The sequence below is a fragment of the Lysinibacillus sp. JNUCC 51 genome (genome assembly GCF_015999525.1).
GTDB classification, from domain to species: Bacteria; Bacillota; Bacilli; order Bacillales_A; family Planococcaceae; genus Lysinibacillus; species Lysinibacillus xylanilyticus.
The window spans coordinates 2604386-3065758 of sequence record NZ_CP065545.1 but is presented as its reverse complement, the minus strand read 5'-3'; the positions used below and the strand labels follow the sequence as shown (position 1 = coordinate 3065758).

Here is a 461373-nt window from a genome sequence, read left to right as displayed (position 1 = left end):
AATCAATACTACCTGTTAAATCTGCAATATCCTGTGATTTTGGATCTGAAGGCGTAAATGTACCTATGCCCACACGTTTGTCTTCTGAAAAACTAATACGTTCAATCATCACATTCTCAATACGTCCATCGTACTCTTTTTCAAGACGCATCGTATTTAAAGGCGATAAGCTTCCTTCAATTCGTATACCATATTCCTCATAAAAATCATTACGCAAATGATGTGGAATTAAATGTAAAGGATCCTCATGCATTGGACATCCCTTAATTGCGAAAACTGCACCTTCATCTGTTCTCGAAAATTGCTCGAGTCCACGTTTCAACAAGGTTACTATTGTTGATTTACCACCACTTACTGGTCCCATTAATAACAAAATACGTTTTCTAACATCCAATCTTCGTGCTGCTGGATGGAAATATTCCTCCACCAGTCTTTCAATTGCTGTTTCAAGCCCAAAAATTTCTTGCCCAAAAAATTCATACATTTTTTGCCCATCGCGTTCCTCTACACCAGCACTTTTTATCATATTGTAGACGCGTGAATGGGCTGTTTGAGCTACTTCAGGTCTTTCCTTGATGATGTTTAAGTAATCTGCAAATGTACCTTCCCACTTCAGCCGATTTTCTTCTTCGCGATAGCTTTTCACTTTATCTAAAATGTTGATAGCCTTCCCTCCATTCAGGGCTTGATTTATAACATAGTATGAAGGAAATGGCATTATGATACCCAATACTTTTTCTTTGTCAAAGTTTCTTCTTATTGCCCATAATTTTTTCCTCTAAATAACTGAAGTTTAAACGCAAAATAAAATAATTTATGGCTCATCTCCATAAAATGTTTGATTTCCGTTCCGGCTGGTGGCGTCCAATGAGCCGCTTGGGCTGCAGATGTCTTTTGCGCGAAAGCGCAGCGACAGCGGCAGATGTTTTTTGTGCGAAAGCGAAACGGCAGCAACAGGATAACATTATTCGTTATATCTGATGTTTTTTTATAAAAACTGCTCAATTCTACCGCTTTGTTTTCCCACAAAAAGTGCTGAATGAAGATAAAAAATTCGGTTATTCTAACGTTAGAAAGGAGGTCCATTATTGAATCGGCATTTTATTTTCCTTTTATCATGGATACTTTCATGGAGCTTTACTTTCCCCACTGTTGCTTTAGCAAAAGAAGAACCCACCCAAGAAGAAATTGTGCAGCAACGTATGGCCTATTACGTACAATTTGACGAATTACTTATCCCATGGCATTTCTTAGCAGCCATTGACCAATATGAACGAAATTTACAATCAGTTCGTAAAGATATTCCGAAACGAGATGGTATCGTTGCCATTCAATTTTCTGATGAATATTGGTCAGGTGCTTTAAATCCTGTACGAGATGATACTCGCCCAGAAACAATTAGTTACTTCGGCGGTATGGGATTAGATGGTAATAACGACGGCGTTGCAAGCCCTAAGGATGACGCCGATACCATTTTTTCCATGGCTACATTTTTAAGTAAATTTGGAACAACAGATGAAGACTTTAAATTAGCTTTATGGGAGTATTACGGTAGTGAACAGGCCGTAAATCAAATCTTCACCATTTCCAACATGTATAGTCATTTCAAAACAACTGAGCTCGACGATCATACATTCCCAGTCCCTACCAATTACGATTACAGCTATCGAAGTACATGGGGTGACAATAGGGGCTGGGGTGGACGCCGTATTCATGAAGGAACAGATATTTTCGCTAGTTATGGTACTCCAGTACTTTCTACATCTTATGGAGTAGTGGAAATAAAGGGCTGGAACCAATTTGGTGGTTGGCGTATAGGAATTCGAGATAATCATAACTCATACCATTATTATGCCCATCTTGGTAGTTATAATAAGAAAATTAAAGTAGGCGACTTTGTCGAGCCTGGGACTGTTCTCGGTTATGTTGGTAGTTCTGGTTATGGTAAAGAAGGAACGTCAGGAAAATTTCCACCTCATCTTCACTATGGTATATATAAGTTCAATGGACGTACAGAATGGGCGTTTGATCCATACCCATCATTACTACAATGGGAACGACAAGCAAAAAAAGCAAAGCAAAACAGTAAATAAATGTTAATACACAAAAAAGAAGGTGGATAAAATTTACTTTATCCATCCTTCTTTTTTGCTACATATCTGCTTCTATGTTTAGCCAAGCTCAGTCGCTAATCTCTCTGATCTGTCCGTTTCTCCCCTTCAATTTTTAGAACTAGTTTGTTGCAATCGTTGTTGTTGCAATTTTCTTGGCTGAATTTTCCCAGCTCCGTATCTTTGCCCTGAGCGTCTACAATTCCATAAGTGAATAAGCCATGCATATACTCGTCCAAGAAATAAACATAGCTTTTAAAGGTTGGTTTCGCTCCCCACTCTCGTTTAGCAACATCATCCTTCTGCCATTTAATGACTGCCAGACCTTCATTATTAACTTCATAATAAGCATCGCTATAGCCGGCGAGATTTAGCGTGAAACGCAATGCTTCTCCTTCTGGAAAAGTGTAATAGAAGTAATTATACCCTCTCCAGCATGAAGAGGTGGCGCTTCCTCTGTGAGTTTTTCTAGTCCAAGTGCAGTATGACGCGCCTTCGTAAGATCCCCGTGTATCAGTGTCTCGTATTCTTCCTGACCCGCAGGTGTACGGACAATAACCCGTTTATCTTTGTTATTGTAATAGACATAACCACCAAGTGTCTCGCTAATGAAACGAATCGGCACATAAATGGTACCGTTTTTGTTTACTACTGCAGTTTCTAATTTTACCGCCTTCCCATTAACTGTTGCTGTTTTTCTTCCCGCCACAAGCTGCACTTTCTTACTCTTATCTTTATTTTGAATCGTGACGACACCGGTCTTAGGATCATAAGCGAGCACAGGCCATGACGGGTCGCTCAGAGACCTTAATTTAACCATTGTTCGTCCTTCAACCGTAATAAATTCATACTCAGCTTGACCGTTGACAAAAAGTGACGTAGAAAAAGCCGCATTTGCTGAAGTATTACCAATAAAGCTCACAAATATCACGAAACCTATTATTTTGAACCATTTGTTCACACCCTATCCCCCCTATAACCGCATTGTTTTCCGGAACAATTACACCATTCAAACTTAAATATGGATAATTAAGAGGAACTTTATAGAAGCTCATCAGTTAGGTATAAATACATAAAGGCATTAAAAAAACAACAGAATTTCAATTTAGACGTATATATTTAACTATCTATCATTCATAACAGGATTTGTTATTGTACTAAAAAACCATTTTTAAATTTTTCCATTAAAAGGGCTTATGTATATATCTAATTAGTTATAAAATATATTTGTACTATAACAATTATTATTTCTATTTTTTTACAGTTTCACGAAAATGAACAATAAAAGGGATGGGAAAAGATGAAAGGTATTTTTCAGTTTAAAACACTTAAAGCTCGTATATTAAGTGCATTTCTTCTTTTGTTAGTATTAGTTGTTTGTTTTACAACCTATACTTATATTTCTAATAATAAGATGGAAGAACAAGCAGAAGATTTAGTAAAAGAAGATTTACAAGTCTTAACTGCAAGTAAGAACTTAGCAATGTCTCTGAGTGTTCGTCTTTCTGCAGCTTTAAGTTATGTTGTATCTGGTGAAGAAAAATACATAGAACTTTTTAATGAGTATCGTCAAATTGCTGAGGAAAATGTTAGTATTGTAGAGAAATACGAAAATACGCCTGAGCGTGCGGCGCTAGTAGAAATGGCACGTACATGGAGCAATCGCGTAAATGCCGAAGTATTCGATGTTTATAAAAAAGGTGATAGAAATTTAGCATTAAAAAATTTAACAGCTATGAATAATCTCGTAACCGAAGCTCTTGATGGATATGAAAAATTGGCCGATAAACGTTCAGATTCCATTACTAAGGTGGGAGATGACGTAGTATCAACTAGTTTAAACAATAAAACAGGTGGACTGATTGTTAGCATAGTATTGGCAATCGTAGGTGTCCTAATCGCCATCGTCACTGCTAGAAATATTTCTAAGCCCATTACAATTGTCTCAAAGCGCATGAGCGAATTAGCGGATGGCAATTTGCAACATGAACTACTCCCAATAACTCATCATGATGAGATTGGCCAATTAATGCTTTCCACCAATGAAATGAATGAAAAATTGAAGCAAACGATTAGCTCAATCCATACTGTTTCTGAAACAGTAGCAGCTAGTAGCGAAGAGCTGGCCCAATCAGCTAATGAGGTACAATCAGGTACAGAACAAATTACCGTGACTATGCAGGAGCTAGCCTCTGGCACAGAAACACAAGCCTCTACAGCAGGTGATTTAGCCGAAACAATGGCTTCATTCCAGCGTAGTATTCATGAAACAACACAGGAAGGCATTGAATTAAAAGAACATTCAAGTCATGTTCAAGAACTAACAACAACAGGCAAAGACTTAATGATACAATCAACACAACAAATGGCAACTATTAATGAGATTGTGTTAGATTCAGTTAAAAAAGTTGAAGGCTTAAATGTGCAGTCTGCTGAAATTTCCAAGCTAGTTTCTGTTATTGATGATATTTCAAATCAAACAAATTTACTTGCCTTAAACGCTGCCATCGAAGCAGCTCGTGCAGGAGAACATGGTAAAGGTTTTGCAGTTGTAGCCGATGAAGTTCGTAAACTTGCAGAACAAGTACAATTCTCTGTCACTGATATTTCAACAATCGTCAACCGTATTCAAGGTGAAACTGACAATGTAACAAGCGCTCTGCAATCCGGCTATGAGGAAGTAAAAAGAGGAACCGCCCAAATAAATCAAACAAATGAAACATTTGACCAAATTTCGGAAGCCGTTGAAGAAATGATTCTTAACATAAATAACATTTCAGGAAATTTAAATAAAGTTGCTCAAAATTCCGAGTCTATCAATGTCTCTGTTGATGAAATGGCTTCTATTTCTCAAGAGTCTGCAGCTGGTGTAGAACAAACAACAGCAACTGTAGAGGAAACTGCCGCTACTATGGAGGAAATTTCAAGGAGTGCAAATCAACTCGCTAGTATGGCTGAAGAGCTAAATATCCAATTACAACAATTTAAAATTTAAAGTACGAATGATTCTTAATATACAGTAGTTTGAAGAACGTAAACGTTTTGGATCTTTAGCGGAGATTTCTTTGGTCCGAGTAATTCGTGGTGATACCGGATCACTTTTCTAGCTCACCCGAGCACTTTGAGGCGACACCTCGTCACTCTAGATTATCCTAGAAGTTAAAAAGCTATCTCGACATTTTGTTCGAGATAGCTTTCTTTACTTCATATTATTTTATTGCCACTGTCTAATTGGTACCCTTTCAAGCTCATACCGTTTTATAATCACACTGATTTTCTGAAACCATTCCTCACATAACTCTAGCGCTTCTTGATATTCATCCTCTTCTCTTGATATAGGCTCACCGTTTTCCAGAAAAACATATTCTAAAATAGGATCAGATAAGTTATCAGCTACAATTTTCAACTTTAATTGAGACACAGTGTTATACTCAGGATCCTCTTCATCGCATTCCTCTTCTTCTATATCCAGATCTTCACCAAGTAATGACCCACTTATTAAACTATTGCTAGTCCTAGCAATATACATTTCATCCTCTACTATAGCAACTTCATATATTTTATTGAATGAGATTTCTTTTTTTATCAATTCTTCTTCTAAATCCTCTCTACTTACGAGGAAAAGTGTATTTGTAGGTTCATTTAGTAATAAAGCATTTAAACAATCATTTGAGATGATGCAATGCGTATGAGGGATAGCCATAAGCTCCTCCTCACTTGCCTCTTTCATTTCATTTAATCTATTGTTATAAATATATTGTTCTTTAACAAATCGAATAATTCCTGCTATTAATAGTCCTAAACCAATTAATAAATATACGTTACTAAATATATCTGTTTCGACTGACTTTGCTAGTAATAAATAAATCATTCCTAGAAATAAAAGAAAAAAGGTTTTCATCCATATCCCACCCTCAAAAAGATAATCGATAGGATTATTTCATCCATGTTAATAGAAATTTTATTCTAACGATTATCTTTTCATTCTTAATTTCAGTGGGAAATATCTGTGTTTTTAGCGTCTACATCAAACTTTGAAACGGATTTTTCAAGTTCTTCTGCCATTTTGTTCAGTTTTAAAACAGAATCGAGTATATCTTGATTGTAGCTTTCTTGCTCCATCGTACGCTCTACAACACTTTCTGTTGCCTTTGCAGCCTTATTAGCAAGCATCGTTGTTTCCATAACTCCTGCTGTAATCTCCTCAGAAAATGCGGACATTTCTTCTGAGGTTACAGAAACTTGTTTGGTATGAGATACTACTCCCTGAATAGATTGGAGGATACTTTCAAATGATTTTCCAGCTTCTTCAACAGCTTGTAAACCGTCTTCTACATTTCCTGTTACAACATTCATAGTTTGCACCGTTAAGCTCGTATCCTCATTTATTTTGGAAATCAAATTTGATATACTATTCGCCGATTTTTCTGATTGCTCTGCAAGCTTTCGTACTTCTTCAGCTACTACGGCAAAGCCTTTTCCAGATTCACCAGCTCTAGCCGCTTCACTCCTGAGAAAACAGGTGCCTGCCACAGTTCATTTAATAAACCTACGAATCAGCTTGCATTGTACTAATTAAATTGTATATTTCCGTTGCAGATTGTGATGATTGCTCAGCGGCAGCAGTGGGTCTTTGGACACCCCCTGGAATAAATTAAAAGCAGCTACAACGCAATATTGTAGCTGCTCTATAATTTTGAATAATCAATTACCCCTAAATGATTATTCATATTAAAGATAATTATTTATTTTAGTGTCATGTATAAAACTGACGGTATGAATGATAAAGCAAACATACAGGAATACCATATAGATGTACGGCGTAATGAAAAACGAACTTGTTTCTTTTCTGCATAAAAAATGTCTAACATCACTGAAGCAACAACAAGTGGGATAGTAACACATGCGATAGCAACTAATAAAATGTTTAAACCAAACATAAAAGCACCCCTCTGTTCGTGAACATTTATTTTTCCTCTTTGTGACAACTTTATGTCAATTATAGTGTACACAATTTCGTCACAAACTGTCAACTAGATTCAACTAAGAAAACCGTGCATTTTGTAGAATATTTTTATCAAAATAAAGAAATTAACGTAATTCTCTTCGTAAAAAAAGCAGCTACTAAATAGCAGCTGCTTTTTAATCATTCATTCATTGGCTCTTTATTAAAAATCAAACTTGACAAACCTACGAGGACGTATCTAACTACAACACCTCAGATCTAATCAAGAGTTGATTCTTATAATTCTCTATATTTATATGTCAGCCCTCTTAAGAAATTTCTTACAAAGCGATCGCCACATTCTTTATAATTACGATGACTTGGACTTCTTAAAATGGCACCTAATTCGCCTTTCGAAACACTAACGCCTCCGTCATATAAAATATCAAGTATCTCCTCACTCGTTAAGGCTAACGCAATCTTCACTTTCTTTAATAGCATATTATTAGGGCTTTCTTTCCCAGAAACAGGTAGTGGTCCTTCTGGCTGACCAGACTTAGACTTTTGCGGCCCTCGTTTAAATGTAATAAATCCATTTAAAAATGCCTCTACCATTTTATTATTACATTTGATGTATTCTTCTGGTGCTTCTTCCTCATCATTAACTTTAATGAGCATGTTCAATACTTCTTCCTTCGTAAAGTCCATGCCGCCTAATTTAAAAATTTCAACCATATCTTTATTTTTGATATCTAATGCATATCTTAAACGAATTAAAATATCATTGTTCGTCATTTAAAAAACCTCCATTTTGACTGTAAAAGCGCTCCTAATAATCATATCCTCGAAATTGAAGCATTACTTTATTATAGCAGAGACATACACAATTTTAGTTAGCTTTCCAAAAGTTACTTTACTATAGTATTTAGAATGTGCATTTTACTTTTTAACATGTATGATTACCTAACTCTCGACCATTCTAATCACAAGGAGGTGAGAAAAATGGCTAATCGTAGTTCAAATAAGCTTCTAGTTCCTGGTGTACATGAAGCTGTTGATCAATTGAAGTATGAAATCGCACAAGAATTTAATGTACAATTAGGGCCAGAAGCCTCTTCTCGTGCAAACGGTTCAGTCGGAGGAGAAATTACAAAACGCCTCGTTGAAATGGCTGAAAAACGTTCAAAAGGTTTATTATAATAATAAATTTCAAAAAGAACGAATCCCTTTTTAAATTGGAATTCGTTCTTTCATGTTTTAACTTCTTTCTGCGGATGTCACAGAATTATGCCGAGGCATATTGGTTTAATTAATTTCAAACAGTTGTAAAGCCTCGCTTGTCCCCTTTTTAAGGGTTAGCATCACAATAAAAGAAATGCAATATAAGGCAGCTAAGTAGATCATAACGATCGTCATATCATAACTTTGAAGGATATATCCGACAAAGATCGGTGAAAATCCTCCAATTGCTCTACCAAAGTTAAAAATCGTGTTTGTAGCTGTACTTCGAATTTGCACTGGATAAAAGCTACTAATTAAAGCTCCATACCCTGCAAACATACCATTTGAGAAGAAGCCGACAATTGCACCACCGATTAAAATTGCGACACTTCCTGTGGCATATGAGTATAAAAACACAGCACATGCTGAAGCAAGTAAAAAGAAACCAAATGCACGCTTTGCCCCAAATCGGTCCATAAATCGTCCAAATGTTAGCATCCCGATAATCATGCCCACTGCTGTGCTAATCGTCCATAGTGCTGAGCTTGAAACGGATAGACCTTGAGATTTTTGCAACATAGATGGCAACCAAATCATTAAGCCATTGTAACCTGCAATTTGAACTGTTGCCATAACGATTAATGTGATTGTTGTCATCGATGTTCGCGGCGTTTTAAATAATTGTGCCAGCTTTCCTTTTTCATGTTGCTTTTCGATTTTTTTATTTTTCTGAGCAGCCAACCACTCCGGTGATTCCTCAAGATTTTTTCGTACAATAAAAGCAAAAATTACAGGTACCACACCAACAAAGAATAAAGCTCTCCATCCTAAAGTAGGAAGAATAATGGCACTTAGTAATGCTGCTAAAATAACTCCGTATTGTGCACCCACACTAACATATGAAGAGGCTCTTCCTTGCTTATTCTTCGGCCAAGCCTCGGCAACAAGCGCCATACCAATGCCGTATTCGCCCCCAGCACCAAGTCCTGCAATAAATCTATAAATATAAATTTGTTCAATATTTGTTGCTAATCCAGTTAAAGCTGTACCAAGCGCAAACAACAAGACGGTATAAGTAAATACTTTTACCCGCCCATACTTATCAGCTAAAACCCCGAAAATAATGCCGCCCAATAGCATACCAATATTCGTTATAGAAGATATCAACCCACCCGTTGCGAGATCAATGTTAAATTCCGAAATAATCATTGTCATCGCAAAGGAGATAAACATAATGTCCATCCCTTCCAACGTTAAACCAGCTACTGACGCTACCACTGTTTTCTTACGATAATCCATTCTTACAATCCTCCAGTTTCTTGTTGATTGATCAATTATGCCTCGGCAAATTGCGTCCGGAATCGGCTTTGTGCTTAGGCCTGCAAATGTTTTTTGTGCGAAAGCGTAGTGCTAACGCAGCGGCAGCAGCACCGATGCAGGTCAGTTAGCCGTTATCGCATGGATGCGATGGTTTTAGGCTAACATCCCCTAAGCACTCCTTTCCGATCTCCGTGACATCCGCCGGAGGCTTTAGGCCAACGTGATGTTGGTCACTCAGTCGTCGCCACAGGACGTGGCGTTCTTAGACTGAGTTCCTCTATTTCAGCGGGTGTTTGGACACCCGTTGAAAAGTAACTTAAATCCACATTCATCTCACGACCTATGAAGGTAGGAGAATCTGCTGAAAGAAGTTAAAATCTCTTTTAGCCTATTTGAGGGAATGGATTATTCAATACTTTTCCATTCTCTTTTGAAGCCTCACAGGACTCCCTTTAAAAGAGGTATAATTGGGAAAATAAAAGCCCTTCTGTCACAGAGGACAAAAGGGCATAAGAAAACAAAGATATTGTTAGCTTTAAAAATATCATGTAGCCCTTTTCAGCCTCTCTGGACCGTATTAAAGGAAATTTATTTCGTTCATTTATATCGTTCTACATTCTATAAGATTATTATTGAAAAAGCAATACTTTTAGTAAGGAAAATCACCTCAGCTCTTAGAAAATAGAGATATAAAATTTTTATACTGATCGTTGAAGTACAAGAAATGTAATTGCAATCAAACTGCGAATACATTCATGATGGAGAGAATAATTATAGATTGATAGGATGACTAAATTATGGAAATAACATTCAAAACACAGGTTTTTATTAGTAAATAAATGATAATACAGGACAAAATTATTAAGGGGGGCTCGCATAGCTAGCCTTTTAACCTGCGAAATCTTCTACTACTAAGAGGGGGATTATTTTGAGCCAACCATCAACAGAGATTTTTATACGTAACTTTGAAAACAAAACTGAATTAGGCAACAGAAAAGAGGGGTTCTTTGCCCCTCTTTTCTATCTACCGTCCATAGTCAATCCACATTGTTTGATTCAAAGTTATCAAGCAATGCACGCACTTCATCTGTTGATTTCGTGTTCATCAATTGATTTCTTAATTCACCAGCTCCACGGAACCCTTTGACATAAACTTTAAAAAATCGATGAAGCCCTGTGATTGAACGTGGTAGTTCTTCCGCATATTGATCTTGAAGATCAAGCTGCAGTCTTAAAAGATCAAGGTACTCTTTACTGCTATGCTCTTTTGGTTCCTTTTCAAAAGCAAAAGGATTTTTAAATATACCTCGCCCAATCATAACACCATCAATACCATATTGTTCAGCAAGTTGCAGCCCAGTTTGACGGTCAGGAATGTCTCCATTGATTGTTAGTAGCGTATTTGGTGCAATACGGTCACGTAATTTTTTGATTTCCGGAATTAGCTCCCAATGCGCATCTACTTGGCTCATTTCCTTTCTTGTACGTAAATGAATAGAAAGGTTCGCTATATCCTGTTTTAAAATATGCGTTAGCCACTCCTCCCACTCATTTACATCGCTAAAGCCAAGTCGTGTTTTCACGCTGACAGGCAGTCCGCCCGCTTTTGCTGCTTGAATAAGCTCTGCCGCTACATCTGGACGCAGGATAAGGCCACTACCTTTCCCTCTCGATGCCACATTCGGTACAGGGCAGCCCATATTAATATCAATTCCTTTAAATCCCAGCTCTGCCATACCAATACTCATTTGACGGAAATATTCGGGATTATCCCCCCAAATATGTGCCACCATTGGCTGTTCATCTTCTGTAAAAATCAAACGGCCACGCACACTTTTCATGCCCTCTGGATGACAATAGCTATCCGAGTTTGTAAACTCTGTGAAAAATACATCCGGTCGGCCAGCTTCACTTACTACGTGACGAAAAACAACATCTGTCACATCTTCCATTGGTGCAAGTACAAAAAATGGTCGTGGTAAATCACGCCAAAAATTATCTATCATTTCAAACTCAATTCCTCTCACTATCGATACATCTTCAAACTCTTGGTCATAAAATATAAAGCCCAAAGTTCCACTTCTTTTACACTCATCTCACGCTAAATAACTGATTATTATTGATAATTTGTGAAAATCGGTAATGTTTATTTTAACGAAAATCGGTCCTGAATATCATAAATCAATCGAATTATAAACCATTTGGTATCAAACCCACGTTCTTGGACTGCCTATTATCATGTTCTGATACCAATTATGAGGTGTTAATTTTCATCACATATATCAAAAGTAACCTCTTCTATTCAAGCATAAGATTACCCTTCCATGCTTACACAAAAAGGATGGAATATTCACTCCATCCTTTCAGAGTTCTATCATTTACTAATCAATCACCCGAGCAACATCCCTACCACAAGTCTTGCACTTCCCCTTCAATACAGGGGCATATTCTCCCTCTTGTATCGTGTATTTCACAATTGCCGTTACACCACAATTGCCACAAAATACGTTTTTCACGAGCATTTCTCTGATATCTTTCGGGATAGAGAGCCATTTTTTTGCTGCGTCCATTATGATCGCTCCTTTAGAGTTAGTTCCGTAACAACCTCCACATGCGTCGAATGCGGGAACATATCCACAGGTTGAATCTCCTGTGTTTGATAGCCCCCATCCTCCAAAATGCGAAGGTCACGTGCTAGTGTAGCTGGGTTACAGGACACATAAACAACTCGCTTAGGACGTTGTTCTAAAATTGTCTTTAGAAGCGCCTCATCGCAGCCCTTACGCGGTGGGTCAACTACTAAAACATCCGCTTCTTTACCTTCCTTATACCAGCGTGGGATTACTTCCTCGGCTGGACCTGCCTCAAAATACGTATTAGTAAAACCATTTAATTCCGCGTTGCGCTTCGCATCTTCAATAGCTTGCGATACAATTTCTACACCCATAACAGCCTTTGCTTTTTGCGCAAGGAACAATGAAATTGTGCCTATACCACAGTAAGCATCAATTACTCGTTCATCACCCTGTAAGTCAGCGTAGTCCAATGCTTGTTTGTAAAGAACTTCCGTTTGCTGAGGATTTACTTGATAAAATGAACGAGCAGAAATTTCAAAACGCACATCGCCAATTGTATCAATAATAACGTCCTTGCCCCACAGGTTTACGGTTTCATCACCGAAAATAACGTTCGTTTTGTCGCTGTTTACATTTTGCATAATTGATGTTACGTTCGGGACAAGTTTCTTAATTGTCGCAACAGCGGCTTCTTTTTGTAGAAATTTTTTCTTTTTAGTTACAAGAACAACCATAACTTCACCAGTTGCTCGTGCTTTACGAATAACTACGTGACGTAGCATTCCCTCATGCGATACCTCGTTATATGGTCGAATACCGATAGCAGCTAATTCCTTTTTCAAGCCTGCTAGAATAGCGTCTGCTTCTCCTGTCTGAATTAAGCAACGCTCCATGTCCACAATGCTATGAGATTTCGTTTTATAGAAGCCAGCAATTGCTTGTCCTGCTTCATTTGAGGAGAAAGGTATTTGTGCTTTATTTCGGTAATGCCAAGGCTCTTCCATGCCTTTCACAGGTAAGACAGGTGCATCAATCTTACCAATGCGCTGCATGACATTACGCACCATATTTTCTTTCCATTTTAACTGTCCTTCATAAGACAGGTGCTGTAATTGGCAGCCACCACATTGCTTGAAATATTCACAAGGTGCATCTACACGGTCTGGTGACGGCTTTAGAATTTCTGCAACCTTCGCAAAGCCGTAATTTTTTAACGTTTTTAAAACATGTACTTCCGCCGTTTCATTAGGAAGTGCACCTTGGATAAATAATGGATAGCCATCGACCTTTGCGACGCCATTGCCATCATGTGTTAAATCTTCTATATAAACTGTTAGTCGGTCATTCTTTTTCACGGGTGCTGACATTCGTACATCCTCCATTTCAATCTCTTTATTGTAGCATGTTGTGGCGGATGAAAAAAGAACAAGGCTTAATATTAACCGCTCGGGTATGACGAGGAAGTGATCTAGTCTACTTCTAAACTGCTCGGGTAAAACCAGAATGTGATCCGCTCTCCTCCCAAACTGCTCAGGCAAACAAAAAAGTAATAAGCTCTTCCTTCCCATGCACCAAAACGGAGACCTCTCCACTTTACATGAGTAGAAAAAAGAGCCGCTATTCGCGACTCTTCCCCTCTTTCCTCGCTGTGTGATAGTCTCTAGGTGACCACCAGAAAGCAGCAGCTATCCCAAGAATGACGACTATAAATGGCGCATAAAACATTAGAAAACTTGCCATAGTTTTATCCCTCCTATGCGTGATTGTCTTCTTTTCCGGTCACGTAATTTTTGTTGAATAGGAATAATTTCAACAACAAGAACAGTGATGGAATAAGCAAGCACAGTCCTAAAATAAACGCAATGACGAGTGCAATCGCCATTTGTGTACTTGTAAAGCTATCGTAAATTGTTAAGTAAGGATATAGTAAATATGGATATTGTGCGATACCATATGCGAAGAACGCCACTGCAAATTGGGCAATCAATAATCCAACCGCAAGACCGTAATTTTTTCGCATCCATATTAACACTACAGTAATAATAAATAACACGGCTGAAATGACGAACATCCACCATAAATTGACCATATTATCGTAACTTTCAGGATTGATGAATTTCATTTCGTACGTAATGCCGATTGCACTCACCATTAAAGGCACCGCCCAAGCAAGTGCATATCTTCGCATTAAATTTGTGGCTTCTTTATCCTTTGCTTTATGAGCGTACCAAGTTAAAAACACAGCTGAAATATAAAGAACAGCCGCAATGCTTAACACGACAATACTCCAAGCAAATGGGCTCGTATACAATGTCCAGTAATTCAAGACTGGTTGCCCATTAACAATATCAACATAGCCACCAGCAGCAATCGCAAATACAACAGAGAGTGAGGCTGGAATGAGCAAGCCTGCTACCCCATATGTCAGTGTGTAACCGATATGTCCACGTGCGCCATATGATTCAAACGCATAATAGGAGCCTCGTATTGCAAGAAGCACTAGCGAAATACTAACTGGAACAAGTAATATCGTTCCATAATAGAAAGCTGTTTGTGGGAAAAATCCAACAATCCCAACAAAGAAGAATACTAAAAAGACATTGGTTACTTCCCAAACTGGTGATAGATAACGCTTAATAATATTCGTTAAAATATGATTTTTTCCGATGAGTAGGCTGTAGGCATTAAAGAAGCCTGCACCAAAATCGATTGAAGCTACAATGACATAGCCAAATAAGAAAATCCATAAAACAGAAATACCTAAAATCTCTAATGTCATAAGATGTCACCGCCTTTATCAGCATGGCGATCTTCTATTTCTCGCTCAATTGGATTCTTTTTGAACATACGAATCAACACTACCATACTTCCTATTCCTAATACGGCATACACTCCTGTAAACAATAGCATCATTAAATCTACATGATCACTTGTCGTGGCCCCTTCTGGTGTTCGCATTAATCCATATAAAATCCAAGGCTGTCGCCCTACTTCAGCAAGCCACCATCCTGTTTCAATCGCAATAATGGAAAGTGGTCCGCCTGCAACAACAATCCATCTAAACCAACGTGAATGAATAAAATGCCAATCACGTGCTTTCCCGGTTACATAAAGTAGTGAAACGAGCGCCATGAACATTCCAATAAACACCATAATATTAAAGAGGTAATGAATATATAGTGGTGGTCGATCTTCTTCAGCAAATTGATCTAATCCAATTACCTCTGCATTTGGATTATTATGTGCTAAAACGCTTAAAGCATAAGGTACTTTAATAGCGTATTTTACTTCTTCTCCTTCTAATACACCAAATAGTATAAGGGAAGCTTTGTTTTCAGTTTCAAAATGCCACTCAGCTGCAGCTAGTTTTTCTGGCTGATATTCTGCTAAATATTTTCCTGAAAAGTCTCCAATAATCGCTGATGCAATGGAGAAAATCAGACCTATCTTCATAAGTAGTAATAAAGATTTTTTATGATATATGTGCTTAGAACCTCTAAGCATACGGTATCCTGCAATTGATGCTAACACAAATGCGGAAGTCATATAGGCTGTAACGAGAACATGCGCTACCTTTGTCGGCATTGCTGGGTTAAACATTGCTAAAAATGGTTGAATATTCACAAGCTGTCCGTCCACAATATCAAATCCTTGTGGCGCATTCATAAACGCATTGACAATTGTTATAAACACTGCTGACATCGATGCACCGACTGCAACCGGAATTAACAGTAACATATGCTTCTTCTGACTATCGAAGCGATCCCAAGTATATAGGTAAATGCCTAGAAAGATGGCTTCAAAGAAAAATGCAAACGTTTCCATAAAAAGTGGTAATGCAATTGTCTGACCGGCAAGCTGCATAAAATTCGGCCATAGTAAAGATAACTGTAAGCCAATTGCTGTCCCTGTAACAACTCCGACTGCAACCGTAATAACAAAACCTCGTGCCCAACGTCTTGCCATTAAAATATAGTGCTCATCATTCTTTTTATACCCAGTCCATTGGGCGATCATAATCATTAACGGGACACCAACACCAATCGTTGCATAAATAATATGGAACGATAAAGTTAACTCTGTTAATGCTCTACTCCAAAAGACTGCTGATTCATTCACCATTTCATTGCCCCCCTAACCTCCAAATATTCTTCCAAGTATGGAAAGTAGCATAATAATTGCAACACTAAAGCTTAGCCAAATGAGCTTTCTTTCCTGTGACTTATACAAAGGCAACACTTCCTTTCCCTTATCTCTTTCCCATTTTCCACTATTGCAACGAAAAAAACCTTTATAATGGACCGGAATTTCGGCCTATTATAAAGGTTTCAAATTTTGTTCAAGTAATATACGCACATTTGCCAATTATTTTTCTTAATTCATTCACAATATCAATTACATGTAAAATATAGCTCTACAAATGGATATCTTACCGATTTTATCCACAGAACAAGGCTCCCGCCTAAATTGAGAGCACCCTGTTCTAATGTGTTATTAAACACGGTCATCCTCACGAATATCTTCTAGTGGAACAAAAATTTCAATGTGGCGCTTTAAGTTTTCAAATGTAGCAGGCGCATCCCCACCATACTCACCATCTAAGTTTAAATGTATTTCATCTTCAGTAGATACTTTTACGACACTTGCCTTTTTGTAAATTACACGGCCATCATTCAAATGCTCGCCTCTTAATGCCATTGCGGCAAGCTGAATAAATTCAGGCAGGCTTACTTTTTTCAATACTATTAAAGTAAAGTAGCCATCATTAATACTTGCATCAGGTGCAAGCTTTTCAAAGCCACCCACTGAATTTGTTAAGCCGCATAAAAACATCATGGCATCTCCATCAAACACTTCGCCATCATATTCGATACGCATATGGGAAGCTTTAATTGATGGGATCATTTCTACTGCTTTTAGGTAATATGCTAGCTGTCCTAGCATTGTTTTCATTTTACTTGGCACTTCATAAGTTAACTCTGTAATACGTCCGCCAGCGGCAATATTGATGAAATAGCGTTCCCCATTTAATAAGCCAACATCAACCGGCAACGTTTCGCCTTTAATAATGATTTCAACGGCAGCATCAATATTTCGCGGAATATGCACGGCACGGGCAAAGTCATTTGTTGTGCCCATCGGAATTAAACCTACTTTCGGGCGGTTCTCAAATGAGCTCACACCTGAAACAACTTCATTTAATGTACCATCTCCACCAACTGCAATGATTATATCAAAGCCGCGTTCAACTGCATTTTTTGCTGCAATGGTTGCATCACCTTCACAAGTTGTTGCGTGACAAGATGTCTCATAGCCTGCTACCTCTAATTTCGCCAATACTTCTGGTAGATGCTTTTTAAACACTTCACGCCCAGATGTAGGATTATAAATGATTCTTGCTCGTTTCATAACATACCTTCTTTGCTTCATAAGATTCTATTTCTTCCAACGAATTATTCGTTTAAATGTTGCATTAGCTTCCAATAGTCAATAAAAGCAGGCATGTCCTCATTTTCTGACATGCAGCCTTACGATTTTCAATTATTGTAATACAGCTGTTACTTGCTTTTTAAAATCCTCATAAACAAATGTCCAATATGATTTATTCGTTATATTTTCTTCACGAATTTCAGCATATAGCGCTTTTTGTGCATCTTCAAATGTAGGATCTTCTTTATCAGGTAAAGTAGCTCGTTTACTCACTACTAGTTCCTGTAATTCCGGTGCACGTGGACCCCATTTTCCAACAACCTGACCAGCATCATCTAATAAAATATAAATCGGGATTGCACGGCCACCGTTTGTTAAATAGCGATCAATTAAATCTGTATCAGCATCACGTAGTACTGCGCGCATTTCTAATCCTGCTGCTTCTGCAACTCGACGAATAACTGGATTGTTTAACATTGCGTCCCCGCACCAGTCCTCAGTAATTGTTAAAATTTTTGGTTGCTTGTTCTTCAGTAATTCGATAAAGCCATCGTTTAGTGGCACTTCGAAGCCATCATAAATACGGAAGCTTTCCTCTTTTAACGTCGTCATATTATCCATATATTGTTGAATCGAAATCGCGACATTGAAATATTGTTGTTCAGTTTTCATTGATTGACCTCCTAAAGTTGTTTTATCATGTTCTATTCTATATTTTGCTATGAATACGCTTTTAAGACAACTATTAAGTGTTAATTTGGTATTTTTTAGTCTAAATTGACTTCAGTTCTAACTGGGAGCGTCCAGTACGAACTGAAATCTACTTATTCAAATGACATACGTTTTAGCGACTTTTGGTGATGAGTATATTTCCATACTGCCTGCTTCAAAATTTTGCTTGTCATGGCATTTATCTTGTATAGATACCCCAAAGAGTCTTTTATATGTATTGATTTACAGAATAAAAGGCCAAGAAAACAAATTTGCTTTCTTGGCCTTTTTGCAATCGCAATTAACGTTTTGCAATTTCTTGTTGTAATAATTTATTGACCATTGGTGGGTTCGCTTGACCTTTAGTAGCTTTCATAATTTGACCAACTAAGAAGCCGATAGCGCGATCCTTACCGTTTTTGAAGTCTTCGATTGATTGTGCATTGTTGTCCAGAACTTCTGTAACGATAGCAAGTAATGCACCTTCATCAGAAATTTGAACTAAACCTTTTGCTTTAATGATTTCTGCTGCAGAACCGCCATTTTCTACTAATTCAGCAAATACTTTTTTACCAATTTTAGAAGAAATTGTACCGTCAGTAATTAATTTCACCATTTCCGCAAGGTTTTCTGGTGTTAATGCAGTATCTTTAAGGTCTTTTTGTTCTGCATTTAAGTATGCAGAAACATCACCCATTAGCCAGTTTGCTGAAAGCTTTGCATCTGCACCTTTAACTACCATAGCCTCGAAGAAGTCTGAGATTTCTTTTGAAATAACAAGAACTCCTGCATCATATGGAGTTAAGCCTAATTCTTCAGCATAGCGTTTTTTACGAGCATCTGGAAGCTCTGGAATTTCTGATTTAACTCGCTCTAACCATTCATCAGAGATCGATAGACGAACTAAGTCTGGCTCTGGGAAGTAACGATAATCATCTGTTCCTTCTTTCACACGCATAAGAATTGTTTTACCTGTTTTTTCATCGAAGCGACGAGTTTCTTGCTCAATTACCCCACCTGAAAGAAGAACATCAGCTTGGCGTAATTCCTCGTGCTCTATACCACGGCGAACATAGTTGAAAGAGTTAAGGTTTTTAAGCTCTGTCTTCGTACCAAATTCTTCTTGACCATATGGACGAATTGAAATGTTAGCGTCACAACGTAGTGAACCTTCTTCCATTTTACAGTCAGATACATCTGTATATTGGATAATTGATTTTAATTTTTCTAGGTAAGCATACGCTTCGTTTGCTGTACGAATATCTGGTTCAGAAACGATTTCTACAAGTGGTGTACCTTGACGGTTAAAGTCAACTAAAGAATGGTCACCAGAGTGAGAAAGCTTCCCAGCATCTTCTTCCATATGAAGACGCGTAATACCGATACGTTTTGTATAGCCGTCAACCTCGATATCAATCCAGCCGTTTTTACCGATTGGTTTATCGAATTGAGAAATTTGATAAGCTTTCGGATTATCTGGATAGAAGTAGTTTTTACGGTCAAATTTTGTTTCTTGCTCGATTTCCATGTTAAGTGCAAGTGCTGCACGCATTGCGAAATCTACAACATTTTTATTAAGTACAGGAAGGACACCAGGATAGCCTAGGTCGATAACTGTAGTATTTGTATTTGGTTCAGCACCGAAGTGAGCTGGTGCTGGTGAGAAGATTTTTGAGTTCGTTTTTAACTCAACGTGTACTTCTAAACCAATGACTGTTTCAAAGTTCATGTTATTTTCCCTCCCAAATTTGAGGAACTTGTTTATGGAACTCCGTTGCTTGTTCAAAAGCATGAGCTACACGGTAAATTGTTGCTTCGTCGAAATATTTACCGATAATTTGTAAGCCTAATGGCAGTTCATTTTCAAAGCCACATGGAATTGAAATGGCTGGCACACCAGCTAAGTTCATAGGAATCGTTAAAATATCATTTGCATACATCGTCATTGGATCATCGACGTTTTCACCAATTTTAAATGCTGGTGTTGGAGAAGTTGGTCCAATGATTACGTCAAAGTCTTCAAATACTTTGTCATAGTCTGCTTTGATAAGTGTACGTGCTTGTTGAGCTTTTTTGTAGTAAGCATCATACGTACCTGCGCTTAGTGAGTAAGTACCAAGCATGATACGACGTTTTACTTCATCGCCAAAGCCTTGTGCACGTGTTTCTTTATAAAGGTCCATCAAATTATTAACATTTTCTGCACGGAAACCATAACGGATACCATCGAAACGAGAAAGGTTAGAAGACGCTTCTGAAGAAGAAAGAATATAGTATGCTGCAAGTGCGTATTTCGAATGAGGAAGTGATACTTCTTCTACTGTAGCACCTAAGCCTTTTAATACTTCTAATGCATCAAGCACTGATTGACGTGCTGCTTCGCCAACACCTTCACCAAGGAATTCTTTTGGCACAGCGATACGTAAACCTTTTACATCACCAGTAAGGGCTGCTGTGTAGTTTGGTACTTCTACGTTTGCAGAAGTTGAATCGTTTGGATCTAATCCTGCAATTGCTTCAAGTAATAGAGCATTATCTTCAACATTACGAGTAATAGGCCCGATTTGATCTAAAGAAGATGCAAATGCAACTAAACCAAAGCGAGATACACGACCATATGTAGGTTTCATCCCTACAACGCCGCAGTATGCTGCTGGTTGACGGATTGAACCACCTGTATCAGAACCAAGTGAGAATGGTACTTCACCTGCTGCTACTGCTGCTGCAGACGCACCTGAAGATCCACCTGGTACGTGGTTTAAGTTCCATGGATTTTTTGTTGTTTTATAGTATGAGTTTTCGTTTGAAGAACCCATTGCAAACTCGTCCATGTTTAATTTACCGATAGTGACCATACCAGCTTCACGTAGTTTTTTAACTACTGTTGCATCGTAAATTGGCATAAAGCCTTCTAAGATTTTAGAAGCACAAGTAGTTTCTAATCCTTCTGTCACGATGTTGTCTTTAACACCGATAGGAAGACCGAAAAGTGGTCCACGCTCTTCAAATGGCACTTTGTCCATTTCAACTGCTTGTGCAGTTGCTTTTTCTTCGTTTGAAGCAAGGAAAGCTTGTACATCGCCGTCAAGCTTCGCAACTCGTTCGTATGCTTCTTTTGTTAAATCAGCGATTGTTAGCTTACCCGCTTTAATGTCAGCTTGTAGCTCCTTTGCTGAACGTTCAAATAACGTCATGAGGGATCCTCCTATGTTTTAGTATTACATGATAGCTGGTACTTTTACTTGACCATCTTCTTGTTCTTTTACGTTTAACATCATTACTTCACGGTCTAAGCCTTTTGTTGCCACATCTTCACGCATTACGTTTACTAGTGGTAAAACATGAGTTGTTGGTTCAACATTCGTTGTATCTAACTCGTTTAGTTGCTCTGCGAAGTCCGTAATTTTACCAAGCTGTTCAGCAAATTTCTCTGCTTCCTCTTCAGTAATTGCAAGACGTGCTAAATTTGCAACGTGCTTAACTTCTTCTTTTGTTAATTTTGCCATTTTTCCACACCTCCGAATACTCACTCAATTCATTGTTTTAGTCGATAACAATAGGGTTGAATAAAGTTAACCATGCAAGTAATCATAACATTTTTCATATTAAAAATCACAACTTTCACCAAAAATAAAGAAACTTTCACTACTATGACGAAGTGTTGTCTTTAAGGGCCACCTTTAGAGTCCTTCATATAGATTGCGCTTTTCGGGTGAAGGGCATGAATTGTGTGCTGTGCTCTCTATTATTTGTCAAATCGAGGAGGGCTTCCGTCGTTGCGATCTCTCTTTCCATCGTTCAGGGGAATCTTTCCGTCGTTTTCGCTCTTCTATCCGTCGCTTCGGTGGGTCCATCCGTCGACCGTTTTTCTTCCGTCGCTTCGAAGACTTTATCCGTCGATCCAGCGATTCTTTCCGTCGTTTCCGCTTTTCTATCCGTCACTTCGGCGCGTCCATCCGTCGCCCGTTTTTCTTCCGTCGCTTCGAAGACTTTATCCGTCGATCCGGCGATTCTTTCCGTCGTTTTCGCTCTTCTATCCGTCACTTCGGGCGTCCATCCGTCGCCCGTTTTTCTTCCGTCGCTTCGAAGACTTTATCCGTCGCTTCGGCGATTCTTTCCGTCGTTTTCGCTCTTCTATCCGTCGCTTCGGTGGGTCCATCCGTCGACCGTTTTTCTTCCGTCGCTTCGAAGACTTTATCCGTCGATCTAGCGATTCTTTCCGTCGTTTTCGCTCTTCTATCCGTCGCTTCGGTGGGTCCATCCGTCGACCGTTTTTCTTCCGTCGCTTCGAAGACTTTATCCGTCGATCCAGCGATCTTTCCGTCGTTTCCGCTTTTCTATCCGTCACTTCGGCGCGTCCATCCGTCGCCCGTTTTTCTTCCGTCGTTTCGAAGACTTTATCCGTCGATCCAGCGATTCTTTCCGTCGTTTCCGCTTTTCTATCCGTCACTTCGGCGCGTCCATCCGTCGCCCGTTTTTCTTCCGTCGTTTCGAAGACTTTATCCGTCGATCCGGCGATTCTTTCCGTCGTTTCCGCTTTTCTATCCGTCACTTCGGCGCGTCCATCCGTCGCCCGTTTTTCTTCCGTCGCTTCGAAGACTTTATCCGTCGATCTAGCGATGCTTTCCGTCGTTTTCGCTCTTCTATCCGTCGCTTCGGTGGGTCCATCCGTCGCCCGTTTTTCTTCCGTCGCTTCGAAGACTTTATCCGTCGATCCAGCGATCTTTCCGTCGTTTCCGCCTTTCTATCCGTCACTTCGGCAATTCTTTCCGTCGTTTTCGCTCTTCTATCCGTCACTTCGGGCGTCCATCCGTCGCCCGTTTTTCTTCCGTCGCCTTGAAGACGTTATCCGTCGCTCTAAAAAGTCTATCCATCACTCTGATTTCTTACAACGAACAAATCTCATTTTTCTTCCAAAAAAAAATATAGTCAGCACGTGGCTGACTATAAATTAATAGATATGGACGTATGGTTCCTTTTCGCCGGAATTCTTTACGATTAATGCCTCTGGACCGTTTATTGAGGTAATATTTACTTCAACATTGATGTTATCAAATTGATTGATTAGAACACCTGTTAAATATTGAGTAAACCCTATAATTTCAGACTTGCCGTAGAATTGGATAGGCACTTCAATTGTTAACTTTTGAATTTTTTTATCTTTGTAGAAGCCTGTTCCTATTACACTAGTATAGTTAGAAAAGTATTTATCTATATCTTGTTTAAAATTCTTAAAGTTATTGCTAACATCTCGGTATACATCTTGTGATTCACTAGTTGGGAATAGAACATATTCCTCGTCAATACCTTTCCAATCAGCTACGTCGTTTTGTCCTGCTTTTGCTACGCCATAGCTAAAATACGTTCCTGGAATAATGTCATTGCGAGCTTTTTGTTTAAACAAGCCTACTACAATCGGTATATCTTTTAATTCATCTTGAGCTCTTAGGCGGGACACAATTTCAGCGGCCATTTTCTTTCCTTGCTCAACGAGTTTTGCCTCCTCAATTGGCTTCTCGTAGTACTCCCCATATTTTTCTTTTTGATAGTAATAAATAGAGTTTAAGGAAAGTCCTATCGAAATACCGCCTAATTTTACTTTGTTATCACTAGTTTTTGTTAAATAATTTTGCTCAACAATATGTGATAAATAGATTGGAGCCTTTGTTGCACGTTCTTCTGCTGGCATTGAGTCCGTCGTTGGAGGATTTAAACCATCCTTCGTTTGTGAACTACGTGCAAGCCAATCTTTCACTGTGCTTTCCGCTAAATATTGCCCCTCTTGGAAGAAGTAGTTTTCTGTATCAAACTCATTTTGAGAAAGACGCATTAAACCTGTTTCAACTTCCTTCATATCATATTTTGTAAAAATATTTGAAACTACTAATCCTCTGCTAGCACTTTGTTTGTAAGGAGTTAGCGTTCTATAATATGATTCATCAATCTGTAAGCTTGGAATAATTGTTGTTTCCGCTTTTTCCTGTTGCGTCTCCTGTGTAAGCTCTGTTTCCTTCTTATTAGAAGGCACACAGCCGACTAGCATTGCAGCAGCGACAATTGCTGGAATGAGTCGAAATGACTTCATTATCTTAGTACTCCTTTACTGAAATTAAAATTCTGCTTAACGAATTGTTCACACCACCTATGGACCGAAAAAGACATATACATCTATCTACTTTCCATCAAGTGGCTAGGACAATTCAGCATACTTTAACTATAATATTTTCCATTATTGTACGAGGTTAAATTGTTCGATCAGGCTGTCTTCATTCCAAACTTCAATACCTAATTGCTCGGCTTTTGTTAGTTTAGAACCCGCATCAGCTCCTGCAATGACAAGATCCGTTTTTTTGCTGACACTGCCTGTAACAATACCGCCTAACTCTTCTATTTTCGCCTTTGCTTCGTTACGTGTCAATTGCTCAAGTTTACCAGTTAATACGATTGTTTTACCTGCAAACGGATTATCCCCTACAGTTACCTCAATCTTTTTACCTTTATACGTCATATTTACGCCTACTTCAGCAAGGCGCCCAATGACTGCACGAGCATCCTCATTTGAAAAATACTCGACAAGTGATGAAGCCATTTTATCGCCGATTTCATGAATCGCCACTAGTTGCTCCTCTGTTGTTGCCATCACCGCTTCCATCGTTCCAAACTCCTCTGAAACAATTTTTGCTGCTTTTTCACCAACATGTCGTATCCCTAATCCAATTAGTAAACGCTCCATCGAATTTTCCTTGGAAGCCTGAATAGCATTGACTAAATTCGTCGCTGATTTTTCTCCCATACGCTCAAGCTCGACAAGCTGTTCTACAGTTAAGTGATACAGATCAGAGATATCATGAATTAAATCTGCACGTAATAATTGCTCAACGACTTTATCACCAAGACCGTCAATATTCATAGCATTACGCGATACGAAATATTTAATGCTCTCCGCAATTTGTGCAAAGCATGCTGGATTTACACAACGTAATGCCACTTCACCTTCAATACGAATAAGTTCGCTATCACAAACAGGACAATTTTCAGGCATTACATATGGCACTGAGTCCTCAGGGCGCTGCTCCAATATTACACCTACAACTTGTGGAATAATATCTCCAGCTTTTCGGATAATGACCGTATCTCCTAGTCGAATATCTTTCTCTCGAATTAAATCCTCATTGTGTAATGATGCACGTTGAACCGTTGTACCCGCTACTAGAACAGGCGATAAAATAGCAGTTGGTGTAACAACACCTGTACGCCCAACCGTTAAATCAATATCAAGTAATGTTGTCACTACTTCCTCTGCAGGAAATTTATAGGCAATTGCCCAACGTGGACTCTTTGCTGTATAACCAAGCTCATCTTGTTGCGCATAGCGATCCACCTTAATAACAATACCGTCAATTTCATAGGCTAAATTCGGACGGTTTTCAGTCCATTTTTCGATAAAGGCTAGTACATCTTCAATCGTTGAGCAGCGTTGACGCTCTTTGTTTGATGGGAAACCTAGTCCCTCTAAATAATCGAGCATCTCTGCATGACCGTCAATACCATATGCCTCGCCATCTCCCCCGATTGCATAAATGAAAGTTGATAGCTGACGACTCGCTGCTATTTTAGGATCTAACTGGCGTAAAGAACCAGCAGCTGCATTTCTCGGATTAGCAAATAACTCTTCTCCATTTTCAGCACGTAGGGTATTTAATTTTTCAAATGATTTTTTAGGCATATACGCCTCACCACGTACTTCAATTGTAAGTGGTTCCTTCAATCGAAGAGGTATTGCCCGAATCGTTTTTAAATTTGCTGTAATATCTTCCCCGACAACACCGTCTCCTCGCGTTGCTCCTTGTACAAAAACGCCATTTTCGTATTTTAATGAAATGGCAAGACCATCAATTTTCAGCTCGCAAACATAGGAAAAGTTATCACCGATTGCTTGACGCACTTTACGGTCAAATTCACGTAAGTCTTCTTCATTAAAAGCGTTTGAAAGACTTAGCATAGGGTAATCGTGAGTTACTTTTTTAAAACCTTCTACCACAGCTCCACCAACACGCTGTGTAGGTGAATCTGGGTAAATGAGTGACGGATTCGCTTCCTCTAATGCAATAAGCTCATGTAATAATTGGTCATAAACACTATCTGCTACGACAGGTTTATCTAACACGTAATAGGCATGACCGTATTCGTGTAATAATTTATTTAACTCCACAACGCGCTGTTCGATTTCGTTCATTTAAGTTCCCCCGCTTACCCTTTTTCAATAGGTGCAAATTGTGCTAGTAATCGCTTAATACCAATAGGTTGTGGAAAGGCAATATCTAGCTCTGTACTATCACCCTCACCTTTTACACTAACAACCATACCTGTTCCCCATTTTTTATGGATCGCTTTGTCTCCAGCCTTCCAGCCAAATTGATCTCCACCAGTTGTTTGTAAACGAGCTGTTGCAGGCTGAGTTTTCTGAACCGCTCCAAGTGTACGTTTTTGATAGCTACCTGCTGAACGATTACTAGAGGCAAACGGAACCTCAGGCTTCGAGCCACCTTTAGATATTGACTCTGTAATATCCTCCGAAATTTCACCTAAGAAACGTGACACATTGTTATAGCTAGAACGACCAAAAATCGTACGACTTTGTGCACTCGTTAAATATAAACGTTCCTCGGCACGCGTCACGCCGACATACATCAATCGTCTTTCTTCTTCCATTTCATCCATATCATCAAGTGAACGAGAATGCGGGAAGATATTTTCCTCCATTCCAATGATAAAGACAATAGGGAATTCTAAGCCCTTTGCGGCATGCATCGTCATTAAAATAATGTTGCCCTTCGAAGCGTCCTCTTTATCAAGTGCATCAATATCTGCAATTAGAGCTAAATCTGTTAAAAAGGCGATTAAGCTTTTATCATCACTACGCTCTTCAAAAGCCTTTGTTACTGATAAAAACTCTTCAATATTTTCTAAGCGACTTTCCGCTTCAATCGTCTTTTCGTTTTGTAGCATTGCGCGATAACCAGATTTGTCAATGACCTGCTCTACAATTTCTGTCACTGATAAATATTCTTGCATCTCTGTAAAGCCTTTAATCATTGCATAAAATTGATCAGCTGAATTAGCAGCCTTCCCTGAAAGACCCATGAATACAAGATCATTCATAGCATCAAAAATAGAGCGATCCTGTTCAATCGCATAACGAGCCATTTTTTCAAAGGAAGTTGCACCTATACTACGCTTTGGCTCATTAATAATACGAGCGAGTGATAAATCATCATCATTATTGGCAATAAGGCGCAAGTATGCAAGTAAATCCTTAATCTCTTTACGATCATAGAACTTAGTACCACCAACTATTTGATAAGCCATATTGGACTTAACAAGCACTTCTTCCATCACACGGGACTGAGCATTTGTACGATATAGTATCGCAAAGTCATCAAATGTACGATCTTCTTTTTGAATAAGCTGTTGGATTGTTTGTACAACGAATTGCGCTTCCTCTTGCTCGTTATACGCTTTGTACAACACAATTTTTTCACCTTCTGCATTTTCTGTACGCAGTTCTTTTGGATAACGTGTTGTATTATTTTGAATGACGTCATTTGCCGCTTGTAGGATGCGTTTTGTTGAACGATAATTTTGCTCAAGCATAATGGCCTTGGCATTCGGATAATCCTTTTCGAATGAAAGAATATTGCCAATATCTGCACCACGCCAACGATAAATCGATTGGTCTGAATCACCTACAACACAAATATTTTTAAATTTCTTAGCAAGCAACTGAACGAGTAAATATTGGGATTTATTCGTATCTTGATATTCATCTACATGAATATATTGGAATTTATTTTGATAGTATTCAAGCACTTCTGGTACGCGGTTGAATAATGTAATAGTTGTCATGATTAAATCATCAAAATCGAGTGACTGATTGCGACGTAGTCTTTTTTCATAACCTTGATAAACACGGGCAATCGTTTTTTCGTAAGGATTATTTTCATTGATTTGACTTGCATAATCGTCCGCAGTTTTACATTCGTTTTTTGCTGAACTAATCGCATTTAAAATCGCACGAGGCTCAAAACGCTTAGTATCAATATTTTCATCCTTCATAACATTTTTAATAACTGATAGTTGGTCAGTAGAATCTAAAATTGAAAAGTTACGTGATATCCCAAGCTGATCAATATTACGTCGTAAAATACGCACACACATTGAGTGGAATGTCGATACCCACATACTATCGCCAGTTCCGTTACCAAGAATGCCATCAATACGCTCACGCATTTCACGTGCAGCTTTATTTGTAAATGTGATTGCTAAAATCTTTGATGGGTATACTTCTTTTTCGATTACTAAGTATGCTATACGATGTGTTAATACACGTGTCTTCCCTGATCCAGCACCAGCCATAATAAGAAGCGGTCCCTCAGTTGTTTTGACCGCATTTTCCTGCTCAGGGTTCATACCTGCTAATAAGTTTTTCGTTAACTGCTCCATTTTGCACCGCCTTACAAACGTTTATTTATCAATTATGCCTCGGCATAATTGCGTCCGGAATCGGCTTTGTGCTTGCACAAAGAACTCCTTTCCGATTCCGTGACATCCGCCGGAGGCTTTAACTTCTTTCAGAAGGTGTTTGGACACCTTCTGAAAAAGTTAAATTATATATTATTTTTTACAGCCTTAACAGTCGCAAGTGCAGCTTTTAAATCTTCGTAAATAATATTACCAACTACTACTGTATCTGCATATTTTGCCATTTCTGCTGCTTGCTGAGCTGATGTAATGCCACCACCGTAAAACAGTCGAGTATTTTTCAGTTCATTTTTCACAGCACTTACAACTTCAATATCTCCATAAGTACCGCTATACTCTACATAAAATACAGGTAGTCTAAAGAAATTTTCAGCCAAACGTGCGTAAGCAACGACATCATCAATGGATAAATCAGTTTTCGCATTCGTTACTTCCGCTACTTTACAATCCGGATTTAAAATGCAATAACCTTCAGCGACTAATTCATCCCATACCATAATATCTCCATATTCTTTAATGGCTTCATGGTGTAAATTTTTAATCCACTTTGGATCATCACTATTCAACACGGTTGGAATGAAATAATAGTCATAACCTGGTGTTACCGAATCAATCGCAGAAATTTCAAGCGCTATTGGTACTTCAAAACGTCTTACACGAACAAGTAAATCTAATACACCGTCTAAAGTTACACCGTCTGTTCCACCAACTATAATAACATCTGTACCTGATTCACAAATTTTTTCTAGTGCCTCATCTGAAATATCTTTAGCTGGGTCTAGCTTGAACACATGTCTCCATTCTAAATAATCCATCTATTTTTACCACCTATCATTTTCTATCTATTCGTTTACAAGTATAGCTTATGACTGTCTACAAAAAAATGAAAAAGACTGGGTAAAAACTTAAACTGTACCCTATAAGATAGACACTTTGAAAAAAGTCTATCCTATAGGGTACTTTTGTTTATAATGAGAAAAAAGATGTTGAGGTAGAGTGAAATGACCAAAAGATATTTTACGAAAATAGAACTAGAACAACTAAAATGTAATCCAAATGTGCATGCAGTTAGTGAAAAAGCTATCACATATACTGACGAATTTAAACGTCATTTTATTGCGGAAAATGAAAAAGGTAAATTCCCAAGAGAAATTTTTGAAAATGCGGGTTTAGATGTTGAATTAATCGGTATAAAACGTATAGAATCTTCAGGCAAACGTTGGCGAGCTTCTTATCGTAAAACAGGTGTAGAAGGTTTACAAGATACACGTAAAACAAATTCAGGTAGACCATCTGAAAAAGAATTAACACTAGAAGAAAAATTGAAGCGATTAGAAGCGAGAAATCGATTACTTGAAGCAGAGAATGAATTGTTAAAAAAGGTCGATCTACTCGAAAGGCAGATGTTGAAGAAGAAATAAAAATCGCTACAACACTAAAATTTGAACTCATCTATCACACGATAAAAAAGTATAAATTAAAGCGTTTAGTCAGCTATCTATGTGATGTGATGGATGTATCTCGGTCTGGCTATTACAATTATTTTTCAGAAAAATCAGCGCAGAAGCGTATGGCACAAGAACAAGGAGATGAAGTGGTAAAGGAAATCATTTTAAAGGCGTATCATTTCCGAGGGCGAAAAAAAGGAGCACGTCAAATTAAAATGACGTTAGAAAATCAATATGGAATTACGTACAATCTGAAACGTATTCGCCGCGTGATGAAAAAATATCAGATTATCTGCCCGATTCGAAAAGCGAATCCAGCTCGACGTATGGCAAAAGCAACAAAAGAACATCGTACGTGCCCAAATGAATTACAACGCAACTTTAAACAGGGTGTGGCCGGAAAAGTGTTACTGACGGATATCACCTATTTAACGTATGGAAGCAGTAAACGCGCTTATTTATCAACGATTAAAGACGCTGAAACGAATGAAATTTTAGCGTATGAAGTGTCGTCTTCATTAAGTATTGATATTGCCCTCAATACACTTCATCAATTGAAGAAACACCGCCATTTAACAGAAGATGCATTTATTCATTCAGATCAAGGATTCCATTATACGAATCCGCAATTCCAGAAACTTGTGAAGAAAATGGGACTAGGGCAATCGATGTCACGCCGAGGAAACTGTTGGGATAACGCCCCCCAAGAATCCTTCTTCGGTCATTTTAAAGATGAAACCAACCTGAAAGCGTGCGAAACATTAGAAGAAGTAAAACGAGAAGTGAAAAGTTATATGATGTATTACAACCATTATAGAGGGCAATGGAACTTGAAAAAGCTGCCGCCTGCAAAATACAGACAGCAGCTTCAAAAGATTGCCTAGCTTTTTTTCAAAATGTCCTTTACAAAGGGTACACTTTAACTCTACCCAGCCTCTTTACCTACTATTCTTTTGGTGCTTGAAACGGCTTTTCATCTGGATACAAACGACCTAACATTTCATCATATGTATCATTCCCATAATCAAAGCAACGACGTACACGCGAAATAGTTGCTGTACTTGCACCTGTTTCCTTTTTAATGGATTCGTAGGTTTTCTTTAAACGTAGTAAATGAGCAACCTCAAAGCGTTGTGCCAACGATTGAATTTCACTAATCGTACATAAATCATCAAAAAATTTATAACATTCTTCGATATCTTTCAGCTCTAACACTGCTTTAAATAATTGATCTGTTTGATGCCCTCGAATTTTTTCGATTTGCATGCAATTTTCCTCCCTTTAAGGCTGCGTTTTCACCATTGCTTGTAACCCTGGTGAAGTTGGTACGAAATTAACCCAAGACTTCCCTGGTACTAGCTTCACAAGCTCCCCAGACTCTTCTACAGCCATTGGTATCCCATCAATATCAGCCCATTTGACTTCTCTCATATAGCCATTTTGAAATACATACGCATTTCCACCAGAAGTTAAATCAATTTCTTGGCGCCCCTCATTATCAATCGTTCGATGTTTCATTTCAAAAAATAGAACATTTGAAAATGATAATGTATCACCTGTTAAAATATCCTTTGTGTCAACGCCAGCCGATTGTCGTCCATAACGATTACTTTGCTTATCATACAAATACGAATTATGGAAATCCTCACTATTTCCGTAGTAAATGTCAACTCGACTTGTTTCATTGCCTATTTTACCACGTTCATCGGGTTCATAAAAAGCCTCACGTACTTTTTCATGGTAACTCATTGAAGCGCCTACTTTTTTCGCTCCATTTAATATATTTTCAGACGTAATATACGAATTGTGTGGAGCAACACGGTCTTTTGAACGTTTAAAAAGTATGCCATCATATTCCATACCATTTATATTGTCGACTACATTATTATCAAGCATCGATTTTGCCTCTGGGCTATAACCATGTGCTACGTAAAATGCATCAAAGCCTTTCGCAAGATCAACAAAATAAGATCGAGCACTACGAACAGGCCCTACATTTTCTGGCAGTTCACTTTGATAAACTGCTAATAAACGCGTAACATCACCTTCTGCCAGCATTTCATAAATGATATCAGCCGCTTCTATTCCTGATTGTGGACGTGCTTTCGGATGATTATTAACGGTAACAATAATTGGGCGTTGCGTAATTTCTTCCTTTACAGCTTCACCTGTTAACGGAGCAACATATGCCGCTTCTTGAACAGGCTCTTCAATAGCAGTTCCATCGTCAACCTTGTTTGTTTCATCTTCCTTCACTTCCGAAGATTCATTTGAACATCCTCCTATTAATAAGGTGCTAAAAGCCATTGCGATAAATAGTTTCTTCGATTTGAACACAAGCATTACTCTCCTTTTATCGATTACATCAACCATAGGAAAACTTCAATTAGCGCATCACTGCTGGTAATAATAACTTATTCTTCATAACATCAAAAATCCCTTTTGGCGTTATACGGATATATGGTAAATGTGTCGATTGTAAGAATAGTAAAGAATAAATTGCATCTCCTAAGTGGTATCCACGATCCGCTAATGCTTGTTTTAAGAACTTCTCTTTTTCTGCTAGCTCCTTAACATCTCCATCATATAAAAAACCGCCAATTGTTAAAGGAACGGTAGCAATTACTTCGCCTTTTTCAACAAGGACAATACCCCCACGCATTGCCTTCATTTCTTCAAAGGCTTTGATCATATCGTCTTTATTTTTTCCGATTAGTAGAATATCGCCTGTATTTGAATAAGATGAGGCAAATCCTTGAACACTAGTAGCAAAACCTTTAATCATCGTGTTAACATGCCAATTGCCATCTCTATTCATGAGCATTAAATAACATTCATCATGATCTGCAAGCTGACCTTCTCTAGTAATTAATGAGTTATATGGTTTCGTAATAACATCATTGACCAACTCAATTCCAAATGGCATCGAGAATTGAAAATCATGAGACGTTAATGAAAAATCTAAGTCAAATTTAGGTAACGCTGAATAATCAATTTCAGCAAGTTTTTGCACTTGCTCTCCATCGCGTTTTAGCCAAACTCCCTTCGAAAGTACACTCTCAGGAACTGGATGCCATTCATCTTGTAAAATATTAAGGGAGGCAAATCGACCCGTTGCTATAAAGCCATGTAAGTTGGACATATTATAATAACGTGCAACATTGTAAGAAGCCATTTGATAAGCGTCTATTGGTGCTACACCTGCATCTAAGGCTACTTGAATACATTTATCCATCACACCATCCTCATGAAAAGCAGGTGGTGAGCCATCCGTTGTCATCATTAAATGACCAAAAATAGGTAGCTCTTTTTCGACTATCCCCTTTAATAGATCTGGTAAGTCTGGACGTATTGAAGAATGACGCAGCGTTACAGCATATCCTTGCATTATACGTCGCTCTACTTCTTCCACTGTCATAGCTTCATGGTCACCATCTGCACCAAGTATCTTCATACGTGCTAAAGTTCGTTCTGATGCACCAGGGAAGTGTCCTTCAATTTTTTTCCCATAGCCCTTAGCCATTTGCATACGATAGAGCATTTGGTCATCTCCATGTAACAGCCTCGGCCAGCCCGTTAATTCTCCTCCAAGTAAAACATCATCTCGTTCCAACCATTCTAAAATGGACGTATTAGAAAAAATCTCTTCCTCCTGTTCCATTTCAGTTTGCGAATCAAAACGAGTCCACCAATAAAATGAAAACGGTAGCTTTTTCAAATTATCCAATATTGAAAACGCTTTCTTATTTTCTAAAGATAAAACGAAGCTTAAATTGTCTGAAATAAAAGTTGTCGTTCCTAGTTGTCCACAAAAATCAGCAAATGATTGCGGATGGTATAACTGGAACGGATGAACATGTGGCTCAATATATCCTGGTACAATTGTTTTATTCGTACAATCGACCACCTCTGTTCCTTCTAATAACGGAGGCATTCTGTCACCAGCATAGACAATACGATCTCCTAAAATCCAAATGTTCCCTACTACCCACTGTTTGAGCATGCTATGTAAATAACGTGCATTTTTTAATACAATATCCGGTGCCTTTTTACCATCTATTACAGCTAATTGCTGACGTAATTCTGTAATTTTCCATACTGGATCCATTCTATTCGCTCCTTCCTAAATTACGTAAAATTTCATTGTGTAAATCCTACGTGAAATCACATACTACTACTGCATAAACGCTTTTTTTCATAAAATTAATGCTTTATGCAATCATCTTGTTTCAATCGTAACACAGCACTTTCATAAAGCAAAGTGCACCCCGCTTTATTTTTTCCACAATGACTAAAGGAGGAAATATTATATGATGCACGAAACAAATTTAAACGAAAAAAATGCCTTTTGTCGCTTTGCAATGGGTGTAAGTTTAACGGCATTCGGTATCGCTAAAGTCTCAAGAAATCCTGAATGTACGAAAGGTCGATTGATGATTGCATTTGGTGCCTTTAAAATGGCTGAGGGTATCTTTAAGTATTGCCCAACTAAAGCTTTACTGAGCTCTTGTATGGAGAGTGCTATGAGCAACAACGACAACAACAGCAATAGCACCGGCAACTCTTCTATGCAAAGTATGTTCAGCGGCCAAAATTCTATGTCATCTGAACAAATCGATAAACTCATGAAGGATTTCTCCTCTGCTATTTCTGGAAATACGTCAGGATCAAATGCAACTGCATCAAAGCAATCTGACTCCAGCACTTCAAATCAAAATTCCTCAGAAAGTAAAAGTTCTACAAATAAAGCACAAAATCCTTCTTAGTCAAAGGAGCCGTCTCAACTGTATTGTTGAGACGGCTTTCACCCTTTTTAATCCTACGTTTGAAAACAATAAGAAGTTTCACTGCATGACAAAAATAATTAATTATAGTGACCATCACCATAGCGAGGGGTTGATTTCCGTTCCAGCTGGGCGATTTGTTGCTGTCGCTTCGCTTTCGCGCAGAGCAGAGCTTCCTGGGGGCGTTCGATGAGCCGCTTCGCTTCGCTGCAGGGTCTCGGGCCAACACGATGTTGGTCACGAAGGCGTTATCACAGGACGTGATGCTTTTAGCCTTCGTTCCTTCCTCTAATCGCTTTGCTCCAAGGACTCATCTGTGACGCTGCGAGAATGTCTACAACTTTTATCAGTTACACAACTACTACTTAAACGTACGCCAGCCGATATCTTTACGATAGAAGAATTTATCCCATTTTTCAGTTGCAATGCCAGCGTATACTTTTTCTTGTGCTTCTTTTAAAGTAGATGCCTTTGCGCCAACTAATAATACTCGTCCACCGTTCCCAACAAAGTTCTCATCTACAAGCTTTGTACCTGCATGGAATACTGCGTGTGAAGCTGATAATGAATCTAGGTTAGGTAATGTATTTCCTTTTTCAACGTCTCCAGGATAACCTTCTGCAGCTATAACCACACCAAGCATTGCTTCTTTAGACCATTGTAGATCGAATGGCTTTTCATCCATTAGTGCCATCATAAATTCACCAAAGTCAGATGCCATACGTGGTAAAACTACTTGCGTTTCTGGATCTCCAAAGCGTGCATTAAACTCAATCACTTTCGGACCATTTTTCGTTAAAATTAATCCGGCATATAAAATCCCTGTAAACGATACACCATCTGTCTCCATACCCTTTACCGTTGGCTCAACAATTGTTTGATAAGCAACGTCCACTACTTCTTGTGAAATTTGAGGTACTGGTGAATAGGCTCCCATACCACCTGTATTTGGTCCTTTATCGCCATCATAAGCACGTTTATGGTCTTGAGCAATGACCATTGGATAAATCTGACCTTTATGGACAAATGACATAAAGGAGAATTCTTCTCCGTCCAGGAATTCTTCAATGACAACACGAGAAGATGATTCACCAAAACGTTGGTTTCCAATCATATCCTCTACGGCTTCGATTGCTTCATCTTCAGTCATTGCTACAACTACACCTTTACCAGCTGCTAAACCATCTGCTTTGATAACGATTGGTGCACCTTGCTCTTTAATATAAGCTATAGCCTTTGCAGCTTCAGTAAACGTTTCATGGGCTGCTGTTGGGATATTATATTTATTCATAATTTCTTTCGCATATGATTTACTGCTTTCGATTTGTGCTGCTGACTTTGTTGGACCAAATACTCGTAAACCACGAGCAGTAAAGAAATCAACTATGCCTTCAGCAAGTGGTTGCTCAGGTCCTACAAAGGTTAAATCTACTGCATTTTCTTTTGCAAATTGGGCAAGACCTGCAAAATCCATAGTATCAATAGTAACGATTTCCGCATCGCCCCTCATGCCATCATTACCAGGTGCTACAAATACTTTATTAACAGATGGTGAAATACTAAATTGTTTGGCGATAGCATGCTCTCGACCGCCGCTTCCAATAACTAATACTTTCATTTTTGGGAATCCTCCTTTTTGTGCGTAAGACCGAGATGTTGCCCATCTCGGTCTAGTTTTTGGATATTTTAGTGCTTGAAATGACGTACGCCAGTAAATACCATCGCAATGCCGTATTCATTAGCTTTATCGATTGAATCCTGATCTTTGATAGAGCCACCCGGTTGAATAATGGCTGTAATACCAGCCGCTGCAGCTGCTTCTACAGTATCGCTCATTGGGAAGAATGCATCTGATGCTAGCGCTGCACCTTTTGCTTTTTCGCCTGCTTGCTCAAATGCAATTTTAGCTGCTCCAACTCGGTTCATTTGACCAGCACCAACGCCAAGTGTCATTTGAGAATCTGTAACAACGATCGCGTTAGATTTAACGTGCTTCACAACTGCCCAGCCAAGTTGTAATGCTTCCCATTCTTGTGCTGTCGGTTCACGGTCTGTGACAACTTTAATATCTGCATTAGAAAACCCATAGCGATCTGGTTCTTGTACAAGAAGACCACCTTCGACTGATACAACATTGAATTTGTCTTGTTTTGCTTGCTCGAAAGGAATTGTTAATAAGCGAATATTTTTCTTCTTCGTTAAAATATCAAGTGCTTCTTGAGAGAAAGCAGGTGCAATGATAATTTCTAAAAATATATGGCTTAATTTTTCAGCAGTTGCTGCATCTACTTCCATATTTAAAGCAATAATACCACCGAAAATAGACGTTGGATCTGCTTCATACGCTTTATCAAACGCTTCTTCTAATGTTGCGCCAGTTCCAACACCACAAGGGTTCATGTGCTTTACAGCTACTGCTGCAGGCATTTCGAACTCTTTGACAATTTGTAATGCGGCATTCCCGTCTTGAATATTGTTGTATGATAATTCTTTACCATGTAATTGCGTAGCATAAGCTAATGAAAAATCAGAGCCTAGACGTTTTTGATAGAACGCTGCTTTTTGATGAGGATTTTCACCATAGCGTAAGTTTTGTTTTAATTCATATGTCATTGTTAAGCTTTCTGGAAACTCTTCTTCTGTTAAGTAGTTTGATATATATGAATCATAAGCGGCTGTGTGACGGAAAACTTTTGCAGCTAACTTACGACGTGTTTCTATTGTCGTTGCACCATTTGCTTTAAGTTCTTCTAATACGTTCGCATAGTCATTGCTATCCACAATTACTGTTACATATTGATGGTTTTTTGCTGCAGAACGTAACATTGTTGGACCACCGATATCAATGTTTTCGATAGCGTCATCCCAAGTTACATTAGGCTTTGAAATTGTTTCAACAAACGGGTAAAGATTGACACAAACAATCTCAATTGGCTCAATTCCATGCTCATTCATTTGCGCTTGATGAGAAGCATCGTCAAACTTTCCTAATAGTCCACCGTGAATCATTGGATTTAAAGTTTTTACACGACCATCTAAAATTTCAGGGAATTTAGTTACTTCATCTACTGCTGTTACGGCAACATTATTGTCTTGTAACATTTTTTTCGTACCACCAGTTGATAAAATTTCATAACCTAATGCTACTAGTTCCTTAGCAAATTCTAAAATACCATCTTTATTGGAAACACTGATTAATGCACGTTTTGTCACAACAATATCCTCCTAATTTTTGGGATCACCACCAGAACGTGTAGTTGATTTCCGTTCCGGCTGGGCGCTTTGTAGCTGTCGCTTTGCTTTCGCTACATGAAAACATTTGCCGCTGACGCTTCGCTTTCGCGCAGAGCAGAGCTTCCTGGGGGCGTCCGATGAGCCGCTTCACTCGCGATGCTCGTTCCAGGGTCTCGGGCCAACACGATGTTGGTCACGAAGGCGTTATCACAGGATGTGATGGTTTTAGCCTTCGTTCCTCTATTCGCTAATCCCCAAGGAGTCGCCCAGCCTCCACTCCAATCAACTTATTTTCATAGTAGACGTTTTAACAAAAGTCATCCACAACTTTTGGTGATGAACCAATTTTCATCGTGTTTGCCACGAATATGTCTTGCTATTATTGATAGAGTAGAGTTAGGCTGTATTGTTCCAGTAGACCTAACTCCTCACCACTGAATTACTTTAATAATTGCTGTAAAGCTTTTGTATATAGTCCATGCTCTTCTTTATGAATAGCCATTTCTGTTGCCTCACGGTCACCTTCAACAACTTGAACTGCCGATTGGGCAATAATTGGCCCTGTGTCCATACCTTCATCTACAAAATGGACGGTTACACCCGTAATCTTAACTCCGTGTTCCATCGCTTGACCAATAGCATCCTTCCCAGGGAAAGCCGGTAATAATGAAGGATGAATATTCACAATGCGCTGTGGGTATGCAGTTAGTAATACTTTACTAATTAAGCGCATATAACCTGCAAGCACAATCCATTCTACATGACATTTATGGAGAGCCTCGATAATAGCAGTCTCGTAATCTGCTTTTGAAGAAAACTCTTTCGGACTTAAAGCTAGCACTGGAATATTATAGTTCTCAGCACGTGTCACTACAAATGCACTAGGCTTGTCTGTGACAACAAGTTCAATCTTTGCATGTAGTTCACCACGTTCAATAGCCTCTTGAATAGCTTGAAAGTTACTGCCGCTACCTGAAGCAAAAACGGCAATTTTAGTTGGTGCCGTCATTACACTAAGCTCCCATCATGTGAGCCATTGAATACAACACCCTCGCCTTTCACAACGCGACCGATTTTGTATGCTTTTTCACCATTCGCTTCTACAGTAGCAAGTACTTTATCTACTTCATCAGCTGGTACAGCTAACACGAAGCCAATACCCATGTTGAAGACATTGTATAAATCCTTGTCCTCTAACTGGCCTTTTTCTTTTAAAAACTCAAAAATACGTAAGACAGGCCAAGACCCTAAGTCAATTTCAGTTGCTAAACCTTCTGGCATCATACGTGGTAGGTTTTCATAAAAACCACCGCCAGTTACATGTGCACAGCCATGAACGTCTGCTGCTTTTAAAGCTGCAAGTACAGGTTTCGCATATAATTTTGTTGGTACTAACAAGGCTTCCCCGATAGGACCAAGATCCTCGTAGCCTTCCACAATCGAATCAACTGCGTAATGATTATCTGCAAAAACAATTTTTCGCACTAATGAGTAACCGTTTGAATGTACCCCACTTGAAGCAATACCAACAAGCACGTCACCCTCTACGATTTTCTCGCCTGTTACGATGGCTGATTTTTCACAAGCTCCTACTGCAAAACCAGCTAAATCATACTCATCTTCATCATAAAGACCTGGCATCTCTGCAGTTTCTCCACCGATTAATGCCGCACCAGATTGCACACAGCCATCTGCAACACCCTTTACAATTTGCTCAATTTTCGCTGGCTCTGCCTTGCCAAGGGCTACATAATCTAAAAAGTACAATGGTTCAGCACCTTGCGCTACGATATCATTGACACACATCGCTACACAGTCCACACCAATCGTGTCGTGCTTGTCCACCATAAACGCTAGCTTTAGCTTTGTCCCAACACCATCTGTACCTGAAATAAGAACAGGTTCCTTAAGATTTAGTTCTGACAAGTCAAACATACCGCCAAAACCACCAAACGTGCCCATCACACCTAGACGGTTTGTTCGTTCAACGTGAGACTTCATTCGTTTTACGGCTTCGTAGCCTGCTTCAATATTTACACCTGCTTGTTCATATGCTTTTGACACGCAGAGTTCCTCCTTATCATCCAAATCGCCTTGGCACATCTGAATCTAGATTTGTTATCATCGCTAGACGTGTTTAGATGTTTTTCTTAACGTAATAGTTCTTTTTCGTGCGGTAAGATTGTATCTGGGAAAATTTCTGTTGGATATTTACCTGTAAAGCACGCTAGGCATAATCCTCGGTTTTCATCTTCATATGGTCTTGCAATCGTCTCCACCATACCCTCAACGGAAAGGAATGTTAGTGAATCGGCTCCTATAGCATCACGTATTTCATCTACATTGTGGCTAGATGCAATCAATTCTTCATGTGTTGAAGTATCAATACCGTAATAGCAAGGATCTGTCATCGGTGGTGAAGAAATGACAACATGTACTTCTGCAGCCCCTGCATCTTTTAACATTTTTACAATACGTCTTGAAGTTGTACCGCGAACGATTGAATCGTCCACCATCACTACACGTTTACCTTTTACGACTTGAACAACTGGAGAAAGCTTCATTTTCACACCGCGTTCACGTAATTCCTGTGTCGGTTGGATAAATGTACGACCTACATAACGGTTTTTAATAAGACCTAGTTCATACGGAATGCCACTTTCTTCTGCAAAGCCGATTGCTGCTGAAATACTTGAATCAGGCACACCTGTTACAACATCAGCTTCAATATGTGCACATTCACGAGCAAGCTGTTTGCCCATACGTTTACGCGCCATGTGGACGTTAATACCATCAATATCAGAATCAGGACGTGCTAAATAAACGTACTCCATCGCGCACATTGCACGTTTATCCATATCTACAAAACGATCAGATTTTACACCCTCATCGTTAATAATTAATAACTCACCAGGTTCAACAGATCGAACAAATTCTGCACCTATTAAATCAAATGCACAAGTTTCAGAGGCTACAACCCAGCCATCTCCTAGCTTCCCAAGAGATAATGGACGTAAACCATGTGGATCACGTGCAACAAGCATTTCATCTTTAGTCATAATTAAGACCGAATACGCACCCTTTAATAACGATAGGGCATTTTTCACCTTCGCACGGAATGGTGAATGCGAGCTTTTCTTAATAAGATGCGCTAGCACTTCAGTATCGGAGCTAGAATGGAAAATGCTCCCTTGGCGCTCTAAATACTGTTTTAAGTGTGTCGCATTGACTAAATTACCGTTATGAGCAATTGAAAGGCTACCAGTTGAGGAGTGGAATAATAACGGCTGTACATTTTCTATACCGCCACCTCCAGCAGTCGTATAACGGACATGAGCAATTGCTGCTTTTCCATCCACTGCCTTTAATTTCTCTTCGTTGAAAACATCATTAACTAGTCCTTCGCCTTTCACCGCGCGAAGATGCTGACCGTCAGAAACGACGATCCCAGCACCTTCTTGACCACGGTGTTGAAGAGCATGAAGCCCGTAATAACTAAGGTGTGCTGGATTTGAGTTGCCCCAAATACCAAACACCCCACATTCTTCGTTTAAGCCTCTGAGTTCAGCAAGCATGGGATTGCTCCTTTCCAATTAGAACGGAATTCCTCCACTGTACCTTCTACAAGCACACCGTTGTCACCGTTGATTTTAACAAGCGCATCGTTTGTTACGACACCGATTTTCTTTGCGTCTTTTACCATTTCTACAAATGTAGCTGCATTTTCTTCTTTCACAGTCACAACAAAACGAGATTGTGTTTCACTGAATAATGCTGTTGTAGCAGAGCCTGTTAATGTCACATCAAGACCTAAGCCATTTGCGCTAAATGTTGTTTCAGCAAGCGCAACTGCAAGTCCACCTTCTGCTACATCATGTGCAGATTGTACGATTCCAGCTTTAATCGCTTTAAGCAATGCTTCTTGACGTGCAGCCTCAATCTGTAGGTCAATAGCTGGTGCTTTCCCTGAAATAACCCCATTATTTAATAACTTTTGAAGCTCCGAACCACCGAACTCAGTATTCGTATCGCCGATCACAAATACTACATCACCAGCAGCTTTTACTTCTTGAGTTGTCACATGTGCTAAATCTTCAATTAGTCCAACCATACCGATAGTCGGTGTTGGGTAAACCGCTTCACCAGAACGCTCGTTATAAAGAGATACATTACCGCCGATTACTGGTGAATTCAGTGCTGTACAAGCAGCTGAAATACCATCAGCTGATTTTTCAATTTGCCAGAAGATTTCTGGTTTCTCAGGATTACCGAAGTTTAAGCAGTCAGTAATCGCTAATGGTGTACCACCTGAGGCTACGATATTACGAGCCGCCTCTGCTACAGCAATGGCACCGCCTACCTCTGGATCTAGGAAAATATAACGAGAGTTACAGTCTGTAGTCATCGCTAATCCTTTGTTCGTACCACGAACGCGGATTACTGCTGCATCCGAACCTGGTGCAACGACTGTTGATGTACGAACTTGATAATCATATTGATCGTAAACCCACTCTTTTGAAGCAACTGTTGGTGCTTTTAAAAGTGCATTTAATGTTTCTTTATAATCAGTTACCACTGGTTCTGTGTTTTCCATCGCCTGGAACTCAGCATAGTAAGCAGGCTCCGTAGATGGCTTATGATAAACTGGTGCATCTTCTGCAAGTGCATCAGCAGGTACTTCAGCTACAACTTCGCCATTATGTAAAAGGCGTAGCATTTTATCATCCGTCACGCGACCAATTGCCACAGCATCTAAATCGTATTTATCGAAAATCGCTTTAATTTCATCTTCGCGACCTTTTTTCACAACAAGTAGCATACGCTCCTGAGATTCAGATAGCATCATTTCATATGCTGTCATCCCTGTCTCACGTTGAGGTACTAAGTCTAAGTTCATTTCTACACCAGAACCAGCTTTAGAAGCCATTTCTGCCGATGAAGAAGTAAGACCAGCAGCCCCCATATCTTGAATACCTACTAACGCGTCCGATTTTACAACTTCTAAACATGCTTCAAGTAAAAGTTTCTCCATAAATGGATCTCCTACTTGTACTGCTGGACGTTGATTCTCAGATTCTTCTGTTAACTCTTCAGATGCAAATGTTGCACCATGGATACCGTCACGACCTGTTTTAGCCCCCACATACATTACTGTATTCCCTACACCAGCTGCGATTCCACGTTGAATATCTTTGTGGTCAATTAAACCTACACACATTGCATTCACTAGTGGGTTGCCTTCATAGCAAGGATCAAATTGAATCTCGCCACCGACTGTAGGAATCCCGATACAGTTACCGTAACCTGCGATACCAGCAACTACTTCTTCAAATAAATATTTACCACGTGCTGATTTTAATTCGCCAAAGCGTAGTGAGTTTAGCATCGCAATTGGACGTGCACCCATTGAGAATACGTCACGGATAATACCACCAACTCCTGTAGCAGCACCTTGATAAGGCTCAATTGCTGATGGATGGTTATGTGATTCCATTTTAAATACAACTGCTTGTTCATCACCAATATCTACGATACCAGCACCTTCACCTGGACCTTGTAAAACTTGTGGACCCTTTGTAGGGAATTTACGTAACACTGGTTTTGAATTTTTGTATGAGCAGTGCTCAGACCACATTACGGAGAAAAGACCTGTCTCTGTCCAGTTTGGTAGACGTTTTAAAATACCTTCTACCATTGCAAATTCTTCGTCTGACATCCCCATACCAGCGTATAGCTTTTGCTCCTTAATTTGCTGTGCTGTTGGCTCAAACTTAGTTGTTGACATGATTTTCCCTCCACTGCTTCACAATTGATTTAAATACTGCTAGACCGTCTGCTCCGCCCACCAATGCATCAACAGCTCGTTCTGGGTGAGGCATCATACCTAGTACATTGCCGCGCTCGTTTATAATCCCTGCGATATCTTCTAAAGAACCGTTTGGATTTTCTCCTGAATATGTGAACACGATTTGATTATTATCTTTTAGTTGTTGTAAAGTTTCCTCGTCACAGTAATAGTTACCTTCACCATGTGCGATTGGAATATTGATAATTTGACCTTGCTCATATTGGTTTGTGAATAATGTATTATTGTTTTCAACTTTAAGCTGGATTGTACGGCACATGAATTTCAAATTTTTGTTACGAAGTAATGCACCTGGTAATAAACCTGCTTCAGTTAAGATTTGGAATCCATTACATACTCCTAATACTGGCTTACCAGCATCTGCTGCTTTCTTGACCTCTGCCATAATATTAGATTGGTTTGCCATCGCACCACAGCGAAGATAATCCCCGTATGAGAAGCCTCCTGGTACTAAAATGCCATCAAATCCACTTAAATCTGTTGCTGTATGCCATACATATTCTACTTCTTCACCTAGCTCGTCTTTAATCGCATGATACATATCGATATCACAGTTAGACCCAGGGAAAACGAGTACTGCGAATTTCATGATTAGTTAGCCTCCTCGACTTCGTAGCGGTAGTCTTCGATTACAACGTTAGTTAAAACCTTTTCACACATTTCTTTTACTAGAGTATCAATATCACGTTCTGTATCTTTAATTACTAGTTCAAGATATTTACCGATACGTAAATCTTCTACTTCAGCGTAACCCATTTTCACTAAGGAACCTTGTACAGCTGAACCTTGTGGATCAAGAATGCTCTCACGTAATGTTACGTAAATTTTAACTTTTTTCATTGTTATTTGCCTCCGAGTCTAGAAAGTATAATAGTATAAACTTCAGTTAAATTACCAAGGTCTCTACGAAAGACATCTTTGTCTAACTTTTGCTTTGTAGTTGCGTCCCAAAGTCTGCATGTATCTGGTGATATTTCATCTGCCAGTAGTACATTTCCATCGTTGTCACGTCCGAACTCTAATTTAAAGTCAATTAGTGTAACGTTCACATCTGAAAATATAGGTTGCAAAACTTTGTTTACTACAAGTGCACCATCATAAATGGCTGTCACTTCTTCAGGTGTTGCAAGATCAAGTACGTCAATATGCTCCGTAGTAATGAGCGGATCGCCTAGCTCGTCGTCTTTATAATAAAACTCAACGATTGGGCGTTTTAATGGTGTACCTTCCTCAATGCCAAGACGTTTAGCTAAACTACCTGCCGCTATATTACGAACTACGACCTCAATTGGAATAATCTCAACCTTTTTTACAAGCTGCTGCGTATCAGATAATTGTTTTACGAAATGTGACGCAATTCCGTTTGCTTGTAATTTTTCGAAAATTAAAGAGGTAATGCGATTATTTAATACGCCTTTGCCTTCAATTTCTTCTTTTTTCTCACCATTAAACGCTGTTGCACTATCCTTGTATTCAACGAGTAACACATCTGGCTCCTCTGTTGTATACAATTTTTTTGCTTTACCTTCATACAAAAGTTGACCTTTAGTCATTTCGTTACTCCCCCTGATATTATGAAATACACGCGTATTGTTCAGAATTGAATCGTACGTATACGATTCAATTCTGTAACATCCGCTAGTGACTCTACTTAGTTAAGTCCTAGACGCTCAAAAATCATATCTACATGTTGTAAATGGTAGTTGTAGTCAAAGCAATCATCTAGCTCTTCTTTCGTTAAATACGATGTAATTTTTTCACTTGCATCGACTAACGTACGGAACTGAACTTGCTCGTCCCACGCCTGCATCGCTAAAGGTTGTACTGTATCATACGCTTCTTCACGCACTAACCCTTTATCGATAAGTGCTAATAAGATACGTTGAGAATAAATTAAACCAAAAGTGCGACCCATATTCCGTTTCATGTTTTCAGGGAATACTGTTAAGTTTTTCACAATGTTACCGAAGCGGTTTAACATATAGTTAAGTGTAATCGTTGCATCCGGTAAAATAACGCGCTCTGCAGATGAATGTGAAATATCACGTTCATGCCATAATGCTACGTTTTCATAAGCCGTTACCATATAGCCACGCATTAAACGTGACATACCAACCATGTTTTCAGACCCGATTGGATTACGTTTATGAGGCATCGCTGATGAGCCTTTTTGACCTTTTGCAAATGCTTCTTCAACTTCACGCGTTTCAGATTTTTGCAGGCCGCGAATCTCTGTTGCAAATTTCTCAATTGATGTTGCGATTAATGCCAACGCCCCTAAATATTGAGCATGACGATCACGTTGTAAAGTTTGAGTTGAAATAGGTGATGCTGTTAATCCTAATTTATCGCATACATATTGCTCAACTTTAGGATCGATATTGGCATATGTTCCAACTGCTCCAGACATTTTTCCTGTTTCAATTACTTTTGCCGCCGCTTCAAAGCGTTCTAGGTTACGCTTCATTTCTTCATACCATAAACCTAGTTTTAAACCGAAAGTTGTTGGTTCAGCATGAACACCGTGTGTACGTCCCATCATAACCGTATGCTTATGTTCTTTCGCTTTTGCAGCAATAATATCAATGAAATTCACGATGTCTTTGCGTAAAATATCATTCGCTTGTTTAATCAAATAAGAAAGAGCAGTATCAACTACGTCCGTAGAAGTTAAACCATAGTGCACCCATTTTCGCTCATCACCAAGTGTTTCAGATACGGCACGAGTAAATGCTACAACATCATGACGTGTTTCTTTCTCAATCTCTAAAATACGATTAACATCAAATGAAGCATTTTCACGAATTTTAACTACATCCTCTTTCGGAATGTCTCCAATTTCCGCCCAAGCTTCACATGCTAAAATTTCAACTTCTAGCCAAGCTTGATATTTATTTTGTTCTGTCCAAATTGCGCCCATTTCGGGTCTTGTGTAACGTTCGATCATTGCGTTTCTCCTTCTATTCTGACCAAATGCCAGAACTCTCGATTTGTTGTAGTGTTTTTTCTAAGTTTTTTGTCATAATCGTTACGTGGCCCATCTTACGGTTCACCTTAGCTTCAGCTTTCCCATAAAGATGTATTGACCATTCAGGATATTTAGCAATTGAGTTACTAAGTGGCATGACATGCTGCCCTAAAACATTTACCATAATAGATGGTGCCCAAAGTTGTGGTTTACATAATGGCCAACCACAAACAGCACGTATATGCTGGTGGAACTGTGAAACGTTACATGCTTCTATAGAATAGTGACCTGAATTATGAGGTCTTGGTGCTAATTCATTAATAACGATTCCACCATCTTCTAATACAAACATTTCTACAGCTAATGTCCCTACTAAATTTAGATAATCAGCAATTTTAAAGGCTTCCCGCTCTGCAGCCAATGATGTTTCCTCTTTTATACGAGCTGGTACGATCGTTTCATGTAAAATATGATGAACATGAATATTTTCTCCAACTGGCTGACAATATGATTCACCATTACCGTTTCTTTGAACAATAACAGATACCTCTTTAACGAAAGGTACAAATCCCTCAACAATACATTGTGAATGAGAGAAAAGCCCTTTTGCTAACGGTAGGTCTTCTGCAGATTTTAAAAGCTGCTGCCCCTTGCCATCGTAGCCACCTCTTGCTGTTTTGACTATACAAGGATAACTAATCCTGTCGATATTGGCTAGTAATTCTTCATATGTATTTACAACCAAATAAGGGGCTACCGGACAACCTGCGTTCACAATCGCTTCTTTCTCAGTCACTCGGTCTTGTGTGATGCGTACTAGCTCTGCTCCTTGTGGGACGTAAGCCATTTGTGATAAACGTTTTAAGCCTTCATAATCGATATTTTCAAATTCATACGTTATAACGTCACTTACCTCGGCAAGCTCTTCTAAAGCTGCCTCATCATCATATGGGGCTACAATACGTACATCCGCAACCTGGCCACCTGGTGAATCCATTGATGGTTCAAGAACGGCAATTTTAAAGCCTGCTTCTTTAGCAGCAAGTGCCATCATACGGCCAAGCTGCCCTCCTCCGATAATGCCTATCGTCTGCCCTGGATAAATTATTTTCGTCACACTAAGTCACCTGTGCTTTCCAGTACTTGTTGTTTTGTGGCTTCACGTCTAGCATCTAGTTTATTAGCAAGCTCTGCATCTGTTGTCGATAAAATTTGCGCTGCAAGCAAGCCTGCATTCGTCGCTCCCGCTTTGCCAATTGCTACTGTTGCTACAGGTACACCACCAGGCATTTGAACGATTGATAATAAAGAATCAAGACCGTTAAGAGCACGGGATTGCACAGGTACACCGATTACCGGTAATGTTGTTTTAGCTGCTACCATTCCAGGTAAATGCGCAGCTCCACCTGCTCCTGCAATAATTACTTGAATACCTCGTCCACGTGCTGATTCTGCATACTCAAACATTAAATCAGGAGTACGATGTGCAGATACAACCTTTTTCTCATACGGTACCTCTAATTCATCTAAAATATCACATGCATGTTTCATTGTTTCCCAGTCACTTGAACTCCCCATAATGACACCGATTTTCGGATTCATGATTGTCGCTCCTTTTTAACGTTAGAAAAATGATCAAATATATTATAGCTACTACAATTCTTTACTTTTTCTTTTTATAACAAAGAAAATCCTCAAATAAACTACTCCCTACCATACACGTGAAAGCAGTTTACTTGAGGACTTATTATGAAAAGAATATGCAAATGTACATTTCTGCACACAAACCTTCTCGTAACATGCCAAAAGTGCTTTCCCGCATAGTCCAGCATTTACGGTGCCGGGTAGAGACACTAGAGCCGATCCTCTAGCATATATGTGGGATTTATTTGTTTTTCCTTCTCATATTTTAACAAGTCATTTCACTATCGTCAATGCAAAAATGCGAACAATTTATTTTAGTGATTTGTAAACGTTCGGATTTCAGTCAAATTCACTCGGAATCTTGCCATAACATCGCTTTAAATTGTATTTTTTGACGTAAATACGTTGGTTCTCCATTGACTAAGTGAAAAATCGGTTCTTCTTTTCTTCCAACTGCCATATAACCATCTCGACGCATTCTTGCCAAACAATCTTCAATTGACTCGTTTTCTTCTACTTCATACCAAATTTGTTGTTTTCCCAAATCTTTCTTCCTTTCGATCTTATATCCAATTATTTTCTCTCGTATGAATTCCATTATACCTTTAGTTTGTTCCTTTAGTATGTATGATTCATTAATAATATGCTCTTCACCATAACGTGAGGTTGATTTTCGTTCCGACTAGGTGCTTTCTTGGGGTATCCGGTGAGCCACTTGGGCCAACAGATGTTTTTAGCGCGAAAGCGAAGTGGTAGCGACAAATGTTCTCTGTGCGAAAGCATAGTGCTACGTAGCAGCACGATGTTGGTCACTATGGCTTTATTACAGGAAGTGATGGTTTTCCACTACTGCTCACCCTAATAAAAAGTAATTGTTCCTTTAACGGTACTATTCGAAGACAAATTAAAAGAACTACAGAGATAAAATCTGCAGCTCTTTATTAAGGATTTTGAAATCCGTAGACTCCAATTAGATATGCACCTAGGAACAGGAACATTAAAAAAGCATTGAGTACAATCAAAATCATACGGATATCGCCTTTAATTCCCAAAATTGCGCTAATTATTCCTAGTCCTCCTAATATAAATGGCGTAAATATACTTAGATCATAAAGGAATTTTAAAAAACTACCATACCATTTTGATGAGTCATAGCCAAACATAGAGAATGCAATCATTAAGAGAAATATAGATATAGCAGAAAAAATGTTACGCCTCATTTTTTATTTCCCCCTTATTAGATCACGATGTATGTTATAGATCTAATTTCAATCTAAAATTCGCTAATAAAGCTCGTCCTACTTTATTCTTTAATCAAAAAGTAATGGATATATCAAATGTTGAGGCAATATACAATGTGAAGCTTCCGCCATAAACGTTCTGGCAGCTTCCCCTTCCTAAAACAGTCTGCTTTCCCATTTTTTCGGCGGGTATGTCGATTCATTAATATATTTTATAACCTAGCATTATGTAAATTTTAACATTTAAATGAGTATATCATTTTATTATTATTTTATAAAACAAAAAAGCCGAGGAATTAATCCTCGACTTTTCTAGGTGCCTAGCGACGTCCTACTCTCACAGGGGGAAGCCCCCAACTACCATCGGCGCTAAAGAGCTTAACTTCCGTGTTCGGTATGGGAACGGGTGTGACCTCTTTGCCATCATCACTAGACTATTAACGGCCTTCAATATACGTCGTATTTCTTCGTCAGCTTCAGTCGTTCAGTCAGTCACGTACTAAAGTACGCTCCTTCCCTCTCTTCATCGCTTCTTCGAACTACTCGTATCTTGAAACCCTAAAATGAAAGGGGTTATTCTTTCAAAACTGGATAAACGGTTCATTGAATGTTTCAAACGTTTTGGTTAAGTCCTCGATCGATTAGTATTCGTCAGCTCCATGTGTCACCACACTTCCACCTCGAACCTATCTACCTCATCGTCTTTGAGGGATCTTACTTACTTGCGTAATGGGAAATCTCATCTTGAGGGGGGCTTCATGCTTAGATGCTTTCAGCACTTATCCCGTCCACACATAGCTACCCAGCGATGCCTTTGGCAAGACAACTGGTACACCAGCGGTGTGTCCATCCCGGTCCTCTCGTACTAAGGACAGCTCCTCTCAAATTTCCTACGCCCACGACGGATAGGGACCGAACTGTCTCACGACGTTCTGAACCCAGCTCGCGTACCGCTTTAATGGGCGAACAGCCCAACCCTTGGGACCGACTACAGCCCCAGGATGCGATGAGCCGACATCGAGGTGCCAAACCTCCCCGTCGATGTGGACTCTTGGGGGAGATAAGCCTGTTATCCCCGGGGTAGCTTTTATCCGTTGAGCGATGGCCCTTCCATGCGGAACCACCGGATCACTAAGCCCGTCTTTCGACCCTGCTCGACTTGTAGGTCTCGCAGTCAAGCTCCCTTGTGCCTTTACACTCTACGAATGATTTCCAACCATTCTGAGGGAACCTTTGGGCGCCTCCGTTACCTTTTAGGAGGCGACCGCCCCAGTCAAACTGTCCGCCTGACACTGTCTCCTGCCCCGCTAAGGGGCATGGGTTAGAATTTCAATACAACCAGGGTAGTATCCCACCGACGCCTCCTTCGAAGCTGGCGCTCCGAGATCTCTGGCTCCTACCTATCCTGTACAAGTTGTACCAAAATTCAATATCAGGCTACAGTAAAGCTCCACGGGGTCTTTCCGTCCTGTCGCGGGTAACCTGCATCTTCACAGGTACTATAATTTCACCGAGTCTCTCGTTGAGACAGTGCCCAGATCGTTACGCCTTTCGTGCGGGTCGGAACTTACCCGACAAGGAATTTCGCTACCTTAGGACCGTTATAGTTACGGCCGCCGTTTACTGGGGCTTCAATTCGCAGCTTCGCTTGCGCTAACCACTCCTCTTAACCTTCCAGCACCGGGCAGGCGTCAGCCCCTATACGTCACCTTACGGTTTTGCAGAGACCTGTGTTTTTGCTAAACAGTCGCCTGGGCCTATTCACTGCGGCTCTCATGCGCTTGCACGCTCAAGAGCACCCCTTCTCCCGAAGTTACGGGGTCATTTTGCCGAGTTCCTTAACGAGAGTTCTCTCGCACACCTTAGGATTCTCTCCTCGACTACCTGTGTCGGTTTGCGGTACGGGCACCTCTCACCTCGATAGAGGCTTTTCTTGGCAGTGTGAAATCAGGAACTTCGTCCATACGGACTCGCCATCACAGCTCAACGTTACAGTGTGCGGATTTGCCTACACACACGCCTTACTGCTTGGACGCGCATATCCAACAGCGCGCTTACCCTATCCTACTGCGTCCCCCCATTTCTCAAACGGTGAGGAGGTGGTACAGGAATATCAACCTGTTGTCCATCGCCTACGCCTATCGGCCTCGGCTTAGGTCCCGACTAACCCTGAGCGGACGAGCCTTCCTCAGGAAACCTTAGTCATACGGTGGACGGGATTCTCACCCGTCTTTCGCTACTCATACCGGCATTCTCACTTCTAAGCGCTCCACCAGTCCTTCCGATCTGACTTCAACGCACTTAGAACGCTCTCCTACCACTGACATCGTAGATGTCAATCCACAGCTTCGGTGAATCGTTTAGCCCCGATACATTTTCGGCGCAGCGTCACTCGACCAGTGAGCTATTACGCACTCTTTAAATGATGGCTGCTTCTAAGCCAACATCCTGGTTGTCTGTGCAACGCCACATCCTTTTCCACTTAACGATTACTTTGGGACCTTAGCTGGTGGTCTGGGCTGTTTCCCTTTTGACTACGGATCTTATCACTCGCAGTCTGACTCCCGTGTATAAATATCTGGCATTCGGAGTTTGTCTGAATTCGGTAAACCGGGATGGCCCCCTAGTCCAAACAGTGCTCTACCTCCAGTATTCTCATCACGAGGCTAGCCCTAAAGCTATTTCGGAGAGAACCAGCTATCTCCAAGTTCGATTGGAATTTCTCCGCTACCCACACCTCATCCCCGCACTTTTCAACGTGCGTGGGTTCGGGCCTCCAGTAAGTGTTACCTCACCTTCACCCTGGACATGGGTAGATCACCTGGTTTCGGGTCTACGACCACGTACTATTTCGCCCTATTCAGACTCGCTTTCGCTGCGGCTCCGCCTTCTAAAGCTTAACCTTGCACGTAATCGTAACTCGCCGGTTCATTCTACAAAAGGCACGCTATCACCCATTAACGGGCTCTAACTACTTGTAGGCACACGGTTTCAGGATCTCTTTCACTCCCCTCCCGGGGTGCTTTTCACCTTTCCCTCACGGTACTGGTTCACTATCGGTCACTAGGTAGTATTTAGCCTTGGGAGATGGTCCTCCCGGATTCCGACGGAATTTCACGTGTTCCGCCGTACTCAGGATCCACTCAGGAGAGAACGAACTTTCGACTACAGGGCTTTTACCTGCTCTGGCGGACCTTTCCAAGTCGCTTCATCTAACTCGCTCTTTTGTAACTCCGTATAGAGTGTCCTACAACCCCAAGAGGCAAGCCTCTTGGTTTGGGCTCTTCCCGTTTCGCTCGCCGCTACTCAGGGAATCGATTTTTCTTTCTCTTCCTCCAGGTACTTAGATGTTTCAGTTCCCTGGGTCTGCCTTCAAGACGCTATGTATTCACGTCAAGATACTACGCGATTAAACGTAGTGGGTTCCCCCATTCGGAAATCTCCGGATCAAAGCTCACTTACAGCTCCCCGAAGCATATCGGTGTTAGTGCCGTCCTTCATCGGCTCCTAGTGCCAAGGCATTCGCCGTGCGCCCTTAATAACTTAACCTACAGCTTTCAATACACATCGTATTTCGTCGTCAGCTTCACTCGTTCAGTCAGTCACGTACATAGGTACGCTCCTTCCTTCTCTCGTTTGCTTCCTAGAACTACTCGTGTCTTGAAACCTTCTTAAATTATTAAGCCTATAAAAAAACTTAAAAAATAAATGTGTTTGTTACAATTTCAATGTCGTTTTATCCAGTTTTCAAAGAACAAGTTTTGAAGTATTTCATCGTATGATGAACCTTCAAAACTGAACGCAAAACGTAATCTTACAAACCCTAGGTTTGTATTCCGAAAATATCCTTAGAAAGGAGGTGATCCAGCCGCACCTTCCGATACGGCTACCTTGTTACGACTTCACCCCAATCATCTATCCCACCTTCGGCGGCTGGCTCCAAAAGGTTACCCCACCGACTTCGGGTGTTACAAACTCTCGTGGTGTGACGGGCGGTGTGTACAAGGCCCGGGAACGTATTCACCGCGGCATGCTGATCCGCGATTACTAGCGATTCCGGCTTCATGTAGGCGAGTTGCAGCCTACAATCCGAACTGAGAACGACTTTATCGGATTAGCTCCCTCTCGCGAGTTGGCAACCGTTTGTATCGTCCATTGTAGCACGTGTGTAGCCCAGGTCATAAGGGGCATGATGATTTGACGTCATCCCCACCTTCCTCCGGTTTGTCACCGGCAGTCACCTTAGAGTGCCCAACTAAATGATGGCAACTAAGATCAAGGGTTGCGCTCGTTGCGGGACTTAACCCAACATCTCACGACACGAGCTGACGACAACCATGCACCACCTGTCACCGTTGTCCCCGAAGGGAAAACCATATCTCTACAGTGGTCAACGGGATGTCAAGACCTGGTAAGGTTCTTCGCGTTGCTTCGAATTAAACCACATGCTCCACCGCTTGTGCGGGCCCCCGTCAATTCCTTTGAGTTTCAGTCTTGCGACCGTACTCCCCAGGCGGAGTGCTTAATGCGTTAGCTGCAGCACTAAGGGGCGGAAACCCCCTAACACTTAGCACTCATCGTTTACGGCGTGGACTACCAGGGTATCTAATCCTGTTTGCTCCCCACGCTTTCGCGCCTCAGCGTCAGTTACAGACCAGAAAGTCGCCTTCGCCACTGGTGTTCCTCCAAATCTCTACGCATTTCACCGCTACACTTGGAATTCCACTTTCCTCTTCTGCACTCAAGTCCCCCAGTTTCCAATGACCCTCCACGGTTGAGCCGTGGGCTTTCACATCAGACTTAAAGGACCGCCTGCGCGCGCTTTACGCCCAATAATTCCGGACAACGCTTGCCACCTACGTATTACCGCGGCTGCTGGCACGTAGTTAGCCGTGGCTTTCTAATAAGGTACCGTCAAGGTACAGCCAGTTACTACTGTACTTGTTCTTCCCTTACAACAGAGTTTTACGATCCGAAAACCTTCTTCACTCACGCGGCGTTGCTCCATCAGGCTTTCGCCCATTGTGGAAGATTCCCTACTGCTGCCTCCCGTAGGAGTCTGGGCCGTGTCTCAGTCCCAGTGTGGCCGATCACCCTCTCAGGTCGGCTACGCATCGTCGCCTTGGTGAGCCGTTACCTCACCAACTAGCTAATGCGCCGCGGGCCCATCTTATAGCGACAGCCGAAACCGTCTTTCAGTATTTCGCCATGAAGCAAAATAGATTATTCGGTATTAGCCCCGGTTTCCCGGAGTTATCCCAAACTATAAGGTAGGTTGCCCACGTGTTACTCACCCGTCCGCCGCTAACGTCGAAGGAGCAAGCTCCTTCTCTGTTCGCTCGACTTGCATGTATTAGGCACGCCGCCAGCGTTCGTCCTGAGCCAGGATCAAACTCTCCATAAAAAGAAATTTGATTAGCTCAAATTGTTTTGCTGGCATCATGTTTGATGTCCAAAACTTTGTTTCGTTCGCTAACTCAAGGTTAGCTACTAAAAACTTTATTGATTACGTTTTGCTTGTTCAGTTTTCAAGGTTCATTTGTTCGTCGCATTTAAGTGACTTTCTATACTTTAACATGTTGTTAACTCTATGTCAACCACTTATGTTAGTATTTTTAATGTTGTTATTTGTTTCGTAACAACGTTTATAAATATATCACCTTAATATTAAGTTTGCAAGAGAATTATTAAAGTAAAACTATTCTAATTAATTAGCAAAGAGTTTCTTCTATAATATATAAATAAACTTCACCACATAATCTCCCTTATATGTTTCGATTGAAGAACTGCTCTTTAATCTATTATTTTAACTTCCTCTGATTCCCCACATTAATCGCCCCCTTTCTCCGGCAGAAATTAATACAGCTTACTTACCATTGAAATCTTCTTATTATTTTCACTAGCGTTAAATATCCCAATAAGAAAAGCACCTGCAATTGTTAGTTTCATTTTCTAACAATTGCAGATGCTTTTTATATTTCGATTTGTATATTTATAATTAGCGTACCCAGATAAAGTATGCAAGGAAGACAAAGAATAATCCGTACATCATAGGGTGAATTTCTTTTTTACGACCCGCTAAAAGCATTGTTATTGGATAGAATACAAAGCCTATTGCAATACCAGTAGCAATTGAGTAACCAAGAGGCATCATGATTACTGTAAAGAAAGCAGGTACTGCAATTTCAAATTTATCCCAATCAATTAAACGTAATGAAGATACCATCAGAACACCAACAATAACTAGAGCCGGCGCTGTTACGGCTGGAGTTACCACAGCTAGTAATGGTGAAAAGAATAACGCTACCAGGAATAGTATTGCAGTAACTACAGCAGAGAAACCTGAACGAGCACCTGCTGCTACACCAGAAGTTGACTCAACATATGCTGTTGTTGTTGATGTACCAAATAAAGAACCAATTGTTGTTGCAAGAGCATCAGCCATCAATGCGCGGCTTGCACGTGGTAATTTATTATCTTTTACTAAACCTGCTTGTGTCGCAACTGCCATTAAAGTACCGGCTGTATCAAAGAAATCTACAAACAAGAATGTTAACACAACAACTAAAAATTTAACGTTTAATAATGAACCGAAGTCATGGAAAATCGGATCTAAAGCTACCATAAATGTAGAATCTACACTTGGAATTGCTGAAACAACTGCTGTAGGAGGCTCAATCACACCTGTAATCATACCAACAATTGCTGTTATAACCATCCCTAAGAAAATACCAATACTACGTAGTTTAATAATTAGAATAATTGAAAGGACAATCCCGAATACAGCTAGTAAAGTTGAACCAGTAAATGTTCCTAAAGTTACCAATGTAGCTGGGCTATCTGTTATAATGCCCGCTCCTTGTAAACCAACAAATGTTATAAATAAACCAATACCTGCTGAAACTGCATATTTAAGTTGTACCGGAATAGCATTAATTACTGTTTCACGAATACCTGTTAACGAAAGAATGATAAAGATAACACCTGAGAAGAAAACACCTGTTAAACCAGTCTGCCAAGGAATACCGTACGCTCCAACTACAGTGAAGGCAAAGAATGCATTTAAGCCCATACCTGGGGCAAGTGAAATTGGGAATTTAGCGAATATACCCATAATCAGAGAACCAACTGTAGCTGCTAATGCTGTAGCTACGAATACAGCACCTTTATCCATTCCTGCATTTTCTAACATACCAGGGTTAACAGCTAAAATGTAAGCCATAGCAAGAAATGTAGTAATACCACCTATTATTTCGCGGCGATAATTAGTTCCTAATTCATCGAACATGAAATACTTTTTCATTTTAAAGAAATCCTCCGTATGGTCGTCTTCAATATCGAAAACAAAAAAAACACGCTGACTACTCTACTAGTCGCATGTCTACGATACATTTCATCACCGGTTATTGTGTGAAATTAATTAGTGTCTATACATTGGTATATATAACTAAAATCGTAGTCAAGTTATTTACGGTAACTTGGTAGAAACTCACGGGCCTTATCCCCGACATTATACGACGACATATTTAATTTACAATCGTAATATATCATTTCACTTTTTAGATTTCAACCCTATTTCCGAACATTTTTTATAAATGTTACACGAAAGTTCGTGTAACATTCTTATTTAATGTTCACATTTTAAGAAATAGTTGCATAAACATGTCAGGACTGAACGTTCTATCGATAGTTACAAAATAAAAAATCCCCTAGAACTCATTCGATTTCTAGAGGATTTTAATACAGCAATTGCGGGAGAGCTCCCTTGATATCGTCAATGCTTAATTCATCACTTTACTTTGCAAGAGCTGAATTCTTTTTTCTAATTTTTGTTTCCAATCTTCTGCTAATGCATCAACTGCCTGAATACGTTTCATCGCAAATGCATCTTTATTTTTAAAGTACACTTCGTTGCAATGTAAAACTGAAATACGCGCAGGGTGCTTTTCCACTAATTCAATTTTTGAATCAGCACAGATTGTCCCTTCTTCCAGTACACGAGCAAGGAAGCCCGTATATCCTGTTTCAATTAAACGTTTGAGTAATATGTTCGCCTCAGTATATTTATCAATCGTACTACAAGGTACACGTCCTTGAGTAATTTGGATGACAGCATCACCTATTTTATAAATATCGCCAATACAAATATCCGCTTCCAGCATATTCGTTACCGTTAAGTTTTCACCGAATGCTGCTGTCGGCAACGGTTTACCAAGTTCCCGTTCCCATTGTATGTAATGCTCCGCAGGATATAAACAAACGGCACGGTCTGGACCACCGTGATGTTTCTTATCCGCTACATCGTCCCCCTCAAATCCACGAGCGGACAAATAAACTTCTTGTACTTTTTGTTTTTCAATCCCTGTAATCATAGAGCGCCCATTACTATAATGCAATTCTTTCGGCATACCAATAGCAAGTGTATGTATCATCGCTATATCTATTCCCATGTTATTCCTCCCTTAATTAAACAGCGACATAGAGTCTTACTTACATTTATTACTTTACTATACCTAACGATTCATCGTATAACTTTTTCCAATGACTAGCTATCAGAATGCATTCGAAATATAACCTTTTGTATGTACCTTATTACTCTCTTTTTTAATTATTTCGTCTATGTAAAACTCTTTAAGCCAAACTTCTAATTTCATTTTTTCTTCTGGACACATATGTGACATAATTACCTGTAGTTCTTCAATAACTTCTTTAGCAGTCTTTAGATTCATTTTAAACACACCCTTTCTACAATATTCATAATATTCTATTTACACTTTTATAACAACGTCCAATTTTTACCTTCCAGTATATTCTTATTAAATAAATGAGGCCATACACCAACTAATGAAGGGCGTTGAAAAACTAAAGAAAATCATTTTTTTATATTATAAATCTGTCTTTTGTTGGATTATAGTCGCACTTTTTTAAAGGTGACTTTATTCGTCCTATTTGTAATATGGTTTCTTCTTTAATCCTCGCCCTTATCGTGGCTATACCATCGTTGATTGTAATTGTCTTCTCTTTACCTAACTCCTGAAAAGAGCGAATATATCGATTAAGTTGAACGGTTTAAACGATACTTACAAAGCGAAGTATACTTCTTTCCATTCCTGAACCTGTTAACTCAATTCAAAATCATCTATCAGTTCCATAATTTTGACCATAAAAAAACTCCCTTTTATTTAGTTGCTGAAACTAAATAAAAGAGAGTTTGAATTTACTTATAAATAGTTAGAAGTGATTTCACTAACTAAGAACACACAAAAAACATTGATATATCAACATTTAAAGTGTATCAATAACCTTGTATTTCACAAGGTCTATTCCCACTCAATAGTTGCAGGTGGCTTAGATGTAATATCGTAAAGCACGCGGTTAACGTGTTTTACTTCGTTTACTAGGCGGACAGAGATTTTCTCTAATACATCCCAAGGAATGCGTGCCCAGTCAGAAGTCATACCGTCGATAGATGTTACCGCACGGATACCGATTGCGTAATCATACGTACGTGCATCGCCCATTACACCAACTGAACGGATGTCAGGTAATACTGTGAAGTATTGCCAGATGTCGCGATCAAGACCAGCTTTTGCGATTTCTTCACGTAGGATGAAATCAGATTCGCGTACGATTTCTAATTTTTCTTCAGTTACTTCACCAAGTACACGGATTCCTAGACCCGGACCTGGGAATGGTTGACGCCAAACGATTTTTTCATCAAGGCCAAGCTCTAATCCTAGTGCGCGAACTTCGTCTTTAAATAATGTGTTAAGTGGCTCAATTAATTGGAATTGCATGTCTTCCGGAAGACCACCAACGTTATGGTGTGATTTAATAGTTTGCGCAGTCGATGTTCCAGATTCAATGATATCTGTGTAAAGCGTACCTTGTGCTAAGAAGTCCATTCCTTCAAGTTTAGCTGCTTCTTCATCGAATACGTAAATAAATTCGTTACCGATAATTTTACGTTTTTGTTCTGGATCAGAAACGCCTGCAAGTTTATCCATAAAACGTTGACGTGCATCAATTTTAATTAGATTCATGTCGAAGTCTTCTGTGAATGTTTTCATAACTTGCTCAACTTCACCTTTACGGTTTAAGTTGTGGTCAACGAACATACAAGTTAGTTGGTCGCCAATTGCTTTATGAATTAGAACAGCAACAACTGATGAGTCTACACCGCCTGAAAGTGCACATAATACTTTTTTGTCGCCTACTGTTTCGCGGATTTTTGCGATTTCAAGTTCAATGAAGTTTGCCATTGACCAATCGCCTTTTGCTCCACAAATGTCGAATACGAACTGACGTAATAAGTCGTTACCGTATACAGAGTGACGTACTTCTGGGTGGAATTGTACTGCATATAGTTGACGTTCTACATTTGCCATTGCAGAGATAGGGCAAGCAGCACTTGTTGCGATTACTTCAAAACCAGCAGGTACCTCTGTTACATGGTCACCGTGGCTCATCCAAACGATTTGTTCAGTCGGTAAGTCACCGAATAACTTGTTTGAAGCTGTTACTTTAATTTCTGCTTTACCATATTCACGTGTTTCAGCACCTTCAACTTTACCGCCTTGAGTATGTGCCATTAATTGCATACCATAGCAAATACCTAGAATTGGTAAGCCTAATTCAAAAATAGCTGGGTCTACATGGAATGCATTCTCGTCATAAACTGAGTTTGGACCACCTGAAAAGATAATACCTGATGCGTTCATATTTTTAATTTCTTCTGCAGTAATCGTATGAGGATGTAACTCACTGAAAACACCAAATTCACGGATACGACGCGTAATCAATTGGTTAAATTGGCTACCAAAATCAAGAACGACGATTTTTTCTTGCTCTAATAAAGGGCTAGCTGACAATATTTCCACCTCTTCTACTATTTTTAAAGGACTTTTCATATGTTCAAAGAAAAACGCGTATGAAAGTAAAAACTTCCTACGCGTTCATAAGCTCTTGATTTATAAAGGCGAATGCGTAGCAAAGAAAAGTGATTTACTAACCTTCTCACCTAACCAAAACATCCACCTTCATAGAGAAATCATTTACGGTGATCTCGTAGAAACATCCGAACCTTATCATCGAACTTATATGAAAGCAATCCTAATCATATATAATTTTTTTCATTTTACTCTTTGTACCCATCAAAATCAACTGATAGTGCGATTGATTAAATTTTCCCAACTTTCTTTCAGTTTCACAAAATCAACCTCTTGTTTATCCTTACCATAAATATGTTGTTCATACACAGCGGTCAGTTTCTGCATCGCTCCTGTCTCTAACGCTTCATCAACTCGCTCAGCAAATGCACGTAATGTTTCGCCATCTTTCCGGCGTAAGCCAATACGAGATAATTGCTTCATTAAAACCTGGTATGATGCATCAAAATTTGTCCAGTCCGCTTCTTTTTTACGAAATGCTCGTACTTGCATTTTAGGTATCCACGTTTTACGTTGCATAAACAAAGCAATGCCACCGAGGATCATCAAAATGCCTAGAGCGATCCATACATAAGTAAACTTTTTCATCCATGTCCAAACAGAATCAAAACTAAACGACGTTGAGCTAGATGTTTCTTTCTTCGGCTCTTGCTCTTCTTTCATTGGTTGCTCTTGTTTTTTTTCTGGCTGCAGCACTTGCTCCTGCTGAGGAGTATCTTGCTCAATATCATAATCAATATTCACATTCCCTGTGAATCCAATTGTCGGCTCAAACTCCATCCAGCCTATCCCTGGTACATATGCTTCAACCCATGAGTGTGCATTATCATTTGTAATTTGATATTCCTGCAAACCATCTGTTATTCGACCAGGCTTACCAGGTGCAAAGCCTTTCACCCAACGTGCCGGTATCCCAGCCGAACGTAGGAGAACAACCATTGATGTTGAGAAATTATCACAATAACCAACTTTAGTATCAAATAAAAACTGATCAACATAATCTTGACCCTCAGCTGGAATTGCTACATCTTTTTTATCGTATCTAAAGCCATGAGATGAAAAATATTTTTCAACTGCTTTTATTTGATCATAAACCGAAGCTTTATCCTTTGTGATATCATTTGCTAAATTTACTACACGTTGCGGAAGTGTATTTGGCAATTGTAAAAAACGATTAAAGGACGTATCTAATGTTTCTAATGAGGATGGTTCAGACATTTGAAGCTGCTTCATGCTATATTCTGGCTCACTATAAGAAATAGTATAGTTAGACAATAATTTCGATTCACCATTCTGTTGTTCTACTGCTATCTTTTCAGTACGTTCATCCTGAATAAATAGCGGTGAATCTTGGGCAGAAACAGATATCATGCCATACGTTTGCAATAAAAATGGCATTGGGGCAGCAATTTCTATTTGAATCTCACTTTCTTTTTCAGGAGATCCAACTTGTAACGAAGTTTGGATAGGGGTATTTGTTTGGTAGACATTTTTGCCAAAGTTCCCCTCCGAAAGAATCCAACCCTTCGAAGTATAAGTATCCTTTGTATCTATACGCCAATAATGACGATCACGGGAAGTAGCAGTAAAAATTAGTGTATTATCACCTTGAAACGGTCCTCCTAATCGGCTATCATCCTCGCTGTAACCTACTTTTTTTGCACCTGTTCCAAAGTCCCCTTGGCCTGCAACCCCTTTAATAAAAGGAACTGGATCAGCCCAGGTCGGCCCTGTCTTAGGTAAAAAGACTGCCACTGAACTAACAAGCATTACCGAAACGATCATCGGAATAGCCAGTTTCCACTTTCCTATTTCATTGCTCGGTGCATCTGTTTGAAGCCATAGGCGCTTAACAAAAAGCAAACCTGTCATTATTAATCCAAGCACAATAACTTTAACAATTGCTACCTTTCCATCATAGTCACTAAACGTATCTAGTGTAGCAATAAAGAATACGGTTAATGCGAAGAAATAGATTATATTTTTCCGCACCGTTATCCAGTGATGAATTAGATATATTATCATCCAAATCAACACAAGGAATAGCACCGTTCTAAATGAATCCGATACTTGCCCAAAATCGCCCGAAAGAATTTTAGTCATATTCCATTTCAATTCATGCAATAGAAATGGTAATGTCTGTCCTGATATAAAGGGACTTTCACTATAAACAAACACTATAAACCAAGTAATATAACCAAATTTCACTAATCCCGACAACAATGGATGTATTTGAAATAAGCTGAGTACCAATGATAGACCGATAAACACTAAAAACAAATGATTCAAGCTTGTATTGGTTAGCTCCATTACAGGAATAAGCCATTCACGTAAAATTAGAAAAATTATTACGTATGCTATTGTTAATTCTATAAAATCTCCTTGTGATTTTTTCACGGCTTCATCACCTCCGTGAACAGATGGTAATAATCTGTTGGATTTACATATACAACTCTAATTTGCTTATAACGCTTAGCCAGCTCCGTTTGCATAGGTGGCCGCTCCGCTACTACAAAACAAATACAGCTTTTCACCATATTGGCTAGCGAATGAAGTAGTTCATCTGATACTTCACTCGTAACATACAGTAATGTTGCGATATGCTTAAACACTTGCTGATCTCGTAATTGAAATTTGATAGCTTCAGCAGGTTTTATTGCAGCTAAATGATACATTACTTGATCTAGCCGCTTATTACCTTGGATATTAGGAAACACATTCGTTTTAGAACCAGCTGAAACAAATGAAATATCTCCACGTTCTCCGACAATTGTTTGTAGCATCGATGCTACAAGCTCAATTTTTTCTTCAAATAACGGAGACTTTCCGGCATGGAGTACCAACATTAACTCCTGTGATTGACGATCTTCAAATTCCTTAGATTGCAACGTTTGTGTTTTCGCAAATGATTTCCAGTGAATCCATGAAAAACGGTCACCTGGAACATACTCACGTAAGCCAACAGCCATTGATGTATCCTTCACAATCGAATAAGGAGACATCATTGTACCAACATCAAATTTTGTTTGAAGCGCGGCATACCTCATCTCGCGTACTCTCGGGTAAACTAAAATGACTTGTTCCTTTTCTGCCGTAACTCGCTTTTTTGCCCAGCCAAAAAAATCACAGAAAACAATATTAACACCTAAGTAACGATGCTCGCCACGGGACATATTTTCCAACACGTAATCCCAGCTAAATTTTTTCCTGAAGCCAACGAACTTAATGGTATTCGTTCCTTGGACCCTCGATTGAACAAGGGCTTCACTGTTCACAAGTTCCTCGATCATCATATAAGCAAACGGAAAGCGTGTTTTTCGTTCTACCGTAACTGTAACCTTAGCAGATTGTCCACACTCAACATGAGATGGCTCAATTTTGCGTTCCACTAGTAAAATATTTTCTTTCACCAGTAAGAAAATAAATGCGTATACTAAAAACGGACTAACCGTAAAAAACACAAACCAACTAACAAACCCACCTTGGAACATGGCATAACAAAACGTTATGATCATTAACAAAGATACTAATAAGAAATGTTTACTTTTCTCTATTAAAGCTTGCCATTTCTTCATTGCTCTGCAAACCTCTTTGTCGGCACAGGTGTTTTCGCAATAATTCGCTCAATAATTTCCTCTGCCGTAACGTTATCGTAACGAGCTTCTGGTTTTAATACTAGACGATGGCTAAAAACAAATGGTACTAAATATTGAACATCGTCAGGAGTAACGTAGCTACGCCCTTTTATAAATGCATAAGCTTGTGAAGCTTTCATTAAAGCAATCGTTGCGCGAGGACTTACACCTAAATATACATAGCTACTTTCCCTTGTTTGAGTCGCTAATTCGACCATATAGTTTTTGACCGAATCTTTAACAAACACACCCTGTACAAGCTCCTGCAATTCATTTAATTGCGCAACTGTTAGCACCGCTTCAATTTTTTCAATTGGTTTACCATGTTCAGCGCGACGAAGAATTTCCACTTCTTGCACTCTTGAAGGATAACCCATTTTTATTTTTAGTAAGAAACGATCCAGCTGTGCTTCAGGTAACGGATATGTTCCCTCATGCTCAATAGGATTTTGAGTGGCCATAACGAAAAAAGGTTGATTGATTGTTAAAGTTTTACCATCAATTGTTACTGAAGCTTCCTCCATCCCTTCAAGTAAAGCAGATTGTGTTTTTGGAGACGTACGGTTAATTTCATCAGCTAAAATGATATCTCCCATGATCGGACCAGGTCGAAATTCAAATTCCAACGTTTTTGGATTATAGATAGATACCCCTACAACATCTGACGGTAATAAATCAGGTGTAAATTGAATCCTTTTAAACTGTGCATCAAAGGATTTAGCCAGTGCTCGCACCATCATTGTTTTTCCGACACCTGGTACGTCCTCTAGCAAGACATGTCCCCTTGCCAGCAAAGCTACTATGCTGAGCTCCGCAACTTCTCTTTTGCCTATCATTACTTTTTCTATATTTTCTAATACAACTTGTATTTGTGAATTCATAAATCAAAAAAACCTCCTACTTCATTTTCAGCAATTGTTTGAATTGCATGATAACTCATTTAAGAATAACGAAATATGTTTTGTAACACAATTATATGAAACGTCCCTCTATTGCTTTATTCCTATAGTTCGAGCACTTAGCGAGAAAAGTAGTAATACTTCAGCATGAAAAAGAAGGCTTGCCTGAATACAATTCAAACAAGCCTATCTTTTAGTATAACGCCATTACCTATCAAAATGTTACAGATTTAATTTTTTTAACCATAAATTCTCTAATGAAGATGAATTTTCTTGTAAAAGTATTTCCTCTAATTCACCAGAAATAAGTATGTTTCCTTCATGTAAAACTAACACATCGTCCGCTACTTCCTCCGCAAAAGCCAGTAAGTGCGTAGAAAATATGACAGTACAGCCCCTTGCTTTTTCCTCTAGCATCATTTTTTTCAGCTCTGCAATCCAAAAAGGATCTAAACCATTCGTAGGCTCATCTAAAATAAGCAAAGAGCCTTCACCAAGTAAACTTTGAGCCAGATTCAATCGTTGACGCATCCCTTTTGAGAAATGCTTCACTTTTTGCTTTCGAACATCCCATAAAGCAACGCGTCTCAGTACATCTTCCTGTTCCTTTTTGCCAATTTGCTTTAAAGAGGCAAGTAGCTGCAAAATTTCTGCTGCTGTTAACATAGACGGGAAATCCACATCGTCAGGCATGTACCGAATAGCTTGTGGTTTATGCCATATTATTTCTCCTGATTTTTGCTTTTCTTGCCCAGTTAGCAGGCGAATTAAAGTACTCTTTCCAGCACCATTTCCTCCTACAAGCGCTAAAATACGCCCAGCCTGTAAAGAAAAGGAGGCTTCTTGAAGACCTCTATTATTACCATAGATATTCGATAACTTCTTTGTTTCTAATAGCATCATCTTCTATCCCCTTTCTTTAAAAGCAAGCTAGTGTAAACTAATGGACTTATTATCCAAAGTAGTGTCACAGCTACGTATACTGCGTAACCTAGTGGCGATGAATAAAACTGTGTTACTTTATAAAATGCTGGTCCAAGCACACTAGCTTGATCTGTAAAAATAAAGTAACCAAATCGCATCCACTCCACAGGATTAATATGTATCGCTATGATCGTCAGCTTTTGAAGAATATGGCCCGCCACGACAGTTCCGATAGCCATTAAAGCATAAGAGATTAACAATAAAAAAATGGACCAAAATACAAGTGATAACGATAGTGCAAATAATCTTGTTTTTGCAAAAGCTCCTACTGCAATGGCCAATGACACAAAAATGAAGATACATAGCAAAGTTAGAATAATGAAAATAAATGGTAAACGCACTCCACCAAGAAATCCACCAAGCGCTAAAATCACTCCAAACGCCACAACAACGACCAATAAAAAGGCAAGTACGGAGGCAATATACTTTCCTGCAATATATTGCGTACGTGTCATCGGATATGTCTTTAATAATGAAAACCAGCCTGATTCCACATCACCAGCGACACTCATACTACCGATAGTTAATATAAATAGAGGCAATAAAAACAACAATACATTTAAAAACGAAGCGGTCTGTCTTGTAAAACCCTCTACATCAGGTAATGCCATTTGCTGAATGACAACGATAGCTGTAAAAACAAATGTGAAAAGTATGCCTACAAGTTGCATCCAACGACTTCTAAGCATTTGCTTTAATTCTAGTTTAATAAGCATGCTATACATTATTTATGGATCCCCCATTTAAAGTCGTGTAAATCCTTATAGGCAAGTAGCTGACCTTCTCCCTCTGTAGTCATCCACTCCTGTGCCGCTTCCTTTGAATCGAGCGCAACTACCCCATAATTCATCGGAGTCCAATAATCCTTGTTGTATACATAAACAGCTTTAAAAACATCAATCCATTCATTTTTTGCTGCATCTTTAATATAAGCCGCCCCTATCTCATCTTCTCCATTTGCTTTTATATATTCCATCAAACAGCCAATGTCATCAAAAATTTCATAATCACCATTCTTCAATGCAATTTGACCAGCATATGCATTGTGAACTATACTCATATTGCAAATTTTACAAACATCGGTTTCACTAACTATTTCACGAGGCTCATATGTTTTTTCACTACAGCCCATCAGAACACCACAACATAGCATTACAATCATCATCCAGTTTTTCATTCTGTTATTCCTCTTTTCCATAGCCATAAGCTACTTAATGTCAAGAATAAACCTACTAGCATTTGCACTACATTTATCTTGTTCTTTTCGTTTACATGCTTCATCGCCAATTTTGGAGTATTATCAACAAGCATGTTCTTTTCAGTCTTATTAATTTGCTGATCCAGCGATGTCAGTAAAATGACGCTCGGAGATGCCACGAAATATTGGTAAACTGGCTGACGTACCATCCATTGACCAAAGCTTGACACAGCTACATATGGAATATCACCGATACCATTATCTTTTAAGTCAATCCCTGAGTAATCATCATAATAATTACTTACTAGTTGAAAGCCTTGCTTATCGGAGCGCGCAGTTAAAATGTTACCCGTAAAGTTATTACTACTAGCCATTGTGTCGTCACTTACCTCTGTACCTTCAATGGCTGTTTGGTTCATCTGAAAATCATTTGTTTCAATTTGGATATTTGCACTTTTCTGCATTGCAACACCAGTTCGGTTATTTTTGATCGTGTTATGTTTAATTTTGGCTTGCTGCACATCATATAGCAGCATACCGTAGCCATTAAAATCAAAATGATTAGCTACTATATTATTTTCAAGGAATATATTTGTTGTCATCATAATCATAAGGCCAGTCACATTCTGATCATATGTATTTAAGAGTGCTTTGGCATCACTTGTATACATAAAATGCGTACCATAACGACCGCTCGTCACTTTATTACGTTGAACAACAATATGCTTGACCTCTTCTATATAAATTCCGTCCTGAACTTTCTCAACAGTATTGCCTTCGATGGTGATGTCCTCACTCTTAAAAACAGCCACACCATTACCTTTTTTGGAATAATGACCTTCAATGCCACTCACATCGATATCATGTATGTGTACATTTTTGGAACGTTGTATATGGACACCCGTATGAACATCTTTAATTCGTAACTTACGTAGCTTAAGTCCATCTACAGTATTAGCAACGATCGCTTTATTTTTCCCTGATAACGTTATATTTTCCACAGTGACATTTGCAGTGCTTTCAATTCGGAGTGTGGGGTTGTCTCTTTCACCGATAAGTTCCGTTCCCTCTTCACCTTGTAGCGTTATCGGTTTTGTCACATTAAAATTACCTTGGTAACGACCAGCAGGAATATGAACGACCTCCCCAGGCTTTGCTACATTAATGGCTTCCTGTACATCAAAATCGGCATGCACTGTCTGACTCATAAATAGAAAAAATAATAAGGTAAACCCTATTTTTTTCACCAATCCTTACCTCCCAATTCAACACGAAAAGACTAGAGGATTCCCCCTAGTCCATTCAATTTAATGACCTTGACCGTCATGATTCTTTTCTTCCATATGCATAGAATCAGTTTCACCTTTTGCTTCTTTTTCAGCTTTTTCTTTCATTCTCTTATTACGTCGCTCTAAAGCATCATCTTTAATTTTTTGTAATTCCTCTACATGCGCAGTTGGATTTTCAGCTATATATTTGTCTGCATCAGCTTTATCGTTGAAATAAATATATCCCCAATTCATCGGAGATTTTAGGTCTGTTTTGACGATAGTTGCATCATCAACCTTTACCCAATCTTTTGTGATAAAATCACGTACAAATTTTTCGTTCTTTTCATGATTAGCAACCTCAGCATTTACTAAACAGCCTATGTCGTCATAAAAGGCAACTGTTCCATCCTCTTTTATTGCTTGAGTAGAGAATTCACCCATATCTTCGTCCTTCAAATACACTTTCATATTACACATTTCACACATTGTACCTTCTTTTGGCTCTTGTAAACGTGGATCCACTAAAGAAGCGACCTGTGTTGATTTATCCTTTGCTTCTGCTTCACTTGTTGTAACATCTTGCTTAGACTCTTCTTTCTTAACTTGATCTTTTTCTGTACCACATGCCGCGAGTAAAAGTAATGCAGCAAGTGCAGGTAACCATATTCTTTTCACAAATTCTTCCCCCAATATTTCTTTTTTCTGTTTCTATTAAATACTTTACAGGTAAGTTGTGAAATAAGTTAAAAATAGCTGTGAAGTATTGGAAAAATTATCTTGAATATTCATTGAACATCTTGACTTCAAATATTTTGAATAAAAAATATATTATTCCCATTTTTTACACCTTGTATTAAAAGTAATTAAGGTGTACCTGACCTGTTGGAGAAATTTCGTTTTATTACTAAAAATTAGAGTGACTTGCCGAAAGTTGTTGATTGGAGTGGAGACTGGACGACTCCTCGGGGATTAGCAATAGAGGAACGAAGGCTAAAACCATCACGTCCTGTGATAACGCCTTCGTGACCAACATCCTGTATGCCCAAGCGGCTCATCGGACGCCCCCAGGAAGCTCTGCTCTGTGCGAAAGCGAAGCGTCAGCAACAATGTTTTAACTGCGCGAAAGCGAAGCGTCAGCGATAAAAGCGCCCAGTCGGAACAGAAATCAATCCCTCTTTTTGGCGAAGAGCTATTAATATGGTGGAACTTAAAGTGTCACAACATTTTTTCAACACAAATCGAGTAGGAGGGAGTGATTAACTCCCGACCTCTCACACCACCGTACTTACGGATCCGTATACGGCGGTTCCATGTAGTCTGACGAACAGCGATTTTGTATCTCCCTATTCGTTGTGCTTTTCGGTCTCTCCTTGCCACTTGTATTCTCAGCCCTCTTAATGTCTCCCATGGGATTCACCATTTCTTCCACTAAATAAGTCCATCTTTGGATTGTCTGCTTCATCGAATAAGTGAAATTTGAGTTTATTCCACACTCCTTCATGGTTCGGTCCTTCCCATGTTAACGGTACTATGACCTCTGCTGACTTCTGATGGTTCAGCTACTTGTCATCAAGCAGGTTATGAAGGGTACTTCACGTTTCCATCAGACCTCCCCGGGTAAGCGTATGCACTTTCACACCATCTATCCGCCTCATTTACTCGATATGACCTTCGACAGAAAGGATTTTGTGTTGTTATGCACACTCATCCAATCATACCTAGCCTACTATGAGGTTCGTGTTCCTCGGACCGGTGTTTTGCCTCCAGCTTCCTTCAGATTCAGCGTCGCCACGGACACCCTTGCTCTTGGCTAACCTCTACTTCTGTCTTCGGGGTTCGGGACTTGCACCCTATAGTTCATACGCATGCCGGGCGCACATAAAAAACTCTCTACATCCATAATGATGTAGAGAGTTTGATTTACGATGTTATATAGAAGAACGGTAACTATTGAGAAGCTTCTTTTGTTTGCTGACAAGACTTAACTTAACGGCAGTTTCATTTAATTCATTGCGTATTTGCAAATCGTAAGCACTGTCCTCATAACTTGCTGCTATTTTATTTGGACGTTGCTGCTGTATTTGTCTAGTTTTACTGATATGCTTTTTATCTTTATTCTTTTGCAGACTATTTTTAAACTGTTGCTTCGGATTTTGTCCGAAATTATGACTTAAATCCCCAGCATGTAAATACTGTTTTTCGTTACGAAATATACTACTAGTCGTCGAACTTACTCTAGAAGTCCTCATAAATAATTACCCTCCTTTACTTTTTATCAACTCTATAGGTATATATATCGACATTATATGCTTGAACTTAATAATACAGAACCAAATTGCTTAAAAAAGAGATAAAAGAGCTATAAGAAAAAGTATTTTTCACTTTTTCTTATAACTCTTTTCCCAAATATTACTCATCATCACAGCATGGGGTTGATTTCGTTCCGGCTAGGCGCTTTCCTGGAGTGGCCCTACCTCCACTCAAATCAACTTATATACAAAGGGATATTTATCAACAAATATCCTTTATCTTTCAGTGATGAACCTTATAAATATTACTTCCAAAAATCATCAAATATAGTAATTGGCATATGACGTTTGTGTTGTGAACGTAAATAATACCCTTCTAATGTTTTACGAGCATCTTCAGGGATTTCCTTACCCTCTAAATAATCATCAATTTGGTCATACGTTAAACCTAGGGCTACTTCATCTGGTAATGAAGGACGATCTTCCTCTAAATCTGCAGTTGGTATTTTTAAATATAAGTGCCCCGGGCAATCAAGCGCAGCTAACATCTGCTTACCCTGACGCTTGTTGAGACGGAAGATTGGCATTAAATCCGCACCACCATCCCCAAATTTTGTGTAAAAACCTGTAATTGCTTCCGCAGCATGATCGGTCCCTAACACAACAGCATTATTCATAGCAGCAATAGAATACTGCACTTTCATTCGCTCACGTGCCTTTTCATTCCCTTTAGCAAAATCGCTTAGTTCAATACCCGCATTCATTAGGGCTCTAACACTTGCATCTACTGCATCTTTAATGTTGACCGTACTAGTTTTAGTAGGATTTATATAGCTAATCGCATCCTGACAGTCCTTTTCATCTGCTTGCACACCATATGGTAATCGAACTGCCCAAAACGAGTACTTCGCTTCTCCTGCCTCAGCATTTAATTCGTCTACTGCAAGCTGCGTTAATTTCCCAGTTAACGTAGAGTCTTGACCACCTGATATCCCGAGCACAAATCCTTTTACAAAGCTATAACGACGTGCATATTCCTTTAAAAAATCAATGGACTTGCGAATCTCTTCCTGCGCATCAATAGTAGGCAATACCCGTAATTCCTTAATGATTTCTTGCTGTAATGTCATTTTGTCCTTCACTCCTTACGCTTTACAATCGATTGACCATTTCACTTACTTCTTCAATATTACGCATTTTATTATCCCAGCATTTTTGGCTTAAATCGACTGGGTATTCCTCAGGATTCATGGCACGTTTATATTCATCCCATAACAACTCTAAATTATTAGCTGCATAATCCCGCATTTCTTCCAAAGTAGGATTTTGATAATTTATTTCACCATTTTTAATTACATGATGATGTAAATTCTTAGCTTCAAAGTTCGTTACAAATTTTGATACGAATGTATGAACAGGGTGGAACATTTTAATTTTTTTCTCTGATTGGGGATTTTCATCTTGCATCGTAATGTAATCCCCCTCAGCCTTGCCATTCTTTCTATCAATAATGCGATATACATTTTTAAGACCTGGCGTCGTTACCTTTTCAGCATTCGCTGAAATTTTAATCGTATCTTCTAATTGTCCATCGTTATTTTCAATGGCGACCATTTTATAAACAGCACCTAAAGCTGGTTGGTCATATGCAGTAATGAGCTTTGTACCAATTCCCCACACATCAACTTTTGCACCTTGAGCCTTTAAGTTTAAGATCGTGTATTCATCTAAGTCATTTGATACGATAATTTTAGCGTTCTTGAAGCCTGCCTCATCTAACATACGACGTGCTTCTTTTGACAAGAAAGCTATATCCCCACTGTCTAGACGAATTCCAATAAAATTAATTTTGTCACCAAGCTCTTTAGCCACTTGTATCGCTGTTGGCACACCCGATTTTAATGTATTGTAAGTGTCTACAAGGAATACGCAATCACGATGACGTTTTGCATAGGAGTGAAAAGCATCATAATCATTTTTATAGGCCTGTACAAGTGCATGAGCATGTGTACCTGATACTGGTATATTAAAGAGTTTACCTGCTCGCACATTACTAGTTGAGGCAAAACCACCAATAAACGCTGCACGAGTTCCCCAAATCGCTGCGTCCATCTCCTGAGCGCGTCGTGTACCGAACTCCATCGCCACTTCATTTTTTATAATTTGTTTAATACGGCTAGCCTTTGTTGCAATTAAGGTTTGGTAATTCACAATGTTAAGTAATGCGGTTTCAATTAGCTGTGCTTCCACTAACGGCGCTTCGATACGGATAATTGGTTCATTAGCGAAAACAGTTTCTCCTTCCACCATAGAGTACATATCCCCTGTAAAACGAATATTTTTTAAATACTCGATAAAATCCTCTTTATAACCAACCTCTTCACGTAAATACGCAATATCCGAATCAGTGAAATGGAAATCACGTAAATACTCAAGAATTCTCTCTAATCCCGCAAAGATTGCAAAACCATTGCCGAAAGGTAATTTTCTAAAATATAATTCGAAAACTGCTTTTCTATTATGTATACCATCAGCCCAATATGATTCTGCCATATTGATTTGGTACAAGTCCGTGTGTAGCGCTAAGCTATCATCTGCATAGTTTGATCTCACAAGAAACCCCTTCTTCCGCTTTGATAATTAGTCCTAGTATACACTATATACCCAAATTCTTGCGTATTACATCCTCCTACATTAATGTTAGGTTTCCTTACATGAATTTTAAGAAAATTTCGAATCGTACACATTTTAGACACAATTTTTAGTACCGCTTTCATTCCCCTTTTAAAAACCTTTTCAGCAAACTATTACGAAAGACGAAATATACCATGTCATAAAATATAACATGAATATTCAAAAAATTATTGCGCTGTTTTTCATAGCGTTTTAACATGTAAATTAAATTTACTCAAGGAGCTGATATTGATGAAAAAAATTGAAGCAATCATCCGTCCTGAAGTTTTCGGTGCTGTCAGAGACGGACTTGCACAGGAAGGAATTGCAGGGCTCAGTGTTTCAGAGATTGCTGGATGCGGTCGTCAATTAGGGCGTACAGGGTTATTTCGTGGAAATACCTACGAAATTGAATTTTTGCCGAAGTTAAAATTAGAAATGATTGTAGATGATGAAAAAGTAGACCCTATTGTTGAAGTTTTATTATGTAAGGCAGCAACCGGAAAGGTCGGGGATGGCAAAATCTTCATTTATCCAGTTGAACAAGCAATTCGTATCCGCACAAAAGAAGTCGGATCAATTGCAGTAGAATAAGGGGGCGGTATACATGGATGAAATAACATTATCTATAAATTTAATTTGGATGATGCTCGGTACGATTTTAGTCTTCTTTATGCATGCAGGATTTGCAATGGTTGAAGCTGGCTTTACACGTTCAAAAAACGCTGTCAATATTATTATGAAAAACTTCCTAACTATATCACTTGGCGGTATTGTCTATTTTCTCTGTGGTTACGCTATTATGTTTGGTGATTCAGTTGGCAGTATCTTCGGTGCAAGTGGCTTTGCCTTAAATGGTGTAGATAATCTTTCCTTCTTTATTTTCCAAACGATGTTTGCAGCAACTGGAGCAACAATATTATCTGGAGCGGTGGCAGAACGTACTAATATTCTTGCTTATATCGGCGTTATTATTCTCATGTCTTCACTTGTTTATCCTGTTGTAGGTCATTGGGTTTGGAGTGGTCAAGGTTGGTTAACAAATCTTGGTTTTATCGACTTTGCTGGCTCTACCGTTGTTCATTTAACAGGTGCAGTTGCGGCATTTGTAGCAGCGGTAATGGTCGGTCCACGTCTCGGTAAATATGAAAATGGTCGTGTTAACATTATTACAGGACATAGTATTCCATTAGGAGCTTTAGGCGTATTTTTACTTTGGTTTGGTTGGTTTGGCTTTAATGGTGCCTCAACATTAGCTGCTGATCCTAAACTTGTTCCTGTCGTAATCGCAAATACATTTTTCGCTGCTGCTGCTGGAGTTGTGGCTACTGCCCTTTATACGAAATTCCGATATGGTCATATCGATGGCTCACTCACATTAAACGGTGCTTTAGCAGGGCTTGTAAGTATTACTGCTGGTGCCGCTAATGTTAGTATTGTCGGTTCAATTATTATCGGATTAATTGCTGCTCCATTCTTAGTCGAGGGAGTCCGCTTCATTGAATGGAAATTAAAAGTCGATGATCCTGTTGGTGCAATCGCCGTCCATGGTATATGTGGCATTTGGGGTACTCTTGCAGTTGGCTTGTTTGATATTGGTGGTCAAGGTTTATTTTACGGTGGTGGTTTTGGCCAATTAGGAGTGCAAGCCATAGGAGTTATTGCTACAATTGCTTGGGTTAGCGTTTCGGTTGCAGCTGGTCTACTTATAATAAAAACCTTTGTGCCATTACGTGTTTCTGCTGAAGAAGAAGTCACTGGTCTAGATGTCATCGAACATGGTGCTCCTGCTTATGAGTTTCAGGATATTTTCAAAGGCTCTGCCGTTCGAGGAGAAACATTTGCTCACCGTCTAACTCATTTCGGTAAAACAAATAATAATGTCCAAGAGGAACATGTATAGTGTTTATTGAGCTCCGGCTTCTTTAATACAAAAACAAGAATCTGCAATACCTTTAGCGAGCTGTTTCCCAAAAGGTATGTGCAGATTCCTGTTTATGCTCTCTCTAGCTCCAATAAAAATTCTTTCATAGCTAGTCCACTACGAAAGCCTGTTAGCTTACCATCTTTTCCAATTACACGATGACATGGAATAATCGCCAATATCGGATTGGCACCAATTGCACTGCCTACAGCTCTTACTGCTTTCGGATTACCGATACGGTGTGCAATATCTGAGTACGTTGTTGTTGTACCATATGGTAGCCCCTTCAAAGCTTCCCATACTGCTAGTTGAAACGGTGTCCCTTTGACATGTATTGGCACATCAAATTTAGTAAGTTCTTTATTAAAATAAGCCTTTAACTGCTTAACATATTGCTGTAACTTTTCTTTATTCTCTTCAAAACGATAGCCTTTAAATGGCTTTTTTGCCCAAACTTCCACCTCTTCAAATGGTGCATTCGGTGTTCCGATATATACAAGTCCTTCATCTGAAGCAACGATATACATATTCCCTTGCGCATATGTTAATGTATCTACATATAATATATCCATTCTCTATCTCCCTTAACTTAATTTACCCATTACCTGTAAAATATTATTTAGCTTCCCTTTGTTTCATGCTACAGTTATTTTACCTATTAGTATAAAGGAGTTTTAACTTTATGAATACATCATATGAGCCTGCTATTCATTTTCAACACGTCACCTTTTCATCGAATGACAAGATGATATTAAATTCGATTACTGGTTCTTTCCCAAAAGAAAAAATCACTACATTAGTTGGCCCTTCAGGTGCTGGAAAAACAACTCTACTTAAATTGTGCAATGGACTATTATCCCCTACAGATGGTCAAATATTAATTGATAATCAAGACATTTCTACATACGAGCCAACCGCTTTAAGAAGACATGTGAGCATGGCCCTTCAAGCGGCACCTATGATAGAAGGGACTGTATTTGACAATCTTGCACTTCCTCGTTCGCTACAAGGAGAAAAGCTTACAGAGCAAGAAGCTATCCAATATTTACGAGACGTTGGACTCGATCAAAGCTTTTTACAACGCCCTACGAATAAATTATCAGGTGGACAACGACAAAAAGTCTCTATTGCAAGAACACTTATTAATCAGTCCTCCATTTTATTGCTAGATGAAATCACATCTGCACTAGACCGTCAATCCGTGCAAGAAATTGAGACACTGATTGCTACAATCAATAAAAAGTTTAATGTCACTATCATTTGGATAACTCATAATTTACAGCAAGCGCTGACAATCGGACACTACACTTGGGTCATGATGGACGGAGAACTTATTGAAACAGGAAAAAGCTCCTTGCTTAATGCACCTAAAAATCCACGTGTCGTTGAATTTGTACAAGGGGTGAATATATGACGTATACTTCTCTTTCTTTAACGTTAATTTTTGTTTTAATCCCTCTTCTATTGTCAAAAACCTTAAAGCTAGGACTTGAAAAAGATACACTCATCGCTACTATTCGCTCTATTATTCAACTACTTGCCGTCGGTTATATTTTAAAATTTGTCTTTGATGCTCAAAGCTATAATTATATTTTCCTTATGGTTGCTTTAATGATTATAGTAGCAACACTAAATGCTCGTAAAAAAGGGAAAGGCATTAAAGGTATTACATGGAAAATAGCACTGACACTCATTGTAGTAGAACTTGTTACGCAAGGAGTATTGCTTGGTTTTGATATTGTACCTGCAACAGCTCAGTATATTATTCCAATTAGCGGCATGATGATTGGTAATTCAATGATATTATCGGTTCTGTTTTTAAATCGTTTTACTTCGGAAATTGCAAGTCATCAGAACGAAATTGAGTTAATTTTATCACTTGGCGGTACACCAAAACAGGCAATTCGTAGACAGCTAATGAATGCGATAAAGGCAAGTATGATTCCTACAATTGAAAGCCAAAAAACAATTGGCCTTGTTCAATTACCAGGTATGATGAGTGGCCAAATAATTGGTGGAGCAGATCCTATTCAAGCGGTACAATTCCAACTATTAATCATTTTCGCCCTGCTAACAGCAGCGACATTATCTAGCATAATGATAGGTTTTTTAAGCTATCCTGCTCTTTTTAATGAGCGTATGCAAATACTTGAAGTGAAATAATTGTTATAGTAAAAACAATATTTATTTTCTAAATTGTGTTATAATATAGAAAAAAGAAATGCAGTGAGGAGAATGACCATGTTATTACGCGATTTTTTCATCCATTTATCTGAAAACCAACTATTAAATAGTGCTGCAAAAAAATACGGACTAAAATTAGGAGCACAAAGTGTAGTAGCTGGTACAAATATTGAAGAAACAATTGCGAGCATCAAAGAGCTTAACGCACATAAAATCTCTTGCACAGTAGATAATTTAGGAGAATTTGTTTCGACTGAAGAAGAAGCAACAAAAGCTAAAGAACAAATCCTTGCTGTTATTGATGCTATTCATGAGAATGGCGTTGATGCACATATTTCGTTAAAGCCATCTCAATTAGGTTTAGATATTGATGTTGATTTTTGTTACGATAATTTATATGAGATTGTAGAAAAAGCAGCAGCATATGATATATTTGTTAACTTTGATATGGAAGACTACGGTCGTTTACAAACATCCTTTGATATGGTGGAAGAGCTATCGAAAACGTTTAATAATGTAGGTACTGTTATCCAATCTTACTTTTACCGCGCTAAGGACGATATCGAAAAATTCAAGGACTATCGCCTTCGTATCGTAAAAGGTGCTTATAAAGAGCCTGCTGAGGTTGCTTTCCAAGATAAATTAGATATTGATTTAAATTACATCGAGTTAATCGAATATCATTTACTACATGGTAAATTTACGTCCATCGCAACACATGACCATAATGTTATTGCACACGTAAAACGCTTTGTAGCAGACAATAATATTCCACTTGATAAATTCGAATTCCAAATGCTTTACGGCTTCCGTACAGAAATGCAAAAAGAGCTTGCAAAAGAAGGCTATAACTTCTGTGTATATGTACCATTCGGCGAAGATTGGTACGGCTACTTTATGCGCCGTTTAGCGGAGCGTCCTCAAAATCTTAATCTTGTTACAAAACAAGTATTTACGAAAAAAACGAACACAGTCCTTGCTGTTGCGGCAGGCGCATTCGTTCTTGGACGTTTAACAAAACGTAAAAAATAAGGTCCCACATAGAAGCCAGAAGCTTAAATAATAAGCTTCTGGCTTTAGTTGTGGATATTCAAACTCTGATCTCTCAAGCATAAAAACTTCTCATAAAAATAATCAGTCGGGATGAAAAAAGCCCCACTGATTATTTTTATATTATTCAACATGTAACGCAATGGCTGAAACAATTGCTTCTGCTGCATACTCCCATTTACCATCAATAAAACTACCTAATTTTTGCCCAAGTTCTTGTATCATTTCGAGCGTAACTGGGATATCATTCTTTTGTGCTAATGTAGCAAGAAATGGTGCTGATAAACTTGTCCAACCTCCACGGTCAATTTTAATGTCTACTTTCTTTACTTCTCCATTTTCTATATCAATACGGTAGTATAACTGATCATCTGGACGCCAGCTCAAGTGATGGGAAATCTGCCCATCCACAACTGTTAGATCATTCTTTTTCGAAATTGAAGCTGGTTTTACATTAAATTCATGACCTAGTACATTTAATTTTTTTATTTCAGGACCGACTAATGCCGCCTGAACAGCTAGATCCATATTACTTTGTAATGGGATATCTGTCTCCGTCTCAACTACTGGATCAACCATATCGTTGCTTGCAGCAAAAACCGCTGAAGGATATGCACTAGTTAGGGCAAAAGTTGTTGCTAATAATGCTGTTGATGTAACTTTCATAATTTTTCCCATGATCATTTCAATCCTTCCTATTAAAATATTTATAGTTTTCTAAATATTATCATTTATAGTCTAAATAGTCAATATTCTAATATATTTTTTCAATAAAAAAGGCACTGAATTTAAATGATTCAATGCCTTTTGTCTTCCTTCGGTATAAGGTTATCATGTTAGGTTCTTAAGCTATTTATTTATTCCACCCTTTTTCTTTAAAGCGTGCAATGGCTTCAATACGATTCCCAACATTTAATTTTTCTAAAATAGTAGAGATGTAATTACGAACAGTCCCTGCCGATAAAAATAATTCTGCAGCAATTTCTTTTGTCGTTTTTCCCTCTGCAACAAGTGTCAGTACTTGGCTCTCTCGATCAGTTAAAGGATTTTCACTATCATCCTCATAGACAAAATCAACGAGTTCAGGCGCATATATTCTTTTGCCGTCCATAATTGTACGAATGGCAGTGACCAATTCTTCTATCGGACTATCCTTTAGTAGGTAGCCACGAACGCTTGATTTTCTTGCACGTTCAAAATAACCCGGCCTTGCAAATGTCGTTAATATAATCACTTTACAATCAGAACCTGTACAATGCAGTTCTTCGGCAGCATCCAATCCAGTTTTCACTGGCATTTCAATATCCATAATACAAATATCAGGCTGATGCTCTTCAACAAGCGCCAATGCTTCTTCACCATTTTTTGCTAATCCGACAACCTCCATATCATCCTCCATACTAAGTAATGAACGAAGTGCGCCTAATAGCATACCCTGATCTTCAGCAATTACAATTCGTATCATGTCGCAAACCTCTTTTCTATATGTTCTTCAGATTTTCTTTGACCTTCTGATGCGTAATCGCCACTGGAATCGACACTGTTAATGTAGTGCCTTCTTCACTTTCGATTTTAAAAGAACCATTTATAAACTCTAACCGTTCTCGCATTCCCTTTAATCCGTTACCTGTCTTCCAAGCTTGCTTTTTGGTGATTCCTTGTCCATTATCACGAACAACTAAATATACTTCCTTAAAATTTTGATGGAAAGCAATTTCACATTTTGTAGCACCACTATGCTTTACGACATTATTAACCGCTTCTTTTAAGCACATTGATAATACATTTTCTACAAGTGGTGGAACTTGTAAAGTATCTTTATCACCGTCAAATACAAACTCCATTTCCGCAGCCTTTAATATTTGAGAAATACGCATAAGCTCATCCTCAAACCTAGCTGTTCGCATATCCGATACTAATTCACGTACCTCTTTTAATGCGATACTTGCCGTTTGACGAATATCTTTAATCTCTGTTAGAGCTTGCTGTGGGTCACGTTCAATTAATCTTGAAGCCAAGTCACTTTTTAGGCCTATCATCGATAACTTTTGACCGAGTGTATCATGTAAATCCCGAGCAATACGTTGGCGTTCCTCAAAAACAATTAACTCAGCTATTCGTTCATTAGCAGTCTCAAGCTGACCCTCTAAATTTTCGCGTTTATTTTTTGAATAAATCGTTAGTGGGAGAAGCACAACCGCTAGTATTGTTAAAACAACAAATGGTAGTTGTGATAAAAATAAGTGTAGCTCTACGAAAAAGCCAACACCTGTAGAAATAACCGTAAAGCCAATATGTAGTCCATACATAATATAGAAGCCAACAGGTTTACGAATATTTCCAATGAAGAAAGCTGTAAAAATCGATAAATACACATAGCCATATAGTATGGTCATAACGATATTAATGACCATTTCAAAACTAATCCACATATAAACAAGACCGTTTTTCGAATTCATGGAAAACCGATAGAAAATAAAATATAGCATTAAAAATGTAATACCTATTGATATTTCTATATAAGATGATTTTCTAAAAATGAAGAAAAACGGTAGGAAACAGAAAATAATCCACAAATATATACTGAGCATTGGACTATTCGGAATAATACTGTGCGATTTCCTCAACATAATCTCACGCTCTTTCCTACTTTTCCCTTATTATAACAAGAAAATTAATTTTATGCCTGTACATGGTTTTTACCATGACAGCTGTAAATTACATATTAATTGCTTCATCCACAATATATGTTTTATTTACGTAAAACAGCCATCCCTTCGACGAGATGGCTGAAAAAATTCTACTAAGCAGCAACACTGCCCCTTGCTTTTCGTTTAATTATTTCATTAACTTCTTTAAAGCTTACAAACTTACCTTGGTCTTCATCGTATAGCTTATAGCGTAATGATTCTAAACTTGTACGCAATGTTATTGTTGTCGCCGTGTGTAATGGCGGTGTTTCATTATGCGCTTTTTCAAGGTTATAGTTTGGTACACGAGGTGCTAAATGATGTACATGGTGGAAGCCAATATTGCCAGTAGCCCATTGTAATAGCTTCGGTAATTTGTAATACGAGCTACCTTCGACAGCAGCCTTTACATAATCCCATTCTTTATCATGCTCAAAATAAGAATCCTCGTACGTATGTTGGATATAGAATAACCAAATACCAAGTGAACCAGCAACAAATAGTGTTACACCCTGTACTAATAAAAATGCTTGCCAACCCATAAAGTAAATTAAAGTTATACAAATTCCGGCAATAACGACATTTGTTAAATATGTGTTAAAGCGTTCCTTCTGTTTTGCATCTTTACGATTAAAGCGATTTAATATTAATACCATAAATAGTGGACCTAAGCCGAACATTACGAACGGATTGCGGTAAAAACGATACCATAAACGTTGTCCTTTCGATGCTTGTAAAAATTCTTCCACTGTCATCATATCAATATCACCGATACCACGCTTGTCTAAGTTCGAGCTAGTTGCGTGGTGAATTGTATGTTCACGCTTCCATTTTTCATATGGGAATGATGTTAACACTCCAGTTACAAAACCAACCCAGTCGTTTGCTTTTTTACTTTTGAAAAATGAACCGTGTGTACAATCATGGAAAATAATAAATGTTCGTACGACAAAGCCAGCAGAAATTACACTTAACCCAACTGTTAGCCATGGTGAAATATCCATTAACATATAACCAGCTACCCATAGAGCGATTAAAGGTACAATTGTATTCGCCATTTGAAAAATACTTTTAACTGTATCAGACTTCGCATATGGTGCTACATCCTGGCGCAGTTTTTTTGTTTTTTCTCGATCAGTTGCCATTGTTTTTACTCCCTCGTTTCCTTTTTCCTTATGACCTCATCATAAAACAAGAGTGTAATCATGCAACAGAAGCAAACATCATAAAAAGGATATGACATTTGTCATACCCTTTCTATGCTTTTGGTTCAGTTAACTGTAACTGATAAAATGTAAGATCTAGCCATTGATCAAATTTATAGCCTGCATTTTTAATTGTACCTACATATTCAAAGCCTAGTTTTTCATGTACTTTAATGCTTCCGATGTTTTCACCATCAATGCCCGCTACAAGTGTCTTCACACCTTGCCCTTTAGCAATTCGAATAAGATCCTGCATTAATTGTGAAGCTATCCCCTTTTGATAATGATCCTTATGCACATATACAGAGTGCTCCATTGTGTGTTTATAACCTGGATATGGACGGAACTGACTATATGTTGCAAAGCCGGCTACTATGCCATTTTCGTCAAAGACTAGCAGTGGATTACCAAGTGTTTGCTGTTCCTTGAACCATTGTCTTTTTTCTTCTAACGATTGTGTTTCATATCGATAAACAGCTTTGCTAGTTAATATAATGTCATTGTAAATATCTAAAACCCCAGATATATCTTTCTCTTCCATTAATCGAATCATCATGCTCACGTCCTAACCATCAATTATGCCTCGGCATAATTGCTACTATTACATAAGATTTTACTACTTTTTCAAGCATCACACATTAAAATATCGAGCATCCGGATGTGCAAAAACAATTGCTGAAACAGACGCTTCTGGCTCCATCATAAAGCCTTCCGTTAAATGTACACCAATGTCTTCTGGTTTTAATAAGCCGAACAATTTTTCTTGATCCTCTAGGTTCGGACATGCTGGATAGCCGAATGAGAAGCGCTGTCCTTGATATTTTGCCGCGAAACGATCACGCATTGTAAAATCTGTCGCATCTGGGAAGCCCCACTGGTCGCGAATTTCTTGGTGCATACGTTCCGCGAAGCCTTCCGCAAGCTCAAGGGCTGTAGATTGTAATGCATGGCTTTCAAGAAATTTTCCTTCCTCTTTTAGCTGACGAGCCTTCGCCATAACCCCTTGCCCTGCTGTTACCACCATTAAGGCAATATAGTCCATTTCACCGCTTTCAACTGTTTTTAGGAAATCTGCAAGACATAAAAACGGTTCAACTTGCTGACGAGGGAATGTAAAACGTTCAATTTCTGTTTTGTTATCTGTTGGATCATAAACGACTACGTCATCCCCATCGGCTTGAGCAGGGAAAAACTGATAAACACCCGACGGCTTCAATAGGTCACTTTGTAAATACTCGTCGACTAAATCCTTTAACTGTGTAGCCCTTTCATCGCCAGCATCAAGCAACTGCTGTACTTGACCCTTTAAACCTAGGTGATGTCCAAGTAATGTCCGCATATTAACATATGGGTATAAATGCGAAACAGCATATTCTCTCTTTACATGGCGTCGCACATCTGCTGGAAGAAAGACAGACGCTTCCTTGATTGTGCGTACAGGCTTTATAGTCACTTCTTTGATAGGGCGAGCCGCTCTTTTTTCGTCTGCCTCTAAGCGTTTTTCACGAGATTCCTTAATTTCAGCTAAGAAATCTGCACGTGTATCTTTCCCCATTAACCGATTTGCCTGCTCTAATCCTTGCATCGCATCTTTTGAATAAATGACTGGTCCACTATATTCACCGGCAATCTTTGTTTCAGTAAAGCGACGAGATAATGCCGCTCCCCCTACTAAAATAGGTACGTCAATACCGGCCTCCTTGAAATCTTGTGCTGTAATGACCATTTGCTGTGCTGATTTCACAAGTAAGCCTGAAAGTCCGATAAAATCTGGCTTCTCCTTGCGAATTGCTTCTATTAATTGGGCGGGTGTTACTTTAATACCGAGATCAATCACCTTATAGCCATTATTACTTAAAATAATATCGACAAGATTTTTCCCAATATCATGCACATCGCCTTTTACAGTTGCAAGTACCATCTTACCCTTACCAGCACTCTCTTCATCTTTCTCCATAAATTGCTCTAAATGTGCCACCGCTGCCTTCATTACCCCTGCTGATTGTAATACTTCTGCTACAATGAGCTGATTATCGTTAAATAAGCGGCCAACCTCTGCCATTCCATCCATTAATGGTCCATTTATAATATCAAGCGGTGTATCAAAAATTTCACGAGCAGCATCTAAATCTTCAATTAGACCTTCCTTTGTACCCTCTAAAATATAGTAAGCTAAGCGACCTTCTACTGTTTTCGGAATATCTGCCTCTGTTTTTTCCTTCTTTTTATCACGATAGAAATCTGTGAAGACAGCTAAGGTTTCTTTATTTGTATTAAAGAGTAAATCATTTGCTAGCTTAATTTCCTCCTCAGGAATTGATGCATAGCGTTCTAGCTTCTCCGTATTAACAATTGCATAATCTAAACCAGCCTGTGTACAGTGATATAAATACACGGCATTTAGAACTTCACGACCTACTGGTGGTAATCCGAATGAAATATTACTTACACCAAGCACCGTTAATGTACGTGGCATTTTTTCTTTAATAAGGCGAATTCCTTCTACCGTTTCAAGTGCCGAGCCAATATACTGCTCATCTCCCGTACCTACTGGGAACATTAATGGGTCAAAGATAATATCTTCAGGAGCAATACCCCACTTTTCTGTTAACAATTTATATGAACGTTCGGCAATCTCTAGCTTACGATGTCGATCAATCGCCATGCCTTGCTCATCAATTGTACCTACAACTAAAGAGGCACCATATTTTTTCACTAGGGGTAAAACTGCGTCAAAACGCTCCTCTCCATCCTCTAAGTTAATAGAATTAATGATGGCTTTCCCTTGAGAAAACTTAAGTGCTTCCTCAATTACCTTTTCATCTGTTGAGTCAATCACAAGAGGTACTTTTACTTTTTTTACAACCTCCTGCATAAAGCCACGCATATCCGCTAATTCATCGCGGTCAGGATTTGCTAAACAAATATCGATCACATGTGCTCCATTTTTCACCTGAGCACGTGCAATTTCTGCTGCTTCCTCAAACTTCCCATCAATAATTAAATTTTTAAACTTACGAGAGCCGATGACATTTGTTCGTTCTCCAATAAATAATGGACGCATAGAATCGTCGTACACCAATGGCTCAATACCTGATACGACATGACCATGCGTTGCATTTGGTAATTGTCGAGGCTTTTCGTCCTTAAGCACCTCTCGAATAGCAGCAATATGTGCTGGCGTTGTACCACAGCAGCCTCCAACAATATTAAGCCAGCCCTTTTCAGCAAAGCCTTTTAGCTTTTGCGACAATGATTCAGGTGACTCATGATAGCAACCTTCCTCGTCCGGTAATCCTGCATTTGGGTAACAGCTAATATAGCCTGTTGAAAGCTCTGCTAGAGAACGAATATGATCAGTCATAAATTCTGGTCCAGTCGCACAGTTTAAGCCAACTGACAATGGCTTTATATGCTCGATGGAAATATAAAAAGCATCAATTGTTTGACCGGCCAGTGTCGTTCCCATCGGTTCAATTGTTCCTGAAATCATCACAGGTAGCTCTTTTCCAGTTGCTTCGAAGGCACGAGATACTCCCAATGTTCCTGCCTTAACATTCAACATATCCTGACTAGTCTCTAGCAATAGAACATCCGCTCCGGCTTCGATTAATGACTTAGCTTGAAGATAGAAATTTTCCTCTAGCTCATCAAATGTAATTCCACCTGTAACTGACAAGGTTTTTGTAGTTGGCCCCATTGCCCCAGCTACAAAACGTGGCCAATCGGATGTTGAAAACGCATCTACTACTTTACGTGCAATTTCTACAGCACGTTTGTTAATTTCTTCTGCCTTCGCACCAAGATCATATTCATTTAATACAAGTGGTGTACCTCCAAATGTATTTGTACAAATAATATCTGCTCCAGCCTCTAAATATTTTCTATGAACTTTTTCAAGCACATCTGGTCTAGTTAGTACAAGATTTTCATTACAGCCATCATATTCCTCGCCGCCAAAATCCTCTGCTGATAAATTTTCATTTTGTAGCATTGTACCCATTGCGCCATCAAGAATTAAAATTCGTTTTTCTAGTTGCTCTTCAATCAAGTGCTTAGCCATTTATACTTACCCCTTTTTTCTGTTCATCCAATTGCTCAATAAATTTCATTAATTCTAGCGTCATATCATAGCGTAAAAATGGTGTGATGAGGTAAATTCCATTGAAATATTCCGCTACTACTTCTACTAATTCCTTGGCAATTGCAATCCCTTCTAGTGTTGCGCGTTCCTTATCATCGCCACAAGCCTTCATACGTGATAACGCATCATCAGATAGTTTGATGCCTGGGACTTCATGGTGTAAGAACTCCGCACTTTTATAGCTCGTTACTGGCATAATACCTATATAAATTGGAGTTTCTAAATGCTTTGTCGCCTCGTAAATTTCCACGATTTTTTCCTTTGTATAAACAGGCTGTGAAATAAAATAATCTGCCCCATGTTCAATTTTCTTCTCTAATCGAGAGACAGCACGATCTAGTACACGTACATTAGGATTAAATGCAGCCGCTACAGAGAAATTTGCCTTTTTACGAAGTGGTTTCCCTGAGAACGATACACCTTCATTTAACTGTTTTATTAATTGAATTAGCTCCATTGAAGATACGTCATAAACGCTAGTTGCTCCTGGGAAATCGCCTACCTTTGTCGGATCTCCAGTAACTGCTAAAATATCATGAATCCCTAGTGCATTTAATCCCATTAAATGTGATTGAAGACCAATTAAATTACGATCTCGGCATGTTATGTGTGTCAACGGGCGTACCCCGTGCGTTTCTTTCAGCAAGGCACCCATTGCGACATTACTAATCCTTGGAGAAGCGAGTGAATTATCTGCCATCATGACTACATCCGCGCCCGCCTCATATATTTTTTTTGCACCTTCAATAAAGCCTTCAATTTCTAAATGTCTCGGTGTATCTAACTCCACAATAATCGAGCGTTCGCGTTTTACTTTTATATGTAAGGGTTCATAATTTGCTGGCTCTGCCTCACGGACAACCTCTACTTTTTCTGGCTTTGCATACTTTTCCTCAACCGGTGATAGCTCTTCTAAGTACTTTTTCGCTGAGGCAATATGCTTTGGTGTCGTACCACAACAGCCACCAATTAAACGTACCCCTTGATCACGAAGCTCTACAGCCGCTCGGCCAAAATAATCTGCCTCCGACTCATAAACGACACGGCCATCCTCCAAATCAAGAAGAGAGGCGTTCGGATACGCTGACATAAATGCCTTCTCAGGAAGCTCTACACCTTCAAATGCTTGTATAGTATGGTGAGGACCTAAACGACAGTTAACACCCACGATATCAGCGCCTAACGCTTCAAGTTCATGTAAGGCGTTATTTAAGCTCATTCCATTTTGTAATATTCCGGGCTCGTGCATAGAAACTTGCGCAATGATAGGTAATTCCGTTTTAGCTCGTAGCATTGATAAAGTCGCTGTTAGCTCTTCAAAATCATAATATGTTTCAAGTAAAAGACCATCTGGATTTCCTGCAAGTAAAACAGTTGCCTGCTCATCAACAGTTGCTAAAATTTGCTCTAACGTTGCGTCACTTTTTCGAATACCACGGATTCCCCCAATAGTACCCAGAACAAATTGTCCACCATCTGCCGCTGCTCGTTTCGCAATAGTTATAGCGGCTTCATTAAACTGCTGTACACGGGATTCTAATCCATAGCGGGCTAACTTTATGGCATTAGCTCCGTATGTGTTCGTTTGAATAATATCTGCACCAGCTGCTATATATTCTCTATGAATCTTTTCAATTAATTCAGGTCTCTGTACATTCATTTCCTCATGGCAGTACTCCAAGCCATAGCCGTACAAAACCGTACCAATTGCACCATCTGCTGTAAGAACATGCGTTTTTAACCTTTCAATCAATCCCATAAAATTAGCCTCTCTTCCCTTATCTATATCAATTATGCCTCGCCGTAATTGCGTCCAGAATCGGCTTTGTGCTTAGGCCTGCGTGAGGGACGACACGATGTCGGTCATTTCGGTAATGCCACAGGACGTGGCGTTATTACAGATGCAGGTCAGTTAGCCGTTATCGCATGGATGCGATGATTTTAGGCTAACATCCTCTAAGTACTCCTTTCCGATTCCGTAACATCCGCCGGAGGCTTTAGGCCAACACGACGTTGGTCACTCAGGCGTTTTCACAGGACGTGAAGCACTTAGCCTGAGTTCCTCTATTTCAGCGGATGTATGGACACCCGCTGAAAAGTAACTTAAATCCGGATTCATCTCACCACCTATAGAGGTGGGAGACTTCAGCTGAAAGAAGTTAAAATAAAAAAGCCTTCTTTCACAAAAAAAGAAGGCTTTAACGTTTCGTAATTGTTTTCCTTCTCATCTTCGACACAACGGTCTTCTGGATTTAGCACCTGACAATAAAGTTGGTTGCTGAAGCTTCATAGGGCCAGTCCCTCAGCTTCTCTTGATAAGAATTTAGTATGAATTTTTTAAATAATTAAAAGAATCATAACGTTTACAGACGATTGAGTCAAGACTATTTCACTGAACAAAGGATAATTTTTACGAAAAATATTATATTTTGATTTATATCAAACATTTACGATAGTTTTCCAGCAAGTTCTTCACCAATTTTTTTACCATTTTGAATACATGCGCCTATGCCTACTCCAAAATAAGAGCATCCCGCTATTGATAAATTTGGATAGTTTTTCTCAAGTTCTTGTGAGAGGCCTTGCAATGCTTCACGATGTGCCAAGTCGTACTTCGGCATCTGGTCGATCCATTTTGTCACGCCAACAACAGTTGGTTTCTCCTCAATCCCCAAGCTTTTTCTTACATCCTCAAGAGCAACTGCAGCTAACTCTTCATCTGTCATCATACGCAATCTCTCATACTCAGGGTTAATGCTCTTATAAAAAAGTCGTACAAGTAATTTCCCTTCTGCTGAAGTGTGTTTCCACTTGCGACTAGTCCACGTTGCTGCATTACATATAACATCCGAATTATGTGACACAATATAGCCTGTTCCATCTGCAGGTAATCTATTATCGGGTACATCAAACCCTAAATAAATAGTAATGGCGGATGCCGTATTAAATTGTTCAAAATAGTAGTTCAAAGATCCATCCTGTAATAAGCTTTTTACCGATTCATTTGGCAGTGCCAATACAATATGATTTGCTTCAATCATTTTACCGTTTGCTAATGTAACAGAATATTGATTCTCCTGCTTTTTAACGCTAGTAGTGGCAATCCCTTTTATAATTTCTACATCCGTTAATGTTTCTTCAAATCGATCAATTAGTGATGATAAACCATTTTTAAATGAAATAAATTTTTTATTGGCTGCTTTCACAAATTGTTCTCTGTTTGCATCGAAACCTTTAATAATACTACCGTAATCGTTTTTGTAATCGATTAAATACGGTAAAGTAGAAGCAATTGAAAGTTGATTTAAATCTCCAGAATATACACCTGCAAGTACAGGAGCTATTTGGTTCTGAACAAGCTCCTCACCTAAATAATACGTTAAAAATTCCCCAATCGAGCTTTCCTTTGTAAACCTTTCATTTGGCATTGTTAAATCCTTTAATGCTACTTTTTTACCTTCCTCTGATACAAGCGTGCTTTCCTCAAGAGATTGCAAGCTCATAGGAATACCGAACGTTGAGTCTGCTGGGATGGCATGTAGCTCATTATTTGTGTAAATATACGAAATACCTGTTTCGTTGTACACAAGATTTTGTTCAAAATTTAGTTCCTCTACTAACTCCATGACACCTTTATGACGAGCTACAATAGAATCTGCTCCTGTTTCCATGATGAAGCCTTGTTCATATGCAGAGTGAATCTTGCCACCAAGGTATGTATTTTTTTCAACAAGTACAAGTTTTACATCTAAGTTTTTCTCCTGAACTTGGCGTTGTAAATAATGCATCGTACACAATCCAGTTATTCCGCCACCTAATACAACAACTGTTTTCATATTGACCGCCCCTATTTTTAGTTCTTTATTTAGTATAAACTTTTTTTATCGAAAATTACGCTAAACCCTTTACAAATTTAGCAAAAATGGAGCTATCCAACGCATTGGAAGCTCCATTTTTTTCACAATCGATTAGTATATATCTGCTAGAGGCTTTTATCTACCTAACGGAAATTATATATTAACAGTTGATATAGTGTTATTTGTGCCCTAAAGTGTGTGGCGCTAAAAAAATAGGAAACAACAATTTTCTTTGCCTTTTGCTTTTCTCTTAATTAATTTAAATTTTGAGTAAAGCTAGCTAATTTTCCAGCCGAATTTTTCACTTCGTTAAAGGCAATACCTAATTCATTGAGTACTTCTACTATTGCTTGTACTTCTTTTTCCATTCGACCATTTTGATCTTTCGCCTCAGTCATAGCTTCTAATATGTTAGTAAATTGTCCTTCAGTTTGAACCATATTTTCTTCACCAGATGCTACCTCTTCTTGAATATTAGTAAGCGAAAGAACAAGTCTATCTGTCCGCTCATTTGTTTTATGTAGTAACGTTGCTACCGATGTGACAGATTCTTTCGTCTGAATCGATAGTTTTCGCACCTCATCTGCAACAACACTAAAGCCTTTACCCGCTTCTCCAGCACGAGCCGCTTCTATTGCCGCATTTAAAGCCAACAAGTTCGTTTGATTAGCAATATTTGTTACAACATTCATAATCGATTCCATTTCCTTTGACATATCTGTCAACTGTGTAATATTTTCTGCTATATCATCAAGTGAGGATATAATATTACTCATATTTTGCGATTGACTCTTTAACCGTTCACGACCTTCTAATGCCTGACTCTCAGCCATAGTCGACACTTGAAGTGATTTTTTCGCTAGTTGTTTAATCTCATCTGATTGTCCACTTAAGCGATGAAATGAATTGTTTGTTTCCTGAGATATTGTGGCAAGACCTTCCGAAGACTCTACGATTTCTTGCTCTATTGCTTCTTTTCTACGTTCCATTTTTTCATGAAGTTGCTCAATTGTATGCTCAAACGCCTCTAAAACCAACTGTTGCTCAAAATTAGAAATTTTTGAGATGGCGCGAATTGTATTAAGCTGATCCATTGGATGATGAACATGTTCTTCAACTAAGTCAATAAATGATGCCGTTAAATCTTGAAAAGCACAAATATACCATTGTGTTTTAAGCCCGATATGGACATGTACTTTAGCAATTTTAATTCGTCTTTGATAAAATTCATCATCAATCGTACCATTAAACATTTCAATAATATGACGTCGTAAAGTAATTTTCAATTTCTCCACAGAACTATGTCTATTAATAATATCTACTAAGCAACGATCAGTTCCAATCATTTCATAAAATCGATCAACAATATTATCAATATCGCCTTCTACAAAAGGTTGAAAGGCTTTTAAATATTGTAAATCCCGCTTTGTCAATTTGAGTAAATCAATTTGCTTTTTTATTGACTGGCAATTCGCTATATCCATTTTTACAATGTATTGCTCTAAATCTAAAGCAGTTGTCTTTCTCTGTTTTTGAAAAATCACACATTTACCCTCTTTCATGTCGTGTACTTTTGAAAAGCTGAGAAAAATCTAATTCCGTCCACCAAAAATATAAGAGATTTGGAAGGCTCATCCCAAACTTTCGATGATAAGCCATTAGGATGTTAGTTAACCAGTTAACCAGTTAACCATTATTATCTATTTACATTTATATCACTGATTTCTGTTACGGGCTACAATCAGCTAAAGATGGTAACTTTATTACTAGCTATCACTGCTTACTACTCTTTCAAAATCACTCATATACAATATACATTTTATAAATAGCTGTCAATTTTCATATATACATTTTTTACCATAAATTGTATAAAAAGTCCCTATCACCTTACTTATTATCTAAAGCAGTAAAAAAGCTACCACAATACTTTTGGGTAGCCATTTTACATCATCTCTGTTTTTTTTATGCTTATTTTTTCCTTGTTTTAGTTTGCAGTAATTATGCTTTATTATATTAATATTTTTACATTCAGTTATCACTAGTTATTAAAACCTACACGTTACACCAAAACAATTACCTAACACCTATGCACAAAGTGTTAATAATCGAATCTAAATACCTATTACTTTTTAATAAAAAATACTTAAATTCCTTTTAATTCTTGTAGTAAAATTGCAGCCTCCTCACTTCCTGCATCTGCTGCAAGTCCATACCACTTTATAGCCTCTTTAATATTTCTAGCTATTCCTTCCCCTTTATTGTATATGTGCCCTAATTGTAATTTAGCTTCCGAATCTCCTTGAAGAGCAGCCTGTTTAAACCAATGAATACCCTTTTCAATATTTCGTATTCCTGTTAACCCTTGGCTCCAAATAAAACCCAAATCATAAAAGGCATCGACATGATATTGCTCTGCAGCTCTTTCATACCAATATAATCCACGGTTCACATCTTTAGGTTGCCCTAGCCGTCCTTCTAAATAGATTCCTCCAATCCTGTATTGTGCTTCAACATATCCTGCTTCAGCAGACTTTCTATAGTAGCTACATGCTTGCTCCTCGTCTTTGTCGTTTCCTAAGCCCTGCTCATAAATAATTCCTAGTGTAAACATAGCTTCTGCCACACCTTGTTGTGCAGCGAAGTCGAACCACTTCTTCGCAAGTACAAAATTTTCTGGTACTCCCTCACCGTTAAAATACATATCCGCTAAATTATTTGCAGCATCTGGATGCCCTTGCTTTGCTGCAGACTCATACAATATAAAGGCTCTATTATAGTCTTCTTGAACACCTAGACCTTCAAAATAAAAATTACCAAGTGCATATTGTGCATCGGCATTTCCTTGTGATGCCGCTAACTCAAACCACTTTACTGATTTTTCTGGTTGGAAAAATTCGCCGTCAATCGCACTATAATATTCTCCAAGCTGAAATTGTGCATCTGCATCCTGTTCCTCAATGGCATCTTTGTATAAATCAATGATTTCCTCATGATCTAGATCTTCTTCATCAAATGCCTCAACCTGCTCATTTTGGTGAATAAAATACCATTCCAATATATCAAGCACATCATCAACAACTTCAATGCAATTGGATAACTTCTCTAGTGAAGAAACTTGCCAAATAAAAATATAGATAGAGAGTGGAATTGCATCACGCAGTAAATCATCATATTCTGCTAAAAGCGTTAGCACATTCTCCTGTACTGACTTCGCTTGTTCTGGATGTATAATCTGTAAGTGTCGTTGTTGATTCTTTTTCAAAAGTCCTTGCACAACTTGATATAATATTTTGTGCAAGGTTGCTAATTGTACTTGTTCAACTTTTATTAAATTAATGTTTTGCTCAAACCATGTATCTTGTGTTTGCGTGAGCTTTTGTAGGGATACAATTCGCTCTTTATTTTGTTTTGCTAAAAATTGCCCATACATTCGTTTCCCCCCTTGCACTCTATCTTGCCACTATTATATGGAATACAGTTCTAAATTGGTTACACATATGCTCTTAAGATTAATCCAATGAACAATGTAATGAACAAAAAGACAGTGACATGAATCCATTTATACATTTCTAATAAACCGATAAATTCACGCGTAAATGCATTAGGTACATAATAAAATGCGGTCTTTGAACCAACACCTTGTGCATCAAGCTTTGCCTTTTTGGCATATATGCTTGCACGAAAAACATGGAAATTATTCGTTACGAATAAGGATCGATATTTTTTTCCTTGAGCATGCTTATCCATAATTTTTTTAGAGAATGCCATATTTTGTTCAGTATTTGTCGATTGATCTTCCATTAATACTTTTTGTGCTGGTATCTGATGTTCGTCAACTATATATTTTTTCATGGCGTATGCTTCTGATACTTTTTCATCATGCCCTTGTCCACCAGAGACGATAATGTATGGTCGTTCTCCATATTTTTGAAATTGCTTTACTGCCTCGTCTAAACGATTAGCTAAAAGTGGTGGCACCTTATCCCCAATTAGTCCTGATCCTAGCGCAATAATATAGTTAGGTTCATAAAAGATTGGCGTAAAATGATATAGAGTGGCATAAGCCATTATGCTTGTGTATAAAAACATTGTATAGCCAAAAATCAAAAACGCATAGAAGAAAAGAATATGCCAAATTTCATTTTCGATATTCGCAAAAATCACAAATACATACCAAATCATCATGATAAAAAAGCTCAAACCGAAAACAGCTAACAATAGATTACGAACTTTACGTCCTTCTTTTTCGAGTAAAACTTTACTATTAAAAAACGTAGCTATCGATAAAACAAACATAATACTCGGGAAACTCCCTAGTATAATGACTATACCCATTTTCGACACTATCCCCTGCTCATTTGGAAGAAATACAGGATGACTAATTACTGTGCTAAAAAAATATAAACCTAAAAAGCCGAGAACTACTGTATAAAGTGTACCCTTTGTAAAGGACATTTTGAAAAAAAGCTAGGCAATCTTTTGAAGCTGCTGTCTGTATTTTGCAGGCGGCAGCTTTTTCAAGTTCCATTGCCCTCTATAATGGTTGTAATACATCATATAACTTTTCACTTCTCGTTTTACTTCTTCTAATGTTTCGCACGCTTTCAGGTTGGTTTCATCTTTAAAATGACCGAAGAAGGATTCTTGGGGGGCGTTATCCCAACAGTTTCCTCGGCGTGACATCGATTGCCCTAGTCCCATTTTCTTCACAAGTTTCTGGAATTGCGGATTCGTATAATGGAATCCTTGATCTGAATGAATAAATGCATCTTCTGTTAAATGGCGGTGTTTCTTCAATTGATGAAGTGTATTGAGGGCAATATCAATACTTAATGAAGACGACACTTCATACGCTAAAATTTCATTCGTTTCAGCGTCTTTAATCGTTGATAAATAAGCGCGTTTACTGCTTCCATACGTTAAATAGGTGATATCCGTCAGTAACACTTTTCCGGCCACACCCTGTTTAAAGTTGCGTTGTAATTCATTTGGGCACGTACGATGTTCTTTTGTTGCTTTTGCCATACGTCGAGCTGGATTCGCTTTTCGAATCGGGCAGATAATCTGATATTTTTTCATCACGCGGCGAATACGTTTCAGATTGTACGTAATTCCATATTGATTTTCTAACGTCATTTTAATTTGACGTGCTCCTTTTTTTCGCCCTCGGAAATGATACGCCTTTAAAATGATTTCCTTTACCACTTCATCTCCTTGTTCTTGTGCCATACGCTTCTGCGCTGATTTTTCTGAAAAATAATTGTAATAGCCAGACCGAGATACATCCATCACATCACATAGATAGCTGACTAAACGCTTTAATTTATACTTTTTTATCGTGTGATAGATGAGTTCAAATTTTAGTGTTGTAGCGATTTTTATTTCTTCTTCAACATCTGCCTTTCGAGTAGATCGACCTTTTTTAACAATTCATTCTCTGCTTCAAGTAATCGATTTCTCGCTTCTAATCGCTTCAATTTTTCTTCTAGTGTTAATTCTTTTTCAGATGGTCTACCTGAATTTGTTTTACGTGTATCTTGTAAACCTTCTACACCTGTTTTACGATAAGAAGCTCGCCAACGTTTGCCTGAAGATTCTATACGTTTTATACCGATTAATTCAACATCTAAACCCGCATTTTCAAAAATTTCTCTTGGGAATTTACCTTTTTCATTTTCCGCAATAAAATGACGTTTAAATTCGTCAGTATATGTGATAGCTTTTTCACTAACTGCATGCACATTTGGATTACATTTTAGTTGTTCTAGTTCTATTTTCGTAAAATATCTTTTGGTCATTTCACTCTACCTCAACATCTTTTTTCTCATTATAAACAAAAGTACCCTATAGGATAGACTTTTTTCAAAGTGTCTATCTTATAGGGTACAGTTTAGTATTGAGAAAACGTCTTTTTTCCGTTATATATAACAGTAAAAAAATTGAAATTAATAGTAATGATGTTGAAATCATCGTCTCACTCCTTCCTTTATATATACATGTCCAATATTTAGCGATGAGTACTGACACTTCTTGTTCAAATTTATTGATATACTTAAATTGATGGAAGCGATTATTTTGTTTTTCAAGATGATTCATGTAGAATTATTATTAAGAATTAGTTTATGACAAAACTAAAAATTATATTGGAGGAATGTAAGTAATGAAAAAAATTCTTGCCGCTCTTTTTGCAGCGACACTTATGTTTGCGACAGTTGGTGCAACATTGTCCATCTCAGATACACCAACTGCAGAAGCTAAATCCTATAAGTCAGGTAAAAAAGGTTTCTCAAACAATAACAATAGCTCAAATTTCCAAAAATCCCAGGATAAATCTAAAGACCAAAATAATGCAACAACAAATAAAAACAATACAACTTCTACAAACAAAACGGATTCAACAGCTAAAAAAGGTGGCTTCTTCTCAGGTGGCCTTATGAAAGGCTTAATGCTTGGTGGCTTAGCTGGCTTATTATTCGGAAGTCTTTTCAGTGGTATGGGAATGCTCGGTAATATTTTAGGCTTATTAATTAACGTTGCAGCTATCATGGTTATCGTAATGCTAGTTGTAAAAATTGTTAATATGTTTAAAGATAAAAAACGTAAAGAGGAAGCACAATGGCACAAATAATTAATGAACAAGATATTATTAATGCAATTTGCTTATCACAGGCCTATTATAAAAACATTCGCCCTGAGGATGTACTTGTTGAACTAACATACGATGATGACACAGGCTTTGGTGCAGAAGTTGAAGTTAATGGTCAAATCGAGTTGTTCAATACAGCAGCAATGATTGGCGCACTACGTGTATGGATTAAAGATGTCCTACATGGTGACCCTTTTTCAACAGGCATCGAACTCGTCCTAGACGATGAGGAAGGCATTATTGCTAGACTATCGTAAATAAGTAAAGAATAGCAGATCAATAAATCTTAAAGATTTATTGATCTGCTTTATTAATTTCCAAGACTTTTTTTGATAGTTCTTTCTTTTCTTCCTCAATCGAAAAATCGACTATCGATCGGCCGAGCATTTTTAACGTAAACATGACGCCTGTACCAATAAATCAATTATGCCTTGGCATAATTGCGTCCGGAATCGGCTTTGTGCTTAGGCCTGCAGGATGCTTTTAGGCTAACATCCCCTAAGAACTCCTTTCCGATTTCGTGACATCCGCCGGAGGCTAACTTCTTTCTGCGGTTGTTTGGACACCCACTGAAAAGTAACTTAAACCCGAATTCATCTCATCAAATTTAGAGGTGGGAGACTTGCTGAAAGAAGTTAAATAAATCATCGTAAATATCTTTGAAAAATTACTAGTAGGATACAATCCCGTCTCAACAAAGGTGGGAATTAAACTCACTATTGCAAAATACATAGCATCAATCCAATACCATCCTTCCGTTCCTTTATAAAACATTGTCCCTGAAAGAATGATAAAAAATAATGTTGTAAACAAAGATAGAAACTGTGGACGCTTGAATGACTTCCACATGCCTACTAACAATCTTTTCGAAGATAAAATAAATGACAGCATCGCATTCTCCTTTGATCCATTTTCACTTCAGCGTTATTACAATTCTAAATGGGTTCATCGCCAACTTTTGATGAGAACCCAAATTGTACTAGATATTCATAGCAATAAAAATAACATACGTAAACGTTAAAAGGTAGAGATTTCGATTTACAATCTCTACCTTTAATTATTTTACTTTTTTAATAGACTATTAAAATTTATAAATATTTTCGCTGCATGGCCTCGTTTTGTAGGAGCCTCAGGTGAAAATCCCCCTTCACTACCTATAATAATACCTTGCTCATACAACATAGTTATTGCATGTTTTGTTTCTTCGTCGTAAGAGGCAATATCAGAGAATGGAGCTTTCCCTTTCACCACATAAGGTTGCTTTTGCTGATATTCGTAAGCACGATTAAACATTAATGCTAGTTGAGCGCGAGTAATTGGCAGCCCTGAGTTAAACGCCCCATCCATCCCCTTAACTAGCCCATATGCATAAGCTGCTGCAATATCTGACTGAGTTCCGACATCATAGCTTGCAATGTCTGTAAATGGTGCCTGTTCCTTCGTCGTTAAACCGAGACTTCTAACAAGCATCGAAACAGCCTGTGCACGAGTAACAAATTGCTCAGGCTTAAACGTACCATCTGGATAACCGTTCATAATACCCGCTTCAGCTGCCTTCAATATAAACTCCTTTGCCCAATGCTTTTCTATATCAGTAAAGCTTAAAGTTCTTCCAGTAGTAAAAGTAACTGTTGGACTTTGTACACTTTCATTACCAGCCGCATCAACCGCTTTAACAGCTACTGTATATGCTGTATTCGCTATTAAATTATCCAAAGTTATAGCGTTTATTGCAGCATCTTGTGAAAATGTTAGCTTACCGTTTACATATACTTTGTAACTAGTGACACCTACATTATCCTTTGCCTCTTGCCAGCTTATTTTTACCGTTGTACTATCCATCATGTTTGCTTGGATCGTTTTTGATACATCCCATAACGTACTTGTTTTAATCGCTGGTAAAAACGCCTCGTTCGCTACTGCTAAATAGCCTGCTTCACTTAAATGAATATTATCAGGGTTTGGTAAATAGCTTGGAACATCTTTTGCTACAATATTGTATGTTGGTACAAAAATGGCACCCGCTTTTTCAGCAGTTGTTTTTATCGTTGCATTCATAACTTTTAATAGCATTTTAAATTGTTGCTGTTCATCCTCACTATAGTAAGGAAAAGAATTATAATAGCCCATCACATAAATTTGAGCATTTGGATTAAGTTTCTTAATTTCTTCTAAAATAGCAGCAATATTTTTTATTGCTCCCTGGGAAGCTTTTATCATCATTGCTGCATTAATGCCTGTTGTCTGAGATTCTTCTAAAATAGGTATTAAATCATTGGCGCCAGCGGTTAAAGTAATAATTTCAGCCTCTTTAATAGTTGTGCGAACCTTTACCTTCTCGCTTGGGTAACCGAATCCTACCACTGATTTTTCCACATTATTTTGTATATCCTTTAATACATCACTCGTTGTATAGCCTGAATTGGCAAAACCCTTATTATAAGAAGTTATTAAACCATCTTGCTGTAAAGCTTGTGCAACAAAGTCCGTGTAACCTAACCCGATCATACCAACCTCATTCATACCATGTGCTAAGGAATCACCCAGTGCTACATAATCTGCTTGAACTACCCAACTTGGCGCTATGTAGTCTCTTTGTTCCTCAGCATTTACACCTATTGGTACTACTAATTGACATGCCAGAATGCTAGCCGCTAAAAACCGAAATTTCTTTGATAATTGCACACCCTCACTCCTCCAAATTTTACTAATTACTATTTTAATATACAGGAGATGGAAATGGGCTAAAAAAGCGTAATTATTTTTAATGTTCATCACCAAAAGTTATGATGACATTTGTTAAAATGTACGCCATGTCTTTGTTCCGGCTGGGCGACTCCTTGGGGATCAGTGAACTGCGCCTATGGTGATGAACCTTTTTTTATTCTAGCTGAACCTTTCCATAAATGCCGCCACCACCAACTTCAATTGCCAATTGCCCCGTTCTTGCTAAATCGATCATATTGGCAATTTTGGGAGGCACGATTTGTTCGAGCTGTTCTAGTGTAACTCGATGTAAGATGTTCATCTCTGTACCAAATGCTTGCACTAATCGTTCCATCATTTTTGGCCCTAATCCTGGTATAAAGTCTAGCGGTACTTGGTGTATATATGGTGGTCGTGCACGTTTATCTGTAACTTGCTCTGAAAGCTCCTTAATACGGGTTGCAACACCTTTTATAATTTGCGTGCTTTCACAGTTTGTACAGATTGTGGCCAAATTGCTAAGCTGCTCGCCACATTTTGCGCAGACAGTCTGATAATATTTTCCAAGCAAAGGGTTTAAGCCATAATTGGCGATTACTGCTCGACCTTCTTGCTCATGAAGCGCCATCTTTAATTCTGTAAAATTTGCATCTAATAGTCTTAATTTTTGATACTCACGTGCAATTTTTCCTAGTGAATGTGCATCAGAGTTGCTGACAAATGTATATGCTTGCAGCTCTTTAATGTTACTCACCATATTGGTATCGGAGCTTAAACCAAGCTCTATCGCATCTATAAGCTGAGGGTCAAATACTTCTGTTAAACTACGATGCACACCTTTACCAAATAAGCTTTTAAATGGGGTAAAAACATGAGCAGGAATAAAAAGCCCGCCTAATTCATGAACCTTTTCCTGTAATGTTCGGCCACCACAATAAATGCGCTGAGAGCTTAAATGAATATTCTTCATATGATTAGACATCCAATTTGAAAATTCCCTCATAAGTAGAAGCGTTGGAAAATAGGCGAGTACATGGATTGGTCCATGGCAATGATGATCATAAATCTCAATTTCAGAACCTGGTATAAGTGTTGTTTCTTGAAAACGAAGCCCTCCATGTTCTAGCTCCTTCAGTTCTCCCTGATCAATCATCTCTGCCATTTCATCCATTACTTCGGGTGAATGACAATCAATAATCCCGATAATATCTAGTCCCTTTCTTGCACTTGCAGTCTCTAAAATTCTTGCTAACGTTAACGTTTTACTGCCAGTAATTTTAACAGCACGACCACTTAAAGTGCGTCCAATATGAATATGTAAATCTGCATAGAAATCTTGCATCATTGTAATCCTCCTATTTTCAAATGAAATAAAAAAACCTCACATTGCTGTAAGGTATTTTACTCTTAATTATGATGGATGATTGCTGTGAGTACTATTATTTGACTCGAAGGCATCCGAGCCCTGTGATGACATTGTCGAAGAATCATACGCCACTAATGTCACTCCAATGTTCTTTTCTAGCTCATTAATTTTTTCAAGCTGTTTCTGATCTAATTGTGCAATTTTTATCTCTTCCATTTTCATCAATTCCTTTCATGAATAAAGTTCCCTAAATAAGAAACATATATACACGAAAAATAATGACTGATTGTCAGTCATTTTCTTTGACTTTATTTCAGCTATTTTGTAACATATTAAATAAGCAGGCCAAAAGCGAGGGATTTCATGTCAAAAGAAGAGAAAATTATTCAAGCTGCAATTGAAGTTTTCCGTGAAAAAGGAATAGAAAAGACAAAGGTTTCAGATATCGTAAAAGCTGCAGGTATCGCGCAAGGGACATTTTATCTTTATTTCCCATCACGTCTTTCAGTTATGCCAGCCATCGCAAAGGTTATGGTTGAAAAAATTATTGCTGCTATTAATGATGGGGTTTCAAAACAAGAGCCTTTTGCAAAGCAACTTGAAAAAGTAGTAGATATTGTTTTTTCTCTAACAGAGGAATATCGAGATGTATTTGCACTTATCTATGCCGGTATTACACAAACCGAGCATATGAAAGAATGGGAAAATATATATGCTCCCTATTACGAATGGATGAATCATTTCTTATATGAAGCTCAACAACAAGGAACGATACGCGCTTCTCTAGATACTACACGTTCTTCTAAACTTATAATCGGTCTAATAGAATCTGCCGCTGAGCAAATTTATTTGTATGACGACAGTGAAGAAGAAACAATTAGACATCAAAAGCTTGAGCTCCTCGACTTTTTACATCATGCACTCGATTTACGTCACACATAAGTGACGTTCTCTTTTACACTAAAAATGACTGAATGTCAGTCATTATGATAGAAAGGAATTTAACTATGCAAAAAGATTGGATTTATGTTGGATTAACTAGTTTGTTTGAATTGTTTTGGATATTTGGTTTTAATGTTGCTGATTCCTGGTGGCATTGGATTATTATTGTGTCTCTAATTGCGATCGATTTCCATTTCTTATCGAAGGCCTGTGAGAACTTACCTACCGGCACAGTTTATGCGACTTTTGCTGGGGTCGGTACAATTGGTACAACATTAATGGACATTTTTATTTTTGACGGTGAGTTTAATGCTATTAAAGGAATTTTCATGTTTATTTTAGTACTGGGTGTTATTGGTCTTAATTTAGCTGATAACCCTTCAAAAGATCATGTTGAAGAGAAAGGAGCTAATGCATAATGGGTTGGATACTTGTTTTATTAGCTGCATTTTCAGAAATTGTCGGTGTCGTAGGTTTACGCTTTTATAGTCAGGAAAAAAATATACGAAATTTAATAATATATCTAGGCGGCTTTGGGCTATCCTTTGTGCTATTATATGCATCCTTTAACTATTTACAGTTAAGCATTGCCTATGTAGTATGGGTTGGTATTGGTACAGTTGGTGCAGTTCTCGTGAATATCATATTCTTCGGTGAATCTAAAAACCTGACTCGAATTATTAGTATAATCGCCATTATCTTTGGTGTGGCAGGATTAAAAGCAGTATCTTAAGAACGATTGCTAAATCATCATAGAACGCCTCATTACAGTCGAGACAGCGTCGGCCTTGCATCGACCTCCCCTTTTAAGGGTCACATAATACAAGGTATCACACCATCAGCATCTGTTCTTAATTATGATGTTTCTATAGTCTATAACTAACAATAAGTTATCAAATTAAACAGATAAACATTTTGTGTTAACTAATTATATTCATTAAGTTGACACAAAATGTTTATTTTTTTACAATATTACTATCAAAATTACTTTTTAGGGGTGAAATAATGGCAACAGTTGCTGAACACACGCATAACAAATTAAGAACTGTCGATCTTGCATACATTGGACTATTTTCAACATTGATGATGATAGGAGCTAATATTACGTCCATTGTACCTTTCATGATGGTTGGTGGCGTACCTATCACATTGCAAACTTTTTTTGCTATTTTAGCAGGACTTATTCTTGGTAGTAGAAAAGGGGCACTCGCTTGTACTGTTTATATGTGCATAGGTTTAGCTGGTGCACCTGTGTTTGCCCGTTTCGGTGGAGGCTTTGGACAAATTTTAAGCCCTACATTTGGCTTCATTGTTTCTTTTATATTAGCTGCATTTGTCGCAGGGCTTATTGTAGAGCGCAGTGGAACAAAGAAAAGCTATGTGGTTGCTGCATTAGTTGCAACAGCTATTAATTACTTACTAGGGACAAATTGGATGTACTTTGCCTATAAGCTATGGGCTAGTGCTCCTGATGCTTTCACTTATAAGGTAGCATGGGTTTGGATGATGCCTCCTTTACCAAAGGATATTATTTTAGCAATATTTGCAGGTATTTTTGCATACCGCCTTCAAAAGGTGTTAAAAATAATTCCGATTAAATAATAGCTTTTCACCACGGGGTGATTTCCGTTAAGGCTATGTGCTTTTCCGGAGGTGACCGATGATCTAATTCTCACCTCTATCTAATAAAGCAAAAATGCCCCATAAGTATATTGTTATACTTATGGGACATTTTTTTATTTTTAAACGTATTTTTTCATCCAGTTTAAGAAGTTATCAATAACTACATCTAGGAATTTGATAGTACTTTCGTCTGTTAAATTTCCTTCTGTATCAAATTTAGTGTGTACTGCTCCAATATAAACATCATTACCACTAAGTAATGGTGAGTTTACTCCAGGTGAGAATAAAATATCTCGTAAATGTAATTGTGCTTTAACAGTGCCTAAGTTACCCATTGATGCCCCCATCATGAATGATGGTTTGCCAATCATTACTTTATCAACGCGAGATAACCAATCGATGGCGTTAACCATAACACCTGGCACTGTACCATTATATTCTGGTGTCAACCAAAGAACTGCATCTGCCGCTTTTACTTTTGCTTTAAAATCAAGTACAGGCTGCGGTGCTTCATTTTCGATATCTTGATTATACATTGGTAAATCATTTAAGCTTAATATTTCAAGGTCAATTTTCTCTGCATAACGCTTTTGAACAAATTTTGCTAATTGCATATTATAAGATTCTTTACGGATACTACCTACGATTGCTACTACTTTCACAATATTTCCTCCTAAATGTGCATTAATTTTATTATTTGTAAACAGTTTTATTTTATACCGCTCTAATAATAGGTTGCAAATTCCTCAACCGGTTTACGGTAACCACGCAAGCGGCGACTACTTTCTTTTTCCTTACCTATTGTAATCATTAGTGCAATTTCATGTGTTTCTGGGACATTAAAAAGAGCTCTCATTTGTTGCTGATCAAAGCCGATCATTGGACATGTATCCCATCCGCGATTTTTGGCTGCTAGCATAAATAACATAGCTGAAAGCGAAGCGTTACGAATGGCTTCATCCTTCATAAATTCAGCGCCACGTTCTTCATAAAATTTAGTGTTTTCATTAACGATATTTTCTAATTCACAAGCATTAATAATACCTAAGTCTACCATCCCTTGATTAAGGGTAGCAGTATTTTTATAGGCTTCTTTATCTCCTAAAACAAGTATAACCGCTGAAGCTGAGTGCACTTTATATTGTCCGTATGCTGCGTCTCTTACTTTTTCTTTTTTTTCTTCATCTAATACAACGATATAATCGGCATGTTGTAAATTAAAAGCGGATGGAGCGAGCTTAACATCCTCCAAAATGGGACGTATATCTTCCTCACTCATCTTGATGCCCTCTATAAAATTATTTGCTGATCGGCGCTTATCTATTAGCTTTGCAAATTCCATCTACTAACCCCCAAGAGTATGTAATTTCCAATCAGTAGAAGCTTATGTTCTCTGATTGGAATAAAAAGTATTACTCATATTCTTTATCGAACGTAATCTCACTTCTTACAGTGTCAATTGGGCGAACAAGATCTTCAATTTGTGCACGCTTTGGCTCTAAAAATGGTGGCAACGACAATTTTTCACCTAAAGTTTCATAAGGCTCATCCCCCATAAATCCTGGGCCATCAGTAGCTAACTCAAATAAAATTTGTGGTGCTACACGTGCATAAAGTGATTCGAAGAAGTGACGATTTACGTAACCTGAAGTATGGAAGCCAAAGCTTTCAAATCGTTCAGTCCATTCATTTAGTACAGCTCGATCCTCTACGCGGAATGCAGCATGATGTACTGTACCGAAGCCTTGACGAGCTACTGGAAGAACTGTGTTAAGTTCTACAACGATTTGTGCACCGTTTCCGCCTTCACCAACCTCGAAAAGATGGAAATCTCCTTCTTCTGCAATTTCTGTAAAGAGCATCACTTTTTCTAGCACCTCTTTGAAATATTTAAAATTAGCAACTCTTACAAAAACCGGACCTAAGCCTGTAATTGCATATTCAAGTGGAATCGGTCCATCTTGCCATGGAGTGCCAGAAACAACACCAGTATTGTTTTCATCAGAAATTAGTTGATATTGCTGATCGTCAAAATCGACGAATGATAAAGTTTTCTTGCCAAACTGCTCTTTAATACCCGTATGTTTAACATTCAATCGATCAAAACGTTTTACCCAATAGTCCAATGCCGCATCTGTAGGCACGCGGAATGACGTTTTGGAAATTTCATTTGTCCCATGAACACCTTTTGGGATGTTTGGGAAATCGAAAAATGTCATATCAGTTCCAGCGCTACCTTTATCATCTGCAAAGAATAAATGGTATGTTTGGATATCATCCTGATTAACTGTTTTTTTCACTAATCGCATCCCTAACACATAAGTAAAAAATTTATAATTCTCTTCCGCACTACTTGTAATAGCAGTAACGTGGTGAATTCCTTTTAAATGATTCATTTTTTATTCCTCCCATTTATCTCGATTTCGAGATATATACGTAAAATTTTTTATTTTTTAACTGCGTTCAAACCAACCTTTTTCAGAGACAGAATCATTGTGTCCATCTCCTGTTGATCTAATACTTCAAAAATCTCGTTAATTTTTTGTTCATGCTTTGGAAATATTTCTTCCATCAACGTTTGTCCTTCATATGTTAATAAAACATACGTGACACGACGATCCTTCGGGCAAGCACGTCGATACACAAAACCTTTTTGTTCGAGCTTATCAATAACATACGTAATGCTACTACTTGCGATTAATATTTTCTTTCCAATCACTTGGATTGGTTGCTCACCATGGTGATATAAAAACTCAAGTACTGAAAATTCGGTTTGATTTAAATCGTATTGAAGTAAATCTCTCTTTGTTGCATCTTGAATCGTTTGATATGCTCGGAACAATACCGTAAAGGCTTTTAAATTACGATTGTCTTCCTTCATACGACTCCCTCTTCCTATTTACTTCGAATTAATTTATCTTTAATTCGAGATAATAATAACATATAAACTTCTAAACAGCAATCCTTTTGCTTTACTGTTATTACAAAAAAGGGCATCCCTCTTTAGGAGATGCCCTCTCATTTATAAATTATTAATTACTAGTAACGGCGGTCGTTGTTTTGTTCATAGGCTGTCTTCGCTAGACGAACTGTAGATACAGCCAAATCTGCATATGTCACTTTTTCAGTAGCATTGAATTTATTTTGCTGTCCATCAATTAGCCCCATTGCACTCACTAAAGCAACATAACCTGCGTACGCTTTGTCAATTGAGCTTGCATCAGTAAAGTTTAATTTGTAAATGTCACTATGTTTAGCAACACTTTCCAAATTTAATACACGCACTAACCATTCTGCCAGCTCCTGACGAGTCAATGTTGTATCTGCTGCAAATTGATTCGCCGGCTGTAAAATACCCATTCTTACCGCTTGTTCAACGACATTGTATAATGGATGCTTTTTGTCAATATTATTAAAGGATTGCGTATCGTTGTCTCTTCCATACGGACCAAAATCATATCCGTATGATAATGATTTCACTAAGATTTTTAAAGCTTCTCCCTTTGTTACAGCTGTATCAGCATTAAAGTGTGCAGGGTCTTTAACCTCTAACACGTTTTGGCGTAGTAAATAAGTTAATTCTCCTCCAGCTGTTGGATGTGAAATGGCTGGTTTTTCTTTAGAATCATCAACTTTTTGAAGCCATTCACCAGTCGTTGCATCGATATTATTGAACAAGCTTCCATTATAAACTGGAGAGTATACTAAGTCATAGTGGTGATTATCCTCTCCATCCTGTTTTGCATACTGGAGCTCCAATTTTAACCCCTCACTGATCGTTGCTTTCGCTTTATCAGCAGGAATAGCTTTGTTTACAGACGGCCAATTATCAATCTTACGATTATTAACATGTAAAGCACTTAATTTCCCATCTGCACTGATACCAACAGAAATTTCATCCCCTACTACCGCAATGCCATTGACAATACGTGGGAAGGAGAAGTAATACTGTTTGCTGTATTTGTCATAGGCTGTATCTTCTATTGGTTTTGAATAGTTATGAATATAAGAAGGAGCCCACTCTTTTAAATAGTCGATCGCTTTTGCTAATGCAGCATCTTTTGAAATTGGTTTTACTTTATCATCTGTCTCCTCGATATCTCTTCGAATATCCCAGTAGTCTGTAATCTCACCTGTTGCCTTGTTCACTTCAAATGTTGTTCCCGAACCTTCATTTCCATGATAATACATATAATTCACATCGTAAATTGTCTCGCCATTGTCGTTTTCTCTTTCACTAACTGATTCGATTTGTAGCTTTACTTTGTCTGAATTAACTTTTAAGAAAGATTTAGCTAACTCTTCAACTTCTGCTACTGTAATATCCTTCTTTCTAGGCGCAAGTGGTTGCGATGCAAGTTTTTCTACAGCTGTTGCCTTTGGTACTTCAGAAGTAAAACCATTCATTGTTCGCCACTGCCCATTTATTGCATGTACACCATTGAAGCCTGTTGACGGCATATACACAAGCTTAGCACTAGCTTCACCTGTTTGGTAATTATAGTCAGCCATATAACGTAAATCTACTGACAAATTTTCGCGAACTTGTGCAAGTATATCTGACTCATTCTTTTTCTGTTCTAAGTTATCAAATGTTGCCTTACTAGTTAACTCGGTATTACGATACATATTTGTAACTTCACCATTCGCTAGAACTGCAATATTAATAGACTCATCACTAATTAGTACACCATTATGTGTTGGTGAATAAGTGAATGAATACGAAATTGGTTCAGTTAATGGTCTAATAAAGCTTGAATCAAAATCACCAAAAATACTGTCTTCACGAAGCTTGTAATTCTCAGTGTTCGGCAATTTCTTTAGGAAGTCTTGAGCAATTTTCTTTGCCTCCACCTCTGAATACTTTACTGGGTACAATGCATCCGCTATATTTGCAGGTTGATAGTAGAAATTTTCTATTTCTAAATCTTCGCCTTTAAAAGTAAAACTACCATGAGCGTCTTTTCCATTTATTATCTTATGGAAATTTAATTCATAGCGCACTGTTTTATCATCATTAAAGTAATGTCCTTGTCCCATCGAGAAATCTTTCTCTGTTACAAAATTGAACTTGCCTGGGAATAGTGTATTCAATTGCTTAATAAGCATATTTTTCGTTACTTTTGTTTCTGTTGAAGCAACTTGAATTGCAACTCTCTCTTGTGGTTCTTTCACATTTGCTGAAGCTTGTGCCATTGGTGACAGTACACCAACAGAAAAAGCAGTAGACGTTAATATAATTCCTAACTTTTTAAATTTTACCATAATATACCTCCTATATTATCATTTACCATTATTATAGTATACATTTCCAGAAATAGAAATGATGTTTTCGGATTATTTATTTTTATTAGAAAATAGAATGGATATATGGCTATTTTATCTTCACAGTTAAAAAGGGCATCCCCTAAAATCAGGAGATGCCCTTTCATGTATAAATTATCGTTTAATAATAGTAACGGCGGCCACTGTTTTCCTCATTAATAGCCTTTGCTAGACGAACTGTAGATATAGCCAAATCTGCATACGTCACTTTTTCAGTGGCATTGAATTTTTTATTTTGCTGTGCATCAATTAGTCCCATTGCACTTGCTAAAGCAATATAACCTGCGTACGCTTTGTCAATTGAGCTTGCATCAGCAAAGTTTAATTTGTAAATGTCACTATGCTTAGCAGCACTTTCTAAATTTAGTACACGTACTAACCATTCTGCAAGCTCTTGACGAGTCAATGTTGTATCTACTGCAAATTGATTAGCTGGTTGTAAAATACCCATTCTTACAGCTTGTTCAACGATACCGTATAATGGATGTTTTTTGTCAATATTATTAAAGGATTGTGTATCTTCATCTCTCCCATACGGACCGTAATCATTTCCGTATGTTAAGGATTTAACTAAAATTTTCAAAGCTTCTCCTTTTGTTACAGCTGTATCAGCATTAAAGTGTGCAGGGTCTTTAACCTCTAACACATTTTGGCGTAATAAATAAGTTAATTCTCCGCCTGCTGTTGGATGTGAAATGGCTGGTTTTTCTTTAGAATCATCAACTTTTTGAAGCCATTCACCAGTCGTTGCATCAATACTATTGAACAAGCTTCCATTATAAACTGGAGAGTATACTAAATCATAGTGGTGATTATCCTCTCCATCCTGTTTTGCATACTGTAGCTCCAATTTTAGCCCCTTACTGAACGTTGCTTTTGCTTTATCAGCAGGAACAACTTTGTTTACAGACGGCCAATTATCAACTTTTCGATAACTAACATTTAAAGCACTTAATTTCCCATCTGCACTAATACCAACAGAAATTTCATCCCCTACTACAGCAATGCCATTGACGATACGTGGGAAGGAGAAGTTATACTGTTCGCCTTGTTTGTCATATACTGTATCTTCTATTGGTTTTGAATAGTTATGAATATAAGAAGGAGCCCACTCTTTTAAGTAGTCTATCGCCTTTGCTAACGCTGCTTCTTTTGAAATTGGTTCTACTTTACTATCTTTCTCATTGAACTCTCTGCGTACATCCCAGTAGTTGATAATCTCACCTGTTGCCTTATTCACTTCAAATGAAGAGCCATAGCCATTACTTCCAGATTCATACATATAATTCACTGAATAAATTGTCTCACCATTTTCGTTTTCTCTTTCATCAACCGAATTAAGTTGTAGCTTTACTTTGTCAGAATCAACTTTTAAAAATGACTTTGCTAACTCTTCAACTTCTGCTAATGTAATGCCCTTCTTTCTAGGTTCTAGTGGTTGCGATGCTAGTTTTTCTACACCTTTTGTCTTTGGTACTTGAGAAGTGAAACCATGCATTGTTTGCCACTGCCCATTTATCGCATGCACACCACTAAAGCTTGTTGGAGGCGTATACACAAGCTTAGCAATAGATTCGCCTGTTTGGTAGTTAAAGTCAATCATATAACGTAAATCTATTGAAACATTTTCGCGAACCTGTGCAAGTATGTCTGACTCTTTCTTTTTCTGATCTAAGTTATCAAAGGTAGCCTTACTCGTTGACTCAGTATTACGATACATACTTGTAACTTCACCATTTGCTAGAACTGTAATATCGATAAACTGATTACTAAGTGGCACACCATTATGTGTAGGTGAATAAGCGAATGAATACGTAATTGGTTCAGATAAAGGTCTACTAAAATTAAAATTACCATTGATATTGTTTTCACGAAGTTTGTAATTCGCAGTGTTCGGCAATTTCTTTAAGAAGTCTTGGGCAATTTTTTTTGCCTCACTCTCTGAATACTTCACTGGGTACAATGCATCTGCTATATTGACAGGTTGATAGTAGAAATTTTCTAATTCTAAATCTTCGCCTTTAAAAGTAAAACCTCCATAGACATCTTTGTTATTTATTACCTTATGGAAACTTAAATCATATCGTACTGTTTTATCATCATTAAAGTAATGCCCTTGGCCCATCGAGAAATCTTTCTCTGTTACAAAATTGAACTTGCCTGGGAATAATGTATTTAATTGCTTAATAAGCTTACTTTTCGTTACTTTTGTTTCTGTTGAAGCAATTTGAATTGCAACTCTCTCTTGCGGTTCTTTTACCTTTACTGAAGCTTGTGCTATTGGTGAAAGTACACCAACAGAAAAAGCAGTAGATGTTAGTATGATACCTAATTTTTTAAATCTCCCCAAAATACCCCTCCTAGATTATTGTTTCCTACAATTATAATATATATATTTCCATAAATGGAAATTATGTTCTCGGATTATTTATTTTTATAAGAAATTAAATGAACATAGAGCTATAAATTTTTCAGTGTAAAAGCAAAACGTCAGCTACACCAAGGCGAAATTGATTGCTCCCAAAAGTTTCTTATTTCTTATTTCTTATTTCTTTACTACATCAAAGTTTGATCCGATTAATAACCAATTTTGAGGGAATGGTAGACCCAACTTCCAATAGCCTACTCCTCGAAGTTTATACCGTTTGATTAAATTAAACTTCGCTTGAATGGATCTTGCATCCTCGAACCACACCACATGTGCTTTACCTTGCTCATCATAGTATTCAAAGAACGGTGCTTGAGATCTCAAATCAAACTGGATAGCAGCATTATATTTCTTAGCAATCTCGATTGCTCTTTGTGGACTAACCGCTTCTGCATTTGGCCCCCCCTGTACAAAAGGTAATGTCCAGTCATACCCATATAAATTCTGTCCAAGAATAATTTTGTTCCGAGGTATCTCACTGACTGCATATTTAACAACCTCTTCTACCTCTGGAAGTGGCGATACTGCCATAGGTGGCCCTGCAGAATAACCCCATTCATAAGTCATTAACATGACAAAATCCACTATTTCTCCATGTGCTTTATAATCATGCGCCTCCGTCCATGGACCTCGCTCACTAGCACTTGTTTTTGGAGCTAGCGCTGTCGATACGGTATATCCCTGTGGATGGAATCGACTCACCGCTCTCCTTAAAAAGTTGTTATATGCTTCTCGTTGATCGCCTGGCAAATTCTCAAAATCAAAATGAATGTCTTTAACGGTTCCTAAACGCTTTGCCTCTTCAAGAATATTATTGAAGAGTAAATCCTGTACGGCTGTACTTTGGAAAATATCTCGCGCCAAATCACCGCTAAAACTAAAATTCTCCAAATTTGAGACAACCATTGCTAGAGAAGCACCTGTATCATTTGCAATTTGCGCCACACCTTGACTCGGTGGTACCTTAAGCGTTCCATCTCGCCTTGCCTCATAGCTAAATAAAGCTAGATAAGTTAAAAATGGACCCGCTTCTTTTGCTTGACTTAGTAATGCCTCACTAACGAATGTCCCTCTCGGCTCTAAATATGCCAATGTTTCAGCTCTTGTTTTTGGTTGAGGTGGAATATAAAGTCGCATACCAATCGATAAAGGTTGACTCGGACTAATATTGTTCATCTGAGCAAGTGTTAAATAATTTATGCCAAAGCGTTGGCCGATCGAATATAGACTATCTCCTGACTGCACATAATAGAAATTTCCGACAATCGGTATTACAAGAGCTTGCCCTATAACTAACCGATTTGGTTCAGGAATTTGATTGGCATCTACAATTCTTTGAACTGTTGTCCCGTATGACTGCGCAATACTCCATAAGGACTCTCCTGCCCGAACAACATGTATTTGAATGTCAGTGCCTCCTTCTAGCTTGATAAAATCACACCTATAAAGCTTATGAATTAGGAAGGGAAAAGATGTCATTGCTTAGTAAGCACCTATTCCCTAAAACAAAAAAAGATTCATCGCTTGTTATAATATGTACCCTATAAGATAGACACTTTCAAAAAGGTCATCTTATAGGGTATTTTTGTTTTATAATGAAGAAAAAACGAGCGGTGGTTAATAGTATGACTAAAAATTTACTTTCGAAACAACAACAGGCGCAATTAAAATTAAATCCATACGTTAAAACGGTAAGCGCAAAAGCCATTACTTATACAGATGAATTTAAAGAATTTTTTATTGATGAATACGATAAAGGAAAATATCCAAGTGAAATTTTCCTTGAGGCAGGTTTTGATATTGAAGCCCTTGGTCCAGCGCGTATTCGGAGAGCTTCGAATCGTTGGCGTATGGCTTATAAAGAGCATGGGTTATCGGGTTTAGAAGATGCCAGAAAACATGCTTCAGGTCGCCCTTTAGAGCGTGAATTAAGTTTAGAAGAAAAATACGTTCGCTTAGAGGCGAAGATGAAATTATTAGAAGCAGAAAACGAACTTTTAAAAAAGCTAGATCAACTCGAAAGGCAGCTGATGAGGAAGAAATCAAAATAAGTACTGCACAAAAATTTGAATTAATCCATCAAATAATTGAAAAATATCAATTAAAACGAATGATAGGATATCTTTGTGCAATCGCAAATGTTTCACGCTCAGGCTACTATCGCTATTTTAGTGAAGAAGCTGTCTTAACTCGTCAAAAACAGAATGAAGCAGATGAAGTGGTAAAAGAAGTTATTTTGAAGGCCTTTCATTTCCGAGGACGAAAGAAAGGTGCACGTCAAATAAAAATGACACTCGAAAACCAATATGAAATTACGTACAACCTCAAGCGTATCCGTCGCATTATGAAGAAATTTAATATTGTTTGCCCTATTCGAAAAGCGAATCCAGCACGTCGTATGGCAAAAGCAACAAAGGAACATCGCACATGTCCTAACAAATTAGACCGTAACTTCAAGCAAGGTGTAGCAGGGAAAGTATTACTAACCGATATCACATATTTAACATATGGCGGTGGTCAACGTGCTTATTTATCAACGATAAAAGACGCTGAAACAAATGAAATTTTAGCTTATGAAGTATCTTCTACGTTGAGTATAGAAATTGCGCTCAACACGTTACATAAATTGAAGAAGCATCGCCATTTAAGGGAAGATGCCTTTATCCATTCGGATCAAGGTTTCCACTATACTAATCCAAAGTTCCAAGCCTTAGTAAAGAAAATTGGCTTGGGGCAGTCCATGTCACGTCGAGGAAATTGTTGGGATAATGCGCCACAAGAATCATTCTTTGGACATTTTAAAGATGAAACAACTATTAGAGCATGTGAAACGATAGAAGAAGTAAAGAAAGAAATTAAGAGTTATATGATTTACTACAATCATTATCGAGGGCAATGGAATTTAAATAAGCTGCCGCCTGCAAAATACAGACAGCAGCTTCAGAAAGTTGCCTAACCTTTTTTAAAATGTCCTTTACAAAGGGTACATATTATTACAGCGAATGAACCTTTTTTTCATTAATTTCTTTATAGAATTTATGACACGCTCGATAATAGAATATAAATAAAAAATAAGCAAACAATTGTAGTAAAGAACCTATAAAATGAACATTTTCTCGCATACTTGTTTCAACATTTATTGAAAATGCCTGTATGGTAAAACCGCAAAGCATAAATGCCATGAATTTCTGATAAGTTTTAAATGTTTTAACTTCAAGAGGTTTATTATTATGAATGTGTAATAGTAATTGAAAAACCCAATACATAAAGATGATGAATAAAAATCGCATAAACTGTATACCAATTTCCCCCAGTATACTATATCCTAGCCATTGACCTAGCTCCACGAAAAATGACATTACCGCCAAAATAATAGCGAAGTTTTTCGACCAACGCTTTAAATTATGGAACGTTGGCAGTAAGTGAATACCATATGCAAAAAATATATAGCCAATAAAATCTGGGAAGATATCCGGTAATCCGAAAAAACTTGAATCTACAAAAACCAAGCACACACCGTTTAATAAATGATTGTAAGGATTTTTCATTATTTCATACCCCCCTCATTTTTTTTCATCAGATAGTTATCCTGTTCCTGTTGAATTTCATCTATATGATATTGCTTACTCGTATTATCGTAGGTTTCGTTATAGCTTGGTTGTACAATAGGTTCATCCATATTTTGATGCTCTGCATATATTAAGTTCCCTACCCATGCCAAGAAAGATAAAGAAAATGTCATGTAGACAAGTCTTCCCTTCATAAGTCCTTTGTAATAAACGAGCAAAATAAACAATGAGAGCGTAAGCATAAGGAACATACACACTATATTAGTAAGGTCTTTTTCCAGATGGATGGTTAATTGTGCTACATTTTTTAAATGGAACGATTGCCCAGTCCCAATGCTGAATACAAATAGAAGAGTAGCTATCGTCACTGGAACGGTTAGTATGGTTGCGATAGAAAATCTTTTTGTCTTCTTTATATGAGTCTTTTCAAGCTTTTGACGTAATTGATTTGAGAAAACTATATCTGGATCTTTATCAGGGCGTTTTTTTAGTGCCTCAAATAATTCGTGATCACGTTCTTCCATCAATCATCCCTCCCTACCTTTTTTCGAAGTCGCGCCATTGCTCGATGAAAATCAACTCGTGCCTTGACTTCCGAGATACCTAAAATCGCAGCTGTTTCTTGTATTGTGTAGTCTTTTAGCATTCTGCAAATAATAATTGTCCGATCATGTGATTTTAATGTCATTAATGCTTCTTGTACTGTCTGCCATTGCTCATTCTTCACCACAATCTCTAAAGGCTTTGGCACTTCCCTTAATAAGGGCTGCATGCTAAGTTTTTTTGTTAATAAACGCTTAATTTTCTGTCTTCTATGTAGATCTACTGCTGTATTTCGTGCAATTGATAAAATCCAAGTTTTTACTTTATCTTTATCCTTCAAATTATGTAACTGCTTAATCGCTTTAAAAAACGTTTCTTGCGTAATATCCTCTGCCTCTTGTTTGCTATTTGTATAATAAAGCGCAAAATGATACACATCACGATGATAACAATCGTACAAATGTTCAATTTTAAATATATCCTGGTGCAAAACTTCACCCCACTTTCTACACTTACATATAAGTCGTCGCAACTAATTATTTGTTACACTTTTCCCAATTTTTTTTTACACAACTAGCTTACTTTTCATTGTTTGCATCGTTGTAAATATTGCACATGTTGGTAGTATCGATCATGAGGGAAGTCATCCTATAATTAATATGCGTAGTATCATTGTGGAGGAATTAGCGAAGTTATACCATCTGACGCTTTCCTGTGGGTGTCTAGTCTCTACTACAATCAACCATTTTACTTAGCATGTAGCTTCTGGCATGTTGCTCTATTTTATATTTTATCTCTACACAATAAAATGCCCTCCAATGATTAACGGAGGACATAGTTATTAACTGAATGTAAAAGCCAGATCGGGGAAGATTATTATCAATGGTCCACTGATTAAACTTTATTGTACATCCGATTTAATCATTTCAAATAATAATGGTACATTCGTTCCGCGCTGTAACGAATTACAGCCCTCCATTAAAAATGACCAGCTCATTTTCATTTTTTCTTTATACGGAAGCTCTGAATTAACTGGAAGATATTCTTTTAAATATTCTTCTATGGAACTCGATAAACTTTCCATAAATTCATCAGCCTTTCGCACCTTTTCCGTTGCTACTTCATTACGCTCATTCCATAGTACATGCTCTAAGTTTGTAGAAAAATAGAATAGCTGATACGGTATTCTTAATCGATGAATGCTAAAATAATCATTTGCCATAAGGATTTTTGCATTATTCGCTTTCATTTCATTTCGTTGTTCGATTTGCTCCTTACGCTTCTCAGATTTCACCAATATCGCATCTTCTGTATAGAATAAATTTTGCCCAATATCTTCCTTTACCTTGACAAATTCATGGGCAATAAAACAACCGTCAGCATCAGTAATATGAACAACAGCGGTTAAATCTTTCGCTAAAAACTTATACTTCTCCAAATAGTTCTGAATCACTCGAGTAACACTATTTTTAATATTAGGTATCCGTTTATTTGCATCCCATTTTGTTAAAATGTCCTCCCGTTGTACATCGAAGCGAATCGTTGAATTTGCAAAATGTTCATCTAGAAAATCCTCTAAAACAATTTGCTCCGTCTGTCCCTCTACAATGATTAAAAGAACCTTTTTAGTCACGCTGTACACCCGCTTTTCTAAAGGCACGCTTAATTTTAAATGTCTTCGTTTCCTTATATACCTCTTCATCCTGTCCGCCCAACTGAATTGCACGTAAATAAACATCTCGAGCATTATTTACCTCTTTAATACCCTTTAGCTGTATATAACGACGATCCTCATTCGTTGTCGTGAACCACAAGTTTTTAATAGCTAGCACCTCTAACACACGTAAATTATGAGACGTAAAAATAAGCTGACCTTTTCCACCCTCATCAATCACTGTTAACAACTCGCCTAACAAATATTCAAAAACACCAGAATCTAATTCATCAATCACTACACAAGCATTTGGGTTGTTATAAACTGCAATGAGTACACTGAGTACAGAAATAATTTTCAAAATTCCCTCTGACTCTGTCCGTAGTGGTAATTCGCGTTCCCCTCGCTGTGATAAAAATTCAAAACGGATTCCTTTTTCCCCGTTATCCATAGTTTGTTTTGTAAGCATATTAATCTTTATAGATAGACCAGGAATAATCGCTGATAAAACTTGATTACTTTGCTCTATTACTTCACATAACACGAAAAATGCATCCTCTGGCAATAACGCTGGCCCCTTCAAATTATAAGGGATAGAACCACGAGTTTTATCAAGATGAATACTAAAGGGCATACTGCGCTCCTCATATAACGGTGCGATATTTTGATTATTAACGACATGTAAATCCCGATTAAAATCTATTGCTAAATTATGAAGCAATTGCATTTCTAGCTCTGACAACCTGTCCTGTAATAATGGCTTTAAATCTTTGTGAAAGATAAAGGACATATATTGTTTTTTAGCTAATTGATGAGTGACTAGTAATTGGATACGCGTTTTTTCATTCATATCAGAAAGATTTGCTTTACGTAGTTGTATGTCTTCCTCTGTAACATTAATTAGAATCTTTGAACGCTTCCCTTTCTCGTTTTCTCTGTAAGCTAAACGTTCAACCGTTGTGTACAGTCTGTTTTCATCTTCTTGTAACTCTACATAATAACTGAGAAAAAATGTGCCAAATTGATTTTCTACTAGAAACTCGAACTCAATACTTGCCATATCCTCCCCTGCCATAATTAATTTCTTTTCCTGAGATGGTAATTTAATTTCAGCAATCCAGCCGGAGATAAGTGCCTTTAACAAGCCAAATGCATCAACCATAGTTGTTTTCCCAGAACCGTTTTGTCCATATAAACCTACAACATTGGGCTTAAAAAACGTCTCGAAATTTACCGCTAAAATAATTTCACCATGACGTACATTTCGTAAATTTTGTACCTTTATTTTCTTTATTTTTATAATGGTCATTTATTTAAACATCCTTTAATGATATTTCTTTCTATTATAATTAAATTTGATATATTTTATAACATTTTCCGTTTTAATCTCTTTTAGCAATTATTTTCTGTAGCGAAAGCAGAGCGACGCTACAAAATGTTTTCTGCGTGAAAGCGAAGCGACAGCGGCAAATGTTTTCTGTAGCGAAAGCAAAGCGGCAGCTACAATTATGCCGAGGCATAAAAATTGATTGAATAATTCATATATCGATCATTCACCGAGTTTAATGCCTATGACAATCATAATAGTGGACATATGTTAGAGAATAAAAATGAAGAAAGGTGTGTTTCATTGGTCAATCCTAGATTAAATCCCGAAGATTTTGATGTTAACATTCCGTTTCATCCTACCATGCCTTCTGGTAGCCCATATCCATCTTTAAACCCATTACCGTATCCATCGCGCCCTTCACTGCCTTATCCATCACAACCATATCCACCACGTCCGCCGCAACCATATCCGCCACAACCATACCCACCGCGCCCTCCGCAGCCATATCCACCACAACCATACCCACCGCGCCCTCCGCAGCCATATCCACCACAACCATACCCACCGCGCCCTCCGCAGCCATATCCACCACAACCATATCCACCACGTCCTCCGCAGCCATATCCGCCACAACCATATCCACCGCGTCCTCCGCAGCCATATCCGCCACAACCATACCCACCACGTCCTCAACCATATCCGATGCCATTTCCAGGCGGGCAATTTCCTGGCTTACCAGGTTTAAACCTACCAGGCATGTAGATTTGTTACCTGACATATTTGGAAGCCCTAGATAAATGACTGTAGCAAAAAGGCTATCCAGAAGTTCAAATACGAACTAATGGATTGCCTTTTTATTGTTTATTAGAAACTATAATTGACTGATAAGAGAACTAAGGCGGTGGAAACATGTCTATACAATTTTCAGCCATCCTACATATTTCCTCATCTAATGAGCAAAGTATTAGTGAGGTGAATCTATGTGTAACGTAAAAAAAATATCTTTATGTATGATTAGCCTAATATTATTTAATTTGAGCATTGTGTCTTCTTACGATGCAAAAGAATCAAATAGAGTTAATGGACTTAAAGCACAAATAAAAGGCCTAGAGAATCGTTTGAGAAGCCTTGAGCCGATAAAACCTCAAACAATTGCTGATCCTCCTTTTCCTGAATTATCTCCCCCATCAAAATTTGTACCACTTACACAGGTGATAGAGGATGGCATTGCTATTCCTTATGATGTTATCATCAATAATCCAGGCTATAAGAGACCCGCTTATGAAGAATATTGGCATAGCTCAATCGGTCGGTGGAGCTATGTTCCAACTAGAATTCATTATGCACTGCATCAACTATTTACGAATTACGATATTGCTCTTTCTGAATGGTACGACTTTGAACAAAATATGGGGTTCACGATTCCGATGTTTCAAAATAAAACTGATTTAGATTTATATATTGTAGCGTTCCAATCTGATATTAAAGCAGCTTATACAATGGGGAATCAGGTAGTCGTTGTTGGAAATCCAAGAAGAACCGGTGTTCAAGTGATTACTATAAAAACAAGCGCTATACATCCCACAAATACCGAAGAATCTTTACTTGTGCAATTATCAACTCAAGCAGGAGAAGAATTAGATTATGCTCTTATCTCTTATATTTCATCTGATTTTAGGCTGAAGGAAAAAGAATAACTACTCTAAAGCTACTTTTTCGGAATTTTATCAGCGATTCACTAAAAAATATTCGCCAAAGCAAAAAACCACTTCTCAAATTTTGAGAAGTGGTTTTTATTTGGCTAGAGCCGTAGATTACATCATTCCGCCCATGCCGCCCATACCAGACATATCTGGCATTGCTGGAGCTGCTTCTGGAATGTCTGCTACAACTGCTTCTGTTGTTAAGAATAAAGCTGCGACAGATGCTGCGTTTTGTAGAGCTGAGCGAGTTACTTTCGCTGGGTCTACTACGCCTGCTTCAATCATATTTACCCATTCGCCTGTTGCAGCGTTGAAGCCTACACCGATTTCTTCGCGTTTTAGGCGATCCACGATAATTGAGCCTTCAAGACCAGCATTGTTTGCGATTTGACGAACTGGCTCTTCTAAAGCACGTAGAACAATTTTCACACCAGTTGCTACGTCGCCTTCTTCTACATCTGCAACTTTTTCAACTGCTGCATATACGTTAAGAAGTGCAGTACCACCACCTGATACGATACCTTCTTCAACTGCTGCACGAGTTGAGTTAAGAGCATCTTCAATGCGTAGTTTACGTTCTTTTAGTTCTGTTTCTGTTGCAGCACCAACTTTGATTACTGCTACACCGCCTGCTAATTTTGCAAGGCGTTCTTGTAATTTTTCTTTATCGAATTCTGAAGTTGTTTCAGCAAGCTGAGCACGGATTTGACCAATACGGCCTTCGATTGTATCTGCACCGCCAACACCTTCTACGATTGTAGTATTGTCTTTTGTAACAACAACTTTCGCAGCACGACCAAGTGATGTAATATCAGCTGTTTTAAGGTCTAAGCCTAATTCTTCAGTAATTACTTGACCACCTGTTAAAATTGCGATATCTTCAAGCATTGCTTTACGACGGTCACCAAACCCTGGAGCTTTAACCGCTACAGCATTAAATGTACCACGAAGTTTGTTCACTACAAGTGTTGCAAGAGCTTCACCTTCAACATCTTCAGCGATGATTAATAGTGGACGACCTTGTTGTACCACTTGTTCTAATAATGGTAATACTTCTTGGATGTTTGTAATTTTTTTATCAGTAATTAAAATGTATGGGTTATCTAATACCGCTTCCATTTTATCTGTATCTGTTACCATGTAGTGTGATGCATAACCACGGTCGAATTGCATACCTTCAACTACATCAAGCTCAGTTGTGAAGCCTTTAGATTCTTCAATTGTAATAACACCATCATTACCCACACGTTCCATTGCTTCTGCAATTAATTGCCCTACTTCATCATCAGCAGCAGAGATTGACGCTACTTGTGCGATTTCTTCTTTGTTGCTTACTGGGCGAGAAATAGAGTGTAATTCCGTTAGAGCTGCTGCAACTGCTTTGTCGATCCCTTTACGAATTCCTACAGGGTTTGCACCAGCTGTTACGTTTTTCAAGCCTTCACGAATAATTGCCTGAGCTAATACTGTTGCAGTTGTTGTACCGTCACCAGCGATTTCATTTGTTTTAGAAGCAACTTCTGCTACTAATTTTGCACCCATGTTTTCGAATGGGTTTTCTAGCTCGATTTCTTTTGCAATTGTTACACCATCATTTGTAATAAGTGGTGAACCGAATTTTTTTTCTAAAACCACGTTACGACCTTTAGGCCCTAGAGTAATTTTTACTGCGTTTGCTAATTTATCTACACCTTGTAGCATTAATGAACGAGCGTCTTCTGAGAATTTAATATCTTTTGCCATTTGAATTTACCCTCCTGGAATGGAATATTCGTTAAGCTTGATCAATATATTTATAGAAATTTCGCCATACTGTCATTGTCATCTACCTTATTAATCTGTGACAATCACTAAAGGCATTTACTTTAATATACTTATTAACTTATTCAATAATTGCAAGAATATCGCTTTCGCGTAAAATTAGGTATTCATTACCCTCATATTTAACTTCTGTACCAGAGTATTTAGAGAAGATAATGTGGTCGTCAACTTTAACGTCAAGCTCTACACGTTGCCCGTTCTCTAAAATGCGACCCGTCCCAACTGCTACAACTTTACCTTCTTGCGGTTTTTCTTTTGCAGAGTCTGGCAGTACAATACCGAATGCAGATTTTTCTTCTACCTCGATTAGTTCGATTACAATACGATCTCCTAGTGGTCTTAACAAGTGAAACAACCTCCTATTATTAAATATATACTGTTTATTAGCACTCTATCTAGTCGAGTGCTAACACAATTATTATGATAATCAATCACACTTTTTTTTGCAAGTCAGAACTTCGAAAAATTTTGTTTTCTTTCCATATTCCTCTACAATAGAAAGGTAGCATAATGAATGGAAAGGATTTTGACTGTGAACAATTCTCAAAAAATAAATAAACATAAAAAAACAGCCCTTTATGTTTTACTGATCTATATCCTCATGCAAATATCAGGTATACTGCTGGCAAAACCGTTTCACAAGCTTGTTATGAGTACAACCGGTTTACCAAGTGAACAAGCAGCCCCACTTACGCAAGGCTGGTATATCGCTCTTAGCTTTGCCATTGCGTTAATTCTAAGTTTAATCCTAACATCTCGCGATAAAGCGTTTTGGGATATTTATCAAGGAAAGAAAGAAACTATCCCACTGTCAATTATGTGGGGGATTATCGGTTTCTTCTTAGTTTTCTTCGGCCAAATGATTGGCGCAGCTATCGAAATGGCTATATTCGGTATCCAAGGTGGTTCACAAAACACAGCTGATATTGTATCTATTGCAAAAGGTGCTCCTATTGCAATATTAGCGATTGTTGTATTTGGACCAATATTAGAAGAGTTCGTCTTCCGTCGTGTTATTTTCGGATCGCTTGTCCAAACAACTAATTTCTGGATAGCCGGTATAGTAAGCGCCATTTTCTTTGCACTTATTCATTTCGACTTCTCACATATTTTACTTTATACAATTTGTGGATTGATTTTTGCCTTCTTATATCACAAAACAAAACGTATTTGGACGTCCATTATCGCCCATGTCATGCTGAACGGTTTTGTGACACTTGTACAATTGTATGCAGAACCATTGCAAAAGTTGCTAGACCAACTAGAAAAAATGCAATAAAAATCAGTGAAATTTTTGCTTACCGCTATTTCTTGTTGAAACAATATAAAACGACAAAAAAGCTCGATGCTACTAATATGCATCGAGCTTCTATTATTATTTATTTAATTCTTCGATTTGACGTCGCTGCTGTTCAAGTGCCTCTTCGACCTGGCGTTTTTGCTCAGCTTCTTGTTCTTCCTTCATTCGCATTTCCTCTGATTTTAAGTATTTCTTATAGCCAATACGGGAAATCATAATGCTAATTTCATAAAGCATAAATAACGGTACTGAAACCATTAAGTGTGAAGCTAATTCAGGTGGTGCGATTAGAGCAGCACACACAAATAAACCAAAGTATGAGTACTTACGAATACGAATTAGTAACTCAGGCGATAGAATCCCAATACGTGAAAAGAACAAGACGACAATTGGTAATTGAAAAAGAAAACCAAATGGTATTGTAAGCTTAAATAAAAACGAAAAATATTCATGTATGCCAATCGTTTGCTGAATTTCTAATTCATTTGATAAATTCATCATAAACTTTATGACGTAAGGGAATAGTAAAAAATATGAAAAAGATAGTCCTGCTAAAAACAATATAAATGAATACGGGATATAGCTTAAGGTTGCTTTTCGTTCCACATCCCTTAATCCTGGGCTAATAAATGCCCACAATTGATACATCAATACCGGAGAAGATAGGATAAATGCTATTAAAAAAACGACTTGGATATAAATTGCAAGTGGTGTTACTACATCAAACGCATGAAGCTCTATATTATAATTCGCTCCAGTAGTTTGAAGGTATTTAACGAGCGGTTTCGCAACAAAAAAGCCGCCAGCCATAGCGAGAACAAAGAAAACGGCAACAATGAAAAGCCGTTTTCTTAATTCTTCTATATGCTCAATGACAGTTAGATCTTTTGGATTCATCCTCAAACATCCTAACTTTACTTATCTAGTTCTTTCTTTTTCTTGTCATCATCATCTTCGTCGGCTAATCCTTTAGTAGCATTTTTGAATTCACGTAATGTTGAACCAAATGCTTTACCAAGCTCCGGTAACTTCTTAGGACCGAAAATTAGTAATGCGACAATTCCGATAATAATGAGGCTCATAGGACCAATACCACCCATTAAAGCCACCTCCTCTTTTATATCCATCATTTTAACGCATAATTCGCCATTTTGCTAACTAATTATATGTGAAAGTTTTTCGTCAATCTCTCATTTTATACCATACTTCTAATTGACAGAAACTATGAGCTATACTATCAATTATGACTCGGTATAATTGCGTCCGGAATCGGCTTTATACTTAGTCCTGCGTGATACATGTCAATTCCGTTACTCTTTTCAATTTCCGTAACATCCCCCGGAGGCTTTAGGCCAAAACGATGTTGGTCACTCAGTCGTATGGGTTGTTGTTGTTGTTGCTTCGCTTTCGCATAGATAAATTGCTACAGGACGTGGCGTTCTTAGACTGAGTTCCTCTATTTCAGCGGATGTCTTTTGTACCGAAAGCGTAGCGGCAGGTACAGATGTTTTTTGCGCGAAAGCGTAGCGTCAGCAGCAGATGTTTGTACACCCGCCGAAGTAAGTTAAATTATGTACAATCATCACTCTTCCTGATTGCGAATTAAATAAATGAGTGCCTGTAATTCTACCGACAAATCGATTGTTAAAAGTTGCATTTTATCTGGTACAGTAATACGCTCCGGCGTAAAGTTCAAAATTCCTTTTGCATTCATCGCCGCTAATCTATCAGCCATTTTCTGTGCAGAGCGTGGTGAAACTGTTAAAATTGCAAGCTCCGCTCCATATTCCGCATACTTTTCTTCCAATAAATCAGGATGAAAAACAGGAATATTGCTAATCATCTTTCCTTCCTTCGGGGCCTTTGAGTCAAATGCCACAACGATATGGGTATTATGATTTTTTTGGAAATTGTATTTTAATAAAGCACTACCTAAATTCCCTACACCGATTAACGCTACTTTTGTCGCTTCATGTTGATCGAGCGTTTGACTAAAAAATTTTAAGAGATGCTGCACATCATAGCCATATCCCTTTTTCCCCAAAGCACCAAAATAAGAAAAATCACGGCGAATAGTTGCAGAATCAATTTTCATCGCTTCACTCAGTTCCTTCGACGAAATGCGTTCCATGCCTTCTTGCGCAAAGTTTTGGATAAATCGATAGTAAAGAGGAAGTCTTTTCGTAGTGGCTTGTGGAATTTTTAATTCTTGTTTCAAACTTTTTCCTCCTTATAGAGTATCAAATCTATTTATGATACACGCTCAATTAACTATTTCTAAGTTTATAATATTCACTAGAGTATTTCCCTTTAGTTAATGGCGCTTTTACGCCACTAACTAAAGAGAAATCGTTTCAATCTTACATGACAGCTTGGAATAAGTAAAGCATCGACATTGCAAGCCAATCGCTCATCCATTACACTAAGGAAGAATTGAGGTGTCAAGAATGATTGTTTTACAGGTCAATCAACTATATAAATCCTTCCTTGCAGATGAAATTTTAAGTGGCGTAAAATTAGAGGTTCAACATCGTGACCGTGTTGCATTAGTAGGTCGTAACGGTGCAGGTAAGTCTACTTTACTTAAAATAATTGCTGGTCAAATGTCATACGACTCTGGCGATATTATTATCCCTAAAGGAATACAAATTGGGTATTTAGAGCAGCATGCTGGGTTAAACTCAACATTGTCGATTTGGGATGAAATGATGACAATTTTTGAGCCGCTTATTGCCCAAGAACAAACAATCCGATCATTAGAACAACAAATGACCGACCCAGCTGTTTATGAAAACCCTACTTTATATGCAAAAATAATGTCTGAATACGACCAATTGCAGCATAATTTTAAGGATGCAGGTGGCTATCAATATGAATCGGATACACGTTCTGTGCTTCATGGCATGCAGTTTTATCCTAATGATTACGAAAAGCCAATTAGCTCACTCTCAGGGGGACAACGAACTCGGTTAGCGCTTGCTAAGCTTCTGTTAAGTAAACCTGACCTATTAATACTCGATGAACCTACTAACCATTTAGATATTGAAACCCTCTCTTGGTTGGAATCATATTTAAAAGGCTACGAAGGGGCTATTCTAATTGTTTCCCATGACCGCTACTTCTTAGACCAAGTTGTTTCCATTGTCTACGAAGTCTCTCGTCATCGCGTCACAAAATATACAGGCAATTATAGTGCTTATTTAGATGAAAAAGCGAAAAATTATGAGCGTGATTTGAAGCTTTTTGAACGTCAGCAAGATGAAAAGGCAAAGCTTGAGGAATTTATTCAAAAAAACATTGCTCGTGCTTCTACTACTAAAATGGCACAAAGTCGTCGTAAAATGCTTGAACGAACTGAATGGATGGAATCCCCCGATGGTGATGAAAAGTCAGCAAGCTTCGGTTTTACAATTGAGCGTCAAAGTGGTAACGATGTATTATCTGTTGATGACTTAGCTATAGGTTATGGCGATAGGAAAATATCAAGCGGCATAACACTACGAACTTTCCGAGAAGACCGCATTGCACTTGTTGGTCCAAATGGCGTTGGTAAATCAACTTTATTAAAAACCATCGTCAAAGATTTGCTTCCACTCTCCGGAGAGATTCGCTATGGTACAAATGTTCAAATTGGTTACTATGATCAAGAGCAGGCAAAGCTGTCTAGCAATAAAAGTGTGCTAAAAGAGCTATGGGATGAATGGCCTTTAATGAATGAAAAAGATATTCGCACGGTGCTAGGCCGTTTCTTATTCAGTGGAGATGATGTAGATAAAATCGTGTCATCTCTATCTGGTGGAGAAAAGGCAAGGCTCGCATTAGCTAAGTTAATGATGCAAAAGGCAAATTTCTTAATTCTCGATGAGCCTACCAATCACTTAGACTTAGATAGTAAAGAGATACTGGAAAACGCACTGATCGATTATCCTGGAACGCTCTTATTTGTATCGCATGACCGATATTTCATCAATCGAATCGCTACTAAAGTAATCGAACTATCCGGCGATGGTTCCTTTGAGTACTTAGGTGACTATGATTATTATCTTGAAAAGAAACAAGAGCTATTAGAACTTGCACAAATGAAGGCTGCTGCTCAACCGCAAGTACAAGCTGATATACCTGAGAAGACCTCTACCTCTAAAATTGATAAAGAGGCTAAAAAACGGGAGCGCCAAATTAGACGCACACTTGAGGAACTAGAAGGGAAAATGCAGCAAGTAAATCTTGAAGTTGCTCGCTTAGAAGAAGCTCTTTGCGATCCCGAGATTTTTACTGACCACGAAAAAATTACAAAGCTTCAAGAGGAATTATCATCTGCTAAGGAACAGTATGAGTTATTCGAAATGGAATGGCTTGAGCTAAGTGAAGAACTTGAAAATATTATTTTATAACATCCCTCTTGAGGTGGGATAAAGCTTGTAAAGCCATGTGCCTTGTCGCATGGCTTTTACTTTACTCGCGTTGATTTTTCATATATATTGGTCAAGTGCTATTTTTCGACAAAAAATGCCCACAACTTTATACACACTATAAATCTAGTAATACCAACATATCAACAGACTTTTCCACATTGTCCACAATTCAAAAATATTTTATTCACATCATTCTGTACAAAATAGGCTACTATATATTGAATAATCACAAGTTATGCACAAGTTATCAACATTTTGTGCATAAGTACGGATGTTCGGTGTTTTATTTCTACCTTACCTGTGGATAATTTTCTGAAAAATTTGTCAACTAACTAGATTCAATTTTTCTTATACCCTCTGTTTTCTCAACAATTTTTTCACAAAAGCAAAAAGAGGTATTTTAGAATCAAATCTAAAACACCTCTTTACTATATAAGCAATAATGCTCTGCATAATTTCGTCTGGAATCAGCTTTGTGCTTAGGCCTGTACAAGGGCTGACACGCTGTTGGTCATTTCGGTAATGCCACCGTTCTTAGACTAGTTCCTCTATTTAAGCGGGTGCTTGGACACTCGCTTAAATAAGTTAAACCCAGGATTTTAACTCCATTCCAGGGCGACCATTCATTGATAAATTGCCTCGAATACCTGCTTCAAACATAGGTGTTGCTGCTGCTCCTATCATAGCGGCATTATCTGTACACATCTTTAATGGCGGCACGAAAAATGGTATGTTTTCTTCAGCAAATACTGTCTCAAGTGATGTACGCAAGCCCTTATTAGCCGCTACACCACCTGCTGCAATAACCTGCTTCACTTTATATTCGCGAGCTGCCCGTAATGTTTTCGCCGTTAATACTTCAACTACGCTTTCCTGAAACCCTTTCGCAACGGCAGTTGGACAAATTTCTTCACCACGTTGGTCCATGTTATGTTTATAATTAATAACCGCTGATTTCAAGCCGCTAAAGCTAAAATCGTAAGAATCTTCCTCTAACCAGACTCTTGGGAAAGATACAGCCTCTTCTCCCTCATGTGCTAATTTATCAATTCGCGGACCACCTGGATACGGTAAGCCTAGTACACGCGCAACCTTATCATAAGCTTCACCAGCTGCATCATCTCTCGTCTCACCGATGACTTCAAAAGAGCCATGTTCTTTCATATAAACTAGCTCTGTATGGCCACCTGATACAACAAGTGCTAACAATGGGAATTCCATTGGCTGCACGAGTGCATTAGCATATATATGTCCAGCTATATGATGCACACCTACAATTGGTAAATTGTTAGCAAATGCAAAGGCCTTCGCAGCATTAATTCCAATTAATAATGCACCTACAAGACCGGGGCCTTCAGTAACTGCCACAGCATCTAAATTATCTGGCTTCATATTTGCCTGAGCCAATGCTTCTTCTATGACCACTGTAATTTGCTCAACATGATGACGAGATGCAATTTCAGGTACAACCCCACCAAATCGTTTATGACTTTCTATTTGAGATGCAACCACATTTGAAACAATTTCAGAACCATTTCGAATAATTGCTGCTGCTGTTTCATCACAGCTCGATTCTATTGCTAATATAATTCGATTTTCCATCATAAATTCACCCACATGACAAGGGCATCCTCCCCGTTATCTGTATAATAGCCTTTACGTATGCCACCATCTTGGAAATCAAGCTTTCGATAAAGATTTTGAGCAACTGTATTTGTTACTCGTACCTCTAAACTCATAACTTCCATAGTATGATCTCTAGCAATACGCATTGCCTCTCGCATTAAACCTTCACCAATTCCGCGACCTCGAGCAGCCTCTATAACCGCAACGTTCGTAATTTGCGCTGCATCTATAACCATCCACATTCCACAAAAACCGATAATGTTATTATATTCATCTATAGCTAGTACATAATGTGCATACTGATTTTCATGTACTTCATAATAAAAAGAATCTAACGTCCATGGTGTAGGAAATGTAGCAAGTTCAATTTCATACACTGCTGGGACATCTTCAGATACCATTTTTCGATATGTTACATTACTACTCATGTGCCATCTCCTTTTGTTCCTTCAGCCAATTCGCCTCCGCCTCGGCAATACGTTTGTATTGCGGGACAAAATGATGAACTGCATCCACACTTGGTAGCTCCACTTTCGTCGCTAATCGAACTGTTTCACTTGCTCTTGGTAAGTCATTACTAAATGGTGTACGCTGCGCATAATCACCTAGCACCTCTACGATTTTATGCCAGAAAACATCTACATCGGCTCCAACAAATAAAATCGGTGCCTCTAAAGCCTGTAAACGCTCTAACAAACCATCTATGTGATCGTGATAATCTTCTATAATTGTTTCAAGCTCACAACCTTTATAAACGGCCGTATAGACATTGCCTCTTCGCGCATCAAAAACAGGACAAATAAACCCTTCATATAATGCTGCATTCGCGGCCAATGACTTTAAACTAGATATTCCAACTAAAGGCTTTTTCAATGTCCATGCTAATGTTTTAGCAAGCGTCACACCTATTCGTACACCTGTATAAGAACCAGGTCCTTCTGATACAGCAATCGCATCCAACTCGCCTGGCTTAATGCCAGCCTTTGCTAGTACTTCTTCAATGGCTGGCATAGCACCCGCTGAATGCGTTAATTTTATATTTTGTACAATCTCCGCAATCACTTTTCCATCCCTTATTACAGCAATAGAAAGTGGTGCATTCGCTGTTTCAATCCCTAACCAAATCATTTCATTAGCTCCTCACATAATGCCTCATATCGCTTTCCAAAAGGTGTCACTACAAATCGTCGTTGATTTTCTCCGATTCGGTAAATTTCTATTCCAAGACGCTCCTGTGGTAAATCCTGTTCAATCAGATGAGCCCACTCGACAACTGACACCGCATCACCATAAAATAGTTCGTCCCATCCAAGATCCTCATCGCTTTCTGCTAAACGATAAACATCTAAGTGATTAAATGGTAAACGCCCCTCATATTGCTTTACAATAGTAAATGTTGGGCTATTGACCGTTCTCGTCACACCAAGTCCCTTCGCTAATGCTTTCGTAAATGTCGTCTTACCAGCGCCCAAATCACCCTCTAATGTAATTGTATCCTGGGCTTCTAGTAAGCTTGCTAGCTTCAACGCAAAATTCTCAGTATCATCAAGTGAATTCATTATTTTTTCATACATCATCTCTTTTTCCTCTCCTAGCTCCATTACCTCTAGTTTACCGAAACAAGCGTAAATGTTCAAAACATCCAATGGATTTCAAAAAAAACAATTACACCTTAGTGTAATTGTTGTAGCTTGTCGACATAAAATATATTAATTACTGTGTATCTAATAAACAAAGGTATTTTTGCTCCATATAGGTACCCGTTATGGGGTGAGTCGTAAGCTGAATCTACTAATCAATTATGCCTTGGCTAAATTGCCGTTAGCATTATTAAACTAAGTGCTGAATAAAGAAAAAACAAGCTTTAAAAAATATGCTTATTTCTTATTCCCCTTTACCTCACTAACCTCTTTATCAACCAATTTATCATCTTTAAATCGTACTATATATGTTTTTGTCATAAGTATTTCATCTTTCCAGCGATATTGATTTTTTTTTACTATGTCCCCTGCTCCTCCTGCAATTTTTACCACTTCCATATATGACATACCTTCTTTTAATTTTTCAAATTCTGTTTCATTCATATTTTTCTGCCAATGGTACGCATTGGACTCTTCTATGTCTAAAATAGGATCTCCACAGCCTGCTAGTATTACAATAGCACCTATAAGTAAGCTTATATTCATACGTTTTATGTAAAAATAATTTCGCATGCTAACACCTCCAAATTCTTCATATGAGAGGAATCGATAAAATAGTCACTCTTATTAACGAGCAGTAGTTTATCTGTACCAAAAACGAAGCGTCGGGTACAAGACAAGTTCAGCGAAAGCAAGAAAGTTAGATGAGGGATTAATCGCCCGTAAAACCTGAATATTAATCTTTATGTTTACTGCTCTACTTGTTTCCTCAAGCGGTCTGGTAACTAACTGCAAGCCTTCTCAGTATGTTGACACATACAGCCTAAGGCCTTTGTTAACGAGTTTTCGATATGAGTGTTGGGGCTCCGATTTTTGACGCAATTATGCCGAGGCATAATTGATTCTGAAAATCTATGGATACCCCAACAAATATGATAGAACCAATTTTATTGATATCCACTAATTTCCTTATATTAACAATAAAAAAAGTTCTTATGATTTAAAAGCATCATAAGAACTATATTATCGTTTATAATGGCGGTCCCGACCGGGATCGAACCGGCGATCTCCTGCGTGACAGGCAGGCATGTTAACCGCTACACCACGGGACCTCTCTAAGACATTTATAAATATATCATAGAAAAATAATACATGCAATATTTTTCTTTGGTTTTTTTTATATTTTTTTCATTTTTATATTCTATTTCTTTTGGGTATCGACTTTGCAAGTAAATTAAGTAGACTCCACAGACCCTCTTTGGAAGTATCCAGTCTGTTATTAGTTCTTTTGGAGATATTGGATTCACCAATTTTTGATACGTAAGAAGTAGTATTGCGATAGAGTACAGTAATAAGCTAATTGCGTCCAAATCGGCTTTGTGCTAACGTAGCGGCAGCAACATGAGGGGTCGGACATTTCCGTAATACCAAAGGACGAGCGTTTATACCGATACAGGTCAGTTAGCCTTATCTCATGGAAAAGATGATTTTAGGTGCTATATGAACTCCTTTCCGATTTTCGTAACAAGAAGTTAAATAGAAAAAGAGCAACTAGCTATCCATAATAAGCACATTTTAATAAAAAAACAGCCAGCACTCAGCTGACTGTTTTTATTGCCTAGCGACGTCCTACTCTCACAGGGGGAAGCCCCCAACTACCATCGGCGCTAAAGAGCTTAACTTCCGTGTTCGGTATGGGAACGGGTGTGACCTCTTTGCCATCATCACTAGACTATTGTCGGCTTCCAATATACATCGTATTTCTTCGTCAGCTTCTGTCGCTCAGTTAGTCACGTACTAGAGTACGCTCCTTCCCTCTCTCCATCGCTTCCTCGAACTACTCGTATCTTGAAACCCTTAGTTGAAAGAATTGTTCTTTCAAAACTGGATAAACGGTGCATTGATTGTTTCAAACGTTTTGGTTAAGTCCTCGATCGATTAGTATTCGTCAGCTCCATGTGTCACCACACTTCCACCTCGAACCTATCTACCTCATCGTCTTTGAGGGATCTTACTTACTTGCGTAATGGGAAATCTCATCTTGAGGGGGGCTTCATGCTTAGATGCTTTCAGCACTTATCCCGTCCACACATAGCTACCCAGCGATGCCTTTGGCAAGACAACTGGTACACCAGCGGTGTGTCCATCCCGGTCCTCTCGTACTAAGGACAGCTCCTCTCAAATTTCCTACGCCCACGACGGATAGGGACCGAACTGTCTCACGACGTTCTGAACCCAGCTCGCGTACCGCTTTAATGGGCGAACAGCCCAACCCTTGGGACCGACTACAGCCCCAGGATGCGATGAGCCGACATCGAGGTGCCAAACCTCCCCGTCGATGTGGACTCTTGGGGGAGATAAGCCTGTTATCCCCGGGGTAGCTTTTATCCGTTGAGCGATGGCCCTTCCATGCGGAACCACCGGATCACTAAGCCCGTCTTTCGACCCTGCTCGACTTGTAGGTCTCGCAGTCAAGCTCCCTTGTGCCTTTACACTCTACGAATGATTTCCAACCATTCTGAGGGAACCTTTGGGCGCCTCCGTTACCTTTTAGGAGGCGACCGCCCCAGTCAAACTGTCCGCCTGACACTGTCTCCTGCCCCGCTAAGGGGCATGGGTTAGAATTTCAATACAACCAGGGTAGTATCCCACCGACGCCTCCTTCGAAGCTGGCGCTCCGAGATCTCTGGCTCCTACCTATCCTGTACAAGTTGTACCAAAATTCAATATCAGGCTACAGTAAAGCTCCACGGGGTCTTTCCGTCCTGTCGCGGGTAACCTGCATCTTCACAGGTACTATAATTTCACCGAGTCTCTCGTTGAGACAGTGCCCAGATCGTTACGCCTTTCGTGCGGGTCGGAACTTACCCGACAAGGAATTTCGCTACCTTAGGACCGTTATAGTTACGGCCGCCGTTTACTGGGGCTTCAATTCGCAGCTTCGCTTGCGCTAACCACTCCTCTTAACCTTCCAGCACCGGGCAGGCGTCAGCCCCTATACGTCACCTTACGGTTTTGCAGAGACCTGTGTTTTTGCTAAACAGTCGCCTGGGCCTATTCACTGCGGCTCTCATGCGCTTGCACGCTCAAGAGCACCCCTTCTCCCGAAGTTACGGGGTCATTTTGCCGAGTTCCTTAACGAGAGTTCTCTCGCACACCTTAGGATTCTCTCCTCGACTACCTGTGTCGGTTTGCGGTACGGGCACCTCTCACCTCGATAGAGGCTTTTCTTGGCAGTGTGAAATCAGGAACTTCGTCCATACGGACTCGCCATCACAGCTCAACGTTACAGTGTGCGGATTTGCCTACACACACGCCTTACTGCTTGGACGCGCATATCCAACAGCGCGCTTACCCTATCCTACTGCGTCCCCCCATTTCTCAAACGGTGAGGAGGTGGTACAGGAATATCAACCTGTTGTCCATCGCCTACGCCTATCGGCCTCGGCTTAGGTCCCGACTAACCCTGAGCGGACGAGCCTTCCTCAGGAAACCTTAGTCATACGGTGGACGGGATTCTCACCCGTCTTTCGCTACTCATACCGGCATTCTCACTTCTAAGCGCTCCACCAGTCCTTCCGATCTGACTTCAACGCACTTAGAACGCTCTCCTACCACTGACATCGTAGATGTCAATCCACAGCTTCGGTGAATCGTTTAGCCCCGATACATTTTCGGCGCAGCGTCACTCGACCAGTGAGCTATTACGCACTCTTTAAATGATGGCTGCTTCTAAGCCAACATCCTGGTTGTCTGTGCAACGCCACATCCTTTTCCACTTAACGATTACTTTGGGACCTTAGCTGGTGGTCTGGGCTGTTTCCCTTTTGACTACGGATCTTATCACTCGCAGTCTGACTCCCGTGTATAAATATCTGGCATTCGGAGTTTGTCTGAATTCGGTAAACCGGGATGGCCCCCTAGTCCAAACAGTGCTCTACCTCCAGTATTCTCATCACGAGGCTAGCCCTAAAGCTATTTCGGAGAGAACCAGCTATCTCCAAGTTCGATTGGAATTTCTCCGCTACCCACACCTCATCCCCGCACTTTTCAACGTGCGTGGGTTCGGGCCTCCAGTAAGTGTTACCTCACCTTCACCCTGGACATGGGTAGATCACCTGGTTTCGGGTCTACGACCACGTACTATTTCGCCCTATTCAGACTCGCTTTCGCTGCGGCTCCGCCTTCTAAAGCTTAACCTCGCACGTAATCGTAACTCGCCGGTTCATTCTACAAAAGGCACGCTATCACCCATTAACGGGCTCTAACTACTTGTAGGCACACGGTTTCAGGATCTCTTTCACTCCCCTCCCGGGGTGCTTTTCACCTTTCCCTCACGGTACTGGTTCACTATCGGTCACTAGGTAGTATTTAGCCTTGGGAGATGGTCCTCCCGGATTCCGACGGAATTTCACGTGTTCCGCCGTACTCAGGATCCACTCAGGAGAGAACGAACTTTCGACTACAGGGCTTTTACCTGCTCTGGCGGACCTTTCCAAGTCGCTTCATCTAACTCGCTCTTTTGTAACTCCGTATAGAGTGTCCTACAACCCCAAGAGGCAAGCCTCTTGGTTTGGGCTCTTCCCGTTTCGCTCGCCGCTACTCAGGGAATCGATTTTTCTTTCTCTTCCTCCAGGTACTTAGATGTTTCAGTTCCCTGGGTCTGCCTTCAAGACGCTATGTATTCACGTCAAGATACTACGCGATTAAACGTAGTGGGTTCCCCCATTCGGAAATCTCCGGATCAAAGCTCACTTACAGCTCCCCGAAGCATATCGGTGTTAGTGCCGTCCTTCATCGGCTCCTAGTGCCAAGGCATTCGCCGTGCGCCCTTAATAACTTAACCAAGTTATTAAGCCTATAAAAAAACTTAAAAAATAAATGTGTTTGTTACAATTTCAATGTCGTTTTATCCAGTTTTCAAAGAACAAGTTTTGAAGTATTTCATCGTATGATGAACCTTCAAAACTGAACGCAAAACGTAATCTTACAAACCCTAGGTTTGTATTCCGAAAATATCCTTAGAAAGGAGGTGATCCAGCCGCACCTTCCGATACGGCTACCTTGTTACGACTTCACCCCAATCATCTATCCCACCTTCGGCGGCTGGCTCCAAAAGGTTACCCCACCGACTTCGGGTGTTACAAACTCTCGTGGTGTGACGGGCGGTGTGTACAAGGCCCGGGAACGTATTCACCGCGGCATGCTGATCCGCGATTACTAGCGATTCCGGCTTCATGTAGGCGAGTTGCAGCCTACAATCCGAACTGAGAACGACTTTATCGGATTAGCTCCCTCTCGCGAGTTGGCAACCGTTTGTATCGTCCATTGTAGCACGTGTGTAGCCCAGGTCATAAGGGGCATGATGATTTGACGTCATCCCCACCTTCCTCCGGTTTGTCACCGGCAGTCACCTTAGAGTGCCCAACTAAATGATGGCAACTAAGATCAAGGGTTGCGCTCGTTGCGGGACTTAACCCAACATCTCACGACACGAGCTGACGACAACCATGCACCACCTGTCACCGTTGTCCCCGAAGGGAAAACCATATCTCTACAGTGGTCAACGGGATGTCAAGACCTGGTAAGGTTCTTCGCGTTGCTTCGAATTAAACCACATGCTCCACCGCTTGTGCGGGCCCCCGTCAATTCCTTTGAGTTTCAGTCTTGCGACCGTACTCCCCAGGCGGAGTGCTTAATGCGTTAGCTGCAGCACTAAGGGGCGGAAACCCCCTAACACTTAGCACTCATCGTTTACGGCGTGGACTACCAGGGTATCTAATCCTGTTTGCTCCCCACGCTTTCGCGCCTCAGCGTCAGTTACAGACCAGAAAGTCGCCTTCGCCACTGGTGTTCCTCCAAATCTCTACGCATTTCACCGCTACACTTGGAATTCCACTTTCCTCTTCTGCACTCAAGTCCCCCAGTTTCCAATGACCCTCCACGGTTGAGCCGTGGGCTTTCACATCAGACTTAAAGGACCGCCTGCGCGCGCTTTACGCCCAATAATTCCGGACAACGCTTGCCACCTACGTATTACCGCGGCTGCTGGCACGTAGTTAGCCGTGGCTTTCTAATAAGGTACCGTCAAGGTACAGCCAGTTACTACTGTACTTGTTCTTCCCTTACAACAGAGTTTTACGATCCGAAAACCTTCTTCACTCACGCGGCGTTGCTCCATCAGGCTTTCGCCCATTGTGGAAGATTCCCTACTGCTGCCTCCCGTAGGAGTCTGGGCCGTGTCTCAGTCCCAGTGTGGCCGATCACCCTCTCAGGTCGGCTACGCATCGTCGCCTTGGTGAGCCGTTACCTCACCAACTAGCTAATGCGCCGCGGGCCCATCTTATAGCGACAGCGAGATGCCGTCTTTCAGTATTTCACCATGAAGTGAAATAGATTATTCGGTATTAGCCCCGGTTTCCCGGAGTTATCCCAAACTATAAGGTAGGTTGCCCACGTGTTACTCACCCGTCCGCCGCTAACGTCGAAGGAGCAAGCTCCTTCTCTGTTCGCTCGACTTGCATGTATTAGGCACGCCGCCAGCGTTCGTCCTGAGCCAGGATCAAACTCTCCATAAAAGAAATTTGATTAGCTCAAATTGTTTTGCTGGCATCATGTTTGATGTCCAAAATTTTGTTTTCTTCACTAACTCAAGGTTAGTTACTAAAAACTTTATTGATTACGTTTTGCTTGTTCAGTTTTCAAGGTTCATTATGTCACTTTAAAGTGACGACTTCTAACATTATAATACATAAAAATATGAATGTCAATAAGTTTTTTGGAGCGGGTGATGAGAATCGAACTCACGACATCAGCTTGGAAGGCTGAGGTTTTACCATTAAACTACACCCGCAAAATAATATTTATTTAAAATGGCGCGCCCGACAGGAGTCGAACCCATAACCTTCTGATCCGTAGTCAGACGCTCTATCCAATTGAGCTACGGGCGCATATTGTATATATTCATAAATTGACTTGGTGCGGCCGAGAGGACTTGAACCTCCACGGGGTTGCCCCCACTAGGCCCTCAACCTAGCGCGTCTGCCATTCCGCCACGACCGCATTCAATTAGGAACTTTCTTATTATACTACGATAACCAGGAAAGTCAACCTGTTTTCTTAAAAAAGATGAGCCATGAAGGACTCGAACCTTCGACCCTCTGATTAAAAGTCAGATGCTCTACCAACTGAGCTAATGGCTCAAATTAAGAAATGAATGGCTGGGGTACTAGGATTCGAACCTAGGCATGACGGAATCAAAATCCGTTGCCTTACCGCTTGGCTATACCCCAATAAGTGGCGGTCCCGACCGGGATCGAACCGGCGATCTCCTGCGTGACAGGCAGGCATGTTAACCGCTACACCACGGGACCAATGTTACTATATTTTTATGAATTAAACTAATGAAATGACCCCTACGGGATTCGAACCCGTGTTACCGCCGTGAAAGGGCGGTGTCTTAACCACTTGACCAAGGGGCCATGGCTCCGAAGGCAGGACTCGAACCTGCGACAACCTGATTAACAGTCAGGTGCTACTACCAACTGAGCTACTTCGGAATAATTCACATGTTTCGTCGTCGTTATCTTGTCGACTTTTACTATTATAGAGACAAATACAGCAAACGTCAACCCTTTTTTAATATTTTTTTTACTCTATTAGTTTTAAACGTCCTAGACACTTGCTACAGCAGTATTTCTCTACATTCATTCTAATTTTTCTTACATATAATTGTTGGCATTTTACGCACGTATATGTATAAAGTCGACGTTGTTTTTTTTGAGATGTTTTAGGGATTTGCAACAATGAGCAAAAACGAGGAGCATTCACTTTTACTAAAAGCTCTCGAAAATCTTTATCTCGATGCTGGTACCCTTTACCTTCCAAATGTAAATGATAATGGCATAATTCATGTCGAACTATACCTTCAATCTCACTAATACCATACATTTCATATGCTTTTGGATTAACTTCAATATTGTGAGATTGCAAAAGGTAACGTCCACCTGTTGAACGTAACCTTGAATTAAAATATGCTCTATGCATAAATGGCTTCTGAAAACTTTCTAATGATATTCGACTAACGAGATTTTGTAGTTCCTCATTGTTCATATCTATATCACCTCTAACAACAAGAATACCACACTGCTTAGTATAGACAGTGTGGTATTAATTTATCCTGCATTAACAGGCAGTATTTTGTTTATATTGAAAGCGATGCGGCAGTTATACGACTTCCAACTCAAAATTCAGCAAAAGCAAAGAAAGTTAGGTTGGATATAAACCGTCCGTAATAGCCCGATTGCTGAAGACTAATACTAAGTAGATGGATGAAGACCCCTCTGATTAAAAGTTTCACTTTATCTCCTTCAGCCGAAAACTCTCTCCTCTAAAGTTAGTGAGATGAATACGGAGGTGGTTCTTTATCAATAGTTGTCCAAACACCTGCTGAATGAAGATAAAGCCTCTGGCGGACGTCACCCTTCGATAGTTTGATCTTTAGGAGGTAGCATTGTTAGCGAAATGCGCCCTTTATTGACGTCTATTTGTTCTACCCAAACCGTCACAATGTCGCCTAGAGCAACAACCTCTAATGGATGTTTAATACGTCTTTTTTGTAATTTTGAAATGTGCACAAGCCCGTCCTGCTTCACTCCAATATCTACAAATGCTCCGAAATCAACTACGTTTCTCACTGTACCTTGCAATTCCATCCCAACTTGTAAATCTTCCATTTTTAATACATCTGTTTTCAGTAGAGGCTGAGGGAATGCATCACGTGGATCGCGACTTGGTTTCATTAATGTATCAACAATATCCTGTATTGTGACAACTCCAATATCTAAAACTCCACTTAATTTTTCTACATCTAGTTCTGCAATGGCCTCCTCTGCCTTCTGCGTCCCAAGCTCTTTTTTATCAATCTGTGCTACCTCTAAAACCTGTTCGGCTACACTGTAACTTTCAGGGTGAATGCCCGTAGCGTCAAATGCATTTTTTGCTCCTGGAACACGTAAGAAACCAATTGCTTGTTCATATGTTTTAGCACCAAGTCGCGGAATTTTCTTTAGCTGTGCACGTGTAGTAAATTGCCCAGTTTCCTCTCGTACCTTCACAATATTCTCCGCAACCGTTTTAGATAATCCAGAAACGTATTGCAGTAGCGAAGCAGAGGCAGTATTAACATCAACACCAACTTGGTTAACGGCTGTCTCTACTATAAATGTTAAGGACTCCGTCAATTTCTTTTGAGAGACATCATGCTGATATTGACCTACTCCAACTGCTTTTGGCTCAATTTTTACTAACTCCGACAACGGATCTTGCAAACGACGCGCAATAGAAACCGCACTACGCTGTTCTACCTGTAAATCAGGAAACTCTGCACGGGCAATTTCAGACGCTGAATAAACAGATGCCCCTGCTTCATTGACAATAACATAGGCCGTATCAGTTTCAAGCTCATTCAATATATCTGCTATAAATTGTTCTGTTTCGCGTGAGGCAGTACCATTACCAATAGCAATTATAGTTATTGGGTATTTTGCTAAAATCTCTTTTACAACTGCTTTTGATTTTGCTACATCTGGCTTTGGCGGATGTGGATAAATGGCTGTAACCTCTAGCATTTTCCCAGTTTCATCTACCACAGCTAATTTACAACCTGTACGGTACGCCGGATCAACACCTAAAACATACTTCCCTTTCATTGGAGGCTGTAATAAAAGATTACGTAAATTCTCAGAGAAAATGTGGATAGCCTGCGTCTCTGCCTTTTCTGTAAGTTCATTTCGTAACTCTCGTTCTATTGAAGGCTGAATTAAACGCTTGTACGAATCCTCAATCGCTAGCTTCACTTCGGCAATTGCTGGTGAAGAACCTGTAGCAGGAATCCATTCCTTCCACATAATCATCAACACTCGATCTATTGGTACTTGAATTGCTACTTTTAAGATTTCCTCTTTCTCACCACGATTTACAGCTAAAATACGGTGTGGGACAATACGATTTACAGGCTCTTCATATTCGTAATACATTTCGAAAACATTTTTTTCGTCTGCCTCTGCATTTTTGACACTAGTAACGAGTACTCCATCTTTCCAAGAATACGTACGAATTTTTTCACGGATTGCCGCTTCATCAGCAAAGCGTTCGGCTAAAATATCTCGAGCCCCAGCTAACGCATCTTCTACATTGGCAACTTTCTCCGCATCTACGAAAGCACTTGCTAATTGTTCTAAAGCATCGCTACGATACTCTAACAGAAGATCCGCAAGAGGTTCTAACCCTTTTTCTTTCGCTATAGTCGCCTTTGTTCGGCGTTTTTGTTTATAAGGTCGATATAAATCCTCTACACGCTGTAAAATAGTTGCTGCTTGAATAGCTTGTTCTAATTCAGGTGTTAGTTTATCTTGTTCCTGAATTAATCGTATAACCTCTTCTTTGCGTTGTTCAAGCTGCTGTATGTAGTGATAACGATCCTCTACAGCTTTAATCTGTACCTCGTCAAGGGATCCAGTAGCTTCTTTTCGATAACGTGCAATGAATGGCACGGTGTTTCCTTCTTCTAATAATTTAATAACAGCATCAGCTTGGCCTGGCTTAATAGCTACATCCTTTGCAATGAGCTGTAAAATTTGCTTTTGTTCCACATCATCACTACCTTTTTTTCTTTTCATTTTACCATTACACTTTACTAAAATTGCAAAAAAATAGTCTACTCTGAAGAAGAGAGTAAACTATTTCTGTAAATGTAAGAGAAGGCCATTATCACTCACACTTAGTCATAAAGCACATTAATGTCCTGATGCATACTATATTCAATTTTTAGGACAGCCCCTCGCCCCAAAAATTTTAGAGCGAAACACCATCACTTACTAAAATAGATTCCTGTAACTTTTTTATTGCCTTCCTTTGTATTCTTGATACATGCATTTGAGAAATCCCTAATCGCTCCCCAACTTCTTTTTGAGTAAGTTGTTCTAAATATGTAAGCTGAATTATTTCTCTTTCTCTCTCATTTAAAAAACTCATAGCGTCAGAAACAATCATTCTTTTATTGGTCATTTCAAAGCCGTCATCTTCTTTACCCATAATATCAAGTAATGTTACTGAGCTGCCTTCAGAATCTGACTCTACTGTATGATCCATAGAAAGAGCATGATAACTACGGCTCATCTCCATAGCCTCTAAAACTTCTTCTTCTTCCACTTCTAATTGATCCGCGATTTCCATAATAGATGGAGAACGCTGCAACTCAATTGTCAACGCTTCTACTGTTGTTTTAATGCGCGGCCCTAATTCTTTTATCCGTCTTGGTACATGAACATCCCAAGTTTTATCACGTAAAAAGCGCTTTATTTCCCCAACAATCGTTGGTACAGCAAATGCTTCAAAGCTACGACTAACATCCGGATTAAAACGTCTTATTGCACCTAGCAACCCCAGCATACCTACTTGAGTAATATCATCATAATGAGATTTACCATTCGAATATTTGCGTGCAATGGACTCAACTAAATATCGATAATGAATCACTAGTTTTGTTTGAGCTTCATCATCCTCCGTTGATTGGTACAATGCAATCCACCTTAGTATATCTTCCTTGGACGAAGATTTATGTAGTGATTCTTTCGACATTGTTTTCCACCTGCTCTCTAGAAACATACTTTGTCATGAAAACAGTTACGCCACCATCGTTATTTATCATCACCTCATCCATCAAAGTTTCCATTAAATAAAGTCCTAAACCGCCTTCGCGTAGACCCGCAATACTCTCTTCAGGATGATACGGACCAATTTTCGACTTTACCTCTTCAAAATTAAAACTATTTCCGTAATCTGCAATCATCATTTCTAGTTTATTTTCATACAAAGCGCAGCCAATGACGATCTCGCCTTCTTCTTCGTCCTTATATGCATGATGTACAACATTCGTTACTGCTTCACTTGTAGCAATTTTTAAATCTTCAATATCATCATAATTAAACCCAACTCGACTAGCTAAGCCAGAAACCGTCAATCGAATTACACTGACAAATTGCGGTTTTGCAGGAACCCTTATCTCAATATAATCAAATTCCTTCATTTTCGTGATTCCACCTTTTTATCAGTTTCAATATCCATTAAATCGCTTAAACCAGTAATTTCAAACAACCTTTGTAATCTATTCGATAAACCGACAAGTTTAACTTTACCATTTTCACGTAATGTTCTTTTATAAAAGGCAACAAAAACACCCAACCCTGTACTATCCATATAATTAACTTTTGATAGATTAAGTACTATTTCTAATCCTTCAGTAATTTTCACTGCCTCTAATTCTTCCCTAAGACGCGAAGCAGTATAAGTATCTATTTCGCCCTCAACAAATCCGTATAATTTATTATCAAGTTCTTTAAAGTGTATCGCCATATCCATACAGCACACCTCCACCATATTTGTTTGACTGTTTTTCTATTCCCGTAATTACAAAGTTTGAAACCCTATTTTTTTATAATCGCAACTGTAAAATCATCTGATAGTTTAAAATCCTGTATTTCTTCAACTTGCTTATAAAGAAGGTTACACATTTGTTGAGCTGATAAGTGTTTATTTTCCAATATTAATGATGAGATGACCTCTCGTGAATTCATTTCATTATGCGCTCTGAATTCCGTAACACCATCTGTCATCATTATTACAATATCATTTTCTTCTAAAACAATTTCGTTGTACAAATATTTCGTTTCTGGTAGCACCCCTAGTAATAATCCTGTCGATTCCAAAGGAGAAAATTCATTATGTTTAGCACTATAATGGAGGGCCGGCTCATGACCTGCAGAAGCATAAGAAAAAATACTCTTATGCACATCCAAGCAACCGTAAAACATAGAAACGAACATACTATCATCTACACTCTTTTCAATTACTCGATTGAGAACCTCTAATACATATGAAGGATCTTTATATGCGTATTCTAATGTTTCAAGCCCATATTTCACCATAGACATACATAATGCAGCGGGAACACCTTTACCTACCACATCTGTCACAGCTACACTTAAAAAATCCTCTCGATTATATAAAAAATGTACATAATCTCCATTCATCTTCCGAATTGGGATAGATATCATTCCTATATCAATACTTGAAAGTTGGGGTACGTCTGTTTTAAGTAATGTTTTCTGAATGTTTGTAGCGATTTTCATTTCCATTTCATACTCTGCTTGTTTTTGTAATAAACTTTGGTGCTCCCTATGAGCCATACCATAATGCACCATAACTTCGATAAGAAAATCATATGCAAGCTGTTCTTCACTCATTCTACGCGGAAATAGTTTCTTAACTGCGTTTTTATGAACACTTACAACATCCTCGGGAGATATATTCTTTTGGATTAACTGGCGAGTGAAATTTTGAGCAATATACAAATTCTTTTCAGTTTGATCGGTCATATAATCTGACAAAATCTTTTTATATTGAAATTCAAATTGTTCCAAAAATTCCACATCCTAACGCAGCCATTTTTCAGCTCTAATCGTTGTTCCTTCTCCCATAACCGATTGAATGACCATCTTGTCCATCAATCGATTTACACCTGGTAAACCTGCACCGAGCCCTCCTGAAGTGGAGTAGCCATCCTCCATCACTTTCCGAACATCTTCTATTCCTGGGCCCTGGTCAGTTGCAATAACAATTATTTTCTTCTCAGTGTCAGTCTCAACTTTTTCAATTTCAATGACACCTATCCTTGCATATAAATATATATTTCGGGCTAGTTCACTTATAGCTGTGGTGATTCGTGCCTGATCAACAGTGTCAAATCCAAGCGCCTTCGCTTCGTCACGCCCCAGTTGTCTTGCTGCTACTATGTCCCACTCAGTAATAATTTCAACCGAAGACTTAATTGTCACTGTTGCCCCCCCAATTCCTGTCGGAGTTATACTTTTACACTTTTTTCGACCTACTTAACTAAATATTTATTTTAAATAATTTAAATGATCTTATCAATTTTACCTTGATGTAATTTCTCTAAATAAGTATATTTTCTTAAACCTCTCGAGTCGATATTATTTCAAAAATCTATTCTAAGTATAAATTTTGAGTATACCTTAAATCTATTAATACCATTTTTGAATAGTGATTTCAATTTACGGTAATACAGTATCCGAGAGTACAATATCAATCTCCCTTGGCATAATTTGTAGCAGTCACGCAGAAAACATCTTCCGAATGAAGAAAAAAAAGCATCGAGATGAATTTTCATCTCGATGCCACTATACACATATGTATATCAAAATTTAACAAGCCCTAAACTAATCATCAATGCACCATCAACTTTCTCCATCAACGCATGGTCAAGTTGCGTAATACGATCTGTCAATCTTGACTTATCAATCGTCCGCACTTGCTCGAGCAGAATAACCGAATCACGTTCAAAACCATACTTTTCAGCATTAATTTCAACGTGCGTCGGTAATTTTGCTTTTTGAATCTGTGCAGTAATGGCTGCGATGATGACAGTCGGACTAAATCGATTGCCAATATCATTTTGAATAATCAGCACCGGCCTAGTGCCCCCTTGCTCGGACCCGACTACCGGCGATAAATCTGCAAAAAAAACGTCACCACGTTTTACATTCAAAGTGTCATCCCCCGCTAACGAGACGCTCCACTGTATGTTGTGCTTCATATTCTGCATGCAAGCATTCACTTGCAATACTCAGATTTATATGAGACATTTCAACATATCCTTTCATCATAGCTTCCCGTATTTGATTTGGTTGCTCCTGCATTAAAACTTTGCGCGACAAAATACGCGCAAAAGATTCACCTTCAATTACTTCCTTAGTTTGTAGAAATAGTCTGTCTTGAACAGCAATTGTAGCTTCTCTTAACTTTTTCTCGTACACAGCAAGCACCTCCAACGGAACCATCCACTTTTCATTACTACCCATTCTACCATTGAAAGATATCATTGAAAAGACACGAAATGACAAAATATCTGACAATTTAAAGTCCAAGTTGTAAAAATATGTAGTTTGTCGAAGGTATATGCCGACTCATTCACCTTGCAATTTGTCACAAATTATGAATGACTCATCTTCTTAATAAACCCAACTGTTCTTCTATAGTTGTTATTTACCAAGTTGTTTAGTGCTTTGATATAGTATTCATTTGTCCAAAGTTAGATCTCTAAGCTATTTAAAATCGCCTATACTAAATCCTAAAGTAACTTCTTTAGTTTTAGGCTAAAGAATCAATTATGCCCCGGCATAGTTGCGTCTGGAATTGGCTTTGGGCCTAGGCCTTCATGATAGCCGACACGATGTCGGTCATTTCGGTAATGCCACAGGGCATGGCGTTCTTAGACTGAATTCCTTTATTTCAACGGATGTACTACGCTTTCGCTACCAAACACTACTTACTGAAAGAAGTTAAATGTATAATCTAGGAACTCTCGCTGTAATAATGCATGGTACTTCATAATTAATGGTTTCAAGCTTAGCTGCCCATTCATTCATTGATATAGCATCCTGTCCTTGACGACCAATGAGCGTTACTTTCTCACCTATAGCATATGCTTTAGGCAAGGCAACCATACATTGATCCATACAAATTCGTCCAACAATCGGCATTCTTTGGCCATCAATCAGTACTTCTTGTCCACCTAATTTACGAATTACTCCATCCGCATAGCCTATTGGTATCGTTCCTATCCACATATTCGAAGGGGCCTCAAAGGTAGCTCCATAGCCTACTGAATCACCTGCTTGTAACTGTTTCACATGAACAAGCTCACTCTCTAGCGAAAACGCTGGCTTTAATGGGAATGGCAAAATACCTTCTACATAAGGAGATGGGGATAATCCATACATCGATATGCCATATCTAACGGCATCAAATTGTAAATGCGCATCTTTTACTAAAGATGTAGCCGTGTTTGAGGCATGTACAAGTCTAGGTTTTTCAGGCAATGCTGTTACACATTTCTCAAAAAACTGTACCTGTCTATCGAAGTATGAAGTATCTTCTTCATCCGCAGTCGCAAAATGTGTAAATATTCCATCAAGCTCCACATTCAATGTATTCTGTATTGTTTGATATAGATCCAATAATTCTTGTTCTGAACGAACACCAATTCTGCCCATACCGCTATCTACTTTAATATGTAGTCGTAAAGGGTTTGCTTCATCAGCTATGAACGGAGCCGCTTGCTGCACCCATTCATTTGCAAATGCCGTAAGAATAATGCGCTGCTGAGCAGCATATGGTGCAAATGAAACTGGAGAGGCACCCAATATTAGTATGTCTGGCTCTTCAAAATGTGCTCGAATATGTAATGCTTCATCGGGCGTTGCCACTGCTAGCATTGTTGCACCAGCCTCAAGTGCTGCTTTTGCAACAGCTACATCTCCGTGACCGTATGCATTTGCCTTTACGACAGCTATAATTTGAACATTAGGTTGAAGTAGCTTTTTCAAATTTTTCACGTTTTGTTGAATAGCTTGTAGGTCTACAACTGCTTTAGTTGGTCTAAAATATTGCTGTGTCTTCATTAGAATACCCTCTTTATTTTTTATTAAAACAATATGTATTGAATAAATTGCTTTTTCTACATTGTTTTTACAAGTTGTTCTATTTTAGACTGATTTTCTACATAACCTCTATCATATATGACTTAACAACCTCTAAACAATGTTAATTTTACTCATAACTGTACTATTTTGCTTAATAAGCTACAGCTTTCCATGTAGAAAGCTGTAGCTATAAAAACTATTTCATACTACCTATCGTCATAGAAGTGGCTACTTGCACCATTTCTTCACGAGTCAATTTATTAGATGCTACAAAGAATTCAACGCCATCCTTTTCCCAGCTAATAGAAGTATCGGTAATAGCACCGATTGTAAAGCCTAAATCTACCGGATCACCAGGAGACGATACTGGCAACATTGCAGCCTCTTTCGTAACTGGTTGTTGCATGACAGTAAATGGCTTATCACCATCGAATGTTAAGATGACACGGTCCATTCCACTCTCTTGTATAACTTTCTCACCCACCATCTTCGTATTTTCAATATTTACAACAGGATAGTGTGTTTGGAACTTATTTTCGGCTTCTGCACTTACTGCCTGTTTCTCTTCATTTCCGTTCGGGTTATTAGTGCTTTCCTTACCGTCTTTGTTATCTTTGTTATCTTTTTCTGATGGTGTAGCTTGTTCACCTTTTGTTTCATCCGATTCTGTAAATTGCTCAACCGCATACTCTTTAGCCGCGTGTTGAACACCTAATTTTATATTTTTAAATGTAATACGAATTTGTTCTTCTTTTACATCATTCATAATTACTACGGAAGTTGGAAGCATTGTTTTCTTATCAACTGTTATAACTTGATGAGGCATACTATTTTTATAGCTATTTCTAGTAGCCGCTTCAAATATATATGCTTTGTCCTCCTCTTTCATGACTAAATTTTTATCTTGTGCTAAATCTTCTGCTAGTGCACCTATTAAATAAGCTTGACTATTTTTCTTTGGCCAATCACTTTGGAACTTATACATTTTGTTTAATGTAGGTGTAACAACAAAAACTCCATCTGCATTTCGCACTATCATTTGTGAAACATCTTTCCCACTTTCTACTACTTCTACTCGATAGAAATCAGGTTTCGTATGCCAAACTGTTACATCATATTTTTTCGGATCTCCACCAGATTTAATCTCCATCGTAGCATTTAACTCATAACCGTTTGCATCTGCCCATTTCCCATTAACTTTCTTCAAGACTTTTTCCTGTGAGTCTGTACCACATGCCGATAAAAGTAATATCGTACAAAATAAGACGAGCCATTTAACTATACGGTTGCCCACGCTTTCACCCTTTCCTTCTTTCAAATCCACTACGACAATATATGAACCGTATTTGTCAGTTATGTCATTTGAATAAGGGTAATATATTTATCTTCACTCAGAAATTTATTTACTTATTAATAGCACATCACCATAACATTTCCGTTCCGACTGGGCGCTTTTATCGCTATCGCGCAGAGCAGAGCTTCCTGGGGGCGTCCAGTCTCCACTACAATCAACTTATTTACATAGTAGACATTAACAAAAGTCATCCACAATTTTTGGTGATGAACCACTATTTATTGTAATAATATTACTTGTGCCGCAGCGTATTGCTTGGAATGTGTTATACTTACAAATCCATTTACAAGCTGCCCTTTGAAATATAAAACTGGATTTCCAGCTTCCCCTCTTAAAACTTCAATATCATGAAGCTTACATTCTCCACCAATACCAGTTCCTAATGCCTTTGAAAATGCTTCCTTTGAAGCGAATCGTCCGGCTAAAAATTCTATTTTACGAGTTTCTGAATGTGCATCAAATAAAACTCTTTCCTTTTCAGTTAAAATGCGATCTTTAAATTTATTTGTTCTTGTCATTGCCTTAGCAATACGGTCAATTTCTACAATGTCGAGACCAATTCCTTTAATCATTTGAACTTCTCCTTTTCCTATTTCTTAAAAGCCATGTATAATGATTGTAAATTGAGGTGGAGTTATGTTTAGTAGAACAGAAAATTTTAAGCAATATACAAAGTATTATCCTATTGTTTCAACATTAATAGCGGTTAATTTAATTGTTTATGTACTAACTATTTTACCTGGAGTAGGAGAAAATGTATTGAATTATGGATTTCAATCGAACTTCCTGATACGTTCTGGTGAATGGTGGCGTGTTTTTACTGCAATGTTTTTACATGCTGGCTTTTCGCACGTTTTCTTTAATATGTTTTCACTGTATTTATTCGGACCAGAGCTTGAAAGAATTGCTGGCAAGGTACGTTTTACTACAATTTATTTAATGTCTGGTATTGTAGGTAACATGGCAACCTATTTACTTTATGATAGTAGCTATCAAAGTCTTGGTGCAAGCGGAGCTGTTTTCGGAATATTCGGTGCTTTTGGAGCGCTTGTCTACTATACACGTCGTACAATGCCGATGCTTCGTAAACTTATTTTGCCCATCATTGTAATCAGCGTTATCATGACTTTCCTACAGCCAAATGTGAATGTCTATGCTCACTTAGGCGGCTTAGTAACAGGTTTCCTTCTTGGACTCGTTTACTTACATCCAAAAAGAATTTTAAGCTGGCGTAAACAAAAGATGGCGGGTAAATAATAAGTACAAGAGGAGCAACCTCCGTGATAAGCTATCATCACGGATTGCTCCTCTTATTTTTATACTAGAGTGATATACAATTCGTCAATTTTATTTCAAAGTGCGACCGTATCCTCTTTCGCTGCCTTTATTTTTTTCCATTCAACTGCTGTTAAGCCATAGACAACTTGGTCTACATGATGATCATAAAGCCACTCCGCATCTCTTAAACGTCCTTCTTCATGAAAACCTAACACTTTTGGAATTGTGCGGCTTCGAATATTTCCTACCGCTACTCGCACTTCAATGCGATTTAATTTCAGATAGCTAAAAGCATAATCAATAAATGCTTTCATAGAATTTGTGACTAAGCCCTTACCAACAAATTCCTTACCTAACCAATATCCGATACTTGTCCATTTATGCTGCCAGTTCACTTGATGGTAGCCAATCACTCCCGCAAGTTTCCCCTCATAATATATCCCCGCTTGTAGGCCATTATTATCCGCGTATTGTTGCATCGCACCTCTTACAAATCGCTCTGTATCCTCTACTGTTTTCACATCATCCACAAAAGGTAACCATTCTCGCAACGTATCCCTTGAACGATCTGTCAACTCGAATAATTCATCTACGTCACTTAAATCCAACAATTTTAAATACGTGTTCTTATTAATATCATATTTAAACAAAATTACCACCCCTTTTGTTTGATTTATTCTATTATAAACAGTATTTTTCCATAATTATAGTTAAAAAAGGCTAATCCCTCCTATTAATTGTAAGGATTAGCCAAACCACTACTTTCAATGTTCATACCAAGATAATATTGTTTCAGCATCTTGCTGCTCTAAGCTTCGTACATTCCCTGTCATACCAGTCATGCCTGACATGACCGTCGCTTTCACAGTCATAACCTTCTTTCTTTTTTGGAAATACGTTTGAGTAGTCCCAATAGATTGTATACGTTTTTTCTCCATAAAAAACGTAATACGACTGAACACACGATATCGCATAGTTAGTTGCTTTCCATCTAACATATAACCAGCTGCTTTATGTTGCCAAATACCAATTAATATTGTTAATGGAATTAATAATAAAGAAAGTAATCCATACGGATATAAGAAATAACTACTTGCACCAATTATAGGTATGAGCCAAACAAAGTCAATTCGGTAAAAAGTTGAACGAGCTCGTTTTGGTGAATAAATAAATTCTGGTCGCCAATTTATATCCGGGAAAAGTTGTTCTAGCGTTTCCAAGCAATCTTGCTTCTTAATAAGTGGGAACAGAGTAATTTTTTTATCCTTCCCCTCCTCACCATTGCCTCCAGCACTTTCAACAACAACTGTTGCAAAGCCAAATAATTGACGCACTGGATTCTCTACAATACGAATCGCCTGAATTCTATTTAACGGTAAAGTAATTCGCTTCTTCTCAATTAGCCCTTTTGTAATAATAAGCTTTTCATCTTCAATTCGGACTGTATATTCATAATAATTGATCAGTGTAATAACAAATGACACAAACCATGCCACAATAAGGCTGACTATCACAGTTAGTGCAACTAAAAATGCACCAATTTTCGCAAAATCAGCTAGCTCGTTAAAAATCTCCTCATATGGGATTATATCTGAAAGCTGAGAGATGATTGCTGCTACCCCGGACAAAACGACCCCAATTCCACCTGAAGTTATGGCCAATATAAGCAAATCGCGTATCGACATATGATAAATAGTTGGAACTGGTACTTCCTCTATTAGCGAGTGTTCATCATTCATCTGTTCATTTACTTGGTTCTTTGCACGGCGCATCTCCAGTTCAATTACATCTGCCGCTGCCTTACGTATAGCCGTCAACTCTACCTCAGGCTTTCCATCCTTACTTCCCGCAGTTTCAACCTGAACTTTTACTAAGCCAAATATTCGATGAAAAATACCCTCATTGTAATTTAAGCTCTGAATACGTTCAAATGGGATATAACGTTTCTTTTTTACGAACAAACCGTACTTTACACGCAATTCACCATCTTCAAACCAATATACAAAGGTACGCCATTTAACAATGCCACTAACAAGCGCAAGTATGGCCCCTACTCCCCATATACCGAATAAGAAAATCGTCCGCCAAAAATTATCACTATGGAAATTAAAGGAGAAGTTAAAACCATTAGTTATAATAATAATAATCAACGGGAAAATCATACTTTTTAATGCTTTCGTACTTGTAATAATAGCCGAGATCGGATGTAAACGATTAATTTCCTTAGACATCATCTTCCGCCACCCTTGCTAATTCCGAAATACGCGCTCGAAGTCCATCAGCCTCGTCCATCACAAGTGCAGGAATTGTATGTACAGTTGCCGCAGTAGATATTGAAATATTTCCTAAACCGTATTTTTTTAATATCGGTCCTTGCGTCGTATCAACATGCTGTACGCGAACCATTGGAATAAGTGTACGTTTAACAACGAATAAACCATGTTGCACCTCAATCTCATTGTCACGCACCTCGTAGCGCCAGCGTTCCCATCTTATCTTTGGAAATAGATAAGTAGATAAGACAGCACTAAGTATGACTACAGCAACTGCAATGAAATAAATAAATGATGGCCATTCAAAATAATAGGTGCCGTAGCATGCTGCCGCTGCTACAATCAAAAGTAATATTGTTTGTAATACTCCATATAAACGCCACACCGTTAACCCTTTCCTAGAAATTTTATGCATTGGTTCTGCTCTCAAATTCATTCCCTCTCTTTCTTTAACTACGTATACGTAATCAGTTATCTTTTTGTTTCAAATTATACCAAATTGCCTTGGCGTAATTGCGTCCGGATTCGACTTTGAGCTTAGGCCTGCATGTTTTTTGCGCGAAAGCGCAGTGCTAACGTTGTGGAAGCAATGTGTTTTCACAGGACATGGCGTTCTTAGACTGAGTTCCTCTATTCAGCGGATGCTGGGACACCCGCTGAAAGAAGTAAAAAAAAACCTTACAGCACTTTGACTGTAAGGTTTAATGATTTTGATGAAGATAAAGTTAGTCCTCGTGTCGACGTGGTGCGCGTGAACGACCTTGTCCACCTTCACGGCGACCTCCATCACGGCGTCCGCCATCTCGACGCTCTCCGCCGCGTCCTCCACGACGATCTCCGCCACGTCCGCCATCACGACGTCCGTTAAAGTTACGGTTACCACCGCGGCCACGATCTCCTCCGCCACGGTTACCAGAACGCTCACGACGCATTGGTAATGGACGTTCTTCAGTAATTGTTACTGGCGTATCATCTGGCTCTTTTGTTAATGAACGAATTGCAGCAGCTACAACATCGATTGCATCATGGTTTTCAAGTATTTCTGTCGCAAGTGTACGATAATCACCTAAGTTGTTGTTCGCAATAAGACCTTCTAGTGTTTCCACAGCTAGGCGTTGTTGACCAACTAAAGCTTCGTCAGTTGTTGGTGGACGAAGTGGTGTCATACGTTTCTTCGTTGTTTCTTCTACAATACGTAAGTAACCCATTTCGCGTGGTGTTACAAATGTTACTGCAAGACCTGATTTACCTGCACGACCTGTACGACCAATACGGTGAACATAAGACTCAGGATCTTGAGGAATATCGAAGTTATAAACATGTGTTACACCAGAAATATCAAGCCCACGAGCAGCTACATCTGTTGCCACAAGAATATCAATTTTATTTTCTTTAAATTGACGTAATACGGAAATACGTTTTGCTTGGCTTAAATCACCATGAATCCCTTCTGCTAGGTAACCACGGATTGATAACGCTTGTGCTAGCTCATCTACGCGACGTTTTGTACGTCCAAAGATGATAGCAAGTTCTGGTTGGTGAACGTTTAATAAACGAGATAAAATGTCGAATTTTTCACGCTCAGCAGATTTCACAAAATATTGATCGATGTTATCAACTGTTAATTCTTTAGCCTTAATTTTTACGATTTCTGGATCACGCATGAAAGTCTCAGCAATTTTACGGATTGCTGGTGGCATTGTTGCTGAGAACAATAATGTTTGACGTTCAGAAGGCACATTTTCTAAGATTGAATTAATATCATCAATAAAGCCCATGTTTAACATTTCATCAGCTTCATCAAGTACCAATGTTTGAACATCTTCTAGTTTTAAAGTACGACGATTAATATGGTCAATTATACGACCAGGTGTACCTACGATAATTTGAGGTTTATTTTTCAGTGCACGGATTTGACGGCCGATTTCTTGGCCACCGTAAACTGATAATAATTTTACACGTTTATCATAACCAATTTTATATAGCTCTTCTGAAACTTGAATCGCTAATTCACGAGTTGGAGCAATTACTAATGCTTGGATATTAGGGTTTTTTGGGTCAATTTTTTCGATAAGTGGAATCCCGAAAGCGGCAGTTTTACCTGTACCCGTTTGCGCTTGACCTAACACGTCACGGCCTTCAATAGCAAAACGAATAGTACCTTCTTGGATTGGTGTTGCTTCTTCAAATCCCATACGCTTTACTGAGCGTAATGTAGATTCGCTAATATTTAATTCTGAAAAATTTGTCAAACTTCTCAATCTCCTTTTTTTGCTTTTAAGTTGACAAATGGTTACATTTTCAGATGAAGTTGTCGGCAAATTCGAGCCTGTGTTTTGGAACGTTTCCGTTACTTAAAATTTTTCTCTATATGATGGTCACATAGAGCTCTCTTATATGAAAAGGAAAGCCCGGTCTTTACCGAGCGGTTTGATTCTGTCGTAATTATTCACTTTAGAATAAAACCGTTGTGTTCAAAAAAAAGTACTCTTCAATCAAATATGAAGAGTCTTCGCACAAAATGTATCCATTGCTTACACTAGTCTAACATGGGATTAAAACGTATGCAACGATAACGCATGAGTCGTAATAATCTGACTACTTTACGCGCTCTTTAAAAACGCCAAAACGCAAGAAAACCATTCAGAGCAATCTTCACCATAACATATATGATGCTTCCCTTTATCAGAAATATACAAAGTTTTATCGTTCGAGGTTAATTGATCATATAAAAATTGAGCGGTATGATATGGCACTATTCCGTCTAATTTTCCTTGTACAATATACACCGGAACTTTAATATCCTTATAATACGGCTCTACCATTCGAACAAGCTTCATGAATTCTATAGTTGACGATAGTGGCACATGATTAAACTTATGTCGGTATCGTAAATACAGCTCATTATTAGACAGATTACGATGATACGCCTCAGTGGCAAGCACTTTAAAATCTTTTACCAGTTGCTTCGGACTCACATACTTGGCAGCAGCACTTAGTAAAACAAGCTTTTTCACTTTATAACGTTTAGCTAAATAAAGCGCTATAATGCCACCCATTGAAAACCCAACTACTATTACTTCATTTACTTTTTTAGCAAGAGCACGAAAAGCGAGCTCGGCATCCATTAACCAATGCTTAGCAGTGAAACCACGCATTTGTAATTCCTCTCCATGCCCTGACAAAGTAGGTTCTTCAATCAGCCAATTTGTATGCGTACGTAAATAGGTAGTAAAAGGTTTTACTTCATAAGGTCCGCCTGAAAATCCATGTATACATAACACACCTACTGACATTATTTTCACCTCTAAATGTGTAACTTATTTAAATCAAGAATTGAAAGAATCGGTGAGAGAATGTCCCACCGATTCCTTGTTTCATTTTATGACGTAAATGTACGTAAGATTGTTTCTAATTTCATACCACGAGAGCCTTTTAGTAAAACGATAGATTCCTCGTTAGCTTGCTGTAGTTTTTCGATAATAGGCGTATAATCATCCTCAACATAAAGCAAATGATCCTCATCAAAACGCTCTTTTAAGACTTCATTTAAATAAGCCATTCGCGGGCCAAATAAACATACATAAGCGATTTCTTCTGCACGAATATCCTTCGATAGATCTTCATGGAAATGCTTTTCATTTGGGCCAAGTTCAAGCATATCACCTAGCACAAGCCATTTTTCGGGGCGAATTGTTGTCGATGCTACAAATTGAATAGCCGCCTTCATAGAGGTAGGTGCAGCATTGTAAGCATCATTAATAAACAATGCCCCATTTGATCCATTCACTTGTTGCATGCGCATATCCGTTAGAGCTACTTGTTTTAAGGATGCACGAATTTGGTCATCGTTTAAACCTAGCTTTTGAGAAATTAACATAGCGACTAATGTATTTTTCACCTGATGCTTCCCGAGAACGGAAATAAAGAAATCTCCTTCAATCACACCATGTGTAGAGAAGCCACTACCATCAGCAGTTGCTTCAATATTGTCCGCATACAATAGATTGCCACGCTCTAAACCAAATGCCACTGCATTTAACTGCTGCTCTTTCGCAACTAGTTCTTGAAGCAGCGGTTCATCTCCATCATAAAATAGCACTCCATCCGGTTGCATTCCTTGAATTATTTCAAACTTGGCTTTAGCGATTCCGGCACGTGAGCCTAAATCTTGCATATGAGCCTCGCCTATATTTGTAATCACTGTCATATGTGGACGAGCAAGCTTCGTTAAAAATTCTATTTCACCAAAACCACTCATTCCCATTTCAAGTACAGCGACATCAGTATCTTCATCTAGCTGTAAAACCGTAATAGGTAAACCTAGTTCATTATTAAAATTCCCAATTGTCTTTTGTACTTTAAAAAATGGTGTTAGCGTTCCTGCTAAAATATCTTTCGTCGACGTTTTACCGTTCGAACCAGTAATACCAATAAATTTCGCTTTATGCTCACTGCGATAGGCACGGGCCATTTGCTGAAGCGCTAATTCTGGATCATCTACAAAGAGTAATGGTACACCTTGTGGTGGATTTGGTTCATCTTTCTGCCAAAGAGAAGCACCTGCTCCTTTTTCAAAAGCCTGCATAACAAATTTATGTCCATTGGCTGTCTCACCACGAAATGGTACAAACAGATCCCCTTGTTGAATTGTACGTGTATCAATGGAAATTCCTGATACGACCGTATCACCAAAAACTGGCACATCTTCATTTAACCATGTAGCTAACTGCTTTAATGTTTTTTTCACAATAATCCCACTCAGTCTTTTTTATAGTGAAGCTGTTGTTTTTCTTCAAAACGCTCAATTGCTAGTGTAATCAGACGATTAATCAGCTCTGGGTAGCTTACATTTGTATGCTGCCATAAAAGAGGATACATGCTAACAGGTGTAAAACCTGGCATTGTATTCACTTCGTTAATATAAATGCTGTTATCGGCCGTCACAAAAAAGTCCGCACGAACTAAACCGCTTCCATCAATAGCTTTGAACGATCGCTTTGCTAGCTCCTGTAAGCTTGATACTGTTTCAGTAGGAAGCTCTGCTGGAATAATAAGGGCTGTTGAGCCATCTTTATATTTAGAGTCATAATCATAAAATTCAGTTACTGGTTTAATTTCACCAGGTACAGAAACTTCCGGGAAGTCATTTCCTAGCACAGCTAGTTCAATTTCACGAGCGACAATACCTTGCTCAATTACAATTTTACGATCATACTGTAAGGCTATTTCGATAGCCTTCACTAATTCTTCACGATTTGTTGCCTTGTTAATTCCGACACTTGATCCCAAGTTTGCAGGTTTCACAAACAACGGCCATTCCAACTTTTCTTCACAACGAGCAAGGATAGCCTCCTGTTCATTAGCCCATTCGCTACGAATGAAGTACGTATATGGCACTTGTGGTAAGCCGGCAATTTCAAATAATTGCTTCATAACTACTTTATCCATACCTGTTGCTGATGCTAACACACCATTTCCTACATAAGGCAAATTTAAAACCTCAAGTAAACCTTGAACAGTTCCATCTTCACCATTAGTACCATGAAGTAATGGGAAAATTACATCGAATTGTACAGATTCACCATCTTTATCGATTAAAAAGTTTGTAATATTATTTTCTAAAATAGTGGCATCATCACCAAATTGTAATTCTTCAATTGTACTTGCAGGTTTTTTTAGACGCTCGCCGCGGCGCCATTCCCCTTCAAGTGTAATGAAAATCGGATATACTTCATACTCCTCGAAATTCAAAGCTCCTGTGACTGCACGTGCTGTCGACAATGACACCTCATGCTCTGCTGACTTTCCTCCGTATAATAAACCGATTCTTTTTTTCATTTTTGTGCCCTCCACATACTTCTTGAGTACTATTAGTTTATCATGAAACGTCTTGACAAATGACATCAATTTCACTTTGGCGTAATTGAGTCCAGATTTTGAGAGGAAGTGAAACTTTTAGCCTGAGTTCCTCTAGTTCAATTGGTGTTTGAATACCCTCTGAAAAGGTACCACATCCATATTTTACTCACCACATTTAAAGGCGAGAGTCTTCTGTAGCTGTCGCTACAAAAAATAATGACTAAATTAAGATAAAAATCTCACCGTAATTTTGACGGTGAGATTTAGAGTATATTCATTCTACGTACAAATGAATAGATCAATTATGCCTAGGCATAATTGCGTCAGGAATCAGCTTTGTGCTTAGGCCTGCGTGACGCAGGTCAGTTATCAGTTATCGCATGGATGCGATGATTTTAGGCTAATATCCTATGTGAACTCCCTTCTGATTCCATGACATCCGCCCGGAGGCTTAAGGTCAACAAATGTATTTACGCGAAAGCGAAGCGGCAGCAGCAGATGTTTTTTGTGCGAAAGCGTAGTGCTAACGCAGCGGCAGCGACATGATGTTGGTCACTTAGTCGTGTGTTGTGCTATCGCTTCGCTTTCGCACAGATAAATTGCCTCAGGATTTGGCGTTCTTAGACTGAGTTCCTCTATTTCAGCGAGTGTTTGGATGCCTGTAGCTGACATTGCACTTTCGCTACAAAGAACATTCGCTGAAAGAAGTTAAATAATATAAATTAATTCATCGTGCTCATTTTTCAAAATTGTATTTAAATCATCCCATACCTCATCAGGGAAGGAATATTCTGACAGATTTCGAATTTCGATACCGTAAGCTACTTTAGGCTTTTCAATTCGATACAACGATAACAGTGCTCCGTCTTTAGTAAAAGAACGATAGGCACGCAAAAACTCAGGTGAAATAGAAGGAATACTCGATTTCACTTTCCGTCTCCAAAAACCCGTGCTACGTTCCTTTTCACGAATCAAACTGTTTAAAACATTCGCAAGAAGTAAATCAGAATCACTTAAATGGCGAAAATAAATTTTAGTCATTTTCTCTAAGTCTGAAGAATAGTAGACAAATCGATTTTGTAATTTATTAAAAAATGGTGAAGTAATCGGCTCCTTTTTATGACTTATGTAAAGCAATTCTCCTTGTTCCATCGGTGTTAGTTGGTCTAGCCTCTTCTCATCCATAAAGTCTATCCAACACAATTCTTTGGATTCAGTAGCTTTCTTTACAAATTTAGATACTTCCTCTTCTGGTATATAATCAAACTGTGTATGCATATTAAAGGAACCATCTTCATAGGAATGTTTCAATAACAGTAAGTGATGCAGTGGTTCAAGTGCAGCCACAAATTGCGAGAATTTAAGCCCGCTAAAAATAACAAATTTATCGACATCATTCATATGAACATAAACATGGTACATAAAATCTTCAGCTGACTTTAATTTTTTAGCCACAACCATCACCCCATTCTTCACTACATTATAAAACTAAACATGAATTTTTTGAAACATTTTATGCTAATAATCGTCATAACAATATTCACAGGCGTAAAATTGTTTTTTACGGTATAATATGAATGTTAAAGATGCTATTAGATATCTGTTTTTAACCACTCTGAATGAACAAATTTTTAAAAATATAATTCTATTCATTTTTTACAAATATCAGCGAGGATTCTAAGCCATAAACAAGCATCGAGCCTCCTCGTTTACACAATTACTTCGGTATCAATATTTACCTCTTGACCTAAGGTGAATACTCCTTAACAATTATACATTGGCATAATTGTTAAGGAGGCTTTAACTTCTTTCGCGGGTGTTCGAAAAGTAGCTTAAATCCGCATTCATCTCACCACCGAAAGAAATGGGAGACTTTTGTTGAAAGAAGTTAAATATATTTGGTAGCATATTGAATTGGAATTAATTCGAATCAAATTTACTCATGAAGAGATACTATATTAATTTAGGTGGCTTGTATGGAAAATAAACGAAATTTCGCGAATCGTTTTGACTGGACGCTCGCTTTAATACTTTTAACCTTCCTAGTCATAAGTTTGTTAGCCATTTCGTCGGCGCAAACATCAGGTCAGTATGGCGTTAACTATGTTCCTAAACAATTGCAATGGTACGTCATTTGCTCAGTAATTATTGGAGTAGTTATGTTTTTTGAACCTGACCAATATAAAAAAATGTCTTGGTATATGTACGGTGCAGGAATCGCCTTATTAGTACTGCTTATCTTCATGCCAGAAGGTACAGGACAAATCGGTGAAAAAATTAATGGTGCAAAAAGCTGGTATCATACACCTTTAGGGAATATCCAACCCTCTGAGTTTATGAAAACCTTTTATATTCTAGCACTTGCTCGACTTATTAGTAAGCACAACGAAGTTTATTCATTTAGATCAATAAAAACAGACTTTATATTGTTAGGTAAAATTGCTGCTACACTGTTACTGCCATTAGCTCTTATCATGAAGCAGCCTGACCTTGGTTCGGCATTAGTATTCTTTGCCATTACAGCTGCTATCGTCATCGTAGCTGGCATATCATGGAAAATTATTTTACCAACTTTACTAGGTGGCGCTATAGTAGGTGGTTCTCTTTTATGGATGGCACTCTATATGCAGAGTTTCTTAGAGGAAACATTCGGCTTTAAACCGTATCAGTTTGCTCGAATCTATTCTTGGTTAGATCCATATTCATATTCTTCTAGTGATGGATACCATTTAATTACTTCCTTAAACGCTATTGGTTCAGGTGAAATTTTCGGAAAAGGTTACCGCGGTCGTGAGGTTTACGTTGCCGAAAATCATACCGATTTTATTTTTACGGTTATCGGAGAAGAATGGGGTTTTATTGGTGCTAGTATCGTTATTTGTATTTTCTTTTTATTAATCTATCATTTAACAAAAACTACACTATTATTGAAAGATCCATTCTCAACTTATGTATGTGCCGGTATTATTGCAATGATTACATTCCACGTATTTGAAAATATCGGTATGACTATTCAGCTATTACCTATTACCGGTATTCCCCTACCGTTTATCAGTTACGGGGGAAGTTCATTGATGGGGAACTCGCTAGCCATCGGTCTTGTTTTCAGTATGCGTTTCCACTATCGTACGTACATGTTTACTACTCACGATGATGATGATTAATTATGGATAAAAAAATGGGTAGTCTCAATTACGAGACTACCCATTTTCATTTGTAAAACGAGTTAAGCTTGAACTTGCGGAGTTTGCGTTGGTGGTGTTAGCACTTTTAAAAGTTCAAGTCGAGACTTTGTTACAGTGGCTGTTACACCCAACTTAGATAAATTCGAAACAATCTTTTTCAAATCTACTTCTTTTTTCATACATTCCACCTCAATCTTTCCTCGAATTTATATAACGTTTTATTTCCAAAAAAGTTTCATTTTTGCAACTGTATGATGTCTGACGAGTTAATCTCTTTCTATCATACCATTTAACTCTGCTATAAAATTTTTCAATTCTGTTACAATGTAAATTTTTCCTTCACATAACTATTTACCATCTCATAATCAAAGCGTGGGATTGATTTCCGTTCCGACTGTGCGTCCAGTTTCCACTCTAATCAACTATAACGTGTTAATAAATGTCATTCCTTTAAATTCATTTACCACTAAATAGCAAAAATTAAACATAAAAATATAAAATACCGATATACCCTCTAGTAGTATACCCCAGGGATAATTTAATACACTATGCGACATTCGATACAAAAAATTAAAAATAGAATGAGTCCTTTTAGTTACTTTAAAGATTGTCATTAATTTTAAATATCAACCTAATTCCATTGTTAACAGTCTGCCGTTTTTTATACATTGTTTTAGTCCCGTTTCTCTACTTATGCCATGCGTATTAACAAATGTCGTCCCCTAATTTAGTAATGAGCCATTAAGCAAATCAATTATGCCTCGGTATAATTGCGTCCGGAGGCTTTTGGCCAACAAATGTTTTTTGCGCGAAAGCAAAACGAATATTCTTCCGTCTTCTTGTAATAACAATAACAAGAGAGGTAGAATATACATACTAAAATATCATATGAAAGCAGGGTACTGTATGAAAAAGGCAATTTTATTATTAATGTCTGTTCAATTCCTCGTCTACCTAGGATTTGGAATTATTATACCCGTCTTACCCGAGGTTGTAGTTCAGCAAAATTGGGATGAAATACACGTAGGTGGCCTACTTACAGTGTACTCTCTTGCAAGCTTTTTCACTGCACCATTTTGGGGTATGCTGTCCGATAAGGTAGGTCGTAAGCAACTTATATTAATGGGCCTAGTTGGTTTTAGCTTAAGCTTTGTTATTTTCTCTTTATTTATTGATAATTTAGCAATGTTGTACTTCTCACGTGTTGTGGGTGGTTTATTCTCAGGCGCACTATACACAGCCGTGACAGGCTTTGTAGGAGATATGTCGAGTGAGGAGGATCGCAATAAATATATGGGTCTCATGGGCATGTCCATCGGGCTTGGTTTTATTTTCGGTCCTGCAATCGGTGGTATGCTAGGACACTATAGTCTGCAACTGCCATTTATCGCTTCTGCAACATTAATTGCACTACTATTTATTTATGCAAGTTTTGTTTTAAAAGAACCTGCAAAACGAAAAGATACAAATAAACGTGCCATTGTGCCAAAGGGTGCGACTAAAATGCTGCAGTACCGTGTGCGTTATTTATTTATGTTCTCATTTTTAGTGACTTTTATGCTGGCTGGTGTAGAAGCAACGTTTCAGTTATTCCAAATTGGTCGAATTCAAATTACACCGTTACAAATAGGTTATTTGTTTATGTTTAGTGGCTTTGTAGATGCGGCTATTCAAGGTGGTGTTGTTAGACGTATTAAAAATGGAAGCGAGACAACTTGGTTAATAGGTGCACAAATTGTCACAGCGATAGGTATGCTTTTATTTACTTTAACAGCTAACTTATTTATGGCAGGTTTTGCTCTTTGTGTTTTCACAGCAGGAAATGCGCTCGCAAGAACATGTGTCGTATCTCTTTCGACTAAAGAATCTGGTGGTCAATACGGGACTGCCGCGGGTCTTTCCTATTCAATGGATAACCTAGGACGCATTCTAGGTCCACTATTCTTCACTTGGCTATTTACGATACAATCTAGTCTAGGCTATTATACTTCAGCAGCAGTAGCCGTCTTTTCAATAAGTTTAATATTTATTTTTAAAGCATCAAATAAATCTTTACGATTTGAATAATTTGTTGATAAAAAGCCGTAACTTAATAGTAATTCGAGGTTTATAGAACACAGCAAGGGATATTATCTCCTTGAAGCAGAATATCGGAGGGCTCTGCATGAACGAAATAACAAATCTTTTACTTCCAAAAGAGTTAGAATCGTTTCGTTTTGAAATTGAAGATACACTACTTTCAGCAATAATTATCACGCCCTATAAGCGTTCAACAACATTTACGGAAAGTAAATTTGCCGGGGAACCCTATTTACCCTGTCACCAAGCCTACCCGAAAGATATTACAGGCGAACCTATGCGGCTATTAGCTCAAATTAACTTTGCAGAAATGCCACCACTGAAGGATTTCCCATCTGAGGGTATCTTGCAATTTTTTATTTCATCTAATATTTTTGTAAATGCTGATCATTATCACGAGGATATTTTCCAGCAATTTTATAAAATACGGTTTTATCCTTCCGTAAATTTTGAAGCGACAGTCCCTAGTCAGGAATTTTTAGCACAAACAGCAGATGATATGTTCCCTATTCAGCAGGAGTTAGCATTACAATTTCAACTGATCCAAGAACCTGTATCTGCTTTAGATTATCGCGCGATACACTATTTACCAAACTTAATTCCTTCATCTGAAGATGTTGATTTACGTGAGATTTATTTACAACACTTCTTAGGGGCTGGAGCTAAAATTGGTGGTTATGCCTATTTTTTAGAGGAAGATATCCGTCACGAATCTCAGCTCCTTAAACGATATGATGTATTGCTACTCCAAATAGACTCTAATGACGAAATCGGTATTATGTGGGCAGATAGTGGCGTTGGAAAGTTTTTTATTAACCGAGAAAAGCTTCTTCAAGGGGATTTTTCTGATATTTTATTTCAATGGGAACATTATTAATCATTGATCTTCATTCGGCAAATGTGCGAAGAAGAAGCGGCAGCTTACAACAATCACGACAAGGCGAAATTATTTTGGATTACCTCGTTCTAGTTTTGGAGGTAATCCTTTTCCGTGCTTACTAACAATTTCTTATCTTCTTTCCACATATAAAGTAAGCTATACTAGATATATTGCAAAAATATAGTAAAGGTAGGTGTAGGAATGAGTATTTTTACAGACTTAGGATTTCTAGTATCTTTAATTATGTTTGTCAATATTTTAGCAGCAATGGTCATTATTTTTTTAGAGCGTAAAGATGCCACTTCTACATGGGCATGGATTCTCGTACTATTTTTCATTCCATTAGGTGGGTTTATTTTATACTTGCTATTCGGACGACGATTACGGAAAAAACATTTATTCCGTTGGGAAGGACGCAAGGATATTGGTATCGATAACCTCATTAGCTATCAGACAGAAGCGATCCGAGATGATACATTCGAGTTTCGTATAGAAAATGCGGAAAATTATAAAGAAATGATTTATATGCATCTTAAAACAAATAATGCAGTATTAACGCAGGACAACCACATTGATATTTTTGATGATGGTGCAAATAAATTTGAGCAACTTCTGAAAGATATTGAGGTAGCAAAAGATCATATTCATATTCAATATTATATTTTCCGTCTAGATGACTTAGGTACACGCATTATTGATAAGCTTATTAAAAAAGCAAAGCAAGGAGTTAAGGTAAGAGTCTTATATGATGAAATGGGCTCACGTAACGTTAAAAAGCGCCATTTCAAGGAATTGCTTAACGCAGGCGGTGAAGTCGAAGTATTTTTCCCATCTATTTTTCCACTTATAAATCCTCGTTTAAATTTTAGAAATCACCGAAAAATCGTTGTAATTGATGGCCGTATTGGTTACATCGGTGGCTTTAATGTCGGGGATGAGTACCTTGGTCTACAAAAGAAGTTTGGCTATTGGAGAGATACACATTTACGTATTGAGGGTAGTGCAGTACATCCATTACAGACACGCTTTTTACTTGATTGGAATCAAGCTAGCGAGCAACAAAAAATGGGTTATTCGGATCGTTACTTCCCGGCTATTCCGAAAAAAGGCGATGTAGGATTACAAATCGTTTCTAGCGGCCCTGACTCTGAATGGGAACAAATTAAAATTGGTTATTTAAAGCTTATCAATATGGCAAAAAAATACATTTATATCCAAACGCCATATTTCATACCTGATGTTAGTTTTTTAGAAGCTATTAAAATTGCAACGCTCTCAGGCATTGATGTAAGGATCATGATTCCGAATAAGCCTGATCATATGTTTGTTTATTGGGCTACATACTCATACGTAGGACAATTATTGCGTGCAGGAGCAAAAGTTTATATTTATGAGAAGGGCTTTATTCATGCTAAAGCAATTATTATTGACGATGAAGCATCTACAGTCGGGACTGCAAACCTTGACGTACGAAGTTTTAGTTTGAATTTTGAAGTAAATGCCTTTATTTATGACTCAACGATTTCACATCAACTTGCTGAGCTGTTTGAAAAGGATATTTTTGATTGTACTGAATTAACTTGGGAAATGTACAAAAATCGTTCTACACTGATTAAATTTAAAGAATCAGTTTCACGCTTATTAACACCTATCTTGTAGAATGTAGAAAAAGGAAGAGAGCTAGTTCATTAATGATGAACAACTCTCTTCCCTTTTTTATTTCACACCTAAATATTCTTCTAGCGTAATATTTTGTTTTTTTATATCTTTTGCTATGTCTACACCAACATAACGGTAATGCCATGACTCATACATATAACCTGTGATATCTTCTTTATTTTGGGGGAATCGTAAAATAAAGCCGTAGTCTTGAGCGTGTGTAAATAACCATTGCCCCGCTGGTGTTTCACCGAATTCTTCCGTTAACCATAAATCATTTTTGCCTTTCTCCCCTATATCAAAGGCCAAACCTGTTTGATGCTCTGAATAACCTGGTCGAGCACTATAGCGATCAGCCGCAGCTTGCCCATCGCGTTTAGCGTAATTATTATATAATGTTGTTTGATAGTCAAAAGATCGATAGCCGCTAAAGGCTACTAAATCAAAACCTTGTTGTTTTGCTACAGCAATCATTTTGTTCAGAGCTTGACGTGCCTCAGGATCCTCTCCAGGCGCAAAGGTAGATGGTAGAGGATATATTTTATTCGCTAATAAAATACCTTTAATATATGTCGGCTCAGTTGGTAATGTTTGATTTGGGATATAGCCATTTTCATCTGGCTTCTGTTCTGGCTTAACAGGATTATCTGCTGTTTTTTCCGGCTCTTCTTTTGCAGGTGAATCTTTTTTAGTTGGTTCAGCTGCTTCTTGTTCATGTTCATCTGATGCTTTACTTACCGGTTTATTTTTATAGTTATAAACTACGAAAATAGATACAATAAGCGCCACTGAAATTACAGCACCTAGGATGAGTGGTAAACGTTTCTTTTTCACTTTTTTTACCCCTTTTAAAGTTATCCAGTACTATGGTAAGTATCCTCTTTCAAAGAATTTAGAAAGAACAGTCCTAGTAAGTACGGATACTATTTTGTACTATATTAGTTCATCATCCAAAGTTATGGATACGTTTGTTAAAACGTCTACTATGTGAATAAATTGATTGGAGTGGAGACTGGCGACTCCTAGGGGTTGAGACCCTGGAGTGAGCATTGCGAGTGACGCGGCTTATCGGACGCCCTTCAGGAAGCTTTGCTCTGCGCGAAAGCGAAGCGTCGGCGACAATGTTTTATCTGCGCGAAAGCGACGCGTCAGCGACATTGTTTTATCTGCGCGAAAGCGAAGCGTCAGCGACAAAAGCGCCCAGTCGGAACGGAAATCAACCATACGTTTTGGTGATGATCCACTATATTGGTATAGTCTCATTTTAGCACTGTTCACAATTTAGGGTGTAGATTTTCACCAATGATTTTAAAACTTCTTTCACCGAGTGTCCAAATACCTGCACCTGTCGCTACGGCTTTCGCGCAGAAAATATCTACAGGCCTGTGCACAAAGTCGATTCCCGACGCAATTATGCCGAGGCATAATTGATTATTAGTCTGTGAGAATAATAATAAACACTGCTATAGAAGCAATTGAGAAAAAGATTGCCATGTACTTCATCCACTTTGCCTCTTTTACATACCCTTGCTCTTTAAAACTTTTTGCCCTAAAACCATTCGATACGGCAAACATAATAGTCATTGCCAATACCGCAAAATTAAAATTACCCATGATAATAAATACGATAGCCGCAATACTAAAAATCGCGACTAGAATAGATGTTAACCACTTTATGTTCATCTTGCTGTCCCCCTAAAAAAATCGAGGCTACATAAGCGCCTCGACATAAATTGTTTTATGAGTTTACTTTTTCCGGATGCTCCGAATAAAATTTTCGACCGATATATGTTTGAATAATCAACAATGCGCCGCTGACTGACCAGTAAAGTGGTAGGGCTGCCATAGATGACATCGAGATAAAGACAATCATAATTGGTGAAATGTAAATAAACATTTTCATTTGTGCTTTTTGTTGCTCTGGTACTGTCCATAAAGATACGCGTGCTTGAACTAAATATACAAGACCTGCAACAATTGTCATAGCGATATCAGGTGAGCCTAAGCTAAACCATAAAAATTCGTGTGCTTTCACATCTGTAGAATATAAAATGGAGAAATAAAGACCCATGATAATTGGCATTTGAATTAACATTGGTAAACAGCCCATGTTGAGTGGATTAATACCATGTTTTTGATATAACGCCATCATTTCTTGTTGATACTGCGTTTGCTCTTCTTTTGTCTTTGCTTCCTTCATCTTCTTCTGAACAGCTTCCATTTCAGGCTTAAACGCATCCATTTTCATTTTCATCTTTTGTTGCGAACGATAATTTTTTAACATAATCGGCATTAAAATTAAACGAATAAGAACCGTAATAGCGATGATTGCTAAACCATAGCTACCTGAAAAAATAGTGTTACCGAAAAATTCTAATAAAAATTCCATTGGTTTTACAAAGATACTATAGAAAAAACCTTCTTTGTTTTGCACAGCTTGACAACCACTAAGAACAAAAACGGCAATTCCAAGCATTGAAAATAACTTCAATTTTTTCATTTTTCCACCTACTATTATTTATCAACTAAAATGAAGTATACATTATTGGGTCTATCTTTATCAAATAGCAAGTGCTACTAATTCCATAGCATAAAAAAAAGAAGCGAGCTTTAGCATCGCTAGTATGTCCGCATCTATTTAATATTCTTATTTTAACTCATTGTTAATAAAACTAAGTTTACTTCTGGCTATCAACTATGCCTCGGCATAGTTACGTCCGGAGGCTTTAACTTATTTCAGCGGATGTTAGGACACCCGCTGAAATAAGTTAAACGTTTTGAAGCTCTGATTCCGCCATCTCAAAACGATAAAACTCATGATGTAGCTCGTCTCGGAAATGCTTAGGCGTTACCCCAGTATATTTTTTAAAGATGCGGGTAAAGTAGCTTTGGTTACAGAAATGGAATTGATCTGAAATAGAAGTAATACTTTTATTAGTGTGTCTAAGGTAGTACTGTGACTCTTCTACTCGACGAACATTTAGATATTCAACTAGTGTAATACCAACATGTTCTCTAAAAATACGCGATAAATGACTAGTACTTATATGGAAGTTATTTGCGATACTTTCCACTGTTAAGTCATTTTCCAATTCATCATTTATATACATAATTACTTTATTAACTGTCTGGTGACGGAAAGTCGGTTGCTTGCGATCTGCAATAAAATAGACAAAGAAATCAATTAAATCGTCAGCGAATTGTAAAAATTCTGCGTCTTTCATTTGATTTTCGATCATATCATTACAAGCAATGTTAAAAGCAAATGCTTTCTTCGAAGGAACTTGATTGTCTAGCAATTTACGAGCAACAATTGACGACAAAACAGAAAAATAACTTCGAACAATTTTAATGACTTGTTTGCCAAAACGTATTGAAAGAATATCAATTAATTCATGCAAAGTTTTCTTAGCCTTTACAGATTCTAAATGGTAAATTTCAAATATTAATTTCGACTCAATATTAAAAAATTCTTCTATACCGATGTATTGGTTAATACTATCGATCTCTTGAAAGTATCTTTTGGATATCGTTTCTGACATAGAATGTTGATGTAGTTGCATAATCTTCCCCATCTTTCCTCAGATTGCACGAATTGCTCTTTTGCAATTTTTGACAACGATCTGTTTCGTATAAGAAAATAGTATTTCCTAATTAATTTATGAATTGAGTCATATTTCACAATTATATTATTGAATATAACTTAAAAATAACCCAACTAAACCACCAGTTACAAAAAAAATAGACTATAAAGTGAATTTTACCATATTCTGCGATTTCCTTTCAACCACATTTTATCCATGGCACTAGTTCTAATTTATCACATATACATAGTAGAAACCTCGCAAACTTATTTACCTACACTTAGATTTTACCATATACATATCAAATTGAATTAGTAATTATTTAAAAATTGTTACAAATTATGTAATGCGTTTTACAACTTTATATTTCATCAATCGACATTTCTCTTTTTTATTCCGAAATCTTCTCTATATAATTTATACGAATATGTAGTAAAATAGATGATAATACTATTTTTAAAAGTTTAACGAGGTGTTAATAGTGGATCCAAAACAAATAGAAGAAATTATGGAGATTATTAAGGAGTTCTTCCCCGAGAACACTTCCATTGCAATTTCCGATACAAACGAATACTTGTACTACCAAGCAAGCAAAAAAGTTGATTTAAAAATCAAACCTGGCGACCCAATTAAAGAAGGTTCTGCAGCTCATAAAGCGTTAAACTACGGACAAAAGATTAGCTCTTACATAGAGCCTGATGTATTTGGAGTAGCATATTACGGCATGAGTATCCCTTTAATGGAGGAAGGTGAAACTAAGGGTGCTATCACTGCAATCTTCCCACAAAAGCCGTCAGCATTTTTAACGAACTACATTACAATCAAAATTGATGATTGTTGGTACCCAATCAAGCATGATCAGGTCATTTATCTTGAAACACAGCTCCGAAAAACATTTGTTAAGACAATGAGCCGTGAAGGATATCACCGTTTAAACCTAAGTGATCTTGAGCTATTTTTAGCACCTGACTCATTTATACGTTGTCACCGCTCTTATATCGTTAACATTGACTACATTGATGAAATTCAACCAGATTCACATTCAACGTTTTTATTAATCATGAAAGACGGTACTCGTATTCCTGTCAGCCAACGCTACGCAAGTTACTTCCGTCGTTCTTTAGGTTTCTAATTTCGATAAGTACAGCGAGCATTTGTTCGCTGTACTTTTTTCTTACTAAATTTATATACCCATTATCAACAGTTTGGGATGGCATTAGTTAAAGCTCTAAAAATGTACCAGGAAAGCGCACATCGAAACGGAAATCAACCCCTCATTATGTTGTTAAATCTTTTATATTTAGAAAATTTCCACTGTAGCTCTACATTAAAACGTTTTCTCTGTCGAAAACTCGATTTTATGCTCATTTTTCCTCTTTTTACTCAATTTAATGCTATTTCTAAAGTTTTTGTGACAATTTGGTGATAGTATTATTCAAATGGTTGGAGTCATACTACAACCAAATAAACAGAAAATTCTTACGCGTTTTTTCTAGTTTTGTAATCGGTTTCCATCAAACTTTTTAGGGGAGGATTTTTTTATGGATGCAAATGTTCAAAAACGCCTAGGCTTAAAAGAACTTGAAAGTAAAATTGTTACTGCTGAAGAAGCTGCTGCACTGATCTCTGACGGTGATGTAGTTGGTATGAGTGGATTCACTCGTGCGGGGGACGCAAAAGTTGTTCCTATGGCTTTAGTAGAGCGCGCTAAAAACGAAAAATTCAAAATTGATGTATATACAGGGGCTTCTTTAGGACCTGAAGTTGATAATTACTTAGCTGATGCTGGTGTTATTCGCAAACGTGGACCGTTCCAAGGAGACGCAAAGATCCGTAGTTTAATTAACTCTGGTGATGTCCTTTATGTAGACGCTCATCTTTCACATAACGCTGAATTAGTTCGTCAAGGAATTATTGGACCAATTAAATATTTAATTCTTGAAGCTGTTGCTATTACAGAAGATGGACTTATTATCCCAACAAACTCTGTAGGTAACTCACCAATCTTCGCTGATTATGCTGAAAATATTATTGTCGAATTAAATATCTCTCATCCAGAAGCTTTAATTGGTATTCACGATATCTATGTACCAGGTGAGCAAGGTCAACGTGAAGCAATCCCAATGACTGATGCTATGCAACGCATTGGTGAAATCGGTATTAAAGTAGATCCAGCTAAAATTAAAGCGATTGTTATTTCTGAAGAGCCAGATGCTCCTTCATTAATCGTTCCGCCAGATGAAGAAACACAAACAATGGCGAACATTTTATTAGACTTCTTCCGCGATGAAATTAAAGCTGGTCGCTTAACAAATCAATTAATGCCATTACAATCTGGTGTAGGTTCTGTTGCAAACGCTGTACTTGACGGCTTCGCAAATTCAGAATTTGAAGATTTAGTTGTTGCTTCTGAAGTACTTCAAGATGCTGTATTCAACTTAATTGACGCTGGTAAAGTTAAATTTGCAGCAGCTACTTCAATTACACTGACAGAAGAATTACAGAAAAAAGTATATGGCAACCTAGAGAAATATGCTGATAAAATTTGCTTACGTCCACAAGAAATTTCTAACCACCCAGAGCTTATCCGTCGTTTGGGTCTAATCTCAATCAACACTGCTCTTGAATTAGATATCTATGGCAACGTAAACTCAACACACGTATCTGGTACTCGTATGATGAACGGTATCGGTGGTTCAGGTGACTTTGCACGTAACGCACGTCTAGGTATTTTCGTTACTAAATCATACGCAAAAGGCGGCGCTATCTCTTCAATCGTGCCAATGGTTTCTCACGTAGACCACACTGAACATGATGTTGATGTAATCGTAACTGAGCAAGGTATTGCTGACTTACGTGGTCTTGCACCGCAAGAGCGTGTACCTTTAATTATCGAAAACTGTGCACACCCAGATTACAAAGAACAACTTTGGGATTACTATAACCGTGCGCTAGAAGCAACTGGCGGCCATCAAACACCTCATATTTTAGAGGAAGCACTTTCTTGGCACGTAAATCTTGCTAAAAACAAAACAATGAAAAAAGAAGTTGCTAAAGCTTAATTTTCATTAACAGAAACGCCTCATAGGTTAAAACCTTATGAGGCGTTCTTTTTTTGTTGAGAATGGTATAATAAGAGTGATATTGATTCTCACTTACAATTTCCCATCGGAGGAACTATGAAGAAACTTATTTATTTGATTATATTCTTTTCATTTTTCGACTTATTTACCCAGCTTCCTGTCATGAGTACATATGCTGAATCCTTAGGGGCATCAGCCTTCATTACCGGCCTAGCAGTAGGTATGTATTCTCTTTCCAATACATTCGGTAATATTATCTCTGGATTTTTAACGGATCGTAAGGGACCCTTTACTATTTTAATCCTAGGTCTTTTAACAACAGGTCTTTCACTATCACTTTATAATTTAGTAGAAGATCCTATTATTCTATTAGTAGTCCGCTTTATACATGGATTAGTTGCAGGCTTTATCGTTCCTGCTGCCTTCACATTTTTAGCAAATGCAACTAAGCAAGAAAAAAGAGGTAAGGGTAGCGCTATCTCTGGAGCATTTGTTGGCATCGCAGCGATAATCGGACCTGCATTTAGTGGAATTTTAGCGAGTCGAACTAGCGTACCATTCGTTTTTAATATAACAGCTAGCTTTATGCTCTTGTTAGGGGTACTTGCCTTCTTTTTACTAAAATCAAATCAGGTTAAAAAAGGAAATTCCGCTCCAACTGCAAATATTCCTTTTTATGTACTTTTTAAAAATATAGGTGCATTAAAAGCCTTCACCAGTGCATTCTTTTTGATGTTTTCTCAAGGGGTTATCGCCTATCTCCTTCCTCTAAAAGTACAATCTTTAGGCTTTGATTCGCGCTTAAGTGGAACTTTGATGAGTACATTCGGAATTATTGCTGTACTCGTATTTATTTTGCCGACTAATCGCATTTTCGATAGGGTGGCACCAATTAAAACATTATCACTTGGTATAAGTTTAATGGGGATAAGTCAATTATTAATTAGTCAGGCAGATTCAAGTACGTTACTTTATATCGCAATGGCCTGCTATGGTATCGGGTTTGGCTTCCTATTCCCATCAGTAAATTCACTTTTAATCGACTCTACGACTGCTGAAATTCGTGGAAAAGCCTATGGTTATTTTTATGCCTTCTTTTCACTAGGAGTTGTTCTAGGTTCCTCATTGCTCGGGTGGCTCTCTCTAGGTATTGTCGGTGGCTTTATATTTACTGGAATTGTATTATTAGTATTTGCAACGATCATTATATGTACACAAAAAAGACCTTCTCACGTGAAATGAGAAGGTTTTTTTTTATTAATTCTTTTTTTCATGAATTTCTTCATGATAGTAATGGATACCTGTATGTCCCCCACCTTCAGCAACCATTTCGTTTGAAGCTATTTTTGTTGGAGACGTTCCAGCTTCTGTCGCTACTTCAGTCGATATACGCTCTGATATGTCTTTGTGCATCTCCATATTCGTTGTATTCAAATAAGATGCTAATTTAGATTTTGTACTATTGAGCATACTTAATGCTTTATCACGATTTTCTTTTTTACTTAAATAAGATGCTGCTAAAGCTAGCCCTGCAATCACAACACCTGTTCCTTTACCTTTTGCCATTATAAATCCCTCCCCAAAATATAAAATCTGGCTCTATATTTTATCTTTTCCTTATTATTTGAGGACTAAACATAATTTTTATATACATTACAGCATATATAAAAAGAGAGAACTCATTTATAATTCTTTTCCTCCAACAAAATTCATAGTAAGTCTGTATTCCAAGACATAGGTAATCATCTTCCTACACAATTTTATTTTCTTGCTTATTATCAAAACTATGAGTGACATTTAAATGCCCAAACGAAACTGAAATCAATCCCACGTTATGATAATGAGCTGTTTTTTCATAAATATTTATGATTGCAAATGACAATTAAAGGGAAATAATGTATTAATACTAATAATTGGAGAGTGATTATCGTGAAGGATTTGGATTCAGTATATGATTGGGTAGACATGGCTTCATTAATAGGCGGAGCGGGCTTCTTAACATTACTAATTTATAGCATTTTACTGTAAGGAGCAGCGTGGAATCTTTCAGCGGATGTTTACTAAAACATTTGTAGCTGACTTTTCACTTTCGCTACAATAACATAATTTAAAAGGCAATCCGCTTTATCTAACAAGCAGATTGCCTTATTTTTTATCCCGCATTAACGGGCAGTAAGTTTCACCATAAAATTTGAAATAAGATGAGATTAAAACTGCCCGAAAACGCCCGATTGGTGAAGACTAATAATCAGTGGGGATAAAAAAATCCCCACTGATCAAAGTTCCACTTTATTGTTTTACATCATTATAATCATTAGATTTTTCAAATGCTGCAACTACATACGAGCAAACGGCTTCCATTTTATAACCTTTTTGACGTGCATAAGCTGCAGCATGATCCAACAATTTTTTTGCCACGCCTTGGCCACGGAGCTTATCTGATACATATGTGTGATCCATTACCATTACTTGACCCTTTTGTTGCCATGTAATTTCCGCTAATCTTTCCCCTTCTTGCTCATAGACAAAAGCAAGTTTATTTTCTGCTAGCTGTTGTAATTGAAATTCCATTTCTCACCACTCCTTTTTTTCATAGTAACATAGCTTTTTTAATGTGGCACTTAAAAAAGTCCATCCCTCAAAAAATAAAAGAATCTGCTACCTTTCTCTAGCAATCAAGAGAAAGTGTTGCAGATTCTTTTTTGAATTAATTAAACCATGACGCAATTGTATCCTTTAAATTAGCAAAGAAATTTTTCACACTTTCCCAGAATCCTTTATCTTCCATCAGTGATCCAAATTTATCTTTTATCGTACTGCTAATATCATCTAATTGTTTAGACCATTGACTAAAATCAATGTCAAGTTTACTAATTTTGTTCATTAAATCAACTAGCAATTGACGGTCCTTGTCACTTAAATTGATTTCAAGCTTGTTTAATTGCTCTTGCACAATCTTTTCAACCTCTTCTTTAGTTGCTGGTTTTGATTCTGCAATATCTTTTTTGATTTCTGTTAGTAATTCTGCAACCTTAGCATCGTCCACACCTGCCGATTGCGTTAGAGTAGTTGCTACTGTTAGTTCGTCATTTGCAACATCTGTACGATCAGTATCAAGCTTTTCACCTGTTGTTACTTCGTAAGCTTTGTATATTCCAACAAGCGCTGAATGACCTGTTACTGCTTTAGGCGCCGCCACCTGTACTGTTGCATCTTCAATACCTGCAGTTAACATGGCATTCGCATACATTTCAGAAGTTACCTGTGTAATATTTGACGGTGTAACAATTTCAATAACTAAGCCTTCTCCTGCATTCTTACGTGTAATTTTGGCAGAAGAATACATACGAGAGCTTGAATTACTATCTTTAATATATTTAACTAAGTCTTGACCTGAAACTGTAATTTCTTCAACTTCAGGCTCTTCTTTAACTTTTAACGACTCTTTTACAGACTCTTTTTCAGCCTCAGATAAGTTTGCACCATATACGACGATTGGTACTCCTAATTTTTCATCAATTGCTTTAGGTGGCGTATTATCGGCTGCAAAACCTGTTGCTGGTGCCATCACGCCAAATACTAACATAGTCGCAGTTAGTATTTTTATCCATATTTTTTCCAAATTGTGTGACCCCTTTCGTTAGAAAACTCTTTTGGCCTGTATAATGTTTGCCCATTAATTATGCCTCGTCCGGATTCGGCTTTGTACTTGCATTAAGAGCTCCATTCCGAATCCGCGACATCCTCCCGCGGCTTTAGGCCAACAAATGTTTTTTGCGCGAAAGCGTAGTGCTAACGTAGCGTCAGCAGCGTGTTTTTGTCTGTGCGAAAGCGAAGCGACAGCAAAAGGGTTTTATCTGCGCGAAAGCAAAGCGACAGCGGCAACACAGCACGATGCTGGTCCACTCAGTCGTTGCCACAGGACGTGGCGCTCTTAGACTAAGTTCCTCTATGTCAACAGATGTTTGGCCACATGCTAAAAGAAGGTAAGCAATAATTAGTACGAAAAAAAGACGAGAAGGTTTCAAAGTAGCTCTCGTCATTTTTTAAATTTCATTTATTAGTCGGTAATCCTATCTTAGTTAGAAGAATATCTAACTACAATCACAATCAATTATGCCTCGGCATAATTGCGTCCGGAATCGACCGAAGGCATTAACTTTTTTCAGCGGATGTTTGGACACCCGCTGGAAAGTGACTTAAAACCGCACTCTTCTCACCAAATATAGAGGTTGGAGACTTCTGTAACTGTCGTTTCACTTACGTTACAAAAAACATGTGCTAAAAGTAGTTAAATTTCCTCTGTCCAACCGTCCTGCTGTTTTACCTTACCAGCTTTCATAAGCGTACCTAACGCTCGTTTAAATGCACCTTTACTCATTTTAAACATTTCTTGAACTTCATCAGGTGAGGATTTATCGCCAAATGGCATTTTGCCCCCTACCTCTTGTAGATAATTTAAAATTCTTTGTGCATCATCTGAAAGACGCTCATGCTTACGTGGTAAAAGTGAACCATTCATTGAACCATCATCTTTTACATCAATAATACGAACATCTACGTCTTGTCCAAGACGAGGTTCTTCATTACGCTCTGACTCGTGAACAAAAATTCGGTACGGAATTTCTACACCTAATAAAAATGAGCCAACTGGTAATAAACGATATGGACGTGCCTTAATGTTTTTATTATGCATTTCTTCAAATGCACCTTCATACAATTCCGAAATTTTTTCTTCAGTAGCTAAACGTCCAAATAAATCACCATTGCGATCTGTGCGTAATGTCATAAATAAATGGTCGCCTGGTGCTGGCCAAAGCTCTTTTATTGCAGGTAAATCTTCAGCTTTTACTAGTACCTCACGTGACGTACCGATATCTACAAAGGCCCCTTCACGCTCGACTACTTTTAGAACACGAGCCCAGCCATATTCCCCTTGTACGAAAGATGGTATAGCTGTTGTTGCTGCTAAATCACCACGACGATCCGCAAATAAAAATACTTCAAGGCGGTCACCTACTGAAAGTGGCTCTGTTACCTCTGAAGCATTTAAGGGTAGTTCGTCAACTCCATTTGTTAATATCCATTTCGATGCTTGTTGCTCTAATACAGTTAACGTAACAACTTCACCTGATTTTAATTCGTTCATATTGTCTTCCTTTCTCTCTTACCATCATTTTGGTAAAAAACTTATCCGCTGGTTGCTATAACATCTGTAGCTGGCGCTTCACAAAAAACATCTGTACCTGTCGCTTCGCTTTCGGTACTAAAACATCTGTACCTGTCGCTTCGCTTTCGGTACTAAAACATCTGCTGAAAGAAGTTAAAAGTTATGATGTGTTTTCGATGCCTCTAGTTTTTTCGCGATATCCGGATTTTCTTCCATTACCTGCACAAGATCCGCAATTCGATCGATTGAATTCCAACTTAAATGATGTTCAATTCCTTCTACATCATCGTAAATTCGCTCTTCATCTACACCAATGATTCGCAAAAATTGCTCTAGAAGTTCGTGACGCTGTACAAGACGTTTTCCAAGCTTTTCTCCTCTAGGCGTCAATGTAAGGCCACGGTATTTTTCATAAACTAAATAACCATCTTTATCTAATTTTTGAACCATTTTTGTAACAGAAGAAGGAAGAACAGATAATGCTTCAGCAATGTCAGACACACGAGCATACCCTTTATTAGTGATTAATAAATATATTTGTTCGATATGGTCCTCCATACTAGGTGTTGGCATATCCTATTCCCTCTCTTTCCTTTTCTTACTCTCTAGTTTACTACAAGCTTGCCTTAAAAGTTAACTGAAAATACATATGCCAGAAAATCAATACATGTGCAGCATAAAAAGAACCAACTTCATACGTTGGCTCCCTTGTAGTTGAAAAATTTGTGTCAATGTAATTAAGGTATCTTTAAATAAAGTATTGTCTTTGGCAAAGCGAGGGGTTGATTTCCGTTCCGACTGGGCGCTTTGTTGTTGTTGTTGTCACTACGCTTTCGCACAGAGCAAAGCTTCCTGGGGGCGTCCGATGGAAATCACCCTCATATAATGCATCACATCATTCACTAAGATTTCCTTGACCATTTTGTTTTTCAAAAATATGAAGAGCCAACTTCATATAGAAGTTGGCTCTTCCTTATGTCGAGGATGCTTATTTACCACATGTAATGCATGAATAATCTCTTTATTGATTCGTTCGATATTTTCAGGAGTATTCATCATTCTAAATGCTTCATCTCGGGTTTCCATAGATGTAACATACTTGCTAGGCAATGCATTTAGTGTAAGTGCCACTGCGTCAAATTCACATATTTCACATTTACAAAATGTTTGATATTCTGGTCCTCGTAGTAGAAAACTTACTAAACCACGCACAATTTCCTCTGTAACATTTACTAAAATAGGATCTGACATTTCAAACCTTCGCCTCATTTATATTTAATTGTTACATTATTCCTGAAACCATAATAACGTTAACAAAGTTTTTTTTCAAGAATCGCCAATAGCATCTATAACAAATATCACTAACTCCTTAGAATGAAGCAATTAAGCCTCGGCATAAATGCGTCTGAAGGCTTTAGACCAACAAATTTTTTGCGCGAAAGCGAAGCGTCAGCAGCAGATGGTTTTTTGCTGAAAGAAGAAAACTTCCTACATACTGTCTCTCGATTATATCTTATTCACCATTTCTTACTTTTGATTAATCGTAATGAATTGAACACAACTAGTAATGTAGCACCCATATCTGCAAAGATGGCAATCCATAATGTTAGCCATCCAGGAATAACAAGTAATAAGGCAACTAATTTTAGGGCTAAGGCAAAAATAATATTCTCTTTAATAATGCGTAATGTTTTCCTACTTAAGCCAATCGTATAAGGAAGCTTCGTTAAATCATCACCCATTAATGCGATATCCGCAGTTTCAAGTGCTGCATCAGTACCAGCACCTCCCATTGCAATACCAACATTAGCTGAGGCAAGTGCAGGTGCATCATTGACACCATCTCCTACCATCGCTACTGCACCAAACTGTGCTCGTAAATCTTTAATAGCCATTAATTTTTCTGCTGGTAATAAACTCGCTCGCACATCTGTCATATTTAAAGAAGTTGCAATTGCCTGTGCTGTTGGCTCTGCATCACCTGTTAGCATAACTTTATGCTTCACTTTTAAACCATTTAATTTATTTAAGACATCTTTACTTTCTTGACGTAATTGATCAGCAATACCAATCATCCCTATAAACTGATCATTACTAACAGCTGCTACAACTGTTTTACCCTGTTGTTGAAGTTTTTTAACCTGTGCTTCTATCATTTCATCAACAGTCGTTAATGTAGCAATCCATTTTAAGCTCCCTACATAGATTTTTTGACCGTCTACTGTTGCATAGGCACCCTTGCCTGTTACGGATTGAAAGTCTGTTGGTATAAGCTCTGTTAAATTTTTCTCATGCAATGACTGTAAAATAGCTTTAGCTAATGGATGTTGTGATTGCTTTTCAACGGCCGCTACTAGCTGTAAAACATAATCCTCAGATATCTCTTGCGATGTAAAAATATCCGTTACAGCAGGTTGACCTTTTGTAAGTGTACCTGTCTTATCAAATGCAATTGCTTCAATATGACCAAGCTGTTCTAAATGAATTCCGCCTTTAATAAGAACACCTTGTCTAGCAGCATTCCCGATTGCCGTAACAATAGCAACTGGAGTAGAAACGACTAATGCACATGGACAACCTACAACAAGGACAGCTAATCCTTGGTAAATCCAATGTTGCCAATCACCTATAAATAAAGGAGGGATAACCGCAACAAGTAAAGCAACAATCATAATTGCAGGCGTGTAGTATTTCGCAAAGCGATCAACAAACTGCTGCGAAGGTGCTTTTTCTGCCTGTGCTTCTTCAACAAGATGAATGATTTTTGCAATTGTTGTGTCCTCTACTCGCTTAGTCACACGGACCTCTAGTGCACCTTCTTCATTTAGAGTGCCTGCAAATACTTCGTCATCGACTGTTTTACTGACCGGAATAGATTCACCTGTAATCGCTGCCTGATTCACTGCTGACAATCCACTAACTACAATTCCGTCCATAGCAATCTTCTGACCAGGTTTAACGATTAAAATATCGCCAATCTCAATCTCTTCCGTTGGTAGCTCCATCTCATGGAAATGTTCGCCATGCGCTCGCTTTATCGTAGCTGTTGGTGGAGCAATATCCATTAGCTGACGAATCGATTGACGCGCCTTATCCATTGAATACGCTTCAAGCGCTTCACTTACAGCGAATAAAAAGACAACAACGGCCGCTTCTTCCCATTCTCCTATAATGGCTGCACCGATTACTGCAATGGTCATCAGCGTCTTCATATCAAATTCAAAGCGTGCTAGATTGCGGAAACCTGTTTTAAAAATGCCAATTCCCCCAACTAGAATCGCGATAATAAACATCCCAATAGTTAGCGGCTCAGTTTCACTACGCATTGCTCCAAACACATATCCAAGGACTACGAATAGCAAGGAGATTCCAGCTAAAATATTTTCTGTTTTTCGATAAAAAGGTGTTGATTTTTCAATTGTTCTTACTGTTGATTGGGATACTTTTATGCCGTCGAAGGCACCTGCTTCTTCTAGTTGATTAACGTCTATACTGCCAATAACCGTTATTTTAGAAGCACCAAAATTCACTTGTGCATCCTGGACCTCTGGAATAGCCTTCACGTTTTTTTCGAACTTTGCTGCACAGCTGGCACAGGATAAATTTTGTAGCCTGTATTCTTGTTTAGTTGGTGTCACCGCCATTTGCAATCCCCTCTTTCACATGTTCGTAGGCAACCGTTACAATTTGATACACATGCTCATCAGCTAAAGAGTAATACATCTGCTTTCCTTTACGATTTGATTTCGCTAAATTATTATCTTTTAAATAGCGTAAATGATGTGATGCTGTTGCAACTGAAGAACCGATAATGGAGGCAACATCGCAAACACATAATTCATCTTTGACCGTTAAGGCATACGCTATTTTGAGTCTTGTTTCATCAGATAATGCCTTTAAAAATTTTGCTACTCCTGATAGATCTGGCATTTGCTGTTGTACCTTAATGACAGCTTCTTCATCAACATGTGTTATCTCACATACTTCTTTTGGCATTTCATCACCTCATTCAAATGTTCGTTTGATTGTTTTTAATATAACATAATATTCCATCATATTCAAATGTATATTTGAATGTAAATGATTAATATCACAAATTTTCGAAAAATATTTATATAAATTGCTAACTCATAAATATAAATGCAAAAAAAGCTATCACTTCAACGTGATAACTTTGGCATGTTGTTTGTGTTATTGAAATTACGGTGACATATTAAACAAAGTGAGATTAATAAGGCATGATAAGAGGTTGATTGAGTGGAGACTGAGCGACTCCTTGGGGATCAGCGAATAGAGGAACGAAGGCTAGAACCATCATGTCTTATGATAACGCCTTCGTTACCAACCTCGTGTAGGCCCAAGCGGCTCATCGTACGCCACTGGAAGCTTTGCTCTGTGCGAAAGCGAAGCGGCAGCAACAAATGTTTTTTCTGTGCGAAAGCGAAGCGGCAGCAACAAGGCGCTCAGCTGGAACGGAAATCAACCCCTGAGAAACCATATTTTCTTAACATAAAATCTTATAGCATCTCTTCCTACTGTGCTTTTAATAACAATGTTTTACCTTTAATATCTTCTTTTCTCACAAACGTTTGATGATAATCTCCATTAGCCCAATCCATTACTTGATCTTGATACCAAGCAGATTTTACATGTCCACTCTGTCCGGGACCAACGATATGATATGCTGAGCTTAAATCACCAACATCTACAACAAAGCGCCATGATGCTCCATGATTAACATTTCCAGCTAAGTCATTATCAGCAGCCTGAACAGTAACCTTTGAACCACCAATAGGAACCTTTTTAGCATTAAAATATGCTGCAAGAATTGGCGAAGCTTTACCCAATGTATGGTCAAAGGTAAGCTGATGGAAGTTACCCCATTTCCATTTCGATACGTTTTTTCCGAATTGATCTTCTATTTGTGCGACAGTGAGCTCTAACGCTTTGTAGACTGTTGCATCTACTCCACCCTGCTCCTCGATCCATATGCTCTTCTTACCTGCATAAGCTGTACGTAAAAGCTGGTCTGTAATATTAAATTTCCCATACATTAATTCATACATATCTTCTGGCATTTGATCCTTAAATAACACTTCCTGTAACTTTTCCATTAATGTATGGAACACTAATGGTGCTCCTGAACCCTTTGCATCTACCATATCCCAATTCTCTAATAGTTTAATAACATCTTTATATTTTCCATCCTGATCTTGTGCTTTTATCGATGTTAATAAATTTGGTAAAAACTCACGAGCATATAGGTTATGCTGATCCATTTGTAAATTCATCATGTCTTCCACTGTTAAAGAATCATTCGCCGCTAAAACTTCCTTAATCCGCTCAAAACGATAAGGCTGTGCCCAAAAATCTGTTATATGATAAGGATATTCTTCCCCAATGATTTCATTATTCGCTGTTGCAATAAAGCCTTCATCGGGGTTTACTACAGTCGGCAGCTCATCCCAAGGAATAAAGCCCTCCCAGCCATAGTCACTAGAATCACCCGGTACCGGTAATTGCCCGTCTCCTTGTTTTCGAATCGGAATTTGCCCATTCGCTTTATAAGCAATCGTGCCATCCTTTGATGCAAAGACAAAGTTTTGAGCTGGTGCCTTAAAATCCTCTAACGCTTTTTCAAACTCATTCCAGGACTTGGCTTTATTAAAGCCTAGTACTGCACGTAGCTCTGCCGTTGGTTGAAGTGCCGTCCATTGCATCGAAAATTGTGCTGTAGGCTCAGTATCTTTAAAAGCTAAATCTGTCATGATTGGGCCGTGACGTGTGACACCGACTTCAAAATCAACCGTTTCGCCGTCCTTCACCTTAATCGGTTCATCACGTACCTCTGCTTGCTCCCACTTGCCGTTATAGCGGAACTGTGTTGGGTCATCTGGATTTGGTATTTCAATATATAAATCCTGTACATCGGGTCCAACATTCGTCACCCCCCATGCAATGTTATCATTGTGGCCTAAAATAATACCTGGAACACCTGCAAAGATAACGCCACTCACATTTTGCTCTGGAGATTGTAGATGCATTTGATACCAAATAGATGGTGTACTTAATCCTAAATGTGGATCATCCGCTAAAATTGGCATACCGTTTTTTGTTTTCTTCCCCGATACAACCCAGTTATTACTGCCGTTAAATTCATTTGGCAAAAGATCTGCATTAAAATGCCCTACCACAGCTACAGGATTTTCTTTATTTGCCTCTATTATAGATGAAGCATTTTCAGGATATTTTATAAATAATTCTTTTGCTTTTTCTTCGTCAAAGTTTTGTAAAGCCCAATGCCGGAAAGCAAGCGTATTCCAATTCCCCCCTAAGTCATAGGCCATATATTTACCAATAGTAAGAGAGTCTACAACGGACCATTCCTCTGGTTCGTAGCCTAGTAATGCAAATTCATAGCTTAATGTATTATTTTTCTTTGCCTGTGCAATAAAAGCATTGACGCCATCTGCAAACCACTCAAGAACCTGCCTACTTTCTGCATCATAGGTAGATAATGATTTTTCAGCTGCATCACGTAAGCTAAACGTTCGGAAATGTTTGTCAGTATCAATAGTTGCCTCACCGATTATTTCCGACAAACGACCACTAGCTTGTCTTCGCGCTAAATCCATTTGGAACAGTCGATCTTGTGCTTGAACATAGCCTTGTGCACGATACAAATCTGCATCTGTCTTAGCAAAAATATGAGGGATTCCCTTGTCATCCCTTGTGACAGTTACATCTTCATCTAACACGCTCAACGAAAGCTCTCCATCAATTACTGGTTTTGATTTATTCATAAACCAGGTAAATCCGATAAATGCAACAAGAGCTACTATGGCTAAAAATCCTGTAATAGCTAGTAGCCACTTTTTCCATGTAAACTTTTTCACATCTCAACCCCCTCTTTGCAATATATTCTTTTACCTTTTAAAGATTCGAAGTTTAATGTTTATTGCTTTGCAGTATAAAAAAAATCGTATTTCCTTTTAGAAAATACGATTTTTTATGGTGTTGAAAAACTATTGTCATATTAAAGAGGCTCTTTGTGAATGTTATAGATAAGGATGGTTTCCATTCCAGGCTAATAGCTTCCCTGCGAACGCACTTCCTCTACCTATGCTTCCATTACATTTCACTTTCGTACAAAATATTTATGTTGCAAAAGTTTCGTTCTATCACTAAAAATTAGACAATCGTGCCAGAAGATAAAAGATATGTGAAGAGGTTGATTGTAGTGGAGGCTGGGCGACTCCTCGGGGATCAGCGTCACAGATGAGACCCTGCAGCGGAGCGGATGTTTTCTGTGCGAAAGCGAAGCGGCAGCAACAAAAGCGGCTCATCGGACGCCCCCAGGAAGCTCTGCTCTGCGCGAAAGCGAAGCGACAGCACAAAGCGCCCAGCCGGAACGGAAATCAACCCCTCGTTTTGCCGAGGAGCCATACTTTAATTGATCATTTTATTGTTCATAAATCTTAGTTATTAAGCTGTAATTCAATTGGACAATGATCACTGCCCATAATTTGTGAATGAATACTTGCGACATTAATTTTGTTCTTTAGTCTTTCTGAAACAATAAAGTAGTCAATACGCCATCCTATATTACGCTCGCGAACTTTATTCATATAAGACCACCATGTATAGTGATCTGTTGTATTTGGATACATGTAGCGGAATGAATCTACAAAACCACTTGCCAATAGCTCCGTCATTTTTTCACGTTCTTCATATGTAAAACCTGAATTACCAACATTAGACTTCGCATTTTTTAAATCAATTTCCATATGGGCAACGTTTAAATCACCACAGTAAACTATAGGTTTTTTGGAATCTAGCTCTTTTAAATATAGCGCTAATCGATCTTCCCATTCTAAACGAACAGGTAGTCTAGCTAAATCACGCTGTGAATTTGGGGTATAAACATTCACTAAGTAAAAATCTTCATACTCTAGTGTAATAATTCTCCCCTCTTCCTGCGATTCATCGTCACCAACCCCATAACGTACTGCAAGTGGAGTATGTTTTGTAAAGATGGCTGTACCTGAATAACCTTTCTTTTGTGCATAGTTCCAATATTGCTCATATCCCTCAAGAGAAATCTCTACTTGTTTAGCCTGGCACTTTGTTTCTTGAATACAGAAAAAATCCGCATCTACATGATTGAAGAAATCTAAAAACCCTTTGCCTAAGCAGGCTCGAATTCCATTAACATTCCATGATATAAACTTCATTTTTTTCCACTCCTCAAAAAAACGCCCTCCACCATTAGTGAAGGGCGTAGTATCCTATAAGTCGTCACCAACGATTTTTACTTCTGTTTCTAAATCGATGCCAAACTTTTCTTTAACTACTCGTTGTACCATTTGTATTGTTGCAATATAGTCAGTAGCCGTTGCATTACCTTTATTAACAATAAAGCCTGCATGCTTCGTTGATACCTCTGCATCACCTACGCCTTTTCCTTGTAAGCCACTATCTTGAATAAGCTTGCCAGCATAGTGACCTGGTGGGCGCTTAAAAACACTCCCTGCAGATGGGTATTCTAACGGCTGCTTAGATTCTCGTTGAAACGTTAAATCAGCAATTTTTGCATCAATTTCTTCCTGTACACCTTTTGTTAATTGAAATTCAGACGATAATACATAATACCCCTTCTTGGCAATGATACTTTGACGATAACTAAGTTCAAGCTCATCTTTCGATAATATTAAAATTTCGCCTTCTTTTGTTAATACTTTCGAAGAAATAATAATATCCTTAATTTCACCGCCATATGCACCTGCATTCATTGCCATAGCTCCACCAACTGAGCCAGGGATACCACATGCAAATTCAAAACCTGTTAAAGATGCTGCTGCGGCTAGTTTCGATACATCCTTAATAAGTGCACCGCTTTGCGCGTAAACATGGTCACCATTAATGTGAATCTCATCTAAAAATGAAAATGTAACAACGATCCCTCGAAGTCCGCCATCACGAACGACCATATTAGATCCATTACCTAACATTAATAAAGGTATATTATTTTTATGGGCATAGCGAATAACCGTTGCTGCCTCTTCCTCTGTTTCAACGAGAACGAAAACATCCGCTTTACCGCCTAATTTTGTCATAGTATATTGCTGTAATGATTCATCTAACTTAATATTGGCTGGATTAACGCTCTGTGCTAAATCCGCAGCCCATTGTTCTTTTGTCATGAGAGCTAATTCCTTTCTAACGTCCTTCTTACTCTACACTAGTATGGATTTAGAACCCTAATTTGACAAGTAAAATGAAGGTTATTTTTTATCTCGCCTTAACGGGTAGCGAGAGTCCCTGCAGAGATGATGAATATGATAAAGAAAATTCATGGTCATTAGTATTACATATGTTCAAGGTTTATCTATCCATCAGAAATTTGAGCTTTATTATTTTAAAGCCAGCTCGTTGCCCATGATTCAATATTGCGGATTGCTCCTTCTAATGCCCAGCCTTTATCCGTCAAAGAATACTCAACACGCACTGGTACCTCAGAATATACTTTTCGTTCAACAAGCCCTTCTTTTTCTAGCTCCTTTAAACGTTCAGATAATAAACGACCACTTACAGGTAATGAAGATTCTATCTCATTGAAACGCTGTGGTCCGTCTAATAATTGATATAAAATTAGCCCTGTCCAGCGTTTTCCAATTAAATCCATTGCTTTAGCTAAACGAGGACATAAATTTGACTCATTCATTATTTTCACCTCTTATGTACTCTATTGTAACGATTATTTTTAAAAAAGTAAATTTGAAGTAACTTATTTACTTACGGTAATCTATTTACCGTTTTTTATTTAATTACTAAATGTAACTTAAGGGTGTTTTATCATTTTCAAGGTAACTACTACCTTATCTAACTATGAAGACTAATGATGGCATAGAAATTAGCCATGACCTTCCAATTAGAGGAGAGTCATGGTCGTCTAATATTTGCATTGAAAATAGCTTACTTCTATATAGATGCACATGATTTCATTATTATGACACCTTCCATTGTTTATCTCCTTTGAAATGCAAAGATTACATACAGTTATGTATCAGGAATTATTAGCTTTTTACATTATTACCCAGTTTGATATCAAGAATTGGACAGACATTGTTGAGATGAAACCCTGGAGCGCGGAAGTTCAAAGTAGCGATCGTCTAGAATTAAAAATGAATGGTCGTGTTTATGGACAGCTTGCAGATGGTGACTATGGCTTATTAACATTTCAAGGAACACGTTATCATACATTTGAGCGACACAAAAAGGAGAGCAGCGTTAAACAACGCACTCTCCTTTTAACATTTCTTTATTACTTAATTAAATATTTACCAAAGCCGCCTTCTGTATCTCCTAAATATTCGATATTGCTACCGGCAGGAATGACTTTTTGTGCATCCTTAGCAGAGTTGTAAATAATTTTTGTATTTGCTGGGAATGGTGCAAATGACCAGTTGTTATCCGCAGCAGGATTAATTGTTTTGTTTTCCATAATGTAATCAATTACAGCTTGACGATTTTCATAAGCATAGTTTGTTATGTTAGAACCATCTGTATTTTTAAATGTGGCACCATAAGAACCACCCACGCGGTAATTGTTCGTGATAATGATAAATTCTTGCTTCAAATCAATTGGTTTACCGTTGTATTGCACGTTTTTAATACGATTTGCTTTTCCGTTTACTAGAATACCTCGACTATCATATTTCGCTGGTGATGTTACGTCGATTTGATATGTCAAGCCATCTAATACGTCAAAATTGTAAGAACGTGCCTCTGGGTCAATAATATTTTGCTCTTCAGTTTTATTTGGATCAACTGTTGCAAAAATACCAGCAGCCATTTCTAACCATTCAATTGCTTGTGCACCTGTTACTTTAATCGTAGCGACAGTATTATCGTAATAATAGATGTCTGCCATGTTTTTAATTGCAAGCGGACCTACAGGAATGTTTGTGTAATCTGTAGGGTTATTACGAGAGCCTGCCTTGAAAGGAGCACCAGCAGAAAGTATTGGTGTTTTTTCATCAGCAGTACCTTTTAATTCTTTTTCAATAAACCATTTTTGAGCTTGTGTCACAATTTGAATAGAAGGATCATCTTGAACCATCGAGAAGTAGCTATGGATTGGTGCAGTTGTCTCACCAACGGGCTGACGTATATACTTTAACGTACCTTCATGCGCTTCTTTAATTACATTTAAAACTGTTTTAGATGGTTGTAAGCCTTCTTGTTTGATAGAACGGATAGAACCTTTTCCATCCACAACAACCCATTTAGAGCCTTGTTGTTCTAGTTTTAAATCAATAACTCCAAGATAGCTACCATAGCTTCCTGCCATTACTGTAGGTACTCCGTTAATTGTCCCTTTTTCTTGATCAACATTTTTAAGATTTTTATAGTCACCTGGGAATGTTAAATGAGAGTGACCTGTAATTAAAGCGTCTACCCCTTTAATCTCAGAGATTTGGTATCCTACGTTCTCGTTGCCTTTTACGTAAGTATCCTCACCAATACCTGAGTGTGAAAGTACTACAATTACGTCTGCACCTGCTTTTTGCATTTCTGGTACAACCGCTTTAACCGCTTCAACTGGTTCTTGCATTTCTACTTTGCCTGCTAAATGAATAGCATCCCATTCAACAATTTTCGTTGGTACGATACCTGTAACGCCAACTTTAATTGTGTGCTTTTTACCTGTATTGTCTACAACCTCTTTATTAAGAATTACATAAGGTGTATACATGTGTTTTTTTGTTTTAGCGTCGTATGTGTTTGCATTTACGACTGGATATTTTGCATCATTTAATACTTCATCTAAAAACTTTAAACCATAGTTGAACTCATGGTTCCCTAAAGTTCCACCATCATATTTCAGTGCATTTAGTGCTGCAATAGCTGGATGAACTTCACCTGGTTTTAAAACGTTCTCTAACGCTTTATATGATCCTAGTGGCGTTCCTTGAATTAAATCGCCATTATCAAATAATAATGTGTTTGGATTTTTAGAACGGGCTTGTTCAATTAATGTGGCTGTGTTTGCTAAACCTACATCAGCTGATTCTTTATCTAAGAAATAATTATAATTTGCAAGGTTTGTATGAATATCTGTTGTTCCTAAAATTTGAAGATCTACTTTAGATGTAGATGTAGGTAATTTGTATTCGGCTACAAAGCGTTCAATAATACTTTGCATTTGCTTAGTTGTTACATAGTCACGAGGACGAATCGTGTTATCCGCAAAGCCTTGTAATATGTTTGCAGCAACGGCATTTGCTAAATCTTGCTTATGTGTTGTTGCAATTTGATCTGCATCTTTAAACTTATCTAATACAGAAAGTGGAGCGTTTTCTTTGACTAATCCACGAGCAGAAATAACAAATGCTTGTTGACGTGTCAATTTATCGTTTGGACCAAATAATGTCGACGTTTTACCATTAATAAGCTTCAATTCTACTGCTTTTTCTACATACGGGGCTAAATCCTTAGAGACGTCAGTGAAGGCAATTTTGGAACCATCACCTAGGTCTACATTTAAGCTTTCTACTAATTCTTTCACATAATCCCCACGTGTTACATCGTTTGATGCAGCATTTGCGGACAGTCCAAATGGTAAGACTGTGAATAGAACAAGTAACATCGCTAAGAATTTAGTAATTAATTTCTTATTCATGAAACACCCTCCTTATAAATCTAATATTTTCCTACGATTTCTATTATATTATACTAATTGCTTTATTAACTGAACAAATAGTCCTAATTGTATGTACTTTTAACCAAATAGCAAAACACTTTACTCAATAAAGATAGATTAATATCATTTCATAATTATTTCACACAATATGATGTTATTAAATGTAAATCAAAAATATGCGCATTATACCAGTATTTTTGGCCTCTTCCCCATTACCATACCTCTATGAAAGAAATAAAAAAAGTCCTCTCAAATCAGAGAGAACTTTTATTAAAAAAAAATTTATTATGCGTTTACAGTTTGTAAAGATTGAGCTACTTTTTTAACCGCTTCTAGGCCATTTGCAATAATTTCTTGTGCTTTATCTTGAGACGCGTTATGACCTTCAATGATAACCTCTTCGATAATTTCCATACCGAACATGCCAACAACATTTTTGATGTAGTTAACTGACATTTCCATTGGTCGTGCTTCAGGTGAAGAATAGTAACCACCACGAGCATTTAAAATCACAACTTTTTTGTCACCCATTAAGCCTTCTAATTGACCGTTTTCATTATATTTAAATGTATAACCAGCTTGGAATACATAGTCAATGAAAGTTTGTAATTTCGCTGGGATTGTTAAGTTCCAAAGTGGGAAAGCAAATACAACAACATTAGCTGCAGTTAAAGCGTCCATAGCTTTTTGTTTTGCTGCTAAAAGACGTGATTCAGCGTCAGTTAACGCTTCACCATTTTGAACTTTACCAAAAGCATTGAAAAGATCTTGACCGAAATAAGGCATGTCTTCTGCGAATACGTCAAAAGTTGTTACATCTACACCTTGTACATTTTCCATAAATGTGTCATACATTTTTGTTGAAATACCATCTGGACGGTTGTTAGCTTTTACTACTAATACATTCATTGTATAAATTCTCCCTTAATATCTAAGTTTAATATCTCGAATTCAAGATATATAAGTATATTAAAAAAATTTGCGAAAAAAGTCAACGCTAGTAGACTCAGACTTTTGACCGAGATATAGTTTTGATTCAAAATATTTACACCAAAACATAAGGTTGATTTCCATTCCGACTAGGCACTTTGTGCTGTCGCTTCGCTTTCGCACAGAATAAAACATTTGTTGCTGTCGCTAATCCCAGAGGAGTCGCCCAGCCTCCATTCCAATCAACTTTGCCACATGATATGCGTTTAACAAAGGTCCATCCCCTTTTGTTAATGAGCTATTAAAGCATATGTATTAGGTTGCTTGGATTGTGAAATGAACTTACCAGAGCTTCTTCGTGTTTCAAGAGTATTCTGTAAGGGAACCCAACCTTTTCGAGGTCCTTATCCGAATGTTGTAATAGTCAGATCGGCTTCCTGCCCAAAGTGATTAGGTTCCATTATCTCTTGGTCATTCTCTAACAGAATTAAAATTTACAGCTATCGTCAGTACAAACTCCACCATTTTCAGAGCCTGCCATCTTTAATCCTGGTTGTAAGCCTTCTTCCTCTGCAACTTTACGCAAAGTTTCTTCAAATACTTCTTGAGGTTGTGCCCCAGAAATACCGTACTTACGATTTAGCACAAAAAACGGAACCCCTCGTACACCAAGCTGTAATCCTTCCTGAATATCAGTCTCTACTTCTTTTTTAAAATCATCAATAGAAAGAACCTTTACAACTTCTTCACGATTCAGACCTACTTGCTCAGCAATATCGATTAATACATCGTCCTGACCAAGACGCTTAGCTTCAATAAAATAACTGTGTAATAGTGCTTCAACAAGCGCTGAAACATCCCCTTGCTGTTCTGCCCATTTTACTAGACGATGCGCTTTTAATGTATTTTCCTCCATTAAATTATCAAAGTTATAATCTAAACCAACTTCTTTAGCACGCGCAGCAACACCTTGCGTCATTTCTTTTGCTTTTTCTAATGACATTCCATACTTCTTCGCCAATGCTTCATATGTAGATACATTTGTATCCACAGGTGTTGTTGGGTCAAGTTGATAGCTTTTATAAACTAACTCTACCTGCCCTGCAAGACCCGTATCCTGAATCGCCTGCTCTAGTTGCTTTTTACCAATATAACAAAATGGACATACATAATCTGACCAGATTTCAATTTTCATAGGTAGTCACGCTCCTTTTGCTACATTGTAGCGATAGTAATTACAGTAAGGCAATTTTTATGCTTCATTGCATAAATTTTCAAATCAATCTACATACTGAAAGTAAAAACAATGTGAGGGTTATGTATGACACAATCTCTTTGGCTCGGTACAATCGATCCCGTTTCTCTGCCATCTCTTCCTGCGTCAACAACTTGTGATGTATGTATAATCGGTGGAGGCTTGACGGGGTTATATACAGCATATGTATTAGCAAAATCAGGTGTAGATGTGGTCTTACTTGAGGCAAATTCCCATATCGGTCATGGTACGACTGGTAATTCAACAGGAAAATTAACTGCACAGCATAGCATAGTTTATGCCAACCTTATTGAAAAACTTTCTGTAGATGAGGCACGACTCTATTATCAGCTTAATCAAATAGCAGTTGAAAAAGCATTACAGTTACTCCCTAAAGCAAGCATTCAACAAGTAGATTCCTTGCTTTATTGCCAAACAAAAGAAGGCTATGCCCAATTATTAAAAGAATGGAATGCCTATAAAGTATTAAATATTAAGGCGAAAATCACTTCTGATACAGAGCTTCCCTTCCCAGTCACAAAAGCACTGAGCATGTCTCAGCAGGCTCAAATACATCCTGTAGAAGTTTGTAATTTCCTTGCAAAAGAAGCATTATCAATGGGTGCAAAAATCTACACAAATACCCGGGTTAAGCAATTAAACCTACCACAAAATAACTTACATACCGCAAATGATATGTCGGTTCGATACAACAAACTTATTTTGTGCACACATTATCCAATCGAAGCCTTTAGAGGACTTCAGCTTTTTAAACTTTCTAACAGTCGCTCCTATATGGTTGCTAGCAAAATTACCGATACACTACAAGGTCAATATTTATGCGTAGATACTCCTACTCGCTCTATTCGGACGGCTACCATTAACGGCGAGCACTATTTAGTATTAGGTGGAGCTAATCATATTGCAGGTGAAACAACTAATACGGAGCCCTATTATGATGCTATTCAAAATGAAATGAAAGCGTATTTCGATCAGGAGCCAATCTATCGCTGGTCAGCGCAGGACATTGAAACACCAGATATGATCCCTTATGTTGGCAGGATTACACCGTCCTTGCATAATGTTTTCATTGCAACTGGCTATCGAAAATGGGGGATTTCCAATTCTTTTGTAGCGGGAGATATACTATCATCCCTAATTACAGGGGCAGGGAATGAAGATGGTGCAATTCCTCTTTATTCGCCAGCGCGTACGAAATCATTTGGAGATCAGTTTATGCAGATGCTAAAGGTAGGAGGCTTTGTAGCTAAAGAGTTCGTGGCAGGTTATGTGAAACATGCAAATACACCAACTTGTACGCATTTAGGCTGCAAAACAAAATGGAATGAAGCCGATGGAACTTGGGATTGCCCTTGCCATGGCTCTCGCTATAATGCCAAAGGGGAAGTTCTTGAAGGTCCTGCTGTACATCCTTTAAAACTAGATTGAAAAAAGAGGTTGCCTTTTTCAGGACAACCTCTTTTTCATTATTTTAATGCATCAGTTAATACTGGAACGATTTGTTTTTTACGAGATACTACACCCGGTAAAATAACACGATTATTCACAAGCTCTGCGCCAAATCCTTTAGCTGCAGCCTCTGCTACTTGTCCAATCGCAACGGCTGTTGAATCGTTGTTTAAAATATCTGTTACAACAAAGAAGAATAGATCTAAGCCATTTTCCGCTACATTTTTATTTAATAAAATTTCTAATTCCTCTTGGCGGCCAAGCACATCGTTAATATCGACAGCGTTTACTTGAGCTACTACAGATTTATATTCACCAAATTGGAATTCTTTTGCATCTAATGATAAAAGATCTTCTAATGATTTATCTGAAAGGTCAGCACCTGCTTTTAGCATTGCTAATCCGTATTCTGCGGCATCCACACCTGCAATTTTCGCTAGCTCCTCGCCAGCTTTTACATCTTGCTCTGTGCAAGTTGGAGATTTGAATAATAATGTATCAGAAACAATGGCAGAAAGCATTAATCCAGCAATGTTTGCAGGAATTGCTACGCCATGCTCTTTAAAGATCTTGTTTAAAATCGTTGCAGTACAGCCAACAGGTTCTGCACGATAGTATAGTGGATCAGCCGTTTGGAAGTTTGCAATACGGTGATGATCAATTACCTCTGTAATTTGTACTTCTCCAATGCCATCAGCAGATTGCTGGAACTCATTGTGGTCTACAAGAATTACTTTTTCGGCTTCTCCAACTACTGATGAAATTAATCGAGGTGCCTCAAAGCCAAATTTATCTAAAGCAAATTGTGTTTCGTTATTTACTTCTCCAAGGCGTACCGATTCAGCATCAACGCCAATTTGTTGTTTTAAATATGCATATACAATTGCAGATGTAATTGTGTCTGTATCGGGATTTTTATGACCAAAAACTAAAACTTTACTCATTAAATTTATTCCTCCTAAATGGCAATAACATTTATATTATATTTTATCATACCTTACGTGCAAACATGATATAAAGTGAAAGTTTATCTATAAAGGATCTACTACCAATACACAACTAAGATCTACTATTCTAAAATAACTGATCTTTATGTATTTCTTAATCCCTACCTTGAACTACTCCCACTTTCGTTTCGCTGAGAATAAGTTAATTGGAGTGGAGTCTGGGCGACTCCTTGAGGATCAGCATCACAGATGAGACCATGCAGCGCAGCGAATAGAGGAACGAAGGCTAAAAGCATCTCGTCCTGTGATAACACCTTGACCAACATCCTGTTGTTGCTGTCGCTTCGCTTTCGCTACCAGAACATTTGCCGAAAGAAGTTAAATTTAATATATTTATCCGTCAATAATATCCTATTTATAACATTTAATATTAATTATACATATTTTATAAAAAAATATTAACTATAAGTAGATATATAGTTGTGTTTTTATATTTAAGGAACCGTAATTTTATGCTATTATCAGGTAGTCTATATATATATTAGGATATACAGGAAATGGGGATCATGATGACAAAGAAGATGGAAAAAAAGTATATTCCTTTAGCAAATTATTTTGATGTAGCTTTACAACAAGAAATTACTTTATCATTTAGCGAACTCGAAAATATTATGGGACAAGCCTTGCCAAATGCAGCTTACTTGAATAGGAGCTGGTGGAAAAAAACAAAGCCCCCTCTCTCTCACTATTTGTCATGGACTAATGCAGGCTACTATGTCATTGATGTTAAGCTCGGTACCAGTGTAACTTTCTCACGCACACAAATAAAAACTACGAGCAATATTTCTAAAAATGACGAAAACCAATCAGCATACATAATTCGAGCAATTGAAGCATCAGATGCTAGATCATTTATTCATTTGCAAGAAGATATGTTCCAACAAACTGACTTCATGTACAACATGAAAAATGAATTAGACCTCACAGTTCAACAGCTTCGTAAAGATTTAGTCTATTGGAAACAATTAAAAAACCGTACAATTTTACTTTGTATATTAAATGGCAATTTTGCTGGTTATGCCGTTATTCATGGATATAAACATTCTAAAGCTAAGCATGTTGCATCAGTCCGCCTGGCTGTTAAGGCAGAGCATCAACGACAAGGTATTGGTTTAGAGCTTATGAAGGCGGTTGAACGTTGGTCTAAACAGCGGGATATTACGCGCTTAGAAGTATCTGTTATGGAGCATAATGAAAGTGCTTTAAATTTGTTTAAAAAAATTGGTTTTCAGCAAGAAGGTATCCGACAAAACGCTATTAAATTAAATGATACCTATATTAATGAACATAGCTTAAGTAAAATTTTATAAACTTCTTTTTCAAGGATGTCTAAAACTTATTTGGGCATCTTTTTTATGTGTTGCATTGTAAAAAACGCATAGATCAGTAATTTACGTTTTCTACGCGTTGTAACATTTTTAGAAAACTTGCTTTTCTCTTGCTGCATCTAAAAATAATAAATTATTTTCTAATTGCTCATATGATTGCTGATATTTCTCATATCGCTCTTTATCCTGACTGACCATTTCTTCAATTAGCGCATGTAAAAACGAAAACAATACTGGAATAACGTCCAATGAAGATTGCTTTTTCAGACCAAGTGTAAATAACGCACCTGCATATTCCCGAATAGAAGACAACGCCGAACCAGTAATAGCAATAATTTTAGCCTTTTTCTTTTTGGCAATTTCTACAATCGTTTGAATGTCGTTTGAATGCTTGTCCCAAGAAAAAACTATTAATGTCGTCTGCTCCCCCATATTGTTAATTTGTTGAACAATATCGTCGGATTCTGAGCGAAGCTGTTTAACATTTGGACGCAAAGTTTTCATTGTAGACGATAACCAATTTGCAATGGATGCAGCTTGACGAGTACCCAAAATATATACGTTCTCCGCTTCATGCATCCATTTCGAGCTTTTTTGAAGCATATTATCGTTAATCAAATGAATCGTATCTTGAATATTTTTAATATCACGTTGCATCACCTTACCGAAACTTGGTATATTCCGCTTATTCGAAGAATATGTAGGTTGAATACTCGCACCTTCATTTTGAGTCATTAAATAGCTTCTAACCTTGTCTTGAAGATCTACATAGCCCGATAAATCCATCGCATAACAAAAACGAATAACTGTCGATTCACTAACATTAGCCTGTCTACCAACTTCGGCAGCTCCGTTACCAATTATAACTGTAGGGTTATTCATAACAAATTGTGCAACTTTACGCTGCCCCTTCGACAACCTAACAAATCTTCTTTCTATTTCTTCATTAATGCTCATTTCTAACAACCTTTCTTTCAATGAAATTATCAAGAATGGAGATTGTTTCCTACTGACTCTAAATTCAAATCTATTATGCCTCGGCATAATTGTATCTGCCGCTTTGCTTTCGCTGCAGATAAACTGTGTCCGGAATCGGCTTTGTGCTTATGCCCGCATATGTTTTTTGTGCGAAAGCGCAGTGCTAACATAACGGCAGAAAAGGGTTTTGTCTGTGCGAAAGCGCAGCGACAGCAACAAATGTTTTCTGTGCGAAAGCGCAGCGACAGCAACAAATGTTTTCTGTGCGAAAGCGTAGCGACAGCAACAAATGTTTTCTGTGCGAAAGCGTAGCGACAGCAACAACATGATGGCCGAAACGGTGTAGGTCATTTTTTGGTAATGCCACAAGACGTGGCGCTCTTAGACTGAGTTCCTCTATTTCAACGGATGTTTCTGTACCTGTCGCTCCGCTTTTGGTACCAAATACATCTGTTGAGTTGAAAGAAGCTAAAAATACAGTATCATGATTACAATCTGAATACAATGACTTTTCTGAAAAATCTTCAATGCTTTAACTTGCTAATATGATGGTTCGCGATAAAAAAACATTCGTTACGCTTCAGGTTCTTATCTGTGACGTTAATCTCCAAGGAGTCCCCAGTCTCCACTCCAATCAATTTATCCACATGATATACGTCTTAACAAAATGCATCCCTATTTTCAGAGATAAACCTTATTGATTGTGATTTTAACAGATTTTTAAAAATATTTGTATAAAAATTAACAACTTCTAATTTTTATGTAACTAAATCATAAAAATGTCTTGGATTATAGTTCATCCAAGACATAATTATTTTTGTTATTCTAATTCAATTTGTTTCGTTTCTTGACCTAGGAATATTACCCCAACGACACCGATAATAATCGCGCCACAGAAAATAGCAAAGATAAAACCGATATCATAACCTGCTGTTAATAAAGAGCCTACTAACAAAGGTCCAAAAATACCACCGATACGCCCAACAGCTGCTGCCATTCCTGCACCCGTTCCACGAATAATTGCTGGATACTGCTCTGGTGTATAAGCATAAAGTGCACCCCATGCCCCTAAGTTAAAGAACGATAAAAACATCCCAGATGTTAATAGCACTACTAATGTTTCCGCATTACCAAAAATGAGAGCACTTACTGCTGTACCAATTAAATAAGAAACAAGTACAAACTTCCGTCCGAATTTTTCTATAAACCATGCAGCTGTAAAATAACCTGGTAGTTGCGCAAGCGTCATAATGAGAACATATTTAAAGCTCGTAATCATATCAAAACCTTTACCAACCATAACACTTGGCAGCCATAAAAACATACCGTAATACGAGAAAACAACCGTAAACCATAACACCCATAACATAAGTGTCGAGCGTGCATATTTTTTCGACCATACTTCTCGAATATTTTGCATAACACTACGTTTCTTAGACTCAGCCTTTACTGTAAATTGTGGTGAATCTGGCAAATGCCAACGAAGATAAATTGCATATATTGCTGGAATTGCTGTTAACAATAAAGCACTACGCCATCCCCATGATGGAATAACAAAATACGAAATTAATGCAGCGATTAACCACCCCGCCGCCCAGAAACTTTCCAGTAAAACAACCACTCGCCCACGCTCTTTGGCTTCTACACTCTCAGAAACTAGCGTCGATGCGACTGGCAATTCTCCCCCTAGTCCCATACCTACTAAAAAGCGTAGTGTCATAAAAGCAGCTAATGTAGTGGTAAATGCAGACAAGCCACTTGCAATCGAAAATAATACAAGTGTCCACATAAAAATTTGCTTACGTCCCACTTTATCGGCAAGCACGCCGAAAACAAGAGCTCCTACAGCCATCCCAATTGAGTTTATGCTACCTATCCAGCCTGACTGACCTGGCGTTAATCCCCACTCAACTGCTAATGCTGCAATAACGAATGATAATATTCCTACGTCCATTGCATCGAAAAGCCAGCCTACCCCTGCTACCCTCAAAAGCTTATTGCGAGAAATAGATTGTTGAAACTTATTCGTTGTTACTGTATTTATCGTCACCTTAACCACCTGTCTTTACACATGACTTTACATATTAAGTTTAATATACAGTTGTTTCTAGAAAGTGACAAGTAAAAATTCAAATTACCGAATTGTTTAGACAATTTCTGAAATGCTATTGAAAACATGGGGCAATTTACGATAAAATGTCTTTTATACAAAAACAACTGTTCTTTCTATAAGAACAAAAGGAGTCGTAACCGTTATGTGGAAAGGCCTAATTGAAGAATATAAACAATTTTTACCCGTAACAGAAAATACACCTGCTCTAACTTTAAACGAAGGCAATACGCCTCTTATACATTTAGTAAATCTATCTAAAAAACTTGGCATCGAGCTTTATGGAAAAATCGAAGGGGCAAATCCAACCGGTTCATTTAAAGACCGTGGTATGGTGTTTGCCGTTGCAAAAGCGATTGAAGAAGGTAGCAAATGCGTTATTTGTGCTTCAACAGGTAACACGTCAGCCGCAGCAGCAGCTTATGCAACACGTGCTGGAATCCAGTCCATAGTCGTTATCCCTAAAGGAAAAGTAGCCCTAGGTAAGCTAGCCCAAGCAACAATGTATGGTGCAAAGATTATCGAAATCGACGGTAATTTTGATGATGCATTAAATATTGTTCGTCAAGTAAGCGAAACAACTCCAGTGGCACTTGTAAACTCTGTGAATCCATTCCGTATTGAGGGGCAAAAAACGGCATCATTTGAAATTGTAGATGCTTTAGGAAAAGCTCCAGATTACCTTTGCATCCCGGTTGGTAACGCAGGTAACATTACTGCGTACTGGAAAGGCTTTAAAGAATATGATGCAGCAAAAGGCTCTGGTTTACCAAAAATGTTCGGCTTTGAAGCTGAAGGTGCAGCAGCAATTGTAAAAGGTGAACCTATCGCTAATCCTGAGACAGTGGCAACAGCTATTCGTATTGGTAATCCTGCAAGCTGGAAATTTGCAGAAGCAGCTCGCGATGAGTCTGGTGGAATTATTGATTCGGTTACAGACGAAGAAATTTTAGCTGCTTACAAATTAATTGCTGGCACTGAAGGGATTTTCGTCGAACCAGGCTCAGCTGCATCATTAGCAGGAGTTATTAAATCAGTTGAAAACGGCAAGATTGCGAAGGGCTCTAAAGTTGTAACAATTTTCACGGGTAATGGATTGAAAGATCCTGATACTGCCATGAATGTCTCAACTGTAGATGTTGTCGCACTTAAAAACGATGAGGAAGAAATTCGAAAATACATCGAGGGCGTACTATGAGTAACATGTGGGAAATCACGGTTCCTGGGAGCACAGCCAATCTAGGTCCTGGCTTTGATTCAATAGGGCTTGGCTTATCTCTTTACTTAAAGTTAACCGTGTCTTTACAGGATAGTTGGGAAATTATCCACCTCGATGATAATGGTCCTAAAGAGTTTGAGCTGGAAGAGCACTTACTATACGTGATTGCCAAAAAAATTGCGGATCAATACGGTAAGCAACTACCTGCCTGCCGTGTTGAAATGGCAAGCGAGCTTCCGTTAGCCCGTGGTTTGGGGAGCAGCGCAGCGGTCATTGTTGCAGGAATTGAACTAGCTAACCAAGTCTGTGACTTAGGCTTAACTGTGCAAGATAAACTCAATTTATCCTCACAAATCGAAGGACATCCAGACAATGCAACAGCCTCGGTATTAGGGGGATTAACAATTTCCTCAATGGATGAAAATGGCGTTGTTGATACATTTCATGTCAATGATTTAGATGTTTCCTTTGTTGTGTATGTGCCCGATGTCGAGCTAAAAACAAGTGAATCTCGCTCTGTTTTACCAGAACAATTTGACCGCACATATGCAGTGAGAGCCTCTGCAAATGCAAATATGCTAGCAGCATCATTAATGGTTAGTGATTTTGAACGTGCAGGTCGTTATATGGAAGCTGATTTATTTCATGAACCTTTCCGCGCCAATTTAATTCCACAATATGCAGAAATTCATGCTGCAGCAAAGGCTAATGGAGCATTTGGAACGGCTTTAAGTGGAGCGGGACCAACATTGATTTCCATCATCCCTACTGCTATTGCGCAAGATTTCTTAAATGCCATGAAATATCAATTTCCAGAGCATGAAATTATCTTAACAAAAGCCGATGAATATGGTGTACAGGTAAAATTTGAACGTCTACTACAAAAGTAGACGTTTTTTCTTGAAGGGGGAAGTAGCTTGAAACCAATTATTTTCTGTGATTTTGATGGCACTATAACAGAAACAGATAATATCGTCTCACTAATGACTGAATTCGTTCCAGAGGAATCCGAGAAAATTGCTAAAGCAATGATGGAACAAACTATAACCTTTAAAGATGGCGTTTCAGCAATGTTCGAGCTATTATCAACTAAACAAAAGGATACTGTGATCCAATATTTATTGGATACGGCCATTATACGTGAGGGCTTTGGCGATTTCGTTCGTTATGCACAAGAGAACCATATTCCTTTTTATATTGTTAGTGGAGGTGTCGATTTTTTCATTGAGCCACTATTAAAAAAATACGGTCCTTTTTCCGGTATATATTGTAACAGTGCTGATTTTTCCGGACAGCAAATTAAGCTCGTTTTTCCAAATAGCTGTGATGAAGAATGTGCGAAATTTGAGACACAAGGTTGCGGTTGCTGCAAGCCAAGCGTTATGCGAAAGGTTGCACAGAGCAATCAATTTAAAATCGTAATTGGAGATTCACTTTCTGATTTTGAAGCAGCAAAACAGGCAGATTTAGTACTCGCTAGGGATCATCTTATTAAACGCTGTAAAGACCTTCATATTCCTTATAAGCCATTTGAAACATTCTATGATTGCTTAGAAGCTGTACAAAAGCTTATGGAAGCAGAAACGGCTGTTTCAATGTAATTAAAAAGATTAAAGAAATAAAGCTCATAACCATACCGTGTTGTTGATTTCCGTTCCGACTGGGCGCTTTCCTGGGGGCGTCCGATGAGCCGCTTCACTCGCGTTGCTCGCTGCAGGGTCTCATCTGTGACGCTAATCCCCAAGGAGTCGCCCAGTCTCCACTCCAATCAACTTATATAATTGGAATACGTTTTAACAAATGTCATCCACAACTTTTGGTGATGAACCAGAAATAAGGGCGGCATGCTCATAAGTGACGCCCTACTTCTACATAGCAAAGGGAACCATCTTTAATATTAGATGGTCCCCATTTCAAGTTCATGATTTATTTTTCGACTTAAAAAATCTCTTCCGACGTTCATACCAAATAACACAAATGATAAACCACGTATAACCCATACTCCACCCGGCCAATACATCCGAAGCAAAATGACGGGCTCCAGCAACTCTAGACAAACCAATAAGTACAGTTAAAACAATTGCTCCGAGCCAAAGTAATGTCTTACGTCCCTTGCTATTGTTCTCTGAAAAAATATAGGCTACCGTAAATAAATACAAGATACCGGTCATAGAATGTCCAGAAGGAAAGCTATAAGATGTTAATTGTTCCTCAATCTCAGGTCTTGGCCTATGCACCCATTTTTTCAATAATTGGTTAAGTACATTCCCACCTGCAACCGTTAACAAAACAAATAATATCCCTCGGTTATTTTTTACCTTCCATGCTAGATAAACTATTAAGATTATAGCTACGGACACTACAAACGCCGGTTCCCCTAAATAGTGGAAAAAATCTATAAAACTATTATTGAAAAATAAATCTGCCATTTTTGTATCAAAAGTACGAATTAGTTCACTTTGAAAAGTAACTCGTAACACAAAAAAGATAATGAGCGTTAATACCGCTAAAGGATAAGCCCATTTTTTCATATAATACTTCACCTCAAAACCATATGCTGTTATATTTTTCACATCATATCATATTTAAGTCAGCTAGAGGTGAATTTGGCTTTTTATCCAGTGTACTACTACTCCCAACACAAAGAAGTTAGCTACAAGATTTATTGCCCGTATGTGCCTGATTGGTGAAACTTTATCTAACCCAATGTGCCCCCTCTTACTTGGGGTATGACAAATGTTTTTTCTTCGGCCTTATTAAAATAATTTGAAAGAGCTAATGCAACGATAAATAAGATTGCAACGATAGGTATTATTTTTCTAAACAAAATATACACTTCCTCATCTTCAGTTTGAATTATTTTAATAATACTGGATCGAATAACCAATCCTTCGGCCCAAAGTTTTTATCCTTCTCTCCTCTTACCTCACGAGATATATTGTTTTTAATAATTAATTCTCTAAACTTTCTACTGAACAAAGTCTTTCTATATAAATATCTTCCGTCATGGCTCCATTCTGCTGATAGGAAAACATCATTTTCTATATTCGTTAAATCTTTGCGATTATAAATATCAGGACCGTTGATTACCCCACTTAACCCACAACGACATGGAGGTTGTTCTGTCGCAAAATACAATTTAACTCTTTCAGCGCTAGCCTCTGGTAATACTTGTGTCGGTAAAATTTGAAAAGCTTTTTTCTTTCCTTCTTTCGGTCCTTGATGAATAACCTCTAACAATTCATAGCCTTTAATATTCTCTTGCTTCATTAATGTCGCTAATTCCTGTGAAGCAACCCAATATCCGCTCACATGAACTAGATGACGGTCTTTCATTTCTGTAGTATCAATCACTAATGGAGAAAGCTGCTCTTTTTCCATTAGTCCGCAATGCTGGCAATGCGTGTTTATAGAAAATAAAGTTCCTCTATCATCTATAAACATATCAGGTGAGTTACCTGTTGAGTTTAGTGTGAACAATGGTGCTTGCTCATACTCGCTATCCGAAAAGTCAAAGTAGAAACGCTCTCCGATCGAATCAATTCCTAATTCGTGTTCCAATGATTTATATAGTGCTGCTACATGCTCGTATGTTAAATCTTCATTTAATGTAAAAATAGGATTAAAAGATGCCTTTAAACTTCTTTTTCTTATTTTAGGTGCACCAATATAAATACCATAGCGATTATAAACATTAATAACTTGATCTTGACTAGATTCATCTATAGAAAATAAATTTTCAAGTTCTACTTTCAAAATACACGCCTACCTTTATATAAAGTTTTATGGTGAAGTATGTTGACTAGCTAGTAACTTTAAAAAAATCTACAATCTCTACTTTCTTCATAGATAGCCAGGCTCTTATTTTAAACGAAATCTTATATAGTATTACTTACTATAGCAAATCTACTTAACCACGATTATCTTTAGCGTACCAGTACTTACACCGATATTTCAATGTTGGATTTACGCCAATTTTTTGGCGGTCTTCTGCCCAATTTTTGGCGTGATTTGGCGGACATACAAAAAACACCGCCATAATTTGGCGGTGTCATGAAAATTTATGGGTATTTAGAATTAAAATCCAGGTGTAATTAACCAAGTTAAAATATGGTATACCAAAACCACCTAAACTCTCCCTTTTTATTGAAAAATATACCAACGAAAGTTAATATAACATACAGACAATTTATAGTAAATTCATTCTTTCTGCAAGATTTACAGCCTCTGTCCGTGAATCTACATTTAACAAAGAAAACAGCTGCGTTAAATATCTTTCGGTTGTTCGCTGAGGAATATTTAACTCTATAGCAATTGCTTTATTCGTATGTCCTTCCGCAATCAGTCTTAAAATTCTCTTTTCTTTTTCATTTAAGTGTATATCGAGTTTCGCATCCTGCAATTTAAATTTATTATCAAGAAAATCTAAGAAATTTTGAGGTAAAACAATTTCACCATTTGCAATGGCTCGAACAGTTCGTAAAATTTGCTCCTTAGATGCTGTTTTAGCTAAAATACCTTCTATTTTCCGTTCTAAAATAAGTGGATAATAATCAGTAATATCATCACCAGTATAAAGGATAATCGAAGCATTTGACTGGATAGCTTTAATGTTACGTCCTAAATTAATGCCATTTTCTAACGGCATATTTATATCAATTAAGTAGATATCATATGGCTTGTTTTTAATTCTCTGGATGACATGAGTTGCATCACTTTCTGTATCAACTATAATATCTTCATTTTCTTGAAATAAATTTTTTGTACCCTCTAATACAATAGGGTGATCATCCACTATGAGCATCGTAATCAAGTGTATCACTCCCTTCTTTTACTGTAATTCTAATAGACATTCCTTCATTAGCCTGTGTATCGATGTAAAACTGCCCGTTAAAGGCTTTTACACGCTCTTGCATACCTTGAATTCCCATCGAATCTGCGATAATAATATCTTCAATATTACAACCTACACCATCATCCTTATAGATGATTTCAAAACCATTGTCCATTTCCTTCAAATGAATCTCAACTGTTGTTGCATAGGAATGTTTTAAAGCATTGTTGAGTAATTCTTGAAACAATCGATAAATCATTAAATTCATACGCTCATCCTCTAAATAAAGACGATCGATCGTATAAATTAACACAAAACTAGATCTTTCTATTACTTTGCGAATAAGCTTTTCTAATGCAGCGTTTAACCCTAGTGTATCTAATAATGGGGGCTTCAAGTTTTCACAATAAGCTCTTAAATCATGTAAAGATGTAACCATCTGTCTATGAATTTTTGCAAGTTTTCGCTGGATATCTGCTGTATCCTTCGCATTGACTAGGACATCAACCTCCCTGGCAATATGAAGCTGCTCTTGCAAATTTGTATCATGTAATTCTTGAGCTAATTGATATTTTTCCTCTTCAAACCTTAGCCATAATAATTTGTTTAACCAAGGTAATTGACTATCATCTGCTTGCCTCATATGCTTTAATTCCTCTAACAGTTCCTCTACCATCTTTGTATTTTCAATAAAATTATTTACATATAGTAAGAGCAATTCAAGCCACAGAAGCTCTTCATCTTTCAAATGAATCGAATTATTATGTTGCAATACTAATGCTCTTTTATAGTGAGCATCTTGATGGAGGAAGGCTAAATAGACTTGATCAAATTTTTTAATTTCCCCTAATTTTAAATCTTCCATTAACATTGGATTAATCGGAAGACCTCCCTCAACCGTTGATGTAAATTGCTTTGTGTCATGGTCATAAGTTAATACAAATACATGCTGGAGCTCAAGATGTAAAGAAACCTCTTGAACAAATCTCTCCAGAAGATTATCTATTTTTATTGTTTTACCAATCTTATCTACAGCTGTATATAACTGATGTATATAATCCCCTTTCGTCGAAAATAAGATTTTTCGTTTTCGATAATCGACTTTCTCTTTTATGTAAAAAAGAACAATTAACGATATAAAAGTAAAGATTGAAACACCTGACATAACAGTTTTCGTTAAATATTCTCCTGCAAACCAATACAACCCAACTATAAACCACAAAGTAAAAAACGATGAAAAGATTACATAATAACGTAATCTAGTAATATGATATTCGATATCAAATAATCGTTCTGCTAATTGTGTAAAGATAAAGCTAAAAGGTATAAGCAATAAAAATAAAGAACTGGCTTCACCTGAAAGAATATACTTACCCAAAAAAATGTTAGGGAGTGAATATAAAAAAAGAAATGGCAGAAACGGTATCATTATACTACATAACAATATTTTCAACTGAGGTGATTTATATTTGAAATAACTTAGCAATAAAATACTAAGTATAGTAATAAGGAGAATGAAAAAAAGGAATAATACTACTTGAGCCAAAAAATTATACGAAGCAGGATAGAAAATACTAATACAGGCCAGTAAAAAAGAGATCACTGGAAATATATAAAAGAATTTAATATTGTTTGTAAACACCCAATTTATTTTTACAAATGAATAATAATCTCTTAAAAAATGTAATAATATAACTAAACACAATACCATACTACTGCGATTTACTATTATCCCAATTCCATTTAATCTAGTAGCTACTCCACTGCTTACATAAGCTAACGCAACAGTTAACATAAAAAGAATAAGTAAGTTAGTAAGCTTTGTATTCTTTTGATTAAAATGTAGATAGATAGTAATAAATAGAGTTAATAAATAATAACAAGCGGGAAATAGTAATATAGAGTAAAATTGATTCGGAACATCCAATTGTTTGATATGTATATCTTTTATTTCACCATTAGGCTTCATTATGGTTATTTTATTAGCATCTACTATTTTAGATTTATAATTCACCTGATTTAGATGATCCATTGGCACATCATCTACGCTTAAAATAACATCAGATGATGAAATGCTCTCCCATCCTGTCCAGTCTTTAAAATAAGGTTGCGTTACTCCCCATTTGCCATTCTCTTTTTCTACCCCAATTTCTAATAAAGGCCCACTATAATTCATATAATTCAGATAAATCCCAATCACTAAATAGAACATTATAACGGGCCAAAACAACTTTTTACTCAACAATTTTACTGCCAAGCTACACTTTTCAACTCTCTTTCACTATTAAACGCATCTAAAATTGCTTTTTGTTCTAAAGACGAAATTCCAACCAATGATGCTTTTTGTGTTTTTAATAGAGCAACTATGTCTGGGTTTTTTTCTAGATATTGAATTACATTCATCATATATACACTCATTTCATTAACCTTTTTAAGTAGTCTTTACCTAATTCATTTATAGTCACATTTTCAAGAATATTTAACGCTTTAAACTTGTAAACATTTTTCATAGTAATTGCATATCGTATCGCACCACCATTTGTCAACTCGTTTTCCGTAGCATTATTATCTAAAAATGCATCCATATCGTCATTATAATAGTTTATAACAGATTTTGAAACATCATTTTCCTGTGATAAAAGATAAATAATAGGTAGTGAGTATCTTTTATTCAGTAAATCATTTTTAGGTCCCCAAGTTTTTAAACTTTGAATATCGTTTTTAATCTGTTGGATAATACCTATGTATTTCCCATACTCCTCAACCTCAGAAGATGTCCCTCCTGTTGCAAGCACTTCGCCAATTAAGCAAGCCATCGATGATAAAGAACCCGACTTTTGTTCAATCATTTGTATATATGATTGCTCATCCCTACACGTATTGAGTAAATCCAGTTGCTGACCGTTTATGCTTCGTAATGCATAATCCTCTAGTATTTGAATAGCAGTATTTTTGTGTTCAAAGGAAGTCTCACGTATAGTTCTAGAAGCCATAACTAGCATAGCTAAAGCAACATTTAATGATAGATCAGGTGTTTTAGTCCAACTGTAGTCTGAATCCTTGTCCTGCAAGTCATCGATGATATCAAAGGATAAAATTAAAAGTTCTATAGCTGCGGCAACTTTATAGATGTCTTCGTTCAAACAATCTGTAAATGCCTCATAATGCAAATAACATAGCTTACCAAATGAATAGCCAGCTGCCATTTTTTCTTTCTTAAAATTTTTCAGCATCGACCGTAGTTCATAACCTATCAACGCGTCGTTTTCAATTAGAATATCCAATGCCTCATTAATTTGTTCGTCAAGCTCCTGCAATAGTCCTCTCTCCCTTCGAGTATGTTATTAAATATAATACAGATTAATGGTAAATAATGCTAGACATCAAAATCATAAGGTAATATTTCACATTGCGTCGTTAGTACAATATACCGCCAAAAAGTGGCGGTATTTGTGGAAAGCACGCCACTTCTTTATTTAAGGATAGTAAAATAAGTGGCGGTGTTATATTTTTGACCGCCATTTTTTGGCGTAAACTCAGCATTGAAATGGCGTCCTCACTGATGATACGCTTAAACTAAGCTAAGATAAATTTTCCTGTTCGTACACTAATCTTTAAGTTATAAAGTTCATTAGAAACGAGACCGTATGGTATGTATTTAAATTGATTAGAGAGAAGACTGAACGGCTTCTCGGGATTAGAGCTATATATAGAACGGAAATCTCCAAAGCTTATCGTGATGTACCATTTTCGTTTAATCTATTAACAAGGAAATTCTCGAAACATTGGGAGTGATTAAAATGAAAAATGAATTAAATGATAACGTTTTAATACTTACAGCTAATTTTTCCTGTGCAATTTTTGTCTCTGAAGAAGAAATTACTATTAAAAGGCCTTCGAAAGAACAACAATATATTGAGCAAATAATTATTGATGCTGAGCAACAGGCTTTTAAAGAAACATTAGCAGAGTATAAAAGCAAATCTACATTTTCAAATTTTATTTGCAATATTCCCGGATTTGAAGATACTTTTCAGCAAAAGCTGGACGGTTTTATGGAACATTATGGAATTACAAGGGTATTTGAAGAAAGCCTGTCTATGTTGCCTTTAATAAGTCCATTTACCTCAGAATTAAACATACATACACCTATACTCTATACGTCACCAAACTTTAGTATTATAAATGCAAGAGGCAATTGCTCTAGCGCTTCGTCAATTGGAAATCCAGTTAAAATTGGAGAAACAGTCGGCTTACCTCTTTATCTTCTTAATTCAGATTTGAAAAAGGAAATGTCCCCTTTAGGGAAAGTAAGTTGGACACGACAACAATTCACCGCCTCTTTCACCGAGGTTGCCATAAGTGACAATGGTATTTCTTTTAATATTACTACACCATTTAATGCATGGAATAAAACGTCCATTAAACATTAATCTAGACTGGGTTTGGCACAGGTATAGATATGTGCCTAACCTTTCTTAGTTAATATCGTTCTCTATGCCCTTTTAATAGTTCTTTGAGGTCGCTTTGGGGGTTCTTTCCGTCGTATTGACTTCTATTCGCCCCCTTCGCTCCTCTATCCTTCACTTTAACTATCTATCATTGCATTTCTATCGAATAGTACTAAGCTTCATGTCCTATTCATAAGAAAAAAGGTGCCTCAAATGAACTTTGAGACACCTCTAATTATTAACCTTTTACATAATAAACTTCTTGGCCGCTTTCGATGATATGATCAGGCTTCGGTTTACCAGCACTTGCTTTGTGACCAGCAATATGCTCAGGACTCTTCTCCCAATTTTTCCATGCCTCTTCTGATTCCCATCGAACCACTATTAGCACTTCTTCATCACCACGTCGTACTTTTTTTACAAGTACTTGCTTATCAATAAAGCCTGGCTGTTGTTCAAGCAATGATGGGCCATCTTTTTTAGCACCAAAACGCTCAACAACTTTATCCGAATTCCCTTCCGTAACGACAATACGTTTAATTTGTACAAACATATTATTTAAACGCCTTTAAAATGTCATCAGCTTTTTGTGTTTCAGAAGTTAAACCGCCACCAGATAAATACCAAACTTGCGGATCTAAATAGAAGATTTTACCGTTTTTCGCAGCGTTAGTAGCACCAACGATTTCGTTTTCAATTGCAGCTTTTGTACCAGACTCACCTTCTGGAGTTACAGCAGCATCACGGTCAACTACGAATAAAATATCTGGGTTTGTGTCACGTACATATTCAAATGATGCGTTAGCACCATGTGTAGAAACTTCAATTTTATCATCAGCAGGTTTTACACCATATACATCATGGATGACACCGAAACGTGAACCAGGACCATATGCAGATAATGCACCTTCAGAACCTAATACTATTAAAGCTTTTTCTTTAGCTGTAGCTGTTTTCGCTTTAACTTCCTCTACTTTTGCTTCGTAAGCAGCAAATGCATCAGCAGCTTCTTTCTCTTTACCAAAGATCTTACCAGCTAATTCAACGTTAGCTTTGAATGATGGCATGAAATCTTTTGCATCTACACCTACGAATACTGTCGGTGCAATTTTAGATAACTCATCATAAGCTGCAGCTTGACGACCAGAGATGAAAATAATGTCAGGATTCATAGAAGAGATTGCTTCAAAATCAGGCTCTTTTAAAGCTCCAACATTTACATAATCTTTACCAGAATATTTGCTTAAATACTTTGGAACTGATTTTTGTGGAACACCTGCAACTTTAACATCTAAAGCATCTAAAGTATCAAGGAAACCATAGTCAAATACAACGACCTTTTCAGGCATTTTATCAAGAGTTACTTCTTTAAAAGTCTCCTCACCATTTTTGATAGCTGGAATAGTAATTGGGTAAGCTGTAGCTTCTTCCTTTTTCTCTTCAGCAGGTTTGTTATCCGTTGAAGAACCTTTATCTTCTTTTTTCGCCTCGTCCTTAGTACCACAAGCAGCTAATACTAATAGCATCATCGCCATTAATACAGTAAGTATTTTCCAATTTTTCATTGTAAAATTGCTCCTTTAAAATTATTTTATAGTTGAAAGATGGTAATGCCATCTTTACTATTTCTAAGAATTAAAATACACACAAATGCGACAACCATTCTGTTCCTGTACGGGAATATCCATATCATAGATTTCCTTAAGCGCATCAGAATTGATGATGTCATTTGTTGGACCGTCTTTGACAACACGTCCATTTTTTAATGCGACAATATGATCTGAGTATACGGAAGCAAAGTTAATATCGTGTAATACGATGACAACTGTTTTCCCTAACTCATCAACGAGCTTACGCAAAATTTTCATGATTTGCACAGAGTGCTTCATGTCTAAATTGTTAAGCGGCTCATCAAGCAAAATATAGTCTGTGTCCTGTGCTATAACCATAGCGATAAATGCACGTTGACGTTGACCGCCCGATAATTCATCCAAATAATTATGCTGAATATCCTCTAAATTCATATATTGAATTGCTTCATCTACCTTTAACTCATCCTCAGGCTTTAAATTTCCTTTCGAATAAGGGAAGCGACCAAATGAAACAAGCTCACGAATTGTTAGGCGTACATTCATATAGTTTGACTGCTTTAAAATAGATACACGCTTCGCAAAATCGTCCGATTTCCAACGACGTACATCTGATTTATCGAGTAATACTTCCCCAGTATCTGCATTAAGTAAACGGCTTACCATTGAAAGCAATGTTGATTTTCCTGCACCATTTGGTCCGATAAAAGACGTAATTTTCCCTGGTGCAACATCGACACTGACATCTTGAATGACCGGTTTTTTCCCAAAAAACTTGGATATTTCTTTTACTTGGATCATCCTGCTGACCTACTTTCCTTCAATAATAAGTAGATGAAGTATACGCCACCTACGAAGTTTATAATAACGCTTAGTGTTGTATCGAAATTAAAAATACGTTCGACCATCCACTGTCCACCGACTAAAGCTACAATACTCATTACACAAGAACCTGCAATTATAACAGAGTGCTTGTACGTCTTGAAAAACTGATACGATAAATTTGATACGATTAAACCAAAGAACGTAATTGGCCCAACAAGAGCTGTTGAAACGGCAATTAATATTGAAGATAATATCAGCATTCGCTGTACAAGCTTGTCATATGGTACCCCTAAGTTAATTGCTGTATCACGTCCAAGCGACATTACGTCTAATTGGTTCATATGACGCCAGCCATAAATAAAGGTAATGATTATGACCACACCTGCAAGCCATACTAAATCCGAATTGACATTGTTGAAGCTTGCAAACATCTTACTTTGTAAGCTTAAAAACTCATTCGGATCTATTAACACTTGGAAGAACGTTGTTACGCTTCCTAAAAAGGTTCCGACAATCATACCGACAAGCAGCAAGAAATAAATCGGACGTTTTCCTTCCTTGAACAATACGCGATAAAAAATCACGGCAAAGACAACCATAGCTAAAACAGCTAGTAAGAAATTGTATTTGGCATTAATAACGAATATAGACATAGATCCAAAGAAGAAATAGATGAACGTTTGAACCATCATATATAATGCATCAAGTCCCATTACACTTGGTGTTAAAATACGGTTATGTGTAATCGTTTGGAAGACTACAGTTGAATAAGCAATCGCAATCCCTGTTAACGACATCGCTGCCACTTTAATAAGGCGGCGTGGGAACGCATAATGATAGTTACCATTAAGTTCATAAAATACATATAGTAAAATAGATGCTACAGCTAAAGCTAGTAAAATCAACATTTTTGTACGGTTACGCATATGCTTTCCCCCTAAATAACATAATTAGGAAGATCGCACTTCCGATGACACCGACAGTCATACTAATCGGAATTTCATAAGGGAAAATAAGTACACGCCCTATAATGTCGCAGAATAATAAGAACGACATACCTAGTAATGCTGTATGTGGCAATGTTTTAGAAAGGTTATCCCCTTTGAACAGCGAAATTATATTTGGAATGATTAAACCAAGGAACGGTATCACACCAACTGTTAGCACCACCGTCGTCGAAATAAGTGCTACTAACACTAAACCTAAATTCACAACGAATTTATAGGAAAGACCCAGGTTTTTTGCAAAATCCTCACCCATCCCTGCCACTGTGAAGCGGTTCGCATAAATGTAAGCTAAAATCAGCACGGGCACACTTATGTATAAAAGCTCATAACGACCTTTCATCATTAATGAGAAATCTCCCTGTAACCATGCAGAAATGTTTTGGATAATATCTGCTTTATACGCAAAGAACGTTGTAATTGATGAAAGGATATTACCAAACATTAAGCCAATAAGCGGTATAAAGATCGCATCTTTAAATTTTATTCGATTTAATATTTGCATAAACAATAATGTGCCGGCTAAAGCAAATAGGAAAGCGAAGGAAATTTTTTGAAAGTACGTGACATTTGTGAAAAACATCATCGAAATTAGTACCCCCAACTTTGTAGCATCTAATGTACCTGCTGTCGTTGGTGACACGAACTTATTCCTACTTAAGCTTTGCATAATTAAACCAGCAATACTCATACCTGCACCTGCTAACAAAATTGCTACAAGTCTCGGTATACGACTAATAAAAAATAGTCTAGTCTCTTCTGATTCGAAGTCTAATAGATCACTCGGTTTTATATCAACTACTCCGATAAATAGTGAAACTATAGACAGCACTACAGTTACTGTTAAAAGATATCTTTTTTTCATTGTAATCCCCGGTAGATTCATTTTTGTTAGTAATATTAATTGAAAATGATTATCATTACTTACGATTCTCATTATAAGCGTGTTTCCATTCTCAGTCAACCTTCAATTGAGAATTATTCTCGTTTTATTTGATAATAATTAAAAAATGAGCATTCTCAACGGAATATTTGCATTTTGTATTATTTGCGAAGTTAAAACTCTCTACATTTTTCACAAAAATAAAAAGGTAATTGAGAATAAAATACTAATTTTTTCTCAATCACCCTATTAAATCAATTATGCCTCGATATAATTGCGTCCGGAGGCGGCTTTAACCTCTTTCAGCGGATGTCTTTGCCCGAAAGCATAGCGACTGGTACAAATAATAATTGCTGAAAGAAGTTAAGCTATTCGTCGAACACCCTTGAGCCATGCAAGAACAATTAAAACTATTAATATAAAACCAACGTACCCCATCACCGCATATAGCTTGGCTACAAGCGTCGTAAAACCAGCAAGACTTGCTAAAAAACCTAAACCACCGATAAAAACGGCAGTTACCTTAAAACTGGCCTTATTAGGTTTTAAAAATCTCACCATAAATGAATAGAACATCCCCACTGCTGTATTATATATCATCCCTAATAAGGAAAAGGACATCAATAGACCAATTAGAGGATGAATTTCATTTGCCAAAGCTAGCATCGGTATATCTATACCAACGACTACATTCATTTTTGCAAGAAGAGACAGGTTAATAAGTAGAATTAAAGCTCCAAGCAAAATCCCACCAATAATACCTCCCATCCCCGCCACTTTTTCATTGCGAATAGATCCACACATAACAGTTAAAAGCGAAAAACATACACCTATATTAAAAGACAAATACAGTAAAGCAGTAACCCACCAGCTTTTAGAACTTACCTGTGCTTGTTGTGCAATAACAGCTTGTTCGACAAAGGTTAAATCCATCGTAGCTAATGAATAGACCGCTATTATCGAGACAATTGCTAGCAGATAGGGTGTAGCAATAGCAATAACGTTTATGATACTCTTCACATCCATCATAACTGTCGCGATAGTAAGTACAATCATACAGATGCTCCCCAGCCAAACTGGTAGTCCAAACATTTGATGAAGCGTAGCACCTGCTCCAGCAAACATGATTACTGCTACACCGAATAAGAAGAGCGACAGTAAATAATCCATCACCAAACCTACAGCATTACCTGAAATTTGATAAATTAAATCCTTGTGCGATGTCGTACGCAACCTCGAGCTAATTTGAGCAATGCACATTCCTACTAAGGCAAATCCAACTGTAGCAATAAGTGCACCATAAATTCCATGAAAGCCATAGCTCGTAAAATATAGTACGATTTCCTGTCCTGATGCAAATCCCGCACCGACGATAATTCCTACATAGGCACCACCGATTTGCAAACTTTTTTTCAATCAGTTCTCTCCCTGTTTATCCTATTATTGGGGTTATCACCAAAACGCGTGGTTGATTTCCGTTCCGACTGGGCGCTTTTATCGCTGCCGCTTCGCTTTCGCGCAGAGCAGAGCTTCCCGAGGGCGTCCGATGAGCAGCTTGGGGCAACAGGATGTTAGTCACGAAGGCGTTATCACAGGGCGTGATGCTCTTAGCCTTTATCCCCAAGGAGTCACCCAGCGTCCACTCCAATCAACTTATTTACATAGTAGACATTTTATCAAAAGTCATCCACAACATTTGGTGATGAACCTATTATTGATAGACCTTCTTACTGATTGTTAGCTTATCAATTACTTTCATATTAGGTGTATATCCAATTCCGGCCGTTTGTGGCACATGAATATAACCATCCTCTACAATTACTTCAGGTGTAATGATATCTTCATACCAATAATGACTAGAGCCTGCAGTATCCCCAGGTAATACAAAATTCGAGAGCGACGTTAATGCAATATTATGCGCTCGTCCGATTCCTGCCTCTAACATACCACCACACCAAACGGGAATATTATTTTCCTTACATAAATCATGAATTCTTCTTGCTTCTGTTAATCCGCCTACGCGCCCTATTTTTATATTGATAACACCACAACTACCAAGCTCTATCGCTTTTCGAGCATCTTCATAGGAGGTGATGCTTTCATCTAAGCAAATAGGCGTCTTTAACTTTCGTTGTAGCTTAGCATGATCGACAATATCATCAACAGCTAATGGCTGTTCAATCATTAATAAATTAAATGCATCAAGTTGCTGTAATACATCCATATCGCTCAATGAGTAAGCCGAATTAGCATCTACCATCAATGGTAAATCTGGCATTTCAGCTCGAATAGCACGAATAACTTCTACATCATGGCCTGGCTTAATTTTCACTTTTACTCGTTTATATCCTTTATTTACATGGCCTTTTAATAAATCAATTAATGCTTCTGTAGAAGATTGAATACCTACACTAACACCCACCTCTATTTGCTCCTTATCTCCGCCTAACGCTTGAGCAAGTGATTGTTTCGTTTGTTGCGCATAAATATCCCATATAGCCCCTTCAATAGAGGATTTCGCCATACAATTACGACGAATAGAGGAGAACAAAGCACTGACTTCATCTGGATGCCCAACCTCTTTATGTAACAAGATGGGAATTAAGAAGTCTTCAAGCATATGCCATGTTGTTTTCACTGTCTCCTCTGTATACCAAGGCGCTACAAAGGCTACAGCTTCTCCCCATCCTACAGTTCCTGATTGATCTATCGCTTCTATAAGTAAAAGTTCTTTTTCATCAATTGTGCCAAAACTCGTTGTAAACGGTGCTTTCATAGGCATTTTTATATGTCTTACTGTAATCTGTTCTAGTTTCACAAGATTTCACTCCTTATCCTTATTATAAAGCTAATAAGGAGCGTCTGACTAATAGATAGCTATGAACATATTCCTTATTCTTTTTTACTCGAACAATTGCATAATTTTGTTCAAACAATGTTGTTAAAATAGTACGTACTTTATAACGCCAGTCCTCTGCAAGCCGAGGATTCTCTACTTTCATCTTTTGTAAAAATTGAGGAATCGGCAATAAATAGGCGTCCTTATAATATAATTGCTCTTGCTGAAATTCACCTTCAATATCAAGCACTGGTAAGCCATCTACCGTTAAAGACCACGGTACAATTTCTTCAGCTTCTTCTTCCAGTTCATCTAGGGAATCCTCCACTCGATCGCGTTCAATCCACCATTCAACTACAATTCGATCTGAAGGTAGCCCCTCGTTAAAATCATCCTTGAGCGGACCATAATAATCATTTTCGTACTGAAAACTAAATGCATTGAGCTTCAAAAATGATAAATTAGCCATATATGCTTCTAGCGGATCGAATAGCCAAATCACAAGCTGAAACCCATGTTCTTTTGCATATTCCTGTTGGGCATGCTTTAATAATTCACCTACACCTTGTTCACGATATGTTTTCTCCACACCAATCATGTGTGAGTGTAAATACATTTTTCCATGTCGATAGCCAACAAAGCAGTAGTTAAAGCCAATCAACTTTTCGTCTAAATACGCTCCAAGGATTAATCCACCATTTTGTACAGCTGCTAACAACTGATGTGAGGGAATAGCCTGACTTCCCCAAATACTTTCGTTCAAACTTTGTACTTCTGCGATCTCTGTAGGTGCCATTATTTTTTGAATACGTACTTTCTCTAACATTATGCTGATCCCTCCTCTGATTTCCCTGACTCTAATGCTAACAATACCGCTCTTGTAAGGATTTCAACCCCCGTTACAAGCCTCGCCTGCTTAAATTTCATCTTTGGATGATGTAGTCCTGGTGTTACCCCACAGCCTAAACCTAACATCGTAGATTTTAAATGCGGGCGTTGAACAGCATAGTGATGAAAATCCTCTCCTCCAGGTGTATAAACTGGCTTTCTTAAATTTGACAACCCGGTTGCTTGAACGATTGCCTGCTCCATAATATATTGAGCAGTTGGGTCTACCTCAGCAGCTACTACATTTGCTACTGTACGTAATTCAATCTGCACTTTATGCAAGATCTTAGAAGAATCAATAACCCTTTTTACTCCCTGCGCAAGTGCACCCATCACATCATTTTGTTGAGCTCGTATATCAATGGTGAACGATGCACTTCCAGGAATAATATTGCCAGATTCTCCTCCAGCATGGAATTTGGTCATCTTAATTGATACAGGAACCATTGGGTCTGTATGAAGCGTTCTTAAATCATCGATAATAGTAGCCCCTACTTCAATAGCGTTCACGCCGAGATGCGGTCTTGCAGCATGGGCATCTTCTCCGATGATCTCTCCATCAAGTAATCGAGAGGCTCCATGATACAACGCGGCACAATATGTACCGTCTTCAAGCTCATGGACAGGTCTTACATGGACACCAAATAAAAAGTCTAGATCATCAATGATTCCTTCTTTTAAAACTGATAAAGCACCTGTTCCTTTTTCTTCAGCTGGTTGAAAAATCACCCGAATTGTACCGTTAAATGATGGAGCCAGCTCTTTCAAAAGTAATAGAGCACCGATTGCCATCGTCATATGTCCGTCATGGCCACAGGAGTGATTCGCACGAAATTCACCATCTACTTCTTGCCATAACGCATCAATGTCCGTACGCAAACCGACTTTAGGATTACCATTTCCTACATCAACATAAAGCCCTGTACTGTTTTTAAAGCGTATTGGTGAAAAACCTTCACGTGTTAGTAAATCAACAATATAATTCGTTGTTTCTACCTCATGCCAGCTTATTTCCGGATGCGCGTGCAAATACGTGAAAATTTCCATTAATCTTGGCCTCAAACGACTTAAAGCTTCCTTCATAGCAACCAACCTCTCAAAAATCATACTATTAAGAATATTATAACGAAAATAAAATCTTTTCTATACAAAAACATATTCCCTCAATCTGCAAATTAACTACATGATAAGACTAAACGCTTTCAGGTAGATAAATAGTTCATTCATAATGAGTGGTTGATTTCCGTTCCGGCTGAGCGCTTCTCTGTAGGACATCTGATGAGCCGCTTTGGCCAACATATGTTTTTGGCGCGAAAGAGAAGCGTCAGCGACATGTTTTGACTGTTCGAAAGCGAAGCGACAGCACACACGATGTTGGTCACTAAGGCGTTATCACAGGAAATGATGCTTTTAGCCTTCGCTCCTCTATTGCTGATCCCTAAGAAGTCGCCTAGCCTCCACTCTAATCAACTTCTTTACATAGAATACGTTTTAACAAATGCCAACCCCAACTTTTGATGATAAGCCAAATAAAACAATACTTAGAGTACCTTAGCATCACAAAAATTATTCTTCATTATTATTTGGATGCTTTATGACGTTCCGACAAATGATTACCAATCTCTTCGGTTAAAAACAAAAAAGATGCAAGTACAGTTATTTGAATAACTGCACTTACATCCTATTATTAGTTAATACCTCGCATCGCCTTTGAAATAATTGGCGAAAGTATCAATATGATTATTCCTAAAACAATTGATAATGAGCCTAAGAAACCGAAGTATGTGAATTCACTTACCACTTCATAGACTTTTACAAGTTGTGCGTTGATTGCTTGCGCTGCCGCACTTGTTAAAAACCAAAGTGACATTGTTTGTGCAGCAAAAGCCTTTGGAGCCAATTTTGTAGTAGCTGATAAACCTACTGGCGATAATAATAACTCCCCAACTACAACTAAAAAGAATGATAATACTAACCACAATGGGCTTACTAAATCTTTACCACCAGATAAATACGCTGGAATCATCATCACGACAAATGACATTCCTGCAAAGAACAATGCATAAGCAAATTTACGCGGTGTAGATGGTTGCTTATCTCCCCACTTCATCCATAACATGGCAAATAACGGAGCCATTGTAACGACGAATAAAGGGTTTAACGATTGGAACCAAGAAGATTGAATATGGAAACCACCAATATCCAATTGTGTACGACTATCTGCAAACGTTGCTAAAATAGTTGCCCCTTGTTCTTGGATTGCCCAAAACATTACAGCCGATATAAACAAAGGGATATAAGCGAGTATGCGGGACTTCTCATCCTTCGTTGTTTTCTCACTGCGGTACATATAAATAAAGAACACCGTTGGAATTAATACACCCAGTGTCGTAATAATTAAACTAAAGACATTCATTGTTAATACGCCAGTTTTAATACCAATTGCCCCAGCAACAATAATAAGTAGAGCTATAATCCCAAATCGTGTAAAGACTTTTTTACGTTCTTCAGGCAATAATGGGTTGTTTACCTGTAACCCTGCTATCCCTAAATATTTTTTCTCTGTTAATTTATAAATAATTAAACCAACTAACATTCCGATCCCTGCTACACCAAAGCCTAAGTGGAAATTGTACTTTTGTCCAATTGTTCCGACAATTAAAGGTGCAAGGAATGATCCCATATTAATACCCATATAGAAAATTGAAAAACCTGCATCACGGCGACTATCTGTTTCAGCATACATATCTCCGACAATGCTTGAAATGTTCGGTTTTAATAAGCCTGTCCCAATAACAATAAAGAACATTGAAACAAATAACATACTTACGCCACCAGGTAACGCTAGCAGGAAATGCCCAAACATAATGAACACGCCGCCATAAAAAATGGTTCTACGTGTACCTAATATTCGGTCAGCAATCCAACCACCGATAATCCCTGACATGTAAACCATTGATCCGTAGATAGCCATAATTGAGTTTGCTGTTCCACGATCTAGGCCTAAACCGCCTTCATGCAATTCATAATACATAAAGAAAATCAGAATTGCTCGCATACCGTAGTATGAGAATCGTTCCCAAAATTCAGTGAAAAATAATGTAAAGAGCCCTTTAGGGTGTCCGACAAAGCCATTTTGAGGGACGGATTTTACAATTTCATCTTTAGTAGACATAAAAATATCCTCTCCCGATTTCATTATTCAATAATAATATTATTACCCAAAAGTAAGGATAAAAACTTTATTTCATCATACTAAAGTGTTTTAAAAACTTTTTCAAGAGTTTTAAAAAATGTTGGAATTTTGGACATTTTCTTTAAATTCAGAATGATTTTCATAGAATTGTACCAAACCTATTGATATCCCTAAGTTTTCTGATACTTTAATATCCACAATTTTATACAACGCCTTGAAATTATTCTAAAATATTTTATAGTCAGACTTTTTACTTTTTAAACAAAAAAGCTAGTATTATCTATAATTTCTTTCACAAAGATACAAATTCGCTTTTTCGATTACAAAAAAGCATGCTAGAAACACAAAGTGCTTTTAGCATGCTTTTAAAACAATGATGTAATTTATTATTTAATTACATATTGTTGGAATTTTGCATAATCCGCTTCTTTTAACTCTAGCATTAGCAGCGTACCATTTTCTTCATATGCTGTTTCATAGACAGAGGCATGTTCATTTAAATAAGAGACGATATTCCCCTGTTCATACGGAATGAGCATTTTACATGTTACATAATCAGAGAAAATATGCTGACGTATCATTTGCAATAAGTCTTCTAAGCCAATCCCTTGCTTCGCAGAAATCCAAACATTATCACCACTAACAACAGGATAAGGGACGTTTGCTATATCCGCTTTATTATACACATAAATTGTCGGGATTCCCTCAACGCCAACTGCCTTAAGTGTTTCATTTGTTACTTCCATCATAAAGCCGTGCTCAGAATTGGAAACATCTACAACATGGAGTAATAAGTCGGCATCACGAGCCTCTTCCAATGTTGAGCGGAATGCCTTCACTAGATGATGCGGTAATTTGCTAACGAAACCAACTGTATCTGTTAATAGGAATGTCTTTTTATCAGCTAATTCTATTTGACGGACGGATGTTTCAAGTGTGGCAAAAAGCATGTCCTTCTCAAACACTTGTTTATGCTCTTCTTGTCCTATTTTCGAAAGTAGCTGATTCATAATAGTTGACTTACCAGCATTCGTATAGCCGACAATGGAAACGACAGGAACGGCATTTTTGCGTCGTTGTTTACGCTGCGTCTCTCGTTGCTCCTTTACATGTTCTAGCTCCTTCTTTATTTTCGAAATCTGATCCTCAATTTTTCGACGGTCTAGCTCGAGCTTTGTCTCACCAGCACCACGGTTTTTAAAGCCACCACCTGTGCCACCACCTTGACGGCTGAGAGATGCATGCAAGCCGACTAAACGTGGTAGCATATATTGCAATTGTGCTAACTCGACTTGCATCTGCGCTTCACTTGTTTTAGCACGACGTCCAAAAATATCTAAAATCAACATCGTTCTATCAATAACCTTCGTCTCTAAATCACGTTCTAAGTTACGGATTTGTGAAGGTGATAATTCATCATTAAAAATCACTAAATTTGCTTGTGCTTCATCATAAAAATTTTTTATTTCTTCAATTTTCCCAGTGCCAACATAATGAGATGGCGTAATGCGCTCTAAATTTTGTGTGACAACGCCGACAACTTCAACATTTAAAGCTTCAGCTAAATTTTTTAGCTCTTCCATTGAATAATCAAAATGCTTATCATTCCGTAAATTTACGCCAACTAAAATAGCTCTTTCCACCAATATATCTACTTCTTTAATTCTATCCATCCACAAACCTCCCACCAATGCCTTGATGCTACTACGACAAATTTTCTTCATCTTACCATATAATGTCCAAATTCGTGTTGTTTAGTAGTTATCTTATCTTTAATAGATGTATATCGTAAAAAATGCGCCTTCTATACAAAAAGGCGCACTACATTTATTTATTTCATACGTTCTTCTTTTAACAATACCTCAGTGCGATTGAACTCGTCTTCAATATCTTTATTTGGTTTATATGTCAAGATACTGACAATAACCGCAACGATTAAGCATACGAAGAAGCCTGGAACAATCTCATATAATGTATCAGATAAGACCTTTATTTTCCCCCAAACGAAGGCGGTTGCAGCACCTGCTATCATCCCACTGATAGCTCCGTAATTCGTTAATTTTCTCCAATATAGGGACAGCAATATTACTGGACCGAATGCTGCACCAAAGCCAGCCCAAGCAAAGCCTACTAGGCCTAAAATAGAACTATCTGGATTCCATGCTAAAATTGCTGCGATAATTGCTACAACTAAAACAGCTACACGGCCAATAAAAACATAATGCTTATCATCTGCTGTTTTATTAAATAAAGCTTTGTAAATGTCTTCTACAAGTGCTGACGAAGTAACAATTAGTTGTGATGAAATTGTACTCATCACCGCGGCTAAAATGGCAGCTAGCATTATACCTGCAATAAACGGATGGAATAGGATTTGGCCAAGTACAATAAATACTGTCTCAGCGTCCTTTAACTCACCTGCATTTTGCTCATAATAAGCTACACCTACTAAAGCTGTTGCAATCGCTCCGAATAAACTTAACATCATCCAGCCAATACCGATACGACGTGCCTGCTTTGTTTCTTTTACTGAACTTATTGCCATAAAGCGCACGATAATATGTGGTTGTCCAAAATAACCTAGTCCCCATGCAATTGATGAAATGATTGCCGTAGCAGTTGCAGTTGCAGGTAATAAGCTCAGGTGTTCAGGATTTACAGCTTTAATAGATGCTATTGTGTCTCCAATTCCACCTGTTAAAAACAATCCAAATAACGGTACAGAAATAAGTGCTATAAACATAATTAGCCCCTGTAAAAAGTCTGTATAACTAACCGCTAAAAATCCTCCAAACAATGTGTATGCCACAACAACAGCAGATACAATCAATAAACCAGTATGGTATTCATAGCCAAATGAACTATCAAAAAACTTGCCTCCTGCAACCATCCCTGAAGAAACATAAAATGTAAAAAAGATTAAAATAATAATACCCGACGCAATTCTTATTAGCTTTGTGTTGTCACGTAAACGATTATCTAAATAACTCGGAATAGTAATTGAGTCATTAGCAACTTGTGTATATGCACGTAGTCTCGGTGCTACAAGTAACCAATTCAAATAGGCACCAATCGTTAAACCAATAGCAATCCATGCCTCAACTAACCCAGATATATATATCGCACCCGGTAAACCCATTAACAGCCAGCCAGACATATCTGCTGCACCTGCACTTAGCGCTGTAACAGCAGGGCCAAGCGAACGCCCACCGAGCATGTAATCCGTTAAATTTGATGTTTTAACAAATGCATACCATCCGATTCCAAGCATGGCGATCATATAAATAATAATAGCAAGTAATTGATACATGTTTTCAGACATAAATTTCCCCCTATTTCCCCTTTAATCTTTTTAAACAATTATGCCTCGTTGCGTTTGGGATCCGCAGGAGGCTTCAGACCAACGCAATGTTGGTCACTCAGTCTTTACCACAGGATGTGGCGTCTTAGACTGAGTTCATCTATTTCAGTGGATGTTTGGACACCCGCTAAAAAGTAACTTAAACCCCACATTCATCTCACTATAGAAGTGGGAGACATCTGTACCTGTCACTTCACTTTCGGTACATAAAACATCTGTACCTGTCGCTTCGCTTTCGGTACATAAAACATCTGTCGCTACCAATACGCTTGTCGAAAGAAGTTAAAAAATTCTCTATAATTAAAATACCACATATATGCAAAATAACCTATAAATATTCAAAAAATGAATACTGAAATTTATACTAGCATTGCGCTTCTTAAATTGTGTTAAACTAGTGCCATCTATAACACGATAAAGAAGGCGAAATATATGACATTTGAAGAAATGAAAGCTCAGCTTATGGAGCGTATTTTACAACAGCAACTCGTTACTGCTACCATCAGTCAACCACGTATGAAGTCAAACGAAGTAAAGCGTATAAAGTTAAAACCTTTATTACTTAAGGATGCTTACCATATACAAGTTGAATATCAATTTGAACGCATTTTAAAACACGAAAATGTTCTATTGGAAAATTTCAGTGAGAAGCTAGAAACATTTTTTAACGATTTTCGTCAAGCACATGTTGATTTTATTGATGAAAAAGTACAAGTACAGCTTTCAAAAAAGAACAAAGTACTATGGAAGTCCGATAAATCCTCAGCACCAAAGCAAGTCAATTTAACACATAATCGCAAGAAAAACTATTTACTAGCAGAAGATAAGCCCTACCCATTTTTAATTCGTCTTGGAGTACAAACAGAAGAAGGAAAAATAAAAAAACAAAAATACGATAAATTTAAACAAATCAACCGCTTCATCGAATTTATTGATGATGCATTAACATATTTGCCAAAGGATCGTCAGGTTCGTATCTTAGATTTTGGCTCAGGCAAATCCTATTTAACATTCGCCCTATACCATTATTTAAAAATCGAAAAAGGCCTAGACATTCGTGTCACTGGTTTGGATTTAAAGAAGGAAGTCATTGAGGAATGCTCACAAATTGCACAGGATTTAGGCTATGAGCAGCTAGAATTTCTAGTTGGAGATATTAATGATTATAATGATGAATCTGCAGTGGATATGGTGGTGACGCTACACGCTTGTGATGTTGCCACCGATATGGCATTAGCTCGTGCTGTGAAATGGGGAGCTAGCGTTATTTTAAGTGTCCCTTGTTGTCAGCATGAATTAAATCGCCAGCTTAACACACCAGCACTAGATATCATGCTTCAGCACGGTCTCGTACGCGAACGTTTTGCAGCGCTCGCAACAGATGCAATTCGAGCGGAAATTTTATCACTCGTTGGCTATGAGGCACAATTGCTAGAGTTTATAGATATGGAAAATACACCAAAAAACATTTTAATACGAGCTTATCATACAGGTAAAAAGCCAAGCTCTGAACAGCGCGCTAACTACGATACCTTTTTAAAGTTGCTAAATGCCAAGCCGTTTTTAGCGAATGAATTACAAGCTTACCTATAAGAATCGCTTTATTTATAGTTGGTCGTAGCGTGAGTATCTCATGAGGAGGCACGGGTATTCTCTATCCTTCCGCGAGTATTTCAAAGTCGCGCAATTTAAATTAACAGGGCGGTCCAATAACTTCTGGACCGCCCTTTCAATTATAGTTCTTGTCGTAATGCTTGAATAACGTCTATTTTTGTGGCCTTACGTGCTGGACGATAGCCTGAAATCATCGCTACCCCAATACTAATCGCTGAAGCGATAAGAACAAGCTGCCAAGGAATAAGGGAGAATGTAATTTCATTTCTACCAAAAGCATCTTCCCCTGTTGCTGCTTTTAGAATTAAAGGCAATGCAGCATTTGCTACAAAGCTAATAACATATGAAATGGCTACAGCTATCAAAGTACCAATAACACCAATGAATGTACTTTCCATTAAGAACAATCGTTGAATAAGCTTTGGACTTGCTCCAATAGCCTTTAAAACACCGATTTCACGAGTACGTTCTGTAACAGCCATTGTCATTGTGTTGAAAATGCCAATCGAAGCAATCAAGACAGCAATTGTTCCAACAAATATTAAACCAATCTTTAAAACTAGGAAAAATACATTCATTTTATCCAATTGTTCAGTAACGGAATAAACGCTATAGCCTTTGTCTTTTAGTTTGTCTAATATCGACTTTACATTTTCCATGCTATCCGCAAAAATATTAAATTCCGAATAAAGCATGTCATCCTCTTTTACCTTACCTGTTGCAACTAAATTTGTAGCTAGCATCGGCTTTTGCTCTGTATCCATATAAACTGAGTTATCGATCATCCAATCATAAGAAGGCTTCTTCATAACACCGACAATCGTATATTTCATTTTCTCTGTCTCTTCTGCCCCATCAGTACGTGGCATTAATGATAATTCGATCTCTTTACCAATTAATGAACCCTTATAACCTTCCTCACTACCATTATAATAAGTGCCTTCCGCTTCAGCTTTTTTACTCTTTTCTTCAATAATTTTGCGCTCAGCATCATTGACTAATGTTTGAGCAAAATGATAACCTACAACGATTTCGTTTGGCTTTGCTGGATACTTCCCTTCCGTAAGTTTGCCATTTACTTGCTCAAAATCATGCATGTCAGCAACATATAAATTAGATTGAGTATCACGACCCTCAAAAAATGAATGTGCGGATGCATTGACAGTAATCGTCTCGAGTACCGTTTCCACATGTTCTATACCTTTTATTTCGTGTATTTGGTCCTCTGTAAATTGATCATTACCAAACACTTGAATTTTCGTAACTTTTTCATTTGATAATATTTCATTACGTATGGAATCCTGAAGCCCAAATCCAACTGATGCAAGGACAATCAAAAATGCACAGCCCATCGTTGCCGCTAGTACTGTCATAAATACGCGTAATTTATTTTTCTTTATATGTTGTGTAACAAAGTCTAATTGATCTTTAAATAACATGTTACGCTTCCTCCTTCACGAGTTCCCCATCGTACATGCGGAAACGTCGATGAGCTATTGTTGCTACTTCCTCGTCGTGAGTAATGATAATAAATGTTAAACCAAGCTCACGGTTTAGACTTTGAATGAGCAGCAATATATCTTGCTCAGTTTCCGAGTCAAGACTTCCTGTAGGCTCGTCTGCCAACAAAATAGGAGGATTTGTAATTAAGGCTCTTGCAATACTAACACGCTGTTGCTGACCACCCGATAATTCATTTGGGTAGTGGTCTGCCACTTCCGTTAAACTAACCTTGTCCATTAATTTTTTCACTTTTTCTATACGCTCAGCTTTCTTGATACCCTGCAACTTCAATGGTAGTTCAATGTTTTCAAACGCTGTTAAGCCTGGCATTAGTTGAAAGTTTTGAAAGATAAATCCGAACTGTTGCAAGCGAAAAGCTGCACTTTCTACTTCGGAGAGATGAGCTGTTTCCTTTCCGTTTACCATAATAGATCCCTGTTCAGATTTCATAAATCCAGCCAATATTTGTAATAAGGTTGATTTCCCGGAGCCACTTTTCCCAACAACTGCGACAATCTCTCCATTTTTCACCTCAAAATTGACACCTTTTAATACTGGAACCTGCTTTTCCTTACCTTTCTTTCCAATTATAAATGTATGTTGTAAGTTCTCAACTTGAATCATTTTCAAATAAACGCTCCTTCCACATTCTTCTGACTCATCAGCAAAAACTAGAGTTGATTTCCTACAAAAGTCATCCTAAGTTTTAGGTTACGAGCCTTTCCTTCCCCATTGTAGTAAATAATTCTTAATAAAGTGGAAGGATAAAAATGAAGATATTCTTAAGAAAATGGAAGACTATTAGCAAAACATTTTCTTTACATTCTCTTTACAATTCATTCGAAAATTTAATCAATATTTTATGTCCAAATAGTATCTTTTTGTATTAAACAGATAGAGCTCTCTTTATAAACCCTATTTTCAAGGCCTTTATCTGTATTAGTAAAAACAAATACAGAGATACCCTTATTATTTTGTGAACAAATTGTATATTACAGGATTGTAAAGTTTTCTGTAGAATAGAAGAATTTTATGTAGATAATTTAAAGATTTTGTTATGATAGTAAAGTTTAGAGGCCAATTTATTTATATCCAGGAGGATTCGATTTACATGCTTAACTCAAAAAAACAAGACCCTTTCTTTATAGCTTTGCATAAAATTGCTGAGAATATGAGAGAGGCCGTACATTACGCAAATGATTTTCGTATTAACAGCGTGGCTGACCTAAAAGAGATTAGCATTACTATGAAAAATTACGAAACAGCTGGTGATAAGCTCATTCACGAACTAATCGTGATGCTAAACAAATCATTTATGACACCTATCGAACGCGAAGACATTCTAGAATTCGCAATTCGTATGGACGACGTATTAGATGGTACGGAGCATTGTATCGCTCATTTTGAAATGTTCTCTCTAACAGAAGTTGACGAGTCAATGCGTATTTTCTTAGGTTATATTTCAAAAAGTGCTGATGAAATTGTTAAAGCAACAGAAGAGTTAAAGAAAAAGAATCTTATTGGCATGCGTCCACACGCAATTCTTATTAAAGATTACGAGCGTGAATGTGATGAAGTTCAACGTTCGTCTATTAAAAAACTATTTTTAAATGAAAAAGATCCAATTCGAATTATTAAATATAAAGATATATATGAACAACTTGAAGATATCGCTGATTATTGCCAAAACGTTGCAAATACTATGGAAACAATTATCATGCGTAACGCGTAATTAGGAGATGGGCACTTACAATGAACACAATCATTATACTTACTGTACTGGTAGTTATCTTTGCCCTAACATTTGACTTTATCAACGGCTTCCATGATACAGCAAATGCTATTGCAACCTCAGTTTCCACTAGAGCATTGAAACCTCGCGTAGCTATCATGTTGGCTGCGACAATGAACTTTATCGGAGCTATTACCTTCGTCGGTGTTGCAAAGGCTTTAACAAAAGACATTGTGGATCCATTCTCTTTAAATGCCTTTGAAGGAGATACGACCGGATCAATCGTTATTTTAGCAGCATTAATCTCCGCTATTATTTGGAACTTACTAACATGGTATTTCGGTATTCCATCGAGTTCTTCACACACTCTAATTGGGTCCATTGCCGGTGCAGCAGTTGCATCTGCTGGCTTCGGAGTTCTAAACTATGGCGGTTTTACTAAAATCATTATGGCCTTAGTGCTATCACCAATTCTTGCGATTTGCGCCGGCTTTATTATGATGACACTGTTTAAATTATTGTTTAAAAACTTAAATTTATATCGTACGAATAAAGGCTTCCGTACGATGCAAATTTTCACTGCCGCAATTCAATCTTTTACACATGGTACAAACGATGCTCAAAAGGCAATGGGGATTATGACGATGGCGTTAATCGCTGGAGGTTTGCATACAGGAGATGAAATTCCGTTTTGGGTACGAGCTGCAGCGGCAACTGCAATGGGGCTTGGTACTTCTATCGGCGGCTATAAAATTATAAAAACAGTCGGCGGTAAAATTATGAAAATCCGACCTGTAAACGGAGTTGCAGCAGATTTAGCATCTGCATCAGTAATCTTCGGTGCTACATTAATTCACCTACCAGTATCTACAACACACGTTATTTCTTCCTCTATCATGGGTGTCGGCTCTGCACAACGTGTACGCGGTGTAAACTGGGGGATGGCGCGTAAAATCGTAACTACTTGGGTAATTACAATGCCAATTTCTGCAGTTATGGCAGCTATTATTTACTTTTTGTTATCGTTATTCTTCTAATTTGATCGCATACTAAGACTCCTGTTCCTTGTTGAACAGGAGTCTTTATATTGTCACACGACAAAATGTGGCACATCCTTTACACTATTTTAAAAAGGAGGACAGTACCTACAATGAAAACTTTTTCAGCTTTTATAACTGCCCACGCTAAAGCTATCGTAGCCTTATGGTTCGTAATTTTTATTACTTTGGCTATGTTTGCAATACAACTTCCAAGCAAGCTTCATGGAGACGGTTTTTTTGTTAAAGGAGATCATACCTACGTAACAAATGAGCTTGCAAAAACATTTGATTTGCCTGCAGATACCATTTTGGTTGTCTTCAATCCAGCGGACGATAAGAAAATTGAAGATACATTAAAAAAACTGAAAAAAATTAAAGAGATTCACTCAATCCAGTCACCACTTGATGATGCTTCTTTACAAAAGAATGGTATAGCTTATGCTATGGTTCATATTAAAAATAATGTTGATCATCTACCTGATGTTGTGAAAGACATCCGTTCATTAATAGAGAATGACGGTGTGAGCATTACAGGTGGGCCAGTTATTTCAGAAGACATCAATACAGCAAGTCAAAAGGATTTAGCATCAGCGGAAGCAATAGGCTTACCAATCGCTATCATAGTGCTATTACTTGCTTTCGGTACTGTCATAGCCTCAATCTTACCTATCATTATCGGCATTGTTACTGTTGTAGCTGCGTTTGGAATTTTGACTTTGTTTAGCGGTAATGTCAATTTATCAATTTTTGTGTTAAATATAGTACCAATGCTTGGACTTGCATTAAGCATCGATTTTGCATTGTTGTTTATTAATCGATATCGCGAAGAACGTGCCCACACATCCATTGTTCAGGCTATTCAAACAGCTATACAGACAGCTGGCCGTTCTATCATCTTTTCTGCTGTTTGTGTCATGATTGGCTTAGGTGCAATGATTGTTATTGACGTGGAGATTTTCCACAATATCGCTTTAGGAGGCGCAATTGTTGTATTCCTTGCAGTACTTTCTGGCCTAACCTTGCTACCTGCTACGATGATGCTAATAGGAGATAACCTAAATAAATGGCGCTTATTACGTGTAAAGCCTGGTGGAGCAAATCGTTGGCGTAGCTTTGCTGGCTTTGTCATGAAACATCCTGTTACCATCGTTATTGCGGCATTATTATTACTAGGTATTGGTATGGTTCCGTTGAAGGATATTAAACTTACAATTCCTCAGGTGGATTCATTGCCGACAAAATATGAGGCACGTGAAGCTTATGATCAGTTAGATGAAACGTTCGGACTCGGTGATACCTCAACTTTATATTTGCTAGCAGAACGTAAAGAAGGCTGGGAAGATAGTGAGGCTAGAGAGCTTATTTTTAATATTCAAGAAAAATTACTTGATGACCCTCTAGTGAGTCATGTATCAACCATTTATACGACGGCTAACATTAAGTCACCTGAGGAACTAACAGCTTCTTTGAAAACTCCACAAGTGGCAGAACAATTAAAACCAATACTAAATACGTTTTCTAAAGATAAGCAACTCTTTATCCCCATTACATTGGATGCAGCCGGTTCATCAACTACCGCTCAACAATTCGCTCGAACATGGAAAGATAAAGATTTAGGTGTCGATTTTGCTCTTGGAGGTCATGCGAAATTCAACCAAGAAATTTTCGATGAAATCTCCAGTAAAATTTTCTTGGCTGTATCCATTATTATCGTCTCAACGTTCTTTATTTTAATGCTCGCTTTCCGCTCTATTTTAATCCCACTGAAAGCGATTATTATGAATATCATTGGACTTTCATCAGCTTTCGGCATTCTTGTCTATATTTTCCAATATGGACATTTAGGGATTGAAGCCGGTACGATTGTCCTTATTATCCCGGTAATTGTTTTTTGTCTTGTATTCGGCTTAAGTATGGATTATGAAGTCTTTTTAATATCACGTATTCAAGAGGAATATCAAAAAGGGGCGGATAATACACGTGCAACGATTGACGGTCTAACCTCTACAAGTCGTATCATTACGTCTGCAGCACTTATTATGATTGTTATTACAGGGGCATTCGCTTTTACAGATGTAATGCCTGTGAAGCAAATTGGAGTCGGTATAGCTATTGCAGTCGCCATCGATGCAACTATTATTCGTCTAATGCTCGTTCCAAGTCTTATGAAGCTATTTGGGGACTGGAATTGGTGGCTACCCTTCGCGAAGAAACAAAATAGATCATAATTACTTCTGAAGTCGACTGAATGAAGTAAAAAAATCCGCAACCTTCCGTGAGCTCTCCCTCACTCAAAGGTTGCGGATTTTTCTTATTTTGAATAAATACGGTCGTACCATTCTTTTGCTGCTTCTACCTCAGGCATTGTTAGCTGATGTCCATAATTAAACCATACTGTTGTCACATCTGCCCCAGCCGACGTTAAAAGCTCCTCTAAATCCTCAGATTCCTGGGCAGAACACATTGGATCATTTGTCCCAGCACCGATAAAGACAGGGATTGAAGAAAGTGTAGGCAATTCAATATCACGTCTAGGCACCATAGGGTGATGCAGTATTGCACCTGCTAGAGCATCCTTATAATGGAATAATAGGCTGGCAGCAATATTCGCGCCATTAGAGTAGCCAATAGCAACCACTCGATTACGGTCAAATCCATACTGCTGTGCAGCTTCTAATAAAAAGTCATTTAATTCCTTCGTACGGAAAATTAAATCCTCTATATCAAAAACACCTTCCGCTAAGCGACGGAAAAAGCGTGGCATACCATTTTCAAGGACATTTCCACGAACGCTTAAAATACTTGCTGTTTCATCAATTTCCTTTGCAAGGCCAATTAAGCTTTGTTCATTTCCACCTGTACCATGTAACAGTAAAAAAATTGGTTTTGTTTCATCTGTTCCTTTATGAAAAACATGTTGCATTTACAGTCCACCTCTCGATTATCTTGAATTCGAGATAATTGTAGCCTGTGGCAAAATTAAATTCAAGCTCTTTGACTTATTAATTTCTCGATTTTCACGATTTGGCTGTTCTTCATGGTCTTTATAAAACTTTGTAATTGTAAACACCGAAAATAAACAAACAGCTATAACAGCAACAATAACTACTCCCACTATTTTTTTCCCATTCATTCGTTTTTATCCCCCGAATTACTTATTTCTTTTTACGAAAACCTTCTTCTAGTAAATATTCTTTCGCCGCTTCTTGTGTACCAAAGGCTTCCTCTAAATTTTCTCCATGATAAATATTCCAAGAACGTTGCTCAAAGGCTAACTTTAATTGAGCACCTTCACGATTTTGCCAAAGCTCTTCAATCGGCTCTTGCTCTTCTTCTTCTTCCGATAAATATTGAATGGCATCTTCAATAATTTCACGAAGCTGTTGTTCATCGTAGTCTCGAATATTTACTAGGCCTTTATCGTTTGCTTCTTCCTCATAACGCAATAAATCACCGACAAAAACGAAGCCGTTGCCATTTGGATGTAGCTTTTCTACAACAATGGTCTTTTCATAAAGGCTGTCCATAAAGTGATAATTTAGGCGTTTCAATGAAATTTCCTTCTTCGTAAGTTCAGGAAATGAGTCGATGATGGCTTGCTTTTGTTCAAATGTTAGCATATAAAAATGCTCCTTTTCTATTCAATATCTCTTTTAGTATAACTTATTCTTCCTGTTATATTGAAGTAAAATAGGTAGTACTAAAAGTAAAGTTTGATGTCCATAACGTGTAGGTTGATTTCCGTTCCGATTGGGCGCTTTGTGCTGTCGCTTCGCTGCAGGGTCTCGGGCCAGCACGATGTTGGTCACGAAGGCGTTATCAAAGGATGTGATGGTTTTAGCCTTCGTTCCCTTAAATCCCCAAGGAGTCGCCCAATCTCCACTCCAATCAACTTATTCGCATAGCATACGTTTTAACAAAACGTCATCCCTAAATTAAGATGAGCGACCCAAATTAGAAAATCACATCACTATAACGTAGACGGCGTTATCACAGGACGTGACGTTTTTAGCCTTCTTTCCCCTATTACTAATCCCAAAGGAGTCACCCAGAAGGAACGAAGATCAACTTATATACATGACATACTCTTTAACAAAATTGATGATGAGACAAGAAATCAGAGCCTAATCATTTTTCCTATAAAGACAAAAAAAATCCGCTTAAGCTCCCTGCGGATAGAGCAAGAGCGCACCGATGCGGCTCATACACTGTCCAAGGAAAGCGAAGTGGATTTTACCTTTTACATTTTTGCTAAAATTCTTATGGAAGACTTTTTTAGTCTCCCACAATTCATAACATTTTATCTTTTACAAACTGAATAACATGAGCAACGTATAGTTCACGGTAAGGAACAAATTGTGCAGTGCCTACTGGGCGCACAATTTCCGCTCGTTGTCCATCAGGGAAATATTCATAGCCTTCAATATTCAGAGTAGCCGTTTCTCCTAAAAAGAATGCCTCTGCCTCATCAAGTTTTGCTCGAACGACCCCTGACACTTCCTCATACTGCAATTTAAACGATTCCCAATCATGTTTGAACGGATATATATAAACATGACAAAATTCATTGTCAATCATGTTTTCTGAAACGATACTACATGATGTCATGCCCATTTTAACAACTTCGTGTACGTCGACATCGAGCCCTAGCTCTTCCTTCACTTCACGAATTCCTGATTCTACTGTCTCTACTGCTAATAGATGCCCTGCCGCTGTAATATCAAGCAAGCCAGGGTAGTCCTTTTTTTGTGAACTACGGATTTGGAAATAGATATAGTCCTCATTGACAAGCCAACAGTGGAATGTTTCATGCCAAAGTCCTTTTTCATGTACCTCTGCTCTAGTTGCTGTCCCAATCTGTTCATGCTGTTCATTAAAAACTTTCACAATTTCTTGTTCCATTTTTCGACTCCTATACCGACTTCGTAGCCTTTTTCTTAATCACGTTACGTTCATCATAAATATTGGATACGATCACTTTTAATACTGCATAAAATGGTACAGCAATGATAATACCGATGAAACCTGCAATATTACCTGCCGCTAAAATAACTGTAATAACTGTTAACGGATGGATATCGAGTGTTTTACCCATTACATTAGGCGTTATAAAGTTACTATCAATTTGCTGCGCCACAAGTGTGACAACAGACACCCATATGACTAACACTGGATCCTGAACAATAGCCACAATCAGCGCTGGTGTAAAGGCGATCCATGGTCCAATAAACGGAATCATATTCATAAAGAATGCGAATATAACAAGCAGCAACGAATAGTCTAAACCTATAATTAAATAACCGACATACATAATGAGTGCTAGTAAAAAACTAATTTGCAGCTGCCCTTGAATATAGCTACGTAAAACATCGTCAATTTCACTTAACGTCTTTTTCACCCATTCTCGACGTTCACCACTGAAATATTTATAAACTGACGGCGCAAATTTTTCATGATCCTTCAACATAAAAATAAAGAAGAATGGAATTAAAATAGCTAATAAAGAAACTGATACAACTGATTGTAAAAACGAAACTATCCCCTTACTTGCCACAACGGCAAAATGCTGCATAGAATTTGCCATATTGTCGATAAAATCTTTCAACTGTGGTGGGAAGTTATCTTTGTTTTTAAACACATAATCAGCTGCGTCCTGAACGCTAGCACTAATCATCGGTATATTTTTCACTAAATTATTAACCTGCTCTGCAATCGGATTACCAACAATCCAACCAAAGCCACCTACAAGCGCTACTAGTCCAATGACTATTGTTAATATACTTGCCCATCTAGGCCAATTACGTTTTTCTAAAAACCTCTGAATCGGCTCAGTAACATAATACAAAACACCGCCAAGCAACAAAGGTATAAAAATAGCCTTTAAGATAATAACAAACGGTGAAAAAATCCAATGAATCTCTATAAAATATTTAATGATTAGTAGAGCAAGTAAAACCCCAACTCCTACTTGAAACCAAACTTTCCTCGTCATTTTTATTCACTTCCTTTTATCGCAGATACTGAAAATACTACTTATATATTGACCATTTCGCAAGTATCCTACTATTTAATTTCAAAATAACCAAGTATTTAAAACAAAAAATTTGCAACCCTCTAACAGGAGAGTCGCAAATTTTCATTAATGTTCTAAAATGAAAAGTTTATAATTTAGTATCTTCTACTGAATTTAAGTAATCTTCTATATCACCAATTACCGATTCAACACAGCCATCCTCAAATGGTGAAATTAAGCCAGCTTCTTTTACAAGCTTCGTAAAGGACATAGAGCCACCTAGACCACATAAATGAATATAGTCCTTCCAAGCAGCTTCAAATTCTTCACGTGAACGTTTCCAGAATTGGAATGCACAAATTTGTGCTAATGTGTAATCAATGTAATAGAACGGACTTGCATAAATATGTCCTTGACGTTGCCATATACCACCTGCTTCTAGATAGCTGTTATGATCATAGTCACGGTGTGGTAAATATGTTTCCTCAATCTTTTTCCACGCAGCTTTACGTTCAGCTGGTGTCATATTCGGATTTTCATAGATTACATGCTGGAACTCATCAACTGCTACACCGTAAGGAAGGAATAATAAGCCACTACTTAAGTGTGTGAACTTATATTTTTCTGTGTCTTCCTTAAAGAATAACTCCATCCATGGCCATGTGAAAAATTCCATACTCATCGAATGAATTTCACAAGACTCATATGTTGGCCATAAATATTCTGGGATTCCAATGTTACGACTTGAATAGACTTGGAAAGCATGTCCAGCTTCATGTGTTAACACATCGATATCACCTGAAGTACCATTAAAGTTCGAGAAGATAAATGGTGAGTGGTAGTTTTCGATAAATGTACAATAACCGCCACTTTCTTTTCCTTTTTTCGCCACTAAGTCCATTAATTCATGATCAATCATAAAGTTAAAGAATTCACCAGTCTCAGGTGATAGCTCTTCATACATTTTTTTACCGTTCGCAACAATCCATTCCGGATCGCCTTTTGGTGTAGCATTTCCTGATACAAAGTTGAATGCTTCATCATAGAACTTAAAATCAGAAATACCAATACGCTTTGCCTGACGTTCATATAATTTTGTTGCAATAGGTACGATTAAATCACGAACTTGATCACGGAATTTCTTTACCATATCTGCATTATAATCAATGCGATTCATTCGAATATAACCTAGCTCAACATAGTTTTTATAGCCTAATTTAACAGCTATTTCATGGCGTACTTTGACAAGTTCATCATACAGTCGATCAAATTCATCTTCATGGTCAGCAAAAAAGCCAAAGCGTGCATCTGTTGCCGCCTTACGCGTTACACGATCAGTAGACTCTGCATATGGTCCAAGCTGAGCAAGCGTTAAAGTTTCACCATTAAAGTCAATTTGTGCAGAGGCAACAAGTTTATTGTATTCTGAAACGAGCTTGTTCTCCTTTTGCATTAAATCAATGACTGCTGGTGAAAAACCTTTAATTTGATAGGTTGCTAAATCAAATAATTGCTGACCCCATTTTCCTTCTAACTGCTCACGGAATGGTGAAACGATTAGCGCTTTATAATATTCTGTTGTTACCTCTTCCAACTCAGGTCCAACCTCGTCAAAATAATCGCGTTCTGCATGATAAAATTCATCATTTGTATCAATCGAAGCACGAATGTACACTAGGTTTGCCATCGTAGCGTAGTCATTGCTCAATTCATTTAATTTCTCAATTATTTCACTTTGCTCGTCCATCGTTTGAGCACTTTTAAATTGCTCAATTAAGGATAATTGTTGCTCTTTCATTGCCTCGATATTCGGACGGCTGTATTCATAGTCTTTAAACGTTTTCATTAAAGTCCCCTCTTTCTATCATATACCCCGTGATATTTCTATTATATGCCAAATCTATACTATTAAGAAACAATTTAATAGCCAATTATATAGGTTTTTAATAACGCAGCCCTTTCACGTAGCTTTAACTGTATTTCTACTGATTTTGGTGTTTTTGCCGCAACGACATCTACCTCAAAACCTAAAGACTCAGCTAAATATTTTGCACGCTTTAAATGAAAATCATTAGAGAGAATCGTGATTTTCTTTGTTCCTTTAGGCAAAAGTTCTTTAGAAAATAGTAAGTTCTCATAAGTTGAAGTAGATTGTTCTTCTACTAATATTCTGTTAGTATCTATACCTTTGTCCTGTAAGTATTTAAACATTACTGAAGCCTCTGTCTGATCTTCATCCGCCCCTTGCCCACCAGAAACAATTACTTTTACATGAGGATATTTGTTTAAATACTTTACAGCCTCCTCCAATCTATTTTTCAAAGAAAGCGATGGAGTTCCACCCGATTTTACCTTCGCTCCCAGGACAATTATGTATGTAGCTGTTCCATTTGCAGCCGGCTGAACGCCTTGTTTCATCTCCTCGCCTAGCCAAATAAAAACAACAATACAAATAGCAAGTAGTATAACCCCTAATCTCGTTACCCATTTTTTCACATTTTCTCCCCCTTTACCTTTTACTAACGTTTAGGCATAGAAAAAGGATGCTTGTACGAGAATTATTGTACAAACATCCTAATTGATTATCTTAATATAAAGCGCTTAATAGACTCCTGTAGTGCCGATATTTCATCTGTTAAATCACTGGAAGACTCACTAACAAGCTGAATGGCACGCTGTTGTTCATCAACAGATGCCGTTACTTCCTCTGATGCAGCAGCATTTTTCTCACTAATCATCGCAATACTTTCGATAGATTGCATAATGTTATCCTTTGAGTTATTCAAATATTCTACTCCCGCAGTCATTTCTCCAATGATAGTAATAATTTTCTCTACGGCCAATTCAATTTCCTTAAAGGATGACTCTGTTATGGCAACCGAATCATTTTGCTGATGAACAATGACGTTTGTTTTCTTCATCTCATCGTTCACTAAATTAGTTTCACTTTCGATTCCCTTTAAGGTTGTACGCACTTGCTCAGTTGCTACAGATGTTTGATCCGCTAGCTTCCGTACCTCTTCAGCAACAACCGCAAAGCCCTTGCCATGCTCACCAGCTCTAGCTGCCTCTATCGATGCATTCAATGCAAGTAGATTCGTTTGATCAGAAATCTCGGTAATGGTACCGACAATGCCTTCAATTTCCCTTACTTTCACGATTAAGCTATTAAATACAGCATAAACATTATTAATCAATTCTGAAGACTCGTGTGATTTCTCTTTTAAGCTGTTTAAATTTAAGAGCCCCTCTTGATTCGACAGCTTCATATGTCGAGATGCATCAAGCATTATTTCATTTTTGTCATGCAATACTTCAATCTGCTGAGCAAAATCAATGGCAGTTCTATTTGTATCCTCAGCTTCTGAAGCCTGCTTTACTGCACCGTCCGAAACCTCATTTATCGCCTTTACTATTTCATCTCCATAAGCATTTGTTTCCTCTGCCACAGATGTTAAATTTGAAGATGTCGATTGAATTTCTACAATTGCTTCCTCTACATCTGTAATTAATGTTTTCAGTTGATTAACCATTTCATTAAATCCTTCATTTAACTGACCAATCTCATCTGAGCGTTGTAGATTTTCAATTTCTACAGTTAAATTCCCTTTTGCTACCTCACGTACTCGTTTAGATAACTTTTGAACAGGTAAAGCTAAATGTCTCGAAACCATTATGACAACTACAGTACCTATAATAATGGCACCTAATAATGTAATACCAATAACGAGTAATAATGAATTAGCCCCTTTATTAAAGTCTTGCATATATGTACCCGATGCAATGATCCATCCCCAATTAGGATCCTTTGCAGAATAAATTATTTTATCAGCTAATACATCTTGACCCGGTAGCTCAAACTCATATTGTGTAAATCCTCCACCAGCAAGTGCTTTTTCGGTTACTTCCCGAATAAAGTAATTGCCGCTACTATCTTTACCGTCCCATAAGTTTTCCCCTTCTTTAGATGGATGGGCTATAAATGTCCCTTTATCATCTAAAACATATATATAACCATACTCCCCTAAGTCTCCAGGATAATTAATTGGCCTCTTTCCTTCACTATCCTTTGGTCCTAGAAGTGCCTCCCTCACTCGCTCCTGTGCAACTTCCAAAGGAATGTCGCCCCTTTTAACACTCTCATTCGCAAGCTCGATTAATTGCATAGTAGATTCAACACTATTTTTAATAACTTGTTCGCCAATATTATCCATACCTTTTTCTGCTTTGCTATAACTAACCAAACCTATTACTAGACTAGGTATAATTAATAATGCTAATGAAATAATAATAAGTTTCCCCTGTATCGAACGTAAAAACTTCATTCTTTAGCCCCCTTTTCCTCATCGATCACCATGACTATTAATCTATATTATGTTATGATTTTAAACTTTCTACAATGGGTAAAATGTAATTTAAGTATGAATTACTCGCCTTTTTACCCCGATATGCTCGATCACCATAACATAGATGGATAAGCTAGGGAGCTTTTCTGGGGCGACCGATGAGCTAGAAAAAAAGAAAAAACTATTTTTCTACAGCAATATGCCTTATAGAAAAATAGTTTTTTAATTTTATCGTATTTACCTAAGAAATGATCGTAATCCAAGCCACTAAAGCTATTAAAGTAGCGAAAAGAGTTGGGATTGTTAAAACAATACCTATTTTTAAATACTGCACCCAGCCAATTTTTATTCCTTTTTGCGCCAATATATGGAGCCATAACAATGTTGCAAGTGAGCCAATCGGAGTCATTTTAGGACCTAAATTAGTGCCGATGATATTTGCATATATAAACCCATCTTTAATAATGCCAGTTGCACTAGTTTCAGCAATAGCTAATGCATCAATCATTACAGTTGGTAGGTTATTCATAATAGCTGACAAAATCGCTGCTACAAACCCCATCGTTATCGTCGCTACCATTAACCCTTGCTGTATCGAGTGCTCTAATAGACTCGCTAGCAATCCTGTCATTCCTACATTTTTCAAGCCATATACAACCACATACATACCGATAGAAAAGAACACAATATTCCACGGTGCCCCTTTCACAACTCTCTTAGTATCTACAATATGGCTACGTCGTGCGAGCAGGAAAAATATAGCCGCTACACCACATAAAATAAATGACACAGGAATTTTGAAAAACTCACTCGTAAAGAAACCAACTAATAATATCGCTATAACATACCATGATAATAAAAATAATCTCTTATCACGAATTGCCAGCTTCGGATTATCAACTGCCTCAAGTGAATATTCTTTTGGAATTGAACGGCGAAAGACCATATAAAGTACAGCAATACTTGCCAGTAAAGAAACTAAATTCGGTACCAGCATATGTAAGAAATATTCCATAAATCCAATATCGAAATAATCTGCCGACACAATATTTGTTAAATTACTAATGACTAACGGTAATGATGTTGTGTCTGCTATGAAGCCACTTGCAATAATGAATGCAAAGACCATTTTATCGCTTAAATCTAATTTACGGACCATCGCTAGAACGATAGGGGTCAGTATTAAAGCTGCACCATCATTTGCAAATAATGCTGAAACAATAGCACCTAGACAGGAAAGATAAATGAATAACCGGCTACCACTTCCCTTTGCGATGCGTGCCATATGTAGGGCAGACCATTCAAAGAATCCAATTTCATCTAAAATAAGTGAAATAAAAATAATTCCTATAAACGATAACGTTGCATTCCAAACGATCCCTGTTACCTCAACAACATCTTGCCAAGTAACAACCCCAAGCGTTAACGCAATTGCAGCACCAATACAAGCAGACCAGCCTATCGATATTTTACGTGGCTGAACTATTACAAAAAATAAAGTTACTAAAAATATAACAATCGCTAAAAGAGCTTGCACTGTTTTCCTCCCTAAATCAATTATGCCTCGGCATAATTGTTGCTGTCGCTTCGCTTTCGCACAGATAAACAATGCGTCCGGATTCGGCTTTGTGCTTAGGCCTGCACGAGGGCCATCACGATGTCGGTCATTTCAGTAATGCCACAGGACGTGGCGTTTTTACCGATGATCAGTTAGCCTTCTCTAAGGCCTCCTTTCCGATTCCGTGACATCCAACTGACCGAAAGCGTAGCGACAGGTACAGATGTTCTGTACCCCCGCTGAAAGAAGTTAAAAACCAGTAGCTTAAGGCCACTGGTTTTAGCTTGTCGTTAAAAGAATAAATTGATGTATATCCATAACGCGAAAAATCAACGGCTCCTCATCATATCCAAAGAAAGCCTATTACCATAAAACTTTATGGCATCAGGAGTATCGTTTGTCTACAGACAAAACCAGTAGCTTAAATTTGCTACTGGTTTTGTATGTCTATATTATTCGCCTAAATCAGCATTATGGTAGACGTTTTGGACATCCTCTAAATCTTCTAATGCATCAATTAATTTTTCAAACTTCGCAACGTCATCACCAGTTAATGCTACTTCTGTTTGTGGTAGCATTGAAAGCTCTGCTACTGTAAATTCTTGAACACCAGCTGCTTTTAAAGCTTCTTGTGTAGCAAAGAATTGGTCTGGCTCTGCATAAATAATGACAGCCTCATCTTCTTCTAGAATATCACGAGCATCAATATCTGCTTCCATTAAAATTTCAAGAACTTCATCTGCAGATTTACCTTCTAAACCAATAACTGCTGTTGAATCGAACATGTAGGCAACAGATCCACTGACACCCATATTCCCATTATTTTTACCGAATGCTGCACGTACATCAGAAGCAGTACGATTAACATTATTTGTTAAAGCATCAACAATTAACATAGTACCAGCTGGTCCGAAACCTTCATAACGTAATTCGTCGAAGCTTTCGTCGCCGCCACCCTTCGCTTTATCAATTGCTTTTTCAATAATATGTTTAGGAACACTGTATGTTTTTGCTCGTTCAAGAACAACTTTAAGAGCACGGTTTGACTCAGGATCTGGCTCGCCTGATTTTGCTGCTACATAAATTTCACGTCCAAATTTTGCATTGATACGGCTTGTGCTTTGGTCTTTAGACGCTTTCTTTTCTTTAATATTGTTCCACTTACGACCCATAGTTTCCACTCTCTTTCAAATTATAAGTTTATAAAAATAATAGATGCGCAGTTGCACATCTGTAAATGGTAGGTAAATCAATTATGCCTCGGCATAATTGTATCCGAATTCGGCTTTGTGCTCGCACAAAGAACTCCCTTCCGATTCCGTGACATCCGCCGGAGGCTTTAACTCCTTTCAGCAAGTGTCTTTTGTACCGAAAGCGTAGCGACAGGTACAGGTGTTTGGACACCCGCTGAAAAGTTACCTAAATCAGCATTCATCACACCTCCTATAGAGGAGGGAGACTTCTGCTGGAAAAAGTTAAATACTTATCGTATCTTTACTCTGCAAATAATAACACAAATGATGCTTTCAAGGCTAGATATCCCAATGTTTAAGGTGAATTTATTAAGCATTAATTGTAAAAAAACATTCATTATCAAAAGTTATGGATGACATTTATTAAAACGTCTGTGCGAAAGCGAAGCGTCAGCGGCAAAGCTCCCAGTCGGAACCACGTTATGGTGATATTCAAAAAATTGTTTCACTTAGAGCCACTTTACAATTGGTTTTCTACTTTGATTTTTTCTAATAATGCATGACAGCCTTCTAAAGCTAAATCATAGGTTTCTTGAAAATCTCCTGTATAGTATGGATCAGGCACGTCTTTTCGATGGTCGGTTAAATCTAAAAAGCGGAAAATCTTTGGAGAATCAATATTGCCAAGCTTCGTTCGGATATTACGTATATTGCTGTCATCCATACCAATAATGTAATCAAAATTTTCAAAGTCAGCTTTTTGTAATTGTCGGCCCTTCATCCCTTTTGTTGAGATGCCATACTCCTTTAGCTTTTCTTGTGTTCCTCTGTGAGGAGGTTCACCAATATGCCAAGAGCTTGTTGCTGCCGAATCTACTTCAACTTTATGACTTAAATGCTCTTTCTCTACTAAATCACGCATGACCGCTTCAGCCATTGGTGACCGACATATATTCCCCAAACATACAAAAAGTACTCGAATCATTTCTATATCCTCCCACAATTAATTTTGCCATGGCGTAAATGTAGCTGTCGCTTTGCTTTTGCTACAAGAAATAATTGCCGAATAAAGATAAAGCACCCAAAATCAATGATTCTGAGTGCCTTCTTAGTTATCCAGCATATAACTGGCAGGAAGCTACTCCACTTCAAAAGGTTGTGAAGGTTTGTTTTCTTCACAGGAGGCCTCATCTGAATTTGTTTCACTTTATTTCTTTTCTGCTGCAATTCGCTTCTCTAATTCTTCAGTTAACGCTACTAATTCATGCTCAAGACGATGAGTAAATTCCTCGCGTCCTTCTTTACCTTTACCTGTTACATAAAATGGCTCTCCATAAATTAGATAACCCTTTCCACGCTTAAAAACATCGCCGGCATTACGCGCACCAACGTAAGCGGCTGGTACAATTTGAGCTTTAGAGAGCTGTGCTATAGTAATCGCACCTTGCTTTAAATCCGTACCCTCAGCATTACGTGTACCAGATGGGAAAATCCCGACGATTTTACCCTCTTTCAATAACTGTGAAGGTATTTTAATAACACTTGGTCCTGGATTGTCACGGTCTACCGGAAAGGCATTCAAACGCTCTATAAGCCAGCCAAGGCCTTTTATATCAAATAATTGCTTTTTAGCCATAAAGTGAATTTCTCGAGGAGTCATTGAAACCCCAAGGTTTAAAATATCAACATAGCCAGTATGTGTACATGCAATAATAAACCCACCTTCTTTCGGTAAGTTTTGCTCCTCATATACACGTGCCTTTGAGCCCGTTAATGTTAATATTACTTTTACAAGATTTGCTATAAATTTATACACTGTTTCATCCTACCTTATTCAATAGTTATACCCATTGTAATCGAAAAGACCAGTATATAGCAATTGCATATGAAATAACTAGATTCTTCCCACTAATACATCAACATCAATCGTAATTTCATTTAACTGGATATTGAACTCTTCTTTTTTATGCCAGCCCATCGGTGTCATTTCAAGCAGTGCTGGTACAAGCTCTATAGATAGCGGTACTGTATAAGTAATACGTTCTACACTAACATCAGCAAAGCTTTCTTTAAAACGAGCAACTATTTGTTCATTTGAATACGACTCTTTTGTAGAATCCGCATATAATTGTGCTCGAAGCTCGTGTAGGTACCCGCTTTGAGGTACAACCTTAACAACACAACCATTCTGAGTTAATAGACGTTTAAATTCTTCGTAATTGGCAGGAGATAAAATATTTAATATGGCATCAAAGCTTGATTTTGCAAATGGACTTTTCGCTAAATCACCAACACACCAAATTTGTTCTGGATAATGTCGGGATGCAGCAAGTATGCCTTCTTTCGCTATATCAATACCAACACCAATACAGTTTCCTCTTTTATCCTCCATAATACGGGCTAAATGTGAACCTTCACCACACCCTGTATCAAGTACGGTTTCTGCATTAGCAATTAGCTCTCCGATTTTATCTTCTACTAAATCATAGATGCCGCTATCAATAACTGCTTTTCTAGATTCAAAAAGATCTTTACTATACTTAGAAACCGCACCATGTGTCAGCATATTGACGTAGCCCTGCTTGGCAATATCAAAAGAATGATTTGAGGAACATACTAATCTACCCTGCTCAAATACACCCATTGACTCCTGACAAATTGGACAAGCAAAAAGTGTAATATTTTTATCCATTAAGGCTGCCCCTGCAGCTCTTTTAGAAAGTGCTCCCATTAATTCGCCTCCTTTTGTTCTGTAGGTGAAACAAGTGCAAAACGCTCCCACTTACGACTTTTCCATCTAAAGTATACGATAATAGCTCGCATCCATTCATCTGCCGAAATCGCGAGCCAAATACCTACTAGCCCCCAATCTAAAACAAAGACAAACAAGTAACCTAGTGGAAGGCTCATACATACCATTGATAAGAAACCGATTTTTACTGGGAATCTTGCATCCCCTGAGGCACGCAATGAGTTAATAACTACAATATTCATCGTACGCCCTGTTTCAAGCAGAATACTTAATGCTAGGACAGACGCTCCGATTGCTATGACCTCTTGATTATCAGTAAAAATGTGCATAAGTTGCTTACGAAATATCGTCACAACTGCAACCATAGTTATCGTAAAGGCAAAAGCTGCGCGTACACTTAACCAAAGCTGATGATAAGCTTGATCTTTTTTACCAGCACCGACATTTCGCCCAATAATTATAGCTGTGCCCGTCCCGATTGCAATCGCAAATAAATACGTAAACATCGAAATATTCATAGCATACTGTCTTGCAGCAAGTGTCTCTGAGCCTAAATACGTTGCATAATAAAGGAAGACAATCTGACAGAACTGATAAAGTACCTGCTCAAATGCTGAAGGTAAACCTATATTTAATATTTTTCGAATATATTCCTTTGAATAATCGAAATAATATTCTAGCTTCACTCTTACTTCCATGACTTGATACAACAGCCAGAAAAACACGAGAACTGCTAATCCCCGACTTACAACTGAGGAAATAGCCGCTCCTTTTACACCTAACTCCGGTAATCCTAAGTTACCAAAAATTAAACCGTAGTTTAATACAACGTGTAGCACATTCATACCTAGTGATACATACATCGTTTGCTTTGTCCATCCATGTACACGGATAATCGCTGCTAATGCATTTATAATTGCCTGTAAAAAAATAAAACTTCCTATGATTATTAAATAGCTTTGAGCATATTTAAGCACTTCTCCCTGCAAGTTCATCATGGTCATTAAATGACTCGAAAAGAAGAAAAATAAGACACTCATCATTAGTCCAACGACCAAATTCATCGTTACTGCTAAAGCGGAAATCTTCGCAGCTTCGAAAAAGCGCCTTGAACCTAAATATTGAGATACAACAATGGAAGCACCATTACCAACTACTTCAAGTATTAAAATTGCAATATGGATATACTGGTTGGCTGCACCAACCCCTGATACTGCATTATCTGATAAAGCACTAAGCATAAAAGTATCGGCTAGTCCCATTAACATAAATAAAAATACTTCTAAAAATATCGGCCAAGTTAAATGGAACAAACTTAACTTATTTGTCTCTTTTATATCACTTTCTTTTAATGTGTCTGACAATTTTCACTTCTCCTATACGCTTCGCTTTCGATACAGATAAATTACTGCTCGTTACCGCGGGATAAAAATATATAGTATCTTATCATAGATTTTTAGGGTGTAAAGAGTTTTTATAATGAAACATTGCAAAGCTAGTATAATACATAAAAAATGAGGCTGGGACAAAACCCACCTCTTAACTAAAAAGCCGGTGAAATTTTACGATTAGTAAAATTTCACCGGCTTTAAATTTTTTTCATAAAAAATAAGGACCACTTCTGATAAAATTAAGTCACCACAACAAAATTATACAGAAAGAAGGATCCTTATGTTTAAAGATTATAACATGAATCAATTAGTTTTGCCTTTAGATTTAGAAGTGAAGTTACAAAAGAATGATATTGCCTTCCATGTCCACCATTTAGTCGAAAGTATCCCGCCCGAAGCGTTTGAACCATTCCTTCGAAATGAGGGCTGTCCTGCCTACCATCCACGCATGATGCTTAAAATTATCTTATGTGCCTACACGCAATCTGTCTTCTCAGGGCGCAAAATTGAAGCGCTTTTAAAAGATAGTCTTCGGATGATGTGGTTAGCTCAAGGGCATGAACCAACCTACCGCACAATCAACCGATTCCGTGTCCAACCAGAGGTAAAAGAGTTGATTCGTCAATGCTTCGTTCAATTCCGCTGCCAGCTGGTACAGGGAGAATTAATTGACCAGGAAGCTATTTTTATTGATGGAACAAAGATTGAAGCGAATGCGAACAAATTTACATTCGTGTGGAAAAAGTCGGTTGAGAAATTTCATAACGGACTAATTGAAAAGTCAAACCAGCTATACGATGAGCTGCTTGAAAAAGAAATCATGCCAGAAATTGAACGGGAAAATGAAAAGGAATTAGCATTGGAAGACCTCGCTCAAATGGTTGAAAAAGTAGATGAAGTGATTTCTGAATATGATCGAAAAATTGAAGAGTCATCGGATGTAGCAGAGCGAAAGGCTTTAAGAACGGAACGGAAATTCCCAAAGCAAGCTCGCAAACAATTGATTGACTATATTGAACGCAAACTAAAATATCAAAGAGACTTCGAAATCTTTGACGAACGAAATAGTTATTCGAAAACAGATCCGGATGCGACATTTATGCGTATGAAAGATGACTATATGAAAAATGGTCAATTGAAGGCAGGTTATAACATACAAGTGGCAACAGAAGGTCAGTATGCGCTTGCCTACAGCATTTTTCCGAATCCAACGGATACACGTACATTAATCCCATTTTTAGATGAAATCGAACAACATTATTTTAAGTTACCAAAACACATCGTCGCAGATGCTGGATATGGCAGTGAACAAAATTATGATGATATCCTTTCGAACCGTAAGCGAGAAGCCTTAATCACGTATAACATGTATGTAAAAGAACAGAAGAAAAAGCATAAGCAAAACGAATTCAATACAGAGAACTGGGATTATGATAAAGAACATGATCGATACACTTGCCCAAACCAACAACAGCTTGTATTTAAATATCGTTCCACTAAAACGGATAAGTATGATTTCACGCGTGAATTTAAGATATACGAATGTGAGGACTGTTCCGGATGCCCCCTACGTTCGTTATGTACGAAAGCAAAAGAGGGAAATAATCGTAAGTTAATCGTGAATGAGAAGTGGGAGCAACAAAAAGAATATGTAAGAGTAAAGCTTTCAGAAGAAAAAATGAGTACCATTTATCGTCAACGCAAAATTGACGTGGAACCAGTTTTTGGATTCTTGAAGGCTAATTTGCGTTTCACTCGATTTTCTGTGAGAGGAAAATCGAAGGTTGAAAACGAGATGGGCCTCGCATTAATGGCCGTGAATTTAAGAAAATTCACAGCCATTAGCTAATAGCTATATGAAGACAACATAAAAAATAGAGAAATCCGAATTTGAATGAATTCAAATTCGGATTTCTCACTAATGAAGCTAGTTATGTCCCAGCCTCTTTCTTACGATTAGTCAACCTTATTTAAAGAATAATTTATATTTTTATGAGTGTGAAGTGGTGAGGGATATCCCTCACCACTTCACACTCATTTTTAGATACGCCAAAAAGACCTGACGATTTTTATTTTTTTCGAAAGGTCATTATGATATAGTTCTATGTAGGTGATTACGATTTTTGAGCTGGTAGTGCGGACTCATAATCGTAAAGAATGCCATGCGTCAGTAACTGAAATGTCACTTTCAGAAACTTATTGATACAGGCGATGATCGCAACCTTATGAGGCTTCTTCTGAGGTTGCTTTTTTAATTTGTAGTAATAGTCCACAAAATGATTCGGTTTTCCTTTAGCCATAAGCATGGCGCACACCATAAAATATAAAATCTTCCGTAAATGTTTGTTTCCTCGTTTATTAATCCTGTCTCGATATTGCGTATTCCCAGACTGGTACCGCATAATATCAATGCCTGCGTAAGCATTCAGTTGTTTCGCATTTTGAAAGCGGCGGATGTCACCAATCTCTCCAATTAATCGGCACGCCGTTGAATCGCCAATCCCAGGAATCGAACGAAATACTAGATATTCTTTTCTTCCTTCCGACAATTCCACCATCTGTTTCACAAGCGCATCTTTCTTCTCTAGTAAATCCGCAATGCGAGCTGCGTAATCTCGTGCTTGATCACAACGAATATCTGTGGGTTTAATCGCTGGGTAACTATTTTCAGCTGCTTCTAATAATGTAATAGCTTTAGCCTCCGCACGCATTAGCGATAGTTTTTTTCGCGTATTGCCCTTTAAACGATTTTTAATAATCGTTTTTGAATGGGCCTGTAAAAGTGTTGGGTGCGGATATAGTTGTACAATATTTAAAAATAGTGCTGAACTCGGTGTAACCAGTTTTTCTAATTCTGGAAAACTCAACTGTAAAATGGCATGCATTCTACTTTTGAGTAAAATGATTTCTTCGTCAATTTCATCGTAATAACGAGTCAGTGCACGCATCTGTTCATAATAATCGTCTTGTATGTACGTTGTTTTGCGTTCCATTTTGAAATGTGTCTTCGCGAGTTCATGGGCATCACTGATATCGGTTTTATTGCGACGCATCGTTGCCATCTGTAAATTCGCTTCAAGTGGATTCATGCGGCAGTATGCATAGCCGTACTCTTTGAAAAACGCTTCGATAGATTTTGAATAGATGCCTGTTGCTTCAAATACGATATCTGGCGCTTGTCCATCTTGCTTTGTCATCTCTTCCATTCGTTCGTGTAATCGCTCGAAATCACCCCGTGTATGATGTAGCACACCTTCAAACTCACATTGGCGGTGACCATCATAAATCGCAACGGTACTTTTTCCTTTACTGACATCTAACGCAATGACATGTTTCATCTCATTCTTCTCCTTTTGACCAATCATAGAAGCCTTCACAGTACCTTATCGATTCCACTTTCTTATACACGATCTCTTGGATCCAACATACTAAACTGATTCATATAAGGGCATGAAGTTAGCCGGTTTTATATACGGACTCACAAATGGTCCCAGAGGCTGGTCGGCTTTTCTTCACTTCTACTATAAAAAAATAGTAGCACAAACCATGGCCTTGGTTTGTACTACTAATGTTAGTATGTTTCTTATCATATTAAACAATGGTCCTGCAATTCCTTACGTCTTTCTGCTGTTAAGCCAAACTCTTGCTCTAAAAAAGCGGTCTTAGAGCCATATCGGTTATCCATCGCATCAAATGCTGCTTGTAAATAGTCCTCACGGGCAGACATTAAGGCGTAAAATTGCTGTAATTCTCGATCGCTATAATCTTGCTGAATTGTCTGAGCCATTCGTTCTACTAAGGGACGTAGATGTACATTTGTATCTAAATAGTCCTCCATTATCGTTTCCTCAGGTACATCTAAAGCAAGTAAAATAAGTGCACTGCCAATACCTGTTCGATCTTTCCCTACCGCACAATGATGAACAAGCCCTAAATTTTCAGGATGTTGAATCGTTGCCATTAACTTTTTAAACGAGCCATTATTAAAAGGCATTTGTGCATAAAAGTCTCGGAACATCTCTGGGCTTACAACCTTATAAAAATCTTTTCCACCAGTGTTTGTAGGCATCTCAAAAGCATGATTCCCCTTTGCCGGTATTTGAATATACTTGGCATACGGAAATACCGGATTAGGATTATTTTGAGCCTCGTGGTTGTCTCGATAATCAAAAATTGTTTTCACACCTAGCGTTTCAAATAGCTCCTTATCCGCTTTCGTCATTTTACCAAGTGCTGCTGAACGATAAATCAAACCATGCTTAACAGCACGCCCATCTCTCGACTTGTATCCACCCATATCACGAAAATTATGAACTGCTTCAAACGGAACAATCTTTATATCAAACTGTTTCACTCACTGCACCTCTCTCTATTAGCAAGCATTCTTATCTCTATTTTATAGAACAATTCGATATAATACCAATTTTCGCACTAGGAAATGTCATACAGTACTTAGAGCAATCAGGCGATTTATTTGAGCGCTTCTTTATCGAAGCGGAGTAGTTATCCACCTTATCCAATCAAATATGCCTCGGCATATTTGCGTCCAGAGTCGGCTTTGCATTTTCATAAAGAAGTTAAAAAGCTGCCCATAAAGGACAGCTTCAAAATACTTTTTTTCAATATAGACTATTTAAATAACTCAGGGTATGCTGCTTTTGCTATTAACTCAACAGCTTCGCCAATACGTGGACCAGGACGGTTTGAAATATCAGTATCAATATAGTAAACTTCTTTATCTTTAATAGCAGTCATTGAATTCCATCCATCACGAGAAAGGATTTCTGCCGCCGGGTCTTTCATATAGTCTACTGTTGTTAAAATGACATCTGGGTTTTTCGCAATGACATCTTCCTCCGATACCTTCGCCCAGCTTTGGAGGTCAGCAAAAACATTGTTCACATTTGCAGCATTTAAAATCTCTTGCTGGAATGTACCAGAACCAGCTGTATAAATGTCTGGCTTTGGACTAATTTCTAAATAGATATTTTTTGGTTCTTTCACATCTTTAACTTTCGCTTGGACATCTGCAATTTTACCTTTAATATCTTCATTTAACTTGTCGCCCTTATCTTTGATTCCCATAACCGTTGCGATTTGTTGGATATCCCCGTAAACATCATCAAATGATTTAGCTGATTGAATAGCAAACACTTTAATACCAGAATCTTCGAGACCTTTTAATGCATTTAAATTTTCATCATCTTTGACACCAGTTGTATAGGCAATAACGACATCTGGCTTTAACGCTAAAATACGCTCACTGTTGAATTTTGTAGAATCAGAAACACGCTCAATTTTTTGCGCTTCTTCTGGATACGAATCATACTTAGTTGCACCAACGATTTTATCACCAACACCTAGAGAAAATAAAATTTCTGTATTACTCGGTTGTAATGAAACAATAGTTTTAGGTACAGCAGCAAACTCTACTTCTACACCACGGTCATCCTTAACTTTATAGCTAGTTTTCTCAACTTGTTGATCTTCCTTAGAAACAGTCTCTTTATTTGTATCCTCTTTCGTGCCACAGCCAACTAATACGAGTGCCAGCATCAACACAGAAAGCCATTGTAGTTTGAACATTTTCTTCATTTCATTGATTCTCCTTTTTCTTCTTCATCGGGTACGACTTACTAATAAACGGTATTTCAGCAATACCAGCATACTGATTCATATAGACAGCCATTACAAAAAATACATTGGCTAGCAATCCTAAATAATCAAAGAGAATAGCTGGTACTTCGCGTTCTTCAGATACTTTGTGCAAAACACGGTATGATTTTTTCGCCTCACTACGACATAAATGCAATGCAGAAGCTGCCTCTGTTCCTTGAGGTAATACAAAGTTTTGTATTTCCTCTTTAACATGACTAACATAGAAATCATAGCGATCACTAAGCCAAGTCAAATCATCTTCGGTTACAGCTAATTTGCCTCGGACTGAGCCATTTACATGGTAAGCCATTGGTAAAATGGCTAGTAAATCATCTGCTACTACCTCTACCGTCTCCTTTTTTACCGCCGCCAAAGCGACCCCAATATGTGTTGTAAGGCTATCCGTTCGAATTTCAAAATCAACTGTTGATGCCTTTTCACGCATAAATGGATAACAAGAATAACGCGCATCTTTTTTCAAATCTAAGTCCCCGCTTTCCTTCGTGAAAAATTCTTACTTCATTCACACCCTTCCTAGGATTTCTTCAGGTAAATTATAAGTGTACATAAAAAAACGCTGTTCCCACTCATAAGGAAACAACGAAAATAACATAAATAGTGTCGTAGCAGACACGATATAGCCTATGTAATTGCCGCATATTCTCCTAGCTTCCGAAGAGTTATCATACGTTCAAACAAAGGTCGGTCTCCTGGCTTGTACAGTTCACAACATTCAATCACATTGTGAGTCATAAAAAACCTGCCCATCAGACAATTCGACAGTGGTATATCTTTATGAGTCCTGTACTTACAGTTGCGGAAACAGCTTCGGTTTTTCACCGAATTCCCGATTATGCTATAGTTCAGCACCCTTATTCTGCAAGAATTATTCACTTGTTAAGCAGTTTAACATAGATTAATAGGAAAAAATAGCTGTGGAATTAGAATAAACAAATACGTTGGATAAAAATCAAGCAGGTATTACCTTATGCACTCGGGTGATCTCATTGCCCACAAGGGTATTTCTCATGCTTGTGTAGGGATTTCTTATACTTTTAGATTGATGTTATAAAGGCTATCTCTCACCGAGAGAATTTGCGCAAAAAAACAGCTTTTTTTAACGGATGGCATTCTTATATTTCTTTTTGTATTTAACATCTTCTTCTTCTTCAATTAAACGCCGTGCAATCTCTAGTAGTTTCGGGTCTTTCGTTGCATCGAATAGCTTTTTAAAAGATACAATAATATCATAGCGAATCAACTTCGGGTGCTTTTCGTCTAAGCATATTTGAAATCTTTTCGCCAAATATGATACGACTAAATCTCTTTGTACCTGCCCTGCTAAACCTATTCTCCAAATTGCCTGCAAAGTACGCCTTGCAGTTTCTGTTTTTTCATCATACGTTACTGCCCAAATCTTTAAAAAGTCCTCTAATACTCTTTCTTCAGGATCACTTTTTGCAGCCAACGCGCATAAAAATTGTGCAGCACTTGCACGCACATGTCCATTTTTGTATGTAAGAGCCTGAACAAGTTGTTCCCAAACTGAATATGTCCAATCAACTGGTTCCTGCATAATTTTCATCAGTTCTTCGTATGATTTGTATTGCATATCACGGTCACGCTCTGTTAAATTACTAAAAAGTTGCAAAATCTCTTTTTCCATGATTCATCCCTACCTTTATTGTTTCAGAACGTAAAAAAATGGCGAACTTATAGGTGTTGTCTTAATTTATATAGTTGGTTACTTTACTACTATTAAATTAAAGTCACAAATAACTTTATTTCCAACAAAGATCCCTAATTGTATATCTCAAAATTATCAGAAATGAGGATCACTATGCAAGGAAACATTTCTTTCGACTATTAAAGACAAATTTTACGTGTTAGCTTTATGATTGGAATTGACAAGGAAAATACGCCATAATGACGACAATCATTTTATAAATAAATGTTGTGATCCCTTTCCTCGGCTCCACTTTAGTAAACGGGACTATAATAGTAAATATATCCACCTGTGTAAATTTATTCATCACAGATGTTATTTTACTCATTATTCACCGAGTAGTCGAGCCTAAATTAATAGATAACTATAGATTGGTTTACTCGGAGGATCTTAAATACCATCAAAAAAAAAGTCATCTTTGTAATTTTTCTTTTACAAAGATGACTTTTTTGCTATTTAAATCGTCTATATAATAGTAAGGCTTACTGAATACGACCGAAGCCTACTAAATATTGATTCCACCAATCAAGTGATTCAATGACAACACCTTTATTTTGAGCGTCGATCATCATGTTGTTTCCTAAGTAAATACCTACATGCGCTACGCCTGAACCATAGCTGAAGAATACTAGGTCACCTACACGTGCTTCACTTGCTGAAATACGTTGTGTCGCTAAATATTGTTGTGATGCTGTACGTGGTAAAGATACGCCTGCTTGTTTGTAAGACCATTGTACAAGACCTGAACAGTCAAATCCTGTTGATGGGTTACTGCCACCCCAAACATAGCTACGTCCTAAGAATTGCTTTGCAGTTGAAATTGCATCTCCTGAAGATGCAGTACCTGAACCAGAACCAACAACTACTTTTTGTGGTGAATTTACATCGTTCGCTTTGCTGCTGTTAGCGTTGCTATTGTTATCGTTACTATTATTATTGTTATCGTTGTTGTTTGTTGCTTGTACTACTGGAGTAGTTGCTTGAAGTGCACGTAAACGAGCTGCTTCTTCCTCTGCTGCTTTACGTTCTGCTTCTAAACGTTCTTCTTCTTGTTTCGTTGCAATTTGTGCCTTTAATGCAAGAGATTTCGCTTCATTTTCAGCTTTTTTTACTTCCATTTCGCTTTCCTTTTGTTGAAGCTCTTGGAATTGCTTTTGAAGCTCTTTTTGTTTTTCATCTAATGTTGTTTTTTGTTTCTCTAAGTTAGCCTTATCTACTTCTTGTTGATCTACTAATTCTTGGTCAGCATCCATTAATGTTTTTACCGCTACGACACGGTCCATTAAATCTGCTAAGCTTCTTGCTTCAAGAACAGCATTTAAATAAGTACCCACAGTATTATCTTGAGCTTGGTATGCAGCCATACGATCACTTAGAATGTTTGAACGTTGCTCAATACGTTTTTTAGTATCTACAATATTTGCATCAACTTCTTTAATATCTGCTTGTACTTTGTTAAATACTTTTACTTTTTCATCGATCTCTTTTTGTAGTTTAGTTAATTCTTCATGTAGCTTTTTAACCTCTGTATCTACTTTAGCTTTCTTTTCAATCATTTGTTGAGAAGTTTCTTCTGCGTGCACTACTGTTGGTTGAACTGTATTAAATAATAAGCCGCCAGCTAGTGTTAATGCTAGCACCATCGACTTACGCCATTTATTGCGTTTACCCACGTTATTCTTTCCCTTCACTAGTCAATTTCGCTCTTAGTATTTTTATGTAATCACTGGAACGATTCTATTTATGTTCTTATTTATATTCTTATATTTTATTAGCCTTTTAAAGTTTAGCATTATTAGCATAACTTTTATACTATTTCACGTCTTTTTAATCGTTTAGTAAAACTCGAAACATTCTTGTAACATTCACGTAAATTCTTATAAATTCTACAAAATGACGTTTTATTCTACATAGCAACGATATTAACTGTTTTACCATTAGTCCCACTATTTACTTTGTAATCTTTTTGTAATATTTCTCAAGAACATTTTTAGAATAAAAAAGGGTAAGGGAGCATCTCCCCTACCTCAGAATAGATATAACTAATATGTTTCAATAAACGAAGATTGATTTTCACTTCGTTATGGCGCTTCATTGTTTCATAGAACGTAGCGCCTGGATTGAAAGGCGTACTAAAAGAATAGCACATAAAAATAATCCTAAGTATGCGGCTGTATTTAAGTAAACAGCGTACGCGTCAAGAATAAATTGTGATATTGCTAAAAGTGCTACAGAAATGATTCCAAAGGTAATTCCTACGAGAAGTAAGACTAAACGGGAAAACAAATGTGTTATAAAACGAGCATTATCCTCATCCGAAAAAACATCGTGATGTAAGGTAATTTTCCCACTTTCCACCCGTTGAATGAGCTGGTCAATTCGCCTTGGCATTTTTCGCAATGTCGGAATAAGCATTGCTAATTCTTCTTGTAAACGTTCCTTTGCGGCCATCGGTTCTTTAAATGGCTTCAGGAAGGATGCTCGCATATATGCGGATGAAAAATCTTTCGCTTCCGTAAAAATATCAAAACTTGGATCAATTACCCTTAATGTTCCATCCAATGTTACTAATGAACGCAGCGCTAAACCTACTGTTGGATAAAAGGCAAGATCGAAATCACGAACAACCGTAAATAATGCATGAATTAATTCCTCTGTTGGAATTCGGTCCACGTAAGAGATTTTCAAAAGAATTTGATCAATTGCCTGCTCTATCTTTGCACGCTCTGCATGATCAGCATTTTCAACCAACAATGTTACGCCGTCAAATAAAATACTTGAATCATTTAGATGAATTCCCATTATAACTAGCTTTAATCCCTCTTGTTGTGTAGCTCCCAAACGGCCAACAGCCCCAAAATCAAGTAGTATCGGTGTGCCATCCGTCTCATCAATATGAATATTTCCTGGATGTGGATCTGCATGAAAAATACCCGAAAAAAGCATCTGTTCAAAGAAAGAATATAAAACAGTCCGTGCAAACTGACTACGATTATTTCCAAATCGATTAAACTCAGCCGTAGCATTTGCGACGCTTTTCCCCTGTACATATTCCATGACAATAATATTTTCATTACAATATTCTATATAGATTTTAGGAATCTTCACCTTATAATCGCTTTTAGCAAGAGCATTCGTCACCTGTATAGTATTTCGAGCCTCAATATCTAAATGAGTTTCCTCGCGTAACCCATCGGCAAATCCTTTTGCAAGCTCTCGAAAGCCAAGTGACTCTGCCCATGTTGATTTTTTTGAAAGCCAATTGGCAAACTCCTCTAAAATTTCGAGATCGTCTCGCATAATTCCCTTCACTTCTGGACGTAGTACCTTCACCACGACTTCATCAAAATTTTTCAATCGCGCCTTATGCACTTGTCCAATAGATGCTGCCGCAATAGGCTCCATTTGAAAGCTTGCAAATACTTCATTCATAGGCTTAGGTAGTGAATCTTCTAAAATTTGTGTTACCTGTTCAGACGATAAAGGCTTCACATTATTTTGCAACTTCTCTAACTCGTCAATAAAGATAGGCGAAAACAGTTCCTTACGAGTAGAAAGCACCTGACCAAATTTAATAAATATCCCACCACATTGCTCCAAAGTTACCCTTAATGCAACGGCAAGCTCCTTTTCATTTTCTCGTTGTCTTGCGTATTTAATCGTTTGAACAACGCCATTTGTCACTGCTATTTTTAACACCTGACGCAAACGTTTTTGCTGTCGCCAGTAGCTACGAAGGCGCAATAATAAATTTTTTTTGCCATTCCGACGGTCTCTAGCTGTAATACCACTTGGATCAAAAAGCTCAAAAACGAGATAGAGCAACATCGAGATTAGTAGCATGCAGCCAATCCAAACAAGTGTACTAACCTCTATCACTGTTTGCATCATCGGTTCGTACAAAAAGTCTGTATGACGTAAATAGGTATACCAGTAAACAAAGGACGTTAGTGTCACACTAATGACTACAGAAAGAACCCTGCGCATAAAATTAATGTTTGAACCAATTAATCGACCACTTACAAAATAAATAAGCACTAACACAACAATGATTTGGATTGCAAATTTCAAATATATCAACAGTGGCACCTCCGATGCTACTTCCTAATACTGCTAGTATAACAAATTACGCCCTGTACTTCTTTTATTGTATAGATCTAGAGACCTGAGAAATAGTTACTTTAATAAAGGGTGTGGTTTTATAAAAGTATCTTTATTCGGCATTGAGTTACCATCTATATCTTGAAAAAATAGAGGCAGTCCTTCCGCTAAGATAGGATGTATAACTTTAGTCGGATCTTGTCTTTGATGGTGAATATGCAAATGGGGTTCCGAGGATGAACCGCTATTTCCAACACGTCCTATGAAATCTCCAGGTTCTACAGTATTTCCAACTTCAACTGAAACGCTACCTTTTTTCAAATGATTGAGTAAAAGATACGTACCTGTTTCTTTTATTTTTATGTACACATAATTTCCTTCTATAGACTTAAAATCTCCTGTCCCTGGTGTAATGTCAGCTTCATTATTTGAAACAGCAATAACAATTCCAGAAACAGGTGAGTAAATTTCTTTATTCCATATCCCGTAATCCTCATTGCTTTCACTATTAATACTATATGGTTCCATTACTAAATCATAGGCCCATCTCTCTGATGCCCACACTGCATGAGGCAAATTATCTATAACATCATTACCGCCCCACCCTACTACAGTTTCTGAAGTTAATGGCCATCTTACAGTTATAGATGGATGAGCACGTTCAATAGTGTTCGGGTAAGCAAAAGGAATAATATTCATGGTCATTAGTATTGGAAAAATTAGCATTATGTTTACGACTACATTAATAAACAGCTTTACACTTTTCTGCTTTTTAACTATAGATATAATCGACATAATCAAATTAATCATCAACCCTAGCGCCCCTAGGATTGGTAAAACTAATTTAAGTATTGCCCATGAATACGCTCCATATATGCCTCCAATAAAAAAGACACTGATCCATAACAATAAAATAAATCCCGTTAAAGCACCATTTGTGTAACCATACTTTCGCAACATTTTTTTAATAATAAACTTCCTCCTTATGTCTAAAATCCGTAATAACAATCACCATTACTAAATATAGCAATCGAAGGATAACACGCCTATACGGCCTCAGATGTAGATTTCCATCTTTAGATAAAAAAATACCTTTAGACAAAAATTATCTAAAGGTAAATCGAAACGTATATTATTTCATTCTACTTCATTAGTTAGTGGAAAGCACTTGCTCCCAATTTATTGTGCCATTTTTAACTTGCTCCCGTTTTTCTTTATTCATAATATCATTAGGACGTCCGCCTTTAGGCCAATCTTTACCATGATTACCCCATTCAGGTCGATCCTGCGATAAAATAAAGGCTGCTAAATCAGCGGCATCTTGATCTGTCAAAGTACCTGTTGCACCCACCGGCATATTATTTTTGATGTAGCCAGCCATTTTCGACATTCTCGCCATACCCGCTCCATCATTAAATGAGTCTTTTCCCCATAATGCCGGACCTGTATTAGCACCTGTACCTGAGCCATCAGCTGCGTGACAAGCAATACAAGACTGAGCATATACTTCCTCACCGTTCTTAACATCCGGTATAGGAATGTCCTTCATGGTACTTGTACCTACCCATTCACGCTCCGCCCCGATAGGTACACCTTCTGAAATGTAGGCGAAGTATGAGACCATTGCTTCTAACTCTTTACTATTCATGTCAAATTTCTTACCGTTCATACTACGAACCATACAACCGTTAATACGCTCCTCAATCGTTACAACATCACCAGAGCGTGCAATATATTGAGGATAATTCGCCATAACACCTACCAATGACGAAACTTGCTCATCATAACCCGCCCCTGCATGACAGCTTGTGCAAGACAACTGATTCCCAACATATTCTTCTGCGGCAACATGTGTATTATTTACAAGCTCATAGCCATATAATATCGTTTCCTTCATAGGTCCATCCGGTACTTCCTCAATACTTGGTGGCGCATAGACAACTGACTGAGCAGCTGCTGATGTTGGTATTTTTGTTTGTACAGCGGCTTCTTCGCTTTCTCCTTTAGCATCCCCTAAAATTTTGTCGCTAATGACTGCTCCTACAAAAAGTGTACCTGCTAACAGTACTGTCCCCGCTACTCCTGCTACTATAGGTTTCATCTATAATACCCCCCTTTGTATAATCACCTATATTTTAGCAAAACAGCATGTTTTTCGATGTGAATTTTCTCACACCTCACGTAAATAGAACCATTTAGAGGATAAAATTATGAATTCTTTTGTTCTATAACACATCAAACGAGACTTAATACCTCTTGCAGTATGTATTATTTCCTAATCAATTTCACCTTAACGCAATTGTTGCTGTCGCTTCGCTTTCGCACAGAAAAGATTTGTTGCTGTCGCTTCGCTTTCGCACAGAAAAGATTTGTTGCTGTCACTTCGCTTTCGCACAGAAAATATCCGCTGAATGAGGATAAAAAAATGCCGAGCACAGCATTGCACCCGGCATTATAACGTTCCCTTATAATTTACATTCACCATCAACACAAATAGCTTCACCATCACCTACCATCTTTAGTACCGGCTGAATACCAGCTATCTCTGCTGCTTGATGTAAAGTTCGTACGAAAACCTCAGTTGGCTCTGCACCTTTAATACCGTAACGATTTTCAAAAACAAAGAACGGAACACTTTGTACACCTAATTGTTGGGCATCATAACGATCTCTGTCTAAAGCTTCCCTGAAGTCGTTTGATGCCAGTACACCCTTTGCTATTCCAACGTCTAAGCCTAAATTTTCAATGACTTTTAATAAGAACCCGTCATCGTTTAAGTCTTTTCCTTCTGTAAAATAACCACTCATTAGCTCTTCCGTATAACCCAACTCTTTACCAAACTGTTTTGTCCATTTTGCCAATCGATGAGCTTTTTCAGTATGAGCTGTTTTCATATCTTCAAAATTGTAACGCAAGCCAACCTCTTCGGCCCGCATTGCTATTCCTTTAGTTATTTCCTTTACTTCTTTTAATGTGGAGTTAAATTTCGCAGCCATCCCATCATATAAAGTTGGTGCGTCTTCCTTAGGCGTATGCGGTCCAATTTGATATGTTTTATATTCAATTTCTACCTGCCCTGAATAACCCGCCATGTCAATAGCACGTTCCAATTCCCGTTTTCCAATATAGCAGAATGGACATGTAAAATCCGAAAAAACCTCAATTTTCATATGCTACTGCCTCCTACAATATATCCATCCAAATTTTAATAGCAGTTGCCAATATAAGCACCGCTAAAATAGCTTGTAAAATCTTTGTATTTAATGTTTTCCCCGCTTTTGCACCTAGTGGAGCAGCTACTAAGCTAGCTACAATCATAATGATCGCTGGATAGTAATTAACTTGTCCCGTCATCAATTTTCCAATCGTCCCGCCTATTGAGGATATAAAGGTAATAGCAAGGCTTGTAGCGATTGTCATACGCGTTGGTATTCCTAAAACCACTAGCATAATAGGTACTAACAAGAAACCACCAGCTGCCCCAACAATCCCTGATCCAATACCAACTATAAAGGCTAACACGGCTGCTACTGTTTTATTGAACGTTACTTCATCTAAAGGCTTGTCGTCAATTCGCTTCTTAGGAATAAACATCATCACCGCAGCAATCAACGCCAATACACCATAAACGATGTTAACTCCCTCTTCAGATAAAAATTTGGAGCCATAACTACCAACGAAACTACCTACTAACACAGCACCACCCATATATATAATCAGTGATTTATTTAAATATCCACCTTTTCGATATGCCCATACCCCTGACATAGAAGCAAACAACACTTCTACTGCACTAATCCCCGATACCTCATGTGCTGAAAATGCTGCAAAACCAAGTAAAGGTGGGATATATAATAACATTGGATATTTAATAATTGCTCCGCCAATTCCTAGCATACCTGATACAAACGAACCTACAAAGCCAATTAAAAATATTGTAATGACCCATGCCAAATCCATACTTTCCCTTCTTTCTGGTTACTTCACTAAGGACTAATAATAAATGAAAGGAGGGTTGTTCTACCTTCAAATAGAAGAGACAACCCCCACCAGTCTTAAGCTTTCTGAATAAAGAAAGTAATGACACCAGCATCTTCAGATTTGTCTAAAATTGCATGACCACCTGCTTTTACCCAAGCAGGGATGTCCGCTAGAGCCCCCTTATCTGTTACTTGAACCTCTAAAATTTCCCCTGAAGCTAATGTATCTATCGCTTTTTTTGTTTTCACTATAGGCATCGGACAAGATAAACCCTTTGCGTCTAGTTGTAAGTTTGATTTCATATTTTTCTCCTTTGGAACGGCAAATGTTGTAAGCGATTTTGCCGGTTCTGTTTGTTTTTTCACGACTTTACGAAGGATGAGCGCCTTCGCTTCGCGGTATTAAACGCTATGACCATGCATGCGTAATCATCGCATTTCAACATTCTTTTATAAAATTTAACTATCGAACTGCACAGCGGTTCGGACCAATCTCCATCTCTGTTTGCTCATCCTGCGTTGGGGTAATCTTCCCCATATTTACTTGACGAATTTCTTGATATGCATTTGGCTGTGGAGGCAAATGCTCTGTTACGACACTTCGGAATTCTGCTTCATCTATAATATTTAAGCCGTGATTTTCAGCAAATAATTGTCCAAGATGTTTTGCTACAGTCCCATCTTCATTCAGTTCATCAATAATCATAAAATGAGCCGGTAAAACTATTAAATCATCCGATAATTCTCTGTATCGTTTGTACAGTGTTTCGCGTAAATCACCAACCCAGTCTTCTGCAAGGCCCGCCAAATCAGGGCGTCCAATTGAATCAATAAATAAAATATCTCCAGTTAATAAATACTTACTGTCCACAACAAATGACGTTGAACCAATTGTATGACCAGGCGAATAAATCGCTCCTACATCAATTTTAGAGGCACCAACTTTTACAGTTGTTCCGTCAAGCAAAGGTGTATAGTCAAACACAACCTCTTCCGCATCTTTTGGTGGTAAATAATACGTCGCACCAGTAGTAGCTGCTATATGTCGACCACCAGAAATATGATCAGCATGTAAATGTGTATCGAACACATATTTAATCTTTACATTTTTCTCTTCTGCAAAGCTTGTGAATGCGTCTGTAAAACGCACAGCATCGATAATCGCTGCTTCACCCTCAGAGATGACCATATAAGAAAGGCAACCCTTCCCTAAACGTACAAATTGATAAAGCTCACCACCACCTGTTAAATCTCCAACTTTAATAGGTTCTAAATATTCACTCCACGTTTTCATTCCACCTTCTAAATAAGCCACAGCACGTCCTGCTTCCGATAACATCTCAGCAACCATCAGCGATGAACCTTCTTTCGCACAAACGACTAACACATCTTTATCAGCTGGTATCTTCGGTAAAATATCCTCTACGCCGTCTAACAGCTCAAAATACGGAATATTAAGGTATTCAAATTTATGGCCATCAATTTTCCAATCTTCGAACGCATCTGCATTTCGAACATCTAAAATAAATAATTCTTCATTATTAATTACTTTTTTCGCTACCTGCGCTGCACTCCATTTTAAAACTGACACTCTTATTACCCCCCCAAGGTATAGTTTTGATGATTTTTTTAGCGGAAAGGTTGCCCTCTCCGCCTGTATTGTTAGTTTAGCTTCAAATTAATTAGAATGTTAATGACGGTGCTGCATCTTTTGCAAACTCTAAGAACGTCACGGCTCCCCCGACCTCGATACCTTCAACAAAATCATCTTTCGATAAGCCCATTACATCCATAGTCATTTGACACGCGATAAATTTCACACCTAATTCTTGTGCCATTTCCACTAATTGAGGAATTGCCGGTACATTAGCTTTAGCAAACCCTTCTGCATAATGCTCCGCTCCCGCAGGCATAGGTAAAGCATGCATTCCTTGTTTATGAATTAAATTTAGCCCTTCGAATGTAAAGAAGATAGCTACTTCTTTCTCTGTAGCCGCCGCTGCCGTTGCAATATTGAACACCTTATACGCATCGAAAAGACCACCGTTACTTGCAATAATCGCTACTTTATTTGACATAATAAATTCCTCCTAAATGTTTTTTTGATCAATTATGTCCCGGCATAATTGCGTCCGGAATCGGCTTTGTGCTTGCACAAAGAGCTCCTTTCCGATTCCGTGACATCCGCCGGAGGCTTTAGCCCAACACGAGGTTGGTCACTCAGTCGTTGCCACAGGACGTGGCGTTCTTAGACTGAGTTCCTCTATTTCAGCGGAGCTGAAAGAAGTTAAATCACCCGTCCAGGAAGTCATACCTGGTAGAGCGTTAAATACCTTTGTAAAGCCGTGTGCCGTAAGCTTTTGAGCAGCTAAATCACTACGCTTTCCTGTTCGACATACGACATAAATCTCTTGCTCTTTATCAAGTTCAGAAAGACGTGCATCTAGTTCACCCATCGGAATAGATTTCGCTCCCTCGATGTGTCCAAAAGCAAACTCTGCCTCCTCGCGAACATCGAGAATAAGACCTTCTCTTTCTATCGCCTCTCCTAACCCAATTGTTCGTTCAAATGTTTGCTCATCCGTTGTGCCGTCTGAGCATTTACGAATGTAGTGTTTAAGCACACCTTCTTCTTCCACTGTCCCAATGTATTGATGACCCACAGATTCGGCCCATGCAGCAATATCCGCCTTCGAGCCCTTATCTGTTGCTGATACTTCTAAAATTTGACCATCTACTAAATCAGCCATCGCCTTTTTCGTTTTAACAATCGGCATAGGACAAGAAAGCCCCTTGGCATCTAGTTGAAAATCCGCCTTAATACTCATAACTTCCTCCCTCATACCTACATGGGTATTATTTTTACTAAAAAAATATAGCAAACGCTACAGGTTCCATGGATCTTCTTACTTTACTTCACCATCCCAAGCAAGCATGCCACCAACCATATTAGATACATCGAAGCCTTGGCTTTCTAAAAACTGAGTAGCACTGCCACTACGACCACCTGATCGACAAACCATAACATATGATTCATTTTTATTTAGCTCATGCATACGAAATTCAAGTAAGCCCAGTGGGATATGAATAATTCCTGGAATGTGACCTGACTCCACTTCATCTACTTCACGTACATCAACTAAATTAATTGCCTGACCTTGCTCTAAAGCTTGTTGTACTTCCTTTGTTGAAATTTCCTTCATGCCGTTCTCCTCCTAATACGCGCTCATGCCTCCACGGACATTTGTTACACGTTCAAATCCTTGTTTTTTTAATTGCTTACACGCCTGACTACTACGCATCCCACTTTGACAAATAACCACTACCTCTTTATCCTTCGGTAATTTATCAAAACTTGAACCAAGTGGCATATTTTTAAATTGCGAGATATTACGACCCTTATATTCAGCTGGTGTACGGACATCGATAAAAACTTTATCCTTATCATGCAAAATATTTTTCAATTGCGCCGCCGAAATTGACTGCACTCCTTTCGCCGGTTTCATTCGCCAAACGAAAAACGCTATAACAACGGCAAGTAAAATCCACATTCCCAAGTAACACTGCCTCCTTCCGCATACTATTTAGGGTATATAAATTTATCTGCTTTTCACGACTAAATCCATCGCTTCTTGGATGACTATATTCACTTTTTCCGCATCCCCTTCAGCAGTCGTTACACATTCCAATAAATTTTCACTTACAATTACTCCAATAGTCCGATCAACCGCAGAACGCACGGCAGATAGCTGTGTAATCACATCTTTACAGTTTTTTTCTTCTTCCATCATGCGTAAAACACCACGTAATTGACCTTCTATTCGCTTCACTCGATTAGCTGTTTTTGTACCGTAAGCCATACTATCACGCCTCCTTTCATAACGATCGATTGAACTTGCTTACGTGATTCATAATATACCCCATTAGGTATAATGTCAACATGCAGGCTCGAATTTTTTTAATCAGCCTCACAACGTCATTTCCCTCTTGTATCAACGTTTTATCTGTCCCTTTCAGATTGTTACCTTTATTTTCTTATCTTTCAGTTGCAAAAAAAAATGCGAGAAATCCGACGATTTTATCATCGAATTTCCCGCTTAAATAGACTTTGGGAAGACTTATTTCTTTTTAATAGTTATTGTCCAAGCAGCTTCGCCAACTTGTTCATACTCTGTTACCTCGTGCCCTTCTTCAGCAGCCCAACGAGGAATGGATTCTGTACCTTGTGTGCAATCAAATTGCACTTCTAATTCATCGCCTGAATTTAAATCTTTTATAGCTTCTTTTGCTTCTACTAAAGGAAATGGACAAACCATCCCCATCACTTCTAATGTTCTTTTCATATAAAAACACTCCTTTTTTACGCTGTTATTACGCGAGCGGCTTGCTTAGCTTTTTTACTTGGTCGAACGAATACAAAGTAAGATGCTGTCCATGTACCTAAAATCATAAATCCTAATGAAATCCAACCTTGCCAAGTCATCATCGCTGTCATCACCAATCCATTACCAATTGAGCAACCTCCTGCTAGACCTGCGCCTAATCCCATCAAAAGTCCACCACAAAAGCTGTTAATCGCTGTTTTTGTATCTGGAATACGGAATCTAAATTCACCACTCATTTTTGCTGCGAATAATGATCCTAAAAAAATCCCTAGCACTAGGAAAACACCCCAGTTGATGAAGCTTATTTGTCCAGTCACTAAAAATTGCAAAATATTAGCAGAAGGTGTTGTAATGCCTAATCCACCTATGCGACCAGTAGCAACACTTAATGGCCACGCTAAAGTCGCAATCACACCAATAATTGTTGCAGTAATAAATGGATGCCAACGTTTTTCAAATAAAATATGCGCTAATCCCGTTTTCTTCGGCTTTAACCCTGGGATCTTCACTCGTGGTTTCTTTAGCTCACGGTAAATGATAAAAGCAACAACTACTACAAAAATCGTTATAATCAACCAGTTGTTTACGCCAATTGTCTCGGCAATAGAATTACTTTCAATGCTCGTTTCTTTAATAGCCTTATCCATTGGCAACAATACGCCCGATTTCACCATTGCTGCTACAAGCATATAACCAGCTAGCGCAATCCAACTGCCAATTAAACCTTCTCCTGCACGATACCAAGTCCCTGTTGCACAACCACCTGCAAAAATAATGCCAATTCCAAAAATAAATGAACCAACAATAACAGCTACGATTGGTAAAGAACCAGCATTGAATTCAAACACCTTCAAACTAATTAATGTATATACACCCACACTTTGAATTGCTATTGCAATAAGTAATGCGTAAAACATACGGTTATCTTTTGCCAAATACATATCGCGGAATCCGCCAGTTAAGCAAAAACGCCCCCGCTGCATAACAAATCCAAGCAAAGCTCCACAAATAAGTCCTGTAATAATCATTTGACCCATTTACCATTCCCCTTCCGATATCCTAGTATTCTTATAAGGTATATTACCACTTGTTTTACTATGAATTCAATTACTTTTTTTTACAACTTTGAAAAATCTAATAATTTTTCGTATCTATGCATGCAAAAACCCTTGCTACAAGTGCAGATAACCGCTTCTTATAACAAGGGTCTGTATATTTTTAATTCCCCACATCTCAAGGATCCGGATGAAACGCATCAAATACAACTTCTTACTAATACATCTCTTCGAAAAATTTGTAATTATAACATCCCTCCATTTTGTATTTAACCTATAGAATTACAATGTTTTAAAGGTTAAAAATACTTTTATTCAGTTTTGTGATAACATGTTCATGAAATTCCGGTAATTCCTTTAACGGCTCTTTAAATGTAATTAGCACCTTTTCAATACCAATGCTACTTAATTCTTGTAATTTAGTAGCTACTTCATCATAACTACCGATTAACCCTGTACGAAAACCTTCATTATTAGCTACAAAATCACTTAACTGAGTGGCATTTTTCCACATCCCTAACGTTTCTTTGCGATTCTGGAACTGCAGGATTGCTTCCTCATCGGCATGGTCAATAATAGATTGAAATTCTTGGAACGCTTCTTCAGAAGTTTTACGGGCAATCACAAATCCATTAACAGCAAATTTTATCGTCCGACCATTTTTTTTTGCTATCTCTGTTACATTTTCAATCTGTTTTTGCAACTCTACAATCGGAGCTCCGTTCATAAAATAAACATCACTGTGCGCACCCGCCATAACTTGAGCGTCCTCTGAATTACCGCCTTGATAAATTGGAGGATATGGCTTTTGAATTGGTTTTGGTGTAAGCGTCGCATTTTTTATTGTATAGAAATCTCCCTCGTAGCTAAAGTTATCTTGTGACCAAAGACCTTTCAATACCTCTAAATACTCTGTTGAACGGCGATAGCGATCTTCGTGGTTGATCCACTCAATACCAAAGGTTTCTTGTTCTTTTTTAAACCAGCCACTCACTAAATTAATATGAAATCTCCCATTTGAAATGACGTCTATCGTTGAGCCTATTTTGGCTAAAGTTGCCGGATGGATGAACCCAGGCAAAACAGCTGCTATAAAGTGAATATTTTTCGTTTCAGCAAATAACGCTGCCGCAATCGTTAGGGCATCCAGCTGTCCTTCTTCAGCACTACCATTACCACCAATATTCCCTATATATCGAATCGGAAATAAAACAGCATTTATATCTAACTTTTCAGCTAATTTTATCAATTTCTGATTGTACTCAAAGCTTCCTTCTGTATTTTGCTCTATCCTAGAACGTAAAAATCCACCTGCTAAATTTGCGCCCCAAATAACAAATTCCATTCAACGATCACTCCATTTATTCAAATAATGGCAATACCTTTTCACCGAAAATTTCCGCTTCCTCTTTATGAGGGAAGCCCGATAAAATAAAGTGCGTTACACCGATATCAATATACGCTTGCAATCCTGCTTTCACTTGCTCTGGTGTACCAACAATGGCGGTTCCTGCACCTTTTCGAATTTTCCCAATACCTGCCCAACTGTATTGATCAAATCGCTCGTTTTCAGCAGTAAGAACGTTCATTCTTTTTTGAGCCACGGAATCTACCGTTTCATAATATCGATTAAGATTCGATTGTACAGGGTTATCAATTTTACTAATAATGTTATAAGCAGCATCCCAAGCCTCTTGTTCTGTATCCCGTACAACTATATGAATTCGAATACCGTACTCTAATTGACGATTATACTTTTTAGCTCGATTTTCAACGTCTTGAATTTGCTCCTGAATGCCTGCAATTGGCTCCCCCCATTGCAAATAAACATCTGCAGCTTTAGCAGCTATTTCCTTAGCCACATCGGAAGAACCGCCAAAATAAATAGGAATCCCTTTTTCTTGATAGAGAGCAGGAATCAACTTTCCTTCAGTTACATTAAAAAACTCGCCATCATGATGAAACGATTCTCCTCGCCATGTTTCTTTCACTACAGTTAAAAATTCATCTGTACGTTCATAGCGTTGTTGATGTGATAAATAATCACCGTCTTGGGCTAGCTCTTTTTCTGAACCTCCAGTTACAACATTGACCAACACTCTTCCCTTCGAAAATTGATCTAAAGTTGCTGCCATTTTAGATGCAACTGTCGGTGAAACAAAGCCGGGTCTAAATGCAATTAACGGTTTTATATACTTTGTCTTATGAATGATAGCAGACCCTACAAGCCATGAATCTAAATATGGAATACCTGTAGGAATCAAAATCCCTTCAAATCCTGCTTTTTCTGCCGTTTGAGCTACATCTACTAAATACTCAAAGGTCGGCTCTCTTTCAGGCTGCTTTAACCCTAAATACCTTCCATCTCCATTTGTAGGAGCAAACCAATAAAAATGTGGTTTCATAGTACTCTCTCCTTACCTAATTAAATTCTTCAACTAACTTTAACAGTCGGTCCTTTTCACTATAGTTTTGATATTGCGCTGCAAAGGTACGAACAGGATCACCTGAATAAAAACGTTCATATAATTCGTGACGCGCTCCAAGCTGACTACCTATTAAATCCCAAGCTAGTTTAATAAACTTGGTTCTTGAAAATGCACTTGTATGTGTACCTCCATAATACGCCTGTAACTTGTCAGCTATTGGCCCATCGATTTCTTGAATAGTAGATGGCACTTGCAGTAATCCACTTGCTCCAATTTGCTGTAATATTTCCAAAGCACGTGGATAATAACGTGTACCTAAATTTCGGGCAGTCGTTAAAAATCGTTGTTTAGGTAGATAAATTCCATTGTGTTCGACAGCTTCATATTCAGCCGCATTTAATAAACCCTTTATAGTTTCTAACTGTATGATTAGCTCACTTAATTTCTCTTTTACATGTAAAAACTCCGTCACTCCAGCTGTTTCGGCTAATTCGTTGCCAATTGCTACTACAGATTCTAATTTACTAATCAGGCGTACAACCGTTTGATGCTGACTTAACAAGGATGATGCCGTTTCAATTCGCAGCTTCCAAGCTAATTCAGGATCTTCTGCTACCAACACCTTTTCCCAAGGGATTAGAACATTATCAAAAATTAAGACAGCATCCATTTCATCAAAACGAGAGCTTAAAGGATGGTTGCTTGTATCAGTAGAAGCAAACGATTCTCGACATACCATATGTAGCCCTTGAGCTGAGGTTGGAACATAAAATATATTTGCCATTGGCGCTTCGTCTAATCCTCGCTTATGATAAGAGGTTATGAGCAATTCATCTACATATGGCGCTGCTGTAGCAATTGTTTTGGCACCGCTCACAAAAATTCCTTCTTCATTTTTAGTAACTACACGCAACTCCCCATGCTCTATCTCTTCTACAGATTTAGAACGGTTCTTTTGCGGGTCATGTGCTGCTACCGTTGATAATAAATCTAAATCACGTGCCGCTTCGTATAGTTTTTCAAGCTTTGTTGCAATGCCCGGTGACAAAACATCTAATTGTTGTCTACTTGCATACCAACCTACTAACTGCGAACGAGAATATTCGGATAAACGGCTCATCACCCCAAATGTTTCATCTACCCAGCATTTATAAGCTAAACTTTTCCTTTTCAAATCATTGATTGATGTTGGAACTAAAAAAGATAAATGAGCATTTGCACCTTTTTCCGTTTCATACGTTAAAATCGATTTTGTCGGCTCCACTGTTTGTAAATTTAATAAATGCTGTATTGTTTGAACAGTCCCTTTAAAGGCCTTATGGTTTTCTAAATCATTAACAATCTCCCCTTCTAACCAAACTGTTCGCCCATTATTCAACCTCTGCAAATACGGAATCGGCGTATTCATCTTCGTTTACCTCCCTTTCAATCAAATTAATCAAAAAATGATTTAACTTATTTTTCAAATAGGACTTATCATAAGTTTCATACTGCAATGCATAAACCCGAATTGGATCTCCCGTGTAGAACCGTTCGTATAAATCGTGACGTGAGCCAAGTTGACTGCCAATAAGTTCCCACCCGATTCTAAATAAATTTTCTTTTGTTCGTGCATCTACCTTAGCCCCTTTATAGTATTTAGAAAATAACGGGTATAATTCATGATTTTCTAAAATCGGAGTTGACGATAATTGAATAAAGCCTCCTGCACCAATCTGCTTTAAAATATCTAGAGCATGGCTATAGAAATGGGTACCTAAATTTCTTGCTGTTTGTAGCGGAGTAATATTAGGTAAATAAACATTCTGCTCATTTAGATGCCCTTCTTTTTCTGATGAAATTAATAAAGCTTCAATACTATCAATTTGTGTATAAAGCTCCCCTATTTTCTCCTGAACATGTAGAAAGTAATCTGCACCAATTGATTGAGCTATTGCCGTTGTAACTCCAGCAATAAATTCTAATTTTGATAGCAAACGAACCACCGTTTGATGCTGTGCTAGCGCATCGAGTTGCTGATGCCGATGAGCTTTCAATACGCCTTCAGGTGAACCCTTAATAAGCACCCTATCCCACGGAATTAGAACATCGTCAAATAATAAAACAGCGTCCATTTCATCGAATCTTGAACTTAATTTATGATGCCCTTTATTTGAAGCAAATGATTCTCGACAAACGATTTGTAGTCCAGGTAAGTTTAATGGCACAATAAACATATTTGCTTGTGCTATTTGACTTGGTGATAATTTTTGCGGAGAGGTGACAATGACATCATGTGCATAAGGAGCACCAGTTGCAATCATTTTAGCCCCTCGTACAACTACCCCCTCCTCGGTCTCCCGTATAATACGCAATAATGCATCTTCATCTTGCTCTTCTGCTGGTTTCGAACGATTAATTTGTGGATCCAAAATTGCAGTAGTAACAATTCGCCGCTCGTCTCTAGCTAACTCATAATATTTCGTTATTTTTTCAACGAACCCAGCATCATATTGCGCAAACTGATGACGATCCAAATAGTATCCGGTGATTAGAGAATTAGCATAATCTGATAAACGGCTCATCACTCCATAGGTTTTATTCGACCATAGAGCAAATGCTTTCTTACGTTTTATTAAATCCTCATAGCTACGTGGAATATAAAATGCACTATGAACAAACCGATTACTTTTCGGACTTTTAAAACCAGCAATACTTTGATTGTTCTCATCATCTAGAAGTGCTAATAAATACGTGATAGTTTCTAATGTCCCCATAAAGGCTGGATGAGTTGTTACGTCCACTTTTACTCCGTCCAGCCACACACTTCTTCCATCTTTCAAACTTCCACTAAAAGACATTTATTATCTCCAACTCCTTTTTCATGAACACAAAAAGCTCCCACCAAATCTCCTTCGCAAATCTACGCTTAAGACATTAATGAGAGCTCCATTTTTATGGTCACTATGAATATTTTTTATGGCCAATAAAAAACAAAATCGGAGCTTTTAGTCCTAAAACCAAAGCTCCGATTTTTTCAGTCGCCACATTATATAAATTAATTTACATATTAAACCAAATAAAACCAATAAGTCAAGTATATTTTAAAAATCATTTATCAATTATGCATCGACATAATTACGTCCGAAGACTTTAGGCAAACAATTGTTTTTTGCGCTAAAGCGTAGCGTCAGCAATGTGTTTTGTCTATGTAAAAGGCATTTACTGAAAGAAGTTAAAATCCTTATTGATTTATAAAAAAGCGTTTGTTATAATCCTACTAATCCAATTGGTATTAAAGTAGTTACTGACCGGAATCACCGGAGGCGTGTAAACAATTGTCGTTTACGCGTTTTTTTATTGCTTATATCTAGTAGTCAGTGTCAACATTACTTTTCTAGGAGGACAAAATAATGAAACGACTTCTTTTCATTTTAAGTACCATGCTATTGATATTAGTATTAGCAGCTTGTAATTCAAACGGGACTGCACAAGAAACATCAAATAAAACAATTAAAATAGGTTTTACACCTGGTCCATACAGCGACCAATTTCAATATGGCATTGCACCGATACTAAAAGAAAAAGGATACACAATCGAAACAATTAATTTCAGTAATATTATCCAGCCCAATATCGCTTTAGGAGATGGCTCGATTGATGCTAATATTTTTCAGCACACGGCCTATTTGGAAAACTTTAAAAAAGAGAAGCATTTAGATTTGACAGAAATACTTAAAGTTCCTACTGCACCAATGGGAATCTATTCAGACCGCTTTGATTCTATCGACCGTTTAGAAAAAAATAAAGAATACACAGTAGCAATCCCTAATGATCCAGCTAATATTGCACGTGCCCTACGAATCTTAGACAATCTTGGATGGATTGAATTAAAAGAAGGTTATTCACCCATTGCAGTGAGTAAACAAGATATCACTAAATACGTATACACCATTGAATTCGTTGAAATGGAGCAAGCACAATTGCCACGTTCACTGTCTGACGTAGATTTTGCACTTGTAAACGGTAACTTTATTTTGTCATCTGGAAGAAAACTATCATCGAACTTAGCATTAGAGGACCCACCCTTCGAATATCAAAACCTATTAGCAGTTCGTACTGAGGATAAAGATAAAAAGTTTGTAAAGGATTTAATTGAGGCATATCATTCTGCAGATTTCCAGAAATTTATTGAATCCAATAAAGACTACGAAGGATTTCACCGACCAGATTATTTTAAAGACTAATTCTTTATGAAATTAAAAAGATGACGTGCTTTTAAATAGGAGCACGTCACCACAATTTTGAATTTTATTTTGCTAATTGCATTGCTGGACCAAAGAATTCATAATGAATTTTTTCGTCTTTCACGCCAATCTCATGTAAATTTTTAATAACTGCTTCCATAAAGCCAACAGGTCCACATACGTAAACATCTGCATTATTGGCTACTTTTTCAGCTAATAATTCTTTTGTGATTTTCTTATCTTCATCCGAATATAACGCTGTATATGTTGCATTTGGAAGCACATTTACTTTCTCTTTAATGTCATCGCTAAATGCTACAACTTTTTCATTGCGTGCACATTGGATAAAGCTCACTTCATTTGCCACATCATCTTTTAGTGATTGAAGCATACTGTTTAATGGAGTTACACCGATACCACCACTTACAAATGTAAGTGGTGCCGAAGTTTCTTCTAAGACAAACAGCCCTGCTGGAGCACTTACATCTACTAAATCCCCAACTTCTAATACGTCGTGAATAAAGTTCGATACTTTACCATTTGGCGTATGATCGCTTTCGCGTTTTACCGAAATGCGGTAGCCGTTTTTAGTACTTGCCTGTGAAAGTGTATATTGACGGTTCATTAAATATTCTTCACCTGGTACTTTCACACGGATACTGATATATTGACCAGGCTCATAAGCTGGTAGAGGAGAACCATCTTCATTTTCAAAGTAAATAGATGTTACAAGATCACTCTCTACTACTTTTTTCGCCACTTTCAACAGTTTAAATAAGCGCCATCCGCCATTACCCTCAGCTTTTTGATATAGCTCTTCTTCTACTTGAACGAAGATATCCGCAATGACACCATATGCTTCAGCCCAAGCATTAATGATGTCATCTGTTGCTGCATCACCTAGCACTTCTTTAATCGCTTTTAGTAAGTTTTCTCCTACTATTGGATAGTGCTCAGGTAAAATACCTAGACTACGGTGTTTATGGGCAATTAACATTACCGCTGGTAAAATTGCTTCTAAATTTTCAATATGGACTGCCGCAGCATAAACCGTGTTTGCTAACGCTGTTTGCTGACGACCTTTTTCTTGGTTTGTATGGTTAAAAATATTTAATAACTCTGGATGAGCTTGAAACATATTTTTGTAAAACGTTTTAGTAATCTCGACTCCATGAACTTCTAATACAGGAACTGTTGCTTTAATAGTTTGTACTGTTTCTTGTTTTAACATATCGCATACCATCCTTTCGTGATTACAATATAACGCTATCAATCCCTTAAAGCAATATTTAAAATACATCTTTAACAAAATGGACATAATTAATGTATTTTAAATACATCTTTAAAAAAGTATTGAATTTATAATACTTCAAGGTAAAAATGCTATAATTATTTTGAACTATAGAAAGTAGGGTGTTCTTATGCGCTTAACTTTATACACAGATTACTCTCTTCGAACGCTCATATATTTAGGTGCGAAGGAAGATGGCCAATTATCAACTATCCAAGAAATTTCAGATGCTTATAATATATCGAAAAACCATTTAATGAAGGTGACACACCAACTTGGATTATTGGGCTATATTGAAACGATTCGAGGGCGTGGCGGAGGAATTCGCCTAGCAATTGATCCAAAGACCATTACAATTGGTGAAATAGTACGCCATACAGAAGAGGATTTTCATCTTGTCGAATGCTTTGATAAAGAAAATAATCTATGTAAAATTGCACCAGAATGTCAGCTAAAAGGCGTATTATATGAAGCACTACAAGCCTATTTAGCCGTCCTAGATCGCTATACTCTAGATGATTTTTTACATTCGAAAGAAAAGTTGATGGCATTGTTGCTTGGCGAATAAAAATACCCGCACAACTCAAAGTTGGACGGGTATTTCTTTATGTCTATATTACTTTACAATGCCTTTGAAAAGAAAATCATATCTAGTGCACGAATTCCATTTTCATAGATTGGCTCTGGGTAATTACTGAAAAAATCTTTTTCAATTGCTTCCATACGAAAACCAGCTTTTTGATAGAAGGCAATATTATCAATACTAGAATTTGCAGTTCCAACTATTATCGTTTTATATCCATGAGATCGACAAACTGTTGTTATTTGTCGCAGTGCTTCTTTCCCAAGCCCTTTACCTTGATACTTCGGTACAATCGCAATATTTTTTAACTCAACTGTCGTTTCAGACTGTTCAAGAAGTAACGCTACACCCGCTAATTCCTCACCGCATTTAATTTCGTATAATTCACCGTCATTTAAATATTCTCGAACAGCGACTTCACTTTCATCAGCTAATAATAATTGTGGTAAATAGTCTTCACGCACACCTTCCACTTTCTTTAGGGCTGTGCGATATCGAACAAAATCTTCCCGCTCAAAAACATTTAAAACACATGGCTGCTTTTCTTTGACCTCTAGCCATGAATGCTCCTGCGGAAAATCCTTCTCAACTCCTAATCGAATAAATGACAACTTTTCCTGCGCCTTTTGTGAGCGTATATTGACCTTTCTAGCTCCTGCAAAAACACGCTCTAGCCCTAACTCAAAGAATGCAATATCTAAAATCGCAACTTTTGATTGAAGATTATAGCCTTTTCCCCAGAATTCATAGCCAAGCCATGAGCCAATATGACAGCTCTTTTTATTGTGATCAATAAACATTAATGCCGTCACACCAATAAGTTGTCCTTCCTCATCCAGAACAACTCGAGGGACTGTCTTTCCAGCTTCTTCGTCCACACATTCACGTTTAATAAAATTAATCGTATCTTCCACTTTGCCAGCAGGTAACCCTAGTGCATCTCGAACCTGAGGCATAGAGGACAGTGCATGCATCGCTTCAGCATATTTTATATCGTGCCTCACTAAAGTTACTACCATATGCTATTCTCCTTTTAATATGATTAAGCCTTATTGCAACGGATTTTGTATCATTCTCTACTTGCATAAGAGCTTATTCCGTCTATTTATTCATGTCTATGGCTCATCACCATAACGTGGAGTTGATTTCCGTTCCGACTTGGCGCTTTTATCGCTGCCGCTTCGCTTTCGCGCAGAAAACATTTGTTGCTGTCGCTTCGCTTTCGCACAGAGCAAAGCTTCCTGGGGGCGTCCGATGAGCCGCTTCGCTTCGCTGCGCTCCAGGGTCTCGGGCCAACATGATGTTGGTCACGAAGGCGTTATCAAAGGATGTGATGGTTTTAGCCTTCGTTCCTCTTTTCGCTAATCCCCAAGGAGTCGCCTAGTCTCCACTCCAATCAACCTATACACATAGTATTCGTTTTTTAAAAATCGTCCCTAACTTTTGACGACAAGCTAAATTCAATTAAACGTTAGTTGCCAGGATACACCAAAACGATCCTGAATCCAGGCAAATTTCTTAGAAAACCCATAGTTATTAAGTGGCATTAACGCTTGTCCACCCTCTAAAATTTGGCTAACTAAACTGTCGATTTCTTCTTCAGACTCACATTCCATAAAAATAGAAGTTGACGGTGTAAATGTAAAGTTATGCTTGCTTTATTACACTATCATTCACCATCATTTTCAAACCTTTTAAATTAAGAATAGCCATCGCAACCTGTTGTGAGTCTTCCATATAAGTTAAACTTTCCACCTGTAATTCTGAAAACCATTGTTGATATTGCTGAATCGCTTCATTGGCTTGACCCTGAAACATTAAAAATGTAGTGGCACTTTTCATTTGTTTAACTCCCCTTCATATTTTGTAATCCATTGTGCTGGTGTCATTTTCGAAACAAGCTCTCCAATTAATTCATACGGAATATTTTTAGTGTTTGTAAAACGAATACAGCTTTTCCCCATATTGAGTTTCGTCGGTACTCGTTTCGCATACTCCTCCTGGAACCACGAGAGTAACGCTTGATCTGCATAAATGCCCATATGATAAACTGCAATATGACGTTTTTGCGCAGCAAGACTTATAAAGGGTAACGGAGTATTGGGTGTACAATGGTAGCCCTTCGAATAAGTAGATAATGGGACAACATAGCTTATCATGTCATAATACATATTTTCTTCAAAACCCTCTGGTAAATTGCTTTCTACCACATCTACAAGTTTAGCAAAACCCTCCTGCCATTTTTCATCTACTTGCTCAATATAAGTGTTTTTCATACGCAGTCCCCTTTTCAACATAGTATTATTGCCAAGTGTATATCTTTATATGTTATTTATGCTTTACCCTCGGCCTTTGCCTTACGGTATAATTCCTTTGTTTTGTAGCCTAATCTAATAATTTCACGCATCTCCTCTAATCGTGCTACTTGCGTCTCTTCCTTTTTCGCACTATAGATATAACGAGCCCAGTCCTTTTGATACCCCGGAGTTAATCCATCATAAAATGTTAAATCATCCGGATTTTCAGCAAGTGAATCACGCAATTGAGGAATCATACCTTCATAGTCACTAACGCACTGACTACTCGCTGTCTTCTTCTTGCCGCGTCCCTTGCCATCTCTCTTAATACTTAATATAGAAAATGTCTCATCTAACGACATAAGACTTGCAAATTTATAATCACTGCCAACAATGTATTTTTCCTCGTCCACTTGAATTGCTGGGAAGATTTCATCGCGATGGATAAACTGTTCATACTTCTTATTCCCCTTTTTCGGATAAACAAAAAATAAATAGCCTTGTTCCGTAAGAGTGTTTAACTTTAGTGCATTCTGTAAATACATTACCATTTCATCAATATTAAATACAAAGGCAATTATTCGATCATGTGGTGCATTTCCTGTTTGGGATATTCCCTCTAATTGCATCTCCTGTGGTTGATTATGAATGGCAATGGACAGTCCATCCTTAATTTTAAATTTCTTTTGCATAGTTTTGACACCTCTTCTAATTATCAATACAATTTTCTCTTAGTTTTGATAGTATAGCTGATTTAGTGCCATTTTCGTATAAAAAAACGCTCGAACAATTTTCTCGAGCGTTAAAAGTTTACAACTACTTTATTTTTGTAGTCGCTACTATTCCTTTAATAATCGGAATGGCTATTACAATTAGCACGATTGGTAAGAACCACCAACCGATATTTTCTGCCTTCCCTAGTGCAATACGTATCATTTGGAATGATATAGCCGCAAATAAAATTAGACAGAGGTTTTTTATTTCATTCAAGCCTTTTCGGCTATTCAAATAAAATGCCTCTACATTACTTTCGTTTAAGCGTGCCGGGTAATTATGCATATGAGGAGCTTTTTCAAGTAACACTAGCAAGATCCATAGCATTTTTGAACCCCAACGATCAACTTCTCCTGCTCCATTAAAATGACCTGGAATCTCTTCGGGGAGTTTGCCCCACATTACAAAAATATAAAGAATGGACAGTACAAATAACCCGCCACCGAAATAATCCCAAATCTTTTCATATTTCGTTTTCGGCAATTTCAACATTGGCCTATACATCTTCCCACTTCCTTGCTTATTCCTTTATTCATTCTACGTTACTACAATTCATTAAGTTTCAAATTTATGAAAATTGTCATAATTGCTAATGTTACATCAGTAACTATCCGCTTTCACCAACATCAAATCGGCAATTTATTCTACTTTTTTTACCATTCTATCTACAATTTACTCCCTTTTTCGATTCTATTGATTAATGTAAAAATACTCATAATACTTTGTAAAATTCATATAATCTGATATAAATGGTATATACATATTTCATTTTTTTGTAACATTTCTACTAAATTACTGAGAAAGGAAACAACAACTATGCGATTTACTATCTACAAAAAGTTAGTACTCGGTTTTTTTATTGTTATTTTAGTATTAGTTGGCACAATCGGATTAAATTTCAAACAGCTTAATTCCGTTAACAAGACATATCGTGTGTTACTCGAAGAGCAAACGACTAAATCTATTAGTATTCAAGAGCTACGTGCAATTGCTAAACAAGAAATTGCAAATATGAGAGGATATCTATTACTTGGGGACAAGCAAAATTTTCAAAGTAATGAAGCTTCACGTGAAGAATTTAAAAAGAAATATGATGAATTAAAGGCTTCGTTCAATTCTCAAAAATCTATTGAATTATTAGAGGCAATCAATAAAAGCGAGCAAGATGTCCAAAAGTTTGCAGATCGAATGTTTTCATTAAAGGCTGCTGGAGAAACAGAGCAATACGAAAAGCTTGATAGTACACAAGGCCGCCTAATTAATAAACAATTCGATGAACGTGTAGCTAACCTCGCTAACTATCAAGATGAATATATAAAAGAGGAAATTGCTGCTACATCCAAAGAAATCAAATCCATTAAATTCCAAATGATTGTTCTTGGCATCTTTGCTGTTGTTATTAGTCTCATTATAGCTATGGTCATGGGAAGCCTTATTTCTCGCCCTATTAAAGGTATGGCTAAAACTGCGAAAAAGATTGCTGATGGCGATTTAACAGCTGAACAAATTCACATTAAGAATCGTGATGAGGTAGGTGATTTAGCACTTGCCTTTAATCAAATGGCGGTAAATTTAAAGGACCTTATTACAAATGTACGTCATAACACTGTGCAAGTAAGTGGTTCTGCGGCTGAATTAACCGCAAGCGCTGAACAAACAATCCAAGCGACCGAACAAATTACTTCCTCTATACAAGAAGTTGCAAGTGGCTCCGAGGCCCAAGGAAAAAATGCTACTGAAAGTTCAGCAGCTATGAAATCTATGACAAAAGGCATTCAACAATTGGCTGCGACGACAGCTGCCGTTTCAGAGCTTGCCATAGAAACAAATACTGAAGCTAATAAAGGAAATGAATCGCTACACCGTGTTATTACACAGATGGACACAATTAATGCAGCTGTTTTAGAATCTGCTAGCGTTGTAAAAAATTTAGGAAATCATTCCGTTGAAATTGGTAATATTATTGGTCTTATCACGGATATCGCAGAGCAAACAAATTTACTAGCACTAAATGCCGCAATTGAGGCAGCACGTGCAGGGGATCATGGTCGCGGCTTTGCAGTAGTAGCTGATGAAGTTAAGAAATTAGCAGATCAATCTAAGCAATCTGCTGAACAAATTGCAAGTCTGATTTCAGAAATACAACAGGATACAAACCGTGCCGTAACTGTTATGGATACTGGTACACAAGAGGTGCAAGTGGGTATGCGAGTGGTTAAGGTAGCTGAGGAAGGCTTCTCTAAAATCGTTGAACTGATTGAACAAGTATCCCATCAAATTCAAGAAGCAACAACAGTTTCAGAGGAAATGTCATCGAGTGCTGAACAAATTTACGCATCCTTCGATGAAATTGCAACAATCGCACAAATGTCTTCTTCAAATCTACAAAATGTAGCTTCTGCTTCTGAGGAACAACTAGCAACTATTGAAGAAGTTGCCGCTTCTGCTGCTACACTATCAAACATGGCCGAAGAATTACAAACACAGGTTTCGCGTTTTAAAGTGGAGTGAAAAATCTTTTTCAAGAAGCTTGTTTTATTAAAGTTATCGATTATCCATCCCGAATTGTATTAGGTTATTAAATACAATTCGGGAGAGGATATCTTTTTTTATATCTTTTAAATTTAGTATATTTTAATGATATCATTTATTGAATAGCTGATATTTTTGCGGTCATCGACATAGTGCTACTCGCTATGTATGCCTCGGCAACACTTTCCTGTCTTCCTTCTGAAAACCCCTATGTCGTAGCTTACGTTTCAAGCCTTCCGTCTCATGCAAAAGTTTTAACAATTTGCGTAAATCCATTGATGTGACCTCTTATTTATACTTTTCATTTAACACATGTAGCATCTCGATCACTGCTGTTTCTTCACTTGGTACTTGTAAAGATGCAAGCTCACGTACTTTATGCACACCTACACAAACGCTTTCCTTCGCCTTTACAAACATGGATGCATCGTTCGCATCGTTCCCAAACGCGATAAATCCACCTTCAGCGACACCTAATTTCATTAAGCCATTCCATTTATCAATTCCATTCGGGCTCATATCTACAATATTTTCTGATGTATGTTCATACACTGATATCGGTAACTTCTGTAATTCAGCCAATATTTCTTTATGTTGCTCTCCAGGAAATAAAACAATTTTTACGATATCTTTTAGCTCATGTAATGACACATTTTTCGCAAGCTTTAGTGGATCTAAATTTTGATAAATCGGATGTGCCTCACTACCTGTATACGCATAATCCCAATCACCATCAACTAAATACGGCAGTTGAAATGTTGAAATAATGTTTTGAATCTCTTCTACAATTTCCCCTGCAAATGCTGTTACCTCAACAGTTTCCCCGTTCCGTACAACAAATGCACCATTTCCCCCTACCATTGAAAATTTTCGCATTGTTTCCGGTAATACAGGTAATAAATCACGAATTGGACGAGCTGATGCAAAAATGATTTCATGGCCATTCTCGACGCAAGCTTCTAGCGCATTAGTAATTCCCTTACTTAATGGTTGACCCTTAAAACAAATCGTACCGTCTAAATCAAATACAAATTTCATAGTCACGCCTTCTTTCTAAACTGTTAATTACCCAAATATTATCTCATAAATATTTACATTAATTATAGAATTAATGATTATTATCATAACGTAGGGTTGATTTCCGTTCCGGCTGGGCGCTTTCCTGGGGGCGTCCGATGAGCCGCTTCACTCGCGCTGCTCGCTCCAGGGTCTCGGGCCAACACGATGTTGGTCACGAAGGCGTTATCACAGGACGTGATGGTTTTAGCCTTCGTTCCTCTATTGCTGATCCCCAAGGAGTCGCCCAGCCTTCACTCCAATCAACCTATATACATGGCATACGATTTAACAATACCATCCCCAAATTTCGGAGATAAGTCAAAAACAAGGGAGCTTTTTAATATTATTAAAGGTTATAATCCATAATAAGGTAATACTATTAAATAAGACAGAAAAGAAATAATTTTTAGAATATTATTGACAAACCAACAATATCCACGTATTATTGCTTTCAACAACACATTATTGTAGGCCAAGATTGGAAATAGTAGAAATGCAAGTGTACTTGTAGAGAGTCGGTGGTTGGTGTAAACCGATAGGCACACATTTTGAACTCGTCCATGAGCCACTCCCTGAACTTTGAGTAAGGGACGTCGGTTTCCTCCGTTAACGGGATAGACAGTGACAGCTGTCGATAAGGGGACTTTTTCTGTAAAGAGAAGGTCAATTAGAGTGGTACCGCGAGCATAACTCGTCTCTATATTTTTATATAGAGGCGGGTTTTTTTATTGATTCCAAAAAGTTTATTGGCCTAGGTGTGGATTTCGTCTCTAACAGAGCTAACGGTTCAAAGCAGAGACAATATCAATATAATGACAACTACAACAAAAGGAGTGTTTGAAAATGGGAAGAAAAATTTGGGTGTTTGATACAACTTTACGTGACGGCGAGCAAGTGCCTGGTGCAAAACTGAATTTATACGAAAAAGTAGAGATTGCACAGCAACTCAAAAAATTAGGCGTCGATATTATCGAAGCTGGTTTCCCGGCTTCATCACAAGGAGATTTTGATGCAGTTAAAGCTGTCGCACAAAAAGTCGGAAATACAAATGACATTATGATTACCGCTTTAGCTCGTGCCGTACAGGCAGATATTGATGCTGTTTATAACGCTGTAAAATACGCTGAAAATCCGATGATTCATATGGTGCTTGGTACTTCTGATATTCATGTTGAGAAAAAATTTAGTAAATCCAAGGATCAAATTCTACAAATTGGCGTTGATGCAGTAAAATATGCGAAAACTCTGCTACCACAAGTCCAATATTCAACAGAAGATGCATCTCGTTCAGATTTCGAGTATCTTTGGAAAACAATTGAAGCTGTCATGAAGGCTGGTGCAACTATGATTAATGTACCTGACACAGTCGGCTTTGCAGAACCAGAAGAATTCGGAGCGATGATTTATAAACTAAATGAACGTATGAAAAACCTAGACGATAGCGTTTTGTTGAGTGTTCATTGCCATAATGACCTTGGTATGGCTACTGCTAACACACTAGCTGCGATTAAAAACGGCGCTGATAAAGTAGAATGTACAATTAACGGCATTGGCGAACGCGCAGGAAATGCAGCATTAGAAGAAGTCGTCATGGCGTTGAAAACACGTAGTTCTGTATACAATGCTGAGACACGTATCAACACAAGAGAAATTATGAATACGTCTCGTCTTGTTTCAAGCTTTATGGGCTTAGACGTACAAGTAAACAAAGCGATTACTGGGGATAATGCTTTTGCCCATTCCTCTGGTATCCATCAAGACGGTCTTCTTAAATCTCGTGATGCCTATGAAATTGTACATCCAGAAGATGTAGGTCTTGACGATATGGAGCTAGTCCTTACAGCTCGCTCTGGGCGTCACGCGGTGAAAAATGCCCTTGAAAAACTTGGCTTTTCCAATCTTTCAGCAGATGAATTTGAAGGAATCTTCGAAGGCTTCTTAAAGCTGGCTGATGCAAAGAAAGAAGTTTATGATCACGATTTATATGTTATTGTGGAAAGCTATTATGAAAAACATGACTCAAACCATGCTAATGCCACTCATTATAGTGATCAGTTCTTCGACTTCGATGATTTACAAGTCGTCAGCAATGCAAGCTTCCCGTCAGCAAGTGTGAGAGTACGTAAAGGTGAAGAGATATTTAAAGCAAGTGCGGTTGGCTCAGGTCCAATTGATGCCTTATATTCAGCCATCGCAGAAATTACAAACATCGATGTGAAACTTGTAGAGTATAATATCAATAGTGTATCTCGTGGTAAAGAAGCTCTTGGTAAAGTAAAAATTACAATCGAGCATGAAGGTGAAAAGTATATCGCAAAAGCTGCGGATACAGATATTTTAAAAGCGAGTGCGCTAGCTTATATTAATGCTATCAATAGTATTGTTGTCGCTAAATTAACGCCTGTTATGAATTAAATAATTGTAGCTGTCGCTACAAATAAACAATGCTTTCTGAAAGAAGTTAAAAGCAGTATGACAATATTGAGTCATACTGCTTTCATTTTTCCTATTGGCTGCCCTCCACTAACTTTTGATATTCCTCTTCAATTAATTCAACATCAAGACGTTCAAACAGTGGTGCCACTTCGCCAATGCTTGTTGGTAACTCCACTTGCTCATGCCACATTACTTCATTGATACCTAACATTTTTCTCACCTTCTCAGCTGAAAACGGTAAAAATGGATGTAACAGCTGTCCAAGATTAGCAATAATATAAACACACGTTGCTAGTGTTCGATTGCCAGCTTCCACATTCTCTTTAACCTGTAGCCACGGCTGCTGTTCGTCAAAATATCGATTAGCTCCACGAATATATTCAAAAATAGCTTCTAAAGCTTGTTTAAAATGCCCCGCTTCTATATGAATCCCAACTTCATTAAACAGCTGAATTGTTTGTTTTTGAATAGTGTCATCTATCTCGGCATGAGGCACTTGACGATCAAATGATTTTTCTAAAAACTTCAATGTTCGATTAACAAAATTACCGTAAGCGCCAAGTAATTCGCCATTATGACTATAAATAAATTCTCGCCAAGAGAAATCAGTATCGCGATTTTCTGGTGCATTCATTGTTAAAAAATAACGAATAGAATCTGCATCGTATCGACTCAAAATATAAGGCACCCATACCGCCCAGTTTTGGCTCGTCGATAACTTTCGTTTTTCTAATGTTAAATATTCATTTGATACAATATGTGTAGGTAAGGCCTTCGCTCCTATCCCGATAAGAATTGCTGGCCAAATAACTGTATGGAACGGAATATTATCCTTTCCATGCACATAATACGAAATCGTCTCTTCATTCCATAAATCTTCAATCGCTATTTGATGCTGCTTCGCCCATTCAATACTCGCTGTTAAGTAACCTGCTACAGCTTCAATCCACACATATATTTTTTTGCCCTCAAAACCTGGTACGGGCACATCTATACCATTTGGTAAATCTCTTGTTACAGCGCGGTCTGGGACCCCTTCTGCCAAGTAACGCTCTGTTAAACCTAAAGCATTGTCCCGCCAGCGTTTTTCTGCCTTTGCTTCTGCTAAATAGGTCTCCAGCCTCCTTTGAAACTGACTAAATGCAAAATAGAAGTGCTCTGTCTCCCTTATAATTGGCTCATTCCCACAAATTTTACAACGTTTATCGATTAAATCGAGTGGGTCTAAAATTGTTGAGCAATTATCACATTGATCACCACGTGCCTTCGCTCCACAGTTTGGACAAATCCCCTCTACAAATCGGTCCGGCAAAAATTGCTTGTCCGTTTCACAATATGCTTGTTCAATTTTCTTTTTGTATAAAAAGTTGTTCGCTAGTAGCTGCAAAAAAATCGTTTGCACAGATTCATGATGGTGCTGAGCGTCGGTTCTCGTATACAAATCATAGGTAAATCCTAAATCATTGAAGCATCTTGTAAACTCCTCGTGATAATGATTAGCAATTGCTTCCGTTGTCGTGTTTTCCTGTGCAGCTCGAATAGAAATTGGCGTGCCGTTACAGTCACTTCCCGAAATATACAATACCTTCTCGCCCTTTTGTCGGTAATATCTAGCCAAAATATCACCCGGTAATAATGCGGCAACATGCCCTAAATGCAAAGAACCATTTGCATATGGCCACGCCCCTCCAATAACAATTGTCATCCTAAGTTGCTCCCCTCGAAAAAATTGTATAAAAAAATGTAAATCAATTGCGCCCCGGTGTAATTGTAGCTGTCGCTTTGCTTTCGCTACAAATAAACAATGCGTCTGGATTTTGAATTGTGGTAGCACAATTCTTCCTTTTAAAATCCATGAATCCGCCGGAGGCTTTATCTTCTTTCAGGCAAGTCCTAAATGAAGATAAAAAAAACGCCCTAATCAAAATTGATTAGGACGAGTATACCCGTGTTACCACCTATATTTACAAATAGCTCACACTATTTGCCTCGATCAGTACGTGCCATTATCTATTATGCCTCGGCATAATTGCGTCCGGAATCTGCTTTGTGCTTGCACAAAGCACTCCTTTTAATGAGAGATACTGCCGCTGTTGTAACGAGTGCCCATCTCGTCGTAATCTACTCGCAAACTTGCTTTCGGTACGAAGCTCAAAGGTCATTTTCAAAAGGGAGCATTCACCTCATTTCCACCAACAGAGGCTCTCTATATAATGCTTCTCCAATTTACTTTTCCTTATCAATGCTTTTACTATAGATTTCCACCATTTTACTCTTTCTGCTTCTGTATTGCAATGCATGTCGATAAATCGTTCATAACTCTCGATAAAATTAATTTTATCCTAGTTTTATATAAAGCAGCTCTTTCAAATCATCAATGACTATATCTGCTTTTTGTAATTCTGTGTCCTGTGCAAAGTCGAAACGTACACCCACTGACAGTAACTGATTATCTTGTGCCGCCTGAATATCAGAAGAACGATCACCTACAACCGCTCCGCGTTCAATAGCATTTTCCTCAATTACCTTTTTCACTAAATCAGATTTATGACCACTAGAAACGGACTGAATACTATATGTACCTATGATAAAACGCTGTAATTGATAGGTTTCCACTATTGCTTGTAAATACTCGGTTTGCCCATTACTGGCAATGAATAACTCATATTTTTCTGCCAAAGCAGACAGTGTTTGCTCCGCATTTGGATACAATGCACCCTGACGATTTCGTATTTGTTCAATAAGCTTAACATGGAATAATGCATTGCTTTCTTCACGTGTCTCTAGCGTGTGCATAGGACATAACGTTTCCCAAACAACAGGTAATGGAACCCCCATAATTTCGCGATATTTCTCTATTGGTGTTTCTCCCTGCCACAAGCCCTTTGCACTTAACACATCAAACGTTGCCGCTAGCGCTGGCTCTAATATTAGATTTGTTTGAAATAAAGTACCATCCATATCAAAAATAATAGCTTTTTTCATAAAATCACCCCTTCTACTATTATACGTTTTTTCCTCTTTTATTGTTTCTCGTTAATATTATACAACTTTAAAATATGAAACCCCTCTAGTTTTCTTTAACTAAAGGGATCTCATATTTTTAAGGTTCTAAGGGTACTACCATTTCTAATTCCTTTATTTCTTTCCAATAACCTTGCTCATCCGTCTTACCCGGTTTAAGTGTAAATGATTTTGGCGTTTTCTCCATAGGAGGTAGTACTAGAATAATATGATGTCCATAATCCTTTGTCGCACCCATTTGTATATTTGCTCTATCGTATAACTCCCCTTCACTATCAGTTACCTCAAACTCAAAAAATGGCCATTTATCATTTCTATCCAGTTCTCTTGGATAATCTACTAGGACATCAATACGTGTCGAAAGTGGTGTCGATGATACCTGTGCAACATTTAACTTATATAACCCATTGTTAGTACTAGATTTTACATTTGGATAGAAATTAATAACTTCTTCCTTTAATTTTTCCAGAGTAAAATCCACATGCCAATTACCTTTGTAGCCAAATAAATCTCTCCCATCCAAGGCTACTTCAATTTTATCCCCGTATATATCTGTATGTGATAACGTTAATTCATGATGCTCAATAATTGTGTTTTTATCTATATCATCTTGGCCTGTAGAACCTACCGCAACATCTATTGGCTCCCCATTGACAGTTAGCATATTAGTACCTACATTCTCTTCTTCTAAAGAAACCCCATTCTGCCCTGTATATGTAACTGTAACTAATAATCTATTACCATCATATACCGCTTCTTCAACAGCCATTGTAAGACCTGCATGAGTATCCTTCTTTCCTATTTTTGTCATGAACTGGTTTTGTTCAATTTTTTTAGCTGCAATATCCCCGAATTCAGCATAAATGGCTCCAATATAAGGTACTTTGGCAAGTGAAGTAGCTATTGTGGGGGAGAAAAATCCCGAACCTAGCAGCGCTATAAACAATCCGCAGACAACAAGAAGAGGTTTTATAATTCTAATGGTCAATTTCTTCCTTTTTGCTGCATTTATTGCCGCGCGCTCTCTCATCATCAATTGTTGAAGTGGAATATCGATACGATCAATAGATTGATTATTATTTTCCTTACTCATACAAGTAGCCCTCCTTTAAGATTGGTTTTAACTCTTTCTTAGCTCTATTAATGTAGGATTTCACTGTACCTTCAGGACATCCCAGCATTTTTGCAATCTCTTTGACAGAAAAATCATGATAAAAGCGTAACCACATAATCGTTTTATACTTATCATCTAATGTTTCAATAGCCTCTTTTAAATCCATTGAATAAGTAACATTCTCCATATTTTGATTTCCTGCTATCTTTGCAAAAAACTCCGCATCTCCTGGAGTGAATTTTCTTGAATCTTTTCTAATAAAATCTATAGATTTATAAACCACAATCTTAATAATCCATCCTGGAAAACTATTTGGATTATTTAATGTTTTCAATGTTGTATAAGCTTTATAAATAGACTCTTGATAAATATCAAGCGCATCCTGTTCATTTCGAACATACGAATAGGCAGTACGATATAATTTCTCGCGCATTAAAGCAATCAACTGCTCAAATGCTTCATCATCCCCCCTTTTTGCGCTCTTAACCAATTTTTCTATATCCACCTAATCTCCTCCTTCCGGTTACACTTTAAAGTCGTTTGAGAAAAGGAAAACGTTGCAAAAAAAATAGATGCCCTCCTCTTAAAGATAGAGACACCTATTTTTTAATATTAATCAAAAAACTCCATATGCATTTTTTCCTTCTTATAATAATCCAATCGATCCTGTAAAGTCCCCGTATGGAATTCGAATTTGTGACCATCAGGATCCGTGAAGTAAATCGATTTTTTATCTCGTACATCTCTTTGTCTACCTTCCAGAATGTTGACATTAAGATGGACTAGCTTTTCATACATATCGTCAAAATCGTCCTCCTGGATAGAAAACGCTATATGTGTATAGGATTGATGTATGTCATTACGCGGGATATCCTTCTCTACATTAAGGGCAAGCCACAGCCCATTTACATCAAAATAGGCTGTGCTTCTACCTTTCACTAATAATTTTGCGTCAAAAACCTTTTCATAGAATGCGATGGATTCCTCTAAATTCGAAACTGAAAATAATAAATGATTTATGTTTTGGATTGTCATTTTGGTGCCTCCAACTATGAAATCGCTCACTCTTATATCAAGTTTAATTTGATTTTTTACCTTTCTTTAAGCCTTTCGAAATTTGCTTCCATTTGCGTTGCTCACTTAATTTTGCTTGAGCATTTGTTTTACGTTCAATAAAAGCAAGCTCTCTTTGCAATTTAAAATAGCTTTGAAGGCGGGATTGTTCAAGCACGCCATCTGTAATTGCTTGTTGCACAGCACAATGCGGCTCCTTCTTATGTGTACAATCCCTGTAGCGACAGGCCGCAGAAAGTTCCTCAATATCCTTAAAACTAGAAGATAAACTATCACTCTGGTCCGATACGAAAAACATATACATTTCATAAAAAATGTAGACATCTCTACTGTGACACAACTTATATCTTCCGACTTTCGTATTTGTGTCTTCCTTATTCTCCGAGTCTGGTTTCGCAAAAAGCTACTGCCATTTAGTATGACTCTCCAAAGGCTTAAATTCCGCAGTATCGTTGCGTACACATCTAAGGTTTAGTTTTAGTTAAATTCCTTAGATTGAGTAATTTGCTAAGTTAATGCTTGCGTTCAAATCTCTATCCAACTTTAATCCACAGGAGCAGTTATATAATCTGTCTTTCAGTTTCAAATCGGTTTTGATTTGTCCACAGCTAGAACAAGTTTTTGATGACGGAAACCATCTGTCGGCTTCAACAAATTCAATTCCGTATTTTTGACATTTGTATTGAATTTGCCGTTTGAATTCATATAGCTTTTGCTCGGCTACCGCCTTCGCCAGATGTTTATTTTTCATCATTCCTTTTACATGTAAATGTTCCATGACAATACGAGATGGCTTGGTTTTCACGATCTCATTAGAACACTGATGTAAATGATTTGTTCGGATGTCATTAAGTCGCTTATATAAATTACAGATTTCAGTGTTTTGTTTTTGAATATTTTTCATATTCTTTAAAGGTATTTTATAGATTGGCTTTCGGTTTTTAGTGTACTTTTTCGTATTGGCTTCAAGCTTACGAGCTAGTTGTCGTTGTTCTCGTTTCAACTTTCGCTCTAATCTTTTGACTTCTTTGGTTTTGTTGATGTTCTCTTTGAACTCACCATCAGAACAAACTGCCAATTTTTCGATCCCTACATCAATTCCTAAACTTTCGCCTGTCAAATCAAACTGTTCAAATTCTTGTTCATATCCAATGGATAAGAACCAATTTCGTCCATCAAATGAGATGCGTGGATTCGAATATTTATGACCTTTTTTAAGCTTAGGAAGCGCATTGCAAGTTTTTACATTGCCAATCTTTTCACCTCTAAAACCTTCATTTGTTCGTTTTAAACTTTCGTAATTTACATAAAAACTAACTTTACTTCTTCGTCTGCTTTTGAACCTTGGCTTTTCAGTAGTGCCTTCGAACCAACGCTTTTTAGCAATATCGGCATCTTTCACCGCCTGTTTCATCACATTGCTTCCGACTTCCTTAAGCCATTTATGCGTTGTTGGTTTCAGTTCATTATTGATTTTTTTACGAACTTCGCCTTCTTTGACTGTACGCTTCTCGTCGTTATAAATTCGTTCGCTTTCAGCCAAGAAATAATTGTAAGCCCATCTCGCAGTCCCCGCAGACTTCCAAAACAAAACCTCTTGTTCTTTAGTTGGTTTTATTTTAATCTTTGTCGCCAATATCATTGTTTTTCACCTTGACTTGATGTACTGACTCGACAATAGCCAATGACCAACTTTTGTTTAGCAAATTTCCCAATGGACATTAATTCCATGCGTACCACCTCTCTTTCACTATGATAAAATCACATTACCCTATTTAGAGAGGTTGTTAACATTTTTATATTTGTATATATTTTTCTTGTTCACATTAAGGCGCAACCCTTCATGCAGTCTTTCTCTCACGAGTAGACCTCTTATGCTTTCACATAAGCGCAGACTATATCTTCATCTTATTTTCTAATAAGAGCCACATTTTTCTTCCGCCATTCGCTTGCGGTTTTACTCTCCCTCAAGGAGATAGTCGTTGAACGTCTTCCTTGTCTCATTAGAGATTTAGGAGTTCGCTGCTAAACATCCATTGCCAAAGCACTTAGCGCCACCGTTTTCCGTTGTCACGATGATCCTTTACGGACACTGAGTAATTTTTTTCAGCTTATGCCATCCTTGTTGTTTTTTCTGCTTTCGCACCGTTACGTCTGCCGTTTCCAGCTCCGCTTTGGTCACAAGGCTTTAGGAGTTAAAAGCAATTAACGTGGAGTTCGCACCAATCGCTTGATACGAAGGGTATTCTGTTATAAATCTATGCTTCTATACAGATTTGTATAGGTTTGTTTAAATTTGTTGTAACAGTTTAGTTACCCATAATTGAAGCTCTCGCATTCCAGGCGTATCAATTAAACAACCGCCACCCGGCAATAGAACTAACTCACGATGTGTTGTTGTATGGCGCCCCTTCGCATCATCTTCTCGAATACCCGAAACCTTCATAAGCTCTTCACCACTAAGCGCATTCGTCAATGTGGATTTCCCTGCACCAGAAGAGCCAAGCAATGCTCCTGTCACACCTTCCGTAAATAGCGCACGTATATCTTCTATTCCCTCTCCTGACAGAGCGCTAGTCACAAAAATGTCTACACCGAACGCTACAGACTCAACCTCACGTATCATGCTTGCTACATCTTCACAGAGATCAGCCTTCGTCAATACAACAACCGGCTTCGCGCCTGAATCCCACGCAGCTATTAAATAACGTTCTAAACGACGAATATTAAAGTCAGCATTTAAGCTCATAACTAGAAGTACGATATCAACGTTCGATGCTACAATCTGCTCTTGTATTTCCAGTCCCGCGGCCTTGCGGGAAAAGGCTGATTTTCGTGTAAACAATTTATGAATAATCGCCTTTTCCTCACCAGGCATTTTCTCAACTAGCACCCAATCTCCCACTGCCGGGAAATCATCACGTGCTAATGATGTATACGCGTAATGTCCAGCAATCGTAGCTAGCCATTCTCCTTCTTCTGCCAGAACACGATAGGAATGCTTATGCTCTAAGGTAACCCTAGCCGGTACACAATTCACCAGTTTAGACTCCTGTTTAAATCCAGTCATTTGCTCTTCAAAATATGTTGAAAATCCTAAAGTTGTTAAATTCAATTTGTTTTCCTCCTAAATGTACATATCACTTTTAATCAATCGATAAAAACATAAAAAAACCTTGTCTCTGCGCAATTCGGCAGTTACAAGGTTCACAGGCACATTTAAGAGAATATACAAATCACCACAATTGTGATTTAAATACACTGCGTGGTCAATTTATATATTTTAGGCGTGTGAAATTGAACAAACCGAATTGCAGTTCGTTAAAAACGGATCTATTCATCATGTCACATCACCTACTTCCGATTTAGTTATTTTCAATATAGCGAAATATTCCGAAATTGTCAATTATAATCTAATAATCATGTATCCACTCCCCCCCTGCATACAATGAACAAGACCACTATTTCCGAAGGAGATGTTGAATTGTCAAAAATCATTTCTATTAGTACATACCAACCACCGTACACATTACAACAGACAAATGCGGAGGAGCTAACAAAGGAGCTTTTTCATGAAAAGATCCCTAAATTAGAACGTTACTTAAAAGTTTTTGAGAATGGTGGAATTGCAACACGTCATTTTTGTGTACCACCAGAATGGCATCGTACCGATCATTCGTTTGAGGAACGTAACGATTTATATATTGAACTAGCTACACAATATAGCGTTGACGTCATTCAAGCCTGTTTACAAAATGAAGCGTTTTTACAATCACCGATTTCTCCTAAAGACATTGATGCCATCATTTTCGTGAGTTCTACTGGCATTTCCACACCAAGTATTGATGCACGAGTTATGAATAAACTTCCTTTTTCAGACAGACTTAAACGTATTCCACTCTGGGGACTTGGTTGCGCTGGTGGTGCGGCCGGCATTAGTAGAGCCTATGATTTTTGTCGTGCCCATCCAGAAGCAAAAGTTCTTGTCGTTTGTGTCGAGCTTTGTAGTCTAACCTTTCAGCCAAATGATTTTTCAAAAAGTAATTTAATCGGTGCCTCTCTTTTTGCAGATGGAGCCGCATGCATACTCGTCTGTGGAGATGAAGTGAATATTGCAGTAAAAAAATCAGTACCAGCTATTATCGGGACTGGATCTAAATGGATGCCAGATTCAGAAAATGTTATGGGTTGGAATATTAAAAATAATGGTCTACATGTCGTTTTTCAGAAAAGTATTCCTGCTATCATCACCAATTGGCTCGGGCCATTCATTGAACAATTTTTATTGGAACATGAGCTATACAGTGAACAGCTTAACCATTTCATTGCACATCCTGGCGGTAAAAAAGTGTTAAAAGCTTATGAGGATACTCTGTATCTAGCTTCCAAAAAAACTGATATTTCTCGGGAAATATTGAAATTTCACGGAAATATGTCATCTCCAACAGTGCTATATGTATTAGAGCAATTTATGTTAAACGAAGGACAAGTAGAGGATACTGGTTTGCTCGTCGCTCTCGGCCCTGGCTTCTGTGCTGAAGCTGTATTACTTAAATGGAGGGAGTAGCATGATTATTTACATTATTTTAATCCTCGTCATTCTACAAAGATTGACAGAAGTTTTCATTGCAAAACGTAATGAAAAGTGGATGCTTTCACAGGGGGCATATGAAGTTGGTTCCTCTCATTATCCATATATGGTTTCCTTACACGTCGGTTTTTTCTTATTTTTAATTATTGAAGTAGTTACTAATCATAAAAGTTTATCGCCTTTATTTCCGCTATTGTTCTTATTATTTATTGCCGTTCAAGCATTACGCATTTGGTGCATTCGTTCATTAGGGGAGTTTTGGAACACAAAAATACTCATATTGCCTGATGCCAAAGTTGTACGGAAAGGCCCGTACACATATATGCGTCACCCAAATTATGCAGTTGTTTGCTTAGAAATTATTCTTCTGCCTTTAATGTTTCAAGCATACTTCACAGCATTTTGCTTTACACTTTTAAATGTGACAATGCTATCCGTACGCATCCCAATTGAAGAAAAGGCTTTGCGAGATGCTACAAATTATAATCATGTATTTCAAAAAAAGATTTCGGAATCCTAGCCGAAATCTTTTTTGCCTTTATTTTTAATGCCATTCCCAATTGAACGGATCTTGTAAACTCTCCCATGAATTATTAAACTCGTCTTCCGTTAATAAACACTTGTCCAAATCTTTTATAATCGCCTCTTTATTTAATTCAACACCAATTATAACGAGCTGCGTCATGCGATCTCCAAATTCCTCATCCCAATCCTCTAGTACCTCGGGGCTTTGCAAGAAAACATCCTGCTGTTGTTCCTTTGGTAAAGCAGCTACCCAATAAGAAACGGGCTCTATTTTTGTCGATGAGCCTGCCTGTGATAGCAATAATGCAACATCTTGATGCTTTGCACTCCAAATAATTCCCTTTGCTCGGACAATCGTTTCTGGCATCTGGTCACACCATTCTACAAATCTCATTGGATGGAATGGTCTTCTACGCTTATAAATGAAAGAAGAAATGCCGTACTCCTCCGTTTCCGGTGTATGATTTTCATGACCAAGCTCTAACTCCTTTAACCAACCAGCAGATTCTGATACCCGTTCAAAGTCAAAGCATCCCGTATTTAAAATTTCAGCTGGCTCTATTACACCGTTTACTGTACGAATTAGCTTGGCTTCAGGCTGTAAGGCACGTAAAATACGCTCTAATTTTTTAAGCTCTTCATCTGATACTAAATCACATTTGTTTAATACAAGGACATCACAAAACTCGATTTGGTCAATGAGTAAGTCGGCAACATCCCGTTCATCTAATTCGCTGACTGCCTCCTTACGCTCTAAAAGGCTTTCACCCGACTGAAAATCATGCCAAAAACGATTCGCATCTACAACCGTCACCATCGTATCAAGCTGGCAAAACTTTGTTAAATCAATACCAAGCTCCTCGTCTAAATAGCTAAATGTTTGGGCAACAGGTATTGGCTCGCTAATTCCCGTTGATTCAATTAAAATATAATCAATAGTACCGAGCCTTGCGAGACGCTCCACCTCCTGCAATAAATCCTCGCGTAGCGTGCAACAAATACAACCATTCGATAATTCCACAAATTTTTCCTCTGTTCTTGAAATGCCGCTTCCATTTGCAATTAGTTCTGCATCGATATTAATTTCACTCATATCATTGACGATTACAGCAACACGCATATCTTTTTCATTTTGTAAAACGTGATTCATCATTGTTGTCTTACCAGAACCTAAATAACCACTTAACACTGTAACAGGGATTTTCTTTGTCATCTTTACAACTCCTTAAATCGTAATCGTTACTATTTACATTTTGTAATTAAAACATAGAATCCTACAAAACGCAACGCTAAAAACTTTACGGAAATACGATATTGACATATTTCATTAAAAATAATAATGTATAAAGCGTAATAATTACGATTTAAAGGAGGTTATTTTATGCGTGTACAAGTGACATTGGCCTGTACAGAAACAGGTGATAAAAACTATATCACCACAAAAAATAAACGAACTAATCCAGAAAGGCTGGAGCTTAAGAAATATTCCCCGCGTTTGAAAAGAGTTACATTACACAGAGAAACGAAATAATATGTATTACGTCTAGAATCCCCTAGTAACATAAAAATGGCTGTTTCATCTTACTTTTGAAACAGCCTTCCACAACATACTTTATACAGTTTTATTAGTATATATTTCTATAGTTAGCTCGTTTAATTTGTGCTCCATGTCATCAAGCAAGCGTAATTTCTGATTTAACTGCTTTTCATAATCCAGCGATTGAGCCAATACTTTATTTACTTGAACATCTAAGTTAGTAAGTACCTCAGGATTCATTATCGTTTTTCCACTCAAAGAAAACTTATGTTTTTTTACATCCGCTAATTCTTCCGATAATTTTTCTATCTCAGCGCTTCTCATCTCGGCTAATTGCTTATTAAGATTGTCTGAATTAGCTAGTTCTAAACGAGATCTTTCAATGGCTTCAATTATAGTCTTCATTTGTTGGCTAATATCCTTTGTAAAAACATTCAACTTATTTTCAAGGCCATCCACTAATGTCTTATAAGTAGCATCTGAATTCACAGAATGAATTTCATCTTTAGTAGATTTTAACGCTTCCTTCATTAGTTTATTTTCTGCACGCAGTTCTTCTAATTCTTTTAATAACCCTTCTATAGAGGAAAGTTGTTTTTTCTTCTGGATTTCTCTTGCTTGTATATCTTCATAGTAAGTTTTTAGTTTTTTTTCATGCTCTCTCTTCTGCTTTAAAAGCTCCATCGAAAGATCCTTTTTCTGTTTCGTTAATTGAACATTTTCTCGCTCTAATCTCAGTACCAGTGAATAATAATCACTATCTCTGAGCCTTTTAACTTCATTTTTATATTTCGTTAATTCGGCTCTTAAAAAAATGATCATTTGCTGCAGCTGAACAGGATCATTGTTTTTAACAATATCATTATCCACGCTTGCACCTCCTATCACGACAATTTTTTAAGTAAACTAATCACTTCTTCAAATTGCTCCTTACTATCCTCTAACATCTCATCTAGCTGCTTAATAAGCTTAATCTCTATTTCCTCATCACCAATTTCTCCAGTTCGGCCCTTTTCTCCTGACATTAAATAGGCAATAAGTAGATTCAATGTGCCTTTTTCGAGATAAGCAAAGCTGTTATTTTTCATATTACTAGAGTTAGATAAATTCGTAAGCTGTTCCTTTATTAGTTGATGGACAACACTATCTATTTTTTTATTTATATTTTCAGACTCACTCATTTTCATCCTCCTGTGTATGACTAATTCCATTGAGATTAATAGGATTTAAGACAACGATGCCCTCTTTTAGCTGATCACAATATGTAAAACCCATGATACTTCCTGAATAAGAAAGACTATGACCCCATTTGATTTGAAAGTTAGGGAATGATAATGTTTCATTTGGCTCTAACGTCGTTTTTCCAATAGGTCTAAGCCAGAATTCCTCCTTGCTTGATTGATCATTTATCCGCTCCCAGCTACTGTTTCCTTTTAATTTTGGTGCGAAATGTTCATAGACATACCTTCCAGAGAAAGAGAATGGAGAGTCTTCAGGCAGTTTTATACATAGATACGGATTTGTTATAGGCTGATTACCTATATTTCGAATATGATAAGAGCCCAAGCATAAGCTCTCCTCATCAGGATTATAAGAAATATTGAACGAGGATGTGAAATAACTAATGATGTTGACACTATCCGGAATAATAAGCCCCTCAACCGTTTTTTTTATTTCATGAACATAAAAATCCGTTTGTTTTTTAAGTTCATTTATCTTTTCTTCCACATGACCGATACGAGTAGTTATAATTAGTACCCCCTTGCCAATAGTATTAAATTAATCAACTCACTGTCTGAAATCCTTTCATAAAAAAAAAGAGAGGATTATCCTCTCTTTACAATATGATTTTGTTCTATGTGTTAGTACCATTAACCAGCTGGTGGTGGGAATACAGCAGGGCATTGCGCTGGGCGAACTACACCCGGACATGCGAATGGTAATTCTGCTCTTGGCTCGCAGAAAGTCGCTAAGAATTCCACAGTAACTGGGAATGTAGATTGAATACTTTGGCAAACTGATATAGTAACTGTTAATGCAGTAAATGTAATTGTGCCTAATCCAGCAGTTAGAGTTCCTGTTGAACAAACGAAACAATCTAAATCTGTGAATAAAATTTCTACATCTGTCCCTTTCGGCGCGCATAATGTAACTTGTTCACAACGTGATACGGTAATAGGAGTGCTTGTAAACCTAACACCACTTGGTAAAGTAACAACTAACGTAACAGTAAAGTTCTTTTGAATAGTCAGATTTTGAAGACATACCGTTGCACCATCAATGGTGAATTGACGATTCTCACGGTTCAAAATAACAACAGGGTTAGTTGCACTTGGAACTACATTACATGTAACTATTGCACCAGTAAAATCTGTCGTTGCTGTTACTCCTGGAAAAGTAATTGGGCCTGTAGGAGAAAACTCAAACGTGGCTTCCTTTACAATCCAGTCAAACACCTTATCGACGTTTATACAAATTGGTTCCTGCAATTGGGATGGCATATTATCGTGCATCCTTTTGACACCTCCATAATTTTTTTACCTTTCGTTTGTATCTTATGTTTTCTGACTAAAAGTGCATGGGCTAAAAAGTGATTTGTTCTGATTTTTATTAATCAATTATGTCTCGGCATAATTTTGTAACTACCGCTTCGCTTTCGCTACTAAAACACTTGTACCTGTCGCTACGCTTTCGGTACAGAAAACAATTGCTGAAAGAACTTAAAATACTTAAGTATCGATATGTATCGTTTTTGCTTAATCTCCTCTTATTAAAGTGAAACTAAAATGTTTGAAAGGACCGGTATATTTGTAACAGAAAGTAAATATTTTTAATAAAATATTAATGGACTGAAAGGGGTGAAATGCAAAATGGAAGATTCAAAATTGTACTGCACTCAAGACATTGAGAAATTGAAGCAAAAAATTGAAGCCTACAAGGACACGTTAATTTCATTAAAAACGGGAACTTCAATTGAAGATTATTTATTTATGAAAATGGATTTTGACGGGATTAAAACGCAAATGGCTCTTTTAGAAGGGCTAACTGAAACAATAGATGATAAGCAAAATCCACAAATCGGAGGCTATGAGGAGCAGATAAAACTTCTATCGGCACAAATAGAGTCTCTGAATCAAACGATTGAGGAAATGAACCTAGAAATACTAAAGGTTTTAAACAAATTACTCACGACTGAAAATACTGAAGCTACAACCACTACACCTAAAACTGAAAACACATCTAAATCTATTGCTAACGGTGTACAAAGCGATCCAATCATTACACAGACAACAAGCCAAGCGGCGGTTGCATTAAAACAACCATCTTATAAAATGTTACAAAGTTTGGCAGGTAAAGCAAGAAATACGCAATTAGATGTAAATAACGGTATACCTTCTGCTCACAATGGAAATCAAAGAAATGTACCCGAAGAACGTCATTTTAATCAACAATATTTTCAATCAATAAATACTCATCCAAACCAAATATATAATGGCTTATATAGAAATACCACTACCGAATCCACCATCCATTTTAAAAACGCGACCTACACACAGGAAATTCCAATTAGTGTTTATGAATCTAATACTTTACCGAATGCCGATATCCATAATTCCACTGACAATGACCTTAATTCGGAAGGTTCAGCTAATTATAGAGAATCCGAAGATATTAATAACACTGTCACTTTATATGGAATGAGCTCTGTAATAACAAATGAGCCTTCCATCCCTGTAACTTCTGAAGTAGTTAATGAAACTGTCAATACACCTGTCATTCTTGAAGCAGCTGATACTGTTAATGCACCTGTCATTCTTGAATCGGCTGATACCATTAATGCACCTGTCATTACCGAAACAGCTGATACTGTTAATGCGCCTGTCATTCCTGAAGCAGCTGATACTGTCAATGCACCTGTCATTCTTGAATCGACTGATACTGTTAATGCACCTGTCATTCCTGAAGCAGCTAATGCGGTTAATGAGCAAGGGGACATAAATAAATCCCCTATTTTAAAAAGTGATGAATTTGAGATTTTTGAACCCACTTCAGAGGAAGTGTATGAAACCCATACACCAATTGAAGAGATAAACAAGCAACCCGAGCTAAAAGAAGAATTTCCTGAAGAAAGCCCCAAAAAAGAAAAGGGTTCTTTGTTTTTCAATTTCTTTCGAAAATGGAGCTAGTTTAAAGCTGTGGTGTACAGTGTATAGTTACAGTGCAGATTTATACGATAAACCGTCCAATAAGTATGAAAATACATATTGGACTTTTTTCTGTTCAATTTAGCGGAAAGTCATATCATTAGAGAGACAAAAACGCCTCTAAAGAAGCCTCCACATTTTCACATATAAAAACTGCAATGTAGTTAATGGCCCTACCCCTATAATCTTAGCTGAATAGAATAATGAAGAAAGGGGGTGTAAAAATGTGTATGAATAATTCAATGTGCGGCTGCTCTAATAATCAAAATGAGTGTCATGCACTTGGTCCTTTTGAGGCTATAGACGCTGCATGTATTACTACTCCACCAGCAACAGGCTCCATTATCCCATTCGCATCAGGAATTGTGCCTGTTGTTTTAGCAGTAGCTGCTGGTGGCGCGATCGCTACAGTAAGTATGGTAGGATTCGGTACGTCTATTCCAGGGGTAACTCTTACTGGTATAAATATAGATTTAACAGGTGCTACTACTGGAATGGAGGCCTTTTCAGTTCCACGTGATGGTACTATTACATCTATTTCTGCGACCTTCTCCGCAATAGCTGGTTTAACCATTACAGGAACAGCAACAGTCAGAGCACAAATTTACCGCGCACCTGCGGGAAGTAATGTTTTCAGTCCTACAACAGCGTTTGTTGATTTGGCACCAGCTCTCTCAACAGTAGTATTAGGCACTATTACATTTGGTACTAGAAACGTTACACCAGTGCCAGTAGCTGCTGGTGATCGTTTATTAATGGTGTTCTCCGCTACTTCCTCAGGGGCTGCTATTACTGCTCTTACTGGTAACGCAAGTGCAGGTATTAATATTGTATAAAAGATTATGTTCGTAGGTTAGATTAAAGCTACCATATAATATCATTATCCGTGTAACATACGATATTCACTTGAAAACAATTTCAAAAAGGCGATTTCCTTCCAGATCAGGAAATCGCCTTTTTTCCGCTCTGGAAAAATTTTTTATTTAGCCAAAGCAATTTGAATATGTGCAAGATGATGCTTCCCATGCCAAGCATATAAGGCTAAGGCCTTTTCAAGAGTCATTAACCCTGAATCAGGATGATGAAACGCTCGCTGTAATTGCTCTTCTGTTAAGCATTTCAGCAAATAAACCCATCGTTCATGTAAACCCTCAATTAATTTATATGAGGCTACGACAGGCATTTCTGCGTCCGGGAGCTTTGCCCATTCTTCCTCATCGTAAGGCTTAATCGTTGGAGCATCCTCTGTCAAAGCTAACTTAAAACGGATAAAGCTATTCATATGACTATCTGCAATATGATGGACAAGCTGCGTAACCGTCCAGCCATTTTCTCGGTAGGATTTTGTTAATGCTTGTTCACTTGCTCCTTTAAGTGCCTCTGCTAGTTGTTTCGGTAATAGACGAATATCCTCCATCCATTCCTTTACTTGCTGCTCTGTAACGACTTCAGGAAATTGAAATTGTCCAATTGGATATCGTAAATCGATCATATAGCTTTCCTCCATTTCTATTTTCTTACTTTTTATATTACCAATTTTATATTTTTGTCGCCATTGACAATCAATTATGCCTCGGCATAATTGCGTCCGGAATCGGCTTTGGGCCAACAGATGTTTTTTGTGCGAAAGCGTAGTGCTAACGCAGCGGCAGCAACAAGATGTTGGTCACTCAGTCGTTGCCACAGGACGTGGCGTTCTTAGACTGAGTTCCTCTATTTCAGCGGATGTCTTTTGTACCGAAAGCATAGCGACAGGTACAGATGTTTGGACACCCGCTGAAAGAAGTTAATTCTTCTAAGCAAAACCCTCATTTTGTAAAATTTCATCTTACAAAACGAGGGTCATTGTGTTAAATATTCACTCTCTATTCATTAATATCGTAAATTAACGTATCAAAATAACTATCATTAATATACAGTAAAATCGCCCATTCACCGGGTTTAGGGATTTTCACACTTGAAGGTGTATGAGCATCTGCACCATTAACAGGTCCACCAAGCCCTATAGTCCAACCTTCTACTAATATAGGATGCACTGTTTTAGATTCTTTATGATACCCGACAATAGTTAACTTGTTATCACGACCTTCTTCAATTCCCCAAAGATGCCACATCCATTTTTGAGTGCTTAAACTTGGCATATTGACCCCGATAACGCCTGATTTATTTGCATTACCGATGATAGCTCTTTCTCCAAACTCTACTGCCTTTTTGTCCCAATCAATTGATTTAAAGTCATTTACATTCACAAAATCAGGTAAATTATCCGGCATAGAAACTTTTTCCTCATTACAACCTGCCAACAATAACAACACTGTTATCATAAGTACCCATCGCTTCATTACTACACTCCCTACAAGTCATAGTTATTTCCTATGAAACGAATGTATTGCACAAATTATTACAGAGTATTCAGAAAAATAAATGCATTCTTTTATTCTATAGACCTCATCACAAATTTAACTAACGACTTTAGTGGATGTGTAATCGTTAAAGTTGACTCTTTTTCGAATTGCCGTGCAGCCTCAACCATTGAAAGTTGTGAAACTGCAATATGCTGCTGTTCCCCTGCTACATCATGAAGAGCCTGTATAATAGCGCTATTATATGCATCCCTTTTTCCTTGGATAATCAATTCGAACGTTTTGTCGATAACTTTTACTTTAGTATTATTCGATTTTGCATGTAGTATAGCGTATTGCTGAAGTCTGTTCATCGTACCTTCTACGGTTTCAGGATTTGTAAAAAGAATCGTTTGAGGCTGTTTTTCTTCACATACTGTTTCAAAGAACGGCTCATCGATTTTTATAATTGGAATAGAAAGTTCCAGTTGTTCTTCCTCTAACAATGCAATATAATTCGTGCACGTTATTAAGATAGCGTCCATATCACAACTTTCCATCCATTCGAGTTGCTCTTTCACCTTAAAGCCTAACCCGTCAGTCCCTTTTGAAACTTGCTGTATAAGACCTGGATCCACAAAATGGACTAGCTCTACCTTCTCAATGTTTTGAAATGCCTGTTCTATATACTCAATATTTGAATGATGTGCATGTAAACATCCAAGCTTTTTCCTCAAAAGCATCCCCCCTAATTCGTAAGCTGTTTCTCCATTGTCGCTACAGAAAGAGCGATACCGTTACGATTTTTTTCCTTTTTTTCTTTTGTGACAATATACCCCAATGAGTGATATCACTCAATATTTCTTGGTACACTCATACGTACTTTACATTCACTAACCGTTTTTCCATTCGTACGTGCGAATTTTTCAATCTCTGCAATTAATACTTTAGCCAATCCTTGTCCTTGCATTTCCAGAATAACAGATAATCTAAAAAATCAATTACGCCTTGGCGTAATTGCGTCCGGATTTTGAATTGTGCCTGCACAATTCATTCCTTTCAAAATCCGTGACATCCGCCGGAGGCTTTATCTTCATTCAGAGTTTGGACACCCACTTAAAAGGAACTACATCCGTTATTCATCTCAACATCTTCCGAGGGGGTAGTTTTCTGCTGAATGAAAATAAATTCCACGAGCACTAAGTGTGAATCTTACCATCGCAACTGGTTGCTCACCAATATATTCGATAAAGGCATGCTCTCCATTATTCATCGCTTGTTCAATCGTTTCAATTGTTTCACTTAGTGCACTTGATGGTGGTGTTGCATGTTCATACTCTATCAATTATGCCTTGGCATAATTGCGTCCGGAATCGGCTTTGTGCTTGCACAAAGAACTCCTTTCCGATTCCGTGACATCCGCCGGAGGCTTTAAATTCTTTCAGCGGGTGTCAAGCGCTGAAAGAATTTAAAGGCCAGTAGCATAACGTTATGAATTACTGAAGCATCCTTTACCTACGCTAACATAATGTTCATCTGTCAACACTCCTCCTTTTGTTTAAAAATACATTATAATGCATTTTTAAACAAAAATAAACCGCATCATCTCAAGATAATGCGGTTACTACTGCTTATTTTTTGTTCACAAAGCGTACTGCTCTGCTCATAACAGTTGGAACGATTGAAGCATGATTTTCCTCCAACGCTTCATAGAAGGATATATCCATGGTTTTCTGTAATTTATTCGCAATTTGTTGTGCATCATCTACCATAAAGGTTTCCAGTTCCCCTACCCCTATGAACAATTTTTCATAAGCAAATGGACGCTCTTTTATAAATTTTGATGCATAACTGAATAGTTCATGCTCATTCCACCAAATAGAAGGGCTAATAGCTATATAACGTTGGAAGGCTGCTTGATGATGGAATAATTGCCACAGCACAAAATAACCTGCTAATGAATGCCCAAGTAGTGCTTCATGCTGCATATTTACAGGGAATTGAGCCTGAATACTTGGCTTTAATTCCTCCTCTAAAAATCTACTAAAGTTCTCTGCTCCTCCATGTTTCTCATGGCCCTTACCTTTAAATCTTGCAGGATAAGTATACGTTTCGGCTTGTCCTGTAAAATCAAAAAATCGTCGTTCATGCATATCATCACCATGCCCAATGCCAACAACAACGGCTGGTAAGACTCCTGTTTTAGGTGCATTCCGACTTTGTAGGCGAACCGCTTCCTTTACAAGATGGAAATAAGACGAGCCATCTAATACGTATAAAACTGGAAAACCTCCTACCGGTACTTCTCCATTCGGTACATAGATATTAACCGTATACGTATAATCCGTAAACTTCGATACAATTTGCTGCGTCGAATAATCAAGTTCCTTCGCGACTTTCTCCTCAATCATTTGTCGGTCTCCTTCATAACATCATAGCCATAACATACTGGTGTTTTCGTAACTGGATCTTCCATAATACGTGCATTAATATTGAATACGTTCCGCATAACATCTGCACATAAAATTTCCTCAGGTGTTCCAGTTTTCATTACAGCCCCCTGCCTCATTGCAATTAAATGATCTGAATATCGTGCTGCGTGATTAATATCGTGCAATACCATAACAATCGTACAACGATGCTCTTCGTTTAAGTTTTTTACAATTTCTAGCACCTCTAACTGATGTGCCATATCTAAATAGGTTGTCGGTTCGTCTAATAGCAAAATACTCGTTTCTTGCGCTAAGGCCATTGCAAGCCATACACGTTGGCGTTGACCTCCGGAAAGCTGCGAAAGCTCTCGATTTCGGTACTCCATCGTATTTGTCACCTTTAAAGCCCATTCAATCATTTCCTCATCCTTTTTCGTTAAGCGATTAACATTATTTCGATGTGGGTAACGACCATAAGCAATGAGCTCTTCAACCTTTAACTGACCTGGAGCAATAGGCGTCTGGGATAAGATAGCGAGCTTTTTCGCAATTTCCTTCGTCGATAAATTTTGCATGTTTTGATCTTGTAAATAAACCGTGCCCTGCTGCTTCTTTAATATACGACCAATTGTTTTTAACAGCGTAGATTTCCCACATCCATTGGGACCTATTATGGTCGTAACCTTTCCTTCTTCTATTGTTAAATTCAAGCCTTCAAACACACGAACCTGCTCATAGCCAGAAGATAAATTTTCCATTCTAAATGCAGTTTGCACACTTTTTCCTCCTATGCCTTCGATTTCACTAGTAAATATAAGAAGTACGGAATCCCAATAATCGAGACAACAATACCAACTGCCAGCTCAGACGACGCAAATACTATTTTTCCTATAAAATCAGCTAAAACAAGCAGTCCCGCGCCTATCAACGCACTTACTGGCATGACGTAACGATGTTGTATACCAACAAGCTGTTTAGCAATATGAGGTGCCATTAATCCAACAAAACCGATACTACCTGATACTGATACACAAGCGCTGACTAAACCGACGCTTGCCAACAACAGCTTCATTTTCTCTTTTTCTACCGCTATCCCTAAGCTAGTAATACTATCCTCTTCTAATTGAAAATAATCGAGCAAATATGATTTCCGATAAACATAAAAGCCTAATAAAATAAGCCATGGCAGCATAGTCACAACAAAGATCCAGTTTGCATTATAAATAGAGCCTGCCATCCAAACTGCTGCATTTTCATAATCTTGAGCATTCATTTTCAATGATAAAAACAGTGACAATGCCCCAAAGCCACTATTAATCGCAATCCCCGTTAAAATTAGTCGTTGCATATCTAAATGACCATTTTTCCGGCCAAATGAGAAAATCAACACAGCTGCCATAGCACCACCGACAAATCCAAAAATCGGCATCATCAAAATGGAGAACCAGCTACTCATATCTGCAGATGTGAGACGTAATTGAAAGAAAAACATAAATATGACCACTGCTGCACCAGCACCAGCATTAATCCCTAATATCCCCGGGTCTGCTAGGCCATTACGCGTAATACCTTGTAGTACAACCCCTGCTATCCCTAGGCCCACACCTACTAATGCTGCAATGACAATGCGTGGTAAACGGAATTCAAAAATGACAAGATCAAATTTAGGATTTGGTTCAATGCGTAGCAATGTTTTTAAAACATCCATCACCGACATATCAAAGACACCATTTGTCAGATGGAGATAGCTGGCGCCTAAAATAAATAATATGAGGAAGGAAACAGTCATAACGAATACACTTGAGGTTTTTTTACGCACGTTTTTCACCTCCGTGTTTACGAACTAAATATAAGAAGAATGGGACACCAACCAAGGCCGTTAATACACCGATTGGAGTTTCGAATGGATAATTAACAAAGCGACTGAGTAAATCACAGAGCGCTAAGAAAAACGCACCTATTACAGCTGCACAAGGAATGATAAAGCGATAATCAACTCCAACAAGGAAACGTGTAATATGAGGAATGACCAACCCTACAAAGGCAATCTTTCCAACAAGTGCAACAGCCGTACCTGTTAAACAAACAACAGCAAGCATACTAATATTTTTCACCGCTTTTGTTTTTTGTCCAAGTCCAATAGCGATATCTTCTCCTAGTGAAGTTATTGTAATAGCCTTAGCTGATAATAAAGCAAGAACTAAACCAACTAGCCCGAATGGAATCGCTAGCACGAGCATATCCATATCCACCATATGTACCTTTGTGTTATACCAAACACTTACCGTTTGTGATACTTGGAAATACATCGCAACGGCTGTAGCAATACTGCTTAAAAACGTGCCAATGACGGTTCCAATAATGGCCAGTCTTACTGGTGATAAACCATTTCGAATTAAAGAGCCAAAACCAAAGACAATTCCTGCTCCTAATGCTGAACCGAGCATTGAAAGTAGAATCATTTGGTAATTAGGAAGCCCTGGGAAAAATACTATCGCTAACGTAATCACAAATGCAGAACCATCATTAACTCCCATTAATGAAGGGGATGCTAAATAATTTCGTGTAATACCTTGCATCACCGCCCCAGCTACTGCTAAAAATGCTCCAACTAGTAACACTGCGGCAATTCTAGGAATGCGTCCTGTTCGTATAATTTGGTGATCTACATTTGAAGGGTCAAATGCAGTAATCGCCTGCCACACTGTAATTGCACTGATGTCTTTTGTGCCATACATAACAGATACTAATGCCAAAATCGCAATTAGAAATGGAGAGGCTGCTACTATTGAAAATGCCACCATGTTTGTTTTTTTCAACTTCCACACCTTTTTCTATATCAATTATGCCTCGGCATACTTGTAGCTGTCGCTTTGCTTTCGCTACAGAAAACAATTGCCGCTGCCGCTTTGCTTTCGTGCAGAAAACTTTGCCGCTGCCGCTATACTTTCGTGCAGATAAACACTGCGTCCGGAATCGGCTTTGTGTCTGCACAAAGCACTCCTTTCCGATTCTGTGACATCCGCCGGAGGCTTTGGGCCAACAAATGTTTTTTGCGCGAAAGCGTAGTGCTAACGCAGCGGCAGTAGCACCGATGTTGATCACTCAGGCGTTTTCACAGGATGTGAAGTTCTTAGCCTGAGTTCCTCTTTTCAGCATGTGTCGCTGAAAGAAGTTAAACTCTATCTTATAAAAGGCTGATAATAGCCTGGTGATACCACCAAATCTACTACCAGCCTACCTAAACTATTTAAGTAATTTTTCAGCTGCGATATCTAAGAATTTAACCTTAGACCATGCAGTACCACCTTGTGCTAAAGGCTCAATTGCATTCACGAAAACCTGATTATTTTGTGATGCCTTTAAGCTTGCGAAAATCGGATTCTTTTGTAGCTCTTCCAATGCTTTTGGTGCATCAGCATTTTCTGATTCCTCGAATTGAAGGAAAATAGCATCAGGATTAACCTCTGCTAATGTTTCAAGCGATAGTTCTGCCTGTGCCTTTGCAGTGTTTAAAATCTCTGGTACTGGAGCCCCTAAATCTTCATATAGAACAGGGTTTAAGTAAACACCTGCTGGATAGATATACATCATGCCACCACGTACTCGAATAACAAGAACCTGCTTGCCCGCTAATTGCTCTTTAGATTTCACTTGAGAGTCAGCAACTTTCGCTTCATAATCAGCAATGATTTTTTTCGCTTCATCTTCTTTACCTGTAAGCTGGGCAAGTAATGTTAGATTCTCTTTCCAATTTGTAGAGACATGTGAGTATGGAATCATCGTTTGAATTTTTTTGAGCTTTTCAGCCATTTCCTCAGGGTATTTTGAGGAACCTAAAATAACATCTGGATCAAGTTTAAGAATGGCTTCAGTATTCGGGGACATTTTATTTCCTACAAGCTCAGCACCTTCTAATTCTGTAGCAAGATATGATGGAATTTTCCCACCGATATCAAGTACACCAACAGGCTTAATACCGAGCATTACTGCATCTTCCATAGATTCTAAACTTGCCGCTACAATGTTTTTCACTTCTGCAGGAAGTTCATATTTTTCGCCTAAGTATGTAATCGTCTGTGTTTTCGCCTGATTTGTTTGTGTTTCTGTCGCACTAGTTTCTGCGGCATTATTTGTAGATGTATTAGACTCTTCTGCTTTATCCGTTCCACACGCAGCCAAGGATAATGCTAACAGAGCAGGTGCACACATTTTAAAATATTTATTCATAGATATTCTCTCCTAACGAACTTAATTATATTGATAATGATAATCATTTTCATTTATAAGTCAATAGAATTTATCGTTTTAATTGATATTCATTATCATTTACGGATACTATCCTAACAAAGAAAAAACTTATTGTGAATGGACAATTTCATGAATCGCATGGACTTTTGCCAAGGCATAATTGATTTGCAAAAAAAAGCTGCTTCTTTTTTCAAGAAACAACTTTTTATACGTATTTAGCTTCCTCAATCATTAATTTTCGATAAGCTGTCGGGGACATTCCAGTACATTTTTTAAATACTCGACTGAAATAAAAGCAATCTGTATAACCTACACATTCAGCTATTTCCGCTACTGCTGAATCGTCATATTTTAATAGCTCCTTCGACCGTCGTATGCGATATTCCGTTAAATAAACGCTAGGATTCATCCCAGTATGCTGTTCAAACAAATAGGCGAACCTACGACGCTCAACGCCAAATTCTTCAGCAATTTTCGAAACAGAAAGTTGTTTAGCATAATTCTCATGTATATACTGTAAAGCTTGTTCTATCTGTTCACTAGATGTATTAAGAACCTTCACTTTTGCCGACATAAGAATGGCTTCCAATAGATTCATAAATAAAGTCTTTGCTTTGAATATTGACATATTATCTGGCATTGCTTGGCTTTCTACTAACTGCTGTACATAGTCAATAATTTTTGTATGATAGCCTGTATTGATTAAAAAGTGCTGATCTGAAAATGGATATTGAGGTATTTCTTCCGGAGGGATGTGATAATGAACAACTGCATACTCCCATTCTTTATCATCAGAAGCTTTAATTTCGATTGGCATTTGTGGCCCTGCATGTACGACCATACCCGGCTCCATTTCATAAGGAATACCGTTAAAGCTAAATATAGCACTACCAGCAAGTGGCACAACCAAGCCACACTTCCCAGGGGCTGTTGTTCGACCAATATCTATTTGACCTGGCTCCATCTTATTTGTAAAAACATCCGTAAAACTTACAGATGCGTGTGCATAATAATCAATTAAATGCTTGATATCCACTTTAAAGCTCCTATATTCTGGATTTGTGAAAAATGATGTAAATCATGCTCTACTAAACTAGCAAAATAACTGTAAAGTGTTAATTCTGAAGCACCTATTGTAAAAGGCTGTCGCCATTGCTCATCAACTATTTGATAAAGTACGTCAATTAGTCGCTGTCTCTGATTGATAAAATCGGCTATTGTCTCTTCTTTACTTTGTGCACGACTAGATTTTGCTGCATTAGCATTCATCTCTTCTACATCTGGCCCTTTTGGTAAGCCTTCTTCCGTAAAAAGAAACGGTAGACGTTGGTTTACCACGAATTCATCCCATGGAGTAAGATGGCCAATGACCTCTGCTACCGTCCATTTTCCAGGCTCTAAAGGAGTACGCCATTGTTCTTCTGTTAGGTTTGCTAAACTTTCCACAAATACGATAGATTTTTCATAATGAGAGATTATTTGATGTTTATTGTGATACAAGTCTTTAGCTCCTTCGCTTCATTTTAGTAGACAATCTGTAGCTTCGACCAACTTAATTCCCACTGCTTGTTACGAACTCTATTCAAATAAACCTCATGCATTGGAGACTCCTTCTGAAAATATGGTATAGGAGCGACAATTCCAGAAACTAAGTGCTTGATACCATGAGGTGCAGCTATCTCAAGTCTTCCATTAGTAAGTCTCACACCAATAGCTGTCGGTGTTTCTGGAAAATGAGCCATACCATCAATAGATGATTGAAAAGGTTCACTATTATTTACTACATGCATTCTCGCTTGATTTTTCACAGACCAAGGCTCATTCGGTAAATACTTCGTCAATTCTTGTTCATACTGCTTCTCATATTTTTCTAAAGAGTTTACTTTATCAAAATATATCACATCAATATCGGCTAATGGTGTTCTATATTCCTTTTCATGTAGATGATCCCACACCTTCGAGCGAATAAATCCAGCACATACCCATGAATCAGGTAATTGTAGTTTCTCTAAGGTTGTTAAAACTTTCATCATCCATTCATCTGTTGCAATTAAGCTTTTTAGCTCTTTTTCTGTTTTTATCAGTTTCAGTCACCTCTGAATTTGTCATACCTATGCTTGGGCCGCTTCCTTATTAATAATTCTCAACCCATGTTCTTATTTTTTTGGCAACATCCTTAGGTGCTTCACGAAAAATATCATGACCTGCATCAACTATTGGTTCAAAATTCAAGTTTTTAATTCTAGTTTGCAAAATTTGAATACTCTTCTTTCTAGTAGATTCTAATTCGCTTGGTTTTGTTGCATGGATTAAAAAAGTCGGGCAATGCACCTGTTCCACTATATCTGTGACTGGTTCCGCATATAAACCTTTTATTATGGATTGTCCTGTAAAAGTGGAAATCGTTAATCTGATTTCTCCATCCTGCTCCTTAACTTGTGCTCTTGACGCTTCTTCAAGCTCTTCAGACCAACGTGAAAGCTCTTCTTTTTCTGATTCAAAAAATATGTCCCAAGATGGGAATCTTACTTCATTGCAAAATTTCTCTATATCTTGTAATTCGTTTTCTAATGTCATGCCTAAATCTTGCGATGACAAATAACCGCCATCTAACAAAATTATCCCCTTTATTCGTTTAGGATATTTAGCAGCATAATGCAATGCCAAATCAGCTCCAAAAGAATGACCAATTAAATAATGAGATTATCATTTGAACAACGGCTTTCACCAATTTCAGCAGAAAAAATGCATGAATACGTTGAAAACCATCAATTAAATTACTATACAAAGAAGCTTCACATCGCTTCGTTTCTAAAATTATTATTGTATGCGCAGCTGCACGAAACAGAAAGCTTGCGTGCATTGCTATGTTTTCAGAAGAGCTTCAGCACACAACGAATCTCGAATCGATTAGCTTTTCGCAGATAGGACGTCGATTGAATCAAGTACCAACCGATTTCTTTCAGACCCTTTTTCTCGATTTAGTCGCGCAAATTCATCAAAAAACCGATTTTGAGCAGCATCGAAAAACAACAACACCTTTGAAAATTATTGATTCGAGTACGTTACCACTGAATTTGAATAACCATAAGTGGGCTAAGTTCCGCCAAACGAAATCAGGGGTGAAGCTTCATTTACATCTGGTATTTATGGAAAAAGGCCGTTCGTATCCCGGACAAAGCAGCGCTCACTAATGCGGTCGAACATGATCGTGGGCAGCTTGAAGTTCTGATCGATGATAAAGAATGCATGTACGTATTTGACCGTGGTTACTTGGATTATGAGCGATTTGACCGCATGACAGACGATGGCTATTCTTCGTATCCCGCTTGCGAAAAAATGCGGTAACACGAGTAATTGAAAACTTCAAATTACCAGAGAAATCAACGATTATATCAGATGAAATGGTTGTCATCGGCACACCGCAAAATCGTGCGGAAAATGTGTTTCGTTTACTGAAGGTGCTCGATTCAAAAGGCAATGAGCTGCATTTATTAACCAATCGGTTTGATTTGGATGCAGATGAGATCGCTAAATTGTACAAATCACGTTGGGCGATTGAACTATTTTTCAAATGGATGAAGCAGCATTTGAACATCAAAAAATTCTATGGCCAAAGTGAACAGGCTGTGCACAATCAAGTGTAAATAGCCATAATTGTGTACTGCTTGAACGTGTTGGCAAAGCTAGCTACCAATAGTTCACAAACGTACTTACAAATTAGCCGTTTCCTTAAAGTGTCCTTGTGGAAATCCGCACATATTTGGCTCCGAAAAATCAAAGGAAAGAACGTCCCGTAAAGGGTTCTATGTTCTATTGCCCTAGTCAAAGGTTATAGTGAAAATATGGATATTAACTACCTCTGCTTACATGTCTTCGTTTTCCCTCTAAAAAGGCTGAAAAATCTGAAATTTCAGTTAAAATTCATGCGACGGTAGTGAATAACTATCTATAATTCTAATTCAAAGAGGATGAAGAGGTGAAAATAGAATAACTTAGAATAGATTCACTAATCAGAAAATACTGAAATATAAATATATTAATAATTTGGAAATAATATGTTACATTTAACAAGAAATACAAAATTGTTAATAACTAGGAGGTTGTGAAATTGTTTAAAAAATTCGCTATTTCATCTGTCTTGTGTAGTTCATTTTTATTTTCTAGTATACCGTTTGCAAGTGCTGAAAGTGAAAGTTTGTCTGTAGTTAGCAAAGATTTTTCTAAAGCTGTCGTAGAATATAACGGTGAATTAGTAACTGTAAAATTTGATAATTCAGAGGTTTATGCTAATGCAACAGAGGATATTATAAAAGATATAGTAAGTCAATCTAATGCCGGAAATAATCTTATTATCTATGATATCTCGGATGGAGAAGAAAGTAGTTTAATGGACAATACAAATGCTTCTATCGATTCAGCTGAAGTAGCTCCTTTAGGTTTAATATATTCTTACTCTGTAACTAAGAAAAAAGATACGATCTATAATACACCTGCTGCTGCACAACAAGTAGCCTCAGTAGCTTATGGAGAAACATTAACTCTATCAACTTCTCTAACATATACAAACAGCGCCTCTATTAAGGGGACATTAGATGCAGATGGAGTTGGAGAATTAGAAGGATCCTTAAACTCTGCTGTTAGTTACACTTATACAAAAGGTAGATCATTAACTGGACCGGCGAAAGGGTATTCTACAAGAAATTACTACTTCACAAAATATGTAGATCATGGTGATTGGGAAGTAACTCGAAAAAATAACCTTACAGGTGGTAAAACTGTCTTTTCTGGTACTTACACTGAACCAACTGACGCAACTAATAAGTACTCTAATTGGTCTCAAGACTATAAATAAAATTAACTATACCGAGTAATATTACAAAGACCTTTTAATATAAAAGGTCTTTGTTATATCATTCGGTATCAATCATTTAAATAAAGGAGAATATACTTATGACATTATCTAATGAAAAGATATTTTTAAAAAACATACTATATTTGCTTATAATAGGCTTAATATTAGGACTAGGTATAGGGTTTTTTTGCGTACCTTCAAGCACTAAAGAATATTTGGGTGATGGCACTCTTGTGACAACTGAAGTAAGCCATTTTAAATATATTGTTAATATTATAAAAATAGGCTTTATATCCAGTGCTATTATGACTGTTGGGTATTTAATTTATAAATTTTTAAGAAAGTAAGGAGGATCCCCATGCTCGCTACTATTCAAAAGCAACAAGATAACTATGTCGTAAAATTTAACCGACCACTTTCACATTCTATTGATGCTGTTTGGGCAGTATTAACGGAGAATGAAAAGCTTCAAAAATGGATGAATAATTTAGAAATCATGGATCTTCGAAAAAATGGCACTATCCATTTTAATATGAATGATGGAACAAATGCCTATAAGGAAATAGCAATTACAGACTATGTAAAGAAGGAAGTACTCGAATTTGATTGGGGCAAAGATACGGTAAGATTTGAACTCACTCCTACTAGCAGTGGATCAATATTAGTATTACTTGAGTCGATTGGTGAGCTAACTGATCATACACCTAAAGATTTAGCCGGCTGGCATGTATGCTTAGGCTTGCTTTCAGATTTATTAAATGGAACTATACATGAAGAATTTCCAATAGAAGAATGGCAGAAATGGTTTGCGGAGTACAAGCAACTTGTGGATGATACAGAGGATATTTAAGCAGAAGTACCAATAAAACTCCTAAAGTGAAGAGACACATGCTTTAGGAGTTTTATTATTGCAAAAAAATAAAATGGTCAATGAAGGAAGATCTCCTTGGCCATTTTTTCAACACTCTGACCAATAAAAGTCCCTATTAATGAAACATAGCTTCTTAATACTCTTAATTACCATCTCGAACATTCATACGAGCGAATATTTCTTCTTGCAATAGTTTGGAAGCGCCAACCACTTCTGCTACTCCATCTGAACCCTGCAATAAACTCTCTTCCTACAGCAGTTAGGAAGAACCAAAAGCCTGTTCCATTAAACATCCATATATACGTATTCCTGAATAAACATGATTGAATTCCACTTGTACCTACCCCAAAAGGTGGAAGTGATGGCACAAAGCTAGGCGCTGGACCAAGAGGCATTTGACTCGCTGGTGGTGGACCAAAACCAGGCAGTCCAAATGAAGGTTCGAAACCGGGTTCTGGCAGTGGCATAATTTCTTCATATGGATTGTACATGATAAACCCCTCCCTTTACATAATTCAATATATGTAAAAGGGCTAATGACCGTTGAGCAGTTGCCTATTAACTTGTGTTTAGCCGTACTAACCGCATTCGTATTTTTCGGTTGGAATTATATAATAAATGCTACACTTTTCTTAGTAATGTAATTATCTAGGCAAATAAGAGTGCATTACTCGCCAATCCTCAAGCTTTTCTTTAAAAGATTTAATATTTTTACCTGGTATTGGGCTAGTCGAAGGCATTTTTTGATATGCCCGACCATCTAAAACTTCAAGACCAATATGCTTTTTAAATACCTCAAATGCCTTTGCACCATTAAAAAGCACTAACTCAATATTCGGATAGTGTTCAAAAAGCATTTTAAAATCATTCGGTTTTTCATTACGAATGGCCGCATCTAAGCTCCCTTTACGCTCGCACGATTCTACTGTATCCCAGAGGCCAATATGATTGTTCTTTAGCAATTTTAATCTTTGTTCATAATCCTGAGGTACATCCATCTCTAATATTTCCCCAATAATCGGCCAAAAGTGATTGCGTGGGTTACCGTAATATTGTTGCTTCTCTAATGATTGCTTCCCTGGCATTGAGCCGACGATTAACACCTTCGTTGACAAGTCAATAACTGGTGATAAAACATTTTTAAGTTCATTCGACATTACAATCACTCCTTCCCTATATTGTAACGGAGAATTTGTATCAATGTAATTAAAGGCATGTATCCAATTATTAGATTGCCGTTCCGACTGCGCGCTTTGTCGAGCACTACCCGCTTCGCTCCAGGGTCTTATCTGTGATACATTTCAACAAAATGCCATCCCCAGCTTTCAGTGATGAACTTTTTTGTTTATAATGAAAAATCAGACCCGGCCAGTATTTCATTTGAATTTTTTACATGCAGGTTATTGGATGAATGATTTTTTATATATGTCCTTACAATTTCATAACCAATACAATATCCTATCCATTGAGGGAGCTTTCCACCATATAAAAATTCAGCATGATTGTTTAAGCCCTGAATATTGATTTGAGGTAAAAAATGTCCCTTCCAAATTTCTAGCATTTTATCCACTGAGTAGGACCCTAACCATGGCGCTAACCATTTATCACCATAAATCTCCTCCACCGCACATTCTGCTAATCCCTCTAAAATTAAAGAATCTAACATCGTCACTTCGGCTAGAGATTTATTTAAATATTGCAGACGACAAACATGATTATATTCATGTGCGAATAACGCTTTAAGCTCCTGTTTTTCAAGCTCTCCAATATATAAAAACATAGCATTTGGATAGGCAACACCGTTTTTATTAGTAATAGTTTGCTCCTGCGTTATCGGAAAGATATAGATTGGTATATTTGGACCGCTCCATCTCTCCTTTAAATATATAAATTCCTTCTGTACTACTTCCCAAACATTTTGTTTTTTTAACTTGTGAATATCTATTTTTTCGTGTGATTTGAAAAGCCCCTGTTGCTGTAGTTCAAATTGAATTTCATCTGGAGATCCACCAATAAATATCTCTACTAAACGACCGCAAAGAATAGAACGTTGTAAGTCATCAGGATTTTGACCTTGACCGTGATTAAGCCTTTGACTAGCAATTAATTCATTGAGCCACTCATCTGTTGGTATTACTGACATACAATCCCTCCTTACTATAGCTTATGTCTGAAGTAGACAATCGGCTAGTGATAATGATTGCAACCGCATATATTAGCTTGTAAGGAAGTCGAAAGGAGGGATAGTTTGTGAATCCAGCTGATACTTATAATCTTTGTTGTCAATATCATGGTAAACGTGTAAGAATTGAAGAAAGATCTGGCAGAGTACATTATGGAGAAATAACTAGGGTGGATAGAAGACAGGTTTGGATTCAACCTGATAGACGCTTTGGCGGTTATGGTTTAGGTTATTGGGGTTGGGGTTATGGAGGAGCAGGTTTTGGTGTTGGAATCGCACTTGGAACGGTTGCCGGAATTGCACTAGCACCACTACTATTTTGGTAATATCGAAATGACTAATTATACTATCCGCTGCGTGATGACAGACTTACTGTCATTGGGAAAAAAATAAGCCATTTCATTACTGAGATGGCCTATTTTCCCTTTATTGTACTTTCTCTTGTTGCTGTTTACTTTTAATCAACTCGGATATTGTGACAAATGTATAACCTTGTTTTTTAAGTTCTGGTAAGATTTCTTCCAGTGCCTTAATAGTCTGCATACGATCGCCGCCTCCATCATGGAACAAAATAACATCTCCAGGCTTTGACCCCTTCATCACTTTTTGGACAATCTTGTTAACCCCCGGCTCTTTCCAATCTTGAGTATCCTGATGCCAAGACCACATTACTACCTTGTATCCATCCTTAACAGCAGCATTAATCATTTGATCATTATAGTTACCACCTACAGGACGGAACAAAACTGGTGAAAATCCAGTAATACCATAAATTATTTCCTTTGTCTTACGCAGTTGTGCATGTAATTCTGCTACGGAAACTTTAAACGGATGTGAATACGTATGATTGGCCAGCTCATGCCCTTCAGAATAAGAACGTAAAACAAGGTCTGGATATTTTTCTGCATTTTTTCCAATAATAAAAAAAGTAGCCTTTGCATCATACTTTGCCAATAAATCTAAAATAGCTGCCGTATATTTAGGATGGGGTCCATCGTCAAAGGTTAGAGCAATTATTTTGTCTTTTGTGTTAATGTCCCACACAACTTCCCCTGTCTCCTCATAATAAGGACGACCTTTATCCGCATAGGTTATCAGCCCTGTAAAAAATACCGATATGATTAAAAAACAAAGGGATAAGAACAATATATATTTACGTGTCATAAGCATCACCTCCCAAGTTCAAATTCACATATCTCCGTCAACTTACTATTTGCGAATTACAATGAATTATACTTGTATAGGTTTGGCTGTTTTCTCCTCTTAACTATTTCAAAAAATTCCTGTTATATTTTGAACAAAATGTGAAAACAATCACATAGTACTTTATTTTTTCACGGATTGATGTAAAACAAAAGATACAACTGATATATAACAACTCGATGAAAAGTTAACTATTTTAACAATTGTTATAGTACAAAATACAAAGGGGATGTTCCATTATGTGGATTATTACAGTTTTTGAACAAAATACTTATCGTATGTTCGAGTATAAAACTAAAAACGAGGCAACGGTTGCCTTAAAAAATTTCAAGCAAACAGCTATGCTTTCTTATACAAAATAAATAACGGATAGACTCACCGGAATGATGGAAAGAACCTTCGAAATGGTGGATATAACGACTGAAGCCGTGGATAAAGTCTCTGGATTGATGGATATAACATTCAATGTTTAAAAAGAAGAATCAACCCATGTTGATTCTTCTTTTTGTTGGGAAACAATTATGTCAACGTTGTTGTTTCAGGTAACAAATAATTTTAGTGAAAATGTCGAACACCTTTTTATCTATCGCCATATGTATATAGAGAAAAGGAGTGATTTCGGATGGTGATAATTGAGCCTATTATGATTAAAGGCCATTTTTTCACTGCAGTAGTTGTTCAATTGCCAAAAACAACACTGCTGACAATTTCAAATGATACGGGCTACATTATGTGTGGGGCTTTAGATGTTGGTCTATTAAATGATCGCTTAGCAGACCGCAAGATTATCGCTGGTCGAGCAGTTGGTGTGAAAACAATTGATGAGCTATTGACGGCTCCATTAGAATCAGTGACATATGAAGCGCATCAACTTGGTATTACTGAGGGAATGTCTGGTGTAGAGGCATTATTAAAAATGGTATAACACATTTTTTACAAAGCGTCAGTGCAATACGACTAGGCGCTTTTTTGCTTCTACCTTATGTAAAGGGTATAAGCTATTTACTCTATCCCTATACTTTAGATAAAAGGAGTGTTCGTTTTGTCTAAAGATAAACATCAGAAAATACACGTTATTTTGTTGTTAATAGTACTTATCATTTTCGTGTGGTCTGTAATAAAACCAGTATCCTATTTGGACTGGGTTGCAGAGGTAAGTCCTGCTGTCGTTGCAATTATTATTGTAGTCGCTATTTATAACAAGTTTCGCTTTACAACGTTTTCTTATTTTATCATTGCCCTTTTGTCTATTCTAACATTTATCGGTGGGCACTATACTTATGCGGAGGTTCCATTTTTCAACTGGATTAAAGAGGAGTTTTACTTAAAACGGAATGACTACGATCGTTTTGGGCATTTCCTAAAAGGTTTGATGGCCATTGTCATAAGAGAAATATTAATTCGAAAAACACCACTAGTAAAAGGCGCCTGGCTAACGGGCATAACGATAAGCATTATGCTTGCTATTGCTGCCCTCTACGAAATCATTGAATGGCTCAGTACAAGAATTTCAAAGGGTAGTAAAGGAGCCGAAGACTTTTTAGGTATGCAGGGAGATCGCTGGGATGCACAATGGGACATGTTTTCGGCCTTCCTTGGAACAATTTTAACTTTACTGCTATTTACAAAATTCCATGATAAATTATTGAAAAGACAGGCAAAGTAAATGATGATAAACAAATTTTCTCTGTAGCAAGCATAGCATAACTATATGAACCATTCGAAAGGTGGTATTTTATGTACTATGCAAATGTTAGTCAGCAATTGCCCCATACATCTCGCGTGATTGAGGTCACCGGAAATGGAAAAGTTATGGCTACTCCAAACTATGTTCAAATTCAAATAGAAGTCCAGACAAGAGGGAAAAATGTACAAGAGGTACAGCAAGAAAATGCAATAATTATGAATCGTGTCATCCAATCTCTTTTAGCTCTCCATATCCCGAGAGAAAATATTCAAACAGCTTTTTATACTATTACACCAGTTTATGATTATGAGGATGGCAAACAAATTTTTAAAGGCTACGAAGTAACAAATGCTATTACCGTTAAAATAACGGATACGAGCCAGATTGGTGAAATTATCGATACAGCAGTAGAAAATGGAGCAAATCGGATTTCCTCTATCCAATTCAACATCGACAATGTAGATACCTATTATCAACAAGCTCTCAGTTTAGCCCTTCAAAATGCTCAAATGAAGGCTAAAACAATTGCAGAGACGATGCATTTGCCTTTACAACCACAACCTATTGAAATTGTTGAGGAGCTAGAAAAATCCCCAGTTCTGTATAGATCAATGGCGATGATTGATTCCAAAATTTCCACACCTATTGAACAAGGTCAAATAGCCATTAATGCGACTGTTCGAGTGAAATTTCAATATTAAATTGTATAATTCCAAAGCGAAAACTCCTCTCATGGTTTGTCTAGACAACAATTACGATACGAGAGTTTTCGCTTTTCTCCTGCAGATAAATGTAAGATTATTGAATTTATAGAAAAATAACGGTTCATCACCATGACGTGTGGTTGACTTCCGTTCCGACTGAGCGCTTTGCCGCTGACGCTTCGCTTTCGCGCAGATAAAACATTGCCGCTGACGCTTCGCTTTCGCGCAGATAAAACATTGCCGCTGACGCTTCGCTTTCGCGCAGATAAAACATTTGCCGCTGACGCTTCGCTTTCGCGCAGAGCAAAGCTTCCTAGTGCATCCGATGCCCCCAAGGAGTCGTCCAGCCTCCACTCCAATCAACTAATATACAGCGCATATATTAAAAATATGTCATCCACAACTTTTGGTGATAACCAAAATAACTATAAATTTTAGAACCTAAACAACATTTTTCGAGAGGGTTTATAACATTGGCACTCTCATTCCATATTAAATCTAATTGCAACGTAGCGTTGCGGACTTGATACTATTGGTTTCGTTTGCAACAGCAGTAAATTTGATATGGTGATGATATCAAATATGAAAGGAATGGAAAAAATGCAAATTAGCAAATCGATTTTAGATTATCGTAAAAGTAATAATTTAAGCCAAGAACAATTGGCAAATAAAATCGGAGTTTCTAGACAAGCCATTTCAAAATGGGAACAAGATAAGGGAGCTCCAGATATTGAAAATTTAATTTTATTAAGCGATGAAATGAATATTAGTTTAGATAATTTAATTAAAGGTAACAGCAATATAAAAAAACAAATCGTGAATAATGAAAAAGCGGTAAAGTTTCATTTTCTTGTAATCTTATTTTTAGTTGCTATTGTAATTTATATAGCGTATTTTGCTTTTGTACACGATATTTTTATGATTGGATTTTTAATTGCAACGCTCTTTATGCTAGGTATTGAACTTTATGTTTACATGAGAAAACATTCGAATTAGTTACATCAAAATCCCAAGGAAAAGAGGCCTATCTACTTTTCCTTGGGATTCATCCACAATATATACGGAAATCAAGAACGGTCCGCCTACATGACTATATATTATTCAGGATTAAATGGATTTTTTCTAGCCATACTACTCCATCAGAAGTTTTAAAAATGATATCAAAATGATGGCTATACGAATGCATAAACCATTCATATTGAATCCGACGTTCTTCATGGGACTGCTTTAAATTGTCGATATCAGTTCCCCTTTCAAATACATCACGACCCGACCTTCTCATTAATTCCTTCTCACTATCTGTATAAAAATAAATTTTTAAATCAAATAAATTGAGATTAATAAATGCTACACTCATTCCCTCTACAATAGTTACTTTAGTTTTTGAAGAAAGTAACTCACTTTTCATATAATGCGTATCTATTGTCAATAAATCTAGACCTTCTCTAACCATCTGAATATCTCTTTCTAAGGAAGGCAAATGATGCGCCGCTGGATGACAAGCCGTCATTTTAAAACGATGGTTTTCATTTTGATATTTATAGTCGATAATTGTTTGCTTACGGACTTCCTAACTAACAATATACGGGTCTGTATTAATATAATTCACTTTATTTTGATTGAGACTATTTATAAGCTTATTGGAAAATGTTGTTTTTCCCGCTGCTCCATGTCCTGAGATGCCAATAATAATCCTTTTATCATTCACTTTTATCCAATTAATAATTTCTTGTAATATCTTATCCATGTTTATCCTCCTTTTTACAATAATTACAAAATAGGTGGTATGAAATTCAATTCATACCACCTTAATTTGCGAACATATAAGATTGCTATAGAAAGGAAGGGGCTTCGACATCATTGTTATTAATCACAATATCTGCATTTTCTTGAGGATTATATTCATTTAAGTAAAGGCCTGAAGCAGCGTGATACCTATTAAGAAACATAGTCTCTGCACTTTCATAGCTTCCGAATGCAATCGTCTCACGCTTTGCTCCCCTTTTTCTAGCTAGCTCAAAATCTGTCTGTACAAAAATTTTATAATCAAATAAATGTATTAGTTCTTTTTTCAATAAGAATGTTCCATCAACAATGAAAATGGTATCGTCTTTAGCCACCTGCTTTTCAGCGTTTACATATTCATCTTTTTCTAGATCTAATGAAATCGTCTGATACTGGCGATCTCCATTTTCCCCCAAAGGAATTAGCAAATTTTCCATTAGTGCTTGATAATCGTGTGCATCTTCATAATAACCTATTGCTGAATCCTTCCCTTGTCTATAACGAATTGCTCTTGGATTATGAAAATTGTCAATGCTAGTTCGTACTACTTCCTTTTTTCTTCGACGAAGCTCTTCAGCAAGTTCATTGGCAAGAGTTGTTTTCCCTGAAGCTGTTATTCCACTAATCGCTACTTTAATTGGATGGTGAAGTTGTAAATCTAAGATATGATCCGCTACTTTTGAAACAAGTTCACGTCTTAACATTCATTAACCTCACAGATTGTAAGTTTTTATTTTACGGTTATCATACCTTCTTTGCTAATTAGTTCCAATTTGTTTAACGCATCGCCAATCTTACCTGTCTTTAATTGATCCGTATGTTCTTCTTGCTGATAACCTTCTAAATTAACGCTTATGTCAGATGATTCACCGTTCGCTGTAACCTCTAATGATTTTGGTGCCTCTTTGTATGATATTGTAATATCTCCTGAAGTAGTTTCTACAAATAGTGCTTTTCCCTCGATGATTTCTTTCATTAAAACTTCACCGCTAGTCGAAGTAATTTTCGTTTTCGAACTGTTGACTCTAGTAATATAGTTATCACCGTTTGTAGCAGTTATTGTTAATTCATTTAAAGAACTGTCTACGATACTCAATTCACCATCTTTTGATGTAATTGTACCTTTATCAGCGGATAACCCTTTAATGACTTTAGCGCCAGAATCCGTCGAAATCGAAAGTTCTTCTGTTTCAATGTTGTTAATTTTGATATCACCATAGCTATTTTTTAATGCAATCTTGCTCACTGCATTTTTAGGAATATAAATGTGAATAGTATCTTTTTTTCCAAAGCTAAAGTTATTCATTACTCCTTCTTCAGTGTCTTGTTGAAGTACCTTTACTTTAATTCCGTCTTTCTTAATTTCAACAGGATTGTCTTGCTGCTTTTGTTGTTGCTTACCTTCATATTCAATTGTTAATTTTTCAGATTCCGTATTTTCTAATGCTATATCCCAAGACTCAATGTCTAATTCTAGTTCTTCAATTTCCTTAACATCAAAGGACTTTTCTTCAGTGATACTCTTTTCTCCATTGATTTTAAAGGTGAATAGTATTCCTCCTATTGCAATAACGAATATCAAAGCTATGATTACCTTTTTCACTTTACATCCTCATTTCACATTTTTAAGTTAAATCTACTTTGTCGACTTTATAATAGGACAGATAGCCGATAACCAGCCCTAATAGACACATTATTGTCGGGACAATGATAAATTGAAATAAACTAGCCGATGCATCCCCATTTGAAACCGTTGCATTAATAACAAATCCAATTAAAACAGCTGATGTAATTGTCGAAGCTGTTGATTTTTTTCGCATACCAAAGTACAAAGGAATTAGGCTTACCCCAGCCATCATAAATGCATTGATAAAAGTAGAAGGTATAGTAGCTGCCATCTCCTGTATCTCAGCAGGAGTTTCAAACAAGTTCATCATTGGATTTAAAAAATAAACAGCGATATTAATCATAAAGGTTGCAATGATAATGCTAAAAAAACAAAATCCGAAGACTAAAGAAAGCTTAGCAAGAATAACTTTTTTCCTTTTTAATGGATACGTAAATAATAATTGAACCGTCTTATTTTTATATTCATCAATAACTAAACGCGATAGAATAACACTCGAAAAAATGATAAAAACAATGCGAATTAATATATTTGTCAAAGACATAAAATCTGTATAATCTAGAAACATCATTTCATCTTCAGAACCAACAGCCATAAGTGCTACTGCCGCAAAAATTCCAATAATACAAATGATTAAGCCTTTAAAATAGCTAGACATACTATTCTTTTTCCATTCAAGTCTTAATAGTTTAAGCAATTTGATTCCCTCCATTAATAAGATTTAAGAAATACTCTTCTAAATGCTGTTGCTGTTTTTCAATACCATTGACAGCAACATTATTAAATATAAGTTCTTTATTGATTTGAGATTGAGAAATATCATGTTCAAAAATACGAATACAATGCTGATTGACAATTTCATATTTTCGAATACCTAACTTGTTCTCTAGCACATGAATCGCTTTATTTGCATCGTCTATTTTAATCTCCAGATACTCCATGTTCTCTTTTCGAATATCCTCCATCCTTACCTCTTTCAATAATTCCCCATGATGCAGAATGCCAATTGTATCTGCTATTGATTCGATTTCTGACACGATATGACTTGATATTAAAATGGTGATTCCAAGCTTCTCCTTTAGATGTAGCAAGAGTTCTCGAATATCTTTAATACCGATTGGATCAAGACCATTAATCGGCTCATCCAAAATAAGAATTTCTGGTTTAGCAACAATGGCACGTGCGATACCTAACCTTTGCTTCATCCCTAGAGAAAATTCATGTATTTTTTTATGTTCAACACCATTAAGACCTACTATCTCTAATGCCTCTTCAATAGCTCCTTTTTCATAAACTCCAAAATACTCACAGTGAAGCTCTAAATTCTCCTTCGCCGTTAGTCTGTCGTAAAATTCCGGGTACTCGATAATACTGCCTATTTTGCTCAAGTATTGATAGGAAGTAGTAGAAATGGATTGATTAAATATTTTTATATCACCTGAAGTTGGTTTTACTAAGTTTAAAATCATCTTCATAATCGTTGTCTTCCCAGCGCCATTCGGACCTAGAAACCCATAAATCTCCCCCTTCTTAACGTTCATATTGACATTCGAGACAGTTTCGATTCCTTTAAAGCTCTTACTTAATTGATGTATTTGAATAACGGTTTCCATGTTATTGACTCCTTACCATTTTGAATTCGTTACATTAAGCTTAATAAGTGAAAGTAAAATCAAAGTAAACTCGATGGAAAATGACAGTAATTTTTTCAAGAGAGTAAGGATATAAAGATCAGAAGCTGTTATGATGAAATTGAAATGAGGGATAAAAATGGAAACTGCTGAAAAAATCCTAATCGTAGATGATGAAATTGGCATCTTAAAATTATTAGAAATTACGTTACGGAAAGAAAACTTTATAAATATTGATACTGCTTCAACAGGCAAAGGCACACTACAGCTTGTAAAAGACAATTATTACGATATTATTTTGCTCGATATTATGCTACCAGATATAAGTGGCTTTGAACTTTGCACAGAAATTCGCAAACATACAAATACACCCATTATTTTTGTCAGTGCTCGCTCTACTGATTTTGATAAATTAACGGGATTAGGTATTGGCGGAGATGATTATATTACAAAACCTTTTAATCCTTTAGAGGTTGTCGCTCGAATAAAGGTCATTCTTCGACGTCAAAAAATGTATGAGAGTTCTCAGCAACAACAGAGTACAAAGTTTGATTTCGGTTACTTTGCTCTTAATCCCGAATCTGCTACATTAACCGTTCACAATCAGCTCGTCGAATGTACGGCTAAAGAGCTAGAGCTACTGCATTTCTTTTGTAAAAATCCAAATCGTATATTCACAACCTCACAGCTTTATGAATTCGTATGGGGAAATGATGTATATGGTGAGGAGAAAACCGTAACAATTCATATTTCAAAGCTAAGGAAAAAGCTTGGGGATGAAACGCGTAAACCTAAAATAATTGTGAATTTAAGGGGCATTGGCTATAAATTCATTCCACCGAAAGAGGATTCACTATGCGAATAAACACTCGGTTTACGTTGCATCTTGCACTGGGGATTATTCTGTGGATGCTTTTGAGTGGTATTTGTATTGTTATCGGACTCGAAGGTATTCTCCCACTCTTTAAAAAATCTGTTAGTGAGGATTATGAGAATTTACTAGTATTATGGATTTTTGGATTTAGTACCATTGCTTCTATTGCTGTATTTGGTTGGTATTTTGGAGGTCCTCTTGGTTTTATAATGTCATGGATTCATCAGCTATCACAGGAAAACTACACACAGCCAGTCGGACTATCTAAAATCTATACACGCAAAGGAAAGCTCCGCATGCGTTATATGTTATATCAAGAGGTACTTCAACACCTACAATCCTTATCAGGAAAATTAAAAGCTGCTGAAACAGAACGTGAAAAGGTTGAACAAGCGAAACAAGAATGGATTGCCGGTATATCCCATGATTTAAAAACGCCATTAACGTATATTACAGGCTACTCTACCCTACTATTAAACGATCAATACGATTGGTCCAAGGAGGAAGCTCGTTCCTTTATTCAAGAGATTGCTGATAAAGGTAAGCATATGGAGGAACTTATTCAAGATTTAAGTCTCGTCATACAGTTTAATAATACAGACGGTAAGTTACCCTTACATAAAACCAATCAGGATATTGTGGATTTTACTAAAAGAATCGTTGCCAATATAAGTAACAATCCACAGGCCAATGACTATATATTGCACTTTAAAACTGATACAACTGTTATAAATACTGACTTTGATACGAAATTGATGCAACGCATATTACAAAACATACTTATGAATTCCATTATCCACAATCCACCTAACACAAATATTTATACACAGATTTTTGATAGGGTAGAGCATGTAGAAATCCACATTGTGGATAACGGCGTAGGGATGTCTCAACACATGATGGAGAATATATTCCAACAATATTATCGTGGAACTACTACAGAATCATCTTCTGAAGGTACTGGACTAGGCATGGCAATCGTTTATAAACTCGTACAAGCTCATAACGGCACTATCTCAGTACAGAGCGATCCTTCTAATGGGACAACGTTTATTATTACATTACCTAAAAAATAATATGAAATTGAACATTTCTGGACTCCTCCTGAGCACTTCTTTTGTAAACCCGATCAGTTTTGAGGCGGGCCTGATCACTTTCAGGAACGGGCCGAACAATTTGAGGCCTGCCAGAACCATTCATGAAATCGTATTGTTTGACATATATTTAAGCATCAAAAATTGGCTCAATAAGGAGGATTCCATGCAATCTGAAAAATTGCGACTAAGAAAGATTCAACATCTTGCTCATGAAATTACTGATAAAATGAATAAAGGTGAAGAACTTACTCACTCAGAAACGTTGATTCCTATTATTGATAATTTATCTCGCGCAATTGGCGATTTAACCGATTCCTATGGAAAGTATTCATTAGATTATGTAGAGGAAAAAGTGAAAAATGCTCATGCGCTTTTATTTAACAAGGAAAGAATTGATGTCTATTTATAAAGCTATGGGAAAAGGGTAACCATATTAATATGGTTACCCTTAAAAATTTAATGTGTTTCAGGATTAAATGTTTTGCAATCTGTTTCTTCACTATTAGATGCCTGTTGTCCCTTTTGACTTACAACATAGATTTTTTCTGCACCACATCTGTTTCCAGAGTTCCAATAAGTACAGTTATTGACTTCACAAAGAATTTCTTGTGCCATCGTTTCCACACCTCCTCTTTTTTATCATTAACAAAATTAAGGTATTCAATACTTATTTATAGAGGTGTAATGAAACAGGAATAAACATCCTATATGAAATGCAAAGTCTATGTTGTTTCGGTAAGCTTCCTTTAGAAGGCATTCCTTCTGATAAAGGAACTTGAAAAAACATACTAACATTAGTAGTACAAACCAAGGCCATGGTTTGTGCTACTATTTTTTTATAGTAGAAGTGAAGAAAAGCCGACCAGCCTCTGGGACCATTTGTGAGTCCGTATATAAAACCGGCTAACTTCATGCCCTTATATGAATCAGTTTAGTATGTTGGATCCAAGAGATCGTGTATAAGAAAGTGGAATCGATAAGGTACTGTGAAGGCTTCTATGATTGGTCAAAAGGAGAAGAATGAGATGAAACATGTCATTGCGTTAGATGTCAGTAAAGGAAAAAGTACCGTTGCGATTTATGATGGTCACCGCCAATGTGAGTTTGAAGGTGTGCTACATCATACACGGGGTGATTTCGAGCGATTACACGAACGAATGGAAGAGATGACAAAGCAAGATGGACAAGCGCCAGATATCGTATTTGAAGCAACAGGCATCTATTCAAAATCTATCGAAGCGTTTTTCAAAGAGTACGGCTATGCATACTGCCGCATGAATCCACTTGAAGCGAATTTACAGATGGCAACGATGCGTCGCAATAAAACCGATATCAGTGATGCCCATGAACTCGCGAAGACACATTTCAAAATGGAACGCAAAACAACGTACATACAAGACGATTATTATGAACAGATGCGTGCACTGACTCGTTATTACGATGAAATTGACGAAGAAATCATTTTACTCAAAAGTAGAATGCATGCCATTTTACAGTTGAGTTTTCCAGAATTAGAAAAACTGGTTACACCGAGTTCAGCACTATTTTTAAATATTGTACAACTATATCCGCACCCAACACTTTTACAGGCCCATTCAAAAACGATTATTAAAAATCGTTTAAAGGGCAATACGCGAAAAAAACTATCGCTAATGCGTGCGGAGGCTAAAGCTATTACATTATTAGAAGCAGCTGAAAATAGTTACCCAGCGATTAAACCCACAGATATTCGTTGTGATCAAGCACGAGATTACGCAGCTCGCATTGCGGATTTACTAGAGAAGAAAGATGCGCTTGTGAAACAGATGGTGGAATTGTCGGAAGGAAGAAAAGAATATCTAGTATTTCGTTCGATTCCTGGGATTGGCGATTCAACGGCGTGCCGATTAATTGGAGAGATTGGTGACATCCGCCGCTTTCAAAATGCGAAACAACTGAATGCTTACGCAGGCATTGATATTATGCGGTACCAGTCTGGGAATACGCAATATCGAGACAGGATTAATAAACGAGGAAACAAACATTTACGGAAGATTTTATATTTTATGGTGTGCGCCATGCTTATGGCTAAAGGAAAACCGAATCATTTTGTGGACTATTACTACAAATTAAAAAAGCAACCTCAGAAGAAGCCTCATAAGGTTGCGATCATCGCCTGTATCAATAAGTTTCTGAAAGTGACATTTCAGTTACTGACGCATGGCATTCTTTACGATTATGAGTCCGCACTACCAGCTCAAAAATCGTAATCACCTACATAGAACTATATCATAATGACCTTTCGAAAAAAATAAAAATCGTCAGGTCTTTTTGGCGTATCTAAAAATGAGTGTGAAGTGGTGAGGGATATCCCTCACCACTTCACACTCATAAAAATATAAATTATTCTTTAAATAAGGTTGACTAATCGTAAGAATGAGGCTGGGACAAAACCCACCTCTTAACTAAAAAGCCGGTGAAATTTTACGATTAGTAAAATTTCACCGGCTTTAAATTTTTTTCATAAAAAATAAGGACCACTTCTGATAAAATTAAGTCACCACAACAAAATTATACAGAAAGAAGGATCCTTATGTTTAAAGATTATAACATGAATCAATTAGTTTTGCCTTTAGATTTAGAAGTGAAGTTACAAAAGAATGATATTGCCTTCCATGTCCACCATTTAGTCGAAAGTATCCCGCCCGAAGCGTTTGAACCATTCCTTCGAAATGAGGGCTGTCCTGCCTACCATCCACGCATGATGCTTAAAATTATCTTATGTGCCTACACGCAATCTGTCTTCTCAGGGCGCAAAATTGAAGCGCTTTTAAAAGATAGTCTTCGGATGATGTGGTTAGCTCAAGGGCATGAACCAACCTACCGCACAATCAACCGATTCCGTGTCCAACCAGAGGTAAAAGAGTTGATTCGTCAATGCTTCGTTCAATTCCGCTGCCAGCTGGTACAGGGAGAATTAATTGACCAGGAAGCTATTTTTATTGATGGAACAAAGATTGAAGCGAATGCGAACAAATTTACATTCGTGTGGAAAAAGTCGGTTGAGAAATTTCATAACGGACTAATTGAAAAGTCAAACCAGCTATACGATGAGCTGCTTGAAAAAGAAATCATGCCAGAAATTGAACGGGAAAATGAAAAGGAATTAGCATTGGAAGACCTCGCTCAAATGGTTGAAAAAGTAGATGAAGTGATTTCTGAATATGATCGAAAAATTGAAGAGTCATCGGATGTAGCAGAGCGAAAGGCTTTAAGAACGGAACGGAAATTCCCAAAGCAAGCTCGCAAACAATTGATTGACTATATTGAACGCAAACTAAAATATCAAAGAGACTTCGAAATCTTTGACGAACGAAATAGTTATTCGAAAACAGATCCGGATGCGACATTTATGCGTATGAAAGATGACTATATGAAAAATGGTCAATTGAAGGCAGGTTATAACATACAAATGGCAACAGAAGGTCAGTATGCGCTTGCCTACAGCATTTTTCCGAATCCAACGGATACACGTACATTAATCCCATTTTTAGATGAAATCGAACAACATTATTTTAAGTTACCAAAACACATCGTCGCAGATGCTGGATATGGCAGTGAACAAAATTATGATGATATCCTTTCGAACCGTAAGCGAGAAGCCTTAATCACGTATAACATGTATGTAAAAGAACAGAAGAAAAAGCATAAGCAAAACGAATTCAATACAGAGAACTGGGATTATGATAAAGAACATGATCGATACACTTGCCCAAACCAACAACAGCTTGTATTTAAATATCGTTCCACTAAAACGGATAAGTATGATTTCACGCGTGAATTTAAGATATACGAATGTGAGGACTGTTCCGGATGCCCCCTACGTTCGTTATGTACGAAAGCAAAAGAGGGAAATAATCGTAAGTTAATCGTGAATGAGAAGTGGGAGCAACAAAAAGAATATGTAAGAGTAAAGCTTTCAGAAGAAAAAATGAGTACCATTTATCGTCAACGCAAAATTGACGTGGAACCAGTTTTTGGATTCTTGAAGGCTAATTTGCGTTTCACTCGATTTTCTGTGAGAGGAAAATCGAAGGTTGAAAACGAGATGGGCCTCGCATTAATGGCCGTGAATTTAAGAAAATTCACAGCCATTAGCTAATAGCTATATGAAGACAACATAAAAAATAGAGAAATCCGAATTTGAATGAATTCAAATTCGGATTTCTCACTAATGAAGCTAGTTATGTCCCAGCCTCACTTTTTCCGCATGTTAATCAATAACCTTTGTTGGTGTTGCCTTTTGCACAATTATAATGCCATCATATGCCTCAGCAGGTGTCATATTAATTGTATATAGCATCTTCATAAACTTATACCAAACGCTAAAGTCATCTCCGATATTACCCATTCTTTGTTTTTTTGTTAAGATGTTAGCTAAATCCGGAGATTCATTAGCCTTTTTAAAGTCTACATAGAATATATTTTCCTTCACTTCGCTAAAAGCATCTATTAATGCATTTCGGTGCTTAATTGTATACTCTTTTCTTACGCCAGAGTCATTTTGTGCCTGAAACGTATTGTTAACAAAGTCAGTCCCAATAGCAAAGTACGCATCTTTATACACTTCGTCTAAGTATTGGCCCATAGATTTGTACCCTGCCAGATTCGCCGAAGTTTTCTCTATATGTCCATTATGAGCAGACATCAGTACTTTGTCATGACCTCGAGCACCTTCAAAATCAACGATCCATTGTAAGTTGTTCGCTAAATATTCATCACGAAGATTCGCATAATTACTATCACTTAAAAATAATTGCGTTCGCTGCTTCATAATTTGCGCATATTGAGCAGCAAGTAAATAAGCTTCTTTCGACGATTTCTTCTCATAAGAATCTTTATTTGTTTGCAAATCCTTTATGATTGCATCCATATTTTTGTCAAGTTCCTCTAGCTGACTACTAGATAAATCTCTCATTGTTTTATTCGTCGCATCTTTTAGCTGTGCCTTATATTGCTTAGCACCTTCACTATTTACCACTTCGTAATAGTCTAGTAACCCTTTTTTACTATAGTCATAGCGTTGCATATCGTTACCGTAAAAATAAATTTTATCTTTCTCGTTGGCAGTCATGTTGTAATCATGCATCCACTGAACAAACTCAATCATTTGCTCTGTTTTATAAATACCATAATCCAAAGCTTTTACCGCTTCCTCAGCTGTGCCAGTACCATTTAAAATAAACTGATTAATTTGCTGAGCGCCACCAAAATCACTTTCTAATACAAAAACACGAACATTTTCATTTTTTATTAAAGCTTGAAATACATCCTTCTTTAAAGTTTGGAATTCAACGTTACCATGTGTCGCTTCTCCAAAACCAATTACTTTCACGTCATTTGGAATATCGATATTTTCAACCGCGGATGTATATTTTGAAGCATCCTTAACAGCCTCTACCTTTCCCCATCCCGCTAAAACGAACACAAGAAATATTGTTGAAATTAACAAAAAACTCCTTTTAACAAGTACCATTTGAAAAAACCTCCCTTAATCTATTAAATGCCCGTAATCACCAGACTAGCGAGGATGGAATAAATCCCCACTAAATCCATTATACCTCAGCACAATTGCGTCTGGAGGCTAAACTTTATACAGCTTTTCGTTGGAAGTATAAATATCCACCAAGGAAAAACAGTACGAATCCTCCTCCTACAACTGTTAACAATTGATCCCAAGGCACAAAGAAAACATCACCTGTATTGCCTCCTACATTCATCATCAAGAAGGGCTGTCCCCATGGATAGTAAGGTCCAAAACGTGCAGAATTGACTGCTAATATAGATGGTAAAGTAAAAGTGACGTTTACTGCAAATGGAGCAGCAAAACTTTTAAACATGATGGACGTCCATAGCTGCAACGCTACTAATGGCATTGTCGCTAACCATCCGCCAAGAATACTTTTCCATACAATTTCCATTGGGAAAGGATCTGAGTAGCCTTTCATAATACCTACTACATATATAGAACATAAATATAGTATCTGCATCGCCATCACAAGAAGCATAATTAATACATACTTTGCAACAAACACTTTCCCTCTTGTCACAGGTAGTGCTAAAAGTTGTTTCCAGCCACCAGATTGATGTTCATATCTACAAATAACACTCGCAAATACTCCTGAAATTAAAGGTAGGAATAATAATGCGTACAATAAATTCATAGAAATTAATGAGCTATACCATTCGTTAATTCCAGAACCTGACATGTTACTAAAATTTGATGATAATCCAATAAAAAGTCCGATTATTGGCCCCGCAAAAATTAATGGCACCATTTTAGATTTTCGCAATTTAAACCATTCAGCGCTCAGTATAGACCCCATTACTTTACATCCCTTCTAGCAAAATCTATCATTCCGATAATATACAGTAAAATACCAATGCCTACTCCAAGCACGACATTAATAACGGGCTCATCCCATTGATTCATTAAAGATGGCCATTTCCAAATCATCCAGTCAGGCAAGACAAATGATGAATAAGCAAATATAACACCGAAAATACCTACTGTAATTGGTATCCCCTGATTATGACAAACGCTTGCAATCCAAAGCTGAAGTGCCAAAATTGGCAACGAAGCAAAAAATGGATAATACGCAAATTTAGCAATTTCCGCATATGGTATGCTATTGCCTAAATCTAAAAACACACCATAAGCCATTGACGATAACATTAAAATCGTAGAAGACATAAACAATAATATCGCTAGAACAGTGAATTTTGATAAATACACTGTTAATTTAGATACCGGTAGTGCAATTAATTGCTTCCAAGCGTTCGTTTCATTTTCAATGCTCGCAATAAATGAAGTTAAAATAGCAATCCCTAAAACTATAGCAAGTGGTGTAAATGAATGAACGTTTAATAAATAGTAGCCCCAATCGTCCTCGCTTTGCTCTAACAAATAGTCCCTTCTTATACCATAGTTCACCATTTGTAGGGCAACAACACCTATTGGTCCTAAAGCTGTTAAAAACCATAATCCTTTGCGTTTAATTTTCAAAAAGTCAGAAGTTAACAGTTTTCCTATCATAGCGCTTGCTCTCCCATTGTCATTTGAAGGAAAATCTCCTCTAAAGATCGTTTTTCTTCCTCTACTCGATAAACTGAAATGCCTTCTTGTACAAGGATTTGTACAATATGCGCTACTTTTTCATCTGAACATTCATCAAATAAAATGAGGTCATCCTTATGTTCTGCCTTAATGCCATTTGCTACTAATGAGCGCCAACCCTTTTCACTATCGCTCACTTTAATTACTACCTTTGGCTGAGCAAATCTACGCATCGCTTCAATAGAATCTTGGAAAATCATTTTTCCCTTCGTAACAATGCCCACTTGCGTTGCCATTTGATCTATTTCAGATAATAAATGGCTAGAAATAATAATTGTCATTCCATATTCTTCAGGAAGTCGTTTAATCAAATTACGAATTTCAATGATACCAGATGGATCAAGCCCATTCGTTGGTTCATCTAAAATAAGTAATTCAGGATTATGTAGCAAAGATGCAGCAATACCTAAACGTTGCTTCATCCCAAGAGAAAAGCCTTTTACTTTTTTATTTGCAGCATCCTTCAAACGAACAATTTCTAATACTTCATCAATGCGTGACTTAGGTACGCCTAATATTCTTCTTAACGCTTCTAAATTTTCATAGGCTGTTAAATGTGGATAATAGGAAGGGTTCTCTACTAATGAGCCCACCTTTGCTAAAATATTAATTCGTTCCTTCGTTAAATCTTTTTGGAAGATTTTTATTTTCCCAGAAGATGGCTTCATTAATCCAAGAAGCATACGAATCGTCGTAGTTTTTCCCGCTCCATTAGGTCCTAAAAATCCATATATTTCACCTTTACGTATTTTTAAATTTATATTTGATACAGCTTGCTCTTTACCAAAGCTCTTCGATAAATTTTCTGTTTGTACGATATATTCCATTGTCCTCACCTCTGTAATTATCATAAGTAATGAAGGTTAAAAACAGGTAAGGCCCAAGTTTAAATTTTGTTTAAAAAAGATACTTTATCATAACGTGGGTTGATTTCCGTTCCGGTCGGGTGCTTTGTAGCTGTCGCTTTGCTTTCGCACAGAAAACATCCGCCTCGCTCCAGGGTCTCGGGCCAACAGATGTCTTTTGCGCGAAAGCGTAGTGCTAACGAAGCGTCAGCAGCAGGATGTTGGTCACGAAGGCGTGATCACAGGACGTGATGGTTTTAGCCTTCGTTCCTCTATTGCAATCCCTGAGGAGTCGCCCAGCCTCCACTCCAATCAACTTATTTACACGGCGTACGTTTTAACAAATGGCATCCCTACTTTTGTGATGAACATTAAAAAGAAGATAGCAATTCAATTCCAATCGCCTTACTATAAAGTACTGCTCCATTCTACTTTCCCAAGAAGTCTGTATGTATTATGAATAAAAAAACAGCATGCCATAAGCTTTGCTGGCATACTGTTTGGACAATTACTGAAATGAAGCATGCCTTAGCATGTTTCATAAATTATTTTATTTGTAGTGTTTAATTTTAATCTTTGTGCCGGATTCGCTGGACTCAATATCCCAGTCTAAATCCATGCCCTTCACCATAATATCAACAATCGATAAGCCAATACCAGCACCTTTGGCATCGGATTCATTTTTCATTCCATTTCCGCGATCCTTTATGATAAATGCATCATAGTGCTCCGTAGATTCAGTTTCCACACCAATGTATTTCCCGCTATTCGCATGACGTAAAATATTTTGAAATAAATTATCGAATATACGTCCAAGCCATATCGAATCAACTTGCCACTCATTTTTCTCAAATGAATGTAGCTCAATATCGATTTCAAAACCTTCCTTTTCAAACACCGGATACCATGTCGTCAATTGCTCACGTACAAAACGTATAACATTGGTGTCCTTCGGCTCGAATTTATATTTACTAGCGGTCAACAATGTATAGGACATTAAATTTTCTATTAAAGCGTCAATATTAACAATTGATGTTTCCATTGCCTTAATCGCTTGTTTTCCATCCTCTGATAATATCTCTTTACTAATTGAATATGATTGCGCTCGTATTTTCGTTAATGGCGTTCGTAAATCATGTGATAAATTAGCAATCAATTCACGTCTTAGCTGTTCTTCCTTCTGCTCACGATTCTTACTTTCCCTAAGCTCACATACCATGCGATTAAAGCTTTGTTCAAGCTGACCAATTTCATCCTTCTTCTTGACCTTTGTTGCAATAGGTAAACCGTCTACATCGCGAATTTCCATTGCTTCCTGAAGATGCAATAGTCGTTTTCGAATCCCTCTGAAAAATAAGATAGATATAGCAATGAAAAATAAAATAATCGCAATAACGCCAACAATTAAAAGGTTCCCATATTGTTCATAAACATTTTTAAGAGGTGGATTAAACACTTCTCTAGGAATCTCAAAAACGATAAACCCATTTGATTCATCCTGACCTAAAAAAGCTATAACTGTAAACGGATCTTCCCCATAATGATCTTTTATAAATTTTGTCGTAAATGCTGGCGTCCATTTTAATGGTAGTTGCTCCGTCACATTCAATGTTGTAAGTAATGTACCGTCCTCACTTACCCAGAACATAGATGATTTAGGGTATTGACCCTGCCAATCTTTAAAGTGTTGAGCAATCGTTTCCTCTGTGAAATTTTTTATACTCTTAGCTTCTTCAAGCCATTTTTCCTCCACTTCACTTTCCACGAGAACTTCACTTGAAAAATCAGTTTTTCCTATTCCAAACATAAAAGCGGCAATAGCAAAGTATGATAATTGAACAATAGAGATGGCTAAAAAAATAATCAGCAGATACTTTGCTAATAATGATCGAAAAAATTTCATAGCTTCACCCTATATCCAATGCCACGAATGGTTTCGATAATCGTCGGCTTAGCTGGATTTATTTCTATTTTTTCTCTTAAGTATCGAATATGCACCATCAATGTTTTATCGCCTTCTATGTAACTTTCACCCCAAACCCCTTCATAAAGCTGTTCCTTCGTTAAAATTTGATTTAAATGGCGAATAAAATACTGTAATAGATAGAACTGTTTACCCGTTAATTGAATTTCTTCCTCTGTCTGCTTATTGATAATCCGCATATCTTTCGTATAAATTTTTAGATGCTGAAGATCTAGCACATCATCACTCTTTTGATATCTTCTTAGTAAAACCTCAACACGAGCTATAAGTTCATCTGGATGAAATGGCTTTGTCAAATAGTCATCTGCGAAGTTAAGACCCTCTATTTTATCCTCTACAGCAGTTCGTGCTGACAGCATCAAAATTGGGATTTCTTTATTTTCACGCTTAATTCTTTTGCCAATTGAAAAGCCATCTAAGCCTGGAAGCATTACATCCAAAATGGCGATATCCTTAGAGGCTATGTGCTGATCGACCTCTTCACCAGATTCAAGCCATGTAACCTCATATCCTCTTTCAGTTAAATCCCTTGAAACCCATTGACCAATCTCTTTTTCGTCTTCTATGTATAATATGCGATACAATGGTAATCCTCCCAATCTAATCTATATTTTAGAAATAAATGTTATTCTGTATTATACGACTTCATAGATTTGTACTCAATCATTGTCTGTAAAGTGAGAGATTCATTAAATAACATCACATATAGGGCTATTTATGTCGATAAACTTAAAAAGTTGGGCGATAACAATCAATTATGCCTCAGCATAATTGCGTCCGGAATCGGCTTTGTACCTGCATAAAGAACTCCTTTCCGATACCATGACATCCGCCGGAGGCTTTAGGCCAATACGAAGTTGGTCACTCAATCGTTGCCACAGTACGAGGCTTTCTTAGACTGAGTTCCTCTATTTCAGCGATAAAATAAACTAACAATCAGAACCACCAGTCTAACTGGTGGTTTGCTCTACGCGTGAAACGCTGGGGTACTGGCCCATGTCTAAAGACACACTGAAAGGTCCGCCAACCGCACTCCGTTTTCACGCTACCACTAAAGTGGTTTTATTATTTTCGCTTTTTTACTTGTATTTCTTCTCCTGTAAATGGATCAATGAATTCTTTCATGGTCATTTGATCCTCAAGTATATCCTCTTGCAATTGATTCTTTATATATTCTTGTATAATTTTTCTGTTTCGTCCTACTGTATCTACATAATACCCGCGACACCAAAACTTCCTATTCCCATATTTGTATTTCAGGTTCGCATGCCGATCGAATATCATTAAACTACTCTTCCCTTTTAAATAGCCCACAAACGATGAAACACTTATTTTTGGTGGAATACTCACCAACATATGAATATGATCAGGATAGGCTGTAGCTTCAATGATTTCCACTCCTTTTCTTTCACATAACTGGCGAAGAATTCTACCTACATCTGCTTTGATTTGTCCATAAATAATCTGCCTTCTATATTTTGGCGCAAAGACGATGTGATACTTACAATTCCATGTCGTGTGTGCTAAACTTTTATTATCCATTTGGAGCCCCTTTCGTACGAAGTCGGTTGACCAGACCTGATTTCATTGTACGACCGGGGTTTTTTTCTTGTCCATAGCTAGAAGCTCTTTGGAACCCCTCGCATAGCAAGGGGTTTTCAAAAGATACAAATAAAAAAACGTATTTGGATTCCCCAAATACGTCTATATCTTTAATTATTAGTAATAATCAACATATCATTATCATCAAACTGCCACATGTCTCCATAGGCAACTTCCCAATAGTAGCCGTTTGGATCTTGGAAATAGCCACTATAGCCACCCCAGAATACAGTTTCGGGCTCCTTGACGATGTTCGCTCCTGCCTTTTTAGCTAAATCAAATACTTGATCTACCTCTTCTTTAGATTTTCCATTATAAGCAAGTGTAATTCCGTTAAAGCCATTGCCCATAGCCGGTGGATTTGCTTCGCTAATATCTTTTACTAAACGGTCAATTGGAAACAGTGAGATTTTTGTCCCTCCATTATTAAAGAAAATAACATCCGGGTTTGTTTCCTCACCATAAACAATCACTTCAAATCCCAGACCCTCTCGATAAAAACTAAGAGACTCGACCATATCTTTTACACCCAATGTGATTAAATTTAAACGATTCATCCCACTCTCTCCTTTATAAAAGCATCAATTACTTATTCTATTTCTAACATTGAATCCCCTTCCACCTTCTGTAAGCCGTTCACTTTGCTTCTGTCCATATACTTTTTGTATAAGCCATTCTTAATCCACAGCGCTCCATATTATTCTGGCTTATGGATGCAAATTTTGCGTGACCTATCATTAAACTACAATTTTGTTGAAGAGCTTCGTTGATACGAAACTGTATTAACGCTTGGTGAATCCCTTGATTCCGGGCTTTTGGTTTCACGGCAGATGCGGCTAAAATGGCTGTTCCCTCATTTATATATAAAGAGCCAATACCAACGTCCTCACCTTGTAGAGTAGCAATATAAAACGACCAACCAGGCTCGTGATACAAAACTTTATTATTCGCTGTGACACTTTCAGATAAAAATGCTGGCATTCCAAAACCCTCAACATAGATATTTCCGTAACAATCAAATTCGGCTTCATCGATTTGTCTTATTTTAATAAAGGAATCCTTTGTTTTCCCTACCATCTCTTCGTTTAATCTCACAATATAATGTTGCATGAAAATCACTCTGATAAAGACCGGCGTTATGTAATTGTTGTAGTGCAGTAGCATTTGCGTATTGTGGAGCTATATCAAAACGAGCTGGTATTTCTCTTGCTCTATAAAAGCTAAGGATTTTATCTATGGTATTCTCCGAACTAAAACTATCGCCCTTTACCACATTGTAAGAGGGACCGGGAATGTTTTTAATTGCGAAAGCATAGGCACCGCCAAATTGACCAACCTCCACTCCCATTGCATTGTCCTAAATTTCCTTAATTGCATTAAGCCTTGATTCGAACATCTTAATTTCTGTCTCTTCTAAGTGATCTGCCAAGTTTTTTGTTATTACCATACGTTCACCAAGCCTTTCCAAAGATTCAATTTTATATCACTTATTGTAACGTATACAGAGGACAGAACCACGTAAACTAAAAAAATTTCTTCCTGTGAACCATTGGTATCTCACAAAAGTAACCTCCACGTTTCTATGAAACTAAAAAGTGCGTACTTTTTTTTGCAATGGTATGGAAGCATAATGAGAAAGCAACGAAGCACAAACGAAAATTGGAGGACAAAAAAATGATTAATAATTTACAAGATAAAATTACATTAAATAACGGCTTACAAATGCCTGGTATGGGTCAAGGCGTATTCCTAGTACCGAATGATGTTACAGCAGAAATGGTAAAAAATGCGATTGAGGTTGGTTACCGTAGTATCGATACTGCTGCTATTTATGGTAATGAAGCAGGTGTTGGTGAAGGTATTCGTCAAGCACTAGCAACTACTGGTTTAAAACGTGAGGATTTATTTATTACATCTAAAGTATGGAACGATGGCTTGAGCTACGAAGAGACAATTGCAGCATACGAAGACAGCTTAAAAAAATTAGGGCTAGATTATTTAGATCTTTATCTTATTCATTGGCCAGGTAAAAATAAATTTGCAGAATCTTGGAGAGCACTTGAAGATTTATACGAGCAAGGGAAAATTAAAGCTATTGGGGTATGTAACTTCCAAGTATCACACTTACAGGATCTTCTTAAAATCGCTCGTATCAAACCAGTTATTAACCAAGTGGAACTTCATCCACGATTACAACAAAATGATGTACGTTCATTCTGCGAAGAGCACAATATTCAAATGGAAGCTTGGGCACCATTAATGCAAGGTGGACTTCTTGAAAATGAAACTATTTCTAAAATAGCTGAAAAATACGGGAAATCAAATCCTCAAGTAATCTTGCGCTGGGATATTCAAAATGGTATCGTCACAATTCCAAAATCTGTGCGCAGAGAACGTATGATTCAAAACGCTGATATTTTTGATTTCACACTAACTGATGAAGAAATGGCAATCATTAACGCCATGAATCTAGATCAACGTGTTGGACCAAACCCAGATGAGTTTGATTTTGTAATGTAAACGATAGCTATGTAAACGTGAAAGAGACTGTCTTATTTTCTTAGTATAGAAAACTTTTTAGACAGTCTCTTTCCAATCTATTTAAGATGTATGCTTTATTGCGATATCTTCATCACGTTGCATTAACAGTACATCTTCACCTTTATCTTGAAGCATTTCGATATGTTTTTCACCCCAAGTGCAAAGCATGTTCAGCACAGGGTCCATCTCTTGACCATAAGGTGTTAGCGAATATTCAACTTTTGGCGGTACTTGATTGAAAACCTTGCGATTAATTAACCCAGACTGCTCTAATTCACGTAATTGGCTCGTTAGCATTTTTTGCGAAATACCTGGGATAAGTCGGCGAAATTCATTCGTACGAATCTTACCATGGTGGTTAAGATGACAAAGAATAATAGGTTTCCATTTGCCCCCAATGACTTCAAGAGTGGCTTCAACACCAATATTATAAGCTTTTCGCATTGTAAACCCCCTGTAATATTCAAAAGTAACTAAAAGTACCCTATATAACTTTTAGGTGTATATGAATATTACTATATACTATAAAAAAAATCAAAGGAGATATTATTAGAATGAAAGATACAAAAGTGCCGAATGCCAAACTAACATTACTCGCGCTTGCGATTAGTGCATTTGGTATCGGCTCTACAGAATTTATAAGTGTCGGACTGCTTCCATTAATTACAAAAGATTTTGATATAACTTTAAGTACTGCGGGTTTAACCGTATCCATATATGCACTAGGTGTAACTATTGGTGCACCTCTTTTAACAGCATTAACATCGCGCCTTAGTCGCAAAAATGTGTTACTGCTCGTTATGGTGCTGTTTATTATTGGTAACTTACTTGCAGCCTTAGCACCCTCATTCTCATTACTACTAACTGGGCGTGTTATTTCAGCATTGGCACATGGCGTGTTTATGTCCATTGCCTCTGTTATAGCTGCAGATGTTGTGGCACCTAATAAACGAGCAAGTGCAATAGCTTTTATGTTTACAGGACTAACATTAGCAACTGTGACTGGTGTCCCACTAGGAACTTTTATTGGACAAATAACTGATTGGCGAATGTCGTTCATTTTCATAGTTATCATAGGTATTATTGGCTTAATTAGTAATGCCCTACTTGTACCTAGTCAATTAACTAAAGGGGATCCAATATCTATTCGAGATATCGGGAAAGTATTAGGAAATATAAGAATGCTATTAATTCTCTTTATTACTGCAATTGGATATGGTGGCGCATTCGTAGTGTATACGTATATTTCTCCTATTTTAGAGCAGTATATGGGCTACTCACCTAAAGCAATAGTCGTGATTTTAGTTGTATACGGTATTTGTGTTGCCATCGGTAATACATTAGGTGGTCATTTTGCGAATAATAACCCTTTACGTTCTATTTTTATTATCCTTATTGGCTTAGCATTAGCGCTACTCGGCATCAACTTCTTTTTAGAATCATCAATTGGTGGATTAATAATGGTCTTAATTATGGGGCTATTTATGTTTATGAATGTACCGGGATTACAGCTTTATGCCGTTCAGATTTCAGAAAAATATATACCATCAGCTATTTCAATGGCTTCAGCATTAAATATTTCGGCCTTTAACATTGGTATTTTTCTAGGATCATACATTGGAGGAATCATCGTTCGCCAACAATCATTAGCTCATACTCCTATATACGGATTCGGTATGGTGATCGTTGCGGCAGTTACTACGTTACTATGGTTACTCTTTGATAGAAATAAGCACTAGTTCTCTCTAGGATAAAAATAATGAAAGGAAGCCTTAACCAGACATAAGGCTTCCTTTTTGTTTTTATCCTATTTTAAGGAAAGTATCGTCAAAATAGGCCATAAAAAATTCTAATGCCGAGAACTAAGTCCCAAAAGAGCTTAATAATCATAAGGCTAGTGAAATCCGTCTAATCGGATCATACTCCTTTTCATTTTCCACTTGAGCTCATTTTTCTCATGATTTTCAAAGCATCAGCCGTTAACACCGAAATTCTTTATTGTACATAAGATAAAGTATCAGCTATAGGATAGGAGGAATTTAGTTGTATTACAATCCTTATCCGTATTTTGTCTATCCTAATTATTATCCGGCATGGGTAATGGCCAATCAACCAACAATTCAACACCCTTCTAGCTATCTAGCAATGCCGACAAACACAACGAATAGAAGTCCATTCCCAATCGTCAATACAAAGAAATTGAAGACTTCCGCGAAACAGATCAAGGTTCTTATGCAGCAAGCAAAATTACTTACGGATAAAATTGATGAATCAGAGCAATTTGCGCACGATCTTATGAACGCAGCACAACAATCAAATAAAACAGAAGTTGAAAAGTTAATTGCATCAACAGGCATTACTATAAAATTCGAAACTACCTACACACCAGATGGACTTCGAATAACATTTACTGAAATTAGCTGTTGTAAGCTAACACTAATTTTGGGTTGGTGAAGAGTTGGTCCTTTGATGAGGGCCTCTTTTTTTGCCTTTAGCTCTTTATGTATTTTAACCATGTATCCCTATTGAACTTGTAAACTATAAATAAATATGCTAAAGTATTTGTAAAATTTATTTCTGAAAATTCTTATATCGCATTTTCTTATCAAGAGAGACGGAGGGATTGGCCCTATGAAGTCTCAGCAACCAGCCTATAGTGTATGGTGCTAATTCCAACTTGGCAAAATTCAGCCTTGAGAGATGAGAAGACTTACTGCATTTGCTTTGCACAAGAGTCCTCTTCTACAAGGAGGACTCTTTTTTATTGTTACATTCAAAATAATTAACAGAAAGCAGGGAAATATTATGGCAAACGAACTTTTACAAGCAATTCAACTATTGAAATCGAAAGAATGGGTAGATTTAACACATACATTTGGTCCAAATTCTCCACATTTCTTTATGTTTGATGATGCAAAATTTGAAACATTATTTTCACATGATGATGGCTTCTTTGCACAGCAATTCACTTTCCCAGGGCAATACGGAACACATATCGACCCACCTATCCATTTTGTGCGAGATACACGCTATTTAGAGGAATTGGAGCTAAAAGAACTAGTGCTACCACTAATCGTTATTGATAAATCGAAGGAAGCCGAAGTTAATAACGACTACACGTTAAGTGTTCAGGATATTCTTAAATTTGAAGCCGAATACGGGGAAATTGAAACAGGTACCTTTGTTGCGTTGCGTACAGATTGGAGTAAACGTTGGCCAGATAAAGAGTCTTTCAGTAACAAAGATGCAGATGGCAATAATCATCTTCCTGGCTGGGGATTAGAAGCATTACAGTTTTTATTCAACGAACGAAAAGTAAGCGCTATTGGCCACGAAACTTTTGATACGGATTCGGCAGCAGATTTTCGTAAAAATGGTAAGTTAGACGGCGAATACTTTGTGCTAGAGCAAGATACTTACCAAATTGAGCTTATGACAAATTTAGATAAGTTACCTCCAAAAGGCGCTGTTATATTCAATATTGTACCGAAGCCTGAAAAAGCATCTGGATTCCCTGTCCGTTCATTCGCAATATTACCTTAATAAAGCAAAAGGTCTGATTCAATAAAAATTGAACCAGACCTTTCCTTATAAATTATTTTGGTGAATTCTTTCTTTTGAAAACAAAATAAACGATCAACATAATTATTAAAAACAATACTATGAGATAAATACTGTAGTGGGATAAATAAAATGCAACATAATGCCATTTCTCTCCAAGTACTTTTCCTAAAGTAATAAAAGTAAATGTCCATATAGTTGCTCCCGTATAAGCAAAGAAAGCAAATTTTTTAAAAGGATAATTATTGATAGCCGCAATATAAGCTGTAAGATGACGTACACCAGGAATAAAATACCCTATTAATAATAATACTGGTCCAATTTTTTTAAATAAATTTTTAGTAAAATCGATTTTCTGTTCAGTAATATGGACTTTCGAACCGTATTTTCGTAATAAAGGTAGCCCGAATTTATAGCCTATATAGTAGCTCAGGGTAATTCCCCCCGCTGCACCTATCATAGCGCTGATTAATGCTGGAATATGCGCAAGAGTTTCACGATCTACGCAATATCCTACATATGTCAAAAATATTTCATCAGGAAGTGGCAGCCCGACAATTCCCCCTACTAGGATAAGAATGATACCAAAATATCCATAATGTTCAATTAGAGATTGCACGTGATGCGCCATAAATCCATCCCACCTAAGGCATAATAATTTTTAATAGTTAGCTTTATCATAACTCAAAGGAGACAACATTATGAGTATTATGGATTAATACATTTTACTCCATTAAATTATGTGTAGCTCACGTAGAGCAAAATCAATACCATCCTCAGTTGATTTCTTCGTTACATAGTCAGCGACTTTTTTTAATGCTTCGCTCCCATTGCCCATTGCAATACCGAAGCCAACCTGCTCCAGCATGTCAATATCATTATCTCCATCACCAAAAGCAAGTGCTTCCTCAGGACTCACGTCGAAATAGTCTAGTACAGCTTGGACAGCAATTGATTTGGAAACATCATGTTGCAAAACATTTGTAATGTACGGATGCCATCTTTTAAATAATAAATGAGGAAATTTTGAAGTATACTTTTTCTCTATATCCTCATCACCATATAAACACATTAAATAAACTTCTTGCGCTGAAACATCTTCATTAATATCAGGGAACTCTAGTAAAGATAATGTTTCTTGCATAGCTTTTAATGTCTTTTCTTCTTGAACGTTATTCATTGACAATTGTTCTGTAAAAAAAGATAGACTTTGTTTATTTTCATCAGCAAAAGCCTTAACTTCCTGTACAATTTCTTTTGCTACAGGTATTTTATGTATTACTTGATCTTGATGCTTAACATAAGCACCATTAGCTGTAATAAACGTCTCTATTCCTACATTTCTTAAATCCTGGCACATTGATAATGGTCTTCCTGTAGCAACAACAATATGAATTCCTTTATTTTTTAATTGCTCAATAGCATTCCTTGTACTCTCTTCAATACGACCATCTTCATAATTAACAAGCGTTCCATCTACGTCAAAAAATACAATTTTATAGTCCATCGTTCTCTCCTTATCATTTTGTAATTTAATCAGGTATATTGATTGGCCACTTTCATCATTTCCATTAATTAGAGGCATATCACCATAGCACTAAGGGTGATTTCCGCTCCTGTAGTGAACCTTCTTATCAGTCAAAATAATCCTATATTTTCCCAAACAACACACTTTTAATTTTACATTAAGAAACATCTTTATATCAAAATAAAATCGTAGGCATTATTACTTATATAACATTTTTTATTAATTAAATATTTGTACGTATTATGACAAACTAAGCTGATCGTATAACTTACTTCAACTACACCGATAAATACTATTACGGGTACATATCGAAATTTCAAATAACTAAGAAGGTAATGAACATTTTTATTTTTATAATTCTAAAGGAGTATACCAAAGAACATAGAATTGTTAATATAAAGATAAATAAATTAAATACATTGAACGATACTATCCATCATATAAATAGAACAAAAGAAATAATAATCGTCTGTATGTAAAGGAGTTGATTCTTATGGCATTTAACATTTATTACTATGAAAGTAGTGTAGATTGCAAGTTTTGCAAAAGGCATTTTACTACATTTAAAGTTCGCCCTAATCGATATAAAGTTATCGAAGAACAAACAGACTTCATGCCAGTTTACGAAGGTTTAAACCCGTTATTGTATGAAGTTGCCGTTTGTCCACATTGTGGCTATGCTTACCATAAATCTATGACAAGAACATATGGGCCTTTCATGCTTCTTATTGATGAGCTATACATAAAAGAGCTACAAAAACCAATGGATATTTGCAAGGAACGTACGATCGTTGATGCCATTGTAAGCTTTAAATTAGCTTATCTTGTATCAAGGGCATCCATGGAAGAGTCTCTTCTTATGGCTAATTTCGCATTAAAAATAGCCTGGCTATATCGCTTAAAAAATGATAGTGAATCGGAAATGCGCTATCTTTTTGCTGCCAGAGATTTTTACAGCAAATCTTTTGCATCCAATCAAGAGGGCGGAGAGAGAATTCAATTTTTACATGCAGAATTAAGCCTCCGACTTGGAGATATTGCTGAGGCGAAAAAAGGATTCTCTCGATTAATAGCAGATCGAAATGTTTCTAATAAATATAGAAAACTGGCACGAAATCGCTGGGAAAACTATAAATATGATGAGCAACCGAACAACGCAAATAAAACTATAGAAGAAGTTATTAATTGAAGTAAAACGAGGAGAGTAACAATCATGCAGCTATTTACCAAAAGGATTGATGTGAGAGAAGAAGATATTTTTTCAGAACTACATCATTTTTTACTGAGAAAAAATAATCGCTATTTAACGAATGATGAGCTAGTTGCATTAACTGGGGTTTCATCTGAGCTACTCTATAAATGGGTAAAGGCAGGAAAATTAAAAAAATCGATATTCCCTAATTTAGGCGCACCATGCGAACGCTGCGGACAAATTACTCAGGCAAAAATCTGTGTTAGTTGCTCATCAACCATTGTTAGTACATTGAAACAAGAGGAGAAAGATCGTGCATGGTTCAATCACATACAGCGGAATAATCAAAGAGCTAGCACGTATCACTACAAATAAAATAATTAACATCTCCACAGTGTACTTACGCTTTGGGGATGTTTTTTTATCTGCCTCCACTCAAATAATCCAAAATAATGATATTTGACCAAATTTAAACAAAATTTAAACAAAGTCCCCTTTTACTTTAAACTTCACTATCTATAATTGGTCTTAACATATAGCGAAGGACTGATAGAAAGTGACAAAAGGTAAGAAACGTAATGTTTTATTATCATTAAGTATTGCGTTAACAAGCTTTGCAGCGTTCAACGGAGTATCAAATGCATCGGCAGCAGTTCCAGCGGTAGAAGAACGCGTAGCTTTAGATAACAATTTAGAAGTGAAGCAAGCTCGCACATCTAGTGAAACTCTTCAAGATTGGAAAAAGTGGACAAGCGACCATGCTTACAGCTTAACATCTATTCAACCTGAAGCAATTGGTCAACAAAACATCCCATCTACTAAATTTGAAGATTTAGAGATGTTAAAACCTTTATTGCATGATAAGCGCATTGTTTTTTTAGGAGAAAGTTCACATGGAGCGGCAGAATTTAGCCTAGCGAAAACGCGTCTAATTCAATTTTTACACCAGGAAATGGGCTACAATGTCCTAGCTTTCGAAAGCGGTATGGGGAATGCTATGAATGCTCAAGGACAAATTGATAAACAAACAGCGGAACAAACGATGAAGAATGCTATTTATCCTGTATGGTGGTCAAAAGAAACACTGCCGTTATTTGAGTATGCTAAAAAAACACAGAAAACTGATAAACCATTAAAATTGGCAGGCTTTGATATTCAACAGCAAAATGCATTTACGAACGGTGACTGGCTACAAAATAGTCAACTGGCGAAACAGTTCATTGAAGTAGAGGATCAACTTGCAGAATGGACCTTCGGTAAGGATTTAAAGGGCTATCAAAAGGTAAAACCAAGCATTATTAATATATATAAGCAAGTGAAATCACAAGTACAGCTTAAAGAAAAAGAGTTAAAAGCAGCTTATCCGAGCGAACCACATATTGTAAAGCTTATGGAACGTACTTTAGCTGACCGTATCCGTTTAGCAAACGAATATGTAGAGCTATCAATTCAATCAAATATAGAACCATATAACTCTGAGCTTTATTTTAAGACAATGGAATGGCGTGACCAAGCAATGATGGAAAACCTACTATGGTTAGCAGAGGAGATTTATCCAACTGAAAAATTTATCGTCTGGGCACATAATGACCATATTCGCAAAGCACAATCCGAAGTAATGGTTTCTTATCCGGTAAAATTGATGGGTGAACTTCTACCGGATATTTACAAGAAATATAGCTATGTGCTTGGTCTTTATATGACTAGTGGCGAAACTGCAAACAATATGGGTGAGCCTATGGCCGTTTTACCGCCAGTGAAAGGATCAATCGAGGATATTGTTTCATCTACAAATAAACCATACACATTTATTGACTTACGAAACCGTCAAAATGAACGAGGAAACTCATGGATGTTTGAGCCACGTTTATCGTATAGTTGGGGAGTCAGACAGGAAAGTCTTGTTCCACGAGATCAATATGATGGCCTTCTGCTGATTGATAAAGTAAGTAAACCACATTATATAAAGTAAAACTTTAATCAGTGGGGTTCTCTTCATCCCCTACTGATTATTAGTCTTTACCAATCGGGCTTTTACGGGCAGTCCTTTCTTTGCCCTCATTAAATTTAGAGGTGCAGTCTTGTACCTTACGTTTCGCTTTCGGTACAGATAAATTACTGCCCGTTAATGCGGGATAAAATAAGAATATAAAAATAGCAAACTAGTTTTTGTTCTAGTTTGCTATTTTTCTTTTATATTTAAGTATCCATCGACATGTTATCCCATTCGTCACTTCGATGCCCTATCATCCAGAACAAGCCTCTTCGCCTTTCCATGACGATACTTTCATTCATCCCGGCAGGAGCCGCTTGGTCTTTTATCCGACTATCTACACAAGCCCAATGGTATCTGTAAATCTTATCGGCTTCATCCAATATCTCTTCCTGACTACGCATGACAGTTTGAAGATAAAATTGTTCAAACGTTTCACAGTTAGAAACAACTTGAATGGCATACTCGCAATCACATACTTCATCAGGAAAATTGAGCTTCTCAACAAATCCAAGTGCCCAAATAAGTGTCCAATAAGCCTCGTATTGCCATGAAATATTGATGGCTTCTTGCACATCTGGTTCTGAATCTTGTAAAAAGTCTCTTTCATTGCTAGTTAAATAGTCTTCCACTTTATATGTGCGTAACATATTGATGAAAAAGTCTCGCGATTCTTCTATATTTCCCCCTTGCGCCACATCACAGGCAAATTGAATGACAATTAACAGGGCTACAGCTCTTCTAGCAATGTCTTCTTGGGTTTTAAACTGACAAGCTTCTATTGTTGGGAGTTGAGGAAGGGAAGCTGTATATGGAATAGCTTTTTCTTTTAAATATGCTATCGTTTTATTTTTTCTTTGTTCACCTTCTTCTGAGGACACCTCTTGTCCCCTTACTTTTCGTGTACAAGCGTGGGGTCTAAAATCAGATGGTCCTGATTGCCCGTCAGGATAAACAATAACGCTCCCCTTATCGTCTAGTAAAGTGCCATTCGGTAAAAAGCCAATCCCCCCTATACTTGATAGTAGGTTCGTAAATAACTGCATCTGTTCTTCATTTATCTCTTTTTGCGATTCGATTGCAATCACTGTATTTAAAACAGATATTTGAGTCAAAACTAATTCTTTTAAATTGTCATCTTCAAAAGGAATATTGTCGTAATACCCCATCATCCCAGGAATATTATTAGCGAAGTAATCTGGATTCGTATCTTCAGACATGACTCTAATTATTAATTTATATTTTTTAAACAACGCCTTGGATTTTATTACATACTCATTGTCATTTTTTTCGATAGCAAAGCCTTTTGCAAAAACATCTGAAATTTTCACTCCAATATCATCAACGTTGTTCTTAGATGCAAATATAGTGAAATAGTTCATTCTTCTCTCTCCTTTTATTCACCAACTATCTAAACCTGCAAGAGCTTAGTTAAACAGCTGTTTATTTTTCCGTCCAAAAAGCAAGCAATTGTTTCATCATACGTAGTCAAACGTTACGTTCTACGTTAGTTTTATAAAAACTCCTCGCTCATCATTTATGCTTATTCTTAGCTTTTCCTTTTGAATCTTCAGGATATCATTTCCTTATTAGAACAAGGATTAATTTATGTAAAAACACTAAAATTTTACTTAATCAAAGGCTCAAAATATATGATGAATTACCTTACCATTTTTATTTCCTAGAACTTTTTCAGTATCACTAATCGTCACTTTAATCATTTCGTTGACCATTAAAAATATCACCTTATAGTTACATTCAGATGTTCTATAAAGAGACATTTTTTCATACTTCTATACTTATCAACACCCTTTTTTAATTTCTATCATAATTTTTGTTACATAATCCTCTTCACGATTTTTAATAACGGCGTCATAAATATATTCCTCATATACGTATTCCCCAAGTTCAAAGCCCTTCTCCCGCATGACCTTAAATAATCGCTCGTAAGACTCTCCAAGTGTAGTGGAATTTCCTACATGGTATCCTACAATAAAATCCCCTTCAATCGCTTTAAAATAAGGATGACCTTCTCGTAGGTGTGGCTGCTCTATATACAAGAAACTATAATTATCATAGTTTCCAGCTAGTACTTGTTCTCTTCTTGTAATCCCTCCAATCGGATAACCTGTGTCTAATTGGAAACGATCTAATTCATCTATAAAGTCTGAAACAGCCTTCGTAAACTGTTCCTCCTTCGAATCCTCGATATTTTTACTTAAATACAATGTAGCCTCTGGCAGATGTTCGATCGTAATACTATCAAAATCAAGGTGTAAAGCTTCCTCCGTTAAATCGATTTTCACATCAATAATACTTTCAATCATCTCCAGCTCTCGACGTTTTTTCGCTACGATTTCCTTTTGCTGATACATTAAATCTAAGAAATTTTCAGGTGATTTTTCTGCCATATATTTTTGAATATCCTTCAAAGACATGCCAACCGCCTTTAATAGCTCAATCACACTGAAAAAATCATATTGTGCAATGGAATAATAACGATAGTCTTTACTATCCTTCATAATTGGTGATAATAAACCGATTTGATCGTAATAAATTAACGTTTGTTTATTAACCTTACAAATTTTAGCGAACTCACCAGTTGTAAAATATTTTACATTTTTATTAAACATTTTTAAGTTTCCTTCCTTGACTATATAGTTACTATATACATTAGATTGTAGCTATTCACAATTAATTATGCCACAGGACTTGGCATTTTTACCGATATAGGTCAGTTAGCCATTATCGCATGGATGCGATGATGTTAGCCTAACATACTTTGTGAACTCCTTTCCGATTTCCGGACACCCGCCAGAGGCTTTAGTCCAACAAATGTTTTTTGCGCGAAAGCGTAGTGCTAACGCAGCGGCAGCAGCAGATGTTTTTTTCTGATGAATTGCCACAAGACGAGGAGTTCTTAGACTGAGTTCCTCTACTTCAGCGGACGTCTGGACATCCTGAAAGAAATTAAAAATAGAAAGGTTTTGACATTATGTTCACGGAAATTCGTGACATTACAGCTTTAAACGAAGAAGAAATATTGGCATTACGTATTGCAGATAATCAGCAAGATTTTATTGAAAGTACAACGCAATGCTTAGCGGAGGCTGAAACAGATGAACGCTTTATTCCTGTTGGATTGTATAAAGACGAGATTGCAGTCGGCTTCGCTATGTACGGTGTGTTCCCGCATGAAGATAATACACAACGTGTTTGGTTAGATCGCTATTTCATTGATGAGCGTCATCAGCACAAAGGATTAGGAAAATACTTTTTACAACAACTTATAAATTATTTAGTAGTTAAATACAGATGTCAAAATATATATTTAAGCGTTTATGACAACAATATAGTAGCTATTCAGTTATATAAAAAATTTGGATTCGCTTTTAACGGTGAGCTAGATGAAAAAGGTGAAAAGGTGATGGTAAAGGAGATACATGCTCATGACTACCATTAATCCAATTGAAACAAGGCCACTAAGGCCCTTGTTTTTATCATACTTATTTCCAGCTATGATAGGTATGTTGCTGATGTCTGTGAATATTTTAGTGGATGGTATTTTCGTTAGTCACGGAGTTGGACCAACCGCTTTAGCAGGAGTAAATATCGCCGTACCCATTTTCTCGATTTTACTATCTATTTCCCTTTGGATTGGTATGGGTGGGGCAACATTATTTTCAATTTCTCTCGGTGAGGGCAATAAAAAACGAGCGCACCAGCTCTTTACATTAGCATTTACAACAATGATTATTGTCGTTATGACACTGATTCTAATACTGTTATTAAATTTAAAGAAAATCTCCTATATATTCGGAGCAAGTGATGCTACCTTTCCTTATGTCCAAGAGTACTTACATGTCATTTTAATTTTCGGCGTGTTCTATACAATTGAAAACTTACTCAGTATTTTTATTCGAAATGATGGAAATCCAAAGCTTGCGATGATGGGCTTAATCACTACATCCGTGTTAAATATTATCTTAAACTACATCTTTATTTTCGTGCTCAATTACGGCGTAACTGGCTGTGCCCTGGCTACAGCGCTTTCCACAATAATCGGTATGTCGGTGCTTTGCCTACATTTCTTCCGAAAACAATCCGAATTAAAATTTGTACGTAAATTTTACAGCCTATCTGATTTAAAGAAAATATTTGCTATTGGGCTACCAAGCTTTATCGTTGAAGCCTCCGTCGCTGTTATGGTCATTTTATATAATGTGACATTTTTACACTATTTGGGCTCAGATGGAGTGACTGCCTACGCAATGATTAACTATATTCATACCGTACTATTAACAGTGTTCCTTGGTGTCGGCATGGCCCTACAGCCCCTCGTTAGTTATCACCACGGCGCGAGATTAATAGAGAGATTAACAGCGTTATTGAAGATCGGTATAGCCACTGCATTTATTCTCGGTTTAACTACTGTCATAATTGCTACATTATTCCCTTCTCAGCTAATAGCATTATTCGGTGATAGTACATTTGAAATTCGCAATATGGCAGCACAAGGCTTTGTACACTTTGCAATTGGATATGCATTCCTTGGAGTGAACATGGTGTTTGCGGAATTCTTCCAATCAATTGAAAAAATACGTCTTGCAACAACTATTATGTTACTTCGTAGTATTATATTATTTATCCCTGCTCTCGTATTATTGCCTAAATTCCTTGGCCCACAAGCTATTTGGTGGACATTCCCGGTTGCAGAAGGTATTACCGCATTGCTAATTTTTATATTTATGAAGAAAAAAACACATACAATTTTTTCAGAAGCAAGTTCTTTAAAGGCGCTATAAATAAAACTAACCCCCTTTCAATACTAATCGAAAGGGGGTTAGCTGTTTAATTTCTATCTTTCATAAGCCAACCAAAAGGGAGGTTGAATTGGACCCTTTTGGATATTATTCATTTTAAATATTTGATGACAGCCATCTCTTTACCAAAGCGATTACCATGATCTTCAAATCCCATACTTCTGTATAAATTATGAGCACCTTTATTTTCTGGATGGTAACCTACTATAATTTTTTGCGCATTTGGCAATTTAGCTATTTCTGAAATCATTAGCTTAGTAGCTGCTTTTCCTATCCCTTTACCTTGAAAATGCTTATCTATCATAATCCGATAAATCCAATAGCCATCAAGCTCTTCTTTGACAGAATTAAACATTAAAAAACCTACTACCTTCTCTTCAAAATAAATAACGTATGGTCTTAATGTTTGTTCAAACTTTGATTGTGCAATTGAAATAGCGTTTGGTTCAATATAATTTCTTTGTTCATTTGCAATTTCTAATAGACAACACTCATACCAATTCTCTGCATTCACTTCTACAATCTTCACAGAATCTTTACTCATATCATTTTTTCCCCTTCCGAATTCAGGGAAACGCTTATCTTTTGTTAATTCGGCGTTATCCCCCAGTATTTAAAGATAAAAAAAGTCTTGTTTGTCATAATGACCGCCTCCTTTAACAAATATTTACTTTAATAATATATCACACTTTTCCATTTATTTAAAATTATTTTTAAATTTCCATTTACCTAAATAAAAGATATAGCTTATCTAAGCCATAAATAAAAACATAGTTGTTCCTCCATTTACTGACAGCAAGATACCGCCAAATCATGGACCTATATACTAATGTCTCTTTTTTAATTCCATATATTCATCACTTAAAATACTCATAATTATTTCATCAGAATACTTACCATTCATATATAAGGATTGCCTTAAAGTTCCTTCCTTTTTGAAGCCAACCTTTTCGTACGATTTGATTCCCCGAATATTATGAGAGAAAACTTGTAACTCTAGGCGATTAAGCTGAAGCTCCTCGAACGTAAATTTTTGAACAAGCTGCACCGCTTCAGCCCCATATCCCTTGCCACAATTTTCTATACTATGTAAAGCTATGCGAAATATTGCCTTTTTATTGTCTAAGTCTATTTCCATAATGGCTAAATCACCGATAACTTCGTTATTTTCTACTAAACAAATAGCAAAATCATGGCGTGTGGAATCTTCGCTAAATCGAATCAAGGCCTCTCTAACCTGATCCTTCGTTAAAATGTTACGTGTACCCGTCATATACATAATTTCTTCATCTTGAAAGCACTTGTAGATACTATCTACATCTTTTTCGGTAATTGGTCTTAAAAATACACCTTTCCCTGTAATCATAAATAAACCCCTCCCTTTAACTATATTGAACAAGATTTTAAGTAGAATGAATATACCTAGTTCAATTAAGAAACGTTCTATACATATGAAAAGCACTAACATATCAGCTGCTAGTGCTTTAAAAATTACTTCGTATATATAATTTTTTTTATCGTTTCTACCGCTAAATGATACTCCGTAGATAATTGTTCAATGGAAGTTCCATTCGTGAACGCTTCTTTTATAGACTTATTCCTATTCTCAATATATTTCTTTGTGCCTGAACGGGCACCCCACTCTAAATAAGTGTTTTCTACTTTAGGAATATAAATCATTTCACCTTGAACATATTTTTGGATTTCTAATAAAAGCTCTTTTGGTAAAATAACTGAAGCCTTCTTATAAGCCATTTATGCCAACCCCTCATTTTTATTTTGAAATTAATAAAATAAGGTAGCAAAGCTAATTTTATAAGAAATACTTCAGGGCAAATAATCAATTATGCCTCGGCATAATTGCGTCCGGAATCGGCTTTGTGCTTAGGCCTGCGTGATGCAGGTCAGTTAGCCGTTATCGCATGGATGCGATGATTTTAGGCTAACATCCTTTATTAACTCCTTTCCGATTCCGTGACATCCGCCGGAGGCTTAAAATAATTTCAGCAATGTTTTCGCTGAAATAATTTGAAGTTCACCCCATGCAAAGTATTGCCATATCAAAATTAGGCTTTGCATGGGCTGCTTCCGTATCTAGCAACTTAACATAATTACTCACATCTATCCCCCCTAACTTGTGTCATAGTTCATCTTAGCATATGTATATATTTTCAATAAATAAAACAAAAAGGAATCAGACACACTGATTCCTTTTTGAACGAAACTTTATTCAAATTATTTATCCTCTTGTATTTCCATTACCTTTTGCCGATCATCCACTGAGGACGTAACTCCGAGAATATCAAGAAGGAACATGAATAATGGAATACCAATAATTAATCCCCATACACCAAGGAAATGCTCTGAGAAGAGAATGACAATGAATGTATAGAAAATTGGAAGATTTGTCTTAGCAGACATCAGCTTTGGATTTAAGAAGTATGCCTCCATAGCATGTAGTACCATAACGATTACCAAGATATAGACGATGTACATAGGACCACCGATACTGTATGCGATTATAGTTAAAGGAATCAAGGACATGATAACCCCTGCAACTGGCACCAATCCCAGTATAAAGAGCATAATCCCTAGCGCAATTAAATGCGGGAAGCCCATAATGTATAATGCAATAACAGATAAACCACAGTTAACAGCGGCAATAATGAACTGCGCCTCAATAACTTTACCGAAAGAACGAATAAATATCTTTGAGAAATAATGTAGTTCATCGTAGAGATGACTCATTTTACTATCCTTAAATTTTGCTGTAAATTCTATAATACGTTTCTTCTCAAGTAAAATAAACAAGCTCAAAATTAGTGCGATGAAAACATGCAAAATGATTTTACCAATATTCGTAATATTTTTTAGCGTGAGGTCTACACCCTGCTCTAAATATTTACCCAGTTCAATCTTCTCAAAGGTTGGAGCTAAATACCTCGCAATCTCGTTATCATTTGGATTGAGACTGAAGCTAGCAATAAGATCAAAGAGCTGTGTGACTTGTTGGGTCACGATAGGCAAATACTTGTAGATAATTGCAACAATACCTGCAACAAGTAAAAGATAGAGGGTAACTGTCACTGCCTTCTCGCCCATCCGTACATACTTTCTGATTACTTTTGTTGTCTTCGTTGTAAGTTGATTCATCAAGTAAGTAATAATGAACGTGAGAAGAATAAGATTGATCATACTTCGCATCATGTATAGTGCAATAGCAATCCCAGCTAGTATTAAAAAACGTTTAAATCCATTGCTTCGAAAGAAATTACTCATGTATTCACTCCTTCTACAAAACGGCTTTCCTGCCTTTACTGCCTGGGTCTCGCTATCAAATGAATAAAAACGATTAATAAATTGATGTAGAACATTACGTATCATTCTTATGTAAACGCCCCCTTCATTGGATTATTATTCCCATCAATACTTAGAATAAGACTTAAATGCTTGCGCTTTATAAGTCCCATAAGAAATTAATGAATCCAAGGAGCGAAATGAATAGTATGCCTTATCAAATTTTAATAACAATATTTTTGAAAGCTGTATCAGCGTTATAAGCCTTAATTCTATTAGTCTATTATAACCCTTTGAGCACCATCATAGCTAATGTAAGTTCTTATACGATAGTACTAAAATAGATTTTTTATATTTTGCCATAGTATTATATTCATAAAGGAATATTTAACTAAAATAATATAGAAAGGATTGATTATGTGAAAGTTGCAAGAAACCCGAAGAACATTCATCAACCAGTTGCTCCTTATGTACATCAAATAGAAGTAACAGGACCACAGAGATGGTTAACACTATCTGGACAAATAGGAATGGAAGAAGACGGGACTATACCTGAAGATCCTTTAGCTCAAATGAAATTGGCATTAGAAAATATCAGGAAGAATCTTGAAAGTGCGGATATGGAAATTCAAGATTTAACGAAGATAGCTCTTTATTTGGTTGGGGACAATAATGCAGATCAAAGAAAGCAAATAATAAACGATTTTCTTGGTGATCACCTTCCGTGTATGACATTGATGTATGTAGTTGCGCTTGCAGCTCCTTCCCTAAAGGTTGAGATTGATGCCTGGGCTTGTAAGGATATGTAAACTTATATTATGTTGAAATTAACAAGAGCGTGCGTCCAAATTCGCATTAAATTTTGTAATAAAAATGAAGCCCGCGACATAAGTATATTTTTAATGTAATTAGAAAAGTGCGAGAAATCAACGTTTCTAAAATTGATTTCTCGCACTTTTTTACGACTAGTTTTGTCCTAGCCTCATCATCCCATTTATAGATTTTCATTATCAGAGCCCATTTTAGCGTGCTTGTATCCATAGCCTATATAAATAACTAAACCTAGCGCTAACCAAATCAAAAAGCGCACTATAGTAAATGGCGGAAGACTAAAAATTAATACAATACATCCTCCAACCCCTACAGTTGCTACAAGCCATAACGCAGGTACTTTGAATATACGCGGTTGATCTGGTCGTGTATAACGAAGAACAACGACACTAACTGTTGTTAAAGCAAAAGCAGTTAAACCTCCGATGTTAGCAAATTCTGCTAATTCTCCGATTGATAAAAATCCTGATAAGAGAATGCCTGTTCCAACTACAATTATAGTTGATAATACAGGTACTCCTGTTTTTTTATTTGTTTGTGCAATACGTTCTGGCAGGAGCCCATCACGACTCATTGCAAACAATACGCGCGTCGCACTAGTTGTATTTGCAATCATCGTAGCAAGCAATCCAAAAATAACTGATACTGCGATGATAGCACCTCCCCATTGAATACCAACAGATTGTAGTGCATACACTGTAGGATTTGGAACATCCAATTCAGGGAATGGTACAATACCTGTTAATACTAGCGCAACTAATGCATAAATAAGCGTTAATACACTCAGACCACCAATTAAAGCTTTTGGTATTGTTTTTTGTGGATTTTTTACTTCTTCCATAACAGTTGTTACACCATCAAATCCAGTGAAGGCAAAGAACACTAATGCCGCCCCCGCCATTACACCTGACCAGCCAAACGGTGTAAATGGTGTCCAGTTTATAGGGTTTACGTGAAAAGTCCCAATAGCAAGGAATAAGATAATCGCGCCAACCTTTGCAGCTGTAAATAACATATTTGATCGACCCACATTTTTAATTCCGCTCATTGCAATCCAAGCTACAATAAGCCAACCAGCTACAGCAGGTAGATTCACAATCCCACCATGAGCAATATCCTTTGTTAAAACTCCTTGCAAGTGGATTCCCACAGATTGTAAAAACGAGTTGACGTAACCACTCCAGCCAACTGCGACTGTACTAGAAATAACGATAAATTCCAATAATAAATCCCAACCGATTATCCAAGCAATAATTTCACCTAACGCTATATAAGAATAGGTGTAAGCGCTCCCGGCAACAGGGGCCATCGCTGCGAATTCGACATAGGCTAATCCAACTGCAATTGTTACAAGCCCCCCTATTAAGAATGAAACAACAACACCGGGACCCGCATGTAGAGCAGCAGTAGTTCCTGGCAGTACAAAAATTCCAGCCCCTATTGTAGCCCCTAGTACATACAGCAATAATTGCAATGACCCTAGTTCACGCTTTAGTTTAAAGCGTTCGACTTCAGTTATTTTATTGGCTTGCTCGATTGACTTCTTTCGAAAAAAATTCGCCATAATAACCACTCCATTTCCAACGAAAAAGGTAATAACTTTTATTTTTACGCATTTTTATTAATAATCAGTATATTAGCTATATTTTCGAGTCGAGTCAACAATTAGATTAATATAGTAATATATCTTTTACTAGCTACCGAGTTAATCGATGCATTCTTTTATATGAATCTTTTGCAATACTATTTTATTGTAATCGTGGGATAGCTACCTCACTTTTCTTGCGAGATCTCTGTTCGACGGAGAGATAGAAATATTATAGAGATTCCATCTATCAACTTCCCTTGCGGCGACTTTTTTCTCACGAAAACGATTCAAACTAGTAAATCAATATTAAAAATGCTATTGTACAAGCTATAAATCAAGATGTTAGGAGAGAGCAAAATGGATTCCTATGAAGTATCTACCTTAAAAAAGGGTCTTTTGATTTTAGATGTATTACGTCAGAAGCATTCTCTTACATTAACTGAAATAATGGAAGAACTATCAATGAATAAAACATCTGTCTTTCGTATGCTTTTTACGCTCGAAAAAATGAATTATGTAATTAAATATAATAAGTACTATCAATTAAATCCTCATATTTTTAGAGATGAGCACTTATATTGGCATAAAGATATTCAATGGTCGTCCCTCGTAGCCCCATATCAATTAGCCCGCCAAGAAGAAATAACTACTTATATTGCTATTTTGGAAGACTGTGAGATGGTAATAAAAAATGTGATTAGGGAGCCTTTTGAACAGCCTGCTTTTCACGCAATCGATACTCGTACACCTATGCATTCAAGCGCGCTTGGAAAAGTAGTATTAGCTCATCTGTCAGCAAAAAAACAACGTGGAATATTAAACAGTATTGAACTAAATACATTTACAACAAAGACCTTTTATGATTATGGTCTATTGATCCCTCATTTACAGGTCATTAAAGCACAAGGATATGCTGTTGATAATGAAGAAACGAATGTAGGTAAATGTTGTATTGCAGTTCCGATTTATGTGAATGAAGAGGTCATCGGTGCAATTGCTTTGCACGGTTCGATGAATCAAATTAAAAAAACTGCCATTCGGTCCTTTGTAAAAAAATTAGAAGAGGCAAGTCGGCAATTGACTGAAGAAATCAATTACTTGTTAGCATAGCGGAAAATTCTAACTTCTTTCAGCAAATGTTTTTTGTACCGAAGCGTAGCGACAGGTACAGGTGTCCAAACATCCGCTGAAATAGAGGAACTCAGTCTAAGAACGCCACGTCCTGTGGCAATTTATCTGTGCGAAAGCGAAGCGACAGCAATAGGGTTGTATCTGTGCGAAAGCGTAGCGGCAGCAACAACACACGACTGAGTGACCAACTTCGTGCTGCTGACGCTACGTTAGCACTACGCTTTCGCGCAAAAAACATCTGTTGGCCTAAAGCCTCCGGCGGATGTCACAGAATCGGAAAGGAGTTTTTTGTGCACGCACAAAGCCGATTCCGGACGCATTGTTTATCTGTGCGAAAGCGAAGCGACAGCAACAATTATGCCGAGGCATAATTGATTCAGTCTTCTAATTGCAATTAAAACGCTTTTGTTTCTATATATGAAACTATAAATATGTATGTTGGTAAAATATTTTTTTTACTCTATTCTGATTACAGAAAAACGAGGAGGTAGAAATATGAAATTTCATACATTAAAGAAAGCAAATATTACGATTTCGGAAATTGGTCTTGGGACAAATGCTGTAGGTGGCCATAACTTATATGAAAACTTAAATGAACAAGATGGAAAAGAGCTAGTTTCCGCTGCCCTTGACTTAGGGATAACTCTTTTTGATACAGCAGATATTTATGGTAAAGGGCGTTCAGAAGAACTTGTTGGCGAGGTATTAAATAAATATCCAAGGGAAGGTTTTGTTTTAGCGACAAAGGGAGGTAGACATTGGTTTGAGGATGGGTCAGTAAAAACAAATAATCATCCGCAATATTTAAGAAGCGCACTTGAAAATAGCTTAAATCGACTACAGATGGATTATGTAGATCTTTACTATTTACACTTCCCAGACAACAAGACCCCACTTGCGGAGGCGATTGGTGAATTATCACGCTTAAAAGAAGAAGAAAAAATACGAGCAATAGGTATTTCAAACGTAACACTAGACCAACTTATAGAGGCTAATGTGCACAATGATATTTCAGTATTACAATCTCCGTACAATATGTTAAACCGTTCAGCAGAACAAGAATTATTGCCATACTGTGTAAAAAATGATATTTCATTTGTTCCATACGGTCCACTTGCATATGGCCTACTTGGTGGAAAGTATACAAAAGACTTTAAGTTAAGCAGTGGAGACTGGAGAATTTCAGATCCTTTATTCCAAGGTGAATTATTTGAACAAACATTAATAAAAGTAGATGGATTAAAAGGAATTGCAGAAGAAAAGCAAACGACATTACCAAATCTAGCACTTGCTTGGTTATTAGCTCAAGATGGCGTTGATACAGTTATCCCCGGCGGAAAACATAAAAATCAAGTGGCTACCAATGTGAAAGCAACCGATATCCTTTTAACTAAAGAAGATTTAGTGAATATAGATAGAATTTTAGGATAAAATAAAAATACGAAAATGTTGTAACACCAACATTTTCGCATTTTTTTATTGAGGACGTTCTAGCGCAAATATATCTCCAATTTTTGCGTAATTTGTGCCAGCTAATCTGCTAACCGCTTTTAATTTCATTGGGTCAATATGACCTTCATTATAAATAGTCTCATCTATATGAAATTGTACAACCTTACCAATGAACAAATCACCTGTCTGTTCGTCACCATTCATCAAAGGGATCGTCTGTACTAAACGACATTCCATTCGAACCTTTGCCTCTTTTATACCTGGTACAGATATACGCTGACTATCGGTTAATGTAAATTGAGCTCTATCAATTTCGCTTTCAGTTACAGGTAATGCAGCTGCCGTTTCATTCACCTGCTTAACATTATCCTCATCTACAATATGCACAACAAATTGTTGCTGATGATGAATATGTCGAGCGGTATCTTTTAAGCGCCCCTGTGATCTTTGAACCGCTAAAGAAATCATCGGTGGGTTTGATGACACAATATTAAAGAAACTAAAAGGGGCGCCATTGATGACTCCTTGCTCCGACTTCGTCGTAACAAAGGCAATTGGTCTCGGAATAATACTGCCAATTAATAATTTATAGTTTTCACGCTCAGTATTTTTCGTAGGATCAATTGAAATCAAACGACTCATCCTCCTTAATCAAGCTCACGTACTTCGATTGGAATTAATGTTCTTTCTAATTGTTCACGATGCTGTTCGTATTGAGATGGTAACATTAATTGGCTACCCATTGTCTCAGGTGTTTCATCATGAGCGAATCCAGGTGGGTCTGTTGCAATTTCAAATAAAATCTCACCAGGTTCACGGAAATAAATCGCATTAAAATAATTGCGATCTTTCACTTCAGTTACATGTTGTCCATGATTCATTACATACTCTTGCCATTCTAGGTGATCCGCATTATCCTGGGCTCTCCAAGCAATATGGTGAACTGTTCCGACTCCCATTTGACCGCGCATACCAGGAACTACTTTTAAATCTACTGTATTGCCGATATCTGCGCTGGATTTGTAACGAGTATACTCGCCTTCCGTGGCTACTTTTTCAAGCCCCATAACTTCAGTTAAGACTTTAGCTGTTTCTTCAGGATGACTTGAATACAGTGTAGCACCGCCAAATCCTTTAATCGCAACCTCAGGAGTTACTTCACCAAATGTCCAGTCATTCAGTTCTCCTTCTGCACGTGCAACTAATTCAATATGAAGTCCATGTGGATCATCAAATTGTACTACTTGTTCACCAAAGCGTTCTACTTTTTGGAATGGAATAGAGAATTTTGCAAGGCGATTAACCCAAAAAGATAGCGCTCCCTCCGGTACAACATAAGTAGTTACACCAACTTGACCATCACCAATGCGACCTTGATAAGCATTTGCCCATGGGAAGAATGTAATAATAGTCCCTGGTTTACCACCTTTGTTACCGAAGTAAAGATGATATGTGCCTGGGTCATCGAAGTTTACCGTTTGTTTAACTAAACGTAGTCCTAATACACCAGCATAAAAATCAATATTTTCTTGTGGATGCCCTACAATGGCTGTGATATGGTGAATACCCGCAGTATGTTTTTTCATGTTAACAGTCCCTTTCATGATAAATGTATTTTTCACCTATACTTTACCCAATACCGTTCTACATCAATCTTTGAACAAAAATCAATTATGCCTTGGCATAATTGCGTCTGGAATCGGCTTTGTGCTTAGGCCTGCGTGAGGGCCGACACGATGTCGGTCATTTCGGTAATGCCACAGGACGTGGCGTTATTACCGATGCAGGTCAGTTAGCCGTTATCGCATGGATGCGATGAATTTAGGCTAACATCCTTTATTGAACTCCTTTCCGATTCCATGACATCCGCCTGAGGCTTTGGGCCAACGTGATGATGATCACTCAGTCGTCGCCACAGGACGTGGCGTTCTTAGACTGAGTTCCTCTATTTCAGCGGGCGTTTTGGACACCCGCTGAAAAACAGCTTATATTCGCATTCATTTCACCACCTATAGAGGTGGGAGACTTCTGTAGCTGACGCTTTGCTTTCGCTACAAAAGTGATTTGCTGAAAGAAGTTAACGAATTGTATATAAAGCTTTTGACCAAGGAATTAATTGATCTAACATTTGGTTAACTGAATCAGCTTGCACTTCTTTTGGTTTAAAATCAGTACCATTTTCAAAGTCTGTGAATAGTGACAATGCTGGATGTACACGTACATCTGCAATTAAAAGTTCACCCATAATACCACGTAAATGTTCAGCTGCACGTGCACCACCTACAGAACCATACGATACAATACCTGCAGCTTTGTTATTCCATTCTACACGTAAATAATCTAGTGCATTTTTTAGAGCACCTGTAATAGAGTGATTGTACTCTTGTACGATAAATACAAATCCATCTTGTTTTGCAACAATTTCTGACCAACCTTGAGCGCCTGAAGCGTCTTGCCCTGGTTCACCTAGTAAAGGTAATTTGTAATCTGCGATATCAATAATTGTATAGTTTGCATCTCCTCGTTGATCTGCGATTTCTTTTACCCATTGTGCTACTTGTGGACTTACACGCCCTTCACGTGTTGATCCTATAATAATCCCGATATTTAATTCTGCCATTGTTTTTTCCTCCTCTTTTTTTGAAGCAAATAATTTATTTAAAAAACCCAATATGATTACCTCCTTGTGCTGTAAAAATTTAACTTTTTACACGGATGAAAAGGTTCGAATTCATTTATCTTGAATTTAGTTATCTTGAATTCGAGATAATAATAACACGATGGTTTAATTTACGTCAACATGTTTGTTTAATATTTTTAAAAAGCAGAGATGTTATGATAGCAACATCTCCGCTTCAACTTGTTAACAAAAGGATAAATAAAATAATGCGTATCAATAAACAAAGGTTGATTTTCACTCCGAGTTGGCGCTTTGAGTTAATAATTCCACTAAATCTTCAATTTCATCTTCGAATAGTTTATAGTCCAATTCGTATAATCCTCCCGAAAGTTTTTTGTTAAGTGAAAAAAGAAAGTCATCATATGTAAAATATCCGTATGCCGTTTTTAAAGACAACGTTCTTTCGAATAGTATACATAACAAATATCATATATTATAAAGAAGTGTATATTTTTGTAAATTTTCTTCATAGATTAAAGTACATGATATGAAGAGAAAATTTTTAGAGGGAATAGGTGAAAACAACAATGAAAAAAAAACCAATATATAAAACAATATTAGTATGTTTATTATTAATTCCACTCTATCTATTTCAACCAGTCTCACAAATCTCCACAGAAGCTGCAGAACAGGACGTTAAGAGTACTATAGATAAATATGTTGAAAACTTTTTAGAAGAGCAGCGAATTCCAGGGGCATCAATCGCTATTGTTCATAAAAATGATATCTTTTATTCTAAATCGTGGGGCGTAACGGGCGAGTCCGAAGAAAAGATAACTACTGAAACTCCATTTGTAGTCGGCTCTATTAGTAAATCACTAACGGGCTTAGCCATCATGAGACTTGTTGATGCAGGCATTATTCAATTAGATGATCCAGTTCAAAAGTATATGCCCTGGTTTACCCTAAAAGATAAACAAGCCGCTTCTCAAATAACGATTAAACATTTACTTACGCAAACAAGTGGGATAAGCACTTATTCTGGCTTATCTATATCGGACAAGGAATCAACCGATTTGAGTGCTATAAAGGAAAATGTAGAAAGTTTATCGAATGTTAAGCTGACTGCTGTTCCTGGAGAAAAACATCAGTATAGCAATGCTAATTTTTCTATTCTTGGAGCTCTCATCGAAGAGGTTACCAAACAACCATTTTCTGAATATATGGAGGAACAAGTTTTTTCTCCATTAGGGATGAAAAATGCAGCCGCTAATAGTAGCATGGCCTATGAAAAAGGATACTTATCTGGCTATCAATCATGGTTAGGTCACCCTGTAAAAAGCTCAGTCACTTATGATAATGGTGGGACACCATATGGATATATAACTGCAAGTGCATCAGATTTGGTGCAGTACATTAAACTTCTTAGTCGACATGATCATAACAATTTTTTAAGTAAGAATGCGATGAACCTTTATATATCGCCTCTTGTTCAAACTAGTAAATATCGATATTACGGCCTTGGTGTACGAATTTCATATCCAGAATCTAAAGAAGAAATGATATGGCATTCTGGTTCTAATCCTGACGCACGCTCAGAAGTATTTTATCTCCCAGAAACCGATTGGGGCGGTGTGATTCTTACTAACAAAAGTCATATATTAGAGGAAAAATCACTTCTATACTTGAAACAAGGGATTATCGACATTTTAAATGGAAAAGAGCCCGTTAATGCGCCTAAATATAAACCTACTTCTCAAGTCATAACAATTGCTATTTTATGTTTACTTTTTGTGATGTTTATTTATCTTCTAATAAAAGTTAAAGCTAAAAATGTGAACAAAAGAGGCGTGTTGGGTATATTCGGTCTTATACTTTTAGTTTTGGCCATTATCTCCATTCCATTATTAAGTTATAGTACAGGAACACCTTGGCACACTATTAGATATTTTGCTCCTGATATCGCATTTTTGGCCATAACACTGGTTACTCTGTTAACATTGAATGGCTTATTATCTATATATATTTCATTAAAACGACGACAAAAAAGACAACTTCTCTAAGCAGGAGTTGTCTTTTGTAGTTATGCTTGTATTATCGAGGAACTAGCTTCATATCTAAAATCGATTATTGATTACCCTGACCATATCCTGCTTCCGAGGTCTCAGCGTCTGCTTTCGTTACATGTACCGTACCAAATGGATGGTTAGGAGGAGCATATATCGAATAAAGCTTTAGTGGCACATTCCCTGTATTCGTGACGTTATGCCATGTTCCAGCAGGCACTACTACGGCATAATTCTTATAGACCCTTCTTTCATAGTTTAAATTATTTTTACTTGGGCCCATTTGAGCATATCCCTCACCCTGTTCAATATATATAAATTGATCCACATTTGGGTGTACTTCTAAACCGATATCCTCTCCAACATTAATACTCATTAAAGTAACCTGTAAGTTCTTTCCCGTCCACAGAGCAGTACGATACGTATCGTTTTGCCTAGCTGCATTTTCAAGATTGATGACAAGCGGCTGGTCTCCATAATCTTTTAATTCAATTCTTCCATTGGAAAAATGAGAAGGTTCAGCACTGTTCGCGTACCCCATCTGATAAGGAGATGGCCAATAAACTAGCTGAGCTCCATAGTTATACATAGGCATATTTCCGTAATAAGGAATGTAGTACATTTTCTCAATCCCCCCACACATTATAAGGTTATCCTATGCAACTTGTTCTAGAAATGTACTAATACGTGCTTCCATCCTGTAGTACGGCTTACAAAATATAAATGACTTCAGTCAAATACGTCAAATACTGAAGTCATTTTAGATAAAACAATATATTTTTTTACTCAAGGGTGTCCTCGTCATACTCTAAAATATCCCCTGGTTGGCAATGCAAGACTTTACAAATTGCATTTAACGTGGAAAAACGTATTGCCTTTACCTTTCCCGTTTTTAAATTCGATAAATTGACAATCGATATATCTACCGCTTCTGCAAGTTCACTCAATTGCATTTTCCTATCAGCTAATACACGATCCAACCTTACGATAATCGTCAATTTCTTCACTTCCTATACTGTTTCATCATACTCTTCTTGTAAAAAAGAGCCATATCTAAATATCCTACCAATTGTCCAAACTATAAAACTACATAGCAGTATGCTCCAATTTATATCAAAAAATCTAAAAGAAACAGATTGGATCCATTCAATATTGTCTAATTCATTATTGTTAAAAAAAATATGTACTATCGTTGAAACTAAGTATGCTTGAACCGTATTACTTAAAAAACTTAATATTAATAAACTATATCCCACTAACTCAATTCTTTTACTATTCCTAAGAGTAAATACATCCCCAACAATTACTGATTTAACAAACTTCTTTAGTAAAATAAAAATTGACAAAAAAATCAACGTAAAGATCATTAAGAGTAAAATTAATATAATTGCTTCACTTTTATCGTAAACAAAATTACTCATTATATCTTTATTAAAAAAAATAGTCATTCCATTAAATTTAAAAGAAATGTCAATGTTAGAATCTAAAACTAGTTTACTAATCTTCTCACCAGAGACTGTTAAAGCTACAACAAATAAACCAAAAAGCAATAAGATACAAAATGATACAATAACTATAGTAGCTATTAATAATACATTAAATATTCTCAAACTCATTTTAATATTACGAATTGCTAACGATTGATCCATAACTGCTTCTAGCACCCCTTATTATTTGTTATTTAAAGATATTCCTTCCCCAATTATTTCACACCCGTTTTTTAAAGATTGCTTTTTAAATATTTTAACTTCAAACTTTAAGTTTCGGATATAGTATTATTATAAGCTGATTTCAGTGTGATTCCACATTGATGTTTAATAGCAGCTTTATGAACATTTTTTTCAGTTCGACTTTTTCTCTAATAAAGGACATACTAACAATTATAGATTTATCATAAACAAACATTCCAAAAAGTATATAAAATACCTAGAACTTGATATAGTATGTATTTAGGAAAAAATCAATTTGCTTTGGTGGTGTATATATGAAGAAGTTTATTATGGATTTTTTAATGATTGCGGTCGGGGCGCTACTTTTTGCACTGGCTGTAAACTTATTTGTTATACCTAATGATTTAGGTGAAGGTGGCGTAACAGGTTTAACAATCATCGCCTATTATTCGTTTGGATGGTCGCCAAGTATTGTGAGCTTTTTGCTAAACGCAGCTTTATTAGTAGTTGGCTATAAATTTTTAAGTAGACAAACGACTATTTATACGATTATTGCCGTATCCCTCCATTCACTGTTTTTACATTTAACAGAATCGTGGTCGATTTCTTCAAATGAAATTATTGTGAATGCTATTTTTGGCGGGGTGTTTGCTGGAGTTGGAATAGGCTTAATTATAAGAGTTGGTGGAACAACAGCAGGTTCAACAATCTTAGCTAGAATGACGAACAAATATTTAGGCTGGAGTATTAGTTACGGTTTATTGTTTTTTGATTTAATTGTCGCTTTTTCATCTTACTTTATTATCGGAGCAGAAGCATTAATGCTTACTGTCATTATGCTTTATGTTGGAACAAAGGTGATGGAGTTTGTTATTGAAGGTGTAAACCCGAAAAAGGCAGTTACGATTATTTCGAAAAAGCCAGAAGAGATTGCCAGTCATGTAAATGGTTATATGAATCGAGGCGTGACGGTCCTATCTGGCCATGGCTATTATACGAAGGAGCAAAAAGAAATTCTGTATATTGTTATTAGTAAACAGGAAGTCGTAAAGCTTAAGAAAATCGTCAAAGAAATAGACACAGATGCCTTTATTGCTATTCATGATGTACGAGATGTCTTTGGACATGGATTTATTGAATTGTCTAAGGCTTAATTAAGAAATTGAGAAAACACCTTTTGTTGAAAACGGGTTTAATCCCTTATCAACATAAAGGTGTTTTTTCCATTGAACTATTTTTAGACTCATACTTATCCACTTCGGATTACCACAATAATGTGTGGTTGATCTAAATTTTAGTGAACCCTTTATTCCCTACCATGTAAGGAAATTTCAATTATTCTATCTAAAAGTTGAGTATAAGTAATTCCTGCCGAGGATGCGCTTTTTGGGAGTAGGCTATTTTTTGTCATCCCTGGCAATGTGTTAACCTCCATGACATATGGGATTCCATCTTTGATCATCATATCGATTCTGGCATAAACACTACATTTTAATGCGCTATAGCAGGCTTTTGCGGCTTCAGCAACACGTTCATGTATGGCAGGTGAAAGTTCTACAACCTCCTCTATCGTAGCGGCATCCTCATATTTTGCTTTATAGTCAAAGAACTGTGCTGTATGGCGAATAGAAATGATTGGTAATAGCTCCCCGTCCAAAATGGAGCATGTTATTTCCTCGCCCTTTATATATTTCTCAATAATGATTTCAGAATCCCATTTAAATACTTCTGCAACTGATGTTAGTAAGGCATCTTTATCATAAACTATTTTTACCCCTACACTGGAGCCACCCGAATTAGGTTTAACTACTAACGGATACCCCATTTTGTCTAATTCATCAAACTGAAGCTCCTCACTATTCGAAAGATAATGCCAATCTGGTGTCTCAATGCCTTCATAACGTAGAATTTTTTTCGAAATATTTTTATCCATACAAATACTGCTTGAAAGAATGCCACTACCTGTATATGGAACGCCCATAGTCTCTAGTACACCTTGAATCGTGCCATCCTCTCCAAACTTGCCATGTAGTGCTAATAAAGCAATATCAATATCTCTCACCTTTTCCATAAGCTCTGAAGTGTTTTCTTCATTGAGTTTAATAGCAACCACTTCGTATTTACTCTTATCTAAATGAGCGATCATCTCTTCCCCTGTCATGATAGAGACTTGCTTTTCAGAGGAGACACCCCCCATAATAACGCCAACTTTCATATGTTCAACTCCCCATTTCATTTTTCAAGGTATCACCAATAACCTTAATACCACGCACAATATCGCAATTTCATTAAAAGTTGGTAACTGGTCATGCGGATCCTCTTGGTGAATTCGCTCTTGAATCATCTTTTTTAACAGATGAAACTCATTTTCTGACAGGCTAATGGCGTTCAAAGCCTCTAGATTTTGCTGATTATTAGTTTCTATTAGTTCATTATTAGTTTTTATTAGATCTTTATTAACTTCTAATCTTTCTAAGCTCTTTTAAAGATCTTTTACTAGCAATAAGCTCGGAAACGTTGTTGTCTTTTGTCAGCTCCAACATATACTATTCACCTTCTAATAGTTTCTAATATATTAGTTTATATTAGTTAACTAATAATACTATTACTTTTCTCCAGGTACACGGTACACATGCTACCCATTTCACGGAAAAAAAGAAGTAGAGCGTTTTTATATAATTTTTTCACTTTCAATAAGTTCGAAAAACGAAGGTGCTTTTCTAAATTGTTTTGTTTTAACAGCCCTAATGATTATTAACGAAATTTCCTGTTCTAAATCCATCCTATTTTGAAAACTGGTCTGATGTAAAACTGATTTAATTTTAGGCTTCAACATATCTAGAACCTCCTGTTGGAATGCCACACTTCTTAATTCATTTATTGGCATCAACATCACCTCAATTTTTTTGATACTCCTGCCTAATTTTTTGAAAAGCCTGGTTTTTAGTTTTATTGATAGCTTGTTTTGAAATACCTAGTTTTTTTGAAATTTCTTCTTCCGTTAGATTATCTACAAAAATAGAATGCAATATATATTTCTTTTTTTGTCCTAATTTCGAAACAATATTATAAAGTTGCTTGTCCTCGAAAATTACTTCCAAATGAGCGAAGTCAGAATATATCCATTCAGAATCATCATCAATACTTTCATCGGGAATTAAATCAATGAATTTGTTCTCACCATCGTTAATGTCGTTATCTAACGTTAACTGATTAACTTGGTTATTATGACGGATTTGTTTGTCATATCTTTGAGATTCAAAATACAAAACTTGGGAAAAGTAACTAAGTAATTGAATTTTTCTAACGTGGATTTTGAATAGTTTTTCAATAGTGTCTCTCGTATGAGTGGCAGGATTTTCTAAGTAACTTTTATAAAGCTTGCTTACTTTTTCATCTTCTAAAAAAGATTTTAATAGACGATTTTGTACCAAAAAATCAACTCCTTTATAAAAAACAGAAACATACGTTCTATTTTAAAGCAAAAAAAGAAAATTCACATCCATAATTGTGTTCATTTTACATATTTAACATCAAAAAAGTAGAAAAAAACTATCAATAATCCATGAAAAATAAACTAAAAACTACACCAAACCAAGCAGTACAAACATTTATTACAAACAAAAAGGAGATCGGCAACTCAAAGAAGAGCGCCTACAGCAATTAGAAGAAGTACTGGCAACCCAAGGGGTTTATCCTGGCACGAAAGTACGAGTACTGGAAAAATTGATTTATGTCCTTACATACAACGGTATTATTAAAGTAAGCCGAGAGCATTTGAGTCACAAATTAGAGGTTGATTAAATACAACTCAACAACGTTTAATTAATAACAACCAATTACTTATTTTCATAATTTTCTTTTTGCAACAATAACTGAACTGCGTTCGTGTTATTATTTACAGCTTCAGCAAGCAAGCCTAGTGATTTATCAAACTTCCAAAAGATTAATAAAAAAGCGACAATCGGAAAGCCTGTATTGCTTATTAAACCCATTAAAAATTGATATTCTTCTCCCATCATATCCTCTCCTTTCTCCTTTTTACTATATAAAGGGGGAAAAAGCAGACCTTTATCAACCTAATTTTGACTAAAAACCCTAAAAAGGTTAAAATTTTAATAATAAGGGGTTGTTTTAAATGAAGAAAAAAATAAGCTTTATTATGGCTTTCTTTTTAATAGTAATAATCTCACTATATTTTTTTAATGAATACAAAACAAAAAATCTTGTACAATATTTTTTCGATACAGATTCTGATTCTTTAGCAAAGGAAACCCATGATATTCATTTCATAGATACAGAGGTCAACGTTAAAACTATCAAAAAAGATAGTACTGTATTTCCAACTTTCATAAATTCACTAAAAAAACTAGAAATAAAACGAACTAACTCTGAATTTAGTTACACAGGATTCCGATTCACTATGATTATTTATTACAACAACGCTTTCTATGATATTAATATCAATGAAAACGGAATATTAACTTATAATCTCAAAACTTATGAAATACAAAATAAACAGGCATTCGAAAAATTCCTTGAAATAGTAAAAAGCACCCACTAAAGGGTGCTTTTCTTTTTTACATAGGAATTGAACCGCCACTGTCTGTAATAATTTTTCTAGGAATAATATTACCTTGAATAATAGTGAAGTCAGTGTTCCCCGTCGCAAGGTTTTTGAATGCCAAATAGTTAACACTAAATTCAATAGAAACATAAGTTTTGTTCTCAAGGAAAATTAGTGATAGCTTATTTATTTGTTCCAATCCTTCTTGTGCTACTCGTAAGACTTCATTTTTTTCCCACTCATTCGCACCTGTTAATGCAGATACAAGATAACCTGGAATAGCTGAATAAGCTGTTTTATTAAAAACTTTTTCTAAAGCAGTAATAACAAGTCCACTTAAGCTAGTTGTTAATGTTGCTTTTGAAACTTCACCTTTCCAATACTTGATGAATGCCTCTTGAGCTCGAACCATGTCACCAACATTTGCACGAGAAATAGAAGTAGTTTTATTGTATTCATAACGTGAATATTTAGCTGTTGCCATAATTAAATTCCTCCAATATTGTTTTTTTATTGCTAGAGTTGGTTAACCATCTAACACTCTATAAAGGGGAATTTTAATTCGATTTATCAACCTTTTTGAAAAAAATATAAAAAAAAGTTTTATACATGCTCATACAGGTTGACTTGACATAACATTAGAAAAAGGAAGTAATAACAAGGGACAAACCCTTGTCATTACTTCCTTTCCTATCATAATAATCAGCCCTAACAATTAGTTAACTAATATTACCATTACTTTTTAGGTAGACCGTCTCTATATAATTTTGTCACTTTCAATGAGTTCGAAGAACGAAGGTACTTTTCTAAATTGTTTTGTTTGAACAGTCATAATGATCATTAACGAAATAACTAAAAGTAAAAAAGAGAAGAGGCTGGGACATAACTAATTTGTCCTTTATTAAAGACGTATAATTTTTAAAATTAACAAAGAAAATAAACAGAAAACCCGAACTATTACAAAACACAAAATGAGTGTTTCGTAATATAGTTCGGGTTTTTCATTGGCTAAAATCCTTTTGTCCCAGTCTCTTTTTCTCTACTTAAATCCTTCAATATATTTAACCTTTCAAACAGCAAAACATAATCTTGATGTTCTGCAATATTAGCTTCTACTGTAATCATAGCTTTTAAATACCGTTCAATCTCTTTTGAATAAGCATTAGTAAAATCTATAAAATTAAGTACATGTACATATTCTACTTGATTATCAAGGGCACTAAAATTTGTAATCTTTAGGTCATTTCTTATTCGTTCTAGAGTATAAATATTTGCATTCCCAAAAGGGTCAAATGTTTGTTTTTTACCTGTTTTATGTAGCTCAATTAATAGCTCCGTAAATGTGATGATGATTGTACTATGCATAGTAGTTGAGAAGAGTGAAAACTCGCTATCATTATCATGTACTAATACTTCTAAAAAGCTATCGAGATAAAAATCATAACTATATCTTTTATCTCGGAGGACTGACACATCATTTTCTATTTCAAATTTTAATTTCATAACATAATATACTCCTTTTAAGACAAATTATTTCTTGGTCACAGATGTTCCCTTAACAGGATATGATGTCTTAATAATATTATCTTTTGTTACAACTGTTGTCATTTCAGAAATTCCATATTTCTTTGGATTATAAGTATACACCCTTGTACCATTAGAATGAGTGCTTTGGAGAGTTCCTTTTTCTAATGACTCCATCACAAAGATTTTTTATTTGCGAATCACCAAGTGCTTTAGGGAATAAGGTAGTACCCTTAGTTGCAGCTTTACCTGTTACATGCCTTTTATAAATATGTTCCCAACCTGTACTACTATTGCCATCCATTAAAGGGTATATTTATACATTTTTAAATGTTATGTTTTATTTATGGATATTTTATCTAAATCAATTACACTAGACATAAGCTAAAGTGAGACTTTAAAGGAGGGGGTTTTCTTCATCCTCCACCGTTTATTAGTCTTCACGGATGGGGATATTACAGGCGGTACAGATAAGTTACTGCCATTAATTTAGGATCAACAGAAAGGAGTTGCAACATGGAAGAAATCTTGACGATTACGAATTTGACGAAGAGTTATGGTAGTAAGGAGATATTAAAAGGAATCGACTTGCACGTCTCGAGAGGAGAAATAATTGGTTATATCGGTCCGAACGGTGCAGGTAAAAGTACCACTGTCAAAATCATTTTAGGGATCGAAGGCGATTACGGTGGAGAAATTAAGCTTTTCGGAGAGAATATCGGAAAAGACAGCATTGAATATAGACGGAGAATTGGTTATGTACCAGAAATAGCAGATGTTTATGATAATTTAACAGGTTATGAGTATTTAACCTTCATCGGCCAGCTTTATGGCCTTGAATTAGAAGTCGCTGCTGATAAATCAAAATCCTTAATGGAGTTATTTGGTGTTGGAGAAGCGTATCATTCAAGGATATCTTCTTATTCAAAAGGAATGCGGCAAAAGCTATTGATTATCGCTAGCCTTATACATAATCCTGATTTGTTATTTTTAGATGAACCAATCAATGGATTAGATGCGAATAGTGTGATGATCTTCAAAGAAATTTTGACTCAACTGGCTGCCCAAGGAAAAACAATATTTTATTCCTCTCATATCATGGATGTTGTCGAAAAAATCAGTAGTCGCATCATCCTGCTGAATGATGGGAAAATTGCTGCTGATGGGACATTTGCCCAACTACAAGCAGACAATACCGAAGGAACTCTGGAAAAGATTTTCAACCAATTGACAGGCTTCCATGATCATCAGGAAATTGGTGAGAAATTCGTTTCCATTGTGCAAGAGGTATGATCATGAAAGATTTCAAAACGCTTCAGCTACTTGATAAGATTCAATTTATTTTTGTGAAAATGGGCATCGATTACGAGATTATGAGAAAGATCCTCCATATTAAACTAACAATGGATGAGCGTAAAGTACCGACAATATTTAACCAAGCATCAAATAAAAACAAGGAAGAGCAAAAAAATAGCTACATCAAATCTTTATGGATCTATGTTCTAATAGGACTTATGTTGATTCCTTTTATGGGGTTTGGTCAAAACTATCTTTTCCAGATGAGTATTGCTTATGCAATGATTATTTTTATCATCATGACAACATTGATTTCTGATTTTTCTTCGGTACTTTTGGATGTACGGGACAGAAGTATCCTATCGACCAAGCCTATCTCTGCTAGAACGATCAATGCGGCCAAATTTATGCATATTTTCATCTACTTGACGTATTTAACTATCGCATTTACTGCCATCCCCCTTATGGTGGGCTTATATAATCAAGGGATTGTATTCTTTCTTTTAACTGTGGTCTTACTAGTTTTAATTAATATTTTTATTGTTGTTTTAACCGCTATTTTATATATTACTATTTTAAGATTTTTTGACGGAGAAAAACTGAAAGACATCATCAATTATGTACAAATCGGCTTATCATTAATGTTGATGATTGGCTATCAAGTTCTTATTAGGTCCTTCGAATTCGTTAATTTTGATATGGTGGTAGTATTTCATTGGTGGAGTATTTTTCTAATTCCTATGTGGTTTTCCGCTCCTTATGAGTTACTGCTACACGGTGACAACTCTTTATTGACAGTGGTCTTCAGTATATTTGCTGTCGTCATGCCAATCATCTCGATATGGCTATATCTAAAGCTAATACCAACCTTTGAACGTAATCTGCAAAAGCTATTAAACACAAGCAAATCGAAAAAAGAGAAAAACAATCGACTTAAAACGCTTTTGTTAACAATCATTTGTAGAACTAATGAAGAAAGAGCATTCTACCGCTTCGCCTCCCTTATGATGAAACAGGAGCGAGAGTTTAAACTGAAGGTATATCCATCTTTAGGATTTTCTTTTGTCATTCCATTTATTTTTATGTTTTCTTTTTCAAGGTACGAAGCAGTTGATTATACCGTTAGCATGGGCTATTTAAATATTTATTTCAGCATGCTAATTATTCCGTCAGCTGTGCTTATGCTCGGACATTCAGGAAAATATAAAGCAGCTTGGATCTATAAAGTCTTTCCAATTAAAGATTATACAAACTTAAAAAAGGGTAGCTTAAAAGCATTTTTGATTAAGTTGTATATCCCATTGTATATTTTTCTAAGCATCATTTTCTGCTTCATTTATGGTACGAGAATTATCCCAGATTTATTGATTGTTTTAGTAACAAGCTTTATGTACACCGTCATTTGTTATGTCGGCTTCGGAAACAAAATTCCTTTCACAAAGCCCTATAATGAAGTTGGCGATGGCCAGAGTTGGAAAACTCTTATATTGCTTATCCCATTAGGGGCTTTAGCGGGACTGCATTACTTCCTAACAGCTCAAATTTCTTATGGGGCAATCATTTACTTAATCGTGCTTGTCATCACGAATTTCGTTCTTTGGAAGCTTGCTTTTAAGCGTACGAAAACGGCCTGAGCCTGAGCTCAAGCCGTTTTATTATTATCCCTCGGCATAATTATTGCTGTCGCTTCGCTTTCGCACAGATAAACAATGCGTACGGAATCTGCTTTGTGCTTAGGCCTGCAGAAGTTAAAAAGCTTTTCTCTCATATATATAAATAGATAGTAGCCACGACCCAATATATAAAATAATAACCGTAATGCTAGCTACAAAATACATTTGCATTTCTTGTAAAGTCAAGAATTTTCGTGCTAAATCTCTTAATATATCATTTATAGGAACTAGTAAATTAATTGCTAACATATAGATACCAAATAAAACACCTAAAGCACTCAATAAATATTGCGTTTTAAATTTATAGGAGATTGGAAATATGAATGATATAGCGACCATAACTAGGCCAATAATAAGCGACATTTCTTTCCATATAAAAAGATCCCCTTTTCCATTTATGAAGAAATCCCCGACATAAATCATGAAAACAAATATTGTTGTAAATATCAGTGAACCTATATATTTTGAACTGACAATTTCCTTTCTCGTATACGGTAGAGAATTAAGCAGAATATTAGCATTGTCTTTTTCATCGTAAGCGAAAGCATTTAGTATAAATACTACACTATAAAGAAATCCTAAAAATATTAGGGAGGGTACACCTGCCAATAAGTAGATTATTATAGTAGCAATGTAAAGTAAAATTATTTTCTTTTGTATTAAAACATCCTTAAGTATAAGGTTAATCATCCAATTACCATCCTTTTTTCGTATATTACATACTATCCTCGAGGGTAGGCTTTTTCACAATAACCGTATCTCCAAATATATTCACCATATGACTTTAACAGCTGTCTAAATCACTCATCCTCTGAATACAATAGTATGAGCATTTCTTTGAGCTCTGTTAAGCCAATGTTCATTTCTTTAGCATTTTGAATGGCAATCAATAGATTTTCTTCGATTACCTTTACTTTTCTTTCTCTCATCATTTCCTTATTTTGTTCTGAGATGAACGAGCCTTTCCCCACAATAGAATAAATAAATCCGTTTTTCTCTAGCTCTTCATAAGCGCGTTTTGTTGTAATAACGCTAATTTCTAAATCCTTTGCAAGCTGGCGCATAGACGGCAATGACTGCCCCTCTTGTAATTCACCTAATAAAATTAGCTTTTTGATTTGAGTATAAATTTGCTCATAAATCGGTTCTTTTGAGCTGTTTGAAATAATAATTTGCATGCAAATACCTCTTCTTTATTTTTATGTGATCAGCACAGAAGACGATGATTATTCCGTTAGCATGAGCCATTTTTATTTCAGCATGCTAATTATTCGTCAGTTGTACTTATGCTTGGACATTCAGGGAAATATAAAGCAATTTAGATTTATAATGTCTTTCCACATAAAGATTACATTGTCGATTGTTTAGAGTATAGTTTTCTGCCTCACGGGAATTATCTCAGGTTTATTAAATATGTTAACAACAGACTCGGCATCGGAAGCCAAGGTCGGCGATACTCAGATTTTATTATATGGGACCTTGTGTTTAAGCGTACTAAACAGCTTGAGCCTACATCAACGGGCTCAAGCTGTTTTATTTCAAAAAACTTTTCTCGTATATATACGAATAGATAGTAGCCACGATCCAACATATAAAATAATGATTGTAAGGATAGCTACGAAATACATTTGTGTTTCTTGTAAAGTCAGGAACTTTTGTGTCAGTTCTCTTAATGTATCATTAAGACTAGGGAACAAATATTTAATGGTTACCATATATATACCAAATAAAGTACCTGAAGCAATCATTAAAGATTGTGTTTTAAATTTATAACAGATTGGAAGTATGAATGACATAGCGACCATAACAAGACCGATAATTATCAATATATCTTTCAATAAAAACAATGTCTCTTTTCCGTTTAAAAAGAAATTACCTAAATAAGTAATGATTATAATTAGTGATGTATATATCAATGAACCTATATATCTCGAACTAACAATTTGCTTTCTCGTATATGGAAGCGAATTAAGTAAAATATTAGCGTTATCTTTTTCATCATAAGAAAAGGACATGGTAATAAACGCTAAACTATATAAGAATCCTATTTTCACTAGGGACACATTTATTAATAAATAAAGAATAATAGTAGCAATGTAAAATAAAATCACTTTCTTTTGTATTAAAATATCTTTAAATATAAGGTTAACCATACAATCACCATCCTTTTTTCGTATAATACATAATATCTTCAAGCGTCGGTTTTTCCATAATGACAGAATCCCCAAATATGTTCGCCACACGATTTTTATCCGCAGTTAATGCCTCAAAGCCTGTGTTCGATTTTCGGATTGCGACAAACTCCCGTTCCGTTTCCTGATCCAATAAATTCAATGTCCCTTTGACAATGGCATATTCCTCTTCAATCTTATAAAATTCCTTCGTGAATATATGTTCACCGTTATGAACAAAGGTAATATAATCCGCAATTCGGTCTAAATCTGTTGTTATATGTGTCGAGAAGAAAATCGTTTTATCTTCATCTTGCATCAATTCATGTAGAATATTTAGTAACTCTCTACGGAATATCGGATCGAGCCCCGCAGTTGGCTCATCCATAATAATTAATTCTGCATGATGAGCTAGAGCTATGGCTAACGAAGCTTTCATCTTCATACCCTTTGAAAAGGTCTTCATATTTTTGTTCAATGGTAGTTCAAACTGAGTAACATAACGTTGAAAAGCGTCATCATCCCAATTTTTATAGGCTGGTTTAATAATCCTTTTCATATCCTTTAACGTTACATATTCATAAAAGACATTTTCATCATAAACAAAACCAATACGTTCCTTTATTTCTTTTTCATGCTTCTTATAATCCATCCCAAACACTGAAACAGTACCACTATCTTGCTGTAGCAAGTTCATAATTAATTTGATTGTTGTAGACTTCCCTGCACCATTTCCCCCGATAAATCCCGTTACAAAGCCCTTTTTTACGTTAATAGAGAAATCCTTTATCTGAAATCCCTTAAAAGATTTATGAACATGCTGTAATTCAATGACATTTTCCATTATCCATTCTCCTTATGTAATAATGTATATACACTTTATATACAATATATACACAATATATATATTTTGCAAGTATTAAATTATTATTGAAAACAAAAAAAAACGAAAGAGGCTGGGACAAAACCCACCTCTTAACTAAAAAGCCGGTGAAATTTTACGATTAGTAAAATTTCACCGGCTTTAAATTTTTTTCATAAAAAATAAGGACCACTTCTGATAAAATTAAGTCACCATAACAAAATTATACAGAAAGAAGGATCCTTATGTTTAAAGATTATAACATGAATCAATTAGTTTTGCCTTTAGATTTTGAAGTGAAGTTACAAAAGAATGATATCGCCTTCCATGTCCACCATTTAGTCGAAAGTATCCCGCCCGAAGCGTTTGAACCATTCCTTCGAAATGAGGGCTGTCCTGCCTACCATCCACGCATGATGCTTAAAATTATCTTATGTGCCTACACGCAATCTGTCTTCTCAGGGCGCAAAATTGAAGCGCTTTTAAAAGATAGTCTTCGGATGATGTGGTTAGCTCAAGGGCATGAACCAACCTACCGCACAATCAACCGATTCCGTGTCCAACCAGAGGTAAAAGAGTTGATTCGTCAATGCTTCGTTCAATTCCGCTGCCAGCTGGTACAGGGAGAATTAATTGACCAGGAAGCTATTTTTATTGATGGAACAAAGATTGAAGCGAATGCGAACAAATTTACATTCGTGTGGAAAAAGTCGGTTGAGAAATTTCATAACGGACTAATTGAAAAGTCAAACCAGCTATACGATGAGCTGCTTGAAAAAGAAATCATGCCAGAAATTGAACGGGAAAGTGAAAAGGAATTAGCATTGGAAGACCTCGCTCAAATGGTCGAAAAAGTTGATGAAGTGATTTCTGAATATGATCGAAAAATTGAAGAGTCATCGGATGTAGCAGAGCGAAAGGCTTTAAGAACGGAACGGAAATTCCCAAAGCAGGCTCGCAAACAATTGATCGACTATATTGAACGCAAACTAAAATATCAAAGAGACTTCGAAATCTTTGACGAACGAAATAGTTATTCGAAAACAGACCCGGATGCAACATTTATGCGTATGAAAGATGACTATATGAAAAATGGTCAATTGAAGGCAGGTTATAACATACAAGTGGCAACAGAAGGTCAGTATGCGCTTGCCTACAGCATTTTTCCGAATCCAACGGATACACGTACATTAATCCCATTTTTAGATGAAATCGAACAACATTATTTTAAGTTACCAAAACACATCGTCGCAGATGCTGGATATGGCAGTGAACAAAATTATGATGATATCCTTTCGAACCGTAAGCGAGAAGCCTTAATCACGTATAACATGTATGTAAAAGAACAGAAGAAAAAGCATAAGCAAAACGAATTCAATACAGAGAACTGGGATTATGATAAAGAACATGATCGATACACTTGCCCAAACCAACAACAGCTTGTATTTAAATATCGTTCCACGAAAACGGATAAGTATGATTTCACGCGTGAATTTAAGATATACGAATGTGAGGACTGTTCCGGATGCCCCCTACGTTCGTTATGTACGAAAGCAAAAGGGGGAAATAATCGTAAGTTAATCGTGAATGAGAAGTGGGAGCAACAAAAAGAATATGTAAGAGTAAAGCTTTCAGAAGAAAAAACGAGTACCATTTATCGTCAACGCAAAATTGACGTGGAACCAGTTTTTGGATTCTTGAAGGCTAATTTGCGTTTCACTCGATTTTCTGTGAGAGGAAAATCGAAGGTTGAAAACGAGATGGGCCTCGCATTAATGGCCGTGAATTTAAGAAAATTCACAGCCATTAGCTAATAGCTATATGGAGACAACATAAAAAATAGAGAAATCCGAATTTGAATGAATTCAAATTCGGATTTCTCACTAATGAAGCTAGTTATGTCCCAGCCTCTTTCTGTTTAAATTATTTAGTTGACAGCTTTATCTAACTATTTAATGGGAGCATTATTAATTGTTGATAATACTTCATTCACCTCAAAGATTTTCCCACGGATATCGGTAATACCAAAACTTGTTAATCGTTCTGAATGCATGACTAAATATTTTTCAGCATCTGTTTTGGTTTCAAATAAATAGATCCCGCCAGATTCTTTAGTCGCAGCACTCTCAGTCCATATCTTCCAAATCATGCCTGGCTCTTCGTTAATACTTTTTGCTAAATCAACGAATGCCTTAGACATTTCTTCACCGAATGGGCCGTCCATTGTAAAATCAACTTGTAATAAATATTTCATGATAAAACCCCCTTTTGGATTTTTTCTTTAGTAATTTTTATGGTCCTTCACCATAATGTGTGGTTGATTTTCGTTCCCTCTGCTCTTCCCTGGGGTCCGATGAGCCTAACGATTTAAACATTCTATATATTTTTCTGATTCGTCCGCTATTCGCTTAAATTCAATATCATGAATATAGTGTGAGCTATCTAATTTTATTAATGTGCCATCTTTATGTTTACCGATGAACTCCTTTTGAATTTCATTCCACTCATCTCCATTCCAACCTGTCCCTTGACCGTTTGAAGAGAACAAAAGTATAGGCACTTTTGGGATTCCAGCCGCTCCTACCTTTTCAGCATTTTCCTTAATATGCTTAATTTCATTCACCATATTTTTAGTTGCCGTTCTACGATAAAAAATCACTTTATACAATTCTTTTTCCTCATCTGTCAAAGTTCCATATTTGATCGCATCACTTTCAGAAAGGCTAGGAATCCATCTAGTAAAACCAATATTAGCGGCAAAGGCACTTAAATGAACTAGAGGCATATTTATATCATAATCTTTATATGCAGCAGGAATAGCCATATCCAATCCTATAATTGCTTTTACTTCATTCGGGTATACTTGAGCCCAATACAATGCTTCAATACCTGACATAGAATGAGGAAATAAAATATATGGTCCTTCAACACCTGATTTTAATAGAGCCTCTCTTGTTTCTTGTAAAATAGTATCAATATTAGGCTCAGAATCTGTAATGTCACTAAAGCCATAACCTGCCTTTTCAACAACAACGATTTTATATTTATCTCTTAACAATGAATATAATGATTTAAAATCTAAAACAGGTGAGCTTGTGCCTCCTCCAGACATAAATACAAGCGTTTCTTCTCCATTTCCTTCTACGTACACATGCATCTGATGACCATTCACTTCTACCATTTTCCCTGTCGGCGTAAATAATTTATCTTCCTTAGATAATTTTATTTGATGAATAATATAACTAACTGTAATGAGCACCAAAAATATTGCAACAGTAATTGAAAAAAGTATCATGATTCGTTTAAACACTATCTTTCAACCACCCCTCTCAGGATTTTTACTAGAGTTCCAAAATATAATCGATAAACTGCAGCTTTTTGCCATTCATCTTGAACTCATCACTTGTAGACACTTGTTTAAAACCATTCTTTTCAAGAACCCTTTGAGATGCAATATTATTTGTTGTTGTTTTTGCTTTAATCTTTTTTACAATGATTTCTGTTTCTAATAATAGCTTTAGGGCTCTAGCCCCTATTCCTTTGCCTCCATATTCTTGACCCACTCTATAACCGACTTCCGCTATATCATTCGTTGTATCTATATCAACTAAATTAATTCTTCCAATAATCTTGTCTGAGTTATCTTTTATTAAGTAGAATTTTGATTTATTTTCTTGTTGTTCTGTCAAAAGCTCTTTATGTCTTATTTTAAACGTTTCAAAATTATAATAATCTTCTCCACGACTAGGTACCATTTGTTCAAAAAATAGTCTATTATTCTTTTCAAACTCAAATAATTCTTCTGCATCACGTTCTTGTAAGCTATTAATTGATATTTCCAAGCTAACTCATCCCCTCGTCCTTTAACTCCAAATCCAAATTTGTAAGAAAAAAGAAAAACAAACTCTTTACGACATCATACCTAAAAGTTTGTTTTTAATCCATTGGAATCTTGACATAAGAATATATAAACTCCCTTTCTGGCGTATATACAAAATCGATACGTAAAACTTCTACAAGTAAAGAGGAAAATCAACCCTCTAAATCTTTCAATCGTCTCCGAATAGTAGCTTCTGAAACTCGAAGTATTCGTGCAATTTCTCGATTACTTTTGCCAGCATCTTTTAAATGCAGCAACTTCGACTTGTTTATGGTCACTTTAGGCCGCCCGTTTGAATTTCCTCTTCGCCATTCCTTATTTTCCTTTTTACTTTTCCAAAATTTAATCTGCATTTTTCTCACCTTCTCATGCGTATAACTCTAAAGAATCTTTGTAAAAAAGAATGCAGATCTATCTACTCTCTTGATTGTCTAGGAAAAATATAAAAATAAAAAATGAAACCAATGATAATTGCGGGTGGTAAAGCAATTCCTATATTTTGTACAAATGCACTTGCAAGTAGTTTTAAAATCTCAATAATATCTTTAGAAAAAATGTTTTGATACTGTTCTGCACCTGTCAAACCTTTGATCACTAAGGTTACAGCAAAAATAATGATATAACTAATTAAGCTATAATTAATACTTAACTTTATTTTCTCCATTTCATTTCCCTCCCAAAATTCATGGTTATCACCACATATTGGAAATAATATTTACAGGAATATTCGAAAATAGAGGAAAATAAAACACTATATAAAAATGCGACAAAACTCATTAAATAAGTTTTTGTCGCACTTTTATTGGAAATTCATCTGAAATTACCATAACACTTATATATTCTTCTTCGAATACTCGGTATGCAAATAACTATAGATCTACATATCTTTCATTCTCCAGTAACACTATGGCATTCGAATTGTCTTAAGCAGCCTTCTTCCTTAAAGTTGAATTTCGATAACAACTTCTTTGAAGCTATATTTTCTTCCGTGACAATTGCCTGTATTCTCTATGCGCTTTAACACGACTTACTGTTCATTCTCTAAAATAGGCATTTCCTATCTGTTCAAACCTCAAGAAATTAATCATAAAATAAAAGGACTTTTTACCCCAGTCCACCACATTATAAGCATTAAGTCTTAATATATTATTGACATTCCTACTTCATTCCATAATACTATACTTAAAATTCGAGTTTTGCAGGCTTAAAGTTCCAACAAAATTCAAAGGAGGGAACTATTTGAAAAACAAAAGTATTAAGCGACGATTATTGTTTTTTACATTAAGTTTACTGTTATTATCATCTGTAATTAATTCCGTATTAGGTGTGTGGATTGTTGGCAAAAATAGTAAGGAAGTTTTAATTGAAAAAGCCAATGAACAGGTCTATGAAATCGCCAAGCAAGCTGAAACTATATTAAATTCTGAGAGTGATCCCATCTCATCTTTACAAGATTTTGTGGAATCAAAAGCACAACAAGACAATGTGACTTATGCTATTGTCATTGATACCAATGTAAAAGCAGTGGCGCATAGTGATAAAGAGAAATTAGGAAAAACATATGAGGATGCATACACAATCGATGGTGCTAAGAACGGAAAAAAGCAATTTACGAGATGGTATGCTGAAGTTCAAGGTATTTGGACATATGACATCATGGAGCCTATCTATAAAGATGGCAAGCTTTATGGCGTAATTGATATTGGGGTGCCTGAAAGCGGTATTCAATCTATCACAAACTCTGTATTAGGCTATCAGATTATTACAGGTATTGTGAGTTTTATCATTATAGGTGTTTTAATGTGGTGGATAATTGGTCGCATCGTAACTAACATTAAGAATCTTGAAAATATCATTCATCAAACTACTAGCTTAGACTTTACCGAAAATCAAGAATTAGAGAAGCTATTAAACCATCAAGATGAAATTGGTCTTATGGCAAAAGGCATATCTGGCATGCAATCGGCATTAAAGAATGTTACCGTCAATATACATAAAACTAGCTCCGAGCTATCAGATTCCTCAAAGATTCTTATTCAAATAGCAGAGGATACGGTACGTACTACTGATGAAATTAGCTCAGCCATTAATGAAGTAGCAAAGGCTACAGAAGAGCAAGCTTATGATACAGAAAAAAGTGCTGAACAATTAAATCAACTATCTGGAAACATTGATCGTGTTATTGAGCATACAGAGAAGATCGCTTCTATGACAGAAGATATAGATCATTTAAGTAATCAAGGTGTAGAAACTGTCAAACAACTTTCTATTTGGTCAGAGAAAAATCGCGAATCTTCACAGCAGGTAAGTAACATCGTTCAAGAAGTAGATAAAACTTCATCTGATATATCAAGTATTGTCAATACAATTACAGACATCGCAACTCAAACTAATTTATTGGCTCTAAATGCTTCCATTGAGTCAGCTCGCGTAGGTGAAGCCGGTAAAGGTTTCGCGGTTGTTGCGGATGAAATTCGAAAATTATCGGAACAGACATCTAATGCTACTGAGGATATTAAGAATAAAATCTCTGCAATTCAGGATATTTCTAAAAGTGCTGTGCAGGAAATCAGCACAAGCCTTAGCATTGTCGAACAAAATGCAAAAGCTACAAAGGATACTAGTGAAATCTTTAATACAATAAAGGTAGCTCTAGATCAAACGAGTGAAGTGGCACAAGAGGTGAAACATTTATCTCATGAGATGGATGAACGCAAGGAGCAAATTATTAGTGCCGTACAAAGTATATCTGCTTCTGCAGTAGAAACCTCTGCTGGAACAGAACAAGTTTCCGCTTCTGCAAATGAACAGCTTAAAAGCATCGAGACTGTCTCTGAAAAAGCTAAGGATCTAAATGCTATTGCTGATGCTTTAAGAGACGAAATGAAAAAATTCACTATTTAATCGAGTAGGAGGGAGTGATTAACTCCCGACCTCTCACACCACCGTACGTACGGATCCGTATACGGCGGTTCCATGTAGTCTGACGAACAGCGATTTTGTATCTCCCTATTCGTTGTGCTTTTCGGTCTCTCCTTGCCACTTGTATTCTCAGCCCTCTTAATGTCTCCCATGGGATTCACCATTTCTTCCACTAAATAAGTCCATCTTTGGATTGTCTGCTTCATCGAATAAGTGAAATTTGAGTTTATTCCACACTCCTTCATGGTTCGGTCCTTCCCATGTTAACGGTACTATGACCTCTGCTGACTTCTGATGGTTCAGCTACTTGTCATCAAGCAGGTTATGAAGGGTACTTCACGTTTCCATCAGACCTCCCCGGGTAAGCGTATGCACTTTCACACCATCTATCCGCCTCATTTACTCGATATGACCTTCGACAGAAAGGATTTTGTGTTGTTATGCACACTCATCCAATCATACCTAGCCTACTATGAGGTTCGTGTTCCTCGGACCGGTGTTTTGCCTCCAGCTTCCTTCAGATTCCGCGTCGCCACGGACACCCTTGCTCTTGGCTAACCTCTACTTCTGTCTTCGGGGTTCGGGACTTGCACCCTATAGTTCATACGCATGCCGGGCGCACATATAAAAAAAAGCTGATTCAATTTGAATCAGCTTTTTATCTTTAAATCAATTTACTTTCTTTTAATAAATCATAGATGATTGTGTCTTTCGTTTTATGAATACCAAATTTACCTATTTGTTTTAATATAAATGGAGCATCTACATCTGTTAATTTCTTACCATCAAGTAAACGAGCAGTTGAAGATAATAAAGTACGAATGTCAAAAGTAGATGCAAATACTTCTGGAACGCCTCGATCAATATCTAATAATTGATAAACTGCTTCCATCGCCGTTCTTACTGAATATTCAGTTGTGAATACTGTGTCTCTTTCTGTTTCACTAAAGTTCCCAATGAAGGCTAAGTTAGCAGATCCATTAGGGACAACTAAAGGACGATCTCCCATTGCTCTAGGCATGAAGTAAGATGTTATATAAGGCATGTAACATGGAATTGTATTACAAGAATTTTGTGCTATATCCGGTATCTCGTCTACAGGTACACCCATATGGTATAACCACTCTTGTGCTATCTCAATCCCAGAACATTCAGTGATACTCTTTTTAATAAAATCACCTGGTTTATTAGAAAGTAAACCATAAATCCAAACTACTAATTGGTCTTTTGGTTGATTTTTAAAATGAGGTTGTCGGTTCAACGTATAGCTTAGCATCCAATTAGAATCTGTAGCAGTTACAATACCACCTGTAACTACCTTGCCTGCATATGGATCTCTTTTACTAATCTTTTCAATATACGGAGCAACTCGATCATCTAATGTAGTAAGTGTCGCTGAAACGAACCAACTTTCCTCCGGAATATTATCGCAGAATTTTTCTGGTTTACCAAACTCAGAATCTTGGGAAGCGATGTTTTTCCAAAGTGACCAGCTTCCTCCTAAATCAGTACTTACAGGAGCTGGCGTATTATTGTCACCATAAGTTGTACTCTCTGTAATACTACCATTTGTAACAAACACTAATTCATTTTCTGTTAGCTCAATATTCTTTTTCACACCATTTTGTTTTAACACTAAAGTATGTGCTACTTTTTTATCGCCAACTTTATCAACTAAAACATTCTCTACAACAGTATTAAACTGGAAATCAACATTATGACTTTCTAAATATTTAATCATAGGAAGTACTAAAGATTCGTACTGATTATATTTTGTAAATTTCAATGCAGATAAATCAGGAAGACCCCCAACATGATGAATGAAGCGCATAATATAGCGGCGCATTTCCATTGCTGAATGCCATTTTTCAAAAGCAAACATCGTAGACCAATATAGCCAGAAGTTCGATTCAAAGAACTCTTCAGAAAAAACATCTGTAATTTTCACATCATCTAGTTTCTCTTCAGGAGTAAAGAATAATTTAATCATTTCTTCAGATGCTTTATCAGATAATGTAAACTTGCCATCATCCTCAAGTCTTTGACCTCTATTTTCAATCAATCTACATTTTGAATAGTTAGGATCCTCTTTATTTAACCAATAAAATTCATCTAAAACAGATGCATTTTCTACTTCTAAAGATGGAATTGAGCGGAATAGATCCCATAGGCATTCGAAATGATCTTCCATTTCACGACCACCACGAATAATAAAGCCTCTTGTCGGATTTAAAATACCATCAAGGCTACCTCCTGAGATATCTAGTTCTTCGAGAATATGAATATTTTCACCTTTCATTTGGCCATCACGAATTAAAAAGCATGCGGCTGAAAGTGAAGCAAGTCCCGAACCAACAAGATAAGCTGATTTCTCATCAACACCTACTGGTTTTTTAGGACGTGCAAAAGCTTCATAATTACCATTACTGTAATACATATTACCGCCTCCATAAACTATTATCGTGATATAGCATACCATTATTTTGTATACTAATGGTAAAATGAGAGAGAAATTAACAAATAATTCAATTTTGAAGTTAAACTCTAAATAAACTATACCCTATTATTTGACATAACAATTCATTGCATCTTTATAAATTGTTCATCAATATCCTTCTATTAAAGGGATTATGCAATACTTGAAAATTAGATTGCCCTTGGGCTGATAACCTTTAAAGTACTTGGATTATTATATAATTCCCTTCTATAAGATTAACCACAAAGCTGTTAAAGTATTCAACCTATTGAGGGCAGCATTGCATAATTATTATATCAAGAAAATAAAACTAGTGATTTAACTCTCAAACTTTACAAGCATAATTGTTTTTATGCCCCCTAGAAATACAATAACCATCTATCATTTTTTGATAGATGGTTATCAATGTGTTGGAATGCTAGAAAAAGTTAAGTTCTCCTGTGCTTATCGACTTACATATGCAGGTCATTTTCCAGACTTAAGCGGAATCCGAAGCTCCTCGTTTGGCTTGTCGATTAAATACTTTTCAATGTAAATATCTAGCTCTTTCTTATCGAAATTTTCATACACATCCATAGCTTTATTACTTCCATCTTCAAGTATACCCATCAGGTCCGGTTTCCCAAAGATAGGTCCATTATCGCCGTCCAGATAATAGGTTTGATTAACTCTAGCAAACTCTGGGTCTGAGCTCAAGGATTCCACATAGAGGTTATTGTCCTTCAAATAATAAGTCCATGTGATTGGATACCCCGCAATGCTAGACGTTAAGCTTTGAGGTTTTACTGATATGTCAGTCAAACGGATTGGATTGTCGTCTCCCCTAATTGCATCAACACGGTGCTTCGCGACGAAGGTTACAGGCTGATTATCCAGAGAAGCCACATTCAGCCCTTTTACTTCAAAGCGTAGCTCTGTTTCGTTAGGGTTTTTACCAAGATGTACATCCCTAGCATTTAACAAAGTTCCACCTACATCCAGTTGATACTCCTTAAAAGGAATAGTTTCGTACATATCTTGATCTTGAGTAAGAATTAAACGAACTTGGGTTGGTGTAACCTTCATTTCATGGATTTTCGTGTTAGGAACATTTCCCATAGGGATGTCTAGCACTTGCTTATATGACCCATTTTCCAACTGTTTTTTGGAAAGATTCATATTTGTGCTCCAAGTGCTTTCTTTTGTTTTTAGTATATGCTCATAAGAGATTTGGAATTTAGTTCCTTCTTCACGTAAGGTGTCAGACTTGAATAGTTGATCGACGTTTGCTCCTCCGTCACGGTATGAAGAAGAAGTACCTTTCATTTGTTTAACAGATTCACCCACATTATTGATTGCCTCGAATTCTACCCCTCTGTACGGGATTTCAGTATCCGTAAACGTAACGTCTGATTTTAGGAGAACTTTACCTTCAGATTGTTCAAAAGACTGTAAGGTCACGCTATCCACCCCATCTTTTTGAATTGGGAACACTTGTGTAGTAGAGTCATTAGGATTATAGCTGATGGACTGCTTCTTATTGCCGATGAATTGGATATTCTCCATTATAAACTCAACATCGGTCGTCTGCCCTTCGGCAACCCAGTCCGTCTCAAAATATCCCTGGTATTCACCATGCTCCTCATCCCACTCGTTCCAATAATTCCCTTCAATAAAGTTGCCCTTCGAATCTTTTAGTCCGATAAGTTTAAAATCTATATCCTTTACATCCTTAACATCTTGGGATGTTTCAGGTTTCAAACTATACAGTAATACGGTTCTGTTCTCGTCTATAAACGCCGTATGAACTGTTAACGTGACACCCTCCTTTGTAACGGATTGCTCAATCGATTGACCTAAGCCCTGCTCTAATGCGGATTGAATACCTTCCCTATGCGAAAGCATGCTGGACCAATCATAATTCAGAGCTGCATAAACGGGTGTAGCCATTAAAGCTACAGATAGCCCTGCAACCAATGCAAAGCGCTTTCGCTTTCGATAACGGAGCTCGACTGGTTCACCGCCAGCGACCTTTAGCTCGTCCTGCTGTATACTGCTCCACATCTGATCAAAGTCAGGGTAATCGACATTATTTGATTCCTTCATTTGGTTTTTAACCTTATTTTCAATGCGTTCCATATTGGTTCTCTCCTTTCAACCATAAGTTGTTATTGTGTTCAAGTTTTTTGCGCATGATTTTCAATGCCTTATGGTGTCTCGACTTCACTGTACCCACAGGAATCTGCAGGGTTTCAGCAATCTCTACCATGGATAGCTCACCGATATAACGGAGGGTAACAACAGCCATCAATTTGTCTGGCAGCTGCTTCAGCAGTTCCTCCCATTCTTCCTCAACTGCCTTTTCTACTACAATAGTGTCTACGGATTTAATTGATGATGTGGCCTGCTCATGAAGCCATTGAACTTGACTCTGCTTATCCCGCTGAGTCTGATTCCGTTTTAGCAAGTTTAAGCAATGGTTCATTGCGATGCGCATGATCCAGGCACGCGTATGCTCAACGCTTTGCCAATCCTGACGAAAAACGGTGATAAATACGTCATGGCAGAGATCTTCCGCATCTTGTGCGTTCCGTAGCATGTAATAACATGTGCGGTATACATCCTTGTTATAAGAATCGAATAATTCTCGCTCTGTCACTCCAAGGCACTCCTTTCTATGCGTTATACTTTATAAACAAATGACTATTGGAAAAGGTTCATCTTTTTTGGTAAATACATTCATTTTGACATAGAATTATTTTTGCAAACTTTGTTATTCACAACCACAATAGAAGAGAAAGCTTCTATTCATAAAGAAACCCCGCATTTTGAAATATATTGGTCAAAATGCAAGGTTCAAATTTTATCGATATTTAATTTTAAAAGGGCAAATTACAGATGTTAGATAGATATATGTATTTAGCTATATTTAATAATACTAATGTAATAGTCTGCTTCCAGAAAGTCCCCGATATATTCCAGACCATTCCTTGAATAAAACTCTTTTAACTTTTCATTTCCAGCCCAACAATCTAAATTTAGTGCTTTTTTTAATCCTTTTACAAAAGAACAAGCAAATTGTGTTATTGAGGAACCAAAATTCCTTCCTTGAAATTCCGGTAATATAGCAATCTGAGATAAATATTTACTTTTTAGCTCTACTGGGAACTCATTGATATTATCTATTTCATTTATACAAAAGGTTCCTATTATTTTTTTATCTACTAATAAAACGTAACAGAAATTATTCTATATTTGATTTGCAATTTTATTGTGATCCCAAGGGTAATCCCATTGGTGTATCCCTTTTTGTCGTAAATCCAAAGTAACGGTATTTAAAATATACAACAATTGCTGTAAGTCCACATGTGTTGATAATCCTTGTTCTAAAATGGAATGTAATAAGTCATTTACACTCATAATAAAAGCAGATGGCAATATAGAGGTCCTTTATAGAACTTCTAAACCATCTGCTTTTGTAGACAAGCACTTTTTATCATTAGAAAGATGAAGATAAGTTAGTTCTTTTTCCTAAATCCCCAACTATACTTCTCCTTTTTTACGTGCCGCCATTTCATCTTTCATTTCTTCTTTTAATCCTTCAATTGACTTTTGACGTCGCTTATTTTTTTCTTTAATCATTTCACTTTGCATAGGGTCTGCAAATTCCAAACTAATTTCCGCTTCATGAAGTTTTTCTTCCGTGTTCTTAACGATATCACGAATTCGTTCAACGTTATTGGATCTATCATCCGGTTTCGATTGTCTTGAATTAGCCACTGTAACCTCCTAAAATTTTGACGTTAAAATTAGTTTGTATTTTTTTTATGTTTATATGTACACTAATTTTTACTAAGAAGAGCGCATTTGCCCTTTTAACCACGTCAAGTGCAGGAGTATGGCTTACAGTGTGACAGTTTTTACTTTATTGATAGAACGGCTTTACTTTATACCCATTTTTATCCAAATAATAGCGAATGCTTTTCTCACCTAAGAAGTGACCTGAACCAACAACAACAAAGTACGTACCTTTTTTCTCTTTAAGTACATTCGTGATTTTCTTTGCCATTTGTTCATCTCGTAAACCAAATAGCATTTCATTGTACTCTGATGGTCCGCCTTTCATCGCTTGGAAGCTTTTTGCAAACTCTTCAACGTTCCCCTGCTTCCAACTTGTAAACCACTCTTGAAGGACTTTGGATTGGTTTTCTTCAGATGGATTGATGATGCTATCCAACACAGCAACTAAAGACTGTTCCTGTGCTTCCAGTGATAATGCGTTAAACATATCAACTTGTGCTTTCATACCTTCTAATTCAATCACTGGCTTTTTCTGCAAATCTGCATTTAATAAAAAGTACATATCAATACCGTGCTTCGTCATTTCTTGTGGCGTCATACCAAAGGAATTATCCATTGCCAGCATAGATAACGTGCTCGACAGCATCCAAGGCTTTTGTAATGTTAGTTGTTCCATAGGGAGACTATATAGCTTTGCAACTTTTTCAAGCTTCGCATATGTTTCTGGAGCAACAGCATCTTTCAGTGTTGAACCATCTGAATACATTGCCTTTTCCACATAATAATCAAGCTCTTTTGTATCTAGAATATTTGCCTCTACTAATAGGGCATCAGCTTTATCGAACGCCTTCACTAGTTTTTGATCGAATGGATATAAGTCCGGTGTACCTAGGTGAATGGAGCCCAGTAAATACACAATCGTATCCTCATCCTCTACTACCCAGGCTACCCCCTTCGCTCCTTGATCTGCAAGTTCATATGTAACCTTAATCAATCGAGAAGCTAGTAGAACAGCCTGTTGCGTCGTTGCCTTATACTCTAACTGCAGTCCGTTTGAATAACCTTGTAATATGTTATGATCTTTCATAAATTTAATGGCATCCGTGCCGACAGGTAAATCATAGCGTGCAACGATATTATACAGGCGCATTACAATATCACCGCGTGTGTTATCGTTCTTCACTATCACTGGCTTATAGTTTTTATTTTCCGCTAAGCCCAGTGAAGCAATTTTCTTTTCCGTTAATGCCAGCAATTCTTTTACCTTGTCCGTAGAAATTTCTTTATGGAAGTCTTCATCATACCATGTAGTTGGATAAATTCCGTATTTTTCACCTTCGACTAAGGTTTCAATAACCCGATTACTTATCGATGGTGATAGTGGAGATGATTGCTCCTCCGCATGAATCATTGGCACCACTGTTGTCAGCATCAATGAAGCGCCAAGCAACGCAGCACTCGTAAGTTTCAATATTTTTTTCATCATATTATCTTCTCCCCCTTGATCTTATTTTCTGAATAAACATCGATTGAAATTATAACATACACCACCGCTCTATTTTATACTAAACATGAAAATATTTACAATTTTGTATCAACCTGAAAAAAACCTCGGAATACTTATCATTTCATATGTAGATTAATCCTGATATAGTGCAAAAAAAAAACCTTGTAGAGATATCTCCACAAGGCTTTTCTAATTGAAAGGTTTACATTACAAACTTATTAGTTTGAAACAGAACCGTCTTTAACTTTATTGTTATTCGCATCAACTAGGTTAGTTGATTTGAACTCAACTACAATGCTATCTGTTGTAGCAAAATCATCTTTAGTTGTCACAGTAAGTTTACCACCAGTAACAGTAGCAGTAGTAGGTTTTACAGTTGAACCAGCAATCTTAACTGTTAAACCTGTTACAGTAGCTTGGTCAGTAATACTTTCAGTGAAGTCTACGATAAATGTTTTGCTATCTTTTACAGTTACTTTAGAAGCTACAGGTGCAACATTTTCTTTAAGTGTTACTGTAGTTGTAGCTTTACCATTTTTAAGTGTGTTCCCTTTTGTATCTACAACATTTTTAGCTTCAAGTACATAAGGACCATTAGCAATGATAGAGCCTTCTGGTAAAGTGAATCTTACTTTCTTAGTACCATCTACAAATTGAAGTTGAGTTCCTGCTGGAAGTTCTTTTCCTCCAAGTGTGTAGTTAGCAGCTGTTGTTGCTGTTGCAGTCACATCTGCAGCGTATTCAACAGTAAATACATTGTTATCTGTTACCACAACTGGTGTTGCTCCAAATACTAATGAATCTGTAGTTGTTTCAGGTTTAGATTCGAACGTTCCAGTTGTAACATTGAATGTAATTGTATCTGCAGTCACATTGCCAGCCATATCTTTAACTGCTTTAGCAGATAATTCAAATGTATATGTTGAATTGCTATCTAAATCAATGTCAACTTTCACTGTGTTTTTCTCAGCACCCTCAATTTTACCGTTACCATCCACGTCGAAACCAGCATCAGCTTTTACCGCTGTTGTTTTCCCAGCAGTGTAAGCAATACCATTTTGAGTTTTAAGAGTTAATTTTCCATCTACTGTTACAGGTTCACTGAAAGTAAGGTATAAAGCATCTACGTCTTTAGTAGAATTCACATCATCAGCTACTAACATTTTAGAAGAAGCTGTTACAAGTGTAGCAGGAGTTAAATCCTTAGATAGAGTAGCATTGAACTCAAATGCATCTCCCTCGTTACCAGCTAAATCTTTGTACCCTTTAACTACTTTAATGTCTGCATTAATAAATGAATTTGTACCTAATGCATCTTTTGCATCAATAGTGAATACTGTTTTATCTTCAGCATCTTTAATCTCTTTATCTGTTAAGAAGAAAGTAGTTTCTCCAACAGTTACTTTTGCATACGCTTCAGTTCCATCAATGTTTTGTTTCTTTAATTCTTCTGAGAAATCAAAAGTGATTTCTGTACCGTTCACTGCTGTAGAAACAGTTGGTTTTGAACTATCAACGTCAGCTTTAGCAACTGTGAAGTTAACAGCAATTGGGTTAGCAATATTGTTAGCGAAGTCAATTGCGCCAACAACGTCCACTTTATAAGTTTGTTCAGCAGTTAAGCCTTTGATTTTTAATGTTTTACCAGCTAATTCATAGCGATCTTTTGAAAGCTCAACACCATTTAAGCTTACTGTTCCTGCGCTTTGTACAGGCTCATCGAAAGTGATTACTGCTTCAGTACCTTTTGCTTCAACAGAATTAACGCTTACAGGAGTTGTGTCTGCAAATGTTAGTAATTTGTTAAACTCTTCAGTTAGAACTTTAGCATCTGCTTTCGTTTTGATTGGTTTTACAGTAACTTTATCATTAGTTAATTTTAACTCTTTATCAGTTGTTAAAATAACAGTCATACCGTCTTCAGATACTGTTGCTTTCGTGATAGCTACACCTGTGATAGCATAGTTTGTTGTCAATTCAGCGTCTTTTTTATCAACAGCTGTGTTGAACTTTACTTCAAGTTCCTTCGCATTAAGTCCTTTTACAGATGCTACAGCTGGTGTTACATTTGTAACTGCATCAATTGTACGTTTTACCATAGTGGCAAATTCTTCACGGCTAATTTTATCTTGTGGTGCTAATAATGAACCTTTACCGTTGATTACTCCGTTTTCAACAGCTGTTTCTAAGTAAGATACAGCCCATTTAGAAGCATTAGAAGCATCTGAGAATTGGCTAAGATCTGCTTTACCTGTTAATTGGTAACCTTGCACGATAACTTTAGCAGCTTGTTCTCTTGTTAATTGAGCTTTAGGTTCAAATTTACCATTGCCCATACCGTCAAATAATTCTGGTGAAGTTGCAAGCACTGCGTTGTAGAACCAGTCATTTTCATTTACATCAGAAAAATCTTCTGTTCCTGTAGGTTTTAAATCTAATGCTTTTGATAAAATTTCAGCAGCTTCTGCACGATTAAGAGTGCCAGCTGGGTTGAAGTTTCCTTTTTCATCGCCTTGGATGAAACCTTTGTCAGTTAAAAATTGTACAGCTTCTTTTGCCCAAGATGAAATGCTATCTGCATCTTTAAATTCAGCAGCTGATGCTACTGGTACGATTGCTGATGCTACTAGAGCTGCTGTAGCTGTAGCTGCGAAAAATTTACGACCTTTGTTTTGCTTTGCCATTATTTTATTCCTCCAGAACTTTAGTAAAATTAAATTATTCTGCGAAAACAATATTATCGCTCTATTAATTTTTAAAATATGTATAATAAGTTTTCGAAAATAATATATTTATTACAAAAAAAATTATATGTAAAGCTATCTTCCAAACTTACCAGGGCTATATTTCCCAATCAAATTTTGCTTTACAATACAATGATATTACTATAATTCCAATAAATAAATGCTAAAAATAAGGTAATGTTAACACACCATTGGTTAGTTAGGTAATTTATTCCTAATATATTAGTGCTAATTATACATAACATCCAGTAAATAGTAGATAATTTTATGTAGAAGGTGAGACTGAAGATTAATTAACGAAAGATTTAAAAATATCACAGCAAGGGGTGAATAGATGAAAACGAAACATGTTGAAGCGATTATATCAAACGATGAATTAGCAAAGTTAATTACTTTAGCTAAAAGTGGAGGGTCGTTTGGATTTTGAAATATAGTATTGTTAAAAATATCTTATGAACCATATTATTTATCGAAGAAAAGGATAACTTTTTAAAACCAATATATTTCTCACTTCGACAGATTGCGACAAAAAAATCCATTTCAGTCTGATATATTATTCTAGAAATCTATTATTCGAGGATAAAGAGAATAGAGAATGGAGAATAGTATGGAAACACACGATTACAAATACCCTAGACAAAAGATTAATGGGATTTGGCTAATAATTGCTGGCATTGCAATGTTCTTACTGTTAATTAAATATAATGGCTATCCAAATATTTGGCCCTTTACCATTGCTTATGTACTAGGTATGATTTGGCAATTAAACCCTAAAACCAGGGAGAAGTTAGCAGTCGGTCCTGGTACAATAGAACAAAAAAAGTGGTCTAATTTTTCAATTTTTTTATTAGCCATTTTAGTTTTTATTAGTTTTCAATTTTTTGCCGATGATTATAGAACTTGCTGGCTATTAATTATTTTAGCTGTCGGCGTTCATTTCTTACCTTTTATTCCGGTACATGGGAAATTAATGCTCTTTCTATCAATCGGTTTAATAATCAATGCATTAATAGGATTAATTATTACTAACGTAAGTCTAGATGTCTTTTTTGTAATAGATGGCCTAATAAAGATTTTATTTGGTAGTATTTTTATTAAGTTAAGTCCTACTAATTTTTAAAATATGAGGATTCCGCTTTCATAGTGACCCTTACAACAAATAAAAGAATCCATTTTGAAAAAAGATAAAATGGATTCTTTTCTGTTTATGTAATTTTTCCTACATTAAAGCCCAGTTGACCCTTACTATTTGGTCTTGATTTGCGGTAACTGGGTTGAGCTTAACACCTGCGTATATAAAAAATACCCCCTTAGATAAACAAATTTTATTTTTTAAACTGTCCACCTAATAGGGAGCATATTAATCTCTTCATAGCCTATTTTTATAGTAATTACTTTTTATTGTTCACTATTTTGTGTGGATGGCTTTAATAACAACCAAACAATTACTAAAGTTGCCAGTGCTAATATAAAAGTACTCATATATATGGAATGTACACTTGAAGCTAATGCCTCTTGTGATTTGGTTACTACGTTTGCTGTAGTTCCTTCATGTCCACCAGAAGTTACAAGATCAAGATTTTTAATACCGTGTGCATGAATCATCGTGTTGAAAACCGCCCCGAAAACTGCAGCACCTAATGTTTGACTAAACGTATTGATAAATGTGTTTAAGCCAATTGCTGTCCCACGCGTATGACTTGGAACAGACGATTGAATTGTTACCATGTAAATAGGTACAATAAGCCCCATCCCTAAGCCGAATAATCCGACTGCAACATAAATAAGGAATGCTGGGGACTCTGTTGACAATGAAAATAGCGAAAAGGTAGCTACTGATAGAACGCTTGCTCCAAGTAGAATGATTTGTTTCGTTTTTAAGTTACCAACTAACTTACCAGAAAAAATAGTGCCAAATGTCCACATAACAGGAAGTGGCATTAAAATGAGTCCGGCGTCTGTCGCATTTTTCCCTAGTACACCTTGGCTCCAAATTGGAAGATACATTGTAATACTAATAATCATTGCACCAGAAATAAGAGTTAGTATGTTTATAATAGATAATGTACGGTTAGAGAAAAGCGCCAGCGGAATTAATGGTTCCGGAGATTTTTTCTCAATAAATAAGAAAATAATGAATGAGACAGCTGCAAAGATTAAGAGACTAATAATTGTAATGTCCCCCCAATTTTGCTTACTGCTACCTGTTAATAACGCGTAAAGTAGAGCGATTGTACTTAATGAGAATACTGTTGCACCAAGATAGTCGATATGATGCTTAGCAGGCTCCATAGATTCTTTATAATAAATTACGATCATCAAGCAAGCGATAATTCCAAATGGAACGTTTAAGAAGAAGATGTAGCGCCAAGAAAGAGAATCAACTAAAAATCCTCCAACTAATGGTCCGATTACACCAGAAACGCCCCAAACAGCACTAATCCAACCCTGTGCTTTTGCACGGTCTTTCACTTCGCTATATAAGTCACCAATGATTGTCATTGTTATTGGCATAATAGCGCCAGCACCTAGACCTTGAAGGGCACGAAAGACGATGAGCTGTTCCATTGATGTCACAACACCGCAAAGTGCAGAGCCGACTAAGAATATTGTAGCTCCGATAAGTAAAACTTTTTTACGACCGAATAAATCAGCCAGTTTCCCGTATATTGGCGTCGAAACAGCTGTAGCAAGCATATAAATTGCATATACCCAACTTACAAGTTCGACACCTGACAAATCACTCGTTATACGGGGGATTGCTGTACTAATAATTGTTCCTTCTACAGCAGAAAGAAATGTCATTAACATTAATGATAAAATAACTTTTTTCCTCATATTTTTCCCCTTTACTTCAATACATATCAATTATGCCTCGGCATAATTGCGTCCCGGAATCGGCTTTGTGCTTAGGCTTAACGCAGCGGTAACAACAGATGTTTTTTGCGCGAAAGCGTAGCGACAGCGACAGATGTTTTTTGCGCAAAAGCGTAGCGACAGCGACAGATGTTTTTTGCGCGAAAGCGTAGCGGCAGCGGCAACACAGCTCCGATGCAGGTCAGTTAGCCGTTGTCGCATGAATGCGATGATTTTAGGCTACCTTCCTTTAAGAACTCCTTTCCGATCCCATGACATCCGCCGGAAAGACTTGTAACTGCCGTTTCACTTACTTCCTTCCTAAAAGCCAATACTTAGAAATATATCACAAAGGATGTTGGTTTAGATAAAAAGTTTTATTATTAACTACTCTAAATATCAATAACACCTCCTAATTTATGACTTTTAGAAAAGCAAAAATAACCTCTTAAGGGCAAGACCCAAAGAGGTTAAAGAAATTAGTTGTCTTTTTATTGAGTGTCTTCGTCACCTTTGTACTCTAAAATATCGCCTGGCTGACAATCCAAAGTCTTACATATCGCTTCTAATGTTGAAAAACGAACCGCTTTTGCTTTCCCATTTTTCAGAATAGAAAGATTCGCCATAGTAATTCCAACCCTTTCCGAAAGCTCCGTTACGCTCATTTTTCGTTTTGCTAACATCACATCGATATTAATAATAATTGCCATATCATCCACCTCAGACCGTCAAATCATTTTCTGATTTTATATTTATCGCTTCTTGTAGAAGCCGTTGGAGAATAGCAGCAAAGACAGCGATAATCAACGAAGCAAAAATGATGATGAATCCCATTATTCCAATAGGAGGATCAACTTTTTTCGCTATAAAATGGAAGAGTGGCAGACCTAATACATACAAACCACTAATTATGATCGCACAGGCCTTTATGTTCTTTAACGACTTTACAGATAATTCCGAGAACGCTGTGTTCTCGTCAATGTACCGTAAAAGATTAAAAGCCTGATAGAGAGCAAAGTAAAAAGGCACAGCCGATCCATACATCACGATGAAAATGAGATATTTCATTGGGGCAATATTTGGATACAAATTTGATGCAAAATTCGCCAAATTGGGTACTAAAAATATACATAAAGCAAGAACTGCAATTCCAGCCAGAAAAATAATTACCTTTAAAAAAGTTGTTGAACCTCGTTTAACATTCATATTAAGCACCTCACTTATTTAATAACATAATAAATTTAACACATCATTTATCGTTTTGCGATAAATACGTATTGTTTTTAATTATATTATTACTGTTACTTATATATCCTTTTGATTTTGACATTCATTAAAATATTCGCAATAAAAAACTCGACCCATGGGGAATGGATCGAGTCATAAGTTTGTTTTTATTTATTCGACTTTCATTTATATAGTTGAATTCCAGTATTCGACTATCATTCGACACACAAGCGATGTGAATTATAATTAATGCTTTCACTAAATAGGTATGTATTTACCTCTTTTTATAATATAAGTTTGTCATATTTTATAATTACTATTGTCATTATCCGAATAAATTATAATAATAGCTGTCATAAACCATTTCTATTGATCCTCCTGAAATTCAGCTATTGTCTTTCTTATTTAATTGCCCTAGTCCTTTATAAATCCCTTGGCCAGTTTTTAGAGTCTTTACAGAAATACCAAGATTTTGACTAAGAAGGATCATATCAACTTCCCCATATTCTTTGTAAATTTCTATAATTACCCTTACTAAATTCATTCTCCTTATCTCCTTTTGTTTAGATTTACTTTCCTTAACTAAATTTGAAATCTGCTCAGCAATATCAGGAAAATTTCTCTTTATATAATTTGGAGATCTGCCAATGGATTTATATATTTCGCGGGCAAATATTTGCTGTTCACTATCCTTCTTATTATTAATAAAAGCAACTATGTATTCAATAATAGTCGCTTTTTCCTCATTTTTATCTAATGAAACTTTTGAATATTTTTTATTTATTATTTCCTTATTTAAATTATGATATCGTAGTTCTGCCTCTGTGATATTCAATGTAGCTGCAACTTCCTTTACTGAAAGTTTCTTGTCAATTATGCCCTAACTCGCAACTTTAAAAATTTAGCAGTGTCGCCATAATAAAGGCTTGAAAAAAGACAAATAGAAAGAGCATGTTTTAACAAAGAATTGAATAAAACATGCTCAAATTAATTAGTATAGTGAGATTGATTCTGTTAAAAGACATTTGCAAAAATCCTTTTTCGCTAATTTAGAAAACAAAATTTCTTGTTCAGCTTTTTTGCCTTCCGCTTTCATTTTTTTTAGAACTTTACTGATTTTATCCTGTAATCCCCCTTGATTTAGCAATTTATTTATCGCATCGATATCATACGGCTCCAATGGTTTATAAATACCTACTTGCTCGAAAAATTCCTCTGTAAATCCAAACAAATAGATTGAAACTTCTTGTCCCTTTAGTTTCCTACATATATCCTGAGCAATCAGCAAGCCATAAGGATCAAGGTCAGGCCATATAAATATTTCTTTTAATCCTAAGTCACAAGCTTGATAAACCAAGCTCACCTCTTGTGAGGATACAAATCCACTTCCTAATAAAATCGACCATTTCTTATTAAGTAGCAGCTTACTTTTAATTATAGAAAAATACAAATCAGGATTTTCGATAATAAGCATAGAGGATGACATCCAACTAATTAACTTCATCTCGTTAATCATATCCCGTGGAAAAGCAATATAGTCTTTAAACGCAAGACTGGAAGCACTATGTCCTTCATATTTCCAAGTACACTCCCCTGACAATACTACTTCAGATCTTTCAGAGATTATTCCAAATTCCTCAAGTTTCGTTCCGAAAAGTTGTTGGATTCTCTTTTTGTCATTCAATTGAATTACTTTAGTATCACCAAAAACTCTCTGTGAAAATATTTTCCAGTATTCTTTTCTATGTTGCTCTGCATTTTCGTATAGACCATATAAAATTTTAATAAACTTATAATATCCTTTACGTGCAGATGATGAAACGATCTGATTTCCTAGTTCATCTATAATTATTGCTTCACTATCCTGTGTTAAAAATTTTTTTTGCTCAAGCAAGATTTTATAGAGTTTTTCACCATGCAACGTCTTCGGAGGAGAGAGAGAAAGAAAAGGATTAGACATCCAGATTGGTATGTCCAATGTAGTCTTTCCAATAAACTTATAAATATCATCAACGTATTTCTCGTGATATTTGATCTGCTTAATTTTCCATGCTAAAGTTACCTTTTCCTCTTTAAAAATCAAAATGCCATTCAAGTGAAGTTTCTCCATTGTACTATCAAGAAGAACGAATGGATAACTTTGTAATAACTTTTTCCTTAACAGGACCCATCGTTTATTATTATTTCCTTTTATTAGCTCAGACAGCAGATTAACAGCTACAGGTAGTTCATCTTCGTTCAACAAGTCCTTTATATTGCTGTGAAACACTCGTATACCATACGTCTGTCTTTCTTTAGGAATTAACACGTTTTGTTTATGACATTTTCTACACTCCGACCATCGCCTACGAGTACTTACAAAAAAATCACCAGTCTTTTCATACTCTAACCACTCATTCCTTTGAAAGAATGAGTGGTTACAAGAATTAAATGGCGTCGCGTTTTGCAAGATACTCATCATTTATCACTCCATACGTAATAGGTGGTGCAACCTCTTCCGATACCCGTTTAGGTCTGAAATTAATTTGCATATCAACCCAGGGCATAAGTAATTTCACATTTTCAGAATAAGGCATCGCAATGAAAAATTGAACTCCAGTTTTTCGTAAAAAGTCTCCAGCGACATTAATACGTTCTTGATCTAAATGTGCAAAAGGTTCATCTAAAATCATAAAGCTTAAACCACCATCAGAGCGGATAGCAGCAAACGTCAATAATAATGATGCGATTGCTTTCTGTCCACCACTTAATTTTGATTTATCACGATAACTCTTCATCTCTTTACCATGGAACCCTATTCGATAATCAACCTTCCACTTTTCTTCCCCAATATGAAAGGCTCGAAGATCTGCTTGGATATTTGTTTCTTTTGAAAGTTCATGTAACGATTTTCGAATGTTCGAAAATACTTCATTGACCATGATGTGATACTCTTGTTCAGCTAGAGTGTGTTTCTTTGATAAATCCCCTAAGTTTTCCTGTACTTTTATTATTTCATCTCTATGATTCTGTAGCACTTTTTGATGTTGCTTATATTTTTGTTCTAATTGAATCATTTTCAGTTCCTCACCTGGAGGAATGAAATCTGAACTCGAAATTGTTCGAAGCATCTCAATGCGTTCCTTTAATTCATTGATTGTTTGATTATAGAATTCGCTTGTAGCAATGCTCTCAATATACTCTTCATTTTTTGTACACTCCATTTGTTCTGAAGTAAGTTGTTCTTCAGATTGAGTTAATGCAAACTTTGCTTTATTTACTTTTTCTTCTGTCTGATTTATTTCACGAGACAGATTATCTTTTTTTGTGCTTTTCTCTGAAATGTTCTCTTCTACCCTACTTATATTACTTCGAAGTGTTATGATATTTTGGAAAACTTCCTCCTCAATCATATTATTAAGCTCAATGCCCTCTACTGCATTATTTATCTTTTCTTGAACATTTAGCGTCTTCTTTGATAAATCTTGAAGCTCTTGTCTTTTCGACGAAACAAGTCGAACATGTCTTTGGATTTCTACAACTTCTTGCATTTCCTTTAGGCTGACTTTAGCTTTAATCACTCTTTCTTTTTTTTGTTTCCATTCAGGCATTAATTGTTTAAGCTTACTTTTTGCTTCTTCTATTTGTACATTGTAAGCTTCTTTACCACAATAAGTTCCATTTGCCTTTATAGATCGGCCACCACGTTCTATCACTATATATGGATACGGTCGATTTAAAATAGCACTTTTGTCCTTTTTTACCCAGTCATACGCTTCTTCCATTGTGTCACAAATCATATAATGTTCGAACTTCTTCAAATATCCTATTATTCGTTTATCAAGTATTTTTACTTTATTTAATATCGATTTTTCATGAACTTTAATTGGCGTTGAGTTAAATGGAGATACCCAAAATGGATACTTTTGCTGTTGTGCAAACTTCATTACGTTTACTAAATCTTTATTAGAAACTGTTATAGTGAATCGCTCTGAACCCAGTAAAGCCTCAATTGTTTGACGCCACGATTCATCTAGTATTTCAATGTAATCAGCTATTAAAAGATAATCAACCCCATTTATTTTTAACGAGTCAATCATCTGTTGTACAACCTTTGGGTACTCGATAGCTCCTTGCTCTTCTAGTCTTATAATCTTTTGCTCATATGCTTCTTTTTCAATATTAATATTGTTCCATACCCCAGCTGCTTCCTCGTATTCATTTTCTGTTGCAATTTCTTTAGCTTGTAGCTCACTTTCATCAATGAGTTCTATTTTTTCATATTTTTTTAAAAAAACTGCTATTTCATTTAAGTTTACTTTTAATTCAGAAAGTTCTAATTCGAAGTCCGTTCTTTGTTTATGAAGAAAATTAAGTTCAGCTTTTACACCCTTACGTTTATCCTCTATAATAGGCACTTCGTCTTCATACTTTTGTTTTTCATCCGTAAATAAATGTATATCATAACTTAATTGTTTGAACTGATCCTGCATTTCCATAAAACTAAATGTTAATTTTTCAACATCCTCTAAGCATTTCATATAATGTGAAATTGGAAGATCATATTCATACTGTTGTATTTGCTTTGTAGATTCATTAATTTGCTTACACCGTTCAATTCTATGTTGCAATTGACGAACTCTAGCTTCCTCAAGTTCTTTTTGTTCTGAAAGTGCTTGGAATTGTTGCTGTTGTTCATTGATTCTTATTTTAATATTATTAAATTCTTCAATTCTTTCTTGCTCCCCACAAATATCTAGTAAATAACTACCTAAACCTTCTTCATCCTTTTTAAGTACTTCCTCCGTGTTACCTTGGCTTAGACTAAATGATCGAATAAGAGCCTTTGAGATACCAACCTCTTGAAACTGTTTATGAAACTGTTCTACTTCTAACCAACGAAGTGTTTGTTTTAGATCTTTCTCTAAATCAAATTCTCCATCGTTTATATAGTAGTCTCGTTTCACATTTGGGTCATTGAGTGTAAGCCGACAAATTACTGTTACTATGTCTTGTTTTTTCCCAATAGGCTCAAATGGTCTCATGTTATAAGCCCATTGTAAACTATTATCAAATCTTCCCAACACATAGATTTCAAAAACATCTTCTCTTTCAAAAAATGTTCGTAAACTGTGACCATTATCAAATTTTAAAGCACCAAAAATTAGACGAATCATATTATTAAAAGTAGTTTTTCCAGAACCATTTTCCCCCACTCCGGCAGTGATTCCTTCATGTAAAATTACTTCCTGTCTAGGAAAATAAGAGAATCCCTCAGCTTCGATACTTAGTAATCGAATAGGAGCGTACCTTCTTCTAGTTTGTGCTAGCATAATCATCACCTCCAACCTCTCGACTTACGATTTCTTCTAATCCACTATACGTTTCTTCCACATCTACTTTCTTGTCCTCATTTTCTAAAATTAAAAAGTCTATTACCTTGTCCTTCACCAAGTCATACATTGTGACCGGATTAATTGCAGTGCTGAGACGAGGACCTGCTTTTATAGCATTCTTTCTTCCCCACATAGTCTGTATAAAGTTGTATTGACGTAGCAAAGTAAGAGTTCTACGTAAATTCTGACGGCTGCCAATATTCTTCTTAAAATTCTCATAAAGTTGTTCCTCAGTCACAAAAGATTCTTCTTGTAAATCTTTACTCATAGTTGAGTCTATTCTGGGTAGAATCAAATAACACCATAAAATTGCAATCATTGCCTTAGCTTGGACAGTCAAACCTTTACCTAATTCTCCTTCAACTAATTCTTGCAATGACCTTATTTGTTGCTTTAATCGGGCATCATAGCAATTTGATATTGGGTCATCTACAAACTCATACCCCGCATGATAAAGTCGCTCTATGACCTTCTCTTTAAGGACTAAATTGTATTTTAATTGTGGAATAATGTCCCTAGGACATGCACCAGTTGTTAATTTTGCACATATTTCATCAGGTGTATACTCAATCATCATAATCCCTCCGTTTTATAATCCCTTTTGATAAAGTTGAAAATAATTGGTTATCATATGTGTCTGTCTGTAAGGATGTATTTAGTGTAAATAATTCGACACCGTATTTATTTGAAAGTACTTTTTCATCTAAAAAGCATAAGGATGCTAAATACATAAAGCCATCAACCTTTGTTTTCTGTGATAATAGCATTTTATCTAAAGATACCTCTGTGGATTCTGATAAAGCTTTTCCGATTGCTTCTTCAACTCTATGAAGATATGGTCGTTCACCTTGCTCTAGCTCTATGCTTCGATACCCCTTAACTAGAGGACTTATTTTTCTATCCTTGACCTTCCTTTTAAGTGATAGAAACACATTTAGAGATGTAACAATATCATTCTCATCAACCCATTTGGCATTTGATGGTGCAAATCCTACAGGATCAATTAGCTCACTTAGTATAGAAAAGTTAGATTTATATAGAAAACGCTCAACATCCTGCCTTGTAAATACACTTTCTCCTAATATTGTTGCTTCGATTAAATATTTTTTTCTAATATTAAGAAGCTCTAAAATCTCACTTTTTGTCTGTAACAATACAGTAATTGAACTTCTATCAGACTCATTAAAAGGAATCCCCTTCAATTTTTTCTTATCATTTAATTCTTTTAATCGATTAATAAACTCTTTAATAACTTCTAAGAAATCACTCATTTTTTTCGAAGTTTCCAAAATTCGTTCCGTATTTTTAGAAGTAATTGAAGCTTTTATTTCATCTATACATCTCCGCAAACCGTTCAAGGCCTGGTCTCGTAGAAATTCTGTTGACTCCATATCTAAATTCATTGACTCAGCAGCATTAAAAATTTGATTTAATGCAAATTGAAACGCCATCTCATCCATCTCGTCACCTTTATACAGAAATGGGAGAAAACGAATAAACAACAACCCTGGTTTCGAGAGTGAATAATGTAAGCTACCCTCTTCGCGAATGAACCAATTACTGTTTATAAGACTATTCAAAATGGAGCTAACAATTTTCTTTGGATAAAGCGGAAACATAGCTTCCATTTCTGCTCTTGTGAAAGATGTTTTATTAATGTCTCTCGATAGCTGCAACAAAACAAATAGCTTATGAGAAAACAACTGTTTTGAGCTGGTTACATGGCTTAATAATTCATATAAATATAAAAACCCCTCTATATGCGAAACCTTTGGAAGCTCAACACCCTCCCATGATTCCAAACCAATTTCTTCAGACAAAGATATCCCCCCTGCAATTTATTTTATTGTTATCAAGATAGACAAATCTAAAAAGTTCTATACTTCAAAGCCCAAACTTTCAAAATTTTTCTAGTTATTAATAGTAGAGATTGTGTTAAATAGAAAAATTGAAGTTTCGTTTTATGTCATGTCAATTGAGAGGTTTTTAAAAAACCATAAAAGAATTTAGTTTGTAAAGAATCTGGCATTTAAAAACGTAAATGATGAAAAAAGAAAATCCCCCAAGTTATTACTTGAAGGATTTCACATATTTTAACATCGTTCTTAAATAATTTTATTTTCTTCATCAGATTAAATTGAATTTGCAATTTTAACAAATATTTCAGGTGTCACTTTATGAGCAACGCCTTTATAGATTCCTAGCATATATTGCAAATCATTTTTTTCAAAGACAAAAAAGTTAAACAATTGGTGTTCAAAGTAAATCCCTTTCGTGCCATCTTGAAGTGTATATTTTTTACCTTCAAAGTCCAATTTATCTTTTAGTGATCGAATATCAATTTTAAAAATATTTTCTTTTATATCCTTATTAACAAACCTAATTTCCAAGTTGTCATTAGCATTGTTTTCCTTATCCTCCACAAATCTTGCAAATTTGTGGGTAAAGGGAATAGATGGTAGGAATGTCGGTAAATTCACAGTGCAATTAACATGTTTTTCAAATTCCTTAATGGCATCTTCTACAGATTTATATCCACTTTCGGAATATTTTTTCTCAAAGGTAGGTGGTTCAGTATTAGCATATGCTCCTTCATTATCAGAAAAAATAATTATCCAGGAAATAAAAATCATATAAGTAACAACTTTTTTTGACATTTGTTGTTCACCTCCAATCACTTTTCATATCTGTCTTAGTATTTCATCAAAGGGGGGAAATATACAGATACTAAATAGCGATTACAAAATTAGGCTTCAATCGAGTAGGAGGGAGTGATTAACTCCCGACCTCTCACACCACCGTACGTACGGTTCCGTATACGGCGGTTCAATTAAGATGAATAACGCAAAGATTCGTAACGACTTTGCAGACTTTTCAACCCTTGGCTTCCCCAGTAGGAATTGCCGAGGGTTCTGTGTAATATGGGGCTTTTTGAGATGCGCCAGTATCCCTTTCGGGTATTTCCCCATTCGTATGCTTTTCCGTATGGAACTTTTAAACGAATGAGATTTCTGACTCTCGTTCGGGGTTTCTTCCAATTCTTCCAAAGGCACATTCGCAGCCTCCTTTTAATCCAGCCGTCTAATCTGCTGAATATTGAAGGTGTGTCTGCTAGCGCAAAATATCCGCACCATCCAATTAGATATTGGTTTAATTTCTCGATACGGTGTTCCATTGGAACCGGTTTCTTTCTAGAGGTAATTTCCCGTATTTTCTTCTTCATTCGTTGAAGGCTTGTTTTCGCCACTCGAACTTTTGGTTCTTTATGGTGTGAGAAACTAAAACCCAGGAATTTTCTATTCCATGGTCGGTCCACCGCTGATTTGGATTCATTCATTTTCAAGCGTAGTTTTCCTTCGACGAATCGCTGTACGCTTGCTATTGTACGGTCTCCCGCACGTTTACTTTTTACATAGATATTGCAGTCGTCTGCGTAGCGAACGAATTTATGACCACGTTTCTCTAATTCTTTATCCAACTCATCTAACACGATATTAGAAAGAAGTGGGCTTAGTGGTCCACCTTGCGGTGTTCCTTCCTCAGTACTTGAAACAACTCCATTTATCATGACACCAGCTTGGAGATATTTACGGATAAGTTTTAATAATGATTTATCGTGAATTCTTTTCGCTAATGTTGCCATTAATCGGTCGTGGTTGACCTTATCAAAGAATTTCTCTAAATCCATATCCACAACCCAACGATATCCTTCTTTCATATAACCCTTCGCTTTTCGGACTGCGTCATGAGCACTCCGATTTGGCCGGAATCCATAACTGTTGTCCGAGAAAGTTTGATCATATTCCTTTGACAATATCTGCGATATGGCTTGTTGAATCAAACGGTCTGTCACGGTTGGGATTCCTAATAGACGCACACCGCCGTCTGGTTTCGGGATTTCGACACGACGTACTGGTTGCGGTTCATAGGTTCCCGTTAGAATTTGCGCTTTAATGGATTCCCAATTTTCGAGGATGTGCTGACGTAAGGTTTGTACGGGCATCATGTCTACTCCATGTCTTCCTTTATTCGCTTCCACTCGCTTTAATGCTTGTATCATATTCGGACGTGCTAGAATTTGATTCAACATCACCATTTCGTTCCTTTCCGTGAATAGCTTGTCTTCTTATGCCCATCTGAACTACACCCTCCGCAAATACCCTCATGGACTTCACCATTACTTTCTATGCGTGAGGTTTCTCTGTTTTCTGTGTTTATTCATTCAAGATGGAATGCCAAGGGCTATTCTCTCTTAATTGTTCGGTCCTTCCGATTAGTTCTAGACCCAATCGTATTATGACCTCGGCTGACTTCTGATGGTTCAGCTACTTGTCATCAAGCAGGTTATGAAGGGTACTTCACGTTTCCATCAGACCTCCCCGGGTAAGCGTATGCACTTTCACACCATCTATCCGCCTCATTTACTCGATATGACCTTCGACAGAAAGGATTTTGTGTTGTTATGCACACTCATCCAATCATACCTAGCCTACTATGAGGTTCGTGTTCCTCGGACCGGTGTTTTGCCTCCAGCTTCCTTCAGATTCCGCGTCGCCACGGACACCCTTGCTCTTGGCTAACCTCTACTTCTGTCTTCGGTGTTCGGGACTTGCACCCTATAGTTCATACGCATGCCGGGCGCACATAAAAAAAGTTCAACCAGAAAGTTCTGGATGAACTATATAATACAAAGCCCCCGTTAGCCATCCATGAAATGCAAAAATCAGCACTTCACCACAGAAAATGAAAGATGATTATGTTCTTTCATGGGAGTTTATAAGTGCATTTATTCACAAACTTAAATGATCTACTTAGCAGATTAGTTCAATTATTAAAGGAATGCTGCCCCGTTAGCTGCAATAGAAAAAGCGATCTCTCATAATGAAAATCGCTCGTATCTATTTTTTACTTTTTCACCGAGAGTGCTGATTAGCCAAAATATTTTTTCAACATACATTCATCTTGATAAAGTGTCGTTTAGTCGTCCATTATTGCAATTCTCTACAAAATATAAGAAAAAACAAAAAAATTCATTATTTAGTGAAACCTTTTCATCTAAAATGTTACTCTAACAATAATAGGAGGTATTTAAATGGAACAATTAGTAAGAGCAGCTATCGACGGTCAGCAAGCTGCATTTGAGCAGCTAGTAGAAGCTGAAAAGTCTAAACTTCTCGCAAAAGCTTACTCCTATGTTGGTAACAGAGAAGACGCATCAGATATTGTACAAGAAACATTGCTGCAAGCTTTCAAATCAATGTATCAATTAAAAGAACCAAAATATTTCCCTACATGGCTGTTTAAGATATTAATACGACAATGTTTTGCTTTTCTACGACAAAAAAAGCGTACACTAGTAGTGGAAACCGAGCTTATACAGCAACAGCTAATTGAACAAGAACAATCAATGAACTACGAATTTGTCCATGAGTCATTGTCTTTACTTCGAAAAGATTATCAAACCGTACTTATATTATTTTATTTTTATGATTTTAAAGTACAAGAAATCGCCTATCTCCTAGATAAGCCAATCAATACGATCAAAATGTATTTACATCGTGGTCGTATCCAATTAAAAAAGCAACTAGAACAACGAATGAACAAGCCAATTAAGCAGAAAGAAGTGATACATATGCTAAAGGAACAACTAGCGAAATTAGCGTTAAACTTTGTGTCAATTCCTGATAACTATCAATTACTAGTAGAGGATTATTCAAACGAACAAGCTACATTTATGTGGTCGACAGACGAATTAGAAGAAGGAATTGAAGTGTCACTTGATCCGAACGGAAAATTATTAGATTTAACTAGACCTCCTTCAACAACAGGTACACTTGTCACAACGCAGCAGCAGCAAGCCATTGCAGAACAATTTTTAACAGAGCAATACACTGAAGCCTTAGATTATTTAACTGTGTCTACTATCATTGAAAAAGAGGATGAAACAAAGTTTTTATATAAACAATTTGTGGGAGGCTATCCTCTTGAAAGCTATTACACAAAAATAATCGTTTCCAAGTACGGAGAAATCATTGATTTTAAGTACAATGGCTACACAAAAGCTCCACCAAAAATCCCTACGCAGCTTGCCAGCAAGGACAGGATTTTACAACAAGTATTTAAAGCGCCATGGACTTTATTGATGAAGTATTTAGTTAGTGACAATTATTCTGTTGCACAGTCTGGCCTGTACCCGATTTACGAGAGTCCAATTGTATACCAGTCATTTAATGCAATTGATGGAAAAGCATTATTTGAAGAGGAAGTTGAGGAAGATGTAGCTTCCTTCACCAAGTTTCCTTACGTACAACCACTCGAAAAGCAGAAGACACTTGAAAATATTATAGGTGTAACAGATTGTATGGAAAAACTACGGGAAGTCGAAATGGATGAAAATACACTGGGCATTGTATGGCGAAAAAAAGATTGGAAAGCTCCGAAAGATAAATCGATGGAAAATTTCCTGCTTGAACGTATAGAGGATACGGTGAAGGCGAAGGTTGATAAGCATTCAAGGAATTTAAAGGAGTTCATGTGGTTTAAAGAGCGTACAGGTGAACTGGATCTTTCGTTCGAAGCTTGTCGCGATATTGCTTGTACATTTATTGCGACATATTTTAAACAATATGTTCCTTATTTACAAATGCAAATCAAGAAACCATCCTTTAATGAGGTGAACCGTGCATTTTTCACTTTTCCGCTGCACGTAGCTCATGGCTTACAAATAGAGTGGGAACATTTTTACGTTGGTGTAAATAAAACGACGGGATTCATCGATATATTAAGGTCTCCTAGTATTGACCTAGAACTTCTTTACTCCTATGATTCTGCAACTATTCAACCTATAGAGAACGTAATACCTGCCTTAAAAGAGGCCGATGCCTTTTTGCAATGGTCTAGACAGTATGATGAAAATAAAAACGATGAAGTATTACAATATCGATTGGGACAATCGGAAACAAAACAGCGGATTGTTGGTATAGATGCAACGACAGGACAACTTATCGTCAGTAAACTTTAAATAAAGCGGAGTAAAATAGCCCCGAGAATATATAACTTTTAAAAGCCTACAAATGAAACAAAGAGACCCAGAACAAGTTATCTTTTCATACCAAATTGTTATCAAACTAAAAACTCTCCTATTCATTCTATAGAGAAAACCACCTAAAGCATTATTACATCAATGTTCTAGGTGGTTCTTCTCATAAACCACGCTTAAACTACTTACGTTAGCACAAGAAGCGATTGCTATAATTGAAGAATCGCACTCGTTACTTTAAGTCGTAAGTAACTCTAAATCAACTTGATGAACTAATATTTTATTTTTCTACACATTCGGTTTTTTCTTTCATACTACGATGTATCATATTAAATAAAATTGAAGCCAAAACCCCTATCGCTAAAAATATTAACCAACACCCGGAAATATGGTTGAATTTATTTAACCAAGCTCCAAGATAGTTTCCTAAAGAACCTCCAAAAGCCCAACAGGCTTGAAACATTCCGAAATACAAACCTGCTGGTTTGTTAGCGCTAAATTGTGCTACCGTCATTTCAGCTCCTGGCAGTACAAGTGTTTCTCCTAACGTATAAAGAGGAAATTGTACTAAACCAGCTAATAGTTTGTCAATAATTTTCTGTTAAAAGTTTAATAGGCACATGCTATACTAAAAAAGTGCATGACAAATAACCGTCCTAAAGTTTGTATTTGGAAGGTTTTGTTTGATTTAGTTGTACCTACTTATCAAGCTAAATCTTGGTACGTAGTTTTGTTTTTTAATAAGGCAAAAATCCAATGTAAGAGTTTATTAACACAAGCTATTATCGCTACTTTAAAAGGTTTTCCTTCTTCACGTTTTTTATCATAAAATTCACGTATTTTCTTGTTTCGAGGAATGATTGTATCGTCTGTTTTAGTTTTTCTGCAATCCCGTATTGCACAACGAACAGCCATAAACAATGCATGACGAAGTCTACTTGAACCTCGTTTTGTAATTCGATTCTTGGTCGCTGAAAATTTACCTGATTCGAAAACACTTGGGTCAACTCCAGCGAAAGCCACAAGCTTTTTAGGATTATTAAATCGATCTATTTCACCAATCTCAGAAATAATCGTTGCAGCGATCTTTTCACCGATACCTGGGATAGATTTGATAATACTATATTCTTCAATTTCTTTAGCGAGGGCATCTATTTCTGACTCTAACTTTGATAGATGCTCTTTGTATTGAAGAAGGATCTTTATATACATATCAAGACTTAAAATATGACTCTGGTAAACTGTTTTTTCAAAAGGATTACGAGCTGCAGCTGCTTTAAGTTGTAAAGCTTTTTCATTTGCCCATCTAATGGACCTACTCTTACATAATTCATATATTTTGTCTGTAATGGATTCTTCACTTGCTTTCAAAATATCTTCTGAAGAAGGGAACTCTGAAAGAGTTAATAGTGAAACATTAGAATATAAATCTCCGAAAACCCCTTTATATTCAGGAAATACCTGTTCAAGGACTGCCTGAAATTGCAACTTAGTTTGAATCATTACGCCAGTTATATTTTCATGTTGTCTTGTAAGGTTACGAAGATTTAATAACTGAACGCCACGCTTTTTATATGGCTCTAATTCCTCTTTATAGAACAATTCACAAAGAAGATAGGCATCAATGGCATCCGTTTTTACTTTTCTCAAACTCGATCCTCTTGCCTTATATGAAATTAACGGATTAATAATAATCAATAAATATCCTCGTTCTTCTAAATGATGTATGACAGGAGCACCATAGTGTCCTGTGGCTTCTAAAATGATTGTAGGCTTCATACCAGCCTCGTTTTTTACATCCTCTAAAAATATTACAAGGTCATTAAGACCTTCTAAAGTATGAGTCACCTTAAAACTTTTACGATATGGTTTGCCTTTATCTAAGAATGCTTGAACCTGGCTTTTTCCTTTTGAAATATCCAGACCAACGACTGGATTCATTATTAATCTCCTCCTAGAATCATAGTTTGCCAGTTACCCCTAATCCTCCATGCAGTGTCATAGCTTCGCTTGTTATACGAGATCTAAGTCCCAACCAGCCTCAATCATGTTTCTGCAAGTAGGGGGCGAACGGTTTAGTTGACGGGGTCAAGCCCCACGAGCAGTTACGTTCTACCCTGGCTACTGCTATAATAAAACCAAATAAAAAATGATCAACCAGAAATATCTGGCTGACCTTATAATACGAACGGAGCAGGTTAATAAATTATCGCCTTAGAAAATTTTATATCGATTTTGCTTTACATTCTTGCTATAAGATTACATAATAATATATTGTAAATAATTACCTAAAGGAGTGTGTAACTTGTGCGCGAAACCTGTGTTCCGACTGGCGTAGAACTAAAAAATACTGGTTTTGGATATACGTTGTCCTTAATAGGTGGTAAATATAAAATGATCATTATGTATTGGCTGGCCGAAAATAAGGTCATGCGACATAATGAATTGAAGCGATGTATTGGTACTATTTCCTTTAAATCGTTAAGCGTTATGTTAAAAGAGCTTGAGGCAGATGGTCTTATTATACGTAAGGAATTCCCACAAATACCTCCAAAAGTTGAATATTCATTATCTGAACGTGGTTGTTCCCTCATTCCCTTGTTAGATATGATGTGTGAATGGGGAGAGAAAAATAACTCGGTAGATTTTACGGCGGTACAGAAGTAGGTATATCCATAAAAAGAAGTATTTCTTGAACAAAGAAATACTTCTTTTTTATTACTTTACTATTATATGTTTTCGACAAAATTGAAATAGTCTTTGACACTTTTTTCTACTTCACTTGTACAAGGTTTATATTCTGCTCCATAAAAAGCAAAGAACGAACGATAATCTGCTTCGCAATACAGAGCTGTAGCTTTAAACGGAACCAATACTTCTTCAAGCGTATATTTATACCTTCCATTTTCATCATAATCCTCGTTTTTAATTCCAGTAGAGACAGCAAAAGCAATTTTACGATTCTTTAGGCTATCTCCTGTTGAACCATAGGCCCATCCATAAGTTAAAACATCGTCCATCCATTTTTTTAATAGAGGTGGACAATTAAACCAATATACTGGGAACTGAAAAATAAGACTCCCATGAGATTCAACCAATTTCTGTTCTTTTTCCACGTCTATGTTCCCATCAGGGTATACTTTATATAATTCGTGGATGGTGTATTTTTCCGGATGTTTTTTGAGTTCTTCTACCCAGCTTTTATTAATAACTGATGTTTCTAAGCTTGGATGTGTGACAATAATAAGAGTTTTCAAAGATTTGTCCTCCTTAAGATTTATATCTTGATAATAACGCGCACACTGCAAATATGTAAGTATGCACTTTTAGTACAGGTACTTACATAAAGGTGAGTGTTAAACTGGTCACAAAATATTTTTTCTATAAGGAGGGACCAACGAAACTATTATCAGCAAAATAGAATAGCTGCACTCTCGGGTTCACTGTTCGTTGTACGAAAAGATGTGTACTTAGTCATTTATGGCTTTGAAACAAAGCCACGATGTTTATAAAAAGTTGCGAATTACACCCCTTTAGATATTCTTTGTCCAAAGGGGTGGGTTGTTAGTACAAGGTTATCTAGTTTGAGATTCTCTTTTTATTCTGTAGTTGTATAATTTTTATTTTTAAGATCTAACATATATCCTATTACTACAATAAGAGATGCTATTGCACAAATAGCATTTAGCCAATTAAATTCGTGTTCTGTTGTAAATTTAGAAGTAAATTTCATGCTATTAATGACAAAAAAAGTTCCAAAAATACCTATTTTTAATTGTATTGATTTCAAGCTTTTCACAAGGTTCACCTCAAAGAAATTTTATTTATTATTATATAATAATTTTTTTGGAAAATGTGAGAGTTTTTGATAATTTAATATGGGGTAGCGTCCTGAAAATACGGATTTACAACGTTAAGATATTTGAGACATTAAGAAGTCTTTATTCTCAATAACTCACTTTTATCTCAAAAGGATTTACTCTATTGGAACGAATTAAAAAAATTGATATTATAAGACTTCTTATCCTTATCGTTTTAAAAACGCTAAATCTTGACTCTACCCCCTGATGAGGATAATGACTAAGTGGCAAATGGTGCTGTTGATGTGATGGCATATTAACTGCAGTCCGACTATATAATGCGCCTAGATAGGTTTTAGATACTCTGACGGAATGAGCTGCTTCGATAGTTTGCTATTTCTATATTTTTATTAAAAGCCCAATTCGTTCAACTAATAATCAGTGGAGATGATGAAAGTCCCCACTGATTAAAGTTTCACTTTATATAATTTGGCTTACTTACTTTATCAATTAGTAGAATACCATCATATTGATCGCGTGGAACTAGACTTTCCTCCATGGTTCCCCCGCTATATGATAAGCGTGGCTCAAACATCCATGAGTTCCCTCGTTCATTTTGACGGCTGCGTAAGTCGATAAATGTGTAAGGTTCATTTGTCGATGAAAGAATATCCTCGATTGATCCTTTTATTGGCGGTAAGACAGCCATTGGTTCGCGCAGATTGTTTGCAGTTTCACCACTAGCCATATAAAGCCCAAGTACATAGCTATATTTTTTATAAATATCTGGTAGACGTTCACCCATTAATTTTACCGGAATAGGGGAGCCCATTACTTCGGATTGTGCTTTACGAATATGGTCATTATGCGCCCATACTATAAATTTTTCAGTTGGATAAATCTCTTCCGCTAACCAAAGTAGGTTTTCCATCATCGCTTGGTCACGCCATTCCATTGTCTTTAAGAAAGAATCATATTTATCTTGTTCAAGGTCAATAGTTGTTTTAATTGTTAATTCTACATATTCCTCCGCTAAACGGATACGGTCAGCAAAAGTATGTTCCATAAGCTTTAGAAAAGCTACCTTTGACTTCGGTAGCTTGATCTTAAACTCTTGCACCCATTAGTACAATAAGTTCAATAAAAAGAATGTTAATACTGCTTAAATATACATTTACCTAATTATTGTTATTTAAATCTATAAATTTCAAAATAGAGTTTGTTAGTTTATCTGGACATTCTTCCATTAGCACATGACCATAGTTCTCAAATTTTTCTACTTTAGCTTCTGGTAAAGCTTCCTGATAAGATCTAAACACGTTATGAGGAACAAGCTTGTCAACTGTCCCATAGATTAATAAAACTGGCATGTTTAACTCCCCGACTCTCTCGGAAATGACCCCTGTATCATTATCAGCAAGTGTTTTGGTAATCACATAAGGTATATTAGGGTCAGGATAAGGTTTTGTCCACCCCTCCATCAATTCAGGGGTAAGCTTTTCTAATGGAAGTCCTAACATACGTGACATCATTTTTGCTTTTGGCGGGCGTTTTAACATTTGTTTAAACATACCATTTAGCCAACCTCGTTTAGCAAGATTTTGAAGGAATGAATTGATTCCTTTCCGAAACCCATCAGGAGCCACAAGAGTTAGACTTTTAACAAGCTCTGGAGCTTTTTTCTTTTTCATTGTACGTCTAGCGAATCCAGCCAACTTTTCTGGATCATTTTGAGTATCTCGTAAACTTATCGCATAATCTAACTGTTTTTTAGTGTATTTATTTGGCCTGCCTCCACGGAATTTTGGTTGCTGTTTAGCAATAGCTTTTCCTTCCTGGGTACGTTCAACAATTAGATTCCTCTCCATTTCAGCTACAGCAAGTAACGTCTGTAAAAAAAACGCCTTATTGTCGTATCTTCAAGCAATCTAACATTACGCACATGCACTTTTACGCCTTTTGCGAATAATTGTTCAATTATCCCGATGCCTTCTTTAGTGTTACGAGCCAATCTATCCAATTTGGTTACAACAATCTTGTTATCTTCTTTTAATTTAGACAGCAGCTCATTTAATTGAGGGCAATCTGTCTTTATTCCCGTGATACAGTTGATACCCTCAGCCGTAAATCATGAAAAAACCTCTCATTTCTATTTCTATATCCTTTTACGAACCAAAGTTATGACACCATTCGATACCTTGATATTACTACACTAACTCAACGGTATTAATACTGTTGAGTTATGACACCGAAGACTTTTTTTAAAAAATTCAATAAAATCACTTAAAGACTAAAGAAAAATAATTTCTCACAAACACATTTATTATCTCGTGAAATAAGCTCACTCAACATAATAAAGGCACGTTTTCTGCATAGGAGTAGTCTAAGCCTTGAAAAATATGATTTAAGAAATTGATTAAAAGTTTGCATGTCTATGAAAAAGATGGTAGCGTAGAAGTAACTATAGGTGAAAGGAGAGAATCCACATGAAAAAAAGATCATTACGTTTTTTAAGTATGGGAATTGGGTTCTCAACTGCTGTTTTTTTCTAAAATTGAGTTTCTGAGGGATAAGTCTGCCCTTTTTTAGAAAAATAATAACCTAGAGGAGATTAACCATGAAAAAAATAACACGCAAAAATCCAAGCCAAGTACCAAGCCCTGTTGGCAACTACAGCCATCTTACAATAATTCCTAAAGATGTAACAATGTACGCATTGTCTGGACAAATTGGAGTTGGGATTAATGGTGAATTACCATCATCATTGACAGAGCAGGTTGGGAACACATTAAAAAACATCCAATTAATATTAGAGGCAGAAGGACTAAATGCGGACAATGTGGTGAAAGCCAATATTTGGGCAACAGAAGTAATAAATTGGGATGACTTCGACCAACAATGGGAAACAATGTTTGGAAATCCCTATCCTTCTATGACGATTGCTTATATTACTGCATTAGGGCTGCCTGAAATTAAAATAGAAATTGATATTTGGGCTGCTAAATAAAAAGTATAAATCGACAAAATCCTTAAGGATTTTGTCGATTTTTCATATAATTATCTTGCTATAAAAAACGGTTCTATAATATTTTTTTGGGTATTAACACAATTACATGCATAAAAAAAGCACAGATTCACTGATTTTTATAAACTTGAATTGTTCATTATTCAATATTCTGTCTGAGCCTTATAGATGAAAGACGATGAACCTTACGCTCTCATAAGTTCTGAAAAACCATCAAATTTGCTAACGGTGGTATATTAATTAGCCTTTTTCCTATAAAGTTATTTACTTTCGAGGCGAAATTATTCAACACCCCCCTCAATTAATACTTCTTTTTTATTACTTTACTATTATATGTTTTCGACAAAATTGAAGTAGTCTTTGACACTTTTTTCCACTTCACTTGTACAAGGTTTATATTCTGCTCCATAAAAAGCAAAGAACGAACGATAATCTGCTTCGCAATACAGAGCTGTAGCTTTAAACGGAACCAATACTTCTTCAAGCGTATATTTATACCTTCCATTTTCATCATAATCCTCGTTTTTAATTCCAGTAGAGACAGCAAAAGCAATTTTACGATTCTTTAGGCTATCTCCTGTTGAACCATAGGCCCATCCATAAGTTAAAACATCGTCCATCCATTTTTTTAATAGAGGTGGACAATTAAACCAATATACTGGGAACTGAAAAACAAGACTCCCATGAGATTCAACCAATTTCTGTTCTTTTTCCACGTCTATGTTCCCATCAGGGTATACTTTATATAATTCGTGGATGGTGTATTTTTCCGGATGTTTTTTGAGTTCTTCTACCCAGCTTTTATTAATAACTGATGTTTCTAAGCTTGGATGTGTGACAATAATAAGAGTTTTCAAAGATTTGTCCTCCTTAAGATTTATATCTTGAAAAAATTGCACACTGCAAATATGTAAGTATGCACTTTTAGTACAGGTACTTACATAAAGGTGAATGTTAAACTGGTCACAAAATATTTTTTCTATAAGGAGGGACCAACGAAACTATTATCAGCAAAATAGAATAGCTGCACTCTCGGGTTCACTGTTCGTTGTACGAAAAGATGTGTACTTAGTCATTTATGACTTTGAAACAAAGCCACGATGTTTATAAAAAAGTTGCGGTGGATACAATATCTTTTTTAATGTATAATTGTAAAGATTTACTATAAAATGAAATTGCAGATTTGACATCTGGGTTAGAGAAATTTTTTAAACTTATGGAGGTTGAGATGGATAATCAAAAAATAATGTTTATATGTAGTCATTACGACGTTATCCCCAAAGAGATAGAAATTTTTAGAATGGGTGAAAGGATTTTAGCAAAAATTGAAGCTGAGTATACATATTTCTTAAAAGGAGAACAAGCTAATAAAACCTATTGGGAACAATGTTGTAATTTTGCTAATAATCTATCAGAAAAAGGGATGAATGTTTCTCAATATGTAAAATCTAAAAGTGGTTATTATGTTGTAGAAATTGAGGAGAAAGTATATTCATTAGAAAGAGAACTAGAGGGCGAAATAATTGAAACTATAACAGATGCAGAGCTTGTTGAAATCGGTAGTTTGTTAGGTGTTCAGCACTACATCTCTCAACAACTATCAACTCCATTCAACACAGCTACTTCTTGGAGTTTATTTGGTGGAAATCAAACTGATGCAATTGGGGATTACGATGAAAATGAGTTAAGCTTTTTAGACTTTAAAAAACAATTTAAATTGCACCCCACATTTACTAAAATAGAATCTTTATATAATGATTATCGTCAAAGATTAAAGCTAATTTGGGGTGATTTACCACAAGGGGCGATTCAAGGTGATTTTTGTTATTACAACATGTTAAAACAATATCAAGGAAGTCTGGCAATTTATGATTTTAATCTAGCTGGAAATGAAGTTTATTTAAATGAATGTATTGCAGTTGGTGTATATCATGCTTGGCATGTCCCCTACAAAGGTAGATTAAATGAAACAGAGCGGTTTAAATTATTTATTGATTCATATAACAAAGAACGCCCCTTAAATGAATTAGAAAGAACTTATGCTGCTTACACAAAAGCCATTATACGTGCTTTTCGTTTTGACCGTGTAGAAGATGGTATTTTGTTAGAAAGTAAAGAAGATCAAGATTTATTTTTACAAGAAACGTTACATATACTTGAAGAATTAGAATTTAATACATAGTGATAGAAAGGATACGTGTTAATTATTCTCCTCCCTGTTTCAGTCAAATTATAATGCGATTGTAACTTTGTAAAGTCTTATTAAATTTTCATCCTTTATATGAGAATAAATATAAAAAGCATGTTTTGATCAATCTTTTTCAAAACATGCTCATATATCCTTATTGCCCTGAAGCACCTCATTGAATAAAGAAAAGGGCTATGTTAAAAGAAAAGGTTGATTTATAACGTTTAGGAATCCGCTGTATATGCAAGTTTTTATTCAAAATATGACTCAGTGCAATTTCTTTTGAACAGCATTGAAAGCTTTGTTGTATCTAAGTTCAAACGATAGTGCATAAAAAGGGGTATATGAATGAAATAAGAAAAAACACTTAATACATTGGTATGACAACGTTTTAAGTGTTTTATTTCGTCCCAAAACTTCCATTTGGGAACGTTATTTAGGTTTGTTTTGTATACGTTATAAATCCATATGGAAGAACTTTAGGAACTGTTTCAAAAATGTATCCCTTTCTCCAATGATCTGAATGAGGTTCTCATCCTATTTCTGCTAAACATTTAATAGTTTAACAATCTACCATCATCATTCCATTCTCCATACATAATTCCTTGTTCTGTATTTTCTATAAATTTTTCCAACCTTTTTTTGTAAACATCAGGCTGCTTTTTATAAGTTTGAATATTGTCTATTCGTACCCGTTGATATAAAGAGGGAAAGTTTAAAAAATTATTCCATACTATAGGATTTTCCTTCAAAGCACATAATATTTCTTCATCTATTTTAAAACTTGCTATAGACATATTTGGCAAAACTGCTCTTCCTGAGTCCGTCATTCTCCCCATTTTTTCCATTCTGCGGCATCGTTCCTTGTTCAATTCAGTCCATTTACTGTTCTTACGACGTGGCGATAATCGTTGGGTAGTAAAACCTTCCTCTGCTTTTCGACAAGTGCTATCTATCCAGCCAAAGCACATAGCTTCTTCAACTGCATCTAGATACCAGAAAACTTCTTCATTTTTAGGTTTACCTCGTTTTACAATGACCCAACATTCTTTTCCATTTTGATGATTTTCTAATAGCCATTGACGTAATTCATCACGATTTTTAACATCCAATAAATTTGTTAACTCCATTTATATCCACCTTGCTTTATTTTACTTTTACAGTTTCTTATAAGTTTTGCCATAACTGATTTTTTCCAACCAACCGTCCTTTTTCCACCATCCTGCCTCGTTAGTTTAAGTGAAAATAATCGTAATCTCTACTCTATATTTCAACATAAATATCCAATTTTATTGAAAATGTTCCTCAACAATCTGGCCTGTTTGTTGAATAAGAAAACACACCCAAAGCGTCGTTTGGTAACATAAAGTGCGTAACGTTGTAAATCCGCATTTTTCTGATGTAAAGCGATAATAAAGTTGTTTAATTCTTATTGAACTATGCACCCGTTAGCCATCCATGTAGCGCAAAAACCAGCGCTACACCACAGAAAATGAAAGATGATTAAGTTCTTTCATGGGAGTTGAATAGTACTATTAATGGCGGCACATCCAACACGTTTAATCTTCTGGTACTTCCAACACTTCATCAAAAACCAGTTTTCCGTTTTCATCCCGTATATATGCAATCCCTGGTGTTGAATCAAGTAATGGTATTATATCTCTGTCGAAATTACAAATCGTGTTAACTTGATATACCGAATGGTTATCGGGATTGCCCATATATTCATCACTTTCGTCGCCAGCCATAAATCTCCAACCGCTATCTGGATTTCCATTTTGGTATGGTTCTTCTCTATACATATAACCAACTTTACATCCGTCAACTGTTATTCTGTCAGTAGCAATACATCCCTCATTAGATTCAATTAATCGTTTAATCTTGTCACCTGATATAACGAATTTTTTACCTTTCTTTTTAAATCCAAACATTTTTCCTAACCACCACTTTAATAATTTATTTTAATGGTCTCTTATTGAACAAACCTGCTCTGTTAGCTCAATAAGAAAAGCTACCTTTGACTTCGGTAGCTTGATCTTAAACTCTTGCACCCATTAGTACAATAAGTTCAATAAAAAGAATGTTAATACTGCTTAAATATACATTTATCTAATTATTGTTATTGAAATCTATAAATTTCAAGATAGAGTCTGTTAGTTTATCTGGACATTCTTCCATTAGCACATGACCATAGTTCTCAAATTTTTCTACTTTAGCTTCTGGTAAAGCTTCCTGATAAGATCTAAACACGTTATGAGGAACAAGCTTGTCAACTGTCCCGTAGATTAATAAAACTGGCATGTTTAACTCCCCGACTCTCTCGGAAATGACTCCTGTATCATTATCAGCAAGTGTTTTGGTAATCACATAAGGTATATTAGGGTCAGAATAAGGTTTTGTCCATCCCTCCATTAATTCAGGAGTAAGCTTTTCTATTGGAAGTCCTAACATACGTGACATCATTTTTGCTTTTGGCGGGCGTTTTAACATTTGTTTAAACATACCATTTAGCCAACCTCGTTTAGCAAGATTTTGAAGGAATGAATTGATTCCTTTCCGAAACCCATCAGGAGCCACAAGAGTTAGACTTTTAACAAGCTCTGGAGCTTTTAATGCTATATGTACACATATTTCTCCTCCCATTGAATGACCAACTAAATGAACAGGAGGAACCTTAAGTTTCATAAGGGTTTCTATAAGACGATCGGCATGAGCTTCCTTGCTATATTCCCCATTTATTGGCTTATCACTTTCTCCAGCACCAAGTAAATCAGGAATGTAAACATTATAACTTTCAGAAAACCTTGGATATATATTTCGCCAACAAAAATGGTAAGAAGCCGTCCCATGAATAAATACTACAGGGGGGCCACTTCCTTCATTAAACACATAAATATTACCATCCTCAAGAGGAACATATTGCTCCATGTTATCACACCTTATTAAAAGTTTTATCCGCAATAATTGTGAAAAATAACCTTAATTTGCTCATTACACATATTAATTAATTTATGATTTTTCATCTCCTAATTTAACAATGTAATCTAATAAGAAGTGGAATAATATTAGGGGGATAATCGAATCTAATCCGATATAAAGTATTGAAAACAGAACCCCAAAAATTGTAGTTCTTAGTACTCCCATTACAAATCCCTGATAGGAGTGTGCAAGTCCAAAAAGTATTGAGGCGAGAAGAATAACTATCCACACTGATAAATCTGGAAATAAGTATGTAAAAGCAAAAATCGAGAATCCTCTATAAATAATTTCTTCTGTAATTCCTGCTGTTATAGAAACATAACCCCATAATTTCTTCTCTTTTTTAGTTATTGGGAAAATTGGCGAGACTTCTGATTTTTCCCATTCATCAGATTTCTTTTTGGTTAGTTGACTTTTTATTTTATCGCTAAAAAAATAACCAAAAATATAGTACAACACGAATGATAAATATAAAATACCTATTCCTAGTCCTAAATAGGTAAACCAAGTTCCGAGAACCTCTGTATTTATTCTTGGGATTTTCAACCCAATTTGTTGTAGTGTTAGGTCAGTAAACGCAACTAACACTAAAATGAATACAGTTGGAATCCAAATACCAATCATAGTATTTATATAATATTTGATTCTTGCATTCTCATATATTTCTACATTCTTTTTAAATTTTTGAAATCCAAAATAGCCAATAATCGGCTCATAAAACAATAGAAAAATTATAACTATCCAAAATCCTAACTCCAAAAAACAACAACTCCTAATTACCATATTTCCAGAATTAATCTGCTTGAGATTACATAAGCACAATCTGTACTCAATGCCATGTTTATGTCAGTACAATAAAGAGTGAATATTTTTCTTGTTGCCTAATTCCCATTAATCACTTTACAAACCAATCTATCAAATGTACTGTATCTCTTGCCCAAAAGTACTCAAGGATTGAACATAAGGCATCCATATCATTATTTGGATCAACAACTAAACCAACATATAATTCTAGATTCCTCGAAACGCAAGAGCACGCTCACATTTAAAGATTCCTCCTAGAATCTTATTTGACAAACGCCTTTACTATGTCAAAGCTTCCAAGTGATCTTTATTATAATAAGGTGTATAGTTACCATACAGTCAATATATATATGGGTAAATTTATTAAATTTGTTTTTGTTTAGGAGACATATAAAAATGGAAAATTTACGCTTTATGACACATCTATTATTTCACGGAAATAAAACAAAAATACAAGAAATATAAGGAATGAGTGGTAATTAGATTTGATGTTATTTATAAATAACGTTGAAGTGATGATTAGTCGTGTAATGACCTGATTGCCATGTCTAATTAATCATCAGTGTCCACCAACCTTGCGTCTATCATTAAATGCAATACGTTTTCCTGATATATCAGTATCCAGTAATAGTTCCTTTTTGTACGGATCCATCCCTGTAACGAATCCAGTTTTGTTACCCAAATTATGATTTTGCCATAACGTTAATGTAACTAGTTGCCGTAATTTGAAGGCACGTTGAATCGTTTGCTCAATTTCCTCTAGCTCCCACTCAATTAATTCTCGCTTTTTATCATAAAATTGCTCTTTCTTCCATTCTCGAATTTCAGCTAAATGCTCCGTAGCATCATCGCTGTCCACTTGATATTTCCACGGTCTTTTATCATAACCTCGCCCTCTCATCAAGAACATTCGTTTGCACACACCATAGAACTAGCGTTCTTATTTTTGCAACAAAAAGATATGATCACCCAGTCGCCAGCTAATATTCATCGCGAGCGTTAAATTCATGTAAAAAGCTTGTTGAAAGATTAAAAGAACTAGATGGTTGGTTTTGAGATTGTGGAGACCAAAACACGTCATTGCTAGCTTTGTCGGCTATCCCTCGTTGAGATACGGTCGATGGGGCATAAGGTAAAATAAGATATTTAATGCCGTTTAATTTTCCACTAGTTACTTTTTCAACTAATTTTAAATAAAAACAAATTTTATAATTTTACCCATTTTAAATGAAATTTCCCACATATCTATTGACTGTATGGTAACTATACACCCTATTATAACGAATAATAGGAAAATGTTATTGAAACGAGAAACGTTTCTATAATAAAACAACAAGGGCAATTATTTTGCCAGTTTTTTATCTAATCTTTAAATGTTAGCATGTCCTTGGTTTCGAGAAATCAAGACTTGTAAAGCGAGAACATTTTCCTAATAAAGATAAAAAGGAGTTATTAAAATGAGTAAACCAGAATTATATGTTAGTTTAGCCGTTGGTCCAGATACTGATATGGAATCGTATGCCTTACGTTCAATCCTTGAGTACTTTGGGGCAAGAGTTACAGTACATTGGATAGGCAGACCCAACGATCTTATAGATTTGTTATCAGGAGAAGATCGAGACGAAAAGATTGATTATTTAATTCTGAATTTTCACGGTGATGAAGGAAGATTATGTATTAATGAGCTAGGAGAAGATGTTTATGAAATAAACGAGCCCCGAGGAGAATTTTTTGGTCCTGAGGAAGTGATGCGTTATTCAAAATTAAATGATACAAAAGTTATCGCGACTGGCTGTACATTAGGTGTTGAACAATTAGCATCAGCATTCTTAAAAAGTGGCTGTCATTCTTATATTGCTCCAAATGATTACATAGATGGAACTGCAAATCTAATGTTTTTAATACGATTTATGTATGAAATTATTCAAAATAATAAAACTCAGCAAGAGGCTTTTAACATTGCAAAATCTTTGGATGAAGAAACCTCAATGTATCAGCTTTATTTATCGTAAATATATCATTTATATCTAAATGACATACAAAAAAATGACCAGGTACTCACTATTTTATGAGCGCCTGATCATTTTTATTTGTAACTTAGGGTCACCCCAACTGATAAATTAGGAATGAATAAAGCAATCACCAGGTGCATTAAACCAAATAAAAAAATACCTGAAATACGAGGGAACTCATGGATGTTTGAGCCACGCTTATCATATAGCTGGGGAATCATAGAGGAAAGTCTAGTTCCACTCGATCAATATGATGGCATTCTACTAATTGATAAAGTAAGTAAAGCAAATTATATAAAGTGAAACTTTAATCAGTGGGGACTTTCTTCATCTCCACTGATTATTAGTTGAACGAATTCTTAATTTCAACCATATACATTCTTAATAAAACAAAGTATAAGAAAAGGGATATTGCCTAAGAGTTCAACTCCCGTTCAATATTCCTAGTCTTGAAAATCGTTAATCGATATAATGAAAGGTTTGACAGATTTTATGTTAGCTGAAATGACTTGTTCGACAAATGCACCGGCTAGTTGAAAACAACATTTAAGTGGGGGGACACTTACCTTAATGAAAGTACCTGTACTAAATGTGCATACTTACATATTTGATGGTTTGTCTTTATACTCGGGTGGAAAGAAATAATTCTTGGCAATGGAGCTAGTAATATTAATAATGGGGGTATTAATTTAAAAAAATGTTATTTTAGATTATTGCGGGTATAGTATTTTGCGGTGGTTTAGTGATGGGAATTGGATTTTTAAGAAAGAAAATGAAGCGAATCCTGAATATATTGTACAATTCATCAAGAAAAATATAGATAGTGGGAATGTATCTTTAGCGATTAATTACAATAATGAAGAATGGATAGATGTTAATACGAATAAGCAATTTCCTTTAGCAAGCACGGTTAAAATTATTGTAGCCATAGAATATGCACAACAGGCATCAGACAGACGTATAAATCCTCAGCAACAAGTTAGTTTAAAGGAATTAGAAACAGACGGTGGGGCACATGAAGCATGGATATCTGAGTTAAATCAGAGCAAAAATAGTGATAGCGTACCTTTAAGTGAAATGGCGAATGGAATGATTGCTTATAGTTCCAATGCAAATACGGAATATTTAATGCAAGTGCTAGTGCTTCAAAATATTAATGAGGTTCTAAAGAGTTTGAATCTATTAGATCATGAACCTTTATATCCAATCTCAAGTGTAGTATATATTCCTACTCAATTGATGGATGAAAAGAGTCTAACTAAAGAAGAAACATTGAAAGCTTTGGAAATATGGATATGACTGAATATCGGGATCGAGCGCTGAATATTCATAATAACTGGTTAAAGAATCCTCTTACTAATGAGGAGAAAAAACAGTCATTAAAAATTCTAAATATGGATATACAAAAAATATGGTCTGATCGTTTGGTAAAAGCAACTACAGCGGACTACATTTCTATTTTAGAAAAGCTCAATAGTAAAAAATATTTTAATGAAGATGTACATAAGTATCTTGATCCAGTTATGGAACAATTGATGCAAAATCCTAAAAACCGCAAATGGCTAACTCACGCAGGCCAAAAAGATGGATCTACTGCATTTGTTTTGACACAAGCGTTCTATGCAAAAGATAAAGATGGTAATCAGACGGAAATTGCCTTTTTTGCTAATAACTTAAATACTATAGAACAAGGAAAATTATCTAAAAACATGAATGGTTTTCAATTGAAATTTTTAAAAGACGAGAAGTTCCGTATGCAACGAAAAAAAGAATTGTCCGAGATGTGAAATTCTTAAAGCGGTTCTGCCCGTGATAATATTTTTGATTATTATTTAGCTGTATTTGATTCATAGAGAGGTAAAGGTTATGCAAAAGAAATGATTCTTATGGTTCTTCACTTCTTCTTTTCAGAGCGCGCATATCAAAAAGTAACCATTTACTCTTTCAATAAGCCATCTATGGACCTGCATGAAAAATTAGGTTTCATGAAAGAGGGTCAACTACCATAATGGTATTTGCTATGGAATGACAAAACAAGAATTTGAACAGAATCATGGGATTCTGTAAAAAGTAAAAATCAACAAATTAAATTAACAGTACCATTGGAACTATTATTGTTGAACTTCTCTTCGCTTTGAGAAGATTGTCTTGGAATGGTAGGTCTCATTTTATTGAAATAATATACTAATAATAAAAAAATTAATTACAAATGAAAAAGAAATCTCCTGGATAATTTGCTACATAAGCATCATTGATCAATATATATAAGAGGTTGATAACGTGAAAAAAATAAATTCCTCCGTGGCGCAATTACTTAAAGGAATCTGGTCCCAAAATTATAAAGGTCTTAGCTTTACTTATACATTAACAGTTATTGAGAATATTTGTGAACTTCTCTATGCTGCTGTACTAGGTCTTGCAATTGATGGATTGTTGGAGGGACGCCCTGCAAGTCTTGTACCAATTGCTACGTTATGGATTATTCACCTATTTGTCGGGCTATTCCGACATGTCTACGATACGAAGGTTTTTATCGGTATTTACTCTCATATCGCTGTTGATATGGTTGAGCGTCAGCGTGCTGGTGGTGTGGAAGGAAATAAGATTGTGGGAAGAACTTCATTATCTCGAGAGATTGTGGATTTTTTTCAAATAGAAGTACCCGCGATTGCGACAGCGTCGATTCGTTTTATTGGTGCAATTACTATGTTGTTTATTTACGATCCATTTGTGGGCATCTTCGGATTATCGGCAATGATTCCAATTGTAATAATCAATCGATGGTTCGCTCAACGTGCTTATCGTCTAAATAGCGCACTTAACGATCGATTAGAGGTAGAACCGGACATCATCGCCCATCAGCCACTGGCCATTGTTCGGCGTCACTTTGTAAGGTTGCGATTTTGGCGCGTATCGATTTCAAACGCTGAAGCTACGACTTGGGGTGGAGTAGAAATTGTTGTTATTGTCTTAACACTCGCAACGCTCCTGAGACTCACTAATATCCAAGGGATATCAGTTGGTACCATCTACGCGATAATATCCTATATATGGATGTTTAAAGATGCAGTAGGTGACCTTCCTGTAATTGTGGACAATCTTTCACGAGTACATGATATAGGTGAACGCGTGGCAGAAGAAGTTATACCGGTAAACTCAGAGCAATAAATGTCGAAATTTTAATTTAAACTATATAGTTATATTTAGTTAGAAAGTTATCTATTGTGGAATGCTCCGATTTTTAGAAATGTTTATATTCATCAAGAGTTTTCTTTGAAGAGCATATAAAGGATATAAACGATCTTATTGATAGCTCTAGATTTGTTATATTCCATTAAATATTTAACTCTAAATTATTACATATAAATCTAGTAAAAATTTAAGCCCGTAATCAAATAACGCATATAAACAACTAGGCACCTCCGGTACGATAGACGTATCAAATGAACTGCTCCCTGTCAAGTAGACAGTGGAAATAATAAAAATGCTTTAAGCGGCTTGAGTCCTGAATTCTAAAGGACTCAAGCCGTTTAATGTTTCTTGATAACGTTCGTTGTTATAGAATTCGATGTACGTATCAATGGCGTGTTTTAATGCCTCAAACGTCTCAAACTTATGTAAATAATACTTTTCTACTTTCAGTGTCCCCCAAAACGCTTCAATTGGCCCATTATCGATGCAACGGCCGACTCTCGACATACTATGTGTTAGTTTTGCCTTCTTCATAATTCGCTTAAATTCTTTAGATGTATATTGATACCCACGATCACTATGTAAAAGCGGAAACTCATCTTTTGACAGTTGACGAATAGCTGGTCTTACCGTCTCAAAAACAAGGTCATTATTGTTTGAATGACCTAATACGTAACTCACAATGGACTTATCATAAAGATCGATAATCGCACTTAAATAAGCCTTCTTACCGTTACCATACTTGAACTCCGTCACATCTGTACACCATTTCTGATTCGGCTTTTCGGCTGTAAACATACGTGCTAACACGTTTTCTGCTACGTAATCCGGTTTCACCTTTCGGTACTTTTTCGGACGACGGCGAATCACCGCCTCTAAACCACAAATTTGCATTAGACGATGAATACGCTTCTTATTCACTTTCGCTAAGTTTTCTTTTTCACGTTGGCGGTTAATAGTCATTGCGATACGGCGGTAGCCATAAATGCCATCTATTTGTGTATATAAGTGTTGGATAGACGCCATTAGCTGTTGGTTCTCCAATTCCCGTGCTGAGGGTTGACGATTGAGCCATTTGTAATAAGCTGCACGGGATACCTTGGCGATTTTACATAATAAAATAATCGATAAGTTTTCATGCTTCGCTAGCTCTTGGATCGCGAAATAAAGGCTTTGAATCCGAACTTTACTTAACGATACCTCCTTTCGATTTCCTCTAACTTTTTTAGTAGTAAATTTTCTGCACGTAATCGTTCATTTTCGCGCTCCATCTGTTGAATTTTTAAGCGTAATTCATCTTCTGGTGTGCGTTCTTCTGCTGGTTTTGTACGACCTCGTTGATCTTGAAGGGCCTTTTCCCCATCTTGTTCAAACTTACGTACCCATTGATACACCTGTTGATAAGATACCTCATATTGTGCTGCTGTCTCTTGATAATTCTTCGCGTTTGCTAGGCAGGCTTTGACGATTTCAATGCGTTCTACTACGGTTGTTTTTCTTCCTTTAGTCATAGTTTGGCTCATTCCTTTACCCGAATCTTTTAATTCACTATGACTAGTATAGGTTTTTAACCATGATTTGAACAACGACCAACTGCTAATTTCATATGTTGAGAGGATTTCGTACATTGAATACTTTTTTGTTAAGTAGTCTGCTACTGCTCGTTCTTTTAGTTCTTTGGAGTAAAACTTATTTTTCTTAGCTGGCGTTAATGCTTCAATTCCCCCGGTTTTAAATTTAGTACGCCAGCTTTTAAATGTGTAAGTCGAAATAGCGTACTTTTCACAAATTTCTCGAATAGAATAAAGCTCTTCCTCTACATATTGAAGAGCTAACAATTTCATTTCAGGTGTTATTAGTTGTTTCGTCATAAAAAAACTCCCCATTTAATAAACAGATTTTATTTTTTAATCTGTCTACCTAATGGGGAGCATATCAAAATGAAGGAGGTGCTTCTTTATGTTAACTACCAAACTAACAATTGTCCCTGTAACACTCGATCCTATCACTGACGAATTTTCTTCTAATCATTCACCTCAATATTCCGATTGCCCCAGCTGCGTCATTAAAACAGCTATCGCAGAAATCTCCTTCTTCAACGGCGTAGATGAGCACATCATTGAAACGATTATGAAGGAGTTGAATAATCGATGAAGCATGATTTTACGAGCGTAAAAAATATCTATATTATTTGTGGCAAGACTGATATGCGTAAAGAAATCGACGGTCTCGCAACGCTCATTCAGGATTCTTTGAACTCGATCCCTATAGCGATTCCATCTTCTTATTTTCTGGAACAAGCAAAGATCGTTATAAATGTTTGTATTTTGATGGAGATGGCTTCGCCATGCTTTATAAACGATTAGATAACGGGAAGCTACAATGGCCAAACATCTTTTTTCGCAATGTAAAAATTTTATGGATTAATAAAAAATTATGCAGCCGGCAGAATATTCGGAATTTAAATCAAACACATCATATTCCCTTCATAACTTTAGTTGGTTACAATTTTGATGAAGTGACAATATTAATTATAATTATTTCTTTAGTATTCAACGGTATGGGTAAGTATTTTATAATTAAAAACACACTTTGAGAAAAAACAAAAAACCTTGATACAGTAACGTCTACACTGTATCAAGGCTTACTTTTGATGCCACAACATCTTATATATTTATGACAAACATAATTATAAATTGTGACAGCATTAGTTATAACTCACAAGCGAACTCTAACTCAACAATTACTCAACAGTCACCGATTTAGCCAAGTTACGTGGTTTATCCACATCACAGCGACGGTGTAGTGCTGCGTAATAGCTAATTAACTGTAATGGTACTACAGATACAAGTGGTGTTAGTAATTCGTTAACTTGAGGGATTACTAAACGGTCCCCATCTTCATCTACGCCAGCCATGGCAATAATGCATGGGTATGCTCCACGTGCAGCTACCTCTTTGACGTTACCACGGATGTTTAATCCTACTGCTTCTTGTGTAACAAGGGCAAACACCGGTGTACCTTCTTCGATCAAGGCAATTGTTCCGTGTTTTAGCTCGCCACCTGCAAAGCCTTCTGCTTGGATATAAGAGATTTCTTTTAGCTTCAAGGCACCCTCAAGGCTTACATAGAAGTCTATGTTACGGCCGATGAAGAATGCGTTGCGTGCAATTCTTAAGTAGTCTTCAGCGATATCCTCTAAAACATCTTTTGAATCGATAATTGTTTGGATACCGTTGGCTGCAATTGCAAGTTCTTGTTTTAAATCGAATTCTAAGCCTTTGCCATTAGCTTTCGCTGTTACATATGCTGTTACAGCAAGTACAGCTACTTGCGCTACGTACGCTTTTGTAGAAGCTACTGCAATTTCTGGGCCTGCATGTAATAACAGTGTATGGTCCGCCTCACGTGAAAGTGTAGAGCCAGGTACGTTTGTAATAGTTAATGTTGGATAACCAAGCTCTTTAATTTTCACAAGTACTTGACGGCTATCTGCTGTTTCACCTGATTGTGTAATAAAGATAAAAAGTGGTTTTTCTGAAAGTAATGGCATATTGTAGCCGAATTCACTTGAAATATGAACTTCCACTGGGATACCAGCCATTTTTTCGAAATATTGCTTACCGATTAGACCTGCATGATAGCTTGTGCCGGCTGCAATAATATATAGACGGTCTGCTGCTCGTAATGCTTCTAAAATATTAGCATCAATTGTTAAATCGCCATTCTCACCTTCGTACGCTTGAATGATTTTACGAATAACTGTTGGCTGCTCATCCATTTCTTTTAGCATATAGTGAGGGTACGTACCTTTTTCAATATCGCTCATGTCAAGCTCTGCCGTATATGGTGCACGCTCTACTATTGTACCGTCTAACTTTGTAATTTCAACGCTAGCTTTGTGTACGATTACGACCTCTTTATCGTGTAGTTCCACATATTGATCTGTTACCTGTAGCATCGCCATCGCATCTGAAGCTACAACATTAAAGCCTTCACCAACACCTACTAAAAGTGGAGATTTGTTTTTCGCAACGAAAATTGTATCTGCCGCTTCTGCATCTAAAAGAGCTAATGCGTAAGAGCCGTGTAATAAAGATAAAGTTTTACGGAACGCCTCAGCCGTGCTTAAACCTTCCTTCACAAATAGCTCAACTAATTGCACGATGACTTCTGTGTCTGTATCAGATTTCATCGGAATGCCTTTTAAATATGTTTTTTGTAATAAATGATAGTTTTCAATAACTCCGTTGTGTACTAGCGTAAAGCGTCCTGATGCACTTTGGTGAGGGTGTGCATTCAAACGGTTTGGCACACCATGAGTTGCCCAACGTGTATGACCAATACCAACTTTTGCAGCAACGTCCTCATCCACTGCGTCACGTAAATCTGCAATACGTCCCTTTTCTTTGAAGACTGTTACACCATCTTCGTTACGTACTGCAATACCCGCTGAGTCATAGCCACGATACTCTAGTTTTTCTAAACCTTTTAATAAAATTTCCTTTGCATCTGATTCTCCAATATATCCTACAATTCCACACATAAATTTCTTTTCCTCCGATATTGTCAATTTGACGCAATGACAAACTAGACCTCAACCTATCGAATTTTTTGTGAATGTAAATGCTTTGCTAAATCAATTATTCTTAAAATTAGCATTCAATACATGCACATTGTTAACACTCATTCAGCCATCTGAATAGTAACCATTCGATACGTGAGGTTTCTCTATTTATCTATTGCTTTAACTATACCTTCTCCATTTTCTGTACATTCAATCACTCAAATGCTTTCAAAACGGAAAGTGACAATCGGGTATGTCGATCGGGAGGTATCCGCCGAATTTTCGATAAACCTCCACCTCGTCTGCTGAAGATAGTTTCGTCCAATTTCTTCAGCTCAGGCGCTATAATTGTTTTCCGATTTTGCGCTTTCTTCCCTCCTTATGCGCTCTCGTTAAATGATGAGGTCGGACCTCATATTCAACTTCTCCATCATACTCAATCATATGCTGTACGTCAAATTTTCGTTATAAAAAACACCTATTTATCCTACTTTTTAGTGACAAAAAGTAGACAAACAATCTGCTATAAAACATTTTCTTGAGACTCTTAATCAATGATAACTAGGCATTGTAGCTGTAGCTTTGCTTTCGCTACAAAAGACATCTGTAGCTGTCGCTTTGCTCTCGCTACAATAAAACATTTGCTGAAAGAAATTAAAAATATGAATGCTTTTTTCCTTAAGTCAGCAACAAATATTTTCTGTTATAGATTTGTTTTGAACAGAGCCGAAGATAAAAATCCCACTTTTAATCACTTGACAAAGCCAGTACTTAGCAACACTTAGTACATGTAAAGCAAAGCCTGGGGGGTGAGATCGTGGATAATCTGAGTGAAATGCTCAAAGGAGTTTTAGAAGGTATTGTATTAGAAATCATTAGCCGTGGTGAAATATATGGTTATGAGATTGTCAAGTATCTCACGCAGATGGGGTTCGAAGGTATAGCTGAAGGGACTGTGTATGCGTTACTTATGCGGTTGGAAAGAAATCGTCTTGTCAATATAGTCAAGAAGCCATCTGAAATGGGTCCACCGAGGAAATTTTATACACTTAATGAACAAGGACGAGAAAAATTGATGTCCTTCTGGGCTAAATGGGATTTTTTTAGTAGTCGTATTGAAATTTTAAGAAATAATGGAGGGAACAAAAATGAGCTTTAGTCGTGAAATTCAGGAGAGAATTAATCGTTTTTCGAAAGAACAATCCCAGAATTATTTGCAGGACGCCGAAATGACTTATATGGAGAAGTTGCGCAAGAAAAGCGGGCAAACTAAACGAAAATCGACAAGCAACTGTCCAAGTTTAAAGGACGTTCCGATCAGGGACGAGAAGCACAAGACGACATGATACTCTATATGAGTGATTATATGAATGATTTGATGTCACAAGGTTTAACGGAGCAAGAAGCTTTTGATAAAGCTAGCAAGGAATTAAAATTCGCCAGTAATTCTGAGCAATCTGAGGATTTAAATGAACGCTTCCAGCAATATTACGAAAATCGTGATCCCGCAGATTATGAGGCAATCGGGTTGTTTTATGGCGGCTTCCTGTTTTTAGGATTAGGCATCGGCGGATTAACTGGTTTTCTAACTGGCGGTGGATATGAAGCTTTCTTTGATAGAGGCTGGATCGATACTGCAATTGGTGCCGGTGTTGGTATTATCATTGGTATCGGACTTGGGCAAATTACCAATGCTATTATAGCGTTGAAAAAGAAGTAGGACTTTGTAATTGAATTTATAGAAAAAAGGCACAGGCAAACTCACTTGTGCCTTTTATGCTTAGCTTTCTTTACTCTCCAGTAATTTTACAATTTCTCGATTAAATGCTGGTAGATCCTCCGGTGTACGACTTGTTACTAATTGTTTTTGACAAACAAATACTTCCTCGTCGTGGAATATCGCACCTGCATTTTCTAAATCTACTCGAATTGATTTGTAGCCAGTTGCGTCGCGACCATTTAATGTTTTTGCTGTAATAAGTAGTTGAGGTCCATGACAAATAGCAAAGGTTGGTTTCATCTCATCCATAAATTCTTTTACAAATGCCACAATACGATCATCTACACGTAGTATATCAGGAGAAAAACCACCTGGGATGAACAACGCATCGAATTCTGAAGCACTTACCTCATCGATATCTTTATCAATTTTTACTTTCTCACCATGCTTACCTTCTACCTCAATGCCTGCTGTCGTATCAATCGTTATTAGTTCATGACCTGCCGCTTCTAATGCTCCTTTAGGACTCGTAAATTCAGCGTCCTCAAACATATTGGTAATCAATGTAGCAATTTTAGCCATTGCAATACAACACTCCTTATCATTGTGACTCTGTACTACTGTTCCCATTCTCTTTGAAAACATTCATTCTTCCATTGGTAGAGCTTTCAATAATTAAGGTCATGTTTTCTATCATTCACTTTCATTTATACGGAACCAAAAAAATCGAGTAGGAGGGAGTGATTAACTCCCGACCTCTCACACCACCGTACGTACGGATCCGTATACGGCGGTTCCATGTAGTCTGACGAACAGCGATTTTGTATCTCCCTATTCGTTGTGCTTTTCGGTCTCTCCTTGCCACTTGTATTCTCAGCCCTCTTAATGTCTCCCATGGGATTCACCATTTCTTCCACTAAATAAGTCCATCTTTGGATTGTCTGCTTCATCGAATAAGTGAAATTTGAGTTTATTCCACACTCCTTCATGGTTCGGTCCTTCCCATGTTAACGGTACTATGACCTCTGCTGACTTCTGATGGTTCAGCTACTTGTCATCAAGCAGGTTATGAAGGGTACTTCACGTTTCCATCAGACCTCCCCGGGTAAGCGTATGCACTTTCACACCATCTATCCGCCTCATTTACTCGATATGACCTTCGACAGAAAGGATTTTGTGTTGTTATGCACACTCATCCAATCATACCTAGCCTACTATGAGGTTCGTGTTCCTCGGACCGGTGTTTTGCCTCCAGCTTCCTTCAGATTCCGCGTCGCCACGGACACCCTTGCTCTTGGCTAACCTCTACTTCTGTCTTCGGGGTTCGGGACTTGCACCCTATAGTTCATACGCATGCCGGGCGCACATAAAAAACTCGACCTCCTATAAAGGAAATCGAGTTTATATTCTATTTAATTATTCAGTTAAGCCCATTTCAGTTCGGACAACATCTGCTATACGCTCTACGTAACGCTCGCAGTCTTCTTCTGTAGCCGCTTCCACCATTACTCGTACAAGTGGCTCAGTACCAGAAGGACGCACTAACACGCGACCATTACCGGCCATATCTGCTTCTACCTCAGCAATCACTGCGGCAACTTTAGCATTTTCCGTCACAGCATGCTTGTCTGTTACACGTACGTTGACTAAACGCTGCGGGAAAATTTTCATTTCAGAAGCAAGCTCTGATAGTTTTTTACCAGTAGCTTTCATAATGTTGACAAGCTGAATACCTGTTAATAAGCCATCACCAGTTGTGTTAAAGTCTAGGAAAACAATATGACCAGATTGCTCGCCACCTAGATTATAATCATTAGCACGCATTTCTTCCACGACATAACGATCACCTACAGCTGTTTGTACACTATGCATATCGTTATCTTCAACAGCTTTGTAGAAGCCCATGTTACTCATAACCGTTGAAACGATCGTTTGCTTTTTCAAGCGACCAACTGCATTTAAATGCTTACCGATGATGAACATAATTTGATCACCATCAACAATTTTACCGTTTTCATCTACTGCGATTAAACGGTCACCATCGCCATCGAATGCTAAACCAACATCAGCACCCTTTTCTGTGACAAATTTAGCTAATCCTTCTGGATGTGTTGAACCAACACCTTCATTAATATTTAAGCCTGTTGGTGAGGCACCCATCGTTGAGATATCTGCTTCTAAATCTGCAAATAGATGTGTCGCTAGTGAAGAAGTAGCGCCATGCGCACAATCTAATGCTACATGAATACCATCAAATTCTTCAGTCACTGTTTGTTTTAAGTATTGAATATATTTTTGTCCACCCTCGAAGTAGTCGCTTACAGAACCTAAATCTGCCCCGATTGGACGTGGTAAAGTATCTTCTTGAGCATCTAATATTGCTTCAATTTCAGCTTCTTGTGCATCTGTTAGCTTAAAGCCATCAGGACCGAAAAATTTAATACCATTGTCAGCTACTGGGTTATGTGAAGCTGAAATCATAACGCCTGCATTTGCGCTCATTATTCGAGTAAGATAAGCCACACCTGGTGTCGAAATAACACCAAGACGCATTACCTCTACGCCGATTGATAAAAGACCAGCTACAAGTGCACCTTCAAGCATTTCACCTGAAATACGTGTGTCACGACCGATTAATACCTTTGGACGGTCAGTTGCATCCTTCGTTAAAACGTAGCCACCTACGCGGCCAAGTTTAAATGCAAGCTCCGGTGTTAATTCACTATTCGCGACTCCACGGACGCCATCTGTTCCAAAATATTTACCCATTTTGATTATTCTCTCCTTCAATGCAAGACGGTGGTTACGCTTGTCTACACTGACAACTAAACCACTCGTCTGCTTACTTTTGGAAAAGTCTATTTTCGTTCATTCACTGGTAACTATTAATTATACCCCTATGTAAATTTATCTTGCCTTGTAATCAGCACAGATAAATTTAGCATAGGTATTTCGATTTTAGCCTGAGCAACTTATTCTCGTTAACGTTTCAAACCCGAAAATAAGTACCCTTACCGATAGAGAACGAAATCTCTACTGAATCAAAATAAAATTATAGTCAGTTATTGTTTAAGAATCAATATCTTCTTCTACTTCTTCTGTTTTATCAGGAGGTGGCGTGTTGTGCTCAGAAGGAGTGCTAGTCTCCTCCGAAGGTGGCGAAGGAGTAGGTTTAGGTTTAGGGTCAGGAGTAGGAGTAGTAGTTGTTGTTGTCGTTGTTGTCGTTGTTGTTTTTTCCTGCTCTACCTTCGTAATATCTGCTTTCACTTTAATTTTTGAATCAGATACTTTTGTCACACCTTCTGGTAATTTCACATCAAATTCATAAGTTTTTGATTCTGTAATGTTTGATAAATCAACCTCTACTGGTATTGCAGTTAAAGAATCTATGATAGATTTTCTACCGTATACTCTTACCTTTGTAGGACTAATTGTTAATTGGTCGACGGTAATACCATCCGGCGCTTTCCCTATTTCCTTAAGCACAACAGGCAACTCTCTACTGTAGGCTCCAATATCTACTTGTACCTTCACAGTTTCAGGTTGAATCGTCACGTCTAACTTATTTAAATCACGATCTAGTACTTTAACCGCAGCTACTTGTGAGAACGGTTCTTTCAAGCCTTGTTCACCCGTTACAGTAGCTTTCACATAGCTAATATTTTCAATTGCGCTTTTGGCACCTGTAATATACACCGTAGCTGGATTAGCAGTCATGCCATTTAAAACATATCCTTCTTCAATTAAACGAGTGTTTAGCTCAGGGTCAACACGAAACTCCTGTGTGACCTTCTCCTCAATGTTTACCTTTACAGTCGCAGGGTCAAATGATACTTGCAACTTATCCGAAATATTTTCGTATTGAAGTTTAACATTATGTTCACCTATAAGTAATTTGCTTAAATCCACAAAAACAGAAAAATCTTTCGTTGCCTTTGTTTGAATAACAAGTGGCATTGGACCTTTTATTGTAACATCTACTGTCTTTGGTATTCCTGTAACAATTAGATTCTTATCGTCATAAAAAACATCTACCGGTACATCGCGAATTACCTCTGTTTGCTCACTCGTTATTGTTTTATTTGCAGGAGATAATTCGGTACGAACGGAGAAAAATAGCAACAATGCTAAAAATAGCGCGATGATTCGTAATACCCAAGGGCTATCCATCATTTTATCCATTCTTTTTCCCCCTCCAAGTTAACTTAGAGGCTGCATTTGATTCCTGTGCTGATCCGAACCACATCTTACGTAACAGTCCTTCGAATTCCTCTAAAGAAAGATTCCGATGTAGATTACCATTCAGTGTAAGACTAATGGCGCCGGTTTCCTCTGATACGACAATTGTTATGGCATCTGTCACTTCACTTAGGCCAAGTGCAGCACGGTGACGTGTCCCAAGCTCTTTTGAGATAAACGGGCTCTCAGAAAGCGGTAAATAACAAGCTGCTGCTGATATTTTATCTTTCTGCATAATAACGGCTCCATCATGTAGCGGAGTATTAGGTATAAAAATGTTGATCAGTAACTCAGATGAAATCTCAGCATTTAGACCTATGCCCGTTTCAATATATTCATTTAGACCAGTTTCTTTTTCAATAGAAATTAACGCCCCTATACGACGTTTGGCCATATAACTAACAGATTTCTTCATTGCCTCAATAAGCCTTGTTTGTTCTTCCTCGACTTGACTTATTGAACGTTGGAATAACTTCCCTCTACCAATTTGTTCAAGACCACGTCTTATTTCTGGTTGGAAAATGATAATAATCGCCAAGAAACCGAATTCGATGACTTGTTGTAACATCCAACCTAACGTCTCTAGCCCAAAAAAGTCTGTAGCAAGGCGTGCAATAATAATTACGAAAATCCCTTTTAATAATTGGACAGCCTTTGTACCTTTAATGAGGGTTAAAATTTTATAAACAACGTACCATACTAGCAGTACATCTAATAAGTTAATAACAATATTCACAGGTGTTAAATTAGCGAAATGTTCGATAATTTGCACGTGGCATCCCCCACTTTTCATTGCGAATCCATACACATTTAAGTATAGCACATTCTTATCAAATGTAACTTTTTTCAAATAAAAAGTCTACTCAAAAGAGTAGACCTTTCAGCCTCTCACGTGCACTATCTATTAGGACGTATAGAGTGTTATTTAGTTGCTTGTTTCTCCTCGAATGTTACAGCAGACTTTACTGAGTTTTTAATCGTATACCAAAGCCATTCGAATACTTCGTCTATTTCTTCTATTTTTCCTGAAACAACTGCCGAAGATGCCATATACTGTCCGTTAATAACGGTAACATTGCCATCCACTTCACCCTCAATAATTAAATCACCATTTTTAACAACAATGTCGCCTTTTACAACTTCTCCCTCCGGCACAATTACCGTTTGACCTTCAACAACTAGGTTTGGCTGTTTAGTCACAGAAAACTGTCGGTCATCCATGAAATTACCTAGTAAAGTTGCACTCATGAATAAACAAAAAACTGCTGCTGCCGCAAATAGAGGATGTCGACGAATCCACTTTTGCATACCTACACGACTTTTGGGTTTCGGTAAACGAGCCATCACGGCTTCTTCAAAATGCGGAGGTGATGTAATGTGGGAAGCACTCTTCACAAAGGCGATTGTTTCACTTAATTCCTGCATCAACTGTTTACAATCACTGCATGTATGCAAATGTCGTTTTAACTCTTGCTCATGCTCACGACTAATGTCACCATCTAAATAATCATGGATATAGTCTATTATATGCTCTGGACAAGTATTCATGACGCTCCCCCTCCTACAGATTGTTTAATTGCTTACGTAATGCTTCACGTCCGCGGTGAATCCTCGTTTTCACCGTTCCAAGAGGCATATCTAAAATCTCGCTAATTTCCTGTAATGATAATTCTTCAATATATTTCAATACTATAACTGAACGGTATTTATCCGGCAAACGTCCAATTTCATATTGAATCCGATCTTGCAATTCCATTTGCTCTATTTGTTCCTCTGGTAGCTGGTCATCTGCTGCAATCTGCGAATACATATCAAGCCCTTCTGTACCAGCTACTTCTGCATCTAAATAGTAATCCGGCTTTTTCTTCCTGATACGGTCTATACAAAGATTTGTCGCTATTCGATAAAGCCACGTCGCAAATTTCCTTTTCTGATCAAAAGTATGCAAGTTCATATAGGCACGAACAAAAGCTTCTTGTGCAATGTCCTCAGATTCTTGCTTGTTCCCTAACATCCTATAGCATACTTGGTACAGTTTGTGCTGATAGAGACTCACAATATCTGCAAATGCGTTTTGATCGCCTTTAAGCACTTGTTTTATTTTCTTGTTTACTAACGCATCCATTGTGTTTATTTCTCCACCTTTACAACTGTCTTATACTATACGGCCCATCGATAAGAAAAGTTTCATTTTGTTATTAATTATAACAAAAGATTTTTATACATTGTTACAATAGGAAATTTTTTGTTAAATTTCTTTAAACTAAGGTCTCACCAAATAAGGAGCCCATTAACGCTACTGCAACATCGGCCGTTCTATTCTTTTCATCTAAAATCGGATTAACCTCAACGAATTCAGCGGATGTTAGCATGCCTGATTCCTGAAGCATTTCCATCGCCAAATGGCTTTCTCGATACGTAATACCACCAGGTACAGGTGTCCCAACTCCCGGAGTATACAGTGGATCTAACCCATCTAAATCAAGCGATAAATGTAAACCATCTACATCGCGCTCTCTTAAATAAGCTAGAGCATCTTCCATTACACGGGTCATTCCAAGACGATCTACCTCGTGCATTGTATACACTTTGATTCCTTGCTGACTAATTAATTCACGTTCTCCTGGATCTACAGAACGCGCTCCAATAATAATAACGTTTTCAGGTTTAATTTTCGGTACATTATTACGAATTTTCACTAACCGCTCATGACCAAGTCCAATACTTACAGCTAATGGCATACCATGTATATTACCAGACGGTGTCGTTTCAGGTGTATTTAAGTCAGCGTGCGCATCAAACCAAATAACACCTAAATTCTTGTAATGCTCACCAAGTCCTGCAAGAGTGCCAATAGCAATGCTATGGTCGCCACCAAGTACAAGCGGAAACTTCTTTTGTTCAATTGCTTCATTTACACTATTTGCTAAGGACGTACTTACATCAATAACTTCCTCTAAGTTAAGTAGCTGTTTATCAACAATAGTGCCATCTTGTTTTTGACTAACACGTATATCCCCTTGATCATGTACTACATGCCCTATTGCCTCCAAGCGCTCTACAACACCTGCGTAACGGATAGCACTTGGCCCCATATCTACCCCTCTGCGAGTTTGCCCATAATCAGTTGGAACCCCAATAATAGAAACATTTAGTTTATTCATTTTTTCATACCCCCTTTAAGTTGTAAGACTATTGTATAGCCTACATCCTGCTTGGCTCAACCTTACAATTTTATGAATATTTATACAATTAAGAAGAGCATAAAAAAATCTCCTGCTGTTTTCAGCAAGAGATTAGTATCTGTAGTTAATGTTACACTTTTTATTCTATAAAAGTGAGCCATGAAGGACTCGAACCTTCGACCCTCTGATTAAAAGTCAGATGCTCTACCAACTGAGCTAATGGCTCAAAATAAAAATGGCTGGGGTACTAGGATTCGAACCTAGGCATGACGGAATCAAAATCCGTTGCCTTACCGCTTGGCTATACCCCAATCATAAATAAAAAACTGGTGGAGGGGGACGGATTCGAACCGCCGAACCCTAAGGAGCGGATTTACAGTCCGCCGCGTTTAGCCACTTCGCTACCCCTCCGAAATAACACATTATGGTGGAGGATGACGGGCTCGAACCGCCGACCCTCTGCTTGTAAGGCAGATGCTCTCCCAGCTGAGCTAATCCTCCATAGTAAACAGGTGTTCATTTCTTCACAGTTTTTATTTTATTTTTTAAGCCTTTGCACTACTACAATGCTTTAAAAATGGTGACCCCTACGGGATTCGAACCCGTGTTACCGCCGTGAAAGGGCGGTGTCTTAACCACTTGACCAAGGGGCCATTTTTAATGTCTCAAACAAGACAAGTATTATGATAACATTTTTAAATGTACGATGCAATACTTTTTTTTAATTTTTTTATGTATACATCATCTTTAAAAACGGGCAAAAAAATGGCTCCGAAGGCAGGACTCGAACCTGCGACAACCTGATTAACAGTCAGGTGCTACTACCAACTGAGCTACTTCGGAACAATACTATTCAATTCGGTTTTTAAAACCTCTTAAGTACATTTATTATTATAGCAAGCATTATAAATTATGCAATACTTTTTGTGAAAATTTTTATATTTTTTGTCGAAGTCTTCCTGCACATTAACAACAGGCCTAATAGTTCTCTATTAAATCTAATATTTCTGTTTTATGTACAGAATATTCTTGCTGTATATTATTGTAATTGTTAAAATGAGAATAGTTTTACGAATTTTCTATTAAATTTGTTTGGGGGAGGAATGTTCACATGGTAACAAACGATTTAATTGCACCAGAATTCTATAATATTACAGAGGAATTGGAGAAATTTTCTCAAGATAGTGATCGCCAAGCAATACGATGGCTAAATACTCAGCAGGAACGTCGAACTATTTCCTATGTTGAACTTGTTAAAAAAATGAATCAATACGCGCATGCCTTTACGAAGAAGGGGCTTCAAAAAGGAGATCGCGTATTAGTTATAATTCCACGTCTTCCTGAGGCTTATTTTGTCTTTCTTGGGTGTCTAAAAGCTGGAATTGTTCCTATTTCATGTTCAGAAATGCTACGTGCTAGTGATTTAGAATATCGTATGGAGCACTCTTCTGCAAGGGCAGTAATTGCCTATGAAGCGTTCACAAGTGAGGTAGATCGAATTACTTCTTCAGTTGAGGCATTAAATAATAAATTAGTTATAGGTACTGCTACAAGTAATTGGACTTCTTTAGATGATTTAGCAAGTACTCAGCCAGATACATTTACAGCAGCTGCTACTAAAAGAGATGATATGGCATTTCTTTCTTATACATCTGGCACCACTGGCAAACCAAAAGGAGTTGTCCATTCACACGGATGGGGATATGCACATATTAGGACAGCTGCTTCACAATGGCTTTGTGTACGTGAAGGTGACTTAGTTTGGGCTACAGCAGCTCCAGGGTGGCAAAAGTGGATTTGGAGCCCGTTTTTATCGACTATAATGCTGGGCGCAACTGCATTTGTATACCATGGAGGATTTGATGCAAAAACATACCTTCAACTGCTCCATGATGAAAAGGTCAATGTATTATGCTGTACTCCAACGGAATATCGAATTATGGCGAAGATTGATAATTTAAAAGACTATAATCTATCTTCTCTACGCAGTGCTGTTTCCGCTGGTGAACCATTAAATCGGCCAGTCATCGAAACATTTATGAATAACTTCGGTCTTAAAGTGCGCGATGGCTATGGTCAAACGGAAAATACTCTATTAATCGGCACACTTGAAAATACTGAGTTACGTCCGGGTTCTATGGGTGTCCCTACCCCAGGCAATATTGTCCGTATTATAGATCATGAAGGCAACGAGGCACCTGTTGGAGAAGTTGGAGATATTGCAGTACACAAATCATCTCCTGCTCTATTTAAGGAGTACTATCGTGAGCCTGAACGTACACAAGCAGCCTTCCGTGGAGATTGGTATATTACTGGAGATCAAGCCAAATGCGATGAAGATGGTTACTTCTGGTTTGAAGGCCGAGGAGATGACATTATTATTTCATCAGGCTATACAATTGGGCCATTTGAAGTAGAGGATGCTTTAAACAAACATGAAGCTGTACAAGAGTGTGCTGTTGTCGCAGCACCAGATGAAATTAGAGGACATATTGTTAAAGCATTTATCATCTTACGAGAAGGCTACAAAGATCGTAATGAAGATGAGTTAACAAAAGAACTACAGGAGCATGTTAAAGCATTAACAGCCCCTTATAAATATCCTCGTAGTATTGTCTTTATCGATGAGCTACCAAAAACAACTTCTGGTAAGATTCGTCGTATAGAGCTACGAGCAGCAGCAACTGTATAAAATAATAAAGAGACATTTCACCAATCACTTGGCTGAAATGTCTCTTAAATATATATTGAGATTGTTTAATGTTATTTTGGAGTATAAAAAAAGCCACTACTGAGTTTATCAGCAGCGACTTTTTGCGCCTAGCGACGTCCTACTCTCACAGGGGGAAGCCCCCAACTACCATCGGCGCTAAAGAGCTTAACTTCCGTGTTCGGTATGGGAACGGGTGTGACCTCTTTGCCATCATCACTAGACATATTGAAAGAATTATTCTTTCAAAACTGGATAAACGTGCATTGAATGTTTCAAACGTTTTGGTTAAGTCCTCGATCGATTAGTATTCGTCAGCTCCATGTGTCACCACACTTCCACCTCGAACCTATCTACCTCATCGTCTTTGAGGGATCTTACTTACTTGCGTAATGGGAAATCTCATCTTGAGGGGGGCTTCATGCTTAGATGCTTTCAGCACTTATCCCGTCCACACATAGCTACCCAGCGATGCCTTTGGCAAGACAACTGGTACACCAGCGGTGTGTCCATCCCGGTCCTCTCGTACTAAGGACAGCTCCTCTCAAATTTCCTACGCCCACGACGGATAGGGACCGAACTGTCTCACGACGTTCTGAACCCAGCTCGCGTACCGCTTTAATGGGCGAACAGCCCAACCCTTGGGACCGACTACAGCCCCAGGATGCGATGAGCCGACATCGAGGTGCCAAACCTCCCCGTCGATGTGGACTCTTGGGGGAGATAAGCCTGTTATCCCCGGGGTAGCTTTTATCCGTTGAGCGATGGCCCTTCCATGCGGAACCACCGGATCACTAAGCCCGTCTTTCGACCCTGCTCGACTTGTAGGTCTCGCAGTCAAGCTCCCTTGTGCCTTTACACTCTACGAATGATTTCCAACCATTCTGAGGGAACCTTTGGGCGCCTCCGTTACCTTTTAGGAGGCGACCGCCCCAGTCAAACTGTCCGCCTGACACTGTCTCCTGCCCCGCTAAGGGGCATGGGTTAGAATTTCAATACAACCAGGGTAGTATCCCACCGACGCCTCCTTCGAAGCTGGCGCTCCGAGATCTCTGGCTCCTACCTATCCTGTACAAGTTGTACCAAAATTCAATATCAGGCTACAGTAAAGCTCCACGGGGTCTTTCCGTCCTGTCGCGGGTAACCTGCATCTTCACAGGTACTATAATTTCACCGAGTCTCTCGTTGAGACAGTGCCCAGATCGTTACGCCTTTCGTGCGGGTCGGAACTTACCCGACAAGGAATTTCGCTACCTTAGGACCGTTATAGTTACGGCCGCCGTTTACTGGGGCTTCAATTCGCAGCTTCGCTTGCGCTAACCACTCCTCTTAACCTTCCAGCACCGGGCAGGCGTCAGCCCCTATACGTCACCTTACGGTTTTGCAGAGACCTGTGTTTTTGCTAAACAGTCGCCTGGGCCTATTCACTGCGGCTCTCATGCGCTTGCACGCTCAAGAGCACCCCTTCTCCCGAAGTTACGGGGTCATTTTGCCGAGTTCCTTAACGAGAGTTCTCTCGCACACCTTAGGATTCTCTCCTCGACTACCTGTGTCGGTTTGCGGTACGGGCACCTCTCACCTCGATAGAGGCTTTTCTTGGCAGTGTGAAATCAGGAACTTCGTCCATACGGACTCGCCATCACAGCTCAACGTTACAGTGTGCGGATTTGCCTACACACACGCCTTACTGCTTGGACGCGCATATCCAACAGCGCGCTTACCCTATCCTACTGCGTCCCCCCATTTCTCAAACGGTGAGGAGGTGGTACAGGAATATCAACCTGTTGTCCATCGCCTACGCCTATCGGCCTCGGCTTAGGTCCCGACTAACCCTGAGCGGACGAGCCTTCCTCAGGAAACCTTAGTCATACGGTGGACGGGATTCTCACCCGTCTTTCGCTACTCATACCGGCATTCTCACTTCTAAGCGCTCCACCAGTCCTTCCGATCTGACTTCAACGCACTTAGAACGCTCTCCTACCACTGACATCGTAGATGTCAATCCACAGCTTCGGTGAATCGTTTAGCCCCGATACATTTTCGGCGCAGCGTCACTCGACCAGTGAGCTATTACGCACTCTTTAAATGATGGCTGCTTCTAAGCCAACATCCTGGTTGTCTGTGCAACGCCACATCCTTTTCCACTTAACGATTACTTTGGGACCTTAGCTGGTGGTCTGGGCTGTTTCCCTTTTGACTACGGATCTTATCACTCGCAGTCTGACTCCCGTGTATAAATATCTGGCATTCGGAGTTTGTCTGAATTCGGTAAACCGGGATGGCCCCCTAGTCCAAACAGTGCTCTACCTCCAGTATTCTCATCACGAGGCTAGCCCTAAAGCTATTTCGGAGAGAACCAGCTATCTCCAAGTTCGATTGGAATTTCTCCGCTACCCACACCTCATCCCCGCACTTTTCAACGTGCGTGGGTTCGGGCCTCCAGTAAGTGTTACCTCACCTTCACCCTGGACATGGGTAGATCACCTGGTTTCGGGTCTACGACCACGTACTATTTCGCCCTATTCAGACTCGCTTTCGCTGCGGCTCCGCCTTCTAAAGCTTAACCTTGCACGTAATCGTAACTCGCCGGTTCATTCTACAAAAGGCACGCTATCACCCATTAACGGGCTCTAACTACTTGTAGGCACACGGTTTCAGGATCTCTTTCACTCCCCTCCCGGGGTGCTTTTCACCTTTCCCTCACGGTACTGGTTCACTATCGGTCACTAGGTAGTATTTAGCCTTGGGAGATGGTCCTCCCGGATTCCGACGGAATTTCACGTGTTCCGCCGTACTCAGGATCCACTCAGGAGAGAACGAACTTTCGACTACAGGGCTTTTACCTGCTCTGGCGGACCTTTCCAAGTCGCTTCATCTAACTCGCTCTTTTGTAACTCCGTATAGAGTGTCCTACAACCCCAAGAGGCAAGCCTCTTGGTTTGGGCTCTTCCCGTTTCGCTCGCCGCTACTCAGGGAATCGATTTTTCTTTCTCTTCCTCCAGGTACTTAGATGTTTCAGTTCCCTGGGTCTGCCTTCAAGACGCTATGTATTCACGTCAAGATACTACGCGATTAAACGTAGTGGGTTCCCCCATTCGGAAATCTCCGGATCAAAGCTCACTTACAGCTCCCCGAAGCATATCGGTGTTAGTGCCGTCCTTCATCGGCTCCTAGTGCCAAGGCATTCGCCGTGCGCCCTTAATAACTTAACCAAGTTATTAAGCCTATAAAAAAACTTAAAAAATAAATGTGTTTGTTACAATTTCAATGTCGTTTTATCCAGTTTTCAAAGAACAAGTTTTGAAGTATTTCATCGTATGATGAACCTTCAAAACTGAACGCAAAACGTAATCTTACAAACCCTAGGTTTGTATTCCGAAAATATCCTTAGAAAGGAGGTGATCCAGCCGCACCTTCCGATACGGCTACCTTGTTACGACTTCACCCCAATCATCTATCCCACCTTCGGCGGCTGGCTCCAAAAGGTTACCCCACCGACTTCGGGTGTTACAAACTCTCGTGGTGTGACGGGCGGTGTGTACAAGGCCCGGGAACGTATTCACCGCGGCATGCTGATCCGCGATTACTAGCGATTCCGGCTTCATGTAGGCGAGTTGCAGCCTACAATCCGAACTGAGAACGACTTTATCGGATTAGCTCCCTCTCGCGAGTTGGCAACCGTTTGTATCGTCCATTGTAGCACGTGTGTAGCCCAGGTCATAAGGGGCATGATGATTTGACGTCATCCCCACCTTCCTCCGGTTTGTCACCGGCAGTCACCTTAGAGTGCCCAACTAAATGATGGCAACTAAGATCAAGGGTTGCGCTCGTTGCGGGACTTAACCCAACATCTCACGACACGAGCTGACGACAACCATGCACCACCTGTCACCGTTGTCCCCGAAGGGAAAACCATATCTCTACAGTGGTCAACGGGATGTCAAGACCTGGTAAGGTTCTTCGCGTTGCTTCGAATTAAACCACATGCTCCACCGCTTGTGCGGGCCCCCGTCAATTCCTTTGAGTTTCAGTCTTGCGACCGTACTCCCCAGGCGGAGTGCTTAATGCGTTAGCTGCAGCACTAAGGGGCGGAAACCCCCTAACACTTAGCACTCATCGTTTACGGCGTGGACTACCAGGGTATCTAATCCTGTTTGCTCCCCACGCTTTCGCGCCTCAGCGTCAGTTACAGACCAGAAAGTCGCCTTCGCCACTGGTGTTCCTCCAAATCTCTACGCATTTCACCGCTACACTTGGAATTCCACTTTCCTCTTCTGCACTCAAGTCCCCCAGTTTCCAATGACCCTCCACGGTTGAGCCGTGGGCTTTCACATCAGACTTAAAGGACCGCCTGCGCGCGCTTTACGCCCAATAATTCCGGACAACGCTTGCCACCTACGTATTACCGCGGCTGCTGGCACGTAGTTAGCCGTGGCTTTCTAATAAGGTACCGTCAAGGTACAGCCAGTTACTACTGTACTTGTTCTTCCCTTACAACAGAGTTTTACGATCCGAAAACCTTCTTCACTCACGCGGCGTTGCTCCATCAGGCTTTCGCCCATTGTGGAAGATTCCCTACTGCTGCCTCCCGTAGGAGTCTGGGCCGTGTCTCAGTCCCAGTGTGGCCGATCACCCTCTCAGGTCGGCTACGCATCGTCGCCTTGGTGAGCCGTTACCTCACCAACTAGCTAATGCGCCGCGGGCCCATCTTATAGCGACAGCGAGATGCCGTCTTTCAGTATTTCACCATGAAGTAAAATAGATTATTCGGTATTAGCCCCGGTTTCCCGGAGTTATCCCAAACTATAAGGTAGGTTGCCCACGTGTTACTCACCCGTCCGCCGCTAACGTCGAAGGAGCAAGCTCCTTCTCTGTTCGCTCGACTTGCATGTATTAGGCACGCCGCCAGCGTTCGTCCTGAGCCAGGATCAAACTCTCCATAAAAGAAATTTGATTAGCTCAAATTGTTTTGCTGGCATCATGTTTGATGTCCAAAATTTTGTTTCGTTCGCTAACTCAAGGCTAGCTACTAAAAACTTTATTGATTACGTTTTGCTTGTTCAGTTTTCAAGGTTCATTTTTTCACTTACTGTGTCACCTCTTGGCGACTTATACATAATAACATCGATTGTTCATGAAAGTCAACACTAAATCATAAGTTTTTTTAAAAGGACTTTTTTTTATATCAATTATGCCTTGGCATAATTGCGTCCGGAATCAGCTTTGTGGTTGCACAAAGAACTCCTTTCCGATTCCGTGACATCCGCCGGAGGCTTTAACTTCTTTCAGTGGGTGTTTGGACTCCCGTTGAAAAGTAGTTTAAATCCGCATTCATCTCACCACCTATTGAGATGGGAACTTCTTCTGAAAGAAGTTAAAAAATAGAAACGAGGTTGTTATGATGGTTCGTAAAACGTTGATTTCACTTCTTTTCATCGTAATACTGTTTGTCTTTATAAAGCCGATAAATTCTACTATGATTTCTGTATTTAACATCGCTGATACTCCAGCAGTTGTGACAAAAGGTCATTATGGTACATCACTTATTGTCGAAATATCTTTCTCTGATGAAACCCTATTGGACTGGCTTAAAACTGTAAAAGAACCTTATCCGCTTCTATTGTTAGATGCTGCATGGATTAAACGTTCACCAGAGCACCTAAAAGTCATTCAAGAACGAAAACTACCTACAGGATTACTAGGGCCAGAGGATTTAGTGGATAAGCCAATTGATCTTGCCGTCGTTCAAAAAGATATTAATATTTATGAAAAGTATTTTCAAGAAACACCACTTTGGTTTGCAACACGAAATCACCAGTATTCGCAGGATTTACAAAACAACTTATTTCAACAGCAGATGAATATACTTTCTCCCTCTCTAATCTGGAAAGGTGAAAAGACACCTAAATTACAAAAGGGAGATTTTGTTTTTATGTCATTACACCAAAATAGTAACATCTCGTTTAAAGACCTAAATACATTTCTACAACAAAATAAATTTATGTCGATTGAGGAAAATATATTCGGCTATAAAGTTCAAACTAAAAAATCACCATAACAAAGAAGTTGCCTCCAAATAATAGAGGCAACTTCTTCTTCATTATGCGTTTTTAGCTTGTTCACGACGTGCTTTACGGCGAGCTTCTAATTTTTGACGATCTTCTTCGGATTTTGCATTATATTTTGGTAATACTAATAATTGATAAGCATTTACAGCGAGTAGTGGGAATAGTAAAAGTGCAACATACTCGTTAATATTTTCATCGCGACCCATTAATGCAATTGTCCATTCCAGTGTCGTAACGACAATCATAAAAAATAATGCCGAAATGAAAACATGTTTTTTTCCTGTTAATTTCACTTTTTGAATGGCTGTTACTATAGCACCTAATAGTAACACAATTAACAAACCTACATAGAATAACCAACTTTGTCCATCTTTTACACCTGGTACAAAGCGGAAGAAAATAATATCAAAAATAGTAAAAGCAATTAATAATAGCTGTACCCAATTCCATAATGTAAGTGTTCTAAAAATATTAACTCCCACTTGATGGAGTGTTAAATACGCAAAAAAGCCTGCCTGTGCAATAACACTCATTGTAAACCCTAAGAAAACCATCCATAAAAGCCCGGCCAAAAATTCACCCCAGTGACCGTTCGTTATATATGGTTGGAAGAAGTCCCATCGAATAAATAAACTGCAAATTCCGTTGACTGCGCCACCAACGAGCATTGCAAAGAAGAAAAACTTTGCCCAATTTCGTATCGTCACAACTAAAAGTCCCCCAATTTCTTATGTATATCTGTATTCATTTTAACAATGCATTGTTAAAAAAGCTATTTCTCATCCTAACCAATACATAAAGTCCTCATAAATGTGAACAATAATTGAAAGAGTCTATTTATAGAAAGGACTGATTATTGATGCGAAAATTCTTCTTACTACTAATCCTAATGCTCTTTCTTTCTGCCTGTTCACAAGAGAAAGCCTCTACCATGTCATATGATGAAATAAAAAAAATAATGATCGACTCTTTACAAACCGAGGATGGTAAAAAGGCGTTGCGGAAGCTTTTAGAGGAACCAAGTTTCCGTGAATTATTGGTTTTAGAGCATGATGAAGTGAAGAAAGCTACCGAATCTACCTTGCTTTCCAAAGAAGCTGAAGACTTTTGGAAGAAAACATTCGAAGATCCAAAGTTTAAGGAAACTGTAGCTAAAAGTATGCAAAAGCAACAACAGGATATTATGAAGGCATTAATAAAAGACCCCTCTTTCCAAAAAGATATGGAGGCTTTCTTTGGCCAGCCAGATATGCAAAAGCAGTTAGAGAATATTCTTAAATCCTCCACTATGAGAAAGCAAACGGAGGAAATCGTCAAAGAAACAATTGAAAGTCCGCTTATGCAATCGAAATGGCAGGAGCTTATTAGGAAGAGCGGTGGCGAGACAGGCAAAGCTAGCGGCGGTAAAAAAGAAGAAGCTGGTGGCGGTGGCGGTGGTGGTGAAGGGAATGGGCAAAAAGGCGCTCAGTAACCACTTATATGTAAAAACGGATTTCCTCCATTGTTCGAGGAAATCCGTTTTCATTATTTATTTAATTTATTAATGATGTTCGTCGCGATGTCTAAATAAATTTGTCCTGTTGTGTGTCTTTCAGCATAAACAGAAGGTGCAAAATCTTCTTCTGACCAGTCAGGCTGACCAAGAGGAATTTGACCAAGTAACTCAGTACGTAATTCATCTGCTAACTTAGGACCTCCACCTTGTCCGAATACAAATTCACGGTCACCTGATTTCGATTCATACCATGCCATATTTTCAATAACACCCAAAATTTCATGATCTGTTTGTAAAGCCATTGCACCTGCACGAGCTGCAACGAAAGCGGCCGTTGGATGTGGTGTTGTTACGACAATTTCTTTTGATGAAGGAAGCATTTGGTGAATATCTAATGCAACGTCACCTGTACCTGGTGGTAAATCCAATAGTAGATAGTCTAGCTCACCCCATTCTACATCACGGAAGAACTGATCTAACACTTTGCCTAACATTGGTCCACGCCATACAATCGGTGCGTTATTTTCAACAAAGAAGCCCATTGAAATCATTTTTACACCTAAACGATCAACAGGGAAAATTCGATTGTCTACCACTTTAGGCATATCTGTAACACCCATCATATCAGGCACACTGAATCCATAAATATCAGCATCAATTAAGCCAACCTTTTTACCTAGACGTGCTAATGCAACTGCTAAGTTAACTGATACTGTAGATTTCCCTACACCGCCTTTACCAGAGGCAATTGAAATAACTTGTACTGTGCTAAGTGGAGATAAAATATCTTGTGCCTCAGCCTCAGTTGCTACGCCACGGAAGCTCTGTAGTTTTTCTGCTGATAACTCTTCGAAACGAATACCAACTGTATTTGCACCCGCTTCTTTCAAAACTTC

Annotated in this window: 416 protein-coding genes, 15 tRNA genes, 9 rRNA genes, 10 pseudogenes, 6 riboswitches and 2 other annotated features (2 of these 458 only partly in view); of the genes and pseudogenes, 102 read left to right on the top strand and 348 right to left on the bottom strand. The window is 37.3% G+C overall.

Translation table 11 applies throughout. The features are described 5' to 3' along the window. Nucleotides 1-664: the 5' end (the start) of a PrkA family serine protein kinase gene (locus JNUCC51_RS14800; RefSeq protein ID WP_443137003.1), read on the bottom strand. Its footprint begins 1232 nt before the window's first position; 664 of the gene's 1896 nt are visible here — the first part of the coding sequence; the start codon lies at nt 662-664; the stop codon falls past the left edge of the window. Nucleotides 665-1088: 424 nt separating this feature from the next. On the opposite strand from JNUCC51_RS14800, the gene JNUCC51_RS14795 reads away from it, so the two are divergent. Then, nucleotides 1089-2093: a M23 family metallopeptidase gene (locus tag JNUCC51_RS14795; protein ID WP_337988686.1), complete on the top strand. Its 1005-nt coding sequence runs from the start codon at nt 1089-1091 to the stop codon at nt 2091-2093. Nucleotides 2094-2188: 95 nt separating this feature from the next. Here the strand turns inward: JNUCC51_RS14795 and JNUCC51_RS14790 are convergent, their stop codons facing one another. Next, nucleotides 2189-2497, bottom strand: coding sequence for a hypothetical protein (locus tag JNUCC51_RS14790; protein ID WP_337988685.1), 309 nt, complete (start codon nt 2495-2497; stop codon nt 2189-2191). Continuing rightward, nucleotides 2482-3072 carry a copper amine oxidase N-terminal domain-containing protein gene (locus JNUCC51_RS14785; protein WP_337988684.1) on the bottom strand — a complete coding sequence of 197 codons (591 nt, stop codon included), beginning with the start codon at nt 3070-3072 and terminating at the stop codon, nt 2482-2484. The genes JNUCC51_RS14790 and JNUCC51_RS14785 overlap by 16 nt, the downstream gene beginning before the upstream one ends. 339 nt (nt 3073-3411) lie before the next feature. Here JNUCC51_RS14785 and JNUCC51_RS14780 point away from each other — a divergent pair, with 339 nt between their 5' ends. Then, complete coding sequence (locus tag JNUCC51_RS14780) at nt 3412-5106, top strand: methyl-accepting chemotaxis protein (RefSeq protein ID WP_337988683.1); 1695 nt, start codon at nt 3412-3414, stop codon at nt 5104-5106. Nucleotides 5107-5325: 219 nt separating this feature from the next. Here JNUCC51_RS14780 and JNUCC51_RS14775 read toward each other — a convergent pair whose 3' ends face one another. The 4 genes from JNUCC51_RS14775 to JNUCC51_RS14760 all read right to left on the bottom strand — a co-directional run bounded on the left by JNUCC51_RS14775 (nt 5326) and on the right by JNUCC51_RS14760 (nt 7851). Further along, nucleotides 5326-6012: a hypothetical protein gene (locus JNUCC51_RS14775; protein WP_337988682.1), complete on the bottom strand. Its 687-nt coding sequence runs from the start codon at nt 6010-6012 to the stop codon at nt 5326-5328. A 92-nt stretch (nt 6013-6104) separates the two neighbouring features. Next, entirely contained in the window at nt 6105-6644 is a 540-nt protein-coding gene (locus tag JNUCC51_RS14770) for a methyl-accepting chemotaxis protein (RefSeq protein WP_337988681.1), read from the bottom strand. Nucleotides 6645-6856: 212 nt separating this feature from the next. Beyond that, complete coding sequence (locus JNUCC51_RS14765; RefSeq protein ID WP_049668806.1) at nt 6857-7051, bottom strand: hypothetical protein; 195 nt, start codon at nt 7049-7051, stop codon at nt 6857-6859. Between the two features lie 302 nt (nt 7052-7353). Then, nucleotides 7354-7851, bottom strand: a complete 498-nt coding sequence (locus JNUCC51_RS14760) for a YehS family protein (protein WP_337988680.1) — start codon at nt 7849-7851, stop codon at nt 7354-7356. Nucleotides 7852-8058: 207 nt separating this feature from the next. On the opposite strand from JNUCC51_RS14760, the gene JNUCC51_RS14755 reads away from it, so the two are divergent. After that, on the top strand, nt 8059-8256 hold the full coding sequence (locus tag JNUCC51_RS14755; protein ID WP_049668804.1) for an alpha/beta-type small acid-soluble spore protein: 198 nt from the start codon (nt 8059-8061) through the stop codon (nt 8254-8256). 105 nt (nt 8257-8361) lie between these two features. Here the strand turns inward: JNUCC51_RS14755 and JNUCC51_RS14750 are convergent, their stop codons facing one another. The 19 genes from JNUCC51_RS14750 to pcrB all read right to left on the bottom strand — a co-directional run bounded on the left by JNUCC51_RS14750 (nt 8362) and on the right by pcrB (nt 29671). After that, the gene (locus JNUCC51_RS14750; protein ID WP_337988679.1) at nt 8362-9576 is read right to left on the bottom strand and encodes an MFS transporter; all 1215 of its coding nucleotides are present in this window, start codon (nt 9574-9576) and stop codon (nt 8362-8364) included. A gap of 1058 nt (nt 9577-10634) precedes the next feature. Continuing rightward, nucleotides 10635-11603, bottom strand: coding sequence for a tRNA dihydrouridine synthase (locus tag JNUCC51_RS14745; protein ID WP_337992242.1), 969 nt, complete (start codon nt 11601-11603; stop codon nt 10635-10637). Nucleotides 11604-11978: 375 nt separating this feature from the next. Continuing rightward, on the bottom strand, nt 11979-12167 hold the full coding sequence (locus JNUCC51_RS14740; RefSeq protein ID WP_323655684.1) for a hypothetical protein: 189 nt from the start codon (nt 12165-12167) through the stop codon (nt 11979-11981). Continuing rightward, nucleotides 12167-13540 carry a 23S rRNA (uracil(1939)-C(5))-methyltransferase RlmD gene (gene rlmD / locus JNUCC51_RS14735; protein ID WP_337988678.1) on the bottom strand — a complete coding sequence of 458 codons (1374 nt, stop codon included), beginning with the start codon at nt 13538-13540 and terminating at the stop codon, nt 12167-12169. The genes JNUCC51_RS14740 and rlmD overlap by 1 nt, the downstream gene beginning before the upstream one ends. Nucleotides 13541-13790: 250 nt before the next feature. Then, the gene (gene cydS / locus JNUCC51_RS14730; protein ID WP_337988677.1) at nt 13791-13913 is read right to left on the bottom strand and encodes a cytochrome bd oxidase small subunit CydS family protein; all 123 of its coding nucleotides are present in this window, start codon (nt 13911-13913) and stop codon (nt 13791-13793) included. A gap of 13 nt (nt 13914-13926) precedes the next feature. Next, nucleotides 13927-14952 (bottom strand): cytochrome d ubiquinol oxidase subunit II, encoded by a 1026-nt coding sequence (locus JNUCC51_RS14725; RefSeq protein ID WP_337988676.1) that lies wholly within the window; start codon nt 14950-14952, stop codon nt 13927-13929. Beyond that, nucleotides 14949-16295, bottom strand: coding sequence for a cytochrome ubiquinol oxidase subunit I (locus tag JNUCC51_RS14720; RefSeq protein ID WP_337988675.1), 1347 nt, complete (start codon nt 16293-16295; stop codon nt 14949-14951). Before JNUCC51_RS14720 ends, JNUCC51_RS14725 begins: the two co-directional genes overlap by 4 nt. A 372-nt stretch (nt 16296-16667) precedes the next feature. Beyond that, entirely contained in the window at nt 16668-17582 is a 915-nt protein-coding gene (locus JNUCC51_RS14715) for a diacylglycerol kinase (protein WP_337988674.1), read from the bottom strand. Between the two features lie 132 nt (nt 17583-17714). Then, nucleotides 17715-18275 carry a thioredoxin family protein gene (locus JNUCC51_RS14710; protein WP_337988673.1) on the bottom strand — a complete coding sequence of 187 codons (561 nt, stop codon included), beginning with the start codon at nt 18273-18275 and terminating at the stop codon, nt 17715-17717. A gap of 340 nt (nt 18276-18615) precedes the next feature. Next, on the bottom strand, nt 18616-20043 hold the full coding sequence (gene gatB / locus JNUCC51_RS14705) for an Asp-tRNA(Asn)/Glu-tRNA(Gln) amidotransferase subunit GatB (protein WP_337988672.1): 1428 nt from the start codon (nt 20041-20043) through the stop codon (nt 18616-18618). Between the two features lies 1 nt (nt 20044). Beyond that, a complete protein-coding gene (gatA, locus tag JNUCC51_RS14700) occupies nt 20045-21508 on the bottom strand; it encodes an Asp-tRNA(Asn)/Glu-tRNA(Gln) amidotransferase subunit GatA (RefSeq protein WP_337988671.1) in 1464 nt (487 codons plus the stop codon). A gap of 24 nt (nt 21509-21532) precedes the next feature. Continuing rightward, entirely contained in the window at nt 21533-21820 is a 288-nt protein-coding gene (gatC, locus tag JNUCC51_RS14695; protein ID WP_010857153.1) for an Asp-tRNA(Asn)/Glu-tRNA(Gln) amidotransferase subunit GatC, read from the bottom strand. 292 nt (nt 21821-22112) lie between these two features. Next, nucleotides 22113-22358 carry a hypothetical protein gene (locus JNUCC51_RS14690; protein ID WP_337988670.1) on the bottom strand — a complete coding sequence of 82 codons (246 nt, stop codon included), beginning with the start codon at nt 22356-22358 and terminating at the stop codon, nt 22113-22115. After that, nucleotides 22348-22866 (bottom strand): hypothetical protein, encoded by a 519-nt coding sequence (locus tag JNUCC51_RS14685; RefSeq protein WP_337988669.1) that lies wholly within the window; start codon nt 22864-22866, stop codon nt 22348-22350. The genes JNUCC51_RS14690 and JNUCC51_RS14685 overlap by 11 nt, the downstream gene beginning before the upstream one ends. Next, nucleotides 22863-23111, bottom strand: a complete 249-nt coding sequence (locus tag JNUCC51_RS14680; RefSeq protein ID WP_337988668.1) for a hypothetical protein — start codon at nt 23109-23111, stop codon at nt 22863-22865. The genes JNUCC51_RS14685 and JNUCC51_RS14680 overlap by 4 nt, the downstream gene beginning before the upstream one ends. Nucleotides 23112-23265: 154 nt before the next feature. After that, the gene (locus tag JNUCC51_RS14675; protein ID WP_337988667.1) at nt 23266-24399 is read right to left on the bottom strand and encodes a CamS family sex pheromone protein; all 1134 of its coding nucleotides are present in this window, start codon (nt 24397-24399) and stop codon (nt 23266-23268) included. Nucleotides 24400-24543: 144 nt separating this feature from the next. After that, a complete protein-coding gene (gene ligA, locus JNUCC51_RS14670) occupies nt 24544-26550 on the bottom strand; it encodes an NAD-dependent DNA ligase LigA (protein ID WP_337988666.1) in 2007 nt (668 codons plus the stop codon). 14 nt (nt 26551-26564) lie between these two features. Then, complete coding sequence (gene pcrA / locus JNUCC51_RS14665) at nt 26565-28817, bottom strand: DNA helicase PcrA (RefSeq protein WP_337988665.1); 2253 nt, start codon at nt 28815-28817, stop codon at nt 26565-26567. A 164-nt stretch (nt 28818-28981) separates the two neighbouring features. Beyond that, nucleotides 28982-29671, bottom strand: coding sequence for a heptaprenylglyceryl phosphate synthase (pcrB, locus tag JNUCC51_RS14660; protein WP_049668782.1), 690 nt, complete (start codon nt 29669-29671; stop codon nt 28982-28984). Nucleotides 29672-29857: 186 nt separating this feature from the next. Here pcrB and JNUCC51_RS14655 point away from each other — a divergent pair. Beyond that, nucleotides 29858-31188, top strand: a protein-coding gene (locus JNUCC51_RS14655; RefSeq protein WP_337988626.1) for an IS3 family transposase whose coding sequence is annotated in 2 segments (ribosomal slippage) — nt 29858-30239 and nt 30239-31188 — 1332 coding nt in all. Because the reading frame shifts where the segments join, the coding sequence is not laid out codon by codon here. A 61-nt stretch (nt 31189-31249) separates the two neighbouring features. On the opposite strand, the gene JNUCC51_RS14650 is transcribed toward JNUCC51_RS14655, so the two are convergent. Genes JNUCC51_RS14650 through JNUCC51_RS14640 form a run of 3 tightly spaced genes read right to left on the bottom strand, consistent with a single transcriptional unit; the run spans nt 31250 to nt 34412 of the window. After that, on the bottom strand, nt 31250-31570 hold the full coding sequence (locus tag JNUCC51_RS14650) for a YerC/YecD family TrpR-related protein (RefSeq protein ID WP_004225717.1): 321 nt from the start codon (nt 31568-31570) through the stop codon (nt 31250-31252). A gap of 15 nt (nt 31571-31585) precedes the next feature. Further along, nucleotides 31586-32641, bottom strand: a complete 1056-nt coding sequence (locus tag JNUCC51_RS14645; RefSeq protein WP_443136954.1) for a DUF3048 domain-containing protein — start codon at nt 32639-32641, stop codon at nt 31586-31588. A gap of 49 nt (nt 32642-32690) precedes the next feature. After that, on the bottom strand, nt 32691-34412 hold the full coding sequence (locus JNUCC51_RS14640) for an adenine deaminase C-terminal domain-containing protein (protein WP_337988664.1): 1722 nt from the start codon (nt 34410-34412) through the stop codon (nt 32691-32693). A 202-nt stretch (nt 34413-34614) separates the two neighbouring features. Between JNUCC51_RS14640 and JNUCC51_RS14635 the strand changes: the two genes are divergently transcribed. Next, nucleotides 34615-35070: a hypothetical protein gene (locus JNUCC51_RS14635; RefSeq protein WP_337988663.1), complete on the top strand. Its 456-nt coding sequence runs from the start codon at nt 34615-34617 to the stop codon at nt 35068-35070. Between the two features lie 379 nt (nt 35071-35449). Here JNUCC51_RS14635 and purD read toward each other — a convergent pair whose 3' ends face one another. From purD to JNUCC51_RS14475, 32 genes are all read right to left on the bottom strand, one after another. Continuing rightward, nucleotides 35450-36706 (bottom strand): phosphoribosylamine--glycine ligase, encoded by a 1257-nt coding sequence (gene purD, locus JNUCC51_RS14630; protein WP_337988662.1) that lies wholly within the window; start codon nt 36704-36706, stop codon nt 35450-35452. Nucleotides 36707-36774: 68 nt separating this feature from the next. Continuing rightward, on the bottom strand, nt 36775-38301 hold the full coding sequence (gene purH / locus JNUCC51_RS14625) for a bifunctional phosphoribosylaminoimidazolecarboxamide formyltransferase/IMP cyclohydrolase (RefSeq protein ID WP_268637223.1): 1527 nt from the start codon (nt 38299-38301) through the stop codon (nt 36775-36777). A 460-nt stretch (nt 38302-38761) separates the two neighbouring features. Beyond that, nucleotides 38762-39331, bottom strand: a complete 570-nt coding sequence (gene purN / locus JNUCC51_RS14620; protein ID WP_337988661.1) for a phosphoribosylglycinamide formyltransferase — start codon at nt 39329-39331, stop codon at nt 38762-38764. Then, nucleotides 39331-40386 (bottom strand): phosphoribosylformylglycinamidine cyclo-ligase, encoded by a 1056-nt coding sequence (gene purM, locus JNUCC51_RS14615; RefSeq protein ID WP_337988660.1) that lies wholly within the window; start codon nt 40384-40386, stop codon nt 39331-39333. The genes purN and purM overlap by 1 nt, the downstream gene beginning before the upstream one ends. An 86-nt stretch (nt 40387-40472) precedes the next feature. Further along, nucleotides 40473-41897 carry an amidophosphoribosyltransferase gene (gene purF, locus JNUCC51_RS14610; protein WP_337988659.1) on the bottom strand — a complete coding sequence of 475 codons (1425 nt, stop codon included), beginning with the start codon at nt 41895-41897 and terminating at the stop codon, nt 40473-40475. Next, entirely contained in the window at nt 41873-44107 is a 2235-nt protein-coding gene (purL, locus tag JNUCC51_RS14605; protein ID WP_337988658.1) for a phosphoribosylformylglycinamidine synthase subunit PurL, read from the bottom strand. Before purL ends, purF begins: the two co-directional genes overlap by 25 nt. Next, nucleotides 44094-44777 carry a phosphoribosylformylglycinamidine synthase subunit PurQ gene (purQ, locus tag JNUCC51_RS14600; RefSeq protein WP_337988657.1) on the bottom strand — a complete coding sequence of 228 codons (684 nt, stop codon included), beginning with the start codon at nt 44775-44777 and terminating at the stop codon, nt 44094-44096. Before purQ ends, purL begins: the two co-directional genes overlap by 14 nt. Nucleotides 44778-44779: 2 nt before the next feature. Then, complete coding sequence (purS, locus tag JNUCC51_RS14595; protein WP_049668772.1) at nt 44780-45028, bottom strand: phosphoribosylformylglycinamidine synthase subunit PurS; 249 nt, start codon at nt 45026-45028, stop codon at nt 44780-44782. Between the two features lie 2 nt (nt 45029-45030). After that, entirely contained in the window at nt 45031-45741 is a 711-nt protein-coding gene (gene purC, locus JNUCC51_RS14590) for a phosphoribosylaminoimidazolesuccinocarboxamide synthase (protein ID WP_337988656.1), read from the bottom strand. A 98-nt stretch (nt 45742-45839) separates the two neighbouring features. After that, on the bottom strand, nt 45840-47135 hold the full coding sequence (gene purB, locus JNUCC51_RS14585) for an adenylosuccinate lyase (RefSeq protein WP_337988655.1): 1296 nt from the start codon (nt 47133-47135) through the stop codon (nt 45840-45842). Between the two features lie 13 nt (nt 47136-47148). Then, nucleotides 47149-48273, bottom strand: a complete 1125-nt coding sequence (gene purK / locus JNUCC51_RS14580; RefSeq protein WP_337988654.1) for a 5-(carboxyamino)imidazole ribonucleotide synthase — start codon at nt 48271-48273, stop codon at nt 47149-47151. Continuing rightward, the gene (gene purE / locus JNUCC51_RS14575; protein WP_337988653.1) at nt 48270-48758 is read right to left on the bottom strand and encodes a 5-(carboxyamino)imidazole ribonucleotide mutase; all 489 of its coding nucleotides are present in this window, start codon (nt 48756-48758) and stop codon (nt 48270-48272) included. Before purE ends, purK begins: the two co-directional genes overlap by 4 nt. Nucleotides 48759-48957: 199 nt before the next feature. After that, nucleotides 48958-49056, bottom strand: a riboswitch (purine riboswitch). Between the two features lie 93 nt (nt 49057-49149). Beyond that, on the bottom strand, nt 49150-49344 hold the full coding sequence (locus JNUCC51_RS14570) for an NETI motif-containing protein (protein ID WP_049668767.1): 195 nt from the start codon (nt 49342-49344) through the stop codon (nt 49150-49152). Between the two features lie 397 nt (nt 49345-49741). Beyond that, on the bottom strand, nt 49742-50020 hold the full coding sequence (locus JNUCC51_RS14565) for a hypothetical protein (protein WP_337988652.1): 279 nt from the start codon (nt 50018-50020) through the stop codon (nt 49742-49744). 339 nt (nt 50021-50359) lie between these two features. Continuing rightward, nucleotides 50360-50475 (bottom strand): 5S ribosomal RNA (gene rrf, locus JNUCC51_RS14560). Nucleotides 50476-50662: 187 nt separating this feature from the next. Next, nucleotides 50663-53590: ribosomal RNA gene (locus JNUCC51_RS14555) — 23S ribosomal RNA — on the bottom strand. A gap of 303 nt (nt 53591-53893) precedes the next feature. Further along, nucleotides 53894-55445 (bottom strand): 16S ribosomal RNA (locus tag JNUCC51_RS14550). Together the 16S, 23S and 5S rRNA genes form the textbook arrangement of a ribosomal RNA operon. A 594-nt stretch (nt 55446-56039) precedes the next feature. Continuing rightward, entirely contained in the window at nt 56040-57344 is a 1305-nt protein-coding gene (locus JNUCC51_RS14545) for an NCS2 family permease (RefSeq protein ID WP_100546114.1), read from the bottom strand. Between the two features lie 133 nt (nt 57345-57477). Then, a riboswitch (purine riboswitch) is annotated at nt 57478-57579 on the bottom strand. Between the two features lie 243 nt (nt 57580-57822). Beyond that, nucleotides 57823-58491 (bottom strand): MOSC domain-containing protein, encoded by a 669-nt coding sequence (locus JNUCC51_RS14540; protein WP_337988651.1) that lies wholly within the window; start codon nt 58489-58491, stop codon nt 57823-57825. 102 nt (nt 58492-58593) lie between these two features. Next, on the bottom strand, nt 58594-58770 hold the full coding sequence (locus tag JNUCC51_RS14535) for a hypothetical protein (protein WP_337988650.1): 177 nt from the start codon (nt 58768-58770) through the stop codon (nt 58594-58596). A gap of 591 nt (nt 58771-59361) precedes the next feature. Beyond that, the gene (gene guaA / locus JNUCC51_RS14530) at nt 59362-60912 is read right to left on the bottom strand and encodes a glutamine-hydrolyzing GMP synthase (protein WP_337988649.1); all 1551 of its coding nucleotides are present in this window, start codon (nt 60910-60912) and stop codon (nt 59362-59364) included. Nucleotides 60913-61063: 151 nt separating this feature from the next. After that, nucleotides 61064-61165, bottom strand: a riboswitch (purine riboswitch). Between the two features lie 35 nt (nt 61166-61200). Next, the gene (locus JNUCC51_RS14525) at nt 61201-63387 is read right to left on the bottom strand and encodes a transglutaminase TgpA family protein (protein WP_337988648.1); all 2187 of its coding nucleotides are present in this window, start codon (nt 63385-63387) and stop codon (nt 61201-61203) included. Next, nucleotides 63384-64565 (bottom strand): DUF58 domain-containing protein, encoded by a 1182-nt coding sequence (locus tag JNUCC51_RS14520; RefSeq protein WP_337988647.1) that lies wholly within the window; start codon nt 64563-64565, stop codon nt 63384-63386. The genes JNUCC51_RS14525 and JNUCC51_RS14520 overlap by 4 nt, the downstream gene beginning before the upstream one ends. After that, nucleotides 64562-65506 carry an AAA family ATPase gene (locus JNUCC51_RS14515; RefSeq protein WP_134025033.1) on the bottom strand — a complete coding sequence of 315 codons (945 nt, stop codon included), beginning with the start codon at nt 65504-65506 and terminating at the stop codon, nt 64562-64564. The genes JNUCC51_RS14520 and JNUCC51_RS14515 overlap by 4 nt, the downstream gene beginning before the upstream one ends. Before the next feature lie 240 nt (nt 65507-65746). Beyond that, the gene (locus tag JNUCC51_RS14510) at nt 65747-66427 is read right to left on the bottom strand and encodes an ABC transporter ATP-binding protein (protein ID WP_337988646.1); all 681 of its coding nucleotides are present in this window, start codon (nt 66425-66427) and stop codon (nt 65747-65749) included. Further along, complete coding sequence (locus JNUCC51_RS14505) at nt 66424-67233, bottom strand: ABC transporter permease (protein WP_337988645.1); 810 nt, start codon at nt 67231-67233, stop codon at nt 66424-66426. The genes JNUCC51_RS14510 and JNUCC51_RS14505 overlap by 4 nt, the downstream gene beginning before the upstream one ends. Next, nucleotides 67233-67685 (bottom strand): nitrous oxide reductase accessory protein NosL, encoded by a 453-nt coding sequence (locus tag JNUCC51_RS14500; protein WP_337988644.1) that lies wholly within the window; start codon nt 67683-67685, stop codon nt 67233-67235. The genes JNUCC51_RS14505 and JNUCC51_RS14500 overlap by 1 nt, the downstream gene beginning before the upstream one ends. Beyond that, nucleotides 67682-68953: a right-handed parallel beta-helix repeat-containing protein gene (locus JNUCC51_RS14495; RefSeq protein ID WP_337988643.1), complete on the bottom strand. Its 1272-nt coding sequence runs from the start codon at nt 68951-68953 to the stop codon at nt 67682-67684. The genes JNUCC51_RS14500 and JNUCC51_RS14495 overlap by 4 nt, the downstream gene beginning before the upstream one ends. A 60-nt stretch (nt 68954-69013) precedes the next feature. After that, nucleotides 69014-69652, bottom strand: a complete 639-nt coding sequence (locus JNUCC51_RS14490) for a nitrous oxide reductase accessory protein NosL (RefSeq protein ID WP_337988642.1) — start codon at nt 69650-69652, stop codon at nt 69014-69016. A gap of 1253 nt (nt 69653-70905) precedes the next feature. Continuing rightward, nucleotides 70906-71226 carry an NAD synthetase gene (locus tag JNUCC51_RS14485; RefSeq protein WP_337988641.1) on the bottom strand — a complete coding sequence of 107 codons (321 nt, stop codon included), beginning with the start codon at nt 71224-71226 and terminating at the stop codon, nt 70906-70908. 305 nt (nt 71227-71531) lie between these two features. Continuing rightward, a complete protein-coding gene (gene nadE, locus JNUCC51_RS14480; protein ID WP_337988640.1) occupies nt 71532-72356 on the bottom strand; it encodes an NAD(+) synthase in 825 nt (274 codons plus the stop codon). A 22-nt stretch (nt 72357-72378) separates the two neighbouring features. After that, entirely contained in the window at nt 72379-73839 is a 1461-nt protein-coding gene (locus tag JNUCC51_RS14475) for a nicotinate phosphoribosyltransferase (protein ID WP_337988639.1), read from the bottom strand. 312 nt (nt 73840-74151) lie between these two features. Between JNUCC51_RS14475 and JNUCC51_RS14470 the strand changes: the two genes are divergently transcribed. Both JNUCC51_RS14470 and JNUCC51_RS14465 read left to right on the top strand, forming a co-directional pair. Next, nucleotides 74152-74493 carry a P-II family nitrogen regulator gene (locus JNUCC51_RS14470; protein ID WP_049667798.1) on the top strand — a complete coding sequence of 114 codons (342 nt, stop codon included), beginning with the start codon at nt 74152-74154 and terminating at the stop codon, nt 74491-74493. Nucleotides 74494-74506: 13 nt separating this feature from the next. Beyond that, nucleotides 74507-75802 (top strand): ammonium transporter, encoded by a 1296-nt coding sequence (locus tag JNUCC51_RS14465; RefSeq protein WP_337988638.1) that lies wholly within the window; start codon nt 74507-74509, stop codon nt 75800-75802. Between the two features lie 92 nt (nt 75803-75894). Here the strand turns inward: JNUCC51_RS14465 and JNUCC51_RS14460 are convergent, their stop codons facing one another. Beyond that, nucleotides 75895-76395, bottom strand: coding sequence for a methylated-DNA--[protein]-cysteine S-methyltransferase (locus tag JNUCC51_RS14460; RefSeq protein WP_337988637.1), 501 nt, complete (start codon nt 76393-76395; stop codon nt 75895-75897). A gap of 110 nt (nt 76396-76505) precedes the next feature. Between JNUCC51_RS14460 and JNUCC51_RS14455 the strand changes: the two genes are divergently transcribed. From JNUCC51_RS14455 to JNUCC51_RS14445, 3 genes are all read left to right on the top strand, one after another. After that, entirely contained in the window at nt 76506-77237 is a 732-nt protein-coding gene (locus tag JNUCC51_RS14455; RefSeq protein WP_337988636.1) for an ABC transporter ATP-binding protein, read from the top strand. Next, the gene (locus JNUCC51_RS14450; RefSeq protein ID WP_337988635.1) at nt 77234-77986 is read left to right on the top strand and encodes an ABC transporter permease; all 753 of its coding nucleotides are present in this window, start codon (nt 77234-77236) and stop codon (nt 77984-77986) included. Before JNUCC51_RS14455 ends, JNUCC51_RS14450 begins: the two co-directional genes overlap by 4 nt. A gap of 78 nt (nt 77987-78064) precedes the next feature. Further along, nucleotides 78065-79039, top strand: coding sequence for a proline dehydrogenase family protein (locus JNUCC51_RS14445; RefSeq protein ID WP_100543404.1), 975 nt, complete (start codon nt 78065-78067; stop codon nt 79037-79039). Between the two features lie 141 nt (nt 79040-79180). Here JNUCC51_RS14445 and JNUCC51_RS14440 read toward each other — a convergent pair whose 3' ends face one another. The 12 genes from JNUCC51_RS14440 to JNUCC51_RS14385 form a co-directional block, all read right to left on the bottom strand. Then, nucleotides 79181-79741, bottom strand: a complete 561-nt coding sequence (locus JNUCC51_RS14440; RefSeq protein ID WP_337988634.1) for a methyltransferase — start codon at nt 79739-79741, stop codon at nt 79181-79183. A 169-nt stretch (nt 79742-79910) separates the two neighbouring features. Further along, a complete protein-coding gene (locus JNUCC51_RS14435; RefSeq protein ID WP_134025011.1) occupies nt 79911-80522 on the bottom strand; it encodes a response regulator transcription factor in 612 nt (203 codons plus the stop codon). Between the two features lie 16 nt (nt 80523-80538). Next, a complete protein-coding gene (locus JNUCC51_RS14430) occupies nt 80539-81687 on the bottom strand; it encodes a sensor histidine kinase (protein WP_443136953.1) in 1149 nt (382 codons plus the stop codon). 173 nt (nt 81688-81860) lie between these two features. Beyond that, nucleotides 81861-82892, bottom strand: a complete 1032-nt coding sequence (desA, locus tag JNUCC51_RS14425) for a Delta(5) desaturase DesA (protein WP_337988633.1) — start codon at nt 82890-82892, stop codon at nt 81861-81863. Between the two features lie 112 nt (nt 82893-83004). After that, entirely contained in the window at nt 83005-83505 is a 501-nt protein-coding gene (locus JNUCC51_RS14420) for a GNAT family N-acetyltransferase (RefSeq protein WP_337992239.1), read from the bottom strand. A 78-nt stretch (nt 83506-83583) separates the two neighbouring features. After that, entirely contained in the window at nt 83584-87015 is a 3432-nt protein-coding gene (metH, locus tag JNUCC51_RS14415; protein WP_337988632.1) for a methionine synthase, read from the bottom strand. Next, the gene (locus tag JNUCC51_RS14410) at nt 87008-88855 is read right to left on the bottom strand and encodes a bifunctional homocysteine S-methyltransferase/methylenetetrahydrofolate reductase (RefSeq protein ID WP_337988631.1); all 1848 of its coding nucleotides are present in this window, start codon (nt 88853-88855) and stop codon (nt 87008-87010) included. The genes metH and JNUCC51_RS14410 overlap by 8 nt, the downstream gene beginning before the upstream one ends. Nucleotides 88856-89317: 462 nt before the next feature. Continuing rightward, a riboswitch (SAM riboswitch) is annotated at nt 89318-89418 on the bottom strand. Between the two features lie 125 nt (nt 89419-89543). Then, nucleotides 89544-90932 (bottom strand): protoporphyrinogen oxidase, encoded by a 1389-nt coding sequence (locus JNUCC51_RS14405; protein WP_337988630.1) that lies wholly within the window; start codon nt 90930-90932, stop codon nt 89544-89546. Nucleotides 90933-91207: 275 nt separating this feature from the next. Further along, a complete protein-coding gene (locus tag JNUCC51_RS14400) occupies nt 91208-92497 on the bottom strand; it encodes a globin-coupled sensor protein (RefSeq protein WP_337988629.1) in 1290 nt (429 codons plus the stop codon). Between the two features lie 599 nt (nt 92498-93096). Beyond that, a complete protein-coding gene (locus JNUCC51_RS14395; protein WP_337988628.1) occupies nt 93097-94383 on the bottom strand; it encodes an SEL1-like repeat protein in 1287 nt (428 codons plus the stop codon). 59 nt (nt 94384-94442) lie between these two features. Beyond that, nucleotides 94443-95288: a YdcF family protein gene (locus tag JNUCC51_RS14390; RefSeq protein WP_337988627.1), complete on the bottom strand. Its 846-nt coding sequence runs from the start codon at nt 95286-95288 to the stop codon at nt 94443-94445. Nucleotides 95289-95420: 132 nt separating this feature from the next. After that, nucleotides 95421-96751, bottom strand: a protein-coding gene (locus tag JNUCC51_RS14385; RefSeq protein WP_337988626.1) for an IS3 family transposase whose coding sequence is annotated in 2 segments (ribosomal slippage) — nt 95421-96370 and nt 96370-96751 — 1332 coding nt in all. Because the reading frame shifts where the segments join, the coding sequence is not laid out codon by codon here. Between the two features lie 362 nt (nt 96752-97113). Here JNUCC51_RS14385 and JNUCC51_RS14380 point away from each other — a divergent pair. After that, a complete protein-coding gene (locus tag JNUCC51_RS14380) occupies nt 97114-97581 on the top strand; it encodes a hypothetical protein (protein ID WP_337988625.1) in 468 nt (155 codons plus the stop codon). Continuing rightward, on the top strand, nt 97569-97856 hold the full coding sequence (locus JNUCC51_RS14375) for a DUF2653 family protein (RefSeq protein ID WP_100544995.1): 288 nt from the start codon (nt 97569-97571) through the stop codon (nt 97854-97856). Before JNUCC51_RS14380 ends, JNUCC51_RS14375 begins: the two co-directional genes overlap by 13 nt. 280 nt (nt 97857-98136) lie before the next feature. On the opposite strand, the gene JNUCC51_RS14370 is transcribed toward JNUCC51_RS14375, so the two are convergent. From JNUCC51_RS14370 to JNUCC51_RS14355, 4 genes are all read right to left on the bottom strand, one after another. Then, nucleotides 98137-98490, bottom strand: a complete 354-nt coding sequence (locus JNUCC51_RS14370; RefSeq protein WP_337988624.1) for a two pore domain potassium channel family protein — start codon at nt 98488-98490, stop codon at nt 98137-98139. Nucleotides 98491-98661: 171 nt separating this feature from the next. Then, nucleotides 98662-100284, bottom strand: coding sequence for an S-layer homology domain-containing protein (locus JNUCC51_RS14365; RefSeq protein WP_337988623.1), 1623 nt, complete (start codon nt 100282-100284; stop codon nt 98662-98664). A gap of 196 nt (nt 100285-100480) precedes the next feature. Continuing rightward, nucleotides 100481-101647, bottom strand: a complete 1167-nt coding sequence (locus tag JNUCC51_RS14360) for an endonuclease Q family protein (protein WP_337992238.1) — start codon at nt 101645-101647, stop codon at nt 100481-100483. A gap of 69 nt (nt 101648-101716) precedes the next feature. Continuing rightward, complete coding sequence (locus JNUCC51_RS14355; protein ID WP_337988622.1) at nt 101717-101887, bottom strand: hypothetical protein; 171 nt, start codon at nt 101885-101887, stop codon at nt 101717-101719. A 147-nt stretch (nt 101888-102034) separates the two neighbouring features. On the opposite strand from JNUCC51_RS14355, the gene JNUCC51_RS14350 reads away from it, so the two are divergent. The 4 genes from JNUCC51_RS14350 to JNUCC51_RS14335 all read left to right on the top strand — a co-directional run bounded on the left by JNUCC51_RS14350 (nt 102035) and on the right by JNUCC51_RS14335 (nt 104215). Next, entirely contained in the window at nt 102035-102613 is a 579-nt protein-coding gene (locus tag JNUCC51_RS14350) for a TetR/AcrR family transcriptional regulator (protein WP_337988621.1), read from the top strand. A gap of 65 nt (nt 102614-102678) precedes the next feature. Further along, entirely contained in the window at nt 102679-103032 is a 354-nt protein-coding gene (locus tag JNUCC51_RS14345) for a DMT family transporter (protein ID WP_337988620.1), read from the top strand. Further along, nucleotides 103032-103346: a DMT family transporter gene (locus JNUCC51_RS14340; RefSeq protein WP_337988619.1), complete on the top strand. Its 315-nt coding sequence runs from the start codon at nt 103032-103034 to the stop codon at nt 103344-103346. The genes JNUCC51_RS14345 and JNUCC51_RS14340 overlap by 1 nt, the downstream gene beginning before the upstream one ends. A gap of 272 nt (nt 103347-103618) precedes the next feature. Then, nucleotides 103619-104215 (top strand): biotin transporter BioY, encoded by a 597-nt coding sequence (locus tag JNUCC51_RS14335; RefSeq protein WP_049667822.1) that lies wholly within the window; start codon nt 103619-103621, stop codon nt 104213-104215. Between the two features lie 140 nt (nt 104216-104355). Here JNUCC51_RS14335 and JNUCC51_RS14330 read toward each other — a convergent pair whose 3' ends face one another. The 7 genes from JNUCC51_RS14330 to JNUCC51_RS14300 form a co-directional block, all read right to left on the bottom strand. Continuing rightward, nucleotides 104356-104898 carry an NADPH-dependent FMN reductase gene (locus tag JNUCC51_RS14330; RefSeq protein ID WP_337988618.1) on the bottom strand — a complete coding sequence of 181 codons (543 nt, stop codon included), beginning with the start codon at nt 104896-104898 and terminating at the stop codon, nt 104356-104358. A 62-nt stretch (nt 104899-104960) separates the two neighbouring features. Continuing rightward, the gene (locus JNUCC51_RS14325; RefSeq protein WP_134024984.1) at nt 104961-105578 is read right to left on the bottom strand and encodes a nitroreductase family protein; all 618 of its coding nucleotides are present in this window, start codon (nt 105576-105578) and stop codon (nt 104961-104963) included. Nucleotides 105579-105648: 70 nt separating this feature from the next. After that, nucleotides 105649-106632 (bottom strand): ring-cleaving dioxygenase, encoded by a 984-nt coding sequence (locus JNUCC51_RS14320; RefSeq protein ID WP_337988617.1) that lies wholly within the window; start codon nt 106630-106632, stop codon nt 105649-105651. A 50-nt stretch (nt 106633-106682) separates the two neighbouring features. Continuing rightward, nucleotides 106683-107117 (bottom strand): MarR family winged helix-turn-helix transcriptional regulator, encoded by a 435-nt coding sequence (locus JNUCC51_RS14315; protein ID WP_100544986.1) that lies wholly within the window; start codon nt 107115-107117, stop codon nt 106683-106685. A 158-nt stretch (nt 107118-107275) separates the two neighbouring features. Continuing rightward, the gene (locus tag JNUCC51_RS14310; protein ID WP_337988616.1) at nt 107276-109501 is read right to left on the bottom strand and encodes a YcdB/YcdC domain-containing protein; all 2226 of its coding nucleotides are present in this window, start codon (nt 109499-109501) and stop codon (nt 107276-107278) included. A 181-nt stretch (nt 109502-109682) separates the two neighbouring features. Further along, entirely contained in the window at nt 109683-111911 is a 2229-nt protein-coding gene (locus JNUCC51_RS14305; RefSeq protein WP_337988615.1) for a YcdB/YcdC domain-containing protein, read from the bottom strand. A 195-nt stretch (nt 111912-112106) separates the two neighbouring features. Then, entirely contained in the window at nt 112107-113279 is a 1173-nt protein-coding gene (locus JNUCC51_RS14300) for a glycosyl hydrolase family 18 protein (RefSeq protein WP_443137002.1), read from the bottom strand. Between the two features lie 335 nt (nt 113280-113614). Here JNUCC51_RS14300 and JNUCC51_RS14295 point away from each other — a divergent pair, with 335 nt between their 5' ends. Both JNUCC51_RS14295 and JNUCC51_RS14290 read left to right on the top strand, forming a co-directional pair. Beyond that, the gene (locus tag JNUCC51_RS14295; RefSeq protein ID WP_337988614.1) at nt 113615-114040 is read left to right on the top strand and encodes an HTH domain-containing protein; all 426 of its coding nucleotides are present in this window, start codon (nt 113615-113617) and stop codon (nt 114038-114040) included. Then, the gene (locus JNUCC51_RS14290; protein ID WP_337992168.1) at nt 113935-114945 is read left to right on the top strand and encodes an IS3 family transposase; all 1011 of its coding nucleotides are present in this window, start codon (nt 113935-113937) and stop codon (nt 114943-114945) included. Before JNUCC51_RS14295 ends, JNUCC51_RS14290 begins: the two co-directional genes overlap by 106 nt. 37 nt (nt 114946-114982) lie before the next feature. Here JNUCC51_RS14290 and JNUCC51_RS14285 read toward each other — a convergent pair whose 3' ends face one another. The 6 genes from JNUCC51_RS14285 to JNUCC51_RS14260 form a co-directional block, all read right to left on the bottom strand. After that, nucleotides 114983-115537, bottom strand: a complete 555-nt coding sequence (locus JNUCC51_RS14285; RefSeq protein ID WP_337988613.1) for a hypothetical protein — start codon at nt 115535-115537, stop codon at nt 114983-114985. Next, complete coding sequence (locus JNUCC51_RS14280; RefSeq protein ID WP_337988612.1) at nt 115537-116082, bottom strand: hypothetical protein; 546 nt, start codon at nt 116080-116082, stop codon at nt 115537-115539. Before JNUCC51_RS14280 ends, JNUCC51_RS14285 begins: the two co-directional genes overlap by 1 nt. Then, nucleotides 116082-116591, bottom strand: coding sequence for an RNA polymerase sigma factor (locus JNUCC51_RS14275; RefSeq protein ID WP_337988611.1), 510 nt, complete (start codon nt 116589-116591; stop codon nt 116082-116084). Before JNUCC51_RS14275 ends, JNUCC51_RS14280 begins: the two co-directional genes overlap by 1 nt. Nucleotides 116592-117002: 411 nt before the next feature. Next, a complete protein-coding gene (locus tag JNUCC51_RS14270; RefSeq protein ID WP_337988610.1) occupies nt 117003-117734 on the bottom strand; it encodes a hypothetical protein in 732 nt (243 codons plus the stop codon). Beyond that, nucleotides 117727-119064, bottom strand: coding sequence for an AAA family ATPase (locus tag JNUCC51_RS14265; RefSeq protein ID WP_337988609.1), 1338 nt, complete (start codon nt 119062-119064; stop codon nt 117727-117729). The genes JNUCC51_RS14270 and JNUCC51_RS14265 overlap by 8 nt, the downstream gene beginning before the upstream one ends. A gap of 376 nt (nt 119065-119440) precedes the next feature. Further along, nucleotides 119441-119863 carry a hypothetical protein gene (locus JNUCC51_RS14260; RefSeq protein ID WP_337988608.1) on the bottom strand — a complete coding sequence of 141 codons (423 nt, stop codon included), beginning with the start codon at nt 119861-119863 and terminating at the stop codon, nt 119441-119443. Nucleotides 119864-120065: 202 nt separating this feature from the next. Between JNUCC51_RS14260 and JNUCC51_RS14255 the strand changes: the two genes are divergently transcribed. After that, nucleotides 120066-120782: a hypothetical protein gene (locus tag JNUCC51_RS14255; protein ID WP_337988607.1), complete on the top strand. Its 717-nt coding sequence runs from the start codon at nt 120066-120068 to the stop codon at nt 120780-120782. A 117-nt stretch (nt 120783-120899) separates the two neighbouring features. Here the strand turns inward: JNUCC51_RS14255 and groL are convergent, their stop codons facing one another. Then, on the bottom strand, nt 120900-122531 hold the full coding sequence (gene groL, locus JNUCC51_RS14250) for a chaperonin GroEL (RefSeq protein ID WP_337988606.1): 1632 nt from the start codon (nt 122529-122531) through the stop codon (nt 120900-120902). A 139-nt stretch (nt 122532-122670) separates the two neighbouring features. Next, on the bottom strand, nt 122671-122955 hold the full coding sequence (groES, locus tag JNUCC51_RS14245; protein ID WP_173478892.1) for a co-chaperone GroES: 285 nt from the start codon (nt 122953-122955) through the stop codon (nt 122671-122673). Nucleotides 122956-123123: 168 nt separating this feature from the next. On the opposite strand from groES, the gene JNUCC51_RS14240 reads away from it, so the two are divergent. After that, nucleotides 123124-123888 (top strand): CPBP family intramembrane glutamic endopeptidase, encoded by a 765-nt coding sequence (locus JNUCC51_RS14240; RefSeq protein WP_337988605.1) that lies wholly within the window; start codon nt 123124-123126, stop codon nt 123886-123888. Nucleotides 123889-123984: 96 nt separating this feature from the next. Here the strand turns inward: JNUCC51_RS14240 and tatC are convergent, their stop codons facing one another. From tatC to JNUCC51_RS14225, 3 genes are all read right to left on the bottom strand, one after another. Next, entirely contained in the window at nt 123985-124806 is an 822-nt protein-coding gene (gene tatC, locus JNUCC51_RS14235) for a twin-arginine translocase subunit TatC (protein WP_100544975.1), read from the bottom strand. Nucleotides 124807-124823: 17 nt separating this feature from the next. Continuing rightward, a complete protein-coding gene (locus JNUCC51_RS14230) occupies nt 124824-125009 on the bottom strand; it encodes a twin-arginine translocase TatA/TatE family subunit (RefSeq protein WP_010857065.1) in 186 nt (61 codons plus the stop codon). A gap of 482 nt (nt 125010-125491) precedes the next feature. Further along, on the bottom strand, nt 125492-126127 hold the full coding sequence (locus JNUCC51_RS14225; RefSeq protein ID WP_337988604.1) for a redox-sensing transcriptional repressor Rex: 636 nt from the start codon (nt 126125-126127) through the stop codon (nt 125492-125494). 229 nt (nt 126128-126356) lie between these two features. Between JNUCC51_RS14225 and JNUCC51_RS14220 the strand changes: the two genes are divergently transcribed. Next, complete coding sequence (locus JNUCC51_RS14220) at nt 126357-128300, top strand: ABC transporter ATP-binding protein (protein WP_337992236.1); 1944 nt, start codon at nt 126357-126359, stop codon at nt 128298-128300. 606 nt (nt 128301-128906) lie between these two features. On the opposite strand, the gene tsaD is transcribed toward JNUCC51_RS14220, so the two are convergent. The 29 genes from tsaD to acpS all read right to left on the bottom strand — a co-directional run bounded on the left by tsaD (nt 128907) and on the right by acpS (nt 150075). After that, on the bottom strand, nt 128907-129923 hold the full coding sequence (tsaD, locus tag JNUCC51_RS14215) for a tRNA (adenosine(37)-N6)-threonylcarbamoyltransferase complex transferase subunit TsaD (protein WP_337988603.1): 1017 nt from the start codon (nt 129921-129923) through the stop codon (nt 128907-128909). Beyond that, the gene (gene rimI, locus JNUCC51_RS14210; protein ID WP_337988602.1) at nt 129923-130375 is read right to left on the bottom strand and encodes a ribosomal protein S18-alanine N-acetyltransferase; all 453 of its coding nucleotides are present in this window, start codon (nt 130373-130375) and stop codon (nt 129923-129925) included. The genes tsaD and rimI overlap by 1 nt, the downstream gene beginning before the upstream one ends. After that, the gene (gene tsaB / locus JNUCC51_RS14205; RefSeq protein WP_337988601.1) at nt 130368-131075 is read right to left on the bottom strand and encodes a tRNA (adenosine(37)-N6)-threonylcarbamoyltransferase complex dimerization subunit type 1 TsaB; all 708 of its coding nucleotides are present in this window, start codon (nt 131073-131075) and stop codon (nt 130368-130370) included. The genes rimI and tsaB overlap by 8 nt, the downstream gene beginning before the upstream one ends. Beyond that, a complete protein-coding gene (gene tsaE / locus JNUCC51_RS14200) occupies nt 131072-131521 on the bottom strand; it encodes a tRNA (adenosine(37)-N6)-threonylcarbamoyltransferase complex ATPase subunit type 1 TsaE (protein ID WP_337992235.1) in 450 nt (149 codons plus the stop codon). The genes tsaB and tsaE overlap by 4 nt, the downstream gene beginning before the upstream one ends. Before the next feature lie 303 nt (nt 131522-131824). Then, the gene (locus tag JNUCC51_RS14195; protein WP_337988600.1) at nt 131825-132160 is read right to left on the bottom strand and encodes a hypothetical protein; all 336 of its coding nucleotides are present in this window, start codon (nt 132158-132160) and stop codon (nt 131825-131827) included. Between the two features lie 463 nt (nt 132161-132623). After that, a tRNA-Asp gene (locus JNUCC51_RS14190) sits at nt 132624-132699 on the bottom strand. A 504-nt stretch (nt 132700-133203) separates the two neighbouring features. Beyond that, a 5S ribosomal RNA gene (rrf, locus tag JNUCC51_RS14185) occupies nt 133204-133319 on the bottom strand. Nucleotides 133320-133505: 186 nt separating this feature from the next. Beyond that, nucleotides 133506-136433: ribosomal RNA gene (locus JNUCC51_RS14180) — 23S ribosomal RNA — on the bottom strand. 179 nt (nt 136434-136612) lie between these two features. Then, a 16S ribosomal RNA gene (locus JNUCC51_RS14175) occupies nt 136613-138165 on the bottom strand. Nucleotides 138166-138366: 201 nt separating this feature from the next. Continuing rightward, nucleotides 138367-138440 (bottom strand) — tRNA-Gly (locus tag JNUCC51_RS14170). Between the two features lie 20 nt (nt 138441-138460). After that, nucleotides 138461-138537, bottom strand: a tRNA-Arg gene (locus tag JNUCC51_RS14165). A gap of 26 nt (nt 138538-138563) precedes the next feature. After that, nucleotides 138564-138649, bottom strand: a tRNA-Leu gene (locus JNUCC51_RS14160). Between the two features lie 67 nt (nt 138650-138716). Continuing rightward, nucleotides 138717-138789 (bottom strand) — tRNA-Lys (locus tag JNUCC51_RS14155). Nucleotides 138790-138804: 15 nt separating this feature from the next. Further along, nucleotides 138805-138879 (bottom strand) — tRNA-Gln (locus tag JNUCC51_RS14150). A gap of 5 nt (nt 138880-138884) precedes the next feature. After that, nucleotides 138885-138960 (bottom strand) — tRNA-Asp (locus JNUCC51_RS14145). A 36-nt stretch (nt 138961-138996) separates the two neighbouring features. Next, nucleotides 138997-139068, bottom strand: a tRNA-Glu gene (locus JNUCC51_RS14140). Between the two features lies 1 nt (nt 139069). Beyond that, nucleotides 139070-139146 (bottom strand) — tRNA-Asn (locus JNUCC51_RS14135). Nucleotides 139147-139237: 91 nt separating this feature from the next. Next, nucleotides 139238-139699 (bottom strand): SprT family protein, encoded by a 462-nt coding sequence (locus tag JNUCC51_RS14130; protein WP_337988599.1) that lies wholly within the window; start codon nt 139697-139699, stop codon nt 139238-139240. A gap of 365 nt (nt 139700-140064) precedes the next feature. After that, complete coding sequence (locus JNUCC51_RS14125) at nt 140065-142239, bottom strand: Tex family protein (RefSeq protein ID WP_337992234.1); 2175 nt, start codon at nt 142237-142239, stop codon at nt 140065-140067. Nucleotides 142240-142441: 202 nt separating this feature from the next. Continuing rightward, a complete protein-coding gene (gene sigB / locus JNUCC51_RS14120; RefSeq protein WP_337988598.1) occupies nt 142442-143227 on the bottom strand; it encodes an RNA polymerase sigma factor SigB in 786 nt (261 codons plus the stop codon). Continuing rightward, nucleotides 143205-143675 (bottom strand): anti-sigma B factor RsbW, encoded by a 471-nt coding sequence (rsbW, locus tag JNUCC51_RS14115; protein WP_337988597.1) that lies wholly within the window; start codon nt 143673-143675, stop codon nt 143205-143207. Before rsbW ends, sigB begins: the two co-directional genes overlap by 23 nt. Beyond that, a complete protein-coding gene (locus JNUCC51_RS14110) occupies nt 143672-144007 on the bottom strand; it encodes an STAS domain-containing protein (protein ID WP_337988596.1) in 336 nt (111 codons plus the stop codon). Before JNUCC51_RS14110 ends, rsbW begins: the two co-directional genes overlap by 4 nt. A gap of 65 nt (nt 144008-144072) precedes the next feature. Then, complete coding sequence (locus JNUCC51_RS14105; protein WP_337992233.1) at nt 144073-145023, bottom strand: PP2C family protein-serine/threonine phosphatase; 951 nt, start codon at nt 145021-145023, stop codon at nt 144073-144075. Between the two features lie 57 nt (nt 145024-145080). Continuing rightward, nucleotides 145081-145482, bottom strand: coding sequence for an anti-sigma regulatory factor (locus JNUCC51_RS14100; protein WP_337988595.1), 402 nt, complete (start codon nt 145480-145482; stop codon nt 145081-145083). A 380-nt stretch (nt 145483-145862) separates the two neighbouring features. Beyond that, nucleotides 145863-146213 (bottom strand): type II toxin-antitoxin system PemK/MazF family toxin, encoded by a 351-nt coding sequence (locus tag JNUCC51_RS14095; protein ID WP_049663446.1) that lies wholly within the window; start codon nt 146211-146213, stop codon nt 145863-145865. Nucleotides 146214-146217: 4 nt separating this feature from the next. Then, the gene (locus JNUCC51_RS14090; RefSeq protein ID WP_337988594.1) at nt 146218-146481 is read right to left on the bottom strand and encodes a hypothetical protein; all 264 of its coding nucleotides are present in this window, start codon (nt 146479-146481) and stop codon (nt 146218-146220) included. A gap of 525 nt (nt 146482-147006) precedes the next feature. Further along, nucleotides 147007-148128: an alanine racemase gene (gene alr / locus JNUCC51_RS14085; RefSeq protein ID WP_337988593.1), complete on the bottom strand. Its 1122-nt coding sequence runs from the start codon at nt 148126-148128 to the stop codon at nt 147007-147009. A 217-nt stretch (nt 148129-148345) separates the two neighbouring features. Then, nucleotides 148346-149443: a LolA family protein gene (locus JNUCC51_RS14080; RefSeq protein WP_337988592.1), complete on the bottom strand. Its 1098-nt coding sequence runs from the start codon at nt 149441-149443 to the stop codon at nt 148346-148348. Nucleotides 149444-149721: 278 nt separating this feature from the next. Continuing rightward, entirely contained in the window at nt 149722-150075 is a 354-nt protein-coding gene (gene acpS / locus JNUCC51_RS14075; protein ID WP_337988591.1) for a holo-ACP synthase, read from the bottom strand. 64 nt (nt 150076-150139) lie between these two features. Between acpS and JNUCC51_RS14070 the strand changes: the two genes are divergently transcribed. Continuing rightward, nucleotides 150140-150760, top strand: coding sequence for a rhomboid family intramembrane serine protease (locus JNUCC51_RS14070; RefSeq protein ID WP_337988590.1), 621 nt, complete (start codon nt 150140-150142; stop codon nt 150758-150760). A 95-nt stretch (nt 150761-150855) separates the two neighbouring features. Here the strand turns inward: JNUCC51_RS14070 and JNUCC51_RS14065 are convergent, their stop codons facing one another. The 8 genes from JNUCC51_RS14065 to JNUCC51_RS14030 form a co-directional block, all read right to left on the bottom strand. Beyond that, nucleotides 150856-151431 (bottom strand): GNAT family N-acetyltransferase, encoded by a 576-nt coding sequence (locus JNUCC51_RS14065; protein ID WP_337988589.1) that lies wholly within the window; start codon nt 151429-151431, stop codon nt 150856-150858. Nucleotides 151432-151545: 114 nt separating this feature from the next. After that, nucleotides 151546-153012: a PH domain-containing protein gene (locus JNUCC51_RS14060; RefSeq protein ID WP_337988588.1), complete on the bottom strand. Its 1467-nt coding sequence runs from the start codon at nt 153010-153012 to the stop codon at nt 151546-151548. Then, nucleotides 153005-153484, bottom strand: a complete 480-nt coding sequence (locus JNUCC51_RS14055) for a PH domain-containing protein (RefSeq protein WP_337988587.1) — start codon at nt 153482-153484, stop codon at nt 153005-153007. The genes JNUCC51_RS14060 and JNUCC51_RS14055 overlap by 8 nt, the downstream gene beginning before the upstream one ends. A gap of 295 nt (nt 153485-153779) precedes the next feature. Further along, nucleotides 153780-155306, bottom strand: a complete 1527-nt coding sequence (cshA, locus tag JNUCC51_RS14050; RefSeq protein WP_337988586.1) for a degradosome RNA helicase CshA — start codon at nt 155304-155306, stop codon at nt 153780-153782. A 351-nt stretch (nt 155307-155657) separates the two neighbouring features. Beyond that, on the bottom strand, nt 155658-156350 hold the full coding sequence (locus JNUCC51_RS14045; RefSeq protein WP_337988585.1) for an alpha/beta hydrolase: 693 nt from the start codon (nt 156348-156350) through the stop codon (nt 155658-155660). Nucleotides 156351-156436: 86 nt separating this feature from the next. Beyond that, a complete protein-coding gene (locus tag JNUCC51_RS14040; RefSeq protein WP_337988584.1) occupies nt 156437-157804 on the bottom strand; it encodes a UDP-N-acetylmuramoyl-tripeptide--D-alanyl-D-alanine ligase in 1368 nt (455 codons plus the stop codon). An 11-nt stretch (nt 157805-157815) separates the two neighbouring features. Further along, a complete protein-coding gene (locus tag JNUCC51_RS14035; RefSeq protein ID WP_337988583.1) occupies nt 157816-158895 on the bottom strand; it encodes a D-alanine--D-alanine ligase in 1080 nt (359 codons plus the stop codon). 729 nt (nt 158896-159624) lie between these two features. Next, nucleotides 159625-160377, bottom strand: a complete 753-nt coding sequence (locus JNUCC51_RS14030; RefSeq protein WP_049663415.1) for a hypothetical protein — start codon at nt 160375-160377, stop codon at nt 159625-159627. Between the two features lie 515 nt (nt 160378-160892). On the opposite strand from JNUCC51_RS14030, the gene JNUCC51_RS14025 reads away from it, so the two are divergent. Next, entirely contained in the window at nt 160893-162080 is a 1188-nt protein-coding gene (locus tag JNUCC51_RS14025; RefSeq protein WP_337988582.1) for an FtsW/RodA/SpoVE family cell cycle protein, read from the top strand. Nucleotides 162081-162142: 62 nt separating this feature from the next. Here JNUCC51_RS14025 and JNUCC51_RS14020 read toward each other — a convergent pair whose 3' ends face one another. Then, nucleotides 162143-162280 carry an Lmo0850 family protein gene (locus tag JNUCC51_RS14020; RefSeq protein WP_166672133.1) on the bottom strand — a complete coding sequence of 46 codons (138 nt, stop codon included), beginning with the start codon at nt 162278-162280 and terminating at the stop codon, nt 162143-162145. A 727-nt stretch (nt 162281-163007) separates the two neighbouring features. Between JNUCC51_RS14020 and JNUCC51_RS14015 the strand changes: the two genes are divergently transcribed. From JNUCC51_RS14015 to cls, 3 genes are all read left to right on the top strand, one after another. After that, nucleotides 163008-164168, top strand: a complete 1161-nt coding sequence (locus JNUCC51_RS14015) for an MFS transporter (protein ID WP_337988581.1) — start codon at nt 163008-163010, stop codon at nt 164166-164168. 97 nt (nt 164169-164265) lie between these two features. After that, entirely contained in the window at nt 164266-165057 is a 792-nt protein-coding gene (locus JNUCC51_RS14010; protein WP_337988580.1) for a YwqG family protein, read from the top strand. A gap of 204 nt (nt 165058-165261) precedes the next feature. Continuing rightward, nucleotides 165262-166719: a cardiolipin synthase gene (cls, locus tag JNUCC51_RS14005; RefSeq protein ID WP_337988579.1), complete on the top strand. Its 1458-nt coding sequence runs from the start codon at nt 165262-165264 to the stop codon at nt 166717-166719. A 57-nt stretch (nt 166720-166776) separates the two neighbouring features. Here cls and JNUCC51_RS14000 read toward each other — a convergent pair whose 3' ends face one another. From JNUCC51_RS14000 to JNUCC51_RS13985, 4 genes are all read right to left on the bottom strand, one after another. Then, nucleotides 166777-167553 (bottom strand): M15 family metallopeptidase, encoded by a 777-nt coding sequence (locus tag JNUCC51_RS14000; protein ID WP_337988578.1) that lies wholly within the window; start codon nt 167551-167553, stop codon nt 166777-166779. Between the two features lie 600 nt (nt 167554-168153). Then, on the bottom strand, nt 168154-168402 hold the full coding sequence (locus tag JNUCC51_RS13995) for a hypothetical protein (RefSeq protein WP_337988577.1): 249 nt from the start codon (nt 168400-168402) through the stop codon (nt 168154-168156). Nucleotides 168403-168457: 55 nt separating this feature from the next. Further along, nucleotides 168458-169219: a membrane protein insertase YidC gene (gene yidC, locus JNUCC51_RS13990; RefSeq protein ID WP_134022897.1), complete on the bottom strand. Its 762-nt coding sequence runs from the start codon at nt 169217-169219 to the stop codon at nt 168458-168460. Nucleotides 169220-169487: 268 nt separating this feature from the next. Further along, nucleotides 169488-170282, bottom strand: a complete 795-nt coding sequence (locus tag JNUCC51_RS13985) for a helix-turn-helix transcriptional regulator (protein ID WP_049663395.1) — start codon at nt 170280-170282, stop codon at nt 169488-169490. A gap of 502 nt (nt 170283-170784) precedes the next feature. On the opposite strand from JNUCC51_RS13985, the gene JNUCC51_RS13980 reads away from it, so the two are divergent. From JNUCC51_RS13980 to JNUCC51_RS13970, 3 genes are all read left to right on the top strand, one after another. Further along, nucleotides 170785-171435 carry a LytTR family DNA-binding domain-containing protein gene (locus tag JNUCC51_RS13980; protein WP_049663393.1) on the top strand — a complete coding sequence of 217 codons (651 nt, stop codon included), beginning with the start codon at nt 170785-170787 and terminating at the stop codon, nt 171433-171435. 409 nt (nt 171436-171844) lie between these two features. Further along, the gene (gene scpC / locus JNUCC51_RS13975; protein WP_337988576.1) at nt 171845-173365 is read left to right on the top strand and encodes a succinyl-CoA:acetate CoA-transferase ScpC; all 1521 of its coding nucleotides are present in this window, start codon (nt 171845-171847) and stop codon (nt 173363-173365) included. A 117-nt stretch (nt 173366-173482) separates the two neighbouring features. Continuing rightward, a complete protein-coding gene (locus JNUCC51_RS13970; protein WP_337988575.1) occupies nt 173483-174628 on the top strand; it encodes an MFS transporter in 1146 nt (381 codons plus the stop codon). Nucleotides 174629-174643: 15 nt separating this feature from the next. Here JNUCC51_RS13970 and JNUCC51_RS13965 read toward each other — a convergent pair whose 3' ends face one another. The 12 genes from JNUCC51_RS13965 to JNUCC51_RS13910 form a co-directional block, all read right to left on the bottom strand. Further along, nucleotides 174644-174952, bottom strand: a complete 309-nt coding sequence (locus JNUCC51_RS13965) for a YbyB family protein (RefSeq protein WP_337988574.1) — start codon at nt 174950-174952, stop codon at nt 174644-174646. Nucleotides 174953-175675: 723 nt separating this feature from the next. Further along, complete coding sequence (locus JNUCC51_RS13960; protein WP_049663383.1) at nt 175676-175957, bottom strand: GNAT family N-acetyltransferase; 282 nt, start codon at nt 175955-175957, stop codon at nt 175676-175678. 136 nt (nt 175958-176093) lie between these two features. Then, nucleotides 176094-177008 (bottom strand): DUF1002 domain-containing protein, encoded by a 915-nt coding sequence (locus tag JNUCC51_RS13955; RefSeq protein ID WP_337988573.1) that lies wholly within the window; start codon nt 177006-177008, stop codon nt 176094-176096. Between the two features lie 669 nt (nt 177009-177677). Next, complete coding sequence (locus tag JNUCC51_RS13950) at nt 177678-178535, bottom strand: CvfB family protein (protein ID WP_337988572.1); 858 nt, start codon at nt 178533-178535, stop codon at nt 177678-177680. A gap of 174 nt (nt 178536-178709) precedes the next feature. Further along, nucleotides 178710-179129, bottom strand: coding sequence for a transcriptional regulator MntR (gene mntR / locus JNUCC51_RS13945; protein WP_049663374.1), 420 nt, complete (start codon nt 179127-179129; stop codon nt 178710-178712). A gap of 378 nt (nt 179130-179507) precedes the next feature. After that, on the bottom strand, nt 179508-179807 hold the full coding sequence (locus tag JNUCC51_RS13940; RefSeq protein ID WP_337988571.1) for a late competence development ComFB family protein: 300 nt from the start codon (nt 179805-179807) through the stop codon (nt 179508-179510). A gap of 266 nt (nt 179808-180073) precedes the next feature. Continuing rightward, a complete protein-coding gene (locus JNUCC51_RS13935; protein ID WP_337988570.1) occupies nt 180074-182200 on the bottom strand; it encodes a heavy metal translocating P-type ATPase in 2127 nt (708 codons plus the stop codon). Beyond that, nucleotides 182181-182552, bottom strand: a complete 372-nt coding sequence (locus tag JNUCC51_RS13930) for an ArsR/SmtB family transcription factor (RefSeq protein ID WP_337988569.1) — start codon at nt 182550-182552, stop codon at nt 182181-182183. Before JNUCC51_RS13930 ends, JNUCC51_RS13935 begins: the two co-directional genes overlap by 20 nt. Nucleotides 182553-183088: 536 nt before the next feature. Further along, a complete protein-coding gene (locus JNUCC51_RS13925; RefSeq protein WP_337988568.1) occupies nt 183089-185452 on the bottom strand; it encodes a penicillin acylase family protein in 2364 nt (787 codons plus the stop codon). 582 nt (nt 185453-186034) lie between these two features. Beyond that, entirely contained in the window at nt 186035-186790 is a 756-nt protein-coding gene (locus JNUCC51_RS13920; RefSeq protein ID WP_337988567.1) for an exodeoxyribonuclease III, read from the bottom strand. Between the two features lie 54 nt (nt 186791-186844). Further along, the gene (gene murB, locus JNUCC51_RS13915) at nt 186845-187759 is read right to left on the bottom strand and encodes a UDP-N-acetylmuramate dehydrogenase (protein ID WP_337988566.1); all 915 of its coding nucleotides are present in this window, start codon (nt 187757-187759) and stop codon (nt 186845-186847) included. A gap of 215 nt (nt 187760-187974) precedes the next feature. Further along, entirely contained in the window at nt 187975-188280 is a 306-nt protein-coding gene (locus tag JNUCC51_RS13910; protein ID WP_049663360.1) for a winged helix-turn-helix transcriptional regulator, read from the bottom strand. 316 nt (nt 188281-188596) lie between these two features. Here JNUCC51_RS13910 and JNUCC51_RS24825 point away from each other — a divergent pair, with 316 nt between their 5' ends. After that, on the top strand, nt 188597-188983 hold the full coding sequence (locus tag JNUCC51_RS24825; RefSeq protein ID WP_443137001.1) for a DUF2500 family protein: 387 nt from the start codon (nt 188597-188599) through the stop codon (nt 188981-188983). Here JNUCC51_RS24825 and JNUCC51_RS13905 read toward each other — a convergent pair. The 3 genes from JNUCC51_RS13905 to JNUCC51_RS13895 form a co-directional block, all read right to left on the bottom strand. After that, nucleotides 188881-191241 (bottom strand): bifunctional 2',3'-cyclic-nucleotide 2'-phosphodiesterase/3'-nucleotidase, encoded by a 2361-nt coding sequence (locus JNUCC51_RS13905; protein ID WP_337988565.1) that lies wholly within the window; start codon nt 191239-191241, stop codon nt 188881-188883. The two genes, JNUCC51_RS24825 and JNUCC51_RS13905, sit on opposite strands and share 103 nt — an antisense overlap. Nucleotides 191242-191547: 306 nt before the next feature. Then, nucleotides 191548-192171 (bottom strand): FMN-dependent NADH-azoreductase, encoded by a 624-nt coding sequence (locus JNUCC51_RS13900; protein WP_337988564.1) that lies wholly within the window; start codon nt 192169-192171, stop codon nt 191548-191550. A 508-nt stretch (nt 192172-192679) separates the two neighbouring features. Continuing rightward, entirely contained in the window at nt 192680-193387 is a 708-nt protein-coding gene (locus tag JNUCC51_RS13895) for a DsbA family oxidoreductase (protein ID WP_337988563.1), read from the bottom strand. A gap of 126 nt (nt 193388-193513) precedes the next feature. On the opposite strand from JNUCC51_RS13895, the gene JNUCC51_RS13890 reads away from it, so the two are divergent. After that, nucleotides 193514-194896: an FAD-dependent oxidoreductase gene (locus tag JNUCC51_RS13890; RefSeq protein WP_337988562.1), complete on the top strand. Its 1383-nt coding sequence runs from the start codon at nt 193514-193516 to the stop codon at nt 194894-194896. A gap of 38 nt (nt 194897-194934) precedes the next feature. Here JNUCC51_RS13890 and JNUCC51_RS13885 read toward each other — a convergent pair whose 3' ends face one another. Continuing rightward, nucleotides 194935-195861 (bottom strand): manganese-dependent inorganic pyrophosphatase, encoded by a 927-nt coding sequence (locus JNUCC51_RS13885; protein ID WP_337988561.1) that lies wholly within the window; start codon nt 195859-195861, stop codon nt 194935-194937. Nucleotides 195862-196445: 584 nt separating this feature from the next. Here JNUCC51_RS13885 and JNUCC51_RS13880 point away from each other — a divergent pair. Beyond that, on the top strand, nt 196446-197234 hold the full coding sequence (locus JNUCC51_RS13880; RefSeq protein ID WP_337988560.1) for a GNAT family N-acetyltransferase: 789 nt from the start codon (nt 196446-196448) through the stop codon (nt 197232-197234). Nucleotides 197235-197342: 108 nt separating this feature from the next. Here the strand turns inward: JNUCC51_RS13880 and JNUCC51_RS13875 are convergent, their stop codons facing one another. Both JNUCC51_RS13875 and JNUCC51_RS13870 read right to left on the bottom strand, forming a co-directional pair. After that, the gene (locus JNUCC51_RS13875) at nt 197343-198209 is read right to left on the bottom strand and encodes a MurR/RpiR family transcriptional regulator (protein WP_337988559.1); all 867 of its coding nucleotides are present in this window, start codon (nt 198207-198209) and stop codon (nt 197343-197345) included. Nucleotides 198210-199050: 841 nt separating this feature from the next. Next, entirely contained in the window at nt 199051-200280 is a 1230-nt protein-coding gene (locus JNUCC51_RS13870; RefSeq protein WP_337988558.1) for an MFS transporter, read from the bottom strand. Between the two features lie 205 nt (nt 200281-200485). Between JNUCC51_RS13870 and thrC the strand changes: the two genes are divergently transcribed. Genes thrC through JNUCC51_RS13855 form a run of 3 tightly spaced genes read left to right on the top strand, consistent with a single transcriptional unit; the run spans nt 200486 to nt 203160 of the window. Continuing rightward, nucleotides 200486-201538, top strand: coding sequence for a threonine synthase (gene thrC, locus JNUCC51_RS13865; RefSeq protein ID WP_049663338.1), 1053 nt, complete (start codon nt 200486-200488; stop codon nt 201536-201538). Beyond that, nucleotides 201535-202449 (top strand): homoserine kinase, encoded by a 915-nt coding sequence (gene thrB / locus JNUCC51_RS13860; protein ID WP_337988557.1) that lies wholly within the window; start codon nt 201535-201537, stop codon nt 202447-202449. Before thrC ends, thrB begins: the two co-directional genes overlap by 4 nt. 27 nt (nt 202450-202476) lie before the next feature. Further along, on the top strand, nt 202477-203160 hold the full coding sequence (locus tag JNUCC51_RS13855) for a 2-hydroxy-3-keto-5-methylthiopentenyl-1-phosphate phosphatase (RefSeq protein ID WP_337988556.1): 684 nt from the start codon (nt 202477-202479) through the stop codon (nt 203158-203160). Between the two features lie 318 nt (nt 203161-203478). On the opposite strand, the gene JNUCC51_RS13850 is transcribed toward JNUCC51_RS13855, so the two are convergent. The 6 genes from JNUCC51_RS13850 to JNUCC51_RS13825 all read right to left on the bottom strand — a co-directional run bounded on the left by JNUCC51_RS13850 (nt 203479) and on the right by JNUCC51_RS13825 (nt 209710). Continuing rightward, on the bottom strand, nt 203479-204090 hold the full coding sequence (locus JNUCC51_RS13850; RefSeq protein ID WP_337988555.1) for a phosphatase PAP2 family protein: 612 nt from the start codon (nt 204088-204090) through the stop codon (nt 203479-203481). A gap of 325 nt (nt 204091-204415) precedes the next feature. Further along, complete coding sequence (locus JNUCC51_RS13845) at nt 204416-205315, bottom strand: hypothetical protein (protein WP_337988554.1); 900 nt, start codon at nt 205313-205315, stop codon at nt 204416-204418. A 433-nt stretch (nt 205316-205748) separates the two neighbouring features. Beyond that, nucleotides 205749-206363: a response regulator gene (locus tag JNUCC51_RS13840; RefSeq protein ID WP_337992232.1), complete on the bottom strand. Its 615-nt coding sequence runs from the start codon at nt 206361-206363 to the stop codon at nt 205749-205751. Then, nucleotides 206347-208569: a sensor histidine kinase gene (locus JNUCC51_RS13835; RefSeq protein WP_337988553.1), complete on the bottom strand. Its 2223-nt coding sequence runs from the start codon at nt 208567-208569 to the stop codon at nt 206347-206349. The genes JNUCC51_RS13840 and JNUCC51_RS13835 overlap by 17 nt, the downstream gene beginning before the upstream one ends. A gap of 71 nt (nt 208570-208640) precedes the next feature. Further along, nucleotides 208641-208799, bottom strand: a complete 159-nt coding sequence (gene comX / locus JNUCC51_RS13830) for a competence pheromone ComX (protein ID WP_337988552.1) — start codon at nt 208797-208799, stop codon at nt 208641-208643. A gap of 8 nt (nt 208800-208807) precedes the next feature. Next, on the bottom strand, nt 208808-209710 hold the full coding sequence (locus JNUCC51_RS13825; protein ID WP_337988551.1) for a polyprenyl synthetase family protein: 903 nt from the start codon (nt 209708-209710) through the stop codon (nt 208808-208810). 483 nt (nt 209711-210193) lie between these two features. Here JNUCC51_RS13825 and JNUCC51_RS13820 point away from each other — a divergent pair, with 483 nt between their 5' ends. Next, nucleotides 210194-210826, top strand: coding sequence for a hypothetical protein (locus JNUCC51_RS13820; RefSeq protein WP_337988550.1), 633 nt, complete (start codon nt 210194-210196; stop codon nt 210824-210826). Between the two features lie 256 nt (nt 210827-211082). Here JNUCC51_RS13820 and JNUCC51_RS13815 read toward each other — a convergent pair whose 3' ends face one another. The 12 genes from JNUCC51_RS13815 to putP form a co-directional block, all read right to left on the bottom strand. After that, on the bottom strand, nt 211083-211397 hold the full coding sequence (locus JNUCC51_RS13815) for an antibiotic biosynthesis monooxygenase family protein (RefSeq protein ID WP_100544940.1): 315 nt from the start codon (nt 211395-211397) through the stop codon (nt 211083-211085). Nucleotide 211398: 1 nt separating this feature from the next. Then, nucleotides 211399-212409: a siderophore ABC transporter substrate-binding protein gene (locus JNUCC51_RS13810; RefSeq protein ID WP_337988549.1), complete on the bottom strand. Its 1011-nt coding sequence runs from the start codon at nt 212407-212409 to the stop codon at nt 211399-211401. Nucleotides 212410-212472: 63 nt separating this feature from the next. Beyond that, the gene (locus tag JNUCC51_RS13805; protein ID WP_337988548.1) at nt 212473-213234 is read right to left on the bottom strand and encodes an iron ABC transporter ATP-binding protein; all 762 of its coding nucleotides are present in this window, start codon (nt 213232-213234) and stop codon (nt 212473-212475) included. Then, nucleotides 213231-214184: an iron chelate uptake ABC transporter family permease subunit gene (locus tag JNUCC51_RS13800; RefSeq protein ID WP_337988547.1), complete on the bottom strand. Its 954-nt coding sequence runs from the start codon at nt 214182-214184 to the stop codon at nt 213231-213233. The genes JNUCC51_RS13805 and JNUCC51_RS13800 overlap by 4 nt, the downstream gene beginning before the upstream one ends. Further along, nucleotides 214177-215127, bottom strand: a complete 951-nt coding sequence (locus tag JNUCC51_RS13795; RefSeq protein ID WP_337988546.1) for an ABC transporter permease — start codon at nt 215125-215127, stop codon at nt 214177-214179. Before JNUCC51_RS13795 ends, JNUCC51_RS13800 begins: the two co-directional genes overlap by 8 nt. Nucleotides 215128-215508: 381 nt before the next feature. Then, nucleotides 215509-216561 carry a YkvI family membrane protein gene (locus JNUCC51_RS13790; RefSeq protein WP_134023784.1) on the bottom strand — a complete coding sequence of 351 codons (1053 nt, stop codon included), beginning with the start codon at nt 216559-216561 and terminating at the stop codon, nt 215509-215511. Nucleotides 216562-216856: 295 nt separating this feature from the next. Beyond that, the gene (gene menC, locus JNUCC51_RS13785) at nt 216857-217963 is read right to left on the bottom strand and encodes an o-succinylbenzoate synthase (RefSeq protein ID WP_337988545.1); all 1107 of its coding nucleotides are present in this window, start codon (nt 217961-217963) and stop codon (nt 216857-216859) included. A gap of 22 nt (nt 217964-217985) precedes the next feature. Next, nucleotides 217986-218810 carry a GNAT family N-acetyltransferase gene (locus JNUCC51_RS13780; protein WP_337988544.1) on the bottom strand — a complete coding sequence of 275 codons (825 nt, stop codon included), beginning with the start codon at nt 218808-218810 and terminating at the stop codon, nt 217986-217988. Continuing rightward, a complete protein-coding gene (locus JNUCC51_RS13775) occupies nt 218810-219955 on the bottom strand; it encodes a M20 peptidase aminoacylase family protein (RefSeq protein ID WP_337988543.1) in 1146 nt (381 codons plus the stop codon). Before JNUCC51_RS13775 ends, JNUCC51_RS13780 begins: the two co-directional genes overlap by 1 nt. Nucleotides 219956-220559: 604 nt before the next feature. Then, nucleotides 220560-222047 carry a peptide MFS transporter gene (locus JNUCC51_RS13770; RefSeq protein WP_337988542.1) on the bottom strand — a complete coding sequence of 496 codons (1488 nt, stop codon included), beginning with the start codon at nt 222045-222047 and terminating at the stop codon, nt 220560-220562. A gap of 407 nt (nt 222048-222454) precedes the next feature. Next, the gene (hflX, locus tag JNUCC51_RS13765; RefSeq protein WP_337988541.1) at nt 222455-223741 is read right to left on the bottom strand and encodes a GTPase HflX; all 1287 of its coding nucleotides are present in this window, start codon (nt 223739-223741) and stop codon (nt 222455-222457) included. Nucleotides 223742-223899: 158 nt separating this feature from the next. Continuing rightward, nucleotides 223900-225390 carry a sodium/proline symporter PutP gene (gene putP / locus JNUCC51_RS13760; RefSeq protein WP_337988540.1) on the bottom strand — a complete coding sequence of 497 codons (1491 nt, stop codon included), beginning with the start codon at nt 225388-225390 and terminating at the stop codon, nt 223900-223902. 471 nt (nt 225391-225861) lie between these two features. Between putP and JNUCC51_RS13755 the strand changes: the two genes are divergently transcribed. Next, nucleotides 225862-227022 carry a class I SAM-dependent methyltransferase gene (locus JNUCC51_RS13755; protein WP_337988539.1) on the top strand — a complete coding sequence of 387 codons (1161 nt, stop codon included), beginning with the start codon at nt 225862-225864 and terminating at the stop codon, nt 227020-227022. Nucleotides 227023-227162: 140 nt separating this feature from the next. On the opposite strand, the gene JNUCC51_RS13750 is transcribed toward JNUCC51_RS13755, so the two are convergent. After that, nucleotides 227163-228482, bottom strand: a complete 1320-nt coding sequence (locus tag JNUCC51_RS13750) for an ABC transporter permease (RefSeq protein WP_337988538.1) — start codon at nt 228480-228482, stop codon at nt 227163-227165. A gap of 1 nt (nt 228483) precedes the next feature. Next, nucleotides 228484-229170 carry an ABC transporter ATP-binding protein gene (locus tag JNUCC51_RS13745; protein ID WP_337992231.1) on the bottom strand — a complete coding sequence of 229 codons (687 nt, stop codon included), beginning with the start codon at nt 229168-229170 and terminating at the stop codon, nt 228484-228486. A 487-nt stretch (nt 229171-229657) separates the two neighbouring features. Between JNUCC51_RS13745 and JNUCC51_RS13740 the strand changes: the two genes are divergently transcribed. From JNUCC51_RS13740 to JNUCC51_RS13730, 3 genes are all read left to right on the top strand, one after another. Further along, a complete protein-coding gene (locus JNUCC51_RS13740; protein ID WP_337988537.1) occupies nt 229658-230278 on the top strand; it encodes a DUF47 domain-containing protein in 621 nt (206 codons plus the stop codon). A 20-nt stretch (nt 230279-230298) separates the two neighbouring features. After that, nucleotides 230299-231315, top strand: coding sequence for an inorganic phosphate transporter (locus tag JNUCC51_RS13735; RefSeq protein ID WP_337988536.1), 1017 nt, complete (start codon nt 230299-230301; stop codon nt 231313-231315). A gap of 113 nt (nt 231316-231428) precedes the next feature. After that, complete coding sequence (locus tag JNUCC51_RS13730; protein ID WP_337988535.1) at nt 231429-233546, top strand: MMPL family transporter; 2118 nt, start codon at nt 231429-231431, stop codon at nt 233544-233546. Between the two features lie 83 nt (nt 233547-233629). Here the strand turns inward: JNUCC51_RS13730 and JNUCC51_RS13725 are convergent, their stop codons facing one another. The 14 genes from JNUCC51_RS13725 to JNUCC51_RS13660 form a co-directional block, all read right to left on the bottom strand. Further along, entirely contained in the window at nt 233630-234241 is a 612-nt protein-coding gene (locus JNUCC51_RS13725) for an alpha/beta hydrolase (protein WP_337988534.1), read from the bottom strand. 18 nt (nt 234242-234259) lie between these two features. Next, a complete protein-coding gene (locus JNUCC51_RS13720) occupies nt 234260-234451 on the bottom strand; it encodes a hypothetical protein (protein ID WP_049663279.1) in 192 nt (63 codons plus the stop codon). Between the two features lie 22 nt (nt 234452-234473). Then, nucleotides 234474-234938, bottom strand: a complete 465-nt coding sequence (locus tag JNUCC51_RS13715; protein WP_337988533.1) for a hypothetical protein — start codon at nt 234936-234938, stop codon at nt 234474-234476. A gap of 670 nt (nt 234939-235608) precedes the next feature. Continuing rightward, complete coding sequence (locus JNUCC51_RS13710) at nt 235609-236220, bottom strand: NUDIX hydrolase (protein WP_337988532.1); 612 nt, start codon at nt 236218-236220, stop codon at nt 235609-235611. Nucleotides 236221-236230: 10 nt separating this feature from the next. Next, nucleotides 236231-237310, bottom strand: a complete 1080-nt coding sequence (locus JNUCC51_RS13705) for an AI-2E family transporter (RefSeq protein WP_337988531.1) — start codon at nt 237308-237310, stop codon at nt 236231-236233. Nucleotides 237311-237479: 169 nt separating this feature from the next. After that, a complete protein-coding gene (locus JNUCC51_RS13700; protein WP_337988530.1) occupies nt 237480-239177 on the bottom strand; it encodes a M3 family oligoendopeptidase in 1698 nt (565 codons plus the stop codon). A 74-nt stretch (nt 239178-239251) separates the two neighbouring features. Further along, entirely contained in the window at nt 239252-239827 is a 576-nt protein-coding gene (locus JNUCC51_RS13695; RefSeq protein ID WP_337988529.1) for a YdcF family protein, read from the bottom strand. 86 nt (nt 239828-239913) lie between these two features. Further along, nucleotides 239914-241656 (bottom strand): methyl-accepting chemotaxis protein, encoded by a 1743-nt coding sequence (locus JNUCC51_RS13690; protein ID WP_337988528.1) that lies wholly within the window; start codon nt 241654-241656, stop codon nt 239914-239916. A gap of 262 nt (nt 241657-241918) precedes the next feature. Continuing rightward, a complete protein-coding gene (locus JNUCC51_RS13685) occupies nt 241919-243214 on the bottom strand; it encodes an arsenic transporter (protein ID WP_337988527.1) in 1296 nt (431 codons plus the stop codon). 473 nt (nt 243215-243687) lie between these two features. Continuing rightward, complete coding sequence (locus JNUCC51_RS13680) at nt 243688-244407, bottom strand: YebC/PmpR family DNA-binding transcriptional regulator (protein WP_337988526.1); 720 nt, start codon at nt 244405-244407, stop codon at nt 243688-243690. 541 nt (nt 244408-244948) lie between these two features. Continuing rightward, nucleotides 244949-245413 carry a low molecular weight protein-tyrosine-phosphatase gene (locus JNUCC51_RS13675; protein WP_337988525.1) on the bottom strand — a complete coding sequence of 155 codons (465 nt, stop codon included), beginning with the start codon at nt 245411-245413 and terminating at the stop codon, nt 244949-244951. 222 nt (nt 245414-245635) lie between these two features. Then, entirely contained in the window at nt 245636-246244 is a 609-nt protein-coding gene (locus JNUCC51_RS13670) for a lysophospholipid acyltransferase family protein (RefSeq protein WP_337988524.1), read from the bottom strand. A gap of 78 nt (nt 246245-246322) precedes the next feature. Then, nucleotides 246323-247159 carry a putative RNA methyltransferase gene (locus tag JNUCC51_RS13665; RefSeq protein ID WP_337988523.1) on the bottom strand — a complete coding sequence of 279 codons (837 nt, stop codon included), beginning with the start codon at nt 247157-247159 and terminating at the stop codon, nt 246323-246325. Beyond that, on the bottom strand, nt 247159-248544 hold the full coding sequence (locus tag JNUCC51_RS13660) for an MATE family efflux transporter (protein ID WP_337988522.1): 1386 nt from the start codon (nt 248542-248544) through the stop codon (nt 247159-247161). The genes JNUCC51_RS13665 and JNUCC51_RS13660 overlap by 1 nt, the downstream gene beginning before the upstream one ends. A 307-nt stretch (nt 248545-248851) precedes the next feature. On the opposite strand from JNUCC51_RS13660, the pseudogene JNUCC51_RS13655 reads away from it, so the two are divergent. Then, nucleotides 248852-250411, top strand: a pseudogene (locus JNUCC51_RS13655) (IS1182 family transposase); the annotation flags it as partial. 274 nt (nt 250412-250685) lie between these two features. Here the strand turns inward: JNUCC51_RS13655 and JNUCC51_RS13650 are convergent. The 24 genes from JNUCC51_RS13650 to JNUCC51_RS13535 all read right to left on the bottom strand — a co-directional run bounded on the left by JNUCC51_RS13650 (nt 250686) and on the right by JNUCC51_RS13535 (nt 274745). Further along, nucleotides 250686-251909, bottom strand: a complete 1224-nt coding sequence (locus JNUCC51_RS13650) for an IS110 family RNA-guided transposase (protein ID WP_337988445.1) — start codon at nt 251907-251909, stop codon at nt 250686-250688. A gap of 248 nt (nt 251910-252157) precedes the next feature. Continuing rightward, nucleotides 252158-252925 carry a tyrosine-protein phosphatase gene (locus tag JNUCC51_RS13645; RefSeq protein ID WP_337988520.1) on the bottom strand — a complete coding sequence of 256 codons (768 nt, stop codon included), beginning with the start codon at nt 252923-252925 and terminating at the stop codon, nt 252158-252160. Nucleotides 252926-253200: 275 nt separating this feature from the next. After that, nucleotides 253201-254166 (bottom strand): ABC transporter substrate-binding protein, encoded by a 966-nt coding sequence (locus JNUCC51_RS13640; protein WP_337988519.1) that lies wholly within the window; start codon nt 254164-254166, stop codon nt 253201-253203. A 1-nt stretch (nt 254167) separates the two neighbouring features. Further along, entirely contained in the window at nt 254168-254710 is a 543-nt protein-coding gene (locus JNUCC51_RS13635; protein ID WP_337988518.1) for an ATP:cob(I)alamin adenosyltransferase, read from the bottom strand. 202 nt (nt 254711-254912) lie between these two features. After that, nucleotides 254913-255119, bottom strand: a riboswitch (cobalamin riboswitch). A 227-nt stretch (nt 255120-255346) separates the two neighbouring features. Next, the gene (locus tag JNUCC51_RS13630; RefSeq protein WP_337988517.1) at nt 255347-255895 is read right to left on the bottom strand and encodes a hypothetical protein; all 549 of its coding nucleotides are present in this window, start codon (nt 255893-255895) and stop codon (nt 255347-255349) included. Between the two features lie 542 nt (nt 255896-256437). Then, nucleotides 256438-257628, bottom strand: a complete 1191-nt coding sequence (locus JNUCC51_RS13625) for a C40 family peptidase (protein ID WP_337988516.1) — start codon at nt 257626-257628, stop codon at nt 256438-256440. Between the two features lie 418 nt (nt 257629-258046). After that, nucleotides 258047-260035 carry an ABC1 kinase family protein gene (locus JNUCC51_RS13620; RefSeq protein WP_337988515.1) on the bottom strand — a complete coding sequence of 663 codons (1989 nt, stop codon included), beginning with the start codon at nt 260033-260035 and terminating at the stop codon, nt 258047-258049. Nucleotides 260036-260131: 96 nt separating this feature from the next. Further along, the gene (locus JNUCC51_RS13615; protein ID WP_337992230.1) at nt 260132-260866 is read right to left on the bottom strand and encodes a M23 family metallopeptidase; all 735 of its coding nucleotides are present in this window, start codon (nt 260864-260866) and stop codon (nt 260132-260134) included. Between the two features lie 340 nt (nt 260867-261206). Further along, nucleotides 261207-262157, bottom strand: a complete 951-nt coding sequence (locus JNUCC51_RS13610; protein WP_337988514.1) for a c-type cytochrome — start codon at nt 262155-262157, stop codon at nt 261207-261209. A gap of 364 nt (nt 262158-262521) precedes the next feature. Beyond that, nucleotides 262522-263226, bottom strand: a complete 705-nt coding sequence (locus JNUCC51_RS13605) for a DsbA family oxidoreductase (RefSeq protein ID WP_337988513.1) — start codon at nt 263224-263226, stop codon at nt 262522-262524. A 13-nt stretch (nt 263227-263239) separates the two neighbouring features. After that, complete coding sequence (locus JNUCC51_RS13600) at nt 263240-264016, bottom strand: sulfite exporter TauE/SafE family protein (RefSeq protein WP_337988512.1); 777 nt, start codon at nt 264014-264016, stop codon at nt 263240-263242. Between the two features lie 95 nt (nt 264017-264111). Beyond that, nucleotides 264112-264339, bottom strand: a complete 228-nt coding sequence (locus JNUCC51_RS13595) for a sulfurtransferase TusA family protein (protein ID WP_049663237.1) — start codon at nt 264337-264339, stop codon at nt 264112-264114. A gap of 160 nt (nt 264340-264499) precedes the next feature. Beyond that, a complete protein-coding gene (locus JNUCC51_RS13590; RefSeq protein WP_337988511.1) occupies nt 264500-265627 on the bottom strand; it encodes an MBL fold metallo-hydrolase in 1128 nt (375 codons plus the stop codon). A 91-nt stretch (nt 265628-265718) separates the two neighbouring features. Then, nucleotides 265719-266114 carry a DsrE/DsrF/DrsH-like family protein gene (locus JNUCC51_RS13585; protein ID WP_337988510.1) on the bottom strand — a complete coding sequence of 132 codons (396 nt, stop codon included), beginning with the start codon at nt 266112-266114 and terminating at the stop codon, nt 265719-265721. Between the two features lie 138 nt (nt 266115-266252). Continuing rightward, nucleotides 266253-266864 (bottom strand): sulfurtransferase TusA family protein, encoded by a 612-nt coding sequence (locus JNUCC51_RS13580; protein ID WP_337988509.1) that lies wholly within the window; start codon nt 266862-266864, stop codon nt 266253-266255. 78 nt (nt 266865-266942) lie between these two features. Then, complete coding sequence (locus JNUCC51_RS13575; RefSeq protein WP_337988508.1) at nt 266943-267239, bottom strand: rhodanese-like domain-containing protein; 297 nt, start codon at nt 267237-267239, stop codon at nt 266943-266945. A 12-nt stretch (nt 267240-267251) separates the two neighbouring features. Next, nucleotides 267252-267587 carry a rhodanese-like domain-containing protein gene (locus tag JNUCC51_RS13570; RefSeq protein ID WP_443137000.1) on the bottom strand — a complete coding sequence of 112 codons (336 nt, stop codon included), beginning with the start codon at nt 267585-267587 and terminating at the stop codon, nt 267252-267254. Nucleotides 267588-267635: 48 nt separating this feature from the next. Then, a complete protein-coding gene (locus JNUCC51_RS13565) occupies nt 267636-267896 on the bottom strand; it encodes a metal-sensitive transcriptional regulator (RefSeq protein ID WP_337988506.1) in 261 nt (86 codons plus the stop codon). Between the two features lie 258 nt (nt 267897-268154). Next, entirely contained in the window at nt 268155-268379 is a 225-nt protein-coding gene (locus JNUCC51_RS13560; protein WP_049663225.1) for a sulfurtransferase TusA family protein, read from the bottom strand. Nucleotides 268380-268396: 17 nt separating this feature from the next. After that, nucleotides 268397-269458 carry a YeeE/YedE family protein gene (locus tag JNUCC51_RS13555; protein ID WP_337988505.1) on the bottom strand — a complete coding sequence of 354 codons (1062 nt, stop codon included), beginning with the start codon at nt 269456-269458 and terminating at the stop codon, nt 268397-268399. Between the two features lie 310 nt (nt 269459-269768). Then, complete coding sequence (locus JNUCC51_RS13550; RefSeq protein WP_337988504.1) at nt 269769-270821, bottom strand: LLM class flavin-dependent oxidoreductase; 1053 nt, start codon at nt 270819-270821, stop codon at nt 269769-269771. Nucleotides 270822-270837: 16 nt separating this feature from the next. Further along, nucleotides 270838-271881: an LLM class flavin-dependent oxidoreductase gene (locus tag JNUCC51_RS13545; RefSeq protein ID WP_337988503.1), complete on the bottom strand. Its 1044-nt coding sequence runs from the start codon at nt 271879-271881 to the stop codon at nt 270838-270840. Between the two features lie 16 nt (nt 271882-271897). Next, nucleotides 271898-273313 (bottom strand): 4-hydroxyphenylacetate 3-hydroxylase N-terminal domain-containing protein, encoded by a 1416-nt coding sequence (locus tag JNUCC51_RS13540; RefSeq protein WP_337988502.1) that lies wholly within the window; start codon nt 273311-273313, stop codon nt 271898-271900. Beyond that, a complete protein-coding gene (locus JNUCC51_RS13535; protein ID WP_337988501.1) occupies nt 273276-274745 on the bottom strand; it encodes a 4-hydroxyphenylacetate 3-hydroxylase family protein in 1470 nt (489 codons plus the stop codon). The genes JNUCC51_RS13540 and JNUCC51_RS13535 overlap by 38 nt, the downstream gene beginning before the upstream one ends. 552 nt (nt 274746-275297) lie before the next feature. Here JNUCC51_RS13535 and JNUCC51_RS13530 point away from each other — a divergent pair. Next, on the top strand, nt 275298-276131 hold the full coding sequence (locus tag JNUCC51_RS13530) for a MetQ/NlpA family ABC transporter substrate-binding protein (RefSeq protein WP_337988500.1): 834 nt from the start codon (nt 275298-275300) through the stop codon (nt 276129-276131). A 64-nt stretch (nt 276132-276195) separates the two neighbouring features. Here JNUCC51_RS13530 and hmpA read toward each other — a convergent pair whose 3' ends face one another. After that, nucleotides 276196-277362, bottom strand: a complete 1167-nt coding sequence (gene hmpA / locus JNUCC51_RS13525; protein WP_337988499.1) for an NO-inducible flavohemoprotein — start codon at nt 277360-277362, stop codon at nt 276196-276198. A gap of 190 nt (nt 277363-277552) precedes the next feature. On the opposite strand from hmpA, the gene JNUCC51_RS13520 reads away from it, so the two are divergent. After that, complete coding sequence (locus tag JNUCC51_RS13520; RefSeq protein ID WP_049663205.1) at nt 277553-277990, top strand: Rrf2 family transcriptional regulator; 438 nt, start codon at nt 277553-277555, stop codon at nt 277988-277990. Nucleotides 277991-278043: 53 nt separating this feature from the next. On the opposite strand, the gene JNUCC51_RS13515 is transcribed toward JNUCC51_RS13520, so the two are convergent. The 6 genes from JNUCC51_RS13515 to JNUCC51_RS13490 form a co-directional block, all read right to left on the bottom strand. Further along, nucleotides 278044-279024 carry a GNAT family N-acetyltransferase gene (locus JNUCC51_RS13515; protein ID WP_337988498.1) on the bottom strand — a complete coding sequence of 327 codons (981 nt, stop codon included), beginning with the start codon at nt 279022-279024 and terminating at the stop codon, nt 278044-278046. A 441-nt stretch (nt 279025-279465) separates the two neighbouring features. Beyond that, on the bottom strand, nt 279466-279621 hold the full coding sequence (locus tag JNUCC51_RS13510) for a VOC family protein (RefSeq protein WP_337988497.1): 156 nt from the start codon (nt 279619-279621) through the stop codon (nt 279466-279468). Nucleotides 279622-279652: 31 nt separating this feature from the next. Continuing rightward, nucleotides 279653-279847, bottom strand: a complete 195-nt coding sequence (locus JNUCC51_RS13505; RefSeq protein ID WP_337988496.1) for a VOC family protein — start codon at nt 279845-279847, stop codon at nt 279653-279655. Then, entirely contained in the window at nt 279844-280281 is a 438-nt protein-coding gene (locus JNUCC51_RS13500) for a DUF1801 domain-containing protein (protein WP_337988495.1), read from the bottom strand. Before JNUCC51_RS13500 ends, JNUCC51_RS13505 begins: the two co-directional genes overlap by 4 nt. A gap of 56 nt (nt 280282-280337) precedes the next feature. Next, nucleotides 280338-280994, bottom strand: coding sequence for a YdeI/OmpD-associated family protein (locus JNUCC51_RS13495; protein ID WP_337988494.1), 657 nt, complete (start codon nt 280992-280994; stop codon nt 280338-280340). Between the two features lie 124 nt (nt 280995-281118). Further along, entirely contained in the window at nt 281119-281580 is a 462-nt protein-coding gene (locus JNUCC51_RS13490) for a DUF1648 domain-containing protein (RefSeq protein WP_337988493.1), read from the bottom strand. A 312-nt stretch (nt 281581-281892) separates the two neighbouring features. Between JNUCC51_RS13490 and JNUCC51_RS13485 the strand changes: the two genes are divergently transcribed. Beyond that, complete coding sequence (locus JNUCC51_RS13485; RefSeq protein ID WP_337988492.1) at nt 281893-283587, top strand: methyl-accepting chemotaxis protein; 1695 nt, start codon at nt 281893-281895, stop codon at nt 283585-283587. 309 nt (nt 283588-283896) lie between these two features. On the opposite strand, the gene JNUCC51_RS13480 is transcribed toward JNUCC51_RS13485, so the two are convergent. Continuing rightward, nucleotides 283897-284646 carry an HAD-IIB family hydrolase gene (locus tag JNUCC51_RS13480; protein ID WP_337988491.1) on the bottom strand — a complete coding sequence of 250 codons (750 nt, stop codon included), beginning with the start codon at nt 284644-284646 and terminating at the stop codon, nt 283897-283899. A 486-nt stretch (nt 284647-285132) separates the two neighbouring features. Then, nucleotides 285133-285369: a binding site (T-box leader), on the top strand. Between the two features lie 141 nt (nt 285370-285510). Between JNUCC51_RS13480 and JNUCC51_RS13475 the strand changes: the two genes are divergently transcribed. Beyond that, nucleotides 285511-287082, top strand: coding sequence for a 2-isopropylmalate synthase (locus tag JNUCC51_RS13475; RefSeq protein WP_337988490.1), 1572 nt, complete (start codon nt 285511-285513; stop codon nt 287080-287082). Between the two features lie 91 nt (nt 287083-287173). Here the strand turns inward: JNUCC51_RS13475 and metG are convergent, their stop codons facing one another. The 8 genes and pseudogenes from metG to rsgA form a co-directional block, all read right to left on the bottom strand. Beyond that, nucleotides 287174-288808, bottom strand: a complete 1635-nt coding sequence (metG, locus tag JNUCC51_RS13470) for a methionine--tRNA ligase (RefSeq protein ID WP_337988489.1) — start codon at nt 288806-288808, stop codon at nt 287174-287176. 224 nt (nt 288809-289032) lie between these two features. Next, nucleotides 289033-289355 (bottom strand) — a binding site (T-box leader). Nucleotides 289356-289440: 85 nt separating this feature from the next. Beyond that, a complete protein-coding gene (locus JNUCC51_RS13465) occupies nt 289441-290088 on the bottom strand; it encodes an NIF family HAD-type phosphatase (protein ID WP_337988488.1) in 648 nt (215 codons plus the stop codon). A gap of 118 nt (nt 290089-290206) precedes the next feature. After that, the gene (locus JNUCC51_RS13460; protein ID WP_337988487.1) at nt 290207-291220 is read right to left on the bottom strand and encodes a DUF4179 domain-containing protein; all 1014 of its coding nucleotides are present in this window, start codon (nt 291218-291220) and stop codon (nt 290207-290209) included. Next, complete coding sequence (locus tag JNUCC51_RS13455; protein ID WP_337988486.1) at nt 291213-291746, bottom strand: sigma-70 family RNA polymerase sigma factor; 534 nt, start codon at nt 291744-291746, stop codon at nt 291213-291215. The genes JNUCC51_RS13460 and JNUCC51_RS13455 overlap by 8 nt, the downstream gene beginning before the upstream one ends. 107 nt (nt 291747-291853) lie before the next feature. Beyond that, nucleotides 291854-292276 (bottom strand): FosM family fosfomycin resistance protein, encoded by a 423-nt coding sequence (gene fosM, locus JNUCC51_RS13450; protein ID WP_337988485.1) that lies wholly within the window; start codon nt 292274-292276, stop codon nt 291854-291856. 43 nt (nt 292277-292319) lie between these two features. After that, the gene (locus tag JNUCC51_RS13445; protein WP_337988484.1) at nt 292320-292496 is read right to left on the bottom strand and encodes a hypothetical protein; all 177 of its coding nucleotides are present in this window, start codon (nt 292494-292496) and stop codon (nt 292320-292322) included. Between the two features lie 309 nt (nt 292497-292805). Continuing rightward, complete coding sequence (locus JNUCC51_RS13440; protein ID WP_337988483.1) at nt 292806-293957, bottom strand: RNA-guided endonuclease InsQ/TnpB family protein; 1152 nt, start codon at nt 293955-293957, stop codon at nt 292806-292808. A gap of 675 nt (nt 293958-294632) precedes the next feature. Next, nucleotides 294633-295430, bottom strand: a pseudogene (rsgA, locus tag JNUCC51_RS13435) (ribosome small subunit-dependent GTPase A); the annotation flags it as partial. Nucleotides 295431-295799: 369 nt separating this feature from the next. On the opposite strand from rsgA, the gene JNUCC51_RS13430 reads away from it, so the two are divergent. Together JNUCC51_RS13430 and JNUCC51_RS13425 are read left to right on the top strand one after the other, a co-directional pair. Continuing rightward, nucleotides 295800-296882, top strand: coding sequence for a type III polyketide synthase (locus tag JNUCC51_RS13430; protein ID WP_337988482.1), 1083 nt, complete (start codon nt 295800-295802; stop codon nt 296880-296882). 1 nt (nt 296883) lies between these two features. Further along, complete coding sequence (locus JNUCC51_RS13425) at nt 296884-297426, top strand: isoprenylcysteine carboxyl methyltransferase family protein (RefSeq protein ID WP_337988481.1); 543 nt, start codon at nt 296884-296886, stop codon at nt 297424-297426. Between the two features lie 24 nt (nt 297427-297450). Here JNUCC51_RS13425 and JNUCC51_RS13420 read toward each other — a convergent pair whose 3' ends face one another. Next, a complete protein-coding gene (locus JNUCC51_RS13420; RefSeq protein WP_337988480.1) occupies nt 297451-298644 on the bottom strand; it encodes a GTP-binding protein in 1194 nt (397 codons plus the stop codon). Nucleotides 298645-298812: 168 nt separating this feature from the next. Here JNUCC51_RS13420 and rpmG point away from each other — a divergent pair, with 168 nt between their 5' ends. Further along, a complete protein-coding gene (gene rpmG, locus JNUCC51_RS13415; RefSeq protein ID WP_053481849.1) occupies nt 298813-298962 on the top strand; it encodes a 50S ribosomal protein L33 in 150 nt (49 codons plus the stop codon). A gap of 81 nt (nt 298963-299043) precedes the next feature. On the opposite strand, the gene JNUCC51_RS13410 is transcribed toward rpmG, so the two are convergent. From JNUCC51_RS13410 to JNUCC51_RS13395, 4 genes are all read right to left on the bottom strand, one after another. Then, nucleotides 299044-299838 (bottom strand): hypothetical protein, encoded by a 795-nt coding sequence (locus tag JNUCC51_RS13410; protein ID WP_337988479.1) that lies wholly within the window; start codon nt 299836-299838, stop codon nt 299044-299046. 14 nt (nt 299839-299852) lie between these two features. After that, a complete protein-coding gene (locus JNUCC51_RS13405) occupies nt 299853-300149 on the bottom strand; it encodes a hypothetical protein (protein WP_337988478.1) in 297 nt (98 codons plus the stop codon). Further along, on the bottom strand, nt 300142-300534 hold the full coding sequence (locus JNUCC51_RS13400; protein ID WP_337988477.1) for a hypothetical protein: 393 nt from the start codon (nt 300532-300534) through the stop codon (nt 300142-300144). Before JNUCC51_RS13400 ends, JNUCC51_RS13405 begins: the two co-directional genes overlap by 8 nt. 305 nt (nt 300535-300839) lie before the next feature. Continuing rightward, nucleotides 300840-301481, bottom strand: a complete 642-nt coding sequence (locus JNUCC51_RS13395; RefSeq protein ID WP_337988476.1) for a BMQ_0737 family morphogenetic spore coat protein — start codon at nt 301479-301481, stop codon at nt 300840-300842. A gap of 357 nt (nt 301482-301838) precedes the next feature. Between JNUCC51_RS13395 and JNUCC51_RS13390 the strand changes: the two genes are divergently transcribed. Together JNUCC51_RS13390 and JNUCC51_RS13385 are read left to right on the top strand one after the other, a co-directional pair. Further along, the gene (locus tag JNUCC51_RS13390) at nt 301839-303155 is read left to right on the top strand and encodes a hypothetical protein (RefSeq protein WP_337988475.1); all 1317 of its coding nucleotides are present in this window, start codon (nt 301839-301841) and stop codon (nt 303153-303155) included. A gap of 248 nt (nt 303156-303403) precedes the next feature. Next, entirely contained in the window at nt 303404-304009 is a 606-nt protein-coding gene (locus JNUCC51_RS13385) for an exosporium glycoprotein BclB-related protein (protein WP_337988474.1), read from the top strand. Between the two features lie 143 nt (nt 304010-304152). Here JNUCC51_RS13385 and JNUCC51_RS13380 read toward each other — a convergent pair whose 3' ends face one another. The 13 genes from JNUCC51_RS13380 to JNUCC51_RS13320 form a co-directional block, all read right to left on the bottom strand. Next, nucleotides 304153-304665, bottom strand: coding sequence for a YfiT family bacillithiol transferase (locus JNUCC51_RS13380; RefSeq protein WP_443136952.1), 513 nt, complete (start codon nt 304663-304665; stop codon nt 304153-304155). Between the two features lie 373 nt (nt 304666-305038). Continuing rightward, a complete protein-coding gene (locus JNUCC51_RS13375) occupies nt 305039-305515 on the bottom strand; it encodes a DUF4871 domain-containing protein (RefSeq protein WP_337988472.1) in 477 nt (158 codons plus the stop codon). Between the two features lie 92 nt (nt 305516-305607). Beyond that, complete coding sequence (locus JNUCC51_RS13370) at nt 305608-306258, bottom strand: hypothetical protein (RefSeq protein WP_337988471.1); 651 nt, start codon at nt 306256-306258, stop codon at nt 305608-305610. A 401-nt stretch (nt 306259-306659) separates the two neighbouring features. Further along, complete coding sequence (locus JNUCC51_RS13365) at nt 306660-306860, bottom strand: hypothetical protein (RefSeq protein ID WP_337988470.1); 201 nt, start codon at nt 306858-306860, stop codon at nt 306660-306662. A gap of 286 nt (nt 306861-307146) precedes the next feature. After that, nucleotides 307147-307926, bottom strand: coding sequence for an alpha/beta hydrolase (locus JNUCC51_RS13360; protein ID WP_337988469.1), 780 nt, complete (start codon nt 307924-307926; stop codon nt 307147-307149). After that, nucleotides 307923-308705: an ABC transporter ATP-binding protein gene (locus tag JNUCC51_RS13355; RefSeq protein ID WP_337992229.1), complete on the bottom strand. Its 783-nt coding sequence runs from the start codon at nt 308703-308705 to the stop codon at nt 307923-307925. The genes JNUCC51_RS13360 and JNUCC51_RS13355 overlap by 4 nt, the downstream gene beginning before the upstream one ends. A 29-nt stretch (nt 308706-308734) precedes the next feature. Continuing rightward, nucleotides 308735-309766 (bottom strand): FecCD family ABC transporter permease, encoded by a 1032-nt coding sequence (locus JNUCC51_RS13350; protein ID WP_443136951.1) that lies wholly within the window; start codon nt 309764-309766, stop codon nt 308735-308737. Further along, on the bottom strand, nt 309759-310766 hold the full coding sequence (locus JNUCC51_RS13345) for a FecCD family ABC transporter permease (RefSeq protein ID WP_337988468.1): 1008 nt from the start codon (nt 310764-310766) through the stop codon (nt 309759-309761). The genes JNUCC51_RS13350 and JNUCC51_RS13345 overlap by 8 nt, the downstream gene beginning before the upstream one ends. Before the next feature lie 427 nt (nt 310767-311193). Beyond that, a complete protein-coding gene (locus JNUCC51_RS13340) occupies nt 311194-312177 on the bottom strand; it encodes an ABC transporter substrate-binding protein (protein WP_337988467.1) in 984 nt (327 codons plus the stop codon). A gap of 226 nt (nt 312178-312403) precedes the next feature. Next, a complete protein-coding gene (locus tag JNUCC51_RS13335) occupies nt 312404-313234 on the bottom strand; it encodes a helix-turn-helix domain-containing protein (RefSeq protein WP_337988466.1) in 831 nt (276 codons plus the stop codon). Then, nucleotides 313216-313698 (bottom strand): DinB family protein, encoded by a 483-nt coding sequence (locus tag JNUCC51_RS13330; protein WP_337988465.1) that lies wholly within the window; start codon nt 313696-313698, stop codon nt 313216-313218. Before JNUCC51_RS13330 ends, JNUCC51_RS13335 begins: the two co-directional genes overlap by 19 nt. 23 nt (nt 313699-313721) lie before the next feature. Next, nucleotides 313722-314228 carry a nucleotidyltransferase family protein gene (locus JNUCC51_RS13325; protein WP_337988464.1) on the bottom strand — a complete coding sequence of 169 codons (507 nt, stop codon included), beginning with the start codon at nt 314226-314228 and terminating at the stop codon, nt 313722-313724. Between the two features lie 103 nt (nt 314229-314331). Next, a complete protein-coding gene (locus tag JNUCC51_RS13320; RefSeq protein ID WP_337988463.1) occupies nt 314332-314865 on the bottom strand; it encodes an alpha/beta fold hydrolase in 534 nt (177 codons plus the stop codon). A 30-nt stretch (nt 314866-314895) separates the two neighbouring features. Between JNUCC51_RS13320 and JNUCC51_RS13315 the strand changes: the two are divergent. From JNUCC51_RS13315 to JNUCC51_RS13300, 4 genes and pseudogenes are all read left to right on the top strand, one after another. Then, nucleotides 314896-315998 (top strand): annotated as a pseudogene (locus JNUCC51_RS13315) (IS4 family transposase). 311 nt (nt 315999-316309) lie between these two features. Beyond that, entirely contained in the window at nt 316310-317053 is a 744-nt protein-coding gene (locus JNUCC51_RS13310; RefSeq protein WP_337988462.1) for a hypothetical protein, read from the top strand. A 98-nt stretch (nt 317054-317151) separates the two neighbouring features. Then, entirely contained in the window at nt 317152-317400 is a 249-nt protein-coding gene (locus JNUCC51_RS13305) for a hypothetical protein (RefSeq protein ID WP_337988461.1), read from the top strand. 11 nt (nt 317401-317411) lie between these two features. After that, nucleotides 317412-317903 (top strand): SRPBCC family protein, encoded by a 492-nt coding sequence (locus JNUCC51_RS13300; RefSeq protein WP_337988460.1) that lies wholly within the window; start codon nt 317412-317414, stop codon nt 317901-317903. 167 nt (nt 317904-318070) lie between these two features. On the opposite strand, the gene JNUCC51_RS13295 is transcribed toward JNUCC51_RS13300, so the two are convergent. The 3 genes from JNUCC51_RS13295 to JNUCC51_RS13285 form a co-directional block, all read right to left on the bottom strand. Then, on the bottom strand, nt 318071-318415 hold the full coding sequence (locus JNUCC51_RS13295) for a hypothetical protein (protein ID WP_337988459.1): 345 nt from the start codon (nt 318413-318415) through the stop codon (nt 318071-318073). A gap of 153 nt (nt 318416-318568) precedes the next feature. Further along, nucleotides 318569-319081, bottom strand: coding sequence for a DNA-deoxyinosine glycosylase (locus JNUCC51_RS13290; protein WP_337988458.1), 513 nt, complete (start codon nt 319079-319081; stop codon nt 318569-318571). A 188-nt stretch (nt 319082-319269) separates the two neighbouring features. Beyond that, nucleotides 319270-320067 carry a DUF2268 domain-containing putative Zn-dependent protease gene (locus JNUCC51_RS13285; protein WP_337988457.1) on the bottom strand — a complete coding sequence of 266 codons (798 nt, stop codon included), beginning with the start codon at nt 320065-320067 and terminating at the stop codon, nt 319270-319272. Between the two features lie 107 nt (nt 320068-320174). On the opposite strand from JNUCC51_RS13285, the gene JNUCC51_RS13280 reads away from it, so the two are divergent. After that, nucleotides 320175-320432, top strand: coding sequence for a hypothetical protein (locus JNUCC51_RS13280; protein ID WP_337988456.1), 258 nt, complete (start codon nt 320175-320177; stop codon nt 320430-320432). Nucleotides 320433-320532: 100 nt separating this feature from the next. On the opposite strand, the gene JNUCC51_RS13275 is transcribed toward JNUCC51_RS13280, so the two are convergent. Continuing rightward, nucleotides 320533-321270 (bottom strand): polysaccharide deacetylase family protein, encoded by a 738-nt coding sequence (locus tag JNUCC51_RS13275; RefSeq protein WP_337988455.1) that lies wholly within the window; start codon nt 321268-321270, stop codon nt 320533-320535. Between the two features lie 278 nt (nt 321271-321548). Here JNUCC51_RS13275 and JNUCC51_RS13270 point away from each other — a divergent pair, with 278 nt between their 5' ends. The 5 genes from JNUCC51_RS13270 to JNUCC51_RS13250 all read left to right on the top strand — a co-directional run bounded on the left by JNUCC51_RS13270 (nt 321549) and on the right by JNUCC51_RS13250 (nt 324696). Then, entirely contained in the window at nt 321549-321671 is a 123-nt protein-coding gene (locus JNUCC51_RS13270) for a hypothetical protein (protein WP_256469487.1), read from the top strand. A gap of 260 nt (nt 321672-321931) precedes the next feature. Beyond that, the gene (locus tag JNUCC51_RS13265; protein ID WP_049663111.1) at nt 321932-322234 is read left to right on the top strand and encodes a YunC family protein; all 303 of its coding nucleotides are present in this window, start codon (nt 321932-321934) and stop codon (nt 322232-322234) included. 117 nt (nt 322235-322351) lie between these two features. Beyond that, nucleotides 322352-322975 carry a DUF2238 domain-containing protein gene (locus tag JNUCC51_RS13260; RefSeq protein ID WP_134023600.1) on the top strand — a complete coding sequence of 208 codons (624 nt, stop codon included), beginning with the start codon at nt 322352-322354 and terminating at the stop codon, nt 322973-322975. A 71-nt stretch (nt 322976-323046) separates the two neighbouring features. After that, nucleotides 323047-323697: an SIMPL domain-containing protein gene (locus JNUCC51_RS13255; RefSeq protein ID WP_337988454.1), complete on the top strand. Its 651-nt coding sequence runs from the start codon at nt 323047-323049 to the stop codon at nt 323695-323697. A gap of 585 nt (nt 323698-324282) precedes the next feature. Further along, nucleotides 324283-324696: a helix-turn-helix domain-containing protein gene (locus JNUCC51_RS13250; protein ID WP_337988453.1), complete on the top strand. Its 414-nt coding sequence runs from the start codon at nt 324283-324285 to the stop codon at nt 324694-324696. A gap of 94 nt (nt 324697-324790) precedes the next feature. Here JNUCC51_RS13250 and JNUCC51_RS13245 read toward each other — a convergent pair. From JNUCC51_RS13245 to JNUCC51_RS13225, 5 genes and pseudogenes are all read right to left on the bottom strand, one after another. Beyond that, nucleotides 324791-325447, bottom strand: a pseudogene (locus tag JNUCC51_RS13245) (uridine kinase family protein). A gap of 85 nt (nt 325448-325532) precedes the next feature. Next, nucleotides 325533-326189 carry a nucleoside/nucleotide kinase family protein gene (locus JNUCC51_RS13240; RefSeq protein WP_337988452.1) on the bottom strand — a complete coding sequence of 219 codons (657 nt, stop codon included), beginning with the start codon at nt 326187-326189 and terminating at the stop codon, nt 325533-325535. Between the two features lie 26 nt (nt 326190-326215). After that, nucleotides 326216-327088, bottom strand: a complete 873-nt coding sequence (locus JNUCC51_RS13235; protein WP_337988451.1) for a DUF4097 family beta strand repeat-containing protein — start codon at nt 327086-327088, stop codon at nt 326216-326218. 22 nt (nt 327089-327110) lie between these two features. Further along, the gene (locus tag JNUCC51_RS13230; protein WP_337988450.1) at nt 327111-327809 is read right to left on the bottom strand and encodes an ABC transporter permease; all 699 of its coding nucleotides are present in this window, start codon (nt 327807-327809) and stop codon (nt 327111-327113) included. Beyond that, entirely contained in the window at nt 327802-328725 is a 924-nt protein-coding gene (locus JNUCC51_RS13225) for an ABC transporter ATP-binding protein (RefSeq protein ID WP_337988449.1), read from the bottom strand. Before JNUCC51_RS13225 ends, JNUCC51_RS13230 begins: the two co-directional genes overlap by 8 nt. A 157-nt stretch (nt 328726-328882) precedes the next feature. Here JNUCC51_RS13225 and JNUCC51_RS13220 point away from each other — a divergent pair, with 157 nt between their 5' ends. The 3 genes from JNUCC51_RS13220 to JNUCC51_RS13210 all read left to right on the top strand — a co-directional run bounded on the left by JNUCC51_RS13220 (nt 328883) and on the right by JNUCC51_RS13210 (nt 331123). Continuing rightward, nucleotides 328883-329608, top strand: coding sequence for a response regulator transcription factor (locus JNUCC51_RS13220; RefSeq protein ID WP_337988448.1), 726 nt, complete (start codon nt 328883-328885; stop codon nt 329606-329608). After that, on the top strand, nt 329599-330693 hold the full coding sequence (locus JNUCC51_RS13215; protein ID WP_337988447.1) for a sensor histidine kinase: 1095 nt from the start codon (nt 329599-329601) through the stop codon (nt 330691-330693). Before JNUCC51_RS13220 ends, JNUCC51_RS13215 begins: the two co-directional genes overlap by 10 nt. 184 nt (nt 330694-330877) lie before the next feature. Next, complete coding sequence (locus JNUCC51_RS13210) at nt 330878-331123, top strand: group-specific protein (protein WP_337988446.1); 246 nt, start codon at nt 330878-330880, stop codon at nt 331121-331123. 47 nt (nt 331124-331170) lie between these two features. Here the strand turns inward: JNUCC51_RS13210 and JNUCC51_RS13205 are convergent, their stop codons facing one another. After that, nucleotides 331171-331329: a DUF1540 domain-containing protein gene (locus JNUCC51_RS13205; protein ID WP_100545697.1), complete on the bottom strand. Its 159-nt coding sequence runs from the start codon at nt 331327-331329 to the stop codon at nt 331171-331173. A gap of 410 nt (nt 331330-331739) precedes the next feature. Here JNUCC51_RS13205 and JNUCC51_RS13200 point away from each other — a divergent pair, with 410 nt between their 5' ends. Then, nucleotides 331740-332963: an IS110 family RNA-guided transposase gene (locus JNUCC51_RS13200; protein ID WP_337988445.1), complete on the top strand. Its 1224-nt coding sequence runs from the start codon at nt 331740-331742 to the stop codon at nt 332961-332963. A gap of 323 nt (nt 332964-333286) precedes the next feature. Next, a complete protein-coding gene (locus tag JNUCC51_RS13195; RefSeq protein ID WP_337988444.1) occupies nt 333287-334855 on the top strand; it encodes an IS1182 family transposase in 1569 nt (522 codons plus the stop codon). A gap of 111 nt (nt 334856-334966) precedes the next feature. Here JNUCC51_RS13195 and JNUCC51_RS13190 read toward each other — a convergent pair whose 3' ends face one another. The 9 genes from JNUCC51_RS13190 to JNUCC51_RS13150 form a co-directional block, all read right to left on the bottom strand. Then, nucleotides 334967-336229 carry an erythromycin esterase family protein gene (locus JNUCC51_RS13190; RefSeq protein ID WP_337988443.1) on the bottom strand — a complete coding sequence of 421 codons (1263 nt, stop codon included), beginning with the start codon at nt 336227-336229 and terminating at the stop codon, nt 334967-334969. A 115-nt stretch (nt 336230-336344) separates the two neighbouring features. Then, nucleotides 336345-337079 (bottom strand): ABC transporter permease, encoded by a 735-nt coding sequence (locus JNUCC51_RS13185; RefSeq protein WP_337988442.1) that lies wholly within the window; start codon nt 337077-337079, stop codon nt 336345-336347. Beyond that, nucleotides 337079-337789, bottom strand: a complete 711-nt coding sequence (locus JNUCC51_RS13180) for an ABC transporter permease (RefSeq protein ID WP_337988441.1) — start codon at nt 337787-337789, stop codon at nt 337079-337081. Before JNUCC51_RS13180 ends, JNUCC51_RS13185 begins: the two co-directional genes overlap by 1 nt. Next, nucleotides 337786-338697, bottom strand: coding sequence for an ABC transporter ATP-binding protein (locus JNUCC51_RS13175; protein ID WP_337988440.1), 912 nt, complete (start codon nt 338695-338697; stop codon nt 337786-337788). The genes JNUCC51_RS13180 and JNUCC51_RS13175 overlap by 4 nt, the downstream gene beginning before the upstream one ends. Before the next feature lie 568 nt (nt 338698-339265). Continuing rightward, the gene (locus JNUCC51_RS13170; protein WP_337988439.1) at nt 339266-340618 is read right to left on the bottom strand and encodes a HAMP domain-containing sensor histidine kinase; all 1353 of its coding nucleotides are present in this window, start codon (nt 340616-340618) and stop codon (nt 339266-339268) included. Next, nucleotides 340615-341283 (bottom strand): response regulator transcription factor, encoded by a 669-nt coding sequence (locus JNUCC51_RS13165; RefSeq protein WP_337988438.1) that lies wholly within the window; start codon nt 341281-341283, stop codon nt 340615-340617. The genes JNUCC51_RS13170 and JNUCC51_RS13165 overlap by 4 nt, the downstream gene beginning before the upstream one ends. A 481-nt stretch (nt 341284-341764) precedes the next feature. Next, on the bottom strand, nt 341765-342241 hold the full coding sequence (tnpA, locus tag JNUCC51_RS13160) for an IS200/IS605 family transposase (protein ID WP_337988437.1): 477 nt from the start codon (nt 342239-342241) through the stop codon (nt 341765-341767). A gap of 170 nt (nt 342242-342411) precedes the next feature. Further along, nucleotides 342412-342858 carry a VOC family protein gene (locus JNUCC51_RS13155; RefSeq protein WP_337988436.1) on the bottom strand — a complete coding sequence of 149 codons (447 nt, stop codon included), beginning with the start codon at nt 342856-342858 and terminating at the stop codon, nt 342412-342414. A 79-nt stretch (nt 342859-342937) separates the two neighbouring features. Beyond that, nucleotides 342938-343411: a GNAT family N-acetyltransferase gene (locus tag JNUCC51_RS13150; RefSeq protein WP_337988435.1), complete on the bottom strand. Its 474-nt coding sequence runs from the start codon at nt 343409-343411 to the stop codon at nt 342938-342940. A gap of 564 nt (nt 343412-343975) precedes the next feature. On the opposite strand from JNUCC51_RS13150, the gene JNUCC51_RS13145 reads away from it, so the two are divergent. After that, the gene (locus tag JNUCC51_RS13145; RefSeq protein WP_337988434.1) at nt 343976-344821 is read left to right on the top strand and encodes an aldo/keto reductase; all 846 of its coding nucleotides are present in this window, start codon (nt 343976-343978) and stop codon (nt 344819-344821) included. A gap of 81 nt (nt 344822-344902) precedes the next feature. Here the strand turns inward: JNUCC51_RS13145 and JNUCC51_RS13140 are convergent, their stop codons facing one another. Further along, nucleotides 344903-345286 (bottom strand): winged helix-turn-helix transcriptional regulator, encoded by a 384-nt coding sequence (locus JNUCC51_RS13140; RefSeq protein ID WP_337988433.1) that lies wholly within the window; start codon nt 345284-345286, stop codon nt 344903-344905. Nucleotides 345287-345396: 110 nt separating this feature from the next. Between JNUCC51_RS13140 and JNUCC51_RS13135 the strand changes: the two genes are divergently transcribed. The 3 genes from JNUCC51_RS13135 to JNUCC51_RS13125 all read left to right on the top strand — a co-directional run bounded on the left by JNUCC51_RS13135 (nt 345397) and on the right by JNUCC51_RS13125 (nt 348385). Next, nucleotides 345397-346581, top strand: coding sequence for an MFS transporter (locus JNUCC51_RS13135; protein WP_337988432.1), 1185 nt, complete (start codon nt 345397-345399; stop codon nt 346579-346581). A gap of 304 nt (nt 346582-346885) precedes the next feature. Next, the gene (locus JNUCC51_RS13130) at nt 346886-347296 is read left to right on the top strand and encodes a YuzC family spore coat inner layer protein (RefSeq protein ID WP_337988431.1); all 411 of its coding nucleotides are present in this window, start codon (nt 346886-346888) and stop codon (nt 347294-347296) included. A 145-nt stretch (nt 347297-347441) separates the two neighbouring features. Then, a riboswitch (SAM riboswitch) is annotated at nt 347442-347549 on the top strand. Between the two features lie 98 nt (nt 347550-347647). Beyond that, a complete protein-coding gene (locus JNUCC51_RS13125) occupies nt 347648-348385 on the top strand; it encodes a cyclase family protein (protein ID WP_337988430.1) in 738 nt (245 codons plus the stop codon). A 52-nt stretch (nt 348386-348437) separates the two neighbouring features. Here the strand turns inward: JNUCC51_RS13125 and JNUCC51_RS13120 are convergent, their stop codons facing one another. Together JNUCC51_RS13120 and JNUCC51_RS13115 are read right to left on the bottom strand one after the other, a co-directional pair. Then, a complete protein-coding gene (locus JNUCC51_RS13120) occupies nt 348438-349034 on the bottom strand; it encodes a DedA family protein (protein ID WP_337988429.1) in 597 nt (198 codons plus the stop codon). Nucleotides 349035-349136: 102 nt separating this feature from the next. Then, nucleotides 349137-349910: a Cof-type HAD-IIB family hydrolase gene (locus JNUCC51_RS13115; RefSeq protein WP_337988428.1), complete on the bottom strand. Its 774-nt coding sequence runs from the start codon at nt 349908-349910 to the stop codon at nt 349137-349139. Between the two features lie 514 nt (nt 349911-350424). Between JNUCC51_RS13115 and JNUCC51_RS13110 the strand changes: the two genes are divergently transcribed. The 3 genes from JNUCC51_RS13110 to JNUCC51_RS13100 all read left to right on the top strand — a co-directional run bounded on the left by JNUCC51_RS13110 (nt 350425) and on the right by JNUCC51_RS13100 (nt 353095). Continuing rightward, a complete protein-coding gene (locus tag JNUCC51_RS13110) occupies nt 350425-351120 on the top strand; it encodes a DUF2225 domain-containing protein (RefSeq protein WP_337988427.1) in 696 nt (231 codons plus the stop codon). A 24-nt stretch (nt 351121-351144) separates the two neighbouring features. Then, nucleotides 351145-351498 carry a hypothetical protein gene (locus JNUCC51_RS13105; RefSeq protein WP_337988426.1) on the top strand — a complete coding sequence of 118 codons (354 nt, stop codon included), beginning with the start codon at nt 351145-351147 and terminating at the stop codon, nt 351496-351498. A gap of 181 nt (nt 351499-351679) precedes the next feature. Further along, a complete protein-coding gene (locus tag JNUCC51_RS13100; protein WP_337988425.1) occupies nt 351680-353095 on the top strand; it encodes an erythromycin esterase family protein in 1416 nt (471 codons plus the stop codon). Nucleotides 353096-353322: 227 nt separating this feature from the next. Here the strand turns inward: JNUCC51_RS13100 and JNUCC51_RS13095 are convergent, their stop codons facing one another. Next, nucleotides 353323-354498, bottom strand: a complete 1176-nt coding sequence (locus JNUCC51_RS13095) for a DUF4272 domain-containing protein (protein ID WP_337988424.1) — start codon at nt 354496-354498, stop codon at nt 353323-353325. Between the two features lie 420 nt (nt 354499-354918). Further along, on the bottom strand, nt 354919-355749 hold the full coding sequence (locus JNUCC51_RS13090) for a MerR family transcriptional regulator (protein ID WP_337988423.1): 831 nt from the start codon (nt 355747-355749) through the stop codon (nt 354919-354921). 362 nt (nt 355750-356111) lie between these two features. Here JNUCC51_RS13090 and JNUCC51_RS13085 point away from each other — a divergent pair, with 362 nt between their 5' ends. Both JNUCC51_RS13085 and JNUCC51_RS13080 read left to right on the top strand, forming a co-directional pair. Then, nucleotides 356112-356579 carry a GNAT family N-acetyltransferase gene (locus tag JNUCC51_RS13085; RefSeq protein ID WP_337988422.1) on the top strand — a complete coding sequence of 156 codons (468 nt, stop codon included), beginning with the start codon at nt 356112-356114 and terminating at the stop codon, nt 356577-356579. Beyond that, the gene (locus JNUCC51_RS13080) at nt 356566-357921 is read left to right on the top strand and encodes an MATE family efflux transporter (RefSeq protein WP_337988421.1); all 1356 of its coding nucleotides are present in this window, start codon (nt 356566-356568) and stop codon (nt 357919-357921) included. The genes JNUCC51_RS13085 and JNUCC51_RS13080 overlap by 14 nt, the downstream gene beginning before the upstream one ends. Before the next feature lie 109 nt (nt 357922-358030). On the opposite strand, the gene JNUCC51_RS13075 is transcribed toward JNUCC51_RS13080, so the two are convergent. From JNUCC51_RS13075 to JNUCC51_RS13060, 4 genes are all read right to left on the bottom strand, one after another. Next, nucleotides 358031-358483, bottom strand: coding sequence for a GNAT family N-acetyltransferase (locus JNUCC51_RS13075; RefSeq protein WP_337988420.1), 453 nt, complete (start codon nt 358481-358483; stop codon nt 358031-358033). Nucleotides 358484-358765: 282 nt separating this feature from the next. After that, nucleotides 358766-359305 carry a GNAT family N-acetyltransferase gene (locus JNUCC51_RS13070; protein ID WP_337988419.1) on the bottom strand — a complete coding sequence of 180 codons (540 nt, stop codon included), beginning with the start codon at nt 359303-359305 and terminating at the stop codon, nt 358766-358768. Nucleotides 359306-359430: 125 nt separating this feature from the next. Continuing rightward, on the bottom strand, nt 359431-359694 hold the full coding sequence (locus JNUCC51_RS13065) for a CD3324 family protein (RefSeq protein ID WP_337988418.1): 264 nt from the start codon (nt 359692-359694) through the stop codon (nt 359431-359433). Between the two features lie 480 nt (nt 359695-360174). Beyond that, complete coding sequence (locus JNUCC51_RS13060; RefSeq protein WP_337988417.1) at nt 360175-361218, bottom strand: AI-2E family transporter; 1044 nt, start codon at nt 361216-361218, stop codon at nt 360175-360177. A gap of 437 nt (nt 361219-361655) precedes the next feature. On the opposite strand from JNUCC51_RS13060, the gene JNUCC51_RS13055 reads away from it, so the two are divergent. Beyond that, nucleotides 361656-362045, top strand: coding sequence for a RidA family protein (locus tag JNUCC51_RS13055; protein WP_337988416.1), 390 nt, complete (start codon nt 361656-361658; stop codon nt 362043-362045). 185 nt (nt 362046-362230) lie between these two features. Here JNUCC51_RS13055 and JNUCC51_RS13050 read toward each other — a convergent pair whose 3' ends face one another. Next, complete coding sequence (locus tag JNUCC51_RS13050; protein ID WP_337988415.1) at nt 362231-363631, bottom strand: amino acid permease; 1401 nt, start codon at nt 363629-363631, stop codon at nt 362231-362233. Nucleotides 363632-364012: 381 nt separating this feature from the next. On the opposite strand from JNUCC51_RS13050, the gene JNUCC51_RS13045 reads away from it, so the two are divergent. Then, entirely contained in the window at nt 364013-364765 is a 753-nt protein-coding gene (locus JNUCC51_RS13045) for an IclR family transcriptional regulator (RefSeq protein WP_337988414.1), read from the top strand. Nucleotides 364766-365281: 516 nt separating this feature from the next. Further along, nucleotides 365282-366217 (top strand): aldo/keto reductase, encoded by a 936-nt coding sequence (locus tag JNUCC51_RS13040; RefSeq protein WP_337988413.1) that lies wholly within the window; start codon nt 365282-365284, stop codon nt 366215-366217. Between the two features lie 45 nt (nt 366218-366262). On the opposite strand, the gene JNUCC51_RS13035 is transcribed toward JNUCC51_RS13040, so the two are convergent. The 3 genes from JNUCC51_RS13035 to JNUCC51_RS13025 form a co-directional block, all read right to left on the bottom strand. Further along, nucleotides 366263-366871 (bottom strand): flavin reductase family protein, encoded by a 609-nt coding sequence (locus tag JNUCC51_RS13035; protein WP_337988412.1) that lies wholly within the window; start codon nt 366869-366871, stop codon nt 366263-366265. A gap of 14 nt (nt 366872-366885) precedes the next feature. Beyond that, nucleotides 366886-367824, bottom strand: coding sequence for a ring-cleaving dioxygenase (locus JNUCC51_RS13030; protein ID WP_337988411.1), 939 nt, complete (start codon nt 367822-367824; stop codon nt 366886-366888). A 491-nt stretch (nt 367825-368315) separates the two neighbouring features. Continuing rightward, nucleotides 368316-368909 (bottom strand): NADPH-dependent FMN reductase, encoded by a 594-nt coding sequence (locus JNUCC51_RS13025; protein ID WP_134023526.1) that lies wholly within the window; start codon nt 368907-368909, stop codon nt 368316-368318. Nucleotides 368910-369445: 536 nt separating this feature from the next. Between JNUCC51_RS13025 and JNUCC51_RS13020 the strand changes: the two genes are divergently transcribed. Beyond that, nucleotides 369446-370921, top strand: a complete 1476-nt coding sequence (locus tag JNUCC51_RS13020; protein ID WP_337988410.1) for a serine hydrolase domain-containing protein — start codon at nt 369446-369448, stop codon at nt 370919-370921. A 64-nt stretch (nt 370922-370985) separates the two neighbouring features. On the opposite strand, the gene JNUCC51_RS13015 is transcribed toward JNUCC51_RS13020, so the two are convergent. The 3 genes from JNUCC51_RS13015 to JNUCC51_RS13005 form a co-directional block, all read right to left on the bottom strand. Next, on the bottom strand, nt 370986-371546 hold the full coding sequence (locus JNUCC51_RS13015) for a cupin domain-containing protein (protein WP_337988409.1): 561 nt from the start codon (nt 371544-371546) through the stop codon (nt 370986-370988). Between the two features lie 160 nt (nt 371547-371706). Then, complete coding sequence (locus JNUCC51_RS13010; protein ID WP_082172633.1) at nt 371707-371922, bottom strand: helix-turn-helix domain-containing protein; 216 nt, start codon at nt 371920-371922, stop codon at nt 371707-371709. A gap of 12 nt (nt 371923-371934) precedes the next feature. After that, a complete protein-coding gene (locus tag JNUCC51_RS13005) occupies nt 371935-372573 on the bottom strand; it encodes a DUF2975 domain-containing protein (RefSeq protein WP_337988408.1) in 639 nt (212 codons plus the stop codon). A 335-nt stretch (nt 372574-372908) separates the two neighbouring features. Here JNUCC51_RS13005 and JNUCC51_RS13000 point away from each other — a divergent pair, with 335 nt between their 5' ends. Continuing rightward, entirely contained in the window at nt 372909-373748 is an 840-nt protein-coding gene (locus JNUCC51_RS13000) for a YitT family protein (protein WP_337988407.1), read from the top strand. A gap of 152 nt (nt 373749-373900) precedes the next feature. On the opposite strand, the gene JNUCC51_RS12995 is transcribed toward JNUCC51_RS13000, so the two are convergent. From JNUCC51_RS12995 to JNUCC51_RS12980, 4 genes are all read right to left on the bottom strand, one after another. Next, on the bottom strand, nt 373901-374809 hold the full coding sequence (locus JNUCC51_RS12995; protein WP_337988406.1) for a D-alanine--D-alanine ligase: 909 nt from the start codon (nt 374807-374809) through the stop codon (nt 373901-373903). A gap of 456 nt (nt 374810-375265) precedes the next feature. Then, nucleotides 375266-375430 carry a hypothetical protein gene (locus JNUCC51_RS12990; protein ID WP_337988405.1) on the bottom strand — a complete coding sequence of 55 codons (165 nt, stop codon included), beginning with the start codon at nt 375428-375430 and terminating at the stop codon, nt 375266-375268. A gap of 61 nt (nt 375431-375491) precedes the next feature. Then, nucleotides 375492-376028: a sigma factor-like helix-turn-helix DNA-binding protein gene (locus JNUCC51_RS12985; RefSeq protein ID WP_337988404.1), complete on the bottom strand. Its 537-nt coding sequence runs from the start codon at nt 376026-376028 to the stop codon at nt 375492-375494. A gap of 405 nt (nt 376029-376433) precedes the next feature. Then, nucleotides 376434-376613, bottom strand: coding sequence for a hypothetical protein (locus JNUCC51_RS12980; protein ID WP_337988403.1), 180 nt, complete (start codon nt 376611-376613; stop codon nt 376434-376436). A gap of 119 nt (nt 376614-376732) precedes the next feature. Between JNUCC51_RS12980 and JNUCC51_RS12975 the strand changes: the two genes are divergently transcribed. Further along, the gene (locus JNUCC51_RS12975; protein ID WP_337988402.1) at nt 376733-377158 is read left to right on the top strand and encodes a hypothetical protein; all 426 of its coding nucleotides are present in this window, start codon (nt 376733-376735) and stop codon (nt 377156-377158) included. 16 nt (nt 377159-377174) lie between these two features. On the opposite strand, the gene JNUCC51_RS12970 is transcribed toward JNUCC51_RS12975, so the two are convergent. Next, on the bottom strand, nt 377175-377645 hold the full coding sequence (locus tag JNUCC51_RS12970) for a hypothetical protein (RefSeq protein ID WP_337988401.1): 471 nt from the start codon (nt 377643-377645) through the stop codon (nt 377175-377177). Between the two features lie 524 nt (nt 377646-378169). Beyond that, entirely contained in the window at nt 378170-378664 is a 495-nt protein-coding gene (locus JNUCC51_RS12965) for a hypothetical protein (protein WP_337988400.1), read from the bottom strand. A gap of 537 nt (nt 378665-379201) precedes the next feature. On the opposite strand from JNUCC51_RS12965, the gene JNUCC51_RS12960 reads away from it, so the two are divergent. Both JNUCC51_RS12960 and JNUCC51_RS12955 read left to right on the top strand, forming a co-directional pair. After that, nucleotides 379202-379978, top strand: coding sequence for an ABC transporter ATP-binding protein (locus JNUCC51_RS12960; RefSeq protein ID WP_337988399.1), 777 nt, complete (start codon nt 379202-379204; stop codon nt 379976-379978). A gap of 2 nt (nt 379979-379980) precedes the next feature. Next, nucleotides 379981-381615: a hypothetical protein gene (locus tag JNUCC51_RS12955; RefSeq protein ID WP_337988398.1), complete on the top strand. Its 1635-nt coding sequence runs from the start codon at nt 379981-379983 to the stop codon at nt 381613-381615. Nucleotides 381616-381729: 114 nt separating this feature from the next. Here the strand turns inward: JNUCC51_RS12955 and JNUCC51_RS12950 are convergent, their stop codons facing one another. The 4 genes from JNUCC51_RS12950 to JNUCC51_RS12935 all read right to left on the bottom strand — a co-directional run bounded on the left by JNUCC51_RS12950 (nt 381730) and on the right by JNUCC51_RS12935 (nt 384669). Beyond that, entirely contained in the window at nt 381730-382344 is a 615-nt protein-coding gene (locus JNUCC51_RS12950) for an ABC-2 transporter permease (RefSeq protein ID WP_337988397.1), read from the bottom strand. A gap of 110 nt (nt 382345-382454) precedes the next feature. Then, entirely contained in the window at nt 382455-382832 is a 378-nt protein-coding gene (locus tag JNUCC51_RS12945; RefSeq protein WP_337988396.1) for a GntR family transcriptional regulator, read from the bottom strand. 360 nt (nt 382833-383192) lie between these two features. Further along, nucleotides 383193-383807 (bottom strand): ABC-2 transporter permease, encoded by a 615-nt coding sequence (locus JNUCC51_RS12940; protein WP_337988395.1) that lies wholly within the window; start codon nt 383805-383807, stop codon nt 383193-383195. Between the two features lie 4 nt (nt 383808-383811). Further along, nucleotides 383812-384669 carry an ABC transporter ATP-binding protein gene (locus JNUCC51_RS12935; protein ID WP_337988394.1) on the bottom strand — a complete coding sequence of 286 codons (858 nt, stop codon included), beginning with the start codon at nt 384667-384669 and terminating at the stop codon, nt 383812-383814. A 263-nt stretch (nt 384670-384932) separates the two neighbouring features. On the opposite strand from JNUCC51_RS12935, the pseudogene JNUCC51_RS12930 reads away from it, so the two are divergent. After that, nucleotides 384933-386492: pseudogene (locus JNUCC51_RS12930) on the top strand (IS1182 family transposase); the annotation flags it as partial. Nucleotides 386493-386635: 143 nt separating this feature from the next. Here JNUCC51_RS12930 and JNUCC51_RS12925 read toward each other — a convergent pair. The 5 genes from JNUCC51_RS12925 to JNUCC51_RS12905 form a co-directional block, all read right to left on the bottom strand. Then, nucleotides 386636-386941: a monooxygenase gene (locus JNUCC51_RS12925; RefSeq protein WP_337988392.1), complete on the bottom strand. Its 306-nt coding sequence runs from the start codon at nt 386939-386941 to the stop codon at nt 386636-386638. 105 nt (nt 386942-387046) lie between these two features. After that, nucleotides 387047-387997, bottom strand: coding sequence for an alpha/beta fold hydrolase (locus tag JNUCC51_RS12920; RefSeq protein WP_337988391.1), 951 nt, complete (start codon nt 387995-387997; stop codon nt 387047-387049). A gap of 31 nt (nt 387998-388028) precedes the next feature. After that, on the bottom strand, nt 388029-388529 hold the full coding sequence (locus tag JNUCC51_RS12915; protein ID WP_337988390.1) for a GNAT family N-acetyltransferase: 501 nt from the start codon (nt 388527-388529) through the stop codon (nt 388029-388031). A 190-nt stretch (nt 388530-388719) separates the two neighbouring features. Next, nucleotides 388720-388920: a helix-turn-helix domain-containing protein gene (locus JNUCC51_RS12910; protein WP_337988389.1), complete on the bottom strand. Its 201-nt coding sequence runs from the start codon at nt 388918-388920 to the stop codon at nt 388720-388722. A 62-nt stretch (nt 388921-388982) separates the two neighbouring features. Beyond that, complete coding sequence (locus tag JNUCC51_RS12905) at nt 388983-389231, bottom strand: hypothetical protein (RefSeq protein WP_337988388.1); 249 nt, start codon at nt 389229-389231, stop codon at nt 388983-388985. A gap of 575 nt (nt 389232-389806) precedes the next feature. Between JNUCC51_RS12905 and JNUCC51_RS12900 the strand changes: the two genes are divergently transcribed. Next, nucleotides 389807-391471 (top strand): methyl-accepting chemotaxis protein, encoded by a 1665-nt coding sequence (locus JNUCC51_RS12900; protein WP_337988387.1) that lies wholly within the window; start codon nt 389807-389809, stop codon nt 391469-391471. 682 nt (nt 391472-392153) lie between these two features. Here JNUCC51_RS12900 and JNUCC51_RS12895 read toward each other — a convergent pair. The 7 genes from JNUCC51_RS12895 to JNUCC51_RS12870 all read right to left on the bottom strand — a co-directional run bounded on the left by JNUCC51_RS12895 (nt 392154) and on the right by JNUCC51_RS12870 (nt 401936). Then, the gene (locus JNUCC51_RS12895) at nt 392154-393926 is read right to left on the bottom strand and encodes an oleate hydratase (RefSeq protein ID WP_337988386.1); all 1773 of its coding nucleotides are present in this window, start codon (nt 393924-393926) and stop codon (nt 392154-392156) included. Between the two features lie 504 nt (nt 393927-394430). After that, on the bottom strand, nt 394431-396083 hold the full coding sequence (locus tag JNUCC51_RS12890) for a DUF4179 domain-containing protein (RefSeq protein ID WP_337988385.1): 1653 nt from the start codon (nt 396081-396083) through the stop codon (nt 394431-394433). Further along, on the bottom strand, nt 396070-396603 hold the full coding sequence (locus tag JNUCC51_RS12885) for an RNA polymerase sigma factor (protein ID WP_337988384.1): 534 nt from the start codon (nt 396601-396603) through the stop codon (nt 396070-396072). Before JNUCC51_RS12885 ends, JNUCC51_RS12890 begins: the two co-directional genes overlap by 14 nt. A gap of 260 nt (nt 396604-396863) precedes the next feature. Further along, nucleotides 396864-397130: a GNAT family N-acetyltransferase gene (locus JNUCC51_RS24820; RefSeq protein WP_443136999.1), complete on the bottom strand. Its 267-nt coding sequence runs from the start codon at nt 397128-397130 to the stop codon at nt 396864-396866. 357 nt (nt 397131-397487) lie between these two features. Beyond that, complete coding sequence (gene tlp, locus JNUCC51_RS12880) at nt 397488-397724, bottom strand: small acid-soluble spore protein Tlp (RefSeq protein WP_100543426.1); 237 nt, start codon at nt 397722-397724, stop codon at nt 397488-397490. Between the two features lie 145 nt (nt 397725-397869). Next, entirely contained in the window at nt 397870-399231 is a 1362-nt protein-coding gene (locus JNUCC51_RS12875) for a TraB/GumN family protein (protein WP_337988383.1), read from the bottom strand. A 239-nt stretch (nt 399232-399470) separates the two neighbouring features. Then, on the bottom strand, nt 399471-401936 hold the full coding sequence (locus JNUCC51_RS12870; RefSeq protein WP_337988382.1) for an S-layer homology domain-containing protein: 2466 nt from the start codon (nt 401934-401936) through the stop codon (nt 399471-399473). Between the two features lie 667 nt (nt 401937-402603). Here JNUCC51_RS12870 and JNUCC51_RS12865 point away from each other — a divergent pair. Next, nucleotides 402604-403116, top strand: coding sequence for a DUF6609 family protein (locus JNUCC51_RS12865; protein ID WP_337992227.1), 513 nt, complete (start codon nt 402604-402606; stop codon nt 403114-403116). 278 nt (nt 403117-403394) lie between these two features. Here JNUCC51_RS12865 and JNUCC51_RS12860 read toward each other — a convergent pair whose 3' ends face one another. The 10 genes from JNUCC51_RS12860 to ltrA all read right to left on the bottom strand — a co-directional run bounded on the left by JNUCC51_RS12860 (nt 403395) and on the right by ltrA (nt 415547). After that, complete coding sequence (locus JNUCC51_RS12860; protein ID WP_337988381.1) at nt 403395-404834, bottom strand: MDR family MFS transporter; 1440 nt, start codon at nt 404832-404834, stop codon at nt 403395-403397. Nucleotides 404835-405343: 509 nt separating this feature from the next. Beyond that, nucleotides 405344-405562 carry a helix-turn-helix domain-containing protein gene (locus JNUCC51_RS12855; RefSeq protein WP_049662949.1) on the bottom strand — a complete coding sequence of 73 codons (219 nt, stop codon included), beginning with the start codon at nt 405560-405562 and terminating at the stop codon, nt 405344-405346. Between the two features lie 10 nt (nt 405563-405572). Further along, nucleotides 405573-406058: a DUF2975 domain-containing protein gene (locus JNUCC51_RS12850; protein WP_337988380.1), complete on the bottom strand. Its 486-nt coding sequence runs from the start codon at nt 406056-406058 to the stop codon at nt 405573-405575. 406 nt (nt 406059-406464) lie between these two features. Beyond that, nucleotides 406465-406914 carry a hypothetical protein gene (locus JNUCC51_RS12845; protein WP_337988379.1) on the bottom strand — a complete coding sequence of 150 codons (450 nt, stop codon included), beginning with the start codon at nt 406912-406914 and terminating at the stop codon, nt 406465-406467. A 156-nt stretch (nt 406915-407070) separates the two neighbouring features. Next, on the bottom strand, nt 407071-408537 hold the full coding sequence (locus JNUCC51_RS12840) for a toprim domain-containing protein (protein WP_337988378.1): 1467 nt from the start codon (nt 408535-408537) through the stop codon (nt 407071-407073). Beyond that, nucleotides 408506-411391, bottom strand: a complete 2886-nt coding sequence (locus JNUCC51_RS12835) for an SbcC/MukB-like Walker B domain-containing protein (protein ID WP_337988377.1) — start codon at nt 411389-411391, stop codon at nt 408506-408508. Before JNUCC51_RS12835 ends, JNUCC51_RS12840 begins: the two co-directional genes overlap by 32 nt. Next, nucleotides 411375-412028, bottom strand: a complete 654-nt coding sequence (locus JNUCC51_RS12830; RefSeq protein ID WP_337988376.1) for a hypothetical protein — start codon at nt 412026-412028, stop codon at nt 411375-411377. Before JNUCC51_RS12830 ends, JNUCC51_RS12835 begins: the two co-directional genes overlap by 17 nt. Then, nucleotides 412021-413274 carry a hypothetical protein gene (locus tag JNUCC51_RS12825; protein ID WP_337988375.1) on the bottom strand — a complete coding sequence of 418 codons (1254 nt, stop codon included), beginning with the start codon at nt 413272-413274 and terminating at the stop codon, nt 412021-412023. Before JNUCC51_RS12825 ends, JNUCC51_RS12830 begins: the two co-directional genes overlap by 8 nt. Nucleotides 413275-413586: 312 nt before the next feature. Next, entirely contained in the window at nt 413587-414111 is a 525-nt protein-coding gene (locus JNUCC51_RS12820; RefSeq protein WP_337988374.1) for a carbon monoxide dehydrogenase, read from the bottom strand. Nucleotides 414112-414284: 173 nt separating this feature from the next. Then, the gene (ltrA, locus tag JNUCC51_RS12815; protein ID WP_337992226.1) at nt 414285-415547 is read right to left on the bottom strand and encodes a group II intron reverse transcriptase/maturase; all 1263 of its coding nucleotides are present in this window, start codon (nt 415545-415547) and stop codon (nt 414285-414287) included. Nucleotides 415548-416546: 999 nt separating this feature from the next. Here ltrA and JNUCC51_RS12810 point away from each other — a divergent pair. After that, nucleotides 416547-418475, top strand: a complete 1929-nt coding sequence (locus JNUCC51_RS12810; protein WP_337988373.1) for a sigma-70 family RNA polymerase sigma factor — start codon at nt 416547-416549, stop codon at nt 418473-418475. A 298-nt stretch (nt 418476-418773) separates the two neighbouring features. Here JNUCC51_RS12810 and JNUCC51_RS12805 read toward each other — a convergent pair. Together JNUCC51_RS12805 and JNUCC51_RS12800 are read right to left on the bottom strand one after the other, a co-directional pair. Next, nucleotides 418774-419049 (bottom strand): annotated as a pseudogene (locus JNUCC51_RS12805) (manganese efflux pump); the annotation flags it as partial. Between the two features lie 149 nt (nt 419050-419198). Next, the gene (locus tag JNUCC51_RS12800) at nt 419199-420434 is read right to left on the bottom strand and encodes an IS110 family RNA-guided transposase (protein ID WP_337988372.1); all 1236 of its coding nucleotides are present in this window, start codon (nt 420432-420434) and stop codon (nt 419199-419201) included. A 366-nt stretch (nt 420435-420800) separates the two neighbouring features. Here JNUCC51_RS12800 and JNUCC51_RS12795 point away from each other — a divergent pair, with 366 nt between their 5' ends. Beyond that, nucleotides 420801-421160, top strand: a complete 360-nt coding sequence (locus tag JNUCC51_RS12795) for a winged helix-turn-helix transcriptional regulator (protein WP_337988371.1) — start codon at nt 420801-420803, stop codon at nt 421158-421160. 62 nt (nt 421161-421222) lie between these two features. Here JNUCC51_RS12795 and JNUCC51_RS12790 read toward each other — a convergent pair whose 3' ends face one another. From JNUCC51_RS12790 to JNUCC51_RS12770, 5 genes and pseudogenes are all read right to left on the bottom strand, one after another. Further along, nucleotides 421223-421750, bottom strand: a complete 528-nt coding sequence (locus JNUCC51_RS12790) for an NAD(P)H-dependent oxidoreductase (RefSeq protein WP_337988370.1) — start codon at nt 421748-421750, stop codon at nt 421223-421225. A gap of 341 nt (nt 421751-422091) precedes the next feature. Continuing rightward, a complete protein-coding gene (locus JNUCC51_RS12785) occupies nt 422092-422292 on the bottom strand; it encodes a hypothetical protein (RefSeq protein ID WP_337988369.1) in 201 nt (66 codons plus the stop codon). A 476-nt stretch (nt 422293-422768) separates the two neighbouring features. Then, nucleotides 422769-423368: pseudogene (locus JNUCC51_RS12780) on the bottom strand (erythromycin esterase family protein); the annotation flags it as partial. A 103-nt stretch (nt 423369-423471) separates the two neighbouring features. Beyond that, nucleotides 423472-423984, bottom strand: a complete 513-nt coding sequence (locus JNUCC51_RS12775) for an alpha/beta fold hydrolase (protein WP_337992225.1) — start codon at nt 423982-423984, stop codon at nt 423472-423474. Between the two features lie 59 nt (nt 423985-424043). Then, nucleotides 424044-424394 (bottom strand): annotated as a pseudogene (locus tag JNUCC51_RS12770) (recombinase family protein); the annotation flags it as partial. A gap of 516 nt (nt 424395-424910) precedes the next feature. Between JNUCC51_RS12770 and JNUCC51_RS12765 the strand changes: the two are divergent. Then, entirely contained in the window at nt 424911-425300 is a 390-nt protein-coding gene (locus JNUCC51_RS12765; RefSeq protein WP_337988367.1) for a RidA family protein, read from the top strand. Nucleotides 425301-425647: 347 nt separating this feature from the next. Here the strand turns inward: JNUCC51_RS12765 and JNUCC51_RS12760 are convergent, their stop codons facing one another. Further along, complete coding sequence (locus tag JNUCC51_RS12760; RefSeq protein WP_337988366.1) at nt 425648-426175, bottom strand: NAD(P)H-dependent oxidoreductase; 528 nt, start codon at nt 426173-426175, stop codon at nt 425648-425650. A gap of 371 nt (nt 426176-426546) precedes the next feature. Here JNUCC51_RS12760 and JNUCC51_RS12755 point away from each other — a divergent pair, with 371 nt between their 5' ends. Further along, complete coding sequence (locus JNUCC51_RS12755) at nt 426547-427500, top strand: protein kinase family protein (protein ID WP_337988365.1); 954 nt, start codon at nt 426547-426549, stop codon at nt 427498-427500. A gap of 560 nt (nt 427501-428060) precedes the next feature. Here the strand turns inward: JNUCC51_RS12755 and JNUCC51_RS12750 are convergent. The 5 genes from JNUCC51_RS12750 to JNUCC51_RS12730 form a co-directional block, all read right to left on the bottom strand. Next, nucleotides 428061-428636, bottom strand: a complete 576-nt coding sequence (locus JNUCC51_RS12750) for a YdeI/OmpD-associated family protein (RefSeq protein WP_337988364.1) — start codon at nt 428634-428636, stop codon at nt 428061-428063. Nucleotides 428637-429065: 429 nt separating this feature from the next. Continuing rightward, nucleotides 429066-429437 carry a DUF2185 domain-containing protein gene (locus JNUCC51_RS12745; protein ID WP_337988363.1) on the bottom strand — a complete coding sequence of 124 codons (372 nt, stop codon included), beginning with the start codon at nt 429435-429437 and terminating at the stop codon, nt 429066-429068. Nucleotides 429438-429615: 178 nt separating this feature from the next. Further along, a complete protein-coding gene (locus tag JNUCC51_RS12740) occupies nt 429616-430434 on the bottom strand; it encodes an alpha/beta fold hydrolase (protein WP_337988362.1) in 819 nt (272 codons plus the stop codon). Nucleotides 430435-430515: 81 nt separating this feature from the next. Further along, nucleotides 430516-431244, bottom strand: a complete 729-nt coding sequence (locus JNUCC51_RS12735; RefSeq protein WP_337988361.1) for a CPBP family intramembrane glutamic endopeptidase — start codon at nt 431242-431244, stop codon at nt 430516-430518. 604 nt (nt 431245-431848) lie between these two features. Next, a complete protein-coding gene (locus JNUCC51_RS12730; RefSeq protein WP_337988360.1) occupies nt 431849-432199 on the bottom strand; it encodes a YolD-like family protein in 351 nt (116 codons plus the stop codon). Nucleotides 432200-432746: 547 nt separating this feature from the next. Here JNUCC51_RS12730 and JNUCC51_RS12725 point away from each other — a divergent pair. The 5 genes and pseudogenes from JNUCC51_RS12725 to JNUCC51_RS12705 all read left to right on the top strand — a co-directional run bounded on the left by JNUCC51_RS12725 (nt 432747) and on the right by JNUCC51_RS12705 (nt 436469). Next, nucleotides 432747-433301: a delta-aminolevulinic acid dehydratase gene (locus JNUCC51_RS12725; RefSeq protein WP_337988359.1), complete on the top strand. Its 555-nt coding sequence runs from the start codon at nt 432747-432749 to the stop codon at nt 433299-433301. A gap of 729 nt (nt 433302-434030) precedes the next feature. Next, complete coding sequence (locus JNUCC51_RS12720; protein WP_337988358.1) at nt 434031-434600, top strand: serine hydrolase; 570 nt, start codon at nt 434031-434033, stop codon at nt 434598-434600. Continuing rightward, entirely contained in the window at nt 434597-435088 is a 492-nt protein-coding gene (locus JNUCC51_RS12715) for a hypothetical protein (RefSeq protein WP_337988357.1), read from the top strand. The genes JNUCC51_RS12720 and JNUCC51_RS12715 overlap by 4 nt, the downstream gene beginning before the upstream one ends. 21 nt (nt 435089-435109) lie before the next feature. Continuing rightward, a pseudogene (locus JNUCC51_RS12710) lies at nt 435110-435368 on the top strand (GNAT family N-acetyltransferase); the annotation flags it as partial. A 213-nt stretch (nt 435369-435581) separates the two neighbouring features. Beyond that, complete coding sequence (locus JNUCC51_RS12705) at nt 435582-436469, top strand: ABC transporter six-transmembrane domain-containing protein (protein ID WP_337988356.1); 888 nt, start codon at nt 435582-435584, stop codon at nt 436467-436469. A 321-nt stretch (nt 436470-436790) separates the two neighbouring features. On the opposite strand, the gene JNUCC51_RS12700 is transcribed toward JNUCC51_RS12705, so the two are convergent. Beyond that, a protein-coding gene (locus JNUCC51_RS12700) for an IS3 family transposase (protein ID WP_337988355.1) occupies nt 436791-438364 on the bottom strand; the annotation gives its coding sequence in 2 pieces (ribosomal slippage) (nt 436791-437722 and nt 437722-438364; 1575 coding nt in all). Nucleotides 438365-438452: 88 nt separating this feature from the next. On the opposite strand from JNUCC51_RS12700, the gene JNUCC51_RS12695 reads away from it, so the two are divergent. Both JNUCC51_RS12695 and tnpB read left to right on the top strand, forming a co-directional pair. Continuing rightward, nucleotides 438453-438647 (top strand): hypothetical protein, encoded by a 195-nt coding sequence (locus JNUCC51_RS12695; RefSeq protein WP_337988354.1) that lies wholly within the window; start codon nt 438453-438455, stop codon nt 438645-438647. Further along, nucleotides 438644-439089 (top strand): annotated as a pseudogene (gene tnpB / locus JNUCC51_RS24815) (IS66 family insertion sequence element accessory protein TnpB). The gene JNUCC51_RS12695 and the pseudogene tnpB overlap by 4 nt, the downstream one beginning before the upstream one ends. A 147-nt stretch (nt 439090-439236) precedes the next feature. On the opposite strand, the gene glmS reads toward tnpB, so the two are convergent. Then, on the bottom strand, nt 439237-441039 hold the full coding sequence (gene glmS / locus JNUCC51_RS12685) for a glutamine--fructose-6-phosphate transaminase (isomerizing) (RefSeq protein WP_337988352.1): 1803 nt from the start codon (nt 441037-441039) through the stop codon (nt 439237-439239). 838 nt (nt 441040-441877) lie between these two features. Between glmS and JNUCC51_RS12680 the strand changes: the two genes are divergently transcribed. The 3 genes from JNUCC51_RS12680 to JNUCC51_RS12670 are packed head-to-tail and all read left to right on the top strand — an operon-like array spanning nt 441878 to nt 442780. Then, nucleotides 441878-442219 carry a PadR family transcriptional regulator gene (locus JNUCC51_RS12680; protein WP_337988351.1) on the top strand — a complete coding sequence of 114 codons (342 nt, stop codon included), beginning with the start codon at nt 441878-441880 and terminating at the stop codon, nt 442217-442219. Then, nucleotides 442209-442406: a hypothetical protein gene (locus JNUCC51_RS12675; protein WP_337988350.1), complete on the top strand. Its 198-nt coding sequence runs from the start codon at nt 442209-442211 to the stop codon at nt 442404-442406. The genes JNUCC51_RS12680 and JNUCC51_RS12675 overlap by 11 nt, the downstream gene beginning before the upstream one ends. A 20-nt stretch (nt 442407-442426) precedes the next feature. Continuing rightward, nucleotides 442427-442780, top strand: a complete 354-nt coding sequence (locus JNUCC51_RS12670) for a hypothetical protein (RefSeq protein ID WP_337988349.1) — start codon at nt 442427-442429, stop codon at nt 442778-442780. A 60-nt stretch (nt 442781-442840) separates the two neighbouring features. Here JNUCC51_RS12670 and JNUCC51_RS12665 read toward each other — a convergent pair whose 3' ends face one another. The 13 genes from JNUCC51_RS12665 to JNUCC51_RS12605 all read right to left on the bottom strand — a co-directional run bounded on the left by JNUCC51_RS12665 (nt 442841) and on the right by JNUCC51_RS12605 (nt 451047). Continuing rightward, a complete protein-coding gene (locus tag JNUCC51_RS12665) occupies nt 442841-443362 on the bottom strand; it encodes a type 1 glutamine amidotransferase domain-containing protein (protein ID WP_337988348.1) in 522 nt (173 codons plus the stop codon). A gap of 834 nt (nt 443363-444196) precedes the next feature. Further along, nucleotides 444197-445549, bottom strand: a complete 1353-nt coding sequence (glmM, locus tag JNUCC51_RS12660; protein ID WP_337988347.1) for a phosphoglucosamine mutase — start codon at nt 445547-445549, stop codon at nt 444197-444199. Between the two features lie 300 nt (nt 445550-445849). Then, nucleotides 445850-446962, bottom strand: a complete 1113-nt coding sequence (locus JNUCC51_RS12655) for a CdaR family protein (RefSeq protein WP_337988346.1) — start codon at nt 446960-446962, stop codon at nt 445850-445852. Beyond that, nucleotides 446955-447791: a diadenylate cyclase CdaA gene (cdaA, locus tag JNUCC51_RS12650; RefSeq protein ID WP_201778486.1), complete on the bottom strand. Its 837-nt coding sequence runs from the start codon at nt 447789-447791 to the stop codon at nt 446955-446957. The genes JNUCC51_RS12655 and cdaA overlap by 8 nt, the downstream gene beginning before the upstream one ends. 149 nt (nt 447792-447940) lie before the next feature. Beyond that, nucleotides 447941-448567 (bottom strand): anti-sigma factor family protein, encoded by a 627-nt coding sequence (locus JNUCC51_RS12645; RefSeq protein ID WP_049662910.1) that lies wholly within the window; start codon nt 448565-448567, stop codon nt 447941-447943. 13 nt (nt 448568-448580) lie between these two features. Next, the gene (gene sigW / locus JNUCC51_RS12640; protein ID WP_100542806.1) at nt 448581-449144 is read right to left on the bottom strand and encodes an RNA polymerase sigma factor SigW; all 564 of its coding nucleotides are present in this window, start codon (nt 449142-449144) and stop codon (nt 448581-448583) included. Nucleotides 449145-449277: 133 nt separating this feature from the next. Then, on the bottom strand, nt 449278-450183 hold the full coding sequence (gene rocF / locus JNUCC51_RS12635; RefSeq protein ID WP_337988345.1) for an arginase: 906 nt from the start codon (nt 450181-450183) through the stop codon (nt 449278-449280). A 174-nt stretch (nt 450184-450357) separates the two neighbouring features. After that, nucleotides 450358-450430, bottom strand: a tRNA-Lys gene (locus JNUCC51_RS12630). 10 nt (nt 450431-450440) lie between these two features. After that, nucleotides 450441-450515 (bottom strand) — tRNA-Gln (locus tag JNUCC51_RS12625). 16 nt (nt 450516-450531) lie between these two features. Next, nucleotides 450532-450615, bottom strand: a tRNA-Tyr gene (locus tag JNUCC51_RS12620). A gap of 14 nt (nt 450616-450629) precedes the next feature. Continuing rightward, nucleotides 450630-450705, bottom strand: a tRNA-Val gene (locus JNUCC51_RS12615). A 77-nt stretch (nt 450706-450782) separates the two neighbouring features. Beyond that, a tRNA-Glu gene (locus JNUCC51_RS12610) sits at nt 450783-450857 on the bottom strand. Between the two features lie 113 nt (nt 450858-450970). Further along, a tRNA-Asn gene (locus tag JNUCC51_RS12605) sits at nt 450971-451047 on the bottom strand. Nucleotides 451048-451315: 268 nt separating this feature from the next. Between JNUCC51_RS12605 and mbcS the strand changes: the two genes are divergently transcribed. Further along, a complete protein-coding gene (gene mbcS / locus JNUCC51_RS12600) occupies nt 451316-452896 on the top strand; it encodes an acyl-CoA synthetase MbcS (protein ID WP_337988344.1) in 1581 nt (526 codons plus the stop codon). Nucleotides 452897-453022: 126 nt separating this feature from the next. Here mbcS and rrf (JNUCC51_RS12595) read toward each other — a convergent pair. From rrf (JNUCC51_RS12595) to JNUCC51_RS12585, 3 genes are all read right to left on the bottom strand, one after another. Then, a 5S ribosomal RNA gene (rrf, locus tag JNUCC51_RS12595) occupies nt 453023-453138 on the bottom strand. A 60-nt stretch (nt 453139-453198) separates the two neighbouring features. Then, nucleotides 453199-456126, bottom strand: a 23S ribosomal RNA gene (locus JNUCC51_RS12590). Nucleotides 456127-456305: 179 nt separating this feature from the next. Further along, nucleotides 456306-457858, bottom strand: a 16S ribosomal RNA gene (locus JNUCC51_RS12585). Nucleotides 457859-458312: 454 nt separating this feature from the next. Here JNUCC51_RS12585 and JNUCC51_RS12580 point away from each other — a divergent pair. Then, entirely contained in the window at nt 458313-458972 is a 660-nt protein-coding gene (locus JNUCC51_RS12580) for a hypothetical protein (protein ID WP_337988343.1), read from the top strand. A 42-nt stretch (nt 458973-459014) separates the two neighbouring features. On the opposite strand, the gene JNUCC51_RS12575 is transcribed toward JNUCC51_RS12580, so the two are convergent. After that, on the bottom strand, nt 459015-459689 hold the full coding sequence (locus JNUCC51_RS12575; protein WP_337988342.1) for a KinB-signaling pathway activation protein: 675 nt from the start codon (nt 459687-459689) through the stop codon (nt 459015-459017). 152 nt (nt 459690-459841) lie between these two features. Here JNUCC51_RS12575 and gerD point away from each other — a divergent pair, with 152 nt between their 5' ends. Next, the gene (gene gerD / locus JNUCC51_RS12570) at nt 459842-460453 is read left to right on the top strand and encodes a spore germination lipoprotein GerD (RefSeq protein ID WP_337988341.1); all 612 of its coding nucleotides are present in this window, start codon (nt 459842-459844) and stop codon (nt 460451-460453) included. Between the two features lie 53 nt (nt 460454-460506). Here the strand turns inward: gerD and JNUCC51_RS12565 are convergent, their stop codons facing one another. Continuing rightward, nucleotides 460507-461373, bottom strand: partial view of a P-loop NTPase gene (locus JNUCC51_RS12565; RefSeq protein WP_337988340.1) — the 3' portion only. 189 nt of this gene lie beyond the right edge of the window; 867 of the gene's 1056 nt are visible here — the last part of the coding sequence; its start codon lies beyond the right edge, outside the window — the gene reads right to left on this strand; its stop codon occupies nt 460507-460509.

Coding starts and splice junctions, on each gene's coding strand:
- JNUCC51_RS13170 (WP_337988439.1), bottom strand. CDS start 340,618: ATGAAATTTTTTCGATCATTATTAGCAAAGTATCTGCTGATTATTTTT.
- JNUCC51_RS13420 (WP_337988480.1), bottom strand. CDS start 298,644: ATGACAAAGAAAATCCCTGTTACAGTGTTAAGTGGTTATTTAGGTTCT.
- JNUCC51_RS13275 (WP_337988455.1), bottom strand. CDS start 321,270: ATGACACGTAAATATATATTGTTCTTATCCCTTTGTTTTTTAATCATA.
- JNUCC51_RS13775 (WP_337988543.1), bottom strand. CDS start 219,955: ATGAAGGAAGCTTTAAGTCGTTTGAGGCCAAGATTAATGGAAATTTTC.
- JNUCC51_RS12865 (WP_337992227.1), top strand. CDS start 402,604: ATGGAAACACACGATTACAAATACCCTAGACAAAAGATTAATGGGATT.
- hflX (WP_337988541.1), bottom strand. CDS start 223,741: ATGGATAGAATTAAAGAAGTAGATATATTGGTGGAAAGAGCTATTTTA.
- JNUCC51_RS13285 (WP_337988457.1), bottom strand. CDS start 320,067: ATGTCAGTAATACCAACAGATGAGTGGCTCAATGAATTAATTGCTAGT.
- pcrB (WP_049668782.1), bottom strand. CDS start 29,671: ATGGATTATTTAGAATGGAGACATGTGTTCAAGCTAGACCCAGCTAAA.
- JNUCC51_RS13715 (WP_337988533.1), bottom strand. CDS start 234,938: ATGCTAACATTTGAACAAAAGCAAGCCATCATCGACTCATTTCCTGAA.
- JNUCC51_RS13040 (WP_337988413.1), top strand. CDS start 365,282: ATGAAATTTCATACATTAAAGAAAGCAAATATTACGATTTCGGAAATT.
- JNUCC51_RS14710 (WP_337988673.1), bottom strand. CDS start 18,275: ATGAAAACTGAACAACAATATTTCAATGTCGCGATTTCGATTCAACAA.
- JNUCC51_RS13880 (WP_337988560.1), top strand. CDS start 196,446: ATGGAAAAAAAGTATATTCCTTTAGCAAATTATTTTGATGTAGCTTTA.
- JNUCC51_RS12925 (WP_337988392.1), bottom strand. CDS start 386,941: ATGAAATATTTATTACAAGTTGATTTTACAATGGACGGCCCATTCGGT.
- JNUCC51_RS14220 (WP_337992236.1), top strand. CDS start 126,357: ATGATTGTTTTACAGGTCAATCAACTATATAAATCCTTCCTTGCAGAT.
- JNUCC51_RS13240 (WP_337988452.1), bottom strand. CDS start 326,189: ATGTTAAGACGTGAACTTGTTTCAAAAGTAGCGGATCATATCTTAGAT.
- JNUCC51_RS13570 (WP_443137000.1), bottom strand. CDS start 267,587: ATGTGGATTTTACTTGCCGTTGTTATAGCGTTTTTCGTTTGGCGAATG.
- JNUCC51_RS13370 (WP_337988471.1), bottom strand. CDS start 306,258: ATGCTTTTGAGGAAAAAGCTTGGATGTTTACATGCACATCATTCAAAT.
- JNUCC51_RS14370 (WP_337988624.1), bottom strand. CDS start 98,490: ATGCTGTCATTTATTTTATCTTCGAAAAGATTGTTAGTAGGCATGTGG.
- JNUCC51_RS14230 (WP_010857065.1), bottom strand. CDS start 125,009: ATGGGTGGTATTGGTCCTATGAGCCTCATTATTATCGGAATTGTCGCA.
- JNUCC51_RS13395 (WP_337988476.1), bottom strand. CDS start 301,481: ATGCACGATAATATGCCATCCCAATTGCAGGAACCAATTTGTATAAAC.
- JNUCC51_RS14340 (WP_337988619.1), top strand. CDS start 103,032: ATGGGTTGGATACTTGTTTTATTAGCTGCATTTTCAGAAATTGTCGGT.
- JNUCC51_RS13550 (WP_337988504.1), bottom strand. CDS start 270,821: ATGGAATTTGTTATTTGGGGCGCAAATTTAGCAGGTGGATTTTTACGT.
- JNUCC51_RS13510 (WP_337988497.1), bottom strand. CDS start 279,621: ATGGAATGTGAGTCTGAAGAAGAAATCGACAGTTTAGTTAGCCAAATT.
- JNUCC51_RS13110 (WP_337988427.1), top strand. CDS start 350,425: ATGGCATTTAACATTTATTACTATGAAAGTAGTGTAGATTGCAAGTTT.
- JNUCC51_RS14410 (WP_337988631.1), bottom strand. CDS start 88,855: ATGGGATTGATTGAAAGGTTAAAAACGCATGTTCTTACAGCAGATGGT.
- JNUCC51_RS13540 (WP_337988502.1), bottom strand. CDS start 273,313: ATGAATACGCCGATTCCGTATTTGCAGAGGTTGAATAATGGGCGAACA.
- JNUCC51_RS13890 (WP_337988562.1), top strand. CDS start 193,514: ATGACACAATCTCTTTGGCTCGGTACAATCGATCCCGTTTCTCTGCCA.
- JNUCC51_RS13150 (WP_337988435.1), bottom strand. CDS start 343,411: ATGCAACATTATATTGTGAGATTAAACGAAGAGATGGTAGGGAAAACA.
- JNUCC51_RS13195 (WP_337988444.1), top strand. CDS start 333,287: ATGTTTAAAGATTATAACATGAATCAATTAGTTTTGCCTTTAGATTTA.
- JNUCC51_RS14520 (WP_337988647.1), bottom strand. CDS start 64,565: ATGAAGAAATGGCAAGCTTTAATAGAGAAAAGTAAACATTTCTTATTA.
- JNUCC51_RS13615 (WP_337992230.1), bottom strand. CDS start 260,866: ATGATTAATTTGATTATGTCGATTATATCTATAGTTAAAAAGCAGAAA.
- JNUCC51_RS12715 (WP_337988357.1), top strand. CDS start 434,597: ATGACTGAATATCGGGATCGAGCGCTGAATATTCATAATAACTGGTTA.
- JNUCC51_RS13125 (WP_337988430.1), top strand. CDS start 347,648: ATGGCAAACGAACTTTTACAAGCAATTCAACTATTGAAATCGAAAGAA.
- JNUCC51_RS13490 (WP_337988493.1), bottom strand. CDS start 281,580: ATGTATAGGCCAATGTTGAAATTGCCGAAAACGAAATATGAAAAGATT.
- JNUCC51_RS13360 (WP_337988469.1), bottom strand. CDS start 307,926: ATGATTGAGGAGAAAGTCGCGAAGGAACTTGATTATTCGACGCAGCAA.
- JNUCC51_RS13935 (WP_337988570.1), bottom strand. CDS start 182,200: ATGGCGGTGACACCAACTAAACAAGAATACAGGCTACAAAATTTATCC.
- JNUCC51_RS13145 (WP_337988434.1), top strand. CDS start 343,976: ATGATTAATAATTTACAAGATAAAATTACATTAAATAACGGCTTACAA.
- JNUCC51_RS14295 (WP_337988614.1), top strand. CDS start 113,615: ATGACTAAAAATTTACTTTCGAAACAACAACAGGCGCAATTAAAATTA.
- JNUCC51_RS12850 (WP_337988380.1), bottom strand. CDS start 406,058: ATGAATGTTAAACGAGGTTCAACAACTTTTTTAAAGGTAATTATTTTT.
- JNUCC51_RS14755 (WP_049668804.1), top strand. CDS start 8,059: ATGGCTAATCGTAGTTCAAATAAGCTTCTAGTTCCTGGTGTACATGAA.
- JNUCC51_RS13290 (WP_337988458.1), bottom strand. CDS start 319,081: ATGTCGAATGAACTTAAAAATGTTTTATCACCAGTTATTGACTTGTCA.
- JNUCC51_RS14010 (WP_337988580.1), top strand. CDS start 164,266: ATGAACGAAATAACAAATCTTTTACTTCCAAAAGAGTTAGAATCGTTT.
- sigB (WP_337988598.1), bottom strand. CDS start 143,227: ATGTCGAAAGAATCACTACATAAATCTTCGTCCAAGGAAGATATACTA.
- JNUCC51_RS13680 (WP_337988526.1), bottom strand. CDS start 244,407: ATGGGTCGTAAGTGGAACAATATTAAAGAAAAGAAAGCGTCTAAAGAC.
- JNUCC51_RS14440 (WP_337988634.1), bottom strand. CDS start 79,741: ATGATCATGGGAAAAATTATGAAAGTTACATCAACAGCATTATTAGCA.
- JNUCC51_RS13250 (WP_337988453.1), top strand. CDS start 324,283: ATGAAAGGAATGGAAAAAATGCAAATTAGCAAATCGATTTTAGATTAT.
- JNUCC51_RS13155 (WP_337988436.1), bottom strand. CDS start 342,858: ATGAATCGTTTAAATTTAATCACATTGGGTGTAAAAGATATGGTCGAG.
- JNUCC51_RS12965 (WP_337988400.1), bottom strand. CDS start 378,664: ATGAAATTAAAATTTGAAATAGAAAATGATGTGTCAGTCCTCCGAGAT.
- JNUCC51_RS13465 (WP_337988488.1), bottom strand. CDS start 290,088: ATGAAAAAAGCTATTATTTTTGATATGGATGGTACTTTATTTCAAACA.
- JNUCC51_RS14635 (WP_337988663.1), top strand. CDS start 34,615: ATGATGCACGAAACAAATTTAAACGAAAAAAATGCCTTTTGTCGCTTT.
- JNUCC51_RS12950 (WP_337988397.1), bottom strand. CDS start 382,344: ATGATTAACCTTATACTTAAGGATGTTTTAATACAAAAGAAAATAATT.
- JNUCC51_RS12905 (WP_337988388.1), bottom strand. CDS start 389,231: ATGGAGAAAATAAAGTTAAGTATTAATTATAGCTTAATTAGTTATATC.
- JNUCC51_RS13610 (WP_337988514.1), bottom strand. CDS start 262,157: ATGAAACCTATAGTAGCAGGAGTAGCGGGGACAGTACTGTTAGCAGGT.
- JNUCC51_RS13015 (WP_337988409.1), bottom strand. CDS start 371,546: ATGTACTACATTCCTTATTACGGAAATATGCCTATGTATAACTATGGA.
- JNUCC51_RS13500 (WP_337988495.1), bottom strand. CDS start 280,281: ATGAAAAACACTTATATTGAGCAAGTAGATGAAAAATGGCAGGAGGGT.
- JNUCC51_RS13295 (WP_337988459.1), bottom strand. CDS start 318,415: ATGTACAATCCATATGAAGAAATTATGCCACTGCCAGAACCCGGTTTC.
- purD (WP_337988662.1), bottom strand. CDS start 36,706: ATGAAAGTATTAGTTATTGGAAGCGGCGGTCGAGAGCATGCTATCGCC.
- purS (WP_049668772.1), bottom strand. CDS start 45,028: ATGAAAAAAGTTAAAATTTACGTAACATTACGTGAGAGCATTCTTGAT.
- JNUCC51_RS12750 (WP_337988364.1), bottom strand. CDS start 428,636: ATGGAGTTAACAAATTTATTGGATGTTAAAAATCGTGATGAATTACGT.
- JNUCC51_RS24825 (WP_443137001.1), top strand. CDS start 188,597: ATGCAAAGATTACATACAGTTATGTATCAGGAATTATTAGCTTTTTAC.
- JNUCC51_RS13495 (WP_337988494.1), bottom strand. CDS start 280,994: ATGCAAAAGAAATTTAAAATTAAGGATGGACTGTCCATTGCCATTCAT.
- JNUCC51_RS13270 (WP_256469487.1), top strand. CDS start 321,549: ATGTGGATTATTACAGTTTTTGAACAAAATACTTATCGTATGTTCGAG.
- tatC (WP_100544975.1), bottom strand. CDS start 124,806: ATGAATCCAAAAGATCTAACTGTCATTGAGCATATAGAAGAATTAAGA.
- JNUCC51_RS13325 (WP_337988464.1), bottom strand. CDS start 314,228: ATGAAAGTTTTAACAACCTTAGAGAAACTACAATTACCTGATTCATGG.
- thrB (WP_337988557.1), top strand. CDS start 201,535: ATGAGTAACATGTGGGAAATCACGGTTCCTGGGAGCACAGCCAATCTA.
- JNUCC51_RS13480 (WP_337988491.1), bottom strand. CDS start 284,646: ATGAAATTTGTATTTGATTTAGACGGTACGATTTGTTTTAAGGGTCAA.
- JNUCC51_RS14430 (WP_443136953.1), bottom strand. CDS start 81,687: ATGTTGAGGAAATCGCACAGTATTATTCCGAATAGTCCAATGCTCAGT.
- JNUCC51_RS13985 (WP_049663395.1), bottom strand. CDS start 170,282: ATGCAACTACATCAACATTCTATGTCAGAAACGATATCCAAAAGATAC.
- JNUCC51_RS14375 (WP_100544995.1), top strand. CDS start 97,569: ATGGCACAAATAATTAATGAACAAGATATTATTAATGCAATTTGCTTA.
- thrC (WP_049663338.1), top strand. CDS start 200,486: ATGTGGAAAGGCCTAATTGAAGAATATAAACAATTTTTACCCGTAACA.
- JNUCC51_RS13580 (WP_337988509.1), bottom strand. CDS start 266,864: ATGAGTATTAAGGCGGATTTTCAACTAGATGCCAAGGGGCTTTCTTGT.
- JNUCC51_RS13515 (WP_337988498.1), bottom strand. CDS start 279,024: ATGGTAGTAACTTTAGTGAGGCACGATATAAAATATGCTGAAGCGATG.
- JNUCC51_RS14380 (WP_337988625.1), top strand. CDS start 97,114: ATGAAAAAAATTCTTGCCGCTCTTTTTGCAGCGACACTTATGTTTGCG.
- JNUCC51_RS13920 (WP_337988567.1), bottom strand. CDS start 186,790: ATGAAGTTTATATCATGGAATGTTAATGGAATTCGAGCCTGCTTAGGC.
- JNUCC51_RS13115 (WP_337988428.1), bottom strand. CDS start 349,910: ATGGACTATAAAATTGTATTTTTTGACGTAGATGGAACGCTTGTTAAT.
- JNUCC51_RS12980 (WP_337988403.1), bottom strand. CDS start 376,613: ATGGGAGAAGAATATCAATTTTTAATGGGTTTAATAAGCAATACAGGC.
- JNUCC51_RS13905 (WP_337988565.1), bottom strand. CDS start 191,241: ATGAATAAGAAATTAATTACTAAATTCTTAGCGATGTTACTTGTTCTA.
- gatB (WP_337988672.1), bottom strand. CDS start 20,043: ATGAACTTTGAAACAGTCATTGGTTTAGAAGTACACGTTGAGTTAAAA.
- JNUCC51_RS13970 (WP_337988575.1), top strand. CDS start 173,483: ATGAAGAAACTTATTTATTTGATTATATTCTTTTCATTTTTCGACTTA.
- JNUCC51_RS14450 (WP_337988635.1), top strand. CDS start 77,234: ATGACGTATACTTCTCTTTCTTTAACGTTAATTTTTGTTTTAATCCCT.
- JNUCC51_RS13585 (WP_337988510.1), bottom strand. CDS start 266,114: ATGTCAAATAAAGTAGCGATTATTGCAAGTAACGGTGGTCTTTTCGAT.
- JNUCC51_RS14535 (WP_337988650.1), bottom strand. CDS start 58,770: ATGAATCTAAAGACTGCTAAAGAAGTTATTGAAGAACTACAGGTAATT.
- JNUCC51_RS12945 (WP_337988396.1), bottom strand. CDS start 382,832: ATGCAAATTATTATTTCAAACAGCTCAAAAGAACCGATTTATGAGCAA.
- JNUCC51_RS14740 (WP_323655684.1), bottom strand. CDS start 12,167: ATGGACGCAGCAAAAAAATGGCTCTCTATCCCGAAAGATATCAGAGAA.
- JNUCC51_RS14515 (WP_134025033.1), bottom strand. CDS start 65,506: ATGAATTCACAAATACAAGTTGTATTAGAAAATATAGAAAAAGTAATG.
- purF (WP_337988659.1), bottom strand. CDS start 41,897: ATGCTTGCTGAACTCAGAGGCTTAAACGAAGAATGTGGGGTGTTTGGT.
- JNUCC51_RS13805 (WP_337988548.1), bottom strand. CDS start 213,234: ATGATCCAAGTAAAAGAAATATCCAAGTTTTTTGGGAAAAAACCGGTC.
- JNUCC51_RS13555 (WP_337988505.1), bottom strand. CDS start 269,458: ATGGGTCAAATGATTATTACAGGACTTATTTGTGGAGCTTTGCTTGGA.
- JNUCC51_RS14310 (WP_337988616.1), bottom strand. CDS start 109,501: ATGGTAAAATTTAAAAAGTTAGGAATTATATTAACGTCTACTGCTTTT.
- JNUCC51_RS12860 (WP_337988381.1), bottom strand. CDS start 404,834: ATGAGGAAAAAAGTTATTTTATCATTAATGTTAATGACATTTCTTTCT.
- JNUCC51_RS13005 (WP_337988408.1), bottom strand. CDS start 372,573: ATGGATCAATCGTTAGCAATTCGTAATATTAAAATGAGTTTGAGAATA.
- JNUCC51_RS14110 (WP_337988596.1), bottom strand. CDS start 144,007: ATGGATATGGCGATACACTTTAAAGAACTTGATAATAAATTATACGGA.
- JNUCC51_RS14720 (WP_337988675.1), bottom strand. CDS start 16,295: ATGGTGAATGAATCAGCAGTCTTTTGGAGTAGAGCATTAACAGAGTTA.
- JNUCC51_RS13385 (WP_337988474.1), top strand. CDS start 303,404: ATGAATAATTCAATGTGCGGCTGCTCTAATAATCAAAATGAGTGTCAT.
- JNUCC51_RS13085 (WP_337988422.1), top strand. CDS start 356,112: ATGTTCACGGAAATTCGTGACATTACAGCTTTAAACGAAGAAGAAATA.
- JNUCC51_RS12975 (WP_337988402.1), top strand. CDS start 376,733: ATGAAGAAAAAAATAAGCTTTATTATGGCTTTCTTTTTAATAGTAATA.
- JNUCC51_RS14640 (WP_337988664.1), bottom strand. CDS start 34,412: ATGGATCCAGTATGGAAAATTACAGAATTACGTCAGCAATTAGCTGTA.
- JNUCC51_RS13875 (WP_337988559.1), bottom strand. CDS start 198,209: ATGAGCATTAATGAAGAAATAGAAAGAAGATTTGTTAGGTTGTCGAAG.
- JNUCC51_RS12645 (WP_049662910.1), bottom strand. CDS start 448,567: ATGAATACTTGTCCAGAGCATATAATAGACTATATCCATGATTATTTA.
- JNUCC51_RS12755 (WP_337988365.1), top strand. CDS start 426,547: ATGGATAATCAAAAAATAATGTTTATATGTAGTCATTACGACGTTATC.
- JNUCC51_RS12675 (WP_337988350.1), top strand. CDS start 442,209: ATGAGCTTTAGTCGTGAAATTCAGGAGAGAATTAATCGTTTTTCGAAA.
- JNUCC51_RS13780 (WP_337988544.1), bottom strand. CDS start 218,810: ATGTTAGAGAAAGTACGTATTCAAAAAATAATGGCACCTACAGAGATC.
- JNUCC51_RS13175 (WP_337988440.1), bottom strand. CDS start 338,697: ATGGAATATATCGTACAAACAGAAAATTTATCGAAGAGCTTTGGTAAA.
- JNUCC51_RS13380 (WP_443136952.1), bottom strand. CDS start 304,665: ATGATCGATTTACGATATCCAATTGGACAATTTCAATTTCCTGAAGTC.
- JNUCC51_RS13900 (WP_337988564.1), bottom strand. CDS start 192,171: ATGAATGTATTAGTAGTAAAAGCTAACAACCGTCCAGATGGTATTTCA.
- JNUCC51_RS13520 (WP_049663205.1), top strand. CDS start 277,553: ATGCGCTTAACTTTATACACAGATTACTCTCTTCGAACGCTCATATAT.
- glmM (WP_337988347.1), bottom strand. CDS start 445,549: ATGGGTAAATATTTTGGAACAGATGGCGTCCGTGGAGTCGCGAATAGT.
- JNUCC51_RS14765 (WP_049668806.1), bottom strand. CDS start 7,051: ATGTTTGGTTTAAACATTTTATTAGTTGCTATCGCATGTGTTACTATC.
- tsaE (WP_337992235.1), bottom strand. CDS start 131,521: ATGTATGAAAAAATAATGAATTCACTTGATGATACTGAGAATTTTGCG.
- JNUCC51_RS13675 (WP_337988525.1), bottom strand. CDS start 245,413: ATGATTCGAGTACTTTTTGTATGTTTGGGGAATATATGTCGGTCACCA.
- JNUCC51_RS13485 (WP_337988492.1), top strand. CDS start 281,893: ATGCGATTTACTATCTACAAAAAGTTAGTACTCGGTTTTTTTATTGTT.
- JNUCC51_RS13930 (WP_337988569.1), bottom strand. CDS start 182,552: ATGCCAAAAGAAGTATGTGAGATAACACATGTTGATGAAGAAGCTGTC.
- JNUCC51_RS14715 (WP_337988674.1), bottom strand. CDS start 17,582: ATGAAACGAGCAAGAATCATTTATAATCCTACATCTGGGCGTGAAGTG.
- JNUCC51_RS13020 (WP_337988410.1), top strand. CDS start 369,446: ATGAAAAAAAAACCAATATATAAAACAATATTAGTATGTTTATTATTA.
- JNUCC51_RS14260 (WP_337988608.1), bottom strand. CDS start 119,863: ATGTCAGGTAACAAATCTACATGCCTGGTAGGTTTAAACCTGGTAAGC.
- JNUCC51_RS14285 (WP_337988613.1), bottom strand. CDS start 115,537: ATGAAAAATCCTTACAATCATTTATTAAACGGTGTGTGCTTGGTTTTT.
- rimI (WP_337988602.1), bottom strand. CDS start 130,375: ATGAGTAGTAATGTAACATATCGAAAAATGGTATCTGAAGATGTCCCA.
- JNUCC51_RS14465 (WP_337988638.1), top strand. CDS start 74,507: ATGGATGAAATAACATTATCTATAAATTTAATTTGGATGATGCTCGGT.
- JNUCC51_RS12665 (WP_337988348.1), bottom strand. CDS start 443,362: ATGGCTAAAATTGCTACATTGATTACCAATATGTTTGAGGACGCTGAA.
- JNUCC51_RS13600 (WP_337988512.1), bottom strand. CDS start 264,016: ATGGATTTGGCATGGGTCATTACAATATTTTTAATTGGCTTTGTAGGT.
- JNUCC51_RS13720 (WP_049663279.1), bottom strand. CDS start 234,451: ATGAATGGGAAAAAAATAGTGGGAGTAGTTATTGTTGCTGTTATAGCT.
- JNUCC51_RS14335 (WP_049667822.1), top strand. CDS start 103,619: ATGGCAACAGTTGCTGAACACACGCATAACAAATTAAGAACTGTCGAT.
- JNUCC51_RS13300 (WP_337988460.1), top strand. CDS start 317,412: ATGCTCGCTACTATTCAAAAGCAACAAGATAACTATGTCGTAAAATTT.
- JNUCC51_RS13220 (WP_337988448.1), top strand. CDS start 328,883: ATGGAAACTGCTGAAAAAATCCTAATCGTAGATGATGAAATTGGCATC.
- nadE (WP_337988640.1), bottom strand. CDS start 72,356: ATGACATTACAGCAAGAAATCATTAAGGAATTACGGGTATTGCCTACT.
- JNUCC51_RS13770 (WP_337988542.1), bottom strand. CDS start 222,047: ATGTCTACTAAAGATGAAATTGTAAAATCCGTCCCTCAAAATGGCTTT.
- JNUCC51_RS13750 (WP_337988538.1), bottom strand. CDS start 228,482: ATGTTATTTAAAGATCAATTAGACTTTGTTACACAACATATAAAGAAA.
- JNUCC51_RS13340 (WP_337988467.1), bottom strand. CDS start 312,177: ATGAATAAATATTTTAAAATGTGTGCACCTGCTCTGTTAGCATTATCC.
- JNUCC51_RS14355 (WP_337988622.1), bottom strand. CDS start 101,887: ATGGAAGAGATAAAAATTGCACAATTAGATCAGAAACAGCTTGAAAAA.
- JNUCC51_RS12655 (WP_337988346.1), bottom strand. CDS start 446,962: ATGGATAAAATGATGGATAGCCCTTGGGTATTACGAATCATCGCGCTA.
- JNUCC51_RS13190 (WP_337988443.1), bottom strand. CDS start 336,229: ATGGTACTTGTTAAAAGGAGTTTTTTGTTAATTTCAACAATATTTCTT.
- JNUCC51_RS12820 (WP_337988374.1), bottom strand. CDS start 414,111: ATGTCAAAAAAAGTTGTTACTTATATGATTTTTATTTCCTGGATAATT.
- rlmD (WP_337988678.1), bottom strand. CDS start 13,540: ATGTCAGCACCCGTGAAAAAGAATGACCGACTAACAGTTTATATAGAA.
- JNUCC51_RS13200 (WP_337988445.1), top strand. CDS start 331,740: ATGAAACATGTCATTGCGTTAGATGTCAGTAAAGGAAAAAGTACCGTT.
- JNUCC51_RS12580 (WP_337988343.1), top strand. CDS start 458,313: ATGATGGTTCGTAAAACGTTGATTTCACTTCTTTTCATCGTAATACTG.
- JNUCC51_RS13700 (WP_337988530.1), bottom strand. CDS start 239,177: ATGAAAACGTTTAAAGACTATGAATACAGCCGTCCGAATATCGAGGCA.
- JNUCC51_RS14240 (WP_337988605.1), top strand. CDS start 123,124: ATGGAAAGGATTTTGACTGTGAACAATTCTCAAAAAATAAATAAACAT.
- JNUCC51_RS14395 (WP_337988628.1), bottom strand. CDS start 94,383: ATGTATGGGCAATTTTTAGCAAAACAAAATAAAGAGCGAATTGTATCC.
- JNUCC51_RS13185 (WP_337988442.1), bottom strand. CDS start 337,079: ATGGGGTCTATACTGAGCGCTGAATGGTTTAAATTGCGAAAATCTAAA.
- JNUCC51_RS13755 (WP_337988539.1), top strand. CDS start 225,862: ATGACATTTGAAGAAATGAAAGCTCAGCTTATGGAGCGTATTTTACAA.
- JNUCC51_RS14455 (WP_337988636.1), top strand. CDS start 76,506: ATGAATACATCATATGAGCCTGCTATTCATTTTCAACACGTCACCTTT.
- JNUCC51_RS12695 (WP_337988354.1), top strand. CDS start 438,453: ATGTTAACTACCAAACTAACAATTGTCCCTGTAACACTCGATCCTATC.
- JNUCC51_RS12955 (WP_337988398.1), top strand. CDS start 379,981: ATGAAAGATTTCAAAACGCTTCAGCTACTTGATAAGATTCAATTTATT.
- JNUCC51_RS13665 (WP_337988523.1), bottom strand. CDS start 247,159: ATGGGAGCACTTTCTAAAAGAGCTGCAGGGGCAGCCTTAATGGATAAA.
- JNUCC51_RS13065 (WP_337988418.1), bottom strand. CDS start 359,694: ATGGCTTATAAGAAGGCTTCAGTTATTTTACCAAAAGAGCTTTTATTA.
- JNUCC51_RS13895 (WP_337988563.1), bottom strand. CDS start 193,387: ATGAAAATTGAAATCTGGTCAGATTATGTATGTCCATTTTGTTATATT.
- JNUCC51_RS13745 (WP_337992231.1), bottom strand. CDS start 229,170: ATGATTCAAGTTGAGAACTTACAACATACATTTATAATTGGAAAGAAA.
- JNUCC51_RS14265 (WP_337988609.1), bottom strand. CDS start 119,064: ATGACCATTATAAAAATAAAGAAAATAAAGGTACAAAATTTACGAAAT.
- pcrA (WP_337988665.1), bottom strand. CDS start 28,817: ATGGAGCAGTTAACGAAAAACTTATTAGCAGGTATGAACCCTGAGCAG.
- purN (WP_337988661.1), bottom strand. CDS start 39,331: ATGACGGCACCAACTAAAATTGCCGTTTTTGCTTCAGGTAGCGGCAGT.
- JNUCC51_RS12835 (WP_337988377.1), bottom strand. CDS start 411,391: ATGCTAGCACAAACTAGAAGAAGGTACGCTCCTATTCGATTACTAAGT.
- JNUCC51_RS13075 (WP_337988420.1), bottom strand. CDS start 358,483: ATGAGTAAAGATTCTGTGAAGATTGTAGAAGTGAATGCAGAGAATTGG.
- JNUCC51_RS14315 (WP_100544986.1), bottom strand. CDS start 107,117: ATGAAGGAAGACAATCGTAATTTAAAAGCCTTTACGGTATTGTTCCGA.
- glmS (WP_337988352.1), bottom strand. CDS start 441,039: ATGTGTGGAATTGTAGGATATATTGGAGAATCAGATGCAAAGGAAATT.
- JNUCC51_RS14360 (WP_337992238.1), bottom strand. CDS start 101,647: ATGCAAGATTTCTATGCAGATTTACATATTCATATTGGACGCACTTTA.
- metH (WP_337988632.1), bottom strand. CDS start 87,015: ATGGCTAAGCACTTGATTGAAGAGCAACTAGAAAAACGAATTTTAATT.
- hmpA (WP_337988499.1), bottom strand. CDS start 277,362: ATGTTAAAACAAGAAACAGTACAAACTATTAAAGCAACAGTTCCTGTA.
- JNUCC51_RS12830 (WP_337988376.1), bottom strand. CDS start 412,028: ATGATTGAGTATACACCTGATGAAATATGTGCAAAATTAACAACTGGT.
- JNUCC51_RS14675 (WP_337988667.1), bottom strand. CDS start 24,399: ATGAAGTCATTTCGACTCATTCCAGCAATTGTCGCTGCTGCAATGCTA.
- JNUCC51_RS13460 (WP_337988487.1), bottom strand. CDS start 291,220: ATGAGTAAGGAAAATAATAATCAATCTATTGATCGTATCGATATTCCA.
- JNUCC51_RS14070 (WP_337988590.1), top strand. CDS start 150,140: ATGTTTAGTAGAACAGAAAATTTTAAGCAATATACAAAGTATTATCCT.
- JNUCC51_RS14775 (WP_337988682.1), bottom strand. CDS start 6,012: ATGAAAACCTTTTTTCTTTTATTTCTAGGAATGATTTATTTATTACTA.
- JNUCC51_RS12740 (WP_337988362.1), bottom strand. CDS start 430,434: ATGGAGCAATATGTTCCTCTTGAGGATGGTAATATTTATGTGTTTAAT.
- purE (WP_337988653.1), bottom strand. CDS start 48,758: ATGAATCCGAAAATCGGTGTCATTATGGGGAGTTCAAGTGACTGGGAA.
- JNUCC51_RS13820 (WP_337988550.1), top strand. CDS start 210,194: ATGAAAAATGAATTAAATGATAACGTTTTAATACTTACAGCTAATTTT.
- groL (WP_337988606.1), bottom strand. CDS start 122,531: ATGGCAAAAGATATTAAATTCTCAGAAGACGCTCGTTCATTAATGCTA.
- JNUCC51_RS12940 (WP_337988395.1), bottom strand. CDS start 383,807: ATGGTTAACCTTATATTTAAAGATATTTTAATACAAAAGAAAGTGATT.
- JNUCC51_RS12890 (WP_337988385.1), bottom strand. CDS start 396,083: ATGGAACGCATTGAAAATAAGGTTAAAAACCAAATGAAGGAATCAAAT.
- JNUCC51_RS12870 (WP_337988382.1), bottom strand. CDS start 401,936: ATGGCAAAGCAAAACAAAGGTCGTAAATTTTTCGCAGCTACAGCTACA.
- JNUCC51_RS13000 (WP_337988407.1), top strand. CDS start 372,909: ATGAAGAAGTTTATTATGGATTTTTTAATGATTGCGGTCGGGGCGCTA.
- JNUCC51_RS14345 (WP_337988620.1), top strand. CDS start 102,679: ATGCAAAAAGATTGGATTTATGTTGGATTAACTAGTTTGTTTGAATTG.
- JNUCC51_RS14565 (WP_337988652.1), bottom strand. CDS start 50,020: ATGAGGCGTAACATTTTTTCTGCTATATCTATATTTCTCTTAATGATT.
- JNUCC51_RS13060 (WP_337988417.1), bottom strand. CDS start 361,218: ATGAGTAATTTCTTTCGAAGCAATGGATTTAAACGTTTTTTAATACTA.
- JNUCC51_RS13640 (WP_337988519.1), bottom strand. CDS start 254,166: ATGAAGAAAATGTTCAAACTACAATGGCTTTCTGTGTTGATGCTGGCA.
- metG (WP_337988489.1), bottom strand. CDS start 288,808: ATGACAATTGTTATTGGAGGGGCGTGGCCATATGCAAATGGTTCTTTG.
- JNUCC51_RS14390 (WP_337988627.1), bottom strand. CDS start 95,288: ATGGGTATAGTCATTATACTAGGGAGTTTCCCGAGTATTATGTTTGTT.
- JNUCC51_RS14325 (WP_134024984.1), bottom strand. CDS start 105,578: ATGGAATTTGCAAAGCTAATAGATAAGCGCCGATCAGCAAATAATTTT.
- JNUCC51_RS14485 (WP_337988641.1), bottom strand. CDS start 71,226: ATGAGGACTTCTAGAGTAAGTTCGACGACTAGTAGTATATTTCGTAAC.
- desA (WP_337988633.1), bottom strand. CDS start 82,892: ATGGCAACTGATCGAGAAAAAACAAAAAAACTGCGCCAGGATGTAGCA.
- JNUCC51_RS14760 (WP_337988680.1), bottom strand. CDS start 7,851: ATGACGAACAATGATATTTTAATTCGTTTAAGATATGCATTAGATATC.
- JNUCC51_RS13795 (WP_337988546.1), bottom strand. CDS start 215,127: ATGAAAAAAAGATATCTTTTAACAGTAACTGTAGTGCTGTCTATAGTT.
- JNUCC51_RS14750 (WP_337988679.1), bottom strand. CDS start 9,576: ATGGATTATCGTAAGAAAACAGTGGTAGCGTCAGTAGCTGGTTTAACG.
- acpS (WP_337988591.1), bottom strand. CDS start 150,075: ATGATTAAAGGAATTGGTCTCGACATTGTAGAAATTGACCGTATTGCT.
- JNUCC51_RS14350 (WP_337988621.1), top strand. CDS start 102,035: ATGTCAAAAGAAGAGAAAATTATTCAAGCTGCAATTGAAGTTTTCCGT.
- JNUCC51_RS13105 (WP_337988426.1), top strand. CDS start 351,145: ATGCAGCTATTTACCAAAAGGATTGATGTGAGAGAAGAAGATATTTTT.
- rocF (WP_337988345.1), bottom strand. CDS start 450,183: ATGAATAAACTAAATGTTTCTATTATTGGGGTTCCAACTGATTATGGG.
- JNUCC51_RS13045 (WP_337988414.1), top strand. CDS start 364,013: ATGGATTCCTATGAAGTATCTACCTTAAAAAAGGGTCTTTTGATTTTA.
- JNUCC51_RS14510 (WP_337988646.1), bottom strand. CDS start 66,427: ATGATGCTATTAGAAACAAAGAAGTTATCGAATATCTATGGTAATAAT.
- scpC (WP_337988576.1), top strand. CDS start 171,845: ATGGATGCAAATGTTCAAAAACGCCTAGGCTTAAAAGAACTTGAAAGT.
- JNUCC51_RS13735 (WP_337988536.1), top strand. CDS start 230,299: ATGAACACAATCATTATACTTACTGTACTGGTAGTTATCTTTGCCCTA.
- JNUCC51_RS14545 (WP_100546114.1), bottom strand. CDS start 57,344: ATGAAAAAGTATTTCATGTTCGATGAATTAGGAACTAATTATCGCCGC.
- JNUCC51_RS14540 (WP_337988651.1), bottom strand. CDS start 58,491: ATGGGAATAGATATAGCGATGATACATACACTTGCTATTGGTATGCCG.
- JNUCC51_RS13690 (WP_337988528.1), bottom strand. CDS start 241,656: ATGAAGTTTTTACGTTCGATACAGGGGAAACTTATTATTATTTCATTA.
- JNUCC51_RS13090 (WP_337988423.1), bottom strand. CDS start 355,749: ATGTTTAATAAAAATGTAAAATATTTTACAACTGGTGAGTTCGCTAAA.
- JNUCC51_RS14280 (WP_337988612.1), bottom strand. CDS start 116,082: ATGGAAGAACGTGATCACGAATTATTTGAGGCACTAAAAAAACGCCCT.
- JNUCC51_RS12990 (WP_337988405.1), bottom strand. CDS start 375,430: ATGTTGAAGCCTAAAATTAAATCAGTTTTACATCAGACCAGTTTTCAA.
- JNUCC51_RS13960 (WP_049663383.1), bottom strand. CDS start 175,957: ATGGAATTTCAATTACAACAGCTAGCAGAAAATAAACTTGCTTTTGTC.
- JNUCC51_RS12670 (WP_337988349.1), top strand. CDS start 442,427: ATGAATGATTTGATGTCACAAGGTTTAACGGAGCAAGAAGCTTTTGAT.
- JNUCC51_RS13595 (WP_049663237.1), bottom strand. CDS start 264,339: ATGAAATCAAACTTACAACTAGACGCAAAGGGTTTATCTTGTCCGATG.
- JNUCC51_RS13375 (WP_337988472.1), bottom strand. CDS start 305,515: ATGAAGCGATGGGTACTTATGATAACAGTGTTGTTATTGTTGGCAGGT.
- JNUCC51_RS13215 (WP_337988447.1), top strand. CDS start 329,599: ATGCGAATAAACACTCGGTTTACGTTGCATCTTGCACTGGGGATTATT.
- JNUCC51_RS14505 (WP_337988645.1), bottom strand. CDS start 67,233: ATGTATAGCATGCTTATTAAACTAGAATTAAAGCAAATGCTTAGAAGT.
- JNUCC51_RS14025 (WP_337988582.1), top strand. CDS start 160,893: ATGGAAAATAAACGAAATTTCGCGAATCGTTTTGACTGGACGCTCGCT.
- JNUCC51_RS14060 (WP_337988588.1), bottom strand. CDS start 153,012: ATGTCTAAGGAAATTAATCGTTTACATCCGATCTCGGCTATTATTACA.
- JNUCC51_RS13265 (WP_049663111.1), top strand. CDS start 321,932: ATGGTGATAATTGAGCCTATTATGATTAAAGGCCATTTTTTCACTGCA.
- tsaB (WP_337988601.1), bottom strand. CDS start 131,075: ATGATTTGGTTAGGGATTGAAACAGCGAATGCACCACTTTCTATTGCT.
- JNUCC51_RS14320 (WP_337988617.1), bottom strand. CDS start 106,632: ATGAATCATTTAAAAGGAATTCACCACGTTACTGCTATTACAAGTAGT.
- murB (WP_337988566.1), bottom strand. CDS start 187,759: ATGACAAAAGAACAATGGGCTGCGGATTTAGCACAGAGCGTTAATCCA.
- JNUCC51_RS13070 (WP_337988419.1), bottom strand. CDS start 359,305: ATGATTACAGGGAAAGGTGTATTTTTAAGACCAATTACCGAAAAAGAT.
- yidC (WP_134022897.1), bottom strand. CDS start 169,219: ATGAAAAAATTGAAGTTATTTTCAATGCTTGGAATTGCCGTTTTTGTT.
- JNUCC51_RS12775 (WP_337992225.1), bottom strand. CDS start 423,984: ATGAAAAAGAAAAAAGCTCCAGAGCTTGTTAAAAGTCTAACTCTTGTG.
- JNUCC51_RS13225 (WP_337988449.1), bottom strand. CDS start 328,725: ATGGAAACCGTTATTCAAATACATCAATTAAGTAAGAGCTTTAAAGGA.
- purB (WP_337988655.1), bottom strand. CDS start 47,135: ATGATCGAACGTTACACAAGACCCGAAATGGGCGCAATTTGGACAGAA.
- JNUCC51_RS14020 (WP_166672133.1), bottom strand. CDS start 162,280: ATGAAAAAAGAAGTAGATTTGAAAAAGATTGTTTCGAATTTATCTAAG.
- sigW (WP_100542806.1), bottom strand. CDS start 449,144: ATGGATGCGTTAGTAAACAAGAAAATAAAACAAGTGCTTAAAGGCGAT.
- JNUCC51_RS13425 (WP_337988481.1), top strand. CDS start 296,884: ATGATTATTTACATTATTTTAATCCTCGTCATTCTACAAAGATTGACA.
- JNUCC51_RS13135 (WP_337988432.1), top strand. CDS start 345,397: ATGAAAGATACAAAAGTGCCGAATGCCAAACTAACATTACTCGCGCTT.
- JNUCC51_RS14035 (WP_337988583.1), bottom strand. CDS start 158,895: ATGAAAAAAAGAATCGGTTTATTATACGGAGGAAAGTCAGCAGAGCAT.
- mntR (WP_049663374.1), bottom strand. CDS start 179,129: ATGCCAACACCTAGTATGGAGGACCATATCGAACAAATATATTTATTA.
- purQ (WP_337988657.1), bottom strand. CDS start 44,777: ATGAAATTCGCAGTACTCGTTTTCCCTGGGTCTAACTGTGATATCGAT.
- JNUCC51_RS14725 (WP_337988676.1), bottom strand. CDS start 14,952: ATGACATTAGAGATTTTAGGTATTTCTGTTTTATGGATTTTCTTATTT.
- JNUCC51_RS13605 (WP_337988513.1), bottom strand. CDS start 263,226: ATGAAAATTGAGGTTTTTTCGGATTTTACATGTCCATTCTGCTATATT.
- JNUCC51_RS14030 (WP_049663415.1), bottom strand. CDS start 160,377: ATGGTTGTGGCTAAAAAATTAAAGTCAGCTGAAGATTTTATGTACCAT.
- JNUCC51_RS13535 (WP_337988501.1), bottom strand. CDS start 274,745: ATGTCTTTTAGTGGAAGTTTGAAAGATGGAAGAAGTGTGTGGCTGGAC.
- rsbW (WP_337988597.1), bottom strand. CDS start 143,675: ATGAAGGAATTTGATTATATTGAGATAAGGGTTCCTGCAAAACCGCAA.
- JNUCC51_RS13095 (WP_337988424.1), bottom strand. CDS start 354,498: ATGAACTATTTCACTATATTTGCATCTAAGAACAACGTTGATGATATT.
- JNUCC51_RS13305 (WP_337988461.1), top strand. CDS start 317,152: ATGACATTATCTAATGAAAAGATATTTTTAAAAAACATACTATATTTG.
- JNUCC51_RS13565 (WP_337988506.1), bottom strand. CDS start 267,896: ATGGCTTACGGTACAAAAACAGCTAATCGAGTGAAGCGAATAGAAGGT.
- JNUCC51_RS14015 (WP_337988581.1), top strand. CDS start 163,008: ATGAAAAAGGCAATTTTATTATTAATGTCTGTTCAATTCCTCGTCTAC.
- JNUCC51_RS13505 (WP_337988496.1), bottom strand. CDS start 279,847: ATGAAAAGTGCCACTACATTTTTAATGTTTCAGGGTCAAGCCAATGAA.
- fosM (WP_337988485.1), bottom strand. CDS start 292,276: ATGACAATCCAAAACATAAATCATTTATTATTTTCAGTTTCGAATTTA.
- gatC (WP_010857153.1), bottom strand. CDS start 21,820: ATGGCAAAATTAACAAAAGAAGAAGTTAAGCACGTTGCAAATTTAGCA.
- JNUCC51_RS12970 (WP_337988401.1), bottom strand. CDS start 377,645: ATGGCAACAGCTAAATATTCACGTTATGAATACAATAAAACTACTTCT.
- JNUCC51_RS13560 (WP_049663225.1), bottom strand. CDS start 268,379: ATGAAAAGAACATTAGAAGTGATGGGGATGGTTTGTCCATTTCCTTTA.
- JNUCC51_RS13255 (WP_337988454.1), top strand. CDS start 323,047: ATGTACTATGCAAATGTTAGTCAGCAATTGCCCCATACATCTCGCGTG.
- JNUCC51_RS13390 (WP_337988475.1), top strand. CDS start 301,839: ATGGAAGATTCAAAATTGTACTGCACTCAAGACATTGAGAAATTGAAG.
- JNUCC51_RS12855 (WP_049662949.1), bottom strand. CDS start 405,562: ATGGCAATTATTATTAATATCGATGTGATGTTAGCAAAACGAAAAATG.
- JNUCC51_RS13630 (WP_337988517.1), bottom strand. CDS start 255,895: ATGGAAAAAGAGATTTTGCAACTTTTTAGTAATTTAACAGAGCGTGAC.
- purC (WP_337988656.1), bottom strand. CDS start 45,741: ATGACTAAAGGTCAACTTTTGTATGAAGGTAAAGCAAAAAAATTGTAT.
- JNUCC51_RS14745 (WP_337992242.1), bottom strand. CDS start 11,603: ATGATAGATAATTTTTGGCGTGATTTACCACGACCATTTTTTGTACTT.
- gerD (WP_337988341.1), top strand. CDS start 459,842: ATGCGAAAATTCTTCTTACTACTAATCCTAATGCTCTTTCTTTCTGCC.
- cls (WP_337988579.1), top strand. CDS start 165,262: ATGAGTATTTTTACAGACTTAGGATTTCTAGTATCTTTAATTATGTTT.
- tsaD (WP_337988603.1), bottom strand. CDS start 129,923: ATGGAAAATCGAATTATATTAGCAATAGAATCGAGCTGTGATGAAACA.
- JNUCC51_RS12725 (WP_337988359.1), top strand. CDS start 432,747: ATGAGTAAACCAGAATTATATGTTAGTTTAGCCGTTGGTCCAGATACT.
- JNUCC51_RS14445 (WP_100543404.1), top strand. CDS start 78,065: ATGTTATTACGCGATTTTTTCATCCATTTATCTGAAAACCAACTATTA.
- comX (WP_337988552.1), bottom strand. CDS start 208,799: ATGATGAATGTAATTCAATATCTAGAAAAAAACCCAGACATAGTTGCT.
- JNUCC51_RS13575 (WP_337988508.1), bottom strand. CDS start 267,239: ATGAAGGAAATTTCAACAAAGGAAGTACAACAAGCTTTAGAGCAAGGT.
- JNUCC51_RS13030 (WP_337988411.1), bottom strand. CDS start 367,824: ATGAAAAAACATACTGCGGGTATTCACCATATCACAGCCATTGTAGGG.
- JNUCC51_RS13210 (WP_337988446.1), top strand. CDS start 330,878: ATGCAATCTGAAAAATTGCGACTAAGAAAGATTCAACATCTTGCTCAT.
- JNUCC51_RS13180 (WP_337988441.1), bottom strand. CDS start 337,789: ATGATAGGAAAACTGTTAACTTCTGACTTTTTGAAAATTAAACGCAAA.
- JNUCC51_RS14780 (WP_337988683.1), top strand. CDS start 3,412: ATGAAAGGTATTTTTCAGTTTAAAACACTTAAAGCTCGTATATTAAGT.
- JNUCC51_RS14435 (WP_134025011.1), bottom strand. CDS start 80,522: ATGATACGAATTGTAATTGCTGAAGATCAGGGTATGCTATTAGGCGCA.
- JNUCC51_RS13800 (WP_337988547.1), bottom strand. CDS start 214,184: ATGCGTAACCGTACAAAAATGTTGATTTTACTAGCTTTAGCTGTAGCA.
- JNUCC51_RS13530 (WP_337988500.1), top strand. CDS start 275,298: ATGAAACGACTTCTTTTCATTTTAAGTACCATGCTATTGATATTAGTA.
- JNUCC51_RS14255 (WP_337988607.1), top strand. CDS start 120,066: ATGTGTAACGTAAAAAAAATATCTTTATGTATGATTAGCCTAATATTA.
- JNUCC51_RS14405 (WP_337988630.1), bottom strand. CDS start 90,932: ATGAAAACAGTTGTTGTATTAGGTGGCGGAATAACTGGATTGTGTACG.
- JNUCC51_RS13885 (WP_337988561.1), bottom strand. CDS start 195,861: ATGAGTAAAGTTTTAGTTTTTGGTCATAAAAATCCCGATACAGACACA.
- JNUCC51_RS14460 (WP_337988637.1), bottom strand. CDS start 76,395: ATGGATATATTATATGTAGATACATTAACATATGCGCAAGGGAATATG.
- JNUCC51_RS13545 (WP_337988503.1), bottom strand. CDS start 271,881: ATGAAACCACATTTTTATTGGTTTGCTCCTACAAATGGAGATGGAAGG.
- JNUCC51_RS13730 (WP_337988535.1), top strand. CDS start 231,429: ATGAAAACTTTTTCAGCTTTTATAACTGCCCACGCTAAAGCTATCGTA.
- JNUCC51_RS13725 (WP_337988534.1), bottom strand. CDS start 234,241: ATGCAACATGTTTTTCATAAAGGAACAGATGAAACAAAACCAATTTTT.
- JNUCC51_RS14420 (WP_337992239.1), bottom strand. CDS start 83,505: ATGATTCGATTAATGGAAGAGAAAGATATATCTGGGGTTTTAGATATT.
- JNUCC51_RS12995 (WP_337988406.1), bottom strand. CDS start 374,809: ATGAAAGTTGGCGTTATTATGGGGGGTGTCTCCTCTGAAAAGCAAGTC.
- ligA (WP_337988666.1), bottom strand. CDS start 26,550: ATGAACGAAATCGAACAGCGCGTTGTGGAGTTAAATAAATTATTACAC.
- JNUCC51_RS13080 (WP_337988421.1), top strand. CDS start 356,566: ATGACTACCATTAATCCAATTGAAACAAGGCCACTAAGGCCCTTGTTT.
- JNUCC51_RS14500 (WP_337988644.1), bottom strand. CDS start 67,685: ATGAAAAACTGGATGATGATTGTAATGCTATGTTGTGGTGTTCTGATG.
- JNUCC51_RS13835 (WP_337988553.1), bottom strand. CDS start 208,569: ATGAATTATAGTGGGCCTTTATTAGAAATTGGGGTAGAAAAAGAGAAT.
- JNUCC51_RS14045 (WP_337988585.1), bottom strand. CDS start 156,350: ATGTCAGTAGGTGTGTTATGTATACATGGATTTTCAGGCGGACCTTAT.
- JNUCC51_RS12895 (WP_337988386.1), bottom strand. CDS start 393,926: ATGTATTACAGTAATGGTAATTATGAAGCTTTTGCACGTCCTAAAAAA.
- JNUCC51_RS12935 (WP_337988394.1), bottom strand. CDS start 384,669: ATGGAAAATGTCATTGAATTACAGCATGTTCATAAATCTTTTAAGGGA.
- mbcS (WP_337988344.1), top strand. CDS start 451,316: ATGGTAACAAACGATTTAATTGCACCAGAATTCTATAATATTACAGAG.
- JNUCC51_RS12745 (WP_337988363.1), bottom strand. CDS start 429,437: ATGTTTGGATTTAAAAAGAAAGGTAAAAAATTCGTTATATCAGGTGAC.
- JNUCC51_RS13120 (WP_337988429.1), bottom strand. CDS start 349,034: ATGGCGCATCACGTGCAATCTCTAATTGAACATTATGGATATTTTGGT.
- JNUCC51_RS13965 (WP_337988574.1), bottom strand. CDS start 174,952: ATGGCAAAAGGTAAAGGAACAGGTGTTGTGATTGCAGGGCTAGCTTTA.
- JNUCC51_RS12730 (WP_337988360.1), bottom strand. CDS start 432,199: ATGTTCTTGATGAGAGGGCGAGGTTATGATAAAAGACCGTGGAAATAT.
- JNUCC51_RS14650 (WP_004225717.1), bottom strand. CDS start 31,570: ATGCAAATCGAAAAAATTCGAGGGCATCAAACAGATCAATTATTTAAA.
- JNUCC51_RS12960 (WP_337988399.1), top strand. CDS start 379,202: ATGGAAGAAATCTTGACGATTACGAATTTGACGAAGAGTTATGGTAGT.
- rpmG (WP_053481849.1), top strand. CDS start 298,813: ATGCGTGTACAAGTGACATTGGCCTGTACAGAAACAGGTGATAAAAAC.
- JNUCC51_RS13910 (WP_049663360.1), bottom strand. CDS start 188,280: ATGAATGAGTCAAATTTATGTCCTCGTTTAGCTAAAGCAATGGATTTA.
- JNUCC51_RS13850 (WP_337988555.1), bottom strand. CDS start 204,090: ATGAAAAAATGGGCTTATCCTTTAGCGGTATTAACGCTCATTATCTTT.
- JNUCC51_RS13940 (WP_337988571.1), bottom strand. CDS start 179,807: ATGTCAGATCCTATTTTAGTAAATGTTACAGAGGAAATTGTGCGTGGT.
- JNUCC51_RS13205 (WP_100545697.1), bottom strand. CDS start 331,329: ATGGCACAAGAAATTCTTTGTGAAGTCAATAACTGTACTTATTGGAAC.
- tnpA (WP_337988437.1), bottom strand. CDS start 342,241: ATGGATAATAAAAGTTTAGCACACACGACATGGAATTGTAAGTATCAC.
- JNUCC51_RS14105 (WP_337992233.1), bottom strand. CDS start 145,023: ATGACCGATCAAACTGAAAAGAATTTGTATATTGCTCAAAATTTCACT.
- JNUCC51_RS14470 (WP_049667798.1), top strand. CDS start 74,152: ATGAAAAAAATTGAAGCAATCATCCGTCCTGAAGTTTTCGGTGCTGTC.
- JNUCC51_RS13140 (WP_337988433.1), bottom strand. CDS start 345,286: ATGCGAAAAGCTTATAATATTGGTGTTGAAGCCACTCTTGAAGTCATT.
- JNUCC51_RS13815 (WP_100544940.1), bottom strand. CDS start 211,397: ATGTTTGTACAAATTAAACGTATTGTCGTTACGGAAGGGAATTCGGAT.
- JNUCC51_RS13710 (WP_337988532.1), bottom strand. CDS start 236,220: ATGGAACAAGAAATTGTGAAAGTTTTTAATGAACAGCATGAACAGATT.
- cydS (WP_337988677.1), bottom strand. CDS start 13,913: ATGGCAAGTTTTCTAATGTTTTATGCGCCATTTATAGTCGTCATTCTT.
- JNUCC51_RS12910 (WP_337988389.1), bottom strand. CDS start 388,920: ATGCAGATTAAATTTTGGAAAAGTAAAAAGGAAAATAAGGAATGGCGA.
- JNUCC51_RS12800 (WP_337988372.1), bottom strand. CDS start 420,434: ATGAATCCAGTCGTTGGTCTGGATATTTCAAAAGGAAAAAGCCAGGTT.
- JNUCC51_RS13950 (WP_337988572.1), bottom strand. CDS start 178,535: ATGAACGAATTAAAATCAGGTGAAGTTGTTACGTTAACTGTATTAGAG.
- putP (WP_337988540.1), bottom strand. CDS start 225,390: ATGTCTGAAAACATGTATCAATTACTTGCTATTATTATTTATATGATC.
- JNUCC51_RS12840 (WP_337988378.1), bottom strand. CDS start 408,537: ATGAGTATCTTGCAAAACGCGACGCCATTTAATTCTTGTAACCACTCA.
- JNUCC51_RS14195 (WP_337988600.1), bottom strand. CDS start 132,160: ATGCGAAATTATTTTTACATAAAACGTATGAATATAAGCTTACTTATA.
- purL (WP_337988658.1), bottom strand. CDS start 44,107: ATGTCAACAACTAAGTTTGAGCCAACAGCACAGCAAATTAAGGAGCAA.
- JNUCC51_RS13050 (WP_337988415.1), bottom strand. CDS start 363,631: ATGGCGAATTTTTTTCGAAAGAAGTCAATCGAGCAAGCCAATAAAATA.
- JNUCC51_RS13650 (WP_337988445.1), bottom strand. CDS start 251,909: ATGAAACATGTCATTGCGTTAGATGTCAGTAAAGGAAAAAGTACCGTT.
- JNUCC51_RS13740 (WP_337988537.1), top strand. CDS start 229,658: ATGCTTAACTCAAAAAAACAAGACCCTTTCTTTATAGCTTTGCATAAA.
- JNUCC51_RS13840 (WP_337992232.1), bottom strand. CDS start 206,363: ATGCTCATAGTGGATGATCACCCTATTGTATTAGAGGGTACAAAAAAT.
- JNUCC51_RS12875 (WP_337988383.1), bottom strand. CDS start 399,231: ATGATGAAAAAAATATTGAAACTTACGAGTGCTGCGTTGCTTGGCGCT.
- JNUCC51_RS13475 (WP_337988490.1), top strand. CDS start 285,511: ATGGGAAGAAAAATTTGGGTGTTTGATACAACTTTACGTGACGGCGAG.
- JNUCC51_RS13405 (WP_337988478.1), bottom strand. CDS start 300,149: ATGAGTGAGTCTGAAAATATAAATAAAAAAATAGATAGTGTTGTCCAT.
- JNUCC51_RS12810 (WP_337988373.1), top strand. CDS start 416,547: ATGGAACAATTAGTAAGAGCAGCTATCGACGGTCAGCAAGCTGCATTT.
- alr (WP_337988593.1), bottom strand. CDS start 148,128: ATGAAGACACAGCAATATTTTAGACCAACTAAAGCAGTTGTAGACCTA.
- gatA (WP_337988671.1), bottom strand. CDS start 21,508: ATGACGTTATTTGAACGTTCAGCAAAGGAGCTACAAGCTGACATTAAA.
- JNUCC51_RS13705 (WP_337988531.1), bottom strand. CDS start 237,310: ATGACGAGGAAAGTTTGGTTTCAAGTAGGAGTTGGGGTTTTACTTGCT.
- JNUCC51_RS13355 (WP_337992229.1), bottom strand. CDS start 308,705: ATGGAAAATTTATCTTCTGGCTATGAGCAGGTTCGTGTGTTTGAAGGC.
- JNUCC51_RS12765 (WP_337988367.1), top strand. CDS start 424,911: ATGAAAAAAATAACACGCAAAAATCCAAGCCAAGTACCAAGCCCTGTT.
- JNUCC51_RS13995 (WP_337988577.1), bottom strand. CDS start 168,402: ATGAACATAAAGTGGTTAACATCTATTCTAGTCGCGATTTTTAGTATT.
- JNUCC51_RS14130 (WP_337988599.1), bottom strand. CDS start 139,699: ATGAACAATGAGGAACTACAAAATCTCGTTAGTCGAATATCATTAGAA.
- JNUCC51_RS13810 (WP_337988549.1), bottom strand. CDS start 212,409: ATGAAAAATTGGAAAATACTTACTGTATTAATGGCGATGATGCTATTA.
- JNUCC51_RS13440 (WP_337988483.1), bottom strand. CDS start 293,957: ATGATATTGGCGACAAAGATTAAAATAAAACCAACTAAAGAACAAGAG.